393 protein-coding genes, 5 tRNA genes and 5 pseudogenes (3 of these 403 cut by a window edge) are annotated in these 461,373 nt (G+C 53.8%); 195 read left to right on the top strand and 208 right to left on the bottom strand.

The genetic code is table 11. The annotated features are described in order from the left end of the window. The 15 genes from ACHZBS_RS03120 to ACHZBS_RS03190 form a co-directional block, all read left to right on the top strand. A protein-coding gene (locus ACHZBS_RS03120) for an FAD-dependent oxidoreductase (protein ID WP_319405074.1) crosses the window boundary here: on the top strand, nucleotides 1-86 show its 3' end. It extends 1,915 nt beyond the left edge of the window; the window shows 86 of its 2,001 coding nt (coding positions 1,916-2,001); the start codon falls outside the window, past its left edge; the stop codon is at nucleotides 84-86. Between the two features lie 614 nt (nucleotides 87-700). Continuing rightward, nucleotides 701-1,750: a TRAP transporter substrate-binding protein gene (locus tag ACHZBS_RS03125; protein ID WP_319405075.1), complete on the top strand. Its 1,050-nt coding sequence runs from the start codon at nucleotides 701-703 to the stop codon at nucleotides 1,748-1,750. 130 nt (nucleotides 1,751-1,880) lie between these two features. Then, nucleotides 1,881-2,390 (top strand): TRAP transporter small permease subunit, encoded by a 510-nt coding sequence (locus ACHZBS_RS03130; RefSeq protein ID WP_319405076.1) that lies wholly within the window; start codon nucleotides 1,881-1,883, stop codon nucleotides 2,388-2,390. Next, nucleotides 2,390-3,715, top strand: coding sequence for a TRAP transporter large permease subunit (locus ACHZBS_RS03135; RefSeq protein WP_319405077.1), 1,326 nt, complete (start codon nucleotides 2,390-2,392; stop codon nucleotides 3,713-3,715). The genes ACHZBS_RS03130 and ACHZBS_RS03135 overlap by 1 nt, the downstream gene beginning before the upstream one ends. Nucleotides 3,716-3,825: 110 nt before the next feature. Further along, a complete protein-coding gene (locus tag ACHZBS_RS03140; protein ID WP_319405078.1) occupies nucleotides 3,826-4,119 on the top strand; it encodes a EutN/CcmL family microcompartment protein in 294 nt (97 codons plus the stop codon). A gap of 1 nt (nucleotide 4,120) precedes the next feature. Beyond that, a complete protein-coding gene (locus tag ACHZBS_RS03145) occupies nucleotides 4,121-5,599 on the top strand; it encodes an ethanolamine ammonia-lyase reactivating factor EutA (protein WP_319405079.1) in 1,479 nt (492 codons plus the stop codon). A 66-nt stretch (nucleotides 5,600-5,665) separates the two neighbouring features. Then, entirely contained in the window at nucleotides 5,666-7,033 is a 1,368-nt protein-coding gene (locus tag ACHZBS_RS03150; protein ID WP_319405080.1) for an ethanolamine ammonia-lyase subunit EutB, read from the top strand. A gap of 38 nt (nucleotides 7,034-7,071) precedes the next feature. Then, the gene (gene eutC, locus ACHZBS_RS03155) at nucleotides 7,072-7,962 is read left to right on the top strand and encodes an ethanolamine ammonia-lyase subunit EutC (protein ID WP_319405081.1); all 891 of its coding nucleotides are present in this window, start codon (nucleotides 7,072-7,074) and stop codon (nucleotides 7,960-7,962) included. 186 nt (nucleotides 7,963-8,148) lie between these two features. Next, nucleotides 8,149-8,805, top strand: a complete 657-nt coding sequence (gene eutL, locus ACHZBS_RS03160; RefSeq protein WP_319405082.1) for an ethanolamine utilization microcompartment protein EutL — start codon at nucleotides 8,149-8,151, stop codon at nucleotides 8,803-8,805. A 15-nt stretch (nucleotides 8,806-8,820) separates the two neighbouring features. Then, nucleotides 8,821-10,305 (top strand): aldehyde dehydrogenase family protein, encoded by a 1,485-nt coding sequence (locus tag ACHZBS_RS03165; RefSeq protein WP_319405083.1) that lies wholly within the window; start codon nucleotides 8,821-8,823, stop codon nucleotides 10,303-10,305. A 56-nt stretch (nucleotides 10,306-10,361) separates the two neighbouring features. Beyond that, nucleotides 10,362-10,664, top strand: a complete 303-nt coding sequence (gene eutM, locus ACHZBS_RS03170; protein WP_319409057.1) for an ethanolamine utilization microcompartment protein EutM — start codon at nucleotides 10,362-10,364, stop codon at nucleotides 10,662-10,664. 33 nt (nucleotides 10,665-10,697) lie between these two features. Further along, nucleotides 10,698-11,255, top strand: a complete 558-nt coding sequence (locus ACHZBS_RS03175) for a cupin domain-containing protein (protein WP_319405084.1) — start codon at nucleotides 10,698-10,700, stop codon at nucleotides 11,253-11,255. A 57-nt stretch (nucleotides 11,256-11,312) separates the two neighbouring features. Next, complete coding sequence (gene eutJ, locus ACHZBS_RS03180) at nucleotides 11,313-12,269, top strand: ethanolamine utilization protein EutJ (protein WP_319405085.1); 957 nt, start codon at nucleotides 11,313-11,315, stop codon at nucleotides 12,267-12,269. After that, nucleotides 12,259-12,885, top strand: coding sequence for a hypothetical protein (locus ACHZBS_RS03185; protein WP_319405086.1), 627 nt, complete (start codon nucleotides 12,259-12,261; stop codon nucleotides 12,883-12,885). Before eutJ ends, ACHZBS_RS03185 begins: the two co-directional genes overlap by 11 nt. 49 nt (nucleotides 12,886-12,934) lie before the next feature. Next, the gene (locus tag ACHZBS_RS03190) at nucleotides 12,935-13,342 is read left to right on the top strand and encodes a hypothetical protein (protein WP_319405087.1); all 408 of its coding nucleotides are present in this window, start codon (nucleotides 12,935-12,937) and stop codon (nucleotides 13,340-13,342) included. 3 nt (nucleotides 13,343-13,345) lie between these two features. Here the strand turns inward: ACHZBS_RS03190 and ACHZBS_RS03195 are convergent, their stop codons facing one another. Continuing rightward, on the bottom strand, nucleotides 13,346-14,407 hold the full coding sequence (locus ACHZBS_RS03195; RefSeq protein WP_319405088.1) for a ketoacyl-ACP synthase III: 1,062 nt from the start codon (nucleotides 14,405-14,407) through the stop codon (nucleotides 13,346-13,348). Between the two features lie 374 nt (nucleotides 14,408-14,781). Between ACHZBS_RS03195 and ACHZBS_RS03200 the strand changes: the two genes are divergently transcribed. The 16 genes from ACHZBS_RS03200 to ACHZBS_RS03275 all read left to right on the top strand — a co-directional run bounded on the left by ACHZBS_RS03200 (nucleotide 14,782) and on the right by ACHZBS_RS03275 (nucleotide 30,359). Next, a complete protein-coding gene (locus ACHZBS_RS03200) occupies nucleotides 14,782-16,275 on the top strand; it encodes a succinate CoA transferase (RefSeq protein WP_319405089.1) in 1,494 nt (497 codons plus the stop codon). Between the two features lie 137 nt (nucleotides 16,276-16,412). Then, entirely contained in the window at nucleotides 16,413-17,684 is a 1,272-nt protein-coding gene (locus tag ACHZBS_RS03205) for a hypothetical protein (RefSeq protein WP_319405090.1), read from the top strand. A gap of 20 nt (nucleotides 17,685-17,704) precedes the next feature. Further along, nucleotides 17,705-18,865 (top strand): carboxylate--amine ligase, encoded by a 1,161-nt coding sequence (locus ACHZBS_RS03210; protein WP_319405091.1) that lies wholly within the window; start codon nucleotides 17,705-17,707, stop codon nucleotides 18,863-18,865. An 8-nt stretch (nucleotides 18,866-18,873) separates the two neighbouring features. Further along, nucleotides 18,874-19,623 (top strand): alpha/beta hydrolase-fold protein, encoded by a 750-nt coding sequence (locus ACHZBS_RS03215; protein WP_319405092.1) that lies wholly within the window; start codon nucleotides 18,874-18,876, stop codon nucleotides 19,621-19,623. Between the two features lie 118 nt (nucleotides 19,624-19,741). Continuing rightward, nucleotides 19,742-20,596 carry a hypothetical protein gene (locus tag ACHZBS_RS03220; protein ID WP_319405093.1) on the top strand — a complete coding sequence of 285 codons (855 nt, stop codon included), beginning with the start codon at nucleotides 19,742-19,744 and terminating at the stop codon, nucleotides 20,594-20,596. Nucleotides 20,597-20,741: 145 nt separating this feature from the next. After that, nucleotides 20,742-21,218: an Lrp/AsnC family transcriptional regulator gene (locus tag ACHZBS_RS03225; protein ID WP_319405094.1), complete on the top strand. Its 477-nt coding sequence runs from the start codon at nucleotides 20,742-20,744 to the stop codon at nucleotides 21,216-21,218. Nucleotides 21,219-21,336: 118 nt separating this feature from the next. Beyond that, nucleotides 21,337-22,509: a saccharopine dehydrogenase C-terminal domain-containing protein gene (locus tag ACHZBS_RS03230; RefSeq protein ID WP_319405095.1), complete on the top strand. Its 1,173-nt coding sequence runs from the start codon at nucleotides 21,337-21,339 to the stop codon at nucleotides 22,507-22,509. A gap of 62 nt (nucleotides 22,510-22,571) precedes the next feature. Continuing rightward, entirely contained in the window at nucleotides 22,572-23,366 is a 795-nt protein-coding gene (locus tag ACHZBS_RS03235; RefSeq protein WP_319405096.1) for an ABC transporter substrate-binding protein, read from the top strand. A gap of 95 nt (nucleotides 23,367-23,461) precedes the next feature. Next, a complete protein-coding gene (locus ACHZBS_RS03240) occupies nucleotides 23,462-24,130 on the top strand; it encodes an amino acid ABC transporter permease (RefSeq protein ID WP_319405097.1) in 669 nt (222 codons plus the stop codon). 2 nt (nucleotides 24,131-24,132) lie between these two features. Beyond that, on the top strand, nucleotides 24,133-24,801 hold the full coding sequence (locus ACHZBS_RS03245) for an amino acid ABC transporter permease (protein WP_319405098.1): 669 nt from the start codon (nucleotides 24,133-24,135) through the stop codon (nucleotides 24,799-24,801). 34 nt (nucleotides 24,802-24,835) lie between these two features. After that, complete coding sequence (locus ACHZBS_RS03250; RefSeq protein ID WP_319405099.1) at nucleotides 24,836-25,564, top strand: amino acid ABC transporter ATP-binding protein; 729 nt, start codon at nucleotides 24,836-24,838, stop codon at nucleotides 25,562-25,564. 194 nt (nucleotides 25,565-25,758) lie between these two features. After that, nucleotides 25,759-26,556, top strand: coding sequence for an ABC transporter substrate-binding protein (locus ACHZBS_RS03255; protein ID WP_319405100.1), 798 nt, complete (start codon nucleotides 25,759-25,761; stop codon nucleotides 26,554-26,556). A 123-nt stretch (nucleotides 26,557-26,679) separates the two neighbouring features. Further along, complete coding sequence (locus ACHZBS_RS03260) at nucleotides 26,680-27,333, top strand: amino acid ABC transporter permease (protein ID WP_319405101.1); 654 nt, start codon at nucleotides 26,680-26,682, stop codon at nucleotides 27,331-27,333. A 12-nt stretch (nucleotides 27,334-27,345) separates the two neighbouring features. Continuing rightward, nucleotides 27,346-28,155, top strand: a complete 810-nt coding sequence (locus ACHZBS_RS03265) for an amino acid ABC transporter ATP-binding protein (protein ID WP_319405102.1) — start codon at nucleotides 27,346-27,348, stop codon at nucleotides 28,153-28,155. 26 nt (nucleotides 28,156-28,181) lie between these two features. After that, entirely contained in the window at nucleotides 28,182-28,865 is a 684-nt protein-coding gene (locus tag ACHZBS_RS03270) for an amino acid ABC transporter permease (protein WP_319405103.1), read from the top strand. 90 nt (nucleotides 28,866-28,955) lie between these two features. Next, nucleotides 28,956-30,359, top strand: a complete 1,404-nt coding sequence (locus tag ACHZBS_RS03275; protein WP_319405104.1) for an FAD-linked oxidase C-terminal domain-containing protein — start codon at nucleotides 28,956-28,958, stop codon at nucleotides 30,357-30,359. 52 nt (nucleotides 30,360-30,411) lie between these two features. On the opposite strand, the gene ACHZBS_RS03280 is transcribed toward ACHZBS_RS03275, so the two are convergent. Then, a complete protein-coding gene (locus ACHZBS_RS03280) occupies nucleotides 30,412-32,859 on the bottom strand; it encodes a glycosyltransferase (protein ID WP_319405105.1) in 2,448 nt (815 codons plus the stop codon). Nucleotides 32,860-32,976: 117 nt separating this feature from the next. Next, nucleotides 32,977-34,332: a radical SAM protein gene (locus tag ACHZBS_RS03285; RefSeq protein ID WP_319405106.1), complete on the bottom strand. Its 1,356-nt coding sequence runs from the start codon at nucleotides 34,330-34,332 to the stop codon at nucleotides 32,977-32,979. Nucleotides 34,333-34,741: 409 nt separating this feature from the next. On the opposite strand from ACHZBS_RS03285, the gene ACHZBS_RS03290 reads away from it, so the two are divergent. The 4 genes from ACHZBS_RS03290 (at nucleotide 34,742) to ACHZBS_RS03305 (ending at nucleotide 39,929) form a co-directional block, all read left to right on the top strand. Beyond that, a complete protein-coding gene (locus tag ACHZBS_RS03290; protein ID WP_319405107.1) occupies nucleotides 34,742-37,177 on the top strand; it encodes a hypothetical protein in 2,436 nt (811 codons plus the stop codon). Continuing rightward, nucleotides 37,174-38,199: a phosphatidylserine decarboxylase gene (locus ACHZBS_RS03295; protein WP_319405108.1), complete on the top strand. Its 1,026-nt coding sequence runs from the start codon at nucleotides 37,174-37,176 to the stop codon at nucleotides 38,197-38,199. The genes ACHZBS_RS03290 and ACHZBS_RS03295 overlap by 4 nt, the downstream gene beginning before the upstream one ends. Nucleotides 38,200-38,302: 103 nt before the next feature. Further along, entirely contained in the window at nucleotides 38,303-39,352 is a 1,050-nt protein-coding gene (locus ACHZBS_RS03300; protein ID WP_319405109.1) for a prolipoprotein diacylglyceryl transferase family protein, read from the top strand. A gap of 112 nt (nucleotides 39,353-39,464) precedes the next feature. Next, nucleotides 39,465-39,929, top strand: coding sequence for a DUF2062 domain-containing protein (locus ACHZBS_RS03305; RefSeq protein WP_319405110.1), 465 nt, complete (start codon nucleotides 39,465-39,467; stop codon nucleotides 39,927-39,929). 159 nt (nucleotides 39,930-40,088) lie between these two features. On the opposite strand, the gene ACHZBS_RS03310 is transcribed toward ACHZBS_RS03305, so the two are convergent. The 13 genes from ACHZBS_RS03310 to dmeF all read right to left on the bottom strand — a co-directional run bounded on the left by ACHZBS_RS03310 (nucleotide 40,089) and on the right by dmeF (nucleotide 63,365). Then, a complete protein-coding gene (locus tag ACHZBS_RS03310) occupies nucleotides 40,089-41,921 on the bottom strand; it encodes a GNAT family N-acyltransferase (protein WP_319405111.1) in 1,833 nt (610 codons plus the stop codon). 45 nt (nucleotides 41,922-41,966) lie between these two features. Beyond that, nucleotides 41,967-43,715, bottom strand: a complete 1,749-nt coding sequence (locus tag ACHZBS_RS03315) for a transposase (protein ID WP_319404994.1) — start codon at nucleotides 43,713-43,715, stop codon at nucleotides 41,967-41,969. 1,045 nt (nucleotides 43,716-44,760) lie between these two features. Next, entirely contained in the window at nucleotides 44,761-45,342 is a 582-nt protein-coding gene (locus tag ACHZBS_RS03320) for a DJ-1/PfpI family protein (RefSeq protein WP_319405112.1), read from the bottom strand. 95 nt (nucleotides 45,343-45,437) lie between these two features. Further along, nucleotides 45,438-45,809 carry a hypothetical protein gene (locus ACHZBS_RS03325; RefSeq protein ID WP_319405113.1) on the bottom strand — a complete coding sequence of 124 codons (372 nt, stop codon included), beginning with the start codon at nucleotides 45,807-45,809 and terminating at the stop codon, nucleotides 45,438-45,440. Nucleotides 45,810-46,047: 238 nt separating this feature from the next. Beyond that, nucleotides 46,048-46,761, bottom strand: coding sequence for a HEAT repeat domain-containing protein (locus ACHZBS_RS03330; RefSeq protein WP_319405114.1), 714 nt, complete (start codon nucleotides 46,759-46,761; stop codon nucleotides 46,048-46,050). After that, on the bottom strand, nucleotides 46,725-48,890 hold the full coding sequence (locus tag ACHZBS_RS03335) for a HEAT repeat domain-containing protein (protein ID WP_319409058.1): 2,166 nt from the start codon (nucleotides 48,888-48,890) through the stop codon (nucleotides 46,725-46,727). The genes ACHZBS_RS03330 and ACHZBS_RS03335 overlap by 37 nt, the downstream gene beginning before the upstream one ends. Nucleotides 48,891-49,095: 205 nt before the next feature. Further along, nucleotides 49,096-51,198 carry a hypothetical protein gene (locus tag ACHZBS_RS03340; protein ID WP_319405115.1) on the bottom strand — a complete coding sequence of 701 codons (2,103 nt, stop codon included), beginning with the start codon at nucleotides 51,196-51,198 and terminating at the stop codon, nucleotides 49,096-49,098. Continuing rightward, nucleotides 51,189-52,058 (bottom strand): IS3 family transposase, encoded by an 870-nt coding sequence (locus ACHZBS_RS03345; RefSeq protein ID WP_319409059.1) that lies wholly within the window; start codon nucleotides 52,056-52,058, stop codon nucleotides 51,189-51,191. The genes ACHZBS_RS03340 and ACHZBS_RS03345 overlap by 10 nt, the downstream gene beginning before the upstream one ends. After that, on the bottom strand, nucleotides 52,043-52,348 hold the full coding sequence (locus ACHZBS_RS03350; protein ID WP_319405116.1) for a transposase: 306 nt from the start codon (nucleotides 52,346-52,348) through the stop codon (nucleotides 52,043-52,045). The genes ACHZBS_RS03345 and ACHZBS_RS03350 overlap by 16 nt, the downstream gene beginning before the upstream one ends. A 37-nt stretch (nucleotides 52,349-52,385) precedes the next feature. Continuing rightward, a complete protein-coding gene (locus ACHZBS_RS03355; RefSeq protein ID WP_319405117.1) occupies nucleotides 52,386-53,087 on the bottom strand; it encodes a hypothetical protein in 702 nt (233 codons plus the stop codon). After that, a complete protein-coding gene (locus ACHZBS_RS03360; protein ID WP_319405118.1) occupies nucleotides 53,071-53,622 on the bottom strand; it encodes a carboxypeptidase-like regulatory domain-containing protein in 552 nt (183 codons plus the stop codon). Before ACHZBS_RS03360 ends, ACHZBS_RS03355 begins: the two co-directional genes overlap by 17 nt. Nucleotides 53,623-53,672: 50 nt before the next feature. Continuing rightward, entirely contained in the window at nucleotides 53,673-62,051 is an 8,379-nt protein-coding gene (locus ACHZBS_RS03365; RefSeq protein ID WP_319405119.1) for an Ig-like domain-containing protein, read from the bottom strand. Between the two features lie 381 nt (nucleotides 62,052-62,432). Continuing rightward, the gene (gene dmeF, locus ACHZBS_RS03370) at nucleotides 62,433-63,365 is read right to left on the bottom strand and encodes a CDF family Co(II)/Ni(II) efflux transporter DmeF (protein ID WP_319405120.1); all 933 of its coding nucleotides are present in this window, start codon (nucleotides 63,363-63,365) and stop codon (nucleotides 62,433-62,435) included. 211 nt (nucleotides 63,366-63,576) lie between these two features. On the opposite strand from dmeF, the gene ACHZBS_RS03375 reads away from it, so the two are divergent. Then, the gene (locus ACHZBS_RS03375; RefSeq protein WP_319405121.1) at nucleotides 63,577-63,864 is read left to right on the top strand and encodes a hypothetical protein; all 288 of its coding nucleotides are present in this window, start codon (nucleotides 63,577-63,579) and stop codon (nucleotides 63,862-63,864) included. A 201-nt stretch (nucleotides 63,865-64,065) separates the two neighbouring features. Next, entirely contained in the window at nucleotides 64,066-65,712 is a 1,647-nt protein-coding gene (locus ACHZBS_RS03380; protein ID WP_319405122.1) for a fatty acid--CoA ligase, read from the top strand. A 341-nt stretch (nucleotides 65,713-66,053) separates the two neighbouring features. Here ACHZBS_RS03380 and ACHZBS_RS03385 read toward each other — a convergent pair whose 3' ends face one another. The 7 genes from ACHZBS_RS03385 to ACHZBS_RS03415 all read right to left on the bottom strand — a co-directional run bounded on the left by ACHZBS_RS03385 (nucleotide 66,054) and on the right by ACHZBS_RS03415 (nucleotide 74,827). Further along, nucleotides 66,054-66,242: a hypothetical protein gene (locus ACHZBS_RS03385; RefSeq protein ID WP_319405123.1), complete on the bottom strand. Its 189-nt coding sequence runs from the start codon at nucleotides 66,240-66,242 to the stop codon at nucleotides 66,054-66,056. Between the two features lie 103 nt (nucleotides 66,243-66,345). Next, nucleotides 66,346-67,368 (bottom strand): GGDEF domain-containing protein, encoded by a 1,023-nt coding sequence (locus ACHZBS_RS03390; RefSeq protein WP_319405124.1) that lies wholly within the window; start codon nucleotides 67,366-67,368, stop codon nucleotides 66,346-66,348. Nucleotides 67,369-67,471: 103 nt separating this feature from the next. Continuing rightward, on the bottom strand, nucleotides 67,472-68,935 hold the full coding sequence (locus tag ACHZBS_RS03395) for an SPOR domain-containing protein (RefSeq protein ID WP_319405125.1): 1,464 nt from the start codon (nucleotides 68,933-68,935) through the stop codon (nucleotides 67,472-67,474). 5 nt (nucleotides 68,936-68,940) lie between these two features. After that, entirely contained in the window at nucleotides 68,941-70,935 is a 1,995-nt protein-coding gene (locus ACHZBS_RS03400; protein WP_319405126.1) for a PBP1A family penicillin-binding protein, read from the bottom strand. Further along, the gene (locus ACHZBS_RS03405; protein ID WP_319405127.1) at nucleotides 70,932-71,852 is read right to left on the bottom strand and encodes a hypothetical protein; all 921 of its coding nucleotides are present in this window, start codon (nucleotides 71,850-71,852) and stop codon (nucleotides 70,932-70,934) included. The genes ACHZBS_RS03400 and ACHZBS_RS03405 overlap by 4 nt, the downstream gene beginning before the upstream one ends. A 178-nt stretch (nucleotides 71,853-72,030) precedes the next feature. Further along, nucleotides 72,031-73,605, bottom strand: a complete 1,575-nt coding sequence (locus tag ACHZBS_RS03410; protein WP_319405128.1) for an HD domain-containing phosphohydrolase — start codon at nucleotides 73,603-73,605, stop codon at nucleotides 72,031-72,033. 298 nt (nucleotides 73,606-73,903) lie between these two features. Then, nucleotides 73,904-74,827, bottom strand: a complete 924-nt coding sequence (locus ACHZBS_RS03415; RefSeq protein WP_319405129.1) for a hydroxymethylglutaryl-CoA lyase — start codon at nucleotides 74,825-74,827, stop codon at nucleotides 73,904-73,906. A gap of 186 nt (nucleotides 74,828-75,013) precedes the next feature. Between ACHZBS_RS03415 and ACHZBS_RS03420 the strand changes: the two genes are divergently transcribed. The 3 genes from ACHZBS_RS03420 to ACHZBS_RS03430 all read left to right on the top strand — a co-directional run bounded on the left by ACHZBS_RS03420 (nucleotide 75,014) and on the right by ACHZBS_RS03430 (nucleotide 77,468). Continuing rightward, on the top strand, nucleotides 75,014-76,261 hold the full coding sequence (locus ACHZBS_RS03420; protein WP_319405130.1) for a glycosyltransferase family 4 protein: 1,248 nt from the start codon (nucleotides 75,014-75,016) through the stop codon (nucleotides 76,259-76,261). Continuing rightward, entirely contained in the window at nucleotides 76,248-76,967 is a 720-nt protein-coding gene (locus ACHZBS_RS03425; protein ID WP_319405131.1) for a class I SAM-dependent methyltransferase, read from the top strand. Before ACHZBS_RS03420 ends, ACHZBS_RS03425 begins: the two co-directional genes overlap by 14 nt. 425 nt (nucleotides 76,968-77,392) lie before the next feature. Next, nucleotides 77,393-77,468, top strand: a tRNA-Asn gene (locus ACHZBS_RS03430). A 347-nt stretch (nucleotides 77,469-77,815) separates the two neighbouring features. Here the strand turns inward: ACHZBS_RS03430 and ACHZBS_RS03435 are convergent. Then, nucleotides 77,816-78,376 carry a helix-turn-helix domain-containing protein gene (locus ACHZBS_RS03435; RefSeq protein ID WP_319405132.1) on the bottom strand — a complete coding sequence of 187 codons (561 nt, stop codon included), beginning with the start codon at nucleotides 78,374-78,376 and terminating at the stop codon, nucleotides 77,816-77,818. A gap of 187 nt (nucleotides 78,377-78,563) precedes the next feature. On the opposite strand from ACHZBS_RS03435, the gene ACHZBS_RS03440 reads away from it, so the two are divergent. The 9 genes from ACHZBS_RS03440 to ACHZBS_RS03480 all read left to right on the top strand — a co-directional run bounded on the left by ACHZBS_RS03440 (nucleotide 78,564) and on the right by ACHZBS_RS03480 (nucleotide 85,672). After that, nucleotides 78,564-78,749, top strand: coding sequence for a hypothetical protein (locus ACHZBS_RS03440; RefSeq protein WP_319405133.1), 186 nt, complete (start codon nucleotides 78,564-78,566; stop codon nucleotides 78,747-78,749). Then, on the top strand, nucleotides 78,742-79,572 hold the full coding sequence (locus ACHZBS_RS03445) for a hypothetical protein (RefSeq protein WP_319405134.1): 831 nt from the start codon (nucleotides 78,742-78,744) through the stop codon (nucleotides 79,570-79,572). Before ACHZBS_RS03440 ends, ACHZBS_RS03445 begins: the two co-directional genes overlap by 8 nt. Nucleotides 79,573-79,601: 29 nt before the next feature. Beyond that, a protein-coding gene (locus ACHZBS_RS03450; RefSeq protein ID WP_319405970.1) for an IS3 family transposase occupies nucleotides 79,602-80,737 on the top strand; the annotation gives its coding sequence in 2 pieces (ribosomal slippage) (nucleotides 79,602-79,881 and nucleotides 79,881-80,737; 1,137 coding nt in all). Next, a complete protein-coding gene (locus ACHZBS_RS03455; RefSeq protein WP_319405135.1) occupies nucleotides 80,673-82,304 on the top strand; it encodes a DDE-type integrase/transposase/recombinase in 1,632 nt (543 codons plus the stop codon). The genes ACHZBS_RS03450 and ACHZBS_RS03455 overlap by 65 nt, the downstream gene beginning before the upstream one ends. 19 nt (nucleotides 82,305-82,323) lie before the next feature. Continuing rightward, nucleotides 82,324-83,097 carry an AAA family ATPase gene (locus ACHZBS_RS03460; protein ID WP_319405136.1) on the top strand — a complete coding sequence of 258 codons (774 nt, stop codon included), beginning with the start codon at nucleotides 82,324-82,326 and terminating at the stop codon, nucleotides 83,095-83,097. A 2-nt stretch (nucleotides 83,098-83,099) separates the two neighbouring features. After that, nucleotides 83,100-83,735, top strand: a complete 636-nt coding sequence (locus ACHZBS_RS03465) for a FaeA/PapI family transcriptional regulator (protein WP_319405137.1) — start codon at nucleotides 83,100-83,102, stop codon at nucleotides 83,733-83,735. A 146-nt stretch (nucleotides 83,736-83,881) separates the two neighbouring features. After that, nucleotides 83,882-84,340: a regulatory protein GemA gene (locus tag ACHZBS_RS03470; RefSeq protein ID WP_319405138.1), complete on the top strand. Its 459-nt coding sequence runs from the start codon at nucleotides 83,882-83,884 to the stop codon at nucleotides 84,338-84,340. After that, a complete protein-coding gene (locus tag ACHZBS_RS03475) occupies nucleotides 84,333-84,581 on the top strand; it encodes a hypothetical protein (RefSeq protein WP_319405139.1) in 249 nt (82 codons plus the stop codon). The genes ACHZBS_RS03470 and ACHZBS_RS03475 overlap by 8 nt, the downstream gene beginning before the upstream one ends. Nucleotides 84,582-84,727: 146 nt before the next feature. Further along, entirely contained in the window at nucleotides 84,728-85,672 is a 945-nt protein-coding gene (locus ACHZBS_RS03480) for a hypothetical protein (protein ID WP_319405140.1), read from the top strand. Between the two features lie 104 nt (nucleotides 85,673-85,776). On the opposite strand, the gene ACHZBS_RS03485 is transcribed toward ACHZBS_RS03480, so the two are convergent. Continuing rightward, nucleotides 85,777-86,331, bottom strand: coding sequence for a hypothetical protein (locus ACHZBS_RS03485; RefSeq protein ID WP_319405141.1), 555 nt, complete (start codon nucleotides 86,329-86,331; stop codon nucleotides 85,777-85,779). 37 nt (nucleotides 86,332-86,368) lie between these two features. On the opposite strand from ACHZBS_RS03485, the gene ACHZBS_RS03490 reads away from it, so the two are divergent. The 3 genes from ACHZBS_RS03490 (at nucleotide 86,369) to ACHZBS_RS03500 (ending at nucleotide 88,316) form a co-directional block, all read left to right on the top strand. Next, entirely contained in the window at nucleotides 86,369-87,376 is a 1,008-nt protein-coding gene (locus ACHZBS_RS03490; RefSeq protein WP_319405142.1) for a major capsid protein, read from the top strand. A 30-nt stretch (nucleotides 87,377-87,406) separates the two neighbouring features. Next, nucleotides 87,407-87,922, top strand: a complete 516-nt coding sequence (locus ACHZBS_RS03495) for a hypothetical protein (protein WP_319405143.1) — start codon at nucleotides 87,407-87,409, stop codon at nucleotides 87,920-87,922. A gap of 136 nt (nucleotides 87,923-88,058) precedes the next feature. Then, entirely contained in the window at nucleotides 88,059-88,316 is a 258-nt protein-coding gene (locus ACHZBS_RS03500; RefSeq protein ID WP_319405144.1) for a Mor transcription activator family protein, read from the top strand. Nucleotides 88,317-88,481: 165 nt separating this feature from the next. On the opposite strand, the gene ACHZBS_RS03505 is transcribed toward ACHZBS_RS03500, so the two are convergent. The 6 genes from ACHZBS_RS03505 to ACHZBS_RS03530 all read right to left on the bottom strand — a co-directional run bounded on the left by ACHZBS_RS03505 (nucleotide 88,482) and on the right by ACHZBS_RS03530 (nucleotide 96,343). After that, complete coding sequence (locus ACHZBS_RS03505) at nucleotides 88,482-89,282, bottom strand: hypothetical protein (RefSeq protein WP_319405145.1); 801 nt, start codon at nucleotides 89,280-89,282, stop codon at nucleotides 88,482-88,484. 327 nt (nucleotides 89,283-89,609) lie between these two features. Further along, entirely contained in the window at nucleotides 89,610-90,830 is a 1,221-nt protein-coding gene (locus tag ACHZBS_RS03510; protein WP_319405146.1) for a hypothetical protein, read from the bottom strand. Further along, entirely contained in the window at nucleotides 90,823-91,290 is a 468-nt protein-coding gene (locus ACHZBS_RS03515) for a response regulator (protein WP_319405147.1), read from the bottom strand. Before ACHZBS_RS03515 ends, ACHZBS_RS03510 begins: the two co-directional genes overlap by 8 nt. Nucleotides 91,291-91,304: 14 nt before the next feature. Continuing rightward, the gene (locus tag ACHZBS_RS03520) at nucleotides 91,305-94,355 is read right to left on the bottom strand and encodes a hypothetical protein (RefSeq protein WP_319405148.1); all 3,051 of its coding nucleotides are present in this window, start codon (nucleotides 94,353-94,355) and stop codon (nucleotides 91,305-91,307) included. A gap of 18 nt (nucleotides 94,356-94,373) precedes the next feature. Further along, nucleotides 94,374-95,765 carry an IS66 family transposase gene (gene tnpC, locus ACHZBS_RS03525; RefSeq protein WP_319404498.1) on the bottom strand — a complete coding sequence of 464 codons (1,392 nt, stop codon included), beginning with the start codon at nucleotides 95,763-95,765 and terminating at the stop codon, nucleotides 94,374-94,376. 137 nt (nucleotides 95,766-95,902) lie between these two features. Continuing rightward, entirely contained in the window at nucleotides 95,903-96,343 is a 441-nt protein-coding gene (locus ACHZBS_RS03530; protein WP_319405149.1) for a hypothetical protein, read from the bottom strand. Between the two features lie 448 nt (nucleotides 96,344-96,791). Between ACHZBS_RS03530 and ACHZBS_RS03535 the strand changes: the two genes are divergently transcribed. Genes ACHZBS_RS03535 through ACHZBS_RS03550 form a run of 4 tightly spaced genes read left to right on the top strand, consistent with a single transcriptional unit; the run spans nucleotide 96,792 to nucleotide 99,551 of the window. Then, nucleotides 96,792-97,487, top strand: coding sequence for a transposase (locus ACHZBS_RS03535; RefSeq protein WP_319405150.1), 696 nt, complete (start codon nucleotides 96,792-96,794; stop codon nucleotides 97,485-97,487). Between the two features lie 2 nt (nucleotides 97,488-97,489). Further along, complete coding sequence (locus tag ACHZBS_RS03540; RefSeq protein ID WP_319405151.1) at nucleotides 97,490-98,512, top strand: transposase; 1,023 nt, start codon at nucleotides 97,490-97,492, stop codon at nucleotides 98,510-98,512. 28 nt (nucleotides 98,513-98,540) lie between these two features. Then, the gene (locus ACHZBS_RS03545) at nucleotides 98,541-98,906 is read left to right on the top strand and encodes a hypothetical protein (protein WP_319405152.1); all 366 of its coding nucleotides are present in this window, start codon (nucleotides 98,541-98,543) and stop codon (nucleotides 98,904-98,906) included. A gap of 12 nt (nucleotides 98,907-98,918) precedes the next feature. After that, on the top strand, nucleotides 98,919-99,551 hold the full coding sequence (locus tag ACHZBS_RS03550) for a DUF3786 domain-containing protein (RefSeq protein ID WP_319405153.1): 633 nt from the start codon (nucleotides 98,919-98,921) through the stop codon (nucleotides 99,549-99,551). Nucleotides 99,552-99,739: 188 nt separating this feature from the next. Here ACHZBS_RS03550 and ACHZBS_RS03555 read toward each other — a convergent pair whose 3' ends face one another. The 6 genes from ACHZBS_RS03555 to arfB form a co-directional block, all read right to left on the bottom strand. Continuing rightward, entirely contained in the window at nucleotides 99,740-100,648 is a 909-nt protein-coding gene (locus ACHZBS_RS03555; protein ID WP_319405154.1) for a DMT family transporter, read from the bottom strand. Nucleotides 100,649-101,126: 478 nt separating this feature from the next. Then, a complete protein-coding gene (locus ACHZBS_RS03560) occupies nucleotides 101,127-101,513 on the bottom strand; it encodes a hypothetical protein (RefSeq protein ID WP_319405155.1) in 387 nt (128 codons plus the stop codon). Between the two features lie 648 nt (nucleotides 101,514-102,161). Then, complete coding sequence (pyk, locus tag ACHZBS_RS03565; RefSeq protein ID WP_319405156.1) at nucleotides 102,162-103,589, bottom strand: pyruvate kinase; 1,428 nt, start codon at nucleotides 103,587-103,589, stop codon at nucleotides 102,162-102,164. 49 nt (nucleotides 103,590-103,638) lie between these two features. Then, nucleotides 103,639-104,982, bottom strand: a complete 1,344-nt coding sequence (locus tag ACHZBS_RS03570; protein WP_319405157.1) for a glycerate kinase — start codon at nucleotides 104,980-104,982, stop codon at nucleotides 103,639-103,641. Nucleotides 104,983-105,122: 140 nt separating this feature from the next. Further along, a complete protein-coding gene (locus tag ACHZBS_RS03575; RefSeq protein WP_319405158.1) occupies nucleotides 105,123-105,488 on the bottom strand; it encodes a translation initiation factor Sui1 in 366 nt (121 codons plus the stop codon). Between the two features lie 31 nt (nucleotides 105,489-105,519). Further along, on the bottom strand, nucleotides 105,520-105,933 hold the full coding sequence (gene arfB, locus ACHZBS_RS03580; RefSeq protein WP_319405159.1) for an alternative ribosome rescue aminoacyl-tRNA hydrolase ArfB: 414 nt from the start codon (nucleotides 105,931-105,933) through the stop codon (nucleotides 105,520-105,522). A gap of 403 nt (nucleotides 105,934-106,336) precedes the next feature. On the opposite strand from arfB, the gene ACHZBS_RS03585 reads away from it, so the two are divergent. Together ACHZBS_RS03585 and ACHZBS_RS03590 are read left to right on the top strand one after the other, a co-directional pair. Then, nucleotides 106,337-107,466 (top strand): IS3 family transposase gene (locus ACHZBS_RS03585; RefSeq protein ID WP_319405160.1). Its coding sequence is split into 2 segments (ribosomal slippage): nucleotides 106,337-106,607 and nucleotides 106,607-107,466, totalling 1,131 coding nucleotides; the frame shifts between segments, so codons are not numbered across the junction. A 347-nt stretch (nucleotides 107,467-107,813) separates the two neighbouring features. Beyond that, the gene (locus tag ACHZBS_RS03590; RefSeq protein WP_319405161.1) at nucleotides 107,814-108,629 is read left to right on the top strand and encodes a Rossmann-like domain-containing protein; all 816 of its coding nucleotides are present in this window, start codon (nucleotides 107,814-107,816) and stop codon (nucleotides 108,627-108,629) included. A gap of 435 nt (nucleotides 108,630-109,064) precedes the next feature. Here ACHZBS_RS03590 and ald read toward each other — a convergent pair whose 3' ends face one another. The 9 genes from ald to gabT all read right to left on the bottom strand — a co-directional run bounded on the left by ald (nucleotide 109,065) and on the right by gabT (nucleotide 119,760). Beyond that, nucleotides 109,065-110,177 (bottom strand): alanine dehydrogenase, encoded by a 1,113-nt coding sequence (gene ald / locus ACHZBS_RS03595; RefSeq protein ID WP_319405162.1) that lies wholly within the window; start codon nucleotides 110,175-110,177, stop codon nucleotides 109,065-109,067. Beyond that, a complete protein-coding gene (locus ACHZBS_RS03600) occupies nucleotides 110,158-110,406 on the bottom strand; it encodes a hypothetical protein (RefSeq protein WP_319405163.1) in 249 nt (82 codons plus the stop codon). Before ACHZBS_RS03600 ends, ald begins: the two co-directional genes overlap by 20 nt. 185 nt (nucleotides 110,407-110,591) lie before the next feature. Then, complete coding sequence (locus ACHZBS_RS03605) at nucleotides 110,592-111,284, bottom strand: GntR family transcriptional regulator (RefSeq protein ID WP_319405164.1); 693 nt, start codon at nucleotides 111,282-111,284, stop codon at nucleotides 110,592-110,594. 250 nt (nucleotides 111,285-111,534) lie between these two features. Next, entirely contained in the window at nucleotides 111,535-113,322 is a 1,788-nt protein-coding gene (gene xsc / locus ACHZBS_RS03610; protein ID WP_319405165.1) for a sulfoacetaldehyde acetyltransferase, read from the bottom strand. A gap of 353 nt (nucleotides 113,323-113,675) precedes the next feature. Then, complete coding sequence (locus tag ACHZBS_RS03615) at nucleotides 113,676-114,518, bottom strand: SDR family NAD(P)-dependent oxidoreductase (RefSeq protein ID WP_319405166.1); 843 nt, start codon at nucleotides 114,516-114,518, stop codon at nucleotides 113,676-113,678. A 9-nt stretch (nucleotides 114,519-114,527) separates the two neighbouring features. Continuing rightward, entirely contained in the window at nucleotides 114,528-115,304 is a 777-nt protein-coding gene (locus tag ACHZBS_RS03620; protein WP_319405167.1) for a CoA-transferase, read from the bottom strand. Nucleotides 115,305-115,502: 198 nt separating this feature from the next. Then, complete coding sequence (locus ACHZBS_RS03625) at nucleotides 115,503-116,480, bottom strand: CoA-transferase (protein WP_319405168.1); 978 nt, start codon at nucleotides 116,478-116,480, stop codon at nucleotides 115,503-115,505. Nucleotides 116,481-116,495: 15 nt separating this feature from the next. Then, entirely contained in the window at nucleotides 116,496-118,256 is a 1,761-nt protein-coding gene (locus ACHZBS_RS03630) for an aldehyde ferredoxin oxidoreductase family protein (RefSeq protein ID WP_319405170.1), read from the bottom strand. Nucleotides 118,257-118,452: 196 nt separating this feature from the next. Then, nucleotides 118,453-119,760, bottom strand: coding sequence for a 4-aminobutyrate--2-oxoglutarate transaminase (gene gabT / locus ACHZBS_RS03635; RefSeq protein ID WP_319405171.1), 1,308 nt, complete (start codon nucleotides 119,758-119,760; stop codon nucleotides 118,453-118,455). Between the two features lie 535 nt (nucleotides 119,761-120,295). Between gabT and ACHZBS_RS03640 the strand changes: the two genes are divergently transcribed. The 14 genes from ACHZBS_RS03640 to ACHZBS_RS03705 all read left to right on the top strand — a co-directional run bounded on the left by ACHZBS_RS03640 (nucleotide 120,296) and on the right by ACHZBS_RS03705 (nucleotide 137,921). After that, the gene (locus ACHZBS_RS03640; protein ID WP_319405172.1) at nucleotides 120,296-120,898 is read left to right on the top strand and encodes a TetR/AcrR family transcriptional regulator; all 603 of its coding nucleotides are present in this window, start codon (nucleotides 120,296-120,298) and stop codon (nucleotides 120,896-120,898) included. A gap of 75 nt (nucleotides 120,899-120,973) precedes the next feature. Then, nucleotides 120,974-124,150 (top strand): putrescine aminotransferase, encoded by a 3,177-nt coding sequence (locus tag ACHZBS_RS03645; RefSeq protein WP_319405173.1) that lies wholly within the window; start codon nucleotides 120,974-120,976, stop codon nucleotides 124,148-124,150. A gap of 69 nt (nucleotides 124,151-124,219) precedes the next feature. Next, nucleotides 124,220-124,765 carry a 4Fe-4S dicluster domain-containing protein gene (locus ACHZBS_RS03650; RefSeq protein ID WP_319405174.1) on the top strand — a complete coding sequence of 182 codons (546 nt, stop codon included), beginning with the start codon at nucleotides 124,220-124,222 and terminating at the stop codon, nucleotides 124,763-124,765. Nucleotides 124,766-124,832: 67 nt separating this feature from the next. After that, entirely contained in the window at nucleotides 124,833-125,939 is a 1,107-nt protein-coding gene (gene aguA, locus ACHZBS_RS03655; protein ID WP_319405175.1) for an agmatine deiminase, read from the top strand. Nucleotides 125,940-126,155: 216 nt separating this feature from the next. Further along, nucleotides 126,156-127,031, top strand: a complete 876-nt coding sequence (gene aguB / locus ACHZBS_RS03660; protein ID WP_319409060.1) for an N-carbamoylputrescine amidase — start codon at nucleotides 126,156-126,158, stop codon at nucleotides 127,029-127,031. Nucleotides 127,032-127,256: 225 nt separating this feature from the next. Further along, nucleotides 127,257-127,649: a transposase gene (locus ACHZBS_RS03665; protein ID WP_319405176.1), complete on the top strand. Its 393-nt coding sequence runs from the start codon at nucleotides 127,257-127,259 to the stop codon at nucleotides 127,647-127,649. Between the two features lie 134 nt (nucleotides 127,650-127,783). After that, nucleotides 127,784-128,224: a VOC family protein gene (locus tag ACHZBS_RS03670; protein ID WP_319405177.1), complete on the top strand. Its 441-nt coding sequence runs from the start codon at nucleotides 127,784-127,786 to the stop codon at nucleotides 128,222-128,224. A 157-nt stretch (nucleotides 128,225-128,381) separates the two neighbouring features. Further along, entirely contained in the window at nucleotides 128,382-129,701 is a 1,320-nt protein-coding gene (locus ACHZBS_RS03675; RefSeq protein ID WP_319405178.1) for a hypothetical protein, read from the top strand. Nucleotides 129,702-129,736: 35 nt separating this feature from the next. Further along, on the top strand, nucleotides 129,737-131,140 hold the full coding sequence (locus ACHZBS_RS03680; RefSeq protein ID WP_319405179.1) for a DEAD/DEAH box helicase: 1,404 nt from the start codon (nucleotides 129,737-129,739) through the stop codon (nucleotides 131,138-131,140). 171 nt (nucleotides 131,141-131,311) lie between these two features. Further along, nucleotides 131,312-131,500, top strand: a complete 189-nt coding sequence (locus ACHZBS_RS03685; protein WP_319405180.1) for a hypothetical protein — start codon at nucleotides 131,312-131,314, stop codon at nucleotides 131,498-131,500. Nucleotides 131,501-131,531: 31 nt separating this feature from the next. After that, on the top strand, nucleotides 131,532-131,921 hold the full coding sequence (locus tag ACHZBS_RS03690) for a rhodanese-like domain-containing protein (protein WP_319405181.1): 390 nt from the start codon (nucleotides 131,532-131,534) through the stop codon (nucleotides 131,919-131,921). Nucleotides 131,922-131,976: 55 nt separating this feature from the next. After that, nucleotides 131,977-132,420 (top strand): pyridoxamine 5'-phosphate oxidase family protein, encoded by a 444-nt coding sequence (locus ACHZBS_RS03695; protein WP_319405182.1) that lies wholly within the window; start codon nucleotides 131,977-131,979, stop codon nucleotides 132,418-132,420. A gap of 639 nt (nucleotides 132,421-133,059) precedes the next feature. Then, the gene (locus tag ACHZBS_RS03700) at nucleotides 133,060-134,136 is read left to right on the top strand and encodes an efflux RND transporter periplasmic adaptor subunit (RefSeq protein WP_319405183.1); all 1,077 of its coding nucleotides are present in this window, start codon (nucleotides 133,060-133,062) and stop codon (nucleotides 134,134-134,136) included. Nucleotides 134,137-134,231: 95 nt separating this feature from the next. Further along, the gene (locus ACHZBS_RS03705; protein WP_319405184.1) at nucleotides 134,232-137,921 is read left to right on the top strand and encodes an efflux RND transporter permease subunit; all 3,690 of its coding nucleotides are present in this window, start codon (nucleotides 134,232-134,234) and stop codon (nucleotides 137,919-137,921) included. A gap of 270 nt (nucleotides 137,922-138,191) precedes the next feature. Here the strand turns inward: ACHZBS_RS03705 and ACHZBS_RS03710 are convergent, their stop codons facing one another. The 5 genes from ACHZBS_RS03710 to ACHZBS_RS03730 form a co-directional block, all read right to left on the bottom strand. Further along, nucleotides 138,192-139,238 carry a spermidine/putrescine ABC transporter substrate-binding protein gene (locus tag ACHZBS_RS03710; RefSeq protein ID WP_319405185.1) on the bottom strand — a complete coding sequence of 349 codons (1,047 nt, stop codon included), beginning with the start codon at nucleotides 139,236-139,238 and terminating at the stop codon, nucleotides 138,192-138,194. A gap of 61 nt (nucleotides 139,239-139,299) precedes the next feature. Continuing rightward, nucleotides 139,300-140,097 carry an ABC transporter permease gene (locus ACHZBS_RS03715; RefSeq protein WP_319405186.1) on the bottom strand — a complete coding sequence of 266 codons (798 nt, stop codon included), beginning with the start codon at nucleotides 140,095-140,097 and terminating at the stop codon, nucleotides 139,300-139,302. Further along, a complete protein-coding gene (locus ACHZBS_RS03720) occupies nucleotides 140,094-141,008 on the bottom strand; it encodes an ABC transporter permease (protein ID WP_319405187.1) in 915 nt (304 codons plus the stop codon). Before ACHZBS_RS03720 ends, ACHZBS_RS03715 begins: the two co-directional genes overlap by 4 nt. After that, nucleotides 140,995-142,056, bottom strand: a complete 1,062-nt coding sequence (locus tag ACHZBS_RS03725; RefSeq protein WP_319405188.1) for an ABC transporter ATP-binding protein — start codon at nucleotides 142,054-142,056, stop codon at nucleotides 140,995-140,997. Before ACHZBS_RS03725 ends, ACHZBS_RS03720 begins: the two co-directional genes overlap by 14 nt. Before the next feature lie 571 nt (nucleotides 142,057-142,627). Further along, the gene (locus ACHZBS_RS03730; RefSeq protein ID WP_319405189.1) at nucleotides 142,628-143,941 is read right to left on the bottom strand and encodes a saccharopine dehydrogenase NADP-binding domain-containing protein; all 1,314 of its coding nucleotides are present in this window, start codon (nucleotides 143,939-143,941) and stop codon (nucleotides 142,628-142,630) included. 299 nt (nucleotides 143,942-144,240) lie between these two features. Here ACHZBS_RS03730 and ACHZBS_RS03735 point away from each other — a divergent pair, with 299 nt between their 5' ends. The 13 genes and pseudogenes from ACHZBS_RS03735 to ACHZBS_RS03795 all read left to right on the top strand — a co-directional run bounded on the left by ACHZBS_RS03735 (nucleotide 144,241) and on the right by ACHZBS_RS03795 (nucleotide 158,240). Continuing rightward, a complete protein-coding gene (locus ACHZBS_RS03735) occupies nucleotides 144,241-144,723 on the top strand; it encodes an Lrp/AsnC family transcriptional regulator (RefSeq protein ID WP_319405190.1) in 483 nt (160 codons plus the stop codon). A 382-nt stretch (nucleotides 144,724-145,105) separates the two neighbouring features. Next, nucleotides 145,106-145,717: pseudogene (locus ACHZBS_RS03740) on the top strand (PAS domain-containing protein); the annotation flags it as partial. Between the two features lie 117 nt (nucleotides 145,718-145,834). Continuing rightward, complete coding sequence (locus ACHZBS_RS03745) at nucleotides 145,835-146,959, top strand: ATP-binding protein (protein ID WP_319405192.1); 1,125 nt, start codon at nucleotides 145,835-145,837, stop codon at nucleotides 146,957-146,959. A gap of 363 nt (nucleotides 146,960-147,322) precedes the next feature. Beyond that, nucleotides 147,323-148,399 (top strand): site-2 protease family protein, encoded by a 1,077-nt coding sequence (locus ACHZBS_RS03750; protein ID WP_319405193.1) that lies wholly within the window; start codon nucleotides 147,323-147,325, stop codon nucleotides 148,397-148,399. Nucleotides 148,400-148,448: 49 nt separating this feature from the next. Next, nucleotides 148,449-149,840: an efflux transporter outer membrane subunit gene (locus ACHZBS_RS03755; RefSeq protein ID WP_319405194.1), complete on the top strand. Its 1,392-nt coding sequence runs from the start codon at nucleotides 148,449-148,451 to the stop codon at nucleotides 149,838-149,840. Nucleotides 149,841-149,941: 101 nt separating this feature from the next. Further along, nucleotides 149,942-150,940: an efflux RND transporter periplasmic adaptor subunit gene (locus ACHZBS_RS03760; RefSeq protein ID WP_319405195.1), complete on the top strand. Its 999-nt coding sequence runs from the start codon at nucleotides 149,942-149,944 to the stop codon at nucleotides 150,938-150,940. Next, nucleotides 150,937-154,080 carry an efflux RND transporter permease subunit gene (locus ACHZBS_RS03765; protein WP_319405196.1) on the top strand — a complete coding sequence of 1,048 codons (3,144 nt, stop codon included), beginning with the start codon at nucleotides 150,937-150,939 and terminating at the stop codon, nucleotides 154,078-154,080. Before ACHZBS_RS03760 ends, ACHZBS_RS03765 begins: the two co-directional genes overlap by 4 nt. Before the next feature lie 106 nt (nucleotides 154,081-154,186). Continuing rightward, entirely contained in the window at nucleotides 154,187-154,816 is a 630-nt protein-coding gene (locus ACHZBS_RS03770; RefSeq protein WP_319405197.1) for a heme-binding protein, read from the top strand. Nucleotides 154,817-154,995: 179 nt separating this feature from the next. Next, the gene (locus ACHZBS_RS03775) at nucleotides 154,996-155,478 is read left to right on the top strand and encodes a DUF2062 domain-containing protein (protein WP_319405198.1); all 483 of its coding nucleotides are present in this window, start codon (nucleotides 154,996-154,998) and stop codon (nucleotides 155,476-155,478) included. Nucleotides 155,479-155,535: 57 nt separating this feature from the next. Then, a complete protein-coding gene (locus ACHZBS_RS03780; RefSeq protein WP_319405199.1) occupies nucleotides 155,536-156,159 on the top strand; it encodes a M23 family metallopeptidase in 624 nt (207 codons plus the stop codon). Further along, entirely contained in the window at nucleotides 156,147-157,022 is an 876-nt protein-coding gene (locus ACHZBS_RS03785) for a radical SAM protein (protein WP_319405200.1), read from the top strand. Before ACHZBS_RS03780 ends, ACHZBS_RS03785 begins: the two co-directional genes overlap by 13 nt. A gap of 31 nt (nucleotides 157,023-157,053) precedes the next feature. Next, a complete protein-coding gene (locus tag ACHZBS_RS03790; RefSeq protein WP_319405201.1) occupies nucleotides 157,054-157,278 on the top strand; it encodes a hypothetical protein in 225 nt (74 codons plus the stop codon). Next, nucleotides 157,263-158,240: a glycosyltransferase family 4 protein gene (locus ACHZBS_RS03795; protein WP_319405202.1), complete on the top strand. Its 978-nt coding sequence runs from the start codon at nucleotides 157,263-157,265 to the stop codon at nucleotides 158,238-158,240. The genes ACHZBS_RS03790 and ACHZBS_RS03795 overlap by 16 nt, the downstream gene beginning before the upstream one ends. Here the strand turns inward: ACHZBS_RS03795 and ACHZBS_RS03800 are convergent, their stop codons facing one another. The 7 genes from ACHZBS_RS03800 to ACHZBS_RS03830 form a co-directional block, all read right to left on the bottom strand. Then, on the bottom strand, nucleotides 158,241-158,999 hold the full coding sequence (locus ACHZBS_RS03800; RefSeq protein WP_319405203.1) for an SGNH/GDSL hydrolase family protein: 759 nt from the start codon (nucleotides 158,997-158,999) through the stop codon (nucleotides 158,241-158,243). It lies immediately after the preceding gene. 179 nt (nucleotides 159,000-159,178) lie between these two features. Then, on the bottom strand, nucleotides 159,179-160,783 hold the full coding sequence (locus ACHZBS_RS03805) for a cation:proton antiporter family protein (protein ID WP_319405204.1): 1,605 nt from the start codon (nucleotides 160,781-160,783) through the stop codon (nucleotides 159,179-159,181). A gap of 269 nt (nucleotides 160,784-161,052) precedes the next feature. After that, nucleotides 161,053-161,358 carry a hypothetical protein gene (locus ACHZBS_RS03810; RefSeq protein ID WP_319405205.1) on the bottom strand — a complete coding sequence of 102 codons (306 nt, stop codon included), beginning with the start codon at nucleotides 161,356-161,358 and terminating at the stop codon, nucleotides 161,053-161,055. Between the two features lie 55 nt (nucleotides 161,359-161,413). Continuing rightward, on the bottom strand, nucleotides 161,414-162,076 hold the full coding sequence (locus ACHZBS_RS03815; protein WP_319405206.1) for a methyltransferase: 663 nt from the start codon (nucleotides 162,074-162,076) through the stop codon (nucleotides 161,414-161,416). Beyond that, nucleotides 162,073-165,261 (bottom strand): efflux RND transporter permease subunit, encoded by a 3,189-nt coding sequence (locus tag ACHZBS_RS03820; RefSeq protein WP_319405207.1) that lies wholly within the window; start codon nucleotides 165,259-165,261, stop codon nucleotides 162,073-162,075. The genes ACHZBS_RS03815 and ACHZBS_RS03820 overlap by 4 nt, the downstream gene beginning before the upstream one ends. A gap of 124 nt (nucleotides 165,262-165,385) precedes the next feature. Then, complete coding sequence (locus ACHZBS_RS03825) at nucleotides 165,386-165,727, bottom strand: four helix bundle protein (protein WP_319405208.1); 342 nt, start codon at nucleotides 165,725-165,727, stop codon at nucleotides 165,386-165,388. Nucleotides 165,728-165,821: 94 nt separating this feature from the next. Then, nucleotides 165,822-167,099, bottom strand: a complete 1,278-nt coding sequence (locus ACHZBS_RS03830) for an HlyD family efflux transporter periplasmic adaptor subunit (protein ID WP_319405209.1) — start codon at nucleotides 167,097-167,099, stop codon at nucleotides 165,822-165,824. Nucleotides 167,100-167,412: 313 nt separating this feature from the next. On the opposite strand from ACHZBS_RS03830, the gene ACHZBS_RS03835 reads away from it, so the two are divergent. From ACHZBS_RS03835 to ACHZBS_RS03850, 4 genes are all read left to right on the top strand, one after another. Further along, nucleotides 167,413-168,294, top strand: coding sequence for a DUF4338 domain-containing protein (locus ACHZBS_RS03835; RefSeq protein ID WP_319405210.1), 882 nt, complete (start codon nucleotides 167,413-167,415; stop codon nucleotides 168,292-168,294). Between the two features lie 353 nt (nucleotides 168,295-168,647). After that, entirely contained in the window at nucleotides 168,648-169,955 is a 1,308-nt protein-coding gene (locus tag ACHZBS_RS03840) for a hypothetical protein (RefSeq protein WP_319405211.1), read from the top strand. Nucleotides 169,956-170,193: 238 nt separating this feature from the next. Next, nucleotides 170,194-170,850 carry a methyltransferase domain-containing protein gene (locus tag ACHZBS_RS03845; protein WP_319405212.1) on the top strand — a complete coding sequence of 219 codons (657 nt, stop codon included), beginning with the start codon at nucleotides 170,194-170,196 and terminating at the stop codon, nucleotides 170,848-170,850. A gap of 292 nt (nucleotides 170,851-171,142) precedes the next feature. Further along, complete coding sequence (locus ACHZBS_RS03850) at nucleotides 171,143-172,180, top strand: O-antigen ligase family protein (protein WP_319405213.1); 1,038 nt, start codon at nucleotides 171,143-171,145, stop codon at nucleotides 172,178-172,180. Here the strand turns inward: ACHZBS_RS03850 and ACHZBS_RS03855 are convergent. Continuing rightward, complete coding sequence (locus tag ACHZBS_RS03855; protein ID WP_319404994.1) at nucleotides 172,159-173,907, bottom strand: transposase; 1,749 nt, start codon at nucleotides 173,905-173,907, stop codon at nucleotides 172,159-172,161. The two genes, ACHZBS_RS03850 and ACHZBS_RS03855, sit on opposite strands and share 22 nt — an antisense overlap. 333 nt (nucleotides 173,908-174,240) lie before the next feature. On the opposite strand from ACHZBS_RS03855, the pseudogene ACHZBS_RS03860 reads away from it, so the two are divergent. The 17 genes and pseudogenes from ACHZBS_RS03860 to ACHZBS_RS03940 form a co-directional block, all read left to right on the top strand. Further along, nucleotides 174,241-174,654, top strand: a pseudogene (locus ACHZBS_RS03860) (ISNCY family transposase); the annotation flags it as partial. Between the two features lie 231 nt (nucleotides 174,655-174,885). After that, on the top strand, nucleotides 174,886-176,010 hold the full coding sequence (locus ACHZBS_RS03865) for a glycosyltransferase family 4 protein (RefSeq protein WP_319405214.1): 1,125 nt from the start codon (nucleotides 174,886-174,888) through the stop codon (nucleotides 176,008-176,010). Nucleotides 176,011-176,115: 105 nt separating this feature from the next. Then, nucleotides 176,116-176,640: pseudogene (locus ACHZBS_RS03870) on the top strand (integrase core domain-containing protein); the annotation flags it as partial. A gap of 508 nt (nucleotides 176,641-177,148) precedes the next feature. Continuing rightward, nucleotides 177,149-178,252, top strand: coding sequence for a glycosyltransferase family 4 protein (locus tag ACHZBS_RS03875; RefSeq protein WP_319405215.1), 1,104 nt, complete (start codon nucleotides 177,149-177,151; stop codon nucleotides 178,250-178,252). A 13-nt stretch (nucleotides 178,253-178,265) separates the two neighbouring features. Further along, on the top strand, nucleotides 178,266-179,012 hold the full coding sequence (locus ACHZBS_RS03880) for an FkbM family methyltransferase (protein ID WP_319405216.1): 747 nt from the start codon (nucleotides 178,266-178,268) through the stop codon (nucleotides 179,010-179,012). Between the two features lie 57 nt (nucleotides 179,013-179,069). After that, nucleotides 179,070-180,260 carry a glycosyltransferase family 4 protein gene (locus ACHZBS_RS03885; RefSeq protein WP_319405217.1) on the top strand — a complete coding sequence of 397 codons (1,191 nt, stop codon included), beginning with the start codon at nucleotides 179,070-179,072 and terminating at the stop codon, nucleotides 180,258-180,260. 18 nt (nucleotides 180,261-180,278) lie between these two features. Further along, complete coding sequence (locus ACHZBS_RS03890; RefSeq protein WP_319405218.1) at nucleotides 180,279-181,640, top strand: undecaprenyl-phosphate glucose phosphotransferase; 1,362 nt, start codon at nucleotides 180,279-180,281, stop codon at nucleotides 181,638-181,640. A gap of 156 nt (nucleotides 181,641-181,796) precedes the next feature. Continuing rightward, complete coding sequence (locus ACHZBS_RS03895) at nucleotides 181,797-182,096, top strand: transposase (RefSeq protein ID WP_319404665.1); 300 nt, start codon at nucleotides 181,797-181,799, stop codon at nucleotides 182,094-182,096. Next, the gene (locus ACHZBS_RS03900; RefSeq protein WP_319404664.1) at nucleotides 182,093-182,956 is read left to right on the top strand and encodes an IS3 family transposase; all 864 of its coding nucleotides are present in this window, start codon (nucleotides 182,093-182,095) and stop codon (nucleotides 182,954-182,956) included. The genes ACHZBS_RS03895 and ACHZBS_RS03900 overlap by 4 nt, the downstream gene beginning before the upstream one ends. A 226-nt stretch (nucleotides 182,957-183,182) precedes the next feature. Beyond that, nucleotides 183,183-184,409: an O-antigen ligase family protein gene (locus ACHZBS_RS03905; protein WP_319405219.1), complete on the top strand. Its 1,227-nt coding sequence runs from the start codon at nucleotides 183,183-183,185 to the stop codon at nucleotides 184,407-184,409. A gap of 52 nt (nucleotides 184,410-184,461) precedes the next feature. Further along, entirely contained in the window at nucleotides 184,462-185,247 is a 786-nt protein-coding gene (locus ACHZBS_RS03910; RefSeq protein ID WP_319405220.1) for a CpsB/CapC family capsule biosynthesis tyrosine phosphatase, read from the top strand. A 10-nt stretch (nucleotides 185,248-185,257) separates the two neighbouring features. After that, nucleotides 185,258-186,469, top strand: coding sequence for a tetratricopeptide repeat protein (locus ACHZBS_RS03915; protein WP_319405221.1), 1,212 nt, complete (start codon nucleotides 185,258-185,260; stop codon nucleotides 186,467-186,469). 114 nt (nucleotides 186,470-186,583) lie between these two features. Then, the gene (locus ACHZBS_RS03920) at nucleotides 186,584-188,842 is read left to right on the top strand and encodes a polysaccharide biosynthesis tyrosine autokinase (RefSeq protein WP_319405222.1); all 2,259 of its coding nucleotides are present in this window, start codon (nucleotides 186,584-186,586) and stop codon (nucleotides 188,840-188,842) included. Between the two features lie 7 nt (nucleotides 188,843-188,849). Further along, nucleotides 188,850-189,485 (top strand): J domain-containing protein, encoded by a 636-nt coding sequence (locus ACHZBS_RS03925; protein WP_319405223.1) that lies wholly within the window; start codon nucleotides 188,850-188,852, stop codon nucleotides 189,483-189,485. Further along, nucleotides 189,413-190,288 (top strand): hypothetical protein, encoded by an 876-nt coding sequence (locus ACHZBS_RS03930; RefSeq protein WP_319405224.1) that lies wholly within the window; start codon nucleotides 189,413-189,415, stop codon nucleotides 190,286-190,288. The genes ACHZBS_RS03925 and ACHZBS_RS03930 overlap by 73 nt, the downstream gene beginning before the upstream one ends. 74 nt (nucleotides 190,289-190,362) lie before the next feature. Continuing rightward, nucleotides 190,363-191,415 (top strand): polysaccharide biosynthesis/export family protein, encoded by a 1,053-nt coding sequence (locus ACHZBS_RS03935; protein ID WP_319405225.1) that lies wholly within the window; start codon nucleotides 190,363-190,365, stop codon nucleotides 191,413-191,415. Nucleotides 191,416-191,802: 387 nt separating this feature from the next. After that, nucleotides 191,803-194,208 (top strand): AAA family ATPase, encoded by a 2,406-nt coding sequence (locus ACHZBS_RS03940; protein WP_319405226.1) that lies wholly within the window; start codon nucleotides 191,803-191,805, stop codon nucleotides 194,206-194,208. A gap of 105 nt (nucleotides 194,209-194,313) precedes the next feature. On the opposite strand, the gene ACHZBS_RS03945 is transcribed toward ACHZBS_RS03940, so the two are convergent. The 12 genes from ACHZBS_RS03945 to ACHZBS_RS04000 form a co-directional block, all read right to left on the bottom strand. Beyond that, nucleotides 194,314-195,453, bottom strand: coding sequence for a hypothetical protein (locus ACHZBS_RS03945; protein ID WP_319405227.1), 1,140 nt, complete (start codon nucleotides 195,451-195,453; stop codon nucleotides 194,314-194,316). Then, nucleotides 195,450-195,863, bottom strand: coding sequence for a hypothetical protein (locus ACHZBS_RS03950; protein ID WP_319405228.1), 414 nt, complete (start codon nucleotides 195,861-195,863; stop codon nucleotides 195,450-195,452). The genes ACHZBS_RS03945 and ACHZBS_RS03950 overlap by 4 nt, the downstream gene beginning before the upstream one ends. A 58-nt stretch (nucleotides 195,864-195,921) precedes the next feature. Next, a complete protein-coding gene (locus tag ACHZBS_RS03955; RefSeq protein ID WP_319405229.1) occupies nucleotides 195,922-196,227 on the bottom strand; it encodes a (2Fe-2S) ferredoxin domain-containing protein in 306 nt (101 codons plus the stop codon). A 219-nt stretch (nucleotides 196,228-196,446) separates the two neighbouring features. Further along, nucleotides 196,447-197,721: a radical SAM protein gene (locus ACHZBS_RS03960; protein WP_319405230.1), complete on the bottom strand. Its 1,275-nt coding sequence runs from the start codon at nucleotides 197,719-197,721 to the stop codon at nucleotides 196,447-196,449. Between the two features lie 146 nt (nucleotides 197,722-197,867). Continuing rightward, nucleotides 197,868-199,241 carry a nitrogenase component 1 gene (locus tag ACHZBS_RS03965; RefSeq protein WP_319405231.1) on the bottom strand — a complete coding sequence of 458 codons (1,374 nt, stop codon included), beginning with the start codon at nucleotides 199,239-199,241 and terminating at the stop codon, nucleotides 197,868-197,870. A 102-nt stretch (nucleotides 199,242-199,343) separates the two neighbouring features. Next, nucleotides 199,344-200,738 (bottom strand): nitrogenase iron-molybdenum cofactor biosynthesis protein NifE, encoded by a 1,395-nt coding sequence (nifE, locus tag ACHZBS_RS03970; RefSeq protein WP_319405232.1) that lies wholly within the window; start codon nucleotides 200,736-200,738, stop codon nucleotides 199,344-199,346. A 128-nt stretch (nucleotides 200,739-200,866) separates the two neighbouring features. Then, on the bottom strand, nucleotides 200,867-202,246 hold the full coding sequence (nifK, locus tag ACHZBS_RS03975; RefSeq protein WP_319405233.1) for a nitrogenase molybdenum-iron protein subunit beta: 1,380 nt from the start codon (nucleotides 202,244-202,246) through the stop codon (nucleotides 200,867-200,869). Nucleotides 202,247-202,451: 205 nt separating this feature from the next. Beyond that, the gene (nifD, locus tag ACHZBS_RS03980) at nucleotides 202,452-204,116 is read right to left on the bottom strand and encodes a nitrogenase molybdenum-iron protein alpha chain (protein ID WP_319405234.1); all 1,665 of its coding nucleotides are present in this window, start codon (nucleotides 204,114-204,116) and stop codon (nucleotides 202,452-202,454) included. Between the two features lie 217 nt (nucleotides 204,117-204,333). Further along, the gene (locus tag ACHZBS_RS03985; RefSeq protein ID WP_319405235.1) at nucleotides 204,334-204,714 is read right to left on the bottom strand and encodes a P-II family nitrogen regulator; all 381 of its coding nucleotides are present in this window, start codon (nucleotides 204,712-204,714) and stop codon (nucleotides 204,334-204,336) included. Continuing rightward, entirely contained in the window at nucleotides 204,711-205,067 is a 357-nt protein-coding gene (locus ACHZBS_RS03990; RefSeq protein ID WP_319405236.1) for a P-II family nitrogen regulator, read from the bottom strand. The genes ACHZBS_RS03985 and ACHZBS_RS03990 overlap by 4 nt, the downstream gene beginning before the upstream one ends. 202 nt (nucleotides 205,068-205,269) lie before the next feature. After that, complete coding sequence (gene nifH, locus ACHZBS_RS03995; protein ID WP_319405237.1) at nucleotides 205,270-206,094, bottom strand: nitrogenase iron protein; 825 nt, start codon at nucleotides 206,092-206,094, stop codon at nucleotides 205,270-205,272. Nucleotides 206,095-206,528: 434 nt separating this feature from the next. Further along, entirely contained in the window at nucleotides 206,529-208,100 is a 1,572-nt protein-coding gene (locus tag ACHZBS_RS04000; RefSeq protein ID WP_319405238.1) for a sigma 54-interacting transcriptional regulator, read from the bottom strand. 398 nt (nucleotides 208,101-208,498) lie between these two features. Between ACHZBS_RS04000 and ACHZBS_RS04005 the strand changes: the two genes are divergently transcribed. Continuing rightward, nucleotides 208,499-209,554 (top strand): homocysteine S-methyltransferase family protein, encoded by a 1,056-nt coding sequence (locus tag ACHZBS_RS04005; protein WP_319405239.1) that lies wholly within the window; start codon nucleotides 208,499-208,501, stop codon nucleotides 209,552-209,554. Nucleotides 209,555-209,590: 36 nt separating this feature from the next. Further along, entirely contained in the window at nucleotides 209,591-210,475 is an 885-nt protein-coding gene (gene nudC / locus ACHZBS_RS04010) for an NAD(+) diphosphatase (protein ID WP_319405240.1), read from the top strand. A gap of 320 nt (nucleotides 210,476-210,795) precedes the next feature. On the opposite strand, the gene ACHZBS_RS04015 is transcribed toward nudC, so the two are convergent. Further along, nucleotides 210,796-211,931 (bottom strand): IS3 family transposase gene (locus tag ACHZBS_RS04015; protein ID WP_319405970.1). Its coding sequence is split into 2 segments (ribosomal slippage): nucleotides 210,796-211,652 and nucleotides 211,652-211,931, totalling 1,137 coding nucleotides; the frame shifts between segments, so codons are not numbered across the junction. A gap of 548 nt (nucleotides 211,932-212,479) precedes the next feature. Here ACHZBS_RS04015 and ACHZBS_RS04020 point away from each other — a divergent pair. After that, the gene (locus ACHZBS_RS04020) at nucleotides 212,480-214,822 is read left to right on the top strand and encodes a hypothetical protein (RefSeq protein WP_319405241.1); all 2,343 of its coding nucleotides are present in this window, start codon (nucleotides 212,480-212,482) and stop codon (nucleotides 214,820-214,822) included. Next, nucleotides 214,822-216,759, top strand: coding sequence for an alkaline phosphatase D family protein (locus ACHZBS_RS04025; protein WP_319405242.1), 1,938 nt, complete (start codon nucleotides 214,822-214,824; stop codon nucleotides 216,757-216,759). The genes ACHZBS_RS04020 and ACHZBS_RS04025 overlap by 1 nt, the downstream gene beginning before the upstream one ends. Before the next feature lie 449 nt (nucleotides 216,760-217,208). Here the strand turns inward: ACHZBS_RS04025 and ACHZBS_RS04030 are convergent, their stop codons facing one another. Beyond that, nucleotides 217,209-219,164 carry an acetoacetate--CoA ligase gene (locus ACHZBS_RS04030; protein ID WP_319405243.1) on the bottom strand — a complete coding sequence of 652 codons (1,956 nt, stop codon included), beginning with the start codon at nucleotides 219,162-219,164 and terminating at the stop codon, nucleotides 217,209-217,211. Nucleotides 219,165-219,428: 264 nt separating this feature from the next. Between ACHZBS_RS04030 and ACHZBS_RS04035 the strand changes: the two genes are divergently transcribed. The 6 genes from ACHZBS_RS04035 (at nucleotide 219,429) to ACHZBS_RS04060 (ending at nucleotide 225,793) form a co-directional block, all read left to right on the top strand. Next, nucleotides 219,429-220,298 carry a radical SAM protein gene (locus tag ACHZBS_RS04035; protein ID WP_319409061.1) on the top strand — a complete coding sequence of 290 codons (870 nt, stop codon included), beginning with the start codon at nucleotides 219,429-219,431 and terminating at the stop codon, nucleotides 220,296-220,298. Between the two features lie 110 nt (nucleotides 220,299-220,408). After that, nucleotides 220,409-222,427: a transketolase gene (gene tkt / locus ACHZBS_RS04040; RefSeq protein ID WP_319405244.1), complete on the top strand. Its 2,019-nt coding sequence runs from the start codon at nucleotides 220,409-220,411 to the stop codon at nucleotides 222,425-222,427. A gap of 238 nt (nucleotides 222,428-222,665) precedes the next feature. Further along, the gene (locus tag ACHZBS_RS04045; protein ID WP_319405245.1) at nucleotides 222,666-223,148 is read left to right on the top strand and encodes a cache domain-containing protein; all 483 of its coding nucleotides are present in this window, start codon (nucleotides 222,666-222,668) and stop codon (nucleotides 223,146-223,148) included. Between the two features lie 514 nt (nucleotides 223,149-223,662). Continuing rightward, nucleotides 223,663-224,703, top strand: a complete 1,041-nt coding sequence (locus tag ACHZBS_RS04050; protein WP_319405246.1) for a 4Fe-4S binding protein — start codon at nucleotides 223,663-223,665, stop codon at nucleotides 224,701-224,703. A gap of 58 nt (nucleotides 224,704-224,761) precedes the next feature. Then, nucleotides 224,762-225,418: a hydrogenase nickel incorporation protein HypB gene (gene hypB / locus ACHZBS_RS04055; RefSeq protein WP_319405247.1), complete on the top strand. Its 657-nt coding sequence runs from the start codon at nucleotides 224,762-224,764 to the stop codon at nucleotides 225,416-225,418. Between the two features lie 6 nt (nucleotides 225,419-225,424). Continuing rightward, nucleotides 225,425-225,793 carry a hydrogenase maturation nickel metallochaperone HypA gene (locus ACHZBS_RS04060; protein WP_319405248.1) on the top strand — a complete coding sequence of 123 codons (369 nt, stop codon included), beginning with the start codon at nucleotides 225,425-225,427 and terminating at the stop codon, nucleotides 225,791-225,793. A 98-nt stretch (nucleotides 225,794-225,891) separates the two neighbouring features. Here ACHZBS_RS04060 and glp (ACHZBS_RS04065) read toward each other — a convergent pair whose 3' ends face one another. From glp (ACHZBS_RS04065) to fdhF, 7 genes are all read right to left on the bottom strand, one after another. Further along, a complete protein-coding gene (gene glp / locus ACHZBS_RS04065) occupies nucleotides 225,892-227,106 on the bottom strand; it encodes a gephyrin-like molybdotransferase Glp (protein ID WP_319405249.1) in 1,215 nt (404 codons plus the stop codon). Nucleotides 227,107-227,181: 75 nt separating this feature from the next. Then, on the bottom strand, nucleotides 227,182-227,712 hold the full coding sequence (locus ACHZBS_RS04070; protein WP_319405250.1) for a (4Fe-4S)-binding protein: 531 nt from the start codon (nucleotides 227,710-227,712) through the stop codon (nucleotides 227,182-227,184). Continuing rightward, nucleotides 227,699-229,669: an aldehyde ferredoxin oxidoreductase N-terminal domain-containing protein gene (locus tag ACHZBS_RS04075; protein WP_319405251.1), complete on the bottom strand. Its 1,971-nt coding sequence runs from the start codon at nucleotides 229,667-229,669 to the stop codon at nucleotides 227,699-227,701. Before ACHZBS_RS04075 ends, ACHZBS_RS04070 begins: the two co-directional genes overlap by 14 nt. A 61-nt stretch (nucleotides 229,670-229,730) precedes the next feature. Continuing rightward, nucleotides 229,731-230,894 (bottom strand): gephyrin-like molybdotransferase Glp, encoded by a 1,164-nt coding sequence (gene glp, locus ACHZBS_RS04080; RefSeq protein ID WP_319405252.1) that lies wholly within the window; start codon nucleotides 230,892-230,894, stop codon nucleotides 229,731-229,733. Between the two features lie 671 nt (nucleotides 230,895-231,565). Then, nucleotides 231,566-232,351: a hypothetical protein gene (locus ACHZBS_RS04085; protein WP_319405253.1), complete on the bottom strand. Its 786-nt coding sequence runs from the start codon at nucleotides 232,349-232,351 to the stop codon at nucleotides 231,566-231,568. 50 nt (nucleotides 232,352-232,401) lie between these two features. Then, nucleotides 232,402-233,844, bottom strand: a complete 1,443-nt coding sequence (locus ACHZBS_RS04090) for a coniferyl aldehyde dehydrogenase (protein WP_319405254.1) — start codon at nucleotides 233,842-233,844, stop codon at nucleotides 232,402-232,404. Between the two features lie 81 nt (nucleotides 233,845-233,925). After that, on the bottom strand, nucleotides 233,926-236,691 hold the full coding sequence (gene fdhF / locus ACHZBS_RS04095) for a formate dehydrogenase subunit alpha (RefSeq protein ID WP_319405255.1): 2,766 nt from the start codon (nucleotides 236,689-236,691) through the stop codon (nucleotides 233,926-233,928). A 366-nt stretch (nucleotides 236,692-237,057) separates the two neighbouring features. Between fdhF and ACHZBS_RS04100 the strand changes: the two genes are divergently transcribed. Then, entirely contained in the window at nucleotides 237,058-239,139 is a 2,082-nt protein-coding gene (locus ACHZBS_RS04100) for a molybdopterin-dependent oxidoreductase (RefSeq protein WP_319405256.1), read from the top strand. Between the two features lie 112 nt (nucleotides 239,140-239,251). On the opposite strand, the gene ACHZBS_RS04105 is transcribed toward ACHZBS_RS04100, so the two are convergent. The 10 genes from ACHZBS_RS04105 to ACHZBS_RS04150 all read right to left on the bottom strand — a co-directional run bounded on the left by ACHZBS_RS04105 (nucleotide 239,252) and on the right by ACHZBS_RS04150 (nucleotide 253,842). Beyond that, nucleotides 239,252-240,310 (bottom strand): XdhC family aldehyde oxidoreductase maturation factor, encoded by a 1,059-nt coding sequence (locus ACHZBS_RS04105; RefSeq protein WP_319405257.1) that lies wholly within the window; start codon nucleotides 240,308-240,310, stop codon nucleotides 239,252-239,254. Then, nucleotides 240,307-241,707, bottom strand: coding sequence for a DVU_1553 family AMP-dependent CoA ligase (locus tag ACHZBS_RS04110; RefSeq protein ID WP_319405258.1), 1,401 nt, complete (start codon nucleotides 241,705-241,707; stop codon nucleotides 240,307-240,309). Before ACHZBS_RS04110 ends, ACHZBS_RS04105 begins: the two co-directional genes overlap by 4 nt. After that, complete coding sequence (gene trsS / locus ACHZBS_RS04115) at nucleotides 241,656-243,023, bottom strand: radical SAM (seleno)protein TrsS (protein WP_319405259.1); 1,368 nt, start codon at nucleotides 243,021-243,023, stop codon at nucleotides 241,656-241,658. Before trsS ends, ACHZBS_RS04110 begins: the two co-directional genes overlap by 52 nt. A 9-nt stretch (nucleotides 243,024-243,032) precedes the next feature. Then, on the bottom strand, nucleotides 243,033-243,479 hold the full coding sequence (locus ACHZBS_RS04120; RefSeq protein WP_319405260.1) for a DVU_1555 family C-GCAxxG-C-C protein: 447 nt from the start codon (nucleotides 243,477-243,479) through the stop codon (nucleotides 243,033-243,035). A gap of 4 nt (nucleotides 243,480-243,483) precedes the next feature. Then, entirely contained in the window at nucleotides 243,484-244,185 is a 702-nt protein-coding gene (trsM, locus tag ACHZBS_RS04125; protein ID WP_319405261.1) for a DVU_1556 family methyltransferase, read from the bottom strand. 255 nt (nucleotides 244,186-244,440) lie between these two features. After that, the gene (locus ACHZBS_RS04130) at nucleotides 244,441-244,653 is read right to left on the bottom strand and encodes a DVU_1557 family redox protein (RefSeq protein WP_319405262.1); all 213 of its coding nucleotides are present in this window, start codon (nucleotides 244,651-244,653) and stop codon (nucleotides 244,441-244,443) included. Further along, on the bottom strand, nucleotides 244,650-246,938 hold the full coding sequence (locus ACHZBS_RS04135; RefSeq protein WP_319405263.1) for a pyridine nucleotide-disulfide oxidoreductase/dicluster-binding protein: 2,289 nt from the start codon (nucleotides 246,936-246,938) through the stop codon (nucleotides 244,650-244,652). Before ACHZBS_RS04135 ends, ACHZBS_RS04130 begins: the two co-directional genes overlap by 4 nt. Before the next feature lie 119 nt (nucleotides 246,939-247,057). Further along, complete coding sequence (locus ACHZBS_RS04140) at nucleotides 247,058-249,781, bottom strand: molybdopterin-dependent aldehyde oxidoreductase (protein ID WP_319405264.1); 2,724 nt, start codon at nucleotides 249,779-249,781, stop codon at nucleotides 247,058-247,060. A 251-nt stretch (nucleotides 249,782-250,032) separates the two neighbouring features. Continuing rightward, the gene (locus tag ACHZBS_RS04145; RefSeq protein ID WP_319405265.1) at nucleotides 250,033-252,759 is read right to left on the bottom strand and encodes a molybdopterin-dependent aldehyde oxidoreductase; all 2,727 of its coding nucleotides are present in this window, start codon (nucleotides 252,757-252,759) and stop codon (nucleotides 250,033-250,035) included. A gap of 60 nt (nucleotides 252,760-252,819) precedes the next feature. Then, nucleotides 252,820-253,842 (bottom strand): molybdopterin-binding protein, encoded by a 1,023-nt coding sequence (locus tag ACHZBS_RS04150; protein WP_319405266.1) that lies wholly within the window; start codon nucleotides 253,840-253,842, stop codon nucleotides 252,820-252,822. 488 nt (nucleotides 253,843-254,330) lie between these two features. On the opposite strand from ACHZBS_RS04150, the gene ACHZBS_RS04155 reads away from it, so the two are divergent. Together ACHZBS_RS04155 and ACHZBS_RS04160 are read left to right on the top strand one after the other, a co-directional pair. After that, nucleotides 254,331-254,582, top strand: coding sequence for a hypothetical protein (locus ACHZBS_RS04155; protein WP_319405267.1), 252 nt, complete (start codon nucleotides 254,331-254,333; stop codon nucleotides 254,580-254,582). Nucleotides 254,583-255,018: 436 nt separating this feature from the next. After that, a complete protein-coding gene (locus ACHZBS_RS04160; RefSeq protein ID WP_319405268.1) occupies nucleotides 255,019-255,885 on the top strand; it encodes a substrate-binding domain-containing protein in 867 nt (288 codons plus the stop codon). A gap of 24 nt (nucleotides 255,886-255,909) precedes the next feature. On the opposite strand, the gene ACHZBS_RS04165 is transcribed toward ACHZBS_RS04160, so the two are convergent. The 8 genes from ACHZBS_RS04165 to ACHZBS_RS04200 all read right to left on the bottom strand — a co-directional run bounded on the left by ACHZBS_RS04165 (nucleotide 255,910) and on the right by ACHZBS_RS04200 (nucleotide 266,318). Then, complete coding sequence (locus ACHZBS_RS04165; RefSeq protein ID WP_319405269.1) at nucleotides 255,910-257,112, bottom strand: DUF3322 domain-containing protein; 1,203 nt, start codon at nucleotides 257,110-257,112, stop codon at nucleotides 255,910-255,912. After that, nucleotides 257,109-260,480 carry an SbcC/MukB-like Walker B domain-containing protein gene (locus tag ACHZBS_RS04170; protein WP_319405270.1) on the bottom strand — a complete coding sequence of 1,124 codons (3,372 nt, stop codon included), beginning with the start codon at nucleotides 260,478-260,480 and terminating at the stop codon, nucleotides 257,109-257,111. The genes ACHZBS_RS04165 and ACHZBS_RS04170 overlap by 4 nt, the downstream gene beginning before the upstream one ends. Then, a complete protein-coding gene (locus ACHZBS_RS04175; protein WP_319405271.1) occupies nucleotides 260,480-261,112 on the bottom strand; it encodes a DUF4194 domain-containing protein in 633 nt (210 codons plus the stop codon). The genes ACHZBS_RS04170 and ACHZBS_RS04175 overlap by 1 nt, the downstream gene beginning before the upstream one ends. 21 nt (nucleotides 261,113-261,133) lie before the next feature. Then, complete coding sequence (locus ACHZBS_RS04180; RefSeq protein WP_319405272.1) at nucleotides 261,134-262,639, bottom strand: DUF3375 domain-containing protein; 1,506 nt, start codon at nucleotides 262,637-262,639, stop codon at nucleotides 261,134-261,136. 167 nt (nucleotides 262,640-262,806) lie between these two features. Continuing rightward, a complete protein-coding gene (locus ACHZBS_RS04185) occupies nucleotides 262,807-263,493 on the bottom strand; it encodes an RNA ligase family protein (RefSeq protein ID WP_319405273.1) in 687 nt (228 codons plus the stop codon). Next, nucleotides 263,493-264,026, bottom strand: coding sequence for a hypothetical protein (locus ACHZBS_RS04190; RefSeq protein ID WP_319405274.1), 534 nt, complete (start codon nucleotides 264,024-264,026; stop codon nucleotides 263,493-263,495). Before ACHZBS_RS04190 ends, ACHZBS_RS04185 begins: the two co-directional genes overlap by 1 nt. Further along, on the bottom strand, nucleotides 264,023-265,441 hold the full coding sequence (locus ACHZBS_RS04195) for a DUF3696 domain-containing protein (protein WP_319405275.1): 1,419 nt from the start codon (nucleotides 265,439-265,441) through the stop codon (nucleotides 264,023-264,025). Before ACHZBS_RS04195 ends, ACHZBS_RS04190 begins: the two co-directional genes overlap by 4 nt. Nucleotides 265,442-265,715: 274 nt before the next feature. Continuing rightward, nucleotides 265,716-266,318 carry a DUF3786 domain-containing protein gene (locus tag ACHZBS_RS04200; protein ID WP_319405276.1) on the bottom strand — a complete coding sequence of 201 codons (603 nt, stop codon included), beginning with the start codon at nucleotides 266,316-266,318 and terminating at the stop codon, nucleotides 265,716-265,718. A gap of 307 nt (nucleotides 266,319-266,625) precedes the next feature. Here ACHZBS_RS04200 and ACHZBS_RS04205 point away from each other — a divergent pair, with 307 nt between their 5' ends. From ACHZBS_RS04205 to ACHZBS_RS04255, 11 genes are all read left to right on the top strand, one after another. After that, on the top strand, nucleotides 266,626-269,280 hold the full coding sequence (locus ACHZBS_RS04205; protein WP_319405277.1) for a DEAD/DEAH box helicase: 2,655 nt from the start codon (nucleotides 266,626-266,628) through the stop codon (nucleotides 269,278-269,280). A gap of 575 nt (nucleotides 269,281-269,855) precedes the next feature. Then, on the top strand, nucleotides 269,856-271,082 hold the full coding sequence (glp, locus tag ACHZBS_RS04210) for a gephyrin-like molybdotransferase Glp (protein ID WP_319405278.1): 1,227 nt from the start codon (nucleotides 269,856-269,858) through the stop codon (nucleotides 271,080-271,082). A gap of 222 nt (nucleotides 271,083-271,304) precedes the next feature. Then, a complete protein-coding gene (locus tag ACHZBS_RS04215) occupies nucleotides 271,305-273,233 on the top strand; it encodes a molybdopterin biosynthesis protein (protein WP_319405279.1) in 1,929 nt (642 codons plus the stop codon). Between the two features lie 6 nt (nucleotides 273,234-273,239). Further along, complete coding sequence (locus ACHZBS_RS04220) at nucleotides 273,240-273,659, top strand: archease (protein ID WP_319405280.1); 420 nt, start codon at nucleotides 273,240-273,242, stop codon at nucleotides 273,657-273,659. 158 nt (nucleotides 273,660-273,817) lie between these two features. After that, a complete protein-coding gene (locus ACHZBS_RS04225; protein ID WP_319405281.1) occupies nucleotides 273,818-275,251 on the top strand; it encodes an RtcB family protein in 1,434 nt (477 codons plus the stop codon). 48 nt (nucleotides 275,252-275,299) lie between these two features. Next, complete coding sequence (locus ACHZBS_RS04230) at nucleotides 275,300-276,289, top strand: undecaprenyl-diphosphate phosphatase (RefSeq protein ID WP_319405282.1); 990 nt, start codon at nucleotides 275,300-275,302, stop codon at nucleotides 276,287-276,289. A gap of 111 nt (nucleotides 276,290-276,400) precedes the next feature. After that, complete coding sequence (gene leuC, locus ACHZBS_RS04235) at nucleotides 276,401-277,810, top strand: 3-isopropylmalate dehydratase large subunit (protein WP_319405283.1); 1,410 nt, start codon at nucleotides 276,401-276,403, stop codon at nucleotides 277,808-277,810. Between the two features lie 98 nt (nucleotides 277,811-277,908). Further along, nucleotides 277,909-278,550, top strand: a complete 642-nt coding sequence (gene leuD, locus ACHZBS_RS04240; protein WP_319405284.1) for a 3-isopropylmalate dehydratase small subunit — start codon at nucleotides 277,909-277,911, stop codon at nucleotides 278,548-278,550. Nucleotides 278,551-278,646: 96 nt separating this feature from the next. Further along, nucleotides 278,647-278,793: a hypothetical protein gene (locus ACHZBS_RS04245; RefSeq protein WP_319405285.1), complete on the top strand. Its 147-nt coding sequence runs from the start codon at nucleotides 278,647-278,649 to the stop codon at nucleotides 278,791-278,793. A gap of 21 nt (nucleotides 278,794-278,814) precedes the next feature. After that, nucleotides 278,815-279,423: a hypothetical protein gene (locus ACHZBS_RS04250; RefSeq protein ID WP_319405286.1), complete on the top strand. Its 609-nt coding sequence runs from the start codon at nucleotides 278,815-278,817 to the stop codon at nucleotides 279,421-279,423. Between the two features lie 352 nt (nucleotides 279,424-279,775). Then, complete coding sequence (locus tag ACHZBS_RS04255) at nucleotides 279,776-281,374, top strand: hypothetical protein (protein WP_319405287.1); 1,599 nt, start codon at nucleotides 279,776-279,778, stop codon at nucleotides 281,372-281,374. On the opposite strand, the gene speD is transcribed toward ACHZBS_RS04255, so the two are convergent. Further along, on the bottom strand, nucleotides 281,282-281,833 hold the full coding sequence (gene speD / locus ACHZBS_RS04260) for an adenosylmethionine decarboxylase (protein WP_319405288.1): 552 nt from the start codon (nucleotides 281,831-281,833) through the stop codon (nucleotides 281,282-281,284). The genes ACHZBS_RS04255 and speD overlap by 93 nt on opposite strands. 151 nt (nucleotides 281,834-281,984) lie before the next feature. Continuing rightward, the gene (locus ACHZBS_RS04265) at nucleotides 281,985-284,108 is read right to left on the bottom strand and encodes a phospho-sugar mutase (RefSeq protein WP_319405289.1); all 2,124 of its coding nucleotides are present in this window, start codon (nucleotides 284,106-284,108) and stop codon (nucleotides 281,985-281,987) included. Nucleotides 284,109-284,250: 142 nt separating this feature from the next. Here ACHZBS_RS04265 and ACHZBS_RS04270 point away from each other — a divergent pair, with 142 nt between their 5' ends. The 4 genes from ACHZBS_RS04270 to ACHZBS_RS04285 all read left to right on the top strand — a co-directional run bounded on the left by ACHZBS_RS04270 (nucleotide 284,251) and on the right by ACHZBS_RS04285 (nucleotide 290,645). After that, on the top strand, nucleotides 284,251-285,465 hold the full coding sequence (locus tag ACHZBS_RS04270) for an MFS transporter (protein WP_319405290.1): 1,215 nt from the start codon (nucleotides 284,251-284,253) through the stop codon (nucleotides 285,463-285,465). A 1-nt stretch (nucleotide 285,466) separates the two neighbouring features. Beyond that, a complete protein-coding gene (gene tsaA, locus ACHZBS_RS04275) occupies nucleotides 285,467-285,949 on the top strand; it encodes a tRNA (N6-threonylcarbamoyladenosine(37)-N6)-methyltransferase TrmO (protein WP_319405291.1) in 483 nt (160 codons plus the stop codon). A gap of 77 nt (nucleotides 285,950-286,026) precedes the next feature. Continuing rightward, nucleotides 286,027-287,226 (top strand): putative sulfate/molybdate transporter, encoded by a 1,200-nt coding sequence (locus ACHZBS_RS04280; RefSeq protein WP_319405292.1) that lies wholly within the window; start codon nucleotides 286,027-286,029, stop codon nucleotides 287,224-287,226. Between the two features lie 146 nt (nucleotides 287,227-287,372). Beyond that, nucleotides 287,373-290,645: a response regulator gene (locus ACHZBS_RS04285; protein WP_319405293.1), complete on the top strand. Its 3,273-nt coding sequence runs from the start codon at nucleotides 287,373-287,375 to the stop codon at nucleotides 290,643-290,645. A gap of 6 nt (nucleotides 290,646-290,651) precedes the next feature. Here ACHZBS_RS04285 and ACHZBS_RS04290 read toward each other — a convergent pair whose 3' ends face one another. The 9 genes from ACHZBS_RS04290 to ACHZBS_RS04330 all read right to left on the bottom strand — a co-directional run bounded on the left by ACHZBS_RS04290 (nucleotide 290,652) and on the right by ACHZBS_RS04330 (nucleotide 305,465). Beyond that, a complete protein-coding gene (locus ACHZBS_RS04290) occupies nucleotides 290,652-291,278 on the bottom strand; it encodes a LysE family translocator (protein WP_319405294.1) in 627 nt (208 codons plus the stop codon). Between the two features lie 39 nt (nucleotides 291,279-291,317). Further along, nucleotides 291,318-292,331, bottom strand: a complete 1,014-nt coding sequence (gene murB / locus ACHZBS_RS04295; RefSeq protein WP_319405295.1) for a UDP-N-acetylmuramate dehydrogenase — start codon at nucleotides 292,329-292,331, stop codon at nucleotides 291,318-291,320. A 76-nt stretch (nucleotides 292,332-292,407) separates the two neighbouring features. Further along, entirely contained in the window at nucleotides 292,408-292,575 is a 168-nt protein-coding gene (locus ACHZBS_RS04300; RefSeq protein ID WP_319405296.1) for a hypothetical protein, read from the bottom strand. 28 nt (nucleotides 292,576-292,603) lie between these two features. Continuing rightward, the gene (locus ACHZBS_RS04305; protein WP_319405297.1) at nucleotides 292,604-294,670 is read right to left on the bottom strand and encodes an alpha amylase C-terminal domain-containing protein; all 2,067 of its coding nucleotides are present in this window, start codon (nucleotides 294,668-294,670) and stop codon (nucleotides 292,604-292,606) included. Between the two features lie 12 nt (nucleotides 294,671-294,682). Continuing rightward, nucleotides 294,683-296,194, bottom strand: a complete 1,512-nt coding sequence (locus ACHZBS_RS04310) for a glycogen/starch synthase (RefSeq protein ID WP_319405298.1) — start codon at nucleotides 296,192-296,194, stop codon at nucleotides 294,683-294,685. Nucleotides 296,195-296,278: 84 nt separating this feature from the next. Beyond that, nucleotides 296,279-298,825, bottom strand: a complete 2,547-nt coding sequence (glgP, locus tag ACHZBS_RS04315; protein ID WP_319405299.1) for an alpha-glucan family phosphorylase — start codon at nucleotides 298,823-298,825, stop codon at nucleotides 296,279-296,281. A 139-nt stretch (nucleotides 298,826-298,964) separates the two neighbouring features. Further along, nucleotides 298,965-299,273: an isoamylase early set domain-containing protein gene (locus ACHZBS_RS04320; RefSeq protein WP_319405300.1), complete on the bottom strand. Its 309-nt coding sequence runs from the start codon at nucleotides 299,271-299,273 to the stop codon at nucleotides 298,965-298,967. Between the two features lie 171 nt (nucleotides 299,274-299,444). Then, nucleotides 299,445-303,761, bottom strand: coding sequence for an amylo-alpha-1,6-glucosidase (locus ACHZBS_RS04325; protein ID WP_319405301.1), 4,317 nt, complete (start codon nucleotides 303,759-303,761; stop codon nucleotides 299,445-299,447). Between the two features lie 288 nt (nucleotides 303,762-304,049). Then, entirely contained in the window at nucleotides 304,050-305,465 is a 1,416-nt protein-coding gene (locus tag ACHZBS_RS04330) for an MFS transporter (RefSeq protein WP_394707962.1), read from the bottom strand. Nucleotides 305,466-305,652: 187 nt separating this feature from the next. Between ACHZBS_RS04330 and ACHZBS_RS04335 the strand changes: the two genes are divergently transcribed. From ACHZBS_RS04335 to ACHZBS_RS04345, 3 genes are all read left to right on the top strand, one after another. Beyond that, nucleotides 305,653-306,432 (top strand): NYN domain-containing protein, encoded by a 780-nt coding sequence (locus ACHZBS_RS04335; RefSeq protein WP_319405303.1) that lies wholly within the window; start codon nucleotides 305,653-305,655, stop codon nucleotides 306,430-306,432. Nucleotides 306,433-306,579: 147 nt separating this feature from the next. Continuing rightward, a complete protein-coding gene (locus ACHZBS_RS04340) occupies nucleotides 306,580-306,951 on the top strand; it encodes a hypothetical protein (RefSeq protein WP_319405304.1) in 372 nt (123 codons plus the stop codon). Nucleotides 306,952-307,010: 59 nt separating this feature from the next. Beyond that, entirely contained in the window at nucleotides 307,011-307,460 is a 450-nt protein-coding gene (locus ACHZBS_RS04345) for a DMT family transporter (RefSeq protein ID WP_319405305.1), read from the top strand. Nucleotides 307,461-307,689: 229 nt separating this feature from the next. On the opposite strand, the gene ACHZBS_RS04350 is transcribed toward ACHZBS_RS04345, so the two are convergent. Then, a complete protein-coding gene (locus ACHZBS_RS04350) occupies nucleotides 307,690-308,169 on the bottom strand; it encodes a cache domain-containing protein (protein ID WP_319405306.1) in 480 nt (159 codons plus the stop codon). Between the two features lie 68 nt (nucleotides 308,170-308,237). Then, entirely contained in the window at nucleotides 308,238-308,825 is a 588-nt protein-coding gene (locus ACHZBS_RS04355; RefSeq protein ID WP_319405307.1) for an acetate uptake transporter, read from the bottom strand. Nucleotides 308,826-309,167: 342 nt separating this feature from the next. On the opposite strand from ACHZBS_RS04355, the gene ACHZBS_RS04360 reads away from it, so the two are divergent. Further along, nucleotides 309,168-309,734: a PHP domain-containing protein gene (locus tag ACHZBS_RS04360; protein ID WP_319405308.1), complete on the top strand. Its 567-nt coding sequence runs from the start codon at nucleotides 309,168-309,170 to the stop codon at nucleotides 309,732-309,734. A gap of 403 nt (nucleotides 309,735-310,137) precedes the next feature. On the opposite strand, the gene ACHZBS_RS04365 is transcribed toward ACHZBS_RS04360, so the two are convergent. Continuing rightward, on the bottom strand, nucleotides 310,138-310,629 hold the full coding sequence (locus ACHZBS_RS04365; RefSeq protein ID WP_319405309.1) for a GNAT family N-acetyltransferase: 492 nt from the start codon (nucleotides 310,627-310,629) through the stop codon (nucleotides 310,138-310,140). Nucleotides 310,630-311,090: 461 nt separating this feature from the next. Here ACHZBS_RS04365 and ACHZBS_RS04370 point away from each other — a divergent pair, with 461 nt between their 5' ends. Beyond that, entirely contained in the window at nucleotides 311,091-311,309 is a 219-nt protein-coding gene (locus tag ACHZBS_RS04370) for a hypothetical protein (RefSeq protein WP_319405310.1), read from the top strand. Between the two features lie 174 nt (nucleotides 311,310-311,483). Here ACHZBS_RS04370 and rsgA read toward each other — a convergent pair whose 3' ends face one another. Then, complete coding sequence (gene rsgA, locus ACHZBS_RS04375) at nucleotides 311,484-312,602, bottom strand: ribosome small subunit-dependent GTPase A (protein ID WP_319405311.1); 1,119 nt, start codon at nucleotides 312,600-312,602, stop codon at nucleotides 311,484-311,486. An 848-nt stretch (nucleotides 312,603-313,450) separates the two neighbouring features. Here rsgA and ACHZBS_RS04380 point away from each other — a divergent pair. Then, entirely contained in the window at nucleotides 313,451-313,729 is a 279-nt protein-coding gene (locus ACHZBS_RS04380) for a response regulator (RefSeq protein WP_319405312.1), read from the top strand. Nucleotides 313,730-313,754: 25 nt separating this feature from the next. On the opposite strand, the gene ACHZBS_RS04385 is transcribed toward ACHZBS_RS04380, so the two are convergent. Next, nucleotides 313,755-314,884, bottom strand: a protein-coding gene (locus tag ACHZBS_RS04385; RefSeq protein WP_319405160.1) for an IS3 family transposase whose coding sequence is annotated in 2 segments (ribosomal slippage) — nucleotides 313,755-314,614 and nucleotides 314,614-314,884 — 1,131 coding nt in all. Because the reading frame shifts where the segments join, the coding sequence is not laid out codon by codon here. Nucleotides 314,885-314,980: 96 nt separating this feature from the next. Between ACHZBS_RS04385 and ACHZBS_RS04390 the strand changes: the two genes are divergently transcribed. The 3 genes from ACHZBS_RS04390 to ACHZBS_RS04400 all read left to right on the top strand — a co-directional run bounded on the left by ACHZBS_RS04390 (nucleotide 314,981) and on the right by ACHZBS_RS04400 (nucleotide 316,499). Continuing rightward, the gene (locus ACHZBS_RS04390; RefSeq protein ID WP_394707963.1) at nucleotides 314,981-315,205 is read left to right on the top strand and encodes a hypothetical protein; all 225 of its coding nucleotides are present in this window, start codon (nucleotides 314,981-314,983) and stop codon (nucleotides 315,203-315,205) included. Between the two features lie 77 nt (nucleotides 315,206-315,282). Continuing rightward, complete coding sequence (locus tag ACHZBS_RS04395; RefSeq protein ID WP_319405313.1) at nucleotides 315,283-315,411, top strand: hypothetical protein; 129 nt, start codon at nucleotides 315,283-315,285, stop codon at nucleotides 315,409-315,411. Nucleotides 315,412-315,587: 176 nt separating this feature from the next. Then, complete coding sequence (locus tag ACHZBS_RS04400) at nucleotides 315,588-316,499, top strand: prenyltransferase (protein ID WP_319405314.1); 912 nt, start codon at nucleotides 315,588-315,590, stop codon at nucleotides 316,497-316,499. 364 nt (nucleotides 316,500-316,863) lie between these two features. Here ACHZBS_RS04400 and ACHZBS_RS04405 read toward each other — a convergent pair. From ACHZBS_RS04405 to tig, 6 genes are all read right to left on the bottom strand, one after another. Continuing rightward, nucleotides 316,864-316,940: transfer RNA gene (locus tag ACHZBS_RS04405), tRNA-Asp, on the bottom strand. Nucleotides 316,941-316,963: 23 nt separating this feature from the next. Beyond that, nucleotides 316,964-317,039: transfer RNA gene (locus ACHZBS_RS04410), tRNA-Val, on the bottom strand. A 103-nt stretch (nucleotides 317,040-317,142) separates the two neighbouring features. After that, a complete protein-coding gene (lon, locus tag ACHZBS_RS04415; protein WP_319405315.1) occupies nucleotides 317,143-319,581 on the bottom strand; it encodes an endopeptidase La in 2,439 nt (812 codons plus the stop codon). Between the two features lie 59 nt (nucleotides 319,582-319,640). After that, nucleotides 319,641-320,885, bottom strand: coding sequence for an ATP-dependent Clp protease ATP-binding subunit ClpX (gene clpX / locus ACHZBS_RS04420; RefSeq protein ID WP_319405316.1), 1,245 nt, complete (start codon nucleotides 320,883-320,885; stop codon nucleotides 319,641-319,643). Nucleotide 320,886: 1 nt separating this feature from the next. Further along, nucleotides 320,887-321,501, bottom strand: a complete 615-nt coding sequence (clpP, locus tag ACHZBS_RS04425) for an ATP-dependent Clp endopeptidase proteolytic subunit ClpP (RefSeq protein ID WP_319405317.1) — start codon at nucleotides 321,499-321,501, stop codon at nucleotides 320,887-320,889. Nucleotides 321,502-321,650: 149 nt separating this feature from the next. Continuing rightward, on the bottom strand, nucleotides 321,651-322,973 hold the full coding sequence (tig, locus tag ACHZBS_RS04430; protein ID WP_319405318.1) for a trigger factor: 1,323 nt from the start codon (nucleotides 322,971-322,973) through the stop codon (nucleotides 321,651-321,653). 913 nt (nucleotides 322,974-323,886) lie between these two features. Between tig and ACHZBS_RS04435 the strand changes: the two genes are divergently transcribed. Further along, the gene (locus ACHZBS_RS04435; protein WP_319405319.1) at nucleotides 323,887-326,190 is read left to right on the top strand and encodes a PAS domain S-box protein; all 2,304 of its coding nucleotides are present in this window, start codon (nucleotides 323,887-323,889) and stop codon (nucleotides 326,188-326,190) included. Nucleotides 326,191-326,309: 119 nt separating this feature from the next. Here the strand turns inward: ACHZBS_RS04435 and ACHZBS_RS04440 are convergent, their stop codons facing one another. From ACHZBS_RS04440 to ACHZBS_RS04495, 12 genes are all read right to left on the bottom strand, one after another. Then, nucleotides 326,310-326,672: a hypothetical protein gene (locus ACHZBS_RS04440; RefSeq protein ID WP_319405320.1), complete on the bottom strand. Its 363-nt coding sequence runs from the start codon at nucleotides 326,670-326,672 to the stop codon at nucleotides 326,310-326,312. A gap of 61 nt (nucleotides 326,673-326,733) precedes the next feature. After that, a complete protein-coding gene (locus tag ACHZBS_RS04445; RefSeq protein ID WP_319405321.1) occupies nucleotides 326,734-327,237 on the bottom strand; it encodes a response regulator in 504 nt (167 codons plus the stop codon). After that, a complete protein-coding gene (locus tag ACHZBS_RS04450) occupies nucleotides 327,234-328,499 on the bottom strand; it encodes a hybrid sensor histidine kinase/response regulator (protein ID WP_319405322.1) in 1,266 nt (421 codons plus the stop codon). Before ACHZBS_RS04450 ends, ACHZBS_RS04445 begins: the two co-directional genes overlap by 4 nt. Next, on the bottom strand, nucleotides 328,496-330,934 hold the full coding sequence (locus ACHZBS_RS04455; RefSeq protein WP_319405323.1) for an ATPase, T2SS/T4P/T4SS family: 2,439 nt from the start codon (nucleotides 330,932-330,934) through the stop codon (nucleotides 328,496-328,498). Before ACHZBS_RS04455 ends, ACHZBS_RS04450 begins: the two co-directional genes overlap by 4 nt. A gap of 17 nt (nucleotides 330,935-330,951) precedes the next feature. Beyond that, complete coding sequence (locus ACHZBS_RS04460; protein ID WP_319405324.1) at nucleotides 330,952-332,391, bottom strand: ATP-binding protein; 1,440 nt, start codon at nucleotides 332,389-332,391, stop codon at nucleotides 330,952-330,954. A gap of 5 nt (nucleotides 332,392-332,396) precedes the next feature. Beyond that, nucleotides 332,397-333,044, bottom strand: coding sequence for a GTPase domain-containing protein (locus tag ACHZBS_RS04465; RefSeq protein ID WP_319405325.1), 648 nt, complete (start codon nucleotides 333,042-333,044; stop codon nucleotides 332,397-332,399). A gap of 35 nt (nucleotides 333,045-333,079) precedes the next feature. Further along, entirely contained in the window at nucleotides 333,080-333,907 is an 828-nt protein-coding gene (locus tag ACHZBS_RS04470) for a response regulator (protein ID WP_319405326.1), read from the bottom strand. 4 nt (nucleotides 333,908-333,911) lie between these two features. Then, complete coding sequence (locus ACHZBS_RS04475) at nucleotides 333,912-334,766, bottom strand: HDOD domain-containing protein (RefSeq protein ID WP_319405327.1); 855 nt, start codon at nucleotides 334,764-334,766, stop codon at nucleotides 333,912-333,914. Further along, nucleotides 334,763-336,169: an HD domain-containing phosphohydrolase gene (locus tag ACHZBS_RS04480; protein WP_319405328.1), complete on the bottom strand. Its 1,407-nt coding sequence runs from the start codon at nucleotides 336,167-336,169 to the stop codon at nucleotides 334,763-334,765. Before ACHZBS_RS04480 ends, ACHZBS_RS04475 begins: the two co-directional genes overlap by 4 nt. 12 nt (nucleotides 336,170-336,181) lie before the next feature. Then, nucleotides 336,182-337,942: a response regulator gene (locus tag ACHZBS_RS04485; protein ID WP_319405329.1), complete on the bottom strand. Its 1,761-nt coding sequence runs from the start codon at nucleotides 337,940-337,942 to the stop codon at nucleotides 336,182-336,184. Nucleotides 337,943-337,957: 15 nt separating this feature from the next. After that, complete coding sequence (locus ACHZBS_RS04490; protein ID WP_319405330.1) at nucleotides 337,958-340,021, bottom strand: response regulator; 2,064 nt, start codon at nucleotides 340,019-340,021, stop codon at nucleotides 337,958-337,960. A gap of 41 nt (nucleotides 340,022-340,062) precedes the next feature. Next, entirely contained in the window at nucleotides 340,063-340,629 is a 567-nt protein-coding gene (locus tag ACHZBS_RS04495; RefSeq protein ID WP_319405331.1) for a response regulator, read from the bottom strand. A 657-nt stretch (nucleotides 340,630-341,286) separates the two neighbouring features. Between ACHZBS_RS04495 and ACHZBS_RS04500 the strand changes: the two genes are divergently transcribed. Beyond that, nucleotides 341,287-345,360, top strand: coding sequence for a transporter substrate-binding domain-containing protein (locus tag ACHZBS_RS04500; RefSeq protein WP_319405332.1), 4,074 nt, complete (start codon nucleotides 341,287-341,289; stop codon nucleotides 345,358-345,360). Nucleotides 345,361-345,574: 214 nt separating this feature from the next. Here the strand turns inward: ACHZBS_RS04500 and ACHZBS_RS04505 are convergent, their stop codons facing one another. The 3 genes from ACHZBS_RS04505 to ACHZBS_RS04515 form a co-directional block, all read right to left on the bottom strand. Next, nucleotides 345,575-346,234, bottom strand: coding sequence for a hypothetical protein (locus ACHZBS_RS04505; RefSeq protein ID WP_319405333.1), 660 nt, complete (start codon nucleotides 346,232-346,234; stop codon nucleotides 345,575-345,577). Then, a complete protein-coding gene (locus tag ACHZBS_RS04510; RefSeq protein WP_319405334.1) occupies nucleotides 346,231-347,370 on the bottom strand; it encodes an AAA family ATPase in 1,140 nt (379 codons plus the stop codon). The genes ACHZBS_RS04505 and ACHZBS_RS04510 overlap by 4 nt, the downstream gene beginning before the upstream one ends. Before the next feature lie 474 nt (nucleotides 347,371-347,844). Next, nucleotides 347,845-348,426, bottom strand: coding sequence for a hypothetical protein (locus tag ACHZBS_RS04515; RefSeq protein ID WP_319405335.1), 582 nt, complete (start codon nucleotides 348,424-348,426; stop codon nucleotides 347,845-347,847). Between the two features lie 463 nt (nucleotides 348,427-348,889). On the opposite strand from ACHZBS_RS04515, the gene ACHZBS_RS04520 reads away from it, so the two are divergent. The 19 genes from ACHZBS_RS04520 (at nucleotide 348,890) to ACHZBS_RS04610 (ending at nucleotide 360,714) form a co-directional block, all read left to right on the top strand. Then, nucleotides 348,890-349,150, top strand: a complete 261-nt coding sequence (locus tag ACHZBS_RS04520; RefSeq protein ID WP_319405336.1) for a helix-turn-helix transcriptional regulator — start codon at nucleotides 348,890-348,892, stop codon at nucleotides 349,148-349,150. Nucleotides 349,151-349,279: 129 nt separating this feature from the next. Further along, a complete protein-coding gene (locus ACHZBS_RS04525; protein WP_319405337.1) occupies nucleotides 349,280-349,738 on the top strand; it encodes a hypothetical protein in 459 nt (152 codons plus the stop codon). Beyond that, nucleotides 349,738-349,959: a hypothetical protein gene (locus ACHZBS_RS04530; protein WP_319405338.1), complete on the top strand. Its 222-nt coding sequence runs from the start codon at nucleotides 349,738-349,740 to the stop codon at nucleotides 349,957-349,959. The genes ACHZBS_RS04525 and ACHZBS_RS04530 overlap by 1 nt, the downstream gene beginning before the upstream one ends. 128 nt (nucleotides 349,960-350,087) lie before the next feature. Then, nucleotides 350,088-350,234, top strand: coding sequence for a hypothetical protein (locus tag ACHZBS_RS04535; RefSeq protein WP_319405339.1), 147 nt, complete (start codon nucleotides 350,088-350,090; stop codon nucleotides 350,232-350,234). A gap of 38 nt (nucleotides 350,235-350,272) precedes the next feature. Further along, nucleotides 350,273-350,503: a hypothetical protein gene (locus ACHZBS_RS04540; protein ID WP_319405340.1), complete on the top strand. Its 231-nt coding sequence runs from the start codon at nucleotides 350,273-350,275 to the stop codon at nucleotides 350,501-350,503. Then, nucleotides 350,496-350,885, top strand: a complete 390-nt coding sequence (locus ACHZBS_RS04545) for a hypothetical protein (RefSeq protein WP_319405341.1) — start codon at nucleotides 350,496-350,498, stop codon at nucleotides 350,883-350,885. The genes ACHZBS_RS04540 and ACHZBS_RS04545 overlap by 8 nt, the downstream gene beginning before the upstream one ends. Before the next feature lie 387 nt (nucleotides 350,886-351,272). Next, nucleotides 351,273-351,413, top strand: a complete 141-nt coding sequence (locus ACHZBS_RS04550) for a hypothetical protein (protein WP_319405342.1) — start codon at nucleotides 351,273-351,275, stop codon at nucleotides 351,411-351,413. A 109-nt stretch (nucleotides 351,414-351,522) separates the two neighbouring features. Beyond that, entirely contained in the window at nucleotides 351,523-351,753 is a 231-nt protein-coding gene (locus ACHZBS_RS04555) for a hypothetical protein (RefSeq protein ID WP_319405343.1), read from the top strand. Then, nucleotides 351,740-352,105, top strand: coding sequence for a hypothetical protein (locus tag ACHZBS_RS04560; RefSeq protein WP_319405344.1), 366 nt, complete (start codon nucleotides 351,740-351,742; stop codon nucleotides 352,103-352,105). The genes ACHZBS_RS04555 and ACHZBS_RS04560 overlap by 14 nt, the downstream gene beginning before the upstream one ends. Continuing rightward, nucleotides 352,056-352,256 carry a hypothetical protein gene (locus ACHZBS_RS04565; RefSeq protein ID WP_319405345.1) on the top strand — a complete coding sequence of 67 codons (201 nt, stop codon included), beginning with the start codon at nucleotides 352,056-352,058 and terminating at the stop codon, nucleotides 352,254-352,256. Before ACHZBS_RS04560 ends, ACHZBS_RS04565 begins: the two co-directional genes overlap by 50 nt. Beyond that, nucleotides 352,249-352,446, top strand: coding sequence for a hypothetical protein (locus ACHZBS_RS04570; protein WP_319405346.1), 198 nt, complete (start codon nucleotides 352,249-352,251; stop codon nucleotides 352,444-352,446). Before ACHZBS_RS04565 ends, ACHZBS_RS04570 begins: the two co-directional genes overlap by 8 nt. Beyond that, on the top strand, nucleotides 352,443-352,997 hold the full coding sequence (locus ACHZBS_RS04575; RefSeq protein WP_319405347.1) for a hypothetical protein: 555 nt from the start codon (nucleotides 352,443-352,445) through the stop codon (nucleotides 352,995-352,997). Before ACHZBS_RS04570 ends, ACHZBS_RS04575 begins: the two co-directional genes overlap by 4 nt. Next, nucleotides 352,967-354,676: a ParB/RepB/Spo0J family partition protein gene (locus ACHZBS_RS04580; RefSeq protein ID WP_319405348.1), complete on the top strand. Its 1,710-nt coding sequence runs from the start codon at nucleotides 352,967-352,969 to the stop codon at nucleotides 354,674-354,676. The genes ACHZBS_RS04575 and ACHZBS_RS04580 overlap by 31 nt, the downstream gene beginning before the upstream one ends. 288 nt (nucleotides 354,677-354,964) lie before the next feature. Continuing rightward, entirely contained in the window at nucleotides 354,965-356,554 is a 1,590-nt protein-coding gene (locus ACHZBS_RS04585; RefSeq protein ID WP_319405349.1) for a phage/plasmid primase, P4 family, read from the top strand. Between the two features lie 296 nt (nucleotides 356,555-356,850). Continuing rightward, entirely contained in the window at nucleotides 356,851-357,921 is a 1,071-nt protein-coding gene (locus tag ACHZBS_RS04590) for a BRO family protein (protein ID WP_319405350.1), read from the top strand. Then, entirely contained in the window at nucleotides 357,918-359,279 is a 1,362-nt protein-coding gene (locus ACHZBS_RS04595) for a primase-helicase zinc-binding domain-containing protein (protein WP_319405351.1), read from the top strand. Before ACHZBS_RS04590 ends, ACHZBS_RS04595 begins: the two co-directional genes overlap by 4 nt. Then, entirely contained in the window at nucleotides 359,276-359,719 is a 444-nt protein-coding gene (locus ACHZBS_RS04600) for a hypothetical protein (RefSeq protein WP_319405352.1), read from the top strand. The genes ACHZBS_RS04595 and ACHZBS_RS04600 overlap by 4 nt, the downstream gene beginning before the upstream one ends. 9 nt (nucleotides 359,720-359,728) lie before the next feature. After that, nucleotides 359,729-360,499: a hypothetical protein gene (locus ACHZBS_RS04605; RefSeq protein WP_319405353.1), complete on the top strand. Its 771-nt coding sequence runs from the start codon at nucleotides 359,729-359,731 to the stop codon at nucleotides 360,497-360,499. Continuing rightward, nucleotides 360,499-360,714, top strand: coding sequence for a hypothetical protein (locus ACHZBS_RS04610; RefSeq protein WP_319405354.1), 216 nt, complete (start codon nucleotides 360,499-360,501; stop codon nucleotides 360,712-360,714). The genes ACHZBS_RS04605 and ACHZBS_RS04610 overlap by 1 nt, the downstream gene beginning before the upstream one ends. Before the next feature lie 86 nt (nucleotides 360,715-360,800). Here ACHZBS_RS04610 and ACHZBS_RS04615 read toward each other — a convergent pair whose 3' ends face one another. Next, nucleotides 360,801-361,832 (bottom strand): HAMP domain-containing sensor histidine kinase, encoded by a 1,032-nt coding sequence (locus ACHZBS_RS04615; protein WP_319405355.1) that lies wholly within the window; start codon nucleotides 361,830-361,832, stop codon nucleotides 360,801-360,803. 205 nt (nucleotides 361,833-362,037) lie between these two features. On the opposite strand from ACHZBS_RS04615, the gene ACHZBS_RS04620 reads away from it, so the two are divergent. The 4 genes from ACHZBS_RS04620 to ACHZBS_RS04635 all read left to right on the top strand — a co-directional run bounded on the left by ACHZBS_RS04620 (nucleotide 362,038) and on the right by ACHZBS_RS04635 (nucleotide 366,178). Further along, the gene (locus ACHZBS_RS04620) at nucleotides 362,038-362,451 is read left to right on the top strand and encodes a hypothetical protein (RefSeq protein WP_319405356.1); all 414 of its coding nucleotides are present in this window, start codon (nucleotides 362,038-362,040) and stop codon (nucleotides 362,449-362,451) included. Then, nucleotides 362,442-364,385 (top strand): terminase gpA endonuclease subunit, encoded by a 1,944-nt coding sequence (locus tag ACHZBS_RS04625; protein ID WP_319405357.1) that lies wholly within the window; start codon nucleotides 362,442-362,444, stop codon nucleotides 364,383-364,385. Before ACHZBS_RS04620 ends, ACHZBS_RS04625 begins: the two co-directional genes overlap by 10 nt. 83 nt (nucleotides 364,386-364,468) lie before the next feature. Beyond that, nucleotides 364,469-364,669 carry a hypothetical protein gene (locus ACHZBS_RS04630; RefSeq protein ID WP_319405358.1) on the top strand — a complete coding sequence of 67 codons (201 nt, stop codon included), beginning with the start codon at nucleotides 364,469-364,471 and terminating at the stop codon, nucleotides 364,667-364,669. Between the two features lie 429 nt (nucleotides 364,670-365,098). After that, a complete protein-coding gene (locus ACHZBS_RS04635; RefSeq protein WP_319405359.1) occupies nucleotides 365,099-366,178 on the top strand; it encodes a hypothetical protein in 1,080 nt (359 codons plus the stop codon). Nucleotides 366,179-366,202: 24 nt separating this feature from the next. Here ACHZBS_RS04635 and ACHZBS_RS04640 read toward each other — a convergent pair. Continuing rightward, nucleotides 366,203-366,289, bottom strand: a tRNA-Leu gene (locus ACHZBS_RS04640). A gap of 101 nt (nucleotides 366,290-366,390) precedes the next feature. On the opposite strand from ACHZBS_RS04640, the gene ACHZBS_RS04645 reads away from it, so the two are divergent. Further along, a complete protein-coding gene (locus ACHZBS_RS04645) occupies nucleotides 366,391-367,173 on the top strand; it encodes an N-acetylmuramoyl-L-alanine amidase (protein ID WP_319405360.1) in 783 nt (260 codons plus the stop codon). Between the two features lie 58 nt (nucleotides 367,174-367,231). Further along, nucleotides 367,232-367,308, top strand: a tRNA-Pro gene (locus ACHZBS_RS04650). 552 nt (nucleotides 367,309-367,860) lie between these two features. On the opposite strand, the gene ACHZBS_RS04655 is transcribed toward ACHZBS_RS04650, so the two are convergent. The 9 genes from ACHZBS_RS04655 to ACHZBS_RS04695 form a co-directional block, all read right to left on the bottom strand. Beyond that, entirely contained in the window at nucleotides 367,861-368,715 is an 855-nt protein-coding gene (locus ACHZBS_RS04655) for a transglutaminase family protein (RefSeq protein WP_319405361.1), read from the bottom strand. An 8-nt stretch (nucleotides 368,716-368,723) separates the two neighbouring features. Then, a complete protein-coding gene (locus ACHZBS_RS04660) occupies nucleotides 368,724-370,202 on the bottom strand; it encodes a glycoside hydrolase family 130 protein (protein WP_319405362.1) in 1,479 nt (492 codons plus the stop codon). 115 nt (nucleotides 370,203-370,317) lie between these two features. Beyond that, nucleotides 370,318-371,259: a glycoside hydrolase family 130 protein gene (locus tag ACHZBS_RS04665; protein WP_319405363.1), complete on the bottom strand. Its 942-nt coding sequence runs from the start codon at nucleotides 371,257-371,259 to the stop codon at nucleotides 370,318-370,320. After that, nucleotides 371,256-372,275, bottom strand: coding sequence for a glycosyltransferase family 4 protein (locus ACHZBS_RS04670; protein ID WP_319405364.1), 1,020 nt, complete (start codon nucleotides 372,273-372,275; stop codon nucleotides 371,256-371,258). The genes ACHZBS_RS04665 and ACHZBS_RS04670 overlap by 4 nt, the downstream gene beginning before the upstream one ends. A gap of 13 nt (nucleotides 372,276-372,288) precedes the next feature. After that, nucleotides 372,289-374,595 (bottom strand): glycosyltransferase family 4 protein, encoded by a 2,307-nt coding sequence (locus ACHZBS_RS04675; protein ID WP_319405365.1) that lies wholly within the window; start codon nucleotides 374,593-374,595, stop codon nucleotides 372,289-372,291. An 11-nt stretch (nucleotides 374,596-374,606) separates the two neighbouring features. Next, on the bottom strand, nucleotides 374,607-374,852 hold the full coding sequence (locus tag ACHZBS_RS04680) for a GlsB/YeaQ/YmgE family stress response membrane protein (protein WP_319405366.1): 246 nt from the start codon (nucleotides 374,850-374,852) through the stop codon (nucleotides 374,607-374,609). A 122-nt stretch (nucleotides 374,853-374,974) separates the two neighbouring features. Beyond that, nucleotides 374,975-375,382, bottom strand: coding sequence for an antibiotic biosynthesis monooxygenase family protein (locus ACHZBS_RS04685; RefSeq protein WP_319405367.1), 408 nt, complete (start codon nucleotides 375,380-375,382; stop codon nucleotides 374,975-374,977). 287 nt (nucleotides 375,383-375,669) lie between these two features. After that, complete coding sequence (locus ACHZBS_RS04690) at nucleotides 375,670-376,125, bottom strand: universal stress protein (protein ID WP_319405368.1); 456 nt, start codon at nucleotides 376,123-376,125, stop codon at nucleotides 375,670-375,672. A gap of 83 nt (nucleotides 376,126-376,208) precedes the next feature. Beyond that, complete coding sequence (locus ACHZBS_RS04695; RefSeq protein ID WP_319405369.1) at nucleotides 376,209-377,690, bottom strand: sigma 54-interacting transcriptional regulator; 1,482 nt, start codon at nucleotides 377,688-377,690, stop codon at nucleotides 376,209-376,211. Between the two features lie 865 nt (nucleotides 377,691-378,555). On the opposite strand from ACHZBS_RS04695, the gene groES reads away from it, so the two are divergent. Both groES and groL read left to right on the top strand, forming a co-directional pair. Next, a complete protein-coding gene (gene groES / locus ACHZBS_RS04700) occupies nucleotides 378,556-378,843 on the top strand; it encodes a co-chaperone GroES (protein ID WP_319405370.1) in 288 nt (95 codons plus the stop codon). Between the two features lie 26 nt (nucleotides 378,844-378,869). Next, entirely contained in the window at nucleotides 378,870-380,504 is a 1,635-nt protein-coding gene (gene groL, locus ACHZBS_RS04705) for a chaperonin GroEL (RefSeq protein WP_319405371.1), read from the top strand. A 188-nt stretch (nucleotides 380,505-380,692) separates the two neighbouring features. On the opposite strand, the gene ACHZBS_RS04710 is transcribed toward groL, so the two are convergent. The 9 genes from ACHZBS_RS04710 to ACHZBS_RS04750 form a co-directional block, all read right to left on the bottom strand. Then, a complete protein-coding gene (locus ACHZBS_RS04710; RefSeq protein ID WP_319405372.1) occupies nucleotides 380,693-381,187 on the bottom strand; it encodes a PfkB family carbohydrate kinase in 495 nt (164 codons plus the stop codon). A gap of 124 nt (nucleotides 381,188-381,311) precedes the next feature. After that, the gene (locus tag ACHZBS_RS04715; RefSeq protein ID WP_394707964.1) at nucleotides 381,312-381,932 is read right to left on the bottom strand and encodes an aldehyde dehydrogenase family protein; all 621 of its coding nucleotides are present in this window, start codon (nucleotides 381,930-381,932) and stop codon (nucleotides 381,312-381,314) included. 362 nt (nucleotides 381,933-382,294) lie between these two features. Further along, nucleotides 382,295-382,435, bottom strand: coding sequence for a hypothetical protein (locus ACHZBS_RS04720; protein WP_319405374.1), 141 nt, complete (start codon nucleotides 382,433-382,435; stop codon nucleotides 382,295-382,297). A gap of 93 nt (nucleotides 382,436-382,528) precedes the next feature. Then, nucleotides 382,529-383,017, bottom strand: coding sequence for a CreA family protein (locus ACHZBS_RS04725; RefSeq protein WP_319405375.1), 489 nt, complete (start codon nucleotides 383,015-383,017; stop codon nucleotides 382,529-382,531). Between the two features lie 22 nt (nucleotides 383,018-383,039). Next, entirely contained in the window at nucleotides 383,040-383,249 is a 210-nt protein-coding gene (locus ACHZBS_RS04730; protein WP_319405376.1) for a hypothetical protein, read from the bottom strand. 168 nt (nucleotides 383,250-383,417) lie between these two features. Continuing rightward, complete coding sequence (locus ACHZBS_RS04735; protein WP_319405377.1) at nucleotides 383,418-383,609, bottom strand: Thivi_2564 family membrane protein; 192 nt, start codon at nucleotides 383,607-383,609, stop codon at nucleotides 383,418-383,420. A gap of 24 nt (nucleotides 383,610-383,633) precedes the next feature. Then, complete coding sequence (locus tag ACHZBS_RS04740; RefSeq protein WP_319405378.1) at nucleotides 383,634-383,948, bottom strand: BON domain-containing protein; 315 nt, start codon at nucleotides 383,946-383,948, stop codon at nucleotides 383,634-383,636. 55 nt (nucleotides 383,949-384,003) lie between these two features. Beyond that, a complete protein-coding gene (locus tag ACHZBS_RS04745) occupies nucleotides 384,004-384,153 on the bottom strand; it encodes a lmo0937 family membrane protein (RefSeq protein ID WP_319405379.1) in 150 nt (49 codons plus the stop codon). A gap of 50 nt (nucleotides 384,154-384,203) precedes the next feature. Further along, on the bottom strand, nucleotides 384,204-384,383 hold the full coding sequence (locus ACHZBS_RS04750) for a CsbD family protein (protein WP_319405380.1): 180 nt from the start codon (nucleotides 384,381-384,383) through the stop codon (nucleotides 384,204-384,206). Between the two features lie 250 nt (nucleotides 384,384-384,633). On the opposite strand from ACHZBS_RS04750, the gene ACHZBS_RS04755 reads away from it, so the two are divergent. Beyond that, a complete protein-coding gene (locus tag ACHZBS_RS04755) occupies nucleotides 384,634-384,888 on the top strand; it encodes a hypothetical protein (protein ID WP_319405381.1) in 255 nt (84 codons plus the stop codon). Here ACHZBS_RS04755 and glgP (ACHZBS_RS04760) read toward each other — a convergent pair. The 14 genes from glgP (ACHZBS_RS04760) to ACHZBS_RS04825 all read right to left on the bottom strand — a co-directional run bounded on the left by glgP (ACHZBS_RS04760) (nucleotide 384,866) and on the right by ACHZBS_RS04825 (nucleotide 399,410). Further along, a complete protein-coding gene (glgP, locus tag ACHZBS_RS04760) occupies nucleotides 384,866-387,013 on the bottom strand; it encodes an alpha-glucan family phosphorylase (protein ID WP_319405382.1) in 2,148 nt (715 codons plus the stop codon). The genes ACHZBS_RS04755 and glgP (ACHZBS_RS04760) overlap by 23 nt on opposite strands. A gap of 15 nt (nucleotides 387,014-387,028) precedes the next feature. After that, complete coding sequence (locus ACHZBS_RS04765; RefSeq protein ID WP_319405383.1) at nucleotides 387,029-388,288, bottom strand: CHC2 zinc finger domain-containing protein; 1,260 nt, start codon at nucleotides 388,286-388,288, stop codon at nucleotides 387,029-387,031. 43 nt (nucleotides 388,289-388,331) lie between these two features. Then, the gene (gene clsB, locus ACHZBS_RS04770; RefSeq protein ID WP_319405384.1) at nucleotides 388,332-389,576 is read right to left on the bottom strand and encodes a cardiolipin synthase ClsB; all 1,245 of its coding nucleotides are present in this window, start codon (nucleotides 389,574-389,576) and stop codon (nucleotides 388,332-388,334) included. Between the two features lie 125 nt (nucleotides 389,577-389,701). Further along, nucleotides 389,702-391,663: an ATP-dependent zinc metalloprotease FtsH gene (gene ftsH, locus ACHZBS_RS04775; protein ID WP_319405385.1), complete on the bottom strand. Its 1,962-nt coding sequence runs from the start codon at nucleotides 391,661-391,663 to the stop codon at nucleotides 389,702-389,704. Nucleotides 391,664-391,698: 35 nt separating this feature from the next. After that, on the bottom strand, nucleotides 391,699-391,983 hold the full coding sequence (locus ACHZBS_RS04780) for a hypothetical protein (protein ID WP_319405386.1): 285 nt from the start codon (nucleotides 391,981-391,983) through the stop codon (nucleotides 391,699-391,701). A 48-nt stretch (nucleotides 391,984-392,031) separates the two neighbouring features. Then, a complete protein-coding gene (locus tag ACHZBS_RS04785) occupies nucleotides 392,032-393,060 on the bottom strand; it encodes an SPFH domain-containing protein (protein ID WP_319405387.1) in 1,029 nt (342 codons plus the stop codon). After that, complete coding sequence (locus ACHZBS_RS04790; protein WP_319405388.1) at nucleotides 393,057-394,145, bottom strand: SPFH domain-containing protein; 1,089 nt, start codon at nucleotides 394,143-394,145, stop codon at nucleotides 393,057-393,059. The genes ACHZBS_RS04785 and ACHZBS_RS04790 overlap by 4 nt, the downstream gene beginning before the upstream one ends. A 15-nt stretch (nucleotides 394,146-394,160) precedes the next feature. Further along, the gene (locus ACHZBS_RS04795; protein WP_319405389.1) at nucleotides 394,161-395,360 is read right to left on the bottom strand and encodes a PAS domain S-box protein; all 1,200 of its coding nucleotides are present in this window, start codon (nucleotides 395,358-395,360) and stop codon (nucleotides 394,161-394,163) included. A 28-nt stretch (nucleotides 395,361-395,388) separates the two neighbouring features. Beyond that, a complete protein-coding gene (locus tag ACHZBS_RS04800) occupies nucleotides 395,389-396,867 on the bottom strand; it encodes a B12-binding domain-containing radical SAM protein (protein WP_319405390.1) in 1,479 nt (492 codons plus the stop codon). Between the two features lie 393 nt (nucleotides 396,868-397,260). Next, a complete protein-coding gene (locus tag ACHZBS_RS04805) occupies nucleotides 397,261-397,551 on the bottom strand; it encodes a coiled coil domain-containing protein (RefSeq protein ID WP_319405391.1) in 291 nt (96 codons plus the stop codon). Between the two features lie 36 nt (nucleotides 397,552-397,587). After that, on the bottom strand, nucleotides 397,588-397,797 hold the full coding sequence (locus tag ACHZBS_RS04810) for a DUF3185 domain-containing protein (protein WP_319405392.1): 210 nt from the start codon (nucleotides 397,795-397,797) through the stop codon (nucleotides 397,588-397,590). A gap of 159 nt (nucleotides 397,798-397,956) precedes the next feature. Continuing rightward, a complete protein-coding gene (locus tag ACHZBS_RS04815) occupies nucleotides 397,957-398,178 on the bottom strand; it encodes a CsbD family protein (protein WP_319405393.1) in 222 nt (73 codons plus the stop codon). Nucleotides 398,179-398,399: 221 nt separating this feature from the next. Beyond that, the gene (locus ACHZBS_RS04820) at nucleotides 398,400-398,558 is read right to left on the bottom strand and encodes a DUF3309 family protein (RefSeq protein ID WP_394707965.1); all 159 of its coding nucleotides are present in this window, start codon (nucleotides 398,556-398,558) and stop codon (nucleotides 398,400-398,402) included. Nucleotides 398,559-398,651: 93 nt separating this feature from the next. After that, nucleotides 398,652-399,410: a BON domain-containing protein gene (locus ACHZBS_RS04825; RefSeq protein ID WP_319409063.1), complete on the bottom strand. Its 759-nt coding sequence runs from the start codon at nucleotides 399,408-399,410 to the stop codon at nucleotides 398,652-398,654. Here ACHZBS_RS04825 and ACHZBS_RS04830 point away from each other — a divergent pair. Next, nucleotides 399,382-399,813, top strand: coding sequence for a hypothetical protein (locus ACHZBS_RS04830; protein WP_319405394.1), 432 nt, complete (start codon nucleotides 399,382-399,384; stop codon nucleotides 399,811-399,813). The two genes, ACHZBS_RS04825 and ACHZBS_RS04830, sit on opposite strands and share 29 nt — an antisense overlap. Before the next feature lie 159 nt (nucleotides 399,814-399,972). Here ACHZBS_RS04830 and ACHZBS_RS04835 read toward each other — a convergent pair whose 3' ends face one another. The 13 genes and pseudogenes from ACHZBS_RS04835 to ACHZBS_RS04895 all read right to left on the bottom strand — a co-directional run bounded on the left by ACHZBS_RS04835 (nucleotide 399,973) and on the right by ACHZBS_RS04895 (nucleotide 410,967). Then, on the bottom strand, nucleotides 399,973-400,629 hold the full coding sequence (locus tag ACHZBS_RS04835; protein WP_319405395.1) for a hemolysin III family protein: 657 nt from the start codon (nucleotides 400,627-400,629) through the stop codon (nucleotides 399,973-399,975). A gap of 1 nt (nucleotide 400,630) precedes the next feature. Further along, a complete protein-coding gene (locus tag ACHZBS_RS04840; protein ID WP_319405396.1) occupies nucleotides 400,631-400,972 on the bottom strand; it encodes a hypothetical protein in 342 nt (113 codons plus the stop codon). Between the two features lie 54 nt (nucleotides 400,973-401,026). Continuing rightward, entirely contained in the window at nucleotides 401,027-401,305 is a 279-nt protein-coding gene (locus tag ACHZBS_RS04845; RefSeq protein WP_319405397.1) for a hypothetical protein, read from the bottom strand. Nucleotides 401,306-402,091: 786 nt separating this feature from the next. Then, a protein-coding gene (locus tag ACHZBS_RS04850) for an IS3 family transposase (RefSeq protein ID WP_319405398.1) occupies nucleotides 402,092-403,221 on the bottom strand; the annotation gives its coding sequence in 2 pieces (ribosomal slippage) (nucleotides 402,092-402,960 and nucleotides 402,960-403,221; 1,131 coding nt in all). 56 nt (nucleotides 403,222-403,277) lie between these two features. Further along, a complete protein-coding gene (locus tag ACHZBS_RS04855) occupies nucleotides 403,278-403,568 on the bottom strand; it encodes a hypothetical protein (RefSeq protein WP_319405399.1) in 291 nt (96 codons plus the stop codon). 24 nt (nucleotides 403,569-403,592) lie between these two features. After that, nucleotides 403,593-403,883, bottom strand: a complete 291-nt coding sequence (locus ACHZBS_RS04860; RefSeq protein WP_319405400.1) for a hypothetical protein — start codon at nucleotides 403,881-403,883, stop codon at nucleotides 403,593-403,595. Between the two features lie 25 nt (nucleotides 403,884-403,908). Then, nucleotides 403,909-404,274, bottom strand: a complete 366-nt coding sequence (locus ACHZBS_RS04865) for a hypothetical protein (protein WP_319409116.1) — start codon at nucleotides 404,272-404,274, stop codon at nucleotides 403,909-403,911. Further along, a pseudogene (gene sppA, locus ACHZBS_RS04870) lies at nucleotides 404,157-405,119 on the bottom strand (signal peptide peptidase SppA). The gene ACHZBS_RS04865 and the pseudogene sppA overlap by 118 nt, the downstream one beginning before the upstream one ends. A 156-nt stretch (nucleotides 405,120-405,275) precedes the next feature. Continuing rightward, a complete protein-coding gene (locus tag ACHZBS_RS04875) occupies nucleotides 405,276-405,599 on the bottom strand; it encodes a helix-turn-helix domain-containing protein (RefSeq protein WP_319405401.1) in 324 nt (107 codons plus the stop codon). A 794-nt stretch (nucleotides 405,600-406,393) separates the two neighbouring features. After that, nucleotides 406,394-408,757 carry a DUF5906 domain-containing protein gene (locus ACHZBS_RS04880; RefSeq protein WP_319405402.1) on the bottom strand — a complete coding sequence of 788 codons (2,364 nt, stop codon included), beginning with the start codon at nucleotides 408,755-408,757 and terminating at the stop codon, nucleotides 406,394-406,396. Between the two features lie 6 nt (nucleotides 408,758-408,763). Further along, nucleotides 408,764-408,946, bottom strand: coding sequence for an AlpA family transcriptional regulator (locus ACHZBS_RS04885; protein ID WP_319405403.1), 183 nt, complete (start codon nucleotides 408,944-408,946; stop codon nucleotides 408,764-408,766). A 127-nt stretch (nucleotides 408,947-409,073) separates the two neighbouring features. Further along, nucleotides 409,074-409,649 (bottom strand): hypothetical protein, encoded by a 576-nt coding sequence (locus ACHZBS_RS04890; RefSeq protein ID WP_319405404.1) that lies wholly within the window; start codon nucleotides 409,647-409,649, stop codon nucleotides 409,074-409,076. A 97-nt stretch (nucleotides 409,650-409,746) separates the two neighbouring features. Then, complete coding sequence (locus tag ACHZBS_RS04895) at nucleotides 409,747-410,967, bottom strand: tyrosine-type recombinase/integrase (RefSeq protein ID WP_319405405.1); 1,221 nt, start codon at nucleotides 410,965-410,967, stop codon at nucleotides 409,747-409,749. 137 nt (nucleotides 410,968-411,104) lie between these two features. Here ACHZBS_RS04895 and ACHZBS_RS04900 point away from each other — a divergent pair. Further along, nucleotides 411,105-411,187: pseudogene (locus ACHZBS_RS04900) on the top strand. Between the two features lie 373 nt (nucleotides 411,188-411,560). Here the strand turns inward: ACHZBS_RS04900 and ACHZBS_RS04905 are convergent. From ACHZBS_RS04905 to ACHZBS_RS04915, 3 genes are all read right to left on the bottom strand, one after another. Beyond that, nucleotides 411,561-411,713, bottom strand: coding sequence for a hypothetical protein (locus ACHZBS_RS04905; RefSeq protein ID WP_319405406.1), 153 nt, complete (start codon nucleotides 411,711-411,713; stop codon nucleotides 411,561-411,563). Beyond that, nucleotides 411,706-411,939 carry a hypothetical protein gene (locus ACHZBS_RS04910; protein WP_319405407.1) on the bottom strand — a complete coding sequence of 78 codons (234 nt, stop codon included), beginning with the start codon at nucleotides 411,937-411,939 and terminating at the stop codon, nucleotides 411,706-411,708. The genes ACHZBS_RS04905 and ACHZBS_RS04910 overlap by 8 nt, the downstream gene beginning before the upstream one ends. Nucleotides 411,940-412,131: 192 nt before the next feature. After that, nucleotides 412,132-412,695 (bottom strand): hypothetical protein, encoded by a 564-nt coding sequence (locus tag ACHZBS_RS04915; protein WP_319405408.1) that lies wholly within the window; start codon nucleotides 412,693-412,695, stop codon nucleotides 412,132-412,134. A 579-nt stretch (nucleotides 412,696-413,274) separates the two neighbouring features. Between ACHZBS_RS04915 and ACHZBS_RS04920 the strand changes: the two genes are divergently transcribed. The 6 genes from ACHZBS_RS04920 (at nucleotide 413,275) to ACHZBS_RS04945 (ending at nucleotide 420,032) form a co-directional block, all read left to right on the top strand. Further along, entirely contained in the window at nucleotides 413,275-415,053 is a 1,779-nt protein-coding gene (locus ACHZBS_RS04920) for an ATP-binding protein (protein ID WP_319405409.1), read from the top strand. A 13-nt stretch (nucleotides 415,054-415,066) separates the two neighbouring features. Continuing rightward, nucleotides 415,067-416,446 carry a sigma-54 dependent transcriptional regulator gene (locus ACHZBS_RS04925; RefSeq protein WP_319405410.1) on the top strand — a complete coding sequence of 460 codons (1,380 nt, stop codon included), beginning with the start codon at nucleotides 415,067-415,069 and terminating at the stop codon, nucleotides 416,444-416,446. Nucleotides 416,447-416,740: 294 nt separating this feature from the next. Beyond that, nucleotides 416,741-417,289 carry a periplasmic heavy metal sensor gene (locus ACHZBS_RS04930; RefSeq protein ID WP_319405411.1) on the top strand — a complete coding sequence of 183 codons (549 nt, stop codon included), beginning with the start codon at nucleotides 416,741-416,743 and terminating at the stop codon, nucleotides 417,287-417,289. A 77-nt stretch (nucleotides 417,290-417,366) separates the two neighbouring features. Next, the gene (locus ACHZBS_RS04935) at nucleotides 417,367-417,729 is read left to right on the top strand and encodes an SHOCT domain-containing protein (RefSeq protein ID WP_319405412.1); all 363 of its coding nucleotides are present in this window, start codon (nucleotides 417,367-417,369) and stop codon (nucleotides 417,727-417,729) included. A gap of 32 nt (nucleotides 417,730-417,761) precedes the next feature. After that, nucleotides 417,762-418,013, top strand: coding sequence for a YHS domain-containing protein (locus ACHZBS_RS04940; RefSeq protein WP_319405413.1), 252 nt, complete (start codon nucleotides 417,762-417,764; stop codon nucleotides 418,011-418,013). Nucleotides 418,014-418,811: 798 nt separating this feature from the next. Next, entirely contained in the window at nucleotides 418,812-420,032 is a 1,221-nt protein-coding gene (locus ACHZBS_RS04945) for an OmpA family protein (RefSeq protein WP_319405414.1), read from the top strand. Between the two features lie 61 nt (nucleotides 420,033-420,093). Here the strand turns inward: ACHZBS_RS04945 and ACHZBS_RS04950 are convergent, their stop codons facing one another. Next, entirely contained in the window at nucleotides 420,094-420,477 is a 384-nt protein-coding gene (locus ACHZBS_RS04950) for a hypothetical protein (RefSeq protein WP_319405415.1), read from the bottom strand. A gap of 152 nt (nucleotides 420,478-420,629) precedes the next feature. On the opposite strand from ACHZBS_RS04950, the gene ACHZBS_RS04955 reads away from it, so the two are divergent. Next, nucleotides 420,630-422,063, top strand: coding sequence for a hypothetical protein (locus ACHZBS_RS04955; RefSeq protein WP_319405416.1), 1,434 nt, complete (start codon nucleotides 420,630-420,632; stop codon nucleotides 422,061-422,063). A gap of 6 nt (nucleotides 422,064-422,069) precedes the next feature. Here ACHZBS_RS04955 and ACHZBS_RS04960 read toward each other — a convergent pair whose 3' ends face one another. The 3 genes from ACHZBS_RS04960 to tnpC (ACHZBS_RS04970) are packed head-to-tail and all read right to left on the bottom strand — an operon-like array spanning nucleotide 422,070 to nucleotide 425,512. After that, nucleotides 422,070-423,242 (bottom strand): enolase C-terminal domain-like protein, encoded by a 1,173-nt coding sequence (locus tag ACHZBS_RS04960; RefSeq protein WP_319405417.1) that lies wholly within the window; start codon nucleotides 423,240-423,242, stop codon nucleotides 422,070-422,072. After that, a complete protein-coding gene (locus ACHZBS_RS04965) occupies nucleotides 423,232-424,083 on the bottom strand; it encodes a hypothetical protein (RefSeq protein ID WP_319405418.1) in 852 nt (283 codons plus the stop codon). The genes ACHZBS_RS04960 and ACHZBS_RS04965 overlap by 11 nt, the downstream gene beginning before the upstream one ends. A 37-nt stretch (nucleotides 424,084-424,120) precedes the next feature. Then, nucleotides 424,121-425,512 carry an IS66 family transposase gene (gene tnpC / locus ACHZBS_RS04970; RefSeq protein WP_319404498.1) on the bottom strand — a complete coding sequence of 464 codons (1,392 nt, stop codon included), beginning with the start codon at nucleotides 425,510-425,512 and terminating at the stop codon, nucleotides 424,121-424,123. Between the two features lie 765 nt (nucleotides 425,513-426,277). On the opposite strand from tnpC (ACHZBS_RS04970), the gene ACHZBS_RS04975 reads away from it, so the two are divergent. The 3 genes from ACHZBS_RS04975 to ACHZBS_RS04985 all read left to right on the top strand — a co-directional run bounded on the left by ACHZBS_RS04975 (nucleotide 426,278) and on the right by ACHZBS_RS04985 (nucleotide 430,201). After that, a complete protein-coding gene (locus ACHZBS_RS04975; RefSeq protein WP_319405419.1) occupies nucleotides 426,278-426,583 on the top strand; it encodes a hypothetical protein in 306 nt (101 codons plus the stop codon). A 60-nt stretch (nucleotides 426,584-426,643) separates the two neighbouring features. Then, the gene (locus tag ACHZBS_RS04980; RefSeq protein ID WP_319405420.1) at nucleotides 426,644-428,911 is read left to right on the top strand and encodes a response regulator; all 2,268 of its coding nucleotides are present in this window, start codon (nucleotides 426,644-426,646) and stop codon (nucleotides 428,909-428,911) included. Nucleotides 428,912-429,307: 396 nt separating this feature from the next. Then, a complete protein-coding gene (locus ACHZBS_RS04985; protein ID WP_319405421.1) occupies nucleotides 429,308-430,201 on the top strand; it encodes an MBL fold metallo-hydrolase in 894 nt (297 codons plus the stop codon). Between the two features lie 92 nt (nucleotides 430,202-430,293). On the opposite strand, the gene ACHZBS_RS04990 is transcribed toward ACHZBS_RS04985, so the two are convergent. From ACHZBS_RS04990 to ACHZBS_RS05055, 14 genes are all read right to left on the bottom strand, one after another. Continuing rightward, nucleotides 430,294-430,968, bottom strand: coding sequence for an LON peptidase substrate-binding domain-containing protein (locus ACHZBS_RS04990; protein WP_319405422.1), 675 nt, complete (start codon nucleotides 430,966-430,968; stop codon nucleotides 430,294-430,296). Between the two features lie 192 nt (nucleotides 430,969-431,160). Continuing rightward, nucleotides 431,161-431,922 (bottom strand): metallophosphoesterase family protein, encoded by a 762-nt coding sequence (locus ACHZBS_RS04995; RefSeq protein WP_319405423.1) that lies wholly within the window; start codon nucleotides 431,920-431,922, stop codon nucleotides 431,161-431,163. Nucleotides 431,923-431,963: 41 nt separating this feature from the next. Further along, on the bottom strand, nucleotides 431,964-432,503 hold the full coding sequence (locus ACHZBS_RS05000; protein WP_319405424.1) for a hydrolase: 540 nt from the start codon (nucleotides 432,501-432,503) through the stop codon (nucleotides 431,964-431,966). A gap of 75 nt (nucleotides 432,504-432,578) precedes the next feature. Next, the gene (locus ACHZBS_RS05005) at nucleotides 432,579-433,358 is read right to left on the bottom strand and encodes an EcsC family protein (RefSeq protein WP_319405425.1); all 780 of its coding nucleotides are present in this window, start codon (nucleotides 433,356-433,358) and stop codon (nucleotides 432,579-432,581) included. A gap of 221 nt (nucleotides 433,359-433,579) precedes the next feature. Next, a complete protein-coding gene (locus ACHZBS_RS05010) occupies nucleotides 433,580-435,319 on the bottom strand; it encodes an adenine deaminase C-terminal domain-containing protein (protein ID WP_319405426.1) in 1,740 nt (579 codons plus the stop codon). A 31-nt stretch (nucleotides 435,320-435,350) separates the two neighbouring features. Next, nucleotides 435,351-435,671 (bottom strand): YdhR family protein, encoded by a 321-nt coding sequence (locus ACHZBS_RS05015; protein ID WP_319405427.1) that lies wholly within the window; start codon nucleotides 435,669-435,671, stop codon nucleotides 435,351-435,353. Nucleotides 435,672-435,725: 54 nt separating this feature from the next. Beyond that, nucleotides 435,726-436,307 carry a DUF2889 domain-containing protein gene (locus tag ACHZBS_RS05020; RefSeq protein ID WP_319405428.1) on the bottom strand — a complete coding sequence of 194 codons (582 nt, stop codon included), beginning with the start codon at nucleotides 436,305-436,307 and terminating at the stop codon, nucleotides 435,726-435,728. A gap of 153 nt (nucleotides 436,308-436,460) precedes the next feature. Continuing rightward, nucleotides 436,461-437,519 (bottom strand): radical SAM protein, encoded by a 1,059-nt coding sequence (locus ACHZBS_RS05025; RefSeq protein ID WP_319405429.1) that lies wholly within the window; start codon nucleotides 437,517-437,519, stop codon nucleotides 436,461-436,463. A gap of 35 nt (nucleotides 437,520-437,554) precedes the next feature. After that, nucleotides 437,555-438,442, bottom strand: coding sequence for an amidohydrolase family protein (locus ACHZBS_RS05030; RefSeq protein ID WP_319405430.1), 888 nt, complete (start codon nucleotides 438,440-438,442; stop codon nucleotides 437,555-437,557). A gap of 16 nt (nucleotides 438,443-438,458) precedes the next feature. After that, nucleotides 438,459-438,938 (bottom strand): MaoC family dehydratase, encoded by a 480-nt coding sequence (locus ACHZBS_RS05035; RefSeq protein ID WP_319405431.1) that lies wholly within the window; start codon nucleotides 438,936-438,938, stop codon nucleotides 438,459-438,461. A 418-nt stretch (nucleotides 438,939-439,356) separates the two neighbouring features. Further along, nucleotides 439,357-439,491, bottom strand: a complete 135-nt coding sequence (locus ACHZBS_RS05040) for a hypothetical protein (protein ID WP_319405432.1) — start codon at nucleotides 439,489-439,491, stop codon at nucleotides 439,357-439,359. A 219-nt stretch (nucleotides 439,492-439,710) separates the two neighbouring features. After that, nucleotides 439,711-440,490 (bottom strand): TatD family hydrolase, encoded by a 780-nt coding sequence (locus ACHZBS_RS05045; RefSeq protein ID WP_319405433.1) that lies wholly within the window; start codon nucleotides 440,488-440,490, stop codon nucleotides 439,711-439,713. A gap of 132 nt (nucleotides 440,491-440,622) precedes the next feature. Continuing rightward, complete coding sequence (locus tag ACHZBS_RS05050; RefSeq protein ID WP_319405434.1) at nucleotides 440,623-440,865, bottom strand: hypothetical protein; 243 nt, start codon at nucleotides 440,863-440,865, stop codon at nucleotides 440,623-440,625. Nucleotides 440,866-441,030: 165 nt separating this feature from the next. Further along, entirely contained in the window at nucleotides 441,031-441,801 is a 771-nt protein-coding gene (locus ACHZBS_RS05055) for an ADP-ribosylglycohydrolase family protein (protein ID WP_319405435.1), read from the bottom strand. A gap of 448 nt (nucleotides 441,802-442,249) precedes the next feature. On the opposite strand from ACHZBS_RS05055, the gene ACHZBS_RS05060 reads away from it, so the two are divergent. The 3 genes from ACHZBS_RS05060 (at nucleotide 442,250) to ACHZBS_RS05070 (ending at nucleotide 445,738) form a co-directional block, all read left to right on the top strand. Beyond that, entirely contained in the window at nucleotides 442,250-443,440 is a 1,191-nt protein-coding gene (locus ACHZBS_RS05060) for an NADH:flavin oxidoreductase (protein WP_319405436.1), read from the top strand. Between the two features lie 108 nt (nucleotides 443,441-443,548). Continuing rightward, entirely contained in the window at nucleotides 443,549-444,805 is a 1,257-nt protein-coding gene (locus ACHZBS_RS05065) for an aminotransferase class III-fold pyridoxal phosphate-dependent enzyme (protein WP_319405437.1), read from the top strand. Between the two features lie 3 nt (nucleotides 444,806-444,808). Further along, nucleotides 444,809-445,738 (top strand): DUF6206 family protein, encoded by a 930-nt coding sequence (locus ACHZBS_RS05070; RefSeq protein ID WP_319405438.1) that lies wholly within the window; start codon nucleotides 444,809-444,811, stop codon nucleotides 445,736-445,738. Here ACHZBS_RS05070 and ACHZBS_RS05075 read toward each other — a convergent pair. Beyond that, the gene (locus ACHZBS_RS05075) at nucleotides 445,728-447,431 is read right to left on the bottom strand and encodes a DEAD/DEAH box helicase (protein ID WP_319405439.1); all 1,704 of its coding nucleotides are present in this window, start codon (nucleotides 447,429-447,431) and stop codon (nucleotides 445,728-445,730) included. The two genes, ACHZBS_RS05070 and ACHZBS_RS05075, sit on opposite strands and share 11 nt — an antisense overlap. A 196-nt stretch (nucleotides 447,432-447,627) precedes the next feature. Then, complete coding sequence (locus tag ACHZBS_RS05080; RefSeq protein WP_319405440.1) at nucleotides 447,628-448,242, bottom strand: lysophospholipid acyltransferase family protein; 615 nt, start codon at nucleotides 448,240-448,242, stop codon at nucleotides 447,628-447,630. A 558-nt stretch (nucleotides 448,243-448,800) separates the two neighbouring features. Here ACHZBS_RS05080 and ACHZBS_RS05085 point away from each other — a divergent pair. Next, nucleotides 448,801-451,941, top strand: a complete 3,141-nt coding sequence (locus tag ACHZBS_RS05085) for an NAD-glutamate dehydrogenase domain-containing protein (RefSeq protein WP_319405441.1) — start codon at nucleotides 448,801-448,803, stop codon at nucleotides 451,939-451,941. A gap of 44 nt (nucleotides 451,942-451,985) precedes the next feature. Here ACHZBS_RS05085 and ACHZBS_RS05090 read toward each other — a convergent pair whose 3' ends face one another. The 3 genes from ACHZBS_RS05090 to ACHZBS_RS05100 form a co-directional block, all read right to left on the bottom strand. Beyond that, nucleotides 451,986-452,615 (bottom strand): response regulator, encoded by a 630-nt coding sequence (locus ACHZBS_RS05090; protein ID WP_324292414.1) that lies wholly within the window; start codon nucleotides 452,613-452,615, stop codon nucleotides 451,986-451,988. Nucleotides 452,616-452,617: 2 nt separating this feature from the next. Then, nucleotides 452,618-454,582, bottom strand: a complete 1,965-nt coding sequence (locus tag ACHZBS_RS05095; RefSeq protein ID WP_319405443.1) for a 7TM diverse intracellular signaling domain-containing protein — start codon at nucleotides 454,580-454,582, stop codon at nucleotides 452,618-452,620. Nucleotides 454,583-454,720: 138 nt separating this feature from the next. Further along, on the bottom strand, nucleotides 454,721-455,569 hold the full coding sequence (locus tag ACHZBS_RS05100) for an HD domain-containing phosphohydrolase (RefSeq protein ID WP_319405444.1): 849 nt from the start codon (nucleotides 455,567-455,569) through the stop codon (nucleotides 454,721-454,723). A gap of 324 nt (nucleotides 455,570-455,893) precedes the next feature. Between ACHZBS_RS05100 and ACHZBS_RS05105 the strand changes: the two genes are divergently transcribed. Further along, entirely contained in the window at nucleotides 455,894-457,426 is a 1,533-nt protein-coding gene (locus tag ACHZBS_RS05105) for an ATP-binding protein (protein WP_319405445.1), read from the top strand. A gap of 6 nt (nucleotides 457,427-457,432) precedes the next feature. Continuing rightward, entirely contained in the window at nucleotides 457,433-458,779 is a 1,347-nt protein-coding gene (locus ACHZBS_RS05110; protein ID WP_319405446.1) for a sigma-54 dependent transcriptional regulator, read from the top strand. A gap of 246 nt (nucleotides 458,780-459,025) precedes the next feature. After that, nucleotides 459,026-459,193, top strand: a complete 168-nt coding sequence (locus tag ACHZBS_RS05115) for a helix-turn-helix domain-containing protein (protein ID WP_319405447.1) — start codon at nucleotides 459,026-459,028, stop codon at nucleotides 459,191-459,193. Between the two features lie 43 nt (nucleotides 459,194-459,236). Continuing rightward, nucleotides 459,237-460,508 (top strand): ABC transporter substrate-binding protein, encoded by a 1,272-nt coding sequence (locus tag ACHZBS_RS05120; protein ID WP_319405448.1) that lies wholly within the window; start codon nucleotides 459,237-459,239, stop codon nucleotides 460,506-460,508. Beyond that, nucleotides 460,508-461,373, top strand: the 5' portion of a protein-coding gene (locus ACHZBS_RS05125) for a branched-chain amino acid ABC transporter permease (RefSeq protein ID WP_319405449.1). The gene runs 1 nt beyond the window's last position; the window shows 866 of its 867 coding nt (coding positions 1-866); it begins with the start codon at nucleotides 460,508-460,510; its stop codon straddles the right edge of the window (only 2 of its three bases are visible, at nucleotides 461,372-461,373). Before ACHZBS_RS05120 ends, ACHZBS_RS05125 begins: the two co-directional genes overlap by 1 nt. Continuing rightward, nucleotides 461,371-461,373, top strand: partial view of a branched-chain amino acid ABC transporter permease gene (locus ACHZBS_RS05130; protein WP_319405450.1) — the beginning only. Its footprint extends 1,017 nt past the window's final position; 3 of the gene's 1,020 nt are visible here — the first part of the coding sequence; it begins with the start codon at nucleotides 461,371-461,373; the stop codon falls past the right edge of the window. Before ACHZBS_RS05125 ends, ACHZBS_RS05130 begins: the two co-directional genes overlap by 4 nt.

Consider the following 461,373-nt stretch of genomic DNA (forward strand, 5'->3'; position numbering starts at 1 on the left):
CCCATACCGTCGTTGGCGATGGGATCAGACCCGGCAAACTCAGCGATGCCATCCACGGCGGATTCCTGGCCGCCCTTGAACTTTAGGGCGCTTGCAAGAGATGGTGAATTTTACCTTCAGGAAAGGAGTAATTCACGAACCGGCTGGATTTCATGTTCGTCGGTCGGATATTATGGGCAAATAATCAATTCTCTCAGTCTTCAGGGTTTTTCCCCGTCGTTTCAATGAGAGATCGACATCAGACTGGAATAGGTGTATGATAATTTAAATCAGTCAACGGCAATCGATGGCTGCCAGCTGATGCATTCGACCAAGCGTTAGCCACTTATCTCGTTAAGTTCCATGACAGCGAAACGAAATGCATATCGTTCCTTTTGTACATGGGCTCAGCGCCCTCAAAAATCAATCTGACGGGTGCCCATTAGTCGATATAGATCAATCGAGTTTCGTTTCAAAATCCTCATATTGTAATTTATAGAATCTAAAGCTGCATAATTGTCCTTTTTGGTTAAAATGCGGTATTGATCGATTACAATTTAATCCATTGTTATAAATACATATTTTTTATTTTTGTGGCGAATGGCATGTCCGTTGCGATAGTTGTTCTGTCGCCGGTATGCTGATTTGATGTGGGACTGCTGGTCTTAAACAAAAATAAGAGTGGACGCTAACCCAAACCCCATGAAAGGAGTCAGGTCGAATGAAAAGACGTGATTTTATTAAAAAGGCAGGAGTTGGAACCGCGGCCGTGGCAGCCACAGCGATAAACGCACCATTTGTGCATGCGGCAAAGAAAACGACCATCAAGTGGCGGATGCAGACCTATGCCGGTCCGGCCCTGGCCGAACATGTCATTAAACCGTCCATCGACGCGTTTAATAAAGCGGCCAATGGAGAAATGATCATCGAGTTGTACAATGCCGATCAACTGGTGCCCCACGGCGAGCTGTTCCGGGCCGTCTCCAAGGGAACCATTGACGCCGTTCAGAGTGACGACGACTCGATTGCGGCACCTGTCGATGTATCTGTATTTGCCGCCTACTTCCCCTTTGCGTCACGCTACTCGCTTGATGTTCCCGTGCTGTGGAATTGGTACGGGCTCAACAAGATCTGGGAGGAGGCCTACGCCGAAGTTCCGGAAGTCACCTGGCTGAGCATGGGGGCCTGGGACCCCTGCAATTTTGCCACCCGCAAGCCGATCCGGCACATGGAGGATTTCAAGGGGCTGAGAATGTACATGTTCCCCACCGGGGGCAAGTTCATGCAGCAGTTCGGCGTGGTGCCCATGTCCCTGCCGTATGAAGACGTCCAGATGGCCCTGCAAACCGGCGAACTGGATGGGGTGGCATGGTCCGGCATCACCGAGGATTACACGGTCGGCTGGGCCGATGTCACCAAGTACTATCTGACCAATCCCATATCCGGCGCCTGGGCGGGCTCTTACTTTGCCAACACCAAGAAATGGGAGGCCCTGCCCGAACACCTCAAGACGCTGTTCAAGCTGTCCATGGACAGTTCGCACTACTACCGACAGCATTGGTACTGGTGGGGTGAAGCGCACTATCGCACCAAGGGCGGCAAATTGGAACTCACCTCCATTCCCAAAGACGAATGGAAGGTCGTGGAAGATGCCGCCCTGAAATACTGGGACGAGATTGCCGCCAAGAGCCCCAGGAATGCCAAAGTGGTCAGCATCCTCAAGGAATACGCCAAAACCATGGAAGCCGCCGGCCCCCCCTACCGATATTAAGAAACAGGGGACCAAACCTCTGTTATTATGGAATAGAGGGTCGCCTTTCCTGTCTTCAACGCGGATCCAGATAGGAAAGGCGCCCCTTAAAAGGGTGTTGAAAACAGCATACCCAAGCCGAGGGGTCATTATGCCCAAAGCAATAAAAATCTTTGTACGCTCCGTTGACGCAACGAACAAGGTGGTCGGCAGATTCTCCCAGTATCTGGTCTTCGTTATGATGGGCGTGTTGCTGTTCGAGTCCTTCTCCAGGACGATTTTCAATCAACCCCACATATGGGTCGTTGAAATCGCCCAGTTCACCATGGCCGCCTATTACCTGCTTGGCGGTGGCTATTCCATGATTCTCGAAGGACATGTCAGAATGGACCTTCTCTATGGCCGCTGGTCGGCCAAGACACGTGCGGTAGTCGACCTGATTACCGCCGTCGTCCTGGTTTTCTATCTGGTGATACTGCTATATGGGGCCATTTCCAGTGTTGAATATGCCTTGAGATACGGTCAGGTGAATTACACCTCCTGGGCGCCGCCGCTGGCTCCCATCAAGGTCATCATGGCCATCGGCATCGTCCTGATGCTGCTCCAGGCCATCGCCATATTCTTCAAGGACTTGGCAACGGCCAGAGGGGAGTCGATATAATGAGCCACGAACTGATCGCCCTGCTGATATTCACCTCGATGCTGCTCATGCTGCTCACCGGGCAACGCGTCTTCGCGGCCATCGGAGGGGTCGCCGCCCTGTTCGCCCTGCTCCTGTGGGGCGAGGGCGGTATAGAGATGCCCTTCAATGCGAGCTTCGTTCTGTTGAACTGGTACCCCCTGCTCACCTTGCCATTGTTCATCTATATGGGGTACATGTTTTCGGAATCAGGCATCGCCAGCGACCTCTACCGCATGTTCCATGTCTGGATGGGCCCCCTCAACGGGGGGCTGGCCATCGGAACGATCGGCCTGATGACCGCCGTGGCGGCCATGAACGGGCTGAGTGTCGCCGGCATGGCCATCGGCGCCAGTATCGCCATGCCGGAAATGCTCAAGCGCAAGTATGACAAAGTCATGGTCACCGGTGTCATCCAGGCAGGCAGTTCCCTGGGCATAATGGTTCCGCCCAGCGTCGTTCTGGTTCTCTATGGCATGATCGCCCGGCAGAATGTGGGTCGGCTGTGGCTGGCCGGCGTTTTTCCCGGCCTCCTCCTGGCCGGCCTGTTTATCGCCTACATCACGATTCGATGCAAAATGAACCCGCAGCTGGGCCCGGCGCTGGCGCTGGAAGAACGACTGCAGATCACCTGGGGGGAGAAGTTCCGGCTGCTCCGGGCAGGCATCATACCCCTGGTGATCATTTTTTCCATGACGGGGCTTTTTCTGCTGGGCATCACCAGCCTTGTCGAGTGTTCAGCAGCCGGTGCGGCAGCAACGACCCTGGCCGCCGTGGTCAGGGGCCGCTTTAACCGAAAGGTGCTGGAAAACACCCTGCGCAATACGCTGAGCGTGAGCTGCATGTTCATGTGGGTCATCCTGGCGGCCCTCTGCTTTGGTGCCGTCTTCGATGGCCTCGGCGCCGTGCATGCGATCAAGTCTCTGTTTCTCGACCGGTGGGGACTCAGCCCGTGGGGTGTGCTGATCATGATGCAGCTCTCCTACATCCTGATGGGCATGTTTTTGGACGATACGGCAATGCTCATCATCGTTGCCCCCCTGTATGTCCCCCTGGTGATCAATCTGGGGTTCGACGCCATCTGGTATGGCGTCCTCTATACGATCACCTGCCAGATCGCCTACATGACCCCGCCCTTCGGCTACAACCTGTTTCTCATGAAGGCCATGGCTCCGCCGGAGGTAACCCTGATGGATATTTACAACTCGATCGTTCCCTTTGTGCTGGTCATGATTATAGGTTTGGCCATTGTCATCATGTTTCCCCAGATCGCCCTGTGGCTGCCTGACCTGTATTTTGGAAAATGACCTCGATAGATGACGACAATGCCCGCTGGATCATCGGTGCAGGATAAATCGACAGTTTGGATTCGGAGAACCATCGGACTTTTTTTCTCAACGAATAGAGGATTCATGTTATGCTCATCGCACGGGTAACAGGACTGGTCGTCGCGACCATGAAGCACGAATCGCTGGTCGGCAGCAAACTTCTGATTGTTCAGGAAACCGACGTGGCCGGCAAATCGGTGGGCCAACCCATGGTTGCCGTCGATGCGGTGGACGCCGGTGAGGGAGACCTGGTGCTGGTGACCCAGGGCTCCGGGGCACGCCAGACGGATATCACCCTCGACCGGCCGGTCGACAATGTCATCATGGCCATCGTCGATACGTTGCAGTCGAACGGGAAGGTGACCTTTCGCAAGGGTCGATAATATGGGCAAAGACAACTATGAGATGCTCAGCGTCGGAATTGACGTGGGTACCACAACCACGCAGGTTGTTTTTTCCAGATTGACCCTGGCCGGGGGAATCATGGGCGGTTCGACGCCGCTGGCCAGGTCGCCGATAAACCTGTCCCGCATGACCAGCATCGTCGATAAAGAGGTGGTCTACCGCAGCAGGATGCATTTCACGCCCCTGGCCGGGCCGGATGTCATCGATGCATCCGCGCTTGAACAGATTCTTCGCCGGGAATATCGACAGGCCGGCATTTCTCCGGAACAGGTCGAGACCGGCGCAGTGATCATTACCGGCGAAACCGCCAAAAAACGCAACGCCGACGTGATCCTGGATGCACTCTCAGCCCTGGCCGGAGACTTTGTGGTCACCGTGGCCGGACCGCACCTGGAATCGATGATTTCCGGAAAAGGATCCGGGGCCGAGACATTCTCCCGGGAACATTTCACCACCGTCACCAATGTGGATATCGGCGGAGGATCGGCAAACAGCGCCATCTTCCGGCAGGGCCGGATGATTGCCGCCGCGGCGATGAACTATGGCGGGCGTGTCCTGGAAATAGACCGGGCCAGCGGGCAGATCCGGCATATCGCCGAACCGGCCCGGATCATGATCGATCATCTGGGGCTCCCGCTCGAGGTGGGGTCCACACCCAGTCTGACACAGTTGCGTGCGCTGACGGGTTGCATGGCCGACCTGACCGTCGAACTGATCGAAGGGCGATGCAGCCCGTTGGCCCGGCAATTGATGCTGACCGATCCGTCCCCGGAATCGGGAAAAAACACCACGGTGTTCTTTTCAGGCGGCATCGGGCACTATATTTATTCCCCGATTCCCATCCGTTCTCCTGAGGAGGTGACCGTTCACGGGGATATCGGACCATTGCTGGCGGAATCGATCCGTCTGCACCCTGATCTGAAACCATACGATATCCGCAGGCCGCCGGAGACCCTGCAGGCCACGGTGATGGGAGCCAGTTCTCAGACGGTGACGCTGAGCGGCAGCACCATATGGGCCGAAGAAGCGATTCTGCCCATCAAAAATGTACCTGTCGTTCACCCCCAATGGCTGCAGATCCCGCCGTCGCGCCAGCAGGCATTGACCGCAGTCCGCGATGCGGTGGTCCGTTGGGACGTCGAACCGACCGGCACCCCGTTTGCCATCGCCCTAGAGTTGTCCTGGAACCTCGATTTTTCAGGTTTGACCGCGTTGGCCGGGGGCCTGGCTGATTTCACGACCGCCCACCTGGCAACCGACCAGCCGCTGATCATCATCATCGAGCACGACTATGCCCGTGTGCTGGGGCAGACCTTGAAGAATCTGATTCCCGACCGCCCGTTACTCGTCATCGACCAGGTGGGTCTCGAAGAGGGTGATTATATCGATATCGGGCGCCCGGTGCTGGATGGCCGGGCCGTGCCCTTGAGTGTAAAAACGCTGATCTTTTACCATTAAGCGTTTAAGGGGAATGGGTTATTCTTTTTCCCCAATGAATCCGTTCACTATCAAGGAAACGCGTTTATGCTGCTGCGGACCAAACTATTTGGCAAGACCATTGAATTCCGAAGTGTTCGCGAACTCATGGGCAAGGCCAACGAACCCAAATCCGGTGATGAACTGGCCGGCCTGGCCGCCGCATCGATCGCCGAACGGGTGGCCGCCAAGTACGTACTGGCCGAGGTCACCCTGGAGACGCTGCGGGCCAATCCGGCCGTGCCTTATGACCAGGACGACGTCACCCGGGTGATCGACGACGCCGTCAACGAAACGATTTACGATGAGATCAAAGGCTGGACGGTGGGTGATTTCAGGGAATGGCTGCTTGCGGACAGCACCACGACGGAAATGATCCGCCGCGTGAGCAATGCCCTGACCGGTGAAATGGTCGCGGCGGTGGCCAAGCTGATGTCCAATCTCGACCTGATTTACGCCGCCAAAAAAATCCGGGTTACTTCCCACTGCGTCAATACCGCCGGATTGCCAGGCACCCTGGCCAGCCGCTGCCAGCCCAATCACCCCGTAGACAGCCCCGAAGGCATCCGCGCCGCCGTCTACGAAGGCCTTTCCTACGGTTCCGGTGACAGCGTCATCGGCATCAACCCGGTGGATGACAGCCTGAGCAGTGTGGCGCGACTGCTGGATATGACCTACGACATCATCCGGACCTGGCAGATTCCCACCCAGAACTGCCTGCTGTCCCATGTGACCACCCAGATGCAGGCCATGAAAAAAGGGGCGCCGGTAGGGCTGGTGTTCCAGAGCCTGTCCGGTTCTCAGTTGGGCAATCAAAGCTTCGGCATCGATGTGGGCATGATGGACGAAGCCTATGAACTGGCTCAAAAATACTGCTGGCCGACGGGTCCCAACTACATGTACTTTGAGTCGGGCCAGGGTTCCGCCCTTTCAGCCAATGCCCACAACGGCTGGGACCAGCTCACTCTGGAAGCCCGGATTTATGGCCTGGCCAAACGCTGGAAGCCCTATCAGGTCAACACCGTGGTTGGGTTTATCGGCCCGGAATATCTGTACGACGCCATCCAGATCACCCGTGCCGGCCTGGAAGACCATTTTATGGGCAAGCTGACTGGCATCCCCATGGGCTGCGACGCCTGCTATACCAACCACGCCCGGGCCACCCAGAACGACATTGAAAATCTGGCGGTGCTGCTCACCACGGCCGGCTGCAACTATTTCATGGGGGTGCCCATGGGCGATGATGCCATGCTGGCCTACCAGTGCACCAGCTTTCACGACGCCCCATCCCTGCGGCAGACATTGGGGTTGCGTCCGCTGCCGGAGTTTGAAGCGTGGATGGTTGACCTGGGCCTCATGAAGGATGGTGTGCTTACCGAAAAGGCCGGCGATCCGTCATTTTTTCTGAGCCGATAATTCGTTGTTTCCGGTTTATCCGGGTTAGGATATAGGCCATGCAGGACCTGGACATTCAAGCCATCGTAGAGGCCGTTCTGGCAGAGATTCAAACATCCGAAGGGGCAACAACAACGGTTGATGCCACTCGGCCCGCCGGCACGGCCGATTCAGACGGCCTGCAGATTGATCTGGATGACCCCACCCTTCCGGCGGCACGCCAACGACCCGGAATCGAAAATCCGATCAACCCGGACGGCCTGCGCGCACTGATGGCGGCCACCCCTGCCCGCATCGGCGTCGGCCGGAGTGGACCGCGACCGCGAACGGCGGCCAGCCTCCTTTTCCTGGCCGACCATGGCGTCACCCAGGACGCCTTGATGCACGAGGTCGACGCCAATCTTTTGGAGGAACTGGGACTCTTTTCCGTCGAAAGCCAGGCCGCGGATCGCCAAATGTATTTAAAACGTCCTGATCTGGGGCGCAAGCTGACCGAGCCGGCCAAGGCGGTGTTGCGAGATCGCTGCACCAAAAACCCCGATGTGCAGATCTTTGTCGGCGATGGTCTGAGCGGCGCAGCCATCGATCATAACCTGCGGCAGATCATGCCCGTTCTCCAACAGGGCCTGAACAGCGCAGGACTGTCCATGGGAACACCCTTTTTTGTTAAAAACGCCCGGGTCGGCTTGCTCAACGACGTAAATGGGATTGTCGACGCAAAGGTTTGCGCCATTCTGATCGGTGAGCGCCCGGGCCTTGCCCGGGCGCAGAGCATGAGCATTTACCTGGGATACCGCCCCCGGCCGGAATCGACCGACGCCAACCGGGACGCGATCTGCAACATCTATGAAGGCGGGCTTAACCCGCTGGAAGCCGGCGCCCATGCCGTCCAGCTCATTCAGCGAATGATCAGGGATAAGGCGAGCGGGGTTGAACTCAAACTGGTGTAACGTGTTCGTCCACAAACGGCGTCTCTTGGCCCAGGCCGGCGTTCTCGATCCTTTGAGATCCTCGACGTAGCGGTGCTACGCCTCCGGTTTCAAAGTCTCTGCGGCCTTGGCCTGAACCAAGATCCACCACTTGTGGTCAGACACACTGAATGAAAAAATGGAAGCATTGATTGCTGGAAATCCCTTATGGCCATCATGGACCCGATAAAACCGCAGATATTGTCAGTCAGGATTATCCCCAATGTCGACAGCGGTCTGGCGCAGAAACTGAAGCTGCGTCCGGACCAGCGCAGCCTGGGGCTGATCACCTGCACCATCGACGATGCGCTGTATGTGTCCATCGATGAGGGGACGAAAATGGCCGATGTCGAGGTCGTATATGCCAAATCGTTCTATGCCGGTTCAGCCCATGCCTCCGGGCCGCTGTCCGGAGAGATCATCGCCATTTTCGCCGGACCGGATCCGGCCGAGGTGCGTGCGGCATTGGCCGCAACCCGGACTTACGCGGAAAATGAAGCCTGGTTTTACGCTGCCGATGAATCGGGGTCCAATGCCTTTTTCGCCCACACGATCTCCCGCACCGGATCCTATTTGTCCGGCCTGGCCGGCATCGCCGGGGGCAAGCCGTTGGCCTACCTGATTGCCTGCCCCCTGGAGGCCACTTTCGGCCTCGACGCGGCCCTGAAAGCCGCCGATGTGGAAATGAAGGTGTGGTTCGAGCCGCCATCGGAAACCAACTTTTCCGGTGGATTGCTGACCGGCAGTCAGAGTGCCTGCAAGGCCGCCTGCGACGCATTCCGCGAGGCGGTAATAGACGTGGCCAACAACCCGATCGTCCTTTAGCAAGAAGGAGATGGCATGACCCAGGGTTTCGATAAAGACCTGACATCGATCCAGGAAGCGCGACGGTTGATCGAAAACTGTTACTCGGCGCAGGAGAAATTTCTCGATTTCAGCCAGGGGCAGGTCGATCGAATCTGCAAAGCCATGGCCGATGCCGCGTATCAGGCGGCCGAGCGACTGGGGTGCATGGCGACCGAAGAGACCACCTTCGGCATCCCGCAGCACAAAACGCTGAAAAATCAACTGGCCAGCCGGGGCGTTTGGGAATCCATCAAAGCCGTTAAAACCGTCGGTGTGATCCGCGAGGACAAAACCAGCGGCGTCGTCGAAATCGGATGGCCCATGGGGGTGGTGGCGGCGCTGAGTCCCAGCACCAACCCGACGTCCACCCTGATCCATAACACCCTGATTGCGGTCAAGGCCCGCAACGGTATTGTCAATGCCCCGCATCCGTCGTCCTGGCGGTGTTGCCTGGAAGCCACGCGTTTGATGGTGGATGCCGGCGAGGCGGCGGGCATGCCCTCGGGTCTGGTGTCCTGCATGTCACACATTTCCCTTCCCGGTACCCAGGAACTGATGCGGCACGAAAAAACCGCCGTTATCCTGGCCACGGGCGGATCGGACATGGTTCGGGCGGCCCACAGCATGGGCAAACCCGCCTACGGGGTCGGTCCCGGAAACGTCCCCTGCTATGTGGATCGCAGCGCCGACGTCAAATCGGCGGCATCCCTGATCGTCTCCAGCAAAGCCTTCGACAATTCGGTGATCTGCGCCACGGAGCAGGCCGTGGTGGCGGACCGGCCCATTGCGGCAGGCCTGCGCGCCGAGATGGAGCGCCTGGGCGCCTGTTTCGTCAATCCGACCCAGGCGGCGGCGCTGAGCCGGGTGCTTTTTTTTCCCAATGGCGCCATCAACCCGCGCAGCGTGGGCCAGACGCCGCAAACGCTGGCCAGCATGGCCGACATCCGCATCCCCGAAGCCACCCGCATCATCGTCGCCCCTTTAAGCCGGGTGGGAAAGGACGAACCGCTCTCCGCTGAAAAACTGACCACGGTGCTGGGCTGGTATGAAGTCGACGGCTGGCAAGCGGGCTGCGACCGCTGCATCGAACTGATCCGCTTCGGGGGGCGGGGGCACAGCCTGGTGATCCATGCCGCCGATGAAGGCGTGATCATGGAATTCGGACTCCAGAAACCGGTGTTTCGCCTTCTGGTGAACACCATGGGAACCCTGGGATCGGTGGGGATTACCACCGGACTGATGCCCGCCTTGACCTTGGGATCGGGAGGCATCGGCGGCGCCATCAGCGGCGATAACATTACAACCACCCACCTGCTCAACGTCAAACGCCTGGCTTACCCGATCAAATCCCCGCCGGCCCAGGCAATGGTCGGCGCGGCGATGGTCCAACCCGTTGCCAATGACCTGGATCCGGCTGAATTAAAGGCAATTGTCCGGGCAGTAATCGAGGAACTGGTCCGTCACGGGGAGAAGACATGACCCAAAAAAATATAACCAAGGCCACAAAACAAAAGGAGAAGTTCACGATGGTTGACATTCAAATGATTGCTCTGGGAATGGTCGAAAGCAAGGGTCTGGTCGGTGCCATTGAGGCGGCCGACGCAATGGTCAAGGCCGCCAACGTTCATCTGATCGGCAGTGAGTATATCGGTGGCGGATATGTCACCGTCATGGTGCGCGGCGATGTGGGGGCGGTCAAAGCGGCCACCGATGCCGGTGCCGCAGCGGCCAAACGGGTGGGCGAACTGGTTTCGGTTCACGTGATCCCCCGTCCTCACGGCGATGTGGAAATCATCCTGCCCAAGGAAACCAAGGGCGGTTTCGGCAGAAAAGCATAGCCGTCGGAAGGAGAGGCAACAGGGGAAAGCGTTATGGGTCAATATTTCACGGGGGCCGATATCCGACGTCTTGCCAAAACGCAGGACTGCCGGTATCTGCTGCTGGCTCCGGACGACAAGATCACGTCCGAAGCCATGGACGTTGCCCGGAGCCTGGGAATACGGATACACCGTGAGGGAGATCCGTCGGATGGACGGTCGCTGCCGCCGCTGATAAGCCGGCACACCCGACCCGGAAGCCCCATTACGCTGGTCAAAGCCGATTCGGTTCACCTGAAACCATTTGCCGTTGACGTCGGCCGGCCGGAAATGGACATCCAGCTCGCAGACGTGATTACCGGCGCCCACGGCTCTCCCATGGCGGCCGGTTTCATGACCTGGGAAAAAGGCTCGTTTCCGTGGGCCCTGGATTATGACGAAATCGACTTTGTCATTGACGGGCAGCTGGAAATTCGTAAAGGCAGCCAAATGGTGACCGGCAATCCCGGTGACGTCATTCACATTCCCCGGGGCAGCGAGATCTTTTTCGGTTCCCCCAGTTTTGCCAGGGTCTTTTATGTCACCTTCCCGGCCGAGTGGGAGCCGCAATAACCCATTCCCTGCGGATAAAACCGCCTGCCTGGAGGCGGGCGCATTGGAGTAAACAGCTTGAATCCAGCTCTCGACACATTTTTGGCCGACGCCAATGCGGTGATGCACAGCGGCGCTGTTCAACCGACGGGTAATCGCAATGGCAACCGGCTTGCTTCGCTAAAGGCTGCCCCACCGATGGACAACGAATTAACGCACCACCTGAATGGGGCGGAGGATTCCCGTTTCCGAAATGGATCGCCAGCCCGGATCCATGTCGGCGTTGACCTGGGCACGGCGTATACGGTGCTGATGGTGCTCGATGAGCACTTGCAGCCGTTGGCGGGTGAGTATCGCTTTGCCCAGATCGTCCGCGACGGCCTGGTGGTCGATTATCACGGCGCCATCAAGTTGCTGCAGGAATTAAAGCGTAACATCGAAAAACGCATCGGCGTTGAACTGACTTCGGCGGCGACCACATTTCCGCCCGGCGTTTCACCCAACGAGGTCAGGGCCACCCAGCATATCGTCCGGGCCGCCGGTTTTGAATGCGAACAGACCATTGACCAACCCACTGCGGCCAATGCGGTGCTGCAGGTGAGAAACGGTGCGGTCGTCGACGTCGGCGGCGGAACTACGGGCATCGCCGTCTTCCGTGAAGGAGAAGTCATTTACACGGCTGACGAGCCGACCGGCGGCACGCACTTTTCCCTGGTCATTGCCGGTGCCCTTGGAATGGAATTCGAGGAAGCGGAGGAAATCAAAAAAAACGGAGAGCATTACCAGCGGCTCTTTCCGATGGTGCGCCCGGTGATGGAGAAGGTCGGTACCATCGTGGCCCGGCATGTGGCGGCGCATGCGGTGGAAACCATCTATCTGGTTGGCGGGACGGCCTGTTTTCCAGGGATGGACAAGGTCGTGGAACAGGTCACCGGCATCCGGACGATCATCCCGGGTTTTCCCCTGTTTGTGACGCCGCTCGGCACGGCAATGTATAACGTCTCAGAAAAAAACGAGGTTAATTATGGCCGATGAATTTCAATTGCGCGTCTATTGCTACCTGGACCGAACCCAACCCCAGTACGCCGCCTTCGTGGGCACCGTCACCCAGGGTGACCTGATGGTGGAAGGCATGGCCTCTTTGTATATCGAAGTGGCCCCGGGCAACGAGGTTTTCCGTCTGGTGGACATCGCCGTCAAGGCGACCGAGGCCCGGCCCGGTGCCCAGGTCGTGGAACGGGAATTCGGTATGTTCGAAATCCACTCCCACTCCCAGCAGGCTGTAATAGAGGCCGGCGCCATGGTGCTGGATCGGCTGGACCTGGAAGAAATCGGCCGGGTTAAACCGTTTGTCGCTTCGGTTCAGCTGATTACCAATGTGGATCCCTACCAGGCGCAGTTGCTCAACCGTTTTCGGCGGGGCAGCATGCTCGTGGCCGGCGAGACCCTGCTGGTGCTCGAGGTGGCCCCGGCGGCCTATATCAACATCGCCGCCAACGAGGCGGAGAAGCGGGCCAATATTAAATTGATCCACATTTCATCCGTCGGCCGTTTTGGCCGCATGTGGATGTGCGGCACCGAGTCCGAGATGGTCACCGCCAAAATGGCGGCCATCGCAGCCATTGAAGGCATTCAAGGACGAAAAGGATAGGCAGGAGAGGTCAATTAGTTTTTCCCACGGCCCTAAAGGGGGGCAGAGCATGAAACAGTTCTACACCGTACGGGATATTGAAGATATGCACGCGGCCGGCGTGGTCGAAATCGAAATCCATGACGACGTGGTGCTGACCGACGTGGCTCGTGAAAAAGCCATTGCACTGGGCATGAACCTCAACCCCGTGGAACAAGCAAACAGTGGCCGCCCGGGGACGCCAATGCCCCGCATGGCCGTTGCCGCTCAGACAAAGAACACGCCCACCCTCGGCGGCTCACTTCCGAAAACCCCTGCTGCGCCATCGCCTTCCCTGCCCCGTCCAACCAACGGTGCCGCCAATGCCGACATGGTCATGAGAATCAAAGCGGCCGTCGTGGCCCGGCTGGGCACCGACAAATACAACGACCTGCTGGACAAAATAATCCCCCAGGTGATGTCCCAACTCAAAAAGTAAGGATCACGGCATGCGGTAAACCATGGCGTTGATGTTCATGCCCGCACCCACGGAAGCGAATACGGCCACATCCCCTGACGCCAGTCGATGGCCCTCCAGCTTTTTTCTCAGGAGCAGATCCAGCAGGGTGGGAATGGTGGCCACGGAGCTGTTGCCGGCCCAATCGATGATCATGGGCATGACCCCTTCGGGGATTGTTTCAACGCCACATAGCTGAAAAAGCCGCGTCAGGATGGCGTTGTCCATTTTGGCGTTGGCCTGGTGCATGAGGATCTTCTTGACATCCCCAAGCATCAGCCCGGCTTTGTCCAGGGCTTGCTTTACCATCGGGGGTACTGTTTTCAGGGCATATTTGTATATGTCATGGCCATCCATCTTGATATACAGATCGTTGCCCGATCGCTCCGGGTGGTACGATTTCCCCAGCCGCAGCATCCAGGCTTTGTCAAGCGTGTCCGTTCGCGTGATGTGGGAAAGGATGCCCCCTGTTTCGTCCGACGCTTCCAGAACGGCAGCTCCCGCACCATCGGCAAAAATCATACAGTCGACGTCGTGAGGATCCGATACCCGTGAGAGGATTTCGGCACCGACCACCAGCGCCCGTTTGGCATCTCCCGAGCGGATGTAGTAGTCGGCCATGATCATGCCCTGGAGCCAGCCCGGACAGCCGAAGGGGATGTCGTAGGCCACCGTATAAGGGTTTTCGATCCTCAGCCGGTGTTTGACCCTCGAGGCAATGGTGGGCACCATGTCCGTGCGTTGGTTGCCGGTCCGGACATCCCCGAAATTCTGAGCCACGATAATGTAATCCAGACTCTCCCTGTCGATGCCTTCCAGCGCCTGAACGGCCGCCTCGTAGGCAACGTCCGTGGTAATCAGTTCGCTGCGGACATGGCGCCGCTCTCTGATGCCGGTGATATTGTATAGCTTTTCGATGATCTCCGGATTGGGCTTTTCCAGCCGCACGCCGTCGGGGCTATAGAATTCATGGCTCAAAAAATGGGTATTGGGTATCACCTCTGATGGAATGCAGCTTCCGGTGGATATGATTATCGAATTGGGCATTTCCCCCTCTTTGTATGCAATTAAAAAAAAGTAGTATAAAACAAGATGCTCCGATGTACAAGGCAGCGTGCCTTGCCCATGGGAATATTTTGGTAGACACCTGCTCCGAAGAGACATCGACCAGCAGCACACCGTATCGGTGCGCCCTTCTGACGAGTGCGTTCTCCACTTCTTCCAGCGGGGTGGGTTGAGCGAACAACCATTGGCAATCTTCCCTGCGGCCGACCTGAGTGCTGCGGCAATGGGCTTCAATGGACGAACGAAACTCGGGTAACAAAGCTGGACGCCGGATTCACTTGAGTTTTGCCGATGGCAGGATTATAAATTTCATTTTTGGCCAATCATCCTGTACATTAAAACAAGAAGAAGGAACCATGATCAAAGAACGCATCCGATATCAACCCCTGCTGGACAAAATCACCAGCGCCGATGAGGCCTGCCGATGCATCCAGGACGGCACCAACCTGTTTATTTCCGGTTTCACCGCCGGATATCCCAAGCTCATCCCCCAGGCCCTGGTCAGGCGGGCCGAGGCCGGGGAGCGGTTCAAGATCAACCTGTTTGCCGGCGCCTCCACCAGTGAACTGGTGGACGGACTGCTGGCGCGGGCCGATCTGGTGGCATCGCGCCGCCCTTACATGAGCGACCGCTTCATGCGTCAGAAGATCAACAACGAGGAGATCTTCTTCAAGGACGACCACCTCTCCCAACTGTCGGGCCTGGTACGCTCAGGAGCCTGGGGCAATGTGGATGTGGCGGTGGTGGAAGCCCTGTGTATCACTGAAAAAGGCCACCTGATTCCCACCACTTCCGTGGGCAACACCCCCACTTACGTACGAGAGGCGAAAAAAATCATCATCGAAATATCCGCCCACGACGAGGATCTGGAAGGCATCCACGACATCTTCATCCCCGAAGACCCCCCTTATCGCATGCCGATTCCCATATACCGGACCGCCGACCGCATCGGCAAACCCTTCATCGAGATGGACCCCAACCGCGTGGTGGGCATCGTTTTCAGCCAGGAGCAGGATACCTGTCCGGTATTCACCCCCCCCAATACGATCGCCAGGCATATCGCCGCCCAGATTCTCGACTTCACACGGCATGAGATCAAGAAAGGGCGCCAACCGGCCGCCCTTCCCTGGCAGTCCGGAGTGGGGGACGTGGCCAACGCCGTGCTGAGTGGCTTTTTAGAGGACGACTTCTTCCACAATCTGGACATCTACTCAGAGGTACTCCAGGACAGCGTGCTGGACCTAATCGATCTAGGCAAGGCCAGGGCCGCTTCCGGATCGTCGCTGACCCTGTCCGAAAAGGCCCGGACCCGTTTTTACAACGAGATATACCGCTACAAGGAAAAGCTGATCCTTCGGCCGGTGGAGATCTCCAACGCGCCGGAAGTGATACAGCGCCTGGGAGTGATCGCCATCAACACCGCCATCGAAGTGGACATCTACGGGCAGGTCAACTCGACTCACGTGATGGGCTCACAGATGATGAACGGCATCGGCGGCTCCGGCGATTTCATGCGCAACGGGGCCGTCTCTTTCATCGTCACCCCCAGCACGGCCAAGGACGGGAGAATCTCGGCAATCGTTCCCATGGTTTCCCACGTGGACCACAGCGAACACTCGGTGGATGTGGTGGTGACCGAGCACGGGTTGGTCGACACCCGCCCCCTGACTCCGCGGCAGGTGGCCGAACAGATCATTCGAAAATGTGCCCACCCGGATTACCGGGACCTGTTGTGGGACTACTATCAGCGGGCTAAAAATGAAGCCGGAGGCCACGAGCCGCACCTGCTCAATGAGGCGCTGGGTTTCCACCAGCGGTTTATGAAGACTGGAAATATGCGGGTCAAATAGCCCCGTTTCCGAAAAATGCCGGCCGTTTAAGCAGATGTAACCGGCTCACGGTCCACAGAGCAAGCGAGAGGGAAGGGTGCCTCCCATCGGCGATGCCATCTGAAGCATCCGCCCGCGTTTTGCATGGCGGATATCGCTTGCAAACGCCATTTATCATCGCCATAATGTTCATATGCATCATCGACGATGCCCAGGCCCCTGATGGCGGGACAGTGTCCTCTGCCGATGCGAGGCATTTCATGGAATTTCTATATCTTTCCCCCGAATTTCCGCCCAACTTCGCGAATTTTATCTTCCAGTTGGATAAATATGGCGCCAGTGTGTGGGCGATGGGTGAAGCCGATTTCTATGACATGCCCACCCGCCTCAGAAATGTCATTCGATATTATGTTCGCACCGACCTCACTTCCACGAAAGCGGTGGAGAAGGCGCTTGAGGAACTCCTATACGCCAAAGCGGCTATGGGAACGCCAGCTCGGTTCGACGTGGTGGAGTCCCACAACGAGATCTGGCTGGGCCTGGAGGCCCATATCAACCGAATTCTGAACATCCCGGGAATCCGCCCCGAGGATCTGGATCGACTGAAAAAAAAGTCCGCCATGAAGCAGCAGTTCATAGGCTGCGGCCTGACCGTCGCCCGGGGAGAACGCTTAAAAAACCCGGTTCATGGCCTTTTTCTGGCCAAAGAAATCGGTTTTCCCCTGATCCTGAAGCCCGACGAGGGGGTGGGTGCCGGCGGCATCCACAAAGTGACCGATCCGGCGCAGCTTGAAGAATTGCTGCATCGGCTGGACGGGGAGTATTTCATGGAGGCCTTCGTGGATGCCCCCATCGTCAGCTACGACGGGCTGGTGGACCGCGACGGCCGGTTGCTGTTCGAAAACTCCCTGACTTACGGGGACGGCGTGCTGGACTATGTCCACGGTAAAGATACTTTTTTCTATGTGGAGCGTCGCATACCCAAACCGCTGATGGATATCGGCCGGCAGCTGGTCGAGGCATTCGACATTCGCCGGAAATTTTTCCACTTCGAATTCTTTCACATGGGCGATACCTTCATGCCCATCGAAATCAACTGCCGCCCGCCCGGCGGAGCCATCCTTGACATGATGAACTACAGTGTCGATGATGATCTTTATTCCGCCTATGCCCGCATGGTTACCGGCCGGGGGCAGGCATCCGTGGCCTCGGACAAGAAATTTTACTGTGCCTATGTGGGCCGCCGGGATCGGAGCTACATGTTCTCCCACGACCAGCTGCTGAAGCGCCTGGACGATGCATTGGTCGAATTCGGCGAAAACCCGAAAATTTTCCAGGAAGCCATGAGCCGGTATCGCTACATCGTTCGGTCGACGAGCCGGCAGAAGCTGTTGAAGATGGCCGGTGATATTCAGCGGACAAAAGCTTGAAATTAAATTTAGGAATTAGCATGAATATAGTTTATCTATCCCCCCATTTCCCGCACCACTACCATCAATTCTGCAAAAATCTTAAGCAGCTGGGTGCTAACGTGTTGGGCATCGGCGATGCACCCAGCGAGGACCTGGACCCGGTGGTGAAAGACGCCCTCACCGAGTACTACCGGGTGACAGACATGCACGACTACGACCAGCTGGTACGCGCCTGCGGCTACTACACCCATCGCTACGGCAAAATCGACCGCTTCGAATCCCTCAACGAATACTGGCTGGCCACCGAAGCGCGCATCCGCGATGATTTTAACATCACCGGCGTGCGGGGCCGCGACATCGACGTGATCAAGCGCAAATCCCTGATGAAGGGGCGCTTCCAGTCCGCCGGGGTCCCCGTGGCTGCCGGCCGGCTGGTCTCCACCCGGGAAGAGGCCCGCGGGCTGATCAAGATAACCGGATATCCGGTGGTGGCCAAACCCGATACCGGGGTCGGGGCCCTGGACACCTACCGCCTGGACAGCGATGCGGATCTCGATGCATTCTTTTCCTCCAAGCTGGAAATGGACACCATCATGGAGGCCTTCGTTCAAGGCAACATTGTCTCTTTCGACGGTCTGGCTGACGTTAACGGCGATCTGGTGTTCTATACCGGCCACAGCTTCAGCCAGGGCATCATGGAAACGGTGAACCAGGCCCGGCACATCCACTACACCTCCATGCGCAATATCCCCCCGGCGCTGGAAAAGATGGGACGCCAGTGCGTCAAAGCTTTCGACGTAAGGGAACGCTTTTTCCATATCGAATTTTTCGAAACCAAGCCGGGTAAATATGTGGCCCTGGAAGTGAACATGCGCCCCCCGGGGGGATTCACCACGGATATGTTCAACTTTGCCTGCGACATTGACGTTTACCGGCTGTGGGCCCAGGTGATGGTAAATGGCAGCGCAACACTGGACTACCAACGGAAATACCATTGCTGCTACGCCAGCCGGAAAAACCGTTACACCTATTGCAACAGCCATGAGGCGGTGATGGCCCGGTACGGCACATTCATGGTCCAGGCAGAAGTTGTCCCCGGGATTTTCAGCAGTGCTTTGGGGGATTTCGGCTATATCTTCCGATCCCCGGACATGGAACAGATCCAGGAGATCATCCGTTTTATCCACGACACCCGATAAGGAAACCAATGCATATCGAACAACACTCCTGGCACAGCCCCCGCCTCGATCGTGACATGGCCGTGAACGTCTACGGGCACTGGGGGCAGCCGTATATCGTCTTCCCCTGCTCCCGGGGACGCTATTTCGACTACGAAGGCATGGGCATGGTGGCGGCCATCGCCCCGTTCATTGACAGCGGTCGCATCAAGCTGTTCTGCGTGGACAGCATCGACGCGCACTCCTGGTACGATTTCGGGGTGCCGCCGGCCGAACGAAATTCCCGCCACGAGCAATATGACCAATACATCACCGAGGAAGTCGTTCCATTCATTCGCAGCCACTGCAACGACGACCGGATGCGGATAATGACCAACGGATGCAGCATGGGCGCTTATCATGCCGTCAATTTTTTTCTCCGGCATCCGGACCTGTTTGCCGGCACCATCGCCCTGAGCGGCCTGTACCGGCTGGACCGCCAGGAATTCGGTAACAATGCCGATGACCTGGCTGACATCTACTTCAACTCACCGGTAAGCTATCTGCCGGGGCTTTCAGACCCCTGGTACCTGAATCGCTATCGTGAGAGCACGATCATCATCGGCGTCGGTCAGGGCGCCTGGGAAGAGGCGGCCATCGAAGATACCCGTGCCATGGACGCTATCTTCCGGGACAAGGGCATAGGTGCCTGGGTCGACTACTGGGGCACCGATGTCAACCACGACTGGCCATGGTGGTACAAACAGATGAACTATTTCCTGGGGCGGTTGTATGGATAGCGACCCACGAACACGTGTCCGTCTGGAAACGGGGAATTTTGGTCGAATCAAAGCACGCACGACCATCCATGACCTTTCATCACCTCCGACGGGAAAAGCAAAGAAGAAGCGATAAACAATGAACCATCGCCTTGAAATCCGCCGGATCGGGATCCGTTTGACAATTTTTTCTCTGTTTTTCATGCTATCCGCCGTCGCCTATGGTGGACAATTGGCGGTCATCGAACTCAAGCACCGCCAGGCGGATGACCTCATCCCCGCCATATCCCCCTTTCTCGCTCCGGGAGATACCCTCAGCGGTATGGATTATTTTATTTTTTTAAACACCACACCGGAAAATCTCGCTCGGATTCGATCGATCATCGCCCATCTGGATCAGGCCACACCACAACTGGCCATCACGGTGGTCCAGGGCGAAAATGCCATCGACCAATTGAGGTCCGTCGATATTTCCGGAAGCGTGTCCATCGGTGACAACGTAACCGTCGGTGTGGGTGATCACCGGGGAATGCCGGACGATTCCATCAATGTCGATGCCCAAAGCCGCCACAGCACCAATCGCGGCAGCGATATCCAGCGGATTCTCGTTCAAGATGGCGCAACGGCGACCGTTTACATGGGTCTGTCCGTTCCGGTAGCCATGGACAGCCCCACTTTCCAGGGCATGCGCTATCACCAGATCCAGGCGTATCGGGAAATGCTCACCGGTGTCCACGTTACTCCGCGTATTTCAGGGAATCGGGTCACCCTGGAGATTGAGACCCAGCGAGACCAACCGTCAGGAGACAACCCCGGGGTATTCCACACCCAACAGATTCGAACCCAGGTCCAGGGAAGACTGAACGAATGGATCGAAATCGGAAGCCTTCTCGGCGGATCAAACCGGCAAGCCACAGGTCATATAAATAGCAGTTCCCGCCAAAAATTCAGAGGAAACCATGTATTCGTCAAGATTGCGGAGATCCATCCGTAAATTCGCGTTTTCCAGATAGGCCATCAAGAAAATAAATCTGCAAACTTAATACAATTTAAAAAATTTAATTGACATTTTTTTACCATAAAGATTAATTTATGTAATATAATTTTGCCACTCTAACAGTTTGGCCTAAGGAATTCGGGTGCCCAAACTCAATCTGGACAATCTGGATAAAAATCTTATCCGACTGCTCAAACATGACGGTCGGCTAACCACGGCCCATATCGCCGAGAGACTGGAAGTCACCACACCGACCGTTCGATCCCGTATGAAAGCATTGATCGAGGCAGGCATTTTACGAATAGGCGGCCTGGTAAACCTTTCAGCCGTACCGGAACTGACGACAGCCCTGATCGGAATCAACATCGAATCCCGAGGCCAGTTGAGCAACCAGCTCGAGAAACTGACATCTTTGAAACAGGTTCACTGGGCGGTAGTTGTCACCGGCCGCTTCGATGTCATCGCCGAAGTGATTGTCAAAGGCGGGATGGAAGACCTTTATACATTCACCTCCGTAGAACTGCCCACCATCGGAAGGGTAACCCACTGCGAGACATTCGTGGTCATGCGGTCCAGCCGGAAGTGGATGTTCAAGCCCGACGGGCTCGAAGACTGGTAACAGGCACCATCGATCCTCCGCCATCCGCAGTCCTAAGGCAGCGTTGTCCGAGAATCGGGCGGCATCGCGAGGATGAGGGCATTCATCAACTAACGAATAAAACAGGAGTGTACAAACAGTGAGAGTACTGGTATTAGGAGGATGCGGTATCCAAGGGAAAACCGCCGTTTATGATCTGGCCCGAACCACGGCCGTTGGACGCGTGATCTGTGCCGACGTCAACCTTGAGAAAATCAAGGAGATATCGGGTTTCATCGATATGTCGAAGGTCAGCACCGAATCCCTTGACGCCGGCGATTCGGAGAGCCTGGACCGCCTTTTCCGGCAGGCGGATGTGGTAATCGATCTGCTCCCCCGGCAGTTTCTGGAAAGTGTCTGTCAGGCAGCCATCCGCACCGGTGTCAGCGTGGTGAACACCAACTACGCTTATCCCATTGCGCACCTGGATGAAGAGGCCCGATCGGCAGGCGTGGCCATCATGCCCGAATGCGGACTGGACCCGGGAATCGACCTGGTCCTTTATGGCGAAGCCTACCGCCGCTTCGACGAGCTCAATGTGATCAACTCATACTGCGGCGGATTCCCGGAACGGGGCGCCTGCGACAACCCGCTCAACTACAAGGTGTCATGGGTTTTCGAAGGGGTGCTCGCCTCCACCAAAAGAGACAGCCGGGTTGTCCGGGAAGGAGCGGTGATCGACATCCCCGGTGCACGCCAGCACGATCTGGAATACATCCACACCGTAGAGTTTCCGGCTCTTGGCACCCTGGAGGCCATCCCCAACGGCAATGCGGTTTTTTTCACCGATGCCCTGGGGGTAACGGAAACCATCCGTGAAACCGGGCGATACTCTCTGCGCTGGCCCGGTTGGAGCGCCTTCTGGCGCCCGTTGAAGCAATTGGGCTTTTTGAGCGAAGATCCCGTGGCCGGTCTTCCCTGCCCGGTGTCGCCCTACCAGATGATGGATAAACTCCTTGGCCCCCAGCTTCAGTACCAGCGCAGCGAAAAGGATCTGGTGGCCATGCTCAACGTGTTCGAGGGAAAGAAGGGCGGCCGGCGGGTTCGCCTGGCCAGCAGACTGCTCATCGAACGGGATCTGGAGACGGGGCTCATGGCCATGGCCCAGGGGGTCGGCTACCCGGCCAGCATCGCCGCCCAGATGATCGCCAGGGGAGAAATTAAAGGGAAAGGGGTCCTGTCGCCGATGAAGCATATTCCCTATCCTGCCTTCATCGATGCGCTGCGGTCCCACGGGATCATTGTCGAAGAGGAGGAGATCACGTTGCCATAGATGCGGCCTTGTGTTGCTGGGGCAAATCAAATAACAGAGAACATTAAACCAAGGAGGAAGCGATGAAGACACGAATTTTGGTGGTACTGCTGGCATTGATGATGATCACGGCCGGAACCGCAATGGCCAACACCCTCGCGGATATCGTCCAGCGGGGAGAACTGCGCGTGGCCGTTCAGTCCGGCGCGGCCCCTTACGCCTTTGTGGACAAGAATGGCGAACACACCGGCTCCATGGTCGATTTTGCCAAGGACATGGCCGACCGTATGGGCGTCAAGCTCAAGATTCTGGATTTTGACTGGGACGGGTTGATTCCGGCGCTGCTGTCCGGTAAGGCAGATATCCTGGCCGCGGACATGACCCCCACCCTCAAGCGTCACCTTAAGATCACCTTTTGCGACCCGTGGTACTATGTACAGCCCTGCGTGTTCACGACCACCGGCGCCGCCTTCAAGGTCCCGGAGGATGCCAACAAGCCGGACGTGACCGTGGGCGTGCTGCTGGGTTCCACCGGTGAAACCATCGCCAAACAATACCTGCCCAACGCCAAAATCAAGACGTACAAGGGCGGCGGACGCATGATCGTCCAGGCCCTGCTGGCCGGCCACGTGGATGCGGGCGTCAACGACGACCTCGCCGTACTGACCGTGCTGCCGGATTTCCCGCCCAACTCGGTGCGGGTCCTGGATCAACGCCTGGGCCAGGGCAAGGATCCGCTGGCCTTTGCGGTCCGCCACGAGTCGGTAAACCTGTGGCAATGGATCAACCTTTATCTGAAGTTCGCCCACAGCGACGGTTCCTACGACAAAAACATCAAGTACTGGATGGAATCCACGGATTGGAAAAAAGACCACTAATCCGTTCAGATTGCGTCTATAGATCCAATTCCTGAACTCACCATGGGAAGAAGGGATGCCCCTTTTTCCCATGGTAAACCAATGAAGGGTTGCTGATGCTCGAAGGCTTTAATTTCAGAGTCATCTGGGAGTATATGCCGTTTTTCATGGAAGGGCTGCGCAACACCTTCCTGATATCCATCGTCTCGATTTTCCTGGCCCTGATTGCAGGGATCATTGCCTGCGCCTGTCGGCTCTCCCGGTGGCGTCTGGTAAGAGGCCTTTCCATCGCCTACATCGAATCCATCCGCTCCACCCCCCTGCTGGTCCAGATCTACTTTCTCTACTTCGGTCTGCCCACCTTGGGGCTGCGAGTGCCGGAGCTGCAGACGGGCATCATCGCCCTGATGCTCAACAGCGGGGCCTACATCGCCGAGATTGTCAGGGCGGGGATGACATCGGTACCCAACGGCCAGATCGAGGCGGGCATCGCGTCGGGTCTGAATTATTTCCAGCGCATGCGCTTCATCATTCTTCCCCAGGCCCTGGGGGTAACGGTGCCGCCCCTGCTGGGTCAGGCTATCGTCCTGGTAAAGGATTCGGCCCTGCTTTCCCTGATCTCAGTCATGGAGCTTACCCGTGTCGGACAGACGCTCACCTCCGAGCGCTTCATGCCTTCGGAGGCTTTTTTCACCGTGGCCTTTTTCTACCTGTGTATCTACTTCGTGCTGAAATCCCTGGCAGACTGGTCGCAGAAAAAACTCATCTTCAGGGAGGCCTACTGACCATGATGCTATTTTACTTCCATCGGCTGGTCGAGATCTTCCCCTTTTTTCTCAAGGGCCTGTGGATGACGGTGGCCGTATCGGGTATCAGCCTGGTGATGGGAACGGTTTTCGGGCTGCTTCTCGGCATCGCACGCGCCTCGAAAAACAAGTTTTTTGTCACGGTTATCGGTGCCTACGTGGCTGTTATCCGTGGCACTCCCTTCGTCGTGCAGATCTTTATTGTCTTTTTCATCCTGCCGGAATGGGGAATCCAATTGGACGCATTCCCGGCGGCAATCCTATCTCTGACGATCCTGGGTACCGCCTTTATCTGTGAAATCGTGGCCGGCGGGATCAAGGCCGTCCCCAACGGCCAGTGGGAAGCAGCGGCATCCTCTGGCCTGACCGTCTACCAGCAGCTGCGCCACGTGATCCTGCCCCAGAGCCTGCAGACCATCCTGCCGCCCCTGGTCGGCCAGTATGTGCTGCTGATCAAGGACTCCTCGGTGGTGTCGGTCATCGGCGTGGTAGAGTTGACCCGGGTGGGATGGGTGACCGTGGTACGGATTCCGGAAGGGTTGATGGTCTTCTCACTGGTGGGTATCCTCTATTTTTCCATCTCCTATCCGCTGATCCGGCTGTCCAACCGGCTTGAAAAGAAAATGGCCACCCAGCAGGTCATGCTGTAGCAACAGAAATTACGGGAATCGGGGAAAGAAGAAAATGATCAGATTCAAGGGTGTCAACAAGTGGTTCGGCAAACTCCATGTCCTCAGGGATATTGATCTGCATGTCACTCCCGGCGAAGTGGTGGTCGTTTGCGGCCCCAGCGGATCGGGCAAGTCCACCCTCATTCGCTGCATCAACCGCCTGGAGAAGTTCCAGAAAGGGGAGCTTTTCGTAGACGGTACACCGCTTCACGACCATTCCACCAACTTGACCAAACTGAGGGCGGAAATCGGATTCGTCTTCCAGCAGTTTCATCTCTACCCCCACATGACGGCCCTGCAGAATGTCGCCCTGGCACCCATCAATGTGAGGAAGATGAAACGCAGTGATGCGGAAGCACTGGCACATGAAAAACTGGCTCGGGTAGGCTTGGCGGACAAGGCCGATGCGCATCCGACCCAGCTTTCCGGCGGTCAGCAGCAGCGGGTGGCCATTGCCCGCGGGCTGGCCATGTCGCCCAAAATCATGCTCTTCGACGAACCCACCAGCGCCCTGGACCCCGAGATGATCGGCGAAGTGCTGGACGTGATGGTCAAACTGGCCAGTGAAGGCATGACCATGTGCGTCGTCACCCATGAAATGGGTTTTGCCCGGCAGGTCGCCCACCGGGTCATCTTCATGGACGAGGGCAGCCTGGTGGAAACCGGAAAGCCCCACGACTTTTTCGCCAATCCCCAGACGGACCGTGCCGCCCAGTTTATCAGCAAGATTCTGACCCACTAGGACCCGAACGCACGGGCTATGAACCCATAGCCGATTTTCCCCCACCGGATCCACTCAAACCGATTATTGAGACGGACGATAGCATGTGATATCATCCCCGCCTGAAGTCTGCAGAAAATACGGAGACCTATCGATGGATGAGACTCCCCTCGTCCGGCACAACACATCCAATCAATTGAGAAAGGAAGATGCATATGAAGCGGTTAAACATGATTTGGACGGCAACGGCAATTTTCGTTTTTGTACTGACCGGCTGGAGTTTGGGATTTGCGGCCGATCATTTGAGCGTAATCAAGGAACGGGGCAAACTGATTGTCGGCACCTCGGCTGACTACCCGCCATATGAGTCGGTGGACCCTTCGGGTAAATTCGTCGGGTTCGATATGGACCTGGTTCGCGAAGTCGGCAAACGTATGGGAGTGGATGTCGAGATCAAGGACATGGGCTTTGACACCCTCATCGCCGCCGTGCAGAACAAAAAAATCGATCTGGTCGCCGCGGCCATGCAGGGCACCGCAGAACGGGACAAGACCGTCGATTTTTCCATTCCTTATAATTTTGTACAGGATGCCTTTGTCACATCCACCAAGGCCGATATAAAAATGAGTTCTCCAAAAGATGCCGCCGGCAAGAAGATCGGCACCCAGACGGGCACCATCCAGGAAAGCTGGATCAGGAAGAACCTGATCGAAACCGGATTGACCCCCGAAGACCACCTGTTTCAGTATGAGCGGGTGGACAATGCCGGCCTTGATCTGGCCGCCGGACGCATCGATCTGCTGCTCATCCAAGCCAAGCCGGCCAAGGACCTGGTCGGAAAAATGAAAAACCTGAAAATTGCCCTGGTGACCACGGATACCGTCCTGGCCGGCCAGTGCCTCGCATTGCCCGAGGGGGAAACCCAGCTCAAAGCCGAGATCGACCGGGTGATCGAAGAATTGAAGAAAGAGGGATGGATCGAGAAAACGAAGAAAGCGCACGGTATCGATTAATTAGGTTTCCGCGACCCTTAAAACGGTATAGCGCCATAGGAGAAGAGCGGACGACTCAGACATTATGAAGTCTCATTTGTCGGGGCGTCCGCCATAACCCTTCATATCACGCACCTGGAAGCCATGAGCGTATTGCCCCAGAGCCTGTTGACGGTTCTTCAATATCTGATCCCCGGGCTCGGTATAACGGTGTCCGTCACCCTGATCGCCCTGACCATCGGTCTGGTGATCGGCACGGTGATGGCCGTGCTCCGGATTTACGGGGGGCGTTTTCTCTCGCCCGTTGCGGCGGTCTATAGTATTGTCGTACGGGCTGTTCCGGTCGTTGTCATTATTTTCATCCTGTTTTTCGTCATCTCCGAACTGGTCGATCTGTCCCCTTTTCTGTCGGGTGCCATCGCGCTGGGATTTGCCAGCGGCGCCTACCAGTCGGAAATTTTCCGCGGGGCGATCCTGTCCGTTCCCCCAGGCCAGATGATCGCCGCCCGCGCCATCGGCATGAGCCGGTTCACCGCCATCCGCAGCATCATCCTGCCTCAGGCCGTTCGGCTGGCGATTCCGGCATGGTCCAACGAATTTACCCTGGTGTTGAAAGATTCAACCCTGGTCTATGTCATCGGCGTACCGGAACTGCTGCGAAGAGCCCAATGGGTCAGCGCCCGTACCCTGGAACCGTTCCTGGCTTTCGGCACGGCAGCTGCGTTTTACATCGTATTCACCCTGCTGGCCAGCCGCCTGCTGGGCACTCTGGAACGCCGATACAAAATCTTCATGTAGAAAAGAAGGATCATGCCTGAAAAGCCCATACTCAGAATAGAGAACCTTCGAAAATCCTTCGGCGGGACGGAGATCATCAAGGGCATCTCGCTTGAGGTCCTGCCCAAGGAGGTCGTGGTCATCGTCGGCCCCAGTGGTACGGGAAAAAGTACCCTGCTGCAGTGCATCAACCTGCTCACCCGGCCCACCGGCGGGCGGATCTGGCTGGCAGACCGGGAAATCACCGCACCGGGCATAAATGTGAACCGGATTCGCCAGCGGATCGGCATGGTTTTTCAGGAATTCAATCTTTTCAATCACTTGACGACCCTGGACAATGTCACCATCGGCCTGACCCGGGTCCTGGGGATGAAAGCGGACGAGGCCCGTCGCAAAGCCCGCTTTGAATTGGACCGGGTGGGGTTGGCCGACCATGCGGAAAAGTATCCCGCTCAGCTTTCCGGCGGCCAGAAACAACGGGTCGGCATCGCGCGTGCCCTGGGCATGGATCCCGCCATCATGCTTTTTGATGAGCCGACGTCGGCACTCGATCCCGAATTGACCGGCGAGGTGTTGAACGTCATGCAGAAACTGGCGCGGGAAGGCATGACTATGCTGGTGGTTTCCCACGAGATGGGGTTTGCCCGCGAAGTGGCCCACCGCATTGTTTTCATGGAAGCCGGCTTTATTGTCGAAACGGGGCCGCCGCAGCAATTGTTCGAAGCGCCCAGATCCGAACGTGCCAGACAATTCCTGTCCATGATCGCCCGGTCGCATAACGGTGCGGATCCTTCCGGCGACCAGCGCGGCACGGTCGAAGACGACGCGACCCGGGAACCGTAAGCGCCCATGCGGCCGATGAGACCCCCATGAACGAGTTCTTCATTTTCTTCCAGACCATTATTCCAGAATTGCTCCAGGGCACGCGGGTCACCCTCAAGATCGCCGGCGGAGCACTGTTCATCGGCTTTGCCGTCGGGCTTCCGGCCGCACTGATCCGCGTCTATGGAAGTCGCTGGCTTCAGTTTATCGTCACCGGATTCATCAATATCTTCCGCGGCACCCCGCTGCTGGTCCAGCTTTTTGTCGTCTACTACGGTCTTCCCGATTTCGGATTGACCTTTTCGCGGTTAACCGCCGCTTATCTGACCCTCGGCCTGAACAGCAGCGCGTATCAGGCGGAATATTTCCGGGGCGCGATTCAATCGGTGGGTGAGAAGCAAATGGTGGCCGCCCGCGCCATCGGCATGAGCCGGTTCAAGGCCATCCGGTACATCATTTTGCCCCAGGCCTTCCGACTGGTCATGCCGTCATGGTCCAATGAAATGATCTCCATCATCAAATACACCGCGGTGGTCTTTCTGATCGCCGTGCCGGACTTGATGGGCAAAGCCAAAATGGTTTCCAGCCGATACTTTGCGCCTATTTCAACCTACATCATTGTCGCCCTGATCTATCTGGTCATCGTCGGGCTGGCGACGTTGATATTGCGGTATGTCGGCAAGCGATTCGAAACCCCGGGACTGGAAAGCATGGAAACGGCCACCCGGTGAAAGCGAAGATAATCCTTGACAGCCGAGGCAACCTCTACCGCTGCGTGGCCGGGGATGCCATCCGGGCCCACCGGGCCGGCATACGATAGCATGAATAGACACGCAAGAAGGCAATATATCGAACTGCTGGGCCGGGGCCACTATCTCGAATCGATGGAGGACCGGCTCACCTATGCCTACGATGCCAGCGGCGGGCAATGTCTTCCGGAAGCGGTGGCCTTTCCGGAAAATGTCGCCCAGGTTTCTGAACTGCTCTCGATTTCCAACACCTATAGGGTTCCGGTGGTTCCCCGGGGAGCCGGCAGCGGGTTGACCGGCGGGAGCGTTCCCCTGTCGGGCGGCATCGTCATGGCCATGGATCGTTTTAACCGCATCCTCGCCGTCGATACGGCCAACCTCCAGGCCATTGTGGAACCGGGGGTGGTTACCTCCAGACTGCATGCCGCCGTCGAAGCCCGGGGCCTGTTTTATCCGCCGGATCCGGCCAGCATGGACTTTTGCTCCATCGGAGGCAATATCGCCGAGAACGCCGGCGGCATGCGTGCCGTCAAATACGGCGTCACCAAGGATTTCGTGATGGGCCTGGAGGTGGTCCTGGCCGATGGGGAGGTCATCCATACCGGCTCCCGATGCGTCAAAGATGTGGTGGGCTACGATCTGACCCGTCTGTTCGTCGGGTCCGAAGGAACCCTGGGCGTCATCACCCAGGCCATTCTCAAACTGCTGCCCCTTCCCGAGGGCAAACAGACCCTGATGGCCACTTTCGATACCATCGGCCGGGCTGCAGGGACCGTAGCGGACATCATCAAAAAAGGCATCATTCCGACGACCCTTGAATTCATGGACAGACACTGCATCCGCGCCGTTGCCCAATACCGGAACCCCGGACTGCCCATCGGCGCCGGGGCTCTTTTACTCATCGAGGTCGACGGCAAGCGCCGGGAAATTGAAACGGATCTGGACCGGGTCAGAAAGGTGTGCGAAGCCAACGGGGCAATGGCCATTCAGATCGCAAATGAGAAAGCGGGTCAGGAGGAACTGTGGCGATCGAGGCGGTCGGTCCATGCCGCGCTGACCCAACTGCGCCCGAAATGGGAGGAAGAAGACATCGCGGTGCCCATCGCGCGCATCCCGGAGATGGTGCATATGCTGGAGGAAATCGGCAGACGGCTGAACGTGCTGGTGGTCAGTTTCGGCCACGCCGGAGACGGCAACATTCACGTCAGCATCGCCGCCCGGGACAAAAACACGCCTCCGGAAAACATGCGCCAGGCCAGGGAAGCCATCCTGAAGGCAACGGTGGCACTGGAAGGCCGTATCGCGGCGGAACACGGTATCGGGTTCGTCAAATGCAACCAGATCGGCTGGAACCTCGACGAAAACACCCTTGCGCTGATGCAGCGCTTAAAACGTTTCCTCGACCCCAACGGCATCCTCAACCCCGGAAAAATGTTTCCATCGACCATCACCTGTGGCAATCAAATTCAGCCGTAAGTGTATGCCGGTTCAGCCCTGGACAGAAAATCGGGACGATCCTTCGCCCAATCTACCCGGACATGGCCTGTCTTCCCGCATTGATAGTGCCGAACATTTTCCAGGTTTCATTGAAAGCGGCCTCGAAGGAGCGATCTTCCATATAACGCCGGGCGGCCTGTCCCATCTTCACCCGTCTGCGGGGATCGGCCACCAGGGACGTTATGGCGTCGAAGATCGATTGGGAACAATTCGCCTTTACCACCAGTCCGGTCTTTTCCGGGAGGACGTTCTCGGCGGGCCCGCCCTGATCGGTGACGATGACCGGAAGACCCGATGCCTGGGCTTCCAGCACCACGTTGCCAAAGGTATCGGTAGTGCTGGGAAAAACGAAAATTTCGCTGGAAGCATAGGCGGCATCCAGGTCACCACCTTCCAGGCGTCCCGTGAAAATGCAAGGCAGGTCGGCTGTCTCCTTCCTCATTTCATCCAAATACGGGCCGTCTCCGACAACGGCGAGCATGACCGCAGGAGTGGATTGTACCAGCCGGCGATAGGCTTCGGAGAGCAGGTGGAGGTTCTTTTCCCTGGATACCCGGCCGACATAAATCAGTGTGATGCTTTTCCCGCCACCGTTCCACTTTTTGTAAAATCCGTTGCGTTTGGCCGGATTGAAACGGTTGATATCGATGCCGCGGGGATACACCCGGATTTTGTCTCCGCTGATCCCCTTGGCCACCAGTTCATCCCGGGTGCTCCGGGAAGGGGCGTAGATCAGATCCATCTGATCGTAGTACCAGAGGACGAATTTCCAGGCCAGCTCTTCCATGAAGCCGCTCCCCGTAAGAATCTGCACATACTGGGGGATGGCTGTATGATAGGTGCCGGAAATAGGCAGCCGCAGGAATCGGGCGATGGCCAGGGCGGCCAGGCCGATGGGCCCCGGGGTGGCCGTATGAATGTGGTTAAACCCATGCTTGTGGCAGTAATCCAGCATTTCCAGCAGCGGCGGATAGAAAATCTTCTGCTGCTCATATTCTGGAAGGTCGTAGGTGCCGATGGGTGCGAAATGGACAACCCCTTTTTCCGGCGGCCGGTTCCGGTCGTCACAGGTCATCAGCGTGTAGCGATGGTCGGCTTCGGCCGCATACTGGACCTGCTGTTGAAGCGTCAGCGCGACGCCGTTGATTTCATAGAAGGTATCCGTAAAGTGAGCCACATGGATACCCTCTTCAGGAACTGCCAATGGACCGCTTTCGGGCCGCCTGAACCGCCGGACAATCTGTTCCCCCAACTCCCGTCCCATGGTAAACTGGGAAAATGCGACGAAATAGGGAGCCAGCAGGGTATATAATCCGCCGGCGGAGCCGATGGTATGAAAAATGTTGAACACATTTGCGCCCGAAAGATGATCCAACAGATGGTTGCCGAAATGCACCATCACTCGGTTAGAGAGTCTATTGACGAACTCAAACCACTGTTGCTCACGCGCTTCGGCCGATGGGCCGTCACCATTGGGAGTTGCCAACAGATCCGGGCTCTCATCGATGATCTTCTGCGTTTCATGCCGCAGGAGGGCTGCCAGCGAATCCGACAGGGGGTGTTTCACCCGCTTGCGTTTTTGGGCGCTGAAGAAGAAATAGACCCGGGACAGCATACCGGGTTCAGCGGCCGGATCGAGCCCCAGGGAACCATCCAGAAATCCGACCAGCGGGTCTTTTCCCGCATATTGCCCCAAATTGAATTTACGGCGGAAAAACTGCCAGGCGATGCCGTAGAGGTTGTGGGCCATGGTCTGCGGTGACGGAGCTGTCGCATGAACCACCACCCGTCCGGTTTCCATCTCCGAAAGAGAGGTGTCCGCATCCCGGTTGCCGATGAATTCGGTGTAAGTCCGGGCGATGTTCAGGGAACTGTGGTCGTCCGAGCCGCCAAAAAGCCTTTTCTGGTGAGGATTCGGAAATAATGGGGTGATGCCATGCCTGTCGATCAACCGGTCGACATCCTCGGGAGTCAGACCATTCAGGATCGCCTTTAGGGTCTGATTTTCACGGTGGTTGCGGGCGCCGTTCAATTCGAAGTTTCTGAACAGGAGCAACAGACGTTCGAAATGGTCCACGGTCAACCGGTCGTTGACTGCGTACAGGGGGTGGGCGATGATATTGAAAATATTCTCCTGGTGAAAATAGGCCGCCAGGTCAAAAACACTGCTGCGGAGCTTCTGGATCTCTGCATGCTGGGTTTCGGTGATATCCAGGGCCAGCACGTGGAGTTTGCAGCCATCCTCGGGAAAATAACTGGTGACTTCCTCGCTGATGAACGTCCCCGGCAGGTGCGCGATCTCCAGCGCGCCGCCGATACTGTTGTGATCGGTGATGGTCACATGGGTCATGCCCTGCTTTTTGGCAATCTCATAAAGACGGAGCGGTTCGGTAAAGCTTTCCGGGCAGTCGATTTTTTTGAGAATCCACTGGGATGGTCGTTTTGAATGCTTGGAGTGTACGTGCAGATCGATCCGCATCGCGTTTCCTTTCTCTGGTGGTAACGGTCTTCAAAATCCGGCGTCGATTGGGCAACTGCCGGCGGCAGGCCGCTTTCGCATTGGCCGCCTTATGATCATGCGCGTATTAGCCAAGGGTTAAGAAACGGATAGTTTTTCATTAATATGGCTTACCCTGCAAGATGGCAGGGTTGCCCTTCGCGCGCCGGCGGATCGGGATGAAAATCGGTTTAATTTTTTAAATTCAGGCGCCTGACGACCATTGAAAAAACCGCACGCCCGGTAATAGAATAAATCCCCGGTCCATGTGGCCAGTGCCTCCGGTCTACCGGCCATCCGCCGGATCAGACCCAATGGATTTGAAAAAGCCTCAAGCAGAGGGCCGAACAGTTCCGAAGGGTCGCGAAAGCATTCCCAATCACACTGCCGGCAGGCATCCTCCTCGACCGGCAGGATCTGTTCACCAATGTCCACCTCCCATAAACGGCCATAATTCTCATTGCCTCGGTAGCCGCACGGATAGAGCTGACCATCGGCGGCATTTATAAAAAAGAAATCGACACCGCCGCGGCACCCGTAACCGGACGGTGCTGAAAATTCGCTGCCGTATGTGCGCACCAGAGATTCGAGTGAGCAAAGAGGCGAAAAAATCCGGATCCTGGATCGGAACTTTCGAATCGCCACAATCAGCGCCTTGAACAGCATCTGCTTTTCGGAGGGTGTGAAGCGAACGATGTCTGCCACTGTGCTGGCGGCATAAACGGCACTCAGACCCTGCTCGCCTTCCCGAGCATCGATGCTCATGGGATAGCAGGCGTTGGCCATGGTGAACCCCAGATCGATCGCCCGCCGGTAGAACTGTTCAAAGGCTTTTACATATCGGAAGTAAAACGTCTCCAGATAGTCCCTGTCCGAGACGCAAGCCTGCCGGTGCAGCAGGCGGGTAGCATCCCCGCCCACCTTGCGGTTGATGCCCAGGTTGACCGCCGGATAGATGCCGGCCCGGTGAAAGATCGGCAGGGCCCTGGCGATGCCGGCCACCACCCCGGGAAATCCGCGCATCTCTTCGTGGACACGGTCCACGGCGGAATCCAGACTGATCCAGAAATTGCGCAGGGGTGAATCGGCAAGCTGGTCGACCATCCGTGATATGCGGTCTTCGAATCCTTTTTTCTCGGGGTTGGCCAGCATGAACCCGTTGGTTCCGGTACGGATGAATGGGATGCCCGCACCGCCGGCATAGCGGATCAGTTCCACCAGTCGGGGAAGGTCCAGCAACGGCTCGCCGCCGGTAAAGGAGATGGCCTGAAACCCTCGGCGCGCGGCGGCGTCAATGACCTTTTTGATGGTGTCTGTCTTCAGGGTGGATCGTGCAAACGATTCGGTCGCACGCATGCCGCACTGGGGGCAGCGGGCATTGCACCGGTCGGTGATCTGGACGACCACCTGTCCGGGGATGCGATTTTTAAAAATGGATTTAAGCAACACGATCACAAGGGTCTCTTTCTGTTCATGATTGAAGTTAAACTTCTCATTAATACACTGGCCCTTGTTTCCGTGGTGTTAGGCCACGGTTTGTTTTCCGTTACGGCTGGCAAGCAAGCATCCGCCTGCTCGCTCCCCAGCCCCTCGAACCCTTGAATCCTCGAATCCTTCATTTTTAACCAATTCCTAACCGACCGGTAATATACCGCTAATCCTCGTCATTTAATGTCGGCATCGAATACATCCGATTATCGGAGAACGGAAACCGGCTGTGGCCAACCAAGGAGGACAACATGACCGATGACATGATCAGTGGCCTGGTGCTGTTCGCTTCCATTTTGTGTATTATCACCTGCTTCTACTTTACCTTCTCTTGAACGATGCCGAGCCGGGATCGAAGAGACGCATGAAAGGTAATATGATTAAATTAGCCGGACGAACAGGCACTTCCCCTGCGCAAATCCAAGCGCTCCGCCCCGCACCCCCCTCCGAAGCGGCCAATCGGTTCAGGCTGATCCACGTGCTGGGTATCGACACCGCGACCCCGGAGGGGTTGGCCCGCACCCTGCCCTTCACCCCCCCGGACACCACGGCGGGCGCCGAAAATGAATACCAGACGGCGGTGGTGGGCAACCGGCACCAGGTGGATCTGGCCCGCGAAATCGAGGAGTCCGGATTTTTCCGAAATCTGAGAAAGCGGGCCCTGCGGGGCGATACGCCCCGTTCGACAGTCAAGGCGTTGGAAGCGTTTCTGTCGGAAAACGACAGCGGGGTATGGGAAAACAGTTGGGTCAGGCTGCCCATTGAGGCACTCAGCCCGTTTGCCCGCTCCGTATTCAAGGATGATTTGCGTTCCGATAAAAGCTGCGCCGACAGTCCCCAGCGAAGCGATGTCTGCCGGTTTTCCATCACCGACAGCGGTCGGGAATCAATTCGCATTCCCATCAGCTACCTGCTGAAACTGTCCCTGGCCGATGCCGTCGGCGGGCCTTCCGTTCATGCCACCGTCCGTGAAACCGGCCGGTCGGCCATGGACCATTTTCTCTCGGACAACACCTCACCGGAAACCTTCTCCTTCCACCCGGTTGGAATGGACGGGCAATCCGGCAAGGGACAGGGTCTGTCACGTGAGACATCCCTGCGTTTTTTGCTCTCGCAACTGCTGATTCAGTTCGCCAACCAAAAGTTCGGCCTGATCGAGAGCGGTCAGCAGGCGATCCTTTATTTTGCGCCCCATCCGCCGGTGCGCCAGAAGCGGCTCAACAACCTGATCTCGGACAGCTTCTATCGTGCCCTGTTCATGAGCCCCTGCCTGTCCGGCTGGAACGAAGGGGAGGCCAAGCATCGCTACATGCACCTGTGCCACACGGTGCTCTCCCGCAGCCAGCTCAATGCGGTCATCAAGCTTAGGGAGGCCGGTATCATCGCCCACAACCTGGTGGTGCTGCCCAACACCTCCAACATCAGCCTGGCCAACAACGGCACCCATATCAGCATAGGCAGCCGCAAACTCACCCGTCTCATGCAGGACCCAACGTCCGGTTTCGGCCCGCTGGAGGAAAAGCACTACGGGGACCTGGCCATCAAAATCGTGGAGCATTTTCTGCCGATTTTCGTGGGCACCTATTCGGCGGCGCCCTACCGGATCGACTTCATGGATTTTCACCCGGAACGAGTCCTGGGATTTCTGCCCCACGAACTGGATTTCACCCACCTGAGGATGCTCTGGAGAAGATGGAAGAAAAAGGCCCGCCTGAAAATTCTGGGCAGCAGCGTCACGCCGTTCGGCCCGGAATGGCTGGATCGGAACCTCTCCCGGTGCTTCGCGCTCAAAGGGGATTATGTTCCGGACTTCAGGCTGATCGACTATCTGGTGGCGTTGATGGCCACCGACGAAAGCCCCGCCCTGGACGGCTGCCCGGGAAACGATGCGCGGCTGAAAAAGGACTTGGGGGACATGGGGGTCTTCGACCCCTGCATGCCGCTTTACATGCTCTATCGGGCCCGCTGTTTCCAGACCATGGGATTCACCGGATTCGAAGGCCGCCATTACAGTCTTTTTGAAAATCTGGACCGGGATATGGGGCACGCGGCCAACCTTCAGATGCTGATCACCGCGCTGGCCTATAAATATATCTTCACCGGAAGCATCACCCACGCCGACATCCCCGATCATCCGTTCGTCGAGAGCGAGCGCCGCCAGATATTTTTCGGGGCGGCCGCCGGCATTCCGACCTTCTATGTACGCACGGACACACCCAACCGACTGATAGCCCGGATAGTTAAACAAACCCGCAATACCCGATCCAGTCGACGCTACGCCGGATACACACGGGTCCGCACCACGGATTTTCAACGGACACTGGTCAGCCTGCTGAAAACCGATGCTCCGGAATTGATCGAGATGGGCAAACTTGAGGACACGATCCGGGACCTCGAGGATCGCATCGATGAGGACGGTCGCGAGACCGTCGCGGACCGCCTCACCCGCCGCATCTGCAAAGAGGCCGGCGAAACGTCGCCCATGGCGCTGACCAGCGATGAATTCAACGCCGCCGCGGAGACATTTTACCGGAATCGCCTGAAAAAGGAGCAGATGGGGCAGGCTTTGGACCAGTGGTCCGAACAGGTCCGGCAGATCGACGCCATGTCGGCCTGGCGCAGCGGGCATTTCAACCAGGCATTGTTTTCCGTTCTGAAGGGCAGGGATGCGTCCGCTTTCATCTCCACGGTGCGATCCGCGGTCATTGCGGAAGAACTTCCGCTGTCGGCCGTCACGCGGCTGATCCATCTCATGCTGTTGACCTTGAGCCATATGAGGCAGCAGTCGGAAACCGCTCCATCGGAGGCATGACAGATTTGACAACCGATCCCATTCCCCACCAGTATATCGAGAGGGAAACCTCCCGCGTGGCAACGGAACGCCTGATCGCCGATCCGCTCATCAACCGCCTCTATTCGAGCGCCAGGGAAAACACCCCCTTGCTGTTCAAGGCGGCAACATCCCGGCGCATGTCTGCCATCCTCGGTTTTCTCAATTTCGACATGCCTTTCAAAGGAGGTAACCCGGGAAGCACCGATCGGATCAAAGCCATGGGCATCGACCCGGACGAATGCCTTGACAGGCCGGAGCACCTTGATACGGCCCGCAAACTGTTTGAGCGCAAGATCCGATACTGGCAATGCCGCCCCATGCCCCCGGCGACGGACCGGATCGTTTCCCCGGCCGACGCCCGCATGATCGTCGGATCCTTCGATCGCCACGACGCCCTTTTCCTGAAGGAAAAATTCTTCTCGTTTAATGAGTTGCTCGGCGAGGAAAAACGCCAATGGATCAAAGCGTTTGAAGGAGGAGAATTCGCCCTTTTCAGACTCACCCCGGACAAATATCATTACAACCATGTACCGGTGTCCGGACGGGTGAGTGACATCTATACCATCGACGGCCGCTGCCACTCGTGCAACCCGGGCGCCGTGGTATCCATGGTTACGCCGTTTTCAAAAAATCGCCGGGTGGTCACCGTCATCGACACGGACGTTCCCGGCGGTGCAGGAATCGGATTGGTGGCCATGATCGAAATCGTGGCCATGATGATCGGCGACATTGTCCAATGCTACAGCACCCATGGCTACGACGACCCGCTGGACCTTGCTCCCGGCATGTTTGTGGAAAGAGGCTGCCCCAAAAGCCTCTACCGGCCGGGCAGCAGCGTCGATGTGTTAATCTTTCAGAGGCATCGTGTGCGGTTTTCCGCGGACATTCTGGCGAACATGCGGCGAAGGGATGTGAGCAGCCGGTATACCCTGCATTTTCGGTCCCCCCTGGTGGAGACCGATGTCAAGGTCCGCTCGGAAATCGGCCGGAAGGTCGACTAACCAAAGGGTCCAAGGTGTCGAGGGTTCAAGTGAGATGATCCAATCACGCCCTTCCTCGACCCCTTGGCCCCTTTAATCCTTCACAAGCATAGGAGCTTGATCCATGGCCAACTGGCTTTTTGTAACAATAATGGCACTCCTGCTGGCACCGGTCTACCTATGGTGCTTCAAAGCCCTGCCGGGGGAACGCTGGCAGATCATCTGCGCCATTCCCGTTAAAAAGATGATCGACGGCACCTGGCAGGGCCTCAACCTGACCTACTATGGCCTTTTCAACGCCATGGCCCTGTGTGCCGCGGTCACGCTGGTGTTAATTCTCACGGCCGCGGCGGGGATCGATTTCGGCATCTTTTCGGCAATCATCACGGTTCTCCTGGGCGTCTGCCTGCCCGGCTCGCGGCTGATCGCCCGCTGGGTGGAGAAGAAACCATATACCTTCAGCGTGGGGGCGGCCTCCTTTCTGGGAATTGTCCTGGGCCCGTGGCTGGTACTCCTTGTCGAAGCCGCCGCTAAACACTTTCTATCCATCTCGTTTGAAACCATGGCGGTGGTATCCGCGCTGATGGTGGGGTATACTCTGGGCGAGGGAATCGGCCGGCTGGCCTGCATCAGTTTCGGCTGCTGCTACGGCAGACCCATGGACCAGATGCCGCCGGTGGTGCAGCGTTATTTTTTATGGATCGCCTTCACCTATACCGGCGACACCAAGAAAATCGCCTATGCGCACCAGCTGGGCGGAAAAAGGATTTTTGCCATTCAGGCGGTCACTGCCGTTTTGTACAGCCTCGGCGCATTGGCCGGCACGTTGCTGTATCTGCATGGCCATTATCCGGGAGCCTATTTCTTCTGTCTGCTGGTCACTCAGGGCTGGCGGTTCCTGTCCGAATTTCTGCGATCCGATTATCGTGGCGACCGGAAAATCAGCGTTTACCAGATCATGAGTTTGCTGACCATCCCCTACGCCGTTCTCGTTGGGCTGGTGTTTCCCTCATCTGCCACTGAAATCGACATACTGGCCGGACTGCACATCCTGTGGAATCCGGCGGCAATCCTTTTTCTCCAGGCACTCTGGATTACCATGTTTATCCGCACGGGCAGGAGCCATGTCACCGGATCGGCCCTCTCCTTTCACGTGTACCCGGATCGCGTTTAAGAAAAGGGCTCCGGGTTTCGGCTTCAAACCGGTGATTGTTTCTCTGTTCCTTGACCCCTTGAACCCTTAACCCCTCACTCCCGCAGACGGACCACCCGTAGCCATCCAACGCATGAAACTAAGAATCCTGACGATCTACAACCGGTTTATCAAGCTAAAAGGGGCGCCACGCGAAATCGCCCTCGGCTTCGCCTTGGGCCTGCTGATCGGCATGACCCCCTTTTTCGGTATGCATTTCATCTCGTCCATCCTGCTGGCATCCCTGCTGGGCTGGAGCAAGATCGCCGCTATGGTCGGTGTAAACATCACCAATGTAGTCACGGCGCCGCTGATCTATCCGGTCAATTATTGGGTGGGCGTCAGGTTGGTGGGTTTCTCCAAAGAGATCGACTGGTCGACGGCCCTCAAGGTTGCCGATATGCTGGCTCTGATGCAGCAGTCGCCGTTGATCCTGGTCGACCTGTCCATCGGCGGCATGATCCTGGGTATTCCCCTGGCGGTTGCCGGCTATTTTCTTGCATTCAGAATGATCTGCCTCTACCGCAAACGGGCATCACCCATCGATGCTTCGCAGTAGTACTCATCATCATCTGAAATTTCATGCTCACCTTTTCCATTTCTCCAACGGGGGGACGGTAATATCTTTCGTCCCACCTCATCACGATTTCGGCCACCGACATCGGACTAACGGACTTAGGCTTTCAGGAGTCAGCCCTCAGTTCTCTGTCATCAGTCCTTAGCCCTGAGCCTTCTGAGCTCCGTCCTCCTGATAGTTCTCACGATAGCATCGGCAGCCATCTGCCCCCATGAACCGTTCCAGCAGCTTGATCTCCGTTTGCATCAGGTCCACCACAACCAACCCGTCAATGGCATCGGCAAAGTCACGGTCCACATTGAAGGCGATAAACTGTCCGTTGAGTCTCAAGTAGTGTTTGATCAGCACCGGCAAGCGCTTGCCGTCGTCCTCGATTTCGGCCACCAGCATGGAGACGTCGTCAATGGTTTCGGCCGACAGGGCGGCTGCCATTTCTGGAAGCCGGCGGTCGGCCAATGGGCGCAGCGGGCAGCGCGGGCTCACATGGGCGCTGAGTTCCTTGGCGGTGCAGCGCTGTCTGAGAAATTGGACCATGATGTGCTTGGATACCCGATGGTAGCTGTCGCTGATGCTCACCGGCCCGAAAAGGATCCGGTACCTCGGGTGCCGCACCAGATAGGCGCCGATTCCTTTCCAAAGCAGGGCCAGACAGTTGGGCTGCCGCTGATATTCCGAACGGATGAACGACCGTCCCAATTCCAGCGAATCGGCCAGATAACGCAACATGCCGCCCTTGAACCGGAACAGGGAGTGGGTGTACAGCCCTTTGGGGCCAAAGCGCTCTAAAATGGCTCGCGTGTCCCCCATGCGATATGCCCCCACCACTTCGTATTTCTCAGCATTCCACAGAACCAGATGGCGATAGGTGCTGTCGAACAGATCCACATCCATTGATTTACCGGTGCCCTCACCCACGTCCCGGAAGGTCTTCTCCCTGAGTCTGCCGATTTCCCGGAGAAGATGGGGAATCTGCGGGCTATCGGCATAAAAGACGATCATCTGCTTGTGGACGACCAGACGGTTGCTTTCATGAAGTGCGGCCACCTCGGCTGCCAGGAGCAAGTTGTCCGCTGGAGCAATCAACGCTTGTTTTTTCCTCTCATTGTTGGCGCGCTTGTTGAGGGCTAAATGCGGTCGATCATCGGCCTGCATCCGGTTGGCCAGACAATAGGTTTTGAATCGCAGCCAGCCGACCAGATCCCGATCCCGGGAAAAAGTCTGCAGGCGAGGCTGTACGATGCACCGCCCTATGAACAGGTTGATGTGCGATGCTTTGCGGGCAAACAGTTCGCGGGCCAGCATCACGGTCCGCAACCGCGGGTGAATCATCCCCAGCAGGTTGAACAGCACACTGTTGCGCCCCGGGAAAAAGACAGGCAGAACCTGGGCGCCGCTCATGCGCACCAGGGCGGCGATGTGCGCACTCCAAGGGGGGTCGGTGACGCATTGCTGCCTTTGGCAGAAATGAGAAACTTCTCCGGCCGGAAAGATCACCAGACTGTTACCCGTTTTCAGCCATCGCAGGCATCTCCTGAATGTGTTCGCGTTGGATGGAACCGATGATTTGCTGCCGAAAGGATCAACGGGAATGATCGAATCCCTGATCGGTGCTATTTTCTCAAGAAGATGGTTGCCCAGGATTTTGGTGTCTGGCCGGATCCGCTGGAGAAGATCACCTAAAATAATCCCCTCGATACCGCCGAAAGGATGGTTGGCCACCACCACCAGCGGCCCATGATCTGGGATTCTGGCCAGATCATCGGAAGTAATTCGGTAGGTGATGTCAAGCAGGCGCAGGATGCTGCTGAAAGGTGCGTGGATTTTCCCGAAAGCCAGCAGATGCGTGTAAACGGCGTTGATCTCGTTAATGGCCAGCAACCGTCCCATCGGGCCGCGGGTCCATTCCGACAGGAATCGAGGTAACCGATGGTTCAAGTAATGATGAAGATCGATAAGCGTTGTATGGCTATTCATCGGCACCAAATGGCTGTCTGTCATTTTTGATGGACCCGTAAAAACTCACGCCGCCATATTTCGATAACTATCGGCGGCCTGAGTCGGATTGAGAAAAACAGATCCAAGATCTTCTATAAATCGTTGGATTCGCTCTTTGACAGCATGGATAAAGGTATCCACATGGCCAATATAGGCACCATTGGCCGCCCAGGCCTTTCTTCTGGCCTTGCGGGCGGCTCCTGCGCGAAGGATGTTTAAGCCGGTGGCCTTCATTCTGGCGTAAAACCGCACGGCCGGCATCCCCCGGACCCTGAGTTTCTTTACTCCGGTTCGTCGATCGAACTCACTCATGGTTGCTTCCACGCCGGCCCGCCAGCGATAGTCATCAATGAACGCTGCACTGGCTTCCAGCGCTCGCCGTTTTGCCAGACGGTAGCGCTTTTCGCTGTAGCGAAGATACGCCTTCTTCTTGCCGGGCTTTACCGGACATTGGGGCAACATGGGGCAGGCCAGACAGCGTTGCAGGTCAAAACCGGCGCCGAAGTTGGATCGTTTCGTTTTTGGTGACGTATTCTCTGGACGATATCCGGCAGGGCATTGGGTAACCAGGCCTTTTTTGTTGAAACGAAATTGGCTCAACAGATCTTCTTTACTGCGGCCCTTATGCGTCGGGGCAACCAGTTCAACCGTTGCTACTTGGGCAATCCGATCATTGGTGTCACTGCCGTAAAGCGTGTCGGCCAGCAATTTCTTGGGGCCAACACCCCGCACCCGGGTGTCAGCGATGGCTGGGGCCAACGCGTGGGCGTCGTGCTCACAGGCCGTTTGTACATTCACGTGGGTGATCAGATTCAACCGCTGCTGCTTCTCGGCGTTGTCTTCACCGCGGTCAAAAGTCTCCATGACCTGAACCTGATATCCCTGCCCCTTGTGTCCACTGTAGGTAGCATCCGGGTCCGAGGGGTTCTGTAACGAATCAGCCGGTATATCGGCGGGCTTTTTGACGGTCACCTTGCTGCCGTCAGTATCGCTGCTCAGGCTACACTGCTCGGCCAGCACCCGTTGCATCAGTTTGTAGCTGTGCATGGAACAAACCTGTGGCTGATCCTTGAACTGCTCGATGAGATCGAACAAGTCGGTGCTGACGGTTTTCAGTGTCTTCTCGGATCCTGATGGCTTGATCATGGAAAAGGCGGCCAGGGCTTTTTTCCCCCAATAGCGCGCGATGACCTTCTCATCGATGGCATCGAAAAGCATCCGATGATGGCGTTTGAGGTTGACCAGAAATTTAAAGATCGTCTGGCTGAAAATACTGATCCGTCCGAGCCTGCGCATATTGGATTTGATGTGCACCGAATCGATGCGCTGGTCTTTGGTATCGACACCGAACACCACGGCCAGTTTGTCGGCGATGGCATCAAACATGGTCTCGTCAAGATGATTATCGATCATCACCTGGCGCATTGAGTAAAGGGTCTTTTCACTGATGGTTTTGGCATCATCGCTCTCTTCCGGGATGTTAAGGGCGTAATGCCACTGGATATTGAATGCAAGCTGTTCGATGGCGGCCTTGTCGGTCAGATCCATGGTCTGCTGGAGAAGAAGCACACCCAGCACGGTGTATAGTTCCTTGCTGGGTCTTCCGATGCCATCCGTAAAATGCGGCAGCATCTGATCGACGGGAAGTTCCTCCAGCAGATGTTCCCGAAAAAGACCTGGCCAGTCCTCCTCAAGCATTTTACGCCGTTTTGGACTTAAATGACGCCACGGATCGAACAGTTGTCGTTGTTTGTGGTTCTTAATACGAATCATGTCTTCTCCATGTTAACGTGCTGTAAATATGATACATTTCATATCATATCAGGTTGGAGAAGGCAATGTCTGTTTTTGTATTTTAACAATATTTTCAGTTGGATAGGTTGATAAGAGTTTTTACCGGTCCATCATTTTTGTTCAATCGCCTCCTTCGTAAGTTGTTCATTTTGATCTCAGGAATAATCCATGAAAAACCACACCCCGATTCGGGCATATCCCCTGGAGTGTCACACCCAACCTCCTCGATGCATGTTAGGACGGTGATAGATTCAGATTAAAAGTTGATAAGAAATGAATTGTCTGGGGAGGCAAAAAATTCGAAGGTTGGCTCTAAAAGACTCTGTGCAATACCGACTTGAGCTTTCGAAACAGGGTACCCTTGAACGTCGGTGGGCTAACACAACTCTGACAGTACGCTAATATGCTTGCCATCCATCAATTGTAGAGATGATTTTATCTCAAATCATGATACCAGCACTGATAATGCCTGACAGGAGGTCTATTTCTATGGTTCCAGAATTGAACGGAAGGGTCCATATCGACCAGAACCCATTGCGGAATCGAGCATGGCATGATGGGTCCGACACGGTGGGGGGAAACAATAAAATCCGCAAGCGGTTCATCATCTGCAAATGCCCGAAATGCAGCATCCACCATGATGTCTATATGCTCTGGGCGGGCAGGGGGACGCCTCGAAAATATTGTGCCGCCTGCCGAAACATTGTTTCCGGATATGATGAAGCGGTCTTTTTTGAGGCATCAACGGCCTCCCGGAAACACCAGGGCCGAAAACACCCGATCATGCCGTCGAGTAATTTGGACTGACCGATGCCGGGAATAACAGCTTCCGCAAACGGGCAAAGGGTTCTGGGTTTCCTTTAACGGGTGTACGTCGTATTCGGCATTTTCCCTGACGTGGAATTCTGGGTGTCCGTGTAGTAAACACCGCCTATCATTTCTCACCCGATTCCAAACAGGACCAAGGCCAACCTCATGATCTGAGGATCGGCCTTGGCGGATTCGTTCCCCGACATTCAGGGTTCTATAACTCGATGCGGGTTCCCAGCACCTTCAGGAACTTGGCCAGCCACTGGGGATGGGCCGGCCAGGCCGGGGCGGTGACCAGGTTGCCGTCCACGTGGGCCTGGTCCACGGCAATGTCCTTGAATGTACCGCCGGCACATCCGACATCCGGTCCCACCGCCGGATAGGCTGAACAGCTTTTTCCCTGGAGCACACCGGCGGCGGCCAGCACCTGGGCGCCATGACAAACCGCGGCAATGGGCTTTCCCGCCTGGGAAAAGTGGCGGACCATTTCCAGCACCGTGGGGTTGAGCCGGATATACTCCGGGGCCCGGCCGCCGGGAATCACCAGGGCGTCGTAATCCTCGGCCTTGATCTCGGCGAAGGTGGCGTTGAGTCCGAAATTGTGTCCCGGCTTCTCGCTGTAGGTCTGGTCGCCCTCGAAATCATGGATTGCCGTGCGCACCGTATCCCCGGCCTTTTTATCCGGACACACTGCGTGGACCGTATGGCCCACCATGCTCAGGGCCTGAAATGGAACCATTGCCTCGTAATCTTCGACGAAATCGCCCACCAGCATGAGAATTTTCTTGGCTGCCATGATTGCCTCCTTGGGTTGATTGGGTAGATGGATTGCCGATGGTATCGGCGTCACGCATGCGAAAAATTTTCAAAAACCAGCCGAACGAACGACGGTCAGATTCGGTTTACCTCGACGGTCACATGGACAAGTTTAAAATCTGAAGGGATCAGTTGCTTGTAATATTCCGGTGGTTTGGGGGTTTCCGTAACCACCGACACGATGGCTGCATAAATGTCAGGCCCGACGGTCCACAGATGAAGGTCAACGACGCGATTATCGCCTTTTTTTTCGATGCCGTCCACCACTTTTTGCTGAACGGCGACCGGGGCCTGCCGATCCAGCAGCACATGGCTGGTGCCCACCAGCAGACCGATGGACCAGCGCGAAACCAGGATGGCGCCAACGATCCCCATGAGCGGGTCCATCCACATCAGGCCGAGATATTTAGGGAGGGTGTGGGGGATGAAATTATGCGTTTCGTTCATCGAGAAATCAAATTGACAAAAAATCTTATAGGGAAGAAATAAAAACGCATAATTTCATACCCCCCTTAGAACCGTTCAAGGAAAACACGACTTCGTTTCCATTTTCTTTCCGAAATCGCCTCCGGGCTCCGCGCAGGTCGGCGGCGAATAACTGATCACCTGGTTTGGGAAATTGATCTTGCCGCTCAACGAAACGATCGCCGTTTTCGATACATTACTTCGTTACTCCAATAAGTCTTCATTTATGTGTAGTTTCTTTTTCTGAAACCCTGGATATGAATACAGGATGACCTTCCAGCTTCATGTTTTGGCTTGAATCCAGACGATTGAGAAGATGGTTGGCCATGGCTTTCATGCCTGGATCTCTCTCATTGGATAGAATGGAAAGGTGCTTGGCGGATTCCTTGCTGCAAGATTCGCCCAATGCCAAACCGGCAATATAGCGAACTTCAAGGGACGGATCATCGATTAGGTTTTCAAGGGCATTCGTAATCACCATGTTGACGCCTTCACCCCGGTTCCGATTCCGCTCAAGGATCTTGCCCAAGATAAAGGCGCATTTCCAGCGAAGATACGGATCTTCGGATGAAAGCATAGATAGAAGCGTCTCAACCGATTCATCCCCCAAGTCCGCTAATGCCCAGCCCGCCTTTTTAACGCTCTCCGGATGTCGGCTGTCCAGAAAACCGATCAGCTGTTCTGCGGCTATGGCTGCTTTGCTTTGTCTCAACAAAGAGATGGCTTCAAGTTCAAGTTTGTTGCTGTTTAGCCCATTCTCGGCGATAAATTTCAGGTATCGATTATAAAATTCATAAGAAACGGATTTCCCGGACAATGGGTCTTTTTCTATATTGAGCACCTTGAGGGCCCTTTTGCGTACAGCCAAATCAACTGACTGGTTTTTCGACAGCTCTACTACCATCGGAACCAGTTCCGGATGTTTTTCCCCCACCTATAGTATAAATTCAAGGCTACTTTCTGAAGATCAGGACAGCCATATTGCAGCACTTGCCGAACGCAATCCGGGTCATCCAATATTACTTTAAATTCATAACTCAAACCACGGAATATCGAATCAGTAAGATCCTTTTTTTTCCGCGAGACAATTTTGTTAGCGTGTTCTATGGCCTCAGGTATTTTCGAATAAACAAGCCCACTTAATGCTTGGCTCCAGACTTCCGGATCCTTGCTTTTCCCCGCATCAATCAGCGTGTCCAATGCAGGCTGACCGATACCTCCCAGAACGATCCAGCAAAAAGGCTTGCCTTCCGCAAGTCGTGCAGATACTGGACCAATAGCGATCGGGTCTTTTATTTTAGCCAGAGCTTCAGCAGCTGCACGGCTGGTCCTCTCGTTTTCACTATCAAACAAGTCTAAAAGCGCTGGCGTCGCTCTTGGGTCGCCAATCTTTCCCATATTGATTGCGGCCACATACTGCTTGCCATTGCTCTCATCCCGGGAAGACTCAATGAATACATCAACGAAATCTTTGTTCGCAAAACCATAACTGTAAAAACATACTGCGGTATGATCCCGCACTTTCGGATTGGCATGCTCAAGGAGTATCCTGGTGGCTGCTATTGCCTCAGGGTGATGTAATCTGACGATATCACAACACACTTTTTGCGGATCTTTCTCTTCATCATATACGTATTGCATCAGATGAGGTACGACTCGCGCATCGTTGAACACTGCCAGTGCCTTGGCGGCCTGAAGCCTGACACCTTCTTCCGGACTATCCAAAAAAAGAAAGATCGAATCGGCCATACCTTTAACATTCTTAAATTGTAGCCATTTGATCGCGCTTGCCTGCATTCTATAATTATCGGATTGAAGCGCTTTTTTTATAAGCTCGGTAGTTTCCGGTGCATCAATTTTACGAAGTGCCGCGAGCGACAACGCATTAGCCAAATCGTTCGAACTGCCTAAATTCTCAATCAGCACGGGAACTGCAGATGAACCAAAATTAATTAATGACCCTCGAACTCTTTTTAGAACTTCAACATCGTCGTCATCCAAAATGGATGACAATGCTCGAACTATAGATTGGTCTCTTGGATATGCACCCAGGATCCAGGCCGACATCTGTTTTACTAAAGAGGAATTATCCTGAAGATGCTCAATTAACCGAACAACCGCATCCGGCTCCTTATTCTGTTTTAAAACAATGGCGGCCTCGGTTCTCACATCCGGATGGGGATCATAAATCAATGTGTCTATCAATGCATCGAGTATCGACGGTGACCTGTACAGTCCCAGAGCCCACACGGCATTTTCTCTGACCTGTTCATCATGGTCCTTCAACGCCTCCAACAATGGTTGAACAAAACGCAAGTCTGCAAAAAAGCCAACCTCTTTAAGCGCGTCGATACGTTTTTGATACTTCTTAGAGGTCAGGTTTTTCAGCAGTTCTTCTCTTTGCCATAGTGTCGGGTATCGAAAAATGCGCTCTTTAAAAACATAGCCAGAACATAAACCTGTTCCACCATTAACCATCCGACCTCTCATTCTTATAAACAGGTCAATAGGAAGCGTGGTAAAATCGATTCCCTTGGGTTTATGATGGGGAACTCCCGGAAAACGGTTTCGGAATGCATTTTCAAGGAATTCTTCTTCCTTTTGGAATATCTTTTTAAAAAGATCTGTCTCGACGATGTAGAAACTGGCATCATGCAATTCCTCTCGGCGGGCTTGGTATATCGTTGGCACCTTCTCCAACATAATCGTACCAGTAGGTTTTCCCCATGAAAAAAGGAATTTATAGCCGGGTTTGTATGCCGAATAGCGATATTCTAACCCCTGTAGAACCGGCAGATGTAAATCCATATTGTAATTAGAGGCTTTGAACGAGCCATTTTCGCCTGAAAATGTTTCGATTTGCCGTTTAAAGGAAGAAACTCCTCCCGCCGGTGTGGCTGTGACCATATGGATCGTCATAGCAACAGCCACTCCTTCGATCGGCTTTCCAGTTTCCTTATCCACCATCCTGCCTTTCCAACTCTTTGCATGACCATTTCCGGAGAAAGAGGCCAATCCAATGATAAGCAGGCAGATGAATAAAAATTTGCGGATGAAATTCATTAATTTCAAATGGATATTGCTTTATTTCTGGTATGAACGGAAATCGTCCTCAACATCGGCATGAATCCGACTTCATTGATCCGTTCTATTTCAGTCAGCAATATTTTTCGAGCACTTGGAGCTAATCAATAGGGGTAAACCCATAGGGAACCAAGTATCTCTATGCGACATTACCCGGTAGCGCTTTCGCCCGGACTGCTGACTGTCATGGTGTAAACGGTGGCGTTGTTATGACATCAATGGCGACAGCTTGCGTCACCATACCTCCCAACCCGCTGACCTGAATCGTGTAGGTCGTGGTTGCGTTGGGGTAAACTATCATGGTACCGCTGGTATCGATTGAAACGGTCCCATTTCCATCATTCAATTCCGCGAGGTCGGCGAACTCCGACGTCCATGACAAGGTGACCGGTTCGCCCGGATTGACTGTTGTGACACTGACTTCGACTTCGAGCGTCGGCACCCTTAGATATGGAGACCAAGCCGGGGCGGTGGTCCTGTCGCCCAGAGTGGTTAACGCTTTGAGATCACTGCCACCCAAGTTCATTGTATAAATATCGCCGGATTCCTCAAAGGCAAGCCTCAGCCCCTCAGGAGAAAAATTGGGATGATAGCATCCGGCAGTGCAATCGCGAAGCTTTTTCATATGGCCTCCTTCACGATCCATTATCCATATGTCCAGAACCCCTTCCCCGTCACGATTGGAGGCAAAAACGATCCAATCGCCTCCGGGCAACCAGGACGGCTGAATATTGGTGTAATCATCGTCGGTCAACTGCCGGTTGTTCGATCCGTCAGAATCGATCAGGTAGATATCCCGGTCGAAAACCATTTCATTCGTTGTTGGGTCTTGCTGCTGGTGGACATAATAGAGAATTTCATCTCTCACCGGGGACCATGCCGGGGCGCTTCCGTTGATGCGTTTATTATTCCAAAATTCAAAGCTGTTGAGATAATCCCAGGTTCCCGAGTTTAAATCATAGACAACGATCCCGTTAAATCCCATATCCAGTTTGTCGACAATCGCAACAATTTTGCTGCTGTCCCTGGAAAAGGCGGGGGAGATCAGAGGCAATATCGGATTGATTCCAAAATAGGGGTCGTTCGGGCTGATGATCGATATTACGTCAAGGGTTTCCAGATCCACAATCTCGATCGTTTCCGTGAAACCATCCACGCAATAGCCATCTGTAGCCGCAGCGCCACACGTTTGCTTTGGAATAGCCATCCGCGTGCCGTCCGGGCTCCAGGCCGGTTCAAAATACCAGAGTCCTTTATCGATATTGCCGGTAATCTCCCGTTCATCGGTTCCGTCAGCGAATGACGCATAAACATTGCTGAGGTTGGGCGGGCCGCCGGGCTGGTGATAGTAGGCGATTCGAGAGTTTGAAGCGATCGGAATCGCAGCCGCGGCGACCGCATCGGTTTCGTTGCCCAGCCCGCCCCGATAGACCAGGGTAAAAGATATATCCAAGGCACCGATGGGAATGCTTTGGTCGAGGGGAATGGATAAGGAAACATATCCGTTATTAATGGCATCGTTTTCGTCGACGACCGTGTAGATCCCTTTGGCCACGTCATACACCATGTCTCCACCACGGGGCGGAATATAGCAGCATACCAAATCCAATACTCCGTTTTGCATAATCTCAACCGAACTCCCGGACTGGTTTGGGGATGGCGTGGTATTGGCGACATCGAAGTTTACAGCGCTTATGACAAGGTCATCACCGGTTCTATTGGTATCATAGTTGACAGAGAGATTTTTAACGTCCATGGTGCCACGGAAAAAGTAGTCCAGCAGGGCGGCGGAGTAGCCAATGGCGCGAGGAATGAGTTTTTTGGCATATTGTTCGTAACATTTTTCGTCCAAAAGAAAAGTATCGTCAACTTCCGGCTTATTCCACATGTAAAGCTGCCAATACCAATATCCGGCAGCTAAAAAAGGCGTTCCGACCGCATCTGATGTTTTGCTGAAGTAGATTCGTTTGTCCGTTACGCCATCTTCCGCATCGACTTGTTTAGGATTAAGCCACACATTTTCATCATAATTGGTATCTTCCAGTACAGGATGAGGATAGTTGCCTGAATTAAATTTCCAAGGGAAGGTGTCTTCGGTCCAGAAATTGGCGCTGGTGTATTCGGCCAGACCGATTGTCGTATTCGAATCTCCCGGTGGATTGGATCCACCCAAGTTGTATTCATCATGGTCCCAGAGTGCCGAAATCGGGCTTGGAGCATATATGTTTGCAACAGCCAGATCAAAAATCTGGATTTTCCCCAAAAAAGTAGACACGGTTAAAAGCAAACTGCTGATTTCATGACCCGTTCAAATTGATCGGGAGTTTTGTAGCCCAATGTCGAATGTTTGCGTTTTCGATTGTAGAACACCTCAATGTACTCGAATATCGCCTTCAGGGTGTCCTGAGGGCCCTTGAATTGCTCGTGGTGGATCAGTTCCGATTTGATGATGCCGAAAAAAGACTCGGCCACCGCATTGTCCCAGCAGTCACCTTTACGGCTCATGCTTTGGATGAAATGATGCTTTACCAACACCTTTCGAAACTCCTTGCAGGCATACTGAACACCGCGATCCGAGTGAATGATCAGCCCGGCACCGGGACGACGATTGCGGATGCCGCGGGCAAGAGCTGTTATAACCATTTCAGCGCTCAAGGAACTGCTCAGCGCCCAGCCGACCACCATACGGGAGAACAGGTCGATAAAGACCGTCAGGTAAAGCCAGCCATGCGCTGTGGCGATGTAGGTGATATCCGACACCCACACTTTGTCCGGCCCATCGGTCTTAAAATTACGCTGCAAAAGGTTGTCCGCGACCGGATGGGAATGCTTCGAATCCGTAGTCGCCCGATACTTGCGCCGGACAATCGAGCAAAGACCGGCGGCTTTCATTCTGCGGGCAACCCGATTCTTTCCGACAGGAAAACCCATATCATTGAGTTCATCCGCGATCTTCGGGCTGCCATAACGCCTCTTGGATTTCATGAAAATCGCCTTGATATGGGCGTCCAGACGCCTGTTATCGATCGCCCGGCGGCTTTCGGGACGACCACGCCACCGGTAATAACCGCTACGAGACACCGAAAAAACCTGGCACATCTCCTCAACACTCCATTGAGTGCGGTGCTCGTCTATGAATCCGAATATCTGTGCGGATCCTCCGAGAAGATGGCCACGGCTTTTTTTAAGATGTCACGTTCCCGACGAAGACGCTCGTTTTCACGTTTGAGACGCCGCAGTTCCTCATCATCTGGCTTCAGGTGGCCTTTACCAGGAAAGGCCTGTTCGCGGTCTCTAAACAGCTCGCGTTTCCAGCGGCTGATGATTCCTTGGCTGATGCCAAGATCGCGTTCGATTCCAGCTTGTGTGTTGCCGGGTTCGGATGCCAGCCGCACAGCTTCAATTTTGAATTCTTTGTCTATGTGTTTTTTTTCCATGGTGGAACACCTCCCATAGCCTCATACATCTTGGCTGTTAGGTGTGTCCACTATTTTGAGAAGAGCCAATCGCTCGGTCGATGGTAACAACATCATATTCCATTGCTTCTATTTTTAAGCTTTCTTTTTTAACCCAGTTTTCGTAAGGATCTGAATCATCGTAAAAACCTTTTTTCAAATGAGCATCATTTCTTACGTGGGCAGGAACCGCCGCATCAGATACCAAATGCATCACTTGGCCAATGGAACGAAAAGTTTTGGCGTATTGTTCCTCTGAACCGGTCAGCAGTGCCTGATAGTAATAGTCTCGAGATATTAGCCAGGAATAGTCGTTGTCAGATGATTGTGCCCAATAGATCATCGATGGAAAATATCCAAGGGGAGGGATGGACAAACCGGCGATATCCCAATTTGTGCTCAATGGGTCATGAAAATGCTTCGGGCAACGCGTATACTCCGGTACGTCTTCCTCATATCCACCTTCTCTTATCCATTCCCAGATCCTCTTTTCATTAATTATCTCATATATCCCTTTGTCAAAACCAATGGCTGATTGTAGTACCGTATCAATAGTTGAGATCCCTTTTACTGCCTTTTCGTTTATGTATCTGTGGGTGGTTGTATTGTCGTATGCCCTCCCATCGTTATAGAACAAGAACGTACAGAATATAGACAAAACCATAAGTTTAAAAGTGGATATTCTCATTGTCATCCCCATTTTTTCAATCAATTCCCACATTGATATATTCTTCATTTTTCAGTCTTTGCATATTTGGCATTTTTTCATTGGGAATACCAGCAGGCTCCATTATGCTAAAAAGATTATCTTTTCTCTCTTTTAGCGTAAATAGTTTCGGCAAGTGATAGGTTATGTATTCGTTCTCAGGGATATATAAAGATCGTTTACTACCGGGTGAAATGAATGTCTTAGGGTGTTTAGGATATGTACCATACCCAGGCTTGAATATAGATATGTGGCAATCTTCATCCCAACTTGCCATCTTTCTGAACAAATTAACTTGCTTTGGGGAAATCCGAAACTCTCCTTTGGCATCGGTTAGCGTTTCAACTGCATCCGCAAAGCGACGCGCGGTTCCACCAAATGTGCCGGTTTCCGTAAAAAAACCTATCAAAACCACTGCCCCTTCAACAGGCCCTCCACTTTCTGCATCGACCACCTTGCCCATAAACGGACCAAACTCATGGGTGATGGTGCAGCCCGTGATCCCAGTCATCAAAAATGTAATGAATATGAGGGTTAAATATTTTCGCAAATCCAGACTCCTTTCAGAGATCATCATCAACAGCTGAATTGATTGCAACATTAGTACTTTTCAATCCGCCACAAGCCATCTTCATCATGGATGAAGTAAACATAATAGGTTATGGTAACAATCTGTCCATTGATATTATGATCCTGGCGAATGCGATATTTGGCAGTACCGTCTGCACAGTAGATCAGGGATATGCTCTGCATCTGAGAGACCAGTGCCGGCAAATCGCTGCCGATAGCATTGTATATGGCGCTGTAATTTTCTTGGGAGCGTTCGTGGTGGTACTGCAACGCCTCCTCTATGTTACCAGTTATCAGCGCCACCTTCATATCCGCCCATTTCTGCTGCAACAATGCATCAAGCGCCGACGCATCCACAACCACGATCGCGATGGTATCCGTATAGGTCACCGTATCGTGAATTACTTCCGCGGTAAAATAATAAATTCCCTCATCGACCATGCCGACCCGGTAGGCGTCGGCTCCGGTTTCCAGAAAATCGACCGTTCCGGGTCCGGCGTAGTTTAAAGCGGAATCATCGATGCTGAAGGTGCCGTCGATGCGTAGGGCCGTTTCCAGCGGAGCGTTGGCCGCCTCGATGTTAGCTGAAATCCGGATATAGTGCTCGGGCATGACAGCCGTGACAGTTGCCGTGGCCGTCCGGGCAATACCGTCGACGTCCGTAGCGATGATCGTGATGGTGTTGCTCCCTTCCTCCAGCGGCAAATGATTGACCACAAACTCGTTGCCGTACACCATGGCAACCTTGCCATTGACGGTAATGCCGGTTTCCTTGCCGGAGGTGTTGGCGAAGGTGCCGCGCACCATGGTGTCAGGCCGGTCGAGCATGGCGCCGTCGGTGGGGTAGAGAATTTGAATGTCGATGGGTGAACCCATGCTCACGCTTGCCGTACCGGTGGCGGTTCCACCCGTACCGGTTGCCGTCAGGGTGAAAGTGGTGTCGGCGGTTGGGTTGACCGTCACGGACCCGCTGATACCGACGCTGCCGACATCCGGTTCGATGACGCAACTGTCGGCATGGGAGACCTCCCACGTTAAAGTGACCGGATCCCTGGGTTGAATAGTGGTCGGATCGGCGCTGAAAGTGATTTGCGGTTTCGGAATCACGGTTACGGTCAGCGCGTCCGTGGCGCTGCCGCCCGGGCCGGTAGCGGTAAAGGTATACACGGTGGTCTCCGTGGGCGCGACTGCAATCGATCCGGACGGATCCACCGCGCCGACATCCGGTTCAATGACACACTGGTAGGCGTAGGCCGATGTCCAGGTCAAGGTAACCGTTTCGCCGCTGCCCACCGTTAAACGGTCGGCATTCAGTTCAGCGGTCGGCGGCAGGAAATTAACGCTGACGGTGGCCTGCGCCTCGGCCGTTCCTCCCGGCCCGACGGCCGTCAGTGTATAGGTCGTGGTACCGGCGGGGGTGATCGTCACCGATCCTTCGGCGGTTACTGTTCCCACATCCGGCGAAATCGAAACCTGCGTGGCGTTCTGGGTGGACCACGTCAGCGTGATCGACTCGCCCGGATCGATGATGGCGGGTTGAAGGACCAATTTCGCTGTCGGTTCGGGAAACGCGACCGTAACCGTAACCTGGCCGGTCGCCTGACCGCCAGGCCCCTCGACGGTGATCACATAGGTCGTGGTTTCGGTGGGGGACACCGTGACGGCGCCGCTGAGGCCGACGCTGCCGATGCCCGGTTCGATGGAAACGGTATTGGCGTATTGCGCCTGCCAGAAGATCGTGGTCGATGCGCCAGGGGTGATCGACGCGCTGTCGGCGTTGATTTCTGCGGTGGGCTGCCATGTGCCCACCCCAACCTGGGCGGCGTGGACGGCTTCGCCATATTCGCCGACGGCATGGATGGTGTACGCAGTCGATTCGGCTGGCGAGATGCTGACGCTTCCTGCCGGTTCAACCGCACCGAAACCGGGTTCGATGGAACAGGTGTCGGCAAGCACGCTCTGCCAGCGAAGTATCGTTTCCCCGCCAGGAGCTATGAATGGCGGATCCGCGACGATCGAAGCGCTACAGGCTTCGTACAGATAAGCGCCACTTTGGCTGGAAACGAAAAGGGTACCGTTATCCATAGCCACTTTTTCACCAAAATGTTCTCTATAATAAGAACTGGGTGGATCGGGATCGATGGCAGAGAGTTCCAGTTTCTCATTCCAAGCCCCGTTCTCGCGTTTGTAGAGGTAGGCAGCCCCGGAGCCGGATGCTGCAACATCTTTCCAATAAGCGCCGACGATGGCGAAGTCGCCATCGATGGCAACGGATTGGCCGAAATAGTCATATTCGGCCGGGTCGGCCGATTCCAGCCTTTTCACCTGTTGCCAATCACCGCTGGCAGATGAGTCTTTTGCATAGACATAGGCGGCGCCGATATCCCATATGGAATCGCTGCTTGTGCGCGGGGCCCCGACAATGGCATGGTTGCCGCTGATGGAAACAGCCGAACCGTATCCGGTGTCTGTACCGGCATCCGACAGAATCGATTCTTCGTGCCACCGGCCGTCTGAATACCCGAAGATGTATGCCGATCCGAGGCCGTTGCCCATATAATAACTCCGGCCAGCCCCGACAATCATCGCGTCCTGATCGATTTCCACCGAAGCGCCGAAAAAGTCATACTCGGCCGAATCGCTGGGTATCAGTTTTTGGCTTTCGACCCAGATATTGTTTTCCAGCATGAAAACGAATGCCCGCCCGGGCGCGCGGGTACCCATGTATGTCTCCATCCCGCCCGAGACAACCACCGCCACGTCGCCGTCGATCGCAACGCGGCTTCCGAACAGACCCAGGCCGGCTTCGCTGGGCGTCAGCTCGGAATGAAAGGCCCAGTGGTTGTTTTCCCTTTGGAACATATATGCCGCGCCAGGGTTTTCCCCTTGGTAGGAAAAATCCACGATTGCCCCCACGACAGCCCAATCGCCGCTGATGCCAACCGCTGCGCCGAACTGATCCGCAAAATTTTCATCGGGACAGTCGAGCCTTTGTTGAAAGACCCATTCCCCTTGATTCAGGGTATAGACGTAGGCGCCATAACCACGATACCCCACGATAGCGGTGTCCCCCTCGATATCGATGTCGGCCGGATCCCTATCATAGGAATTCACGAAATCTTCAGCCAGCTTGGTCTCTTTCAGAACCGGCAACGAATGGTCAACGGTGACGGCGCCACCGTGGACCACGACCGGTTCGTGGGCGCTGTCTTGAGTCACCAGGTAGAGGTAGTACTCGCCGTCAGGCACCTGCGACGTATTCCATCTGTAGTAATCATATGATCCATCCGAATCTTCATGGATGTCGGCGATTATCAAGATGCCGTCTTCACCAGACGGGTCGTCATCGTAAAAAATGGAAATGGTAGCATTATCGTCGCAGTCCGAATCGGTCCAATGAATGGTGTAGCTGGAGTTGACCGTATCGCCGACGCCGTCCGGTTCGATCAAGGCAGCTTGGGGGCGGCACATCATGGATACACTGGTATTTACCGTGATTTCTCCGCCGCAACCGGTCGATGAAAGCACGTAGCGGGTATTCTTTTGCGGATAAACGGTGATCGTCCCCTGGGGCGGAACCTCACCGATATCGGGCCACAGCCTGCAGTTCGCCGTACCCGTGGACGACCATGCCAGGGTAACGGCTTCACCGGCATGAATGCTGGGCGGTGTCGCGCTGAGTTGCAGCTCCGGCACATCGCAGGTAACGGTGGCCTGTGCAGTAGCGTGCCCCCCGGGACCGTAGGCATGGATGGTGTAAGTGACCGTACCGACGGGCATAATTTCGACAGAGCCCTGTGGACCGACGCTGCCGATATCCGGCGAGATCACACAACCATCCGCGTGGGTGGTTTGCCAAACCAGGGTTACCTTTTCACCTGGACCCGGGTTGGGCGGATTCACCGAGATGCTGACGGTTGGCAGCGGCAAGTACACGGTGATACTGTCCGATGCGTTGCCACCCGGTCCGGTGGCGGTAATGGTATAAGTTGTCGTTTTCGTGGGGCGCACCTCGACGCTGCCCCCAAGATCGACGACGCCGATGTCCGGCTCGATCACGCATTCATCGGCATTGCTGAAGACCCATGTCAAAACAACGCTTGCACCCGGCAGGATCGTTTCAGGATCGGCTTGTATCCGGGCTGTGGGTTTGACAAAAACGACAATGGCATTGGCGCTGTTTGTTCCACCCGGCCCTTCGGCAATCAACGTGTAGGCTATGTTCTTCTCAGGCTCAACGGATAGGCTGCCGGTTGTTGCGACAGTACCGATGTCGGGTTCGATCCGGCAGGTCGTCGCATCCGTAGTTTGCCATCTCAAGGTCGCCTGGTCTCCCGGTTTGATGATACCCGGACTGGCCGTGAACGAAATGGTCGGTATCTTGGCCCGAATGGTAATTTGCCTCGAGCCAACCTCAAGACCGTTGGATAAGGCGGTAATCGTATAGGTTTGGGGAAGTTGATCGGGGGTCACGACAACGGAACCGGCTTCGTCGACCAGCCCGATGCCTTGGTCAATCATGCAGCTGTCGACACAACCGCTCGCCTCCCAAAACAGTTCGGTGCTTTGGCCCTGAACGATAGACGTGTCCATCGCATAGGCATTGAAAACGGTTCCTTTAAAACCAGGAATGTCGACGGACAGGCTATACTCAAATCCATCGCTGTCCGTTACGTACAAAGTATACGTCGTTGGCTGCATCGGAGTAACGGTTATGGTGCCGGTATTGGTCACCGAACCCACATCCGGTTCAATCCGTGCCGAGGCGGCCCAGGGTGCCGTCCAGGTAATCGTAAGGGGATCGCCGGCTTCCCACAGGCAAATGTTTTGGGTACTAAACGAAAATGGCGGCGGTATGTTGCAGTTTTGAGGTTTAGCGGACTTGATCGCCGGGTTGCCGGCCGGATTGGATGCCACCAACGTGAACGTGCCCGGTTCGGTCAACGTCATCTCCATGGTGCCGCTGCAGGGAACGGGGCCGATCATCGGGTCGATCATGCACTCGGTGGCGCATGTGGCGCCCCAAGTAAATTCATATTGACCGTCCTCGGGTAGTTCGCAGATCTCGAACTCGGTGATTTTGGTTTCCGGGACCCTTCTGGCCGCCGTTCCGGCTTCATTCCTGGCATTGAGCGTGTATCCCACCGGCGGTTCCGGCGACGGCAGAGTCAATTGGCCGCTTGCGGCAACCTGACCGATGCCGTTGTCGATCTCAATAAAATCCGCTCCGCTGGTGCTCCAGCTCAAGGTGATGTCGCCGCCCGGGTTGAATCCGGTACAGGGCGACACTGCAAAGGTTGCAGACGGTTTGGGTAGAATGTCCACAAGGACATGCAGGCTGAATCCTTGGGCGTCCTCGCCGCAATGGGGATCGGTTACACTGACCATCACCGGATGGACGCCGGTTTGATGCGCCATGGGCGTCCAGTCGATGCGGCCGGAAAGCGGGTCGATAGTCATGCCCGCGGGAGCGTCGAGTAATCTGAACAATAGTGTGTCAGGGTCGGGATCGATAGCCTGGACAGTGTAGCTGAAGGGAGTTTCGGCCTTGATCTGTCTTGGCGGTGTGGAGACGATGGTCGGAAAATCGATCTTGCCGGGTTCGTCCTGAAAGCCCATGCGATTCACCGACGCAATCGTGGCGGAGGTTCCGTCAAGGTCAAAAACATGCCATACCGATCCGTTTTCCGACGGCACATCGAAGGTCACGGCATTCCGGCCATCTCCGAAAATGACATGCACCACGGCCCCTGAAACAGCCAACCCATCCGTCGAGTCTTCAAGCCGATCGGAGAAATCGTGCACATAATAGTGATACACGCCCGTGGAGGCCCCCGAGATCGTTATCGTTTCGGGTCCGAATCCGCGGGTCGAATCGGTATCCAGCCTGGCACCGGGTATTTCGCGGTTCCAGTAAAAGCAGTGGTGCCGGCATCCATCCGGGTTGGGGCCGGTCAGGTGTGCCTCCAGATCCGCCGGTTTTTCTCCCCAGGTCAGGATGATGCGAATTTCGTCGGGACCTAACAGTGGGGAAAGGACCATGTCCTGATGGTTCAGGGATTCGCCGGCGGATATAGCGACCCGCCGTTCTCCTGAGATGTAGCCCTGGGCATCGGCAACCAGGACATAGGTGCCGGGTTGCAGTGCGGAGAAAGCGAACCCGCCCTGATCGTTCGAAGTGGTCTGTCCGATGGCCACACCTGCCATGCCGTCTTCCACTTGATGGAGTCTGACTGTTGCGGCGGCAAGAAAACCGCCGGTCAATGCATCGATCACTTGTCCGGACATGCCGTCGGCCGGTGTCTCCACTGTAGTGCAAAGGGCCATTTCAGCATAAGCCAGGTTGTTCTCTTCGTCCAATTCAGCGAGCGTTCCATTCCCGGCGCCGTCGTCGTCTACGCAAGCATATATAACCGCCGTTGCCATCGGTGGATTCGACCACTGAAGCGATAGATCCACGTATTGGCCGGGAACAAGGAGATGGGGTGTCGTCAGCGTTGCAATCAGCGCACCACCGCTGGCGGGATCCCCGTCGTAAAAGGATACCGGAACACCGGCACCAACGTGATGTTCTCCGGCATTGCCAACCCGCACGGTCAGGCCAATCTCAGCCGGACAGGCCGTATCGTTCATGCGAAGCTGCGAAGCGCTCAGATCAATACCTGCGGCGGCAGTGGCGGTGACATTGTTTCCCTCATCGGTTTCTTCCACCTCGTCGGCGCTGTCCACGCTCACATGCAGGCGATTATCGCGAAACGCGAGCTGGCCGGAAAATTCGAGGACAAGGGTGCTCGATTCGCCGGCACCGGGGCCTGAGGAAACGGTCGTTCCACCCAGACGATGGTCTCCAGCATCCTCATAGCCGCCGCTGAGATTTATATCTTCAAAAAGAACAAGATGGTAGGGAATGGAAACACCGCTTCCACCGTTGTTGGCGATCGTGACGGTGGCCTGACCGGCGATCTTCAGAGAATCGTCGTTTTCGGAAATGAAAGCAATGTCAACATGGATGGGTTCAAGATCCACGGTCATTTCCAGCAGGACGGTAACGCTGGCAACGGCGGTATCCGTGCCGTCTTCGGCCAGAACACCGACAGTGTTCGTACCCGGCACGAGGGTGATATCGCCTGCCGTAAATTCGTTGCCGACCACTGTTGCAGTGACCCCGTTGACGTAAACCGATGCGCTGACCCGACTCACTCTTCCGGTCACGGTAATGGTATCTGTCGAAAATAGTTGCCCTTGTATCGGGCTGACAATCTCCAGGGATAGCGGTCCGGGAATAACCCGCACCGTGACGGTCGCCGTATCCGATCCCCCATACCCATCGTTGACGGTATATGAAAAACTGTCCGCACCGCTGAACCCATACTCCGGCGTATAGGTGAATGTCCCATCTCCATGACTGACAACCGTTCCGCTAGCTGCCTGGCTGAAATCTGAAATGATGAGGCTGTCACTGTCGATATCCGAATCGTTTAAGAGAACGTTGGCCGTTGTAACAGGGATGTTCTCATCGGTGGTTACAGCGTCATCCACGGCCGCCGGTGCGGTGTTCAAAAAGGTCACCGTTGCTTGAGCATTTGTGGTCCCAGCAGAGTTAGCGGCAGTCAGGGTGTAGGTAGTCGTCTGCAAGGGAAAAACCTGAATCGATCCGCCAGGCGCTACCGGTCCTATCCCTTGATCGATGGAGACGGAATCGGCATTGGACGCAGTCCATGTCAATGTCGATGATTCTCCCGTATGAACCGTCCCCGGATTGGCTTCGATGGATGATACCGGTAGGTGAAGAACGGTTACGGAGGTCTCCGCCGTTGCGGCTCCTCCCGGACCGGTGGCCGTAAGGGTATACGTGGAGGTTTGGACCGGGCTGACCACAAACGATCCGCTGTCATCGACTGGTCCGATGTCGTTGTCTATGGCAACTGTTTCTGCATTGTTGGTCTCCCAGCTGAGGACTGCGGATTCACCCGGCAGGATGGTGGCCGGATCTGATGAGAATGTAACTTCAGGTGGAGGAAGCGGGTCGCATCTTTTTTTAACCATCATTCGCACCACGGCCCCGGGTTGTCCAAACAGGAAAACCTTAAGGTAATTGTGGGATCTCAAGGCCCCTTTTAGGGGAATGACAATCTGTTTATCTTTGCGCAGTCCGCACAGGGAGATCAGCCTGCCATTGATGAGGAGAAAGCCCTTGTGGATCATCTTGTAAGGCTTTTTCTTAGATATGACGATGACGCTGTTGCCGGGATTGTCTAAGTGGAATCGATGATGGGAAATGTGGAAATGCCATTTTCTGATTTTCAGGTCCACAGGACCGTATAAGGTCCCTTGTCCGGCGATTGCAGACTGCTCAGCCGCGCAGAAGATTGTCAGGACTACTAATAACCAATAAAGCGTCCGCCGCATAATTTCTCCTTTGGCCTTGTATGACCTGCCTGAGCTGGAAAACAGATAAGCGCCGAATTACTCCGTATCGCTTTCCTCGCTATCTATACTGGGCATACCCCGCTTTGTCCCTTCCACGGGGCAAGCGAGTACAATTTACCAATCTACGCCCAAGAAGACGAAGTGAGAATCATAAGAAGAGAACAACTGAAATCCGCGGGGACGATATTGAACCTGCAGCAAAAAACATTCCGGCGGTCTATCTATAACAATTCCCCCTTAATATACAGAATGTTAACAGATATGGAGTCGGCAATCGTTTTAACCGATTTGACAAAAACTGTCAGCGGCAATGACAAGAATTGTCATTGATGGGAAGGGTTTACAACTAAGCGCGAGGCGCTACCTGCCGGCGGGATTCACCTCCACGGTAACATGCACCAGCTTCAGGTCTGCGGGGATTATTCGTTTGTATGTATCGGGGGATTGGGGGTTTTTCGCGGCCACCGACAAGATGGCGGCATAGATCCCGGGCCCTACGGCCCACAGGTGCAGATCGACCACCCGGGCATCGCTGTTTTTCTCCACGCCGTCCACTATTTTCTGCCGGACATGCGCAGGCGCCTGCCGGTCCAGCAGCACATGGCTGGTACCCGCCAGCAGACCGATGGACCAGCGCGAAACCAGGATGGCGCCAACGATCCCCATGAGCGGGTCCATCCACATCAGGCCAAGATATTTGGCGGCCAGCAGAGCGAAAATGGCCAGAAACGAGGTAAGCGCATCAGCCAGGACATGCAGATAGGCAGAACGCAGATTGTGGTCGCGGTGAGGGTGATCGTGATCGGTCCCGTGGTCATGGCCGTGATGAGGCTCGTCCTTGTGGCCCAGGATGAGCATGGACAGGCCGTTGACCACCAGCCCGATAATGGCCACGAAGATGGCCTGATTGAAGGCGATCGCCACGGGATTAAACAGCCTGACGACGCTCTCTACCGCCATCATCACCGCAAACACCGCCAGCAGGACCGCACCGGAAAAACCGCCCAGTGCGTTCACCTTTCCCGTACCGAAACTGAAACGGTCGTCGTGGGCATGGCGACGGGCGTAGATGTAGGCAAAGGCGTTGATGGAAAGGGCCGCGGCGTGGGAAGCCATGTGCAGACCGTCGGCCAGCAAGGCCATGGATCCGAAAAGAATTCCGGTGGCGATCTCCACCACCATCATGACGGCGGTAACGACAATAACGATGATGGTGCGGCTTTCTCCCGGCCGTTTACGGTCCTGGCCGAAGCTGTGGCTGTGATTCAGGTCAGTTTCATGGTTCAATGTCATCGGCAGCGGTCGTCTCCTCTGGAATGATCATGTGGAACCGCGGATGAAACGAAAACCAAGCACGTCAAGCACCTGCGGTCCGGTAAACATTACCGGAAACCATAATCATCCGGCAACGGTTTGACCAGAACCAGGCGCGGAGAATACCATCCGTAAAATAAATTCCATGCTGTGACCGCATCTGTCACAACCCGATGATATTCCCAGCACCATGCAAACGGTGGCACTGCATTTTGATTTTTCGAAGGATCCCCTGCCCGACGATCCGGACATGTCCCGATTCCGGCAGGACCTGTCCCGCAGTCTGGAGACAGCCCTGAAGGCCACGGGAGCCGGTCGCTGGCGGGGAGGCCGGTATGCCCGGGGGGTGGTGACCCTGTTCATCGAGGTGCCGGACGTCCAGTTGGCCATAGGCCGGGTGCATGCGGTGCTGGCTTCCCGCGGGTTGGCAGACAGGATGACCATTGGCGATAACAGTTGCATGTCAACAGCCAAATGACAATAGACGGTTGGAGGAAATTCTCCTTAATAAGCTCTGCCCCTCGCGCTCCTTTTTCTTGACAGCATGCACGCGTTGCCCCTAAAGTCCTTCCATTCAACCAATGGTCCTGCACGGCAGGATACGATAGTGGATATTTTAACGATTTTTTCCTTCCCAATCCATCATAACCCGATTGTCAACCTTCAAAGGAGGTCCGTCATGCCCGTCAAACTCATTCCCCAAACTCCGTCGGCCTATGGGTTTCCCCTGCTGATCAAGAACATCCTGCGCACCCCGTTGACCTATTACCCGAACCGGGAAATTGTTTACCGGGACAAGATGAAGTACACCTACGTCGAATTGAACCAGAGGGTGCAGCGACTGGCCAACACCCTGGAGACCTTGGGCGTGAAGCAGGGCGACACGGTGGCGGTGATGGACTGGGACAGCCACCGCTACCTGGAGTGCTTTTTCGCCGTACCCATGATGGGGGCGGTATTGCATACCATCAACATCCGCCTGTCCCCGGAGCAGCTGATCTACACGATCAACCACGCTAAGGACGACATCATCCTGGTCAACGCCGATTTTCTGCCTCTGCTGGCCGCGGTCAAAGACCAGATGAAAACCGTAAAAAAGATCGTTCTGCTCACCGACGAAGCGGCCGGCTCGGATACCCCGGTGGACCTGGATGGCGAATACGAAAAACTGCTGGCCGCGGCATCGACTGAATACGAATTCCCCGATTTCGACGAAAACGCCATGGCCACCACCTTTTACACCACCGGCACCACCGGCCTTCCCAAGGGCGTCTACTTCAGCCACCGCCAGATCATGCTGCACACCTACGGACTGATGTCCGGGCTGTGCGCCTACGAGTCCCAGGCGGGAATCAATTCCGGGGACGTCTACATGCCCATGACCCCGATGTTTCACGTCCACGCGTGGGGGATTCCCTATCTGTGCACCATGCTGGGGACCAAACAGGTCTACCCGGGCAAATACGAACCGGAGATGCTGCTCAAACTCATCGTCTCCCAGAAAGTCACCTTCTCCCACTGCGTGCCCACGATCATCCACATGCTGGTCTCCAGCCCGGTCATCAAACAGCTGGACCTGTCCCGCTGGAAAGTGGTCATCGGCGGCAGTGCCCTGTCCCGGGGCCTGTGCAAAGCCGGCCTGGAGAACGGCATCAACCTTTACACCGCCTACGGCATGAGCGAAACCTGCCCCCTGCTGACCGTGGCCAACCTCAAGCCCCACATGCTGCAATGGGATGATGAGCGGCAGGTGGAAATGCGCTGCCGCACCGGCCTGCCCGTACCCAATGTGCTGCTGGAAGTGGTGGACACCGACGGCAACCCCCTGCCCCACGACGGCAAGACCGCCGGCGAGGTGGTGGTGCGGTCGCCCTGGCTGACCCAGGGGTACTCCCAGGATCCGGAAAAGAGCGAGGAGTTGTGGGCCAACGGCTGGCTGCACACCGGCGACATCGGCTTCATCGATGCGGAAGGCTACCTGCAGATCACCGACCGGGTCAAAGATGTGATCAAAACCGGCGGTGAATGGATATCATCGTTGACGCTGGAAGACATGATCAGCCGCCATCCGGCAGTTAGCGAAGCAGCGGTCATCGGTGTACCGGACCCCAAATGGGGGGAACGGCCCATGGCCCTGGTGGTGCTCAAACCGGGAATGGAGCAGGAGACCAGCCCCGAAGATTTAAAGACGTTCTTGGCCAAATTTGCCGAAGAGGGAGTCATTCCCAAATACGGGGTGCCGGACCGGGTGCAGATCGTCGATGCCATCGCCAAAACCAGCGTGGGCAAGATCAATAAGAAGCAGTTGCGGGTGGATTTTAAATAGTCCCCGTCCCTAAATGGCATCTTTCGGACCAGGCCGGCGTTCTCGTTCCGCTGAGCACGCAGTGAAGCTTCAGCGCTATCCTCGACGCAGCGCTGCTACGCCTCCGGTTTCAACCTCACTGCGGCCTTGGCCTGAACCGAAATCTACCGTTTATGGAAGGACACCTCATCACTATTTAGACCCAACCTGAGTGATTGTCGATCTTGCCGAAGAACCCATGAGGCTGGCGACATCCATTATTTGGCAACCCTTCGTTCAACGCAAAGGCCGGATCCCATATAAGGGGACCCGGCCTTTTTACCCGGAGTGCCGGGGCACCGCAATCGTAGTAAAAGAGGGTTTTATTCCAGATGGCTGATAATGGATTCGGTGAGTGAATCGTCATCCTTTTTGAAAAAAGGAATCAGCTCGGCTGCCACGTCTTTGAGCGACTTGATATTTTTTTCCTTCATCACACTCTGAATGGTTTCCACGCCCTCTTCGATCAGCCTGAGACCTTCAGCGATCTTGATGACATCCTTTTTTTCCATGGTTGACTCCTCCAGTTGTCTTTGGCTGCAGGCCAATACCGTATCCAGATGGACTCAGTCTAAACACTTTGCCCCGCAGAGACAAGTTCTTTTTGGCACTCGCTTAGAGTTCAATGCGGTTGCGGCCGGCTGCCTTGGCCGCCAGGAGTTTCTCATCGGCCCGGTAGATGAGAGTCTTGACATCGGCATCCACCTCCCGTCCCACATGGCCGTGGGAAATGCCGATGCTGACGGTAACGGATGCCCTCGTGTCCGGCATCGTCTCGATGGCCCGCCGGATCTTTTCGCCCACTTCCCCAAGCGACACCGGCTCCACCTGGGGCAGGAAGACCAGGAATTCCTCACCGCCGTACCGCCCGAGAACGTCTGAGGCACGGATGCCGTCCCGGATGCATCCGGCCACCCGGCGCAGCATGTCGTCACCGAACTGGTGGCCGAAATTGTCGTTGATGGCCTTGAAATGGTCGATGTCGATCATCAGCACGCCAACGGTGTTTTCATTGCGCTGGGCCAGGTGGGCCAGGTGGGTAATGGCATTGAACAGCCCCCTGCGGTTAAAAATACCGGTCAATTCATCGTAGTTGCTTAAAAAGGCCATCCGCCGGTTCTCTTTCCACAGGCGATGGATGACCTCACCCACCAGTTCCAACTCCAGAGTGCCCAGTTCATTTTGCTGGAGGGCATCGAAAAGCCGGTTCACAAATCGCTCGTAGGAGAAATCCGATACGGCATCTCCGTTAAATGTGGCCACGTATTGGGAAAGGGTCTCGAACGCCGGGTGCAAGAGGTAAAATTCCAGTTTAAAGGCCATGGTGAAGGCCTTTTTCTTTCGGCGCACCTGCACACAGGCGTCGGCCAGGTCGTAAACCTTTTCCTCCAGCCCAGATAACTCGTCCAGCGTTTTTCCCGGGTCATCGAACAGGTTGTTGAGCATCCCCTTTTCGGCCCAGTTGAGCAGCCGATCCCAGTAGGACAGGTGCTGCTCGTTTTTAGCGGCAATATCCTGCCAGAACCCTTGCAGGTCCTGACTTCCGGCATTGCGCGCCAGGCTCAGGTAGAGACGGGTGGCGTGATTGTCCAGCCTAAGGCATAATTCGACAATTCGGGTCATTGCAATGGCGTTCATATCCAGTTTCCTTTGCGCGAATTCGAGTCAGGTTGAATAGTTCCAATGCGCCGGGTAATTACCGAAGAAAGGCAGGGTGTCGCCGAGCGAAAAATTCATGCGATTATGGTACGTCAGGCCGTTTGTAATTGGCAACATAATAATCACCAATGAGCTGCCGGGTTTTCAAATCCTCGCCGACAGCCCTGGCCTTTGCCTTGGTCTCGAAATGGGCAATGCGCACCTGATACCAGGTTTTACTGGAACCGGTCGCCCGGGTCCAGTAAGCATCCAACCCTTGACCTTTCAACTGCTCCACATAGCGCCGGGCATCGGTTTCGTTCAGATATGCCGCCACCTGAAGGGTAAAAGGATCGGTGACCGGGACAACCACGGGTACCGGCGCTTTTTCCGCCGGTTTGAACGTATCGGCCATATGCATGGCGGTATTGATCAACAGCCATCCCACCCCAATCATAAAAAACCCCATGGCTGACCACTTCAGCACCGATTTGGCGCGCCTGGATGATAATCCTCCCCGGGTTTTTCGCAACAGGCTGGAAACTCCGGCGGCGCACCCGTATGCCAACTTCCTCAATCCGGTCAATGTTTGGCGGATCATCGGAGCGATGGCCGGCTGCATGATTCGTCGTCCCCTGGCCGATCGTCCCGGGTCGGAATCGGCCATCTCGGGCAAAAAGGCGGCCGCCATTTCACTGCGCCGGGAGGTGTCGATGCCCGCCAACACGGCATCAGCCTTTTCCAGCAAGGGGAGGGTCACCGGGCTGGGGTGGATCATGCGGCAGCAGGCGGCAATGCCCGGAAGCAGACGACTGTCATGTTCACCGCGGTTGTAGACATCCAGGTAGACTTTCAGGGCCAGGCGGTCCATCCGCTGCTCGGCCAGGAAAAGATCGGCGATTTGGCCGATCAACGCGTCCGGCAAGGGTTCTCCGGCATCGATCAACAGCCTGTAGGTCCGCAGGGCGGCAAAGTCACCCCGCCGTTCAGCGAGATAAAACTGGGCCAACATCCGCTGGATGGCCCCGTCCTCGGGATGAGCATTACCGATCCTGGCGGCGATGTCATGGGATTGTTGGGTTACCGCCCTTCCGGCAATCATTCCGTCCAGCCATTTGATGGAAGCCTCCCGGTCATGGGGAAAAACCCTCAGATAGGCCCCGGCAACGGCATCGGAGGACGGTTCGGGTGTTGTCTGAGCCATCTGAAACCGGGCCGTTTGGGCCAGCAGCCGGCCGGCCGGCGTTCTTCGGGAAAGAGGCGAGAAGAGAAAGCTGTCTACCACGGCCGCGGCCCGGGCAAGGGTCTGGCGGACCTCCCGGGGCATGCCGGCCCGCTCCCACACCGTGGCCTCGCCAAGGAGGCGCTCCATACGGCGGCGCCCCATGGCGGCGAATGCCACGCCCGTCAACCAGTAGGCGGCGGAAAGCAGACCCAGGCCGGGAACAATCATCCATCCGGGCCCCACGGCGCCGGCAAAGGGCGGCAGCACCACCAGGGCGGCCAGGCTGCCGATGATCAGCGCCGTCCATAGCCGAACGGCCAGATGTTTGAACAGGTATCCCATGTCGGTTAAGGATGTCCTTTTCTCATGGCCACAGTAACCGGGTTGCGCGTCCAGAACCCGGCCAACGACCCGGTTTCGGGATTCACTTTCTTGAAATAGATATCCGGTGGTGCCATGAAGGTCCTGGGCGGCTCTCCTTCGGTGGCCTGCTTCATAAATTGCGCCCAGATGGGCGCCGCTCCGCGCCCGCCGGTGATGCCTGCGCCGTTTTTATCCCGCATGCCCTGGCCCCGGTCAAATCCCACCCAGACGGATGTGCTCAGGTTAGGGGTAAAACCGGTAAACCAGGCATCGTTGTAATCGTTGGTGGTCCCGGTTTTTCCCGCGGCCGGCAGAGCAAAACCCATTCGCCGGACCACATTGCCCGTACCCTCGTCGATGACACCGGCCATCATGTCCACCAGCTGATAGTTGATCGACTCATTCAAAACCCGTTCACCGGTGATAATGTGCTCCTCCAGCACCCGACCGCTGACATCTTCGACCCGACGGATCTGGAAGGGTGGATGTCGCACGCCCCCTGAGGCAAAGGTGGCATAGGCGGCGGCCATCTCCAGCGGGCTGACCCCGAAAGTACCCAAAGCAACGGAATAAACCGAGCCTAAAGGGCTGGTAATGCCGCAGCGTCTGGCCGTGTGGATCACCGCTTCGGGACCGACGGCATTCACCAGTTGCGCAGCCACGGTGTTCACCGACTCCGTGAAGGCTTTCTTGATCACCATGGGGCCATTGTAGGTGCGTTCGAAATTGCGTGGCTTCCACGGCGGCTTGCCGGCCACGGGAATGGCGACCGGTTGATCCACCATCACATCGGCCGGTGTTTTACCCAGGCTTTCCAACACCCCGTAATAGAGGAAGGGTTTAAATCCGGAACCCGGCTGTCGGTTGCTCTGCAGGGCACGGTTATAAGGGGTTTGAAAAAAATCCCGTCCTCCCACCAGCGCCTTCACCGCTCCGGTATTGACTTCCACGGCGACCAGCGCGCCCTGCAGCCCGTTGTCATCTGCCGCCACGGGGTCCTTGGAGCTGTCGGTCATATCCATCTGGGATTCCAGTTGGGCAATCCCCTGTTGCAAAGCGGTTTCAGCCATCTGCTGCATCCCGACGTCCAGCGTCGTATAAACCCGCAGTCCGCCATGGTAGACCACTTCGGGGCTGTAGGTCTCTTCAAGCGTCTTCATCACCGCGTCCAGAAAATAACTGTCCACCCGCAGGGAACGGCCTTGGGTGCGCAGGTCAACCGGCGCGGATTTGGCTTCCATAGCCTCCTCGCGGCTGATCATACCGGTGGCCACCATTCGCTCCAGCACCACCAGCTGCCGGGCCCGGGCACGCTCAGGATAACGAAACGGATTATAGCGGGTGGGCGATTTGGGCAACCCGGCCAACAGGGACGCTTCGGCCAGGGTCAGTCCACCGGCCGATTTCCCGAAGAACGTGCGTGCCGCCTCACCGATGCCGTAGGCACCGACACCGAAAGGAATCTGGTTGATATAGGCCTCCAGGATCTCTTGCTTGGAAAACTGGGCCTCGATCTGAAGGGCCACCAGCAGTTCACGGAATTTCCGCAAATAGGTGCGCTCGAAACTGAAAAACAGGTTTTTGGCCAGCTGCTGGGTGATGGTGGACGCGCCCTGAATCTTTCCCGATTCAAACAAGGTGATCCATAAGGCCTTGGCGGTACGCAGCTTGTTGACACCCCGATGTTCCCAGAACCGGTGATCTTCGGTTGCCAGAATGGCCTGAATGAATGGGTATGACACGTCATCTAGGGCAACGGTCTCCCGTCCTCCGATGGTCAGAATGCGGCGGCCGTCGGCGCTGAAAATTTCGGTGGCCGGTGTGTCGTTGATGCGGCCGATAGGTTCGGGAACCCGGGGCAAGTCCTTGACCGCCACCAGAAACAGGCAGAACAGACCCATCGCCGCCAGGGCGCCGACCGTCGCCATCAGATAAATAAGGGCGGCGGCAGCCCGGAACAAGCGGAGGCAAACAGTCATCGTTCCTCCCGGCGAAGCGGCCAGAGGCTCTTGCTGGCTGGCGGTTTGGAAAGCCGGGGCTCCAGAAGCATCCGAACCTGCCAGACGGCCCACTCCTGACCCATGGTCAGCAGGATCTGCGGCCCCTGGGTCGTGTCCATTTCGACGCCGATACGAATCATATCGGCGTTGACTTCGTCACTGATCCCCACACGCACGGGGGTCCCTTCGGCGGCCAGCAGGGCGCCGGGTTGGGAGAGTACACCCCGCTGGGTCTCCGGAGAAAGGGTGTCCAGGGCCATGAAAAACCGGTCGGCCGGATAGATGCGGCCGGAAAACTCCGGCTGCCCGTCCAGAGTTCCTTCCAGAACGGGCTGTTCGGTGCCGGTGGATTTGAGTTGCTGATCGGTCAGGGTGGTGTAGCTGAGTACATTATTGCCCCGATCCAGCAGGTAGATGCCCACCTGGCCGTTTTCCCGCTCCATATACACCCGGTCCCAGCTTTTTTCGGCGCTGATGCGCAGCATGAGAATGGGCGAGAACAGGGTCCGGGCGGCCACATCGGGGATCTGACTGTAAAGGGTTTTAAACTGGGCTGCAGAGATCATCGTTCCCTGAGACGTGGAAAGACCGTCGATGAGCTGGGTCAGCGAGGTGGCCTCACGGGCTTCCCGCTGGGCGGTAAGCTGCCGGGTGACCATCTGCTCCAGGGTCTGGGTGGCCACCTGCTTCAAACGCCCCTGCTCCCACACGCTGCCCGATTCCGGCCGGTGGCTGTTGGTAACCGCCAGATAGCGACCCACCAGGACCTCCACCCAGCTGAAACGCACTTCTGAAATTAGAATGGCCAGAACGGATAGGAACAGTACCGAACCCCGCAAGCTCAACCCCCGCACCATCCATGTCTTCAGATCCTGTGGTTCCGACCAGGCCGGCATAAGGCTCCTTAACCGTTTTCCCCGATCGCCGCCATATGACGATCAGGGGTCTGTTTGGTGATCCACAGCCTTTTACACCATTCGCGTCAAATGATAAAGAGGGAGGAAAGGGAATACAATGCCCGATCAAAACAGTTGAAAAAAGGGTTCCGGCCCATGTCGGCATGGGGGTGAAATATCAAGGCGAGGTGTCGATGATAGCTTTGAGAGCGCCCTGGTCGTAGAGCGATCGGAATGTATCGATGACGCCGGCATCGAATTGGGTGCCGGAGCCGCCATACATGATCTCGAGGATCTTGGTCTCCTCCATTCGCTTACGGTAGGCACGATCGGAGGCGATGGCATCGTATACGTCGGCCACCGAGAGGATCCGGGCGAGCATGGGGATGTTTTCGCCGGCCAGGCCATTGGGGTAGCCCTTTCCGTCAAAACGCTCATGGTGGCATTTGATGATGTTTTTTTCACGGTCCCACAGGCCCAGGCGCTCAACGATATTGGCCCCGATTACCGGGTGTTCCTTGATGATGCGGAACTCCTCATCGGTGAGGCGGCCGGGCTTGAGCAGAATGTCATCCCGAATGCCGATTTTTCCGATGTCGTGAAGCTGGCCGGCGACGTTTAGAATATCCTGTTCTTCCTGACTGCCGCCCATGGCCCGGCACAGCGCGATGGCAATCCGGGTCACCCGGTTGGAATGCTGCTCGGTGTAGGGATCACGCGCCTCGATGGCCCCGACGAAGGCGTACAGGGTGGCGAACAGGTTGTCATAAATGTTTTCGTAAAGGGCGACATTTTCGATCGCGTAAGCCGCCTTGTTGGTCATGAACGACATGTAGTACAGGTCTTTTTCCGAAAACCGGACATCCCCGCCCAGCGACGATACGGCCAGCACGCCGAACACTTTTTTGCGGATGTTCAACGGAACCAGCATCAGGGACCGGATGGCTTCGGGCAATCCCCGCACCTTGCTGTTTTCATGAATCAGCAAGGGCCTGTCTTCGTCGCAATTGTCCAGGATCAACTGGCTGATATCCAGACTGCCTGCATACCGCCCGTCGTCGCCTTCGGCAGTCGAACCGTCCGGATGGTTCTGCGGGTTCCCGTTTCCGCCGGCAACGGACCGGGCCACTTGCACCGGCCGTTGGATCGCCTCGTTGATGACATAAAAACAGGCCTCGTCAGCGTGCGTCAGTTCGGTGGACAGGTCGACCACCCGCTTGAACAGGTCGAAGCTGGAGTCGATGGTGGCAAAATCGGTCATGATGCGGTTGAGGGTGTTGAGTTCCTCGACTTTGTAGGTCAGCTCCCGGTTCAGATTCTCGATCCGCTGCTTGCCTTCCACCTCTTTGGTCAAAAAAATATTTTTGATAAACAGCTGCCGCTCCCGCAGCACCCGTTTGACGCAGATTTCCAGCTGGTTCAGGTTCACCGGCTTGATCAGAAAGTCTACCACACCGTTTTTCAAGGTGCGGATCGTGTTGTCCAGAGAGGGATAACCGGTCATGATGATGACCGGAATGGTGTTGTCCACCAAACGGATATGCTCGGCCAGTTCCAGCCCATCCATTTCGGGCATGTTGATGTCCGTGAAGCAGCAGTCGATCTTTTCCTTGGCGATGATGTCCACGGCAATGCGACCGTTTTCAGCGGTCAGGATGTGGTACCCTTTGGCCATGAAATATTCCGAGGCCACCTCGAGAATACTCTCCTCGTCATCCACAAACAATAAGGTCTCTTTGAGTGCGTCTGTCATTAGTGTCTTAATTAATTGTATTTATTGTAATTATTCGGTGTCCAGAATCCTGCCTACACGCAGCCACGTCCGCAAAAGCCACCGTTTATGTACCTGATATCGGCAGGCCAATTTCAAACTAAAGGAAGTCTGATAAAAAAAGGGCAGGAGGAGGCACCCAGGCTTAACAGGGCATTGAAAAACGTCATGAACGCAGGCAAAATTCGGCGAAAAAGCGCAGTTTATGAGTGAAAAATGAGCATGTTGAGCCGAATGTTAACGCCGTATGGCCAAGCGCAATAGTTATTCAACAGCCTTTTTAAATCGACGCGGGCGGTTCTTGGAAGGCCGTTACACGGTGCATCCGGCCGGGGAAGGATTTTTTAAAAAACGCCTCCATCTCGCGGGAAACGACGCCTACCCGACGGTAGTTCACGCCGGTATGAATCCTCAGGGTCTCCATCAGGTGGGCGGTATCTTCGGTGGCGATATTGCCTGCCGCACCGGGAACGAAGGGACATCCGCCCATGCCGGCCAGGGCGGTGTCAAATATGGCAACCCCGTATCTCAATGCCGCCATCAGGTTAACCAGTCCTAAACCACGCGTGTCATGAAGGTGCAACGCCAGAGGCAACCGGCCGCTCAGGGGTAGCACCGCATTCAGAACCCCTTCGATCAGCGGCGGCGATCCCATACCGGTGGTGTCCGCCAGGGCCAGGCCATGGGCCCCGTGATCCACAAACCGGCGGACAATATCGGCGATGCGGGCTGCGGGTATCCGCCCTTCATACACGCAACCAAAGGCGCACTGGACGCTGGCGCGTACGTGAAGGCCGGCGGATACCGCCCGATCGATCATGCGCAGACCCTGGTCCAGGGCGTCGCCAAGGGCCATGCCGGCGTTTTTGCGGCTGTGGGAATCGCTGGCGGAAAGGGAGATTTCCACGGCCGCGATGCCCGACGCCACCGCCCGGTCCAGTCCCTGCCGGTTGAGCACCAGTGCCGTGTAAACGACGCCGTCGTCGGAGGGAAGCTGCCGGATCAACCGGTCGGCGTCGGCCATCTGGGGCACCTTCTGGGGATGGACGAAGGAGGCCACCTGAATCTGTTTCAGCCCGGCTGCAGCCAGCCGGGCAATGACGGCCAGTTTACGATCTGTGGGAACCACGGTCTTTTCGAACTGGAAGCCATCGCGCGGCCCCACTTCCACCAGCGTCACGGTATCGGGCATTATAGGGTCCACGGGCCCTCCTGTAGATAGGTCAACCATTTCATCCCTTACCATACACCGTCATCCCATGGCGGGCAACGCGCTTTTGATAGACCTTTCCGCGTCTGAAACCCACCATTAAAATGCTTGACGATGGCCACGGTGGGGCTGTATGGGGTTCTATTTTGCCCATCGGGAAGGACGACCAGTTTAACAATCATGGATAGCAGCCTGAATCGCCCCCTTAACATCTGCCTGCTGAGCTACCGGAGCAACCCCCACTGCGGTGGCCAGGGTGTCTACCTGAAAAACTTGAGCCGGGCACTCAAGGATATCGGCCACCATGTCGAAGTGGTTTCCGGCCCCCCGGACCCCGGCCTGGACCCGGACATCCCCATCCACCGGCTGGCCTGTCTGGACCTGTACAATCCGGAAAACCTGTTCCGGGTTCCCACCCTCAAGGAGTTGTCGGACCCGGTCAATATCATGGAGTGGGCGGGTGTTTCCACCATGGGGTTTCCCGAGCCCTTTACCTTCGGCATCCGCGCCCAACGGTTTTTGCGAAACCGGATGCATCGCTATGACATCGTTCACGACAACCAGAGCCTCTCTTACGGCATCTGGTCCATCGCCAAAAAAATTCCCACCGTGGCCACGATCCACCACCCCATCACGGTGGACCGGGACATCGCCGTGCGCTCGGTGGGGCCTTTTTGGAAAAAGCTCAAGCACCTGCGCTGGTTCTCCTTCATCGGCATGCAAAAACGGGTATCGCGAACCCTGCGCCGGATCATCACCGTCTCCGATTGTGCCCGGGCGGACATCGCCCGGGATTTCAGGATTCCCCGGGAGCGCTTTGCCGTGGTGCCCAACGGCATCAACACCGGCTTGTTTTATCCCATTCCCGAGATTCAGCGGGAACCGGGCCGCATTATCGTGACCAACAGTTCGGATGTCCCTCTGAAAGGGCTCTTCTACCTGCTCCATGCCGTGGCGGAAACCACCCGGAAAAGGACCATCCGGCTGGTGGTGGTCGGAACACCCAAGAAAAACGGCGGTATCACCCGGCTGATCCGGCGTCTGGGCATCGGCGATCTAATCACCTTCACCGGCCGCATCAGCGACGAGGAATTTGTCCGTCAATATGCCCGGGCAGCCATGGCGGTGGTTTCATCCGTTTACGAGGGATTCGGACTGCCGGCCGGCGAAGCCATGGCCTGCGGCGTGCCGGTGATCAGCACCACGGGCGGTGCCCTGCCCGAGGTGGTCGGGGACGCCGGCATCCTCGTCCCCGCCAAAGATCACATGGCCCTTGCCCGGGCCATTATCGACATGCTGGACCACCCGGAACAAGCGAATGAGCTGGGCCGCCGCGGATACCAGCGGGTGCAGAAGCACTTCACCTGGCAGCGCGCGGCTGAAAAGACCGTGGATGCCTATCGGGAGACGATCCTTGATTACCGTTGATTTCTCCCGTTTGGCGGTTCAGCCCGGAGATCGTGTCCTGGACATCGGCTGCGGATCCGGCCGCCACACCTGTGCGGCCTACCGGCTGAAAGGGGCACGGGTGACAGGCGCAGACCTGAACCCGAAAGACCTGAAGGAAGCGCGCGAGCGGCTGAACTTTCATGACCGGCTGGGCGAACATGGCGGCGGCACCTGGAGCCTTTCCGCAGCCGACGTCACCTGTCTGCCCTTCCCCGACGCCTGCTTCGACCTGGTCGTCTGCAGCGAGGTGCTTGAACACATTCCGGATCATGAAACAGCCATGCGCGAGATCATCCGGGTACTCAAGCCTGGCAAACCGCTGGTGGTCAGCGTTCCCCGCTACCTTCCCGAACGGATCTGCTGGGCCCTGTCCGACGAGTACTTCAACGCCAACCAGGGCCATGTGCGTATCTACCGGAAAAACGAACTGATCGACCGGCTGGAGCGTGCGGGCACCCATTTCCTCGGGCATCACTACGCCCACAGCATCCACGCCCCCTACTGGTGGCTCAAGTGTTTCGTCGGCCCGACACGAACCGACTCGGCGGCGGTCAACCTTTACCATCGCCTGCTGGTCTGGGATATCATGGAAAAACCATGGGTGACCCGCTTGATCGACCGGCTGTTCAACCCGCTGCTGGGCAAAAGTGTGGTGTTATATCTGCGCAAAGAGCAGACATTATAGCTGGTTAGGCTGAAGGCAGGTAGCGCTTGCTACCTCCCACCGACTTAGTGCTCCTGTTCGTAAATTGGGGCACTTAGATCAACCCGGCCGAAAACCCCGCAGCCTTCGCAGCTTGAACACACCCGGCGCAGGCCATAATAAAAATCAAGGCACACGACCCTTCATGAACGATAAAGGCGCAGGCAGTCCCCAACCGCTTCCTGCGATTTCTGGATCTCGAGCCGGAAACATGAATTGCGTTGAACACGAAAACAGTCCAAGATTACCAATAGATGAAAGTTCAACCCGTCAGGACCTTATTTGATGCGGCTTGACAGAACTCATGGCAGACAGTTCGCGGACCAAAAAAGCGCTTGACATTCAAATCACGGTCGACTATTTAAAACGCTTCTTTGGCCGGCTCAGCGGCAAAAGAAACCTTATTTTCCCCAGTAGCTCAGTCGGCAGAGCAAGTGGCTGTTAACCACTGGGTCCGCGGTTCAAGTCCGTGCTGGGGAGCCAAATAAAACAAGGGCTTAGAGAGATTTGATCTCTAAGCCCTTTTTTTTACCTAATTTTATACCTAACAAAAAAATTGAAATCGCCTTTCGCGTCTTTGAGGGGTGAGGAAAAGGGTTTTAAGGCGGGTGAGGGGGGAGGTTTAGTTTGGGAAAAAGGGTTTTAAGGCGGGAATGGGTGGGAATTGCCGGGTATCAGTGGGAAATGGGTTGTGATAGTTGGTAGTTAGTGGCGTTCGATGGCGCTGTTAGGGTCCGCCATGTTTTCGGAACTATTGGCACTTAGTTTGAGAAAAAATTTCTGTTTTGCGGAACTATTGGCATTTAGTTTGAGAAAAAGTTCCGGATTTATCACTTTGGCTTTTTCTTTACTATTAGATCAAAAGCTTCTTTTCTATCAGAATCAATATCCTCAATTTCTTTGGTCATTTTAAGATAATTGATTATCCTGGGCCTTATTTTGAAAGCCAATTCATCATTTACTAATGCAGACAACGAATTTTTGATTATCTTTTCGGGATAATAATCTATCTCCTTATAGATTTTTTCTAAAAACTCATAAACGAATAAACTATAAAAACGATAAATTTCGCTATCAGCTCCAAGAATTTTTTCATTAGGTGGAAAGTCTCTATCAGCTTCAACTAATGGAAGAAGCCCTCCCTCTTCGAAAGGTCTAATACTTTCTTTTAAATCCGACCTCTTTTTAGATCCAATTCCAAATAATAGCCAGTCTGAAGATATATCTCTTTCCTGTGCAATTTTTGTTATCCATCTAGGTGGTATTTTTCCCCGCTTCCTTGCCGAAGTCACTGATTGCTGTTTTATCCCCATTACAGCCGCGACTTCACTATCATTTTTTGCATTTAAAGCAATTTTGATTCTTTCTAAAATAGCTTCTGATTCTTTCATAAATTCACCATTAATTAAGAAAATAACTTATCAAAATACAGCCATTTGCTGTTTTAACAACTTTTCTCTTTACAAAAACAGTTTTTTGTTGTATTTGTTGCAAGAAACTGTTGCTGAGAACGTAAATAGCTTTTTTATCTTTTTGTTGTCAACCATATTATCGGATTCTCTACGATTGGAGGGATTTATGGACACAGTCTCTATTAAAATCTGGTTACTAAAAAATGGATACACACAAAAAAAAATTGCCCAAGATATTGGGATAATCCCTCAAACTGTGTGGAAAACAATAAATGGCAGAGAAAACAATCGCCAAGTTCTGGCATGGTTGGAACGACATGGTGCCTTAAAAGAAGCTGTGGGCCATGAATAAGCCAGTTGACAAGCTAAAAGCTTCGCAGCTTGCCGATATTCTCAATGTGACGGCCAGAGCTGTTAGGAAAATGGCCTCATTAGGTCAAATTCCAGCCAAAATTATCAATAGCCGTGGAGATCGCCGCTTTTCAGTCCATGAACTGTTGGCGTCCGATGCTATGCCGGAGGAACATAAAAACAGCCTCATGGCATGGTATCAGGGTCAGCTCCAAGGCAAAGCCGTTTCCATCAATTCTGAAAATCTGCCTGCCTCATTAGAGACATTCCTTTCGGCCAGAATCGAAAGCATTACACAGATCCCTGCCGATTCAGAAATTCCAGATCCATGGCTCAATATTCCTGATTCATGCCGTGACGAAGGGTTTCGCCGTTATCAGATCGTTGAAGTCGCCAGGGAAATCAAATCCTCATATAAAAAAGGCCGTGGGCGAACCAAACGGATTTACAGATACTGCAAAGATACAGGCGTCAATCCTAAGACGCTTTACCGATGGATCAAATCGGCGGATAAAGCGCATACAGACGCACGAAAAGACAGCGTCACAGATGTTATAACCCCTCAAATCAGGGCATTGGCACCGCAGCATGGCCAGAAATTGAATTTCTTCCATTCATGGTCCAAGCCTGCCCTGAATTTCGCCTTTGATACCTATTTAAAACAAGGATGCCCGAACATCACCGATGTTTATCGAACGGCATTGGCAGCGGCGGCACTTTATCCTGATTGGAAAGTCGGCTCCTATGACAGTTTGGTTGATGCCATTGGCAGAATAAACAAAGGGCGGTGGACCCCAAAAACTGGACAATGTGCTAAGCTATGAGTCAGACCAAAAATGAGGAGGATCTGACGATGGGTAACAAGCGCAAATCACACAGTCCACAGTTCAAAGCCAAGGTCGCTCTGGCTGCCATTCAGAACGAAGAAACCGCAGCACAGTTGGCCAGTCGATTTGGTGTTCACCCCACCATGATTTCCACCTGGAAGCGGCAGATGCTCGACGGTGCAGCCGATATCTTCGATAAAAGCCACCGATCCAGAAAACAGGCCGATGCCCAAACCGCCGAACTGTACCGCCAGATCGGTCAACTCAAGGTGGAAAACGATTTTTTAGCACGCAAGCTCAGCAGCTGAATCGCAAACAGCGTAAATCCATGATCGATCCGTTGGATCGGCAGCTGAGCGTTTCCCGGCAGTGTGAACTAATCGATCTTAGCCGGTCATCCTATTACTACCAACCCATACCCATAAGCCAAGAAGAGCTGGAACTGATGCGCAAGATCGACGAACTGTATCTTACCAATCCATCCTCGGGCAGCCGAACGATCAGCCGCCAGCTGGATCGTCAGGGCATAACAGCCAATCGCAAACGGGTTCAGCGGCTGATGCGATTAATGGGTATCGAGGCGGTGTATCCCAAACCGCGGACCAGCCGCCCCCATCCCCAGCATAAGGTATATCCTTATCTGCTAAGGGGTATGACCATCAGTCGCACCAATCAGGTTTGGGCCAGCGACATCACTTTCATCCCCATGGCCAGTGGGTACATGTATCTGGTGGCGATCATGGACTGGCACAGCCGCAAGGTGCTCGCCTGGCGGATATCCAACACCCTGGACAGCGCCTTTTGTATCGATGCCCTTAAAGAGGCGTTGAGCCGCTATGAGCCACCGGAAATCTTCAATACCGACCAAGGGGCTCAATTTACCAGCAACGCGTTCACCAAGGTTCTCATCGATAACAAGGTCGCCATCAGTATGGATGGTCGGGGTCGTTGCCAGGACAATATATTCGTCGAGCGGCTGTGGTGGACCCTCAAACACCAATACATTTACTTGCACGCATTCGACACCGGTAAGGCGCTGCGGCAGGGTCTGGGCCGGTGGCTCGATTATTACAATCACGAACGGGGCCATTCGGCCCTTGACGACAGAACCCCGGATGAGGTTTATTACGGTCTGCCCCATCCTTTCGCCGAGGCTGCCTGATGCCTTTTTATCTTTTAAAAAGCTCTCGGCTCATAGCTTATTCTACCCCTCAGGCTGTCCAGCCGATGGGGTCCACCTCCAAGCGACGATAGCGCTTGCACGCCAGGGTAAGAGAAAATTCCAAGCCGCAAAAGTTAAAAAAATCCTGCGCAATTATGAAGAAATCCCGCCCAATTTTTTGTGGTGTGGCGATCACCATATTTTTGATGTTTTCGTAAAAGTCCCGGACTCAAAAGGCAGCTTTAAAATCCTGCGCCCCTGGGTAACTGCATGGTTGGATGTGCGCAGCCGCTCTTTAATGGGGTGGGTGATTTCCTTCAGTCCCAATTCGCAGGCAATTGCAATGGCGTTGGCCCATGCCATTGCCGATAAGAAAGACCCCAATTTTCCACAGCACGGACTCCCCAATTCTGTTTTAGTCGATAATGGAAAAGATTATAAATCCAAGCTACTTAACGGTGAAATAATCGATATCGGAAATATCGACTATCCAGACATCATCGAAAAATACGCTGCCTTGGGCATCGATCCTTTTTACATCGATCTTAAGTATGATCCTGAAGACGGTATCTGGAAGAAAAAGCGCGGCAAAAAAGAAATCATTATCAAAGGTGTCCGTGTCGGTGGCGTTTATGGCGCTTTGGGGATCGGGCATCGATACGCAACCGTTTATAGCCCCTGGGCAAAATTGATTGAACGCTTTTTTAGAAATGTCGTTCAATCCTTTTCAAGGCAGCTTCCCGGTTGGTGCGGTTCAACGCCAGACCAGCGCCCGGAAAAGCTCGCTGCCGAACTCAAAAGCGGCAGCATCCTTAAATTGGAAGAGTTCACCGCAGAATTTTACAGCTACATTACCAATGTCTATCACAAGACCCTTCACCGTGGCCACGGCATGAACAACCAGACGCCCGATGAAGTCTTTCAATCCCTTTTGCCGCAACCCAAAAAAGTCAGCCAGGATCTTTTGGACTTCGCCCTTGCCAAAAAGGAGCGCGTCAAGATCCACAATTGGGGTTTTGTTATCAACAACCGGCAATTTCAGCTGGACATTCCATCGAACCTTTACGGCGGTCATTTGGCCAATCACCTGATCGGTGAGTGGGCGCGTGTTTGTTACGACTATGATTTCAAGACGGTCCGGGTTTTCAAAAACGGCAAGTTTGTCTGCAATGGCAAGCCGCTTCAACGGGCATCTTACGTCGATCCCGATTGCCCGGTCATGCTCGAAGGGCTCAAGCTTCAGGCCAATCAGCGAAAAGCCGCCAAGGCCGTGTTGGCAGCCATCCGTGGCGAAGCCAGCGCCAACGCTCCCGTTTCCGAAACCCAAGCCCTTTTGGATATTTCAAAAGCCCTCCCCTTCCAAGATTTCGAGGATACCGATGCAACCATTCACAGCATCGATGAAGAACATATCCCCATTGAAACCACGGAGCGGTATCAAATGATTTTGGATAAGCTCCATGACGGCCAGGATCTTTCAGAATCGGACACCGCTTTTAAAAGTGAGTATGAGAAGTCGGATGAGTTTTTATCCTATCAGCATCTTTTTACCGGAACCATGGGGTAACAGAGGCAGGAGGTGGACTGTGGATGTAAGATTTTTCAAAACGCGCAACTGCATGAATGCCGAAAGATCGATCTCGGCATTGGTCAACCGGGATCAAAGCCTTCCGGGTTTAGGCTTGTGGTACGGCCAATGGGGACTTGGAAAAAGCTCTGTGGCCAACTGGATTTATAGCATGCTCCCGGTCTTTTACATCGTTATGGAACGACTGTGGCGGCCGCGTCGGTTGCTTGAGGAATTCTGTGAAACGCTGAACCTGGGATCACCGCAATACCGGCTTGACCGTCTATCCGATCAGGTGGCCGAAGGGCTCAGAAAATGGAATCAGCCGGTACTGATCGATGAGGCCGATTATCTGTTGAAAAATTCGGTCATGCTGGATGTTTTAAGGGATCTCCACGACAAAACCGCAACCCCTTTTATCCTGATCGGCATGGAAAAACTGCATTCTGACCTGCAACGGTTCGGGCAGTTTTTTTCCAGAATCCTGCCTTCATCCATCGTTGAATTTCAACCGGTGGGACCGGTGGAAGTCGCCTTGATCACCAAGGAATGGACCGGCCTCACGATTGAGGATGAGGCGGCAGACCTTTTCTGCCAGCTGGTTGAAGGCGATTTTCGGTATATCGTCGGCTATCTGCTGTCTTTCGAGAAAGCCTGCAAAGAAGTTAACAAAACCGATTTGATTGACGTGCCGCTGGTGAAATCGGTGTTTCGCAATCAGGCCAAAAGAATCAAAAAGAGAATTGCCAGCGGTAGCGCCGCCAGCAAACTGATTGCAGCCGGTAGGGGGTAGTCATGAGAGCCGCACAGGGAACACAAACGCTTATCAGAAATCTGTTGAAGGCCCACAAAAAGCCGCTCAGGCAGACGGAAATCCGGGATCTGATCGGCCTTTCCGGTGCCAACGGGTACGGCCGGGTAAACAACGCCATTCGGGATCTTGTGCGCAACGGCGAAATCGAAAAGACCGGATATGGGCGCTACCAGTGGGTCAAGGATGTTCCGGTGGATGCCTACTGTAAAAAGCAAAGCATAATGTGGCGATTCATGTGGATCAGATCCAAGAAAAGCGATCCGTTCACGGTCCGTGATATTTTCGAAATGACCGGTGTGGCCATGTACACCGCAAGAACTTATGTCACCTTTCTTTCGAAAAACGGATTTCTCCACAAGAGCGGCAGGAAGCGCACGTTGACTACTCGCGCCCCCTTATACCTCATCGACCGTGAGAAGATGCAAATTGAAGCGCCCGGCATGCTCAGACGCCGTGAATCCGCTGAAATCGAAGATACCCTTGATCAGGTCCGGGAATTGGCAACCCAATTCTATTACACGGCGGACACCAGACCGGAAACGATCAATTCGCTTGTGGCCGTTTCAGCGGAAATTAACGGCCTTTTATCGAATTGCATCCAATTGAGGAAAGAATAGGCCGTGAATATCGCTGGAACCGCGTTTAAATCGGCTCAGATTTATTTAACGATTTTTAAGACGGCCCCTATATCGTCTCTTGCTGAGATCGTTCAAATTTGAGCCTCTCAGCGATTTTTCAATATACCACCGCAGGAGGTGAACGGATGAGAGCCAACACCTCACAAAATGAAGGGCAGCGGCGGCGGGATCTGGCCATGATCCATATCGCTAAAAAATGGTCCGGCCTGAGCGATCAGGATTACCGGGAATGGCTTGATAAATGTTTCGGAGTTACCAGCGCCGCCGATCTGTCGGCAAAGAATCGGAAAATGGTTATCGAAGCGTTCAAGCTGAAAGGATGGCGGCCGGTTCACAAATCAGCCAGGGCTTCAGGCATGCACCTCAAGCCATCGGCAGACCGGGAACCGCAGCTTTCAAAGATCGGTGCCATACTGGCAGACCTGAAATATCCGTGGAGCTATGCGGACGCGATCGCCAAGCAAATGTATGGCGTCGATTTTGTGCGCTTCCTCCGACCTCACCAGCTGCATGGCGTCATTGCGGCGCTGGTGAATCGACACAAGAAAGTAACATCCCAACAGGAGCAACAGAACAATGGATGATCTACAGAAACGGGAAATCGGGCTTATTTCCGGGAATATGCGGGAAAGCCTGGATAAGCTCATTCAAATCAGTGGATTTGTCTATACGCTTGGAAGCCTCTCTGCTGGTTTTGAAACCAAGCCTTTTGCTGATCTTCAGCTGCTGTTTAACGACATTGCGACAAAGGTGGATTCGCTCCTTACTCCGATTGAATCAGAAATTATGAAATTAGAGAAATTGGGAATGAGTACAGATCCCTGATTTCTTTGCCCTGGATAGGCTGATCACCGAAAAGGCGGCACCTCACCGCCCTGCCAGGGCATCACATAAATGAGGGTAATCAAGAGGGGGTTACTTGGCCAAACGGCCGGTTGCCCCTTTTTGTTTTTCAAAAAGGAGAAAAAGCCATGCTCAATTTTAAAAAAGTTCTCTCTTTTTTCCGGGACGATTCGCAATTCGACAGCATTGAGGTTGAGAACAACAACCCCGATGAAAAGGCGACAGAGGCCCGGTCCATAGGCTTTGAAACTTGGATACCCATTTTTCAAGGTGGCGTACAGGTGGACAGCGAAGGCCAGGAACATGACGGCTATGAATTGATCGAAAAGGCCATTGAAACCTTTGATCCTGCCTTCCATGAACCGCCCGCTGTCATTGGCCATCCAAAGGACAACGCGCCTGCTTACGGCTGGGTGGAAGCCCTTAAAAAGGGTGTCAGCAACGGAATTGGCGTGTTGCTGGCAAAGTTCAAACAGGTGAACCCGCAATTTGTGGAACTGGTACGAAACGGCAGCTTTAAGAAGCGTTCGGCCTGTTTTTATCCTGACGGCAGGTTACGCCATGTGGGCTTTCTTGGTGCCCTGCCACCTGCGGTAAAGGGATTGCCTGACGTTCGATTTTCTGAAGGCCCGTTTTTCTCATTCGAATTAAGTGAAGCCACAAAGACATTTTCTGAGCAGGATCTGAATGACCGGGTTGAGAAAGTCCGCCAGGAAGAACGCCACAAAGCTCAGATAGCTTTTGCAGAAAAGGAATTGAGGCAGCTACGCCAAACCCGCCGAAAGAATGCCGAAGCGTTCGTAACTCAGTGCATGGAATCCGGCAAGGTTCCACCGGCCGTTGCCAACAATGGAATGATCGAATTCATGGAAGCCTTGCAGGAGGTTCCGGCGATCTCTTTTGCTGAATGTGAGCAACCGGTAAACCCTTTTGAATGGATGAAAGAGTTTGTCGAAGAGATGGATGGTTTTCAGCATTTATTTGGAGAGATTACCACCAAAAAAAAGGTTGGTAAAACTCTAAACAAAGAAGATGATTTGGGATTTGAAATAGCTAAATACGCTGGTGGTTAATATAAAATATAGATTCATATATTAGAATTGATTACAGCTCTTTGAAAACCTTTATATTCTATGATTTTTCAAGGTCAGATATTTCAGGCCTAAAATTGAAATATTTACTGACCTAAAAGTGTGTTTATGGCCTTTCTTTTATAATCGCTCTCAATTTTTTTTGATGCGTCCATAAGCGAGTCTTTAATACTGCCTTCTGGAAGCTCGTTAATAACTTTATCTCTGATATCAGCTTTAGTATAGACCATAAGCCCTGCAATCAAACTTAACAAAGGATTAATTGTAGAGACAGATGCTTCCACAGCTGTTTTGTATGCTTTATTAACTATGTTTTCCAACTTACTATCACGTTCAGCCAAAGTATCAGCATACTGTCTCTCCATTTCGGCAATTTTTCCTGAATTTTCAATCTCAAATTCTTTACGGATTATTTCTTCAAGTTTTTTGGGATTAAAAGCCTCTGAGTAAGTCATTGCTGATTGAACTATCTTTGCTTGGCTTTCTATTGCAGTTGATTGCTGTGTTATAATCAAATTTGTTTCTTTCAAAAGTTTCGTTTGCTGATTTATTCGCGTGGATAAAACTCTATTTTTATTCCACTGATAACAAAAAATAATTATTAACAACACCGTATTAATCCACGAAGCTATATCATTCATTATTTTAACCCCCCAACAAAGCAAAAAGGATGAAGATATGGATGATCTTTTTCGAGTTAGAACATTAACACAAGCAGTCAATGCCATACCAGCATCAAATAGAAAAATTTACAACCGTATTTTTACGGGAAAGGAACGCGGCCAGACAAGCGACCTCATGGCCTTTGATGTGATCACGGGCTCTGAGGGAATCCTGAAAACTATCTCGGTCATGGCTCCGGCAACGGTGGATGATAAGACCAGTCGCAAAACTGTCACTCTAAAAGCTCCCCGCCTATCCAACAAACGTTTTATTCATGTCGCCGAACTGAACAGCATCCGCGCCATGGGCGAAATTGGCGTTGAAACCATGAAAAGGCGCATAGCCATCGAGCTTAAGGATATGCGTAACAAGCATGACCGGACGCTTGAATTTTGGGCTGTGGGCGCTCTTAAGGGGATGATTTACGATTCGGACCTGTCATCGGTGCTTGTTGATTACAATGTCGATGGTTCCTTTCATCCGGTTCTGACCGGCAATTCCCTTTGGACTGATCCGGCATCAAACCCTATCACTACCCTGAGAGCATGGAAAAAGCAGATTGAAGACAATATTGGAACCACTGTTCTTGAGTGGGTTGCCTTTTTAGGCTCTCAGGTAATGGGCGCTCTTTTAGAGCATAGCGGTGTACTGGCTTACCTGATAGACGACAAAGGCAGCGAGATTGCCGAAAACGGCCGGATTTCAAGGCTTGCCGGAATCGAACTGATTGAATGCAATCACAGCTTCAGAGATGAAAGCGACGTGCTTCACAGGCTCATCGATCCCGATTCTTTCCTGTTGGTCGGTGTTTGTGATGACTTGGTTGAAGTGATGATAGCTCCCGTTGTAGATGATGATGCACCTTTCGGCGTCGGCAATGTGAATGAAAAAAATATGCCGCAGCTGTTCTTTTCGAAATCGTGGAAAAAGAAAGATCCGTCCGGGCGCTGGATCAAGTGTGAAAGCCGTCCGCTTCCGGTGTTGCGTCGCCCTGGTGGGGTTATCTTCGCCAAGGCCGTCTAACCATAAGTATTGATAAAAGGGAGATACGTCATGACAGACAAACATTTCATCGGTTCCGGCCAGGATGCCATCAGGAATTTTGAACGAACCGCCAAGCAGGCCATGGAAAACCGGGTAGTTGCTTTCAAGGAAAAGATCCAGAAAATTCTGGATGAAATCAGAGCTCTCGACAATGAAAAGTACCAAGTACAGAGATCACCGCTCACTAAAGGCGAACTGCTGGAACTGGCCAAAGCCGAACTGGAAAAAAAGAAAAATGAGTTTATCCCCGATCTGCTGAGAAAGCATCTTGAATCCTGCCAGGTGCGCAAGGATCTGGTTTTCAGTGATGCGGCGGTAATTGCCAAACTCTTTCCCCGGAATGAATTCTGGAAGCTGTTTTATTACCTCGTGGATGAAGAAACCCTAAAATCCGTTGTGGATTCGCTGCCGGATGCCGGTGGCCTTTCTAAAACGGCAAGAGTCAACAAGATCAGGGAAATCGACAAAAAAATCGAAGCGCTGAAATCCCAAGTGGATTTAGAATTTGCGGCGGCAGCTACTTAACCGATCACCGTTTAGGCTGGGGGCATCTCCTTACAGGTATTGTCCTGAGCGCTGCCGTGCCCAGCCGGGGAACAATTCAGACCCTTTTCACACACGGCAGCGCTAAAAACCTAACTTTTTTCTAATTGGAGGGTTTATGAAATACGATGTAAAAATAGAAGACCTCCCGCCAGAATGCAAAGAACTTGCAGATATTATCGGGCTTCAATCTGTCCTTGATTTGGCCAACTACAGGGGAGGTGAATCTTTATATATCCCGAAAAGTGATAAATTAACCAGGGCTGCAAGGGACAGGCAAATACGCGATGAATTCAATGGAACCAACCACAAAGAACTGGCCAGGAGACATAACCTTTCAATCGTGTGGATTAGAAATATTGTCCATCCTTCCTGAATTGTCAGAGCTAAAAACGCCCGTAAATAAAGACGGGAGAAGGAACTTTGCCTGTCCATATTATGAAGAATGTCTTGATATTGCGGCCTATGATGATTGGGAGTTTTTCAGCTGTGTTGGATGCTTTTTCGATTTTACATCTGTTCAGATGATGCCTTTGTTTAACTAATCGGCCCTGCTTTTTATATCATCGGATTCTATTATTTTAGCCTCAATTAATGCTTTATTAATGGCCATTAATTCCGCACCTTCAGCATCAGCGAGATTCTTAAAAATTGGATGCCAATATAAAAAAATAAATCTGTGTTCTTTCCGTCCAAGACCATCAATAGTAAGCTCTTTTGGTACGTCATACTGCACTCTAAAAGCTATGCAAGTAAAGATAGATTCGTTGTCTATTGCTTTTTTTACCCAATCATTTCCAAACTTACCTCCAGTTGCGGTAAAATGATCGGATATTTCGTCTCTATCCAGCTTATCTTTTACATAAATTTTTATTACGAGTTCATTTTGTCTTAGTTTTAATCGACTTGCATTATTCTCTGATATCTTGTCGAAAGCCGCTATAATTGTTTTAAATGAAAGATTTTCGACGTAACCGCCTTTATTGGTAATGTACCAATGAAAGATTACCATGTCGTCTTTAAATTCTACTGGATTGCTTTTGCGTGGATATATTCGAACAGAAGGTTGATTAGCTAATACAAACTGCCTATATGATAGAGTTTGTTGCTCTGCAACCGTTGAAAGAGATTGAAAGGTAGTTATCGCTAGAACCACGGTAGCAATAGCCGTGATTAGTGAACATAATACTTCGTATATAAGTTTGTTCCTTGAGATATGCTTAACGAAACAATTTCGCTGATCTTTATTGTAGCCTGTAGTAGTAGCGCCTTGAGTTTGTGTATCTTTTTGATTTTCTGAACTTTTTTTTAAATCCTGTTTAGATCTTTCTGATTTAACCACTGAATCACCTATGTCTCAGAGTTATGAGGATTCCTTTTTGGAGCTGCTTAAATCGCGACAAAAACACGCCAGCACAATTTTTAGATGAAATCAAGAGAATTTGGAATTAATAAAAAATTAAGGTGGGGCTATAGAAGCGGCAATGCTTACTTCAACAAGCATGTGCAATATATTTATTGCGCATTTTTCTCAAACTAAATTCCATTTTCTCAAACTATCTGCCTGCCTACACTTTTCAAGCCCTTTCTTGTTTCTTAGATTGTCAGGTCCAAGCAATGTTCTAGATCGTTCCTATTAGTTGGCATATAGCCTTGTTATGCATAGCCATTACAAATAAGCCTCAATAAAAGTTTTAACTACCTCAGAGCTAGTATATGCAGCATACTCATGGTAACTATCATCTTTATTACCGTCAGCGAAATCTACAACAGCCTTGGCTGAAAAAGCGATTGGTTTCGGTGGAATTGCCTCAAAAGCAGCTGAATAAATGGCGTAAGCTTCCATTTCTATGCCTAAAAGTTTTCTATGCTGTTTTCTTATTTTCTCGCATATTTCGCCGTCAGCTAAAACAGCAGCTCCTGAAGCTGATGGGCCGACCAAAATGCGCAAATCATGTTTAGGGCTTTTCGCTTTCCATTTCTTACGGATATCAAATAGCAGTTGTTCGTTTCTAGCCATATCACTAAATTTATCTCTAATCAATGAATCGAGAGGTATTTGATGCGGTTCATGCAAAAACTCTAATTGTGAATTGTTCTCAGTCCACTTTCCAGCGCCCCAATCCCAAACAGGATCTGCTACTATGACATCACCAAGATTTGTTTCATCTTTATAACCTGCAGTAATTCCACTCATTATCAGATACTTAGGTTTGAACCGGTTAACCATTTTTCCTGATAATATGGCTGCAGCAGTCATGCCCATTTTAGGAGCGCATGCGGCATGTACAATGTGAGTTTTATCGTCTTTTTCAAGAGTAGTTTGATAATAGCTTGTGGCATCATTTGGCATTTGAATAAGTTGCCAATCCCAACCATTATTTAATAGACTCTGTAGTTCTGGCCTTTCTGTTGCACATATCATGGCAATATAAGACGAGTAGTCTGAAGAGAGATTTTGAGACCTAAATTTTGTACATACAATAATGCCGGCTTTCCTTTTAATTTGTAGCAATGTAGAGGAATCATCGGGACTATATTTAATAAAAGTAATTAAATCATTGGCAAATTCTTTCTTAAGGGAATCAAATATTTCATCATGTTGAGTAACTGCAATAATATGATGAGGAATTTGGAAAGAATCTCTTTCTAAAATTTCTTTTAGTAAGATAATTCCTGCATCCTTTTTTAAATTAGTATCAACCCTAAGTGGTATAACAATATCTAATATTAATAGGTCATATGAAGTCGTTCTTAGCAATCGTTTAGCATTAGTAACATCAACGACGTGATCGATTTTATCATGATTTATTCCATCAACAGAGCAAAGTGTTTCGGATATTTTTTGAAGCTTTTTTTGATCATCTTCAATAATTAGAAGTTTAATCATTTTCATCCTTTTTGATGTATTGTTCTAATTTTGTTAAGAGATCGTATTTCCAATTTTCATATGCAGCATTGTAATAAACGCATCCTTTATAATTATTCTTGTGATCTTTTTTCAGTTCTTTGTTTAGTTCGTCCAAAGCGAGGGTATTTGAACCTTTTCCAAACTTATCAAATTGAGTAATTACAATAACAGGAGTTACAATTTTTTTTCGATCCATCTGTCTAAGAATTTCTCGACCTCCATAGGCACGTATTCGGCCTCCATCGTCGTTAACTCCGAAATCGAAAGTAGGAAGTGTCATATCTAGCAATATCAAATTAAAGGTACTATTTTTGAGCATTTTGATTGCACTTTGAATAGATTTTGCAAAAGATATATCGATTGACTTGAAACTATCTTTCAAAAAATCTTTGATTTGTGTCGATTTTATTTCGTCATCTTCTATAATGAGTATTTCCATATAAAATCTCCACACTACTCTAAATAAAGAATGGGTATGCCTACCTCAACAAAAAATTTATCTTGATCCAAATATCCAAAATCCAAAGTACCTTTCTCAGTTTCTCCAATAAATTTTATGTCATGGTTAATAATTTTATAGAGTTTATGAAAACCCGTTCCTCCTTCTTTCTTTATTGCTTCACCATAGCCTCTATCAACCACTAATTTTTTAAGTTTTTCAATTTTTAGAATATTTTCTGTATTGTATACATATTTCTCTATTTCGTTAACGACCTTTATAAGCAAATATTTATCTGATGTCGAAATAGTGATGGTGGCATTTGGATAGGTATCAATATTGGAATGTTTAATAATATTTCCATACATCAGAATGAGCATATCAACGAAAACAGTTAAATTACCCGAAACATTAATATTCAATATGTCATTATTTATATCTTTATTAATTGAAAACCGACGATTAGATACTTTTATTGTTTTTTCACTAATTGTTAAAGCTTCTTCAATGGTAAAAGGTTTATCTTTCTGAGATTCTGAAAAGTGAAACCATTCAATTATTCTATCAAATGCTCTTTGGATTTCTGTTTTACCTTTACTGATTGCATCCGATAATTCTGTTGTGTTTTCAAATGTTTCATTTTGTGATATTTTAGATTGCAACTCAGTTAACAGACCAACAGCTTTAAATTTGGCAAATTCCCTTAATCTATTTCGTATATTATCCAAAGATAAATTAAGAATTTCTAAAAGAAAAGTATCTACAATAGATATGAATGCATTAAATTCAGTCTCAGAGTTAATTATCGAAGATAAAGCTGATATTTGGCTTTTATAGATTGAAAAATCAAAAAATCCTTTTTGGTCTGAATTTGTCCTGACTTGAATCCATTCATTATTTAATTCATCTATAAGGTCGTCAAAAGATCGAGAAAATTCATTCAAATAGTTTGAAATTTCTTTTGTTAGATTAGGGCCTAAGTATTTATATTTATTTATCCAGAATTGATTGTCTGCATATTTACCAGTTTCACCTGCTTTTTGAGTTATAAGGTTATTTTCTTCCAATGGACTTCGCAAGTGACTTGATAATGTTCCATGACGAATACGAACACTTAGATATCCATCTAAACCGTGCTCTGTGCTTGAAACAAACTGATCTCTCAAATCAAGAATCATTGACTCAAACAATGAATTTTTCTCATTATCGGGGAGTATTGTTTTTAAGAGCCTTTCTAAATCAGTATTTTTAGCTGATAATTTTTCGTCTAATGGAAATTTAAAACTTATTTTATCAATACCATCCTTTAAAAAGGAAATATATCTTTCAAAATTTTCTTTCAGGTTTTTTTCCGCGTAGGCATGTATACTTTCGATATCTACATAAATTTTACTCTTTTCAATTTCTCTTAAACGGTTTTTAATGGTAAGTCTGCTAATAATATTTTTAATTTCAAGTTGATATTCATGCGAATTTTCTGAATCTAAATCAATAAGTTGACTGCATACGTTAATTCTTTCTTCAGGGACTTCATCTGAATGATCAAAAAATTCAGAATTATCCATCACAATTTCTATACAAATTTCTTTTAGAAAATATATTAGCTTAGAATGGTCGTATTCATCCAATCTATTGATCAATTCAGATGGTTTTTCAAATCCTTGTGAAATTAAAAAGTCTTCATAAGCATAAGGTCGTAAATATTCCCATTTTGTATTTCCTTGTTTAACATATACATCAAGCAATATGGGTAAGTTTATGTTAAATGATAAATCAAGATCTTGTTCTCTGTATAAGTTTACAATTTTTGATAATGGCAAATAGTTTATAATTTTATGATCATTTAAATAACAATTAACTGAAAATTCGATCGCCTGTTCAATTTTTTTTGTTTCTAATAAGGAATTTGCAATGATTCTTATCGCTTGGTTGCTGTAATAAGGTTTTTTCAAAACTAATAACTTATTTGCATGTTCTAAAGCGATTTTATAATTTCCTTTTGAATATTGTTTGATTCCTTCTAAAAGAGACATTTCTTCGTTGGTTACTTCCTCTAATATGCAGGCATCTTCTTCAATACACAAGTCAAAATATTTATTTATTTCTACATTTGCAAAATGCTTTCTAAAATATTTAATGTACTTTTTTTTGAGATCTCTATTAGTTATATCTGGCAATCTTGTTATTGGAACTCGATTATTATGAAAGATTGAATATAGAGAATAAGCATGGTTTCCGTTTAATGGATCATCGGAGAATTCTTTAATGCAAAAGGATAATAGAGATTTTGACCATGACGAACTTATATAGTTCCATGCAATTTTGAACAATTCACTAATTGAAGAATAATAATCCTCATCCTTTAAAATCACTGATTTCATAAGTTTGATTATTTCAATATATAACTTATTGCTATCGGGTAAAACAAAATCAGCCTTGAAAGATAAGGCCCGTGAAACTAAATCAATTATATTAAAATTGTTAGGATGAACTGAGAGTAAATTTAACGACCTTTCTATTAACTGCTCATATTGTTTATTCAAATATAATATGAAAATCTCTTCTTCTTCTTTTTCAATCGCTATTTTTTCATCGCTTTCAAAAAAGACTTCGTTAAAGATAGTTAACTTTTTGCTATTTAATTTTTCTACCAATTTCTTTTTAGGAGCAATTTTATTAATCGTTTCCGATGAAAGATTACGACTACAATAAATAAAAAATAGATTAACCAAAGAATTGTAATAATCAATTAATGTTCCAAAAGCATCCCAAACTAATAATATAGGCAAATCTTCAACATTAGGTACATATCCTGGTATCAAATGATATCTTATAAATGACTCTAAATCAAAAGATACGCTATTCTTGCTCATTATATCATCTATAAGATTCATAAATCTAGTAGGTGTTATAGCAGGTTCTAAACGATAGCTTATATAATGAGTTATAAAAGGGAGAATACCGTGGCTGTATGCATTTTCTTTTATTTCATTGGCATATTTTTTTTGTGCTTCAAGTCCGTCCTTTAATTGAATTATAAGAATTCTATTTTTGTACGCGTTCACGGGATATTCCAGTTTGAATTAAATCCAGGAGAGATTGGGCGTCGACCTTCGAAAATAGGAAGTAATACATTCCACGAGGAACGGGAACGTCGGTTTTGCATTTAGACGGCAGGTTTCTTTCAGGGATAATATCCTTTCGACCCACCGGTTTCCCTTTTCGCTTTGGGTGCCCAGGCTGCGCTTTCGCCATAGCACCCCAAAGCGCAGTGCCCGTTCGGCACGGTTGTTGGTCGGTTCAATGCCATGGTGATCGAGAAAGGTCCACAGACTGTCCATTTCGCGAACAATCTGCCGGGCGAGTTTTCCGGCGTCGGTCTTGTCCTTCTCCCAAACGGAGACGGTAAACAAAAAGAACGTATAAAAATCCGACCACATTTCCGGGTCGGGAGGTTCTTTGGCAAACGATACCAGTTGCCTCAGCCAGGCGGCGACGATTTCTCCGAAGCGGCAAAGATCGGTTTTCTTTCGTTCCGCCAGGGCATCGGCTTTGCGGATCAGATGGGCCAGGCAGGTTTGGCGGTTAACCCATTTTCGATATAGGCCGTAACCATCGCTGACCAGAATCCCGTCCCAATCCCGGACCAGTTTTTCGAAAGCTTCCTTGGAGCGATGCGGGTCGATGCGATAAAACGCCACCCGTTCGTTGGCCATGGCCCACAACCAGTGCAGGTCGTTTTCCTTAAACCAGGAAGTTTCGTCGATGTAGTTGCACCAAAAGCGTCGGGCGACCCGGCCGATGCGTTCGTAGGCCGGCAATAGCGCATTTGACGTGCGGTCGACAAGCTTCTGGATGGTTCCGGTGGCAATCCCGATGCCCAGAACCGACTCACACAACTGCTTGACGTCGTTGCGGCTCATGGCCTTGATCCCACTCAATTCTCCGATAAGCGCGGTAAAGCGCGGCCCATAACCGGTGGATACGTCAGAAGGTAGCGCGGCCTTGACCGTCCTGCCGCAGTTGGGACAGTCACATTGCTGGAGAATATAGTGGCTGATTTGCATTTCGATTTCGGGTAGCTCGATATGCTGATGCGCATAAAACGGCTGCATCTTTTGCGGATCGAACTGCGCATGCCCGCATGCGCAGCGCGTCGGCATCAACCAATGGCTCTCGGTCGGATCCAGCATCTGCCGCTGATGCGGCTTGTGGCCTTTCTGACCGCCTTTTGCACGTGTACTCTTTTTCTGTTTTCTCTTTTGCCTGCTAAAGGGCGGATCGGATGACGGCGGCTTACTGGAGTTATGAGAATTTTTGCTGGACCGAACCTCAAGCTTCTCCAGCCGCTTTTCGTGGGCTACAATCCGCTGTTCCATATCGAAAAGCATCCGTTCCAGAGCCATGATATACTGTCGCACCGGCTCTGGTGTCAGTTGCCAATCGAGTTCCGAAAAGGGTCTTTTGAGTGCCATGAAAAGCACTCTACCATAGTCAAAAAGAAAAATCTAGATTTATTTTGTATTATTTCGGTTAGTTATGATCTATTTTTTGTGCTTTGATTTCGGGGGGTTGCGAGACCAGTTGGATCCTCAAAGTACCCCGTGAATGCTTACCTATTTTTTAATAGCCAATAAGAAAAACCATATAAATGCTCAATTTTATCTAAAGCAGTGGTGGCTGAATCTAAATCACTCAATAGAATAGCATCTTCATATTGATCTACTTCTTCTTCGAAGGAGGATATTTCATCTACAAACTGACCCAGAAAAGACCAACCCCATTCGAATTCATTAACAAGTTCAGGCTCTACATTAGGGATAATATATTTTAATTTTTTAGCATCAGATGGAAAAATAGGATTTAGGTTTTTAGATAAATATACCGATTCATTTTTATACCAATGATTAAAATTATCATATTGCGATTTCGGAAGAGAATATTTTACATTAAAAAGAGCGCCAGATTTATTTGCTGATTTTAGTAAAGAAACTTTAAATTTATTTAGATTACGTTGATTAAAAATTTTTTTTCTATTTTTCTTTTTACTCATAGTAAACTTGGAAATTTAAGTAAATATTTTTAAAAGATATAAAAACTTGACCATAAAGATAGAAAAAAATCAATAAAAACATTGCTTTAATTAAATATATATATATTTTACTATATCTCTAATAAGCGATAGATCATTTTAGGTCTGCGTTCTGTCTTAATTTCAATGCATTCTACTTTGCCTTCACATATAACATTCTGTAATAAAACGTTAATTTTGCTTTTAGATGCTTTATTTTTAAAAAGCCTATAAAATTCCATTTTAGCTTTAGGCCCACTCTTCAAAAAATCCAATATCACATTTTTAGAAGAATCCTGATCTCTCATTGAAAAAATTAATTTTGCCGAATTTTTACAATATTCCCAAAATGCAACTGCACTTGGGGTATTTTGGGGACGTCTATGCTTTCATGCTTTACATATCCTATCCCATCTGATAGTCCGTGACCATGCCACGAAAAGCAAGAATAGATGCGCCAGGGGCGTTGCACCATGTAATCATCCGGGGAATCGAACGGCGGAAAATATTCCGGTCCGATTATGATCGTAACCATTTTATAAACCAGCTGTCGGTTCTGGTTCCAGAGACGAGCATGGATTGTTTTGCCTGGGCAATGCTCGATAATCACGTTCACTTGCTGCTCAGAACCGGCGCTGTTCCCATTTCCATTTTTATGAGTCGCCTGCTTACGGGATACGCAGGCTGGTTCAATCGTAAATACAAGCGTCATGGGCAGCTTTTCCAGAATCGCTACAAATCCATTTTGTGTCAGGAAGCCCCTTATCTCAAAGAATTGGTCCGGTATATCCACCTGAATCCGTTGAGAGCCGGTTTGGCGAAAGACCTCAAGGAATTAGATGCCTTTTTGTGGTGCGGTCATAGCGTTCTTATGGGAAAAAGCGAGCAGCCGTGGCAGAATCTTGCTTATGTTTACCGATTGTTTTCAGATCGAAAAAAAGAGGCTCGTAAAGAGTATCGGGGATTTGTGGAAAATGGCCTTTCTGAAGGAAATCGCCCCGATTTAACAGGCGGCGGATTGTTGAGAAGCTTAGGCGGCTGGACAGGGTTAAAGGACTTTCGGGGTATTTTGGGGACGTCTATGCTTTCATGCTTTACATATCCTATCCCATCTGATAGTCCGTGACCATGCCACGAAAAGCAAGAATAGATGCGCCAGGGGCGTTGCACCATGTAATCATCCGGGGAATCGAACGGCGGAAAATATTCCGGTCCGATTATGATCGTAACCATTTTATAAACCGGCTGTCGGTTCTGGTTCCAGAGACGAGCATGGATTGTTTTGCCTGGGCAATGCTCGATAATCACGTTCACTTGCTGCTCAGAACCGGCGCTGTTCCCATTTCCATTTTTATGAGTCGCCTGCTTACGGGATACGCAGGCTGGTTCAATCGTAAATACAAGCGTCATGGGCAGCTTTTCCAGAATCGCTACAAATCCATTTTGTGTCAGGAAGCCCCTTATCTCAAAGAATTGGTCCGGTATATCCACCTGAATCCGTTGAGAGCCGGTTTGGCGAAAGACCTCAAGGAATTAGATGCCTTTTTGTGGTGCGGTCATAGCGTTCTTATGGGAAAAAGCGAGCAGCCGTGGCAGAATCTTGCTTATGTTTACCGATTGTTTTCAGATCGAAAAAAAGAGGCTCGTAAAGAGTATCGGGGATTTGTGGAAAATGGCCTTTCTGAAGGAAATCGCCCCGATTTAACAGGCGGCGGATTGTTGAGAAGCCTAGGCGGCTGGACAGGGTTAAAGGACTTTCGGAAAGCAGGCCTCCGCGTCAAGGGGGATGAACGTATCCTGGGGGACAGCGATTTTGTGGAAACAGTCCTTGCGTCGGCCAGGGAGGCGCTTGAGGAAAGGTATTTTTTGAAAGCCCGGGGAATTGATTTTGACCAGGTGATATTAAAAGTTGCCAAAGTGATGAAGCTGACACCGGATCAGGTCACTGCCTGCGGGAAATCGCCCCAGACCGTCCAGGCCCGGTCGTTGCTATGTTTTTGGGCGCATCGGAAACTTGGAATGACCACCATCGAGATCGCGAGGCGGCTCAGAATCAGCCAACCGGCGGCAAGTCGCTCCTCGAAACGCGGGGAACAAATTGAAAAGAATAACGGATTCGATCTTATAGATAGGGAAAGTATGAAAACATAGACGTCCCCATTATATACTGGAGGTCAAAATGAAATGTGATCGCTGCAAGCAGGACATCACGCCTGGAGATGAACATGAAAATCTCGGAGAAACGCTTTGCGAGGATTGCTGCATGATTGCTCTCTCGCCCTTGAAAACCTGTGACCCATGGGCGGTCCATAGTGCCAAGAATTTCGAAAAGCTCGCTGGAAAAAAACGCTCGCTGACGCCTATTCAATCGCAGATGTTGAAGCTTCTGGATGAAAAGGGCGCCATGGAACCCAAACAACTGCTCGTCGAATTGGGCTCAGACCTGCAGCTCAACGACCTGGAGCGCGAATTCGCCACGCTTCGGCATATGGAAAAGGTTCGGGGCGAAAAACAGGAAAACAAGGTCTTGTGGCGATTGTGGTAACAGGGAGGTGTTATGAGGCAGGCACCGGTTTTCGATGAAATTTACGAAAAATACCTTGCCGATGTATCAGCCATCAATCTGAGCCTCGCAGGCAACCGCCTGGGCATTGACATCAATGGGGAGACGGCGGTTATCCCGTTTTACGGTATCCCGCATCGCGTCTCGGGTAAGGGTGTTATGGACGCAGAAGGAAGACGGCCTGTCCACGCGGTAAGCGTCATTCTATGTAAATATTTGCTTTTATTCCCCCAGCAAGAGCCGCCTATCGCCAGCGAGTGGATCAAGTACCACTGTTTCAAAGATGCGGCACCGTTTGCGGGCGGTTTCAGGAACACCGCGGAGCAGTCCATCAGCAAGACCTTCTCCGGGAAGCTGGATGATCTCAAAAATGCATGCATGGCGCTGGGAGGACAGCCGGGTGCTGCACCGATCAGCTGTGACCTGGCCATCAATTTTCCAGCGCTTCCCAAAGTTAATTTGTTAATGTTGTTCAACGACCAGGACGACGAGTTCCCGGCAGACTGTTCGATCTTGTTCGAGAATCATTCCGATGCCTATCTGGACATGGAATGCCTGGCCATGTTGGGCATGATGCTGGCGGTGTGGCTTAAAAATGGACCGGACCACAGGGATGGCAATATTTGATGCCGCAAATCTCTCCATAAAGCCAGAATTAAAAAGGAGAACAAAATAGCTACCCGGCGCATAGTCCCAGCGACAGCAGGATTCATGGTCGACCCAAGGGCGTCTCTTTGGATCTCCAGGCAAAGATTCCAACTTCCAAGATGGCGGATATTAAGCCGATGATTTTAGGGGGCATGACAAACAAATCCTCAATTTCCAATCACCTTCACCAGTTCCCTTTTGTATCTTGTCCCGACACTATCCAAAATGATTGCGCAGGTTACGATACAACCGCCAACCACCGTGAGCATGCTCGGGACTTCGTTAATGCCGAAGATAGGCAGGTATACCCAAATGACCCCACCGACAACCTCCACCAGCGAGAGTAAATTCAATTCAGCCGCCGGGTAATATTTTGCTCCGAGCGAAAACAAAATTAACCCCACGCCGATCAGTGTGCCGTGCACCATGCTGAGATAGATATTGCGAATCGGCATCAACACCGAATCGTTTTGTAGAAAGAGAATACTGGCAGTCAAAATCGAACAAAGGAAGCCCGCCATTGCAACCGTTGAGAATTGGGGGGTTTCTTTTCGCCACCTGAGGCACACTGAGAAAATTGAAAACCCACATGCCGCGGCAAATCCCGTGATCGTTCCAAGGACGCTTCCGCCTTCCAAGCCCTCAATCACCATCACGGTCGTTCCGATGAGAGCAATGGTCATTGCAACCCAGGTTGTCGGACGGATTTTTTCCTTAAGGATCACAATGCCCATGAATGCAGCAAGAAAGGGGGTGGTTGCAAACAAAAACAGGGTATTGGCAGCGGTTGTCAACGTTATGGACCAGATGAAACAGATAAAGGCTCCCACGAGTCCGAAAGCGCCAACGACACCCGGCATACCGATTCTTCTAAAATTGTTAAAGAACCGGCTTCCATCTTTTGCAATGAGGCAGATGCATAATATCGCCGCGACCGTCAGGCCCCGGAAAAATAGATATTGCCAGCGATAGTTTTGCGGATCGACCATGTAACGGATCGTAAGTGCACCGAATGACCAGAGCATGCCCGCAGTCAATACTTGGAATAGCGCTTTTGAGTGAGCTGTCGCAGTCATTATTGTTGCATTCCTCCGCAGATCCCTAGAAATATTTTTTACGTTGATCTTGATTCGCTCAAATCGCATAGTCAAGCCTTGCCTTCAATGTTTATTTGAAATCTTCAGGGTTCTGGCAGTTTAAAAGTCCTGCCCGGGATCCTAAACTGAATACCAGTGGGGACTCGAAATTACGAGAAAGTGCCTGGGAATGAGTGCTGGGGGTGGGGGAATTGGTAACTTAGTGCCCCTGTTCGTAAATACGGTGACGCGCCGAGATTGCCGAGACGCCCGGATCGCAGGGCGGGAGAAGCAGCAATCAACGATTTGGTAGCGCGCGGGATTTGATTTGGATACGAATCGTCAAACGCACCAAAACCGTAGGACTTTGAGTCCCTTGGTTTTGGGGGAGTTATTTGATAAGCAGCTCTATTCAGAATCAGGTTGAAGATGTTGCTCGATTGTTGAAAACCAAGCGTCTATCTCCCGGTTCCGGGTTTTAGCTTTTCACCTTCTCGATCATGTGATTGATGACGTGGCTGTGCTCAAGCTGAGGACTGAACATTACAATATCCGCATCGGCATCAACCTTTACATTGTGTCCGGGTGGCCAGTAAAACAGATCATTCGCGTTGACTGTCTCTTGCACACCGTTCACGTCGGTCGTGGTGAGTTGGCCGCGCAGGACAAAACCCCAGTGGGGGCATTGACACAAATTGTCTTCTAGGCCTTGAAACAGTGGGGTGGTATCGACTCCTGACGAAAGGCTGAAGTACTCGCCACTGATCTTGCCTAATCCAGTTGCATCACCAAAACCCGTTCGCTGACGAATCACGGCTCCAGGAATTTCCATTTTAATGTCCACGTCCTCTTTGGCTATCCGCATGATAGTTTCTCCTCTGTTCATGGATACTTTATGTTTGTGGACTGTCTATCACTGCATTCGTTTCAAAGGATTGGTGCCTATTCGTGATATATTTTCAGGGCACCCGAGTTGGAGCATTCTTTTGAAGAGGTAGATAATGCAGCTATCACAGTGTAGTATACATATACTGAGGAGAGTTTATAATTTGTCAAGCATGGATTGGAAAAACGACATTCCAGTAAATCTGAAATCATCGATCCGGGTCATCATGATGGATCTCAATCTTCCAGGTGTTCCTTCATTCGTAATGTCACGCCTTCGATGCCAACGCCTGCCATGGTGGTCACTGTATTACCCTGCTTGTATTGAATAGCATCGACAGGGTGTCGGCGTAAGGAGGTGTTTTGTTGATGATGGCGATGTCGCTGTCCCGGCATCGTTCAATGACGTCGGCAGGCACCGTTTCTTCGAAAACCAACAGTTCACCGATCGCTGCTACAGCGTCCCCGGGTTTGTCTCTCGGGTGAGCGTATATCCGTCCATCGCTATAATTTTCAAAGGAAAACTTATAATCTGAGCAGTTTAGAAGATCGTTGAAAGGTTCTTTGGGCGCAATGCAATATGGAAGGGTATGAACGAACAAAAGAAAACACCCGGTGTTGGCGATGTTCAGCTTGCATTCAGATCAATGATTTCCATGCGATTGTTTCGGTCCGGGTATTTGGCTGAAGGCCCCTCGGTGAGGATGACCAATCCGCCGGTTATTTCCTGACGGTTAAGCCAGCTTCCGATCCAGGATCTCCAATCTTTGGGATGGTCCGGTTCAAAAACAGGCAATACCCCATAGGAAAAAAGCAACTCCTGGCAGGTTTTCCTCCTGGAGCTGACCGCTATGATCCAGACCGGCAATCGAAACCGTGAGATGCGCCTGGCCGTAGCGCCGCTCCGGGTGGGCGTGAATATGGCTGCAGGAGTGATATAATTTAAGGCGGAAGCCACACTCAGCGCAATAACGTCCTCAAAAGCGACGGGCACCCTGGATGCCATTAAATTGGGCTCTCTACTTTTGGCGTACAGTGAACGATTCGGTTCAATATCGGCGGCAATGGCCTTCAGCATGCGCACCGATTCGACCGGATAGTCACCCACTGCGGATTCTCCCGACAGCATGACGCAATCGGTACCGTCGAGGATGGCATTGGCCACATCGGTGGCTTCGGCGCGGGTGGGGAGCCTGCGGGTGGCCATGGATTCCAGCATCTGGGTAGCTGTGATGATCGGTTTGCCCAACCGATTGGCCATGTCCATGATCCGTTTCTGGACAGAAGGAATTTTTGCAATTGGGATCTCGACGCCCAGATCCCCGCGGGCCACCATAATGCCGTCCGCCTCTTCGAGAATGCCGGACAGGTTTTCAACCGCCCGGGATCGCTCAATTTTGGCAACGATAAAGGGATCGCGGCCCATTGCCCGGGCGGCGGCTCTGACCATGGAGATGTCGGAGGCTTTTTCGACAAATGACTGGCTGATTGCATCCACGCCGCAATTCAACGCAAATTCCATACACTGCCGGTCATGGTCGGTGAAAGCCGAAATGCCTAATTCCACGTCGGGTAGGTTAAGGCCTTTTCTCGACCGAACCATACCGCCGACAACGACCTCGCAGTGGACATCCGGTGCCTCCACGGCAATGACGGTGAGTTGAATGAAGCCATCGTTGATGTATATGCAATCCCCTTTGTTGACCACCGCGGTCAGCTCGGGAAACGCGACGCTCATCCGTTGCTCGGTCCCCTGAATTGTTTCGGTGGTCAAGGTCAACCGCTGGCCGGTTTTCAGCAGGATCGGCTCACGGACGAGTTCTCCGATGCGGATCTTGGGGCCCGGCAGGTCGGCCATGATGGAAACGGGAATACCCACCGTTTCAGAGGCCTGCCGAATAACCTTGATGTCTCTGGCATGGCCGCTGAACTCTCCGTGAGAAAAATTCAGACGGGCAACGTTCATGCCTTCTCCGATAAGCTGCATCACCACTTCCAGTGAGCGTGAGGCAGGGCCGATCGTACAGACAATTTTAGTTTTGTTGGCTGCAAACATGAGAGTCTCTTATCACTCGGAAGGAAAGGGTATATTGACTATTACGGCATCACTGATCGATCAGCAAGACCTGAAGGTCCATCACGTTGGTAAGGGTGGGGCCGGTGATGAAAAGGTCTCCCAAGGGTTGAAAAAACCGGTAGGCATCGTTGCCGGCAAGGTATCCGGATGGGGACAATCCGAGGCCATGGGCTCGGGAAACCGTTGAACCGTCGGCAAAGGCGCCGGCTGCATCGGTGGGCCCGTCCGAGCCATCCGTACCGGCTGAAAGCATCAGCATGCCGGAGGCACCCGACAGGGCGATACCCGCGGCCAGGGCGAGCTCCATGTTTCGTCCTCCCTTTCCGTCACCTTTGAGCGTTACCGTGGTTTCCCCCCCGGAAAGCAGGCAGGCGGGAGCCGGGATCGGCCGACCGGACCGCCGGACCTCGCCGGCGACGGCGCAGAGTACTTTCGCCACTTCTCTGGCTTCTCCCTGGATCATCGACGAGAGGATGAGCGGGTTGAATCCCAACCGGCGGGCCTCGATCTCGGCGGCGGACAACGCATCCGAAAGACTGCCGACAATCCGGTTTTCCACACCGGCAAATACAGGATCCCCCGGCTTCGGCGTTTCGTCCACATCTCCCCGGCCGCCCGCAGACAGATGCCCGCTCACCGGCGCGGGAACCCTTTCCAGCAGGCCGTAGCGGGACAAGATCTCCAGACAGTCGCCAAAGGTGCCCGGATCCGGCGCCGTGATCCCGGAGGCAATGATATCCAGGTCGTCGCCGATGACGTCGGACAATATCAGGGAAACCAGGGGTGCGCCGTTGGCGCATCGGCTCAGCCGCCCGCCCTTGATACGCGACAGGTGCTTGCGAATGGTGTTAATCTCGTGAATGGTTGCCCCGCAGGCCAGCAGCAGACGGGTAGTCTCCTGTTTGTCGGCCAGGATGATCCCTTCGGCAGGCGCAGGGGTGAGGGCGGAGCCCCCCCCGGAGATCATGCACAGGATCAGATCGCCGGGACCGGCCGTGGCCACCAGGTCCAGAAGCGCCCGGGTGGCCTTGATCCCGTTTTCATCGGGAACCGGATGCCCGGCTTCCATCACCCGGCACCGGCGCAAGGGCACGCCGTGGCCGTATTTGGTGATGACCAGTCCGGCGTCGATACGCTCGCCAAGCACCTTTTCCGCCGCCCTGGCCATGGCCGCGGAAGCCTTGCCGGCACCGATCAGATAGAGTTTTTCGATCTTTTCCAGGTAGAAGGATCGCTTTCCCACCCGAAGATCACCGGCGGTCAGCTGAAGGTGCCGAGTGACGCAGCTCTCCGGATCGACAGCCTCTACCCCGGCATTAAAAATTGACGTTGCGATCGTTTTCAACCGCTGTCGGTTATCTGTTGGGTTCATCGGCGATCACCCTTCGACAGGCTTAAAATGAAAAGCTAAAACGTGGGGGAGAAATAATCCCTGAGTTCATCCGGTTCTCTTTTGAATGATGCGACCCTCTCCCTTTAGAACCTGAGGGGAAATGGGCGGTACTCCCGCTGTCATCCCCCCGACCGCTTGACCGTATACCCCATGCCTTTCAGTTCGGCCATTAATACATCCCGGTGATCCCCCTGAATTTCGATGCTGCCGGATTTGACCGTACCGCCGCTACCGCATTTTTGTTTGAGTGTTTTAGCCACCTGCTTCAATTCACTATCATTCAGGGAGAGGCCGGTTATCACGGTCACGCCGCTGCCCTTGCGACTTTTGGTCAATCGCCCGACCCTGACGATGCCGTCCCCGACCGCCTGTGCCGACCTTTTCCGGCAGGTGCAGCGGTCCAGATTCTTCTTGCAGTCCGGGCAGGTTCGGCCGTTTTCGGTGGAGTATACCAGCCGGGATCTGTTGTTTTCGTTTCGAGGCATTTCCGTCCTTCTCGCGCGAGTAAAAAAGGGGTTAGAAAGAAACCTTCTGTCTTAAGGTCTTCTGCTTTCCCCGCCGGGTTTTGCGGTCCATGCGCCGTCGTTTGGAACCCTGTGTGGGGCGGGTGGGCTTTCGATTTTTGACCGGCGCCAGGCTGCTGCGGATCAGTTGCGCCAGACGCCTCAGCGCCGCGTCCCGATTCTTTTCCAGGGTGCGATATTCCTGGGCCTTGATCACGATGACGCCGCTTTTGGTGATACGCTGGTCCCGGCATCGCAATACCTGAGTTTTGACGGGTTCCGGCAAAGACGAGGCACCGATGTCGAAGCGCAGATGCACCGCCGTCGCCACCTTGTTCACATTCTGTCCGCCGGCGCCCTGGGATCGGATGGCGCTGATGTCAAACTCACGCTCCGGAATGGCCAATCGGTTGTTGATCACGAGCATGGTTGGGTTTCCTGTGGCTGTTCTCTATCTTTGCCGCTCCTTTAAATGGGGAATCAACGCCCGCTCCTCGACAGTGCGAAGATGATCGAGGACCCGGGGTTGGGGGGTCTCAATCACCGGTACGTTGTGAAATCCGAAACGATCACAGATCCGCTGCATACAATCCAAACGAACAATCAGGATGACGGATATCATTGATTGGTGGTCGAGTAAACCATTGCCCCATGAGCGATCTTCTGTTCATAGCCGAACCCCCGCCTCTTCATCATGGTTCTTTTAGGTATGCATTGGTCAGTATTGTCCTGATGATAATAGAGCCGGTTTCGGAAAAAAGGACAGGCTTTTAAGTGAAAACTCTGCTCTAATAACGCAGTAACTATTCGTTAACCAAGGAGAGCAGACAATGAAACGACCTAGACGGAATCACGCAGCAACCTTCAAAGCCAAGGTGGCGATAACAGCCTTACGGGGCGACCAGACCTTAGCGGAGTTGGCTCAACAGTTCGATGTCCACCCGAACCAGATCGTGCAGTGGAAGACCCAACTGCAAGAGCACGCCAAGGATCTGTTCGCTACAGCGGCAGAGCGCAAGGCCGTCAACGGCCCCAATGTCAAAGATCTACATGCCAAGATCGGCCAGTTGGCAATGGAAAACGATTTTTTGGCCGGCGCGCTCGGTCGTATTCCCGATGCGAGCGCAAAGTGATGATTGATCGGCAGCACCCGTTGCCGGTGGTGCAGCAATGCAAGATCCTGAAAATGGCGCGCTCGTCGTTCTATTACGCCCCCCGGGCCGTCTCAGCAGCAGATTTGGAATTGATGCGGCAGATTGACAGGCTGCATCTTGCATATCCCTTTGCCGGCAGCCGGATGCTACGGGATCTGCTGCGACAAGACGGGGCCAGTGTCGGTCGCAGGCATGTCGCCACCTTGATGCGAAAAATGGGGATAGAGGCCCTTTACCAACGCCCCCGCACCACCAAACCGCATCTGGGCCATAAGGTGTTTCCGTACTTGCTGCGCCATCGAAAGATCACAGCGCCCAATCAGACCTGGGCCATGGATATCACCTACATTCCGATGAACAAGGGCTTTATCTACCTGGCGGCTGTATTGGACTGGGCGACGCGACGTGTCCTGGCTTGGCGGCTGTCCAACAGCATGACGGCCGATTTCTGCATTGATGCTGTCGAAGCAGCGATTCGGGATTACGGAACCCCGGAAATCTTCAATACCGACCAGGGCAGCCAATTCACCGGCAAAGACTTTGTCGGCTTGTTGGAAAAGCATCATATTCAGATCAGCATGGACGGGAAAGGCTCCTGGCGCGACAACGTCTTTGTCGAACGCCTCTGGAAGAGCGTCAAGTATGAAGAAGTATATCTTCATGCCTATGACTCGGTGGCGGATGCCCGGCGCGGCCTGGGGCGCTACTTCCTTTTTTACAACCAACGCCGACCGCATTCGGCGCTTGACGGGCAGACCCCCGATGTGGTCTATTTCGGCCAACTTCCTCAACACCGGGCAGCCTGATCCCAACCCGGCAGAGTTTCTTCACTTAAAAATGCGGGTTTCTGTCCAGCACCCCGGAGCCAGCGCTAATAATCATATAAGAAAATGCCTATAACTGCCGGTGTCAATATTGACATCAATAGAAAGAAATAGTTTTAAGTTGGGGATGGTTTCGATTTTATAATAAAAAGGGGTTTTCTTGAACACGTCCAAGGAACCGTTGACCCAACAGGGTCCCGCTCCCACGCAATTATTTTTTCCAGCGGAAATAGGGTCAACCGTAGCTCTAATTCGGTCTATTGCATAACATTGCATGGAATTGTAATCATCAGCCAAACCAACCTAATCGAATACAGGATAAAACCACTATGCCCTGCCGACATTGCCACAACAACCATCCTGCTGATTCAATCCAACGACCGGCCGTTGGCATTGAGCGCCGGCTGATCGACGACCTTCTTCAAGCCATGGACCGACCCTCGGCGGTCATCTCGGACATTGCCGTGGGATCTCATTTTATCGGGGTCCGGGCCGATGAAAACGGGTCCGCCTGCACCGGTCTGGCCTCCGCACTGGGAGCCGCGCCGACGGCAAATGAGCGAATGATGATGGATAAAATGATCGGAAAGCCCTTACATTCGGCTGCCGAATGGCTGAAACAACCCGGCGCCTTTTCCATCAGCCTTGGCGCGGCGGCTTTGAATGCCGGCATCATTCCTCCACAGAACCAGCCCGACATCGAGGCATCCCGGATCATGGCCGAGAAAGGTAAAGATGACGAAACGGTCTTGGTAGGAGAATTCCCTTTTACCGACTGGCTGCGCCAGCAGGTGAAAACCCTTTATCTTTTCGAACTCCAGAAAGTGGCCGGACGAACCCCACCGGACCAATGGGACGATATCCTGGGGCGCTGCAAGGTGCTCGGTCTGACCGGCACCACCCTGATCACCCGTGCCATGGCCTCTTACCTGAAAAAAGCCCCCCACGCCCATACGATTATCATCGGCCCCACCACACCGTTGTCGCCCGTGCTCTTTTCTCACGGTGCAGATGTCCTGGCCGGATGTCAGGTCGTCCGGCCGGAGGCGGTATTCACCGGCATTCGAGAAGGAATGTCGTTCCGTGAATTAAAAAAGCTGGGAATTCGATTCATTGCCTGGTCCAAGGATTCAGTGGCATCCTGATATCTCCGGGCATTTATTTTCAACGATAGTATCCTGATCCGGCATCATTGCTGCTGCCATCGGCCACGATGGTTGGCCGCCCTCCCCGCTTCCCTCCACCTGCGTCCCGCAGATCAAAATACCCCTTGCCTATTTTACAATGTTTCTATTAAAAGTAACGTTCGATATGGAAACGCAGACCGAAGACGATGCGTGGTCAACGGTAACGTGATTCAAGATGAGTCAAGCCCCTAAAATCTATCGCGCGGGGCAGCCGGCAATCCTCAAACCGCCCAAAAGGGCTGTGTCGTCCCATGAGTTGATTCCCATGGGTGGAATTCCGTAGCAGGGGCTTGTCCGGATGGGAAGAAAACGGCTCCATCCGTCTGAGAAAGATCGCGGATGGAGCCGTTTTCTTCAAGCTGCTTTAAATGTGGCGTATAGCTTCTATCTGCCTCACAGCAGCGTGTCGGCATCCACATACTCCATATCAAAGGCCTCGGCCACCCCCTTAAAGCTTACATGGCCGTCAACAATATTGAGCCCGTATTTGATCTCCGGATTGTCTTTGCATGCCTGTTTCCAGCCCTTGGTGGCAATCTGAACCGCATAGGGCAGTGTGGCATTCGTCAAGGCAAGCGTTGACGTCTTGGCCACCGCACCGGGCATGTTGGCCACACAGTAAACCACGGTGCCATTCTGGTTGAAGGTCGGCTGGGAATGGGTAGTCGGTCGGGAGCATTCAAAGCAACCTCCCTGGTCGATGGCGACATCGACCAATACCGCCCCTTTTTTCATCTCCCCGATCATCTCGTTGGTCACCAGGCGGGGCGCTTTGGCGCCGGCGACCAATACGGCACCCACAACAAGATCAGCCTGTTTAAGCAGTTCACGAATCGCAGCCGGACTGGACATCATCGGAAAACAGTTGGCGGGCATAATATCGCTCAGATATCTCAGCCGGTCCAGATTCATATCCAGCACATAGACCTTGGCGCCTAAGCCGCAAGCCATCTTGGCCGCATTGGTACCAACCACGCCACCGCCGATGACAACAACGGTGGCGGGGGATACACCGGGAACGCCACCTAACAGGACCCCTTGCCCCCCCTGCTGCATCTCCAGATATTTGGCTCCCTCCTGGATCGCCATGCGACCGGCAACCTCACTCATGGGGGTCAGCAGGGGCAGCGATCTGTCGGCTTTCTGGATAGTTTCATAAGCAATGCCGATGCAGCCGCTCTTGATCATCGCCCGGGTCAGTTCTTCAGCTGCCGCCAGATGGAGATAGGTGAAAACGATCTGTCCCGGACGGATTAGATCGTACTCAGACGCAAGCGGTTCTTTAACATGCATGACCATATCGGAACGATCGTAGATTTCTTTGGGTGTTACCACCCTTTCGGCTCCTGCTAAAAGATAGGCTTCATCATCGAAGCCACTGGCAACACCGGCCGATTTTTCAAACAGAACCGTATGGCCATTCATCTTCATGACTTCAACACCGGCCGGTGTCATGCAAACACGATTTTCTTCCGTCTTGATTTCCTTAAGTATGCCAACGATCATGTTTAGTCCTCCTTGAGTTGTGGATTGCCTGATCGAAAATTAGTTTCAAACGTTCTCTCATATTTTTCAAGTCGCGCATCGACCGGCATTGTTCGATCCCCGCTTTTTCGGCGGCAAAGATGCGATTGATGCCCGATGAATTAAAATACTCCAGCTTGTTGAAGCAATGCGATGAATCTTGCCGGGGAAAGGGAATGGTGATCCAATGAGCGGCCGATGAGTCGATCATTTTCAAAACCCCCGACGACGGAAGCTTGATACCTGACATATCTATTCGGCTTGACGATTGTCAAACCCAAAATTATTGAACGAAAATCATAAGCGGCCAGGCAATCGCGTTGATCCTTAAAATGGGCTCGGTCAAAACCTCATGACGTTTCGTGAAGGAGGGTTTAATGCTGATATGAAAACGAATCAGGACCAGTTAAAACCCTTTTCCTTTTCTGAAAAATCGGCACTGCGTCTGTAAAATTCCCGGATATAGGATTCCTGAACGCTGAAAGACCAATGAATGTCCCGCATACAATGAACGGCGCCTGCACAATTCCCTTGCTTGACCATGTCGATAAACGAGTCATGTTCAACACAGTTGCGAAGCTCCCATTCCTTGACGTATGGACGTTGCTGAAAGTCGTATAGCCGCTGTTTCATGGGCATAATAAATTCTTGCAGGTGCTTGTTGGCTGACAAATTCAGGAAGGTATTATGAAAGGAAAGGTTCAGCTGGTAATAGGTATCGAATTCATCCATCCGTAGTGCATCCCGCATTTCGGAATTCAGTTGACGCAAAGCAGAAATTTTCTGGGTTCCGAGGCGAGGGAACACTTCTTTGACGACCTCCCCTTCAATCGCACCGATGATCTGATAGAAGTCTTTAACGTCCTCAATCGTCAACGGATTGACCACGACCCCCCGCCTGGGCATGATGGTAACAAAGCCTTCGGCCTCAAGTTTGATGAGCGCGTCTCGGAGTGGCGTTTTGCTAACGCCCAACCGCTGAATGATCTCGTTAAGATTCAGGATTGTGTCGGGTAGGATATGCCCCTTGTGCATCTCCTCCCGAAGGTATTCGTAGACCTGTTCGCGCAGTGATTGTAAATTCATCATACGGTCGTTTTCTTTTCCGGACGTATCGGTCTTGGCATCAATGCTTTTATCTTAACCGGCAATGTCATAGCATTCTGGCCGGTTGAATGTCTCGTTGCTCTTGTTCGAAAATACGATGACGCACCGAGATTGCCGAGACGCCAGGATCGCAAGGCGGAAGAAGCGACAATTGCAGCGCTATTGGCGCGCCGAGCAACGCGGCGAGTCGGGCTGTATCGGTAATCGAATGCCATCGTATTTATTGGGGCACTTAGCACCCCTGTTGCGGGCGCATATCGGCAGGATCGATCCCCGCTACGGCAACCGGCTTTTTCATTGCATCGCGACGGAACGGTTCGCCAAGTTCCTGGTTCGTCAGAACTTCGATGAAAGTGGTTTTGCCTTCTTCCATCTGCGCCCGGATAGCCGCATTCAGCTTCTTTGTCAGATCGTCCATGGAGGTTGTCTGAACCCCTTCTTGCCCGCAGGCGCGCGCGATACCCGCGTAAGAGACATCAAGATCCAGTTCGGTCCCTACAAAGTTGTCGTCATACCAAAGCGTGGTATTCCTTTTCTCGGCGCCCCACTGGTAGTTGCGGAAAATGACCATGGTGATCGCAGGCCAGTTGTCGCGGCCGCAGGCGGACATTTCGTTCATCGAAATGCCGAAGGCGCCGTCACCGGCAAAACCGACCACCGGAACATGGGGCTGTGCGATTTTTGCGCCCAGGATTGCCGGGAAGCCATAGCCGCAGGGTCCGAACATACCCGGGGCCAGATATTTGCGGCCGGCTTCGAAAGTCGGATAGGCGTTGCCAATGGCGCAATTGTTGCCGATATCGGAAGAAATGATCGCTTCTTTGGGCAAAGCGGCCTTGATGGCGCGCCAGGCCATGCGCGCCGTCATTTTATCCGGCTCGCGGTCACGGGCACGCTCGTTCCAGGTGGTGCCTGGATCGTCTTCTTCGTGGTCCATGGTGGCCAACTCCAGATCCCAGTCTGCCTTGGTTTTTTCTATGTCGGCTTTGCGTTCTTCGCGGTTTGCATCACCGGCAGTAGCGGAAAGCTGGGCAAGAATAGCGTTGGCCACTTTCTTGGCGTCACCGACGATACCCACGGTAACGGGTTTGGTGAGGCCGATTCGATCGGGGTTGATATCAACCTGAATAATGGCCGCGTTATTTGGCCAATAGTCAATGCCATAGCCCGGCAGGGTTGAGAACGGATTTAAGCGGGTACCCAGTGCCAGCACCACGTCTGCCTTGGCAATCAGCTGCATGCCGGCTTTCGAACCGTTGTAACCCAGTGGACCCGCAAAGAGCGGGTGGCTGCCCGGAAATGCGTCATTGTGCTGATAGCCGCAGCAAACCGGGGCGTCCAGACGCTCGGCCAGAGCCATTGCGTCCTTGATCGCGCCGCCGATCACCACGCCGCCGCCGTTCAGAATGACGGGAAACCTTGCCTTGGACAGAAGCGCTGCTGCGCGGGCGATAGCGCCCTCGCCACCGGCCGGACGTTCGAATTCAACAGCGGCAGGCAGCTCGATGTCGATCACCTGGGTCCAGAAGTCACGCGGGACATTGATCTGGGCCGGGGCGGATGCACGCTTGGCCTGCATGATTACCCGGTTGAGGACCTCGGCCATGCGGGACGGATGAAGCACTTCTTCCTGATAGGCAACCATGTCCTCGAAAATGGCCATCTGCGGAACTTCCTGGAAACCACCCTGGCCCATGGTCATGTTTGCCGCCTGGGGTGTTACCAGAAGCAGTGGGGTATGGTTCCAGTAGGCGGTTTTCACCGGTGTAACGAAGTTGGTGATGCCGGGACCGTTCTGCGCCACCATCATGGACATCTTGCCGGAGGCACGGGTGAAACCGTCCGCCATCATACCGGCGTTGCCTTCATGCCCGCAGTCCCAGAAAGTGATGCCGGCTTTGGGAAACAGGTCCGAAATCGGCATCATTGCCGAACCGATAATACCAAACGCATGTTCGATGCCGTGCATCTGGAGAACTTTTACAAAAGCCTCCTCGGTGGTCATTTTCATTTTAGCCATTTGTTAAACCCTCCTATGGATATTTTCTGTCTGGACAAGGTCCACCTACAGATATCTGATACATCTCATATCAGATACCCGTCAAGAAATTTTTTCCCCGGTGAATTCGATCTTCTGTTGACACAGTAGCGTCATGTCATCCCCCCCGGGTGGCGGCGTAACCACACGCAAAAATAGGCTGCCCGATCAGGACATGGATAATTAGGGAGTGAAAGGCACGACGGGAAAAACAAATCAAGCATATCGTCAACCCAATCCGAACATCAGTTATCTAAACAGACCCATAAACCGCGGTTAAATCCGTTTCGTTAAAATAATTCATTTTATCAAATGGTTAATGCGGAGCGGAGGAATTAATAATAACCTTTACCGGGTCCCTTATAATCCTGAATCGTGTTGCCGCCGTCGATGACGATCATCTGGCCGGTAATGTAGGCGGCCTCGTCGGAGGCGAGAAAAGCGATCAGGTCGGCGACCTCCTGCGGCGTGCCGGACCGTCCCATAGGGGTATGCTCTCCCGCCGTTTTCTCTTCCTCGGTGGATGATCCCGTCTCGATCCACCCCGGGGCCACATTGTTGACAGTGATGCCGTTGCGGGCCACTTCCATGGCCAGGCTTCGGCTCATGCCGACCATGGCGGCCTTGGCCGCACTGTAGGCAGCCTCTCCCGGGTTGCTCACCAGGGGACCGGTGACCGAGGAGACGTTGACGATGCGGCCGTATCTGCTTTTCAGCATGTAGGGCAGCACCGCATGGGTGACGTTGAAACAGGTGGTGAGGTTGCGGTCGATGGATTGGTGCCATTCCCGGGGAGTCAATTGCGCCAGGTGAATCATGGCCTCCGAATCGCCCACCTGGGTCATGCCGGCGTTGTTGACCAGGACGTCGATGCAGCCAAAATGGCTGATCACATATTCCACCAGTGCACGGGCCTGTTCCATACGGGTCAGGTCGGCCGTCAGGGCCACGACCCTTCCCCCCGAGGTGTCCAAGGCGGCCTGCCGAGGGTAGATACGGTCGGTAGTTGAGGAAATGGCGACGCGTGCGCCGCTTTGGAAAAGCAGTTTTGCGGCGGCGAAGCCGATGCCGCGTTCGCTCCCGCACCCGGTCACCAGGGCCACGCGGCCCTCGAATCGTCTCGGGTTGATGGACAAGGAGTTCTCCACTCCGTTGGTGGAAAAAACAATATCGCCCATGATCGATCGTTAACCCAGGATCAGACGTTGGGGATCGCACTTGTCTCTTAAAATGGACAGTTCTTCCGCCGACGGGGGCCGAATAGGGGCGGCCTGCGACGTGTCCACGGCAAAACCCATGTTCCCGAGGACGTCTTCTTTTCTCACGCCCGGAAAACAGCCTTTCAGAATCATCTGTTTAGTGTCCGGATCGAATCCCATCATAGCCATGTTGGTGATCACGCAGGAAGGGCCCCCTTCCGGCAGACCGGCCTTTTTACGGCCATCAGGCCCGTCGAGCCACCCCGGGCTGGTCAGGTAATCCAGTTTGGGAACGAATTTCCGCTTGGCGTGCTGCATGAAGATAATCGTCCGGCTGACGAAGGAGGCCACATCACAGGCGCCGCCGCTGCCGGAAAACCGCACCGTGGGATGAAGGTAGTCACCGATGACGGTGGAGTTCAGGTTGCCGTAGATGTCGATCTGGGCGGCGCCCATGATACCCACCACCTGACGGCCGGTAAAGCGGTTCTGCATGGTGGCGAACGCATCCGCCAGGCCGCCGTTGACGGAGGTGGCGAACATCACACGGGAATCGCCCACCGCCAGGGGCACTTCTTCCAACTGGGAATCGATGGCACCGGTTTCAAAAAAAATCACGCTGTTGGGGGCGCTGATATGTTTAGCTGCCATGGCAGCCAGCATGGAAATGCCCGTGCCGCAAAATACGATATCGCCGTCTCGGATCTCCCTGGCGGCGGCGATGGCCATCATCTCCCGGCTGGTATAATCTGTTTCAGAGGACATGGTTCTCTTTCTCTACATCGGTTGTCCATCTTGGGATGGTATTTTACCAATCCAGTGTCTTTCCGAAAATGGTAGATTGTGTTTCAGATCAAGGCCGCAGTGTTTTTAAAACCGGAGGCGTAGTCCCGCTACGTTGAGGACTTCAAAAACGCGAGAACGCAGAGCTGGGAAGCAAGATGCCGTTTCCGGATGAACACTTCAGCGGCGGTCGAGGCCTACGGCATACCCGGTTCGCGGATCGGCCTTGATTTTCTCCAGCTGGCGGGGATCGATGCAGGCCATCATCTCCTCATGATTCGCTGATGACAAGACGTCCGTGTCCAGATACGCTTGGTAGCGCTTATCGTCCAGAGCCGCGTGCCGGTATTGGTGCAGGCGGGTCGGGTCATAGTCGTAATGCCGGTAGCAGGCGGTGGGCCAGGCCCCCATGGGGACATGCACCACGGCGTCCACGCAGAAAAAAGGGATCTGGTTCCTTTCCGGCGCCCCGCGCAACAAGTCATCGTCGACCAGGGTTTCGCAAGTGACGATGAGGTGCCGGGCCGCCTTGGCCTGCTCCACATCGGCAAAGGGCAGTCCGTTGATGCGGGCGGTTCCCTGGCGGTCGGCGGCCTGCACGTGAATAAGGGTGATGTCCGGGTTGATGGCCGGTACCAGCACCACCCGATCGGTATCGCACCAACCGTCGAAGGGGTTGTCCATGACGGCCAGTTTACGGCTGGGGACACGCGGGTCCGCCTGACGCGCCGTTTCCGAAAACCCCCAGCGGTTGACGATATCCGATCCCAACGAGGAACGGGTCGGCAGAAAGGGAACCCCCATGGCACCGGCCATGAACCGCAGCGTCATCTGGTAGTTGGTGTAGTCCTCGACCAGAAGCTGCCCGGATTCGACGGATTTGCGGAAACGGATACAGGTGGACGCGAAGCGCCCACTGCCGGCATAAGCGATCTCGAGCCGGTCCACGCAGCCGGCGCCGATGAGTTCATCGACCCCCTGGCCGTTGGAATGGGCGTAAAGATGCAGGCCACGCTTTCGCTGGCGGATGACTTCATAAACCGCCGCCATGGGATTCCGGTTGATGGTGAATCCGCCGATGGAAATATGGGCGCCGTCGGGAACAAACCGGGAAACGGCCTCCGACAGGGACATCAGCTTGTTGGCATTGACATTCATGCGCGTTTTTTCCCCTTAAGCGATCGCATCCGAAAGCTGGCCCGTTTCACGCCATCCTCTCAGGCGGTAGTAGTCGTCCACCAGCCACCTCAGATCCGCCGAATCGATCCGACGTCCATCCGGCAGGGCCTCGTTCAAGAGCCGTTTGGGCAGCCAGTCGTCTGTCATGCGCAGCCCCTCCCTCAAATTGAAACGGCGGGTACTGTCGGTAACGCGGGCCGCCAACGACTGAAGATCCTGCTTCTGCAGGGTCTCCCCGGTGGTCAGGGCGATCATTTTGCCGATCTCTTCCCAGGGGTACAAATCCCGGTAGAAACGGCAGACAATCAGGGTGTCGAAAAGGGTGCAGCGGTCTTCGAAATCGATGAAAAGGGCAGCTTTATCTTCAATCTGGTCCGGATCGATGAGGCCGCTCAACTCCGGTTTGTAAAAGGTGGTGCGCAGGTGGCAGGCACCCCGGTCGGCCACGGCGTAGGCCAGTCCCATGCCCTTGAGCACCCGGGGATCGTAACCGGAGGGTTCGAGCCCCTTGACGTGAACGGCAATATCTTCCAGACCCAGCTCCTCGCTGGCCGGCCGGATGCCTTCGGCCAGCAATCCGCCCACATCCTGGCGCAGCACGATTTTTTTCAACAGCGCGGCGATCCGATCGGGCTGGTTGTAGTCGATCTCCAGATCGATTTTTCCCCTTCGCCTGGCTTCGATGGCAAAAGCGGCCAGGTTTCCCGAGCTCATGGTGTCCAGCCCCATGCGGTCGCACAGATCGTTCAGGTAGACGATCTCCTCGATCTGATCGACCATGCACAGCCCGCCAAAGGCATAGATGGTTTCATATTCCGGCCCTTCCAGCGTCAATCCCTGGTGGCGCCCCTGCTGGACCCGAACCGATTTGCCGCAGGCCAGGAAACAGGTCCGGCAGGCTTTGGGCTTGGGCTGGCAGCGATCCTTGATGCTCTGGGCGTTGATGTTTTCATATTGCTGCACCGATCCCTGGGACCAGTAGCGGCTGGGAAATCCCCCGGCCTTGTTGAGAATATCCACCATCATGGGCGTACCGTTATTGCGGTAGGCCTGGGTGACGGGGTGGTCCTTGTATAGCGCCAAGTTCTCCTTGGCATAGGCTTTAAGGCCTGCCGGGTCGGCAAAGGGGCGCTTCCGGCTGCCGTGAAAAACGACGGCTTTAATTTTTTTGGAGCCCAGCACCGCCCCCATGCCCGTACGGCCGCAAACCCGCCATCCGTCATTTTTCACGACGGCAAAGCGCACGCGGTTTTCGCCTGCCGGGCCGATCACCAGAATGCCCGGCGACGTCGCGGCCACCTTTTTGCGTAAGGCCTCCTCGGTCTCGAAGGTGTCCAGCCCCCACAGGTCGTCCGCCGCATGAAAAAAGACCCCCTGATCCGTGATCTCCAGCCACAGCGGACGATCCGACGCCCCCTTGATGATATAGGCGTCGAAACCGGCCCGGCTCATGGCGATGGCCGCACTGCCGCCGGCATAGGACTCACTGTAGAGGCCGGTCAGAGGGGATTTGGCGAACATGCCATGGCGGCAGGATCCGTGGATGGGGCTGTCCGTAGCCGGTCCCAGGGCCAGCACCAGGCGGTTGTCGGAGGAAAAGGGATCCACGCCTGCCGGATTGCGATCCAGCAGCAGTTGGGTTCCCAGTCCCTTGCCGCCCATGCAAGTTTGCAGAAATGCATCGCTCAGCATCTCTGTCTGGCAGGATCGGTTGCTCACATCGACGGTCAATGCCTGTTTAAAAAAACCATACATGGGGGTATCCTTCGATATTTTTGAAAATGATGGACGTGCCTAATTCCTTGGCGGTTGTTCATTTCCGACAAAGAACTTCAAATATCAACGCCCAAATGCCAGTTGAAGGACGGAAATCAATTTTACCATAAAACCGACAGCATTCCGCCATTTGACATTTAGCATTAAAGCTTTGGCATTGATTGCAACTCCAAAATCAGGACCGCGTGACTTCCTCAAGACTCTCTTCGAGTATGGCCAGCCCCTTGTCCAGTTGTTCATCGGTGATGACCAGCGGCATCAGGGTGCGGATGACATTGCCGAAATTACCGCAGGAAAGCAATACCAGTCCCTTTTCAAAACAGCGGCTGGCGAGCGCCTTGGCCTTGTCGGTGGCCGGCTTCTTGGATTCGCGGTCCTCCACCAGTTCCATGGCCAGCATCGGGCCTTTACCGCGCACGTCGCCGATGATCGCATAGCGTTCCTGCATGGCGGTAAAACGTGCCCGCAAAGTTTCACCCAATACCACCGCCCGGTCCATCAGACCGTCTTCGAGCAGGATCTCCATGACGGCCAGCGCCGCCCGGCAGGAGACGGGGTTGCCGCCATAGGTACCGCCCAGTCCGCCCACGTGGGAGGCATTCATCATCTCGGCACGGCCGATCACCGCGGACAGCGGCATGCCGCCGGCAAAGCTTTTGGCCATGGTGATGATATCGGGAGTCACGCCCCAATGGTCGATGGCAAAAAATTTCCCGGTGCGTCCGGCGCCGCTCTGCACCTCATCGAGGATCAGGGCGATGCCATGCTTTTCGCAGATAGCCTTCAGTTTCGGAAAATACTCGGGGGGTGGCGTAACGAACCCGCCCTCTCCCTGGATGGGTTCGGCAATCACGGCCGCCGTCTGTTCGGCGGCCACATGACTGATGAAAAATTCTTCGAGGTAATCGGCACAGGCCGTCCCGCAGGCCGGATAGGTCAATCCGAAGGGGCATCGGTAGCAGTAGGCAAAGGGCATGCGATAAACTTCCGGCGCATACGGTCCGTATCCGAATTTATATGGCTTGACCTTGCTGGTCAGCGTCATGGTCAATAGCGTGCGGCCATGAAAGGCATTTTCAAAGCAGATGACTGCAGGTCGTTTGGTGGCGTAACGCGCCACCTTGACTGCATTCTCCACCGCTTCGGCGCCACTGTTGGCAAACAGGGTCATTTTGGCGAAATCCCCGGGCGCCAGTTGGTTGAGCCGTTCGGCCAGTTCCACATAGGGTTCGTACATGGCTACGTGGAAGCAGGTGTGGATGAATTTGCCGGCCTGGTCCCGGATGGCCGCCACCACCTTGGGATGACAGTGTCCCACGTTATTCACCCCGATGCCGCCGGCAAAATCGATCAGTTCTCGGCCGTCGACATCCACCATGATCGCCCCGCGGGCTTCCTTGATGAATGCGGGGGTGGTGTTAAAGGGTCCCTGAGGAATATGTGTGTAGCGTTTTTCGAGCAGTTCATGATTTCGGCCTGGCATATCGGCAACTCCTTTGTTGGATAGTGGATAAAATAAATTAGCATACCCGTGCATGTTGACAGATCATCAAAGGGCTCCGGATCGGACCCAATAAAACGACCGTGGGCAGAGCCGCCCGGAATATGCAGTATGGCATAAAAACATTCTGTTTGTCATCAAACAGAATGGCTGGCGGCGCGCCAATATCGCCAGCCATCGATAAAAATATAATATATTAAGCTATTTTGTTGCCTTGGTCTGCAATATTTCAATTGTTTTGGCGATGAATGGACCTTGCTGAAGTCATACCCGTTGCGGCTTTCGCAGGCTGCGGGGCTATCTGGTTTGCCCCACCGCGGAGTAACAGTTTCGAGGCGCCGAATACCCTTTCATTTCTGTCCAAGCTCAAATTTTTCCTTGTCATCAGCAATTTAATTGAATATGCAGTTAATAATAGATGAGGCACCCCATCGGCATGGAAAACTTCAAACGAATTAAAACGATTTTGATCAATACAATATCATCGTCGAACCGTAAATAGCGAACTGAATGGGCCATGAGGAAAAATAAAAGCGCGGCGCTCAGAAAACCGGATATCCTGGAGAGCTATTATCAAGTGCTCATCCAGGAGGGACTTGAAGGCACCTCTATCAGTAAAATTGCAAACAGGATAGGCATTCATCCCAGCCTGATTATCCACTACTTCAAAAACAAAGAAAATATGAAGCTTGAACTCGTCGATCTGCTGATTGAAAAATATCAATCTCCGGCGATGATCAATTTCGACCACATCGAGGATGATGAAGAACACTTCAATGCGATTATGAATGTGCTTTTCTCATTTAAATGGAGTCGAACCGTGGATCCGAGCGTTCATTTCGGGTTTTATTATCTGAGCTTAAGAAATGAAGAGATATTAGCGCGCTTCAGGGTCATGTTCAAATGGCTGAGGGACTTCCTGTGCGAAAAACTGGTCTATTTCAGCGATAAGGGTATCATCAAGGTGAAAGACGCGATCAAGGCTGCCGATTTTATTGTTACCCTGATGGAAGGGTTGGAATTTCACTCCCAGTTTTTAGCCGGCGGGAAGCATTTCGACGATTTTGCTCAGTCTGCCCGGAAGACGCTGGTCAGCGCATTGAAAAACGGCGAATTTTAAATAGCAGATGTAGACAATGAGTCTTCGACCGCCGCTGGTTCCCGCGGTCGACCCATTCCAACCAAGGAGTATCGTATGCGTGATTACGAGGAGCATTTCAAAAGTGACTACCAGGGAAGAGATATTCAGTCGGCTTATGCCGAGGCGCGCAAGATGGTGGACACCATCCTGACCCCTGCGGACCAGACTCCCCTCGACGTCCGTCAGGACATCGCCAGAAAGACGGTGCGCAATTTCAGGGATCACATCAACAAGGGATTTCTGGAATACCGCAAGTCGGTTACCGAGTCCGGCGACTTCGCCTATACGGAGTGGACCGGCCAGGGGTCGGTTCTCGTGGATGCGCTGGGGCGTGAGTTTCTGGACATCCTGGGCGGCTTCGGCCTCTACTCCTACGGCATCCGCCACCCCAAGATCGTGGCCGCAGTCAAAGCCCAGCTGGACCGCTCTCCCCAGTACAGCCAGGAACTACTCGATCCGCTCCGGGCTGAGTTGGGCCACGTGCTGGCGCTGCTGACCCCGGGGAAGATTCAATACGGCTTTTTCGCCAACTCCGGTACCGAGGCGGTGGAAGGGGCCATGAAACTGGCCAAGCTGTATACCGGTAAAAAGGGATTCATTGCCATGCTCAAGGGATTCCACGGCAAAACCCTGGGCAGCCTGTCGCTCATCGGAAAAAAGGTTTTTCGAAAGCCCCTTCTGCCCCTGCTGGACGGGGTACAGCATGTGCCCTTCGGGGACGCCGATGCCGTGGAGCGACTGTTGGCGGCCGCCAAGATCGTAGGCCAGGACATCGCCGCCGTGGTGGTCGAGCCGGTCCAGGGCGAAGCCGGCGCCATTGTGCCCCCGGATGATTTCTGGCCCCGGTTGAGAGAGGTGTGCAACCACTACGGCGTGCTGTTGATCGCCGATGAAGTTCAAACCGGATTCGGGCGCACCGGAAAAATTTTCGGCGTCGACCACTGGGATGTGACCCCGGACATCATGTGTTTCGGAAAGGCACTGGGTGGCGGCGTCGTGCCTATGAGCGCCTTTTTCTCCACGCCCGAAATCTGGTCGTGCATGGAACCCAACCCGTTCATGCATACCACCACCACCGGCGGCAACCCGCTGGCCTGCGCATCGGCCCTGGCGGCAATCACCGTGCTGATTGAAGACGACCTGGCCGGACAGGCCAAGTCGAAAGGGGAATACGTCCTCAAACAGCTTGGCGTATTGAAGGCGCGCTACCCCGGCGTGCTGGCCAAGGCAAGGGGCTTGGGGCTGTTGCTGGGCATGGAGTTCCCGACGGACGGAATCGGCTACAAGGTCGCCTCCGGGCTGTTTTCACGGGGTGTACTGACCGCCGGAACGCTCACCAACGCTAAAAACATTCGTTTCGAACCGGCCCTGAACATCCCCCAGGAAACCCTGGACGAAGTGCTCACCCGGCTTGAGGATGTGTTCAAATCCATCGATCTGCCCCAACGGAAAAAGGTCAGCAACCTTTACGCCGGCCGCATGCTCCGTGTGGACCTCTCGGCAGGGAAAGTGACGGAGGAACCGTTGAACGACGACTGGGTCAGAGAATATATCGGCGGCTGGGGGCTGGGTGCCAAATATTACACCGAATCCATCGACCCCACGGTCGCCCCCCTGTCCCCCGAGAACACCATCGTGGTCATGACCGGCCCCATGGCCGGGACATTGGCACCCACCGGATCCCGGACCTGCGTGGTTTCCAAATCGCCCCATACCGGGACCATTTTCGAATCCAACATCGGCGGTTCATTCGGGCCCGAACTGAAATTCGCCGGTTATGACGGCATCGTCATCAGCGGAAAGGCCGGTCAGCCGGTCTGCCTGCAAATTGAAGACGGCTCGGTCTCCCTCGAAGATGCAACCGCCCTTTGGGGATCAGGCATTTTTGAAACTGAGCGTGCCCTGGAAGATAAAATAGGCTGCGGCATGAAGAGCCTGACCATCGGGCCTGCCGGCGAGAATATCGTCCCCTATGCCTGCGTCGGTTCGGAGTCCTACCGGCAAATGGGCCGGGGCGGTGTCGGTACCCTGTTCGGCAGTAAAAACCTCAAGGCCATCGCCGTCAGGGGAACCGGAGGCATTCAGGTTGCCGAAATCGGCGAGTTCTGGGGCAAGGTGTCCGAGCATCTGGAAAACAACCTGATGACCATCGACAACCAGTGGGCCAAAGAGCAGGGCACGCCCATGCTGGTGGATGTCACCAATGAAATGGGAATCCACCCTACCCGCAACTTCACCCAGGGGGTCAATCCCAACCGTCGGAAACTGGATTCTGACGCCGTGGCGGACATTCGAATCGGTGACCGCGCCTGCGCCACCTGTCCGTTGGGATGCGGCAACTTCACGTCGGTAAACGGCGTCCAGGTGGAGGGGCCCGAATATGAAACCCTTTGCCTGGGGGGATCCAACTGCGACATCAACGATATGGAACAGGTCATGCGCTTCAACCGCGCGTGTGACGACTTGGGCCTGGACACCATATCCACCGGCAACGTGATCGGCCTGGCCATGGCGCTGACCGAGTCCGGTGCCGCCGACCTGGGACTGGCATTCGGTGACGCTGTATCCTATCTGAAGGTCCTGGATGAAATTGCCCACCAATCCACCCCGCGAGGCCGCGATCTCGCCATGGGATCCGCCAAACTTGCCGACAAATATGGCCAGCCCGACCAGGCGGCTCATTCCAAGGGATTGGAAATGCCGGGCTATGATCCGCGCGGCAATTACGGCTTGGGCCTGGCCTATGCCACCAGCGAGCGGGGCGCCTGCCATCTGCGGGCATTCCCCCTGTTCGCCGACGATCCCTTCAACCTGAAAAACCTGGCCAACGATGTCGTGACCATGCAGAACGTCAACGGTGCCAAATGGTCCATGTGCTTCTGCGACTTCTGGGGGTCGGTGGACACGACGATCATGGCCGACCTGCTCACCGCCGGCCTGGGACGCCAGATATCGTCTACAGACCTGGATAAGGTCGGCGAACGGGTGTGGAACCTGGTACGCATGTTCAATCTGGCAGCTGGGTTTACCGCGGCCGATGACACCCTTTCCGAAAAAATCACCCGACGAGCCCTTGAAAACGGACCTCACGAGGGGCGGACCCTCAGCCCCGAAACCCTGGAAGAGCTCAAGGGTTTTTATTACCGCCAGCGGGGGTGGGATAAAGCCGGTCGTCCGAAAGCGGCAAAACTGCGCGAACTCGGATTGGCCGAACTGATTGAACCGGCTTGAACTGAAAAATGAAATCAACCGGATGCCGTCCTGAAAAGGGAGGGCAGCCCCGGCATAATGGAGGAACCCATGGAAAAACACCTGATGGCCATTCCCAATCGATGCACCGGATGCAACCGATGCGTGTATGCCTGCTCGGCGGTGAAGGAGGGAATGTTCATGCCGTCCAAGGCGCGGATTCACGTCAACAATTTGTCCCACGAAGGCTACTCGGTTCCCAGTGTCTGTTTTCAATGCCCCAAGGCCTCATGCATGGAGGCCTGTCCCACCGGCGCCATTTTCAGAAGCACCCGCGGGGTGGTGGTGGTGGATGCCAAGAAATGCGACGGGTGCGGAAACTGCGTTGCCGCCTGCCCCTATGGAATGATCGACCAGTATGCTTCCGGCAAGGCGTACAAATGCGACCTGTGCGGCGGCGCACCGGCCTGCGTGGCCGAGTGCCACTATGGCGCCCTGGTTTTCAAGGAACCCGACAAAACGTCCCTCAACTGCCGCAAGGACCAGATGAAACAACGCAGCAAATTGGGCGAGCCGGAAGAAAAGCGCCGCGCCCTGGCCGTTGAAGTGTTGAAGGGGGCCGAACGCGTGCCCCGCTCCGCCGGCTATATGCGCTGAAAAAGACGGTTTAAAAATAAGGGCGGACGGATTCCCCCGTCGGCGATACGGTTCGGAAAACAAAACAATGTCAAGGACACATAACAGCACGCCGTTGCAAGACGGCTACCGGATGCCTGCCGAATTTGAACCCCACCGGGGCTGCTGGATGCTGTGGCCCGAGCGGAGGGACACCTGGCGGATGGGCGCCAAACCGGCCCAGGCCGCCTTCGCCAGGGTGGCGGAAGCCATCTCCGCCTTCGAGCCGGTCACGGTCGGGGTCGGCCGCCGCCAATGGGAAAATGCCCGGGCCCTGCTGCCCGAAGCGATCCGTGTCGTGGAAATCGCCTCCGACGACGCCTGGATGCGCGATGTGGGTCCCACCTTCGTGGTCAACGACTCGGGCGACCGTCGTGGGATCAACTGGCGGTTCAATGCATGGGGAGGCCTGGACGGCGGCCTGTATTTCCCCTGGGCGCAAGACAGCCTGGTGGCCGGGAAAGTTCTCGAGATCGAACGGGCCGACCGCTACCGTGCCCCGTTGGTCATGGAAGGCGGTTCCTTTCACGTGGACGGCCAGGGCACCCTGATCACCACCGGGGAGTGCCTGCTAAACCGCAACCGCAATCCCCATCTGACCCAAAAACAGATCGAAGACAGCCTGAAAACCTACCTGAATGTTCACAAGGTGATCTGGCTCGACAAAGGGGTGGTCATGGACGAAACCGACGGCCATGTGGACAATCTGTGCTGTTTCGTCCAACCGGGAGAAGTGCTCCTCACCTGGACCGATGACCCCGACGATCCCCAGTACGACCGATCCAGGCAGGCCCTGGAGATGCTCAGCGCCGCAACGGACGCACACGGGCGCAGGCTTGCCGTCCACAAGGTCCATCAGCCCGATCCTCTGTTCATCAGGCAAGACGAATGCGACGGCCTGGACGTCAGCGAAACGACCAAACCCCGCAGAGCCGGTGACCGGCTGGCCGCCTCCTACGTCAATTTTTATATCGCCAACGGCGGGATCGTCATGCCGCTTTTCGACGACGCCCATGATCGCACGGCCATGGACCTGCTGACCGGGCTCTTTCCGGATCGCCGGGTCGTCGGCGTTGGAAGCCGCGAGATCCTCCTGGGGGGCGGCAACATTCACTGCATCACCCAGCAGATCCCGAAAGGCGCCTATCATCCCTGAAAATGAAGCGTAACGCAGATATCGGGTTTTCTACGAATTGGTCAATATTGATGGACCCGTAAAAAGTCGATTTATAGACGGTGTCGTAAAAAGTTCAAGATCAAGGCTTGCGAATCCCGACGAATGAGGCGTACTTATGGTACGCCGCAGTGACGAGGGATGAAGCGTAACGCAGATATTGCACTTTTTACGACGCCGTCAATATTAGAGGAAACCATGGCCATGATCAAAGTAGCGGCAACCCAGATGCCGTGCAGTCCGAAAGCCGAGGAAAACCTGCTGGCGGCGGAAGCCCTGGTGCGGGAGGCCGCATCGAAGGGCGCCCGGATCATCCTCCTTCAGGAACTCTTTGCGTCCCTGTACTTCTGTCAGGTGGAGAAACCCGATTTCTTCTCCCTGGCCACCACCCTTGAGGAAAATCCTGCGGTCAACCGTTTTTCCGAGATTGCCGCTGAATTGAATGTGGTCCTGCCGATCAGTTTTTTCGAGAAAAAAGGCCCGGCCTTCTTCAACAGCCTAGCGGTGATCGATGCCGACGGCACCGTATTGGGAATCTACCGCAAAACCCACATCCCCGGCGGCCCGGGGTATGAAGAAAAATATTACTTCAGCCCGGGCGACACCGGGTTCAGGGTCTGGAAAACCCGCTACGCCACCATCGGCGTGGGCATCTGCTGGGACCAGTGGTTTCCCGAAGCCGCCCGGGCCATGGCGCTGATGGGCGCGGAGATACTGCTCTACCCCACCGCCATCGGATCGGAGCCCATGAATCCATCCTATGACAGCCGGCCCCACTGGCAGACCTGCATGCAGGGACACAGTGCCGCCAACATGCTGCCGGTCATCGCTTCGAACCGCATCGGCACGGAGACCATCGACAGGTCCTCCCTCACCTTTTATGGTTCGTCGTTCATCACGGACAATATGGGAGCGCTGATAACCCAGAGCAGCCGGCAGTCCCGGGGCGTCATCGTGGCCGAACTGGACCTGGGGGCTTATGCCAAAGAGCGCGCGGCGTGGGGCCTGTTCCGCGACAGGCGACCCGACGCCTATGCAGCGCTGCTGACCCTGGATGGTGACACCAGCTTATAAAGCCATCCAGTTTCAGATTAATCTTTCTTCGATCAAACCCCGTTGAATGACGGGGCGGCTGCGCTTAATTCCGTTTTCTTCGACTTTTCCGATGCGATCCCGCCCTGATCCCTTGGTTGAGGATTCGGGATTCGGGGTCGCACCAAGGCAACTAAATGAATAAATAGCATATAGATCACAAGACAGCCCTTTTTATTGGGCAATATCGTCTTTTTGAGCATTAAAATGGGCGATATAGAGGGATTCCAGTGGCACGGGCACATCGGCATTACATCCCAGGGTATTTGGCACATCCCCCATCGATGCCATAAGAGAGAGTTTTTGCTCAAGTATGTCAAAGATCGGCATCGTTGGTTGCAGTGGCTTTTTGAGGCGAAGAAACGATACGGGCTGGTCATTTTAAATTACGCAGTGACATCAAATCATATCCATTTGCTGGTTTATGACGATCAGGCCCGGAAAATTATCCCCAAGTCGATGCAGCTCATTGCCGGCAGAGTGGGTCAAGAGTTCAACCAGCGGAAAAATCGCAGGGGTTCTTTTTTGGAAGACCGTTATCATGCCACAATTGTCGAAGAGGGAGATCACCTGCTTCGCTGTATCGTGTATTTGATATGAACATGGTTCGAGCCGGTGTCGTTGATCACCCTGAACAATGGCGGCACGGGTGACAGTCTTCGATTTTTTGCAGCCCGGTTAAGCTGCCGTTCAGTCCAGTGTCGGGTTCAGCAAATTCGTACGGGGAGGTAATCATGAAGATCCCAAGACTTTCTGTGGTAACACTTGGCGTGGGCAATTTAATCAAAGCCACGAAGTTCTATGAAACGATACTTGGCACTCCGCCAAACCAATCCTATGACGGCGTCACTTTTTTTGAACTACCGGGAACCTGGATTTCTCTATATCCCCTCGAGAGCCTCGCCAAAGACATCTCTCCTGAGGTTCCGCCTGCTCGCAGCGGCTTCAGTGGAATCACGCTTGCCCACAACGTCCACAGCAAGGGCGAGGTCATTGACATTATAGAGCGCGCGAAGGCGGCGGGTGCCCGCGTCATGAAAGATCCCCAGGAAACATCCTGGGGCGGATTCAGTGGATACTTCGCCGATATGGATGGCTATTGCTGGGAAGTCGCATGGGGGCCGATGTTTGAATTCGCTGAAAACGGCGAACTGAGGTTCCGGGACAACACATAGCCAGGCCGACTTATCCGACGCGAAAACTCATGGATGTTGGGTGTCGTTAAGGAGAATAGCGTGCCGGACACCCCGAATTTCAAGCTGTTTATCGTGACGTCAATCGATGAGATCAGCACAAGGCCCAAACCCAATCACCCATCGAAAGATGCTTTTTATGAAGATCGCAGGGCGTTACGTGGCCGCGCTGATCATGGTCCTTGTCGCTTTTGGCTTTCCCGTCGCGATCCAGGCGCAATCAAAAAATATCCCGCGGGCCACCCATCCCCAGGTTCAGCGGTTGGCCAATTGGCTTTTGTCGCATCGGGGTACCGAATCGGGACTCCCGCTGAGTCACGTCGGGGATGCGCGATTCAAGGATTGGTGCTTCACCTATGACGCGGCGGTTGCAGCCCTGGCTTTTATTGCAATGGATCAAGCCGGGGAGGCTGAACGTATAATTGATTTTTATATCACCTCGGAAAACGCTCACCGGCTTGGCGGCGTCATCGAGGCGGTGCTCGTCGTCCCTCCATACGACGGGAAGGATTGGTCGGTTCGCACGGGGGCCAACATCTGGCTCGGATTGGCTGCCTACCATCTCTTCCGGTCGACGAAGGCCGAAAAATATTTGACCTTTGCCACATGGGTTGCTGACTTTGCGTTGGACCTGCAAGACCACGACAGCACCAGCCTGACCTATGGTGGAATGAAACTGGGTCCGCCGGGAGACCCTGCCTTCGATGGGGATCAGCATTTTGGTTATGATTCACACTTGCCCGGTTTTGAACAAATTTTCGCGACAGAGGCGACCATCGATGCCTTCGCGCTGTTCGACCTGCTCCAGAACGAACCCAAAATGGGACGTTTAAAAAACGGGCGGGATCTCTGCCTGCTCTGGTTGAAAAAGGTGGCATGGAATCCCGGGCAGCACCGATTCAATCGTGGATTTCATCAGAAACCGGATTTTGCAGTAGCCAGCGATATCCACGCCTGGGGTGTCTCCGCATTGGGAGCGGCTCGACTCGATGCAATCGAGCCGGGAGCCGCCGAACAGATGGTTCGATTTGTCGAGGAACATTGCCAATCTGAGGTTTCTTACCGCCCACCGAATGGACGGGAGGTAACCGTCAACGGATTTGATTTTGTGGATCATGAGGCGCTCAGGCATCTAAAACGTCCCCCGCTGATTTCACCGGAGTGGACCTTTCAGATGGCCAACGCCTACGGGCGGTTATCGGATGATTTTGAAGCGGTGGGTAATAAGAGGAAAGCATCTCTTTACGCTCAAAAGCGCAAGTATCTTATCACCCAGGTGATGGCCATGGCCACGACCCGCGACAACGCTTCAGGGCTTCCCTATGCAAGCCTCGGCGGTGTCCCCGTCGGCCATGAAAACAATACACCTGCTCAAGGGAGCTTCAGCACGATTGGCGTCGCCTATGGCATCCTGACCTTGACCGGTTATGATCCGCTTCGTCCTCCCGGTGGACGATAAGCGCCCCGATAAACAACTATCATCAGGATTATCAAATGTCATTTGATCGACTCGGCCTTCGGGCCGAACTGCTTAAAGCGGTTCACGACAAGGGTTACACCGCCCCCACCCTGATTCAGACCCAGGCCATCCCCGTTATTCTCAGCGGAAGGGATGTCCTTGCCCGCGCCCAGACCGGAACGGGAAAAACAGATGCATTCGCCCTGCCTCTGGTCGAGATTCTGAGCCGGATAAACGGGGACGGACGCCACCCCCGCGCCCTGGTCCTGACCCCCACGCGGGAACTGGCGCTTCAGGTGGGAGAAAGCACCAAGGCCTATGCAAGGCGGGTCTCCCTGCGATGCACCGTGGTTCATGGCGGGGTTCGCCTCAATCCGCAGATCGATCGACTGAGGCGCGGCATCGACATTCTTGTGGCCACGCCGGGCCGCCTACTGGATCTGGCCGGCCAGCGGCATTTGAATCTTTCCCGTATAGAGTTCCTGGTTTTTGACGAGGCGGATAGGATGCTTGATCTGGGATTCAGTCAGGAAATCTCCGAGGTCCTCGATCTTGTACCGACGCAACGCCGGACCATGCTGTTTTCCGCCACCTACACCCAGCCGATCCGGGATCTTGCCGGGAGGATGCTGCAGGACCCGGAACACATCGAGGCGACGCCCAGCCATACGGCGGCGGAATCGGTAGTTCAGAAGGTTCACCTGGTGGATCGATCCAATAAACGCGCGCTTCTCGTCCACCTGATCACCGGAGGAAACTGGAGTCGGACACTGGTCTTCACCCGCACCCGGCACGGGGCCAACACGCTCACGGAAAAACTCGCCGCACATGGGATCAAGGCTGCCGCGATGCATGGGAACAAGAGCCAGTCTTTCCGGACACGATCCCTGAAAGCGTTCAAAGACGGCGAGATCCGCATACTCGTGGCAACGGATGTGGCCGCAAGGGGCCTGGACATCAGCAATCTGCCCTATGTGGTCAATTATGACATGCCGGGCATCCCCGAGGATTATGTTCACCGCATCGGACGCACCGGCCGAGCGGGTCAAAGCGGCATCGCCGTGTCCCTGGTCAGTCCCGAAGAACGGCTTCATCTACAGGCCATTGAAAAACTGCTGAAGCGGAAAATCCCGGTGGAAAAGGTTGACGGCTTTACCGAGGGTTGCGACGTTCCGGATTATGTCCTCTTTCGTCCCGACAGTGCATCAAGCGAAAAAATGGCGGACAACGACATAAAAGAGATCGTCGCCAGAAGAACTGCATCGAAAAAGCAATCGAAAACCCGTAACGCGAAAAAGACCGTTCCCGGCAGAAATGCGGCGCCTGGGTCGACATCCAGATCCGGCAGGAAAAACGAAAAGGCCGGGAAAAAGCCGCCCCAATCAGGACCGCGCCGCCCCCAACCGTCAAGACCCGGCAAACCCACGGGCAGAAGATAGGAGTTTCAGAAAGATTAAACCTGAAAGAAAAGATCGGTAAGAAGGACATCCAGAATCCGGCATGGATGGACGACCATAAAAAATGCCGACATCTATGAAAACCTGCTGAAAACTGATATTTACCCCGCCATCGCAGCCAAAAACGTTTCCGGTTTTCGCGGCATTCAGCTCTTGAAGAGACAGACAGGCATCGAGGTCGAGTTCATCACCATCATGCAGTTGGATTCGTTAACGGCCGTGAAGCAATTCGCCGGCGAGGACGACGAAAAATCTTATGTGCCTGATCGAGCAAAGAAAGTGCTCTCACGGCATGACGAGCGGTCGCAGCACTACGAAATAAAAGAGAACATCATGTACTGACCCCCATTCATACGCTGCCAAAGGAGATATCATGGGTTCATCGGTGAGCAGACCACCTGCCGCGGATTCTAAACGGGCGCTTGAACATTTTGAAAGCTTGCTTGAATTTGAAACCGATTGCTGGGACGTGCATCATGCGATAAGTAACCATCGCAAAGATTTTGTCCTCCTCGATGTCCGTGGTGAGGAGCTTTTCAAAAAGGGCCATATTGAAAGCGCAATCAATCTGCCGCATACCCGTATCAATGAGAAGAACCTGAAAGAATTTCCACCGGACACGCTATTCGTGGTTTATTGTGCGGGTCCGCACTGCAATGGCACTGAGAAAGCCGCGATTCGCATAGCCAAGCTGGGAAGACCGGTTAAAAAAATGATAGGCGGCATAACCGGATGGCTTGATGAAGGATTCAGCCTTGTCTGAAAGGCTGCCGAACCGCCTGGATGAAAACCGATTTGTAAAGGAGTGAACCACCACCGTGGAAAAAGAAAATATCGAAGCCATCATCCGCAAGGCCAGCGTATGCCGCCTGGGCATGCTCGACGGAGACACGCCCTATATCGTACCCCTTTGCTTCGGCTACCGGGACAACACCCTTTATTTTCATGGGTCAATAAAAAGCAGGAAGGCCGAACTGATCCAAAAGCACCCGAAGGTCTGTTTCGAGTTCGACATCCTGGCCGAGCCTGTTCCGGCCCCGGATCCCTGCAATTGGGACATGCGCTACCAGAGCGTGGTCGGGTTCGGCCATGCGTCCGTGGTGGAGTCAACCGAGGAAAAAAGGCGGGCACTGGAGATCATCGCCACCCAGTATGCAAAGGGATCTCCTTCATTCAGCGAGCCGAAACTCAAAGCGACGGCGGTGATCAAGGTGGTCATCGAAACCATGACCGGCAAGCAGTCCGGCTTCGATCAGAAATAGGAATTTCGGTTACCTGATTATACCGTTTCGGGATAGAACCGATCGCATCTATTTTGCAGCCGCCGCCTATCGGATCGGCAGGCTCCCCACGCCTTGACTTTCACCTGCTTTTCAGGTTTATTCCCCCTGTCCCCCTATTTCCCATGGCTTTCTTGGCATTTACCCGATCGTTGCAAAAGCCGGAGCGCTTCAGAGGCAAGGCGTCACGGGTAACTCCGTGGCAAGGATGCTGAGGGGCCCTGGTAATGGACATTGTGGAATTCTCCGGCCTTCTCGCAGGGAAGAAAACCTGCCGAAATCGATACGATCGTTTGGATGCAACCGGGTGGAGATATCCAGCAAACATCGTTTCCCTGGCCATTTGCGTTAACATTTCATAGTAAAATTGATTTGAATGTATCACAAAAATAAAAGGGTTCAGGGCAAGGCTGGCAACGGCGAAAAAGCGCAGCATACAGGCAATATGTGAGCATTTTGAGCCGCTTAATAACGCCGCCATGGGCACTCAGACTATCTTTGAGATAGGTTATAGGCCTTTTAATGCATCTATGGGGTTTACGATCCTTGCCGATGCATCAACGCCATCGGAAAAGCAATTATGCAGGCCCGATTGGAAGATGATGAGGGTGCAACCGACTAATGAGAAAAACGATTATTATTATGCTGACCGTGTCCGGACTGATGATGGTGTCCGGCTGCAGCTCTTCTGCAGAAAATGATGTCCCACAGGCTAAACCGCGCTCCGTTCGAATAGAAAAAACCGTCAGCCGGGATCTGCCGGTTATTGTCCGATCGGTGGGCCGGCTGGTGCCCAACCGGGAAGTGGCGGTTTCTGCCCAGGTGACAGGCATCGTGATGAAAATTAATGCGGATGTGGGCACTAAGGTGACTTCGGGGGAAACCCTGGTTGAACTCGATCCCATCGATTACACCCTGGCGTTGAACGAGGCCCAGGCCAACTTTCAATCTGCCCAGGCCAGACGCGTGGTGGCTGAGAAAAACTATGAGCGCGCCAAAAGCCTTTTACCGGAAAATGTCATCACCTTGGAACTATTTGATCAGGCCGAGGCTGAATACCGGTCATCCCAGGCGCTGGTATCCCAGCTCAAAGCGGTGGTGGATATCGCCCGGAATCGGCTCGGCAAGACGGTCATCGGGGCTCCCTTTAGCGGGTACGTGTCCCAGAAGTTGGTCGAGCTTGGTCAGAATGTGGCCGTCGGCGACCCGGTGATGAGCATTGCGGACATGGAAACCATGCGGGTGAGAATCCACATCAGTGAAAACGATTACGTGCATCTGGATAAAGATGATCCGGTCACGGTGATGGTGGAGGCATTTTCGGACGTCGAGTTTACGGGCCGTGTGGACAAAATTGGAATCAAGGCGGATGGCCGGACCAACACCTTCGAAGTTGAGGTCCTATTGGACAATCCGCAGTTCACCCTAAAGGCCGGTCTGACCGCAAGGGTCTCCATTCAAACCGAAGTAATCCATGATGCAGTCATGATCGGCCAGGGAACCGTTCTTTTCAGGGAAGACCGAAAAGAGGTGTTCGTCATCGAGCAGGGCAATAAAGCCGTTGCCCGGGAAGTAAAGCTGGGCCGGGTGGAAGGCTCTACCGTAAGAATACTTCAAGGCCTGATGCCCGGCGACAACCTAGTGGTGTCCGGAGGTCAGTATCTCAAGCATGGGGATGAAGTAGTTGTCAAACCCTGACGGTTACGCGGGATGCTCAATTTTTCTCATTTCTGCATTTTTTCAACGATAGCGTCTGGCACCACCGCTGGAACCAACACCGCAGGATATAATCATTGAAATTCTTTCATTTTATATTAAAGCGTCCGCTGATTACCGGCTTGTTGGTTATCGCGCTGCCCATCGTGGCCGGGATGTTCGCCTACCGCTCTCTGCCCAAAGAAGGTGAACCTGAAATCTCTGCGCCGGTGGCGATCATTGTCACGGTGTTTCCGGGGGCATCGCCCAGCGAGATCGAGAGCCTGGTGACCGCTCCCCTGGAAGAAGAGCTCAGCGATCTGAAAGATGTCAAGGAGATGCGTTCCAATTCGGCGGAAGGAGTCTCCGTTGTCGTGATCGATTTTGAGGCCGAAGCGGATCTTGAACGGTCCCTGCAGAAAGTGCGTGAAAAAGTCACCGATGCCCGCAAAGAGCTTCCGGATGAGGCTGAAGACCCGGAAGTCAATGAGGTCAGTTTTTCGGATATTCCCATCATGATTGCTTCGGTGGTTGGCGATATTGATCCGGTCAAACTCAGGAAACTGACCGAGAAGGTGGCCGATGAACTCGAAACCATGCCTGAGATCCTGGCTGCGGAGGTGGCCGGCGGGCTTCAGCGGGAGATCCAGATCTATCTGGACCCCGAAAGGCTGGATCAGTTCGGCTTGACCATTCCGGATGTCTACGATGCCGTGCGGCAGTCGGATATCAATATTCCCGGCGGGCAGGTCAACGTTCAGGGACGCAGGCTGCTGCTTCGGACCCTGACCGAAATCAAGCACGTGGCAGATTATGCAAGGGTCCCCTTGATCCGCCGGGGTGACCGGGTTGTCTTCTTAGGAGATGTGGGTTCCGTAGTAGACGGACATTCCGAGGACATCAGCTATTCCCGGGTAAACGGACTGGCTTCCGCATCCATTGCCATCAAGAAACGCAACGGCGCCAACATTTTAGAAACTACCGTCAAGGTCCGCGAAAAACTCAATGCGCTGGAAGCAACCTTTCCCGCGGGCGTGCATACCACCATCACGGCGGAAAAGGCCAAATTCATCAAGCAGGGGTTCGATCAGATGAACAATTCGGCGGTGGTCGGTCTGATCATCGTCATTTTGGTGCTCTATTTTGCCATGGGGTTGCGCAATTCGGTCATCACCTCCCTTTCCATTCCGCTGTCCCTCCTATTGACCTTCATTTTTCTCAAAGTCTTCGGCCTGTCCAATAACGACATGGTGCGCTTCTCGCTGGTGCTTTGCATCGGAATGATCGTGGACAACGCCATTATCGTGGTTGAAAACGTCTACCATCACTATCAATTGGGCAAAGACAGAATCATGGCGGTCATCGACGGCACGGCCGAAATCGCTATGCCCGTGATTTCGGCCACCTTGACCACCATGGCGGCCTTTCTTCCCATGCTGCTGATGACCGGCGTCACCGGTGAATACATGGGCTATCTTCCAAAAACGGTGACCATCGCCCTGGCCGCTTCCCTGGTGGTGGCCCTGGTGGCCAATCCCCTGATTCTCAGCATGCTGATGAAGCGCACGACACGGCAGGGACGAATCGTTAAGCCGGAAGAGGACCTCAAACGTATTAAAAGATACTACGTAAGCTGTGTTTCATGGGCGCTGAATCATCGTTTCTGGGTGGTTTGCCTCGTCTTGGTCTGTCTGATGGCCGCTGCCGGCCTGATGGCGTTAAAGCTGGTCAAGGTTGAAATGTTTCCGGATGCGGACTTCGACTACATCTACATCACCGTGACGACCCCACGGGGGACGGAAATCGATATCACTGATGACATTGCCAGAGAGGTCGAAAAAATCGTTGCGGACAACATTCCCGAGGCGGTTCAGGTGGTCTCGACAATCGGTCAAAGAGGCCAGAGCGCCTATGAATTTTCCTTCGGAACCACTACCATTTCACACTTTGCGGAAATCACTGTGGAACTGAAGGACGGCAAGGAGTTCGCCCGCGCCTCCCATCGGGAAATCCAGGAGCGCATTCGACCTTTACTGCAGGAAATTCCCGGTGCCGATATCCGATTCCGGGCCATCCAGTGGGGCCCTCCCACAGCGGCACCGGTGCTGATCAAGATTGTGGGACCGGAAATAGCCGTATTGAGATCCCTGACAGCTCAGGCCCGGCAGGTGATAGAGGGAGTCGATGGTATTGTGGATATCCAGGATGATTTTTCGGATGCGGCGCCTGAACTGCGCGTGGCCGTGGATCGTTCCAAGGCGGCGGCCATGGGGATACCCTTGGAATCCGTGGCAGTCACCCTCAGGGGAGCCACGGCAGGCCTGGATATCCGTGAGTTTCGCGATGAGCAGGATGTGTCCAAGAAGTACGACCTCAAAGTGCGTTTCTCCCCTGAGTCCAGGACCAGTCCGCGTATGCTGGACACCATCAAGGTGCGCTCCAATACCGGTGAACTGGTGCCCCTGGCGACCATCGCCCAGTATAGCCAGGGGAAAGGCTTGAACGGTATCCGCCATTCCGATCGGCGTCGAATTGTCAGAATATCCGCCAACAACCGGGGTCGATCCGCGGTGGAAATCACCCAGGAGATCGTCGAGAAGCTCAACCGTCTTGAGTTGCCTGCCGGGTATAAATTCGATTTTTCCGGCGAATATGAAGAAACCGCCGAATCCTTTGAAAGCCTGGGGTTGGCCTATATGATTGCCGCCATCTTGATTTTGACCTTGCTGGTATCCCAGTTCAACTCTCTGGCTCAGCCCTTTGCCATCCTCATGGCTCTGCCCTTATCTATCGTCGGCGCCATGGCCGGTCTTTACGTGACAGGCAACAATTTTTCCATCATGAGCTTTATCGGGCTGGTGGGTCTGAGCGGCATCGTGGTCAATGATTCCATCGTTCTGGTGGACTGCATCAACCGCATGCGCCAAACCGGCCTGAGTATGTTTGAGGCCATCATCACCGGGGGCCAGCAACGCCTCAGACCGATCATCTCCACGACCGTTTCAACCATCGGCGGCATTGTGACCCTGACCATTACCGACGAGTTGTGGGAGGGCTTAGGCGTAGTCATTATCTTCGGCATCAGTTTCGCCACCGTTCTAACGTTGATTGTGGTGCCGGTTATGTACTCTATTTTCGAAGGGTTGCGCTACTACGTGATTTCCGCCTTTCGAGGGACACGGTGGCACCAGACGCCGCAGGGCGCCAGCTATTTCTTTTCTCGCCGGCGGTATGCTCGTACGGCGGCTCTCTGTATCCTCGGTATCCAGTTGCTGATCCTGGCCGCGGGGTTGGTGAAGATTGTGCCGGGATTTACGGAAAGCGTCGCACAGACCACCTTTCAGGCACCTAGTTTTTTGAAACTGGCTATAGAAGTTGCTGTTTACGGCATCCAGATCATTCTCAAGGCAATGGGCAGCCTGGCGCTGCTCCTCATTCCCACCTGGGCGGGCCTGATCTTTTTAATGGCCAAACGAAGCCGGGAGGAATATTACGTTGACATCACACCCGAGGGAGTATCTGTGGGCAGCCCGGTAAATAGCTTCTTTCTGAGAAAAGAGGAGATCACCGGCATAAAACTCTCTCCCTTCTTTCCAATCATGCCCTCCATCAACATCACCAGTGGAAACCGTAAGATCGTCGTCCGCAAACTGATTCCATCCGCCGATATTCCGGAGAAGAAAACACTCATGGCATGGCTGTCCGCCAAAGCACCCTCGCGAACCGAAATCCGCGAGGGCATGCTGAGCCTGATGCGTTCACTGGAAGATCTTGTTGGAGAAAAGTGACCCGATCGTTGCAGGGAAAACAAATTTAGAAGAGGTTACTGATATAAGCGGAACCCACCCCGCCGCACCCTGCTGGGAATGCGCTCGCTATCGCGGTTCAATGGGATTGTCCGTTTTGAACGGTTTTCCCACCCGGGAAAACCGGAGCGATCCAGCGTCTTTGTGGTCGGGGATTCGCAGCAAACGTGCAGCGGCTGCACCCATTCCGCAGAGGCTCTGGAACACTCCGGCGTTTGCATCGTCAGAGGGATTACTTTAATATCGAAGCCATCAATGGGACTTGGCGCGCGTCCAGGCTTCATCCATGATCCGGTTTTCCTTGCCCAGATCCTTGGTGAAATGAAGTTTCTTCATAATCGCCGGTGTCGGGTAGATTCCCGGATTTTTCAGGTCTTCGGGGGTGATGAAGGCCTCTGCCGCCGCGTTGGGGGTCGCATACTGGTTGTAGTTGGATAATTCGGCGCCGACTTCGGGCTCCAGCAGCCAGTTGATCCACTTGTGTGCGGCGTCCGGGTTGGGCGCTTTGCTGGGAATACACATGGAATCATACCAGATCTCGCTGCCCTCGTTGGGGATGATGAAACCCAGTTTGTCCGGCTCCTCGGTCACCGACTGAATGGCATCGCCGTTATAGACGATGGCCGCGACCGCCGTACCGGCGACCACATCGTTCTTGCCGCCCACACCCGGCTTGAATCCCATACAGTTTTTGGTCCGCTTGGTGGCCACCAGCAGATCGGCGGCAGCCTTGAGATCCTTGGGGTTGGTGCTGTTGAAGTCCTTGCCCTGGTAGACCAGGGCGATGCCCATCATCTCGCGCACGGAATCGATCAGCCAGAATGCGCCGGGCTGCTTGTTGGCATCGAACAGCACCGACCAGGACTGGGCCGCGGCGTCGCTGACCTTGTCCTTGCGGTACATCAGTCCCACCGTACCCCACTGGTAGGCGACGGAGTATTTGTTGCCCGGGTCATAACTGGCATCCTTGAAAAGGGGCTTGAGGTTTTTCAGGTTGGGCAGCTTGGCATGGTCCAGGGGCTGGATCAACTGCTGATTGATCAACACCGGCATGATGTAATCGGAGGGGACGATAATGTCATACTGGCTGGCCCCGCCGGCCTGCAGTTTGGCCACCATCTCCTCGTTGTTCTCGTATATGTCCAGCCGAACCTTGATGCCGAACTTTTGTTCGAAATCGGCCGGCATCTTTTCCTCATCCATATACTCCGACCATGTGTAGATCCTGAGTTCCTCGGCACTGGCCGCCATCCCACCAAAAAGCACCAGTACCAACATGAGCAGACCGATTTTACGCATCTTTTTTCTCCTTTTCAGCAATGGTGGTTAATATGCACTCATACACAAGTAATATATCGTATTATTTTTCCTGATGGCGCGTGAACCGTTCCGTCAAAACGACCAGAACAACCGTAACCAGCATGATCAGGGTCGACAAGGCATGGATTTGGGGGGTAACCCCCCGCCGGACGGCTGCAAAAATGAACAGCGGCAGCGTTTGCGACTCCGGACCGGCCGTGAAAAAGCTGATCACGAAATCATCCAGGGAAAGCGTGAAGGCCAGCATGGCACCGGCAATAATACCCGGCATCAACAGCGGCAGCATCACTTTTCTGAGCAGGTACCAGTTCGTGGCAAATAGATCCCTGGCCGCTTCCTCCACCTCACTGCCGATGGCCACCAGACGGCTGCGCACCACCAGGGCGACGAAGGCAATCTGAAAGGTAATGTGGCCGATGATCATGTTCGGCAGGCCGGGTTCGAAAATGGATGATGCCATTCGCAGCAGGCCGAAGGCCACCACCAGGGATGCCGCGAGAATGATATCCGGAATGACCACGGGAATGTGCAGGATAATATCCAGGAAATTACTGGTTCGACTACGCCAGGGAAAGCGATCCATGGCGATGGCCAGGATCGTACCGAGGATCGTGGCGATGATGGTGGATATCACCGCCAGCAGCAGGGTATTCCAGGCAGCTTCGAGAATCCAGTCGTTTTCGAAGAGCTTGAGATACCATTTAAAGGTGAACCCTTTCCACACCATCCCCCTGCGGGCGGCATTGACGGAGAATATGGCCACGCCAGCCAGCGGCAGGTAGAGAAAAGCCATGGTCAGATAGGAAATCGCAACGATCAACGGATGCTGGCGCCTCATACGACCTGAATCTCCTTGCCTTTACGCCGGTAAATCTGAAGCCCGACCATAGTCAGCACCATCAAGCCCATGCTGATCGCCGCCCCGAAAGGCCAGTCCCGGCTGGTGCCGAACTGCTGCTGGATGAGATTGCCCACCAGCATATATTTGGCTCCGCCAAGCAGGTCGGGGACAACGAACATGCCCATGGCGGGAACGAAGGTCAGGATGATCCCCACTGACAGACCCGGCATGGTCTGGGGCAAAATGGCCTGGGTAAAGGTCCGCACCCGAGAGGCATATAGGTCCTGGGCCGCTTCCACCAGCGACCAGTCCAGCCGTTCGACACTGGCGTACAGCGGCAGGGTGACAAAGGGCAGGAACATGGACACCATCCCCAGATAGACGGCAAAGGCATTGGGGTATAATGGGGCGCCCTCCGGGATAAAACCAAAAACCGCCGCAAGCTTGGCAACAGGAAGCTCCGGGGACAGGATCAGGAACCAGGCATAGGCCCGGATAACCATGTTGGTCCAAAAGGGGATGATGACCAGGGTCAGCCACATGTAGCGGCTGCGTTCGGGACGGCCGGCAATAAAAAAACACAGGGGATAGGAAAGGATGACGGAAACCAGTGTGGTAAAGAAGGCCACCACCACCGACCGCCAGAGGATCATCAGGTAATCCGGGGTCCAGCCGAAGAGGGTGAAGCCGGCCATGCGCTTGTAATTTTCCAGGGTGAAGACCCATTCCAGCTCACCATAGGCCCCCCGGGTGACCACACTCACGACCACCAGCACCAGGCCGGGCAGCACGAGAAAAAGCATCAGCCAGAACATCCCGGGGCTCAGGAGCAACGACCCGCGTTTGAGCAGCTGCTGCCGGGTAGTCAGTTCCCCGTACCAGGTAATCAGTGAATCAGCGCGCTTCATCTTCAAGAATCACCAGTTCCTTGGGAGCCAGTTCCAGCCAGACCTCCCGGCCGGGATCAATCCGCCGGTAGGAACTGGTGCGCACCCGCAGCGGCCCCGGTTCCAGCCATAGATCAAAATTGGTTCCCCGGTAAACGATTTCGGTTACGTGCGCACGGATGCCGTTGCGCTCGGGTTCCTTGTCGCCGATTCCGATCCACTCCGGACGGATCGCCACGGTCCCCTCCTGCCAGGTGGGCTCTTTATCCAGGGCTAAAAAGCCGAAGGCCGTCTGAACGCCGCCCGGTGCCTTGGTGCAGGGAATCAGGTTGGCCGCACCCAGGAATTTGGCCACGAAGCTGTCCTTGGGGTTGTCGTATACCTCCTCGGGCGTCCCGCACTGGACGATGCGACCTTGACGCATCACGGCCAACCGGTCGCTGCAGACCAGGGCTTCGGCCTGATCGTGGGTAACCAGAATGAACGTCCGCCCCAGCTTGCGCTGCAGCCGCCGCAGATCTTCCTGGACCTGGGCACGCAGACGCGCATCCAGGGCGCTCATGGGCTCGTCCAGCAGCAGCACTTCGGGTTCGTTCACCAGAGCCCGGGCAAGGGCCACCCGCTGCTTCTGGCCGCCGGACAACTGATGGGGATGCCGCTGGGCCATTGAACTTAAATCCAGCATCTCCAGCCGGCGGATCACCCGTTTTTTGATTTCGGCATCGGGAAACTTTCGGGAACGCAGCCCGAAAGCGATATTTTCATAAATGGTCAGGTGGGGAAACAGGGCATAGCTCTGGAACACGGTGTTTACCTGACGCTTGATGGCCGGTAGCCGGGTGATATCCTTGCCGCCAATGAAAACCTGGCCCGAGTCGGCCATTTCGAGCCCGGCAATGATTCGCAGGAGGGTGGTCTTGCCGCACCCGGACGGGCCCAGCAACGTAAAAAATTCCCCCGGCGCTACGTTCAACGTGACGTCGTCCAGGGCTTTTACATCGCCGAAATTCTTGCATATATTTTTTACCGTGAGGCCCTGGTCAGTCGTGAGATTCTGGTTCTGGTTCATAACCTCGAAGATCCCGATTCGTAATCCAGCTAAACGTTAATAGACAGGCCTGCAACAAAAATGGTGCTGGCTGTAGGGCGAATATGACTTTTTCCAGGGTCAGGTGGAAGTCGAATGTGCCGACCTATCTCAGAAAAAAAAGTTAAGTCTGATGACCTCGACGGTTTACGCGTCTATCGACGGAGAACCCGTGAGTTAACCGCCAAAAATGGGATGAAACATTTTGTTCGGCGCACGATCCGGCAACACGTCCGCTTTTCGGGCCGCTCTGCCGTTGACGGAAACTGAACCGACCGGCCGGGGGGAATGCCCAAATAGTCGATCAGATCGGCAAGGGCCGACTGCGTTGCCACGTGGACCCCACAACCTGCTTCCGGATTGTACCCGGAGATCAACCGTTCCGGTGTCCCGTATCGCTTAACGATAATCTGTACGGTTATTGCCGTTAAAAGTCAAAGGTCTTTTCCATGGCCGCGCCACGGACCCCCACCGCCCGGTTGTACGGTCCAGCGTCACCCGAAAAGGTCTTCCAGGTTCTGGTCCACCGCCGGAAGGACGGCACGTTCCCTATTTACGCAAAAGACGGCTCCCGGGTTTCCGGATTGGTCCGGTTGACGGCGCTTGGCTGACGCTTAGCGCCGTTTTTGCGGGAATCACGGGAGTACAGGCTTTTCTGCTGTTGGGTTTCATCGATGGTAACCCCCAGGTCGGCAAGATTGCGGAAGCAGTATTCCCGGGCATCCGCCTCGAGTTGTTCGGGAACGAAGACGCCTTTTTCGGTAAAAGCATCATCCACCATCATTTTCACGAAAACCGACGCACACTGACCGGTCAGGTAGGCTTCATGACTGAGGCCGGAAGTCTCGAAGGCTTCCACCAGTCCCGGGCCCATGGCATAACTGTCTATCTGGATGGGATTGTCATCCTTGTATCCTTCCACGCGAACCAGGAAGGCCCCTTCTTCGGCCAGGACCCCGTCAGTGATGATGGCTTTGAGTTCATCCGGATATTTAGGTGCAGGCGGGCATAGCTTGAGAATCAGATCCATGGGAACGATTTTCGTACCGTTGACATCCACCGGTTCGTCGGAAAGCAGCCCCATTCTGAAGAACAGTTCGGAAAGCTTCACACCGAAGCCGCCGTACTTGAAATCCACATTCTTAACCCCCTTGAGCACCTTGTCGGCAAGCAGTCCCATCGTAATCGGTTCATCGTGTTCGTGGTCCACCATGCGAACTTCTCGATCGATACCCCTCAGTTTCATCCTGATGGGACGGCTGAATGGTTTGTCAGTGACATGTCGGCCGTTTTCAAAGCGAAAGGTCTTGTATTGCATATCCCAGAAAGCCACTTCCGGCGACCACCAGAAGGGGGTGAATCGCTTGGTCAGAACATTCTCGAAGACAAAAATACTGATGGTTTCGCAGCGGTCCATTTTCTCGACGGCTTCTCTGGCCATGATGTTGGCCAACCCGGGCGATGACCCCCCACCGATAAGGGCGGTCAGCCCCTTGGCCTTGAATTTTTCATGCCATTCGGAAAAGAGCAGTTTGTAGCTTTCGACGAAACCGATATCTTCCATGGGGCCGGCCATGTCAAAGTAAGAGGCATTAACCGCCAGCGCCGCTTCCATGACAGGCAGGTTGAAATCCAGCGGCAAGCCGTTGACAATCAGATCGCATCCCTTGGCGGCCCGGATGACGTTGTTGACGTCACTGGCATCCAGTTGAAGGGCCGTAGCCTTGCTCAGCGAACCGCTCAGCGCTTCCGCGGCCTTACGGTCATAATCCGCACAGATGATCTCAGATACCCCTGGATGGTCATTCAGCCGCTTGGCGATCGTACTTCCCTGGGCACCTACCCCAATCACAATAATGCGTTTCATGCTTTCTCCTTTTAAACTGAATTGGGCGTCAACACAATCCGACTGTCGGGTTCAGGTCTCGTCAGACAGCTTATCTTATTAAAATGGTTATAATTATCATCGGATTGTGTTGATTGCCGGGCGCTGAGGCGCCGCTGTCGACCGAGACAAATACTGCTCCCAGTTTCCACATAGAGGATCTAAAAATTTATTGCAATAAATATTTTGACAATTTTAGTGTTTTACGCTATTTTTTTGATATAATTTTACTGAATTCGTTTTTTTGATAGGATTTATCAAGCATCAGGAAGGGGCCGGCCATGAAAGCAACTGCATCCGGGATCCAAAAACTCGACCTCGTCGATCGCAAAATGGTTTCACTGCTTCAAAAGGACGGCCGTATGCCCATCGTCAGCATCGCTAAGGAATTGCGTATTTCAGAGACCACCGCCAGGAGCCGATTGAAGCGGCTGATCACTGAAGAGATCATCAAGGTGATCGCTGTCAGCAACCCGATCCGGCTTGGTTTTGAAATCATCGGGAATATTAAACTCAGCATCGACCTGAAGAAAAAAGATGCCATTCTCCAGGCGTTGAAAGATATTGATACCTTGAACTATGTGGCGTTGACCACCGGCGGCAACGACATCGATATCGAATTCATTGCCGGCTCCCTGTCAGAATTCAAAACGCTGATCTTTGAACGGATCAGTCAGATCGATGGCGTCAATTCGGTAGAGACCTCGCTGATCGTGGAAATTATAAAAGATACGTGGGATTATGGAACGGCGTGGGATGAATAGGCCATGCGCGCGCTTATATTTCCTTGACCACCACAACGAATCCATTTTATTCATTAATCGTAGGATTTATCCGCACCCCATTTTCTATTCAAAGCCATAAGGGCAATTGCAGAACCTGCATCACCTGACGCAGGCGGACGATTGTCTAACGATTCTATCTGTTGTTCCATCATTTTTAAGCATCGTCGCCGTATACCGATCGGGTGCCTGGCGTTTGGCAGCGGCAAACGGAATTAATTGAAGGCCATCCTCGGCAGGGTGATTTCAAAAGCACCCATATATCTGGAGAATATTAGAAATGACGGCTCTTGATCACTATCTCAAGGATAAGCAACCCTTTTTGGAAAGTGTTTTTAATGCCATTCAGGACGGAATCATCGTTATGGATCGTGATTTTACCATCGTTCGGACCAATCGCTGGATGGAAAGTAAGTTCGTATCTCACATGCCCCTGATCGATAAGAAGTGCTACGACGTTCTTCGAAACCGGAAAGATTCCTGTTCAGCGTGTCCCTGTTCAGCGTCTCTGGAAACAGGGAAACCGCACATCGAGGTGATACCGTATCCATCGGACCAAAACCCAACCGAATGGTTTGAAATTTCTGTTTTTCGGCTTGAAGACGTTGACGGCAAGGTAATGGGAGCCCTTGGACACGTAAAAAATATCACCGAGCGCAAGCAGGCGGAAGAGTTGCTTAAGGATGAAGTGACCCGGAGGCGTATTCTGGTTGACCAATCGAGAGACGGGATCGTTGTTCTGGAACAAAACGGCAAGGTATATGAGGCCAATCAAGAATTTGCCCATATGCTCGGTTACTCTCTGGATGAAGTCAACCGACTTCATGTCTGGGACTGGGACGCTCAATTTAATAAAAAACAACTGATGGAAATGCTCCAAATCATCGACGATACAGGCGATCACTTCGAAACGCGCCACCGTCGAAAAGACGGCACCGTCTACGACGTTGAGATCAGCACCAATGGCGCGGTATACCGGGGACAGAAATTGATCTTCTGTGTATGCCGGGACATCACCGAGCGCATCGCCAACCAGAAGAACGCCGAAAATCAAAAGTTAATTATGGAAACCCATCTTCGCCAGGCGCAGAGAATGGAGGCGCTGGGTACGCTTGCCGGCGGCATCGCCCACGATTTCAACAATATTCTCTCCGCCATCAATGGTTACGCCGAACTGGCACAACTCAGATGCTCGGAACATACCAAGTTGCACCATTACATCGATCAAATCGGCATGGCGAGTCTCCGTGCAAAGAATCTTGTCCAACAGATACTTACATTCAGCAGACATGGAAAATCGGAAAAGAGAACGTTGGACATCAGCAGCGTTATCAATGAGACCTTAAAACTAATAAGGGCAACTTTTCCCTCAACCATTGAAATCAGGCAAAATATAAGATCGGATTCAGGCGCGGTGGTTGCTGACGAAACCCAAATACACCAAGTATTTATGAACCTTTGTACCAATGCCTTTCATTCCATGGAAAAAGAAGGCGGTTTGCTTGAAGTGGGTCTCGTCCCGGTCAGCATCGGCATCTATGATTCTTCGAGCTATCCGGTTATCAGTCCGGGAAAGTACCTTAAACTCATTGTTTCCGATACCGGCCATGGTATGGATGAAGACACATTGGCTCAAATTTTCAACCCCTATTTCACAACCAAAAAAGCCGGTGAAGGAACTGGCATGGGACTTTCGACGGTTCATGGGATCGTAAAGGATCACGGAGGGAGTATAAAAGTCTACAGCCGACCGGGTGTGGGAACGACGTTCCAGGTTTTTCTCCCGATTGCCCAAACAGACCCTGATCATTTAACCGCAGAAACAAGACTCTTCTCGTCCAGCACGGGGTATATCCTCTTTGTTGACGATGAAAAGCAATTGACAGAGATAGGAAACGAATTATTGGAAGGGTTGGGATATCTGGTTGAAACCAGGGTAAACCCCCTTGACGCCATTGACGCGTTCCGGATCAATCCTAACAAGTACGATCTGATTATCACCGATATGACCATGCCGAAAATGACCGGCGAAAGATTAGCCAGAGAAATCAAAAAAATCCGGCGTGACATTCCTGTCATACTCTGTACCGGGTTCGGCGCGAATATCAACGCCGAGACCCTGTCTGAGATCGGTGTCGACCAGGTGCTGATGAAACCGATCACATTGAGTCGCCTGGCGGATATTGTCCGCAAAACGATGGATGACCAGGTGGCCTGAGCGCCTGTAGAAAAATCACCTCACCGCAGGCGGGACAAGCCCAACCCGGCGAAGAAATTCAGGTGGGTTGAGTCGAATGATAACGCCGTATGGCCACGCGCAATCGTTTTCAGGTTCGTGAAATCGTCCACAGGCGGCCGGTCGTGGATGAGGCGGCGCTTAACCTCGTCCTGTGAGGACATCTCTTCCCCACGCATGCCCCGCAACCCATACATGGGTAGGTTCGACCTATCACCTTACGATCAACAGGCTCACATTGCCGGTATCACCACCCGTTGTTTATATTTACTGGTAAGTGGAATTTAACATCCGCGTAATTCCCGAAACGTAGTTCGACAGTTGCGTTAGTGGAGGGCTCTACCCATGAAATGGTCAATCAAAGTAGGCCGCTTCGCCGGCATCGATGTGTTCATGCATTTTACCTTCATTTTGCTTCTCGGCTGGGTGGCATTTGTCCACTGGCGTCAGGGACAGAGCCTGACCGTCGCCGCAACCGGGGTTGTATTCATTCTGGCGGTCTTCCTATGTGTCGTTCTTCATGAATTTGGTCATGCGCTGATGGCCAGGCGATACGGCATCAAGACCCGTGACATCATCCTGTTGCCGATAGGCGGTGTGGCTCGATTGGAGAACGTACCGACCAATCCGATGCAGGAGTTGTGGGTCGCCATTGCTGGGCCGGCGGTCAACGTGGTCATCGCTGTGGCCCTGTTCGTGTGGTTGAAAGCCACCGCATCACTGGAACCGATGCAGACCATGACGATCACCGCCGGGCCCTTTTTGGAGCGGATCTTGGCGGTCAATGTATTCATGGTCGTATTTAATATGATACCCGCGTTCCCTATGGACGGCGGCCGTGTGCTGCGTGCGATTCTGGCCACTCGCAAGGAATACGGTCGAGCGACACAAACAGCTGCTGCCATCGGTCAGGGGATCGCGGTCCTTTTCGGCTTTATTGGATTGTTCTACAACCCGTTTTTGTTGTTCATCGCCTTGTTCGTGTGGATCGGTGCAGCCCAGGAGGCCAGCGTGGCCCAGATGAAATCTGCCGTTGGGGGAATAACGGTTCGACAGGCCATGATCAGTGATTTTAGACAACTCGAAGTCAATGACAGCTTAAAACGCGCGGTCGAATTGACCTTGACCGGATCCCAAAAGGATTTCCCGGTCGTCAACGATGGCAGCCTGGAAGGCGTCCTGACGCAAACCGATCTGTTAAGAGCACTCGCCGACCAGGAAAACTATCCGACCGTCGCATCGGCCATTCAGAGAAACTACACCACGGTTGATGAACTGGATATGTTGGATTCCGCCCTTACCAAGCTCAACGATTGCGATTGTCACACGCTGCCGGTCATGCATCAGGGGAAACTCGTCGGATTGGTGACGATGGACAATTTGGGCGAGTACTTGCGGATTCAAGCCGCCATGAAAAACTGATTGCAGCAGGATTTCAGCAATCGATAGACAAATGAAGGCTGAGTGCAACGTGAGATATCGTGGACCCCGTCGATACCTATCATTGGCCCTTCTGACCGGCGCTTTGGTCTCCGGTTGTCAATCCCACACCATCGATCGGTCACCCGAGCCAATTGAAAAAGGGGGCGTCGCTTTCAGCATCGCCTCGCCAGCCACAAAACCAGTGGATGAAAATTGGTGGTTAACGTTTAACGATGCCAAACTGGATTCACTCATCGCCAAGGCCCTGGATGATAATTTCGACATCATGCGGGGTTTGGCCAGGCTCGATCAGGCCGATGCATTTACCCGCAAGGCCGGAACAGCCCATCTGCCCCAGGTTGATCTCGAGGCCTCCATCCTGAAAGATTGGGCCGACGGCGATACGCGCAATCGGTTGAATACGGTCGGCGGCGCATTGGCCTGGGAAGTGGATGTGTTCAATCGACTGGGCTCCGCCGCCCTCGCCCGTCAGAGTGAGCAGGCTGCGCGCATGGAAGACCTGCGGGCCATCCGGCTCAGTTTATCCGCGGAAGTGACCACCGCCTACTTCGATGTCGTCGAGCAGCGCAGCCAGTTGGCGTTGCTCGACCAGCAGATCATCTTGGACCGGGACCTGCTGGAACTGACCGAGCTTCGTTTTGAAGCCGGGCTTACGGCGTCGGTGGATGTGCTGCAGCAAAGCAGCCAGCTGGCCGAAACAGAGAGCCTGGTGCCCCCCACCGAAGCACTCCTGCGGGTTTCGGAAAACCGCTTGGATGTGTTGATCGGGCAGGCACCGGACGCCGTGGATCGCGTGGACGACGACGATGGGTTCGTTGCCATTGGAGACCTTCCTTTTATCGGCGTTCCCTCGGACCTGTTGCTCAACCGGCCGGACCTGAGGTCCCTTAGAAATGAACTTGTCGCAGCCGATGCGGAGATTGGTATAGCCATTGCCGAACGTCTGCCGCGTATCACACTTGACGGGTCCTTTTTTTATGCAGACGGTTCGGAATTTTCCGGCCCGGCAGGGATTTTGTTGGGCTCGATCGTACAGCCGTTGGTAGATTGGGGTGCCCGCAAGGCGGAGGTTGAGCGCAGCCGGGCCTTGTATATCGAGCGGCTGGCAATATTTTCCCAGGCCTATCTATCGGCGATCGAAGATGTCGAAAACACGCTTTATCAAGAGCGCAAGCAGCGGGAGTTTTTGGATCGCCTGGAGCGTCGCCGCGGTTTTCTGGAACGCACTGTCGAAGAGACCAGGGATCGATACACCAACGGCCTGACGGATTTTCTGCCGGTCCTGGACGCGCTTAAAGAGCTGCAGCGCATTGAACGCATCATCGTGCGCCAAAAGAGAGCGCTGCTGGGTTTTCGCATACAACTTCACCGTGCGTTGGGAGGCCGAGTGAACGCAGCCTCAAGTGGAGGTCCGAAATGAAACACCGTAAACCGTATCGGCAAGTCCAGCTTTGGATCGCTTTAACTGGGATAGCTTGCATACTCGGGGCTGATCCGACAAGCGCTCAGCAGGCCGTACCCGTGATCGTCAAGAAAGCTGCCATCGATCGCTTCGTCGACCGTATAGAGGCCCTCGGCACACTGCGCGCCAACGAAACCGTTGAACTAACCGCGACCGTTTCCGAAACCGTGACCGGCGTCCATTTCGAGGACGGTCAGAGAGTAGAAGCCGGCAGCATCCTGGTCGAAATGACCAACGAAGAGGAGCATGCCCTGATCGAAGAAGAGCGCTCGACCGTTGCCGAAGCCAAAAAACAGTATGATCGGCTGCGGCCCCTGGTCCAGCGGGGAGCAGCATCCATATCACTGCTCGACCAACGACGGCGGGAGTATGAAACCGCCAAGGCGCGACTGCGGGCGATCGAATCAAAGCTGCAGGACCGCCTGGTTATCGCACCGTTTGCCGGCATTGTCGGTCTGCGTAATATCAGCGTGGGCGCACTTATCGAGCCGGGAGACCTCGTCACCACCCTTGACGACGACAGCGTCATGAAGCTCGATTTTACGGTACCCTCGATTCACTTGTCGAGCCTTAAAACCGGCTTGCCCGTTGTCGCCACATCGCCGGCCTTTGCCGGGCGTCAATTCGAAGGAATCGTAGCCAGCATCAACAGCCGAATCGATCCGGTCACACGTGCCATTGTCGTCAGGGCGACGCTACCCAATCCGGAACGCCTGCTTAAGCCTGGTCTGCTGATGAATGTCACCTTGCTTAAAAATCCACGGGACGTGTTGGTGATTCCCGAGGAAGCCTTGATCCCGTCCGGGCGTGACAACCTCGTGTTGGTCGTGGACCGAAGCGTCGAACCCACCCTTGCCCAGGGTCGCCAAGTAACCATCGGCGGTCGTCGACCGGGCGAAGTCGAAATTCTGGACGGTCTGCAATCCGGTGAATTCGTGGTTGTAGACGGCACCTTGCGCACCCGACCGGGACAGCCGGTGACCGTCATCGCCGTGGACAGCGGCAATGAGCCCTTGGCCCGCCTGTTGAATCGTGAACAGAAAGGCACGGGCCAATGATCCTTTCCGATGTTTCCGTCAAGCGGCCGGTATTTGCCGCGGTGATATCGTTGCTGCTGATCATCTTCGGCCTGGTCTCCTTCGATCGGCTGCCCCTGCGCGAATACCCGGACATCGACCCCCCCGTGGTAACCATCGAAACCCTCTATCCCGGTGCGTCCGCCAATGTGGTGGAAACACGCATCACCGAACTCATCGAAGAACGCATTGCCGGCGTCGAAGGCATCGATTTTATCGCTTCGACCAGTGAAGACGGACTTTCCACGGTAACGATTGAATTTGATACCGGACGGGATGTCGACGGGGCGGTCAATGATATCAGGGACCGGGTCTCGGCCATTCTGGGGGATTTGCCGGACGAAGCCGATCCGCCGGAAATCCAGAAGGTCGATTCCAACAACGATGTCATCATGTGGTTGAACCTGGTCAGCGACCGCATGACAGTCCCGGCCCTGACCGATTATGCCGATCGCTATCTGGTTGACCGGTTTTCCGTGTTGGATGGGGTCGCCCGGGTGAGAATCGGCGGTGGCCAAACCCATGCCATGCGGATCTGGATCGACCGCAGCGCCATGGCGGCGCGGGGGCTTGTCGTCAGCGATGTCGAAACCGCCCTGCGGGCGGAAAATCTGGAACTGCCGGCCGGCAGCATCGAATCCCAGGCGCGCAGCTTTACCGTGCGGGTCAGGCGTGCCTTTCGAACCGCGGCGGATTTCAGTCGCCTGGTGCTGGCCCGCGGCGCAGACGGCCATCTTGTTCGCCTGGGTGATGTTGCCCGCGTCGAGCGCGGCACCGAAGAAAACCGGACGTTCTTTCGAGGCAATGGCGTGGCCATGGTGGGCATGGGCATCATCAAACAATCGACCGCCAACACGATCGATGTGGCCCGCGGCGCCAAAGCGGAAATGCAGCGCCTCAACCCCACCCTGCCCGAGGGGATGGAAATCAAGCAGAGCTACGACACATCCGTATTCGTCGAAGGTGCAATCAAGGAAGTCTACAAGACCCTGCTAATTGCCATTGGCCTGGTCATCCTGGTCATCTACCTGTTTCTGGGCAGCATTCGGGCCACGATCGTGCCGGCCGTGACGGTTCCGGTTTCCATTATCGCCAGTTTTATCGTTTTGAATGGGCTGGGTTTCTCGGTAAACCTTCTCACGCTTTTGGCACTGGTCCTGGCGATCGGGCTGGTCGTGGACGACGCTATCGTGGTGCTGGAAAATATCTACCGGCGCATGGCGGAAAAAGGCGAAACTCCCCTGGTCGCCGCATACACCGGCACCCGCCAGGTCGGTTTCGCGGTGATCGCCACGTCCCTGGTGCTGGTCGCCGTTTTTGTGCCCATCGCCTTTCTGCAGGGGGATGTGGGGCGCCTGTTTTCGGAGTTTGCCATCACCATGGCGGCGGCGGTCTGCTTTTCCAGCGTCGTCGCCCTGAGCCTCTCGCCCATGCTGGCATCTAAAATCCTCAAACGCAACACCGGCCAACCTGCACGACACACCCTGATGGACCGCTTGTTCGGATCGACACGCAAACATTATCGTCGATTGCTGGGCCGCACCATGAAGCGTTCCTGGCTGGTGGTGAGTCTATTTGGGGTGCTGATTGCAGCAATGGCGTGGTTGTTTGGGCAAGTCCCCACGGAATATGCACCCAAGGAAGACCGCGGCGCGTTTTTTGTCATCGTCAACGGGCCGGAGGGCGCCTCCTACGCATACATGGAAGAATACATGAATGAAATTGAGCGGCGGCTGATGCCCTTTGTCGAAAACGAAGAGGCAACCCGGCTGCTGGTCCGCGCGCCGCGAACGTTTTCGAATTATGAGAACTTCAACACCGGCATCGTCATTTTCGTACTCAACGACTGGGACCAGCGGCGATCCGCCTGGGTCATCATGGACGAGGTCCGCGCCAAACTGGCAGGACTTCCGGGGGTGCGCGCCTTTCCCGTCATGCGCCAGGGCTTCGGTGCATCCATTCAAAAGCCGCTCCAGTTCGTCATCGGCGGCGGCACCTACCAGGAGCTGGCCCAATGGCGCGACACGCTGTTGAATCAGATCGAGGCCAACAATCCGGGCCTGATAGGGATCGACTGGGATTACAAGGAAACCAAACCCCAACTGCAGGTGAACATCGACTATGATCGCGCGGCCGAACTGGGGGTAACCATCGGCAATGTCGGCCGCACCCTGGAGACGATGCTGGGCTCCCGGCGGGTGACCACCTATATCGAGGCGGGTGAAGAGTATGACGTGATCCTGGAAGGCGAACGCGAGCGTCAGCGAACGCCGACCGATTTGCAGAACATCTATGTGCGTTCGTCACGCAACGGCGACCTGATTCCCCTGTCCAATCTGGTCACGCTGGAAGAATTTGCCGATTCAACCGCCTTGAACCGATACAACCGCGTCAGGGCCATCACCCTGGAGGCCAACCTTGCCGACGGCCTGGCCCTGGGCGATGCGCTGACCTATATGGAAGGCCTGGTCAAGGCGAATCTGCCGGAAAACGTGATCATTGATTACAAGGGGCAATCCCAGGATTTTCAATCCTCGACCCAATCGATCATATTCGTTTTCCTGCTGGGGATCCTGGTGGTGTTCCTTGTTCTGGCTGCCCAGTTTGAAAGCTATCTCAATCCGCTCGTGATCATGCTGACGGTGCCATTGGCGATTGGGGGCGGGTTGCTCGGACTGTACCTGACCGGAAGCACCTTGAATCTGTACAGCCAGATCGGTTTGGTCATGCTGGTCGGCCTGGCGGCGAAGAACGGGATTCTCATCGTCGAGTTTGCCAACCAACTCCGGGAGCGCCACAAGTCGTTTGATTATGCCATCCTCAAAGCATCCGAAGTCCGGCTGCGTCCAATCGTGATGACTGGTATCACCACCGCCACCGGCGCAATCCCCCTGATTCTCTCCTCCGGAGCCGGGGCAGAGACCCGCATGGTGATCGGTGTCGTCGTTCTGGCCGGCGTATTGTCGGCAACGCTGTTTACCTTGTTTGTCGTTCCGACGGCATACCGCCTGCTCTCCAGGCGAACGCATGCACCCGGTGCGGTCGCCCGCACCCTTGCAAAGGAACGGGCCATGCAAAATGATTTTTCCATCACTGGTGGCAAGGTTCAGGAACCGCTCTGACTTTGCCATCTTCTTTACCTCTACGGAAAATCCGGAAAGCTTTGGGAAGTAGGACAGTTACCATTATTTCACTTTAAAACCAGCGATAGACAGTGGAGACCTGTTAATGAAAAAGACTGCCGGGATTTTACTCGCCATTGCGTCTATAGTGACGGGTACAACGGAGACGATGGCGATCGAAGAAGCCACATACACCGTTGTCCAAAAAGACGACCATTTTGAAATCCGTGACTATACACCGCACCTTGTTGCCGAAACCCTCGTGGAGGGAAGCCTCGAAGAAGCTGGCAGTATAGCGTTCAAAATACTGTTTGGCTACATCTCAGGTGAAAACCGGTCGCGCAGGAAAGTTGAGATGACCGCACCCGTTTCCCAACAGGCAAGTCCTGAGAAAATCAAGATGACGGCGCCTGTGGGCCAGCAGCGGGTGGGAGACAAGTGGGTCGTTGGCTTCATGATGCCGGCCTCGTATTCGCTTGAAACCCTGCCGGTGCCGAAAAATCCCAAGGTAACCCTTCGCCGGGTGCCGGGTCGACGGATGGCTGCCGTGCGCTATTCCGGCTTCTGGAGCGAGAAGGGCTATCTCGAGAACATAAGGAAACTTGAAGCGTGGATCAGCGACAAGGGGCTTAAGATTGCTGGCGGACCTCTTTGGGCCCGGTACAATGCGCCATTTACACCGTGGTTTTTGAGGCGAAACGAGATTTTGATTCCAATTGCTGCGGATTCAAACTAAAATTGGTATCTCAAAAATAACGATCAGGGTTCAGGGCAAGGCTTACAGCGGCAAAATGCGGCGTTGACATCAAAACCATCGCAAAAGCCCGCCTGTCCTGATGGTGCGCACATCAGCCAGTACTGCCTTTAGCGCGTTGCCGGCTGAATGACAGATTTGCACAATACGGTGAGGTCCCAATGATCAAACGTCTCTTTAATGAAAAGATCGGCCGCCCGATCCTGAACTTGCTCAAGCAGGGAATCTCGCCGGAACGGCTCTCTCTCAGCATCGCCTTCGGCGCAGTAATCGGGATGTTCCCGGTTCTGGGTGCGACGACCCTGATCTGTGCCGCCGTCGCCATCGTGTTGCGACTCAACCAGCCCGCTATTCAGCTGTTCAACTATCTGGTATACCCACTGCAGATTTTTTTATTGATACCGTTTATGAGTCTTGGCGCATTCATCTTCCAGGGGGATCCACCTCCGTTTTCGGTTCAGGAGTTGGGCGCGCTTTTCCGGCAGGATTTCTGGGGCACCATCGCTTCTTTTTTCGAAACGATCCTCTACGCCATCGTCGCCTGGATTCTGGTGTGCGCCCCGCTGTTTGCCGGGATTTATGCGATAGGTGTCCCACTGCTGAGAAGATTCGGACCGACGGCCAAAAAGAGCGTATCTGAGTGACCGTATGGTGAAAATGGTGCTCAGAGACTGTCTTCTGATATTATCGAGAAACAGGGAATGATCGTGGACCTGAGGAAAACCCGATTCACCGAAACGCTTATCGAGGCAAACGGTCTTGACCCGGACGCCTTCCAACGTTGGGTGTTCTGTCCAGGCATGCGCTTTCATTCACCGGACAAGTGGTGGGGGGACCGGGGTCGGCGTGATTTCCCCCATGAGGGTCTCGACTTTTGCCTTTACGAGGATGGTTCCTGGCGGCTGCGCCGTCTCGACCGACAAACTCGCATTCCGGTAATGCACGACGGCGTGGTCAGGTCTGTTTTTGCCGACTACCTGGGTCAGGCCGTAGTTATTGAGCACGAAAAGACCCAACCTGAAATTGACACGTTGATATCGATCTATGCCCACACGAGGCCGCTGGATCACATAAAACCGGGTGCGGTCGTATCGAGGGGGGATATCATCGCCACCATCGCCGACACCAGCCGTTCAAAAGCAACCGTCCTGCCGCACCTGCACGTCACGCTGGGGCTCCCGTCACCGGACCTTGTCTTCGAAACATTCGTCTGGAACGACATGCGGGATCCCGGCCTGGTCGCCCTGCTGAATCCACAGGGTGCCATCGACTGGCCCTGGCTTGCACTGGAACCACCAAAAACGAAACGGTCATGTCCATACTGAAAAAGGCGTCCTTGAAGACGCCCCGCCGCCATCGCAATATCACGGCAACGCGTTTGTTTTTGGATGCGTACCAGTTTGTTCGTGCCCAATCGTGTGTGGCCAACCGGTTCGGCAGGCAGTTTAATCGCAGCCGCGATTATGTTGAGATCGACATCACCTACAAGTGCAACTTGAAATGCATCAACTGCAACCGTTCATGCACGCAGGCGCCGAGTGATAGTGAAATGCCTGTCGCCGATGTAGCGGCCTTTATCGAGCAGAGCATTGCAAAGGCAATCGCGTGGAAACGGATCCGGATTCTGGGCGGAGAGCCGACCCTTCACAGTCGCCTTTTTGACATTATCGACCTGTTGATCAATTATCAGAAGACGCATAATCCTTCTGTAAGGCTGGTGCTGGGAACCAATTGCTTCGGGAACCGCGTTCATCGGGTGTTGGAGAAGCTGCCTGACGCGATCACGCTTAAAAGTACGTTGAAGTCTTCGCGCGTCAATCTATTTAGACCGTTTAATGTGGCACCTGTCGATACGCGGTTTAACCGATTCTCCGACTACACCTGCAGCTGCCGCATCATAAAGGAGTGCGGTTTGGGATTAACGCCCTCAGGATATTACATGTGTGCCGTGGCCGGTGGGATCGACCGGATCTTCGGTTATCATCTGGGGAGGAATGAGCTGCCGGATGATGCCGACACAATGTGGGACCAGATGTCCGTTTTTTGCCGTTTATGCGGCCATTTTGGTTTCCAGTGGCCGACACGGCGGGCCAAACAATCCAAAACGTGGCGGCTGGCCTATGGGCGTTTAAAAACCATTGAACCGCTTGCTGACAAGGATGCCTTTGCCCCCTATGACCCCGCTTAGAATAATGCATGCCATCGGACAGAGACCGTAGATGACCGGCAGCGGGATCTATCTCGAGGCGATGATCGGAGAGTCCCGGAAACACGGGTTTTCAACCTACCGGGTGGCCGGTGTTCCTGCCGACACGATTCCTTCCTTGAAGGATAGGCCGTTAACCGATGGCGCCTATGTTCGTTTCGAATCGGGGTCGATCAACTTCCCGGTTACCGGCATGTCGGATGTGATGCCCTACAAAAGCTTTTGTTCAGAGACCTGAAAGGTCGGCGTCTGACCGCCTACAAGTCGGCCTTCACCCGCGTGCTTGAATGTGCGGTAAACCAGTTCAATCCGGAAATCATTCACACGAATCATCTCTTTCTGCGCTCAGCCCTGGTGAAAAAGCTTTTCCCGACGATGCCCGTCGTGGCCACCTGCCATGGCACGGAACTGAGACAATACAATAATTGCCCGCATTTAAGACGTTATGTCAAACGCTATTGCCGACGCCTGGACAGGATCATCGCGTTGACGACCGATCAGAAAAGAGATATTCATCGTCTGTATGACATCCCGTTAAATCGAATTGTCGTCGTCGGTGGCGGATATGATCAAACGATTTTTCCCCGTGCACCAAAACCACCTGCGAGAACCGTTCATCTCCTCTACGCCGGCAAATACAATCGCAGCAAGGGCGTTCCCTGGCTGCTGAAATCCCTGATAAAGATCGAGCATCACGACTGGCACCTGCACATGGCGGGAAGCGGCAAGGGGCAGGAGTATGACCACTGCATCGACCTTTCAAAAAGATTGGGCCAAAAGGTGACCAACCATGGTTACGTGACCCACCATCGATTATCGGAACTGATGAAAAAAGCCCATATCCAGGTGCTGCCTTCCTTTTTTGAAGGCCTCCCCCTGGTGCTCTTCGAAGGTCTGGCCTCCGGATGCCGGATCATCACCACCGATTTGTCCGGCTTCCGTGAGATCTTCGGAAAAGCGAACCGAGACACGATAGATCGGATTCGACTGCCGCCCCTTGAAACCATTGACCGACCTTATCTAAAAGACGAAGCCAGGCTGGAAGATGCGTTATGCCAACGCATTCTTCACATGATGGCAGTGGTAAGAAATACTCCCGATGTTGTCGACCCCCAGGCCGAAGCAATTGCATCTCACTATACTTGGCCCCGAATTTTCCAACGCACGTTATCCGTCTACAGGGATGCTGTTAAAAAATAATCATTTCCAACGCGCCCTGATAACGACTGCGGCAGCATCGGCCCAAAGCGCATAAATCCCGGGACCGGGATGAAAGCCATCCGGCGCCATCTTCCCGGTACTGACAGGAAAATCCAGCCGAATGTGATCGCAATCCGGTTGCTCGCGGGACCAGGATTGGATGGCGTTGTCCAATCGTTTCGCGCGATCTCCAATGAACCCTCTTAACGGCTCCGGGAGCAATGGGAACCGGTGAACCGGGGGCAAACCTGATACCAGGACATGACCAACGGCAAATTTCTCGCGGAGTAATTTCACCAATTTGATTTGCTCGAGCAGACAGGCGGCCATGGATTGGCGAGACGTAATATCGTTCATACCCGTGGCCGTCAGGACGATATCATAGCTGGTTTTGTGAACCGTATGCAGAAAACTGCGCAGGTCAGGGGTCGACCATCCCGTATTGGCGATCAATTTCCAATGCACCGTAAAGTCAACCGCCAGCCGCGACAGCAGGCAACCCACCAATGCCTGCGCTTGAATCGGTGCGCCGACACCGGCTGCCGAAGAATCGCCGGCGACAAGGATCCTTATCGGCTTGCCACTTCCGGTAACCCCATGGCGGGGTCCTTTGGCTTCTGCTATTTTGGGCACTGCGTGTCGAACCCAAAAACCTTGGGCGAGCAGGATCGGGACGAGACAACCGAAAGACAGACGCCGCATCAGAGAAGGCTTTTCAATAAAAGCGTGGATGGCCTGGGGGTTCAATTCTTTTGTCATGGTCGCAACTATCAGCGTTGAAAGGCCGCAAAATTGACATCCTTGAAAAAAACCCAACTGTATGGGTTAAGTTCGATATAATCGTTGAGGCGTTGGAGGATCAAGGTCGACAGGTTAGGTGGCCATGATTGTCATCCTCATCATCCATCGGACTTACCATCCAGGCCATCGCCGCCTGCTCATGACCTCCGGCAGGCTTCCTGAAAGTCACGGCGGACCATAAGCCTGCAGACATGATCGGCAAAGCCGACGCCTGCCTCTTCATAGATCACATAGGCGGCATCGATGCCCTCCGTCTTCAACCCGGCGGCCTCGTCGTCATATCGCACCGAGGCGGTGATCTGCCCCGGATATCCTCTCTCTTTCATCTGGCGAATGGCGAAGGCGCTGGCCCTGGGATCCGGCAGGGCCAGCATGACCAGATCGATGGCGGTCGTGGATGGATCGGCGCGCTCCCAGAAATCGCTGTCCGATGCATCGCCGAGTATCACCCGCCGCCCCTTTTTGAGGTGTTTTTCCACGGACGCTTTGGAAAAATCGATGCCGACCACCACATCGCCATGGCGTCGGCGCATCTCGTCGTAGGCAGCCGTGCCGATGCCCCCCAAGCCGATGACGGCAATGCGTGCATCCCCGGTGTCGATGGGAGCCTCGTCGGGCAATCGCTCGATTCGCTCAAACCGCTTGAGTTGATTGGACCAGCGCGCGTAAATGGCGTGGGCTGTTGAATTGGCCGGTGCAGCCATGATGAAGGTGAGAGAAAGGGCAATCGCCAGGATGACTAGCCAGTCGGCACCGATCCAGCCGTTGCCCACACCGATGGCCGCGACGATGAGCCCGAATTCACTGTAGTTGGCCAGGCTGAGGGAAGCCAGTATGGCGTTGCGGGCACGTAATTTGAAGCGAGTGAGAATGCAGAAGAAAAAGGCTGCCTTCATCGGCATGACCAGGGCCATCAGGATGGCGATCCCCACAGCCGCCAGGGAAGGCGACCCGGAGATGCCGATGTTGAGAAAAAAGCCAACCAGAAAAAGGTTTTTAAAACTGAGCAGCGCGTTGGCCAGTTCGGATGCCTTGGGATGCGCGGCAACCAGCATGCCGAAAACCAGGGCTCCCAGATCGCCTTTAAGGCCTGCCAGTTCGAACCCCCCGTAACCGGCGGCCGGCATTAAAATGCCAAAAAGCATCAGCAGTTCACCGTGTCCGCAGTGCGACATGAAGCGAAGCAGCATTGGACGAATCAAAAAGAGCGCACCGATCAGTGCCAGCGCCCATGTCGTCGGTGTTTTTCCCGATGAAACGGCTAGGAACACCACGGCGATGATATCCTGCATGATCAGGATTCCGATGGCCGTGCCGGCGTGGCGCGAGGCCATCTCCTTTTTCTCTTCGAAAACCTTGACGGCAAAGACCGTGCTGGAAAAACTCAGGGCGAAAGCGATCAGCAAAGCCAGCTTCCAGTCCAACTGGTTCAAAACAGGCAATCCGGCCATGCCGAGAAGCCAGATCCCGACGCCGAAGACGACGATGGTCGTCAGCATGTGCAGCGTTGTGCCCGCCCACACATCCGGACGGGCCAAGCTCTTGAGCTTCAGCTTCAGTCCGATGGTGAACAGAAGCAGGGTCACGCCGGCATTGGCGATTTCTTCCAGATTGTCGCCGGCCGCAACGCCCAGGCTGTTGAGCCCAAATCCGGCGATCAGGTAGCCCACCAGCGGTGGAAGGCCGACCCGGCTGACAAGGGCACCACATACAAAGGCAGCGACGATTAAGACCGGGTCCATGGCTGGGTCTTCCTTTTACAGTCCTAAAAACCGTAATTCCCGGATTAATAAAAAGGCTAAAGGGGTTTTATTTCAGCCTCAACGTGCCAAAACCGGCGAGTTCACCGTGAAGCAAAGTCATCACTCTTTTTTTATCGCCATGGTTTGGCGAGTCACATCGATCCTGCAGCTTAATGAGTGTCCTGTGGAATACATTGGTTCGAGGCGCCGTCGACCCCGTGGATACAATAATAGTCCGGCCCGTCAGCCCCGGCATTGGCATCGCCCATTTATTTCTTAAAATGCGAGGTGGCTTTATCGAATGCCGTGGCAAGCGATTTCCAGGCATCTTCGACCCCATCTTTGAGATCGTCCCAGGCGTTTTCACCGGCCACTTCCAGATCGACGATCTTCTCCTTCAAATCCTTGCGGAGCTTGAGATACGCTTCCCGTTTGGCGGCATACTCTTTTCCGACATCAGCACTTGCATGCTGGAGACCGGCTTCGAACTTGTCACGCTCGCGACTCCAACGATAGTTTAGTTCGTCGCCCTGCTTTTTCATCTGGGCCAGAAATTCTTCTTTTTTAGTTACCATGCGTGCCTCTTTTTTTTAAGGATATTGAGGAACGTCATGAGCGCGCTTCCCGATGTCATCCATATTCAGGACGCCCCATCAACAATCGGTTTTTGGGTGTGATCGCCTCGGGTATCCTTCGGGTCATTACCTGATACCCCCATGCACGCAACCTCGCCGCCCGGGTGACATCGACCGCCGTGGGGCCGTCCAGCCAACCCTCCAGGCCGCCGGTATCGCAGCGTTCCAGGTCGTGGCAGCAAGGCAGCACCGCCACCCGGGCGCCTGCTTCGACGGCTTTTTCCAGCACCGTGTCGGTCAAGGCGCCGCAGGCGTGCACCGACATTATCACATCTGTTGATGCGAACGCGACCGTTTCGATATCGGCTTCCACATAGGCAATCCGTTGGCGCAGCCGGGGCCAGTATGTCATCAATTCCGCGGACAGCCGGTAGGCGTTTTCAGGAAGATGACGATCGATGGCAATGGCTTCGGGAGAGGTGTCGTCGAGCAGGAGCATGATGTGGGCCAATAGTCCATGGCCGCATGCCAGATCGACCACCCGGCCGCCGCGGAACTTTCTCCTCACCCGCCTGGCCACCTCCCAGGCCTCGAAGAGCTCCTTGCCGGGCAGCGTGCCCGCCCGGCAGACGCATCGGGCAATTTTCTCGAACAGGGTATTGCCGGGAAACCAGGACAGCTGCTTGATGGTCAGCCGGCTCTTGGTGGACCGGTTCACGACGGCTTAAGGTCCTTGCCCGCCGCATCTTCCGCACGACCCATGCCCAACCGTCTTTTCATTGCGCGGACGGTATCGTCCACGATCAGGTAGAGCGCCGGCACATAGAGCAGGGTCAGCAGCGTGGCGGCCAGCAGGCCGAAGCTGATGCTCACCGCCATGGGGATGAGAAATTGAGCCTGAAAGCTGCGTTCCAGGAGCAGCGGGAAAAGCCCGGCAATGGTGGTCACCGAGGTAAGCAGCACCGGCCGGAAGCGGGATTGTCCGGATTCCATGACCGCCTCAGCCACCGTCATCCCATCGCGGTGGGCCCGGTTAATAAAATCGATGAGGATCAGCGAATCGTTGACCACGATGCCGGACAGGGCCACGATGCCGAAAATGCTGATAATGGTGAATGCCAGACCCATCACCAGGTGGCCGACGATCGCCCCGATCAGGCCGAAAGGGATGGCCATCATGATGATCACCGGTTGGATGTATGACCGGAACTGGGTGGCCAGCAGAAGGAAAATGGCCATCAGGGCCAGGATAAACCCTTTTTTCAGGCTTTGCAGGGACTCCTCGGTCCGCTTTTCCTGGCCTTCCAGGTCGTAGCGCAGGCCGGGATAGCGCTTCATCAGCCGGGGGAGAAAATCCGTCTTGAGGTCGTTCACAATCTTGCTGGCGTTGCCGATATCCTCATCGATGTCGCTGCTTACCGTAATCACCCGTTTGCGATCCACCCGCCGGATCAGAGAATAGGCCCGGGAACGGACCACCTCGGCCACCTCGGAGAGCGGAATCTGCCGGCCGTCGGATGTACGGATACGGGCCTGCTCGATGGCATAGAGAGAGCGCCGGTCCTTTTCCGCGTAGCGGACCTGGACTTTCACGTCATCTTTGCCGCGCTGGATGCGAAGGGCCTCTTCGCCATAAAAACCCTGACGCAGCTGCCTGGCGATATCACTCATGGACAGACCGATACTCTGCGCGCCGTCCTTGATCTTGAAACGCCGCTCCGGCTTACCGGGCTTGAAATCGTCGCCGATGTCGTAAGCTCCCGGATACTTGGCCAACTCATCCTTAAGATCTGCCGCGGCCAGCTCTATTTGCCTGAAGTCATCACCAATGAGCTGGATTTCGATGGGACTGCCTGCCGGTCCTCCCTCGATGGTAAAAAAAGAGAGCCGATCCAACCCGGGAATTTCTCCGGCAAACGTGCGCCATTGATTGATAATCGCATTAACCGACAGCCCGGGTCGCTCGGCCGAAGAGATCATCTCAATCCACACTTCGCCGCAGTGGCCTCCGATCTCGGCAGGCTTCCAGTCGCGCCGGGGAATATACCCGGTCAATGAGTAGGTGTTGGTAATCAGGGTTTTGCCTTCGTCCAACTTCCCATTGAACGCTTGGTTCAGTTTAAAGGCCTGCTGCTCCAGGTAGGAGATGGTTTGCGCCGTACTCTCCACCGGGGTTCCCAGCGGATAGTTGACCTCGGCAATCACCCAGTCGCTGTCCCCCTTGGGCATGAAAATAAAGGGAACATAGCCGCCGCGCAGAATGCCCAGGCTGATGATCAACACCCCCAGGCCGATGGCAAAAGCAAAGTACCGGTTGCCCACCACATATCGCAAGGTCGGGATATAAATGCGATCGATGGCGAACTGGAGACCCTTTTCGATGCGTTGTCTTACGCGTTCATGTATCGCCCGGCTGATCTTTTCTCCGGCACGCCGGCTCCGGAGCAGGGCGCCCTCCAAATGAGCCGGGAGAATAATCAGAGCTTCTCCCAGGGAAACGATCAGGATGGCGATCACCGCCCGGGGCATGACACTGATGAACTTGCCCATGATGCCGGAGATGAACATCAGCGGCGTGAAGGCCACCACCGTCGTGGTCACGGCCATGACCACCGGCCCGCCGACTTCTCCCATGCCGTCGACCACGGCCCGGACCGGCGATTTTCCTCTTCCGTAGTGGGTAAAGATGTTCTCACCCACGATAATGGCATCGTCCACCAGGATTCCCAGGGTCATGATGAAGGCGAACAGGGAAATCATATTGATGGTCTCCCCGTTGTAATCCAGCACCATGAACGCGCCCATGAAGGCCACCGGAATGCCCGCGGACACCCAGAATGCCAGGCGAAGGTTGAGAAACAGGGCCAGGACGATGAAGACGAGAACGATCCCCTGGAACCCGTTGCGCAGCAACAGGTCGATGCGGTCCCGCACCATGGTGGACAGATCGAACCAGGTCGCCAGCTGGATACCGGCAGGCATTCGGCCGCGGTTCTCCGCCACGTATTTCTGAACCGTGTCGGAAATGGCGATCACATCTTCCTGGCTGGTGCGGTTGACCTGAACCAGGGCTGCGGGTTTGCCGTTGAAGCGGGCTTTGATGTCCGTATCCTCGAACCCGTCGACGACCGTAGCCACCTGCCCCAGCCGAACCACCGCACCTCCCGCATCGGTGATCAAGGGCAGATCCTCGAACTCACTGCCGGTGTATAGCTGCCCCTTGGCACGCACGATGATCTCACCATGGTCGGTCTTGATGGTCCCCCCGGGAAGATCGAGGCTGCCGGTCCTCAGGGCCATGACCACCTGGTCGAAACTCATACCGTATCGCCGCAGGTTCTCCTCGGACACCTCCACCGCGATCTCGTAGTCCCGAACGCCCACCAGGGTCGCCAGGGAGATGGGGCCGGTGTCCACCAGGTCGTCCCGGATGCGGTCCGCCGTCCGGCGAAGCAGCTTCTCGGGCACATCACCATATACCGCCACGGTAATGGCCGGATTGCGGTTGATGATCTCGGTGATGATCGGATCTTCGGCCTCATCGGGGAAAGTATCGATGAGGTCCACCTCGTTTTTGATATCGTCCATAACCTTCTGGACATCAGCGTCCTTGTCCAGTTCCACGGTCACCGATCCGAGGCCTTCGCGGGATGAGGAGTAGGTCCGGGAAATGTTCTCGATGCCCTTGATCTTTTCCTCGATCTTGATGCAAATCCCCTCTTCCACCTCCGCCGGGCTGGCGCCGGGATAGGGCACGGAGATATTGATCATGTCGAGGGCAAACTGCGGGAACATCTCCCGTCGCATGTTCATGACCGTCAACAGACCCGACACGATGATGAACATCATGATCAGGTTCACCGCGACACGGTTATCGACGGACCATTGGGCAAGCTTTTTCAAATTATTAGATGTCCGAGGTCGGAAGTCGGAGGTCGGAGGTCGTGGCGATGCCATGACCCAATGCCAACCGTCCAGGCGAATCAGACCCGATGCTATCGGTTAATAATGCTTTTCCAATTATTCATCAGTTTGAACAGCATGGCATTGACGTAATCATACTGCTCATCCAGACGGCCATATTCATTGTTTTCCCGTAGCCACCGTCTTTGGCAAACAACAGCCATCCCCGGGTCTCTTCAGACGAGCCGAAAGCATCGTTGAGGTGACGGGTAAACACGTTTTCATATTTGCGTTTGGCGTATCCATAACGGATATTTATAGCCACCGATCTCAATGATCGCCTGATCTGATCGGTCAGCGAATAGACTTCCTCCTTTGGAAACCGGATGGTCTGCTTGAAAATCTGCATGGCAAGGGAGCAAGCAAGCCGATACACTTCCAGATCATGGATAGTTTTAATGGCCATTTCTTATTCCAGATCATTCATTGCTTCGAAGTTGCCACTCGTGACTCAGACTTCCGTCATTGTGCGGCTCTCACCCTACCTCCGACCTCTGACCTCAGTCCTCAGCCTTCATCCTAATCCTCATCCCCGGCACGGCACCGGAGAGCGGTGTGGTGATGACAAGGTCCCCGTCGGAGAGACCGCCGCTGATCAGCACGGTTTGTTTAAAACTGCGCAGGATGCTAACCGGTTGAATACTCAGTTGGTCATCGGCGGCAAGATAGACGGTGTCCCCGTCATGGACCAGATACCGGGGCAACCGGTGGACATTTTCCACCTGGCGCCCCTGGATTCTCACCGTAACAAACATGCCTGGCTTCAAGCGGTCAGCAGCATGGGTGATAGAATCCTCAAGGGTTGGTTCGTCCACTTCGACCACCACGGGCAGGGTCCGGGTGGTCTGATCCAGGGCGGCCTTGACCCTGGCCACGCGGCCTTTCCACAGTTTGGGTGTAGAGGTCTCCATGAACAGCACCTCCACCGGCAGCCCCGATCCTGATCCAACGCCATCCGGAAACCAGGCCAAATCATTCATTGGGATCTTGACTTCGATGTCAAAGGCACCGGCGCGGTATATGCTGCCCACCGATTGTCCGACCGAAAGATGTTGGCCGGTCTCCACCCCCTTTTGCGTCACCCAGGCATCGAAGGGTGTGTTGATCCGGCAGCGCTCCACGTCGAGGATTGCCTGTTCCAAGGACACCTTGGCCATCTCCATCTGGTTCTCCAGACGAATCCGGTCGGGTCCGGTGATGGCCAGCTGATTCTCCAACGATTGCACCCGTTCCCGGCTGGTGAGAACCTGACGATCGGCTTTGTCCAGAACACTCTGAGAGGTCATGTCCATTCCGGCCAATTTCTTGAATCGATTGAGCTCCGCCAGGGCCAGATCCACATCCGACCTGGCCAGCTTCAGACTGGCGTTGAGGTTGAGTATGTCCTGCGCCAGGCGATCAAGCTCGGCCTGCGCCTGGCGGATGCCTACTTTTGCCCGTCGCACCGCCAGTTCATAGTCCCTCGGATCGATGGTCAACAACACCTCTCCGGATTTTACGAAACCGCCTTCAATGAAAGCCGGATGCATGTCCACCACCTGCCCACGTACCTCCGCAACCAGTTTTAAAGGCTCCCGGGGGGCCACCGTTCCGTAAGCTTCAACAATCATTGGAAGACTCTGGGAACGGGTGCGGACGACCTCCACCAGCCGTCCTTCGGTCGTGCGCTCCTGCTTTTCGGCGCGTGGGCGCAGCTGCACCAGTACGACAGCAATGGCCACCGCCACCAGCAAAACAACAACGACGCGAACGGTTTTAAACAACGCCCCTTTTTTCATCGGGTCTGACCTTTATTGTCATTTGTCATTCGAACAGCGGTCCGGAAAGGAAACGGTGGGAACAGAGACCTGATTTACACCGCAAATCCAGCCCCGGCGATCAACCTATCGAATCGACCGGAGGTTTTCAACGTCTTTTTGGGAACCGGGCAAATTATGTCGGAAATGTTCAAATACCGTACTATCTCCTGAGCCTGCAACGATCGAGCGCGATTGAACAAATTAGAAATCAAATAATTCTGGACATTCCTGAAGACGGTTTGTATAGTAAAAATAAATACCTCTTTCGCAAATGGTTACGCCTATGCAATCGATGCCTTCCGAACCATTCTGTGGTCAGGTGATCTGCCGCGATCAAATCAGCGAAATTGTGGTTATCGTTGACACGTTTCCAAAGCTCACCCGTACCGAACTGGCCAACACAATTTGTGAGCTTTTTTCATGGAAACGTCCGACTGGCAAGCTAAAAACCGTCGAGTGCCGCCAATTTCTGGAGCGCCTGGATGCCAAAGGCATTATTCAGCTGCCGGCGTGTAAAAACCAATATACCAAACAGATCAAGCCGACTGCCGGAATGACCCTGCGTACGGATAGTCAGTCGATGCTATCGTCAAAATTAAGCGAACTGTCCCCGATCGTGTTGGCCCGAGTCCAAGATCACGCACAGAGGCAGCTTTGGTATGAATATATGGATAGATATCATTACCTTGGGTATCGAATACCTTTTGGTGGGCAGCTGCGCTATTTTATTGAATCCGGGATAGACCAGACGAGGCTGGGGTGTCTGCAATTTTCCAGCCCGGCTTGGCGGATGGCGGCCAGGGACCACTGGATTGGCTGGAGCGACGAACAGCGCCGGAGAAACCTGCAAAAAATCATATCCAACAGCCGTTTTTTAATATTTCCCTGGGTCCGGGTTAAAAACCTGGCCAGCTCGGTGCTCTCTCTGGCAGCCAAAACGGTGCCGCATGATTGGGCCGATTGCTACGGGTGCCGTCCGGTTCTTATGGAAACCCTGGTAGATGGGAAACAATACAAGGGTACGTGTTACCAGGCCGCCAATTGGGTATATGTGGGGCAAACCACCGGTCGGGGACGGATGGACAGGCAGAACAAGCGCATGGGGACAGCAGTCAAAAATATTTATCTTTGCCCGCTGTCAAGAAGGTTTCGGCAAGAGTTGATGCAGGGCTGATTGGGCAACGCCAAGTTACCGGAACGAATAATCATCTTAAGGTATTCGGTTCAGCCAGGAGTCTTTTTCCTAAAAATGACCTTGATGGGCGCTTAAAAAGCCGGTTGCATTTTTTTTTACCACCACATATGGTCTACTTTAATATGCATACAACAATATGATGTGGTTTTTTTCGTAATTTCGACTTTCCATTCAACTACCGAGGGCAGGGTCGATTCATCGTCATCTAACATATAGATATTACAGTTAATTCCTACCGGTTCGGGTTGCGATCGAGGGAGCGGAGCTATATTAAAATTAATGAAATACGCGGACGGCTTCTAAAAGGAGTCGGTGCCCAAGGATTCTCCCAGATGGTGCAGATCTTTATCCGCCTATCGGAAGTGCCGTTGCTTCTGTCGTTCTGGGGCCCACATCTTTATGGCGAGTGGCTCATGCTGTCGGCCATACCGGTATACCTGAGCATCAGTGATGGCGGGTTTGCCACGGCCGCCTGCCGGGAAATGACCATAAGAGGCGGTGCTGGTGACAAAACCGGCATACAATCTGTTTTTCAGAGCACCTGGCTTTTACTTCTCATGGTTTCCATTTTCGTAGGGCTATTAGCACTCGGTTTTGTGAAATCTGCACCGCTTGAAAACTGGCTCAGTTTTAAAACCATGAATGACCATGAGATCAAGGTCGTCTTTCTTCTTCTCGTTGCACATGTGTTGGTTTGTTTTCAGGGCAATCTTCTCAACGGTGGTTTTTGGGTAAACGGACGCTACCCAAGGAGCATGTATCTTATTGCCTTTACGCAGCTTATCGAGTTCGTTGGTTTTGCCGTCACCGTGGCATTTAACGGCGGTCCGGTCCAGGCGGCAACAGGATATCTGATTGGAAGGATTTTGGGAACTGGACTAATTTGGCTCGGTCAACGCAAGGCAAGCCCTTGGCTGAGACTTGGATATGCCCACGCCACATTTTCAGAGATAAAACGGCTTGCAGGCCCGGCATTTGCGTCATTGGCCTTTCCCTTAGGAAATGCATTTAACATCCAGGGTATGCGGTTGATCGTGGGATTGACGATAGGACCTCCTGGAGTAGCCGTGTTTGTGCCATTGCGCACCCTAAGTCGCACGGTAATGCAACCTGGAGCCATCATCAGTCGGCTGATACAACCCGAGTTGGCCTTGGCTCATGGTGCCGGAAACAAATCTCTTTTTCAGCTTATTTTTACCAGATCCTGCCAACTCGCCTTGTGGGGTTGCCTTGGAGTCTGCCTCCTCGTTGGGCCTGGCGCATACTGGATATTTCCGACATGGACGGGCGGCTTGGTTTCGATGCACTGGCCCACCTATATGATTCTCCTTGCCGTCGTGCTAATCAATAACCTCTGGTATACGGCCTTGATGGTTCCTTATGCCATAAATTGCCATAGCCGAATCGCGCTTTATTATGTCCTTGTATACGGACTCACAGCTTTTGGTCTCGGCTACATCTGGTCCGAAAGCTTTGGTATTAGTGGCGCTGCCCTGGCGCTCCTGCTGGCAGAAGCCGCAATGGCTGTGGTTGTCATTCACTCCTCCGTACGAATTGCGCACATGGGAATGATCCAGTGGGCAAAGATGGTCCTGCGACCACCTTTTGGATTGTTTACCATGGCCGGTGTGTGCATTTGAAATCAATTAGCGGCAACGCCTGAATAATTTGAAGAAAGAAAAATAATCAAATGTTAATGAGCAAACCAGAAACACCAGTCACCTGTCAGTCAATCCATATAATTTTTTAAGGCAAACCTGTGCAGCTGTATAAGCTCACTTTTCGACGTTATAATTCCAAGGAGGAGTTTGCTTCAATTGGATTTTTATCCACTAAACGCACGTTTGACCTATTAATTCATGTTCCTATAGCACTAGTATGAAACAGATCGAATTAAAAATCAATGTTGGCTGCGGCCCGTCAGGGCAGATTCGAAACTTTGACAATATCGATAATTCTCCTAATATTCTTTTATCGAAAATTCCATTTCTTAAGAAATTATTATTTAAAATTGGATTAATAGCTGAACACCAATACAAATCCAACTGGTCAGATGTTATTAGATGTGATGTTAGCAAAGGACTTCCCTATAGCGATCAGTCAGTAAGTAAAATATACACGTCTCACTTTCTTGAACACATACCTAAGGACAGAGGCTCTTTTTTTTTACGAGAATGCTTCCGAATATTAAAAACAAACGGAATATTGCGCATTGTTGTTCCCGACTTGCTTTTACATGCCGAGAAATATGTAGAATCCACTAAAAAACTTCTACACCATTCATTACTACCAGACGACCGGAGTTCCCATGATAAATTTTTGGAAACCATTTTCGGGGCATATTTGAAGAAAAAGCGTTATGGAGCTGAACATTACTACATGTATGATCTTCCGACACTTGTTTCTCTACTAAGGAGTGTCGGTTTTCAAGATATTAAAAAATTTGATTTCCAAAAAGGTGATGATGATGAGCTTCCGTCATACGATTCTCGTCCCATTGATAGTCTGCATCTTGAAGCTCGTAAACTAACTTAGCAGAAAATAATATCGCATTCTTATGCTTACTAAAAAATTATCTACTTGCAGCCATGGTACGCCGAGGTTCTTTTTTTATCTTGGATTACTGACTATTGGCCAAACAGTTTTCAGACCAGCACTCGATTTTACGGTATCTGATTGGTTTTTCCTTGTCTCATGCCTTCTCGCAACATCTGAATGCCTTTTGAGAAGGAACCTCGAAATAAAATTTTCGCCTATTATGATTATTGGCCTATTTCTTTTTACAATAGGAGGGATTATCTCGTCAGGTTTTGCAGATTTGCCTCTAATGTCTGTAATTGCACTTATCAAGTATCTTTATTTGATCGCCATTTGGTTTTGGTTAAGCACTATTTTATTGCAAACACCTGCACAGATAAAGACGGCGATAATCCTTTGGACATCCTCGGCCGCATTATCTGGTCTTGGTGCATTATTGCAGTTGATTTGGGATGACATCATTCCTGGCACATTTCCTGTGTGGAATCGAATGACAGGCCTAACCGAACATGTAAACGATTTGGGAGGTTTAACGAGCATCGCTCTGATTCCTGCAATAATAATGTTGACCCGTTTCCCCAAAACGACTTGGCATTTAGTCCACTCTTGGATCTGTACAATACTTATTGCTGGAGGACTCCTTCTCTCCATTTCGATGTCTGGAGTTTTGGCTCTGCTGGCTTCATTATCAGTATGGTTAATTTTAGGACGATTTTCACACAGAAAAGTTATTATTCTATGCATCTCATGCGTATTATTCTCCGCCGCTATTTCAATTCAAAGCTACTATGATAGGGTTTCCATTCTATCTCGCCTACACGATATTTCTGATGATGGATTTTCTTCTTTAACACTTCAAACAAGAATAGATACATACACAGCTGCATGGGAAGAAATCACCGAAAACCCCCTTATGGGAGTCGGTTTGGGCCCAGATATTGGTAAGACGACGACTGGATATGTTGTCCACAATATTTTTTTGCTAAACTGGTTTGAATCAGGCCTGTTTGGTTTCTTGGGAATATTAATCATATTAGGATCAATCGTTTTCCTGGGATTCCAGGGAATTAAAGATCCCAATAATAAGTCAGAACGTATAATTGGAATTGCCCTTTTTTCATCCTTCATAGCTTTTTTGGTATTAGGAATGGCTCAACCAATTTATTATAAGCGGTTTGGGTGGATATCCGCTGCGCTATTGCTTTCTTTATATTCAAATCGAAAAAGATCAAATAGACGATATGAGTACCAGGTTTCACCGTCTATCGTATCAAACAATTTAATTATTGATGGACCCGTAAAAACTCACGCCGCCATATTTCGATAACTATCGGCGGCCTGAGTCGGATTGAGAAAAACAGATCCAAGATCTTCTATAAATCGTTGGATTCGCTCTTTGACAGCATGGATAAAGGTATCCACATGGCCAATATAGGCACCATTGGCCGCCCAGGCCTTTCTTCTGGCCTTGCGGGCGGCTCCTGCGCGAAGGATGTTTAAGCCGGTGGCCTTCATTCTGGCGTAAAACCGCACGGCCGGCATCCCCCGGACCCTGAGTTTCTTTACTCCGGTTCGTCGATCGAACTCACTCATGGTTGCTTCCACGCCGGCCCGCCAGCGATAGTCATCAATGAACGCTGCACTGGCTTCCAGCGCTCGCCGTTTTGCCAGACGGTAGCGCTTTTCGCTGTAGCGAAGATACGCCTTCTTCTTGCCGGGCTTTACCGGACATTGGGGCAACATGGGGCAGGCCAGACAGCGTTGCAGGTCAAAACCGGCGCCGAAGTTGGATCGTTTCGTTTTTGGTGACGTATTCTCTGGACGATATCCGGCAGGGCATTGGGTAACCAGGCCTTTTTTGTTGAAACGAAATTGGCTCAACAGATCTTCTTTACTGCGGCCCTTATGCGTCGGGGCAACCAGTTCAACCGTTGCTACTTGGGCAATCCGATCATTGGTGTCACTGCCGTAAAGCGTGTCGGCCAGCAATTTCTTGGGGCCAACACCCCGCACCCGGGTGTCAGCGATGGCTGGGGCCAACGCGTGGGCGTCGTGCTCACAGGCCGTTTGTACATTCACGTGGGTGATCAGATTCAACCGCTGCTGCTTCTCGGCGTTGTCTTCACCGCGGTCAAAAGTCTCCATGACCTGAACCTGATATCCCTGCCCCTTGTGTCCACTGTAGGTAGCATCCGGGTCCGAGGGGTTCTGTAACGAATCAGCCGGTATATCGGCGGGCTTTTTGACGGTCACCTTGCTGCCGTCAGTATCGCTGCTCAGGCTACACTGCTCGGCCAGCACCCGTTGCATCAGTTTGTAGCTGTGCATGGAACAAACCTGTGGCTGATCCTTGAACTGCTCGATGAGATCGAACAAGTCGGTGCTGACGGTTTTCAGTGTCTTCTCGGATCCTGATGGCTTGATCATGGAAAAGGCGGCCAGGGCTTTTTTCCCCCAATAGCGCGCGATGACCTTCTCATCGATGGCATCGAAAAGCATCCGATGATGGCGTTTGAGGTTGACCAGAAATTTAAAGATCGTCTGGCTGAAAATACTGATCCGTCCGAGCCTGCGCATATTGGATTTGATGTGCACCGAATCGATGCGCTGGTCTTTGGTATCGACACCGAACACCACGGCCAGTTTGTCGGCGATGGCATCAAACATGGTCTCGTCAAGATGATTATCGATCATCACCTGGCGCATTGAGTAAAGGGTCTTTTCACTGATGGTTTTGGCATCATCGCTCTCTTCCGGGATGTTAAGGGCGTAATGCCACTGGATATTGAATGCAAGCTGTTCGATGGCGGCCTTGTCGGTCAGATCCATGGTCTGCTGGAGAAGAAGCACACCCAGCACGGTGTATAGTTCCTTGCTGGGTCTTCCGATGCCATCCGTAAAATGCGGCAGCATCTGATCGACGGGAAGTTCCTCCAGCAGATGTTCCCGAAAAAGACCTGGCCAGTCCTCCTCAAGCATTTTACGCCGTTTTGGACTTAAATGACGCCACGGATCGAACAGTTGTCGTTGTTTGTGGTTCTTAATACGAATCATGTCTTCTCCATGTTAACGTGCTGTAAATATGATACATTTCATATCATATCAGGTTGGAGAAGGCAATGTCTGTTTTTGTATTTTAACAATATTTTCAGTTGGATAGGTTGATAAGAGTTTTTACCGGTCCATCAATTATTATTAATCCGCATAGGATGGATCCTGATCTTAGACATTCACGTTAAAGGTATTAGTAAAGTCGACGATGCTTGATCAACAGATTACTTCCATCTTTTCCAGTGGGAAGATTGCTGTTGACATTGTTTGTGGTGATGGAAAGTTTTAAATCACATCACCCAATTCTATGAAATGCTGGTCGGTCTTGATCTCAGCCATAAGATTTGCCTGACTGGCGGTGCTTCCTACCTGATCCTGGATTGTGTAATCCTCGAAGGCTATCCCGCCGACACGGATTTGGTTGAACGGATGCTTGATCATCAACAACAGATCTATGGTCGGTATCCGTTGAAGGTGGTTCTGGACGGTGGATTCGCATCAAAAGAAAATTTATCGAAAGCCAAAGAGCGCGGTTTGGAAGAAACAGACATATGCCCCAGCGAGTAGGTTTAAAAGAAACTCAGGCGTTTTCGTGCTGGAATCAAGGCCGGAATATCCTGGCTCAAGCGCAGTTTCGGTTTGATGCGGTGTACCTGGAAAAGATTCCGTCCTTTTAAATCCTATGTATTATCGTCGGTTGTTGCCGCCGATTTGTTAACGTTGGCAAGAAAGAAACTGGCAGCAATTTAAAAGTCTACTTTTGCCGGTCACCGATAAAATTCAGTGGATAGGTGCGCCAGAATAATGATTTTAACGGGCATATAACCAAATTGTATTGAGTCGAATGCTGAATTCATTTCTCATAGAAGTACTTTAAATTTTTTGCTTCGCGGAGAATGCACATATCCACTGTTTATGGACGGACACAAAATATAGAGTTTCTTTCTGGAAATATTTTACTGGTATATAGGAAATACAGTATTGTCGCGAAAGCCTTTTGTAGTCTATTGGAACAACATCCCCGCACCATATATGGTTGAAAGGTTCAACCTCCTGGCTGATCGTGCAAACATAAATTTTGAAGCTTGGTTTAACGACCGAAGTCAATATGATCGAAGCTGGATTGTAGACGAATCAAACTGGTGTTTTAGATACCGCTATATGAACACCTTGGTGGTCGGAGGTAGACGGCTTCATTTTCCCCTGCCGTTACTAAAACGAAATCGACCGAATATTCTGGTCAGTCTATATTCGGAGCCATCCTATTTATTGGGTTGGTCAATTGCCAAGCTAAGGGGTATCAAGACCGGGTTTAGGGTTGTTACCACTTTTGATAGTTGGGTTCGACGGTCGACAGTGAAAGAATCTTTGAAAAAATGGATTTTCCCAAGGGTCGATTTTATTGTAACTGAGGGGATAGATGGAAAGGCTTTTGCTCAGCATTATGGTGCGAAAAGCGATGTGATTTTTTTCGCGAGACATGGCATCGATGTGACGCATTTCAAAGATGGCAGCACTATGGATAGTTTGAAACGTTCATTGTTGCGTAGGGAACTTGGATTAAAGGGAACCACTTATATTTACGTAGGCCGGTTGCTTAAACTAAAGGGGTTGAACTATCTACTGGATGCATTTAGGGAAGTACAGCGACCAAGTGGATTAAAAATGAGTCTTATTTTGGTGGGGGATGGCGCTGATGAAGAATTTTTCAGGAATAAATGTAAGGTGGATAATATTCAAAACGTTATTTTTGCCGGCTTTCGGCAAAAGAACGAACTTCCCAAAATGTTTGCAGCAGCTGATGTATTTGTCTTTCCTTCCTTGGGTGACCCCTATGGTTTAGTCGTGGACGAAGCAATGGCTTGCAGATTGCCCGTAATCAGCACCAGTTCTGTAGGTGAGATACGTGAGCGCGTCGGAGATGGAATAAACGGCTATATCGTTCCGCCGGAAGACAGTCATGCACTAGCGGAGGCGATGTTGAAGCTTGTAAGAGATCCAATCCTTAGAAGGCGTATGGGTTACGTGTCGGCTGAAAAAATCGCCGGTCACACGCCGGAAAAATGGGCGGATGATTTCGAACGCGTCGTGTTCTCCATGATATAGTATTTATTACATTTTTCAAAATCAGGAAGCATTATTTGAGTACTGAGATCTCCAAGACCGTATTAGCTAAAGACCACTATCGTGTTTTATACCAAACTTTATTTGACGTTTTACGTGGGCACCTTAAAGGGCGTAGGCAGAATATACCAGCAAACCTTTATCGATACCTATGCCAAGGTCGGCTTTGCCAAACTGTACACCACCAAGACGCCGATAACCGCTACTGACCTGCTCAATGACAAGGTTCTGCCATTTTATGAGAAGCACCAGCTGCCGCTGCTGCGTATTTTAACCGACAGAGGCACCGAGTACTGTGGTAAGGCCGAAACCCATGATTATCAGCTTTATCTGGCCATTAACGATATTGAACACACCAAGACAAAAGCCAGGTCACCTCAAACCAACGGAATTTGTGAGCGGTTCCACAAGGCAATGCTACAGGAATTTTATCAGGTTACGTTCAGAAAAAAGATCTACCGGGATATCGAAACGCTTCAAGTTAATCTTGACCTGTGGCTTGAAGAGTACAATCATGATCGAACTCATCAAGGAAAGATGTGCTGTGGCAGAACCCCGATGGAAACGCTTGAAGATGGAAAACAAATCTGGAAAGAGAAAAAGATAGCCTGAATTTGAACTGACAGACACCTTGTCAAAATCGGTAACTGTCAGATTAAATCTGAACTTCTACATGTCATCTTTGAGGTGCCTCTTGAAGATCTCTTAGCAAATAAAATCAAGTCCCTTTTCAGCCATGAAACTGTTAATAAGGCAGGACATGTTCAGTTTTTTTCATACCGTAGCTTCGAGAATTTGCTATACTCCAATGGCTATAGAATCTTTGATAGAAGAACATATGTTCCAATTCTCAACATGGATACAATTCACTTTATTTCAGCCAAAGACAGATTAACAAGATCTCAACAATTATTCAAAATATTTACGAATAATTTATTACCAAAAATGTTCGGCCCCATGTGGAGACGGTTTTATTATGCGCATTACGCTGTCTTGTGTAGTTAATGGAATATTGAAATAAACAGTTTAAACCAAATGCCAGTTAGCTTAAACCGACAAACTACTTTCCAATGATAACTTAAAGAATACTTTCTAAAACAACCGCTGCCAAAATATTTCATTGAAAGATAATCGATTTCGTATCGTCATGGTCGGCGCCTTCCCACCACCCACACACGGCATGGCACTTGTGAATTCTGCTGTTCTTGGTCGGTTGCGGTCTTTGGACATTGATCCATTAGTAATAGATGTATCAGCACCGGACTTGGACAATCGAATCATTACAAAACTAATCAAATTTACTAAAATCCTTCTCGCCTTTATCCGTCTCTCCATTTTGCGACCAGTGTGGGATGATAGACTATACTTAAGCGTATCAGGTGGGATAGGTCAAATTTTCGAGATTATTCTTGTCGCGTTAGCGCGAATGAAGGGGATGGATTTATTCATGCACCACCATAGCTTTGCCTATCTGAAAAGTCGCAAAGCTTACACCCAGATCCTAATGAGCACCGCCGGCTCATCATCACTTCACATCACACTTTCAGGTCGAATGGCAGAACAATTGCGTCTTATCTACAGCGTGCCGCAGACAGTTTCTGTTTCTAACGCGGTTTTTTGCAATCACAACGAAATCCCAGTGAACAAAACATGCTCTAATATTCGAACTCTTGGGTTCATTAGCAATATCTCAGCCCAAAAAGGGGTTTTCGATTTTCTCAATTTGATGTCTTATGTTGAATCAAATAGTTTACCAATCCAGGCAAAGATGGCTGGTCCGTTTCATGATTCTCGCATTGAACGCACTGTATTTAAACGCTTGGCCGAATTGCAGAACGTTGACTATGTCGGTCCGAAATATGGAAGGCAAAAGGATGATTTTTTTAAACAAATTGACGCGTTAGTATTTCCAACGCGCTATAGGAATGAAGCAGAACCACTGGTTGTCTTGGAAGCTATGAGCTATGGAATTCCGATTATTGCCTATGGTCGCGGCTGCATTCCTGAAATTGTAAATAATAGCTTCGGAATGGTTGTTAATACGAGTGAAGAGTTCATTCCTGCAGCCATAGAACAGATTAAAGTGTGGCTTTGCAACCCTACAGCCTTTGAGGCAGCATCACAAGCAGCGGCACGAAACTTCGTAGACATCTATAACCGCAACAATCAAAAGTACTCGAAACTATTTAATGATATATGTAATAAAAAATCCGCAAAGGCCTGATTGCAAACTTAAGATGAATTTTCCCCCGTTTCTGAGACGGTTTAATAAAATCTTTCAAGTTTCACGGTCCATACGATTGCTAAGGGCATTGGTTTCAAACCGTGTACTTGCAGGAACAGAACACCGTCAAATTTTTAAGTCAACAATGTCCACAGTAGTGGATATTGGTGCTAATCGCGGTCAGTTTGCGCTGGCCGCAAAAAAATGGGCCCCAAAAGCCAAGGTTACTGGGTTTGAACCGCTCGCTGATGCCGCTAAATGCTTTCTTAAAACTTTCAGAGGGGATTCAGGAGTGACTCTCCATCAGGTTGCAATCGGACCGCATTCAGGCGAGACCACCATCCATGTATCAGCGGCTGATGATTCATCTTCCCTGCATCCAATCTCACCCCTGCAGGAAATGTTATTTCCAGGGACCCACGAGATCCGCACGGAAAAAGTAAAAATCGGCCCACTGTCCAACTACATCACTCCTGACGACATAGTTCGCCCGGCCATGCTCAAGCTGGATGTCCAGGGATATGAACTGGAGGCACTTCGGGGGTGCGAGGATCTGCTGTGTTTGTTTTCCCATGTATATGTTGAATGCTCGTTTGTTGAACTGTACTCCGGCCAGGCCCTGGCGGATGACATCATCGCCTGGCTCAAAGAACGGGGATGGTGTCTCAGTGGAATTTACAATATGGTATACGATCGCAAGGGCAGAAGTATTCAGGCCGACTTTCTCTTCGAAAACTCGCTATTAAAGGATGCTGCATGAAAAACGATAAACAATTTCTCTCATCTGCTACAGAAATCCGCTAAGAACGACGTATTGATGCGCATTGCCGTGCATGATTACGCAGGATTTTCTTTTCCACTTGAACTGAGCCGCGAATTATCAAAACGTGGACACAGCGTTCTGCATCTTTTTTCCGAAGCAAGCGGCGGTCCTAAGGCTTCCTGTAATAATAGAAACAGTCAAAGACTGCAAATCGTCAATATCGATACTGATAGCGTTGAAAAAGATGATTTCCTGAAAAGATGGCTACAGGAGCGACGCTACGGAGCCCTGGCGATAAAAGAATTGAACCGATGGCAGCCGGATGTGATCATATCCGGGAATACACCGCTGGAAGCCCAAAAAAAAATAATTCGCTGGGCAGGCAACCACTCAGTCCCATCTATCTTTTGGCTCCACGATCTACTAAGTATTGCGGCAAGATCGGTTATTTCCAACATCAGCCGTTCCCTCGGCTGCTTTGTATACAACTACATGAATAAAATTGAGATCTACGCCCTACAGCATGCGGACCGAATCGTTTCCATCACAGAGGATTTTATCCCTTTTTTAAATCAGTGGAATATCGATCCCTCTAAAGTCAGCGTCATACCCAACTGGGGACCGATCGAGCAGATTCCCGTGTTGCCGAGAAACAATCAATTTTCTGAACGTAATGGACTAAATGAAAAGTTTGTAATTTTATATTGCGGTACGTTGGGAAAGAAACAAGGTATTCAACTTATCGCAGACACAGCCGCTGGCCTGATTGATGACAATGAAATTATCTTCGTTGTTGCCACAGACGATCGTGGACATAGGTTGTTAAATGATCAATTAGCCGGCAAAACGCTTTCCAATCTGATCCAGTTGCCACTTCAACCGTCACACCTCTACCCTTTTTTACTGGCCTCCTCGGACGTAACGCTGGTTACGATAGAAGCATCTGCCGGTACGTATTGCGTGCCATCAAAACTATGGTCTGCTTACTGTGCGCAGAAAGCATCCGTCGTTGCCGTTGATAGGGGGAATTTATGTGCCCGAATTACCGAAGCCATCCACGCCGGAATCGTTGTAACTCCCGGGTCGGTGGAGGAATGTATCTCGGCGGTACGTAAACTGAAAAAAAACCGGACGCTGCGCATTAACATGGGAAAAAATGCCAGAGACTATGCGGAAAGACACTTTCCGATTTCCCGAGTTGCTGATTCGTTTGAAGCAATCATTCATCAAGTTGCGGTTAATTGAATAAAACGAGGACCTAAGATGGAAAACGGGAACTCCCGAAGCCTGTTCATCATCGATTTAATAATCATGTTCACCTTTTTCTTTGCTGTATTCACCCATTACCAGGGTGCAACGATGATTCCCTTGAAAGGTAACATCCTTATGGGACTCATCGTCATTTACTGGTTTTTAATATCCGTCAATTCGAGCATTCTTAAAATCAATCGCCTGTCCAAGACCATTAACGTATTGAAAGATATCTTAATCGCTTATTCTGTGTTGAGCACGTCTACGATTGCGACGGTTGCCATTTTTGGCGAATTCCGACCCAATGACAAACTGATCCTCTACCCGTTGTTTTTCGGGGTCATTGCTTCAACTATCCTGCGTTTAATCTATTTGGTCATTACCAAACGATTTTTGAAATATGGGTATCAGCAAAAATCCGTTCTGTTAATCGGCAGCGGACATTCTGCCAAGCAGGTCATCGCGAAAATTTTATCCACGCCGGAACTGGGTTTCCGAATTCAAGGGATATTGTCTGATAGACCGTTGAACCCCCCACTTAAGGAGCTTTATCTCGGCAAATTGGAACTGTTTCCTGAAACGCTGCGAAAACATCAAATTGATGAAGTGATCATTGCCAAACCGTTAAACGAAGCGCCTGCTATCAGGCGCATTGTTGAACGCTGCGAAATAGAAGGCGTGCGATTCTGCATTGTACCGGACTTTTATAACATCATCCCAAAATGGACGGTTCTCAATAGCTTAGGCGATATTCCCGTGATCGCTGTTCGCAACGAACCCCTGAGCATCTTCAGCAACCGCATTATCAAACGGTCATTCGATATTATCGTTTCGTCTGTCGGCTTGCTCATCCTTTCCCCTGTCCTGTTGATTATTGCCCTTGCCATTAAGATGACCTCGCCAGGTCCAATTTTGTTTAAACAAAAACGAATTGGAAACAACAACGAAGAATTTACCTTGGTTAAATTCAGGAGCATGATTGTACAATCAAGGCTTGATTCCGACTCGCTTTGGACCATACCCGATGACAAGCGGGTGACACCTTTCGGAAAAATCCTGCGCCAAACCAACCTGGATGAACTTCCCCAGCTGTGGAATGTACTGGTTGGTGATATGAGCATCGTCGGGCCCCGGCCGGAGAGAGAGCATTTTGTAGAAAAATTCAGCATGGAATTCCCGAATTATCGAATCCGGCATCGGGTTAAATCCGGCATCACCGGTCTGGCGCAGGCCAATGGGTGGCGAGGCGACACCTCGATTCAGAGAAGAATTGAAAATGACCTCTACTACCTCGAAAATTGGAGCCTGTGGCTCGATCTAAAAATTCTTTTCCTGACTTTTATTAATCGGGAAGCCTGGAAGAATGCGATTTAATCTTAAATAATTGTCTCTCGCGAAGACGCAAAGCGCCCAAAGAAAGACCAAAGTTTTACCCTTGGGGAACCTGGCGGCTTGGCGAGAACTGCATTTACCCCAATTTAGTGGACACCTCAAAAAGCCCAATGTATATGGGCAACAGGAGGTGTTCCAATGTCAAAGAAAAAAAGAAGGAGCTACAGCCGAGAATTTAAAAAGGAGGCCGTAGCGCTGATCACTGAAAAGGGATACGGTATCGCCGAAGCATCCAGAAATCTGGGTATCGAATACAGTGTCCTACGTCGCTGGAAAATGCAGTTGGCCGATGATCCTCAAAACGCCTTCCCCGGAAAAGGGAAGCGAAATCCTGAAGACCAGGCGTTCAAAGATCTTCAACGTGAACTGGACCGGGTTAAAGAAGAGCGTGATATCTTAAAAAAAGCGCTGGCCTACTTTGCGGAGGATCAGAAATGAAATTTCGATTCATTTCTGCCCACCGGGAGACGTTCAAGGTAGGCCGCATGTGCGCGTTGCTCAAGGTCTCCCGCTCTGGTTTTTATACATGGCTCAGACGTCCGGAGAGCCGTCGAAGCATTGAAAACCGGGCTTTAGAGGACAAGATCCGTGTCCTGCATGCTGCCAGCCATGGCATCTACGGTTCACCCAAGATACACCGGGATCTTACCGATGATGGCGTTCGCTGTGGTAAAAACCGTGTCGCCCGGATCATGCGTGAAGCCGGTATCCGGTCTCGTATCAAAAAGAAATTCAAAGCCACAACCAACTCCCGGCACAACCTGCCGGTAGCACCAAACCTGTTGAACCAGGAGTTCACCGTGGATGCTCCGGATCGTACCTGGGTTGGTGATATCACCTACATCCACACCCAACAGGGTTGGCTGTACCTGGCCGTTCTGCTCGATCTGTTTAACCGCAAAATTGTCGGCTGGGCCACCTCATCCCGGCTGAACCGTCAGCTTGCATTACATGCACTTGAGATGGCACTGGACCAACAAGCCCCAGCACCGGGGTTGATGCATCATTCGGATCAAGGCTGCCAGTACGCTTCCGGTGATTACCAGAAACTGCTTTCCAAGCATGGCATGATTTGCAGCATGAGCCGCAAAGGAAACTGTTACGATAACGCTGTCGCTGAGAGCTTCTTTCATCTGCTTAAGACCGAATGGGTGAATCATCACCGGTACCTTAGCCGGTCCGAAGCTGTCAGCAGCCTGTTTTACTATATTGAAATCTTCTACAACCGAAAAAGACGTCACTCCGTGCTTGATTATGCAACGCCGCAGCAATACGAAACTTTTCCGCTTGCGGCTTAACTCGGTGTCCACTGTTTCGGGGGAAATTCAAACTAACTTCGGTCACATTAAAAGCATTATGACCATCGTTAACATATTGTGTCTTTTTATTATCGGAACCATACCAATCCTTTTCGCCGCCGTTCAGCCATGGGTGTGGTCGCTTTATGGTTTGATGATGATCGCTGCGGTTATTCTGTCGTTGTTCACCACGCGCGATCAAGCAGCTTTCCCTCGAGCCGGCGCGATGACTATTTTGGTTGCCCTATTTTTCTTCTGGACGCTTTTTCTGTGCCTTCCTTTCCCGTACCCGGTCATTTCTTTTCTCAGTCCCACACGCGCTGACACCCTCTCTCAAGCCTGGGCGCTTACCGGCGTCACACCCGAATGGGAATCCCTCAGCTATCTGCCCGAAGTCGCACTATCCTGGTGGGTTTTTCTGCTCAGCCTGGGACTTTTCTTTTTCGTGGTGCGGAATCTTTGCAGCGAAAGGAAAACACTCAACCGTGTGGTGTCCGTGATGATCGGGATCGGCCTGCTCGAGGCGGCATACGGATTGATTCAGGCGCTGGTACCGTCCATGGGTGTGCTCTGGGTTGATTATATCAAGGATTACATGGGTACTGCCCGCGGTACATTTATCAACCGCAACAGCTTTGCGGCTTTTATCGGGATGATCTGGCCGCTCGCATTGGGCATCACGCTGGCAATGACCGGTCGGGTCTACTCGTTGAAGGAATTGCTTAAATCCGACAGGCTCAACCGGCAATCGCTGATGGCACTGGGCATCATTGTTTTTCTGCTGGCCCTGATTTTCACTCGCTCACGGGCCGGTATCGTCAGCGGACTGGTTGGCTTTCTGGCATTTTCGATTATGGCGCGAACGGGAATCAGAGCAGTGGCCATGCAAACCCGGGTGCTGCTGGTCGCCATTATCGTTCTGATGTGCATCTACACCATGACCATCGGCGTCGGACCGATTATGCAGCGATTTTTAACCCTCGGCGCCGATAGCGGTTCACGAAGGGATATCTGGCGGGATAGTCTGCCGATTATCAAAGACCACCCACTGGGCATTGGTTTGCGAAATTATGAAAATGTGTTCCCCGTGTATAACCAATCGTTGATATCAGAAAAAACGGTTATCCATGCTCACAATGACTACCTGCAGCTTCTGATAGAGGCAGGTTGGATCGGATTTCTCGCGCTAATGGGCGGGTTCTTCATTTTCCTTGGAAAGAGTGCCCGACGCATCAAACAGCTCGATTTTAAAACGGACCCCCTGCGTTTTTATTTAGCTGTAGGCGCCTTCAGCGGATTGATTTCAATGGCCGTTCACAGTCTTTTTGATTTTAACCTGCAAATCCCGACCAATTGCCTGTATTTCGCCGTTCTCATGGCTATCTTGAGTGCTTGCACGCAACCATGCAAGACGATTAAAGTCGACCATCGTATTTCCAACATCGAATTCTGAATAAACGCTATCATAACCAATCCGCACCAATGCCTGACCATTTAAACCCCAAATGATCGATTTGCACTGTCACATTCTTCACGGGTTGGACGACGGATCGGAAACCGCTGCTGAAAGTTTGCAGATGGCACAGGCTTTGGTTCGGTCCGGTTATCGCACTATTGCAGCCACCCCGCACATGGTGCCAGGAACCACCTGGATGCCGTCCATCGACCGGATCAACACACAGGTTGCCGCTTTGAATCAAACCGTCAAGGATAATGAATGGGCATTGGAAATCCTGCCGGGAATGGAAATCGCCATTGACCCGCGGATTCCTGATCTGCTTGATGATCACCGCCTGCTGACCCTCGGGAATTCTTCCTGTCTGTTGATTGAGCCGTCTTTCCAGCAACTTCCGCTGGGATGGGAACAGGTCATCTTTTCCATATTGGCCAAGGGATATTCAATTCTGCTGGCCCACCCCGAGCGATGCCTTCAGCTTGCGGCCAATCCGGGACTGATTGAACGGCTCATCGGATCGGGCGTGTACCTGCAGGTCAACTGGGGCAGTTTTCTCGGTCAATACGGCCGGGCGGTTGCCCTCACCGCCCGCTTGATGGCCGTAAACGGCCAAATCCACTGCCTGGCCACCGACAGCCACCATCCGGAATGGCACCACCCGGCTAAAATAATGGCGGCGATAGGCAGCCTGCAAAAGATGATCGGTGAGGAGAACCTTCGGCGAATAACCATGGATAATCCTCTTCGCGTGCTGAACGGCGAGATCCCTCAGCCGATGATACGCTCCGAGGCGATGACCGGAAGCAGGAAAAAACGCTGGTGGCGATTCTGGTAGAAAGTAATTGATGCGTACGTCACTTCGCATTCTATTAAGCGCAGCTCTATTTGTGTTGGGGTGCTGGACGGTTTATTCCAACTGGCCGCACCGGGCCATTCGTTTTAATAGTTATTCGTACTCATACGAGGAGGCACAGCGGCTCGAATTCTATCCGAAGGCCCTGTATGCACATGGCATGCACGCCTGGCTGCAACAGAGACCGGAGAGGGCAGCAGGGTTTTTCCGGCAGGCCGTATCACAGGACATCCTTTTTGTCGACGCTTGGTTAAGGCTGGCCGAAATAGAGGCTGCACTGGGGCGCAAAGAAAAAGCCAAAGACATCCTGAGGTTCACCACCAGGATGACGGATCAGGTGTTTCGCTGGAAGTGGCCGCAGATGGTATTGGCCAGTGAACTGGGGATAGAAGCGTGTTTAACCCGCAACACCAATTACCTGTTGTCCCAAAAAAAGCTTGAACAGGATGCGCTGCAACTGCTGCACACCCACCTTGGCGGTGAAACTTCAGCCGTAATCGCTGCATTAGAACCGGCGAATCTGGCAGCTTATCTCGACTGGTTGACGCGCTGGAGCATGACCGACGAGAGTTTGATGGTATGGCAGGCCATGGCTGCGGTCGCCGAACCGGGAAAAGAGACCGCCCTGCGTTATGCCCATTTTCTGTTGAACCATAAACGCATACCCGCATCGATAGACATTTGGCACAAATACACCGGCAGCACCGGCCTTTCCAACCCGGGGTTCGAAAAAAACATTACCGGACAGGGTTTTGATTGGCGTCACTGGGGTGAAAAGGACGGCAACTGGGAATTGAAACGGAGTTATAACGAGGCCGTAGAAGGTAATTATGCCCTGAAAATCACTTTCAATGGTCAGGAAAACATTTCTTTTCAAAATCTTTACCAGATTTTCGCAGTATACCCGCTAGAAAAATATCGCCTTACGTATGCCTTCAAAAGCAGAGGGATTACAACTGACCAGGGCCCGTTTGTGGAGATTTACAGCTACGACAAACCGGGTCTTTACCACGCCGGCCCCATGATCACAGGATCTCAGGGTTGGCATGAGGAATCCATCGAGTTTGAGATACCCGTGGACAGCCGTGCGGCGGTGGTGCGCCTACGGCGCCGGGCGAGCATGCGTTTCGACTCGAAAATCAGGGGTACTGTCTGGTTAGACAACTTCCGGTTGGAGAAGGTCGAAACCGATAGAAGATCTTAAGCTGTTGAGCAATATAGGACGTCAACAAAATTTTCAATGAGATTACATATCAAATGACGAGGTAGTCAGATGGCGGTAGATCAAGAAAAATACGTAGGAAATTTCGGAAATCAAATGCTACCGGATGTTGCCGGCAATCATCTTCCAGCCAACGATTATCAGAAGCCGTTCTATAATTGGCAGGAGGCCGAGGATATCCAACTGCGCGACTACCTCGACGTCATCCTGCGTAGAAAGTGGCTGATCCTGACAGTGCTCATATTGGTGTTTTTGTCAACATTGATATTCACCCTGGCCGTCACCAGAATCTATGAGGCATCTGCGGTTGTGGAGGTCAGTCAGGAGACGCCTCATGTGACTACGTTCCAGGAGGTCTTGGGGTCGGAAATCCAGGCGCGGGAATTTTATGAAACCCAGGTAGAACTGCTACGCAGCAAAGCGATGATCCACCGTGTGATCCAAAAACTCGATTTAATTGCCCATCCCGTTATCCGGAAAATGGTTTTCAATGACGGTCGACTAAGAGTATTTCAGCGAATTGGAAGGGCATTCAAATCCCTGGCTGGGATTGTTTCGCCCGGGCAGTCCCAGCCGGCGGTTGCCGAGGATATTGCCGCACATCAGGAGGTGGCCAAATACCTGTCGGAAAATCTCACGGTCTCCCCAAGCCGCAAATCCATGTTGATCGATGTGGCTTTTCGCTCACCGGACCGCGAGTTGTCCCAATCCATTGTCAACACGATCGTTGAAGACTTCATCAGGTGGAAGATGGAATTGAAGGTCGATGCCTCCGGGGTTGCCCGGGATTTTCTGATGATGCAGATGGACCGGGCCAAGATCAACCTTGAAAAAGCCGAGGAGCGCCTCAACGATTTTGCCAAGCATGCCGGGATCGTTTCACTGGATGCTCGTATTAACAGTATTTACCGCCATCTGGAGGAATTGAACTCGACTTTCGCTACGGCCGAGGCGAACATGATCACTAAAGCAGCCACCTATGAACAGGCCGTCAAGGACGGCCATGCCAATCTGCCCCGGGTGCTGGAAAGCGACCTGATCGCCAGCCTGAAGGACAAATTCGCCGATCTGAGCTCTGAGTACGAGGAGTTGAAAGCGACCTTCCATGACGACTATCCCAAGGTAAAAACCCTGAAAGCACGCATGGACAGCATCGCGGCGCTGATTGAGGAGCAGGAAAAAGGGATCTTTCTATCCATCGAAAACGAATACGAATCCGCACAGAAAATTGTCAGTGCCATGGAAAAACGAATCGAGCACCAGAAAAAGCTGGTATTGGATCTGAACGATCGCGCCACCCAGTATTCAATCATGGCCCGCGAAGTGGACACCAACAAGGCCATATACCAAAGCCTGTTGCAGCGCGCCAAAGAAATCGAATCCATGGCCGGGGTTTCTTCGAGCAACATTCAGATCGTCAATCGTGCCGATCTGCCGCTGTTGGCTGTCAAGCCGAACGTCAAACTTAATTTGCTGCTATCCATCGTTCTGGGTCTGCTCGGCGGCATCGGCTGCGCCTTCATGGCCGAGTACTTCGCCGATACGGTGACCCAGCCCAGTGAGATATCGGACCGGTTTCAAATTCCTCTGCTCGGAACGATTCCACAGGCCAAACCCGACAAGCATGGACTGGAAAACGCGTTTTTGCGTCATCCGCGGTCGCCTTTTTCCGAAGCCATCCGCTCAACACGCGTTTCCGTTCAGCTTTCCGGTTCGGGCGCCCGTTCCAAATGCTTTCTGATTACCAGCACCCTGCCCAGTGAAGGCAAAACCACCGTGGCAGTCAATCTGGCCCTGAGTTTTGCCGCCGCTGGCGAAAAGACCGTGATCATCGATGCCGATCTGCGCAAACCTCGCCTGCATGAAGTTTTTAATCTAAAACATCGAGTCAACGGAAATGGCCTGTCGAGTTTTCTGGCCGAGGTTACCGATGAGCTGAAAATGTATAACAACCGTACTAAAAACCTGGGAATCATTCCTTCCGGCCCGGTTCCGCCAAATCCGGCGGAACTACTTGCCTCAGAACGGTTTCAAATCCTTCTGAGCAGGCTGAGCAACCAATACGACCGAATCATCCTGGACGGCCCGCCGCATATTGGATTTGCCGACACCCTGATCCTATCCAAAAGTGTCGGCGGTATCATTTTGGTCAGCAGCATCGGAGAATCCAGTCGTGAAGCCATCGGACACTTCAAGCAGTCTATCACGAACGTGAACGGCAGGATCCTGGGCTGCATCGTTAACAAAGTGGATTTCAACAGGAAATACGGCTACGGGGGATACTACAAATCGTATCAGTCCTATTCCAGTTATGGGTTGGAGAATCGGGACAATCAGCCGATGTTGGAGAGTTAGTGCATCATTGATATCACCGTCGAGCAATCCCTGTCAGCAAAAACAATTGCTATCCCAGTTTGTCCGGCAGGTGGATGAGCGCAACGACACTCCGTCGCTGATTTTGCTTATCGCCGCTGATGCCGATCATCTGCGATTATGCCGTTCAATTGTCGATCCGACCGCCGGGTCCAACCCGACATTTGCCGCAACCTTCATGAGGGTTTGCCTTGACAACGGCATTATCTCGCGCCAGCTCACGGAAAAACTCACTCCCGCCGCCAGGGCACTTGGGATAGTCCAAGCCTCCGATGCTTCACGAGATTACTACCATCTTCTGGGAATTCGATCACGAGCCAATACGCGGGAAATAAAAAATGCTTTTCGCAAAGAGGCAGTTAAGGTCCACCCTGACACCAATGCAAATCTGCCGGGCAGCGGTCGACGGTTCGTCGAACTGAACGATGCCTATCGGACCCTTCGTGATCCGGTATTGCGGCATCGTTATGATACCAAAAGACACTATCTGCCACGCTGGTGCGAGCGCCCCGACCTATCGATGCCGGCCGCGAGCAGGTCCGCAATCTTCTTTTGGTATTTTTTTGGCTTGTTCTTCATCTTCATACTATTACTTCTCTTTTTGGATATGATTGTTTTTCAATAACGTTTTTAAAAAGGATGCAGGAGGTTCATGTCATGAATTTCATCAGAAGGAAAGGAATCGAAATCAAGGTATTTGCTTTTTTAGTGAGCTTTTTTATGGTCAGCCAGGGTGTGGCCGTTTTGGCTGACTCGGATAGAATTTATCCGTCCAATAAAGTAACCCTCTATCGTGGCGATGAAATCGTGGGTGTTTACACCAAAGAGGCGCCCCTTCCCGAAGGATCGATCATCTCCACTGACGGGAGGTGCGCCGTCAAGCTGGACGATTTTTACCTTGTGGGTGAAGATCAAAGTGTTTTTTCCATCAATACCTCCAGCCGGCAGAGAAACCTGTTTATCAGGGAAGGAACCGTTTATTTTAAGACGTCGGCAATTAAGCGCTCTTTTTCTTTCATTACACCGGACGGTCAAATCAGTGTCCAAAGCATCCGACTCAATGCTGCCTTTGGTGATGGTTCGATTAAAGGATATCTGGCGGTTACTAAAAACCGCAGTGAGTTGGGAGTTGCCGAAGGTGGATCCATGGATGTGTTCACCGATAACGGCCTGATGACGATTCAATCCGGCAAGAAAATTATTCTCTCACAAGCGGATATGGATATTGGCCTGCCCAAGGATGAAAAACCGGCTGCCAAACAGCCGCCGGAATCGGAGCCTGGCATGTCGAGCGGCAAAAAAATTGCCTATGGTGCCTTGGGCGTTGTAGCGATCGCAGGTGTTGCCCTGGGCCTCGGCGGTGGCGGCGGTGGAGGTGGTGGCGGCGGTGGAGGCGGAGGTGGTTCCGTGAGTCCGTCGACGCCATGATGCCGGGTACTATTCTGTCTATCGCCCAATCCTGCATCGCTACATCGGTGCACGTCACAAAAGGAGAAACCGCGGTGAAGGATTTAAAACGGACAAGCCGTATGCATGCTTTGTTCGCACGTACACTTGGGCCAACCTCGGTGCATGTCCTATTATTGCTGATTGGAATTTCATTTTTGGGTGCCTGTGCTTCTGCAAACCAGGCCGTTACGAACAAGCAGGCGAATGATGGACAACACGTCGACTATTCCCTGGGGGAAGACGAAATCAGCAGGATGAATGAGATGATTCTATCCCAGGTCCAAACGAACGCTGAACCGGGTGAATATCTCCTTGGTGAGGGCGACCTGCTGAGAATCAACGTGTTCGAGGCCAAGGAACTGGATACGACAGTTCGGGTCAGCTCACGCGGTTGGGTTACCCTTCCGTTGCTCGAAATCGTCGATGTAAAGGGTCTGAGCGCCATAGAGGCTGAAGAAAAAATTGAAAGCCTGTACCGGCAGCGCTACATCAAGAATCCCCATGTCAGTATCTTCGTCGAGGAGCACATCAGCCAACGCATCACGCTGGTGGGGCAGTTTAAGAATCCCGGCACGTTTGATTATCCCAACAAACAGCGCCTGCTTGATGCCATCGCCCTGGGGGGCGGTTTGAGTGAAAAGGCCGGCCAGATCGCTCAAATTCGCAAAGCCCTCCATGTCCAAGGACAACCCGATGTTATTATGGTCGACTTGGACCAGTTGATTATCAAAGGCAACGTTGGCTTAAATATCGAAATCAACGGCGGCGATGTGATTTTCATTCCCGAGGCCGGCGTCTTCTTTGTCGACGGTGCCGTGAAACGGCCCGGTGCCTATGCCATCAAGCACCGTACGGTCATTCAGGAGGCACTGGTAGAAGCCGGTGGCCTTGAATCCTGGGCCGTCAAGGACAAGCTTAAACTGGTGCGCGTTGCGCCAGACGGGAAAAGGGAAATCATCGATCTTGATTTGAATCAGCCGGAGGTTAAAGAGATGACCATCAATGACCGGGATATCCTGATGGTCGATGCAAGTGGCACCGCCAGCTTCATGAGAGGATTCAGTGTTTCAATTCTTGGAACCGGTTTTAGCTATTGGGGACGATAACATCCCTTAATATTTAATTTTTTAGTATAGTGTGGCTGAAAGTCCACACTTTTGCAAGCGTCAGGCCGATTGGGTGTCGAGTTCTCGGTAAATCATCAGTTCGACCCGACGATTGTGATTATTTGAATCGAGCCTTGTAGATAGTCTATCTGCAAGGCTTTTTTTTTTACAGGCGAGTGTTGTAATATGATCTTTTTAAAAAGTCTTTATCAGCTAACTAAATTTTCGTAATATTTCTCGGCTAATTAATAAATTCTTTTTATAACAATATGTTATAATGTTTTCGCTTTAATTTTGACTCTTGATTGATTTGTTGTATAAGATACCGGATAAGGAAATCGGATCAATCGGTGCACTATCTTATTGATAACGGCTAAACCACGGCACATGTACCTCGATCACTATCATCTAAAAGCAAAACCCTTTGATTTAAGCCCGGAGCCACGCTTTCTCTGGCTCGGAGAAAAGCACAAAGAAGCCCTTGCCACGTTGAATTACGGCATTTTGGAGGACTTGGGATTCCTGCTGCTAACCGGTGATGTGGGGGTGGGTAAAACCGCCCTGATTCATCGTTTGATCACCAATCTGGATTCATCGACGATTGTGGCCCACATCACTGATCCCGGGTTGGGCATCCTCGATTTTTTCAAGTTGCTGGCCGTCGAATTCAACATCGATAGCGGATGCCACAGCAAAGGCGAATTTTTAATCGAGCTGGAAAAATTTCTCCACAAAGCATACTCGGATCATAAAAAAGTGCTGTTGATTGTCGACGAGGCCCAACGGTTGACTGGCAAGCTGTTGGATCAAATCAGGGTTCTTTCCAACATTGAACTGAGCGACCGAAAGCTGATTAACATCTTTTTTGTAGGCCAGCCCGAATTCATAAAGTTGTTAATGACCGATAGCAGCCGAGCCATCCGCCAGCGGATCGCAATCAACTATCAAATCAATCCGCTGACTGAATCCGAAACCGGTCAATACATTGAACACCGTCTGAAGGTGGCCGGCGCCACCCATAAAATTTTCCAACCCAGCGCGATTCGTGAGATATTCAGATTCACCGACGGCTTTCCCCGCGCCATTAATGTTATCTGCGATCATGCCTTATTGACAGGTTATGCATCCGGAGTGAATTCAATCGATTCGACTGTGATCGATGAATGTGAACAAGAGCTGAACATTCGAGCAGGCTTCAAGCTTAGCAGGACCGATTTTCAAAAACCAACTGCAAGAAAGCGGACCGACACAAGCCAGCCCGCAGCTCCCCGGTCTGCAACTCCTCGATCTGCATCTATGGGATATCTCATAGTCATTGGCTTGTTTATGGTCATAGGCGCCCTGGCGAGTTACTATTTGCTGTGGCCGGCACCCCGCCGGACAATAAAGCCGGCCACCCAAGCGCCATCGAAAAATGAGAGCATCCCCACAGCGTCCTTTAAGGAAAACGCCACCCAGGAAAAAGCAGCCCTCGGGGATGAAATCGAATCCGCCGATCGACTGACGGCAAGTGTTACAACCCCAGTCAAGCCTGTACCCGACCCAATACCCAATCTCATGGAAGTGGACGATGGAGTGACCGTGCCTGGCGAGTTGGGCGCTGAGTCGGCCGTGACCGCTGTCCTGGCTGCCAAGCCGGAACCGAATGTTTCCCCGCCCCCTAAAAAAGAAACCGTTGCGCAAAAGGCATCACCTTCCCGAAATACAAATCCAGGCACCGATGGGCAAGCGGCAATACCGGCGGCCGGAGCTGCTCTGGAACCCGCCCCATCCACCGATACATCAGTGGTTGGCAGCCCTGTGACCGCAGCCGGCAAAGCGGCGGCGGCCGTGGTCGCCGTCATGGCCACCAAACCGGAAGCAGAGCCAAACCCGACCCCTCGAAACGAGACGGTTGCACAAAAGGCAGCACCTGCCCGGATTACAGGTACGGGAATCGATGGCCGAACAGCAGTGCCTGCTGCCAAGGCTGCGACGGAAGCCGTCCCATCCACTGATTCGCCTGCGGTTGAAAACGAATTGACCATAACACCTGGCTGGGCGGGCACTGGCGCGACCGTGGTCGCGGTCGCTGTCCCTACCGATTCCAAAGCCGGTTCACCAGCAAACCCGGTGACGCCGGTGGGCAATGCTGCCGGAAAATCAGGAACCAACGCGTTGAACACTGCAGGCACCCAAGGCGTAAATGCCGCTAAATCGGAAAGCGTGGCAACGGCCCCATCTTCACCACCGATCGGCGAGGAATCATCCAAAAAGGCGAGTTCGGGTAATCGCCATGCAGAAAAAAGCAGTCTGCCGGAACCGGAATCACCCGTCAACCATTCTGTACCGCCCATCGCCGCCAAAGTAGAAACTCAGCCCCAACCCGCCATCGAACCAATTGGTAGCACCGCTCCGTCGGTTAAGAAACCGGATAACAGCAGCCTGGAAAATAGACTTCGTTTGTTTTTGCAAAAGTATTGCAACACCTATGCTGCAAAAGACTTGGGTGAGTTCACCACGTTCTTTGTTCCCGACGCCGTGGAAAACGGCAAGCCATTTATAAGCCTTTTGCCAAAATACCGAAAGAATTTCGATTTTATCGAAACCATTGAATACCAGATTGAATTGCAGCGATTTTCATATGATGACGATAATAAAATCGTGACCATCGAAGGAAATTTTTTCCTGAAATGGTTGCCGCCCGATAGAAAATGGCGGGAAAACTCGGGAACGATTTCCATGAACCTTAAGGAAAGTGGACCATCCTTTTTGGTCCAGCAACTTGACTATCAAGGAACTCGTTCAAAATAAGAGCAGGCTCTGCGCAGACCATTTCCTAAGCACTTTCATTGAACCCTCCCCGCGGCATGCAGTGAGGAGGGTTCTTCGTTTTAGATGGTATCGATTTTATGAATATCAGGAACAGGTGTGTTGGTATAGCTGAACGAGTTCACGGGCAGACAGGAAGGTTCTTTTTCTCATGGCTTCGGTCCGAACGGCAACCAGCAGCTTTTCGGTTTTTTCAGCATCCAGGGTCACACCGGTTTTTTCCATGACGTGTTTGATCACGGTCGACCCGCTGTGGCGACCCACCACCAGCTGCGCGCCTTTTCGCCCCAGGATCTCTGGAGGAAATGGCTGGTAGGTATTGGGATCTCTCAATACGGCGGCACAATGAATGCCCGATTCGTGATCGAAGACGGCTTTTCCGGTAATGGGACGGTCCGCCGGAATCGGACGTTTGCTGATCCGGAAAACGAACCGGCAGATCTTGACGAGTTTCCGCAAATCAATTGCGATGGTTCGGTCGTCAATGGTTCTTGCCGCCACTGCCACCTGTTCCAGCGGGGCATTGCCGGCCCGTTCGCCGATCCCGTTGACGGTGACACTGACGGCAGGGATGCCCGCTTCGATGGCGGTAACGGTATTGGCCGTAGCCATTCCCAGATCGTTGTGGCCGTGAAATTCAAGGGCCGTCGAACCTGCCAGCCAAGTCAAGTGCCGGATCATTTCGGCCACCTGGGAGGGCCTGGCCAGCCCCACGGTATCGGCGATGCGTATCCGGTGGGAACCGCACGCAGATGCTTCCCGGACAAAGGCGTCGAGAAATTTCGGATCCGCCCGGAAGGCATCTTGTGCGCCCACAGACACCATCTGGAACCGCTGGAGTGCCGGTGGAATTAAAGCGGCAATCCGGGACAAGACCCAGCCTTGCGTTTTGTCCATGGCCTTCAGCAGAATCGAGGATACCGGAAAACTGATGTGCACCCCGCTGGTACCGCAACGAGCAGCCAGGTCGATGTCCGTTTCAATGGCCCGGCACCAGCTGGTAAGCAGGCAGTCGGGTTCAAGGGCCACCAGTTCACGGATGTCGTCACATGCCGGCGGCCCCATAGCCGGAATGCCCACCTCCAACTCATCCACACCGGCGCTGTCCAGCAGGCGGACGATGGTGATCTTTTCCCTGATTCTGAAAGAAACCCCGGGGGACTGCTCTCCGTCGCGCAAGGTGGTATCGATGATACGAACAGGCATCTTGGGTATTTTGGATTTCATCGTTCGACCTCGCCCCAGGGAACGTGCTGTCGGGCAAAGCCGACCACTTGACGGCCGACGGCCAATATCCCCTGGATAGCCATGTCGCTAGGGGCGTTGCGGTGAACGGGCTTCAGGGAGCACATGTCATCGATTTGTTCAATCGCCTTGATCCTGTCTGCCAGTTCGGCATCCATGGGGCAAGCCGGTGACAACGCCTCCACCAAACCGGAAAGGGTATGGTCGACAGGCATCTGATGATGATATTGTGATACACCGACGATGAGGTTTTCGATAGCCATGGCAGCCAACTGGAAGATCAGTTCGTTGTTGAACACGCCGGGACGGGATCGCCCGTTGCTGGCCGTCTTCAGGTACTTGCTACCCGCCAGAATATGCTCGTGCCAGCCGGTGATGGATTGAATCTGCATGATGATCTCCCTGTATCGGTCCTTTTACATTTTCCTGATCCTCTAAAATGGATGGTTGCTAAGTAATCAGGAGATTGTCGACAATCTCACCATCTTCCAGGGCATCCAGGATCTGATCCACGGCATCTTCGCTTTCCACGTTGCCGTACCAGAGCCCTTTGGGTTGGATAACCATCACCGGGCCATAGTCGCAGGCCTTCATGCAGCCGGTACTGGTGATCTGGGCATCCAGACCGCGTTCGAGAATTTCGTTTTCGATGTAGGGCAAAAGGGCCGCCGACCCTTTTTTATGGCAGACGCCCTTGGGTTCGCCATCCGCACGAAAGCTGGCACAGACAAAAATGTGATGTTCCGGTTTTTCCATTTGCTCCTCCGTTAATGTTTTTTCAGTTTAAGGGTGAAGACAACTCAAATGCTTCTCACTAACCTGATCAGATTGGCAGGCTGCTGAGAAACAAGTCTCATGTCCTCAGAAAAGGACGCAGTCTGTTGGCCAATCGCAGGCGTAGCAGCGCTACGTCGAGGATTGGCCAACAGCGAGGACGCCGTATCAGGGCATGAGGCGCCGTTTATCGGCAGTCTGCTAGCCGCAGCCCATGCCATTTCCACCACACGCCTCCCCACACGCAGTCAGCGTGCGTTTGACCATGTGGCTCAGCGATTCGCAGGCAAAAACAGCCCGTACGGCTTCATCGATAAGCCCTTCGATCTCCAGCACCTTAATGCCGGCCGCCGAAAGCACCTTCTGTGGGTTGCCCCCCACCCCGCTGACCAGCAGTGTGCTGCAGTCCGACAGGGTTTCGGCCATCTCCTGCCAGCGGTTCATGCCGCCACCTTTGGCCGGGGTGGCACGGGCTTCCAACAGTTGAACCTGGCCCTCCTTCTCCCCATACACCAGTAGCTTTTCCGCTTCGCCCAAATGCTGGTTTACCAATACCCCTTCCATGCTGGCCACGGCCACACAGGGACGCGGCGACACCCGGCCGATCCGGGGTGTTTTCACATCCAGCCGCCTACAGGCGGTGAGGGTGTTCATCAACCCTTGATCAGTCGGCTCTCCCAGCAGGCCGACGGCATCGGCGCGACAGCGTGTGCAATGGCGCATCTGTTTAACATGCACGCCCGCCTTTTTACGGATCGTTTCAACGGTCGTCTTGTTCGGTTCGGCCACATGCTCGAATTCGGAACCGGCATTGGGGTAGTAAGGCATGGCATTAAACAGGTCCACCCCGAGACCGGACAAACGGCGCGCCACGGTCTCGATATGATCCTCATTGATGCCGGGCAGGATAATGCTGTTGGCCTTGACCACAATGCCCCGGTCTTTGAGGCCTTTGATCGCCTCAAGCTGGCGGGACAGAAGTACCGCTGCCCCTTCCTCAGCACGTACCACCCGTTTTCCCACGCGCATCCAGGAATATATTTTCGCTCCGATGGCCGGATCTACGGCATTGACCGTCACGGTGATATGACTCACTTTCAGCCTTTTCAGTTCATCGAGATAGGGCGCCAGGTTGAGACCGTTGGTAGCCACGCACAGGATGGTTTCCGGGTAGCGGGACCGCACGCTTGACAGGGTCTCCAGGGTTTCCTCCGGATTGGCAAACGGATCTCCCGGGCCGGCAATGCCCACCACGGAAATATTGCCCTTTTGGACAAACACTTCTTCCAGATACACCATGGCCTGGCCCGGAGAGAGCACGGCGCTGGTGACCCCGGGACGGGTCTCGTTTACGCAGTCGAATTTGCGGTTGCAGAATTTGCATTGGATGTTGCATCGGGGGGCCACCGGCAGGTGGACCCGTCCGAAAGATTTGCAGGCGCCGGGGTTGAAGCAGGGATGGTTGTCTAAGTTCATGATAGTTGGTTCCTGGTTCTATGTTCTGGGTTCAGAGACCTTGATTTCGATCTCGGCTGGAAGCCGCTCCTGCAATTCCTCGATTCCTCAATCCCGGAATGCGGAATTCTGATATCAGACTTCCGTCCTCTGACCTCTGTCCGCTGTCACATATACGTGTAGCCGACATCGGATTGATCCTGTTTCATTTCAATCAATGTGTTGGCAATCCTGTCGAACAATTGCTGGGCGCCGCGATAGCCCAGATGCAGCAGTCGACTGCCGTCCACGCGGTCGTGTACGGGAAATCCCACCCGGATCAGGGGCTGTTTCAGCCGCCGGGACATGGTGTACCCCTTGCTGTGGCCGATGAGCAGATCCACGCCGATCTTTTCTATGGTTTTTTCGATAGTCACGAAATCCACATCTTCCAATATCTGCATCTGATCATGGTAGCGCTGCGGCACCACGTGTTTTACGGTTTGTTCAAAACGCCGGTTGCCGCCGCCGGTGGCGCACAGGACGGGGATGATGCCCAGTTCCCCGCAGAAAGCGGCCAGTCCGGCCACCAGGTCTTCCTCGCCGAAAAGGGCAGCACGCACACCGTTCAGATGTTTGTGACCATCCACCATGGCATCCAGCAGACGACCACGCTGGGCAGTAATCAGCGAGGGTACCGGCCGGCCGCTGACCGTGGAGAGCAATTCGAAGAATTGGTCACTCTGGCGGATACCAATAGGAAGTCCTATCCGCTGTAGTACAACACCAAAGCGATCCTGCAGCCAGGTGCCGGCCGTTTCTTTTTCTCCGGCCAGGACCAGCCCGCACTCAATACTGACGATGGCATCCCCCGTACGACGCAACGCCCTGACGCTGGTACCGCCTTGGGGAATCGTCTGGTATTCCGTCCACAAGGGGCCGTTGAGGGTATCGCTATAGTCTGGTACCAAGGTATAGTCTAAATCAAAGGCGTCCAGAATCGCTTTCAAGTAGCGCAGATCCGCAGGCGACACCATACCGGGGAACAGGTTCACCGACGGGTTCTCGCATGCGCTGGTTGATTCGGCCAGCGTCACAATCAAGGCACGCACGGCACCATGAAAACCCTGCATGTGAGTTCCCTGGTAACTAGGCGTGGAGACATGCACCAGGGCCGGTAATGCTTCATCTCGGCATGCATCCTGATACGCCTTGACAAACATGGGGACATCATCTCCGATGGTCTCCGACAGGCAGGTGGTCGCCACCCCGATCAATTCGGGGTTGTACTGTTTGCGGATATTATCGATGGCCAGTTTCAAGTTTGCGCCACCGCCAAAGATGGCCGTTTCCTCACCAAAGTTGGAACAGGCGATATCCAGCGGCTCCTTGAAGTGGCTGATCATGTATCGTCGGATGTAAGTTGAGCAACCCTGAGAACCATGCAGCAAGGGTATGGCATTAGCGATGCCTTTGAACGCGAAGGCCGCCCCCAGAGGCGCGCACAAGTTGCAGGCATTTTGGGTAGCGCTGAAATTCTCTTTCTGATGAACGGACCTCATGGGATACCTCCTTGGTGGGACTTCCACCAGCAATTTACTTCTACCATTCGAGAGCCGGAGGGCTTCAGAGTCAAGGCGCCGAGGGTGAAGCCGTAGCAGGGACTACTGCGATCCCTCGGCAACGTTGGATCTGGAGTCTTCCAGCTCTTGAAACCTTCGTGCCGGCGCAAACTGCCAAACCGGACTGGTTGTCGACTTGTGCACCTCCCGCGCGAATTCTAGCATACCGGCAAAACCGGCCAGGGGAATTTTGCGTTCATGATTGTGGTCACAAAAACCGATCCCCATCTTAAAAGCGATGGGCCGCTCCTTGACGCCGCCAATAAACAGGTCGGCCTTTTTCTCGACAATATATTTGGACAGCTCCAAAGGGTTGGCGTCATCGAGAATGATGGTCCCGTCTTCGCACATTTCGCGCAATGTGGCGTAGTCGCTCTCATTACCGGTCTGGGAACCCACCATCACGACATACATTCCCAGGTAGCGCAGGGCCTTGATCAGGGAGAAGGCCTTGAAGGCGCCGCCCACATAGATGGCTGCCCGCTTGCCGGCAAGGTCGGCTTTGATGCGGTTGATCTCGGGCATGATCGCCTCCACTTCGCTGCGCACGATGTCGCGGGTGCGGGTTTTGATTTCCGGAACCGCGTTGAAATGATCGGCTACGTCGTATAACGCCTTGGCCATGTCATCGATACCGAAATAAGAGGCGCGGATGTATGGAATACCGTAAGCCTCCTTCATCATCTCGGCCAGAAAGGTCAGCGCCCCGGAACACTGCACCACGTTGAGGGCGGCACCGTGGCTGCGGCGCACCTGGTCTACACGGCCGTCGCCGGTCATGATGGCGACGACCTCAACCCCCATCTTCTCGTAATACTTCTTGATCAACCAGGCTTCCCCGCCGATGTTGAACTCACCCAGGATGTTGATGCTTACCGGTGAGACATCTGCCGTACTGCCGGTGCCCACCAGCTTGAACAGGGCGTCACAAGCGGCCTTGTAGCCGTCTTTCTTGGTGCCTTTGAATCCTTCTGAATGGACCGGCAGCACCGGAATCCCCTTCTCCTTCTCCAGTTTGCTGCACACGGCGGCCACATCGTCGCCGATGATGCCGACGATGCAGGTGGAATAAACGAAGGCGGCCCTGGGTTGATACGTATCGATCAGTTCACCCAGGGCGGCGTCCAATTTTTTCTCACCACCGAAGATGACATCCCTTTCGCGAAGGTCGGTGGAAAAACTCATGCGGTGCAGTTCGGGTCCGGAGGAGAGCGCCCCGCGAATATCCCAGGTGTAGGCAGCGCAGCCGATAGGCCCGTGGATCAGATGCAATGCATCGGCGATGGGGTACAGCACCACCCGGGAACCGCAGAACACGCATGCCCGCTGGCTGACCGAACCGGCCAGGCTGTGCCTGCCGCAGGTCATCTCGAAGGGCTCACTGCCCTTGAGATGGATCTGGGACTGACGTGCTTCGAGAATGGGTATGGAAGGCATCGCTTTTCTCCTGTTTATCCGAAGTCAGAGGTTGGAAATCGCATTTTTATATTCCAGAATCGGGTTGCAGACGGAAGCCGTACCTACAATCCCTCAATCGCTTAATTCCTCAATCCGGAATTACAGCCCTACATGACCAGTTCCATGTCAATATCAGTGGCATCGCGGTCCTTGCGATCCAATATGGCATCGAGCATTCTCTCCATTAGTCGCATGGCACCGCGGTAACCCATGGTTGAGAAGTAACTGTGACCCATGCGGTCGTATATGGGAAAACCATACCGTACCAGTGGAATGTCTTCATCCTTGGCAATATATTTGGCGTAGGTGTTGCCGATAATCAGGTCCACGGGATCATTCTTGATCAGCTGATGGAAAAGCAACATGTCGCCGGGCACTTTGATATTGGCTGCTACGGGACTTTCGGATACGGCTTCCCGCAAGGATTTCTCATACTTCTTGCCGGCCGGACTGCCGGTGATGATGTGCACCGGCCGCATGTCCAGCGAGACCAGAAATCGGGTCAGGGCCAGGACTTGATCCGGGTCGCCGACGATGGCCACCCGCTTGCCATACAGATACTGGTGCCAGTCGGATATTATGTCCACCAGCTGGCCGCGCTCCAAGTTCAGCGCGTCGGGAACGTTTACGCCGGCCATACGGCGCAACGTGTCTACGAAAGCATCTGTGCCATGCAGGCCAATGGGCAATCCCAGTATCTCGCAGGGCACCTTGCATTTGGCATCCAGGGCCCGGGCTGCCGGCATGGAGGCGGTTCGGCCAAGAGCGATGGTGCCCGTACTGCTGCCAATTTTGGTCAATTCCTCGATGGTGACACCGCCTTCGGGGAACATCTTATATTTACCGGTTAGCGGACCGTTGAGCACCTTGGACGTGTCCGGAAACATAATGGTCGGGATACCCATAACCTCTGCGATACGCCTGATCTCAGTCATGTCAGAAGGCTCCACGTATCCTGGAATCAGGTTGATGGTTTTCTGCTTGTGCCCGTTGGATTCGGCATAGTAATCAACCATGGCCTTGGTCATGCTGGCAAAACCGGTAACATGGGAACCCACGTAACTGGGGGTGTTGGCATGAAATACAAATTTCCCCTCGGGGACCTTGCCGTCCGCCTTGGCCTTGGCAACGATCTGCGTAACGTCGTCGCCGATGGTCTCGGACAGGCAGGTGGTATGCACGGCGATTACCTGGGGATTGTACACGGCGAAGATATTGTCGATGGCCTGCACCAGGTTGGCCTGTCCGCCGAACACCGACGCGCCTTCGGTAAATGCGCTGGTGGCCGCCACCACCGGTTCCTTGAAATGGCGGGTCAGGGCGCTGCGGTGATAGGCATAACAGCCTTGGGAGCCATGGCTGTGGGGCAGACAGCCGTGGATGCCCAAGGCGGCGTACATCGCCCCGATGGGCTGGCAGGTTTTGGCCGGGTTGACGGTCAGAGCGCTGCGTTCCTTGATTTCGATGGGGGTGTGTCTGAGTAACATGAGATTTTGATCTCCTCTTATCGTTCGGTTTGGAGATTTTAGATGGGCAACGTTTGGTGTTCCCAATCCAGAATTGGTGGATTTTGGTTCAGGCCAAGGCCGCAGCGGTTTTTAAACCGCAGCCGTAGCAGCGCTACGTCCAGAATTTCAAAATTGTGAGAACGCTGGCCTGGGACGAAATATGTTTTTTGTGGATGGAAACCTTCTATTCCCAGGCATAGGTGGCCGACAACTCCGGGTTTTCCTGCCAGGGTGTACGCATGTACTGCCACACCCGGCTGTTAACCATCCGGTCGATTTCATTGTAAAAATTGACGGCACCCGTGAACCCGGCGTAAGGTCCGCCGTAATCATAGCTGTGAAGCTGCTTCAAGGGGATGCCGTGCTTTTGTACAGTGTACTTTTCCTTGATGCCGGCGCAGAAGAGATCGGGTTTGAAGATCTTGATCAACTGGTCGGTTTCATACTGGCTCAGATCGTCGATCACCATCGTTCCGTCAGGCATCTCGGGCATCATGCCATCGTATTCGCCGAACTTCAGCCCTTTCGCCTCTATCTCCGCTTTTTTGGCGTCACTGATGCGCGGTTTGAAGCGTTCGGGGTCAGGTGTGATTTCAAGCTCCTCGATGTTGCGGCTGTCCGCATCCACCTTAATGCCCGGAAGAACTTTGCGGCCTTCGTAATCGTCGCGGTGACCGAACTCATAACCGGCGGAAATGGTTTTCATGCCCAATTCGGCAAACAGTTCTTGGTAGTGGTGGGCGCGGGAGCCGCCAACGAAGAGCATGGCCCGTTTGCCTTGTGTCCGCGGGTACACTTCTGCACAGGCGGCCTCGACGGCCGGCAACTCTTCAGCAATGACCTGTTCCACCTTGTCGGTAAGCTCTTGCTCATCGAAGTATTGGGCGATCTTGCGCAGGGATTTGGCCGTGGCGGCCGCACCGATGAAATTGACCTTGACCCAGGGTACGCCGAATTTGGTCTGCATCATTTCGGCCACGTAGTTGATCGAGCGGTGGCACATGATCAGGTTGAGATCGGCGGTGTGGGAATTGGCGAAAGCGTCAATGCTGGAGTTGCCACTATATGAGGAAACCAGGGTGATGCCGCAGCGTTTGAACAACCGTTCGATTTCAAAGGCGTCACCGCCGATGTTATACTCGCCCAACAGATTGATGCGGTATTTGCCCTCCCCGATAGTGTCGTCAAGGCCGACCACATGTTTGAAAATGCCGTTGTTGGCGATGTGGTGGCCTGCACTCTGGCTGACCCCCTTGTACCCTTCACAGGAAAAGCCGAAAATGTTGATGCCCAGTTTTTCTTTCATTTCGCGGCAGACCGCATGAACATCGTCACCAATGAGCCCCACCGGACAGGTGGCGAAGACACCAATAGCCTTGGGTTTGAAGTTGTCGTAAGCCTCCTGAATGGCCTGCTTGAGTTTCTTTTCACCGCCGAATATAATTTCTCGGTCCTGCATGTCCGTGGAAAAACAATAGGGCATGAAGTTGTGACCATCGGCCGTGCTGTCCGGGTCCGTCTGGTTGCGGCGGGTCAACCAGCTATAATAGCCGCAGCCGATAGGGCCGTGGGTGATATTGATGATGTCCCGCGTAGGACCCAAAACAACGCCTTTGCAGCCGGCATAGCAACAGCCACGCTGCCCCATGAGACCGGGTACCGTGCGCACGTTGGAGCTGATCACCGGTACCTGTCCGTCGGGATCGACCTTGTTGACCACGATCTGTTTGGCGCGCTTGCGGGCTACCTTGGGCGGGTATTTGGCCAGTAACCTGGCTTTTACTGTCTCCGGGTCATGCCTGTCCAGTTTGACATCTTTCGTTTTATTTTCATCTGGGGCCATAGCCATGAGAAGTCCTCCTAATTCATCTATATGTGATGATCAATCATCTGATTTTTTCAGACGGGCGCCTGTTCACAAATGGTAGCTTTTGGTTCAGGCCAAGGCCGCAGCGATGTTGAAACCGCAGGGGTAGTAGCGCTACGTCGAGGATAGCGCTGAAGCTTCACTGCGTGCTCAACTGAGCGAGAACACCGGCCTGGGCCAAAAGATGCCATTTGTGCGCTTAGCCTTCATCCAGCGTATCCTCTCCCCGCTCTCCGGTGCGTACCCGGACGGCCTCCTGGCAGGGCACCACAAAAATCATTCCGTCACCTGATTTGCCGGTGCGGTTGGTCTTGATGATAGTCTTCACCGCTTTTTCCACCAGGTCGTCGTTGACCACCATCAGCAAAGCGCGTTTGGGGATGAGCCGCTGGCTCTGACCCAATTGGGCGATGGCTTCCTCATAACCACGTTCGGCTCCCTTCAACAGCTGCAAGTCAACGATACCTTTACCCCGCCCCAGAGCATCACGGGCGGTAATGGATCCCAGTCCGGCATCAGCCAGCGCCTGTTTGGTCTTGTTCATCATGTTCATGCGAACGATGGCAATCAGCTCTTTCATATTGCCACCTCTTCCGTCTTGCCGTCGGTTGTCTCTTTGATGCCGGAACTGATAGTGTAAGCTTCTACCACCGGTACGATAAAAATTCTTCCGTCACCGAAAGCACCTTTTTCTCCGGTACGGGCGGCCTTGATAATGGTACGAATGGCGAACTCTTTGTCGTTTTCCTTGACCACGGTAAGCAGCATCTCCTTGGGTATTTCATCGTAGGTAATCTCACCAATCTTTATGCCGCGCTGTTTGCCGCGTCCCACTACGGACATTTTGGTCACACCGGGAAACCCGGCCTCCATGAGGGCGGCCAGCACATTGTCAACCTTGTCTGGACGGACGATGGAACGAATCATAATCATGGTCTTTTTTCTCCTATCAGCTTTTGTTTTAATCGGTAGTGGTCAATCAGAAATGGTAGATTTTGGTTCAGGCCAAGGCCGCAGCGAGGTTGAAACCGCAGGCGTAGCAGCGCTACGTCGAGGATAGCGCTGAAGCGTCACTACGTGTTCAGCCGAACGAGAACGCCGGCCTGGGCTAAAAGATGCCGTTTCTGATTGACCATCAGGCGGCGATGCCATAATCTATCAGCAGTTTTTCCAGTTCGTCCATCGCAAGAGGCTTTGGGATGACACGATTTTCATTGGCATCGATCTTCTTCGCCAAGGTTCTGTACTCCTCAGCCTGGGGGTGGGCCCCGTCAAATTCAATCACGGTCTGGCGGTTGATCTCGGCACGCTGGACCATGTTTTCACGGGGCACGAAATGGATCATCTGGGTGCCCAGCTTATCAGCCAGCGCCAGGATCATCTCCTGTTCGTTGTCCACCTTGCGGCTGTTACAGATCAGGCCCGCTAAACGAACACCGCCGGCTTCGGCAAATTTGACAATTCCCTTGCAGATGTTGTTGGCCGCATACATGGCCATCATCTCACCGGAAACAACAATGTAGATCTCCTGAGCTTTTCCTTCCCGCATGGGCATGGCAAAGCCGCCGCAGACCACATCTCCCAGCACATCGTAAAACACATAATCCAAGTTTTCACTTTCGGAATAGGCACCCAATTGTTCGAGGAGATTGATGGAAGTGATGATACCGCGACCGGCACAGCCCACACCCGGCTCGGGCCCACCGGATTCAGTACACATGGTATCACCAAACCCCCGCTTGCGGACATCTTCCAACTCTACGTCTTCGCCTTCTTCCCTAAGGGTATCCAAAACGGTTCGTTGGGCCAGGCCGTTCAAAAGCAGTCGGGTGGAGTCCGCCTTGGGGTCGCAGCCGACGACCATGATCTTCTTGCCCATCTCCGCCAGACCCGCTACCGTATTTTGGGTGGTGGTGGATTTACCGATCCCGCCTTTGCCGTAAATTGCGATTTTTCTCATTTCTTTTTCCTTTTTCTGCCAGGGTTATACTGTATCTCGTCCGGAAACCTGATAACTGGTAGTACAGCAACTGGCATGCCAGAGAAGTAATCGATCCGATTGGAATGCGCCAACTATAATTAAAGACTATTAAAATGACAGTTCAAAGATCTCTTTTTTCGGATCATTTTTCACCGTCTCATACGCGACCACCTACAAGATTGTAGATCGGTTATCTACAAGTTTGTAGATGATCGTGTTTAAGGCATACGTATTCTGATTGACCCACTGGTCCATAGTGAATCGCTATCCACACGGGCTTGATGGACCAACAGAATGCCGGCCTGAAAGTCGGGGGTTTCTGCGCAGTTGAACTGTCGAATTAAATATGAAACCTGTGAGGCTCCATATAGAAAGATGAGTAATATCGGGTTTTTCTGGAGAAATAAAAAAGATTAATTGGAGAGTTTTTTGAGTTGCAGATTTTGACGCTTGTTCTTTCGAATGACCTTGTCAAACTCATATTTTTTTACCCGATAGCCCATCTGACGGAGTGTCAGGCCGATCTCCCGGGCGGCTTTCTGCTGGACCCAGTCGTTTCGCGCCAAAGCCCCCAGTAAGGTTTCCCTTTCCATCATCTCAAGTTTGGAAACTGCGGGCGACGGCAGCGCCTCGCAACCCGTTGTCCGGCTGCAGCTGAACAGGTAAGCCGGAAGCATACCGGCCTCGATCTGGTCGGACTCGGCCATAATGGCCACCCGCTCGATGAGGTTTTCTAATTCACGGACATTTCCCGGCCAATTATAGCCGGCCAGGATTTCCGTGCATTCTGAAGAGAAGAAGAACTGGCGGCCGTATTCCCGGGCTGTTTTGGCAATGAAATAGTCCACCAGTAAGGGAAGATCGGCCTTGCGTTGCCGCAACGGGGGGATCGCAATGGGAAAAACATTCAACCGGTAAAAAAGATCCGACCGGAATCGGCCGTCTTCCACCGCCTGATTCAGATCGATGTTGGTGGCGGCCACGATGCGCACATCCACTTTTCGGGTCCGGGTGCTGCCCAGGCGTTCGAATTCCCTTTCCTGCAGGAACCGCAGCAGTTTGGCCTGTACCGGAAGGGGCAGTTCTCCGACTTCATCCAGGAAGACGGTCCCGCTGTTCGCCTCTTCCAGGCGCCCCCTTTTCAGTTGGGTGGCACCGGTAAAGGCCCCTTTTTCATGACCGAACAGCTCTGACTCGATAAGATTGTCGGGCAGCGCGGCACAGTTTACCTTGGCAAAAGGATTTCTGCTGCGCTGGCTCAGCTCGTGGATGATCCGGGCCGTGAGCGTTTTTCCGGTGCCCGATTCACCGAGCAACAGCACCGAGGCGCGGCTGGGCGCGACCTTGCGGATCATTTTGTTCAGGCCCTGCATGGCCGGGCTGACCCCCACCGCAAAAAAGTGATTGTATTTGGCCGATACCTCCGCCCGCAGGCTTCGGTTTTCCGTGACCAGGTGCGCTTCCCGCCGCTCTACCTGGCGGTTAAGCTGGACAAATTGGGCCATCAGTGCTGCCACGATGGAAAGAAAGCGAATGTCCTCCTTAAAATCCACTTCAGGGCCGAAAAGGCGGTCCACACTGAACACGCCGATGGGTTCATTGTTCAACACGATGGGCACACCGATAAAAGCCAGGCTGTTTTTGGTCAGGCGGCGTGCCTGGGTGCGGTTCAGAAAGAGCGGTTCCTTGCCGATATCGGGAACCGCAAAGGGCTGGGCGGTATCGAAAATGGCACCGGTAACCCCCTCGCCGGGCTGGTATATCCCCCGTTCCTGTTCTGTGGGATCGAGGCCGTGGGAAGCGATGATTCTGAGCAGTCCGGTCTCTCTGTCCTTCAACGTGATCGTACCGCGCTCCATGGAGAGCTTTGTCGAAAGAATCTCAAGAATGGTCATCAGCGTATGATCAAGGTCCAGCACCTGACCGATCTTCTGGCTGATGGCATAGAGCGTCTTTAACTCCAGTTCGAATATATTGTCTTCCATACGACCGTATTATAGATGCGGTTGGCAGGATCAGTTCCGGCAACAGTATTCTGTAACTGTCCGGAAAGCCCAGTCCTTCACGTTTCACCATCAAATCCCAAAGGTAACCCAGACTACTACAACATACATGCCAAGAAAAAAAATTATCACATGAACAAGTTAACCTTCCGTTTTCACATTTTTTTCTACATTTACAGGGCTCGGGGGTGCTGACACATACAGATACATTACCGTTATTTTTCATGTATCAATGGACATTTATGTTATATATTTTTCACCGAGGGAGTTTCCCGTTTGTGCAACACAAAAAATTCGCTTATAGTGAATTGAGTTGAGTTGATGTATTTTCTCAAATAGATCTCAAATGCCATTACCCGAATGTAAAGATGGAGAAATCAATGACTGAACTAAACCAGACAACGCTGACGGAAAGGCTCAATGCGGGCACCGTTTTGGTCGCCGAAGGTTATATTTTCGAACTGGAGCGCAGGGGCTTTTTAAAGGCCGGCCCATTCGTCCCTGAGGCGGTACTCAAATATCCAGAAGCGGTGCAGGGCCTGCACCGGGAATTCGTCCGCGCGGGCACCGACGTGGTCGTGGCCTGCACCTATTACGCGCACCGCTCGAAACTGCAGTCCATCGGCATCGAAAACGCCCTGGAGCAATTGAACGTCAAAGCCCTCGAACTGGCCGTCGAAGCGGCCCGGGAAACCGGGGCACTGGTCGCCGGCAACATCTGCAATACCTGGGAATATGACCCGTCGGACCTGAAAGCATCCGAGGAAAAGGTCCGGCAGATTTTCCGTGAGCAAGTCCAGTGGGCCAAGGCAGGAGGTGCGGATTTCATCATCGCCGAAACCTTCAGCCATTATGGCGAAGCCTTACTGTCACTGGAGGAGATCAAGCGGGTCGACCTGCCGGCGGTCATCACCTTCAGTCCGGTGGCCCAAAACACCTGCGACGGCTTTTCTTTAGCCGAGGCGTGCAAGCGGTTGGAAGATAATGGCGCCGATGTGGTCGGGCTCAATTGCGGCCGGGGACCGAAAACCATGCTGCCGATTCTTGAGCAGATCCGCCAAACGGTTTCCGGCCACGTGGCCGCCTTGCCGGTGCCTTACCGCACCCATGACCGGCAACCCTGCTTTTTCGATCTGCGGGGTGAGGATGGCAAAAACGCCTTCCCCGTGGCGCTGGATCCCTTTTTGTTGAGCCGGTTTGAAATGGCCGATTTCGCGATAACGGCAAGGGACATGGGCATCAACTACATCGGCATCTGCTGCGGGGCCGGCCCCCACCACGTTCGGGCCATGGCCGAAGCCCTGGGCCGGACGGTCCCGGCCAGCGAATTTTCCCCGGAACTCAAGCTCCATCCCATCTTCGGCGACCGGCAGGTCCAGCGGCAGAAGTATGTGGAATGCCTGTATGGGCCGAGACCGGAAGAAACGGAGAAGTAAAGGCGTCTGGCTTATGGTACCAGGCGTTGGCTGCCCTTGAAAAGAGCTATAGACCAATTTTTGAATGTCATCCAAAATCTCGGGGGCCAGCAGGCAGGAGTCAGCAAGAAAATGATTTTTAAGCCGGATTTCAAACCTACACGCAGTCAGTCTGGCCCCGCTCTCTGGTTCATCCTCGACAAGGGCTGTCTACTAACCAAAATCAATGCAGATCGGTTCAGTATCCCGGATGCAGCTGACCTGGAAGCCCTTCAAATCTCACTCTCCTATAAATTGTATCTGGGATCCCTGGACGGGCAGCCATGCTACGCGGGTGCGCTGGAACCGGGTAATTCCTTTGATGCAAATTTCAAACTAACCCATTTGCGAACGCTTTTCGGATTAATTCCGGAACCATTAATCTGGATTGCGGGCCATGGTAATCAGCTGTTGTATTGGCATCTTACTCACCGATATTGTGGAAAATGCGGTCAGGAAACTGAAGATAAAACGGACGAACGGGCAAAGATATGCCCCCGATGCCAACATATCAATTACCCTCGCCTATCCCCAGCTGTCATCGTAGCGATTATTAAAGACAACCGGATTCTTTTAGCCCGCAACCGACATTTTAAGGGGCCTTTTTACAGCGTTCTGGCAGGTTTTGTGGAACCCGGAGAATCATTGGAGGAATGCGTTAAAAGAGAAATTAAAGAAGAGGTCGGCATTACCGTCAAAAACGTTCGATACTTCGGCAGCCAGCCCTGGCCTTTTCCCGACTCTCTCATGATTGCATTCGTATCGGATTATGCTGCCGGGGAAATTGTAATTGATGGCTCGGAAATCATCGAAGCCGCATGGTTTTCAAAAGAGGAACTCCCCCAAATACCACCCCAAATTAGTATTGCCAGGCAATTGATCGACTGGTTCTCTCAATTGTGACGTCCAGAGATCCCGAAGATAGTTTTCGGTCCCTTTTACCGAATATAGGGGTGCTTTGAAAACCGCAGATTTTCTTGGATATCTTGGTTCTTGACAAGAACCGCTAATCTAGGATGATCTCAATTATCAAAAATAATATAACTTTTTGATATCTAAAGAAACCGATATGTAATCATAACTCGCAAAATTTCTTAGCCGACCACAATCTGTTGGATTACATATCATTCAGTCCTGATGCCGGGAGGTGGACCCCATCGGCTGGACAGCCTGAGGGGTAGAATAAGCTATGAGCCGAGAGCTTTTTAAAAGATAAAAAGGCATCAGGCAGCCTCGGCGAAAGGATGGGGCAGACCGTAATAAACCTCATCCGGGGTTCTGTCGTCAAGGGCCGAATGGCCCCGTTCGTGATTGTAATAATCGAGCCACCGGCCCAGACCCTGCCGCAGCGCCTTACCGGTGTCGAATGCGTGCAAGTAAATGTATTGGTGTTTGAGGGTCCACCACAGCCGCTCGACGAATATATTGTCCTGGCAACGACCCCGACCATCCATACTGATGGCGACCTTGTTATCGATGAGAACCTTGGTGAACGCGTTGCTGGTAAATTGAGCCCCTTGGTCGGTATTGAAGATTTCCGGTGGCTCATAGCGGCTCAACGCCTCTTTAAGGGCATCGATACAAAAGGCGCTGTCCAGGGTGTTGGATATCCGCCAGGCGAGCACCTTGCGGCTGTGCCAGTCCATGATCGCCACCAGATACATGTACCCACTGGCCATGGGGATGAAAGTGATGTCGCTGGCCCAAACCTGATTGGTGCGACTGATGGTCATACCCCTTAGCAGATAAGGATATACCTTATGCTGGGGATGGGGGCGGCTGGTCCGCGGTTTGGGATACACCGCCTCGATACCCATTAATCGCATCAGCCGCTGAACCCGTTTGCGATTGGCTGTTATGCCCTGACGATCCAGCTGGCGGCTGATCGTTCGGCTGCCCGAGGATGGATTGGTAAGATACAGTTCGTCGATCTTGCGCATCAGTTCCAGCTCTTCTTGGCTTATGGGTATGGGTTGGTAGTAATAGGATGACCGGCTAAGATCGATTAGTTCACACTGCCGGGAAACGCTCAGCTGCCGATCCAACGGATCGATCATGGATTTACGCTGTTTGCGATTCAGCTGCTGAGCTTGCGTGCTAAAAAATCGTTTTCCACCTTGAGTTGACCGATCTGGCGGTACAGTTCGGCGGTTTGGGCATCGGCCTGTTTTCTGGATCGGTGGCTTTTATCGAAGATATCGGCTGCACCGTCGAGCATCTGCCGCTTCCAGGTGGAAATCATGGTGGGGTGAACACCAAATCGACTGGCCAACTGTGCTGCGGTTTCTTCGTTCTGAATGGCAGCCAGAGCGACCTTGGCTTTGAACTGTGGACTGTGTGATTTGCGCTTGTTACCCATCGTCAGATCCTCCTCATTTTTGGTCTGACTCATAGCTTAGCACATTGTCCAGTTTTTGGGGTCCACCGCCCCGATCGTTTTGCAACTGAGGAAATTTTGTTGACAACGGAAGATTTTAAGATTTATATAATCCAATAAAGTGTGATTTCAGATAGCCCTCACTTGACTACCATTCTCTGATTGAACCCACGTTTCATGCGCTTCCGACCGCTCGATTGAGTCTCCCCCTATACTTCGATCTATATCATTTTAAGAAAATAAAAAACCTTAAGCAAAATCGGTATAGCGACGCCTTCCATTTGGTTTTATTTTAGCATTGCATTTACGATCATTCTCAATATCGCAGGTTGTGACCGGCAGAAGTAAAACCCATTTTATTAAAATTATATGCCTCAGCAACCTGATTGGGGAGATCGGCATGCGAGGTTCTTTTTTGATACAATAGCCTTTCCGCTTAAGAGGTTCGTTCCATGGTAGTCTGATGGCAGGGAGACTCCAAAAAAGGATAATGTTTTGAGTTCAACATCAACCTAAAAAAAGGAGCTGTTATGTCTTTACACACCAATATAGGCGAAGAGTTTTTCCCGATTGATGTTGCCGATCCAAACCAACTGACCAGCTATTATGAATCCTATGTGTTGATTCCCAACTTAGGCCCACTTCTTTATTCAAAATTATACGGAAAATTAAAACGCGTTGTGAATGATTTTTCCAGTGCCATCAATCTGATTGACGACATCAACACGTATTATGTTCGATATAAAGAAATACCACCAACGCCCTATATTCCTGCTGACATCGTTGTATTTGGGTCAGAAATCAGTGAGGGGGCGGCGACATCCGGCTTTAAAATTGATGAGGCCTATGCACGCCCCAACACATTGCCCCCGCAGGCCGTATTACGGTCACTCAGCAATATTGGCACACGGGTCATTAAAAGTGCACCCGTTGCAAACTTCTATACAACTGATGATGAGCGCATGGAAAGCTACAAGACAATTTTATCCGGACTCTCTTTAAAAAATACGGCCATTTCCGCATTGGTGGACAAAGATCTCATGTTGGGGAGTGACGGTGTCGTTTCGAAAAAGTTTCTTGCGGCCAAACGAGAGAGCCAGGTTGAAACGATGGTGGCCAGCTTCGTTGGTGCTGCGGAGGCTGTTGATATATCGGGTGGGATACGTGAATTCAGCACAAGCATAACCACCGCCTTAATAAGAAATAAGGCAAAACTTTCTAAGTTCGGGGCACAGCTTGTTGACATCACGGCCATTTCGGTTGCCAATTTCTTTGATCGATATGGGATTGTCAATCCGGCAGATCACATCACCGTCGCCAACAGCTGTGAATGGGCGTTTTTGCGTAAGGAGCGAGTCACCCTTGATTTGCGGCGGCCTTTATTTCGCGGCCCCTTGAATGTCAACAGCGTATCACCCAACAGCGAACTCACGCTTACAGAAACCCAGAGCCGTATAAGCACCAGCGGCACTCGCACGCTAATAGCAAGCAGCGATGATTTGACAGAATATAACAGCATCTCTTCCGAGATCAAAAGCAAGCTGGGCATCCTATTTGATTATGGGTCCAATCTTGGGCAGACCATGAGCGAACAAGGGTACACCCAAGACAACATGAAAAGTGAAAAGCGATCGCGGGTTGAATCCGCACTTCTGGAAATATCCCAACAAAACAGCACCGTGACCGTGTCCACCCAGACGCTCTCATCCTCAGAAATCAGAGAATATCACACGGAGGGGAAAGACCCCAAGTTTGCAACGAGTGAGTTGTCGTTTGAAGTATTTTCACCGATCCGTGTGAGCCACTATCTGGATGATATCAGTGCCGTGTGGGCCCCTCGCATGAAAAATCCGTTTTCTGAATTGAGAGCCAGCTTGACCGAATACTACATGAAAACCTATTTCGATTATATCCAGGAAAATTACGTGATAGACCCCATGGAGCCTATTCCCAGTTATGAAAACGTCAACAGGGTCACACGCGATACAGCCTATGAAAGTGACCCGGGTACCTTTACCAAAAAAGTCACGTTCAAGTTAACCGCCAATGAAATTGCAACCGGCCACCTGTTTGGAGAAGACATTCAACTTGAATTTCACCAGCATTGCGACTGGTATGAAAACTGTTATGACGATGATGATCGCTGGATGAAAGTCCACAATGTGGACCGCCATGGCGGTGACAGTTGGGTGGATGTGACAATCAAATACCACGTCGACAATGTCACTGGAAATGATCCTGACCGAACCTACATTACCGTGTCCATCGACAAGTATAAAGAAACCGAAGCCTATCGGCAGGAGATGAAAGAGTATACCCAAACCGTTGGCAAGACCAATCCGGCCCGCCGCAATGCCATCAAGGTTCAGGCCCGCAAATACGCTGCACTCAAACGGGATGAACTGATTCGAAAATATGAAAGCAATATCAAAGATTTAAAAGATTTAACCTTCACATCATTAATCCGGAAAATGTTTTCAAACAACGTTGTGGACGACGATTGGTCTTATTACCTTGGCATCATACGAAGCTGCATTGACTGGGATAGGAGCCGAATCGAACCCGAGCCATGCAGCATCAATGACCTCTATGCAACAGTATTGTCACCCTACCATTTTTTGAATGTCCAAGCCGTCCGCTTTTTTCTTCCCATCAATGTGGGCGCTGAAGCGATTTTTTTCGATACCATGCGTAAGGTTGTGGATCCCACATGGCGCAGTCTGTTTAACACCGTGGAGAGATACATCAAAGATCAGCGGAATAAGTTTATGGAATTGAACGAGGCCAAGCGGCTAATCGACAGATACGACTCAGAGCTCATTCTGGGTCGTCATCTCGAAGCCGTTCTGAGCAATAAAGCCTTTGCGGAATAATGAAAAATTTACTTAAACCACTTTCAACGACACCTCCGGTGTCCACCGATATCAGTGATGGTATCCTTGCGTTTGCGACAGACCATTTATCCGCCATAAAATACCCCAACCGGATCAATGATATTGCTGTGGTCGGCAGGTTGAACGATTGGCATCGATCGTTCCTCTTGCGTCCAAAATTCGGGGGTCGGTTCATCTTTTTGATGTATCCCAAGAACAATATCGCGCCAGAAACTTTTATTGAGCAGCCATTTCATCTTCAGGCGTTTAACAGTGCTCCCGCCCTGATCAACATCAGCATTCCGAACCATTTGCGGTTTTTCGACACCTGGGAATGGCGGGTAGTCAAAACCGACGGTGCCAACGAGGAAGAAGACCATTTTGATGAACTGGATGCCCTTGCTATCACCGATGGCATGTTAACAGGTCCAAGCGCATCGAAATTGGCCAAATATGCCATGGCTGAGAAATCTTACAGCACCCTGATCTTTCAGGTCCGAGCCATCATGTCAGGTGAGATTGTTTTTGAAGAAGAGCGAACCTCGGATAAGGCCAAAATTGCAGTGTGGTCTTGTCATCAACCGTATGCATCGGAAAATGGTCAAGCCATTGTAAAACCTTCCAATGAAAAAATTCTCAACTGGTATCAAAAATGGATGGACCACTTTTCACCGCATATGATTTGGATGCTCGGCGATAGTGTGTATTCCGATGGCACAGGTGCCCTGGATTTTGTCAAGCAAGTGTATGACCAAAAAGGCTGGCACGACAATTGGGCAAAGCGCAAGGACCTCTTGTCCCTTTATCGTCTCAATTATCGCTACCATTGGGGATTTGAACCCATGCAGGCCGTCATGCGTCGATTCCCCCATTTGGGCATGTGGGACGATCATGAGATACGAGATGGTTATGGCAGCGACGAAAAAGACTTTCGTGACTGCAATCAGGCAATCAAGCAAATCGCCAGTCAGGCCGCCGAGGAGTATCTGTTCCAATACAGCCCAAAACTTCGAAGCGAAAGCACACGAAACAGCTCGGTGGACAATCACCAAGCCTATGTCAACAACACCATCGCGGCATTTGTGTTTGATGGACGAAACAGCCGCAATTATGGCGAAGATATGCCGATTCCTTCTGAGGTGCCCCTCCTTGCAGGTGCCTTGGCCGGATTGCTGCTGGGAGCGATGACCGGCGGTGTCGTCGGAGCGGCGGCAGGGACAGTTGCCGGGACGGTTGCCGGCGCGGAATTGACCGCAGAAATTGTGGATGTCTACCGTTGGCACAACCCCGGGGAAGTCGTATCCGAACTACAACTCAAAGATTTCGAACGATTTTGCAATCACCTCAAGAGTCAAACCCATGTAAAATATCTGGTCTTGGGCAATAGTGTCCCTTTTATTTACATTCTGGACTTAGTGGAGTCCATCGCCGCTGAATCAGCCATCGCCGGGACAGAAACGGGAATGAACATGCGGGATGACATCCGAGACAGTTGGCATTCCCCAGCCAACCGGCGGCAATTGAGCAAATTGATCGACATTTTAAGGGATTTACATCATGCCAGGAATGACCTCGAGTTCGTTAATATCTCCGGGGACATCCATCTATCCAATGCGTTCCGGTTTCAGCCTGATGGCTTTAATAAGCCTCTTTTTCAAGTCACCTCGTCTGCGCTGACAAACGATCCACCAAGCGCAGAAGGTCTGTTAAACCTGCTCAGCGTCGATGGGCCTTTAAGTTCAAACCCAAAGTCGGATCTATTTGGCCCCATTGAAAGATTGTGGCATGTGGGTGATGCTCAGAATTTTTTGACCATCAATGCAACACTGCATGAAATTGAAATGCATCTGCATGTGTATAATCCCGATGATGTAACATCCCAGCCGAACGATAAAACTTTAACCATTCGCCCGAATCAAGGCTATGCTCTATCCTGATTTTCATTCTTTCGGCAGAACCAGACATTCGCGTAATGATACTGCTTTTCTTTACTCTGTCGGCCACATCTTTAATCCTTCCAATTATGGTGAAATATTAACGGCATAAATTTCAGCATCTCAAAGAGCAGCCGGTCGAATACCTGCTGCATTAAAAACACTTCTGAGCCAAGGGCATTTTTCAAGTTGGGTTTGATTCAGATGGATTATTGTTACAGATGGAAGGGAATTACATTTTTATATTTCAAACCTGTTTGACTTTGATCTTACCCCACCAGACTATCCGATACAAATCTTGTCCACAGCCTTTTATGCCTAAACCTATGATGGGTCTATCTTAAAGGATATTAACGCCTAAAGGTTTTTTTTGATTTCTCCATCCAAAGCTGTGAGACTTTATAACTTTTGTGATATCCTGCTTTCAAACGACAGTCTTGTCCCGCAAACACTCAATTTTTTTGAAGTTCCTCAATCCCGGCGAAGTAATCCAGCGCCTCGGGATTTCTCAGGGCATCCTTGTTCTTTACCGCCTGGTTGTGGATCACCTTCTTGACAGCCAGCTCCACTTTTTTCATGTTCAGGGTGTAGGGGATATCCGGCACCGAGACGATTTTGGAAGGCACGTGGCGCGGTGAGGCATGCGCGCGGATGGTCTGCCGGATTTTGTTTTTCAGCTCGTCGGTGAGCTCGACGCCCGGAACCAGTTTGACGAACAGGATCACACGCACATCGTTTTCCCATTTCTGCCCCACCACCACGCTGTCCTCGATCTCTTCCAACTGCTCCACCTGGCGGTACAGCTCGGCAGTACCGATGCGCACGCCGCCGGGGTTCAGGGTGGCGTCGGAACGGCCGTGCATCACGACACCACCGTGTTCGGTGACCACGATGTAGTCACCGTGACGCCAGATGCCGGGGTAAACGTCGAAGTAGGCACTATGGTATTTCTTTCCGTCGGGATCGTTCCAGAAGTAAATGGGCATGGAAGGAAAGGGCGCCGCGCAAACCAGTTCCCCTTCCTGGCCCTCCACGGGCTTTCCGTCGTCGTCGAAGGCAAACACTTTCATGGCCAGCCCCCGGCACTGAAGCTCGCCCGCATACACCGGCCCCATAGGGTTGCCCAAGGCAAAGCAGCCATTCAGGTCTGTCCCACCGGCAATGGAGGCCAGTTGGAGGTCGGACTTGACGGCCTCATAAACGAATTCAAAGCTTTCGATGGAAAGGGGCGAACCGGTGGAAAGCACCGCCCGCAATGGGGACAGATCGAATTTTTCCTTCGGGCGGACACCGGCGGCCTGAAGGGCGGCCAGGTAGCCGGCGCTGGTGCCGAAAACAGTGATCTTCTCATCCTGGGCCATCTGCCAGAGGGCCTCGGGAGATGGGTGGAACGGATTGCCATCATACAGCACCAGGGTGGCACCGGTGGCCAGGCTGCTGACCAGCCAGTTCCACATCATCCATCCACAGGTGGTGAAGTAGAAGATCGTGTCTTCCCGTTTAAGATCGGTATGCAGCAGCAATTCTTTCAGATGGTGGATCAGAATGCCGCCGGCGCTCTGGACCATGCACTTGGGCAGGCCGGTGGTACCTGAGGAATACATGATATAGAGCGGATGATCGAAGGGCAGCTGTTCGAAATCGATCTCCAGCCCGTCCTGCGCCGATTTGAAATCGGCATACATCACGGCTTTGGGGATGGCGCTGATGTCCGGTTGTTCCTGGGCATAGGGCACCACCACCAAACGTTCCACCGTGGGAATCTGGCTGATGATGTCGGCGATGCGCGCCAGCGAATCCAGCGGCTTGCCCTTGAAAAAATAGCCGTCCGCGGTAAAGAGCACCTTGGGCCGGATCTGGCCGAAGCGGTCCAGGACGCCCTTGATGCCGAAATCCGGGGAGCAGGAGGACCAGGCCGCACCTAAAGAGGCGGCCGCCAGCATGGCAATGATCGATTCGGGCATGTTGGGAACGAAGCCGGCCACCCGGTCGCCGACCGTAACCCCGGCGTCTTTCAGGGCCTTGGCCACCCGGGCCACCTCGTCGTAAAGCTGGGCATAGGTAAACGTCCGCCGGACCCGGTCTTCTCCCCGGAATACCAGGGCCACCCGCTCGTCCCGATAGCGCAGCAGGTTTTCTGCAAAATTGAGGCGCGCACCGTCAAACCACCGGGCGCCGGGCATCTTGGTGGCATCGTCGACCACTCTGTCATAGGGCTTTGATGCCTTGATCGCGGCGAAATCCCACATCTCTTTCCAGAACTCGGGAATATGATCGACGGACCACTGGTAAAGCCCGCCGTAATGGTCAAAAGATGTGCCGTATCGCTGGTTGATCAGCGTCATAAACCGGTACATGTTGGATGCTTCGATGCGCGCTTCAGACGGCTGCCATAATAATTTGCTCATGCGGGGTTCTCCTCCCTTCAAGTCGATGGCAAGGGGGATAAAAACGGTTTGCCGACGCTGGCTGTCACCCGTCGCAAACAGCGGCAGGCAATGGCAGCCTTATCGCTTTCGTCGGTTAATAAACAGGGTTCATTAGTTGAAGTTTTTCATATCAGAATGAACAAATATTGACAATGCCGGAAAGGACCATCAGATTATCCTCGAGTCAAGGAGGCAATTCCGAGTTCACGGATTATGGGATCAATAAAGATAGAAAGGGATTTCATGCACTACGAAGGCAACATCATCCGGCCCCCCAGCGAAGCCAACAGCATCCTGCTCCAGGTCACCGTGGGCTGCTCTCGCAACAAGTGCACCTTCTGCGGGGCCTATCAGGGAGAGCGGTTCAGGATCAAATCCGATGAAATTATCATGGCGGATATCGCCTTTGCCGCCACCCACTGCCAGCGCCAGCGCCGTGTGTTCCTCTGTGACGGCGACGCCCTGATCATCCCCCAGAAGCGGCTGATGAAGATTCTCAGCGAAATCCGCCGGCGGTTGCCCTGGGTAACCCGGATTGGCGTATACGCCAACGCCAAAAGCCTGAAGATGAAAAGCCCGGAAGAATTGCAGGAACTCCGGGAAAACGGCATCGGCATCGCCTACATGGGGCTGGAGACCGGCGACGACGTCACCCTCAAGGCCATCAACAAGGGGGCCAACGCCCAGACGATGATCGACATGGGTCGAAAGGCCCGGGCAGCGGGCATCAAACTGTCGGTCACCGTGCTGCTGGGACTGGCTGGCCGTGAGCGGTCCCAGATCCACGCCCGGGAGACCGGTCGGGTATTGACGGCCATCGATCCGGAATACGTGGGCGCGCTGAGCCTGATGCTGATTCCCGGCACCCCCATGTATGACGATTACCAGGCCGGCCGCTTCGAACTCATCGAACCGGACGAGATGCTGGCTGAACTTCGCACCATGATTGCCGAAACCCAGCAGACCCAGGGGCTGTTTCACGCTAACCACGCCTCCAACTACCTGCCTATCCGCGCCCGTATGCCCAAAGAAAAGGCCAAGACCCTGGCCCTGATCGATGCGGCGCTGGAAGGCAGGGTGGCGCTGCGGCCGGAGTGGATGCGGGCGCTTTGAATCGCTGCGGCAACATTCCTTAAAACCCTTGCTTCGACATCAATTCTTTTGTATCAACCTCATTTAACGTCGACCCATAAATGATGAACTCGCAAAAGGAGCAGCACTCAATGTCCAAGGGCACCCAGAAAAAGCAGCCGACCATCGACGATCTTTGCATCAACACCATCCGCACCCTATCCATGGATGCGGTGCAGAAGGCCAACTCCGGCCACCCGGGCGCACCCATGGGGCTGGCCCCGGCCGGTTATGTGCTCTGGACAAGGGTGATGAAGTACAATCCGAAAAACCCGGACTGGCCGGATCGGGACCGCTTCGTTCTCTCCGGCGGCCATGCATCCATGCTGCTTTACAGCCTCCTGCACCTGACCGGCTATGACCTCAGTCTGGAAGATATCCAGAATTTCAGGCAGTGGGGCAGCAAGACCCCCGGCCATCCCGAATACGGCCACACCCCGGGAGTGGAAACCACCACCGGTCCATTAGGGCAGGGCTTTGCCAACGCCGTGGGCATGAGTATGGCCGAACGGCATCTGGCCGCCTGTTTCAACCGGCCCGGTCACGATATCGTGGATCATTACACCTACGTCATGTGCGGCGACGGCGACATGATGGAGGGGGTGTCCTCTGAAGCGGCTTCTCTGGCCGGGCACCTTGGGCTGTCCAAACTCATCTGCCTGTATGACGACAACGGCATTTCCATCGAAGGCACCACCGGCATCGCCTTCACGGAAAATGTGGCCAAGCGTTTCGACGCCTACCACTGGCAGGTGATCAAAGTGAAAGACGGCAGTGACCCCGATGCCATCGAACAGGCTATCCTGGCGGCCAAGGCCGAGACCGGCAAACCCTCGCTCATCATGCTCAAGACCCACATCGCCCACGGCAGCCCCAACAAGCAGGACACGGCCGATGCCCATGGCGCACCGCTGGGTGAAGAAGAGATAAAGCTGACCAAGGCGGAATTGGGATGGCAGGAGAAAAAGCCCTTTGCCATTCCGAAAAAAGCGCTGACCGCCTTCCGCAACTGTGTCAAGACGGGAGAGAAAGCGGAAGCCGGCTGGAAAAAGGCTTATCTGAAATACAACCGGAAGCATCCGGATCTGGCCGACGCCTGGGTCAATGCCCTGACCCGGTTCATGCCCAAGGGTTGGGAAGCGAACCTGCCCCGGTTCAAACCGGAAGACGGCCCGATGGCCACCCGGGCCGCCTCGGGCAAGGTGCTCAATGCCGCCGCCGCCATTTTCCCCAGCCTGATGGGGGGCTCGGCCGATCTGGCACCGTCAAACAAGACCTTTATTGACGGATTCCCCGAATTTCAGAAAAAGAGCTACGACGGCCGCAATATCCGCTTCGGGGTCCGCGAATTCGCCATGGGCGCCATCATGTCCGGCATGTTTCTGCACGGCGGCGTCCGCCCTTACGGCGGGACCTTTCTGGTGTTTGCCGACTACATACGCCCGGCTATCCGCCTGGCAGCCCTGATGAAGCTGCCGGTGATTTACGTCTTTACCCACGACAGTGTGGCAGTGGGTGAGGATGGCCCCACTCACCAGCCCGTGGAACACCTGGCCGCCCTGCGGGCCATCCCGAACCTGACGGTAATCCGACCGGCCGACGCTACGGAAACCGCCCACGCCTGGCGCAAGGCCATCTCCATGAACAACAGCCCGGTGGCGCTGATACTCAGCCGTCAGAAACTGCCCATCCTCGATGCGAAACAGACGGCCTGCGGAGTGGACCAGGGCGGATATCTCCTCTCGAACTGCAAGGGCAGACCGAAAATATTGCTCATCGCCACCGGGGCCGAGGTCCACATCACCCTCAAGGCGCAAGAGATACTGGCGGGCAAAGGCATACCCGCCCGTGTGATCAACATGCCTTCCTGGGAGCTTTTTGAAGAAAATTCAGCGGAGTTCAAAAACCGGATTCTTCCGCCGTCCATTAAGCACCGCATTGCCGTGGAAGCCGGCATCCCTATGGGATGGGAGCGTTACGTCGGCCCGGGCGGCAAAGTCATCGGCATCGATGGATTCGGGGCCTCGGCGCCAGGAGGAACCGTCCTGGAGAAATTCGGCTTCACCGCCGATAAGATTGTCGAAACCGCCCTCGGAATGCTTAAAAAATAGCCGGGTGCGAAATCGACGAAAATTGTGGGTACTTTTATAGGCGCCCAATTTTCACGAAAGTTTCCTGAGCTTTTGCCGATAATAAGGATGGCGTGGCCGACAGGACAAAAACTTAATCCGGCATGCGCTGACACATGAGGCAGAAATTAACTTATGAACTGACTTACATACTGTTTTTTTATGTTTTTTTCCTATTCAATCCGAGATGAACGGATTACCGGAAACAATGGAGGGTGTTTTGAAAAGAACAATTGCAGGCGTATTGGCCGTAGTCGTGGTAATGTTGCTGACGGTTCCCGTCCAGGCCGGGACTCGTGACGATTGTATTTCCAAATGCAAGGAAGCCGGGGATTTCATAAAAACACAGGGAATCGATTCCGCCATCAAGGAAATCAACAACAAGAAGGGCCGCTTCGTGTGGAACGACGGCGTGAGTTATGTTTTCCTGATGAACATGAAAGCCAAGATGCTGGCGCACCCGCACAAACCGGAACTGACCAAGCCGGACACCCTGATCGAAGCGACAGACGTTGACGGCAAGGCCTTTTTCAAGGATTTCGTCAAAGCCGCCGAAAAGGGAAAAGGCTGGACCAAATACATGTGGCCGGTCCCCGGCATGGAAATCAACAAACCCAAGCACACCTTCATTTACCGGGTGCCGGGAACGGATTACTTCGTCGGTGCGGGTTTTTACGTCATGTCGCCGGGCGTGTTTTACTGATCGTTAACGATCGCATAGGAAAAAAGCAACCTTCGAAACAGAGTGCCTGGACAGAAGACACACCTGCTTTTTTCTGTTAATACTCTGCGCATGGATGCCTCCCCCTGCCCACGCGCTCGGGCTGTTTTTTATAAACGCGGCCGATCAGGATTTCTGCATCCGTTTCAAGCGGTTATCGGTCGCCGGTTTGAAATTCTCCTTGATCGTGCACGGGCTGCGCCAGCGGGTCATATTCTGTCGGCTACCGGCACTTAACTGTAACGGAGCCATTTTTCCATATCGACGATGGCCGCTCTATCCCATGCATAGATAGCGCAGGGCTTGAGGAGAATATCGCCCTGATTGACCCCATTAAACGCCTGCGGCTGCAATGAAAAAAGTGCAAGCACTCCCTGCCTGCGCCTGTTGCTGCAACACCTTGAAAGCATTGACACCGCTTCACTCAACAGATAGGGTCGTGCTCACAGACCTACATCACTCAGGCGTCGCTTTTGTGCCGTCATCAATGGAGAACATGAGAAAAACAGATCAATTCATCGCTCTTTTTGAGATTCCTCCGGCCATCGCTCCCCATGTATCGGTATTTGCCGAACCCGAAGAGATCGACCTGATTATCGCCATGGACGGCAAGACCTGCAGTACGTCCGAAGTATCGCGTCTGCTGGATATATCGAAGGATCAGGCCAAGGCGCTCCTGGAACATGCCTATCGCCGGCATTTCGTGCACCGTGAGGTTGAGGGGAAAAAGGTCGGTTACATTTTCGACCATGTGGATACAACCGGCAAGCCCGTTCGCTACATGCCGGCCAGATTCTACGACCGGCTTGACGAACTGGCCATGTATGGCAACTGGGATGACATCCCCGCCGAGGTCCGGGAGGAGATCGCCAACTGGTGGCTCAACGAATATACCGAGAAGATTGCACCGGTGGTCGAAAATATTAAAAAAGATCCCGACGCCTATCAGCAGATCAAACAGAAGGATTTCCTGCTTCTGGAAGAGGCGCTGGCCCAGGTGGAAGCGGCTGAATTGCACGCCGTGGTCAATTGCGACTGCCGCAGCAGCACCCAAGGGTGCAGCCGGATGATCGAGTCCTGCATCCGGCTTGATGACGGGGCACGTTATACCGTGGAACGGGGATTGGGCCGCCAGGTGACCAAAGACGAATGCAAACAGATCGTCCTGGCCACCGACCGGGACGGGTTGATGCACATCGGCACGCGGCAGACGCCGGGACACGGCCTGTTCGGCTTTTGCAACTGCTGCACCTGCTGCTGCTTTCCCCTGCGTGCGTCAGCGGTACTGGACAGCGATCGTGTCTATCCACGGGTTCATTATCTGGCCCGGCGCAATCAGGAGCTTTGCACCCATTGCGGTCTGTGCATCAGACGTTGCCAATATGGTGCGTTTCATCATGATGGAACACGGCTGCAAATCAAAGGCAAGCAACGCAAGGCAGTGGTCTTCGATGCGTTAAAATGTTACGGGTGCGGCATCTGCATGACCGGGTGCCCTGCGGGCTGCATCGATATGGTTTCCCTGCCCGAATCCTGAAGGCAACCGGGTGCATGGCTATAGCCGATGGTACCCCCGAACGGACGAAAACCATACGATGAGAACCATCGATGTCAGAAAATCGATTACTGCCGCCAACGACGCTTTGGCCAATAAACTGCGCAGTCAGTTCACCCGCCATGGCATCCTGGTGCTCAACCTGATCGCCTCGCCCGGTGCGGGCAAGACGGCCCTGATCGAAAAAACCATCGCACGATTAGGCGCCGCCGTTTCCATCAAGGTGGTGGAGGGCGACCCGTACACTCACCTGGACAGCCAACGGGTGATCCGGGCGGGCGCGCAGAGTATTCAGATCAACACCGAAGGCGGCTGCCACCTGGATGCACAAATGGTGGGGCGCGCCGTCGACCGGTTCGATCTGGATCAAACCGATCTGCTGATCGTTGAAAACGTGGGCAACCTGCTCTGCCCTGCCGCCTGGGACCTGGGGCAGGATGCGACCGTGGTGGTGGCCAGCCTTGCCGAGGGCGCAGACAAACCTCTCAAATACCCCGAGGCCTTTACCCGCGCCCAGGTAGTGGTTATCAACAAGATCGACCTGGAGCCGCATCTTCCGGTTACTACCGCGGAGTTGAGACGCAACGCCCTGACGGTCAATCCGGAACTGACCGTCTTCGAGGTCAGCTGCCTGCATTCAACCGGTCTGGATTCCTGGTGCCAATGGGTTCGGGACCGGATCGCCACTAAAAAATAAAACGACATGCACGAAGAACCCTACACCCAGGCCATGCTGGATCTGGCCCTCAAGGAATCCGGCGGAAAAAAAATCAGCGAAATCCGCCTGGAAGTGGGACGGTTCAGCGCCATTGTTCCGGCTTCGGTGGAGGTTTTCTTCCGCCACCTGAGCACCGGTACGCCGGCCCAGGGGGCGCGGCTGGTATTTTATCCGGTTCCCGTAACGCTGACCTGCACCGTATGCAAAAAAGTCTTGGTCCTTGAAATCGCACCTGACGCGCCCGTTCGCCCGGCACTGGGCGCCGCGCTTGGCAGGGGCTGCAGCTGCGGAGAGAAGAAATTGAAGATCAGCGGCGGACTGGGTTTCGACCTGATCGGCCTGACCGTGGGCTGATACGTTTCAATTGTACCGGATATCGAAGTCGGGGAATATGTCTTTTCCCGCAGGAATATGGAAAGGCATCAAGATCCCACAAGGGGGTCATAGAAGATTCACCTGAGCAACTGTGCCGCGACGATGGCCCCCGGCGGAAGGGATTTCACGCCTTCCTTGATGGCAATCACACCTTCTGCCCGGGCGATGGTTTTCAGACGGCTGGTCATCTGCAGGGGCTTAAAAAGGGTATGCCCGTCTCCGTCCATCAACGTTCCGTAAACGAACTCGGTCCAGTCGATCTGTCTGCAGGTCAATCCGGTTTGCAGTTTCACCATAATCCGGGGCAAGGAAGGGTTGCGATGACCGCCGAGCCTCAGCAGGCCCGGCAGAGCAATCTGGAGAAAAGCGGTGAGGTTGGACGGTGGCCCTCCGGGAAGCAGAAATACCGGCTTGTCCCTGAGCATTCCAAATCCGACAGGCTTCCCCGGCCCCATTCGAATCCAATGAAAGCATTTCTTCCAGCCCAGGGTGGAAAGCGTGCGGGCCACAAAATCCCGATCGCCGGTCCAGGCCCCGCCGCTCGTAATCACCGCATCATGACTCGCAATGGCTTCGTCGATGGTTTTTGCGATGATCTCGGGCCGGTCCTTCAAAATTGAAAAAGCGGTGTGCATGCCATATCGCCGGCTCCAGGCTTTTAGCATTTCCAGATTGCTGGCGTATAGTTTTCCCTGGGGAAGCGGTTGTCCGGGAGCTACCAGTTCGTCGCCGGTCGCAAGAATGGCGAGTCTGGGCTGGCGAAAGACCGGCAACCGGTCATACCCGGCGGCGGCGAGAAGGCCGATCATTCCCGGCGACAGGCAGCTTCCTTGAACGGCAATCAACTCTCCCGTCGCGACGTCAGCGCCTTTCGGCAGGATGTTTCGACCCGGTTCCGCATGGTTGAAAACGCTAATCCGCTCTCCATCGGGAATGGCGAACTCTTCCGCAAGAACCGCATCGGCGCCTTCGGGAATCCCGGCGCCGGTAAGAATGCGAATGGCGTCGTTGCCGGTCAACGCGGTATTGGCGGGGAGTCCGGCGGCCGCCGTACCGATAACCGTCAGTGGGGTTCTGTTTTGGGGCGTCGCCGTTTGGATGTCAACCGACCGGACGGCGTAGCCGTCTTTCATCGATGAATCGGTGGATGGCGAACACACCTGTGAATAGAGATCATCGGCGACGATTCTATTCGGGCACTCGGAAAGCGCGACATGATCGCAGCCCAACGGTGAAATCGTTTCGAGGGTCACTTTCAGGGCTTCCGCAAAGCCCATCTGCACTTTTCCCATAAATTCACTCACAGCCACCCGCAAACGGGATTACGACACGCCGTTAGCGGAATCCGTTGTTTGGAGATGTTGTTTTCAGGCTTTATGCGACATGCGGGCTAAAGCGGTGCCTACTTTTTCCAGACCGTACCTGTCAATCAACAAGGCCAGGCCCGCGTCCATTTCCTCTATCTGGATCCCTTCTTCGACCTCCTCTTCCCGCTCCTCGTAGGTCAATACGTCGTTAAGACACCATTGTACACACAGCGGTCTTTCTTCACCTTCACACATATCGCATTTAAGCGGTAGTCCCGAGTCGGGATCCTTGAACATATCCCTGGATGGACAGGTTGCCCTGCAGAAGCTGCACTCGTCGTATTCCTTCCCGTCGATCACATATTTATCCCTGCCCATGCATTCGGCGGGTGAATATTCCCCGGCAAATACAGGCAGCCAGATATCATCTAAGCGGCGGGTAATCACATGGATACGAGATGCCGCCGGATTGATGGAGCTGTACTTTGGCTGGGAGTGAAAAGCAGCGCACACGACCTCGCATGTGCGGCAGCCATTGCACTTATCCGCATCGATTTTGATTGTCTTGATCTTCTTTTTAATCTTGGCCATCTTTCAAAATCCCCCTCGTTTCCAAGTCCTTTGCGACATCCGCCAGGCTCAATTCCTCTAATGTTTTTCGGGTAGGGACGCCATCATGATTCCATCCCTTGAAGGTATAGTAGTAGGTCAAAAGATCGTCTTCGAGCTCGGGAAATCGATGCTTCCAATGGTCTTGGGGCGGTTTTTCATCCGGTCTTCCCATTCCTCTCAGGTTATTGAATGCGCGGTGTAAATTCCGGCTTCTTCGGACGGTTTTGCGTAGGCGCTCTTTATCCATATCCATCCCCGTCGCCGCCGAAATCAATTTGGGGTAATTGTGTATATGATAGGGAGGCTTCAGGCAGAAGGATCCCATGCCGGCGCATATCCCCAGAGCATCGTCGATGTTGTGCAGCATCTCCATCCAATCCACAATTTCCGAGGCGATTTGAGGGGTCGGGTAGTTCGGGTTCGAGTACTCTCCGCGGGGTTCCCAGTCTATGAAATATTTCTTAAACTTCTCATCGGGAAGCTGGGGCCAGTCTTTTACAAAACTTTCTCGGGTCTCCTTTTTGGGAAACGGCGCCTGGGGCCAATTGCCCTCCATCTGCGTAATGCTGATCTTTTCGTTGGTTGCGTACATCAGAAAATAAAGCGGATCCATCATTCCCAGCTTGATGTTCATCTGTTCATGTTTCTTCGTGGTGTTGTGATCATATTTTTCTGCACCATTGCCGATCCGTCGGGCAGCCCAATACGTACCATCGGCCAGAATATCCCCAATTCCTTCCCGATGGGCAACCCTGTCGAGCAACCAGAAAAATCTTCCTTCCTTGTCGGACGGACATCCCGCAAAATTCTCATCGGTCAGGATCCCGGCTTCATGGAGTTCGACGCCGAAAGCCAAAATTTGTGGGGTTGAAAATGAGTCCAATCCATACTCGAAAGCGCGTTTACAAATTCTCCAGGTAAAATCAAGATCATCAACAAAAGCCGCCATTGTGTAGGTCAGTTTCGAGAAACATTTCATCATGTAATTGGGAACATCCTCATGGGAAATCAATGCCCCGCATTGTTGCGGACAATTGAAACAGCTGATGAACCGTTTTATCGCTCCGGTTTGGCTTTTTGTCCATTCCTTCTCGATTTCCTTGGTCCAGAATCCTTTTCTTCGAATGCGGGCATTGCCCCAGGCGAAGCTTTCGGTGTGCCATTGTTCATCGACGTGTTTCATCATCTGCGGTGACCCGATGCCGGATAAAATGGGCATGACCTCCGGAATAGGATTCTCATTACGGAATTTAATATACTTCGTTATCTCCTTCATATGTTCCATGAATTCAGCACCGTGAGCAAGATGTACGGCCCTTGTTCCCCGCACTGCCACCGCTTTTATTTTTTTGTCTCCCAAGACAGCACCGCCACCGCCCCTGCTGGAACTCGATCTGGACTGCTCGATGGAAGCCGTGAAGCACCGATTTTCACCGGCCAGGCCGATGGCAAGCACCTGAACATCGTGATCGTTGAGTTCCTTTCTAATCAGTTCCTGGGTTTCAATAGCGCCTTTACCCTGCAAGTGGGTGGCATCGCGTATCTCCACCTTCTCATTGTGTATCCATATATAAATCAATTCTGGGGACTTGCCGCGAATGATCACTTTGTCATAACCTGCATATTTTAACTCCGACGACCAGAATCCACCCATCATGGGATACGCCAGTAACTCCGTCTGGGGAGAGATGAAGCTGACAATAGTGCGATTAGCGCTGAAAGCCGGCGTACCGCATAAAAGGCCGGTGCTGATTACGATAAGGTTCTCAGGATCAAAAGCGTTGGTTTCAGGGGGAACCCGGTCATAATGGATCTTGATACTGGTACCGAGACCGCCCAGAAAAAGCTCCATCAGTTCCGGGTCGGTTTCTACCCGTTCTATATTTCCCCGGGTTAGATCAATTTCCAGATTATATCCGGTTTCGGCATACCTCATTCTTCTTCACCTCCATTTTTATTTGTCCGTATCCGGAAAACACGCCACGAAGAACGACGCTTCAGTGGGAGGCCGCTTTCAAAAGACCTGTGTTTGAATCAACGGCCGGACCTTGCCTGTGGAGCCGTCCGCCCAGGGGAACCTGGGAAGCTCGACGATGCTCTTTATTGCCCCCCTGTTCATGGTTGAACGAATCAACCGACAGAAAAGCATCTTTCAACTTCGGCGCGTTTAAATTGCCAGTAGAACAATACAATCCGTTTTGGTGCCCCGTCATCTTGAGCAGCGCGGGTTTGATAAATTGTTCGAAGGAAAGCATCGTCGCCGAAGGATTTCCGGGTAGCCCAAAGATGAGATTTCTGCCAATGGTTCCGAATATGGTCGGCTTTCCGGGTTTGGCGAAAATAGTTGAAAAACGCATTTGTATTCCGAGTGCCGCTAATGCCTTGTGAACCAGATCGTATTTTCCTCTGGAGGTGCCGCCGGAAGTAATAATGACATCCGCACGGAGGGCTTCATGCAGCATGGTTTGCTGGGCCTGCAGGTTGTCTTGAACGATCCCGAGACATAGGGGTTTTGCACCGGACTCCATAGCCTGGGCGGCCAGAGCGTAAAGATTCGAACACATGGCCTTGCCGGATGAGGAAGGTTCATGAAAATCGGAAAGTTCATCACCCGTCGATAGAATCGCCACGATGGGTTTCCGATGCACATACACATAGGCGCGCCTCAGGCTCGCCAGCGCCCCGACTTCCAACGGACTGATGACCTCCCCCGCTCGAAGGACGACGTCGCCCTTTTTCAGCGAATCCCCCTTAAAACGAATGCCGCCCCCTCGTCCCGGATTATTGGTGCAGATCACATAGCCGCCACCTTCAGTGGTTTCCTCAATTTTGACCACCGTATCGGCACCTTCCGGAACCAGTCCGCCAGTCATGATTCGGACCGCTTCGCCATCGCCCACGATTGCCCCGCATGGCTTTCCGGCCGGCGATTCACCGATAATCCTGAGGCGCACCGGATTGTGCCTTGAAACTCCGTAAAGGGAAGTCTGTCGCACGGCATATCCGTCCATTGCCGAAATGTCCGATTCAGGAAGATCGTCTACCGCGGTGATGTCCTGGGCAATAACTCTTCTCAACGCATCCAGAATGGGCACACTTTCCCTTCCCAAAACCGGCGTCGCCTGCAGAATTACTCGTTGCGCTTCATGGAGGTCAATCATGTTTGAGGCCTCATTGATTTGTGGGTAATCACCGCTGCAAGTATGTCATATCTGACATAACGCAGGCGCCACTTCACGTTTAGAGCGGCGGCAGAAAATCTTTATGCCTATCGCTCTCGTTTAGTTTGATAGGGATGGACCGGGCCGACAAAAAGTTACAATATAGCTTTTTCGTAGCCTAATTGTAGCTCCTCGTCAACAACAATATTTCCGAAAATGTCGCTTTTGCCTGTCCGAAAAAATCGCAACTGTCTGTATTGGAATACCGTCATTGTTGAGGAAGGGGGGGGCGGTTTCGAAACCAACGATCGCCTGTCGTTCGATGCGCCGCAGATCCCAAGAGGGATGTCCGGCCATCCCGGCGGTACAGTTGGGGGAGTATCGCCGGATTTTTCCGATCCGGTCATCCATCGGGTTTCGGTGAGGTACTATTTAAGAAAAGGGCTGTTGCAACGGGCCAATCACCCTTTCCGGTTGATGGAATCGCTGTGGTCGAACCCCAGCGATTTGAAGAAGGAGAGCAAATCACAGGAGTCCCAAGAGACAGCGGTAAAATGGAGGCATTAATGTTGCTGAAATCACCCGCGTCGTTTGATTCTATTTTTCTGAGACGACCCGTTTCCATCGATGCGATATTTTTTTCACGATGGGTTTCACATACGTTAGCTTGATTAGATTATCATTTCCTGTTTTATGCGCCCACTTTTTTCAAACGGCAAATGCCTGAGAAATCGACTGCAGCCGCCATGAGTTAAAATTAATTTTTCGATATCATCACCCATGGCATAGAAGTAATCAAGGTCGAAGCGGCACAGATTTACGGAGATCATTCTCCTATCCGCCGGATCGCCAGTCTCCATACGCCGCAAAAGCGTCCGCCAATCGTCTATCTGCCACGCATTGAGAAAAGCGATGGTATCGGCCACCCGGCGCATCCGAACGGTCAGGGTCGTCAGGTAACGGGAATCCATCATTTCCGAGGTTGAAAGCAATCGTTCCAGTTGGGGAATCAGCGGCGCCTCACGGATATGTGGGATCGTTTCCCGGCAAAGCCATGCCACCGGATTCTCATCGCCGATGGCCTGCGCGAACTGGTCACTGAGTCCGCGATGGCGATCCTTGGCAATTGGCGTCGGGCATCCGCGTCGATATATATCGATGCGCCGTGGATTCACCAGAAGATCACCGGCGGCCTGGAATTCGCAGTTATCCGCATAATCACCGGCTTGTTTGATCGCCAGTTCGGCAATCCGTGAAAAGGTAAGCCAGAAGATGCGAAGATCCGCGATTTCCATGTCCTTGAGTGCTTCCAGCCATTCCTCGATGGACCTCTCGTTGGGTAGGAATCGGGCGTCACCAGTCAATTGCCGGTTGAAGTCTATCCAACGATGGTGAATCGGGGAAAGACGTCCGCCCTGTCGGGCTTCGCTTATGAGTATGGGTAACTGAGCTGGCACAAAATTCCTTTAATCAACGTGGATACAGACATCGTCTCGGCAATCGGCTGCTATTTCATGAAAAACCGGTAAATCAACCGGTGAACCGCACCGCCATACGGTGGATAGATGAGTTTGCCGCTGTTGAATCTTGATTTGTAAAGCACACCTTTGGCCTTAGAGAATGCCTGAAAGCCCTCGTGTCCATGGTACTGGCCCATGCCTGAGGGCCCTATGCCCCCAAAAGGCATATCATCCTGGGTTACATGCGCCAGGGTATCGTTGACAACCGCGCCGCCCGAATGCGTATGGACGAGTACATAATCCGCATTCTTTTCTTCATAATCGAAGAAATATAGAGCCAGGGGCCGAGGGTGGTCATTGACATAAGCCACCGCTTCCTTGAGGGTGTCGTAGGCCATTACCGGCAGCAGGGGACCGAAAATCTCTTCCTGCATTACCGCCATGTCATCGTTCACATCCACAAGCAGTCGGACGGGCATCTTGCGGATGCCGGAAAAGTCCTCGCCGGCCGGGTTCACCGGGATCACCCGAGCCCCTTTTTCCTCGGCATCATTCACCAGCGCTTCTATCCGCAGGTATTCCTTGTCGTTCACGATGCCGGTATACTGGGGATTGTCCGCCATATTCGGATACATTCTACCCAGAGCCGCGGAAAACGCGGTTACAAAATCCTCCATTGCCGCACGCGGACAGAGCACGTAATCCGGGGCCACGCAGGTCTGGCCCATGTTGAACACCTTGCCGAAAGCGATGCGCTCCGCGGCGTCGGTTATGGGGACGGAGGGTCCGATAATGGCCGGCGATTTACCCCCCAGTTCCAGGGTCACGGGGGTGAGGTTGTCGGCCGCCGCCCGCATCACGTGCCGTCCCACGGCAGTAGAGCCGGTGAAAACCAGGTGATCCCAGGGCAGCCGGGAGAACTCCGTCCCCAGTCCCAATGCGCCGCCGATAACGGCCACGTGCTCCTCGTCGAAGGTATCATCGATCATGGATTTAACCACTTGGGTGGTGCGGGGAGTAAAAGCGCTCATCTTGATCATGGCCCGGTTGCCCGCCGCCAGAACGCCCACCAGGGGACCGACGGCAAGATAGAGGGGATAGTTCCACGGCACAATAATACCCACCACACCCAGCGGTTGATAAAGCACCCGCGCCTTGGCCGGCAAATACAGCCACCCGGGTCGGCGACGGGACGGTTGCATCCAGCGATGGATCCGTTTGGCCGCATAACGGATGCCCTCCAGGCTGGGCAGAATCTCGGCCAGAAACGTTTCATCCTTTGAGCGGCACCCAAAGTCCTGGTCGATAGCCGCGGCGATATCATCTTTGAACCGGATCAGGCCATTTTCCAGCCGTTTCAGGTTATCAATTCGTTCGGCCGCGTCAGGCATGGGATGTCGTTTATAGGCATCCTGTTGAAGCCTAAAGATCCGCTGCATCTCGCTCTTCGATTCCGGGTTCGCGTGTTTCAGCGCGACCACCTCATGCATACTGTCTCCTTTTACGGGTTGAATTCGCGGTAAATGAGAATTTTAAAACTGCTGCAAAAACTCCCCGCCAGGAACGATCAATCACATTTTTTCAATGCTCACCGCACAGGCCTTGTACTCGGCAGTGAGGGTAGATGGATCGAAGGCCGCATGGGTGAGCCAGTTGGCGTTTCCTTCCCGGAAATGAAAGGCCATCCACACCATCCCCTGGGGCACCTCGGGTGTCACATTGGCCCGGACGGCCACCTCCCCGCGTCTGGATTTGACCCGGATCCGCTCACCGTTTTCAATGCCCAGCCGGTCCGCATCAGCAAAGGAGATATCGGCAGTCTCTTCGCCCAGAAGGTCGTTGAGACCTTCACAGCGGCCGGTCTGGGTGCGGGTATGGTAATGGTATAGGCGACGCCCGGTGCTGAGCACCAGGGGATAATCTTCATCAGGCACTTCGGCAGGGGGAGTCCATTCCGCCGGCGTAAACCGCCCCAGACCGCAGGTAAACTGACCGTTGCGATGCAGAAACGCCGTCCCCGGATGCTCCACCGTGGGACAGGGCCACTGGAGCCCGTCAGCTTCCAACCGGTGGTACTTGATACCCCCCATGCTGGGGGCCAGTTCCGAAATTTCGTTGTCCCAGAGTTCCTGACCGCTGCTGGCTGCCCAATCGTGGCCGAATCGCCGGGCGATTTCCCTGAATATCCACCAGTTGGGCATGGCCACCCCCGGCGCAGGGCTGGCCGTTCTTACCCGGCTGACCCGGCGTTCGCTGTTGGTGAAAGTCCCGTCATTCTCACTCCAGGCGGCTGCCGGCAGGACCACATGGGCAAAACGGGTCGTTTCGTTCTGGAAGATATCCTGGACAACCAGAAATTCGGCCGACGCCAGTTCGTGCTCCACCTTGTGGATGTCCGGCTCGGTATTGGCCATGTTCTCCCCGAAGATGTAAAACCCGCGAACCTTGCCGCCCACCAGGCCGTCCATCATCTGCGGAATCATCAACCCCACTTTTTGAGACATGCCGGTAGTATTCCAGGCCTTCTGAAATTTTTCGCAGACGGTGAAATCGTTGACCGGCTGATACCCGGGATAAACATTGGGCAGCGCCCCCATGTCACAGGCGCCCTGAACGTTATTCTGCCCGCGCAAGGGGTTGACGCCGCCGGCCTCCACGCCCATGTTCCCCAGCAGCATCTGCAGGTTGGCCACGGACATGACGTTGTTCTTGCCGCAGGTATGCTCGGTAATACCCAGGGTGTAACAGACCATGGCCGGTTTCACCGAGGCCAGCAGGCGCGACACCTCCCGAATGGTATCCGCATCGATACCGCAGATGTCGCTGACTTTCTCCGGCGGGTAGGCCATCACCGTCTCTTTGAGCGCGTCGAAACCGGTGGTATGCTCGGCAACGAAGGCCTTGTCGTAAAGCTCCTCTTGAATCAGAACATGCATGATGGCATTGAGCAGGGCGATATCGCTGCCCACCTTAAGGGGCAGGTGCATGTCTGCAAAATCAACCAGCCGATGCCTCCGGGGGTCCACCACAATTAATTTGGCACCGCTTAAAACGGCGTTTTTCACAAAGGTGGACGCTACCGGATGAGCTTCGGTCATATTGGAGCCGATCACTAAAAACATCTTGGCCCGGGAAAACTCGGAAAAGGAGTTAGTCATCGCCCCCGATCCAAACGTGGTCGCCAGTCCGGCGACCGTCGGGGCATGTCACGTGCGGGCGCAATGGTCGATGTTGTTGGTCTTGAACACCCCCCGGAAGAGTTTTTGCATCTGGTAGGAATCTTCATTGATGCTGCGGGCACAGCTCACACCGGCCAGGGCATCGGGTCCGCTTTCTTTGATAATGGCCTTGAATCGGTCGGCCACCAGGTCCAGAGCCTCATCCCATGAGGCCTCCCGGAAATCGTCTCCCTCCCGGATCAACGGCGTCTTGAGGCGTTCGTCGGAGTAGATGAAATCGTAGCCGAAGCGGCCCTTGACGCACAGCCGTCCCTGGTTGGGCGCGCCATCCTCTACGCCGGTAACCTTAACGATGCGATCGTCTTGGACGTGCAACCACTGCTGACAGCCGACGCCGCAGTAGGGGCAGGTCGTCCGGATTTTCCGATTTTTCCAGGACCGCCAGACAAAACGGGCCTTCTTCTCAACCAGTGCACCGGTCGGGCAGGCCTGGATGCACTCACCGCAAAAGACACACTGGGAATCTTTGAGCGGCACATCGGCACCGGCCACCACCTTGGCCGCCGCCCCCCGGTAGCCGAAACTGATCGCCCGGTTGACCTGAACCTCGTTGCAGGCCTGAACGCACCGGCCGCAGAGAATGCAGCGGGAGAAATCACGCACGATGAGCGGATTGACTGTCTCTATGGGGTAGCGGGCCGTTGTCCGCGGGTATTTGCCCCCCTCGACCTGGTAGTGGTAGGCAAGATCCTGCAGGCGGCAATCCCCCCAGGCCGGACACAGGTCTTCGCCGCCGTCCGATGCGGCTGCCTGCATTTGAAAAGCGGTCCAGTCTTTTTCCCGGGTGGAACCGATGGCGCAGTTATGGTTGCCGGAAGCAAGCAGCAGTTCCAGTGTTTCCTTCCTTGAAGCCACCACCCGGGGAGATTCCGTATGCACCACCATGCCGTCTACGGCTGGTGTGCTGCAGGCGGCCACGAGCGAACGGGCACCTTCGACCTCCACGACGCAGATGCGGCAGGCACCCGTGGGCGAGGCACCTTTGAGATAACAAAGCGTCGGAATCCGAATCCGGTTATCCTCGGCGACCTGCAGAATGGTCTGCTCCGGCTCGAAGGGAAACCGGTTGCCGTTAATCGATATGCTGCCCTGAGCCATTGACTACTCCTTTCCTATTGGCGGGATCGCACCGGATTCTGCCGGTGCTGCGGCTGCAACGGCCGCCGCCTGCTACCGTTCGGCCAACATGCAAACCGGATTAATGCCGGTGGGCGCCACACGATGCTTTGTGCCATGACTGACATAACGTTTGTTGCTATTCGATATTCTCTAATTTGTCAATCGGTTTTAGGGTAGGCGCCAATGGCAGAGATCGGCCGCCCAGAAGTTTTCCCGGGAAAAATCTTCCCGGCCGCCGGCGGCGGAAGGTTTATATCTACGTTGACATAATGCAGCAGCTGCGATATGCCGTCATGGAATCATTGGTCTTAGGTTCCGGGAACTATTTTTTAATCAGGAGAACAGATGATGACATCGAAGAATTCAACCTACAGTGTTTGCGGCATGTGCACGGTCAGGTGCCCGATTGAAGTCGAGACGGAAAACGGAGCGATTCAGTTTATCAAAGGAAACCCCCACATGGGCGGCATCAATGGCGCCCTGTGCGCCCGCGGTGCGGCCGGCAAAGCCTTGATCAACGACAACGAACGCATTCAGCGGCCCATGATCCGGGTTGGTGACCGCGGACAGGGCAACTGGAAGCCCATCAGCTGGGATGAAGCCCTTGACTATGCGGCGGACCGGCTCAGATCGGTCATCGACACCTACGGCGGCAAAAGCGTTCTGTTCTCGGACCGCGGCGGGCCCTTCCGGGACCTGCACCAGGCCTTCGTACGCGGGCTCGGTTCCCCCAACTGGACCAACCACGACGCCTCTTGTGCCCGCAACGTCCAGCATGCGGCCCTTTCCCTGTTCGGATTCGGCCGGAAAGCCGTAAGCTACGATCTTAAAAACGCCCGCCACGTGGTTCTTCAGACCCGCAATATCTTCGAGGCCATCAATGTCAAAGAGGTGAACGACCTCATGGGCGCCATGGAAAACGGGTGCAAGCTGACGGTCATCGATATCCGTGCCAACGTATCGGCCACCAAAGCCCATCGGTTCCTGATGATCCGGCCCGGGTCGGATTATGCATTGAACCTGGCGGTCATTCACACCCTGTTGAACCGCAACCTTTACAACGCCGCCTACGTCAGCAAGTGGTTCAAGGACCTGGATGTGTTGGACCGGTTCGTCAAACCCTACTCCCCCGAATGGGCGGAAACGGAAACCGGCATTCCTGCCGTGGAAATCGTTCGGTTCGCCCAGGACCTGGCCAAGGATGCACCCGCGGTCCTCTGGCACCCCGGATGGATGAACGCCCGATATAACGATTCCTTCTACATGTCCCGCACGATCTACATCATCAACGCCCTGCTGGGCGCCATCGGTGCCAAAGGCGGTCTGCCCATGGCCAACAAACCCGGGGATGTGGGCCGCAAGGGGCTCAAGAAGCTGGTCGACCGCGTCCCCAATCCCGAGGAAAAGCGCGCCGACGGCACCGGCTGGAAGCACGGCCATTTCGATACCGGCCCGGGACTACTCCATCTGGGGTTCGATGCCATCGAAACCGAAGATCCCTACCCCGTCAAAGCCTATATCGCCTACCGCCACGACCCCCTCATGGGATTTCCCGATCCCGATCGGATCAAACAAAAATGGTCCAAGCTGGATTTTCTCATGTCCGTCAGTTTCACCTGGTCGGATACGGCCTGGTACTCCGATCTGGTGCTGCCGCTGTCTCCCTACCTGGAGCGGGAATCGATCCTGGCCTGCAAGAACGGACTCAACCCCTATATGTTCACCCGGCGCCGGGCGGCAGCACCGCGCTACGATACCCGCAGCGACTGGGAAATTCTCTGCGGTCTGGCCAAACGTCTGGGCATCGAGGCTCTGGCATTCGATTCCATCGAGGAGATCTGGAACTATCAATTGGACGGTACCGGCGTCAGCGTGGCCGACTTCGATGCCAAGGGATTTGTGCAACTGGGCAAGGGACCGCTGTACAAACCGGAACCGGCCTTCAAAACCCCGTCAGGCAAGGTGGAGATCGTCTCCGAAAAATGGGAGTCCCAGGGGATACCGTCCCTCAAGCCTTATGAAGGCACGCATCCTCCCGAAGGCCAGTTCAGGCTCACCTTCGGCCGCTGCGGGGTTCACACCCAGGGCCACACCGTCAACAACAGCCTGCTCTTCGAACAGGTGCCGGAGAACACCTTGTGGATCAACACCCGGGCCGGCGCCGACCTGGGATTGTCCGACGGGGACATGGTGGAAATCAGCGGGAACGGGAAAGGCGGCCGGATGCAGGCCAAACTGACCGACCTGATTCATCCCGAGGCGGTGTTCATGCTTCACGGCTTCGGCCATCACCTGCCCGTGGAAAGCCGGGCTTTCGGAAAGGGCGTGGCGGATCATGAACTGATGTGCGGCGGCCTGGATAAATGGGATAAAGGCGGTGGCGCCATGGCCCTGCAGGAAAACTACGTCTCCGTCAGCCCGTGTTAGAAATAGACATTATGGTTGAACGATAATCAGCAAAAGGCTGAAGGCTGAAGGCTGAAGAACAAAATAAAATGCCAATCGACGGTTTGCAACCGTCGATTGGCATTTTATAATTTCAACCTTGAGCGTTGAACGAGTTTGCGCGATGCCGGATCATCTCGGCAACGATGCTCACGGCAATTTCCTCCGGTGTTTCGGCACCGATTGACAGACCGATGGGCGAATGGACCCGATCGATATCCGCCTGCGAAAACCCTTCCTTCAGGAGCGCCGTATATATGGCGTCTCTTTTTTTGCGGCTGCCGATCATGCCGATGTATCCCGCGTCGGTATTCAGCGCCTGGGCCAGAACCGACTTGTCGTGAAGATGGCCCCGGGTAAGAATCACGACAAGATCTTCCCCGCCGATGGACAAACCTGAAAAAGCGTTTCCGAAATTCTCCAGGACCCGGATCTCGGAGGCATCGCGAAAGCGTTCCCGGTTGGCATACTCCTCCCGGTCGTCGGCGACCGACACCCGGAATCCCACCATGGCGGCCACGGCCGCCGTGGACCGGGCCACGTGGCCGGCTCCGAAAAGATAGGCGGTGCAAACCGGCTGCGCCGGCTCGACCAGCATGAACGCACCGTCGAATGCCTCGGTTCGAACCGCGGATGATTCGGCGGCCAGCGCCATCACCTTGTCCCGCCTTATCCCGGGAAGGGAAATATCGCCGACAAGCTCGCCGGCGGTCGTTGCCAGACCGTGGACAATGGTGCCGACCTTATTCTCGGACCCCCTGACAAGGGTCAGCAAAGACCCTTTTCGGCCTTGGTCCAGCATCCGCCGCCATCGATCAAAGACCGTCCGATTCGCCGGCGTGGGCAACACGCAGTCCAGCAGCACTTCGGCCTTCCCCCCGCAGATCATATCCATGGTCTCGACGGTGTCGATGCTCAGGTCAAAGGGCATGATAGCCGATTGTCCGCGCTGGATCAGTTCCACGGCCCGGGACATGGCCCCGGCCTCCAGCAGGCCGCCACCGATGGTGCCGATGCCGCGTCCGCCGGCGGTGACGATCATCTTGCTGCCCGACGTGCGCGGGGTGGAGCCGGAGTGGCTGACGATAGTGGCCAGGACAAAGGATTCGCCTTTTTCCAACAACTCGCAGGCCGCATGTGCAATCATTTTCATGGGTAGACTTGCCTTTCTCTCAGATCTCGGATCCGGCGTTTGCCGGTGCCCGTGGAAACCGCCATCCGGCGATTCGCAGTCCTGATGGCCATGGTTAAACGTCCGTCGGCCAATGCCGTGCCGATCGCCGGCAATGCCAGCACAGCGCTGCGGATCCGGTATTCCGTCTCCGCGAACCGGACCGGGTTCACCACGGCTATCCACAGCCTCAACCGGTCGGTGCTATCCGCAGCGTCGATGCCCACGTGATAGTCGAGGACGTCACCGGCGCCGAAAATGGCTTCATCCAGGTCGCTGATATAAAAACGCTTCCGATGACCCACTTTTATGGAACCATCCAGGCGGCCCCGAACCGTGCCCAGGGTCTTCAATACCGTCCCGCACCGGCAGGGATCAACCATGAAGGCGGACATATCACCGGTGCGATACCGGATCAATGGCATTCCTTCCCGGGTCAGGGTGGAAACGACAATTTCTCCCACCTTACCGTCCGGCACCGGCTGCAGGGTCCCGGGATCGATAATCTCCACCAATAGGTCCGCTTCGCGAAAGTGACAGCCGGACCGTGCCGCGCATTCGACGGCGCCACCCAGCCCCATTTCGGTCATGCCGTAATGTTTGAAGACCCGGCAGCCCCATGCCCGATGCAAACGGGCCGCGATCGCGTCGGGCACATAATCGGTACTCAGCAGCACACTTTTGATCTGCCCGGCCAACGCCCCCCCCTGTTCATGGCAGGCCATGGCCAGCACCTGGACCGGGATGCCCACCAGGCAGTCGACCTGCGCTTCCACAGCCGCATGAATGGCTGCCTGCGGATCCTGAACCGGACCGTGAACGATGCCCTGGACCGACAATCGGGCCAGTCCCTTATCCAGCAGCGCCCCCACACTGCCCGGCAGGTTTCCCGGCAGGAGAATCAGTACCCGCTGCCCCGGGTCCACCAGGATGGACATGCCGTGGTGGAAGAAATCCACGGTCAGTTCCAGATCCTCCTCCGTGAAGAAGAGGCGTTTGGGACCGCCGGTCGTTCCGGAAGTCTCCAGGGTGACCACCCGGGCGATCCGATCCTGGGACACGCAGAGAAACGAAAAAGGGTCCCTGCAAACATCCTCGGCGGAAGTGAATGGCAGCACGGCCAGATCGCTCAGGGACTTGAGCGGATCCGGCGAAAATCCCGAAAACCGTCGCCGGTAATGCGGGCTGTTCCTGCGAACATGGGCAAGGGTGTGGTTGAGGGCGTCCAGCTGGTAACGGGCCAAATCCCGGCGATTCAGGCGGGGATCGCCGATTCGACCGATTTTACGGCAGGTCCACCCCTCGAGGGGGGTGATCCGGATCGTGTTCATGGGCGATAGAGCCGTTGGCCGGTGCTGCCGGTCAGGTTGTACAGACAAAAGGGCACCAGCCGCCTGTCCGGGGCCATCACGTGGATGCAGCAGTCCCGGGCCCGCTCCAGATCCAGATTCCACACATCCTGAAAGGCCATGGCCGAAACCGAAAGCAGATGGGTTTTGGCCCGTTGGAGAAAAAAATCAAGACCCATCGACCCGTCGGCATCGCCGTCACAGGCACGGCAGGCCGGTTCCGGTCCGGTCGATTCCCGCTGCGCCGCACCCCACTGCCGCGCCACGAAAGCGATGGCCTTGGCGGCGCCGACATCGGCCTGGATCGGTGCCGGGCAGCATTTTCCGGTCCTTGTCCCGCCCACCGCCCTAACGCTTTTATCGGGCATCGTCAGGAAACTGGCGCTGAAGCTGCACAGGGCATTCTCACAGCCCGGCGGTTTGAAATGATCCGCCTTAAAGCCCGCACCGGTCTGGGCTTCGATGCTGCGCATGAGTTGCGGCAGGGTCAACCGATCCGTGTCTTGCGGTGGGTGGAGCATACGTCCGAAATAGCTCACCGGTTGAAAGTGAACCGATCGGATTGACGGAGACCGGTCCACGGCCAGCCGCAGGATGTTGCCGATGTCATGGTCATTGACCCCGGGCACCAGGGTGGGCACCAGCACCACACCGATTTGATTTCGGGCGCAGGCGTTAATGGCCGCCAGCTTTTCGTCCAGCAGATCTCGGCCGCGCAACTTGCGGTAAATGGCATCGTCGGTACCGTCGAACTGGAGAAATACCGACGACAACCCGGCGGACTTCAATTCCCTGACAAATTCCGGATCCCTGCCCAGACGCAAACCGTTGGTGTTGACCTGGATAAAACGAAATCCTGCCTCGCAGCCCATGGCAACGATGCGGGGCAGATCCTCGCGGACGGTGGGCTCTCCGCCGGAAAGCTGGATATTGCTGCCGGCACCGGCTTCGCGGGCTGCGGCATACCACGTTTGGATGGTCGCCAGGGAGGGATCGTCACCGTCCATTCCACGGGCATCGGCATAGCACACCGGGCAGGCCAGGTTGCAGCGGTCGGTAACCTCCAGGATAATGGTGCAGGAACGCTGGCGATGGTCGGGGCACAGGCCGCAGTCAAAAGGGCAGCCGCGTTCCACCGGGTGTGCGCAATGGGGCGGTCGTGTGGGGATCTTGGGCCGCTGCCATCCCGTAAACTCGGGGACGCCTTCCCAGATCCGGGCCGAAAAGGCCCCGTGGTCCGGGCAGCTTTTTTCCAGATAGACCGCCGAGCCACGGACAACCCGTTGGGCTGGAATCCGCGACAGGCAGACCGGACAAAGGCTTGCGGTATCCTGGGCAAAGATCATGTTTCGGGTTCAGTCTGCTGCATAGGGGTCGAAGCCGTTGGCCACCAGGATTTCCATGGCCTTGGTGAAGATGTCGGCAACGATGGCCCCACAGCGCTGCCGGGCGGCAGCCGGACCATCCTCGCCGGTGATGGTTTCGCAGACAATTCCCCCGTATTGGCTGCCCACCTGCTGGTGGAACCAATCCGAAAGTTCTTCCAGCATGCATGCAAATCGCTCTGATTCGGTTTCCGTATCGCTGCCTTTGGCGGCATACAGGGCCAGCAGGCACGCCCCGCCCGTCAGGGCGCCGCAGGTGGCATGGCCGGCCCCGCATCCGTATGCCGGCCCGGCCATGGCGCGGATCAGGCTCGGGTTGGCTTCCCCCCGGGCGTCCAGGGCGAGCTGGATGATGATCTGGCTGCAGGAATAGCCTTTTGCGGCCAGTTGCATCATAAGGATCCGAACGTCGTCCATGGCATTACTTCCCTTTTCGTGCCACCAGCAGGCAGTAGCCGGGTCGCTGGTGCTCGGTGCCGGCGTTCCGGGCGCAATCCGCTCCCCAGAACGCCTCAATGGAGATGCCGGCCCACACCAATCGGGCTGCCAGCACCTTCAACAGATCCGAGTGGTCCTCCCATAAACACAGGGCGAAACCGGCCGCTGCCACCCGCTGGGTCATCACGTCCCTATCGACGGCGCCCTTTAGACAGCCGCTGGCACCAATGGCCGGATCCGGCGGCGGTAAATCTGTCGCCCGCCGGTAAATATCCGTGATGACCACGTGCCCGCCGGGGCGCAGCACCCGACGATATTCATCCAGGGCGCTGGCCGGATCCGCCAGCAGGGAGAGCACACACTCGCAATAAACGGCTGAAAGGTGTCGATCCTTCACCGGCAGGTCCATGGCATTACCGCGGATCACGGGTCGATCCCCGTCGCATCCCTTTGCCTCGGCCAGCAGCACCGGCGATAAATCCAGCCCCACGGCCCTGGTTTGAAAATGGCGGTTCAAGAAATCGACCGTGGCGCCGATCCCACAGCCCACATCCAGAACCCGGTCCCCGGCTGCCAACCGGCAAACCTTAGCCGCCCGGCGGGTCAGATTCAGGCCGCCGGGCCGGATGGCCGGACCGGTAACGGCCCTGACCGCTTCCGATTCATAAGGTTTGGATTGGATCATGGATAATTTCCGCTGTAAGCCACAGTTGACGCTTTACAAAAATCAGGCAATGGTTTGCCGGCCGATTTCGTAACAAGCCCGGAATCAAGGCTTGCGGGCCGCCAAAGCGAGCTTTAGCAAGCGAACCGTAAATCGATCTTCATCAGTACGGCGAACATTCATGTTCCATTCTGGAGGAGCGAGACGTATTGGCGATACGCCGCAGTAACGAAGGATTCGCGTAACGCCGATATCGGGTGTGTTTTGGAATCGGACCTATTTGTCTTCCAATATTTGTTCCACCTCCGCCATCTTGCCGGTGGCCACCGCTTCGGTGATCAGCACCGTCTTGCAGACCGGGCAATAAGGCAGATCGGTGGTAAAACGGTTATCCATGTAGGCTACCGCCACCTGCCCCACCACCAGGTCGCAGTCGCATCGGCCGCAGCGCCATTTTAAATCGTCGGGCCGGACGTTGTCGTTTTTCATGGCCCCAGGACCTCCATGCGATGGGCGTATACATGATGCACCGAATATCTGTCGGCCGCCGGTGAATAGGCCACCCAGAAAGTCGCCTGGTATGGACGAAAGGCCGCCAGAAAATAACCGTTTTCCGGATGATAAAACCGCTGCCCGCCACCTTCGGCATGCTGAATCACCTTCTGAACGTCTTCCTTCAGAATACGGCGGGACTCCATGACCGCCTCCACCTCCGGACCAATATCGAGCATGATCGTCCGGTGATCCGCCTCGCGGGCCGGCGGCTCTTTCCAGAGATCCCGGCACAGATCCGCTTTGAGGCGGCTGCGGTTCTCCTGACGCTGCGACCAGCCGGGGCGAGGTCGTTCGGCAGGGTCGGCTGCCGCCGGATCCGGGAAGATCAGATCCAGCAGGTGCAATGCCCGCTTGCCCACCACGGCTAGGCTGTCCCGGCACATGGCGCAGTAAGTCAGATAATCCCATTGGCTGCGCCGTCCCCGGCGGTCCGCCACCTCCCGGGCCAGGGCCGGGTTGGCGTTTTGCATCAGGCCGCCAAATCCGCAGCATTCGGTTTTCTCCCGGCCCAGCACCAGCTCCTCGGCAGCCACACCCAACCGGGAAAGCATCCGGCGCACGGCGTCCTGAACCGCGGGTTCGCCGCGGGAGGTGCAGGGGTCGTGGACAGCCAGCGGGGCTTGCGGCAGGGGATGGCCGGATTGGGGAATGCCGGCCTCGGCCATAACCTCCCACAGGGAAATAACGTCGGCTTCGGGCAGATGATCCTTGAACATGCGTAAACAGGTTGCACAGGCCATGATGGGCCGCGGACTGCCCAGCCCGGTCCAGGTCGCTTTCCATCGCACCAGTTCGGTGGAAAAGGTCTCGGACCGGCCGGCCCAATGGGCCGGGGCGCCGCAGCACCCCAGCATCAGGGCCACGCCGCCGGGAAGTTCTTTTCTCAAGTAATCGTAAACCCGGGAAACCTGACCGGGTGAAGAGGCACAGAGCTGACAGCCCGGGAAAAAGAGGTATCGGCTGGCCGACCGGCCTGGTTCGTGGCGGGCCATGGCAAACCGGCCGCTCTGGGAAAAAGCCATGTCCTGAAGCGCGAAGTCATGGGCCGAGGGAGGCATTTTGCCTCGCTCGACCATGCCCTGCCGGGCCGACAGGCAAAGGTCCTGCATGGCAAAATCGTAGGGGCAGACCGCCTCGCAGAGGCCGCACAGGCTGCATGAATTGATCATCCGGTTGGCCTTGCGCGATCCCAGGACCAGGGACGCATTGTTGTAAATCTCCCGCACATACTTTTTGGGATAGGCCCTGAAAGATTCCAGATAGGCACACACCTTCACACACTCCAGGCACTGGCACTGGAGGCAGCGCCCGGCCTCCCGGACCGCCTCCGGCTGGCTGTAGCCAGCCTGTTCGTCTTTTATGGCCACCGCCGGCAGAGAAACAACCCCCGCCAGACTGGTAAACAGCCGCGTTTCAAACGGCCCCTCCTTTTCCCGGCCGGCGGTCATGGAGACTTTCTGCAGCCATCGGTCCATGGAGGTGGCGGCCCACCGTCCCCGGGCCGCCTGCCACACCGCCGATCCATGATCTTGGCCGGCAAAGAGTCCCTGGCAATCGGTTACCCCGGTAAAGGAATCGATCCGCCCGGCCAGAGGTGCCCACGGATCGGGGGATACGGCGTCCAGCCCCACATAGACCGCCCCATGGACGTCGAGACAACCTCGGACGTCATCTGCCGTTGACAATCGCCGGCCGGTTTCGAAGCAAACGCCCAGCCGTCCCAAAAGAGTGGTCTCGGCCCCAACGACTTCAGTCGAAAGCCGATCCGGGTGGCGCCGGCAAAGCCGGTCGCCCGTGACCGCTTCCGGTTCGAACACGGTAACCCCATATCCCTTGCGCACCAGGTCCCAGGCCACGGTCAGGCTGCTCACCCCCCCGCCCACAACGGCCACGCGAATCTCTTTTTTGGGCAGCGGCATCACCCGCCGCTGCCCGTCGCCCTGTTCTACGCAAACCCGCTCCAGTTCGTTAACCCGGATGGCCTCGCCGACATCCTTTCGATTGCAGGCCAGTCGGCAGGGGGCATCGCAAATCCTCCCCAGGATTCCGGCCAAGGGCATGGTTTTGTGCAAAATTTTAAGGGCATCCGCCCAGCGGCCCCCGCTTGCATGGCCCACAAATGCCCGGACATCCACATGCAGGGGGCAGGCCGCTGTGCATGGCGGGGGCTCTTCCTGGATGCAGCGGTTCTCCCACTGCCGCAGTTCGGCCTGATCCATGGTTTTCCTCAATCTTATAAAAATCGGATAATCGGCAGAGGCGCCCCCCGGACCGGAAATCCGCCTCAGGGCTATCCCTTCAACCCCTGATAATCATCGTTTCTAAAGAAATGGTACCATTACTTTTTTAGTCCGGCCAATACCTTTTCCGGCAACGCCGGCAGGTGCTTGATGCACACGCCGCAGGCATTGTTGATGGCATTGATCACGGCCGCATGGGGGCTGGTCAGCGGCAGTTCGCCGACGCCGGCCGCACCGAAGGGGCCTTCGGGACGGCTGTTCTCCACGTAAATGATCTCCATATCGTCGGTGATCTGTTCGCAATAGGGAAATCCGGCGCCCATGAGGGTGGAATGGTTCTGAATGTCTTCAAAATCCTCCCACAGGGCCAGGCCGATGCCCTGGGCCAGGCCGCCGTAAATCTGGCCATCGGTGACCAGCCGGTTGTTGATTTTGCCGATATCGGCCACGAGGGTCATCTTCTCCACCGAGGTTTTTCCCGTGGCCAGCTCCACGGCCACTTCGGACATGAAGACACCGTACATGTATACGGGGAAAGGTTCGCCCTGGCCGTTTTCATCACAGACCGAGCACGGCGTGGTCCACTGGCCCTCGTATTTGACCGGCAGCCCTTGGGTTTGCATCTCGTCGTAGGTGCGATAGGTGCCGTCGGGTTTGCGCATGCCATCCAACAGCGCCTGACAGCCGGCGATGATCGCCCGGCCGGTGACCACCTGCTGCCGGCTGCCGCCGGAGGGGCCGCTGTCCGGACAGGTGGCCATATCGTTCATGACCAGCTTGATCTTCTCCGGCGGAACGCCGATGGGCCGCAGGGCTTCGTGGGCCGTCCCCAGGGTTCCCGCATCCGCCCCCTGGCCGTGATCGGACCAGGTGTTGAAAATCGTAATCGTGTTGTCCGGACCCAGTTCCACGGCCACCGCCGACGGGTCCGGGCCGTCGCCGCCGCACCCGTACATGCCCAGGGAGATGCCCACGCCCCGCTTGACCGCACCGGTGGAATCGGCCTTGGCCCGGGCCAGGGCCGCCTGGTATTTGGGACGCAGGATATCCAGCATTTCGGGATAGCTGTAAACTTCGGGCTTCTGGCCGTGGGGCATGGTGGACCCGGGGCGCAGCACGTTTTCGTAGCGCAGTTCCAGCGGATCCTTGCCGATCTTCTCGGCCAAAAGGTCCATGAGCACTTCCGAGGCGAACTCGCTCTGGGGCGAACCATAGGCCCGGAAGGCCGATCCCCAGGCGTGGTTGGTGCACACCGTACGGCCGATGCCCCGGATGTGGGGGATGTCGTAGCCCGCGCCGATGAACTGAGCCCCGCGTTGGGTCAGCAGATCGCCGAATTCGGAATAGGCCCCGTGGTCCACGGTCCATTCGGATTCCATACCGAGCAGCTTCCCCTGATCATCGGCCGCCAGCCGCAGGTGGATGAAGAACGGGGAGCGTTTGCCCGTGTAGGTCATCTGCTGGTGGTAGTCGTAGCGCAGGGAAACCGGCCGGCCGGTGGCCAGGCAGGCCACCCCCACCAACGCCTCCAGGGTGGGGCTGAACTTGTAGCCAAAGGTCCCGCCCGTGGGGTTCTGGGCCAGAAAGAGCTTTTCCGGGGCAACGCCCAGACCGTCGGCAATCATCAAATGGTGAACGTACAGGGCGATGGATTTGCTGTTGATGTGCAGCCCGCCCTGATCGTCCATGAAGGCATAACCCACATCCGGTTCCATGGGCATGTGGGGCTGGCGGCCCACATAGAAATCGTCCTCCGCCACATGGGCGGCATTGGCGAAAACAGCCGCCGTATCCTCGCCCTTGATAATTTTCTGGGTAAAATAAACATTCGGAGTTTCCGGATGGATCTGAAGCGCATCCTCGGCCATGGCAGCCGGTGCACTCATATACTCGGGCAGGGCCTCGACGTCCACCTTCACCTCCTGGGCAGCAGCCCTGGCATGCGCCTCGGTATCGGCACAGACAATGGCGATGGCGTCGCCGTACTGAAAAACCTTTTTGTCGCACAGGATCGGCCGATCCCACCCGTCACCCAGATGCCCCACCGGAAACATCACCAGGCCGTTGATGCGGTTTTTGCCTTTCACGTCCTTGTGGGTCAGCACATTGACCACCCCGGGCATCTTTTTGGCGGCCGACGTGTCGATGGACCGGATGTTGGCATGGGACACCCGAGCCTGCACTAGAGCCAGCCGGAGCGTTTCCGGCGGCATCTTCACACCGGTATCGGCGCCGTAATCGCAGACGCCGGTGACCTTGGCAACGGCACTGGGACGGGGAATGCCGGTGCCCCAGATGCGACCGTCCGCCGGCACCTTGAACATCAACGCTTCCATGGTCATTTCACCGCGCAGCACACGGGCGGCATCTTCAACGGCGTCCACCAGCTGCTTGTAGCCGGTGCAGCGGCAGGCGTTGCGATGCACCTGAAACCAGCGGCGGATCTCCTTCCGGCTCGGATCGGAATTGGCCTCCAGCAAGGCCTTGGCCGAAACGATGAAGCCCGGGCTGCAAAACCCGCATTGCGCCCCGCCATGAACCATCCAGGCCAGTTGAAGGGGATGTAAATGGGCGGCATCGCCCAGGCCTTCGATGGTTATCACCTTAGACCCGTCTGGCACTTTTTTCATGGCGGTCACGCAGGAACGGACCAGCTTTCCGTTTAAAATCACGTTGCAGCAGCCGCACTGCCCCTGTCCGCACCCGACCTTGGTGCCGGTCAAATGAAGTTGTTCGCGAAGCACATGGGCCAGGGAGCTTTCGGGATCCGCAATGAGTATTCGTTCTGTGTTATTGATCGTTACCGTTTTTTTGACCATCATTCTCCCTTTCTATGTCGGTTCGTGAATAACTCAAAGTTATCAGAAAGTTATATGTGGAACAAAAGCTTCGCTACGTGCCCCGCCGCGGGAACAACACACCTGGAGACTTTCTACGAGACGATCCAAGTCAGGTCAATAAAAAAGCCCCCCATAACCCGACAAAGGCGACCCTCGACAGCCATCGCCGAAGGTCGCCTTTAAGGGTTGAACGCATGGCCGAAGGCTGCCCCGGCCATAGGAAAAAAATTCGCTTACCGAGCCTTTAACCCCGCCAGTATTTTTTCAGGCAGGGCCGGCAGGTGGCGGATGCGCACGCCCGTGGCATTGGCGATGGCATTGATCACGGCCACATGGGACGCGGTCAGGGGCAGTTCGCCCACCCCGGCGGCACCGAAGGGGCCTGCCGGTCTAGGCGATTCGACGTAATGAATATCGAGCTTGTCCGGAATGTCTTTGGCATAAGGAATGCCGCACGCCTTGAGCGAGGTGTGTTTCTTCAGATCTTCGAAGTCTTCGGACAGGGCCAGGCCGATGCCCTGGGCTACCCCGCCGTAAATCTGGCCGTCCACCACCAGGCGGTTGTTGATCTTGCCTACGTCGGCGACCACCGTATATTTTTCCACGGTGGTCTTGCCGGTTTTGGTATCGACAGCCACCTCGGCCAGGAACATGCCGTACATATATACGGAAAATGGCGATCCCTGGGACGTTTCGAGATCGCAGTTGGTGCACATGGAGGCCGTCCAGTTGCCCGAATAGCTCAAAGCGATATTTTCGGCCTTCATCTCCGCGTAGGTACGGTAGGTGCCGTCCGGCTTCTTCATGGCGCTCATGAGCAGTTCGCAGCCGTTCTTGATGGCATTGCCGGTAACCACCTGCTGGCGGCTGCCCCCGGAGGGACCGCTGTTGGGGGTGATGGCCGTATCGTTCATCACCAGTTTGATCTGGTCGGGCGTCAAGCCCAGGGGCCGCAGGGCCTTGTGGGCCGTTCCCAGACTCCCCATGTCGGCCCCCTGGCCGTGGTCCTCCCAGGAGTCATAAAGGGTCACGGTATTGTCCGGGTTCAGTTCCACGCGCACTTCCGAGCCATCGGCGCCGTCCAGTCCGCACCCGTAAATACCCAGGGAAACGCCGACACCCTTTTTAATGTCGGCGGTGGATTCCGCCTTGGCCTTGTCTTTGGCGGCTTGGTAAAGCGGCCGCAGTTTGTCGATCATCGCGGGAAAGCTGTATACCTCGGGAGCCTGGCCGGTGGGAGTGGTGTCCCCCTTGCGGTAAACGTTGCGGGCGCGCAGCTCCAGCGGATCGATGCCCATCTTTTCGGCCAGTTCGTCCATGAGGCTTTCACTGGCCAGAAAACTCTGGGGGGAGCCGTAGGACCGGAAGGCCGATCCCCATGCATGGTTGGTGCAAACCGTCCGGCCGGTGCCGCGGATATTGCTGATCCCGTAGCCGGCGCCGATGAACTGGGCACCGCGCAGGGTGAGCAGATCGCCGAACTCCGAATAGGGGCCGTGGTCCACGCTCCAGTCGGTCTCCATGGCCTGGATCTTGCCATCGGCGTCGGCCCCGTATTTGACTTTCAGCCAGAAGGGCGAGCGTTTACCTGTGTAGGTGATATGCTGGAAGTAGTTGTAGCGCAAAAACACCGGTCGGCCGGTGGCCATGCAGGCTGCACCCACCAGCGCTTCCATGGTGGGGCTGAACTTATAGCCGAAGGTTCCGCCGGTGGGGTTCTGCACCAAACGCAGCTTCTCCGGTTCTACGCCCAGGCCGGGAGCGATCATGGCATGGTGCAGGTGGATGGCGATGCTCTTGGAATGAATGGTCAGTCGCCCCTCGTCATCCGTATAGGCAAACCCCACGTCCGGTTCCATGGTCAGATGGGGCTGGCGCTGCAGGTAATACTCGCCTTCCACCGTGGCTGCGGCCGATTGCATCAGCGGCGCGGTGTCGGCGCCCTTGACGATGGGCAGCTCGAAGTAGGTGTTGGGCGTTCCGGGATGAATCTCGATGGCGTCTTCGGCCATGGCTGCCGGCGCACTCATGTATGCGGGCAGCTCTTCCAGGTCCACCTTGACTTTCTTCGCGGCCGCCTCGGCCAGGGCCGGCGTCTCGGCGCAGACGATGGCGATGGCATCGCCGAACTGGTACACTTTCTTGTCGCACAGAATAGGACGGTCCCACCCGTCGCCTTTGTTGGTCGGAAACGTGATCAGCCCCGTGATCCGGTTCTTGCCCTTGACATCCTTGTGGGTGACCACCTTGAAAACCCCGGGCATCCGTTCGGCTGCGCTCGTGTCGATGCCCTTGATATTGGCGTGGGAGACATTGGCTTGTACCAGGGCCAGGTAGAGCGTGTCTTCGGGCATCTTCAGCCCCAGGTCGTGCCCGAAATCCAGAGTCCCGGTAACCTTGGCCACCGCCGAGGGCCGGGGATAGCGGCTGCCCCAGATTTCGCCATCGGCCGGCATCTTGAACAGCAGCTCCTCGGCCTTCATCTTGCCGTTGAGCACCTTGGCCGCATCCAGGACCGAATCCACCAGCTGTTTGTAGCCCGTACAGCGGCAGGCATTGCGGTACTTGGTAAACCAGTCGCGAATGTCCTCGCGGGTGGGGTCGGGCTTTTCCGCCAGCAGGGCCTTGGCCGATACGATGAATCCCGGCGTGCAGAACCCGCACTGGGCGCCGCCGTGAACGATCCAGGCCAACTGAAGCGGATGCATGTGGTCCGGCGTGCCCACGCCTTCGATGGTGGTGACCGATGCCCCTTCGGCGAGCTTGGACATTTTGGTGACGCATGAGCGCACCAGCTTGTTGTCGAGAATCACGTTGCAGCAGCCGCACTGGGCCTCGCCGCAGCCAATTTTGGTGCCGGTAAGGCCCAGTTGGCCTCGCAGCACATTGGCCAGACTATCGTCCGCAGATGCAATGACGATCCGATCGACGCCGTTTACCTTCAATGTTCGCTTAATCATATGACCTCCCTCTTGTGTTCGTGTAAAAAGCACCCGGAAAAGCGATTATGGTCTGTATTCCTAACCTTTGCCGAAACCGCATAAGGGATAGCGGCAGCTCTTGCACCCCACGCAAAAGCCCCCGTGCCCCATGGCGGCAATATCTTCACGGGTCACCGGCTCGCCGGCCAGCAGTCGGGGAATCACGATGTCAAAAATACTGGCCGGGTAATACATGACGCATCCCGGCAAGCCCGCCACCACCACATCACCGATGGTAGCCAGCATGAACATGGCCCCCGGAAAAATCGGCGCGCCGTAGGCGATCACCTGCCCGCCGGCGGCCCGGATGCTGGCCGGGGTCTGGTCGTCGGGGTCCACGGACATTCCCCCGGTGACCATCACCATCTCCGCCCCCTCGGCAATCAGTTGGTGGATGGCATTCACCGTCATTTGCCGATCGTCGGATACCAGGATCTGACGAACCACCCGGCTGCCCAGGGCCTTGAATTTCTTTTCAACCACCGGCCCGAAAGCATCCTCGATCCGGCCGTGATAAACCTCGCTGCCGGTGGTGACCACACCGATACGGCAGGACTTAAAGGGTTTCACTTGAATCAGGGGAAAAACCTCCCCGCAAATCCGTTCGGCGTCGAGGATCTCCTTCTCTTCAATGACCAGTGGAACGACGCGGGTGCCGGCCACCGCCTGACCGGCGGTCACCTGATGAAGGGAGTGCAGCGTGGCAAAAACAATCTGGCCGATGCTGTTGACGCGGGTCAGTGCGGTGACATCGATTTTGAGAAGACCATCGGTTTCGGCGATCAGGTTTACTCTCCCCTCGGAAGGCGCCGTCAGGCGGATTCCCGGACCCATCGCCGCCCGGGCAATGCGTCCGGCGGCCTCGTCTTCATGCAGCATGCCCGGTCCCATGTCGAGAACGAAGATGTTCTCTTTGCCCATGTTCAGGAAGGCGGAAATCTCCTCTTGACGAATGATATGGCCTTTTCTATAGGCCGGTCCTTTTTCTTTTCCCGGCACGATCCGGGTCACATCATGGCCGAGGACCATGCCGATGGCATCGGCAACAGGAATGGCTTTCATGGATTGGTTCACCTCGGTGCGAGAACTCAATAATAAGGTGGAAAGGAACCGATCGGTCACCGTGCCGCTTTTTCTGCCAATTACCCCCACATACAATTCAACGGCAAGCAGATGCGGTAAAGGTGGATCGATAAATCAATTCCTATCGCATCTATTGTCCTGTGTCAATTTTGGCATAAAGAAATGAACAAAAAAAATCGTTTGACCGATTATTGAATCCTCTCCGCAGCGAGCCGCGGGGGAGGATTCACCGTAAGGATGAAAATCGTTTTCCCGTTCGCTCGCTACCCCCGCCGCAAGCGGCGGGGGTAGCACTCGCTGTCGCGGTCCATGGAAACCGGGTTCGGAACGCCGGGGAGCCGGTGGAACGGAAACCGCACCCTCGGGAGTCCTCACCCGGAGACGCATCCGAATTTGGCATGATTCGTGATTTTCTATTGGGTCAGCGAAAATATGTTTTGATAGAAAAACCCAAAAATGGAGGATGAATGATGGAAATTTTAGATCGCGTCAAACAGGCATCTGTTGAAATCACCCCATGCCCCTACTGCGGTGATCGGACATCTGTCGAGCTTCCTGCAGACTATCGACCGGTATATGCATACTGCGATGGTTGTGGGAAAAAGTTCATTGCGGAGCGCCTGGCAGAGGGTTTCCATGTCTTAACCATTGAGGAAGCGCCCTGCTGCAGTGATCCCGACTGCCGGGATATAGAGATGGGTGGATACGACGAAGAATAATACGGAAGCGGATCTTCCGGGTGAAACGTGGTTATAGATAGAAAGCTGACAATAGTAACGTTAGGTAACGCCATGGTCCTGTTATCTGTAACGGTGCCACGATCCATTTCACAACCCGCGCCATCGAAACAGTCGACGAATTCATCCTCACAGAAGCCGAATGAAAGGTCCGGGCGGGATCGATCCCAGCCCTGTTGGAAATAATAAACCAGTCAGAAACGGTGTCTCTTAACTGGTATCCCCAAAGCGGCTCGGCAGACACGTCAGCCACAATCGGATTTTTCACCCCACCCTGCCGTCCTTCTGTCATTTCTGGTTATTAATGGTAATAATAAAAGATTTCAAATAGTTGAAGTCCAAATAGTGTTGACATGCCCCACTCTTTTTCAGTAGTTGCAGGCATCGGATTGGATTAATTTACTAATGGAGGATGCAAATGGCGAACTTTTCTAAGGCATGCAGGCTTTTACTGCTATCGGTTTTTCTTGTGGCGGTCACGGTTTCCGCCTTTGCCCAAGGCGAGTGCACAGCAACTTATGGTGCCGGATCGGCAGCCATGCAGTTGGCCACCGGCAGTCCCGGTGAACTGGGGCTGGTTGAAGTTCTGGCAAATGCATTTAACGAATCCCACGACAGTCGGCTCTGCTGGAAAAAGGCGGGTTCCGGCGCGTCGCTGAAATTGCTCAAGGGCAAACAAGTCGATTTCATCATGGTGCATGCGCCGGCAGCGGAGAAAAAAGCCGTTGAAGAAGGCTGGGCCATAAAACGCCATTTGATCGGCTCGAACGAATTTTATATCGTCGGCCCCCAAGATGATCCGGCCGGCATTTCATCAGCCGGCAGCGCCGCCGACGCCTACGCCAGGATCGCTGGTGCCAAAGCGACGTTTCTCTCCAGGGGGGACAATTCGGGAACGCACAAAAAAGAGATGGCCATCTGGGAAAAAGCATCGATTCAGCCGTCGGGAGACTGGTATGTGGTCACCCACACCTTCATGATGGCCACGCTGAAAATGGCCGACGAAAACCGGGGCTACTTCATGACCGACAGCAGCACATGGGTGGCGGCCAAAAAAGACATCCGCCATTTGAAAATACTCTTCCGCGGCGACCCTTTTTTAATCAACACCTATCACACGCTCTGCCAGCCGGCCGGCGCGACCGCCGGTCAGCCGCTGGCCTCAGCCTTTATCGATTTTGTGATTTCGGAAAAAGGTCAGAAAATAATCAAGGCCTACGGCGCAGATCTTTACGGTGAAGGTCTTTACAACGATGCGGAATACGCCCGGCAATACGATCACTGAAGCCATTCGGTGGTGGGCGTTCGACTATTCAGATGCGGCAATTGACCCCTTAAGCGTGGTTTTCAGAGCGGTATATGATATCCGCTCCTGTTCCAGCCTCAGCGCCTGTGCCCATTGATTTTGCCTGAGTCCTTCGTACACGGCAGCTTCTGCAGGATTGAGGTATGGCAAATCGCGATTCAGCGGCGTCCGCTCGGTGCCCCAGAGCAATCGGTGATCCATCAGGGTACGCAGGTCCATCAGCAGGGAACGGGTGTGCGGAAAGTAATGCCTGATCTGATCCAGCATGGCAAAACCATGCGTATCGACGTCTCCCCAGTAGTATAGCCTTTTACCGTCCAACCAGGCGGACGCAGCCAGTCGTTCCAGGCCATAACCGAGTCCGAAAACGACCATCGCGTTTTTTACCGCCGGAAAAGCCAGCCCGTTGATGTCATTCTCGGTGATGAAGATCCGTTCCACGCCGGGCGGATCGAGCCTGGCGAAGTCATCGGCGGGAATCTGCAGGTCCGTCAGCCCGGCGATGGATAAATTGGGATCGAGCAGGCGAAAGCGGATCTGGGCCGGTTTGGCCAGAAAACCGTAACGCTGCTCGAATCCGGCGACACCCGTGGCGCTGGAATCGATGGCCGCGGCCGGCAGCACGATATCCAACAGTTCGGCCAGGAGTTTCTTGTGACGCTCGATAAACTTGGTGTCGATGCCTGCGATTTCCAATTGACGAATGTAGATACCCGGCCGGGGGTGGCCCCGCAGCCATTCCAGCACGGCCAACAGTCCCGTCCAGCTTTTTTCGTGCTGAAGGGCGATTAACGGCTTGCGGGCCAACCAGGGTTCCAGGTCGGGAACGGCCCTGACGATCCGGCGGTAGAGCGCTTCGAAGGCCATCGCCGGCTTTTGTTTGCCGATAAAGCCCAGTGCCGCGGCCGGGTGTTCGAAAACGGCGGCCACCGGCAGCTGGTTACGGCCCAGTTGACGGTGGTTGACTTCGCGCCATTCAAGATCGTAGTTTTTATCCCCGCCCGATCCGGCCTGCCCCACCAGTTCCTCAATCCACGCTTTCACCTCGCCGTAGTGCTCTCCCAGTTCGCGCGGGGTCGGGCATTTCAGCGGTATGCGCAGCGGGAAAAGCGGTTCCGCAGTCAATTGTGCTGACAAAAGTTGTCCCCGGTTCCACAACTTTAACAGCCGGGCCCGGATCTCTTGGGGGCGTGTCCAGGCGGTCATGCGGACCGGGCCTCCCGTTCGGCGCGGTATTCTTCGATGGTCAGGTTGCGCAGCTGGGAGTGTTGGCCGTTTTCATTGTGCACGAACCCGACCCCGGCCACGTAAGGCTCAATGATGTGGATTTTTTGCAGCGGCGTGACGATCAGCAACTGCAGGTTGAGCCGCTTGAAAAGCTCTAGGGCATAGCGCGTGGATTCGTCCGAGCCGCGGCCGAAGGCTTCGTCGATCACCACGAAACGGAAGCTGCGCGATCGCACCGCCCCCCACTCCAGGCCGAACTGATAGGCCAGGCTGGCCGCCAGCACGGTATAGGCCAGCTTCTCCTTCTGGCCGCCCGATTTTCCGCCTGAATCGGTGTAGTGCTCGTACTCGCTGCCGTCCTCGCGCCAGCGTTCGGAAGCGGCAAAGACGAACCAGTTGCGCACATCGGTCACCTTGCGCATCCAGCGTTTGTCCAGCTCGCTGGTGCCTTCGCGGCCGCGGAAGCGATCGATGATCTGCTTGACCTGCATGAACTTGCCTTCGGCATACTGCTCGTCCTCCGATCCGGTCAGGCTGCCTTCGGTGCAGGCGCGCAGTTGCTGCTGAAAGTCGCGGATGTCGGCTTCCGGATTGTGCTGGGCTTCCAACTGGATGAAGCGGCCCGGATTGTATTCGATATCGGTCAGGGAACGGTTGATGCGATCAATACGCTCCCGGATGGTCTGGCGCTCACGGTTGAGCTGGGACTGGAAATTGGCGATCTCGCGGATGGTATTTTCGTTGAGCAGCTCCTTGAACTTTCTTTCGAAACGCGGCAGATCGTCTGCCTGCAGGCGGGCCAGCATGCGTTCGTACTCGGCGGCGGCCTCCAGACGGGCATCGGTCTCCTGGGTCTCTAAGGGGTAATCACGGCGATAATCCTGCATGGCCTTGATGACGCGCGCTTCGAGCGTTTTCAGGCGGCGGTCTTCGGCATCGATTTTAACCTGCAGCCAATCGCGCATCTTGCGCTCGTGGTTGTCGCAGGACTCGACGCTCAGGCGGTGTTCGCCCAGCGATTCCGATCGATAGGCTTCCAGCGATGTCACCCATTCGGTTTGTCGGGCATCGGGCGTTTCATTGACCGTCTGCCGGCATTCGCTCAATTGCCGGTCGGCCTGCTGCTGTTTTTCCTCATTTTGGGCGTGCTTTTTCTTGACTCCATCCAGGGCGGCGGCATTGTCGGCCATGGCTTGCTCCAGCTCCGCCAGCTGGCGGCCCAGGGTGGCCAGTACATCCGAAGCGGCTTCCAGGGCCTTTTTTTCCGCCTCCAGGTCGGCAATTCCCCGGGCCAGCGACTGCCAGTCCATTTCACTGAAGTCGCGCAGTTCACCCAGTTTTTCCAGGGCGCTTTTACGCGCGGCAATATCCTGCAGATGGCCCTGCAGGTCGGCGATCTGGTCGGCGGTTGCCTGCATGGCCCGTTCGAGCTGGTCGGCCCGGCCGCTCAGGACGGCGATCTTGGGTGCGTTGCTCCAGCCCAGCACATAGCGACTGCGGTCGTCCAGGCGATGCCGGTCGTCCTTTTCATGGCGCATCCCGCCCGATTTGATCTGACCGGCGCGGGTAATGGCCTGCTGCTCGCGGCTGAACTGTTCCAGGGTCTCGCAGCAGGCGAAATCGAATCGCCGGCCCAGTTCGTGCTCCAGCCAGTAAAAAAATTCCGAGTCCGGTTTGATATCCAGTTTGGCCGCCAGCGATTCGGGGTGCAGGCCGGTCGTCCCGGCGACGCGTTCGTCACGAACGCGAAAGTAGACCAGCCGGCCGCGCAGATGGGTGCGGTCCACCCAGCCGGCTACTGCGCCGTAGTGGCGTTCGGGAACCAGCAGGGAGAGGCCGAAATTGTGCAACAGACGCTCAGCCGCCCCCTCCCAGGCCGCTGCTTCTTCCCTGACCTGGATCAGCTCGCCGGCGAAGGGCATGTCGACGTCGTCAATTTTAAGTGCGTCGCAGAGCATCCGGCGGATGCGGATCTGTTTGGCGTCGATGTTGCTGCGCCGCTGGCGCAGCGATTCGAGTTCCCCGTTCAGCTGTTCATGCTGCTGTCTCAGTCCCTGCAGCTCGACGGCGGCCTCGGTGTGCGCATTCTGCAGATCCGCTTCCTGCCGTGCCAGGTTGGTCAGCAGCGCATCGATGCGGTTGCGGTTGTCAACGAACGCGTCGATGGTCAAGGTCACGGGCAGGCAGGCCTGCTGTGCCAGGTGCTGGTAGCGCCCGGCGCGTTCCTTACGGCGGGCCTTGCGCTCGGTTTGCTCCTTGATCTGCACCTTGAGGCGCTCGATGCGGTCGCCTCCCTTTTCGGCAATGGCCTGTTTCAGCTGATCCCGGCTCCCCGACTGCTCGCGGTGCTTTTGCGACAGCTGAGCCACCTGCTGGTCCAGCAGACGCTGCTCGTCGCGCAGGTTGGCCAGGCGCCTGACCAGCAAATCCACCTTGAGCGCGGCAAAATATGCCCGCAGCGAATCCCGACAGGTGCGTAAATGGGTGCGCTGCTGCACGATGCTGCGGTGCCGGTCGCAGCCGGCCGCAAGGGGCGTCAGGAGCGCAATCTGCCGTTTGGCCTTGAGCACGGCTTCATGGGCGCGGTTCAAATCGTCGACGTGACCGATCAGGGCATCGATGCGCGGCTGCACATCGGCGGCTTCGAGCATGTGTTCGCGGACAAACGCGGTCAGGTTGCCCACGGACTTCATCGAAACCGTCTGCAGGAACAGATCCAGGGCCTGTTCGTTGTCGATGCCGAAATGGCGCCTGAAGAGCGCTGCATAGGGCGGAAAGCTATCGAACAGGTGCACGCCGGACACAGCGCGCAGACGTTTGCGCAGCTGGTTCAGGTCGCTGCCGAAGTTCGCGAAATGGGTGGCGATGGTCAGCGGCTGGTCGGCCATCACATAAAAACGGCCGGGCTGCCCCTGCATGTCCTTGTGCCAAAGCACCTGCGCCAGGGTGATATCCTGGCTGTAGCCGTCGTTGCGGAACTCTCCCAAGATCACGGAATAGCTGTTATGATCGCGCAGGGCCACCGGTTTGGCGGATTGGCCGGTTTCGCTGCGTTCGGACTTGTAAAACCCCAGCACGTAGGAACGCAGCGACCGCTCCCGGCTGTCAGCCCCGGCAGCCTTGTTGTAGGCAATCCGCTGGGCCGGCACCAGCAGGGTGGTCACCGCGTCCACCAGGGTGGACTTGCCCGAGCCGATATCGCCGGTCAGCAGGCTGTTGTGTCCGCCCAGCTGCAGGGTCCAGACGCGGTCATGAAACGTTCCCCAGTTATAGACCTCCAGGCGCTTTAAACGAAAACCGGCCAGTGCGTCGCTGACCGCAAAATCGAGCAGTTCCTGATGTGCCATCAGGCGCCCTCCTCCGCGGATGAAGTCTCCCCGGACAGATGACCAAGGTAAACCTTGAGCCGGGCATCAAACTCGTTGAGCCACTGGGCATCGACGAACGCCTTGAGAATCCGTCGAACCTCGATGGACTGCGGCTGCCCGCGCAGGCGGCGGACGAATCCCAGGTCCACGATCTTGTTGATGTGGGCGTCGACCTGATCGACCAGGCGGGCTTCATTGGTGCCGGCCGGTAAAAAGGTGCGGACCATCTCGACGATGTCGTCGCGCGACAGAATCAGGCGCGGCTCCCCGCCGCCGGCGTCGGATTCGGCCAGCTTGCGCCGCAGCAGCGCCACCACCAGGCTGACGGGATAGGACAGCTGACGGCGTGCCACCAGGCGCGGCGGCGGTGCTTCGTCTTCGGTGGGCTCACGGGTATGCAACCAGGCATAGCCCTCGGCTTCATCCAGCATCAGGCTCAGCCCCATAACCGCCACATAATCCCTGACCCGAGCCTGCAGGTCCAACAAGTGCTGCCACAATCCCGGATCGGCCTCCTGGTAAAGAACCCCTTTCATTAACGTGACGACGACCCTGGACAACGCGTCGCCATCGGCCGGGGCTGCTGAAGTTGTGAACGTTTCGGGTTGCATGGATTGTCTTACCTGCTCCGGCTACCGGTTAAAGATCACCCGCGGCAGGCGGGCCACGCGCTCCCATCCCTGCTCGCCCCGCCACGCGATGCAGTCGGGGGTGGTCTCATCGAATAGCGCATTTTCATCGCCGGCCGCAAGGCAAAGGTAGGCCACCACCTCGGCCAGACCCTCCTGGATGGGGTGCTCGAGCGTTACCTCGCGCAAGGTGGTCTGGTGGCGGACCGCCAGCAACCGACGGATATTGGCCTGCAGCCGCGCCTTGTCCACGATGACCTGGTCGAACAGCGCCTCGGCGTCGATGCGCGCTTCATCGCCTGCCCGCACCTCGGCCGTAATCAGCGGTTTGACCGGCGGGAAATACATCGGCCGTTCCATGGGCATGTGGACCGTGGGCGCCGCTTCGTCGATATCCATGAAGCCACCGGGCGGCAGGGCGTCGCGCACGGCCAGGGCCGATGCTTCGATCTCGTGCAGCAGCTGCATAATGCGCCTGTTTTCCAGAAAGGCCCGATCGTCTAAATAGCGCCGCAACTGCTGCGACAACCGGGCCACCGTGCGCTGGGTCTGCTCGCCCGCCTCCAGCCAGTCGTAGTGGATGCGTTTCAGGCGGGGATCCGCCTCCAGGCTGTCAATGGCCGGCAGAGCAAAAACGTGGTCGAGCAGTTCGGAGAGCTCTTCCTGCCGCGCCGGCGACATCAGAAAATCCCAGAACGCGCGAAAACTGCGGCCCTGATCCGAATCGGCGATGGCGTCTCGCTCGCCGAATATCTTTTCCAGCAGCAGCCCCTTACGGCCTTCCCAGGTGGCGATCTCCTCGCGAACACGGCGGTCGAGTTGGCGGAAATTATGCTCGACTTCACGGAAATCGCCCAGCAGTTCACGGGCAACGGAACTCGCCTGCTGGAACCGGTCCCTTATTGCCGTATCGTCCAGCAGGGCCAGATCGCCGCTGCGGATGCGCTCGATCTCCCGGTCGATCTCCGCTTTGCGCGTCTCCAGCTCGGCGATCCGGGCGTCGGCATCGGCCTCGGTGCCGGTAACCATCTGCCGCAGCAGTTCAAAAACCGTCAACAGGCGCGATTCGGTACCCACAAAGGTTCGCTGGGTCAGGCTTTCCAGCCAGGCCAGCGCTTTTTCGGCAGCGGGTGTCAAATCGAAATGGGCCTCGTCGGACCCCGGCGGGTAGAACTTGCGCAGCCAGCCCTTGTCGTTGCGGGCCCATTCATCCAGATAGTCGCCGGCGCCGCGGGCAAAGTCTTCGATGCCCAGCGTTTCCGTCAGATGGAACAGTTCATCTTCGAGTTTGGACACCAGATCCTGCCGCGCCATCACCCGCACGTTGGGCTGGAGGAACACCCGGTGCAGAAAACTGGCAATCAGCGGCGCATGGTCGGCCATGAGCAGCCGCCAGGCCGGATGGGTTTTGCGCAGGGTGGTGAGGCTGGCGAAATCCATGTCAAGTTTTCTTGATCGTTTTTTGGCAATAGGCCCGCGACCGGATGCCTTGCGTTTGATTTTGCCCATTTTTCTATCCGGTATCGTTCGCCCGCCATTTTATTAGGCCGGTCGAACTGAAAAGACTTGGCAGAGACCTGTCTGTCTTCACAAGACCTGCACTCCGATGAGTTTGCAGACAGTGTTATTTAGGGTGCTGCAATACCATGCCTGGTTCAGGTCGATGTGGGAAATTGTCATGAATAGATCTCCGACATCAACCGATTGGCTTTAATCCCTGAACGTGACCAGTGCTGCTCGACCGCCTGGATAAACGCAGGACGAACCAACTTGGCTCTTTGCGCCAACCAGTCTCCCTGATCAAACCGCAGGTAAATACCTTCCGATGGCCGATTGCCGAGTTTTGATTGCAAAAAAAGCCTGCTAAGATCAGGGAGTGCAAATATTCCGCGTTCGATCATGGGTATTCGGTAAATATGGGTTGCCCTAAAAACTGTGTCGCGTCGTTTGCAGGACAAGAAATGACCCACTTTCTTGTCATAGACATCGAAACCAAGAAACCAGTCCGGTAGCAGGTCGTAAAAAACCGAGTGACGGGCATAACACCACTCTCCGAATATGATGTAGCGGTCCGTCAGATGTTCGAAGAGTTCCTCTGTTTTTGGGGCCAGCCAATCCGAAAGCTTTTTCCATTGGCCGGAACTCGGAAGATGCAGGTACGCCCCCCGGTTTTGAGCACGAATATTTCCGTCGGAGTCGAAGGAAATTCCCAGATTCGCCCCGTCAACTTTTTCTTCGACGACAAGTTCATGATCAAGGAATCTGGTTTTTTCCGCATCCGACATGACCTTATCCCCCCTGACTTCGACGCCAGCGAGGAGCGCCAGATGAGGTGTGGAGGGGAATTTAAAAAAATCCGACATCACCTGCCCATCTTCTCCACATATTTTCTCTCGATGTAGTCCGGGCAAAGGAAATGAACGCTAACACCGACCTCACCCAAGGCATCCTTCCATCCCCACCATTTGCTATCCGTTGCTTGCAATATTGGCGGTTTGGCAGGATGAGCATTGGCAACGGCGACAAACTTTCGGTCGGAAGGATCGAAATCGTTCAAACCTTCATGATCAGGAAATTGATCATAGGATTCACCATTTTTCGTAATTTGCACCCGGTCAGCTTCAGGAAATTTCCAACGGTTATCATTAACCCACTTCATGAATCGGTCTCCCACACCGGGCTGGCCTTTCATCGAGAGCTTATGCCGATATTCATCAAATATTTCATGACCGGCATCAATCACCAAACCCCCTTTCTTGACGATATGTTCGACGGCTTCAACGCAGGCGAGAACACAGTCGGTCAATTCCTGAGGAATAGTGTCCGGGGTAAGTGCAAGATTAGCCGTTTTGGGAACATTGGTATCGACCAGGCATTTCTTCGGCAGATTGTTCATTCGGGGACCTTCAAACCCGCAGTGCTCTGTTGCATCCGCTTTTTCATAGCTGCTTTGGCCTGCTCGGTAATGTCTCCCATCTCATCACCGAAAAAGTTCTCCGGCCAATTCTGGATATGGCCGAAAAGGTCAATCTGAAGCGGTTCCAGTGTGGCTGGCGTCTTTGATATGTTGGCAAAATAGGCTGAAATCTTTTGTTGATCTACTTTCTCCTCGGCGATTCTCCTTTGCAGCCGCCGGAGGAAGTGCTCGGAGTGGGTCTCAATGACTAACTGGATATTTCTGTCAGCGCCATTTTCTTTTGAGTTGATGACATCGATCATCACATCGGCCAAAGCCGATTGAGCGCTGGGGTGAAGGTGAATCTCCGGCTGTTCCATCAGGATTATCGATCCCGGTGGCGCATAGAAACACTGAACCAGAACAGGGAGAACCTGGGAAATACCAAATCCGACATCGGGGAGGTCGACTCCATCTTTTGAACCCTTTGCACGAATTTTAACTTTATATAGCTGCTCAGAAATAGAATCGACGTTGAAGGATTCGATCAATCCCATTTCCTTAAGTTTCAGGGCAATAACTTGTTCAAATGGCTTTGCCGGAGAAGCTCTCTTGGCTCCAGGTTTAACTATGCTTATTTTCCTGTTTCGAGCTGACAGAATAGCTGCAATGGTATTTTCACCAGAAAAACCAACGCTTTCTGGCGCATTTCCTCCCCATGTATATACCCTGTCCGCCTTCGACCTTAAAGGGCCTAAGTAACAAATCGATTTGAAAAGCTGCTCTTGTTCAAAATTTAGCACCTGCACAAATTCTGCGTTCTGATAGTAAGCAACTGCTTCATCAGGAAAACCGTAAAAACGCACAACATCCTTCAATGCCCAAGCCCGCATTTTTTTTCTTACAAGGCTGTATTGCTCAGCAGTTGCCTGATACTCCTTAGCCTTACCCCCTTGTTTCTGTGACAATTCAACAGAGAGCGATTGTTCCATATTTTGCATCAATTGGTATTTAAATTTTTCGACGACTAATGAATATTGGTCTTTATCTCCCAGTCCGACTTCCGCCTGAAAAGACAGACCATCTCCGGAGAACGACTGCCCGGAAACAGGATCTTTGATCTTCAAAACATCTTGAAGTGTCCATTGGTATTCAAACGCAATCTTGTTCTCAGGGTCGCGGTGAAAGACCATTTCCTGATAGGAGCCAAGTTGCACCGCAGAATTTTTCCCGCCTGGATAAAACACCGCCTTCCGGTCGGGTAACTCAACCGTCTGTTTTAACATCATCAGGAATTGCCCGATACTCGACTTACCGGAGCTGTTGGCACCAAAGAACAAAGAAATCGGGGCCATGCGAATGGTATCGGTGTCCTTCCATCCTTTAAAATTTTGTATTCGCAACTTGTTAAGCATCTTGCTTTCCTTCCCATAGGATCACTGCATAGCCGTAACACGTGAGCAGCTGCATGTCTTTTTCGAAACGCTTTTTGGCGTTATTTTCCGCCGCATCGATCAGGTTAGCGACACGAATAATCTTTTTATGGTTGGACAAACAATTTTTTATATGTCAAAAAGATAAAAAGTCAATAATTTTAGTATATTTTATGCGTTTACAGCTGTACGTTCACAACAGCAGGCAATAGGATGAACCAACCATATTCCCGGATCGGAGTACAGGGTGCCACTGTCAATGAACCAGCCCCAGAATCGTTTTCGACGTGTACTCGCCCACATCGGCCAGTCCGTCCATGGGCATGAAGCGGTTGGCGTTGCCGGAATAAAGGCAAGTTACCGACGGCGGGAAGTCCTCGTCGGCCTCGTAGAAAATGTAGCACAGGAAAATCTTGGGCAGGGGCCGGACCACGAAAGCGAAATCACCAGCGGCGGAAGCGGGTGCCGCCTGGCCGGAAAGCCGCTCCATGATCAGGGCGATTTTCGCTTTGATCCGGTGGACTGCCGGCACCAGGATCTGCTCGGTGTGGGAGGCAAAGGCGCTCACATAGGGCGCCGAATCGGGAAACTCCTTGAACGCCCGAAAAGGCGCCAGCAGGGGAAGCTCGGCTATGGCATGTAAAGCATACAGGGAAAGCAGGATGCCGATCACGCCCGCCGGTTCGATACCGTCCAAGGTGATGCCATCCGGTGAAATGACACACGTTTTGCCGAATGCCGTGAACGAATAGGTTGACCCGTCTTTCATGGCGGGAAGCGTCTTCTCCAAATCTCCCGGCAGATGCCCATAAAGCCGCTCCAGATTGGCCATAGCCAGTTTCAGGTAGTTGTCGGTCATCGTAGTTCATCCGTCCTTCATGAATTCATGGTTATACCCGCCCGATTCTTTCCAGGAGGCTGTTTCAAAGGAGGCGGTTTCAAAAGGTGGCAGTTCGGTCAAGATCAAGGCGGGCGATCATTTCAACCGGAGGAATACTTTAGGTATTTCGAGGATTGAAATGTGAGCCCAACACCGATATTGACCGAAATGGGGCATTTTGAAACCAGCTCCCAAAACAGATATCATTCTACCCGCCCACGTTGCAAATGGAAGGATAGAACGGTATAGAGGGCCGAACCGACTCGATCATTTCAGGAGGATCCGTATGAGAACCCTGCGAGACAAACTCTCCCATCTGTCCTTTTTACAGGCCGCTAAACTGCTGGGGCCCCGGGGCCGGGAACTGATCATGGAAGGCGGCAAATTCGAAATCGACCTGGTCGAGCAGGTGACCCTGGATGATCGGCACTTCCGCCTGACCATCGAGGAGGCTGTCGTAACCATCGGCTTGACCGACGACAAGCGGCAGCGATTCGACCTTTGCTGCAACGCCTGCAGCGGTGCCTGCGTGCATCAGGGGGCGGCCCTGTCCCTGGTGCTGGAGGAAAAGCTTGCCCTGGGTTTATCGGCACCGCCCCCGGAACGCACCCCTATCGAAAGCCTTGATGAAGCGGCCCTCATCGAGCAGGCCATCAACGAACGCCGGCAGCGCGCCCGTGACGAAAAAATGCGCCTCCAATCGATGAACCCTCAGCAGTTGTGGACCGATTATGTGATCACCAACCCGCTCTCCGGCAAAAGCTACCGCCTGGCCCTGCGCGGCTGGGAGCCGGGCGAGTCCTACTGCGCCTGTCCCGATTTCCGCAAGAACACCCTGGGCACCTGCAAGCATATCCTCTACGCCCTGGAGCGCGGCCGGGCCAAATTCCCCAAGTCTGTGAAGGATACCCCGGCAATCGTCGAAGAGATCGGCGTATACCTGCGCTATGGCCGACATCTGGAACTTCACCTGCTGCTTCCCGATCAACTGGAGATGCCGGTCCAATCCATATTGGCGCCTTTAAAAGATACGGCCATCGACGACCCCAAGGATCTGTTGCAGCGTATCGGCCAGGTGGAACGCCTGGGCAGGTCAGTGACGATCTACCCGGATGCCGAAGAATACATTCAGCAGTTGCTGTTTCAACAGCGCATGGCAGCAGTGATGGCCGAGATTCGCAGGGATCCCGCGGCCCATCCCCTGCGCAAGACCCTGCTGAAAACCGACCTGCGGCCCTACCAGCTGGACGGCATCGCCTTTGCGGCCGGAACCGGGCGGGCTGTCCTGGCCGACGATATGGGCCTGGGCAAAACCATCCAGGGCATCGGTACGGCCGAACTGCTCTCCCGTCATGCGTCTGTTTCCAAAGTACTGGTCATTTGCCCGGCTTCCCTCAAGTCCCAATGGCGCAGCGAAATCAGACGATTCAGCGATCGCAGCGTCCGCCTGATACTGGGCAGCCACAAGGAGCGACCGGCTCAATATGCGGGCGATCAATTTTACACGGTCTGCAACTACGAGCAGGTGCTGCGCGATATCCTGGCCATCGAACGCGTGGCCTGGGACCTGATCATCCTGGACGAAGGCCAGCGGATTAAAAACTGGGAGGCCAAGACCAGCCGAATCGTCAAGGCCCTCAAGTCACCCTTCGCCCTGGTGCTGTCCGGCACGCCCTTAGAGAACCGGCTGGATGAACTTTTTTCGGTGGTGGAGTTTATCGACGACCGGCGCCTGGGACCGGCCTTCCGGTTTTTCAACCGCCACCGGGTCGTCGATGAAAAGGGCAAACTGCTGGGGTATAAACGTCTGGACCGGCTCCGTGAGGCCTTGCGCCCGATTATGCTGCGACGTACCCGCCGGCAGGTGCTGGATGAATTGCCGCCGCGCACCACCGAGGTGATCCGCATCGCCCCCACCGAAGAACAGCTCGACATGCAAAAAGGCCACCGCAACATCGTTCAGACCATCATCAACAAGAAGTATCTGTCGGAAATGGATCTGTTGCGGCTGCAAAAGGCACTGCTCATGTGCCGCATGTGCGCCGACAGCACCTTTCTGGTGGACAAACAGGCCCCGGGCTACTCCAGCAAACTTAAGGAACTGGGCGATCTGCTGGAACGGCTAAAAGCCGAAGCGGACCGGAAGATCGTTCTCTTCTCCGAATGGACCACCATGCTCAACCTGATCGAGCCCCTGCTGGAAGTCCGCGAGATGAACTACGTGCGCCTCGACGGTTCGGTGCCCCAAAAAAAACGCCAGGAACTGATCCACCGTTTCCAAAGCGATCCGTCCTGCATGCTGTTTATCACCACCAATGCCGGTGCCACGGGCCTGAACCTGCAGGCGGCCAATACCGTAATCAATGTGGATCTGCCCTGGAATCCGGCCGTACTGGAGCAGCGCATTTCCAGGGTCCACCGCATGGGTCAGCAGCAGTCGGTGCAGGTCTTTCTGCTGGTCACCGCCGACACCCTGGAGGAGAACCTGCTGGGCACCCTGTCGGCCAAGCACCAACTCTCCCTGGCGGTTCTGGATCCGGACACCGACACCAGCCAGGTGGAGATGAGCACGGGCATGGAAGAGCTTAAGCGCCGCATGGAGATCCTGCTGGGGGCTCGGCCCGAAGCGGCCGAAGACGAGAGCATGAAGGCCGACGCCGAAAAAACGGCTGCCGCCCTGGTCAGAAAGGAAAAAGTGGCCGCCGCCGGCGGCCAGTTGATGGGAGCCGCATTCGCCTTTATCGGCGAGATGTTCGCGGACCGGTCAACCGACAACGGCTTGGAACAGCTGGCCGGCGTGTTCAAAGCCAAATTGGGCGAGTGCATGGAGAGATCGGCGGATGGCCGGTTGAACATGACCATCACCCTTCCCGACGAAGCCTTTCTAGACACCATGGCCCGCTCCCTGGCGAGGATGGTGGGGTTGGGAACAAAGCCTTAGAAAAGAGAATATCCAATATCGAGCAAGGAACCGTAGAATGAAAAAAAGGTATGCTGCCTATTTTTAATATCGCCATCACGAAGTAATCCCTGCCTTCGACATTCGAAAGTGGACATTGGCCATTCTGCGGTTTGCTTTTCAATACGATCCAGACCGAAGACCGTTCTGTCCTCAGTCCTCTGACCTCAGCCCTCCGTCACTCTCCCACCCATTTTCGCTGTCCTTGGCGATGAACCAGATGGGACAGGCGGTCCGGTGCTTGCAATACAGTTTCGGGTCCCGGCACCGGGCGCACTGATCACAAAAATAAATCTGATATTTCATGCACACCAGCCCGGCTGATTGATCCGGATGATTCACACAGGTTGCCATTGTTTCTGTTTCCATCGTTTCTATTGTGATATAGTAACCTCAACAGGTAAAGCAGTCATGAAATCTATGGGGCCCTTGGTTTCAGTGGGGTTGCATTAACGTGACACCCAAAAATGGATCCCCGGGCCGGTTTGTGGCGATTGAATCGTCCCAACCACCGGCTGACCCGGTAGACTGGCATAGCAAAAAGAGATAGAGATGTCATGAAAGAGTTTTTCAACGTTGAAACCATCGAAGGGGTCCTGGCCCACGTCCCGTCATTTATGCCGGTGGACACGGAAACGGTGGCACTGGCGGAATGTCTGGGCAGGGTCCTTGCCGAAGACGCCTATTCCGATGTGGACATTCCCGAGTTCAACCGCTCCACCATGGACGGGTTTGCCGTAAAAGCATCCTCCACCTTCGGCGCATCCGAGGCCAATCCCGCATACCTGACCGTTCGCGGGCAGATCAGGATGGGGGCCCAGCCCGATTTTTCCATCGGCCCCGGGGACGCGGCCCGGATCGCCACCGGCGGCATGCTGCCCGAGGGGGCCGACAGCGTCATCATGGTGGAGCATACCGATACGCTGGACAACACCACCATCGAAGCTTACCGCAGCGTGGCCCCGGGCCAGCATGTCATCGAAAAGGGTGAGGACATCCGGCATACCGAACCGGCGCTGACCAGAGGAACGCGGATCCGCCCCCAGGAAGCCGGCCTGCTGGCCGCCTGCGGGCGCACGGAGATCCCCGTTTTCAGGCGCCCCCGGGTGGGCATCATCTCCACCGGCGACGAAGTGGTGCCGGTGGACCGGGTACCCGGAGAAGGACAAATCCGGGACATCAACACCCAAACCCTGTCCGGGCAGGTGCTGGCAGCCGGAGGGATCCCGGTGGTATTCGGAATCGTCGGGGACAACCGCAAAGATCTCATGGAAAAGTGCCGACGGGCCCTGGAACGCACCGACATGGTCATGATTTCCGGCGGCAGTTCGGTGGGGGCCAGGGATTTTACCGTGGAGGTACTGGATGCCCTGCCCGATACCGAAATCCTGGTCCACGGCATTTCCATCAGCCCGGGCAAGCCCACCATCCTGGCCCGCTCCGGCGGCAAGGCCTTCTGGGGACTGCCCGGCCACGCCGTATCCGCCATGGTGGTCTTTGCCGTGGTGGTCCGCCCCTTTCTGGACCGGTTGTGTGGATTGACGCAAACGGCCCGGCAGTTTCCGATTCAGGCCACCCTGAACCGTAACCTCGCCTCGGCCCAGGGTCGTGTTGACTACGTCCGTGTGCGCCTTCTTGAGGATGGCGGTCTCATCAAGGCCGAACCCATTCTCGGTAAATCAGGACTGATCAACACCATGGTCAAAGCCGACGGTCTCATCGCCATCGACATGAACACCGAAGGACTGGAAAAGGGGACAACAGTTGAGGTGATACCGCTATAACAGACACTATTCAGGTTTTATCGCGGTTCAATCAAAGCGAATTTCCAATGTCCAACGCTGAACCGCAGAATATCGAAAAAAGGTATTCTGCCGTTTTTGAATTATCGACATCGTGCAGCGATACCACCCTTCGATATTCGACATTGAATATTGGGCATTCTGCGGTTCTCTTTTTTCTATTACGAAAAAGTCTGACACTTAAAACGATAACGGGAGCAATCGTTGAAAACCAAACGCAACGTATACTTGAAGATGAAGCCCCTGGAGGAAGCCCGGCAGATCCTCTTCGACCATTTCCCCGGCACCGGCACCATGGCCGCTGAAAACGTGTCGCCGCCCGATGCGGTGGGCCGGGTCCTGGCCGAACCGGTGACGGCCGCCGTGTCGTCACCCAACTTTCACGCCGCCGCCATGGACGGCGTTGCCGTGAAGGCGGAGGAGACCTTCGGTGCCAGCGAAACCCGACCCAAAGAGCTGTCCGTGGGGACCCAGGCCCGCTTTCTCAACACCGGCCACGTCATGCCCGAGGGCACCGATGCGGTGATCATGATCGAGAACATCCAGACCGTGGGCGACGATCGCATCCGCATCGAGTCGCCGGCCTTTCCCTGGCAGCACGTACGCAAAATGGGAGAAGACATCGTGGCCACCGAACTGCTCTACCCCCGCGGCCATACGGTGACTCCATACTGCGTCGGCGCCCTGATCTCGGGCGGCATCTACAGGGTACCGGTGAGAAGAAAACCGCGCGTGCTGATCATTCCCACCGGCTCGGAGCTGGTGGACTGGCGCACCACCGCCCCCGAAGACCTGAAGCCGGGGCAGGTGCTGGAAACCAACGCCGCCGTGCTGGAAAAAATGATCGACGCCTGCGGCGGCGAGGCGGTAAGGCACGACCGGGTCATGGACGACCTGGATCTCATCCGTCAAACGGTGGCCGACGCCGTAGCCGGCGATGTGGATATGGTCATGACCATCGGCGGATCGTCAGCCGGTTCCGAGGACTACGCCCTGCCCGTTCTCCAGGATCTGGGACAACTGATGGTCCACGGGGTGACCATCATGCCCGGCAAACCGGTGATCCTGGGCGATATACGGAGTAAGCCCTTTTTCGGCATTCCCGGCTACCCGGTGTCGGCCATCATCGCCGTCGAGCAGTTTGTTCAACCCCTGATCAGGCGCATGCTGGGCGTTGCCGACCACCCACGGCAGACGGTTGCCGTGCTGCCTACCCGCAAGATCGCTTCCAAGCTGGGCGTGGAGGAATTTTTTCGGGTCAAGCTCGGGCAGGTGGGCGATCGGATCGTGGCCACGCCCCTGCCCCGGGGAGCCGGCATGATCACCAGCATTACCGAGGCCGACGGCATTATCCGCATCCCTCGCCAGTCGGAAGGCATCAAGGACAGCGACCCGGTCGTTGCCGAACTGCTAAAACCCCTGCCTGCCATCCGCAACACCATCGTCATCGTGGGCAGCCACGACAACACCCTTGACGTACTGGCCGACCAACTGCGTGCCGGCGACGGCGCCCTGACCCTTTCTTCCAGCCACGTGGGCTCCATGGGTGGCCTCATGGCCGTCAAACGCGGGGTATGCCACCTGGCCGGCGCCCACCTGCTGGATACGGAAACCGGCGAATACAACCGCTCATATGTTAGGCGCTATCTCCCCGACACGCCGGTCCGCCTGGTGAACCTGGTGATGCGCGACCAGGGCCTCATCATCCCCAAAGGAAACCCCAAGGGCATCACGGGCATAGAAGATTTAGGACGCGACGACATCGTTTTCATGAACCGCCAGGGCGGTTCGGGTACCCGGATCCTGCTGGACTATCGGCTGGGGCAGATCGGCCTCTCCCCGGAGCGGATCAACGGCTACACCAGCGAAGAGTTCACCCACATGAACGTGGCCGTGGCCGTGCTCAGCGGCACGGCAGACGCGGGGCTGGGCATCTATGCTGCGGCAAAGGCTCTGGGACTGGATTTCATTCCCGTGGTTACCGAGCAATACGATTTGATCATTCCGGACCTGTTTTTCGAATCCGTCAACATCCGGGTTCTGCTGGAGACCATCAATACCGCTGTTTTTAAATCGCGGGTGGAATCCCTGGGCGGTTACAGCACGGCCAAGACGGGCACGATTGTTGGCTAAAAAACCATGACCAAAAACTACACCCTTTTGGACCACACCGCAGACCTGAGAATCTGCGTCAGCGGCGCTGATCCGGCCGATTTGTTTAAAAACGCCGGCCTGGCCCTGTTTGACCTGATCACCCAACCGGACCGGCTGAAACCTCGGGAGGTAATCGAGGTAGCAGTCACCGGCGACGATCCGGCGGATCTCATGGTCAACTACCTGCGGGAGCTGCTCTACCTGTGGACCGGCAAGGAAAAGTTGGTTAACATGATCGAGATCCAGCAGATCTCGGAAACCAGCGTCTCCGCCCGGGTCTCTACCGACCGCTATCGGCCTGAACATCATGAGATTCTTCAAGAAATCAAGGCGGTTACCTACCACCAGATCGATGTGAGCCGGACGGCAAGCGGCTGGCAGGCAACGGTAGTATTCGACATTTGAGCGGCCTTCCAGAAATGGTGGTTTGTAGTTCAGGTCAAGGCCGCAGTGTTTTCGAAACCGCAGGTGTAGCATCGCTACGTCGAGGATTGGGAAAACGCAAGAACACCGGCCTGGGCTGAAAGATGCCATTTCTGGCGGGTCGCTGACGGGAGGTTGAAATGGAATTGAAACAGATCAGCCCCTATTGTTACGAAATTCCCCGGTCCGGGTCCATGAACGTTCCTGGCCGGATCTTCATGAGCGGCTCTATGGTTGCCCAGCTGAGCGAAGAAGAAGCACTGAAACAGGTAGCCAACGTGGCTACGCTGCCCGGCATCCTCAAAGCGGCGATGGCCATGCCCGACATGCACTGGGGCTATGGTTTTCCCATCGGCGGCGTAGCCGCCTTCGATTGGGACACGGGGATCATCTCGCCCGGCGGGGTCGGCTACGACATCAACTGCGGCGTACGCCTGGCCGCCACCGGCCTGGAAGACAAAGAGGTCCGGCCCGTGGTGGATCGACTGGTCAATGCCCTTTTCCAGAACATCCCGTCAGGCGTAGGCTCAACCGGGTCGGTAAAGCTGTCCCCCAAAGAGGAGATGAAGGTGCTGCGAGAAGGCGGCAGCTGGGCTGTCCGCCACGGCCTCGGCGAAGGGTCGGACGTCGAGCGCACCGAAGACGGGGGCTGCATGGCCGATGCCGATCCGTCGGTGCTCAGCGAAAGGGCACTAGAGCGCGGGGTCAAGCAGCTGGGCACACTGGGCTCCGGAAACCATTTCCTGGAAGTGGGCGTGGTCGATGAGATTTTCGATGAACCGACGGCCCGGGCCTTCGGTCTGTTCCACAATCAGGTGACGGTGCTGCTGCACTCGGGGTCCCGGGGACTGGGTTATCAGGTCTGCGACGACTCTCTGGCCTTCATGGCCAAACACGTCAAGACGTTAAACATCCAGCTGCCCGACCGCCAGCTGGCCTGCGCCATGATTCAATCCGATGCCGGCCGGCGTTACTTTGCCGCCATGGCCTGCGCAGCCAATTACGCCTGGGCCAACCGTCAGATCCTATTGCACCGGGCCAGAGAAACCTTCCAGCAGGTGCTGGGCATCGGCCCCCGGGATCTGGCCATGCATCAGGTGTACGACATCTGTCACAACATCGCCAAGCGCGAGGAGCACACGGTGGATGGTAACCAGCGGATCGTCTGCGTCCACCGCAAAGGGGCCACCCGGGCCTTTCCGCCGGGCCACCCGGCAATCTGCGAGGCCTATCGGCAGGTGGGGCAACCGATCCTCATCCCCGGCGACATGGGCACCGCCTCTTATGTGATGGCCGGCACGCAGACCGCCATGGAAGAAAGCTTCGGGTCCACCTGCCACGGCGCCGGACGGGTACTGAGCCGCACAGCCGCCAAAAAACAGAGCAAGGGCCGGGCCATCCATCGCGAACTGGCCGACAAGGGCATCCTGGTCAAATGGACCGGCCGCAGCACCCTGGCCGAAGAGATGCCCGATGCCTACAAGGATATTGACCAGGTCGTGGAAACGGTGCATGGTGCCGGTCTGTCGAAGAAAGTGGCCCGGTTGAAGCCGATTTGTGTAATCAAAGGATAAAACCGGTAGCGGCCGGTTTTTAGTCGGGCCGGTCAAAAAGGAACGGATATGCGTTTGGGTAAATCCAGGCTGTTCAATCTCATTGCAACCTTATTGCTGCTGTTCACCAGCAGTATCGGCACCGCGAGCGGTGACCAAACCGCACCCCCGACCGTAATCGAACAGGACGCTGCGGCGATGACCGTCGTGCAGGCGATGATTCTGGGCGTGGTCGAAGGCCTGACCGAATATCTGCCGGTCAGTTCCACCGGTCATCTGCTTCTGGCGGAGCGGCTGATGGGCATCGGCGATTCCCCATCCGCCTCGGCAGAGGAACAGCAGCGCACCAAGGATGCAGCCGATGCATACACGATCTGCATTCAGGCAGGCGCCATCATTGCCGTGCTGGGACTGTATTTCAGGCGTGTCAGACAGATGCTGAAAGGGCTGATAGGACGGGAGCCGGACGGGAGCCGGTTGCTGGCGAATGTGGCGGCCGGCTTTATTCCCGCAGCCATCATCGGGCTGCTGTTCAACAAAATTATCAAGGCCTGTCTCTTCGGACCCTGGCCGGTGGTGGCCGCCTGGTTCGTGGGTGGCGTGGCCATCCTGGCGGTCAATTGGCGCAACCGGAAAACCCGCGGGCATACCCATGAGGGCCTGTCGCTTGAGGATCTGACTTGGCGCATGGCGCTGGTCATCGGTTTTGCCCAGTGTATCGCCATGTGGCCGGGGGTCAGCCGCAGCCTGGTGACCATCGTGGGAGGAATGATGGTGGGACTTTCGCTGTCTGCTGCCGTGGAGTATAGTTTTCTGTTGGGCGTAGTGACCCTCGGAGCAGCCACGGCTTATGATGCCCTCAAGCACGGTCAGATGATGCTGCAGACCTTCGACCTCCCTCCCCTCGCCATCGGTCTGCTGTTGGCCTTTATCTCGGCCGTGGCGTCGGTCAAATGGATGGTGTCCTATTTGAACCGCCACGGACTGGCGGTTTTCGGCTATTACCGAATTGCAATAGCGCTGGCAACTTCCGCATGGATCGTGACCGGGACCCAGTGACGACTAATTTTACGTAGGAAGCCTGTTTCAAAAAGCTTCAGTTCAAGTCAATACCATCCTTGGAATGACGCGACCCCTGAAAAGCCAGAACTAAAAATGAAAGCTCAATCCATGGGAAAGACATTGTTCGAAAAAATTTGGGCGCCCCACGTGGTGCGGGATCTACCAGACGGTGGCTGCCTGCTGTACATTGACCGCCACCTGGTGCACGAGGTGACCAGCCCGCAGGCCTTTGACGGGTTGCGGCTGGCCGGAAGAAAGATCAGGCGGCCGGAGCTGACCTTTTCCACCATGGACCACAACGTGCCCACCACCGAAGACCGCCTGGACATCAAGGACCCCATCTCCAGAACCCAGGTGGAGGCGCTGCAGCAGAACTGCGATGCCTTCGGGGTTAACCTGTTCGGGCTGGGTGACGACCGGCAGGGCATCGTGCATGTCATCGGTCCGGAGTTGGGGATCACCCTGCCGGGCCTGACCATCGTGTGCGGCGATTCCCACACCTCCACCCACGGCGCCTTCGGCGCCCTGGCCTTCGGCATCGGCACCTCCGAGGTGGAACACGTTCTGGTCACCCAGACCCTGGTCCAGAAAAAACCCCGCACGTATCAGGTGGAATTCACCGGCCGTCCCGGCTCCCATATCTTTGCCAAGGATATGGTGCTCAAGATGATCGGCACCATGGGGACTGCCGGCGGTTCCGGGCATGTCCTGGAATATGGCGGTGAGGCCGTCCGCGGCCTCTCCATGGAAGGACGCATGACCATCTGCAACATGAGCATCGAAGCCGGCGCACGGGCCGGTATGATCGCCCCGGATGACACCACCTTCGACTACATTACCGGCCGGGAACGTGCCTTTGCACCGACCGGCAAGGCTTTAGACAAAGCATTGGCGTACTGGCGCAGTCTGCCCAGTGACCCTGATGCGCCGTTCGATCAGACCTTGACCATCGACGCGGGCCGCATTGCGCCCCAGGTCACCTGGGGAACCAACCCCGGAATGGTACTGGATGTAGACCAGCCGATACCCTCCCCGGATAACGCCGGCGGATACAGTCCCTCGGATGTAAGAAAGGCCCTGGACTACATGGGACTCTCGCCCGGGATGAAGCTCACCGATGTGCCCTTGGATGTAGTTTTTATCGGCAGCTGCACCAATGCCCGGATCGAAGACCTGCGGCAGGCCGCCGCCATCCTGGAGGGCCGCAGGAAGGCTGACCACGTGGAACTGCTGGTGGTTCCCGGGTCCCATCAGGTTCGTCTGCAGGCCGAAGCCGAAGGGCTGGACCGTATCTTCAAAGCCGCCGGCGGCCAGTGGCGCTATGCCGGGTGCAGCATGTGCCTGGGGATGAACCCGGACCAGCTGCGCCCGCAGCAGCGCTGCGCCTCCACCTCCAACCGCAATTTTGAGGGACGCCAGGGAAAAGGCGGGCGCACGCACCTGGTCAGCCCGGAAATGGCGGCGGCGGCGGCGGTGGCCGGAAAATTCGTCGACATTCGACGATGGGTTGAATCGTAGGTAGTGTACTTAGGGTGCGTCGAAGTGACGAGAAATGAAGCCTAACGCAGGTATCGGGTTTTTTACGAATCCGCCATCTTTCATACAAAGGAAATACCATGGACCCCTTTACCGAACATACCGGCATTGTCGCCACCCTGGACCGGGCCAATGTGGACACCGACGCCATCATCCCCAAGCAGTTTCTCAAATCGATCCAACGTACCGGCTATGGCCCCAACGCCTTTTTTGACTGGCGCTATCTTCCCGACGGCGGGCTCGATAAGGATTTCGAGCTGAATCAGCCCCGTTTTAACGGGCGCTCCATTTTGGTGACTCGCAACAACTTCGGCTGTGGGTCCAGCCGGGAGCATGCCGTCTGGGCCCTGGTTCAGGATGGCTACCGGGTGGTCATCGCGCCCTGGAAGGAGATAGATGGAAAGCGCCTGCCCGGTTTTGCCGACATCTTTAAAAACAACACCACCAAAAACGGCATGCTCGCCATCGAGTTGTCGGAGGTGGAGGTGGATGAAGTCTTCAGGCTGGTGGCCGACCATGCCGGATTGACGGCAACCGTGGACCTGTCCGCCCAGCGCGTTGTCTTTCACGCACCGTCACCCCGGACCGTTGGTTTCGAAATTGACGGCCGGGCAAAAGCGCAACTGATTAAAGGCTTGGACGACATTGACCTGACCCTTCAGTACGAGGCGGATATCAGCCGATTTGAAGCCCAATACGATCCGCTGAACCCGCAAGCCTGATCCGGGATAGGTTCCGACCGACCCAAGGAGGCTGTCATATCCGCCGATGAAGAGGCACTGCGCTGCCACCGCGAGCCGCGGCCGGGAAAAACCGAGGTGGTTCCCACCCAACCGTTTTTCAGCCGGACCGGTATCAGCCTGGCCTATACCCCCGGCATGGCGGCGCCTTGCCTGAAGATCAAAGACAACCCGGAGACGTCCTTTGACTATTCCAACCGGGGGAGTCTGATTGGCTCCCCTTGAGGAATTGACCGCCAATTGCCCATGAAAAAACCAAAATCCTACATCAAGACCCTTGACCGGCTCAAGGTATCCAACCTCGCCGGGCGGTTGATCCGGGACATCGAACGAATCATTCCGCCCGATACGGTGCTTTTTCATGAGGCAGTGATCATCGCCGGCGCTCCCGAGGCGACCCAGTCACTGCATTACCTTCCCTTCAACCGGCAGATCCATGCCGACGGAGATGTGACCATCACCTTGTCCCTGGTGGTCCTCTTCAATAACCTGCGCATGGAACGGTTCTTTCTCAGCGGATTCCGGGAGCGGCTCAGCCGGCTGGTTTTCAAATTTTCATTCAATGTCATGGACCGATTCATCAGGGCTATCCGCCTGGATCATCGCCTGTTGCGCATCATGGCGACAGCGGCCGGCGAATTCAGCATCATGGGCATCGTTCAACGGGACGAGATCCAGCGGAAACGATTTTTCAAACGACGACTCCGATTCCAATATCCCCTGCTTCTGATCCCGATATCCGACCCCGCCAGTCTGGACTATCTGATCGAATTCGAAAAACGCCAGACGATCGAAAAAATAAAAATCCCGCTGCTGCCTCTCTATCGCAAGAGCCCACCCCCGGCATGTAAATGACACCGCAGCGCATCCGCCCTCAAAATAGGCAATCTATTTCATAATCAGGGGAAATGGATAGGAAAAAAATGAAATAGTTTCCCTTTTCCTTAAGTTTCCAAGGTGTTTTGGATTTAATCCCAGGACACCATGCTGAAAAAATCCTCAGGCGCACCATTTCCTCTGACCCATTGACGACAGGAAAGGATATTGCCGTCCAAAGGGACTCGGTAGACATCTGCCAGCAGGATCCATGCTCTTTTGCGACAATAAAAAGGGTCCCGGGTTGTCGGAAAACCGTCAATTTGGCAAAATCGGCATATATTTTGTATATTGGAAGGCGGGTGCTTCCTCTTGGCATTGGAATGAAATTGTGAATAAGGTGTCAGCCCGGACAGGCATGAACATGGCCCAGAACGTCAAACCATTGTATTCCGACAAAGAGACGCTCAACCCCGACGGTGCAGCATGGCTGTCCGGAGAAGAGGTCATTGAGCAAACCGGTATCTCCAAAAGAGATCTGATCCGATTCATTCAACTGAAGGTACTGCCCAAATCAATGATGCGGGTTTCTCCCGTCGGCCGTGACGGCGCCCGAAAAAAAAGTTATTTTTCAAGGTCCGTACTTGGGCACGTAGCCATGCTGAAACTGCTCAGGGACGAAGGGCATTCCGTGGATACCATTGCCACTGAATTGCGGGAAGCTGCAGAAGGCACCCCGTTGCCCCAGGACCCCCCCTTGCCGGAACCGCAGCACACCGCGCCTTCAACTGAAAAAAAACCGGAAAAAACCACATCGCAGCGCTTTCATCTGTCCGCCGACACCATCGCGGCCTCCGCCCTTTTGGTCAATAATAATCTCCGCATCGGGTGGATTAAAGTGGATCCGGGCGATCGGTTGTCCAGAGCCATCAGGAATGAATTTACCGACGATCCATCCGGAACTGTTTTTGACATCATGCTGCGTGCCTCCTTGAAAGAACTGGTTTTCAACTGGCAGCCGCTGTTTTCCTTTATCTATCGATTTTTACAGCAGACCACATCACCGGACACCTTCAACAGGCTGGCACCGACGATCTCTCTTAATCTGGAAGATAAAGACCACTCGGAAGAATCGATGCCTGGCGTGGCGAAAACGGGTCCAATCGACAGTTGCCCGATTCATCTCGAGGATGACGACGGCCGCATTCAGGAAATGCGAATTTACGGGATGGCCCTGTCAGAGGGAACACTCTTTATTTTGGATCAGGACCGCTGGCAGGAAACTCATCCCATCGACATGCCTGGTGGGCCTCATCCCGCCTCACCGACGGATGCCGAAGCCGCCTCCGGAAAAACACCTTTCAGTGTGATCTCGGCCCGGCTCGATGATTCCCGCAGCATCGTCGACACCCTGTTGCCGGAAACCTATTTTCAGATCATGACCCGCATCTGGGATGAAAGCGATCGCGTCCTGGCCGGCTACGGCGGACACCGCGCCAAACGCAGCGGCACCGAAGTCCAATACATCATCCCCCGGCACACGGACACGGATCCCGCTTATGATGCCATCTGCTGTGCCGTTGAACTCAGAGAAAAGATGCGCGAGATCGAAGCCTCGCTGAAAGCGGATGGTGAATGGTTTGCCGACATTCGGCTGAACATCGGCATCAGCAGCGGAAGGGATCATCTCCAGCCTGAAGATTTGACCGCCAGCATGGCCTTCATGCTCCCCGGCGGGGCGGCGGACCAGGCCTTTCATCTCTCCGCCATCGCCCATGGGGGGGCCATCTGGATTACCAAATCGGCATTCAGCCATCTCACGCCGCAGCAGATGAAACGAATCACCTTCGGTATCTATCGCGACGACCGGCTGATCCGCAATATCTTCGCGCAGGTATCAGAGCTTCCGCATGCCCCCGACACGCCGCCCCTGGGACGGGGAATCCGATCGCTTTCCGTCACACGCATCATTGCCCTGCAATCCCCTTAACTTCTCGGTGATATTCATTTTTTTTGGAGAAAAGGCGCGCTTTAAAACAGAAATGGCCGCATCGGGTTTGGCATTGCCGCACATAAAAATATCAAATGCGGCAAAACCACGTTCCGGCCATGTGTGAACGCTGATGTGGGATTCGGCCAATACCGTCACACCGGAAATGCCCCCATTGGGCGTAAAATGATGCAGGTGAATGTGCAGCAGGGTGGCGCCGCATTTTATCACGCACTCGCGCAATGCACGCTCCATAAGCTGCAGATCGTCGAGTCTTCTGGCGCCCCAAAGATCGATAATCAGATGAGTGCCGGCAAATTGGACCCCGTCTCTTTCAACAAAGTGGTCAGCGGGTGTGACAAATGGAGAAGGGTCGTGGTGTTCAGGCCAGATTTTCCTACGGGTAGTTGAGTCTATGGGACAAACCACCTTAAAAGCAGAAGCAGCCTCTCTTTTCATCCATCGGGCCCCCCTTTTGTTCACACATGGCAGTGGGTCAAAAAAGCCGCCAGAACGGCCGTAAAACCGAAAAACTGGGCGGATTTAATTTAAGAATTGAAAAAGTGCAAGTTTTTTTAACCATCAATCCACTCGGTTGTCCGGATGAATATTACTTAAGATCCAGGTATGCCATGATCCCGCTCCCATAACGGGCGCCGAATGCCCGGTCCACTTTCTGCACCGGATTTGCACCGAGAAAGTTGAGCAGGTTGTCCAGCTGCTGTTTTCGCTCACCGACATCCACGGTGCGCTTCAACCCGGCAATCCGCTCTTCGATCTCGAAATATTTCAGCTTGTCGTCCAGGGGCAGCTGCCAGAACAACAGGAATCCCCGTTCGGGAAAATCCACCCCCAATATGCCGTAGCAATAAGCCATGAAGGCCCGCTCCAGCCGTTCCTGAATGCTTACGATCTGGGCCTTTGCCGATTCCATGGCGGGCAAATCGAATGGCCGGCCGAGGACTTCGATGTAGATCTTGAATTTGGGCTCGGTGCCCGACGGCCGGACCGTGATGCGAATACTCCGGGTCTCGGGCAGATTCTCCAGTTTCAGGATCAGCACGTTGCGAGATGAGGTGTCGGTTCTCGACAGGTGGGGCTGGGGTTCGCCTTGCCAACGGTCGATCGTTTCGGCCACCTTGAAATCCCCCACCGCCGGGATCTCATTCTTCCGTAAATGGTCCATGATCGTTTTGATCCGGCCGATGCCCTTGGCGCCCAGCAGCCGGATTTCGGTGAGATAGTTGTGGCAGTAGCCGTACTTGGCGTAGATGGCGTCCAGGTATTCCACCAGGGTGCGTCCGTCGGTCTTGAGTTGCGAGCTGAGCTCCGCCAGCCAAACGGCAGCCCCGGCGGCATCCTTGTCCCGGGCGTAGTTGCCCATGAGAAAACCGTGGCTCTCTTCGGTGCCCAGGATAAAATCCCCCTGCCGGCCCTCCCTCTCCAGCCGGTTCATGCATTCGCCGATGTATTTGAATCCCACCAGCAGGTCGCCGATGCACTGGATGCCGTTTTCCGCGGCGATGGTGTCGATGAGGGACGAGGTCACCTCGGTTTTTATGATCACGTTATTTGGGGTCAGCCATCCCTTTTTTCGGTACTGGTCGATGGCATACTCGGACAGAACGATGCCGATCTCGTTGCCGTTGAGAAACTTCCAGTTGCCCTGGTGCCGCACCATGATGCCGATGCGGTCGGCGTCCGGATCGGTGCTCAGGATGACATCCGCGCCGATGGCGTCAGCGTTGGGCAGCGCCGTGTCGAAGGACTGGATCACTTCGGGATTGGGGATGTTGAAGGTGACGTTCTCAAAGGCACCGCTCAGGTTGGCGGTTGCCGGGTCCAGATGGATGTCGAAACCCATGGATTTGAGCACCGGAAATACGGAGGTCAGGCCGGTGCCGTGCAGTGGGCTGTAAAGAATTTTCACTCCCCGGGCGTCGCTGAGCTGAAGTTCAGCCACCGCCGCTTGGTAGGCCTCGTCCACTTCCCTGCCGATACGCACCAGCAGCCCCTTTTCGTCGGCGGCGCCCAGGTCCATGGTTCGAAGGGCAGAGACATTGCCGGTCACCTCGTCCACCAGATCCTGGTCATGGGGTGGGATGAGCTGGCCGCCATACTGATCGTAAACCTTCTTGCCGTTATCCGTGGGTGGGTTGTGGCTGGCGCTGAACATGCACCCGGAGACGGCTTTCAGGTTCCGGATGGCAAAGGAGAGTTCCGGGGTGCTGCGGGTGCTGTCGAAAAGATAAACCCGGATGCCGTTGGCTGCATATACCCGGGCCGCCGCTTCGGCCAGCTGCCGGCAGTTCAGGTCTTTCACGGGATTGGGCCGCTCGGGATCGTATATCCCGGTATCGGTGAATTGGCGCACATCGTAGGCCAACACCACTCCCCGCTGTCTGGCCGGCTCGCCGTGGGCCTTGATCAGGTATTGGCTGTGACCCTGGGCCGAAGCCTGGATGGTCCACGGGTTGATGCGGTTGGGACCGATACCCACCAGCCCCCGCCGGCCGCCGGTGCCGAAGGGAATCACCTGGTAGAAAGAATCCAGCAGGAATTCCCATTGCCCGGACGCGATGAGATGGTCGATCTGGGGGACATAGGCGGCAAACATGTCATCGGTCAGCCAGGCCTTCAACCGGGCCAGGGCATCGGTTTTAAAGTTTTCGGGAAGGTCGATGGTCCCGAATCCTTTTTTTGCTTTTTCAATCAGGGTCTGATAATTGTCCATGCCGTTATCCTCATGTTTTCGGAAAGAGTGAATGGATCATAGGATTTCAAAACAATACAGGGATGATAACCACAGTGGTAAGGGTAATTATTTCATTTTTTCCAGGCAATGACAACGTTTTTAAAGGACGCGCCCACCAACCGTGAACGCCACCGACCGGAAAATCTTCGGAACCCTGTTCTTCTCCATTTTTGCGGCGGTGACCGGGGTGGGCATCGTGGTGCCCCTGTTGCCGGTCTATGCCCACGACCTGGGCGCCAGCGGCATTTACATCGGCCTGATCTTCGGTGCGTTTTCCCTGTCTCGGACCTTCTTTCTGCCTTTTTTCGGCCGCCGATCGGACAAACGCGGCAGAAAGCCCTTCATTGTCGCCGGACTTTTCGGATATGCCGTCATTTCCATGGCCTTCGTCCTGTCGACGAATGTGACCACCCTGATCGGAATCCGGTTCATCCAGGGCATCGCATCGGCCATGATCATGCCCGTGGTTCAGGCGTATGTGGGAGATATCACCCCCCTGGGCCGGGAAGGGTGGATCATGGGACTGTTCAATATGTCCATGTTCATCGGCTTGAGCGCCGGCCCGCTTATCGGTGGTGTAATCAAGGACCGGTTCAGCCTTAAGGGTGCGTTTTTATGTATGGGCGCCCTGTCCCTCATGGGTTTTCTCCTCAGCCTTATCTACCTGCCGCCCACGGCCGAAGAATCCGTGGTCAAACAAAAACGCCCCCCGGCAAGCTGGAAAACCATTCTGGCCGACCGGGTGATCACCGGCCTCTGCGTTTACCGGCTGTCCTATACGGCCTGCATCGGCATTATCTGGGGGTTTTTGCCGGTTTTTGCGGACACTGAATTTTCCGTGTCCGCCTCAGGAACCGGCATCCTGGTGATGCTGGGGGTTTTGGTCAGCGGAATCATTCAAATTCCCATGGGATGGCTGGCGGACCGCATCAATCGGAAATTCATGATCATTCTGGGCGGAGTCGCCGTAACCCTTGCCGTCTATACATTTTCCAGGGCGCACGGCTTCCAGGACCTGTTCTGGTGCTCCGTGGGATTCGGTATCGGCGGCGGCATCGCCATGCCGGCCCTGACGGCCGCGGCGGTGATGCAGGGCGGCCGGATCGGAGCCATGGGATCGGCCATGGCACTGCTCACCGCGGCCCACAGTCTGGGCATGCTGATGGGTTCCGTTTTGGCCGGGGCCATGATGGACCTGTTTGCGCTGCGACAGGCTTTTCTCCTTGGTGCCGCCTTCATGGCAGTGGGAACCGTGCTGTTCGGCATCTGCACAATATCCGAAAACCTGAATCAGGGGAAAGGGCCACTGCCCCAACCTCATATTCCGGAGGGATGATATGCATGTTCATTTTTCTTCCATCGGCTTCATCCGAACCCCGTTTCAGGACATCGAAGGCATGCCCATCCAGCCCTCCGGCGCCCGGAATGTGCAGGGGCAATTGATTCTGGATCCGCAGTACGAAAACGGGCTGTGTGATCTCGACGGCTTTTCCCATCTCATCCTGCTTTACCATTTTCACCTGTCCAGCGGTTATAACCTGAAGGTGAAACCCTTCCTGGACACCATTGAGCGGGGCCTTTTCTCCACCCGCGCCCCCCGTCGGCCCAATTCCATCGGCCTGTCCATCGTAAGGCTGGATCGGATTGACGGCTGCACGCTTCACGTGCTGGATGTGGATATGGTGGACCGGACCCCGTTGCTGGACATCAAGCCTTATGTCCCCGCCTTCGATATCCGCAGCGATGTGCGTGCCGGGTGGCTGGAGCAATGTCAGAACATGTCAACGTCCCTCAAGTCGGACCAGCGATTCAAGGCCTGAGAAAAAAGGGTCGGACAGACGGTACCGGAAAAATAAAGAGAATACCGCGTTCCCTTCACGCAGGAGAAAAAAAGAGCATGCCGCTCCCCTATACTTTTAATCGGATGGAATTTGCCGGCTCCCTGGGAGACCTGGGAACGGTCCTGCCTCTGGCCATCGGCATGATCATGGTCAACGGCCTGGACCCGTCGGGCCTCTTCTTTTCCGTGGGCCTGTTCTACATTTTTACCGGCATCTACTTTGGCATCACGACGCCGGTTCAGCCCATGAAGGTAATCGGCGCCTATGCCATCGCCACCGCGATGACACCCCCCCAGATCATGGCATCGGGTATTCTCATGGGAGCCTGCCTGCTGATCATCGGCGCCACCGGCGCCATCACCTTCATCGGTAAGTACACCCCCAAGGCCACCGTCAGGGGGGTGCAGTTGTCCACCGGAACCCTGCTCATGGCCGAAGGGGTCAAGTTCATGATCGGAAAAACCAAACTTCAGGCCCTTCACCAGATGGCGGAACCCTACCTGGCCGTCCAGCAGTTGGGCTCCATCCCCGTTGGACTGGTCATCGGGGTTATCGGCGCATTCCTCACCCTCCTGCTGCTGGAAAACAAGAAGACGCCGGCCGGCCTCATGATTGTGGGTGTAGGCATTCTCATCGGCCTGGTATTGGGCACCCGTGAGGGGCTGGGGGATATTCGACCGGGGCTGTATCTGCCACGGATCCTGCCCCTGGGTTTTCCCGAAGGTTCGGATTTCACCTTTGCCCTGCTGGCCCTGGTGGTGCCCCAGATGCCCATGACCATCGGAAACGCAGTGATCGCCGACATGGACCTGTCCATCACCTACTTCGGCGACGCCGCCCGGCGGGTTACGGGTAAGGCATTGTGTGTCAGCATGGCCCTGGGCAATTTTATCAGCGCCCTGCTCGGGGGCATGCCCATCTGCCACGGTGCCGGCGGACTGGCCGCCCACTACCGCTTCGGCGCCCGATCCCCCGGCTCCAACCTGATGATCGGCGCCATCTTTATCCTGCTCACACTGGCGTTAGGCAACCGCATCCTGGCCATCTTCAACCTGATCCCCATGGCCATCCTCGGGGTGCTGCTCCTCTTTGCCGGCAGCCAGCTGGCCCTGACGGTCCTGGATGTCAAAGAGCGCAAGGAGATGTTCGTGGTGGTAAGCATCCTGGGCGTCACCCTCGCATCCAACCTGGCAGCCGGGTTCATGGTCGGTCTCCTTCTGGCCTTCCTGATGAGATCGCAAAAACTCACCATATAATTCTTAGGCACACCAAACAGGATGACACTGCGCACCCCTGCCTCCAGATTCCCCTAAACTTATCGACTTGATTGCCGATAAGTTATGCCATACAGCGGCTCCCATCGATCCGGCAGCCGTACGGTTTCAGAAATAATGGTGGATTTATGCTAAACCTCCGATCCTTGAGAGATCTGCCCAAAGTCATCGCCCTTCTTGTCCTCATCTCCTGCATCCTGGTTCCCGGCGCTTTTGTAGCAATCCGGAAAACCGGCGTCTTTTTCGACGAATCCCGCCGGATAGAAGCCGAGTTTCTGGCACAGAAAGAAGTTGAACTCAAGGAACGGCTCCAGAACGTACTGACCCTGGTGAAAACCAAACGCACCGTGTTGGACACCATCGGGCAGGCGAAGGTTAAAAGCCATGTGACGGACATCCATTCGATCCTGTCCCGCATGGACGCTGAATGGCGGCCCCAAATGGGTGACGAGGATCTACGGCGGATGCTTTGGCACAATATCCAGGCCTTTGACGACTGCGACAGGAACGGGCAACTCGTCGTTCTGGATCAAGCCGGCAACCTGGTCTATCCCCTGACGGAACGGTTGCCGATCAGGGAAGACATCCGGCAGTTCCGGGACGAGGATGGCGATCGGTTGATCGACACCATCATTCCCACGGTTCTCCGATTCGACGATGTTTACCGAACCTTTTCGGCCACCAGGGAGGAATCCGGAAAAACAACCGCATATTTAGGCTACTTCAGGTCGTTCCGGCCCTTTGAATGGATCATCGGCTACATGGTTGACCAGGCCGACATGGAAAGTGGATTGCAGAACGAAATTCTGCAGATACTTCAAAATTTCAGATACCGTCTCACCGATTACATTATTACCATCAGCGCCAATGGACATATCCTGAGCCATGGCATCCAGGCCGGACTGATCGGCAAAAACGTGTTGGAGATTTTCAATAACCAGGGCGTCTGCGTGGGCAAAAAAATCGTGGAAGCCGCTGAATCGAGCAATGAGGGTGGATATTTCCGGTTTGACTGGCTCAATACGGAAACCGGCCAGGTCGAACCGAAAATCACCTATAGCGTGGTCATCCCGGGCTGGGGCTGGACCATCGCTACGGGGTGCTATCTCAATCCAATCTATGCCCAGATTGCAGAAAGCCGGCAGCTGTTGAAAAAGCGTTTGATCACCGAATTTTTGATCAACTGCGCCATGTGGCTCGTCTGCCTGGGAGGAACCTGGTTTTTTGTGGTCTGGGCCCGCCGAAAATTTTCAGCGGATGTGGATGCCTTCGTGACCTTCTTCCAGCAGGCCGCCCACCATGACCAGAAAATCGACGCGGGAATGCTCGGGATATCCGAATTCAAGGAGTTGGCCGGGTACGCCAACGAAATGGTGGAAAAACGCAGCTGCACCCTGGCGGCATTGGAACATCAACGCCGGCAGATGGTTACCCTGTCCCGTGCCATTGAGCAGAGCCCGGTATCGGTGGTCATCACCACGCCGGACGGCACCATCGAATATGTGAATCCCTATTTTGAACAAATCAGCGGCTATTCGGCCGAGGAGGCCGTGGGACGCAATCCTCGTATCCTGAAATCCGGACAGCAGTCCGAATTGTTTTACCAGCAGATGTGGCAGACGCTGAAAGAGGGAAAACCCTGGTCGGGAGAGATTGTCAACCGGCGCAAGGACGGCAGACTCTACTGGGAGCGGGCACACATCTCGCCGGTGGTTGACGAAAAAACATCCATTGTCCATTTCGTCGGTGTGAAAGAGGACATCACCGAGCACAAACAAGCACTGGAGGCGCTCTACCAGGCCAAACAGGATGCCGAATCGGCCAGCGTCTCCAAAAGCCGGTTTCTGGCCAACATGAGCCACGAGATCCGCACGCCCATGAACGGGGTGATCGGCATGCTGGACCTGTTGATGGATACGGATATGACCGACGAGCAGCACGACTTGGCCCACACCGCCAAAGTCAGCGCCAACGCCCTGCTCTCCATCATCAACGATATTCTCGATTTTTCCAAAATCGAAGCCGGCAAGCTGGACCTGGAGATCCTGGATTTCAACTTTCGGGACATGATGGAAGATTTAATAGAGATCATGTCCATCCAAGCCCTGAACAAGGGTGTTGAATTGACCAGCTTCATCCACCCCGATGTACCCTCATGGGTCTGTGGAGATCCCGGACGGATCAGGCAGGTGCTCATCAATCTGACCGGCAACGGAATCAAATTTACCGAGCAGGGAGCGGTCGCAGTCCGAGTCAACCTGGAAAAAACCGAGGGAGACACGGTGGAACTCCTGATCGATGTCCAGGACAACGGTCCCGGAATCCCCGCCGATCGAATGGACCGGCTGTTTCAATCCTTCTCCCAGGTGGATGCCTCCACGACCCGGAAACACGGCGGCACCGGACTGGGCCTGGCCATTTCCAAACAACTGACCGAACTGATGGGTGGAAGCATCGGGGTAGAATCTCACCATAGCCGGGGCGCACGGTTCTGGTTTACCCTGGTGCTGGAAAAGCGGCCGGCCCCGGAAGGCGTTCATCGCATCTCACCGGACAGGATCAAGGGCAAGCGCGTCCTGGTCGTGGACGACAACCCCACCAATCGAGAGCTGTTTGGTGCCTACCTGAACACCTGGGGCTGCAGGTTCGATACCGTATCCAGCAGCGAAACGGGTCTTGAAAAATTACGTGATGCCGCCGCGGATGACCCCTTCGATGTCGCCCTGGTGGACTTCATGATGCCCGGCATGGCCGGCGACCGCCTGGGCCAGATGATTAAGCAGGATCCAGTGATCGAACATACCACGCTGATCATGCTGACCTCCCGCGGACTTCGCGGGGACAGCCAACGCATGAAGGAGATCGGGTTTGCCGGGTACCTCACCAAGCCGGTGAAACGCCAGCACCTGTTCGAATGCCTGGTGCAAGTGCTGGCCCGTTCACCCCGGGCAGCCTCGGGATCGCATTCCCCCCAACCCCTGGTAACCCGGCACACGATCAATGAAGCCCGCCAGAAAGAACGACGGCTGCTGGTAGTCGAAGACAACCTGGTTAACCAGAAAGTCGCCCTGCTGTTGCTGAAAAAAATGGGCTATCGGGCGGATGTGGCGGCCAATGGGCGCGAAGCGGTGGAGGCCTTGAAACAGGTTCGCTACGATCTTGTACTGATGGATCAGCAGATGCCGGAAATGGGCGGCCTGGAAGCCACCCGGGTCATCCGTTCCTCAGCCGATGTCATCAACCGCCGCGTCCCCATTATCGCCATGACCGCCAATGCCCTTAAAGGCGACCGGGAACGCTGTCTGAAATCCGGTATGGACGATTATCTCTCCAAGCCGGTGAAACCGGATCAGCTGAAAAGCAAACTCGACCACTGGCTGGTTGCCGGGCAAGTGAATTGAACGGAATTATTGTTTCACGGTGGCCAGCTTCAAGGCCAAACCCACGAAAACAACACCGGCCGCCCGGTTCATGAAAACCTGGGTTCTTGGTGAACGATTGAGCCACTGGCCGATGGACCCGGCCAGCAGGGCAATACTGCCGAACACCAAAATGGTAGACACGATGAACACGCCCCCCAACAGCAGCATCTGCAGGGTCAGCGACCCGCGGCCCGGGTCGGCGAATTGCGGCAGGAAGGCCAGAAAAAAGATGGAAACCTTGGGATTGGTGACGTTCATGATGATTCCCCGCCGGTAAAGCGTGGTGTAACTCAGCTCATTTTTCCGGCCGGCCGATATCCGCGCAGCGGATACGCGAAAGGCCTGCCAGCCCAGGTAAAGCAGATATCCTGCACCACCCAGCTTGAGCGCAGTAAACGCCAGGGCGGATGCCTGAAAAACCACTGCCACGCCGAAGGCCACCGCAGTCGTGTGAACGACAAGACCCGTGCACAGGCCAAGGGTTACCAGGAGGCCGGCGCCTCTGCCCCGCAGGGCCGACTGCGTCAACACGAAGATGTTGTCCGGTCCGGGCGCCAGCCCCAGCAGCACGGACGCCATAAAAAAGGTTGCCAGGATTTCAATCGGGATCATCCGCTCACCCTCTCCTCGGGTTAAAAGGCAAGGAACCGGCTACCGAACAACCAGAACCTCCCGCTCCAATTCGATACCGAACATGGCCTGAACGGCCCCGTTGACCTGCTCGGAAAGTTCCAAAATCTCAAGCCCCGTGGCCCCGCCCAAATTCACCAGAACCAGGGCCTGCCGATCATGGACGGCTGCCCTGCCCATACTTCTGCCCTTCCAGCCGCAGCGCTCGATCAACCAGCCGGCCGCCACTTTATAGCGGTCATCGCCTTGGGGGAAGTGGGGCAAATCGGGATTCAATTTCAGCATCCCGCACAGGGCATGGCCGTCGATCACCGGATTTTTGAAGAAGCTGCCGGCATTGCCGATCAAGGCCGGGTCCGGCAATTTACTTTGCCGGATAGAAACGATCGCCTGCCGGACATTGTCCAGTGTCATCGCCCCCAACTTTTCAACAGCCGATTTGACGCCGGGATAAGCGAGGGCGAAGTCAGGCTTCCGGCTGAGTTTGAAAACCACCGCCGTGATGATGAACTGTCCGGCCCATCGGCCTTTGAAGTTGCTGGACCGGTATCCGAAGCGGCAGTCGTCGGGAAAGAACCGGACCTTCTCAGGGTTGTGGATGGAGATGGCTTCGACACGGTCGATAAGATCCTTGACCTCCACCCCGTAGGCGCCGATGTTCTGAACCGCACTGGCGCCAACGCTGCCCGGGATGAGAGACAAATTTTCGATGCCACCCCAGCCGCTGGCCACGGCAAAAGCCACCAGGTCATCCCAGTTCTCACCGGCCATGGCCCGGATCCACACGTGTTGCCGCTCTTTTTTAATCACATGGATTCCCTTAAGCAGCGGATGCAGCACGGTGCCGTCAAAGTCATCCACGAACAACAGGTTGCTTCCCCCCCCGAGAACCAGACGGCGCTGGCCGTCAAGGAAATTCCGACCGAGGAAATCGACGATTTCGTTCTCCGAATCAAAACGAACATAGCGGGCGGCGGCCGCCTCGACCTTGAATGTATTGAAGGCTTTGAGGGAAAAATCCGTTTTCAGTTCCATAACTATCAGCGGCACCAAAATAAATCGGGGTAGGGTGAAATCTCATCCACCTTGGCTTCGTATTCCTTATCGGGCATCATCTTGCGGCAGCCACCGGAATCTGCGTGTCTCCCGCCCGAATGAATCTGACGCCGGTTCGGGGTATCACGGCAATGGCCATGGCCGCCTTGTCTTGGATGGGCATCGCAGCCATCCTCTGCATGGCGAGGATATCCAGGCCGCCACCGGACAGGGCAACCTTCATGATAAGGGACCGGTGGTAAAAACCACCGTCATTCCAACACGGGATCGAGAGTCTCGTCGCATGGTGGTCCTTTCGGTGCGGCCAGGGGTTTCAGAACGATTCCCGTGCGCGACGGCAGGTAAAGGGACAGCCGGGACCCCCATGGATTGCTTTTATCTTCCAGGGTGTGGTGGACCTGGTCCGGCGTCAGCCGGCCGTGGCCGCCGAGATCGCTGCAATCCGAATCCAATTCCATTCGGTACGACCCGTCCGGCGCAGGGATGCCATAGTCGAAAAAAGATTGAGACGGGTGAAAGTTGAAGGCAAAAATCCATCCACCCCGTGAAAAAGCAAGGACCTTGTCGCCGTCATGACTCCACAACAGCCCGGGGTCACCGTCCGAAAGCAGGTCGAACCGGTCGAACAGGGCGATCATCCGACGGTCGAATCGAGCAAGAAAACGGTACTTGAGACGGGGATCGTCCGCCAGATGCCACCGCCGCCGGGCGTATTGAAGACTCCAGTTGTTTCCCTGCCGGGGAAAGTCGATCCAGTCGGGATGGCCGAATTCGTTGCCCATGAAATTCAGGTAGCCGCTGCCCGCCGTGGCCAGGGTGACCAGGCGGATCACCTTGTGCAGGGATACGGCCCGGTCCACTTTTAGGTCCGGATCGTCGATGGACATGTGGTCGTACATGGCGGCGTCGGCCATGCGGAACATCAGGGTCTTGTCTCCCACCAGGGCCTGGTCGTGGGATTCGGTATAGCTGATGGTCTTCTCTTCCCGCCGTCGATTGGTGAGTTCGTACCACAGATTCCCCATGGGCCAGCCTTCGTCGGGCGTATCCTTGACCAGGCGAATCCAGTAATCGGGAACGCCCATGGAAAAACGGAAGTCAAATCCGACGCCCCCGTCGGCAAGGGGCAACGCCAGTCCGGGCATGCCGCTGATATCTTCGGCCACGGTCATGGCACCGGGCCGGAGGCGGTGAATCACCTCGTTGGCCAGAGCCAGGTAGGCCAGGGCATCTTCATCCACCGTATCATTGAAATAATCGTCGTAGCCGGAAAATGCCTTTTCCAGGCCATGGTGGGTGTAAAGCATACTGGTGATGCCATCGAGGCGGAATCCGTCCACGTGGAAGGCATCCAGCCAATAGCGGCAGTTGGACAGCAGAAAGTGAATGACCTGGGGTTTGCCGTAGTCGAAGCAGCGGCTGTCCCAGGCGTGGTGGTACCCCCGCCGGCCCTGGTGGAAGTACTGGTATTCCGTGCCGTCGAACAGCCCCAGCCCCTCGACGGTGTTGGACACCGCGTGGGAATGAACCAGGTCCATGATCACGGCAATTCCCTGTTCGTGAGCGGAATCAATCAGGTCCATGAGATCTTCCGGCGGGCCGAAACGGGAAGACGGGGCGAAAAAGCTGGAAACATGGTAGCCGAAAGAACCGTAGTAGGGATGCTCCTGGACGGCCATCAATTGAATGGTGTTGTAGCCGGCAGCCACCACCCGCGGAAGGATATTCTCCGTAAACTCGCGCCATGTGCCGATCTTCTCCGCATCCTGGGCCATGCCGGCATGCACTTCGTAAATCAGCGGCGGCCGATCCGCTCGCTTAAAATCGGGACGCCGCCAATGGTAAGGTGAATCCGGCGCCCACACCTGGGCGTTGAAAATCAGGGTGCCCGGATCCTGTACCACCCGGCGGGCATAGGCCGGAATGCGGTCTCCCCGACCTCCGTCCCAGTGCAAGCGAAGGCGATAGAGATCACCATGATGCAGTGCACTGTCCGGCAGGCGAAGCTCCCACTGGCCGTCATCGGTCAGCCGGGCCAGGGAAAATGCCGGGTCTTCGTTCCAGTCGGAAAAATCACCCACCAGATAGACCGCCGTGGCGTTGGGCGCCCATTCCCTGAACGTCCACCCCGCCACCGTCCGGTGAAGACCGAAATACTCGTGTCCTGACGCCAGAGCCAGCAGGTCCATTCGGCCTTCCGTGATCCGTTGGCGCAGGCTCTGAAAATGCGCAAGCCGACGGATGAGGGCCGGGCGATGGGATTCCAGATAGGGATCGGCATCGATCATGCGATCGACAAGCGTGTGGATGGGAACCATGAGATTAGCTTTTTAGTTTATCAACGGTCTTTCCAGCATCTTCTCATACAGATCGATGTACTGCCGGGCCGTGTTGGCATGGTTGAAGGATGCAGCACTCTGCTGCATGATGCGTTCAATCTGCGGGCGCTTTTTCGCTGCCGGCAACTTGAAAAATTCCATAGCCTGGGTCACGGCCCAGTAAAGCCCGCCGGCATCAAAGGTTTCGAATAAAAACCCGTTGCCGATACTCCGGTCAATATCCAAGTGGGTAATGGTGTCGTGGATGCCGCCGGTGTCGTGGGCCACCGGCAGGGCTCCGTAGATGGGGGCGATCATCTGGGGCAGGCCGCAGGGCTCGAACAGAGACGGCATGAGAATGAAATCGGCGGCCGCGTATGATAGATGCTCCATGCTCTCGTTGAAATCACAAACCGCCACACGGTTATGGAACCCGTGATGGCTGACAATACCCCGGAAGGTCTGCTGGTAGTCACCGTTGGCCACGAAAACCACCTGCAGGTTCAGGTCCCAGTAATTGGAGATGATGCCGTAAAAGGCTTCAGCCAGCAGTTGGCATCCTTTTTGGATCGGGTCTAGCCGTGACGGCCAGAAGAACAGCGGGGCACGATCGTCCCGGATCAGCCCGAGCGTCTTCTGCAGATAACGCTTGTTCTCCCGTTTACCGGCCGCATGATCAGCGGCGGTGTAGTTGCGGTGAATCTCCTTGTCCGTTTCCGGGTTGAAGGCCGGATCCGGTGCATTGAGGATTCCGGTTCCACAGCCGGCATAAAATTTGTTGGTCAGCTGCTCCCGCAGGGGCCATTCCACGAAGCTGTGGCGGCCCTCGACGATCTCTTCGAGGAACCGGGGGCTGACGGTGTTGACGAAGTGGGCGGCAAACACCCCGCTGGCGAGAAAATCCACTGCATTGGTTTCCCAGGCATCTTCGTAGCTGGTCGAAAATTTCTCATAAAAAAGATGCTGCCAGAAGTAGGCCGCATCGATACCGCGATCCTCGATATGGGCCAGGGTGGATTTCACCGTGTGGATGTTATGGATGGTGAACAGGCAGGGGATGCCCATCTGCCGGGCCATAGCCGGGATGAGTCCGGTCATCCAGTCGTTGCAGTGGATCAGGTCCGGACGCACCCGGGGAACGATGTTGTTGATCACCTCCCGCTGGAAAGCCAGGGAGAGTTTGGTATTTTCACCGCCATAGGCCGAGTAGACCCGGTTCAGGTAGAAAAAGGCCCGATCCTCGGCCAGGTGCACCCGGTCGTCGGGCATGACGTTCCGAATGGCCCACTGCTCCCGCTCGAGAAAGGGCGCCAGCCGATCATGGAAAATAGACCGGTAATCCGGCAGGGCCACGTGAACGTCAGCACCCTGGTTGAAAAGCGCACTGACCAGGGCGGCCGATACATCGGCCAGGCCGCCGGCCTTGGCCGTGAGGTATCGGGAAAAATTGCCCATTCGCTGGGGCAGGTAGGTCACTTCCGGGGTAACGATAAGCACCCGAGGGTTCCGCTTGGCCGACGGCATCGGCGCCTCCTTTTACTTTGTTGGGAGCAAGGGATAATAGAAGCCATCTCAAAGATTGGGGCAAAAGACATTTTTGAGGTGCTTCTATGCCCAGGTCAGCAACTCCGGCCGATACCGGATCCACGCATCGGCATTGGGCGTCACCCGGACGGTGAATCCGTATCGGCCGGAATCGCTGCATGGCAACTGGCAGCTATAAAGGTACGTGCCTGCCTCGCGCTCCTCTTTGACATGCATCATTTTCACCCGGGGATTATCGATGCGGTCCAGATGGCGCATCTTGCCGTAATACAGCTCCACGTTCAGTTCATCCGGACGCAGTTCACCGGTCCGGACCACCGTGGTGACCTCGAAGGACTGGTTCACCCGGAAAGGTCCCTGGGCGCTGCGCACCGGTAGAGCAACCCGAATCTGTTGCCATTTTCCCAGATAGCGGTGGTGCTGGGCACTGAGCCGCAGGGCTTCCGTCCCGCCATCGGACACCAGTTCCTCGAACCGCCGGCTGGCAGGCAGATAGAATCGCTCTTCGTATTCCGATATCATCCGCAGGCTGCAGAACTGGGACATGGCCATTTTCATGGAGGCCTTCATCATCTTCAACCACGCCTTGGGGGTCCCGCCGGGGGTACGGTCGTAATAGAGAGGTGCCACTTCGTTTTCGATGATGTTGTATACGGCCTGGCTCTCCACCGCATCCTGATAGTTGTGATCCTGGTACTCCTCTCCGTTGCCGATGCGCCAACCCCGTTCCGGGCTGTAGCCCTCACACCACCAACCGTCCAGAATACTCACGTTGAGCACCCCGTTCAGGGCCGCCTTCATGCCTGAGGTGCCGCAGGCCTCCATGGGTCGACGCGGGGTGTTTAGCCATACGTCCGCTCCCTGAACCAGACAGCGGGCGATGTGCATGTCGTAATCTTCGAGAAAGATGAACCGGTGACGCAGGTTGATGCGCCGGCCGAAATCAACCAGGCTGCGGATGATCCCCTTGCCCTCGTTGTCCTTGGGATGGGCCTTGCCGGAAAAGATGAACTGGACGGGCCGGTCCATGGAATTGATGATGGCCTCCAGCCGGTCCGGGTCCTGAAACAGCAGATGAGCCCGCTTATAGGTGGCGAAGCGCCGGGCAAAGGCGATGGTCAGGGTATCCTGATCCAGCACCGACTCCACCGCTTTCATGACATCCAGCGGCGCATTGCGGCGCCCGTACTGTCGGTACATCAGTTCCCTGACGGTTCGGATCAGACGCGAACGGCACATCTCGTGGGCCTGCCAAAGCTCTTCGTCGAAAATATCGTCGATACGGCTGGCATTTTCCGGAATGGTGGAACCCATGTTCCACTGGGGCCCCAGATACCGTTCGAACAGGAGCTTGATTTCCGGTGCCAGGACCGTGGGGATGTGGACCCCGTTGGTGATGTGGGTAATGGGGGTCTCGTCGTCGGATCGGGTGGGCCAGATGTGGGACCACATGTGACGGGCCACCTGCCCGTGAAGTTTGCTTACGCCGTTGATGTACTGGGCGGTGCGCAGCCCTAATATGAACATGGAAAAGGGGGATTCCGAAGCCGCCCCTTCCGCCTGACCCAGGGCCACCAACTGGTCGGCGTTCATGTCGAAGCTCGTTTCAAAAAGCTTCAGGTAGGGTTTGACCATGGCAGGCGGGAATTCGTCGTGTCCGGCCGCCACGGGGGTGTGGGTGGTGAAGACCGTGGTCCGCGAGACGATTTCCCGGGCCGCTTCGAGGCTGATGCCGTAACGGTCCATGATCAGTCGAAGCCTTTCCAATCCGACGAAGGCGCAGTGTCCTTCGTTCATGTGGCTGACCGTCGGCTGGATGCCCAAAGCATCCAGCGCCCGCATGCCGCCGATCCCCAAAAGCACCTCCTGGGCCAATCGGGTATATTGCTCTCCGGAGTATAGCCGCGCGGTAATGTCACGGATCTCCGGGGTATTCTCCGGCAGGTTCGTGTCCAGCAGAATCAACGGAATCCGGCCGATACGGATCTTCCAGACCTGGGCATGGATGTCCTCACCGATGCCGGTCAGGTGGATGACCAGATCGTTACCGGCCTTGTCCTTCTGCTTGGACAACGGCAGGTGATACAGGTCGGTTTCCGGATAGGTTTCCTGCTGCCAGCCATCCTTGTCCAGAAACTGGCGGAAGTATCCTTCACGATAAAGCAGTCCCACTCCCACCAGAGGCATCTTCAGCGCAGAAGCCGCTTTGAGATGATCGCCGGCCAGGATTCCCAGCCCGCCCGCAAACAGGGGCAGGGTCTCATGGATGCCGAACTCCATGGAAAAATAGGCCACTGTTTCCCCCTGGTCCCAGGGGCTGTCGCCATTGGTCTGGTTGAGCACCCGGTTTTCATAGCGCTTGCGCACCTGCTCCAGGTGGGCCAGATAGCTGTCGTCATGGGCCAACTCATTGAACCGGTCCTGGGGAATCATGGTGGCGAACACGATGGGGTTTCTTCCCGACGCCTCCCACAGCTTCGGGTTGATCCGCCGAAACAGCTCAACGGCATTCTGATTCCAACTCCACCAGAGATTGCGCGACAGCGTCTCCAGGAAGGAGAGAGGCTCGGGAATATCTGGAAAGACTTGAAATGTCTGAATAAACCTCATTTTCAAACTCCTCATTGGATTGTATGGCAACCATTGCCACGTCATCCTTGTTGCCGGCTCAGCGGTACCAAAGGCCATCCGGTCGAATTTTGTGTGTTTAGTACAAGCAACGCCGGCAACAATAATCATTCATTTATCATTACACCACCACAACTGAATTTTCACAGTCGCCAAAATCACTTTTCACGTATCGGTCCGCGTCCCAGTCATTTTCCCATGTCGTCTGGTCGATCAGGTAGCGGAACTGGTAAGCCTGGCCCGGTGCCAGCTCCACGACAGCGGTGAACTCGCCGCTCTTCAGCCGTTTCATGGGGGTATTTACCGTGCTCCAGTCGTTGAACTCGCCGACAATGTGAACGGTCTTGGCCCCAGGGGCTGCCGCTTTGGGGACGCGGAAGGATACTTTACACCGGTCTGTGTTTTTTAGATACTGTTTTTTAAGACTCACGAAGCACCTCCTTATAAATTTTTATTGTTTTTCCTGAAGGTTAACTGAAAGGTGCCAGCCGGCACGAAAGCTGACCAATAACAGCTATTTCAATTACACCCATGTTTGAATTTGATGTGCGGGAATAAAAAAATCCGTCGGTTAAAAAGACACTCGACCCGCCCCAATCTCTCAATCCCCAACCTCTGACTTTTTCAATCCCTCAATTTTGACCCACACCCGCAACAGCTCGCTCACCCCCCACGCCTGGGCGTCACAACCGCGGCTGAGGTGCGGGGCGTCGCCATCCAGAATCTCCGGCACGTGGCCCACACACCCGTCATTGATCAGCCGGCTGCTGCTGGCCAGCCAGGCCAGGGCCGTTTCATATTCGCCGGGGCCGAAACAGTCCGCCCAGGCTTCGCAGAAACTGGGAAAAACCCAGGTCCAGGCCGTGCCGTTATGGTAGGCCGGTTTGCGGCGCGTGTCTTCATCACCTCCATAGACACCCATGTAGGGCGCTTTGGGGTCGTTGACCAGCACACCGTTATGGTAAACCGGCAGCTCCGGATGGATGGGGCGGTCGGCCAGGCTGCGGATGGCCCCGGGAACAATCAGATTCTGGCAGGCGGAAAGAATTTGCCCGGCTACCTTTGGGTCCGTTACCGCACCCAGCGTCAGGGCAAAAATCTGGTTGGGACGCAGGGCATTGTCGGCTGTCGCCTGGCTGGCCGGGGTCCCGGGGCCGGCGTGCAGGCAATCGGACAGGTAGCCCCGCGATTCGCTGAAAAACAGGTCCAGGATGGATTGCCGTACCTTCCCGGCCAGACGCTGCCACCCTTTGCGATGCGCCGGCGCATCCATGCGGCCCAGGTAGTCCAGGGCGGTCTGCCACAGGGCCTGGATCTCGATGGGGTATCCCTGGCGCGGGGTGCCCGCCGGATAGTTGGTGTCCATCCAGGTGAAATGGGACGGGCTAAAGAGCAGCCCGCTGTCGACGTCCATGACGATGCCGTTGGGGGTGCCGGCCATGATGGATCGTGCCATGGCAAGCAAAACCTGCTTCAGCGGCCGCCCCCCGCAATCGGTTTTCAGTATCTTTTCCTGGCCCATCACCGCCCCCAGTTCGTCGCATACCCGAAAGAGCCACAAGGGAGCATCGGAGGTATCCCGGTTGCCCGTGTCGGTTCCGCGGATCATGTTGGGAATGGTGCCGTCCTGGGCGAACACGGCGAACTGGACGATGATGGTCAGGGCTTCCTCAAGACGTCCGGCGGCGATAATCCCCCGAACCACGATGAGCGTATCGCGCCCCCAGTCGAGAAACCAGGGATAACCGGCGATCACGGTGGAATACCGGTCTCGCTTGACGATATACTGATCGAGCGCTTTTTCAAGGGCCGCCACCGGCGGTTCCCATTGGGGGGACGTCTTGAAAAACCGGCTGATCCGTCGTCGCATGTCAACGGCGGGTTCCACGGTCGCGCCGCCTTTGTCTGCCACGCGGGCCTTAAGCATCTCGCTCTCACCGCCGGCCAACGGTCCGGAAAAGTAGCCGGGGCTGAACAGATCCGAATCCGGGTCCTGGCCGCGCTGGGCCTCCTGGGGATGGTGAACCATGTACTGCCATTGGGTCTCGATAAAAAAATCGGCCCGATCCGCTTCCATTTCAAGGGCATGGTCGTCATTGGGATGAAAGATGAACCCTTTTTCGCGAAGGGTGACGGCAGATGGAAAGCGGTGCTCCGAACCGGTAAATGCCTTGGTGGCTTCGTGAAAGTTGCGATCCTCGAGGTCCGGACGAAGGATCAGGGTCACCGGTCGATCATCAGCCAGCCGATCCTTGCGACCGTGGTCCGGATGCCGGTAGAAAACCATGTCAATGGCATTTTTGCCCGGTAGCATGTGGATGCCGACACTCAACACCACGTGCTGCCCCTGCCCCGAGGGGATGTGGTACTGCCATCCGCCCCATGCATCGAAATCAAACCCGAACGCATCCAGGCAGTCCGGACCGATCTCCTGGGAAAATCCCTGAAACACCACCCATCCCCGAAGCCGGGTCAGCAGGATGCGGCGATCCTCGGGCACATCGGGGTTCAGGTTGGCGGCCAGCAATGCATCGTAGCGGCTGGGCAGCTGGCCCCAGTGGGCATGGGCCCGGGTCATGGCGCCGCGGCCGTTGGTCCCCAGCATATGGATGCCGGAAAGCCGTATTCGAGGCCGGGTAAAAATTTTTCTCACCCTGACCTTCCGGGCAGCCGTGAGGTACAAAAGGGGTGCATCATGATGGGTGCAGCCGTCCGGATCGTAGCAGGAAAGCTTTAATGTCCGCGGCTTGTGGCGACCGGCAGCCGGCAGCGGGCGGAACAGGGCAAAGGGATTGCCGCCGGCGTCAGTCAGACTCTCTTCGACGGCCATCGCCGTTCCGTTTTCGAATAGGGATGCCCGAAACGGCTGATGACCGCGGACCAACAGAAAATGCCCCGGCGGCACCATCACCTCCCGCCGCAGATCGACGGGAAACTGCCACACCACGGTCCGCGGGGTGGCGCCGCAAGGATTCATGGATCGGCAGAAATCCAGGGGCGATGCGTGCATCTGCACGGCCGCCTGGTCCGGGTCCCATGGGCCCAGGTCCCCGACTCCCCGGTGGAACCGCCAGACCTCAAGCGCTTTGGCTCGAAGCCTTTGCCGGAGGATGCGATCCGGACTGCGCGGGAATCGGTCGGTTGCCCGGGTCACCCGCTTCAGGTCTTCCGGGTCGTTCGTCAGGCAGAGCGTTTGCCCCGGGCCCAGCGAGATCCGACCCGTTTCTCTGTCGCCGCCAACAGATACCGGCTGCCCGGAAAGCAGGTCGATGGCCGAATCCCCGTTCAGAGGAGACCGACTTCGGGGCCATTCCGCTTCGTTGGCCGATGCCGCATCCAGATTGACCAGGATCAGCAGCCCGTTGCCACCGGGTTCACATCGACGGGAGGCGACGATGGTATTGCCCGGTCCCTGCTGGATCATCTCCACGCGTACCGGGTGAAAGAATGCCGGGTGGACCGTGAGCAGGGCATTGAGCCGGCGGATGTGGTCCACCTGGTTGTCCGGCGCCCCCCAGTTCAGGGACGGGGACCCGTGGACGTTGATCTTCTCCGTGGCCAGCCACTCCACCCCATTGGCGAATCCGAAGCCGCCCTGGTTGGAGAGCAGGGCACACAGGGCAATCCGCATGCGGGCATAGACCGGGGAAGTGGCGGCCAGGCGCAGGTTGTCGTGGGTTTCGGCAAAATGGATGGCGGTACCGTCGGCCTGCGAAATATCCATGGCGCCGGGCAGGTAATGTTCGATCTGACCCCGGTCGTAGTTTTGAAACAGCTCGCTGTAGGCCCAGTTGAAATCGGCCCAGTTGAGCAGGTCCCGGGTGACCGAGATCTTGCCGCCGAGCCCCTCCAGCAGGAAGATCACGTTGGGAAACTGGTCCCGGACCTTCCCGATCATAAAGCGCCAGGCCGGCGTGGGGATCATGTAACCGGCGTCGCAGCGGAAACCGTCCACGCCCCGGCGGCACCAGGTGAGAAATACATCGGCCATATACTGCCACAAATCTTTATGACTGTAATCCAATCGCGTGAGATCCGCCCAGACCACTCCCCAGGCCCCCGGATTTTCGATCTGGCCGTCCGGCTCCCTGGCGAGCCACTGGGGATGGGTTTCGTGAAGGCTGGCCGCCCAGCCGGTATGGTTGATGGCGATATCGATAAACAAACGCGCCCCCCGGGCATGGACGGCGTCGACCAGTTCGATGAACTGCTCCAGGGGAGTGGCCTTGGGGTCGAATTCGGCCAGAGCCGGATCGACGGCGGTAAAGCTCAGGGCCGCATAAGGGCTGCCGAACCGGCCCATGCGGGCATAGGTGGTGGGCGTCGGATGGATCGGCAGCAATTGGACGATCCGGCAGCCCAGGTGACCAATGATAAAATCCAGCTCCCCGATCAGGTCCCGAAACGTCCCCGACGGCGGGATGACCGTGTATCCGGCGTCATCCAGACTTTTCACGGTCGGGTCGACAACGCTCATGGCCCCATTCTTGTTCGGACCGAACTGACGCACGAAGGCATTGTAGATGATGTTGGCACAGCAGGTGTCCGCCGGCGCCACGTTGACAGCGGTATTGGCCCCCGGCGGCCACAGCGGGTCGGCGCTGTCCCGGCTCAGGAAATAGCCCTTGGCCTCAAAGTGTCCCACTTCGGTCAGGGCGACGGTAAGGGTATAGTGGCCCTTTCCGACAGCGGTCATGGGAATATCATACCAGCTCCGGCCCAACGGGTTTTCCCGGTGATCCACCTGCCGGATAATTTCCCGAAGCACGGATCTGCCGTGCCCCAGGCTGGTCCGCAGCCATGCCTGCCCGTCCCATGATTCGGGCACGTTGAGGTGAAAGGTGATCGTGTCTCCCGCAAAATGAAGTTGCCGGGCGCCGGGCGCCGGAACCTGTTCGATGGCATCGGATTGAACCATGAATCAACCTTGTCTTATTGAGAAAGGGTGGCGGACAGCCGTCATCGGGCCGCCACGGTCGTTGCGAATTTTCCGACACACTACCAGTGGAGCCGGTGCCGGTTGAATGGAAGCCTCCAATGGGGTCAACGGTGAATCAAAAAACAGAACGGGTGGCACCGGGCGCGTAAGAATCCAAAATCAAGGTGGCTCAAATGAAAAAAGCAGCGGCAAACATAAACGTCAGAATAAGATAGATGCTTTTCCCTTGTCAACACGGACCTTCGGGCATATCTGCAAAACGCGTTTTCACCCGGTAGACTTGGCCCGGTATACAAGAAGACCGGCTGTCATCACCACCAGGCCGGCGGCCAGGGATAGCGGGAACCAGAAAAACGTGTCCTTGAAAACGATGTTCTCCACGGCCTGGGTATCGATACCGACAGCATCGATGCCCGTCTTTTTCACCTCCAGAAGCCCCGCATAAATGATCCCGATAAAACCATAGGAAAGGTTGTAGGCCAGTCCCTTGAAGCTGAGCACCGTTGCCCGGCGCGAAGAAGATGCCTGCCGGTTGACAAAATAGCTGACGTAAAATCCCACCATATATAGGGCGGAAAAAGCCACCAGGGCCGGTACCAGCCCCATGTACGGCCAGAAAAACACCATACCCCACAGGCCGGCAAGGGCCGTGGCGGCGGTAGTCCACAGGCAGAAGGCCGGCGAATGGCTTTCGGCAATGCAAAGCGCCAATCGGGGAATGAACAGCCCCGTCACCGCCATCATCGACCCGATAATCCCATAAAGCGATTCGGGCAGCTGCACCATGCGGTAGTATTGGCTGGCCAGGGTGATGACCATGCGCAGAATGCCGTCGAAGAGCATGCCGAACAGGATGACTGCCAGAACAAACGGCGTTTTTAGAATCCATTTGCCGGTGGAAAGGGTCAGTTTGAACGCATCCATGGCCGACCCGGCGAACGGTTGTTCACAGGTGCCATCCGCCTTGGGGTCGGGGCAGATCTCGTCCAGCCGCAAAACCGTGGCGATGGTGAACAGGGCCAGGACGAATGTCAGGTAAAGGGGAAACCGCAGGGTCTGGGCCGGGGTGAACCGATAATCCGATCCGAACGCGGCCATGATCCGCGTCATCAGGTCCGCATCGTATACGGCGGCACCCACCGTCATGGTGAGGATGAACATGACCGAACGCAGTCGCATCTGAACATCCAGCACCCGCCCCCACTGGTCCGCCATGCCCCTGGCCTGGAGGGCGTCATAGGCGATGGCCTCATCGGAACCGCTGGCGGCCGCCTCGGCCAGACCGCTGAGCACCCGGTTGATCAGGAAAAAGCTGAACAGCAGGGTTGTATTTCCCCGCGGCGCCAGGCAAAGGATCGCCATTTCCACCAGCATGGAAAAGGCGGCGAACAGCAGCAGTCGACGACGGCCGACGATGTCCGCCAGGGCGCCGGAGGGCACCTCGGCCATGACGATGGTGGCCGCCCACACGGCGTTGAGAATTGAAAACTGGGCCACGGTGAGCCCGAAATCCAGGAATAAAACGGTAAAAATCGGGTAGTAAAACCGGCAGTTGAAAAACACCCGAAAGGCGATGAACATGCGCACATTATTTACCGAAAACGGTGATGACGATTTGGATGCATGGTCGGATGCGTCAATTTTCAGCGGTCTGCCCTCCTGTTCGACATTCCCGGATGTCAACACACAATATGCTTAATATAATACGGGTTTTTATTGGATAAAGGCTGACCCGGGATTATCCGGCGGCACCCACGGCGAAATTGACAAAGTACGATAATCTCATTAATGTTCGAAAGAAAGCAAGGTAACGGTAGAATCCAAAAAATCGATTTTTTCAGTCCCACCCCCATCACCGAACGAGGAACATATGACCAAGGAAGCGGTAGCCATATACTGGGATTTCGAAAACCTGCATGCCAGCATCTTCGACGCCCTCAATGGCAGCGGCAGTTATCCGAAGCCGGCCAACCGGAATCGACAGCAGGAGGTGCTGGTGGACGTTCAGGGCGTCTACGATTTTGCCACCACTTATGGAAATGTGGCCATCAACAAGGCCTATTGCAACTGGCACTGGTTTACGCGGTATCGCCAGAGCCTGCTTAAATGCGCCGTGGAACTGATCCAGCTATTCCCCCCCGGCGCCCAGGCCAAAAACGGGGCGGACATCAAACTCTCCCTGGACGCGGTGGAGGATATCCTGCGCTTTCCCCATATTTCGTCCATCATCGTCGTTGGCGGGGACAGCGATTTCATCCCTCTGGCCCAAAAGCTCAAAGCCGCCGGCAAGGATCTCATCGGGGTGGGGTGTAAAAATGCCACCAACCGCCATTGGGCCAACAGTTGTTCGGATTTTAAATACTACGAAACCTTCGCCCTTGAGCCGCAGGATGAGGAAGAAGAAACGGAAACCGCCACCGTCAAGGATGCCGCCGAACTGATCACCAAGGCCATCAAACAGATCTCTTTGAGGAATGGGGACAAATGGGTGCTCAAGGCAGCCATCCGGCCGGTGGTCAAACGGCTGGACCCGACCTTCGACGAAGCCAGCTACGGCTGCCGCAGCTTCGCCGACCTGCTGAAAAAGCACAACGACAAGTTCCAAATTGAACGGGGCCAGCACGACCATCTGGTCTGCCTGATTGAATAGCTCAAAGCTCAAAGCTCAAAGCTCAGAGAAAAGCAAGCATACCCCATTTTTTTAGGCAAGTGGTAGACTATGTTTGGCCGGAATCGGACCTCTGGCCTCTGTCCTCAGATCTCGAAAATCTGACCTCTGAATCCTGAAGGGAAAACCATGCCCACTAAAATCAGCAGTCCGAGCATCATCGACGCGGCAGGCAGTAGGCCTAAACGCATTGAAGAATTTATCGGGCAGGTCAATTCCGGCACCGGGGAGCTCAGCGTGGCCCGCATGATCTCTCCACCCGGATGGCGGGAGCCGGGCCAGCGGCCCGCGTTCGACGAATACACCGTCGTCCTCAAGGGACGGCTGCGGGTGGAATCGGATGAAGGCATGCTGGACATCCGGGCCGGTGAGGCGGTCATTGCCCATGCCGGTCAGTGGGTGCGCTACAGCACGCCGGAACCGGACGGCGCCGAATACATCGCCGTCTGTCAGCCCGCCTTTTCGCCGGAAACCGTTCACCGGGATGATGAAGTCGCCTGAATGCCGTCCGAAATGAGTTTCATCAAACCATTCTCAATTACCGCGCCAAAGGGAAAGACATGAAAAATATAGTGTTTCTGGCACTGGCCCTTTGTGTGGGCGGCCTGCTGCCGGTCCAGGGCTCCATCAACGCCCATCTGGGCAAGAGCCTCAACCACCCGCTTCAGGCCACGTTTATCTCATTTTTCGGGGCCATCATCTTTCTTTTTATCCTGCTTGTGGCGCTTAATCCACCACTGCCATCGGTCGCTCAACTCAAATCCACCCCGGTCTTCTATTTCACCGGCGGCATTTACGGGGTTATTTTCGTCACCACCATCCTGATGCTGGCGCCGCGCATCGGCATTGCCAATACGCTGGTGGCCACCATCATCGGCCAACTCATCATCTCGGTGATTCTGGATCACTTCGGCGTTTTCGGCCTGCTGCGACACCCGGTGAACGGATTCCGCCTGCTGGGGTGTGTGGGGCTGATCGTCAGCCTCTACCTGATTCAAAAATCCGGATGAGAAGCAAGCCCTATCTTGGAGCGATGTTTTTATGGTGGCACATCTGCCAGGTATTAGCAGGGGTTTTGGTTGAAAGGTGAATAAAAATAGGATGTTGGTTGAATTAGAAGCTCAGGCCGAGCTTCAACCCGAAGACATACCTGGGCATGTCGAGCGCTTTCAACGTGGACCCAACGCAGAGGCGTGTCCGCCTCCGGCGAGGGTCAACAGATATCTTTTAAGATGGCTTCTAGTAAATCATGCCACCCACATATACACCCGCCCCAACGAAAACATCCTTTGTGGGAACCCGGTAAATATAGGTAAGCTTTTTGGAAGGGGTTTCCTTTCCGGGTTTGGGCCACATGTATTCGACCCACCCATGCCCCACGTTGCGGGCCAGGTTGACAAAATGCACAAACAGCGCCTTGTCCGTCGGATCGGTCATCAGCAGGACATGATCTTGTTTGGTGAGTTCCGGTCGAAAAGGATGTGCCAGCATTTTCCCGTCCAGGTTCATCAGAAAAACGTATGAATCTTTCCAGACAAAAGGACCTTTGGGGTCGGAAATTTCCTTGATAGCGGCTTCCAACCCCTTGGAATTGATCATGGCCGCCGCTTCATGGCATTTGATCACACATTCATCTTTGGTTGCCGATTCTTCAGCACAGGCGTTGACTGCAATCAAACCAACCATCAGGCTAAACGTAATGATAAAATATTTCTTCATGCCATCCTCCGCAATGAATTGGGTTTGTCCAGCATTGAATCTGTCGTAAACCGCATTTTCATCCATGGTTAGGCTTTGGGTGGATTCCTGGGTTTAAGCCAAGGTTCGCCGACCGGCAATACATCATAGCCGAAAACCTGGGCGTAAATGACGTGTGCCATCATATATAGTGCCGACGACGCACATAGCATCAGTTCATATCCAGCCACGCTGGTTAATTCCGGAAAACCGAAATGAGCCAGGTCCAAAAGGATAAACCCAATCAGCAGCAAGGTAAAGGTAACCGCCATGGCACCATGAATGCGCATCGCCGGGATCCACATGATTGCCGTGTAGATTGTCCAGCCGACTAGAAACCACCCTAGATCCGTGGTACTGGAATTATAGATCTTGAAATGGTTGAGCAGGAAAATAACGCCCAATGCAACCCAGAAGGCGCCGTATGACACAAAAGCGCTGTAACCGAAGTTGTTCCCGCACTTAAACTCCTGGTAGCCTGCAATCAGTTGCGCCAGCCCTCCAAAAACAAAAGCCATCGAGACGACAGGACCAACGCCGCACCATCCGACATTGTGAAACTGAAGCAACATCGTCGTGATACCAAAACCCGCTAATCCGACAACCCCCGGGTTGCCAATAGGCGCCTCATTTGCCATGATGAATAATCCTTTCTTTTAATGGTTAAACCTAATCAATTTGTATCAATGATCGAAACGCCAGGAACATCAGTAGGAAGCCATGGGGAGAACCCGACATCAGGAAGCCGCGCCGGATGGCTTCAAATCACCGACCAATGGTTTTTTTTCTTATCGAACGCTGCTGAATCTGCAAGTCAGAAATGGGAAAGTCGATAGTACCCGGTCTGCTGTTTATTCGATTAGGGATGGTCACCCCGACTCAAACAACATCTCCGCAAAAGGTCCAAAAGATCGCGCTGCGCGGAGATTTTATTAAGTACACCACAGGTAACCTTGAAACGTCAAGAAAGGATCTTCCAAATGCTGCTGCAGGATTTGCATATTCATACCATCTATTCGACAAGTGATTCTTCTGTCGTTCCCGAACAGACCGTTGCACTGGTCGCGGCGCTCAACCATGCCAGGATCGTAGGAATCAGCGACCATTTCGAAAATCTGGTAGATGGTGTTTTCGAGCACTATGTCCTGGAAATCCGCCAGGCCGGGCTGAAGGTCGGCGTTGAGGTGGACGGGCATTCCTGGGCCGCGGAAGCCACCGGCTATAATGTCGATTATTACCTCTTCCACTGCCGGGATCGGGATGCCGATTATCGTTCCTTGGACAAACTGCTCGCCACCGGCAAGCCGGTCATTGTCGCTCATCCCAACGCTTTATGTACCGACCTGAGTCGGATACCCGAAGCGTGTCTGATTGAAATCAACAACCGCTATGTCTGGCGAACGGACTGGAAAAAATTTTACGGTCCTTTCAAAGATCGCTTCAAATTTGTCATCGGCTCCGACGCGCACCAGCCGAATTGGCTCGGTCAGGCAGCCGCTCAGTTTGCCGCTGCGCAGCTCGGTATAAAAGAGCATCTGGTCTTCTGAAGACCGGTCAGAAACTGCCTGAATGTAATGGATGCATCGCCGTCGATCACAAAAGTGGAACCGGAGCAAGGGGTGGTGCGAGGGGGCCGTTCACAGGGTGTGACCGGCTGGACAACTGAGTGTCCATTGCGTTGCTCCGGTATGACAATAAAATAAGAATGGCCCCACACGGAGTCAAGGATCCAGAAAAAAAAAATTGGGCGGACAATGACATCGACAGAATCGTTCAAAACGTCCTTGGGGGGATGTCCTCCACGGAGAAGATGAAACTCATAGCGTGCGGTGGGGAAGACTTTCATGTCGGGCGGCCGGTGCAATCCGGATATAATCCTGATTCTACAAGCGCCGATTCTTTCCTCTGCCGGACGGCGTATTGCCTGTCGGCAGACTGCACCGTTTTTTTTCAGTGAGCAAAAAGCACCAATTCCATGTAAACATCTGCCGATGCATACCCCGGTTGCGCGGGTAACGGCTGATGAACGAAACCCATGGACGCATAAAGCCCCAAGGCAGATTTCAGCTTGGTGTTCGAAACCAGAACAACCTTCTTCGCGCCGATGCCGCCTGCATAGTCTATCACCGTCTGCGCTAAAAGTCGGCCGATTCCACGCCGCCTCGCCAAAGGGGCGGTGACCAGTTTGGCAATTTCCACGGTTGGCCCGTTCCCAAGAATGGCTGCACACGTACCCACGACAGCCCCATTCTCGACAGCCAGAAAAATTTGTCCCCCCGGATCAATTATCGATTCACGCGGGAAGGACAAATGCTTTTCATCAGCATCCTCAAGCAAACCAAAAGACTCAAGCCATTCTCGATTGAGTGTCGTAAAATCCTGCCTATACCGATCTTCAAAAGGAACGATGCTGATTTTTCCGATGCTTTCGTTCGCTGTCATTTTCAGTGTTGCCCTTGTTCGTTCGTGGAGTTGTGCCAATCATGATGCCACGAGAGGGATGGAATAAACAGCAAAAAAAAGTGGGGGCCGAAATGAAAGCACAGATCGTTGAAAAGGCAATTCCGAAAGCCGACGATTCGTTGCCCGGCATCCCCGCCGATGATGTATCATTATCGATAATCGTTTTCCCGTCCGGAAAATTTTGGGTGGCATATTGGATACTATCTTGAGATTTCTGAATATCAAAGAGACCCTTCGAGCAACCCCAACCTGAAGATTACCATCCGGTAATCTTCAGGTCATTTTCTTGTAAGGATTCGTTGGTAGGGTAGGACCATAGGACAGGCACCCGGTACGGGAGCCCAATCTTCTCCTTACCCTCCTTGCTATACCGGGCCACCAATGGGTGGCCCGGTTTCCTGGAGCCCCCAAACAATAACCATGGGAGAAAGGACAGTTCAATGCGAACTCAATACATCGATCAAATCGTAAATGAAATCCTGACTGACATGTCCCACCGGGAAAAGGAGTCCACCGGCCCTATGGATATTTCGTCTATACCGAATTTCGAAGAAGCATTTGGGGAACTCATTAAAGAAGAAGATGAAACCAGCCGGGACGTCATGCGCAGAATCTGGAATGAATTACAGGATACTCACAGGATACGAAGTGTGAAATAGAAAAGCCGGGCCGGGTAGGTCCCTCGGCACCATCGAAATGCCAAGACGACAATAGATAAAGGTTGAGTTTTTTTCCAGATTGATCGACAAAAGTTGCACGTTGAACCGAAACTGGCCGGATACAAGATATTGTATCCGGCCAGTTTTTGCTGCGAGGCTTTCTGACTTACAATTTTATCCGTTGCCCCGTCTTTTTTTAGCAGCCTTGATTTTCAAAGCTACCGCTTTCCACCGTTCCTTTTCGACTCGGTCGGAAGTCTTATGCCGCCGATCAGAAAGATACATCATTTCACGTTTCATTTTATGGTAGCTTTCAATTCTGTCTTTCGTAATTTCACCTTCGATTAACGCCTGATTGACTCGGCAGCCAGGTTCATGCATGTGGCTGCAATCCGAAAAACGGCATTCAAAAGACAGCCTTTCAATTTCTGGGAAGGCGAGTTCGATACCGCCATCACCGTCCCAAAAAGCAATCTCCCGGATACCTGGATTGTCAATCACCATTCCTCCTTGGGGCATTACTATCAGGTCCCGGCTGGTGGTGGTATGCTTTCCTTTACCCACATTTTCACTGACCAGACCTGTCGGCTGGACGGACTTTCCGTATAGACGATTCACTAAGGTCGATTTACCGGCGCCAGATGATCCAATCATGGTTAACGTCTTGCCTGGTGAAAGATATGCTTCCAGTTGATTCAACCCATGGGAATCCTTTGCAGAGACCAAATGTACCGGAACCCCGAAAGCAACGGTTTCAACCTGACGGATAAACTTTTCCGGAAATATTTGCAGGTCTCCTTTTGTCAGAATGATGGCGGGATTCAGGCCGCAGTTGTAGATAAGAGTCAAACACCTTTCAATGCGCCGAATGTTAAAATCACGGTCCAGGCCGCAAACGACAAACACGGTGTCGAGGTTTGCTGCGATAACCTGTTCCCGCGTGGGTTGCGCTTTTTCTTTTCCATGCCTGCCCGCAGCGCCCCGGGACAGAGCGTTTTTTCTTGGCAGAACACTATAAATCACATTGTCGGTCATAATCACCCAATCCCCTGCGACGGGATACAAGCAATCAATTTGATGGTTGAGCTTTCCTGCTACCGTAGCGAGGAACTCTTTTTTCCCTTGGCTGACATAGAAACTGTTTTTCCTCACTCCGACCACTCTGGCCGGTTCAAGCTTACCATCGTATAAATTGTCCAGATGCGTTTGAAAAAAAGGGGACCATCCCAACTTTGAAAGAGAGTGGACGAAGTCCATTGCATATGCGGTTTCTAAAGTTTTCATTGTGCTCATTAGTGATCTCCACGTTGTTGTCTCTAATTTTTTCAATAACAATTAGGTGCATAGTTTAAAGGATAGTGCAGACAAAACACCTGAATCATATGGTAACTTATTGATATTTTATTTATAATTCGTTACTGACAAAGAGAACAACTATGGCGGTGGGCTTTTGGATGAAACCTGCAGTGGGATAGATCCGGAGAAACAGAACTCGTTTAAAGAAACCGTTTTGGTTTATATGTTATTGAGTTCTGGTCAATCAGCCGCCGTTGTATTAGTCCTCTTGTCGGCAACGATTGGCACAATATCCACAAACGTCTTGGTCATGAATACTCCTTTCATTCAATATCTCAGGGAAGACTGCCCCTGACTCAAATTGCATTGTCGTGCCAGGTTTTTATATTAAACCTCACGGTCGGTCAATAGGCACGATGGTCAATCTTCAAATCTGTATTGGATCGGAGTGTCAACGTGAGGTGAACCAAATATAATGGGATAGTTCGAATAACGTCAAGATCCATATTGACGACACATGTCGTCCCCCACTGTATATAATTGGAGAAATGTTAAAAAATTATCCGAAAATACGATGAACAACCCGAATTCGGTGCAAATCCGTCATTTTGAAACCTATTAAGGACGGCAAAGGAACACCCCACGTAACCATAAGGGTTCCAAAATAAATTGATTTATCAGTAAGATATGATAGTCTGGCCACAGAGTTTCACGAAAAATGGCAATCATGAAGAAATCATCTCAGCTTTCAAATATCATCCAAACCGATTATTCATCGTATTGCGGTGAAAGACTGATGTTATGGCTTGCACTAAATATCAAAGGCAATGTGTGTGGAGGGACAAGTGTCTTCAATCCACTTTCTATTGGTAGATGATGAAGAAGTTCTTATTAAAACTATTGCCGAGCGGCTCCGGTTAAAAGGGTTCATTGTTGATTGTGCTTTATCTGGAAATGAAGCGCTAAACCAATTGGGAAAGCGTGACACCATTGATATTGTTGTTCTTGATATTCAAATGCCTGATTTAGATGGCATGAGTATCTTAGAAATACTCAAGGCAAGGCATCCTCTCGTTGAAGTTAGCGCTGGCTCCGGGGTGCTGGACAGAAACCCGCATTTTTAAGTGAAGAAACTCTGCCGGGTTGGGATCAGGCTGCCCGGTGTTGAGGAAGTTGGCCGAAATAGACCACATCGGGGGTCTGCCCGTCAAGCGCCGAATGCGGTCGGCGTTGGTTGTAAAAAAGGAAGTAGCGCCCCAGGCCGCGCCGGGCATCCGCCACCGAGTCATAGGCATGAAGATATACTTCTTCATACTTGACGCTCTTCCAGAGGCGTTCGACAAAGACGTTGTCGCGCCAGGAGCCTTTCCCGTCCATGCTGATCTGAATATGATGCTTTTCCAACAAGCCGACAAAGTCTTTGCCGGTGAATTGGCTGCCCTGGTCGGTATTGAAGATTTCCGGGGTTCCGTAATCCCGAATCGCTGCTTCGACAGCATCAATGCAGAAATCGGCCGTCATGCTGTTGGACAGCCGCCAAGCCAGGACACGTCGCGTCGCCCAGTCCAATACAGCCGCCAGGTAGATAAAGCCCTTGTTCATCGGAATGTAGGTGATATCCATGGCCCAGGTCTGATTGGGCGCTGTGATCTTTCGATGGCGCAGCAAGTACGGAAACACCTTATGGCCCAGATGCGGTTTGGTGGTGCGGGGGCGTTGGTAAAGGGCCTCTATCCCCATTTTTCGCATCAAGGTGGCGACATGCCTGCGACCGACACTGGCCCCGTCTTGTCGCAGCAGATCCCGTAGCATCCGGCTGCCGGCAAAGGGATATGCAAGATGCAGCCTGTCAATCTGCCGCATCAATTCCAAATCTGCTGCTGAGACGGCCCGGGGGGCGTAATAGAACGACGAGCGCGCCATTTTCAGGATCTTGCATTGCTGCACCACCGGCAACGGGTGCTGCCGATCAATCATCACTTTGCGCTCGCATCGGGAATACGACCGAGCGCGCCGGCCAAAAAATCGTTTTCCATTGCCAACTGGCCGATCTTGGCATGTAGATCTTTGACATTGGGGCCGTTGACGGCCTTGCGCTCTGCCGCTGTAGCGAACAGATCCTTGGCGTGCTCTTGCAGTTGGGTCTTCCACTGCACGATCTGGTTCGGGTGGACATCGAACTGTTGAGCCAACTCCGCTAAGGTCTGGTCGCCCCGTAAGGCTGTTATCGCCACCTTGGCTTTGAAGGTTGCTGCGTGATTCCGTCTAGGTCGTTTCATTGTCTGCTCTCCTTGGTTAACGAATAGTTACTGCGTTATTAGAGCAGAGTTTTCACTTAAAAGCCTGTCCTTTTTTCCGAAACCGGCTCTGTTATCATGCTTACTGGACACGCTACAATTCAGTCGGCAGTCGAAGCATTGAAGTTTGGCGCTTACGATTATTTATTAAAGCCATGTGATTTTAATGTTCTCATTGCTAAGGCTAACAAAGCTGTGTCAAGAAAAAGAGAGCGTGAAGAAAGAATTTTCAACGTAAGGTTAAAACCATACATTTCGGACAGAGAACGAGAAGAACTGATATCAAATATCATGAACAATTAATGTCGGTTGAATTGAATTGCTGGCTCAGGAAAGTTGATTTCACATAACCGTTCGCAAGCAGGAAGGAGGTGATTAATATGCCAAATAAAGATGGAACTGGACCAAAAGGTCAGGGCCCGAAAGACGGTCATGGTAAAGGAAAGGGTAAGGGCAAAGGCTCTGGTCAAGGACCGATGACCGGGGGGAAGAAAGGAATTAAAAAGTAAGCCAGATTTGCGAACGAAAATTGATCCCTTGCAAACAACCGCATTAACGCATATCCAAAAGGCCGGCGTCAATATTGCGGAATCTGGCGGCGCGCGTCAATGGAAGCAAACGCTTATCGTGTCCATCCAGAAAATGGGTCATTGATGGATGGACACGATCGATAAAATGGAGACAAATGAAGACCTTATCCATTCTTCTCGGACCCATGCGGGTCCCTTTTTTGCTGCTGCCCCCGGTTTGCGTGGTTCTGGGGGCTGCGACCGCATTCTACGGTGAGCAAGCTTTTCACCTGAAATGGTTCCTGATTGCCCTTATTGGCGGGCTTTGTGCTCATATCAGCGTCAATGCCCTAAACGAATACGAGGATTTCAAGTCCAGGCTTGACTACCGCACGACACGCACGCCGTTTTCCGGGGGCAGCGGAACGCTTCCGGACCACCCGGGAAAAGCCCATTGGGCGGCCGCCATCGGCGTGGTAACACTGGCTCTGACCCTTTTGGTGGGACTTTACTTTCTTCGGATGTGGGGCCCCGGGCTGCTGCTGATCGGCATCCCAGGCATTCTGGCCATTGTCCTTTACACCCGGTGGCTGACACACGACCCACTGCTGTGCCTTCTGGCCCCTGGCATCGGATTCGGACCCTGCATGGTCATGGGCGTTGATTTCGCCTTGACCGGAACCTACACTGTGGCGGCTGTTGCCGCATCTCTGACCCCATTTTTCCTGGTAAGCAATCTGTTGTTGATCAACCAGTTTCCGGATATCGAGCCGGATGCGGGCGTGGGGCGTCGCCACCTGATGATCGTTTATGGAAAACGCGCGGGCGTGATCGTTTACGGAGTATTCCTGTTGGGAGCCTACCTGTCGGTCGTGATCGCCTGGCTTGCGGGATGGTTCCCTGCGACGGCGCTCGCCGTCCTCATTACCGCGCCACTAGCCGCGCACACGGCTGCGGGCGTGGCCAAACACCATAACTCGGGAATTGAAGCCCTTTTACCCTACATGAAAAAAAACGTGGTCATTACGCTTGTGACTCCCGCCCTTTTGTCCGCAGGCATTTCTGCCGGCCGTTTCTTTTTGGAATGACTTGCAAGCCATTGAAAAAGTCGGTTATGGTTCCTTTGGATTTCAAGCCATCCGACACTTGACGGCATCTATCCTCTACCCCAAGGGAGAGCCAGTCGCTCATATCCGAGCTATTTTACGGCACAGAAGTTCCAAAAGCAAGAATACTACTTGAGAAGGATTGGGCTGGAACGTGTTCAAGAGGCACTTGAAAGTCTTTCTCCCAAAACAATGGAGGCAGAGGTCATAGCGTTTAACAAAACGTTCGGCAGCGGCGAATCGGATGGCGGAAAATGAAAAAGTCGTCTGGCAAGCCGTCAATCGAGGGACCGGAAAAAACAAGAGTCCAGCCGGTTTGGTAACCAACTGGACTCTCTATGGAAAATGGCGGGAGCGACGAGACTCGAACTCGCGACCTCCGGCGTGACAGGCCGGCGTTCTAACCAACTGAACTACACCCCCGAAAACGATATCAGCGTGTTGGCTGGTAGGCGGAACAGGGCTTGAACCTGTGACCCCCGGCTTGTAAGGCCGGTGCTCTCCCAGCTGAGCTATCCGCCCGAATTTATAAAGAGCCTTCTTTCCCATGCCAGCAAAAGAAGAAGTGCTTAGCTATCAATTCACCCTGACAAAGTCAAGTCCAAAATCAGGGCCCTAATACTTTTTAATTGATGGATATCTGGGGCTGATCCGATCCTCCCGTGTCCACCGGAATAGGCATGTCATGGTTCGTGAACAGCCGCTCTCCCTGGCCGAGCACCAACGCATGAACCAGCACCTCGTCCATGTGTTCCACCGTCACCACTTTCATCTGGCGCGTAACCACCCTGGGGATATCCTTCAGATCCTTTTCGTTTTCCTTGGGAATAATCACCTTACGGATCCCGCCCCGATGGGCGGCCAGCATTTTTTCCTTCAGGCCGCCGATGGGCAGCACGCGTCCACGCAGGGTGATCTCGCCGGTCATGGCCACATCCCGACGAACCGGTCGGCGGGTCAGTGCGGACACCAACGAGGTACACATGGAGATACCGGCCGATGGACCGTCTTTGGGAATGGCGCCTTCGGGAATGTGAATATGCAGATCCAGATCTTTGTAAAAATCCTTGTCAATGCCCAGATTATCAGCCCGGGAACGAACAAAACTGACTGCCGCCTGGGCCGACTCTTTCATCACGTCACCCAGTTTGCCGGTAATGCTGAGTTTCCCTTTGCCGGGCATGGTCAGCGTTTCAACACACAGCAGTTCGCCGCCGACCTGGGTCCAGGCCAATCCCGTCACCAGGCCGATCTGATCCGTTTCCTCGATCTGGCTGATTTTGAATGGCGGCGGCCCGAGCAGGCTGGCGATGGTGGTGGCCGAAATAATATGCTTTTTCCCGTCCTTCTGGTTAACCACTTTCCGCGCGGTCTTGCGGCAGATAGATGAAATCTCCCGCTCCAGGTTACGCACACCCGCCTCACGGGTATAACGCTGAATGATCATGTAAATGGCCGCCTTGGAGATAGCGATATTTTCTTTATCAAGGCCGTTGGCAGCGATCTGTTTGGGCACCAGGAACGCTTTGGCGATGTTGTATTTTTCCAACTCCGTGTAACCGGGCAGCCGGATAATCTCCATCCGGTCCTGTAGCGGCAACGGGATGTCCGGCAGCGTGTTGGCGGTGGTGATAAACAAAATATCCGACAGATCGTAGTCCATATCCAGATAATGGTCGTTGAAGCTGTAGTTCTGCTCCGGGTCCAGCACCTCCAATAGTGCGGATGAAGGGTCGCCCCGGAAATCCATGCTCATCTTGTCCACTTCATCCAGGCAGAAGACCGGGTTGTTCACCCCTGCTTTTTTCAGGGACTGGATAATCTTTCCGGGCATGGCCCCGATGTAGGTACGGCGATGTCCACGGATCTCGGCCTCGTCCCGTACCCCGCCTAAAGACAACCGCACAAACTTCCTGCCCGTGGCCCGGGCGACGGATTTGGCCAGGGAAGTCTTGCCGACGCCGGGCGGACCCACCAGGCAGAGGATGGGGCCGCGCAGTTTCTTCACCAGCGTCTGCACCGCCAGATACTCGAGGATACGCTCTTTGGGTTTTTCCAGGCCGTAGTGGTCTTCGTTGAGTATTTTTTCCGCCTCGATCAGATCGTTGCGGATGCGGCTTTTATTGAACCACGGCAGGCTGATCATCCAGTCGATATAATTTCTCACCACCGTGGCTTCGGCCGACATGGGGGTCATGAGCTTGAGTTTTTTGAACTCCTGGCGGGCTTTGGTCGAGGCCTCCTTGGACATGCGCTTGCGCTTGATTTTCTTTTCCAGATCCTTGAGTTCATCTCCCCCGTCATCTTCAGCGCCCATCTCCTTTTTAATGGCCCGCATCTGCTCATTCAGGTAGTAGTTTTTCTGGGTCTTTTCCATCTGGTCCTTGACCCGGCCCTTGATCCGCTGATCCATCTGGTATACTTCCATTTCCAGCTTGATCAGCTTGACCAGCAGCGAAAGGCGCTTGCCCAGGTCAGCGGTTTCCAGCAGATTCTGTTTGCTTTCAAGCTTGAAAGAGAAGTGCGAGGCAACCGAATCGGCCAGCTTTGACGGATCGGAAATGGCGGAAATCTTGGCAAGCAGTTCTTTGGAGATGCTCTTGTTGATAGCGGCATATTCGCTGAAGTCGTCTATCACCGCGCGCATCAGGGCTTCCACCTCAATGGTGTCACCGGGAATATCCGGCAGCAGGGACAACTCGACCTCGAAAAACTCAGGGTTGGGTACGTAGTTTTCGATGCGGGCGCGTTGTTTTCCTTCAATCAGCGCCTTGACGGTACCGTCGGGAAGGCGCAACAGTTGAAGCACCGTGCCGATAACGCCTACATCGCAGATATCCTTTTCCGCGGGATTGTCGACGCCGGCGTTTCGCTGGGTGGCCAGAAAGATGCGCTTATCCTTGTTCATCGCGCTGGAGAGCGCACTCACGGACTTGTCGCGACCGACGAAGAGCGGGGCCACCATGTGGGGAAACACCACGATGTCCCGCAGCGGCAGCAGAGGAAGCCTTTCCGCTGAGGCTTCCATCTCTTGATTCTTAAAAAATTTCGGAATATTAACCATAAGTTATCGTTTGCCTCGATCCCCGGCGAATCAAATAAATCTACCGGTGGTTGTTTGCTTCAGGCCTGTTTCTTGGACGGTTCGTAAAGCAGGATCGGCGCTTCTTTTTTCAGCACCACTTCCTCGCCGATCACGCACTCTTTGACATCTTCCTTGGAGGGGATATCATACATAATATCCAGCATGCAGGACTCCAGGATGGCACGCAGCCCCCGGGCCCCTGACTTTCGTTTCAATGCCTCGTCGGCAATGGCCGCCAGGGCGTTGTCCGTAAGCCGCAGGTTCACCCCTTCGATCTCGAAAAGCTTCTTGTACTGCTTGAGCAATGCGTTTTTCGGTTCGGTAAGAATCCGGACCAGGCTTTCGGCACTAAGCTCATCCAGGGTGGCAATGACCGGCAACCGGCCGAGAAATTCGGGAATCAAACCGAACTTGATCAGGTCTTCAGGCTGAACCTGGCGCAGGGTTTCACCCAGACTGCGCTCCGTATCCTTTTTCACCTTGGCGCCAAATCCCATTTGCTTGCTGCCCATGCGCCGGTTGATAATTTGCTCCAGCCCGTTGAAGGTGCCGCCGCAGATAAAAAGGATGTTGGAGGTGTCCACCTTTACGAAGTCCTGCTGGGGATGCTTACGGCCGCCTTTGGGGGGGACGCTGGCGGTGGTACCCTCGATGATCTTGAGCAGAGCTTGCTGAACGCCTTCACCAGACACGTCCCGGGTGATGGAAGGGTTGTCCGACTTGCTGGCAATCTTGTCGATTTCATCGATGTAAACGATGCCGCGTTTGGCCTTTTCCACATCGTATTCGGCATTTTGCAGCAGAGCAAGGATGATGTTTTCCACATCCTCGCCCACATAGCCGGCCTCGGTCAGGCTGGTCGCGTCGGCAATGGTAAAAGGCACGTTGAGAAATCGTGCCAGCGTCTGGGCCAGCAGCGTCTTGCCGCATCCGGTGGGACCGATCAGCAGGATATTGCTCTTCTGAATCTCCACGTCACCGGCATTGACGGACGTATCCAGCCGTTTATAGTGATTGTAGACGGCCACCGCCAGGATTTTCTTGGCTACATCCTGTTCGATGACGTAGTCGTCCAGCCGGTTCTTGATCTCGTGCGGGATCATCAAGTTCTCGAATTCACCCGCCTCTTTTTCGTTCTCTTCCTCGATAATCTCGCTGCACAGCTGGATGCATTCATCACAGATGTAAACCGCCGGTCCAGCGATCAGCTTTTTGACTTCTTTCTGGTTCTTCCCGCAGAAGGAGCAGAAGAGATTGTCGTTGGGCTCGTCTTTTTTGGCCATGTCATGCCTCCGTGTCGGTTAAATGATCCAGATCATCACGGTTGGTGATGACATGGTCCACGATGCCGTAAGCTTTTGCCTCTTTGCCGGACATGAAGTTGTCGCGGTCCGTATCCTTCTGGACGTCTTCAACGCTCCTGCCGGTGTGTCGCACCAGGATGTCGTTCAAGGCGTCTTTCATGCGCAGGATCTCCTTGGCCTGGATGGCAATATCCGACGCCTGGCCCTGGAAACCGCCCATGGGCTGGTGAATCATGATCCGGGCGTGGGGCAGTGCGTAGCGCTTCTTTTCGGCACCGGCAGCCAGAAGAAGCGCACCCATGCTCGCGGCCTGACCGATGCACACGGTGGTCACATCGGGCTTGATGTACTGCATAGTATCATAAACCGCCAGGCCGGATGTGACAACCCCTCCGGGGGAATTGATGTAAAGGTTGATGTCCTTATCCGGATCCTCCGATTCAAGAAACAGCATCTGGGCGATCAACAGGTTGGCCACATCGTCGTTTATGGCGGTCCCCAGAAAGATAATGCGGTCTTTCAGGAGCCGCGAGTAGATATCGTAGGCCCTTTCGCCCCTGCTGGTTTGGTCGATGACCATCGGAATTAATGTCACGATCTTGTCTCCTTTACATCTGTACCGCGTTCATCGATAAGCGCACCGCCCGTGCGCTGCACCTAATTAAAAACCGATGGCACGATATGCACGGGTTACGGCAGTCGCCGGTGGATTGAAACGCTTGCCGCCATGGTTAAGCAAACGGTTTATTCTGAAGCCTCGGGAGCCGCTTTTTCCGGTTCCACGGACTCAATCTCGTTCCTTTCCATAATAAGCTTAATCGCCTGTTTTTCAAGTAAGGCGTGCTTAAAAAGCTCCATCTTGTCACCGCCGTTTCCGTAAAACCCCTTGATCACATCCACCGGCTGATTATAGGTGGCAGCCATCTCTTCAAACCCTTTTTCCAGGTCCGCATCAGCCAGTTCCATCTTTTCCTGCTGGATGATCTTGCCCAAAATCAGCTGGCGGCGCACCTGTTTTTCGGCGGTATCGCGGTATTTTTCGGCAAGGCTTTCCCGGGAGATGCCGGCTTCCTCAAAAGTTTTGTTATGGTAGGAAAAAGATCGCTCCGCATCGGCAATGATGCTGTTAAGTTCATAATCCACCATTACATCGGGGACCTCGAAATCGGTTTTTTCCAGGATCTGGCTGAATATCTGCTCGTTGAGTTCCTGCTCGATGCGTTTGTCGTATCCCTTCGTCAGGTTCTCTCTGATTTTATCCCGAACCTCATCGAGCGTGGTAAACGGTCCCAATTGCTTGGCCATTTCATCGTCGATCTCCGGCAGCACCTCTTTGCGGATGTCCTTGAGTTTGACCTTAAAGTCCACCGTATGGCCGGCCAGCTTCTTATTGAAGTAATCGTCCGGAAATGAAGCGGTAATTTCCTTCTCGTCTCCGGGGTTCATGCCGACGACGCCCTTATCGAAATCTTCGGCAATGTGTGCATCGCCGAGTTTAATCACAAAATTTTCAGTTTTACTGGTGTCTTCGAAGGGTTTGCCGTCCTTGAAGCCTTCGTAGTCCACCTGCACGAAATCACCGATCTGCGCCGGGCGCTGTTCGTCGATGGGCTCTCTTTTGGCCAGGTTCTTCTGCATCATCTGGATCTGGACATCCACTTCTTCGTCGCTGGGCTTATAGAGGGTCTTTTTCAGTTTCAGGCCGGTGAAGCCAATGTCGGCAATCTCCGGATGGACCTCAACCTCAGCATCAAAACAATAGTCGCCCTTGCCTGCCAACGCGGGAGGATCAACGACGGGTGAGCCAACGACCTTCAATTCGGTCTCCTTCAGCGCCTCCATATAGGAATCCTGGATCAGCTTCCCGGTCACATCGGCATTCACATCCTTTTTATAGAGCCGTTCGAGCACTCCGCGCGGTGTTTTACCCGGCCGGAAGCCTTTGACCTTGGCAGTCTTTTTAAGGGTCTGGTAAGCATCATCCAATGCGCGGGTCACATCCGCCTCGGGAATCTCGATGTGCAATACTTTCTTCACGGAACTGCGATCTTCAACGGTAACCTTCATAAATTTCCTTTCTGAACCCTGAATGAAGCCCTTTTTAGAGCAGCCTTGGCTGCCGGCCGACGCCGAAATCGGCTCGATTCAGGTAAAAAATTAAGTGCCCCGACGCGACAGGCATCAGGGCTCCTTTAAAAAATTCCCGGAAATGTGATTCACTTGCAATAGCTGGTAATACCGACGTTCCAGTCAATGCGGACCTGCTATCGATAGCTGCCAAGGGTCAAGCGGTAAGCGCTGCCGACCCAAAACCGATAACGGGGCATCATGGTGCGAGAGGGGAGACTTGAACTCCCACTGCATCCAGTGTTTTAGACGCTCCGCATGTCACTGATAACAAACTGATAACGTTTTGACGATAACGCGATCAGTAAATTCGGAATATTAATTATTGCCGCCTGAAAGTCAAGAGGACAAAACCATGTTCGAGCAATGGATAGAAAACATGATCGATCTATGCGGCTGGCCGTTCGTGGACCGGACGATTGAGGCGTGGTCGTTGTGTGAATACGCCACGGTTAAGCAGCGTAAATGGGTGGGAGGCGTTTTTAAACCACAAAGATGCAAAAGCATCTTAAAGCAGGGGAATACGGACCTTATTTGGCCAGTATTTGACAGCGTTCTTTTTCTTGGATATTCTCAATATATCTCAACCTTAAATCAATCATGGTGTACCCCAATATCTTGAATTTCTATATTAGCCTGATGTGAAAAGCTAATTTTTACCTGAAAATATGCTGTCGATTTAAATTCATACGAATCGTAATAGCTCAAAAAGCTCTTGAATTCATAATGTAATTTTAGGATGTCATCCCTATTTTTGATTGTTGCATCCTTTTCAAATAAGACGAACTCTAAAGACTTGACGACCTGGCGTATAGGAAAAGGTCTGAGCCGATTCGTTAAGGGAAGAGAGCCCATGCTATCAAATTCGACAACCCAGATATTCCATGAGATCGTAGAAACGATACGTGAACCCCTTTTGGTGTTGGATTCAAATCTGAAGGTTCTCTTTGCAAGCCAAAATTTCATTGATACCTTTCAGGTAACACGCGAAGAAACGGTGGGCAGCTTCGTCTATGACCTTGGCAATCAACAGTGGGATATCCCCAAGCTGCGGGAACTGCTGAATACAATCCTGTCTCAACATATCGCCTTTAACAACTTTGAGGTCCAACACGATTTTTCCACCATTGGCATACGAACCATGCTTTTGAATGCCCGGCAAGTTCAAAGAGAGGCGGGCAATAATCCGATCATCCTTCTGGCCATCGAGGACATTACCGATCGCAATCGAGTGGAAGAGTTGTTAAAGGAATCTGAAGAGCGTTTCCGGCGCCTTTTTGAGACCGCAAACGACGGGATACTGCTTCTTGAAAAGGACAAATTAAAAATTCGATTTGCCAATCCATCTATCACCACAATGTTGGGTTATTCAAACACGGAGTGCCTCGATAAAGAGATGGCGGATATTGGTTTCCCGAAAGACCTTGGGAGAATTCAGGAATTGATGCAGAAATTGAAAAGTGACGGCATCATGCATTACAAGGATGCTCCGGTGAAAAAGAAAACCGGGCAGGTTTTCGATACCGATATTTACTTTGTCGACAAGACAAATTTGATTCAATGCAACATCCGGGACATCACCGAGCGCAAGCGAATGGAGCAGAAGCTATTGGAGAGTGAAGAGAGGTACCGTTTGCTTACACAGAACTCCCTGACCGGGATCTACATCCACGTCGGGGGCCTTGTGAAATTCGTGAACCGCCGTTTCGCAGAAATGCTGGCTTACTCTCCGGAAGAAATCGTCGGCCGCCAGTATTGGGACTTTGTCCATCCCGAAGACAGGGAAATGGTCAAGAGCGTCTCTTTGGCCAGAGCCAGGGGCGAGCAGGCGCCTCCTGAATACGAGTTCCGCCACCAGAGCAAGGATGGAAAAACCCTGTGGGTACATAACTTGCCGACCATCATTAATTATCAAGGACAGACGGCCACCATGGGCAACCTGGCCTTCATTGACGATCGCAAGCGTGCGGAGAAAGAGAGGGTCAAATTAGAAGCCCAGTTCCATCAGGCCCAGAAGATGGAATCGGTAGGCCGGTTGGCCGGCGGTGTGGCCCACGATTACAACAACATGCTTAGCGTGATAATCGGTTATACAGAGCTTGCCTTAGAAAAAATGGCGTCGACCGAGCCAATTTACGGCGACTTGCAGGAGATATACGCCGCAGCCAGGCGTGCAGAGGAGATCACCCGGCAATTGCTGGCATTTGCCCGGCAGCAGACCATCGCGCCCACGGTACTGGATCTGAACACTACCTTGGAGGGGATGCTCAAGATGCTGCGCCGCCTCATCGGCGAAGACATCCATCTGACCTGGCTTCCTCATCCGGATTTGTGGCCGGTCAAAATGGATCCCTCCCAGCTCGACCAAATCCTTGCCAACCTGTGCGTCAACGCCCGGGACGCAATCACTTATGGGGGAAAGATCAGCGTTGAAACACGAAATGTAACTCTTGATGGAGCCTACTGCGCCGGTCACCGTGGGTTTGTTCCGGGCGACTTCGTGATGCTGGCGGTGAGTGACGACGGCTGCGGTATAGACAGGGAAAAACAGGAGAAAATTTTCGAACCGTTTTTCACCACCAAGGAGGTGGGCAAAGGCACCGGCCTTGGGTTGGCCACGGTGTACGGCATCGTCAAGCAGAACAATGGTTTCATTAATGTTTATAGCGAGCCGGGAACGGGCACCACCTTCAAAATTTACCTGCCCAGGTACGACGGTATGATCACTGACGCCATGGAGGAAAAAACAAAACCCATTCCCAAGGGTAGGGGCGAGTGGGTACTGGTGGTCGAAGACAATGATTCGGTCCTGAAACTGGCCGAAAAAATGCTCACTGGTTTAGGCTACACGGTTCTGACCGCAAAAAACCGGGGTGAGGCTATGGATCTGGTAAAGCGCCATACCCAACAAATCCAGCTGCTCATCGTCGATGTGGTGATGCCCGAGATGAACGGTCGTGAGCTGACAAATCAGATCCTGGGCCTCTGCCCCAATGTCCAGGCCCTTTTTATGTCCGGTTATACGGCCGACGTTATCGCCCACCACGGCGTTCTGGAAGAGGGCGTCAATTTTATTCAGAAGCCCTTCACCACACATGGGATAGCCTCAGCGGTTCGAAAAGTATTGGATGAATCGAAGACGCTGACTCAAGAATAGTAAGCCATTCCGTATCTGTTTGGTCATTAAATTGTCGGCAACTGGCCTGAAATCATTCTATCCTGTCGTTGGCTGACAAGATTTGACAGGCTACCCCATCAACGCCAAGGGATGCCAATTCAAGCGATTTCTCTACTCCTTATGACCTGGAGGATCTCTCTGACAAAAGCACACTCGCAAATGGCATCGCAGCGTTCAAGCTGGTTTTTATCCAGACAGAACCCCGGGCACTCCGTTTCTCCGGTTCGTCGCGGCAGATATCGCTCTCCTTTGTAAAGATCTATAAAATCTGACACTTCCAAGGCCAACGTTGAATTGCACTCAGGTTGCAGATGGGTGAAGAAGAAAAGTCCGTATTCCAGCTTTTCAAAATCCGCCTTGTATCCGTTGAGTTTCAGTGCAGTGTCCTTTAGGAAGTCGTCGCGAGTCTGCCAGGCCTGAAAACAGCAGGGGCATCGTTTAAATGGGTTATCTATTTCCATGGTTTCTCCAAGAAAAGGAAATTGGCTGGCATACCATCCACCATTGATTACGCATATATTTTTATTCGATAATCATATAGCCATCTTCGTCCCGATTTACTTTTGTGATTCCGGGGTGTTTTTTCTCCAGCTCCATTAAAATAGCGTCGCGACTCTTGACTTTTCGCAGCAGATGATCCCGCTCTGTTGCCAGATCAATGGATTCCAACGCCCTGAGTATGGTCATCTTTAGGTCCGCATCTTCCCATGGCTTCTGGATAAATTTGTAAACACCCGCTTCGTTGATGGCCTGCATGGCAATCTGAATCTCCGCCTGGCCGGTAAGCATGATGGCCAAAAGATGCGGGTACAGGGCTTTCACCGTTTTGAGAAATTCCAGCCCGTTCATCTTCGGCATGTTGTAGTCGCTGATCACCAGGCTGACCTCTCGCGCCTCCAGGATTGTGAGACCCTCTTCACCCCCCTGGGCGGTCATCAGGGTATAGGGTTCCTTGCGCAAGGCGCGCTGAAAGGATTTGAGCACATTGGGCTCATCGTCCACCATCAAAATTGCGTGTCGTGTCATGGTTCTGCCCTTTCTAAATGTATCGTTTTTTTCGGATCCGCCTTTATCACCGGTAGGCGGACGTCAAATGTCGTTCCCCGGTCCACCGTCGAGGCCACCTGTATGGTTCCTGAATAGGCCTCCACCATCGTTTTAACGCTAGCCAGGCCCAATCCTGTGCCTTGGCCTACCGGTTTGGTGGTAAAATTGGACGAAAAGATCCGATCCATGTGTTCCGGTGATATGCCCTGGCCCGTATCGGACACCCGGATGACCACATGGTCTTCCTCGGCAACGGTCTGCACGGTCAGCCGTTTGACCGGGGCATCCGCCATGGCGTCCAGGGCGTTTTTGATCAGATTGTCGAGGATCTGCTTGATCTGAATGGGGTTGCCCCGGATGCGCGGGATCGCAGTGTCGAGCAGGAGTTCTTTTTCAATCTTGTATTTGAAATCAGGGCTCATTTCGAAAAAGGTGATCTCTTTTTCGATCACCGGGTTTACATCCATGGGGGCAAGGGTAAACTGTGCTTCTTCTCGGGCGTGGGACAGGATACTGCCGATAATTTCTCTCAGGTCGTCGGCCGCGGAGCGGGCGATGTGAAGTCCCTTTTCCATTTTTTCCTTGACCGGCCGGTCACCGGATACATAGACGTCCAGAAGTTGGAGGGCTGCCGAGAGGGCGTGCAGCGGGTTGCTCAGGTTGTGGACGATCTGGGAGGCATAGCGTCCGATGTCTGCCTGCCGCTCCACGGCCAGCATCTGCAGGGTGCGCTGAGCCACCATTTTTTCCAGGTGCTGGTTGTGGGTCTGAAGGGCATCGAGCAGGGCTTCCCGTTCGGCCTGCAAATCCCACAGTGCCAAGGCTTGGCGGATCACGATCTTCAGGTGATCGTTGTCCCATGGCTTGAGGATGTAGCGGTAAACGCTGCCGCTGTTGATGGCGTCCAGAATGAGCCGGGAATCCGAATGCCCCGACAGGACCATCCGGATCACATCGGGTGACCGGTCCGCCACGGCGGCCAGCAGGGACATGCCATCCATCCCGGGCATGCCCAGGTCCGAAACCACCACCTGGACCGTTTCCCCCGATAGGATATCCAGGGCCTGCATCCCGCTGTCGGCCACCACCAGCTTGTAAGGTTCATTGCGCAGCGTACGCTTGATGGCGCTTCTGATCTGCCGGTCGTCATCCACGACGAGCACCGCATGGGACACCTTCAGCGGATGGGCTTTCAGTGTCCAGGCGTCGTAATTGTTGCCGGTGGGTTCTGGTGTCTTCATGGCTCGGGGTGTCCATTTGGCTTCGGTTTTCCCGGCACGGCGGTGCCGCATGCCGGGCAGTGGTGCCAGTCTTTGACCAGCAACTGGTTGCAGGTTTTGCACGATTTGATCAGTTCCACCCCGCAGTAGGGGCAAAAATGGTGGCGCTGTTCCATGAAGGCGCCGCAGTGCACACAGGCAATTTCCGTCATATCCTGCGGGCCGAACACCCGGAGCACTTCCTCACAGGTGGTGGTTCCATGTTGAATTTTTTTTACGGCATCATCCAGCAAGGTGGTCATTCCGGTAAGCCTGGCGGCATGGAGCAACTCCGGTTCGGTGGCGTCCCTGTGAATCATGCGTTTGATCTCACCATCGACCTGGAATATCTCGTAGACACCGATCCTGCCTTTATACCCGCTGTGGTTGCAGCGGTCGCAGCCCGCGCCCATGAATGACTTGAATTCAGGGTCCTTGATCTTGAGGGATCGCAGCATACCCGGATCCGGCTTTACTTCAGCTTTGCAGTGAGTGCAGATTTTACGGACCAGCCGCTGGGCAATCACGCCGGACAGTGCGTCGGAAATAATGTAAGGCGCGATACCCATGTCCCGCAGCCGGGTGATGGCGGCGATGCTGGAATTGGTGTGTAGGGTGGAGAGGACCAGGTGGCCGGTAAGCGCCGCATGGAAGGCCACCTCGGCCGTTTCATGGTCGCGGATCTCCCCCAGCATGATCACGTTGGGATCCTGCCGCAGGATGCTGCGCAGTACATTCGAAAAAGAGAGGCCGATCTTGTCCCGAACGTTCACCTGTTCGGCCATGCTCATGTAATATTCCACCGGGTCTTCAATAGTGGTGAAGTTTTTGGTAATCTTTGCGCCCTTGCGCAGCAGGCCGTAAAGAGAGGTGGTTTTGCCGCTGCCGGTGGGGCCTGTGGCCAGGATGATTCCCTGGGGCCGTTCAATGAACTGTCTCACCACGGTCAGGTCCTTGCCGGCAAACCCCAGGTCCTCGATCTCCTTGCTGGCGGCGTTTTTGTCCAGGATGCGCAGCACCACCTTCTCGCCGTTGATAGTGGGCAGGGTGGAGATGCGCATGTCCACCATGCGGGTGGAGGACTTCACCGTGATGCGTCCGTCCTGGGGGCGCCGTCGTTCGGCGATGTCCAGGTCGCTCATGACCTTGATCCGGGAGACGATGGCCAGCTGCATGTTCACGGGTATGTGAAGCTTGTCGACCAGCAGGTCGTCGATCCGGTAGCGAACCATGATGAATTTGGTTTTGGGCTCGATATGCACGTCAGACGCCCCGTGCCGCAGGGCGTCGGAGATGATGGCATTGACAATGCGGATGGCCGGGGGCTTGTCCTTGGCCCGCAGCAGTTCTTCGATATCCGACCCTTCGTCCGTTTCCTCCAGGACGATCTCGATCTGTTCAGTGGGATCATTCAGGTCCATCTCGGTCAAGGCTGCTTCGAAATCCTGATCCTCCCCGTAGATCTCCTTGATCTTGGCCACGATCTCCTTGCTGGGAGCAATTACCGGCTGGACGGGCATTCCGGTGATAAAGGAAAGATCGTCGATTTTGGCGTAATCCGTGGGATCGGCCATAGCCACGATAAGCTTCTGCCCGCTCTTTTTAAGGGGAAGCAGAATGTTTTTTTCGCAAATCTCCCTGGGAATCAACGAGGCCAGTGCCTCGGGGACATTGAATTCGGCTGGGGAAACGCGATTGACATCCGTGGCTTTCTCGATGGCGCCGATGATGGTTTTTTCGTCGATGGCCCCGATATTGACCAGAATCCTGGAGAGGATGTTATTGTTTTTCGTCTGGATGGACAGCGCTTTTTCCAGGACCTCCGGTTCGATGAGCCCTTCGGCGATCAGGATGTTTCCCAGCTGGCTGCGGTGGGAATTGACGAAACGGCTCAGTTGTTTGATCTCTTTTTTCTGGGTTTCCGCCTGCCGCTTCAGCGATGTGTTTTCGCGAATCAGGTCGTATTGCTCAAGAGCCAGGCTCACGGTGAGCCGGAGGTCGTCATCGTTCCAGGGCTTGGTGATGAATTTGTAGACGGCGCCTTCGTTGACGGCCCCCATCACGGCATCGGTGTCCGCGTATCCGGTAAGCATGATCCGGATGGTTTTGGGGTGCCCGGCTTTTACCTGTTTGAGCAGATCCGTACCGGTCATGCCGGGCATGCGGTGATCGGACACCACCACGTGGACCGGCTGGTGTTTCTCCATCAGCGCCAGGGCTTCGGGGCCCGACCCGGCGGTGAGCAGGTCGTAGTTCTCCTGCCGGAATATGCGCCGCATGGCCTTGAGCACATTGGGTTCATCATCGACGAAAAGAATCCTGTACCTTCCCGTTTCGCCCGGATCGGAAAAATCCTTGGCTTCAGCGCGCCCTTTGGCGGCGTCGTCGTTCAAAAATAGGGATGCAAATCGGGACATAGTTTTCGGCTCGGTTTTCAGGTTGAAGATTTCCGGTCAAGGTTCCTGTTTTTGTCATCCGCCTGCCCGCACGGGGCTATCGGCAGGCGCACCGAAAAAGTGCTGCCTTTTCCCCGGGTGCTGTCCACGGCGATGGTTCCGCCATGGGTTTTTACGGTGCTGTATGCCTGGAAAAGACCCAACCCGGTTCCGCCGCCCACTTCCCGGGTAGTGAAAAATGGATCGAAAATTCTTTCCAGGTGACTTTTTTCGATACCGGGGCCCGTATCCGAAACACGGACCATTACCGCATCACCGTCGCTGACTGTTTCGATGGTGATCTCCCCCTGGTAGCCGACGGCCTGGAAGGCATTTTTGAGGATATTGAAAAACACCTGGTTTATTTCCCGCAGATGGCAGGTCACCAAAGGGAGTTCCCCGTACTGCCGGGTGACGGTGACATCCGGCATCACGTGGCTGGAAAGGATCGCCAGCGTGGTGTCCAGGCAGTCGTTGATGGCGGCGCTTTCCGTCGTGTCGATGCTGGGGTGGGTGAAATCCCTGAGGTTCTGGACGATGATCTTCACCCGTTTGGCCCCATCCAGGGATTCATCGATCAGGTCGCCGGTATCGGACAGGACAAAGTCCAGATCGATATCGTCGATGAACCGGTCGATGGCAGACAACAGTTCCCCGATTTGACGGGCCTTCAGTCCGTCGGTGGACGTTCCGGTCAGAAGCGCCGTGAGCTGCCGGTATTTGCCGATGAGAGCCGCCAGATCTGTGGTGCCAGCTTTGAGCGTATTCAGGTTGCTGATTACAAAACCGACGGGGTTGTTTAACTCATGGGCCATTCCTGCCGCCAACTGGCCAATGGATGCCATCTTCTCCTGCTGCAGCATGTGCAGCTGGGCAGCCTGTATTTCACGGGATTTCTTTTCCACCTCGATTTCTAGATTTTCCGCCAGATGCCGGTACTTCTCTTCGGACAGGGCCAGTGCGGCGGCTTTTTTCTTGAGGTTTTCGTATGAATCGGCCACCACCTGTCCGTGAAGGCCAGCGGTCATGCGATTCCGGTAGTTAAGGTTGATTATCCGGTTGAGACTGCGGGCGACGAACCGACCCAGGGCAAGCCGGGAGTATTTTTCGGCCGGTGGAGGCTCGACAGTTTCGAGGGCCAGGTATCCGATGGTTTCCAGTTCGTGGATCAGTGGAAACAGCATTGCCCGGCCGTGGCCGGTCCCGGCCATCGACGGCACCGTCCGGTCATCCGGCACTTGACAGATACATTCGGAAAAATCGCACCCGACGGCGCACCGGCCAAAATAAACATCCCCGTCAGGCAGAATAATGGCCGCCTCGCTGCAGCCGTCGATCTCTTCCAGCAGCTCTTTCGCCAGGGCCTGTGGAAGCAGGTCTTCGAGGCCGTATTCCCGGTCGAAGGCGTCTGTTTCGATGTGTTCGTATAGCATTGTCATGAGGTTCACGATACCGGTAAAAGATCGGTTAAATGACCGGCCTGTATGCCATGATGCCTGTTCAGGTCGTAGCTTTCGTCCAGGCTGGCGTATGTGCCCGCGAGTAAGCGGTGGAACGTCTTTACAATACCGATGCCTTTCAGGGCAGAACTGAAAACGATGGGCAGCCCGGTGGGTTGCCAACGGCGGAGGACGTCCTCCTCGCTGACGATATCCGTCAGGTCCCGCTTGTTGAACTGCACCACCAGGGGAAGGCGCTCGAAATCCAGGCCCACCCTGCCGGCGTTTTTCTCCAGGTTGTCAAAGCTTTCGAAATTGCTTACGGCCTGGCTGGTCCGGGAATCGGCCACGAACACCACCCCGTCCGCACGGGAGAGGACAGCCTTCCGCGTGGCATCGTGGGCCACCTGACCGGGAACGGTGTACAGCTTCACCTTGATCGAGAATCCGCTTTTCGCCCTGACAACAAGGGGTAAAAGGTCAAAGAACAAGGTGCGGTCCCCCTTGGTTTCAAAGGTCATCAGTTCGCCGCACTTGTTCGTTTCCATCATATCGTGCAGGCGCATCAGATTGGTGGTCTTCCCGCTCAGGGCCGGGCCGTAGTAGACCAGCTTGACCACCAGTTTGTTCTTTTCCCGAATCAGTTCCGCCATGGTAGGAGTCCTTTTTGCGTTTCGTACCGGATCGATCAGTCGGTGGCGGGGTTCAGGGTCATGATAATGCCCTGGCCCTGGTAACGTCCGGTCAGGGGGATCAGGTCCATCTCAAATCCACGGCCGTCCCTGCACCGGGCCGAAATCCGCTTTTTTTCCAGGCTGCCGAGACAACCGAGAAGGTCAGATTCAACCGTTGCGTCGAAGCAGTCACCAATACTGTCGCCGACTTCCAATTGCCGGCTATGCCCCATATTCTGCCGTGCAGCCTTGTTGGCCATCACCACCAGCATTTCCGAGCTGACACCTAAAATGGGAAGGGGAATGTCGTCGAGAATGGCATGGGAGATTTGAAGGGCCTTGTTCTGGAATTCCAGGTTCTGGGTCCGTTCGAGGATGATTTGTTCCAGGCTCTCATTGACTTTTTTCAGTTCCTCATTCTTTTGGAAAACCTGGTCATGAAGACGCTTGTTGTCCTCCATCAGATCATACTGCTCGAGAGCCTGGCGGATCTCCAGTTTCAGGTTCTGGTCATTCCAAGGCTTCAGGAAAAATTTGTACAGATGGCCTTCGTTGATGGCCTCGCTGATACTGTCCACATCCGTGTATCCGGTAAGGATGATCCGGATAATGTCCGGGTAGGCGGCTTTGACTTCCTTAAGAAATTCGGTGCCGCTCATCTCCGGCATGCGCTGGTCCGACACTACGACATGAACTTCATTTTCAGCCAGGATCTGAAGGCCCTGTTTGCCGCTGTTGGCGGTCAGCAGCCTGAAATCCTCTTTGCGTAGCAATCTTTTCAGTGCATTGAGAATATTGGGTTCGTCATCGATGCATAAAAGCGTGCGTTGATTTTTTTCCATGTCGCTATCCTTTGTTGAAAAAATCACAGGCCGCCGCCATTTCCCGTTTGACGTCGGGAAACCAGCTCGCGCTGTCTTTTAAAATGCCGGTTACGGGACCCCTTACCGCTTCCGGCATGATCTCGGGAATGAGACGGTGCCCCGGCAGGTTGTTCATTACGTTGACCAGGGTGTCAGATATGGCTATCAGCCCTGGAAGCGTGCCGTCGACGCCCTGGGCAATGCCGCCATGGTGGTGACGGATGGCCATTTTCAACGATTCGGGCAGCATCCACCGCCGGGCCAGGTTGCTGCCAATGAGGTTGTGTGGATAGGTATCTTCGGTTTTTTCTGCCGTGTAGAAAGTAACGTTCCCGTCCATTGCAGTTTCCATCAGCGATAGGCAAACCTCCGGGAAATGGTTGACCAACACCACTTTGCCGATGTCGTGGACCAGGCCGGCGGTAAAGGCTTCTTCAGGTACGGCCAGGCAAGTCTGGGCCGCCAGATGACGGCTCATTACGGCCACGCAAATCGAATGAGTCCAAAAGCGGGATATATCAAAGCCTTTGAGAGCATTTTTGGTTTTCAGACTGTCGATGACCGAAACTGTTACCACTGCATTTTGCACCGTACTGTACCCCATAAGGGTGACTGCATGACGGAGGTTGGTGATCCTGCTTTTAAACCCGTAAAAGGAGGAGTTGACCAGACGCAGCATCTTGAGGACGATGGACTGGTCTTTTTCCAGCAGGTCCACAAGGTGCTCAATGGGAGTATCGACATCCTGGAGCAGGCTGTTGACCGCCATTGCCACCGTAGGCAGTGTCGGCAAGTCGCTGATGCCGTCGATCGTCTTGATCATCCGGTGGCGGTTCATGGTGTATCCTCCCTTTCAGTCTGGAGGCCCGATTCCTTCGTGACGGCGATGGTATCTTCAATCATTCCCCGGTTGCCGATGGTCATTATACTCTGCAGTGCGCCGTCGCCCAGCGTCGTGCCGCGCGTCAGCAACAACCGTCCGTCCTTGAGGCGAAGGTCTTCCATCAGGACCATGCCCTTCCTCAGTAGATTGAAGGGTAGCTGGTTGATGGTCTTTTTCGTCGGATCGCTGCCGATGCTTTTCAGAAAGTGGCGAACTATCACCCCGTCGTAACGTTTGCCGGCGCCTTCAATGATGACTTTTTCGGCGATCGCTTTGCGCACCACCATTTCCTCGGCGATCTCTATGGCGGATAGGGTAGCATGGCTCATATAGCGGCGGGCCACGTAAAGCACCCGTTTTACTCCTATTGGCCACAGATGCAGCACGGTGCAGTAGTCGGCCGCCACAGCCAGGATCCGGGCATCCGTAGAGAGGTCGTCGCCCATGATCCTGCGAGGAAAACCCGATCCATCCAAGTTTTCGTGGTGGGCGCCGACAATCTCGCTGATCTCCCTTAGCCCCTCCACCGAGGAGAGGGACAGCGCCGCGATCTCCGGGTGATGAGTGTAAGCCTCGAACTCGTCAGTCGACATGGATCGTTCGTCTTTTTCCAGGATGGCTTCGGGCATTCCCATCAGGCCGATATCATGAACCAGACCGGCCATCTCCACCCGGTTCTGTATGGTTTCATCCAATCCGGCCGTCGCCGCGATCTTTCGGGCCAACTGCCCTACCGCCTTCATGTAGCTCCCCAGTTTAGGATTGCTGGACTCCACTAAAGAGAGCAGCAGACGGATGGTCTCCATCAGGCTTTTTTCCAGGCCGTTGTTCAGTTGATGGAGCTTCTTATTCTGGTATTTCAGGGCCCAGGTCCGCTCGTTGACTTTCTCTTCAAGACTTTTGTTCAAGTCAGCCAATTCCTGATTCTGCCGTCGGGTCAGTTCGGTCAGGCGGATATTTTCAAGCCTTAGTTCCACCTGGCTCAACGCCTCGCGCACCAACAAAAGAATTTCCGAATCGTTCCATGGCTTTGCCAGGTATTTATGGATATTGCCTTTGTTGACCGCATCCACCACGGCATCTATGTCCGAGTAGCCGGTCAGCAGAAACCTTACGGCATCAGGGCAACAGTCCATGGACTGCTCCAGAAAGGTGGCGCCATTCATCCCCGGCATGCGCTGGTCCGAAATGATCAACGACACCGGGTTTTCCATCTGTCTGAGCAGGTCCAGTGCTTGCTGCCCACACTCTGCAGTCAGAATCTGATAGCCATCCCGACGAAACAGCCGTTTCAGAGCTTTTAGAATGGAGGCTTCGTCGTCAACCAGCAGAAGCGTGTGGTCGTATTTCAATTTCATCGAAGTTACCCGTCAGGTTGCTTGTGCCATGAATGCCTTACCCTCAGATGCAGCATCCGCCGTTTCCTGCAGGGCACCCACCGGCAGTTGAACAATAAAGGTGGTGCCTTCACCGACTTTGCTTTCCACATGGATGTGGCCCTTGTGTTTTGCTATGATATTGTAGGCGATATTCATTCCCAGGCCCGTGCCTTTGCCCACATCCTTGGTGGTAAAAAACGGATCGAAAATCTTGGTGATATTCTCCTCCGAGATGCCGCAGCCTGTATCGCTGATACGGATTTCCACCTTGTCGTCAATGCTGGCTGTTACGATTTTTATTTCCCCTGATTTTTCAATGGCATGGGCCGCGTTGACCAGGATGTTCATGAATACCTGATTGAGCTGCTGGGGGTAGCCATGAATAATCGGGATGTCGCCCAGCTCCTTGACAATGGTGGCTTTGTATTTAAGCTCATTGTTCACCACATTCAGCGTAGACTCGATACCGGCGTTGATGTCTGTCTCCTTCATCCTGTCTTCGCCCGGATGGGCGAAATGTTTCAGGTCCTCGACAATTCTCTTGATCCGTTCAGTTCCTTCCCGACAGTCGCCGATTAGATCCCCAACATCTTCCTGGATGTATGCAATGTCCACGTCCTCCTCTGTGGCGTCGACCTGTGCGATAAGGTCAACGACGGTTGCGGGCAGCAGGCCGTCCGGCAGGCCTTTCAGCTCCGATCTTAGCTTCTGGTAGTCGCCGATCAACCGGTTCATGTCCTTCTGATAGTCGCCCAGAGTTTTCAGGTTGCTGCTGACGAATCCGGTGGGATTGTTGATCTCATGGGCCACACCGGCAGCCAGTTGACCGATTGAGGCCATTTTTTCCGATTGTACCATCTGAGCCTGGGTGCGCTCCAGGTTCTTCAGGGTGCTCTCCAGTTTTAAATTCTTCCTGATCAGTTCGCTGGAGATCTTTTTGAGTTTATGATTCAGTCCCTGGATTTCTTCGTTGCGCTGATGGGCTTCGGTGATGTCACGGGATACAATGGTGACGGTCTGGACCCGGCCCTGTTCATCGATCACCGGCACAACGGTGCGTTCCTTGATGGTTTCCTTGCCGTCGTCCTTGCCAAAACGGTCCAGGTAAACAGCGGCGCGGCCCGTGTCGAATCCCTTTTCAACCATTTCCCGGATAGTATGTTCGTAGAATGATGCTTCCGCCGGATCGGCCACCCGGCAGCAGGGCCGGCCGATGACATCGGAATAGTCGCCCTGCATGACAGTCGAGGCAGCCTTGTTGATGGAGGTGAGGTTGATGTCGCGGTCAACGGAGATGATCTCCTCGTGGAGCGCGTCAAAAATGGTTCGGAATTTGGCGCGGCTGTCGATCAGCGTTTGCTGCAGGGCCTGATGCTTATCCTCGAGATCGATGATCCGCCATCCTGTGTGCATGCGGGCCTGCAGTTCGCGGAGTTGATAGGGCTTGGGCACGAAGTCGTCGGCACCGGCGTCGAAGGCCGTCAAGGCATCTTCCTTGCGGTCCTTGGCAGTCATGATAATGATGTAGGTGTAGGCCGTGGTCTGGGATTCGCGGATCTTGCGACACAGCTCGATTCCGCTCAACTCCGGCAGCATCCAGTCGCTGACCACGATACGAGGCCGTTCCTTGTTGAATGCTTCCCACGCCGTGACACCGTTGCTGGCCGTGATGACCATGGCATCGGTTTTTTGGATCATTTTTTCCAGCAGGGTCAAGGAAACGGGATCATCCTCGACGATCATAACCTTCATGCCACACCTCCGTTTTTAATGCGGTAATGCCGGGTTTGTTCCATTTTGTCCTTGGTTCGGCCCCGCTTCCGTTACCGCCTGAATGGGGAGCGCGATGGTAAAGGTGGTCCCTTCTCCCTCGCGGGAGTCGAACTGAATAGAACCGTTGTGTTTTTCCTTGATGACGGCATGGGCGATGGTGAGTCCCTGGCCGGTCCCCTTGCCCACGGGTTTGGTAGTGAAGAACGGGTCGAAAACCCGCTGCCGGATCGATGCGGGAATGCCGCCTCCGTTGTCGGCGATGCGGATTTGGACGGTGTCGTCGACCATCCTTGTGCTCACGCGGATCAGCCCTTTGCCCTGCTTCCCTTCATCGGTTTTTTCCCCGATCGCATGGGCTGCGTTGATGATCAGGTTCAGGAACACCTGGTTCAGCTCTCCGGGGAAGCAGGGCACGGCAGGTAGACCGGCAGCGAAGTCGGTTTCCATGTCCGCCACGTATTTCCATTCGTTACGCGATACCGTGATGGTGCTTTCCAGGGCCTGGTTGAGATCCGTTTCAATTTTTCGGTCAGTACCCGGATGCGAGAATTGGCGCATGGCCTTGATGATCCTGCTGACCCGCTGGATGCCCTCCAGGCTCTGCCCGATGGCTGTGGGTACCTCGCTGGACAGGTAGGACAGGTCTGCAGCTTCAATGGCCCTCTCCGCATCGGCGACAGGCTCGGAGGTGTCGGCATTCGCCTTGACGGCCGCCAGCAGCCGTGCGTAGGTCTGCATGACCGGCTGTATGTCCCCGAAGGCGTCTTCCAGAAATCGGGTATTATCCCCCACGTATTGAATCGGGGTATTGATCTCGTGGGCGATGCCGGCGGCCAACTGCCCGATGGCCTCAAGCTTCTGGGACTGGCGTAATTCCCGCTCCAGGGTTATCTTTTCCGAAATGTCCTCCACCAGTTCGATGGCAGCCACCACCTTCCCGTCTTTGTCGTGGATGGGGGTGGAAACGATTCTGAACTGGTGTTCACCCGCATTCATAGGCGTTGCGGTAATGGCTTCAAAACGTATGCCCTCCTTCAGAGTCCTGACTGTGGGGCAGTATTCGCAGAGGTTTTCACGGGGTGGGGTGTTGAACGCCCGATAGCAGATCGGATGATCTGCGGCCTGGATATCCGGGAACCAATTGCGCATCTGCCGGTTCATCCATAGGATTTTCATATCCGGGCTGATCGTGGCCACGCCGATGCCGATGTTTTCCACAATCTGCCGGGATTTTTCTTCCGACACCCGCAGGGCTTCCTCGGCCGCCTTGCGCTCCGTGATGTCGACCATCACCCCCGCAAGTCCGGCCACGTTTCCGTTACTATCCAGAAAGGTAGCCTTATTGAGCAGAAAATTATGGATTGAGTTGTCCGGATAAACCACGTCGTATTCATAGGCAACCTTTCCGGGATTGCTGATCAGTTTCCGATCCGTTGCATGGGAAATGTCTGCAAGCAGCTTGGGGACGATGTCGGATGCGGTCATGCCTATTAATTGGTTTCTTTTTTTTCCAGCCAACATCTCAAAAGCGGTGTTACACCCCTGGAATTGTCCTTCCTTGTTTTTATAGAAGATCGGGCTGGGAATGGCGTCGATGAGAGTCTGCAAAAAAGTCAGTTGGCTGTCCAGCATTTCCGTGCGCTGCCGCACCATGCTTTCAAGCTTGTCCAGATAGACTTTTTTTTCGATTTCGAGCCGTTTCCGCCGCAGAGCGTTCTCCACGTTGATCAGGACGATATTTCGCGTAAAGGGTTTGACGATGTAGCCGTAAACCCCCATATTCAAGGCTTCTCTGGCTTCTTCGGGTTTATCGATGATGGATACCATGATCATGGGCGTATCCGGATAGTTTTCATTGACCTGGCGAACTAGGTCGAAGCCCGAAGCTCCCGGCATGTCAATATCACTCAGAATCAGATCGATCGGGTGGCTGTCCAGTATCCGCATGGCTGCCGCGACATCTTTTGCCGTTTGGCACGCGTATCCGGCCATCTCCAGGTATCGTTTCAGGAGTGTCCGGATCTGCGCTTCGTCGTCTACGATCAATATGTTCGTCATTGATTTTTCTTTCTGACAAAAAGAGGTTTCATCCGTGCGTTTCACATGACATCCGTTTCGGCCAACGTTCCTTCAAGTGTCAAGCTCACAGCCGAAAGCAGGAATTTTTTGTCAATAGGTTTGGGAATCAGCATCAACGGACCGAATCGGGATGCTTCCATCATCATCTTGCCGTCCGGATAACCGGTGACCACGATGACGGGGATGTCTTTGTGGTTTTTCCTTAATTCCCGAATAAATTCTGGGCCGCTCATCACGGGCATTTCCAGATCCAGCAATGCTAAGTTTACCGAATCGTTCTGGACATGTAACAACCCCTCCTCGCCAGTTGTGGCGGTGATCACACGGTATCCCTGGGGTTCTAACAACCGAGACATGAGTTTGCAGACGTCGGCATCGTCATCGATGACCAGGATGTTGACCTGTTTTTTTATTCCGGGATTGATTTCCGACCACGTCATCAGTGTTGATTTGCTAAACCGCCAGTCTTTTCCGATTTTAAATGCCGGTATGGTGCCTTTGCGAGCCATCCGACGAATGGTTTCCACGTGGGCACAAAGGAATTCCGCCGCCTGTTGTGCATTTAAAATATCTCGTATTCCTGTCATGTGGCTCTCCTTGCCGTTCTGTCCGTTGCTATTCGTAGAATTGGACATCACCATCAGTCCGATACCATCACGAGATACATCGATTTGGAACCATTTCCACTGGATGGTCTATCGGTATAAAAATGAGTTTGCTTTAGTATTATTGATTAATTTTTAGTTGAGGTTAGTTGAGGCCAATTTACATCTGCTGGGAAAGGCTTAAGGTAATAGTGCAACTGAAAAGCGGATTATGCCTATGCATGACAACAGATATCGAGCCGGTGTCATAAAAAAATCTTGGCAGCGCCCCCCTTTAAAAGGAATAAGCTGATGATGGGAAAGGAGTTGCTGATAACGAATTGTTTATGGGGATCGGCGACTGCATGGCCCGATGCCTGTTGGCAACAAAATATGAAAAGTATGTTTATTATGGATTTGTTGCTGCCGACAAAAGGCTTACATGGCGTGCATTGCATGAGGTGATACGTTTTGGTATATTACTCGGCCTAATATCCCTTTGCGACCTTTTTTTCCCAAGAAGGTTCGAACGCAAATAACATCCTGCCTTCTTTAAAATGAAGGGATTATACAAAAATAAAGAAGCTTGAATTGGGTATTGAGGGCAAACATACCGTTTTCCAGCGATAATCGTCTTTCCTTTAGATGGAATTGTAAAATATGAAAATCAAATGCAGACTCCAATATGGATATGCCATTTCCCTCATGGCCGTGTTTTTCAGCCTGGCCACGATAGTCTTACCCGAAGTTTATGCCTTTGCAGGCGAAGATACTCTAACAGCAAGATCGACTATTCGTTCCGCAGCGGAAATCGATTATCCGCCGTTTAGCATCGTTGATGAAGATGGACAGCCAAATGGCTTTTCCATTGAATTGCTGCGATCGGCACTTGCTGCCATGCGGCGAGATGTTACCTTCCAGACCGGTTCCTGGACAGAAGTACGAGGCTGGCTCGAGAAGGGTCAAGTTCACGCACTGCCTTTGGTTGGACGTACGCCCGAGAGAGAATCCATTTTTGACTTTACCTTCCCCTATATGTCCATTCACGGCGCCATTGTTGTTCGCAAAGACACCACCGATATACAAAGTCTAGGCGATTTAAAAGGGCGGGAGGTGGCGGTCATGGGAGGGGACAACGCCGAAGAATTTTTACGGCGGGAGGACCGCGGTATCAAGATTCACACGACGGATAGTGTCCAGGAAGCTTTGCGTGAGCTTTCAGAAGGCCAATATGATGCTGTTGTCATTCAGCGTCTCGTAGCACTGCGACTCATCCAGGAAACCGGCCTTTTCAACCTTCAGATCGTCAAGCGCCCTATTGAAGGATTCCGTCAGGATTTTTGTTTTGCCGTCAAGGAAGGTGATCGGGAAACATTGGCTTTGCTGAATGAAGGACTCGCCATGGTTATGGCCGATGGAACTTTCGAACACCTCCACGCCAAGTGGTTCGCGGCCTTGGAACTGCCTTCTAATCGCCGCCTTGTGATAGGCGGAGACCACAACTATCCACCTTTTGAATATCTGGATGAAAAAGGCAGGCCTTCCGGATACAACGTGGACCTGACACGAGCATTAGCCTATGAATTGGGTCTCGATATCGAGATTCGATTAGGGCCGTGGAAAGAGATCCGGCGTGCATTGGCACAAGGCGAGATCGATGCCCTTCAAGGCATGTTTTACTCACCCGAACGCGATCTGACCTTCGATTTTACCGCACCGCATACTATAAATCAGTGTGTCAGTGTTGTGCGCAAAGGTGAATCCGTCCCGCCAACCACTCTTAAAGAATTGTCCGGAAAACGCATCGTAGTGCAAAACGGAGATATCATGCATGACTTTGTGTTGAAAAACGGACTCGCAGACATGGTTTCAGTGGTTGATGCTCAAGAGGACGCTCTTCGGGAATTAGCCCAGGGGAAATATGATTGCGCACTGGTCTCCCGTCTGACTGCTCTATACTGGATCAAAAAATACGGTTGGGACAATTTAACTGTTGGTCGGCAGCCGTTCCTGTCTCCTGAATACTGCTACGCGGTCCCCCAGAATCATCAAGCACTGTTGTCGGAGCTTGGCGAAGGACTCAGGATTCTCGATGAAAACGGTGAATACCGTCAAATTTACGAGAAATGGATGGGGGTCTACGAGGATACTCCACCTGGCTTTCTCACAATTGTCAAATATGTGGCCATGGTCGCCCTCCCTCTTTTGGTGGTAATTTTGGCATCTTTTCTCTGGTTGCGGTCATTACGGAAACAGGTGGCCCGACGCACGGCAGAACTTTTGGAAAGCGAAACGCAATACCGGTTATTGACCGACAATTCCCTGGATGTAATTTGGGACATGAATCTGGATCTTACGTTTACCTATGTCAATCCTGCGTGCCTTGACCTAACCGGCTACACACCGGAGGAGTGGATTGGAACCCGACTGATCGATCATTGTGATGAAGAAAATTATTCAAAAATAGGTGAATTAATAGCCAATGGAATAGCCAAGGGCCCGAAAGATTCAGGCACCCTTTTTGAGGCTGAAATCCTCAATAAGAACCGTGAACCCATTCCGGTGGAAATCCATGCCAAGGTGATTTGTGACACAAGTGACCAGCCCATCCGAGTCCAGGGGACTGCCCGTGATATTTCTCAACGAATACAAGCCGAAGCTGCACTGCGATATCAGGATCAATTGCTCCGAGAAATGGGACGCCTCGCCAAAATCGGTGGTTGGGAGTTCGATCCCGCTACCGGTAAAGGCACATGGACTGAAGAGGTCGCCCGAATCCATGATCTCGATCCGGATGATGAGACCTCCATGGAACAATGCCTTAGTTATTATCGTGGTGATTCCCGTATGGAAATTGAAAATGCGGTTAAAGCGGCTATTGAATTCGGGAAATCCTATGATCTGGAATTGGAGATTATTACAGCCAAAGGCGTTAAGAAATGGGTGCGAACCATTGGACAACCGCAATTGGCAAATGGGAAGGTTGTTCAGGTTCGGGGTTCTTTCCAGGATATTACTGAACGTAAGCGCACCGAACAGCGAATCCTTCACTTGAACCGAGTCTTGCGGGCGATCCGTGATGTGAATCAGTTAATCGTACATGAACGTGATCCAGACAAGCTAATCCGCGAGGGGTGTCGCCTGTTGGTGGACAACCGCGGCTATTCTTCCACCATTATCGTGCTTACCGATAAAAATGATCGGCCCGTTTCTTGGGCCAGATCCGGCTTGGCAGCATCTTCAGAGCCGCTGAACACCATGCTTGAACGCGGCAAATTGCCACCATGTTGCATTCGTACTGATTTTGTTAGTGAGGTTTCTCTGGTCACGGAAAGGCGTGGTGTTTGCGAAAAGTGTTCTATTGCAGACGCCGATGGCTTCGCTGAAACGCAAATGCTATGTGCGCGATTGGCCCATGAAGGTGTAGCTTTCGGCTACCTTATAGTTGCATTGGATCATGATCTGAACGTGGACAATGAAGAAATTAGTCTTTTTACCGAAATGGCCGGGGATCTCGCTTACGCCCTTAACGTTTTGCAAATGGATCAAGCCCATAAAAAGTCCGAGAGGAAAAGAGGTTTGTTGGAAAAGCAGCTTATCCAGGCGCAGAAAATGGAATCCGTGGGCCGTTTGGCTGGAGGAGTTGCCCACGATTTTAGCAACATGCTCAGTGTTATTATCGGTTATACTGAGCTATGCATCGATCAAGTGGAACCGGAAGATTCGCTCTATGAAGATCTCGAAACGATTTTGAAGGCGGCAAAGCGGTCAACCGAAATCACTCGGCAATTACTGGCCTTTGCCCGTCGGCAGACCATTGCTCCCAAGGTACTCGACCTGAACAGAACCGTAGAGAGTATGCTAAAAATGCTTCGGCGGTTGATCGGCGAGGACATCGATCTTTCATGGAATCCGAAAGCGGGCTTGTGGCCGGTTAAAATGGATCCCAGCCAGATTGACCAGATCCTTGCCAATCTTTGCGTCAACGCCCGGGATGCAATCGCCGATGTCGGGAAAATTACTATCGAAACGGATATGGTGACCTTTGATGAGTCATACTGTGCAGGACATATGGGGTTTGTCCCTGGTGAATTTGTGATGTTGGCGGTAAGTGACGACGGTTGTGGCATGGACCGGGAAACCCAAGATAAAATATTCGAGCCGTTCTTCACAACTAAAGGGGCAGGTAAAGGTACTGGCTTAGGACTGGCTACGGTCTATGGCATCGTCAAGCAGAACGAAGGGTTCATCAACGTATACAGTGAGCCGGGCAAAGGTTCCTCATTCAAAATCTACCTGCCCAAGCATGCAGGTCTGGCCGTTGAGGCTCGAGCGTTGAATGTTGAGAAAACTCCCGAGGGCCATGGGGAAAAAGTGCTGGTGGTGGAGGACGAGGCCATGATCTTGAACTTGGCTGAAAAAATGCTATTGAGGCTTGGATACAATGTCCTGATGGCTAAAACACCTGCCGAAGCCCTGCAGCTGGCTGAGGTGCACCACGGCGATTTATCTCTACTTGTTACCGATGTCGTCATGCCTGAAATGAACGGGCGTGAACTGGCCCAACGGCTGCAGACCCTTTCTCCGAAGCTGAAGTGCCTGTTCATGTCCGGCTATACCGCTAACGTGATTGCCCACCGTGGAATACTGGATGAGGATGTGAATTTTATCCAAAAACCATTCTCCATGAAGGATTTGGCCATAAAAGTCAGAGGTGCGCTGGACAAAGAATAGTATGTGTAGATGTTAATACGCCTGCAATCAATGTCCCGTACTTCCATTATTTTTATTTGTCAAATGAGGAAACCTGACCCTGCTGTCTTTCTTTATGGAATCGCATAAAATCATGCCCGTCCCCGAACCCTCCCTATTTATAAATTTATGGATGCGCCCACCGAGCCCATCCTTTTTTTGTTTCCCAACGGGGTCCCCTAATTTTATAAACAGTTTAATTGAAGGCTGTTAAAAAAGTTTCAAAACTCTTAAGATGCTCCGTGTCTGAATATCTTTCTTTTACTCTTTGAAAATATTTTGGGTTCAATAGAACTTTGGGATTACTTTTGCTATAAGATAAATTTCTAAATTTATCATTAAGTGCACTTCTTAAATATACCTCGGCGAATTGCGATCTATTCAATTCTTCTATTTTATAAGGAGGCAATTCCTCTGGATCGGATGATCTAACGTTAAAAAATTTTTTAAATTCAATTAATTTCAGTGATTGGGGGTTAGGTCTAATTATCATTCGGTTCCCTAAAGCCCAAGCTTCAAGGCAGAAATGCTGTATAATTAATTTTATGTCGGCTTTACATTTAAACTGCGATATAAATTTATTCATTTCCATTAATTTATCTAAAAAAGAGAGCTCTTCAGAGTCCACCGATATTACTAATCTATCAATTAAACTATATGAATTAACATCTTCAATAGCAGCTTCAATAACATCAAAATAACTTGGATAGCCACCTCCAGAAATAATGGAAAAATTATTTTTTACAATGGCAGATAAATGTGAAACAAATTTCAATTTTGGGTTAACAAGAGGCACCCAGTTTTGATATAAATATTTTTCTCCTACCTCACCTTCAACAACAATATACAGATTCATTCAATTCCCTCAACATAGAAAGAATCATTTATTAGTTGAATAAAGGCTTTTTGCTTCGATTTTCCAAACTTTTCTTCTAATTCTTCGCCCTGTTGTATAAAAACTTTGCTACCTTTCCGATGAAGAATTAGCCAATCCTTAACAGGTACATTTCCTATTATATATGGGTGATGGCTAGTTATGATAAATTGACTATTACGTCCTGCCTCATACAGTACAGATGGAAAAAAATTAATAGCATTCACTCCTAACGAGTTTTCATATTCATCAACTAAATAAACACAACCTGTCTCAGGCAATATGTAAACATCACATAATATTAATAGTACTTTTTTCATTCCCGATGAAAATGCATTTAAAGAAATCCATTTTTTGCTAAATTTTTCTTTCATCGAAAATGCCGGTACGATTCCTGGATAATGCAACCCAAAATTATCGGCACCTAACATTTTTGTTTTGGTTACAAATGGAAATGTTTCTATAAAAGTTGCGCATATTTTGTCATAAATATCTTTGAATACTTCAGATAACACATACAACTTACAGTTAAGATTCAAACCTGAATGGAATAGATTTTCAAGGTCTCTTGACTCTTGAATTTTCTCAAAAAGGCTATAGGGTAGAGTTTGATAAGATGTTTCTTGTTCAAGGTCAGATCCTGAAAAATTCCTCCGCATTATTGATGACAATCCATCATAAATAGGTTTTATTATCTTTTCGTCTTTTAACAATGAAATACTTGATTCTCTTTTCGGTAATTTTGGCAATTCTTTATCATTGAAAATGAATGATTCGAGAGAACGATCTACCAATACATTTTCTTTTTCATTATCAAATTTTATTATTCTCTCTTTTAAAATTTTTGCTTTTTTAATATCATCATCATTATCATCTTTTCCTGTCTCAATAATCCAACGATATTTTTCCGAGTTGTGCTCTAAAGTAATATCCCATTTGCCAATAAAGAATTTTTCCTCTTTAGTAACTAGTAATGCACTATTGAAAATAGTATTAAGTAGTCTTGTTTTCCCAGTTCCAGAGTTACCAACAATAAGATTTAACCTCCCGAATTTCATTTTATTAAATTCTATATCATCTTCGTAGCCAGCACTTGCTTCGTATGATAAAATTCTCATTTATTTCCTTTTGCAATCTTACTTATTTAAGCTCAAATATTCTACGATATTTAATACTGAACATTTTCTCCGACTACAGATGTTTGAGATAACCACAATGTTGATCAAACTGATCAGATACCATGCAGTTTTAAACAGAGTTGGAAATTGGATATGGATCTAAAATATATGTGCGAAAAGACTTAGAGGCGGTGAATCACCTCTTAAAAAAGAAAATAATGATCAGATTGCCCGGCGTTCGAGAATTTCTTTTTTTTGTTTCGGAGGCGAGCGGTTCTGGAGATTCCCATTTTTAATTTCCTTTTTGTAAAAGGTAGAGACCTGACCCCGCTTTCCCTGGTGTGAGAAGTTACGGTAATTTTTTTTCGCAAACGCACACGGTTCTCAAATAACATTCGACTTTACCGGATACACATAAAATCGGGCGACGTTGACAGTGATAGATTGCCCGGCCGCCGCAACGTACTGTTTTTATCAACCGGACACTCTGCGGTCGGTTCCGGAGCGCCGGTCTGTGTTCCCCGGGATTGCACCCGGAACGTCGTTTTGCCTGCGTTCTCCCTTCCTGCGCTCAGGTCCGTTATAAGGCCGCCCTTCCCCTGACACCTCGCATTTCATGACGGACCCAACTTCAATCTGCCGAACTCTATTTTCCAGATCCTGCAGCCGGTTTTCGGCTTCCATGGCCTGGTGGGAGGAACGTATATTGGTTTTTAGAGAGGGTCCGTAGCTGGTGTTCGACTGGACAACTTTCCGGGTCATTTCCAGTAATTCTGTGGTTTCAGGGTCATTGTTACTTGAGCATATATGAGATTTATGTGGCCTTTGCCCCGTTAACAACCAATTGAGATCAACGTTTTCGTTAAGTGCCCAAACAGCGATTTTTTCTATGTCTGTTGACTTGAATGTTCCACGGTTGACCTTCATTCCAAGAGCATTAGTTGTCATATCAAATATTTGCTCAGCTATATCTTTCCGACTCATACCAAAATTAGAATTGATCCGTTCAATAATTTCGTCAAGTTTAACTATTTCGTTATGTTTTTTTGTTGACATTATAACGTTTTCGTGTAACTGATGTTGAAAGAGAGTGCCAAGGGTTACCCAATGAAAGATGTTAACTGGATTCCCATCAGCCGCCCGGACTTTCCGTTGAACCGGATTCCGCATGCCGATCCCGGCACACCATTCATTCCAGTTCGGAACGAATCTGTCCGGTCAGCTATTCGGCCTGGGAACGATGGGCAGCAGGAGCCAGATGGATCAATCCCAAATGGAGATCGATCATGACCTCGTCTTGGCTACGTCCCCTATCCAGCCAGCCCTCCGGATTCTTCAAGCCAGGCACCAACGATTCCGAACTCTTCGGCAGGGCAAGCCACCGAATTGAGCGCCCGGGTTGTTTATGGAAATTTTCAAACCAATTTCACATTCACGAATGGCGGCAGGAAAGCCCACTCCATGCCATTAATTTAGAACATTTAACAAAATGAAGCAAAGGTTACAAGGGGAGAAACGGATGCAAAATCGCAATCTTCTGGCCGTCAACGTGCTGGTGACCCTGGGCTACCCGCTTCCCAGCATTCGCAAGGCCCTGCACAAGCTGACCGGTATCACTCAGCCCGAGCTGGCCAGCCGTCTGGGCATCTCGCGCCCCACGGTGACCGCCACCATGGACGGCACACGCGGGTCCGCCGAGGTGAAATCGGCCATTGCCGACATGTTCGAAGTCCCGGTGGATGTTCTGTTTAAACCCGATCACGCATCGCCAGAGGCATAACCGGCCATGATGTTTACCGGCCAGCACAAAGCGGTTCCCGTGAAGTCCCATGGTTGCAGCGTAGCAGTCCGCCGGTCAAAGCCTATGAAAACCAAGGGTCAGGATGTGCAGAAATGATGAGGTGTGAGCATGGCCTATCATAAAATCCCGCGCAAGTTCGACTGCCCAGAGATCGCATCCGATCTTAAAACCCGCCTGCTCTATTCCGACGACATCGACAGCAGCGTGACCCCGGCCATCGCCGACATCATGGGCATCAGCAAGCGCACCGTCTACGCCACCCTGGACGGCGAAATCAAACTCTCCCTGGACTTCCTCCACGCCGCAGCGATCGCCACCGACGGCGATCCCGCCGTCTGCAAATACCTGGAGCCGGAAGGCTTCCACCTTAAAAAGAATCCCGAAAACAACCTGCCGGACAAGCCTACCCTGGCCGAGGAGTGCCTGGACGACGTGCCGGCGCTGGCCCGGTTCCATGCGGTGCTGTCCGCCGTTCCCCGAGCCCGCAAACTGGATGTGGACCTGGCCAGGAACGCCGTGGTCTTCGAGCTGGACCAGAATGTCAACAAATGGCTGGAGGAAGGGTGATGCAGACGATCCTGAACCGCACGGCCATGGCCAACAATGTCGCGCCTCAGTTTCTTGAATACGTCGGCATGCAGGATGAAAGTTTCACCGTGGGAAGGATTTTTTACCTGTTCAACATCATGGACCCGGCCCACCGGCGCTACAAGTCGACGGTGGCATTTTTCATTCTGACACCGGGAGGCAAAACCAATGAAGATCGGCAACATCGAACTCCCCTTTGACGAACGGCACCCATACCTGTCCGGCGTGCTGTTCGGGATCGTCTGCCAGGCCAGTGCACAGCTGTTGATATTCATTTTCAGCGGTTGAAACCGGAGGCCGGCTGCACCGGCCCGGAAGGAATGCGGGCATGGATGAAAAGCACAACGATGACGCAGAGCGCCGGGACCCTGAGGCAAGGATCCGGCGGATTGTCCGGGAAGAGATCGAAGTCATATTGGAAGAAATCAACCGCCGGCAGCAGGAGTTTCTGGCTTCATTGCCGAGGCGGGAATAACGGCGGCCGCTTCAACCCTGTACCACCGGGAACCGACCATGGGCGATTTTGTACAAACCTGCAGACAGGTGGACGCGCAGTTCGACAGGATCATGGGAACGCCTTCCATGAACGAACCGGAGGCGGTCATGCTGATCCGGGCCGCGGCCAGGATGATCATGACCACGTATCCGGAGCATTGCCGCAGAAGCATGGCCCTGGCCGACCTGCTGAGCAGCGCCGAACATCTGAAGTCGATCGAAATTCCGCATGCCCGTCTCCATGGCTGACTCCAGCGGCTCGGCCGGCGGCGGCAGCGTGATCGGATACCTGACGCCGCTGCAGGAAACACAGGATCCGATTATCGACCTGAAGAAGCTGGCGGCGGGCATGCTCAGGCAGGCGATCCTGGACATCGGCCGGCCGCGGTTCCAGTCGCGCACGCTGCTGTGGGTCAACGACGACCACCCGGATGCCACAGGGTGGGTGACCGCCTTCGGGACCGTGTGCCGGCTGCTCGGCCGGGACGCGAACCTGACCCGCCGCCTGCTCAACCGCTTCGCGGCCTCCGGCATGACCCTGGAACGGATACTCGCCCGGGGCAGGATCGACAAACCAGGGAATACGCCGGGAAAGCGCAAAAAGACCAAAAGGAAGAGGAGCCGGACATGAACCCGCCCAAACGGATCCGCAAAGCGCTGCTGGAGCGGGGCTGTACCTGGGGATCGTATCGCTGATCCAGTATATCGAGGCGGCGCCCTTCGGCAACACCCTGCTGTGGTTCGCCGATAAACGGACACCGGTCAAAACCCTTCCTGATTTCGACTATGCCCGCCGGGCCGCGGCCGAGCTTGGAAATCTCATCCGTTGCGATTTCCGCGAGACGGGGCAGCCGAAGCTGGCGCACACCATCGATGGGCACCGCCTGTTGTACGCACTTTCCCGAAACGAGGATGAAAGCGTGACGCTGATTGTATTCGGAGGCGGGAAGTCCGCAGCGATCGACCTGGATAAAAACCTTTTAGGGCAGCTGATCCAGCTGCTGAAGGAGTATTCCCGATGATGGCGCCCATACGCTGGTCGGACATCCCCTTGCGCTGCTGGCTGGAGATCATCGGCAAGTTGATCGCCCTGGCGATCGTAATCGGCCTGCCCTTCTGGTGGTTCATGGTGCAGCTGGCCGAGCACGGCTGGAAGTAGTTCGCGAGCGTGGCGCCGGCAACGGATGCCTCCTCCCCGGCCGCCCCGACGGGTCAAGTAGCGGCTGAATAAATCAGCCTGCCAACGGGGCAATCTGAAGGGACTTCCCATGAAGGTTTTAAACGTCCGTCATGCCAGAACCGCCGACAACCGGCCACTGGCTATAGTCGACCTTCCTGGACCGGGCGCAGAAATGACGCCCGTACAGATGCGGGGGCTGGCCAGGGCGCTTCTGGATGCCGCCGATGAATGCGCATCGCGTCCGACGGACAGGGACTATCGTCCCGCCAGCCGGGAATACCCTTTCCGGACGGAAAAGGCGCTGCATGGAAACGATTAAGATCGCCTGCGTCTGCAAACAATGCGGCCGGCTTACAGACACCACGATTCCCGTACCGGTAACCGCCGGGCGCCGCCGGACCGTTGCCGATCCCCACGGCCGGCCGGTGGCGTTCATCAAACGACCCCGGCGCATCGATTTGAAACAACATCACCGGGACATCATGGCCATGGTCGAAACGGACATGACCTTTACGGCCATGGCCGCATCGATCGGCTGCACCCTGGGCGGGATGTCGGGATACCTGCGGCGCATGGGGATTACCGCCCGGACCCGGCGCTGCCATGGAAAGTCCAAGACCGATGAGAATGCAACGCGTGGAGCGTGTTCCCATATCGGGCATTCTGGATGATTCGAATCCGGACTGGATAACGGTAACGCTGGCGGATACCGGCAGGCCGCTGCGGCTCAGGCGCGACCAGGTGCAGTTCGCACCCGGGGCGGTGGTGATCCCGGCCTGGCTGTGGCAGCGGATTTTCAGGAAAGGGAAAAAGCATGGATGACGACCCGGGATTGCAGTGCCGCTGCGGCCTCATCGTGCCCAAGGAGCAGCTGGTCAACTTTCTGTGTCCGGAGTGCCAGCTGGCCAGGATCCTGACCGAGTACGACCGGCCGTCGCCGGACCGGGTGGCCATGGCCGTGCCCGGCAACGATTACACCCTTTTTTCTACCCAGGGACAGGAGGAGCCATGAAACCCACCGACGCAAAACTGGTGGCCGGATTTTTGATCCGCGAGTTTCAGTCGTTCGCCGAACACCTGGACGACTGCGGCATCGATCCCACCGAGGCCTCGCTGATCGTCGAGGAGATCGCCGGCGAGTCCGGCGGGGGCATACCGACGTGCATCGAGCAGTTCTTCGGTCCCGATCAGAAAACGACCCTGACCGATGAAGAGCGCTACATTGCCGATGTGATCAAAGCGGCCAGGGCCATCCAGGAGTTTTTGTGGGCGGACATGAACGGCGCATGCGGCCTGGAAGAATTCCGGCGGATGTTCCGCAAACGGGTGGCCAGGATCGACGCCATCCGCATGGACAATCCCCACTGGCAGGTCGAACTCAACAAGCGGTTGCTGCAGACCGCGGCGATCTGCGTGAACCTGATGGCCAAAACGGCCAGGGCACGGATCACCTTCGACGGCATCCACCCGACCCTGCCGAGCAACCTGCCCGAATACGGCAAACCCACCGATCACACACCAGGGAGGCAAGCATGCAACGAACATTCGAGGAGATCAGCGTAACGGCCATCGCGCCGTCGCCGTTCAACCCGCGCAAGTCGTTCAGCGGCGCCAAATTCGACGAACTGGTGGCGTCCATCGCCAATGTCGGTGTCCTGGAGCCGGTCCTGGTCCGGCCGGTTGACGGCAAAACGCCCTTCGAGCTGGTCGCCGGCGAGCGGCGCTGGCGGGCCCGGATGACGGTGGCCGAGGCCAACGGCGGCGTCGAGTCCGCCACGATCCCGGCCATGGTCCAGCCCATGGACGACGACACCGCCCTGGACATCCAGACCATCGAGAACCTGCAGCGCGAGGATCTGGACGGCCTGGAGGAAGCGCAAGCCTTTAAAATCTTCGTGGACCGCAAGGGAGTCGACGCCATCCCGGAGCTGGCCCAGCGCACCGGCATAAAAGAGCAGTACATCCGCCGGCGGCTGATGATCCTGCGTCTGCCCAAGAAGATCCTGACCGCCTGGGGCAAGGGCGAGCTCAAATATGGCCACCTGGAGCAGCTGGCGCGCATGGACGACAAGCAGCAGCGGATGCAGGTGTTCGATAAAATGATCCAAGAGAGCCGGCACAGGCCCGTCTCCGTATCCGCACTCAAGGACATGATCCAACGCATCTCCCCGGCTTTGAAGTCGGCCCGGTTCGACATCGAGGCCGAGGGCTGTCTCACCTGCACCCAGAACACCGGCGTCCAGATCAAGCTGTTCGATATGGGATCCGGCGATGATCATTGCAACCGCCCTGCCTGTTTCAAGCAGAAGCAGTCCGCTCATCTTCTCAAGACCTGGAGCCGCACCAAATATCCGAAGAAGTTCGGCACCACCGGGTTCCGGTTTGACGACGAGGTCGGCTGGAACGACTGCCATCACTTCTGGGGCAGCGACCGGATCGCGGAGAAATGTCGCTCCTGCGAGAACCATCTTTCCATCCTGTACCTCAGCGGCGAGTCCAGCGAGGACCGCGCCTGCTTCGGCGACGAAGCCTGCTTCAAGGCGGCCAAGGCAAGCAAGTCTTCCGATACCGGCGCCGCCGCCTCCGGCAACTCCAGACCCGAAAAGCAGGACGGCCCGCGTGTGGCCTGGCACGGCAAGTATTTCCGCGAGGCGTTCTTCCAGGAGCAGCTGCCCCAGCGCTTCGAGACTGTCGTTCCCGGCAGCATCACCGCCAACCAGGTGGCCCTGTTCACCATCGTCAAGGGCAACGGCCGGATCCACGACTGGTATATGGAGCGCCATCCCCGTACCGGTAAAAAGTTGTATGCGCACAGCGACTTCACCCGCCTGGACTCCGAGGCGCTGTTCTCCCTGATCGCCGGCATGGACATGCTGCATATCAAAGACGAGATCAATGCCGTGGCCCTGCAGGCGATCCTTTCCGACGACTACGCCACCGAAGAGCGCGGCATGGTGGCCCGTCACATCGGCATCGACCTGGCCGGCGAGTGGCGCTTCACCGCCGAATATCTCGACAAGAAAACCAAGGCAGAAATGATGGCGTTCGGGGAAAGCTTCGGCCTGTTCGAGGATCCCCAGGCGCAGGCCTTTCTCGCGGATACGCTTAAGCGCAAGGCCTTCAAGGCCTGCAAGAAGGGCGAGCTGATCCGGGTGTTCCTGGAGTCCGGCGCAGACACAGGCGGCATGGTGCCCGACGAGATCCTTGCCGACGATCCCGCTGCCGCGTCCACCGGTGGCTGATTCCCTGGACTGAAATCAAAACCGACCGGCCCGGCGCAAGCCGGGCCGACCTTAGCGAGAACCGACGATGCCAGCTCCCCTACACCCCCACAGATACAGGCAGCCCGGCCAACAGTCTAACCGGGTTGGAAGGCCAGCGGGTCCTTCCTGGCCCTTTTTCCATAGCGGTGAGAAAAGGCTCAGTCGCCGCCCACATTCAAAATTTGAAAATGGAGTGGAGAATGGAATTTTGCTTCCAATCGCCCTTCCCGGCTGCCCGGGCGACCGGCTGCCCCGGGGCCGGCGGCCATGACCGAGCCCCTCGAACCCGCTGGCGACCTGCAGTCGCAGATGGAAGCGTATGCCGGGAAGGTGGCTGCCCGGGTGGCCCAGGAAGCCGCGACCGACCCAGGGGAAGACCCGGTCAACGGCCAGGTCGACGCGAAGTTCATCCGCGCCTGCTTCGACGCCAACGAGCTGGGCGACGGCCTGCTCTTCAAGGCCGTCAACAGGGGAAAACTGGTTTTCAACAAGGCCATGGATTCCTGGATGGTGTGGGCCAGGCACCACTGGGCCGTCGACCAGATGGGCGCGGCCCGGGCCGGCATCGAACAGGTAGTGGCCAAATACGCCGAGGAGCTGGCCGACTTGAGTAAAAAAATCAAGGAGGCCGAGGCCGACGACGCGGGCGAGCAGATCGCCTTTTTCCGGGCCCGGGCCAAAGGGCTGCGCGCCAGGATCAGCCAGCTGCGCAGCCGGCGCCGGGCCAACAACTGTCTTGATTTTGCACACAACTGCGAGGATCCCATGGCAATCAGAGGAGACGAGATCGACCGGAAGCCCATGCTGCTGGCCTGCGCCAACGGCGTGATCAACCTTGAAACCGGAGAACTGGAACCCGGGCGCCAGGAGCAGCACCTGCTCAAGGCCTCCCCGGTCGAGTGGCAGGGCATCCATGCCCCGTGCCCGTTATGGAACCGGAAGCTGCTCGAGATCCTCTCGGGCGACGAGCGCCTGATGGCGTTCCTGCAGCGGGTGTTCGGGTACGCCCTGGTCGGCGAGGTGAAGGAGTCGATCATCGTGGTGCTCACCGGCATCGGGCGCAACGGCAAGTCCCTGATCGTGGAGGTGCTCTCCGAGATCATGGGGCCGCTGGCCGGCGCCGTGCGATCGGAGATGCTCCTGGACCAGATGCGGGTGGCTTCCTCCACCGGGCCCACACCGGACATCATGGCATTGCGCGGCCTGCGCATGGCCTTCGCCTCGGAGACCGACGACGGCTGCCGGGTCAGCCCCTCCCGGGTCAAGTGGCTCACCGGCAAGGACAAGCTCACCGGCCGCAACCCCCACGACAAGTATGAAGTCCAGTTCTCTCCCACCCACACATTGTTCCTTTTGACCAACCACAAGCCGCATGCGCCGGCGGACGACTTCGCCTTCTGGGAGCGGGTGGTGCTGATCCCGTTCAGGCTCTCCTTTGTCGACCGCCGGCCGAAAAACGAGTCCGAGCGGGTGGCGGATCCGCTTTTAGCCTCGAAGCTGATCCCCGAGTATCCCGGGATCCTGGCCTGGATGGTGCGCGGGTGCCTCGAGTACCAGCAGCGGGGGCTGGACCCGCCGCCGGTGGTGAAAGAGGCGGTGGAGGAGTACCAGCGCGACGAGGACATCCTGGCCGACTTCGTGGACGAATGCTGCGTCGTTGGCGAGGGATACCAGGTGGGGGCAACGGCCCTGTACGACATCTTCGAGCGCTGGTGGAAGAAGAACGTGTCCAAGAATGCGCCCAAGCAGAAGCGCTTCGGAACGATCATGGGACGCCGGTTCGAACGCAAGAAGGACGGCGTGTACAAGTACCTGGGAGTGGGCCTGCTCGAGAACGTGGAGGCGCTTTTTACCTGAGACCGGACCGACGGAACTATCAGACCGGATCGATTTTAGAGTCGTCCGGGGCTTTAAAACACCGTTTTTACTGCCGATGCCGGAGTGTTCTCCCGTATCGGACCAATATCCGGCTATATCTCTAGAATATTTTTTCTGAAAAAACTTTTTATTTATTCCGGCGATAAAGGGGAGTTCGTCCAAGTAAAAAAATAAAGGTATTTAAAACAGCGCTTTGGCGCTCCGGACGGAGAAAAATCACGGGGCAGTAAAATTCCGCTCCGTCCGGAGCCCCGACAGCAACAGGAGGTGTTTCTATGGATCTGATCAGGTACGGCTATAAAGGTAACTTGCTGACAATACTACAGGATGACAGGGGAAATCCGTGGTGGTTGGCCGGGGAGATATGCGATGTGCTGGGCTTTCGCATGGCCAGCGACGCAACGCGCCTGCTGGATGACGACGAAAAGGGTACGCACAATCTGCGTACCCCTGGCGGGCTCCAGGAAGTCACCATCGTCAACGAGCCCGGGCTCTATGCTCTGATCTTCAAATCCCGCAAGCCCGAGGCCAAAACGTTCAAGCGCTGGGTCACTCATGAAGTGCTGCCATCGATCCGCAAGACCGGCGCCTACCATCACTGTGATCCGGAAGAAGCACCGAGTCCTCACCGAAAAAAAGGACATCATGAGGATACTGCTGATGGCTATGGTGACATCCTCAAGGAGCAGCGCCAGCTGCACCAGCTCTTCGAGCATGCCTATAAAATAGCCAAACGCATGACATCTTCTGGCAGGGAGGCCTCGCTCATGGCCCAGGCCAAGGTGGAGGAACTCACCGGCATCAACCTGGCTGAAAGCTACCGCCTGCCGCCGGGCATGAAAGCGCAGGCCGAGACCGACAGGGAAACCGTCGATGCGTTTGTGCATGATTGCTGCCTGGTCGGCGACGGGTACCAGGTGCCGGCCACCGAACTCTACCAGGCCTTCCGGAACTGGTTCGACCACAACCGGTCCGGAGAAGTTCCCTCCCGGAACTGGTTCGGCAGAAGAATGGGGCTGCGGTTCAGACGCAAGAAGGCCGGCACCTTCATTCGGAAAACACGGCCCATCATTTATCGTGGCGTCGACCTGAAAAGAACCATCACGGACGATGGCTATGTCCGGGACTTTATCGACGAGTGCTGCTCACTGGGAGAGGAATTCAAGACAGCCCTACATGTGATTTACGAGCGTTTCAGCGATTTTTACCTCAAACACACCGGCGAGGTTCCGCTGCCGGTCGACCGGTTCGCCGGGGTGTTGTCCCGATACTTTTCGATCGATCCGGATGAGGAAAACATTCTGGCCGGCATCGGCCTGCTCTCGGCTGCGCCGGCGGACGCATGAGCGTCATCCTCGACGATCTCAACGCCCGGGGCCTGGGCCCCGTGCGCGTGTCCGGCACCCACGGTGGCGAGTATCATTCTCCCTGCCCTGAGTGCGGCGGCCGGGACCGGTTCCACGTCTGGCCGGACCAGGGCGAAGCCGGCACCTGGTGGTGCCGCAGCTGCGACAAGGGTGGCGATGCCATCCAGTACCTGGTGGAGTTCTGCGGCCGCACGTTCAAGGAGGCGGCCGCGGCCACCGGACGGGACCTGGACAACCTGCCCCTTTCGCCGTCAACTCCCCGGCCGCGGCAGAAGCCGCCGTTCGTGCCCACCCGGTACCTGCCGCCGGCCGAGAAATGGCAGGAAAAAGCCGGGGCCTTCGTGGACTGGGCCCACGGCCGGCTGCTCGAGGATCCGCAGCAGCTGGAATATCTGGCCGGCCGGGGCATACCCGAAGCGGCCGTCGTGCGGTACCACCTGGGCTACAATCCCGGGGAGAACGGCAAGCCTGCGCTCTTCAGGGCCCGCAGCGCCTGGGGCCTGCCCGGCGAGCAGAAGGACGGCCGGCCGCGGCCGCTGTGGATCCCGCGCGGGATCGTTATCCCGCTGTTCGTCGGCGGGGCGGTCCAGCGCATCCGGATCCGGCGGGAAAAGGCCGACCTCACTCCCGAGTTCAACCTGCCCTACTTCATGCTGCCCGGATCCAGTGCGGCCACCCTGGTCACGGGTGACGATGCCCGGGCAATTGTCGTGGTCGAGGCCGAGCTGGACGCCGTGGCCTGCGCCTCGGCCGCCGGCGATATCTGCAGCGCGGCTGCGGTAGGATCCAGTTCCACCAAGCCCGACGAGGCGGCCGCGGCGATGATGGACAAGTCGCTTTGCATTCTCAACGCCCTGGACTTCGATGACGCCGGCCGGAAGGCCTGCGCCTGGTGGAAAGAAATGTTCCCCCGGGTCAAGCGCTGGCCGGTGCCCGAGGGCAAGGATCCGGGTGAAGCCTTTGCAAAAGGCGTCAACCTGCGGGCCTGGATCCTGGCCGGCCTGCCGCCGGTGTTCCGCATGGCCGGGTTGGCTGTTCCGGATGGCGATTCGGGGGAGGAGGGAGACAGGGTGGAAGTGGTTAAAGAAGATGTTCCCGAGAATGTCCTTCAGGTGGCCGAATGGTTCAGGCTGTACCCCCTGCGCATCGTCAAGGACGGCCGGGGCATCCGCCTGCAGGAGGACCGGGCCTGGGCCGCAGCCAACCCGGAGCTCTCCCGCCGGATCAACCTGGCGGTGTTCCTGGATCCCGTGGTGTTCGATTACGTCATGAACCATCCGGCCCGGGTGGTGGACGGAAGCAATTTCCTGAACGGCCATTGTGAGGTGACTCAATGAAACTCTCCGTGCACGGCAGCCGCACGCTCAATGACGAACGGGTCAAGATTCTCCTCATGGAGGAGATCGAAACGTTTGGGATCACCGAGATCGTCACCCATGCCGAGCCCGAGGGTGTTTGCAAGGTGGCCCGCGACCTGTGCAAGGAAAAGGCGATCCCGCTCAAGCTGCATTTTCTCAACTTCAAGTACCTGCGCGGAGCGTTCGAGCACCGGTCCCTGGATGTGCTCAACGACGGGGACCGGGCCATCTTCATCCATGACGGAAAGAGCAAGGGGACGGCCAATGAGCTCATCCTCGCGAAGAAGATGAACGTTCCCTACACGTTCCATGAGCTGGAGAAAACCGAATACAAAAGCTCCGTGGGTTTTGAAATAACGCAGGACTGGGGCGCGGAGCTTGCGCCCCTCGAACTGCCCGAGATCCCCAAGCTGGTTTAGAGATTTGTTATGAACATCGACCGCAACCGGATCGACACGCTTTTGAAGACCGTCGGCGACAGCGACAAGGCCCGGCTGACGACCCTGTACAACGCCACGGTATCCACCCTCAAGGCCTACAACCAGGACAGCACGGCGTCGAAGCTGCGCGACTGGCAGGCCTCGGAAAAGGCCCTGGCCGAGGCGGTGGCGGATGTCGAGGGGTCCGGTACCACCCTGCAGGACAGGGATGCAACCGTCGGCACCATTGCCGATGTGGCCCGGTGGCTGAAGATCGAGGGGTATTGTGCCCCCGGCCGGGATGAGCCGGTTAAAAAATCCAAGGTGTACCAGGACCGGCGTTCCGGGCTGCTGTCGTTTGCCGACAAGAAGGCCATCACCATGACCGAGGTGATGGCCTATGTGGCCCGGGCGCAGCTGATGCAGTCCGGGTTCAACCGCGCGGACGAAGCTGAAGATCTCAACATCCAGAAGCTGCGCCACGAAACGCGCAAGGCCAAGGAGGATGCGGACCGCAAGGAGTTCGAGAACGCCAGGGACCGGGGCTTGTACCGCAAGATCGAAGAGGTCGAGCTGCACACGGCCATGAAGATCGCAACCCTGGAAGCCGGATTGAAGCATGCGGTCCGGACCAACGCGGGCGACTGGATCGCCGCGATCGAAAAGGCCCGGAACAAACCGCAGGCATTATGTGATCAGGTTTATCCGTTGATCGACGAGCTGCTGGACGAGTTCGGCCGTATGGACGAGATCGGTGTGGTCGTGAAGAGGAGGGACTGATGGAAATGCTGCAGGCGATGCGGGCATGTTCTCCGGGAGGGTATGTCGCACGGCGGGCCTACCCGAACCGGAAGTATTACAAGGACGGGAACGGAATCTTCCCGGAGGCGGCCCGGGTCGACCATATCGACTTCATTTCAACGGACTGGGAACCTTATTTGTCGGATTATCAGAATATTGACACCATTAATTCATGGGGTTCGGATTCTGTATAACTGAAATGCCAACAATTGTTGGTTCTGCTTCACGGATCTTTGAAAATTTGTGTTGGTAATCTGAGGCTAAATTATCGGATTTACGATCATCCGTTTCCTTGTGCTTGAGGAGTTTTTGATCCCGCTTTCGTTGATGTTTCTTTGCTTTTGGGGATAATCATATGCACACAGGCGCCACCGAGATGAGAAGTCCCGAAGTTGAGGGTCCATCCATGGATCTCGGAGCAGTATCTGACACTGAGAAGACCCAAGCCAGAACCGTCAGGCTTCGTTGTATAAAACGGTTCAAGAATCCGGTCGCGTTCTTCTGAAGGGATACCGGGGCCATCATCGTGGACCTCAATTTGTATATATTCAGCATCCTCGGAAAGCTTTACAAAAATCTGGCCACGTCCTCCATTTGCCTCGCCTGCATTAAGGATAAGATTCAAGAGCGCTCTGTGAAGCAATGATTCATCAGCCGCGGCAAAACATTTTTCCGGCAAATCACTTTTTATCGAGCAATGCTTTACCTTCGTATGGGTTGACGCCAGTTTAAGTGCAACGGCCACTTCTGAAGCGACATCTATCTTGCGGATTCCACTCGAGAGGTGCTTTCCGCTGACATCTGCCAATCTGTTTGAGAAATCGCGGATTTGATTATTTACCTTTTCAAGGCGTTCGACATGTTTTTTATCAGAGGCGGTAATTTCACTGCTCTCGGACAGCTGTTCCAAATCATACTGACTTACCGTTAATATGTTGTTCAGATCGTGTGCAACAGAAGAGGCGAAAAGACCTGCTGCGGCTTGCTTGCTTGCAGCCACAATCGTATCGCGTTGTTTCTCGATCGCTTGTTCCTTGCGGTGCAAGCGTTGAAACAGAAGGAATAATACGGCAAAAAGGAGTAATGCGGTGATCAGTACAAATAAAAAACCTTTATATAATTCAACATGTTCAAGTTGTTCTTTGGACAAAACGATAGATGCGGCAAAATGCGAGGAAACATAGATGTAAATGATACTGAAAATAAAATACGCGCCCGCTACCAGCGCCGCCATCCGGGCAGGTTTGATTGTATAGGATATAAATGGACTGTTCTCGATCAAGGATGAAGAGCCTTCTATTTTTTTTGACATCTGTTTTCCTCGATTTGGTTAAAAGTAAGGCGCCCTTCAGATTTCTATATAAAAACAAAAAAATCGAGTTTCTGTTGAGAGGCAATGAAGATACTGGCAGGAACAGACAGAAAACCAGCACAACTTTAATATAAATCCCTTAATAATCAAGGTATTTTTTCGTCAATTCCTACAACATCATAGTTTTTAGCTACGGAGACTAAACATGTTTGAGACATCAGGCTGGATAGCCTGCCTGGCCGTGGCGATGGTGGCCCTGTACCAATACCTCAAAGCCGAGCATGCGCTATTGCTCGAGCACGGGATGGTAACGGTCTCGGGTGACGGGCTTGCCCCGCACCTCGAGAAAGCGATGCTTGAAGTTTTTGAGGAGATACAACGCAACGCCGCAGAGAAAAAGCCGCCTGCTTCTTCGCCCGGGCAGCCGGACCAGTTTCGATTCGAGGTGACCATCGCGTTTTCTGCTGAGGATGAAGGCTATATCGCTTCTTCCGCTCAGATCCCGGGCTGCTCGGCCTGGGGACCGTCGATCGAATATGCCGTTCTGGAATTCGGTTTCGCCCTGCACCTGTATGCGCAAACCATGCTTGAGGACGGGGAGACATTCCAATGGCCATGATCGATTTCTTCCAAAACCCGGTACCGATCGGCACCCGGTGGCTGACCGAGGAACAGCTCGAGCAGCTGGGCAGCGGTGTTTCGTCCGTGCGGTTCTCGAGGGCGGAGCGGCGGGTGCTGAAGAAGAAAAAGGCAATCCGGCCGTCGGTCTGGGCCGAGCGCCACCGGCACCTGCCCAAGGATGCCGCGGTGCCCGGGCGCTGGAAGAACTCGACTGTGCCCTATGCCGCCGGCATCCTGGACGCCAGCTTCTTCCCCTCGGTCCAGGAGATCGTGGTGTGCGCAGCGCCCCAGACGGCCAAGTCCGAGATCAACTACACCTGCCTGGGCTATGCGGTGGACCGCAGGCCCGGCAACGCCCTGGTGGTCATGCCCGACGAAAACACCGCCCGGGAGAACAGCAGCGACCGGATCAGGCCCATGTTCGAGGACAGTCCCCGGCTGCGCTCCTACCTCACCGGGTACGCCGACGACCTGGCCTCCAACAAGATCAGGCTGCAGAACGCCATCATCTACATGGCCTGGGCCAACAGCGCCGCCAGGCTGGCCAACAAGCCGTTGCCCTACGTGGTCCTGGACGAGGAGGACAAGTATCCGGAGACGGTCACCAAAAAGGAAGCCAGCCCTACGGACCTGGCCAAGAAACGCACCCGGACGTTCGCCCACATGCGCAAAATCTGGCGGACCAGCTCGCCGTCGGTGGAGACCGGGCCCATCTGGCGGGCGCTGACCACCGAGTGCCAGCTGGTGTTCGATTACTGGGTATGCTGTCCCGGATGCAATGGTTACCAGAAGATGACCTTCGAGAACATCCGCTGGCCGGAGGACCTGCGCGATCCCCTGCGCATGAAAGCCGAGCAGTCGGCCTGGTACGACTGCGTCCACTGTTCATCGAAGTGGGATGACGCCGACCGGGACCTGGCGGTGCGGGCGGGCGAGTGGCGCGACCGGGGCAAGGGCCGGGGTCTGAATACGGCATTGAGTTCTATCCGGCCGGTGACCATCGGGTTCCATATTCCCTCCTGGCTGAGCCCGTTCGTCAAGCTGTGGGAAGTTGCCCACGCCTTCCTGGAAGGCCTGGGCAACCGCAACAAGATGAAGGACTTCAGAAACGGCCATGCGGCCGAGCCGTGGCTGACGGTGGCGGTGGAGCGCAGCGAGGACCGTATCCTGGCCCTGGCCGACGACCGGCCGCGCGGTGTGGTGCCTTCCGGCGGAAAGGTGGCCTGCCTGCTGGCCGGCGGGGACACCCAGGACGACGGCCTGTACTACGAGATCCGGGCCTTCGGCTACGGGATGGAACGGGCCTCATGGGGCATCCGCGAAGGCAAGGTGCCGACCTTCGAGGCCCTGGCCCAGGTGCTGTGGGATCACCAGTACCAGGATGCCGATGGAAAGGTATACCCGGTCAGGCTGGCGCTCCTGGACGCCATGGGGCACCGCACCAGCGAGGTCTACGATTTCTGCCGCATGCACCGGGGCAGGATCCTTCCCACCATGGGCAAGCAGACCATGGCCACCCCCTATGCCTACTCCAACCGGGAATACTATCCGGGATCGAAGAAACCGATCCCGGGCGGGATCAAGCTGGTAAGGTTCGACACCAACTATTTCAAGAACCAGCTGGCCGGGATCCTGGAGATCGCGCCCGGGGATCCGGGATGCTGGCACTACCACAGCCAGCTGACCCAGGACTGGGCCCGGCAGATGACCGTGGAGGGGATCAACGACAAGGGGATATGGGAGAACCCGCAGGAACGGCCGAACCATGCCTGGGACTGCGCAACGCTGTTATTGCTGGCCCACGAGGTGCTGGGGGTTTCGTTCTGGCGGAAAAAGGATCCGGAGAAAAAGGCAGCGGACAGGCCGCGACCGGAAGAACCCCCTGAAAGCCGTCGCATCGTCTACGAGCGTCCCAGATGGTTGAACCGATGAGTCAAACGCTATGAAAAAGACGGCCCGGAATGCAAGGATCGCCTTCCCCGGGCCGCATCAACTGAACGTCAGGGTGGATTAGAATGATAGCCAGCTCCAATAAAATCCTGATCGGCAAGCAGGCGATAATGGATTATCTGCAGATGACCGAAATGACGGTCATGAAATTCGTCAAACGAGGCCTGCCGGTACGCATCATCGACAGTCGCTATTATGCCCATACCGACAACCTGGACCGGTATTTTCAAGATCTGACATCAAAGAAAACCGAGGCGGGTAAATAGTTCATTTTGGTAGACTGGTGATTTGGCTCCTCATACGGATGCCGGCAAAATTAAAGGGAAGCTACTAAATCCTGGGGAGTCCGTACGTTCATGAACCAATATTACGAGACTGAATGCGGCAAACTCTGTCACGGACACGTGCTGGATGTTTTCGTGGCACTGCCGAACCGGTCGGTAAACTGTTTCTTGGTGTCGCCGCCGTATGGGGGCCTCAGGATTATGAGATTCCTCCTCAGGTATGGGGCGGCGATCCCGGCTGCCCACACGATTTCCGGACCGGGAAGTTAGTTACACAGAATCTTCAATGAGTCGATATAAGCGCGTTTTTTACTTTTTCTGACCAAATGCAAGGACACGTAATTGACACGCATACCCCCCATAATCCATAATCCTCTGATCCGATCACAACCACCGGGGGGAGGTCTGTGTATGAAGGGAGGCATCTATTCAACAACGTATGGGTGGCAACTCCGGTTCGGCAAGGTAACCAGGCGGTTCAAAAAACATGAATACGAAAAGGCTGAATACCTGCTCGCCGGCCTGCGGTTCAAGGCCTACGAAGGAACGTTCGACATCCGGGACTATCGCCGGGACGAGCCGCTTGGCTTCTCCAATCTGGTCGAGACGTATATCAGCAGCAAACGACATCTTAAAGCTATTGATAAATACCGTCAGCGGCTCAGATTCGGGATTGACGAATGGGCGAACCGGAACGTCAAGGGAATTGGCTACGCAGACCTGCAAAATTTGTTCAATGCCTTACAGGACCGTGGCTTATCGTCCTATTATATTAAGCATATCAGGGACTGCATGCGGTCGTTCTGGCGATGGCTTGTTGACACAGGGCAGATAGAAATCACTCAAATGCCGAAAATGCCGGTGGTCAAGGCTCACGCAGCGTATAGAAAGATTCTGTCCAAGGAAGATCAGCATAAAGTGCTCGATGAAATCTACCGGATCTCATGGGATTTCAACCCAAGGATTTATATTGGGTGCCTGTTTCTTACCACTTATATCAATATCAGGCCGTCAGAGCTCAGGCACATCAAGGAAAAGCACATCGACCTGGCCACAAAAACGATCTTGGTTCCGGACCCGAAAGAGGGGGAACCCAAGTTCGTTCATCTACTGGAGCAAGACGCGGATCTCATCCGCTCAATCCCAAGAAGCTTTCCTGAAATGTACTTTTTCAGGCACATCAAGGGTTATGGCAGCGCCAAGCCAGGGGGAAAATTCGGCCCCTATTATTTTCAGAGGTGGTGGAATCGTGCTTGCCGGAACCTTAAAATCGTTGGCGTGTCCCTCTATCCCGGAACGCGCCATAGCTCGGCAGTGGCCCTGCGGCAGAGGCACTCTCCTGAAGCTGTAAAACGTGCGTCTGGAACTCGTACCAACAAGGCGTTTGAACGCTATCTGCAACTAAGCGGGGATGAAGTCAGGGCTTTATACGCTGATACCCGGACTGATAACAAACTGATAACGTTTCCGGTGTCACACGGTGGGGAATAAGTGTTTAAAATTATTAATATAATATGGTGCGAGAGGGGAGACTTGAACTCCCACTCTGTCGCCAGAGCTGGATCCTAAGTCCAGTGCGTCTACCAATTCCGCCACTCTCGCAATGATTCATGGAACATCATTTTGACCAAATGCATCCCGCAACTTGACATTCCTTGCAAATAAACTAAACTTCGCAAAAAAATCAAAGGAAATAAATAATATTGATAGACCCTTCTGTCAAGGATTTCACGCTGCCCATGGCCGCAATTGAGCCATTACCCAACTTTCGTCCCAGGGTGCTTGTCACCCTGATCGGTTTTTTATGTTTGATTGGGTTGTTGTTTATGCCGGCCGGACACTCCCAGGCGGCTGTTATCGTCCTGGATCCCGGCCACGGGGGAAACGACAGCGGGACCGGCCGTAGCAGCGAATTTCCCGAAAAGCAATTCACCCTGGCATTGGCCCAAAAAATCGCTTCTCAGCTGGCGGCACGACACCAGGTTGAACTGACCCGGACCGCAGACATTCAAATGGCACCGGCGGATCGGGCTGCCGTGGCCAACCACCTGCGGGCGGATTTGATGATCAGCCTCCACACAGCGGTTGCCCCTTTTTGCACCGATCGAAGCGTCGCCGTCTATTACCATTACGATGAACGCCTATCGCTTCCTTCCGGGAATTCGATCCAGGGGAATCCGGCCGAATTGGATGCGAACCGGCCGGTGTGGGCCAAGCTCCAGGACCGGCACCAGCATCGGAGTCAATATCTGGCCGCCACGCTGAAGCAGGCATTGGAAAACAGCGCAACATTTGACAGCGTGACCGTCAGCGGCGTTCCCCTGGTGACCCTGATGGGAGCTGATCTGCCGGCGGTGCTGGTAGAGGTAGGCTGCATCCACCCGGTTGGAGCATCCAACCCGCAAACGCTCAAGCAGCAACTGAACGGATATGCCGATTCCATCGCCAACGCCATCGAGATGGCTTTGCCCGGACTGTTGCAATAGCTTTAGCATTCATCGCTTGCGCCCTCCCATAAACAATGCTAAGAGGGCAAAAAAATGTCGGGGCGTAGCGCAGTCTGGTAGCGCACCTGCTTTGGGAGCAGGGGGCCGAAGGTTCAAATCCTTTCGCCCCGACCAATTTTAAAAAATTAAAACGGGAACTTAGCAACTAAGCTATTTTCCCGTTTTTTGTTTATTTTAATTTGGGTACAAGTTTGGGTACAAGAATCGGTGCCTTTACAAAAAGCAACTTAAAGATTTTCCATATCTATTTTCACTAAGCTGTTGAATCTGACCGGACGAGGGGAACAATGGTTTGAAGTAATTGTAACTTCGAACCTTGTAAATTGGTATGTATGGCTGGTAATGAGTTGGAGACACCAGTGAAATCCGCCATCATTTTTTGCCTGTGATAGCAAATTGAAAGTCAACTAATCATCGGAAAAGACCAACCACCAGATATAGCGGTTGGTCTTTCTGATTTTTCCTCAACCTATTGGTAAACCTTCATAGCAGCTACCTGAAAACAGAGTGTTTGTGTGATTTGGATTGGCTTTGTTTCACGCCTGTTTTCGATTGTACTTGACGAGGTGACGATTAAAGTCTCAATTACAAGTCAGTTTCAAGTGATTTTCATAATTCGAGAGTAGAAAATTTGATTTCTTGATTCATAAAAGCAAGAGTCGCACTTTACTCCCACATAGTTACCCATACGCCAACATCAAGACTCGATCCCGGGGGACCGACGAAAGATCCGGCTATGGGCGGCACAGATTCGGGCAATCTTGCCACTGCAACCGCAATGTGATCCGTTCCTACGATTTTTCCGATGGTAGGATCGAACCCTTTCCAGCCGGCGCCCGGCAGGTATACTTCGGCCCAGGCATGGGTTGCCCCCAAACTATCTGTTGATGGGGGTGCGTGTAGATAGCCGCTTACAAAGCGAGAGGCGAAACCCAACCACCGTGCTGCGACCATAAATAGCGCCGCAAAGTCACGGCAAGAGCCAGTACCGCCTGATAGTGTTTGCTCGGCAGTTTGCACGCCGGGTTCTTCCCGCACGCGATACGATAGCGATTCATGGATGTGGGTGCAAATCTGATGCAATAGGGTGTAGGTTTGAATTCGATCAGTGGGTTTCCAAATATTCGCAATCCATTCAACCAGTAGGTTGTTTATCCTTTGCACCCCAGATGCCATATAGGGCGAAAGCAGAATCTTATCATCGGACTGATAAGTAAACGGGTAACCAATGGCGTAATCGGCGACCAGAAAGTCCAGCGGTGCTTGGTTGTATTGCTGGATAATCACTTCGCTTTCGACCGCAAGCTGGTTGGTCGGCAAGTTGAATTTCGCGATGGCCACTGAATTTCCTTCCACGTCCCGGTGCCAAAGCAGGGTCGCCGGCGGTGTGATCGTCAAGGTAGCGGATTCGATACGAAGTTCATAGTCTTCCCGTGGACGCAGACGCAATTGATGGGGGCCGAGCCTCACAGTCCCGGAGAAATTATAATAGGTACGATGAAGAATCTTATAACGCTGCATGTGTTATCCTAAACGACCGCGCGCATACCATTCAGCAACTCATTGACTTCAATGGTTGCAATACCGGAATTGATATCTGACATGGCGTAAGGGATGACCAACTCATTATTATGAATGATCGCTCCGCAAGTATAAACGACATTGGGGACATATCCCTCGCGCTCTTTCTCGTGCGGGGAAAGCAGTGGCTCATCCAGGCGGGCGATAATTTTTGAAGGATTTGACAGATCGAGCAGCATGGCGCCAATGCAATATTTACGCATGGGCCCAACACCGTGGGTGAGCACGATCCAGCCCTTATCGGTCTCCAGGGGGGAACCGCAGTTGCCGATCTGAATGAATTCCCATGGATATTCAGGCTCCTGGATGATTTGAGACTTCTGCCAGAAATGGATATTGTCTGAGAACATGATATGATTGTTTTCACCATCCTGGCGCGAGAGCATGGCATAACGGCCGCCAATTTTCCGCGGGAAAAGCGCCATCCCTTTGTTTTGCGCGGCTTTCCCGTTGAGCGTTAAAATGTTGAATTTGATGAAGTCCTTTGTCTCAATCAACTGCGGTAAAATAGAAATGCCGTTATAGGCGGTATAGGTTGCATAATAGGTGACGTCTTGCTTGTCATCAAAAAACTGAACGAAGCGGGCATCTTCAATGCCTCTGCTTTCATTTTTGGAAACGGGAAAGATCACTCGCTCGGATACACGGTGATCGGGGTGGAAACTGACCTCATAATTGGAATCCGCAAGCCAGCATATGACCTCGAAGGTTCTGTTTTGGATGGTTTCGGAAAATAGTGGTTTTATGCGAAGGTCCCCAATTTTTACTATTAATTCATTATACGTGAAATCTTCCGGCAACTGGTTAAGCACGTAAGCGGTTATCTCATTACTGGCACCCATCTCGTTTAATTTACGCTGGAAAACATTGCGCTTGTAAACCGGATCTAATTGAAGGTCCGGCGTTTCCACAAAATCACTGATCGGGTCGAAAAGAAACTTATTGTTCCGATCAAGGACCCCGCTACGAAAGACAATTGACGAAATATGGCCTTCACCGGTTGCCCGCAGGCTCATGATAAAGCGCAAGCTGCCTTTTTTCAGATGGCTCTGATCCGGATGGGCAACGATTGACGGGTTGAACAGGGCGGCTGATTCAATGGCGTACTCTTTCGTAAAGTAAGCTCCGATGAGAGCCCTTTGAACATCGCTGAGCATTGCATCCCGGGGAAGATAATCCTTCACCTCCATCAGGTGCCGCTCAAAAATGTGTTTGATGTCTTCGTGCCTTCCCGAAAAGTCAGCCATTATTTGAGCCATTAATTTTTTGGCAGCTGTTTCGGACAAGTTCATTATCCGCTGAATTATTTTAGATCTGCGATATCCTTCTTCGGGAACATGAAGACAGGTGATTACCCGGGAAGTGTCTCCTACGATCTTATTCGCTTTTCTTTTAACTTTCAGCTTGTGACGCTTTTCAGAGTACATATCCTCATGTCCTTCGTGTCGATTGACAGTGAATAAGCGATGTCGGAGCAAATCTTCAATTCCAGCCTATCCACGACGTTAGTTTTCGATTCTGCGATAATCCGGCAATGGTCATCTATAGTGGAGGCCGTGAAGCCGATAGGCAAAGCGCCACCAATTCATCAATGACGGCCGTACCGACGCACATGACCGTATCCGCCCCACCCCAGTATATTTTTACCGTTCCGTCGTCTTCCGGAACCGCGCCACAAGAAAAAACCACATTGGGGACGTAGCCGGTTACCTCCCATGGATCCTCTGGCTGTAATATCCAACCATCGGAAACACCGATGATCGTGGCCGGATCATCAAGGTCATGCAGAGCCGCGCCCAGTCGATACACCGTTCCGGACATGGTCTTAAAAACGCCATGGTAAATATGCAGCCAGCCTTTGTCGGTTTTGAAGGGAGGCGCACCGGGCCCAATTTTCATTTCATCCCAGTGATAGGCCACCGGTTTCATAATCACCCTGGAGTCTCCCCAGTGCACGAGGTCGGGAGAATAGGAGATCCAGATGGACCAGGGGGAAATTTCGGAATGCGGCCGGTCCAACCGGGCATACCTGCCGCCGAATTTTTCAGGGAAAATAACCACGTTGCGCAGATCGGCCTGGGTAATCAGCGCAAGTCGTTCTACTTTTTCAAAATCCCTGGTGCGCGCCAGGGCAATTCGTACGCCGTGACGGGAATAGGCGCTGTAGGTCAGCAGGTACTCCCCCGCTACGGGACAGATTCTGAGGTCCTCGACGCCAAAGGCTTCATATTCGGCAAAAACAGTGTCCGTGGAGGGTATCAGAAAGGGTCTGGGATGAACCGTAAATGAGAACCCATCCTCGCTGTCGGCCCTGCCGATGATGGAGCGTCCGTTTAGCAGATGCGACCTGAAAAGCATAATGTAGCGGCCATTGTGTTTGACGATGCCTGCATTGTGGACGGTAGCAACCGGATAGGGCACATCCTTGCTTGTCAGGATGGGGTTTTTATTAAAGCGGGTAATAATGGGCTCGTTTTTTTTCATATGGGTCCGTCCTGTAAAATCATTTCGTAGACCTGCAGGTAGGCATCGACCATGCGGTCGACGGTGAAATGCCTTTCCACATGGCGGCGGCAGGCTGCACGGTCGATCTCTTTAATACGGGCAACCGCCTCAACGGCCTCGTTTACGTCGCCCACCAGAAAACCACTTTTTCCGTTTTCAATCAGCTCAGGCATGCTGCCCCGATCAAAGGCGATCACGGGGGTACCGCAGGCCATGGATTCGATAACGGACAGTCCGAAAGGCTCATCAAACTGGATCGGATGCAGTAGCGCGCAGGCCCTGCCGAGCAGCCGGTTGCGCTCAACGGGTCCAACACTGCCGATATAAACCACCTTCTCGCTGCTTAGATGAGGGGCGACAAATTGATCATAGCAGGCCTGGTCCTGGATGATGCCCGCCAATATCAGTTTTTTGCTGCAGGCCCTGGCGATCTCAATCGCCTGTCGAGGCCCCTTGTCATTGTGAATGCGCCCGAAAAAAAGCAGATAATCGTCCGGAGCCGGTTGATAATCAAAATCCTGGATATCAAGTCCGTGATGGATGGTCTGGATATAATCAAGATCCGGGGATCGATCGGCGTCGCTGATGGACACATAAAACGTTTTTCGGTTGTATTTCTTGTAAACCGGCAGGATTCCGGGTGATGAAAAGCCGTGAATGGTGGTCACCACCGGGGTGGCGGTCATGACACTATACGTCAGCGGCAGAAAGTCAAAATGGTTGTGGATCAAATCGTATGCATCGGCATGCTCAAACAGCTCTGAAATGTGCAGGCACTCCCAGACTTTCGGGATGAGTGTGCGGTCTTCCTCGTAGCCCCGCGGGCAGACGGCATGAAGTTTGCCGTTGGTCTGTGAATCCGCGGTGGCAAACAGGGTAACATCATGCCCGCGCGCTGCCAGCCCCTCGGTCAACAGCGACGCTACGCTCTCCCAGGGGCCGTAGTGGCGGGGCGGCGTGCGCCAGGCAATGGGTGAGAGCATGGCAATGTGCATGATTGATCCTTGGTTAACTGGTTTTTTGTGACGACCACTGGTTTAAGGTCTCGTCTCCATAGAGCTTCTGCAAGGTCATCAACGCAAGCAGCCAGGCCAGGGAGGACTCTGCACCTTCATTCTGGTTGATGCCGTCCGCCATCAATCCATCCCGGCAGCCCCCAGTTTTGGCATCATAGAGCGGCAGGTTAAGGTCATTGTGTCCGAGAAACCAATTGAAACACATGACCGCGTTGTTGAACCATGATTGATCCCGAGTGATATCGTAGGCTTTCACGCAAGCCTCGACCATGGTACTGGCCTCGATGGGCTGCTGGTCGAAACGGGCTCTGGGGCCGCCCTGTTCATACCATCCGTTACTGCCGATGGGCACAAAATGATTGTCTTCGGTCTGGATGGCAAGCAGCCACTTGAGGGAGACGAGTCCCATATCGATCATGTCGTTGCGTTGCATCCGCTGGCCGGACAGCAGCAGGGCATGGGGCAGTTTGCCGTTAGCATAGTTCAACGCTTTTTCAAGCCATGGCCAACTGTCGGTAGCATGGTTTTTAAACTGATCGAAAAGCCTGATAGCCAGGATTTCCCGGACCCTGCGCACATCGCTGTCACCGGAGAATTTGTCCAGGTAGGCATTCACGCCCACGAGGCAAAAGGCGATGGCCCGGGGCGAATTAAAATTCTCGACCGCCCGCAGGGCCTTTTTGAAGAGGGTCGCACTCATTGCCAGATGCCCTGGGTTTTGAAGAAATGCCACCGCATTGCCAAGGCTCCAGATCGCCCTGCCATGGGCATCCTCGGAACCGATTTCTTCCGTCCACTGCCGCGAATAGGTCATGAAATTGCGAAAGCGTTCTTTTTTCTCATTGAACGCATACTGAAGAAACCCGAGATAATGACCACTGAGGGAATCGAGACCCCAGCCGTTTGCCGGCAGGTAGGTTTGGCCCATGGCGGCAACCAGCAACGCTCTGGCATTGTCGTCGGTGCAGTAGCCATGGGTGCGGTCGGGGATGGTATAATTGGCATGCTGCAGGATGCCGGTGTCATCGGTAAAGGCTTTGAGATGATCGAGCTTGATCTCCGGGAGCTCGAAATTCGTAATCACCTTGATGTTCTCAATGTAGGAATGCCGTGGACGGGGGTTACGGGTGCGGTTTTGCCGCACTTCACTGAATACTTGGAGATATTTCCGGGCGACCTCCTTCCAGACTGCCTCACGAGTGAATGTGTATGCCTTTTTGCGCATGGCGTGCCGTTCGACATCGTTGTCCAGAAGGTCGATGATCTGTTCCGCCATGGCTTCCGGATTGCTGAAGGGCACAATTCGGCCCCGCCCTTCGGCAAGCATCTCAGCGGCATACCAGTAAGGTGTCGAAATGATGGCCTTGCCGGTGCCCATGGCATAGGCAAGGGTCCCGGAGGTAATCTGAGCTTCTTCAAGATAGGGCGTTGTGTAGATATCGGCGATGCCTAGGAACTCACATAATTCTTTAAGCTCAACAAAACGATTTTGAAAAATGACATGCGCGCCGATATCGAGTTTGCGCACGAGCTGCTGCAGCATGATTCGGTAGGCATCCCCATGCAATTTCAAGATATGCGGGTGGGTTGCGCCCAGGATGATATAGGCCACATCGGGGTGTCTGTTGATGACCGCCGGCAGCGCCTGCAATACAGTTTCGATGCCTTTATTGGGGGAAAGCAAGCCGAAGGTTAGCAGAACCTTTTTGCCTTCCACGCCGAATTTGTCTTTATTGAAGCTGGGATCGATAAAGGGGGTATCCGGAATGCCATGATGGATAAAGACAATTTTCTCTTCAGGCACCGCGTAGATCTCTTTAAGGAAATCAAATGCCTTATGGCTCATCACGACCAGTTTGTCGGAAAGTTCGGACAGCTTGCCCATGACGGCTCGATATTCCGGCGCGGGGTCTTTCAACACCGTGTGTAAGGTGGTTACCACCGGCATGCGCAGGTCACCCAATAATTTTAACAAGTGGCTGCCGGCCGCCCCCCCGAAAAGACCGTATTCATGCTGCACGCAGACAATATCCGTCTGATTGATATTGAGAAATTGAGAGGCCATGCTGTAGTCGCTCAATTTGTTCTGGTTGATCTCAAAGCGCACTTTATCCGGATAAGGATATCCCTCGGGCGTATCATTCATGGCCGCCGCCCAGCAGTTGATGTCAGGCGCTTCCGCTGACAGGCCTTCAACCAGATCCGTGGTGAAGGTGGCGATGCCGCATTGGCGGGGCAGATAGTTGCCGATTACGGCAACCGAGTTGATTCCCTCGTAATATTTAATAACCGATGTCATGACAGTCACCTTTAAGCCTTCTTGACCATGCGCAGGCCATATAAGAAGATAATCGCGCCTGTGGTCGCAACGATCAGGCTGCCTATCAGACCGCTACCAGGCATAATGCCTGTCTTTTGAAAAAGGATTCCGCCGATCATTGCGCCGATCACACCCACAATGATGTCTCCAACCACGCCGTACCTTGTGCCGCCCATAAACTGCCCGGCAAGCCAGCCGGCAATCATGCCGATTAAGATCATCCAAAAAAAATCCATGTCATTTCCTCCTCAATTAAGGTAAAGACGCGCCTACAGAAGAACTTTTCCATCTGTGCCGTCACGGTTATTTTGAGGAATCAACGGCTCGGCATGCCAAGATGGTGAGCTGTGGGAAACAACTAAGACGCAAGGGTATGACCGCGGTCGAATCCTTTCCCTCGGGCGGAATGAACGGCCTCCATCCCTTCCGATTGACCGATGGTGTAAATATGGATGCCATGCGGTTCGATCAGCAGGCTCTTGGTTCCGAGCAAAACGCCGAACATGTCGGAACGCAAATGCTGATTCAATGCTTTGCGCGTCTGCCACTCTTCGAGAAGATTGAGAAGGTTTTGATCTTCCATATTACAATAAAGGGCATAGCTCAGACAGCCTGTTTCCATCTCCATCGACCCAACCATCGAAAGAAGCGTCTGCACCAGTTCTTTCTGCTTTTCCGGAAGCACGTTCATGGTTATTCTAACGACGATCATGGTGACCACCCCCCGGCTATGCCAGCTTTTCTGGTTATGCGATGATTCACGCACCAAACGCCTCTTTGCATTGACATCCGCCAACTTCATAATCAAGGTTCATGCCGGAATTTGAGTGTAGCGTGTTTTATTCGCATCAAGCTGATTTAATATAGAAATAGTGTTGAGCAGATGAAGGTGGGCATGACGGAGATGGGAAACGGTATCGGTCATATATAGCCAATGGTCATATGTGACCAATAATTATGGTTTTCGAATTGTGGTGGGCCAGCGATTGTTTGCGCAACGCGTCCATAGCACTCGCCGGAACTAGGCTGGTTACCTGTGGGAATTTCGTGATCCTACGCGCTTTTCTGGTATGGAATAACCAACACGGGGCAGGATGCATGGTTGATAACGTGCTCGGTAATTGTGCCGGTTACAAAGTCCTTGATGTTGTCCCTGCCGTCGGTGCAAATGACGATCAGATCGATACCGAGTTTTCCAGCCGTTTCCGTAATGACCCATTCCGGTTTGCCTTGGCGTATCTCGTAGTCGACCTGAATATCCCCGGCATGCAGGTTGCCAATTTCAGCCATCATCTCTTGGCGTGATTCTATGGCGATCCGCCGGTACTTTTCTTTCAGGCCGTCAAAACTGACCCGTAGCATTTCCCGTTCCTGTTGCGCGATGAACTCCGGGTGGACATTCAATACCGTGATTTTCGAATTGAACTGATGCGCAATTTGAACCGCCTTTTTCAGGGCGATGTAAGCTCGCGCTTTCAAATCGGTCGGACAAAGAATATGCCTGAACATGAAGTACTCCTGTCCACCGCACCGCCAATACGCAACTTGATATGAACCGAAGGATATGCGCGAATTGAAATTGGCGTACGATGTTATGGTTTGCGGATATCCAGCTTGCGCATGCGGGCGCGCAAGGTGCTGCGGTCGAGACCCAGGATTTCAGCCGCACTGTTGTTCCCGCTCACTTTCCAGTGGGTCTGCTCCAGCACCCGCATAATATACTCCCGCTCTACATTTGCAAGCGTTTGATTTGCCATGGTTAAATCTTTATTCGGTTTTTTCAGTTCATCAACCAGATGCAGTTTGGGACCCGACGAGTTGATCACCGCCCGTTCGAGGACATTTTCAAGCTCGCGAATATTGCCGGGCCAGTGATAGTTTTGCATCGCGGCCATCACATTTACCGGTACCAGACTGATGGTTTTTCCCAGTCTTTTTGAAATTTTATCAATAAAATAATTGACCAGCAGCGGGATGTCCTCCCTGCGCTCCCTGAGCGGCGGCATGGTGATGGGAAAAATATTCAGCCGGTACCAGAGATCCTCCCGGAAAGTGCCCTTGCGGACTTCCGCTTCCAGATTGCGGTTGGTGGCGGCAATAATGCGGACATCGACTTTTATCGTGTCTGAGCTTCCCAGGCGTTCAAATTCGCCGGTCTCGATCACCTGGAGCAGCTTGGGCTGCAAATCCAGGGGCAGTTCACCGATCTCATCCAGAAACAGGGTGGTGCCGTTGGCAATCTCGAAACGTCCCAATCGTTTGGAATGTGCATCGGTGAAGGCACCTTTTTCATGACCGAACAGTTCACTTTCTATGAGGTTGGAAGGCAGTGCAGCACAATTCATTTTCACCAGGGCCCGATCTTTGCGGGGGCTCATGCCGTGAATCGCGCGTGCCACCAGTTCTTTGCCGGTTCCGGTTTCGCCCAATACCAGGACATTGGTATCCGAGCCTGCGATTTGTTCGACCTTGTAGAACACATATTTGATTTCGTTGCTTCGGCCGACAATGTTATCATGGTTGAATTCCAGCTTTATTTCTTCCTGAAGATAGGCTCTCTCGGCTTCGAGTTGGTCGGTTAACTGCTTGATTTCAAAAAGGGAATTTTCTGCCAGATGCCTGCTGTTTTCCGCTTCCGCTTTTGCTACGTTGAGATCGGAGGTTCGCTTTTCAACAATGTCCTCAAGATGTCTTTTGTAAAATTCACGCTCCGTCACATCTTCGATGGCCAGCAGGATCAGCTGGGTGTGGTTCCCATCTGAGTATATCCGCCGGGCATTCAGGTGCATGATCTTCGGGCCGATGGTCTCAAAGTGATGTTCCACCTCAAAATCATTGAATTCGGTGTTCCGAGGGAGGATCTCTTCGAGCAATTCTCTGAGTTTGGGGATATCCCATTGCCGATTGCCGAGGTCATATATCAAAAGACCTTCGGTCTGTTCGGGGTCCACGTTGAACGTGCGGTAGAAAGAGGGGTTGGCCTTTATCACTATCAGATCAGGATCGAGCACCACCAGCGGTTCTCGAATCGAACCGAGAATATGGTCAAAAATTTTTAGAAAAGCTTTCTGCATTGACTTATCTCACGACATCCGTTTGCCGGGGGTATCAATTTTAATAAGCTATGGCTGATTGTCCAGGATTATTGTAGTTATTTTAATACAGTTGTTGGTTGAACGCAACCGGGGCAACGGCATTCTGGATACCGGTTTGGGAAAATATGATTTAAAAAAATCATCACCCTCTCAAGGAAAAAGGGTAATCGAAAAATGTCCCAAAATGAGATATTTGTTTCGGTTGGTAAAAATCTGTACGATTCTGGTTGGTATAGAACCTTCCGTGAACGGTTCAAACCACTTAACGTTTGAGATAGAAACATTGCGGTATTTTAAAAAAGAAAAAGCAGGACCATTTTTGATGACCCTGCTCAGACGATGCCTTTCTAAGATGCCGTTACTATTTCTCGAAAAGATGCACGCACACCCGAGAAAGGTTTTAGATGTTACCCAGGACTTCCATTTTAAAGTATAACCTTTGGAGGTCGTTAAACCATCCGGTGGCTTATCATTGCTTGTTGAAGCGGGGTTCCATCTATTGCAAAATGCAGCAGGTAGTTGCCTTTGTCAAGACCTTAACGGAGACTGAGTGCCGGAAATCGTCTATTTCCCGAAATCAGATCTCCCAATTGGTTTTGCAGTTTCTCCCTCTAAGGCAGCTTGACAAAATGGAACTACATACGCATATTCTTGATATATTTTTGATTCTGAAACATCTTTCCTTTCTACGTTTCAATTTATACCTTTCTTAAATTATGCGGGACTGACCTCGCAACAGCGATTCACCTTTTGTCCTTTCATTTTTTTTATTATTTCAGGAGATTCAACAATCTCCTCACATTACATAGATAAAATGAGTTTTTCAACAAGGAGAATATGAACCATGAAACTCAGGCCATTGCAGGATCGTATTTTAGTTCAACGCGTCAAAGAAGATGAAAAAACCAAAGGTGGAATCATCATCCCGGATACGGCCAAGGAAAAGCCAGCTGAGGGCACAGTCATTGCTGCAGGCAATGGCAAGCTCAGCGAAAATGGAAAGCGAGTGGCGCTTGACGTCAAGAAAGGCGATCGGATTCTATTTGGCAAATATTCGGGTACTGAGGTGAAAATAGAGGGTGAAGAATACATTATCATGCGCGAGGATGACGTGCTTGGCATCACCGGATAAACATTGAAAGGAAGGTTAAGATTAAGATGGCTAAAATAATTAAATATGACATGAAGGCCCGTGAAGCGATGCTCAACGGTGTCAAGGCGCTTGCCGATGCAGTGGTTGTCACCTTAGGTCCCAAGGGCAGAAACGTGGTCATTGACAAATCTTGGGGGTCCCCCACAGTTACCAAAGACGGCGTTACCGTTGCCAAGGAGATCGAACTGGAAGACAAGTTCGAGAATATGGGCGCTCAGATGGTCAAGGAAGTGGCCAGCAAAACAAGTGACACGGCCGGTGATGGGACAACCACGGCTACACTTTTGGCCAGAGCTATTTATGAAGAGGGGCAGAAACTGGTGGCGGCCGGCAATGATCCCATGGCTATTAAACGGGGGATTGATGCCGCGGTTGAAGTCGTCGTGAAAGAACTTCAAAAGTTGAGCAAACCCACCCAGGACCAGCGCGAAATTGCCCAGGTAGGCACCATTTCGGCGAACAATGATGAAACCATCGGCAACATCATTGCCGAAGCCATGAACAAGGTTGGCAAAGAAGGGGTCATCACCGTTGAAGAAGCCAAAGGTATGGAAACAACACTTGAAGTGGTTGAAGGCATGCAGTTTGATCGAGGATACCTGTCGCCCTATTTTGTGACCGACCCAGAAAAAATGGTTGCCGCTCTGGAAGATGCCTACATTCTGATCAATGAGAAAAAGGTCAGCAACATGAAAGATCTTTTGCCCATCCTTGAGCAAGTCGCCAAAATGGGCAGGCCTTTATTGATCATTGCAGAAGATGTGGACGGAGAGGCCTTGGCCACCCTGGTGGTCAATAAATTGAGAGGCACCCTGCAGGTCGCTGCGGTCAAGGCGCCGGGTTTCGGTGACAGACGAAAAGCCATGCTGGAAGACATTGCCGTTTTAACCGGCGGTCAGGTGGTCTCCGAGGATTTAGGCACCAAATTGGAAAATTTAGCGGTTGCAGACCTCGGCAAGGCCAAGCGGATCAACATCGATAAAGACAACACCACCATCGTCGACGGCGCTGGTTCGCGCTCGGCCATCGAGGGCCGGGTGAAGCAGATTCGTGCCCAGATCGAAGAAACTACTTCCGACTATGATCGGGAAAAACTGCAGGAGCGTCTGGCCAAACTGATCGGTGGTGTGGCCGTGATCAATGTCGGTGCGGCAACCGAAACCGAAATGAAAGAGAAAAAAGCCCGCGTTGAAGATGCGCTCAACGCCACCCGCGCAGCTGTAGAAGAAGGGATCGTGCCGGGCGGAGGTGTAGCACTGGTTCGCTGTCTGGCCGTGCTGGAGAAAATAAGAATCAAAGCGGATCAAAAGCTGGGGGTGAAAGTCGTCATGCGCGCCATGGAGGAGCCACTTCGTCAGATTGCCAAAAATGCCGGTGCTGAAGGTTCTGTCGTCATCGATAAAGTCAAAAACGGCGAGGGGGCTTTTGGTTACAATGCCCAAACGGACACCTATGAAGATCTGATGGTAGCCGGCATAATGGATCCGACCAAAGTGGTCCGGTTCGCCCTGCAGAATGCAGCAAGTGTGGCTTCATTGATGCTGACCACCCAGGCCATGATCGCAGAAAAACCCGAAGAAAAAAAGCAGATGCATCCGGGAGATCAAGGAATGGGCGGCGGAATGGGTGGAATGATGTAACCTCCGCCATTCCATGGTTTTCATGGTGGACAGGATAGGCATCAATGCAGACTTGAGCTGACAGCTCCCGATGTTGTGGCTGTCAGTTCAAGACCTACCAATACCATTCAGTTGAATGTCGAGTGTATTATCCCCTCCTAAATGATACTACCCGAATCATATTCGTCATGCCGGCAACCCAAACAGGGCTACCTGCAGTGATGACGGCCAACTCCCCTTAAATATACCTTTGATAGTTCAACCCTGGGCAAAATTGCTTCAACATCTGCGAGATGACAAAGCTCGGTACCGGGCGTTTGCGCGGTTGCCGTTCCCGCGGTGGGCATCCAGAACGATGAAAACCCCCTTTTTTTCCCGGCAAGGATCAGTTGACCATAGAGATTCGGTGAAACGCCGCGCGGGAGGCTTCCACTCAGGATCAGGTAGTCCATATCCCGGACCTGGTTCACATGTTGAAAAAACATATTGATTTCTGTTGCCTTGATTTCCGGCCCGGTGGCGCTGATGGCGTACTGTCGGCCTTTTGCCCTTTCACGAAGGATAATATTGGTTCGCGTTTCACCTGAAATCCGGGTAAAATCGGTCATGACACCCGCATTGATGAGAAATCCTTCCAGTTGCAGGCCGTCATAACCGCCGACGAGACCAAGGGCCACACTCTGTCCGCCCAATTCCCGGACCACCCTGGAGACATCGATTCCTTAGCCGGCAGCATAAGGCGTTTCCGCAAGCAACTGCTCAACGACGATGAAACGGTCCAGCGCAGGATTTAATGTGACGGCGTAAATCATCTTCGATTCCTCTCAATTACAGAATAAAGTCGGTCGCCAAAAATTTGCTTTTGTGTTCCCGCACGATGCGGGTGATGATCTGTTTGTTCAACTCCGTCTGTTTGGCGGCAACCAAGGTTCGAATGGAAAAAACCCGCAAGGCGTCGGATACGGAAAGGGTTCCTTCTGCGGAATCCTTACGCCCCGTGAAGGGAAACGTGTCCGGTCCCCGCTGGCACTGGCTGTTGATGTTGACCCGGCAGACCTGGTTGACCAGCGGGTCGATCAATCGTGCAATCTGGTCCAGATCGCTGCCGAAAATGCTGACTTGCTGGCCGTAGTTCGAATTGATCATGTAGTCGACGGGCTGGTCTATGTTGTCGAAGGGCAGCACGGGAACCACCGGCCCGAACTGCTCTTCATGATAGACTCTCATTTCAGAGTTGGCCGGATAGAGGACGGCAGGAAAAAAGAAGCTGCCGCAAACCGTTCCTCCGTAAGGATTAACGACCCGGGCACCTTGGGCATCAGCGACCGCAACAGATGCATGAAATGACTGCCGGACACGGCCTTGCCGCCATGGCGCACGAAGAAACCATCCACGCGATGCAGGTGCTCCTGACGCAGCCCGAACCACCCCCCCTGATTCAGCAGCCATCCTTGTGTTAGACGTCGCCCCAGTTCGTAGCCGATGCTGTCACCAAGAATAGCAGCGCTGGAAATCACGCCGATAAGGACCCCGGGATGGAGCAGCCCCCGCTCCGCGAAGAATCCTCCCGCAAGAACCAGGCTATCGCCCGGCATGATGGAGCCCAGCAACACCTATCACTCCAGCGCCACCCCCATAAAGATGACAAGGTAACCCCAATCACCAAGCTGGCCCGCAAACGTAACCAATTGATCGAACATGACCGCGCTTCACCTCCTTGATGGCGCAATGGGGGGGATCCCTTCAGCGATGATGGGCGTGAACCGCAACAGCGAGCGCATTCCCCGTCGATTGCGGCGAGGACGCTTAAATCATGATTTTTGATGCGGCAATACCAGTACTGGCGGCCCTTTCTGCTGCTTTTCCAGCTTATTTTTTGCTTTCTGCCTGTCTTTATCGTCGCTCTGTTTTTGACTCTTTGCCTTGTTTTTTTTGCCGCCCTTGTCTCCCATTATCGTGCTCCTTTTCCGAAGTTATTTTTCAGGTTGTGCAGGGAATATCGCCTGCGATGTTGAATCTTCTCCGGTTTTTCATTCCATCGGCGGCTATTGAGTCGGCCAGGGCATGATCGGCACCGTGCTGATGCTGTTTTTCGGACTGCCCTCGATGACGCGATCGCTGTAGGACACGTAGACCAGCACATTGCGCTCACGGTCGAAGAAGCGCACGACCTGAAGCGTCTTGAACACGAGGCTGCGGTGTTCGTCGAAGACTTGCTCGCCGTCCTTGATCTCGCCAAGGAACTGAATCGGCCCGATCTGGCGACAGGCGATGCTGGCGTCGCTCGTGTCCTCGGCCACGCCCATGCCGCCTTTCAAGCCGCCGGTCTGGGCCCGGGAGATGTGACAGGCGACACCCCGAACTTTGGGGTCGTCGAAGCCGTCGACAACGATCTTGTCGTTGGGGCCGAGCCATCGAAAATGCGTGCTGATCGATCCGGTCGTTCCGCGTTCTGGGCGGCTGAAAAACCACCAGCCGAAGAGCACGATGACAAGAAGGATTCCTGCGCCGATAATCATTCCAACCTTTTTCATGATGATTTACTTCTCCCATGATTTACTCTGTCGACTTTTTTACCTCTTCCCCGACTTCTTCGGCTTTATCCTTTACGGCTTCGGTTACCTCTTTGGCCTTATCAGTGGTTTTTTGCACAGCCTCGTCGATTTTTTCCCCGGCTTTTTCTGCGGGCCCTTTCGATTCACAGGCGGTAAATGCAACTATGGATAGAATTAAGATCATAATTGTCAGTAATTTTTTAAGGATCATGGCTTCTCCATTTCTTTTTCAATTTTGGTATTTGAACCGCGACAGCAAGCGCATTCCCCGTAGCTTGCGGCGGGGTTAGCGAACGAATACAAAATAGGCAGAATGCCATACGGTCGAAGATTCCTCGCAGCTTGCTGCGAGGAATCTTCAATAATCTTTTCAAATCTTTCACTTCCCTATATGAATCCCCTGGAGGGAGCCGATAATTCCGAAGACACTCAATAGCCAGAGGACCACTGAACCAACCACGACAACATTGAGAATTTTCTTCATCGTGGTTTGCATCGGTATGTAGCTGTTGATCGCCCATAGAATCACCCCAACGACCACCAAAATAATGACTAACTGAATCAACGGCATTGAATTTCTCCTTTCATCGCTTGCCTATTTGACGACCAGGTCATTCTTGACGGATTTGACTCCCTGGACATCACGTGCGATTTCGACCGCTTTATCGACGGCTGCTTGAGAAGCTACGAAACCGCTCAACTGAACGACACCCTTGTAGGTTTCAACACCGACCTGGAACGACTTGAGAAAATCGTCAGCGGCCAGCAGCGATTTGACCTTGGTCGTGATGACCGAGTCGTCCACGTATTCCCCGGTGCTCGACTGTTTGGCGGTCGATGCGCAGGCCACAAAGGTGGCGATAAACAAAATCAGAACCAAACCGCCGATAACCCCACGTCTCTTCTTCATGGCAATCACTCCTTTATTTTAAATAGCTTGCCTTATCTGGCGAAAGTCCAACGGGTTACGCCCGTCTACGTCCTTGAAGCACCTGGATCAGCATCACAATGATGGCGATGACCAGCAGGGCATGGATGACGCCCCCCATCGTGGTGCCGGTTAGCAACCCCAACGCCCACAAAACCAGTAGAATCACAAATATTGTCCAAAGCATGGTGGCCTCCTTGTTTTACGCCATCAGATTCTTCTGACTGGCGTCCATGTTTACTTCCCGACGACGTCCTTGATCTCGCCGATCTTCTCCTGAACCTTCCCATCAACATTTTCAGCCTTACCTTCGGCTTCCAGGTCGCGGTTCCCGACCGCTTTTCCGGCGACCTGCTTGATCTTGCCCTTCACTTTGTGCCACTTGCCTTCCGCCTTGTCCTGGGTGCTTGATTTCATGGTAGACCTCCTGTTGAATAACGGTTGTACTGAAGTTCCCGTGCAAAAGACCGATGGGCTTCTTTTCGAAAACGGAAACCGTCATACAAATATCTTCTAATGCCGGATCTTCAATCTTTGTGCCAGGTACCATACACTCACTGTAACGATATCCATCTTACTGATATTTTAACGAAATTGTTTATACAAACTTTCCTGAGAGAGCATAATTCGTCATCGGAAAAGGGTCATATTCAACCGGTGGTCATATTTGACCTTTTTGGAAGACACCTCGTTGATCCAGGAAAAGAAACAGCCGGTGCCGCCCACCAGGGGGATGGACAGCACCGGCTGGAAAAATGGTTGGTTACAATTAGCCGTGCTCGGTAACAGTGCCTGTACCATAGGTACGGCGGTGGGCAGGATGGGGGCGCGAACCCTCGATCCTGACCGATTGGCTGTCTTGCAACTCCTTCTTGATCTTTTGGGTAAGATGGTGCGACCTAATCTTCCAGGGCATTTTTGATGCTGCTGGAATAAAACTTTTCAATGTATTGCTTGACCATCCGTCGGGCGGAGAAACCGGATGCAGCGTTTTTCATGGTTGCTTTCATCAGCCGGACCCATTCGAGGGGAATGCCGTTTTCCGACATCTGGTAATAAAGGGGAATGATCTGACCTTCGAGAAGGCGGTAGATCTTTTCGGCATCGCTGCCATCCGGGTTCTCGGAATTGGCATCATGGTCCACCGCCCAGCCATTTTTCCCGTTAAACCCTTCCCCCCACCAGCCGTCCAGTACGCTTAAATGGGGGACACCGTTCAGCGCCGCCTTCATGCCGCTCGTCCCGCAGGCTTCGAAAGGAGGCAATGGATTGTTCAGCCAGACGTCCACCCCGTGCACCAGGTACTGGGCCAATTGTTCGCCATAATCCTCCACAAAAGCGATTCTGCCCCCCAATTGCGGATCGCGTGCCAGGTTGATCAGGTCCTGCAACAGCCGTTTGCCGGGGTCGTCAGCCGGATGGGCTTTGCCGGCAAAGATGATTTGTATGGGGCGCCAGCGGTCTTTAAAGTGTTTCTTGAGGCGTGGAAGATCCTGAAAGATCAACAGCGCTCTTTTGTATGTGGCGAACCGGCGGGCAAAACCGAGCGTAAGCACGGATGGGTCGAGAAAGGCGCCTCCGGCAAGCATCACGGATGAACTGCCCCCGCCATCGGCCCAACGCAGGCGGGTGCGCTCCCGGATTGCATCGATCAGTTTTACCTTGAGCCAGTGGTGCGTTTGCCACAGCTCGGTGTCCGGGACGTTGTCGAGACGTTGCCAGATGGCCGGATCGTCATGCTTGTCCAGCCAATCGGCCCCTAAGTGCGTGTCCAGCAGCAGTTTGATTTTCGGCTCTATCCAGGTGGGCACGTGGACTCCGTTGGTGACATAATCGATGGGAACCCGATCTTCCGGGACGTCGGGCCACAGGCTGTGCCACATCTTCCGGGAAACCTCGGCGTGCCTTTTGCTCACCGCGTTGCGACAGCCGGATAACCTCAACGCAAAAGCGGTCATGTTGAATCCGACCTCCGGTTTATTCGGATGGATGCCCAATTGGAAAAACGCGTCGCGATCGAGACCCAGGCCAGGCCAGTAGGAATGAAAGTACTTTTCGATCAACTGAAAGGGAAAAACATCATGACCCGCGGGAACGGGGGTGTGCGTCGTGAAGATCGTGGCCTCGATATTTTTTTCGCAGGCCGCGGCAAAATCCTTGCCCTTTGATACCGTTGCCCGGATACGTTCCAACAGGGCGAAGGCGGCATGGCCCTCGTTCAAGTGCAGGAGGTAATGATCGATCCCTAAATCCTTGAGCACCGCAGCGCCGCCGAGGCCTAAAACGATCTCCTGGCGCAGGCGCTGCTCCAAATCGCCGATGTAGAGCCGGGCGGTAATGCCTCTATTCCATGGATCGTTGATTTCGATATCCGTGTCCATCAAATAGAGGGAAACACGCCCGACGGCGACTTTCCACACCGCGACATGGATGGGCGGATCGGTCAGCGGCACCTTGACGATGCGTTGGCGTCCATCCTTGTCCATCACCTTCGAAATAGGAGCGGCTTCGCGGTCGATGGACTCGACGATATTCTCCTGCCAGCCGTCATCCCGGATCTGTTGCCGGAAATAGCCTTCCGGATACATGAACCCCACAGCCACCAGCGGAATATACAAATCGCTGCATTCCTTGATGAAGTCTCCCGCCAGAAAACCAAGCCCACCGGCGTAAAAGGGTAAGGAGCGATGCAGGCCGTATTCGGCGGAAAAGTAGGCCACGGCATACTTGTGGTCCGGTGAAAACGCCGCCAGCAGATGGCACGCTTTTTGTTGCATATATTTTCGAAACACTTCTATGACATCATCGTACCTGCCAATATACTCGGCATCGGCGCCGGCCTTTTCCAGAAGCAGACGGGGCAACTCCCTGAGCATCTTGTCCGGGTTGTGGCCGCTTTCCTTCCAGGCCTGCCGGTCGAGGGTCTTGAAGAGCATTCTTGCGCCGGGATTCCAGCTCCACCAGAGGTTCTCCGCCAGTTCCTCCAAGCCGGCAAGGCGTTCCGGCAAATGGGGAAACAGGGGTTTTGCGGTATGGTTGTTTTTCATCAAGTCACTCCTTTTTCACAACACGTGTTTCAGGGGGAAACCACTGATGGTATCAACCACCGGTTTCAACATATCGTAAGGGTCCTGACCGTCCGCCAGACCGCCAAGGTAATAGACCCACCCGCCTGTTTTGGCCGCAATCCGTTCGATGCCGTTTCGGCCGAGTTCGTCCCAGTCGTAGGCGACAATATAGTGCTGGATGTCGAGGCCCTTGAGAATAACCGCAGCCTCGGAGGTGAGGTATGAACCCAGTGTCGAGACCACCACTTGCTTGTCCTGGTCTTTGAGCAGGTTGGTGAAGGCAAAATAATCAAAGAGACCCTCTACCAGGATGATCGTCCGGTACTGCCGGATATAGTGACTTGCCTTGTCAAGGCCGTAAAGCCAGCTTTTGGCGGAAAGGGGAACTTCCCTGACTTGATGCTTGAGCCAGCGGACGCCTCTATCGCCCGGCCGCCTGCCGACCAATCCGATCGCGCGGGCATCGGCATCATAAATGGGAAACACCATCCGACCGGCGAAAAAATCACCGTAATTTCTTGAAACCGGATCTTTCCGTCTGAAATCGATCTGCCGGCAATAGTACCCGTATCCCTTGACGGTCGCGTCGTTCAAAAATCTGAATAGTCCGCCATTTGAGAATGCATCAGCATCCTTTTCAAAGTGTGGCAAGAAACAGTCAATCAGTGCCCTGCCGCTATATTGCTCATCGCTGTATGGCGGCGCATAGCCGATGTTGAACTTGCCGATGGTCTCTTTTCCGACGCCCCGGCGGGCAAGATACTCCCAAATGAGCTTGAACCGGTCTTCATTCGACATCAAGAGATCATTGTAGAAAGTGGCGGCCTCTTCCAGGGCGGCAACCATCTTCTCATCACGTTTTTTCGGTTCGACAAACCCAACCGGTTCATCGGGTTCCGGGGTTTCGTCAGGTTCAGGTATACCGGGGCTGCTGCCACCATTGAACTTAAAATTTTCGACACCCAATTGCGCAGCCCAAACCTGCTGCGCCTTTCTGAACGGATATTTCTTGCGCAACATGATCAGGTCGTAAATGTCCCAATCTCCCTTACAGGCGCCGAAACAATGGAACCGGACCTCATCATCCTTGTTGACATACACCATGAAACTCTCCTTGGTGTCAGCGTGGAACGGGCACAGGGCGCTGTACCGATTTTTCCTGATGCTTGTGAAACGAATACCCAGCAGCGTTTCCGCATAGCGGATCATGGCATCGATGGTCGCTGCCGATTTTATGTTCGGGTAGGTTTCCATTTGGGCTCCAGAGTGCACATACGGCCACTATCGTGGCGGTTCTTCAAGCTGAATGATCCATCGGCACTGCTCGGCCAGGCAGTTTACCCGGGGCATACCCCGCGATTCCGATCATGAATCGCACACCGCCGTAACTCAGCCAGCTCGCCAGACGTTGTCCGATGGTCTGCATTCTCCAGTTGTTCTCACCGATGCGCTGTGACCCCGCCTCCATGGCCTGTTCCAGGCTGAACTTTAATTCTTTGGCAAAGCCTTCATCGTCAATAACCACATTGGCTTCAAGCGATAGCAGCAGACTGAAAGGGTCGAGATTGGACGATCCCACCGTGGCCCAATGTCCATCGATCACGGCAACTTTGGCGTGCAGAAGGCTCTTGTAATATTCATAGATCTCAATTCCCGCATCCAGAAAACTGCGGTAGAGGGCATGCGAGGCATAATGCAGCAATGGGTGATCCATCTTTCCCTGCAACAGCAACACCACGCGGACACCACGCCCGGCTGCAGCCACAAGCGCATGGCGGAAGTTCAATCCGGGCAAAAAGTAGGCGTTGGCGAGTATGATCTCCCTTTGTGCCTGCTCGATTGCCTGCAGATAAGCACCTTCAATATCGCGACGGTTACGGATGTTGTTGCGTACCAGAAAAGCCGCCTGCATCAGGCCCGCGGGTTCGGTTGAAGGTGTGTATCTGGCATTGTCCCAGACCCGGCCGGGACGCAAGCGGGTCCAGGCCACCCGTGACCACACCCGGCGGGCAGAATCATGAATGGCTTTCACCAGCGGCCCTTGCACACTTACCGCGTAGTCAAAGCGCATCGATGGTTGACCAAGACTATCCATGCCATCGTTTATATTGATGCCGCCGACAAATGCGATCTTCCGATCCACGACCATGATTTTGCGGTGCAGGCGACGCAGCCGCCGGCGTCGCAGCGTCCAGGGCGAAGTCTTGGGCCGAAATTTCAGCACCATTACGCCGGCCGCCTCAAGGCCATCGGCCATGGATTTCGGCAAACCGATCGAGCCGAATCCATCGATCAGCAGGTGGGTTTTCACACCCCGAACGGCCGCCCGCCTGAGCGCTTCGGCAATGCGTCGGCCGGTGCCGTCATCTTCGAAAATATAGGTTTCCAGATAGATGTCGTGCATCGCCCGGTCCAGCGCTGTTTCGAGGGCTTGGAAATAAGCCTCGCCGTTTTGCAGCAGGGTGATCTGATTGTTGGGCACCATATGCGTCACTGCTGGATTATCCTTTTTCTCAGAATTCCGGTGACGTTTGCCGAACACGCGGAAGTATTGATTTGATTTTCATACATAGTTCTTCCTTGCTGCGTATGATCAGCCTCCTTTTGGTTTGAAGCGTGGTGTTCTCCACCGGGCTCCGGCCAATTAAAATAGGGACCCATAACATTCTATAGGGTGCCATTTTCAGCATCAGCTTTGGCGGCAATGTTTCGGGAGGGTTCAACGGGCGATGGAGCTGTCGTCCCAGCTTTGGCTGCCGACAGCATCTGCCTAAGCTCCTCTCCCTGCACACTTTCCTTCTGCGAAAGCAGACGGGCCAGGTCATCAAGGACAGGTCGCCTTTCCGAAAGGATTTTGCGTACACGCTGATGGGCTTCCTCGACAATCCTTGTGACCTCGTCATCGATCTGGGCGGCTTTGGCTTCACTGTACTTTTTACCCGGAGAAAAACTCTCCGGGAGAAACATCGCCTGACGCGGGCGCTCATAGCTCACCAGTCCCAGACTGTCGCTCATGCCATATTCCGTGACCATGGAACGGGCAATGTCCGTTGCCCGCTGCAAATCGTTCTGGGCCCCGGTTGAAATTTCGTTGAAAACGAGCTCCTCGGCAACGCGACCGCCAAAAAGGACGGCCAGGCGATCGATCAACTCCGAGCGCGTCATTAAATAACGATCCTCGGTGGGCTGCTGCTGGGTATAGCCCAGCGCCGCGATCCCGCGCGGAATGATTGAGATTTTATGCACCGGGTCGGCATGCTCGACAGATTCGGCCACAATCGCATGTCCGGATTCATGGAAGGCGACAATTTCCTTCTCCTTGGGATTCATCACCCGGTTCTTCTTCTGAAGGCCCGCCACCACCCGGTCGATGGCCTCGTCGAAATCCGTCAGCTCCACCGTCTCCTTATCGTTGCGGGCGGCCAGCAACGCGGCTTCATTGATAATATTGGCCAGGTCTGCCCCCACAAATCCCGGGGTGCGGCCGGCGATCATGCGCAGGTCCACTTCGGGGCCCAGGACTACATTTTTGGAGTGAATTTTCAAGATGGCTTCCCGTCCATTGATGTCCGGCCGGTCCACCAGCACCTGCCGGTCAAACCGCCCCGGCCGCAGCAAGGCCGGATCTAGAATTTCCGGCCGGTTGGTGGCGGCCATGATGATGACCCCTTTATTGGTTTCGAAACCGTCCATCTCCACCAGAAGCTGGTTGAGCGTTTGCTCGCGTTCGTCATGCCCACCCATCACGTTCATCCCCCGCGCCTTGCCCAGGGCGTCCAGTTCATCGATAAAGATGATACAGGGTGCTTGAGCCGCGGCCTGAGAGAAAAGATCGCGAACGCGGGCTGCTCCCACACCGACAAACATCTCCACAAACTCGGACCCGCTGATGCTGAAGAACGGTACCTTGGCCTCTCCGGCCACCGCCCTGGCCAGAAGGGTCTTGCCGGTCCCCGGCGGACCAACCAGAAGCACCCCCTTGGGAATCCTTCCCCCCAGTTTCTGGGATTTTTCCGGTGTGCTTAAAAATTCGACCACCTCCTGGAGCTCTTCTTTGGCTTCGTCGATGCCGGCGGCATCAGCGAACGTGACCTTGGTCTCGCTCTCGGCGAAAATCTTGGCTTTGCTTTTGCTGAAGGACATCACTCCCATCCCGGGCCCCATCTTTTTCATGGCAAATCGCCAGATCAGGAAAAAAAAGCCCAGTGGAAGAACCCAGGAGAGAATGATACCCAGAAATTTATTTTCGTATTTCCCGGAATAACTGACGTTGCGTTCATCCAGTTCCTTCGCCAGGCCCGGATCGTCGACCCGAATGGTCGTGAACGTCTGACCTGACTTTCCTGTCAGCGTTCCGGTGATATTTTCCGGGCCGATGACCAATTTGCCCACGGTCCCGTCGGCGATGGCTTGTTTGAACTGACTGTACGGGATCGTTTCCACGTTTGCAGAAAGGAAAAACTGTTGCAGGTAGGAAAAAAAAAGTATGGCCATCAGAAAATACCAGATGTTGAAACGTTTCTTGGGCGGAAGCGCGTTCTTATTTTTCGGATCGTCACCGGAACCGAAAAGGGAACGCAGCTTGTCCGTCAGATTGCCGATGGGGTCTTTATTTGCATTGGATGCCATTTTCATTTTCCCGTTTTAAATTTAACGGCGCCTGCTCAATCTCCGGAGATATATTTTTTCAACTCTGCCATGGCCTTCGAAATCTCCTGGAATGCCTCATGCATGCCTTCGGCCCCGTGGTCGATTTTGGATTTTCCTTTCTTTTCGATCTTGCCCCGAACTTCTGCTTTGATCTTTTTCAAGTGTTGGGCATGTTTTTCAACCTGCAGGCGATGCTCTTCTTTCAGGTCTTTGAGGGCATCGGCATTAATCCGTTGGACCAGTTCATCGGCCTCAGCCAGCAATTCGTCGATACTCTTGGAGGTTCGGTTTTCTGACATGACATTTCCTTTCCTTGGCCTTTCGGCAGTTCACCGCAACCACCGGCGTCATTTCGCGCCGGCAAGTGATTTGACGCCTAATGTTTCGATCAGCCGGTTGATGTCGGTGGTCTTGAGGTTCATCCCACCCTCTGATACCGGCAGCAGGATGATGCGCTTACCCTGAAGCGCCTCGGCGATTTTCAATTTCACGATCACTTCTCCACCCGATCCGGCCAGGGCATTGTTCATTTCCTGGATGCCCTTGGCATCCGCGATGCCTTCGGCCTGGATGGCCTTGGCCAGCAACTGCTGCTGTTCCTGGTATACATCGGCTTCGATCTTGTCCTTGAGGTACTGGCCGTCGGCATCGGCAACCATCTTGTTGACTTCGCCTTTGGCTTCTTCCAGTTTGCGCTTGTATTCCTCGGTGGCCGCGTGCTGGGCTGACTTGTTTTTTTCCACCTGCTGATCGGCCACCTTCTTGTCCTCGATAGCCTTGGTGTATTCGGGGTTGAAGCGGTAGTCGTTGGTCAGCACTTTTTCGACGACGATCCCCATGGGCCCCAGGATTTGCTGAAGCGCATCCTTGGCCTTGTTGGACTGGGTCTCGCGGGCTTCGGCGACATAAAAGGCCTCCGTCTTGAGTTCGCCGAAAATGTCGCGCGGTTTACTCCGCGCGACGGTTCGGACTATGGTATCGCGCAGGGTGACGTCGTCGCGGGCCACGTACTGGAGAATATAGGGTGCTTTGCTTGCATCGATGCGATAGGCGATAATCACATCCAGGCTGATGTCGTTGCCGTCGATGGTCTTGAACACCAGATCGTCCTGACTTCTGCGGTCGCCCCTGATTTTCGAATAGGTCATCTCCAGGTTCTGCAGCTTGGTGTCGAATACATTCCAGTCATTGATAAACGGCAGGAAAAAATAGGTCGCACCAGGTGCGTAAACCTGCTCCTCAACTCCCTTTGGTCCAAAAAGTCCCAACTTGCGGGTCCTGACACCGACCTGAGTTTCTCCGGTGGTATGCGGCATGCAGCCTGCCAAAACGGCCAACGTCAGCGTCAATGCGACCAGGATAAAAATGCGCCTCATTTGTCACCTCCTTTGCGAACGTCGAACAATTGCAGGGTGTTGCCGAGGTCCAAGGGGTTGACCCCGCTGGAGCCGTCGCTGGGCAGGATGATCAGGTCGAGCCCCTTGTAGACATCGGCCATTTTCAATCCCACCATGCGCTCCGAGCCGATCCCTTTCAGGGATTCATTTTTCAGGCGCACCCGCTCCGCCTCGGCCAGCTGAACCAGCAGGTCGGCCTCGGCTTTAATCTTGCGGACATAAAGGTCCTTCTCGGCGATCTTGCGGGTGACATAGGCCTTGCCCTTTTCCATCTCCACGGCGGCGATAACCATGCCTTCCTGGACGATCTTTTTCAGCTCCGCCTCTTCCTTGGCCGCCCGGGCAGCCGACTGGTTGGTAAAGACCATCTGGTCCTGGAGCTTTTTCTCCTCGATATTTTTCTGGATCTCCGGGCTGTACTTGAAATAACGGACCAGCACCTGGTCGACTTCGATGCCTTTCAGATTCAATTCGGTGTTCAGCTGAGCCTTGGCCTCTTCGGCCTTCTTCACTCTCATGGGACTGTTGTAAAATTCTTCGGTGGTCAGTTTTCCCAGCGTCTCTTTCAGGGCCGGCTCGGCCTTGGGGATGATGCCGTTGTCTTCAAAAAGGGTGCCGGGACCGATGGTGGTGAACACCAGGTAGGGGTCCTTGATGTGGTAAAGCATGGAGACGTCCACGTCCACGAAAAAACCGTCCGAGGTCTGGATGTGCGCGGCTCGGTCTTTGCGGGCCGCCGCTGCGGCGGTCTCGGGGAAATTAGTCAGCTCCAGCACCTGAATACCCTTGGGCAGGCGATACATCTGCTGCAATCCGAATGGCAGAATGAACGTCAGGCCGGCATGATAAACCTCTTTCTGAACACCGCGGTTAAGGCCTATCCGGACGACCTTGATCCCATATTGATCGGGCTGCACGTAAACGAAAAAGAGTTGATAGCTGACAGTCAGCAGCACGGCGATGACGACCAGGATCTTCAATCCAAAAGTCAGCCTGAGTGTTTTCAGCTTTCCCTTAAAATCGTCAATGGTGGACAAAATTTTTTCCAACAGGTCTTTGGTCATGATTACTTACTCCCTCTAAAGGACGATTCTATCGATTATCGGATCCACAGCAGGCAGATAGATGCACACCACGGTTCCGTGATCGACTTGCGATTCAATGGAAATCCAGCCGTCATGGTTTTTAACGATTCCGTAAACCGCAGCCATGCCAAGCCCGCGTCCGGGGAAATGGGTTGTGAAAAAAGGCTCAAACACCCGGCGGCGCGTTTCCTCATTCATCCCCTTTCCATTATCCGCGACGGTCAAACTGACATAGATGCCGGGAGCCAACCCGGCAAAGGCCTTTATGCGTTCATTGGTCATCAGTTCCCTGCGGCAGGTGATCCGGACAACCCCCTGCTTATCAATGGCCTCTGATGCATTGGCCAAGATCGCCAGCAAGGCTATTTGCATCTGATCCCTGTCGGCGATTATGGGCGGCAGATCGGAAGGCAGATCGATTTCGATGGTGATGGGCGAATTCAGAAATGACTTGACCAAGGGCAGGCTATCTTCTACCAACTCGTTCAGAAATATGCTTTCCGTGTTATATTTTCCGCCCCTGGCATAGGCCAACAGCTGCCGGGTCAACCGGGCCATCTGATCGGCCGCCTTTTTCATAGGCTGGACATGCTCATCGGTTGCCTCATCTAAGCCATCTGCCTCGAGCAGGTCCAGACTGCCTGTAATGACGGTGAGCGCATTATTGAATTGATGGGCAATCCCACCGGCCAGCGAGGCGACGGCGGCCATTTTCTGTGCCTGCTTGAGCTGGGATTCCAATTTTAGACGATCTTCTTCGGCTTTTTTGTGTTGTGAATTGTCGCGGATATTGCACTGGATTGTAAGCTGTTGGCCGACCTGATAGACATTGCTGATGAATTCGACTTCGATCTGCCGCCCATTTTTTGTCTCCAATGGTAAGTGCTCATTACGGATGTAGCCCTTATTCATCAATTCCTGAAAAGACGATTGGCTTGCCAGGATATCTTTGAAAGGGCCGAAATTCCAAAGCGCCATGCCCATAAAATCCTCACGCTCATAGCCCAGCAGGTCCACAAGGAATGGATTGACGTCGGTGATGTGTCCGTTTTCGGCGTCGATGATCAGAATACCGTCTTGGGCGGTTTCAAACAGTCGTCGATAGCGTGCCTCTGAAATGCTCAAGGCCTCATCCGCAGGATTCGAAGGCGCTTCGTTCGCTGTTGATGCAACCCGGTTCGTACTGGATCCCATATTTCCATCCTTCTTCGAAACGTTGTCTTTATAGAATGTATAATTCGCAAATTTTGCGGTAGTGGTAGCCGTATATGGACAGTGTTATCGCCACGGATATCAGACGAGGCTTGCAGATCAGGGTCCAGACCATCAGGGTCCAGTAATGAAAGCGCTCCTTTCCCAGAACCCCGAGTCGGAATGCACATCGAAAGAATGAAAGAAAGCGTTGAATATTCATCGGCTGGTTGACTTCAGGGGCCTTTAGCTCCTTCAATAACGTTCTCACCCGACGGTAGTAGTATTTAGGAGCATAAATATGCTTCATGATCGACCGATAACCGTCCACGAGCCTGTCCATGCCCATTCGGGGAATGATGTTGGTTGTTCCATCGACATTGTCCCCGGAGAAAATATCGACCACACGGCTTTCACGTTGCAGCCGATCGAATAGACGCGTTCCTGGCGGGGCCTGGAGCATGCCCACCATGGCGGTGACGATGCCGCTCTGCTGGATGAAATCGATCTGTCGCTGAAAGATGGAAGGCCCATCGTTGTCAAAACCCACAATAAAACCGCCCATCACCTGTAAGCCTGATCGGTGGATCGTGAGGACGCTTTCCAGCAGATTCCGGTTTTTATTCTGGGTTTTATGACATTCGGTCAGGCTTGTTTCCTCGGGCGACTCGATACCGATAAAAACGGAATCGAATCCGGCTGTGACCATCATGGCCAGGAGTTCAGGATCATCAGCGAGGTTGATGGAGGCTTCCGTGAAAAAAACACATCCTTGTTTCTGTTGCCGCCATTCGATCAGGGCAGGAAGTAAATGTTTTTTAAGATAGCCCGTATTACCGATAAAATTGTCGTCAACAAAAAAAATACTGCCCCGCCAGCCGGAAGCATAAATGCGATCCAGTTCCAGGATAACCTGCTGAGGTGTTTTGATGCGCGGCCGGTGACCGAATAAAGCCGTCACATTACAAAATTCGCAGTTGAACGGGCATCCTCGGGAAAACTGCACGTTCATGGACGCATAGCTTTTCATTTTTACCAGATCCCACAAGGGCGTCGGGGTACGGTAAAGATCGCAGAAACCGGAAGCCCTGTAGATTTTTTTCAGCTGTCCGTTTTGCAAGTCCGACAAAAAGGCGGGAAGTGTCATTTCGGCTTCGTCGAGAACGAGATGATCCACCTCCATGAATTCATCGGGTTCAGCGGTGAACAGCGGCCCACCGGCAACGACACGTAAACTTGACGCATGGCAGCGGGCGATGATTTGTTTGGCCGAGGTCCGCTGAACCGCCATTCCCCCAATAAAGGCCATGTCCGCCCAGGCAAGATCTTTATCCGTCAGTTTATCCACGTTCACATCCACAAGGCGCAAGGACCATGTCGGCGGCAGGAGGGCCGCAACGGTGAGCAGGCCCAGTGGCGGAAAAGCCGCCTTTTTGCCAATGAAACGCAATGCGTACGAAAAAGACCAAAACGTATCGGGAAACCGGGGGTAAATGAGGAGAATATTCATCTGATTAGACACCTTTCCTTATCCTTTATGATGAGATGCTCAATTTCCATGCCAGTGTTCGAACGCGTCGTTTTGATGATGTATCATTGCGATTTATAAAAGGATTTTCTTCTCAGGCACGGAGCAGGGAACCGTAGGTCGGTGCATGGATTGGGTCACATTTAACCGTTGGTCATATTTGACCCCGTTTCATGATCGTTTCGACAAGCACGGTCAGAATCCCGGAAATACACCCATCCCTTCGTATTCGGTTTCGTTGTCGGAAAACCGGCATCGCGGATCAAACCCCGTGAACCAGATTTTCGCCATCCTCCGACCACGGTCACTTTATCCTCATTTTTCAGCACAACTCAGTGGCGTCCGAATCTGGACCGATGGATGCGTCGTCCTTGCTCACTTGAATTTTGAGGAGGCACTGTGAAAGGCTGCCTTGACTTCATCCCAGGCCTTTTCCGCGCCGGTCTTGAGGTCTTCCCACGCCTCATCGCCGGCAGTCTTCAACTGGTGCAGTTTTTTCCCGGCCTCATCCTGCTTGTGCTGCAACATTTCGATTTTTTCGTAGTATTTGATCTTCGTTTCAGCCGTGGCCTTGTCTGCCCTGGCCTTGAGCAGCGCAATCTTGGCGTTCCATTCATCGAACTGTGCATCGAGCTTCTCTTCATTTGCTTTTCGCCTGTTCGTCATCGCAAACTCCTTGTGGTTTAAATGGTTTGATTCCTGTCAGGCCTTTTTTCTTCCCATGACCAGCAAAACGATACCGCCCACGAGGGCAACACCGCCAACGATCGGCGGCAGCGGAATCGTCCTGGTTTTGTCGGCCGTGACGTTGAGTGGGCCGAGATTGACGATATTTTCTCTGGTCGTATAGGTGAACCCTTGATACCCAAAGGCGACGATACCTATTGCGATAAGCGCTATGGCAAAAAGCATGGTTGTTCTTATCGGCATTTCCCTTCAATTTGATTCTGGTCCGTTTCCGGCAGCCGCAGGCCTGCTGCAGTCAACAGGGGCCTTGGGAGCCTGGCCGCTGCGATCAACCGTAATGACCTTCAGTATTGTGCTGTCCGCCCCTGGACGACTTTATTTCTCTCATCGCCATTTATTCGGCTTCGCGGTTCCAAACGAAGCTCGCCACTTGTCGACCACTTTTTTGACCTGGTCGATCTTTTCTTGAGCCTTCCCGTTTAGATGACCGTATTGTCCTTCGGCATCCAAATTTCTGTCGACGATCATTTTTTCGTCAGCCTCTTCAAGCTTGCACGTTATCTGTTGCATGGGGTTTAGGGTGTGGTCTCTTGTTCTCGGTTTCATGGTTTTTATCCTGTCTGATTTTCTTTTGAGTTGTTTTACTGAACGTTTGTGCAAGCCTCATCGCCGCCGTTCGCTGCGGAATAAAGGCCAAGGCTGTAGCAATTTTAAATCCCAGGTGGAGAAGCGCTGCGTCGAGGCTATCGCTGATGCTTCACTCCGTTCTCAAAAGAGCGAGAACACAGGGCCAGGCAGAATGATGATGTGTGTGGATGCGCGGCGGACTAAATTCTGCCCAAAACGAGCAGAATTAAAATGATAAGCACTACCACCCCGACCCCGCTGCTGGGCCCATACCCCCACGACCGGCTATGCGGCCAGACTGGGATTATTCCCACAAGTGCCAGTATCAGAATTACAAGTAGGATGGTTCCAAGTGACATTTTTCGTTCTCCCGTTAACAAGGGTTGATAACATGCTTTTGTTCCCGAGATTCTCTTTTCCCCAAGATGAGAGTTGGCGGACGATGACCCGCTTTACCCGACGGTCATGTTGTTGACTACCTGCTTTACGCCGTGAACGTCGCTCACGAGTTTGGTGGCCAGGTCCTTTTCAGCAGCGTTTTTGGCCTTTCCTCCTAAATTGACCACGCCTTCTTTCGTTTCGACCGTGGTTCTGAGGGCGCTGGTCGAGCGATGATACAGCAGCGTCGTCTTGACCAGGGCGGTGACGGACGCGTCATCGATGGATTCGCCGATGTCATCCATTTTTTCGCCCACTGTCTTTTCACCTGATGCCATGGTGGCCGTGGAAACGGTCATCTCGTTATTAACCGCTTTGACGCCTTCCACATCCTTGGCGAATTCTGTCGACAGATCTTTTTGGGCTTCATTTTCGGCTTCGCCGCGAAGGGTGATGACCCCCTTTTCCGCCAGCACCTCAGTAGCTGTGGCGCTCACGTTCCGATGAAATAAAAGGGTGGATTTCACTTTGGCAAGCAGCCATGCATTCGAGTACATAGCATGGACTTTGCCTTTCAATTTCAGCTTGTTGTCCACGCGTTGAACGCCTGGAAGGCTCGCCACCGTCTCCCGCGCCAATGCTTTGTCGGATTCTTCGGCAACTGTCCCGGTCAGGGTAACAATGCCATCCTTGGATCGGACGTTAACGTCATCGTCCTTGAGGTAGGTCTTGAACACATAGGACGCCCTGGCGGATGATTCGATGCGGTCATCCGTTTCGGATGCGAGCAGAAAGGGCACGTTGATGAAAACCAAAGCGGCCAATGCTGCCACCACTGCCAAACCAGCGATTGTTTTTTTCATGGTACTCTCTTTTCCTTTTTTTGGTTGTTTTCACTTCCCGGAAGCCATTTCCAGACAATTGATTTTATTCGACAAGCGTCAGATCAGGATTTCAGTATCCTGGAGGCAACGCCTCACCGCGGCTGCATATTTTTCGTCAAAACAAATTCTTTGGGGCTGCCGGGCCTTGCGTTTGATTTCCCATCTCGGGTTCTCCTCGACAAACATTGAAGCGATCAAATTTTCATTGCCGCTGCTCGAATGGATGATGCATTGCGGCGTTGGTGGGGGGCCACGGCAACCCTTATGCGCCATATACTGCTTCATGCAGCTACAATCTTTGTGCCATGAATCTAAAATCAACACACCATCACCCATCTGGTTGATTTATTAGATTTACTTAACCGCTTAGCGTTCTTTGAAAAACATTGAATGAGAAGAAAGATAGGTCGTATTTGACCAATGGTTACATATAACCCTTTCTTGATGACCGGAATGGAATGGGTGTTGGAGGCTGCCGGAGGTTTGAAATTAGGATGGAACGTATTGATCGTCAGGCCGCATACCAGAGGACCAAGAAATAATGGCATGTAGTGCCGGTGATGACAAAAAGGTGCCAGATAAAGTGGCCATAAGGCACCCGTGAATCGGTTGCGAAAAAGGCGACACCGGCGGTGTAGGACAGGCCTCCCGCAATCAATAAGAACAGTCCCGTTGAGGGCATGCTGGCAAATAAAGGCTTCACCGCGACCACGAGCAGCCACCCCATGAGCAGATACAGGCAGGTGGAAAGAATGGGGTGGGCGGCTTGATAGAATGCCTTCAGCACTACCCCGGATAATGCAAGACCCCATATAAGCCCGAAGAGAGTCCAGCCCAATGCGCCTCGGAGTATGCCAAGGGTTAACGGCGTGTAAGTGCCGGCAATAAGGATAAAGATCGCGGAATGCTCGATGACCCGAAAACAGCGTTTGGCTTTGCCGATTGGCCACGCATGGTAGAGCGTTGAGGCAAGATAAAGAAGAATCATAGAGGAGGCGAAAACACTCGTACCGACAATGAATCCGGCATCCCCGTGCCTTGCTGCATGCATGACGAGAAATGGTGTTCCGACCAGCGCGCCGATTAGCCCTGCGCCGTGACTGATGCTGTTGGCGATTTCTTCGCCCTGCGACTGAACACGATCTGGGTTTAAAAGGACTGCATGCACGTCAGTTCCATGGCCCCCAGTGACCATATACGCCAATCAGGGTCATCGCTTCCTGTGCCGTATAGGTGCGAACATTGATAATTTTGTTCTTTTTGTAGTAGTCGTCTTTAGAAAACAAAATTTTATGCCCTTCGCTCAATTCGTAGACGAAGTCTATCTCTTCAATCCACGCATGGTTTACTGCCCCGTCTTGCGGCAGCGTCGCTAAATTCCCATGCGCCAGACGATAATCGTCCGGGCCGTCGTTGATGTGTGGCTTTTGCATAAACTCCGCTGAAGTTCTGAAACAAGCCAATTGCGGTTTGGATTTTTCATCTGAGTGGATCGGTTTTGAAGCTGACATACTTTGTCCTGATCTTTTATGTAAAAACCACATCTGCTTAGAAATTTAATGAATTCACCGACCGGGTCTTACAAATGATAACATAATCATCTTATCTGCATTAAGCCAATTTTTAAAAAGTGTAACTTCCCGAGAACGAGCAACTCGGATTTGCGCCGGATCTAAAGGAAAAATCAGTTTTGGAACGTTGCGATAGGGCAGTCGGTTGTAGCGCGGAGTGCAAAGTGCCCCACTGTCGCAAGCAATCACTTGTCCTGCAATCGGCTTGTGTGAAGTAGCAAAAAATGCAAGACTGATTAGAATGAAGGTGTAAATAGTAAAAAAAGGTTGCATGATAGGTTATCCATGTAAATCGCAATTGTTTTTCTGACCGAGACGTCCCTTGAACCTCGGTATGAGCGGGTCGCCAGTTATTGTCCATTTTTTAAATCTGTTACAATTTTTAACCATGCGAAAGCCTGAATGGTGGCTGCTTGGCGCGGTACTCCACTTCAGGTGCACTAATGGACACTATTTTTTACTCGAATTCAGATGAAGGGGTTTACAATGGGAATATGCGCTTTGTGCGAGAAACAATCAAAGAAAGTCCGTAATGGCAAACCGCATGAAAATTTAATAAAAATGGATGAACCGCGTATTTTTACAGGGGCAACTCCTTCCGGATTCAAGGAACAGGACTATCTGTGCCTAACATGTAAATCAAAATTCTCTCACAGTACGAATAAAAACGATTTAACATGGACGTTATGGAAGGGTTAATGGTGCTCCCGCGTTAGAAGCACAGACGATATCGGAACGATTGGAGTTCTATTGAACCATGCAAATCAATAAAAGGACGATGGTCCACTTTTGTTATGTTAAGTTAAGTGTATTGCATGAAAACGAGCAGATGGATTCGGCAGATAGCTTGCCATATGCTGAAAAGTGACTGAAATAATATTTAATTCGAAGCACCACTACATATGGGGGCGGCCGAATTGGCAGTTCGGTACAGATTACATTGGAAAATTGAATCTATCACAGAAATTTGGCGACCTGAGATGTATTGAGATAGCGCTGGCTCCGGGGTGCTGGACAGAAACCCGCATTTTTAAGTGAAGAAACTCTGCCGGGTTGGGATCAGGCTGCCCGGTGTTGAGGAAGTTGGCCGAAATAGACCACATCGGGGGTCTGCCCGTCAAGCGCCGAATGCGGTCGGCGTTGGTTGTAAAAAAGGAAGTAGCGCCCCAGGCCGCGCCGGGCATCCGCCACCGAGTCATAGGCATGAAGATATACTTCTTCATACTTGACGCTCTTCCAGAGGCGTTCGACAAAGACGTTGTCGCGCCAGGAGCCTTTCCCGTCCATGCTGATCTGAATATGATGCTTTTCCAACAAGCCGACAAAGTCTTTGCCGGTGAATTGGCTGCCCTGGTCGGTATTGAAGATTTCCGGGGTTCCGTAATCCCGAATCGCTGCTTCGACAGCATCAATGCAGAAATCGGCCGTCATGCTGTTGGACAGCCGCCAAGCCAGGACACGTCGCGTCGCCCAGTCCAATACAGCCGCCAGGTAGATAAAGCCCTTGTTCATCGGAATGTAGGTGATATCCATGGCCCAGGTCTGATTGGGCGCTGTGATCTTTCGATGGCGCAGCAAGTACGGAAACACCTTATGGCCCAGATGCGGTTTGGTGGTGCGGGGGCGTTGGTAAAGGGCCTCTATCCCCATTTTTCGCATCAAGGTGGCGACATGCCTGCGACCGACACTGGCCCCGTCTTGTCGCAGCAGATCCCGTAGCATCCGGCTGCCGGCAAAGGGATATGCAAGATGCAGCCTGTCAATCTGCCGCATCAATTCCAAATCTGCTGCTGAGACGGCCCGGGGGGCGTAATAGAACGACGAGCGCGCCATTTTCAGGATCTTGCATTGCTGCACCACCGGCAACGGGTGCTGCCGATCAATCATCACTTTGCGCTCGCATCGGGAATACGACCGAGCGCGCCGGCCAAAAAATCGTTTTCCATTGCCAACTGGCCGATCTTGGCATGTAGATCTTTGACATTGGGGCCGTTGACGGCCTTGCGCTCTGCCGCTGTAGCGAACAGATCCTTGGCGTGCTCTTGCAGTTGGGTCTCCCACTGCACGATCTGGTTCGGGTGGACATCGAACTGTTGAGCCAACTCCGCTAAGGTCTGGTCGCCCCGTAAGGCTGTTATCGCCACCTTGGCTTTGAAGGTTGCTGCGTGATTCCGTCTAGGTCGTTTCATTGTCTGCTCTCCTTGGTTAACGAATAGTTTCTGCGTTATTAGAGCAGAGTTTTCACTTAAAAGCCTGTCCTTTTTTCCGAAACTGGCTCTCTCTGGTTCTTTATAAGAATTTTGGACAGCCTTTCAATTCGGCGTTGTTCGTAGCGCTCGAAGCTTTCCTTAAATCGGTCTTTGATAGATTCTCGGGCCGACAATGTCCGCATAATTTCGATTATTTTGGAGTTAATAAATTTCATTTCTTCCCTGATTGCCTCGACCGCCAGGAAGTCGTCAACCCATTCGTATTTTTTCAACTTACCGTAATAAGGCGGCTTGAGCGTGAAATCGATATGTCCGTAAGTACTCATTGAAAATTTCCTTTTTTGAAAGTTTTATCGGTTGGCCGAATCGATGTAAGCCCGGTGCTTGTTCGGAAAACGGCGGACGATCACCTTCATGGCGGCAACCTTCCCGCAGCCGTGCCGCTCCTGGTAGGCATCCACAAGCGACATGAAATCCTTGTTTTCATCGTCCTGGCTGATCAATTCTTTTTTGCCGGTTTTCAAAAAGGCCCGGTGAGCCTCCGGATCTTTCCGGACCACGGCCCGCATTGCATCGGTGCGGCTACTCTTGTGTTTGGTCTGGTGATTGCGAACCTGTTCAACAAAATCTTTGGTTGCCATTTCGAAAATCCTTTCGTGTAAAAGGTTATAGGGTCATGCCTGGATTGCGTCTTTGCAGGTAGGCCTTGTGCAATTCCGGCTGTTGACGGACAACTACTTGCATGGCGTGGGTCTTCGAACATTTTTGGTCTGCCTGGACGGCGGCCACGGCTTGTTCAAAATCGGTTTGACCGCTGCCGGCGCCACCGGCACCCGGATTCTCGGCGCCGGCGGCCTGGATGGCTGCCAGCAAGTTAGATTTAGCCTGGTTTATTGCGGCAATTTCGGGATTCATTATGATGGTTGAAGGCGTTCCGATCGCGCGGTACTGTTCAACCGTGACGCCGGTATCGACAAGCTCTTGAAACTGTGCTGCTGTCTCCTCGCCAAAACGAAGCGACAAGAGGTCCATGATGCGCTCAGCATCGCTATTTCCCGTTCGGGCATGCAGGGGCTCACAGATCTTTGGATGCTTCCTGCCGGTCTAATGGCGGTCCGGTCGGGAATCATGGCGCTGGCGGCCATGAAAGCATCCTGAAAAGTGCCGACGGCATCGGCCAGGCCGGAATCAACCGCCTGCTGGCCGATGAATACCCGACCATCGGCCATGTTTTCCAGGACCTGCTTTGAGGATACCCCGCGATTGCGGGCCACCGCATCGATGAACAGGTTATAGACCTGGTCCATCTCGGCCTGAATGACCTGACGGTGGTCATCGCTTAACGGTTAGGCATCGTTGCCGACGGCTTTGTATTTGCCGGACGCTATCACGGTTCTTTTCAGGCCCAGGTTGGCGTCATACCTTGACCAGTCATGGTGCATGTAAAGAACGCCGATACTTCCGACTTGCGCCGTACGTTCGACAATCACCCGGCTGGCCGAGCTGCCGATCCAATAGGCAGCGGACGCCATCATGCCGTTTGCAAAGGCCACCACCGGTTTTTTCTCGCGGACCTGGTGGACCAGCTCGGAAAAGGCATCCGTGCCGCTGACCTGGCCGCCGGGCGAATCGATGTCCAGGAGGATCGCCTGCACGTCGTTATCTGCAACGGCTTCGGAAAAAATCCGGTTCAAAACGGTCAGTGGCGTGCCGCCGTAAAAAAATGACCAGAAGGAACCGCGTTTGAAGATGGTTCCGTTAATGGGAATGATGGCCACACCGTTGCGCAGCATGAAATCATCGGCCTCGGTCGGATTTTCCGTGAAGCGGATGGCCATCTCGGCGGCTTTTTCGGGACTGGGCACTCTCCGGAGCATGTTCTCGATGGCATCGGGAAGAATCTACCAGATGGCTGAAGAACTCAATTCATTGACGTTCATAGACTCTCCTTTCTTCGGAATTGGTATTGCCCCGGGCAGGGAGGCTTCTGCCCGGGGCTGTGATCCCGGTCCGTCAGATCATACAGGAGACCCTCATGCCGTAGTGTTGTGCATCTTATGAACCGAGCGGTTGTTCGGAGGGTATAGGAAGAAAGTGGGCGGGAAGTCTGGCAAGCCTGTCACGCCAGTCACGGCAGACGCATCAGTCACAGTTTTTTGGGTGCAAGTAAACGCCATTCTCAAGCTGGAATTGGGCGATGCTGCGCTTGACATATGAATCCAGGGAGTCAGAAACGATTCGGATAAACTACAAACCCGGCAGGCCTTTAGTTCGCCTGCGCTGGCCAGCCGGTAAACAGTCCGGGAGCTGCAATTCAAAATCTCGGCGACTTCTTTAACGAGCAGTAGTTTTTTCATATCGGCCCATCCTCACATACACACGCGGGGGGCGGCACTTCCGGCAGGGAAGCAGGTCTGATAGCTGTTTTCCATTTTACGAAAAATTATTTGAGAATTCCGGCTATATGTCTCAAATTATTTAGTAAAAATCTCTGAGCGGAATGAAAATTCCGTTTTTCCTTCCATATGAAAATTTTAAGTGGACGGGCCGACTGAGCCTATTGTCGCCGCATTAGGAAAAGGCCCAGGAAGGACCCGCGACGCATGTTCACAACGATCCAACTCAACCAGCTCATAGTCGCGGCCAGATCCGACAGAGCAATGGGCTATTCGGTGCCCTAAAAAATCATGGGGATTTTCCGTAACCTTTCCGCCGCCGTGAGTATGACGCTTGCCACACCATGGGCATCGAGGGATTATCCACGATCTTACGGTTTCGGATTCTTTGAGATAGCATCGGGCAATCTTGGTGGTATGGTCCGCTTCTGTCATCATGATTCTCCTAACTTATTGTTATTATGGATAATGTCCCTAACGTCCCCCATTGATTTTCATGAGAGACGTTGTATCTATTTGATATAACAATAAATATACCTTGCGTCCCCGATGTCCCCCATATTTAGAAGAAATCCATTTTAAAACGTAAACTGCTTTTCTCTCCCCTTTGCATGATTCTCTCTTATATATATATTTCATGTGGGGACATTGGGGACATTTGGGACATGATACGTAAATACAGCAAGTTACAAGATTCAATATCGGGGACGCATCGGGGACGCATCGGGGACGCAACCCATAAATGAAAAGCGGATTCAAAAGGGCACTTCATCATCATTATCCCAATTAATTTGGTATTTTATTTTCTCTTCAAACAGTTTTCTGGCAATCTCAAGAGGCGGCAGCCGATATGTTTTAAAGCGCTTACCACCTATCGAAAAAGCCTTTTTTGGGCCACCATATGTTGGAACCAGTTCCCGGACCCGCCGCCCGAATTGTGTGGGTGAGAGCAAGCGATTGCGGATGTTAAGGCGTTCGGAGAAACGGCAATATAGGGTATAAAGACCTCCACGGGATATTATGTCCGGCCATGGTTGATCGGAATTAGGCCCTTCATTTTGGGGATCAGCAAGTTCACCCTCCTGCAAGAGATGAAACCAAAAATGCTCTTCCGGAGTCATGGATTCAATTGCTTGGGAAAGAAATTCCTCGGTTCTAACCGCTTCCCGCAAATTACAGGTTACTTTGCGAGCCATCAGAAACCGGGCCAGATCAGCAACACCGCCTGTTTTCATTCGTTGATTGATGTCATGAAAATACTGGTAATCGCGTTGTCGATCACTCTTCACATGAAGAGCGAGGAAGCGCCGCTCCTCCAGGCCAGTCGGAACAATCCAGGTTGAATTCGATGCGAAGATAAAATTGACGTGGTTCTTTATTGGATAAGGATTGACAAACTTTGGCTCAATCAAAATCGTGGCCTCAGAAATCAAACCCTTGATATGCCCCTCTGATCCGCGATTACCGGCCCATAAAGCTTCATCGATAAAGGCTAAAATGACATCCTTGAAATGTTCAGTAAATCGACCGGTAAAATGAGCCTGCTGGGTAACGTGGATAAAATGATTGCCGAATATCTGGCCGAACGGTTGAACAAAACTGCCTTTTCCTGTTCCTTGCGATCCGCGTAGTACAATGGCAGTTCCTGGCCGATCTCGCCCCTTGTTTTGTACGAGGTATGCCATCCAATCCAAAACCCAATTGCATATATCGTCATGGCCGCCGCAAATAATGTTCTTAACGTGGTCAAGGTATAGCTCACAAGTGCTGGGGCCGGTCTTTAATACCGGTGGTTTGTAAAGATTGTAGTAGCCTTTTGGATTATTCCGGGTATCAAGTATCAGCCCATTATATTCGCGACGGTAAGGGCTTTTTAACCAGATTTTCGCCCAGTCGGTGAATGTCGGTTTTCCTTTTGAATATCCGGTGATGATGATCCGGTTTTCAAACCAGGATAAAAAATCCTGTTTCCGCAGGTAAGAGATGTCGGCCCTACCCGTAGCAGGGTGAACGTGCTCCATGATAATCAGAAATTTACCGTCGATCAGGATGGCCGCAAATGTCCTGTTCAGTACCCGGATAATGGCGGCCTTCGCCATTTGAATCTGCTCCGGATCAGGATCGGAGATTTTCCGGTATTCTTTCAGGAATTGTTCATCTGATTTCTGATTTTCGCTATCGGATTCTGATTCGTGGGGCCGATCAAGGCTTTTAGCCGTGTAGACTTCACTGCATTGGGAAATGGCGCGTTCAATAGTGGCCTGGCCATAGGTGCGGCCATCGCTGTGGTGTTTCCGGTCCCATTTCTCCCGATACAAGCCGGATGACTTGAAAACGGCATCCATGCGACCGGCATCCCTGCCGTACCAGAACGCCAAATATCCGCATAAGGCCTGGTCGGCTTCGGATTGCGAAGGATACCCGGCAAAATTGCCGCTTAGGAGCTGCTGGATCTTACCACCGGTGGCCGATTGCAGCATGCGCTGCATGATTTCGCCATCATCAGAAAAGGAAGGGCTCCGGGCATTGATGGGTTTATGCTGAATATTCGCTTTGCCAAATATGCTTGCATGCACTTCGGTGAGTTGCTGCTGTCTGGATTGAATGTTTTTTGGAGTGCCTTCGAGGTGGTGCCCGGTTATCGTCAGAAACCGCCCGGATTCGTAAAACTCAAACGATCCCTTTTTGCGGCCAAATTTGGGAAGGGTGCCGAAAACGAACAGCCTTAGACCGGTGCCGCTGGGACTTATTTCGGTGTAGGTGTTTAGCGAATAAACAATATCTCTGACTTTTTTAGGTAACTTCTCAAGTTCTAAATCCTCACCCGGCTTTATTAAGTCATCAATATCAATTCCGGCAATTGGATCTTTTTCAGTTAAAACAAATCCAATTCCGGCAAATTTGCCCTTCGATTCCTGATAAGATTGGAAAGCCGTTTCAAAATCGATCCAGTCATGAAGATTGTTCACGCGGGCTTTGCGGCCTGAACTAGCGATATATGGGACCTTGGTCCATTTCTCTTCCCTTAACACTGCTTTCCAAACAACCCATTGCTTGAATGGCTTTAGTGCCTCTGGTATTTTTTGCGGGTTAACCGGCAGGAATTCGGTCAATTCCATATCCGTTTATCTTTCTGCAGCCCGCTGCTCAATCCAATCATCAACCTCTGATTCAAGCCAGCCTGCCGAATTGCCACCCAGTTGAATCCGCTTTGGAAAATGCCCGTCTTTTTCCCATCGCCATATAGTCACGTGAGAAACAGGAACTTTCTTTTTAAGATCCGGCCACCGCAAAATTTTTTCAGACATGATTGTCTCCCTTTAAAAAAATGCCCATCAAGGTTACGTCTTGATAGGCAACATAAAAGGGAGAAATAAGAAAAAAAAGGGGGTAAACCTTAGTAAATTGATTTTTACCAAGGTTTTTATAAATTTTTCATGTGTTTTCAGTGAAATGCTTTTTAGGTCTACCCGTTTGCTTGTACCCTTTTGGAATACTTTTCCATATAATTTCGCTTACTGATTCTTTTATCTCCGGATGATTTTTTTCAATAAAAGTAAATGCACTTTGCTTTGTTACCTTAACAGGGGTCTTTTCTACACAATAAAGAAACAAACCTATAGTTGCCTGGACTGCTGTTGTAAAAAGATCACTTCCGGCCAATGCGTTGCATGAAGTGAATAGGCTCTCGGCGATTGTTTCCTGCCTCTGACTTGTACCCCATAAGCCAACCACCTCTTCATTCTTAAAAATACAATCGCATAGCCCCAGATATAATATTCTCGGAGCATATCCAGTTTTGCTTTTTGTTATCTCCTTTTTTACCCCTTCAACAACAAGTTCATTTTGTCTCTCGGCTTCAGCACGATCAACAAATATCTGATAATACTGGAGGGCTCTAAATTCTTGACTGTAAGCGTGAAGTTCTCTTTTTTTGATAGCACAGTAAATTTCAAAGTTTTGTTTATTCCATTCGGTCTTAATCTGTTCGGTGGTTTTCCAATCTTCCATGGTTTGCGTCTCCTGCCACGCACCTGAAATGGTTATCCGGGGAAGGCTGGTTCAGGATTGCCAGCTTTTCGGGAGCTACCCTATCCCCGGAAAATTTTTATTCTGACCGTGTCGAAAACTGGATTACGTTATTTGCCTGCCCGTTATCATGACCAATGATAGCAGATATCTTCGTCTCCCATCTGATTATCGCCTGTCGCTTTTCATTGTCATAAGAATGCTGATTATAAACGGCCAAAAGGCCTTGAAGCTTGTGACCCAATACTCTTTCGGCTATGACATCGGTAACACCTATTTCTGCAAGCCCTGTTCTCAGGGTTCGCCGTAAATCATGAGGGGTGAATCGTTGGTCAAGTTTCATTTCTTTCCAATGCCGATGAATAGCCTTACCCAACGCAGCTCGGCTCAATGCATTGCCCGGTTTGTAGCTTGATTCGAAAACATAGTCACAGTCGGGGGAAGAAAAACTTTTGGCATCTTTGAGAACTTCAAGCGCCATGCGGCCAAGGGGGACCCGGTTTTCCTGCCTGTTTTTAGCCCGTTCTGCCGGTACGGTCCATACATCGCCATCAATTTCCGACCATCGCATATCGGATATTTCTCCTGGCCGTTGTCCAGTCAAAATAATCATTTTGATGGCAAGTTTAGTCGGCCTAAAGATATCAATATCCATATTTTCCAGATCCAAACCGGCCCAAAGCTTCTTTATTTCATCATCGGACAAAACTCGCGTTCGTGGGTTTTCTTTCGGCCGCTTCATGCCCACCATAGGGGAAAAATCGATTATTCCCCGTTCCGCCGCAAAGTTCCACATGCGGATCATTGCGGACTGTAACCGGCTTGCCCCAATCGGTGCCCGCTTCCGCACTTTGTCAATCAGCAAGACGGCATCTCGCCGGGTGATGTCGGCCACCTTCCGCTTTCCCCAAGCCGGAAGAATATCTTTCTTGAGAAGGCGTTTTCGTTCATCCCCTGATGGTTTATTCGAAAGTTCCACCAGGTAAAATTCGTCAAGGAGTTCTTTCACTGTCGGCGCAGTTTTTAGCTTTGCTTTTTTTTCAAGGGCCAACGCTCCAGGGTCTATTCCTTTATGAAGCTGTTGAAGTGCCAGGCCGTGCTTTTCGTGGGCTACAGCGACACCTATACCTGGCCATTTTCCTAAACCCATCCGTCTCGGTCGGCCATCGAACTGGTATCGAAAAATCCAGGTTTTCAAACCCGAGAGAGCCACACGGATATAAAGTCCCCCTCCGTCATGGATCTCATAGCGTTTGCTCTTCTTGCCGAGTCGCTTGATTGCAAGCTCTGTAAGCGCCATGGTAGGTTTTGCCCCTTAAATTTGGGTACAAATTTGGGTACAAGATTGAGGCTTATTACAGTGATTTTTGATGGAATGATATGAAAGGCAACTTAATTGTTTTTTGATATGATGTCAATATTTTCGGTAATGTTTTGTAGGGTGTTGAAAAGGCCTGTAATTCGACCTCTTTCGATTTGGGAGCAGGGGGCCGAAGGTTCAAATCCTTTCGCCCCGACCAATTTTAAAAAATTAAAACGGGAACTTAGCAACTAAGCTATTTTCCCGTTTTTTGTTTATTTTTCTTTGGGTACAAGAATCAATAGCTTTACAAAAATAGATTTGATGTCGCTGTGGCAGTTGATCAATGGGAATCCCGGTGAGTGCGATTTTATCAGGAAGTTCGGTAAACTGCCTGATGCTGTGGCCTTGGATCTGAATGATCGATATCAAGGATGGAAATTGGGTATCAGTTGGAGCTGTCTGGACCACAGCCAAGGTATTTGAAGCAACGAAATCCTACAGTGTTCGTGCCTTGATGCTACCAAGCAGGGGGCCCATTACAGTCGGAATCACCATAAAAGATGCCGGAAATTGGCAATCTTCACATGCTGTCATTGAGTGATTGTTGGCGATCCTCCCATGTCGGCATCAGAACCTTCTTCTACTGCGCCGGAGTTAGATCCTTCTTGACCTATCTCCTCGTCCACGCCATACACCCCAGCCAGGAGTGCGATTTCATCATTAGGTTTTTCGCGTTTATTCATGCAGTTTTTTTGTCAGAAAACCAACCAGCAGCAGCACGACAAGGACGCCGCCGGTCAGCATTAGCACCCATACCAACCGCACCAACCAGATAATATACTCCTCATCGCTCAGGCTACGCGCGTATTGCGTCACCGGCAGGATAACAGCCGCAACGGAAGCCAGGACGAATGCTTTGACCGCCAACCCAAGTATACGTCCCAGCTTGTTGTTGGTACCCTTCATCATCCAACAACCTTTTATTTCGCCATTTTAATAATGGTATCAACCTGTGCTATATTGAGAATTCTTGGTTATCAAAAACAACGAATTTATTGCAGATTCGCTTTGGACATTTTAAAATCACCTTGGCAATGGGCCGTTGTCAAACATTTACTCTGCCGAGATCTTAACTCTTAATGCGTATCATATCAATTCGATCTATCCTCCAAGCAGATTTAGCAAACCATGACGATCGGTAAAGTGCAAACCTATAAGGAAGCCTTGAAGGAAAGCAACTGCCGATAAAACAAACACGACTATCCCCAGACTTAAAAGCCCCAGGAATAGATCGATTGTCTTTTCAAAAAAAAAACTGATCCCAAACACGATCAATAATAGTACGGTTATCACCAAGGCAATTGTCTGAGTAGGTAAATCGCCAGCGAAGCTGAACTGTTTTAAATAAGAGAACAACCAGAAGAGTCCTGTACCCATCACGGCTACTATAATGAATGCTATCGGAAGTTTTTTCAAAGCACGGCTCACGAAGCAGATGCCCAAAAGAAACATCAGAAGAATGGATACCCCCGACACCTCAGAGCCTTTCCCACCCTGCAACACCATCGCCACCGGAGCCGCTAAAAGAATCGCACCGAATAGGAAAGAGACCACCTGAAGAGTTTTGCTCTCGTTTTCTCGTCGTTTTAGGGTTCGATTTACCCCCAACACACCCCCCAGCGCTCCGGAAACTAACAAAAACCACGGGATATAGGTCTCAATCATAGGTTATCTCCGTACCCTGTTATCGACTATTTTTACTAGCATGGCCCGTTGTGATTATTTATCAGAATCGCAGGTATTTTCAGCACTGATATTTTCATGATCGTTGGAAATATCAGAAAAATCCGTTGTCAAATTTCTTTCTGTGATTACAAAATGAAAGTCAACTTATCATCGAAAAAGGTCGACTACCAGATGTTGTGGTCGGCTTTTCTGATTTTTAATCAACCGCCGGGTACACCCTAACAGCAGATACCTGAAATATTTGGCAGCTTGTGATTACTAATGCGCATACTATCTTCGACCCAAATAATATTTCGATAATAATCCCAACAAATTTTATGCCGAGTTATTATATCAGAAACCATTGCTTGACGCTTTATCAATCGTTTATAAATACGGGTTCTCCTGGAAACATCGCATTTGCCTTAATTATCTTTCAATCGAGTGTATAATATTTACCCGGCATTTAAAAAAGACACCAGATTGTGTTTACTAAATACACAATCCTGCTTAAGATAATTGGTATTATCGGTAATCATACAGAAAACGCACATTGTATAAGGACGACCAGAACCAGTCATGAAACAAAGCACCCCGACCGGCCTTCGCAGTGGTTTGCAAACTTCTCCATGGATCATCCTGGGTTCGACCGTCATCCTCCTGATCGCCGTCATCGTGTTCGCCGTCCAGAATTCCCATCGCGAAAAACAGTATATGTCCCAACTGATGAGTACCAAAGGTGCTGCCCTGATTCTTGCAGTTGAAGCCGGTACCCGCGCCGGGATGATGGGCATGATGTGGGGTGGACAACAGATTCAACAATTGCTGGAGGAGACCGGCCGGCTGCCCGATGTTCTCTACATGGCGGTGGTAGACGAAAACGGGATTGTGGTCGCCCATAGCGACCCTTCCAAGATCAATACTCCTTTTCGCCAAAACAGAAAACTGATCCATCTGGGACCGGATCTGAAAGAAAACTGGGAATTGGTGGACCTTGGTGCGAGTAGGCGTTCATTCGAAGTTCATCGCCATTTCCGGCCCCTTTTCACGGATGGTGGCGTCGAATACAACCACATGCAGGGAATGATGCGGCGGCATATGATGGGGCCTGTTACGGCAGATGATTGGTTTGCACCGCAAAACCGTCAGCAGCTGCTTATCGTCGTGGGACTGGACGTTGACCCATTTGAAGCAGCGACGCGTGAGGACATTCGCACGACGGTCGTGATGTCGGCAATCATTCTGCTTACAGGGTTCGGTGGCTTTGTTTCGTTATTCTGGATGCACAGCTATCGCGCTGCCAAACGATCATTGCAGGATACCAGCGCCTTTGCCGATGAACTGGTCACCAACTTACCGGTAGGATTGATCGCCACCGACCAGGCTGGCCATATTACCTTTTTCAATGCAAAGGCAGAAACCATCACCGGTTTACGGGCGGTCTTGGCAAAAGGTCAAATAGCGGACAACCTCCTGCCTGCGAACCTGTGCGGTGTTGAACAATCGTTCAACCGGGGGAAGACTATCACCGAGCAGGAAACCGAGTGTACCTTTTCCGATGGACGGTCCGTGCCGCTGAGCATCAGTGCCGCGCGTATCATCAATGAGATTGGCGAATTTATCGGCCAGGTATTGATTCTCAGGGATCTGCGTGAAGTCCGGCGTCTGCAGGCCGATGTCCGGCGCCAGGAAAAACTGGCCGCTTTAGGTAAACTGGCCGCCGGCGTCGCCCATGAGATCCGCAACCCGTTGAGTTCTATCAAGGGACTGGCCTCATTCTTTGCGGACCAGTTTAACGACGGCAGTGAGGCCAAAGCAGCAGCCGGTGTAATGATCCATGAAGTGAATCGACTGAACCGGTCCATTTCCGAACTGCTGGATTTTGCCCGCCCAACCGATTTGAAGCTTCAATCTATCGATCTCGCCCCGCTGCTGGGCCGTTCAATTCAATTGATTCAGCAGGACGCAGCCAACCAGAACGTTCAGATTGATCTTTCCGTCGCCGATGACATCTGCCCGGTGCGCATCGACCCGGACCGCTTCAACCAGTGTTTGCTCAACCTTTACCTCAATGGGATTCAGGCCATGACAGACGGGGGAATATTGCGTGTCGCCTGCGCTTCCGAAAACGACCGGCATGTGCGCATCACAATCAGCGACACCGGTCAAGGGATTGTCGCGGATCACCTCGGCAAGATTTTCGATCCGTATTTTACCACGAAAAACAAAGGGACCGGATTGGGTCTGGCAGTTGTGCATAAAATTATCGAAGCCCATGGGGCGAATCTCAACGTGGCCAGCATCCCCGACAAGGGGACAACCATCACGATCCAGCTTCCCTGCAGCCCCTCAACTTAAACATGGGTGAGCAATGACTGCGATTAGACCAACCCGAATTCTGATTGTTGACGATGACTCGGGTCACTTGACCACCTTGAAGACGATTACCCGCAGTTGGGGGTACCTTGCCGAAACCGCTGATGACGGTGATACTGCCCTCGAGCGGGTCACCGCCGAACCATACGATCTCGTCCTGATGGATGTCCGCATGGCTAGGATGAGCGGCATCGAAGCCCTGGAACAGATCAAAGCCTACAACCCTTCCATTCCTATCATTATCATGACCGCCTATTCGTCCGTGGAATCGGCCGTAGATGCATTGAAGGCCGGTGCATACGATTATCTGATCAAGCCGCTGGATTTTGAAGTGTTGAAACTGACGATCGAACGGGCAAGGGAACATGCCGGGCTCAAAGCCGAAAACGAGCAGCTCAAGCAACAATTGCGTGTCGATTTGGACACCCCCCAGATCATCGGCAAGAGCGACGCCATGAAGGCGTTGCTGGAGATGCTGGCCATGGTGGCCCCTTCCGAAGCCACCGTACTGATCACCGGGGAGAGCGGCACCGGCAAGGAGTTGGTCGCCCGCTCGCTGCACGTCAACAGCCCTCGAAAAGAACAGCCCCTGGTGGTTGTCAATTGCGCGGCCATTACCGAAACCCTGCTGGAGTCCGAGCTGTTCGGACATGAGAAAGGCGCCTTCACCGGCGCCGACATGCGTCGAGAAGGCCGTTTCATGCAAGCCGACCGCGGCACCATCTTCCTGGATGAGATCGCCGAAACGTCACCATCCATGCAGGCCAAACTGCTGCGGGTGCTTCAGCAAAAGGAGATCCAGCGGGTGGGCGGTAATGATGTCATTCAGGTGGACGTGCGTATCGTGTCGGCCACCAATCGCGACCTTGAAGCCGAAGTAGCCGAAGGGCGCTTTCGGGAAGACCTTTTTTATCGCCTCAATGTCATGCCTCTGAACGTACCGCCGCTTCGGGAACGCCGCGACGATATCCCACTGCTGGCCGATCATTTTCTGAGAAAATACGCTGAAAAAAACCGCAAATCCGTCAAGGGTTTTTCTCCCATGGCAATGGATATGCTCCTGAAGTATGACTGGCCCGGCAACGTGCGGGAACTGGAAAATGCCCTCGAGCGCGCCGTCATTCTCCTGACCGGTGAACACATCACCGAGAAGCAGCTTCCCTTAAACGTCGCAAAAAAGTACCCCGGCCTTGAGATGTCGACAACAACCATGACATCAGCGTCGAACGGTACGCGCTCGCTGGAAGAGATAGAAAAAGAGGCCATCCTATCAACCTTGTCGGCCACGGATGGAAACAAGAGCGAATCCGCCCGTCGCCTGGGCATCACCCGAAAGACGTTGCACAACAAATTGAAGAGCTATGGTATCGGTTAATTGTACCTGAACAATCTGTAGACCCGTTTGTCTGGGTGTATGATATTTACCCACATCCTTTCTCCCACAGCGAAAAACTGGTTATTTTTTACACGTATGTCGATAGACCAATGCCAATCGGCAGCCCTTCACCACACCGTTTGTTCTGAATAATAAATAACAAATACAGATAGATAAAAACATTCCAAAGATCCTGCCTTCACTGGCACACCCGTTGCTGAATGGAAAGACAAGACAGCAGCACTGTTGACAGTAGCAAAGAACTTTTAACGAACTGAAAAAGGAGTATTTTCAATGAAAACGAACAAAATGAACATCATCGGTTTGGCAGCGGTTCTAACCTTGGCTATTGCGGCTATCGCTTTTGCTAACGACGGCTACGGTGGATACATGGGAGGATATGGTAGTCATATGATGGGTCGAGGGTACGGCGGCGGATACATGATGGGGCCGGGTTACGATGGCGGCCACATGATGGGTCCGGGGTACGGCGGTCACATGATGGGATATGATTCCGATGACGGTTCGTATTGTCGCGGTGGCGGTGCCTGGGGGAATCTGTCCGACAAGGATTCGGCCAAACTGGATGCATCTCAGGAGAAGTTCTACAATGAAACGCGTGAACTGCGCAATCAAATCGATGAGAAGGGTATTGCCCTGAACAACGAAATGAGAAAAGACAACCCGAACAAGGACAAGGTCTTCGAGTTGCAGAAAGAAGTTTCCTCCCTGCGCAACGACTTCGACCAGAAGGCTTTGGCCCACCAATTGGAAGTTCGCAAACTGCTGCCGGATAACTTCCGGGGAAGCGGTTATGGTAATGGTCGCGGATATTGCTGGTAGTTTGAACCACTTTTCCGGGGCGGTTGGTTCAACCCGCCCCGGAAGTTTGAACGATCATCGTTCAAAGGGAGGGTCTCATGAACAGAAAAACCAGCACATTGATGAGTCTGGGAATCTCTGTCGCACTGATCATTGGTACCATGTGGTTTCTTTACAATCACCTTAACAGCTTCGGCTACGGCAACGGTCGGTGGATCATCCCGCATCATATGATAACAGGAGGCGGTGGCATGGGGATAATCATGATTCTCTTTTGGGTGGCCCTCATCGCAGCTATTGCGCTGGTCGTTTCAGGTGTCATTTCAGGCAAAAATTCCTCGGACAGTCAGGGCAACCGGCGACACCCCGATGCCATGGAAATCTTAAAACACCGTTATGCCAAAGGTGAAATTGACAAAACGCAGTACGAGAGCATGAAACGGGAACTGCAACAGCAGTAGCATCCAATCATGAAGTAAAAGGAAGGTGCCTTATGACAGCCCAAACCCAACTCAAAACATTCGTCGATCCGGTCTGTGGGATGTCGGTCGATCCGGCCACAACAGCCGCCAAGACGTGCCACAACGGCGTTGAAATTTATTTTTGTGCCCGAGGGTGCAAGAAGGCGTTCGATGCCCATCCTCAAAAATATACCGGATCCAGAAAAAAGAAGGGATTCTGGAAGCGCTATCTCGACCGGCTCAACAAAGCTACTGGCGGAAAGCCACCTTCATGTTGCAGTTGATCAATATCCGTACTGAAAATATTTTAGGTTGGAAAATTCTACATATTGTGGTCAGCCAAAATATTGTTCAGATAAAAATTACATACCAGTTTCTTTAGATATCAAATAATTTTTGAAGGTTGCGGTAAATTGAAATTATCCAAGAAAAAGGGCGCTGTCAAATATTGGCCTAATAAGGTCATCACTCCCTTGGATTTTGTTGGTTCCATTTAACAAGACCAAAAGGTTAAATTTCAAAAAAACGGCCCAGGTAAACCACCCAGGCTGTTTTGGTTTTTTCAAGTTGGATTGATTATTGTTTCTTTCCAATTGGGAAATGAATGACGTTTTCTCGGTTATTGGCGCGCTGAGCAACGCGGCGAGTCGGGATGCATCGGCGATCGAATGCCATCGTATTTATGAACCGGGGCACTTAGCCGACCTAATTAATGATCTCTACGAAATCCCCTTCTGTTTCAACCTCCAAAGCTGTTTTGGTCACCGTCAGCATCGAAGTTGTTGACCGCCGGGAGACTGAAAAGCCCGGTCGCGGCATTGTCACCTTCGCACACCATGTGAAAAACCAGCACGGCGAACCTGTCAGGCAATCCCGGGTCACAAGCATGGTCCGGAAAACCTGTTGAACGGTTCGGGGTTGGGCTTGCACTGACCCCCAAATGGATACTCTCGACAATTACGGTGGCTTGGGATATTATCCATCCATTCTGATGGCTCCAGACAGACCTCGGTTTCAACAGCCGGGGCAAAGGACACAGCAGGCACTGTTTACGTGTTCATAGATGAATCAGGAGACTTTTTATGAAAAAATGGGTGACGGTAGGTTTAGTAACGCTTTTGTGGATATGCTCAGTCGCGGCTCCCATGGTTGAGGCTGAATCTGTAAACCTGCTCTCCTTACAGGAAGGCGCCCTGCCGGTGGTGATCCCAGCCACCTATAGCGGCTGGAACACCGAAAACGTGCTGGACGACAGCTCGGCATCCGGCTGGGCCAGCGAGACAGGCAAAACCAGGGACAATGTGTTTGTTTTTGAAATGGCCGAACAGGCAGTGCTCGAAAGCTTCGAGTTCGACAATGCCGCTGTGGATGATAAGGGCGCCAGTGCCAAGGATGTACTGGTGGAGGTTTCCGTCACCTCGGCCGAGAGCGGCTTTTCGCCCGTGCTTGAAACCGGCTTGGCGGATAAGGTAAACCAGCAGCGTTTCGCCGCCACCCGAAAGTCCCCGGCACGCTGGGTGCGGCTGACCGTCCACAACAATTACGGCAGCCAGGGTTGGACCGAAATTTTTTCCTTTCGCGGCTTTGGCGAAAAACCAACTGCGACAACGCCAGGCAATATTTCAGGCACCTATGAAACCAGCTACTCCCTGTTCCATATTCGCCAACAGGGAACCGCCCTGACCGGCTGTTATGAATACAACGGCGGACTGATAGACGGCACCATTGAAGGCCGTGTCATGAAGCTCACCTGGCAGGAATCGGGCGGCCCGGATAACCGCGGACCAGCGATCATGGTTTTTGCGCCGGACGGTAAATCTTTCCGGGGATTTTTCTGGCATCAGTACAATGCCGGGGAAGCAGCCAACGGCAACTGGGACGGCACCAGGCTCTCCGCCAATGTCGGCGGCTGTCCGCACTGGTCAGGCTCGGTGGGCGGGGAACTGAAAAAGAAGCTTACAGCTGAAAAACGTGCCCGTCTCTACGGCATTCTATTTGATTTCAACTCCGCTACCATCAGGGGCGAATCAAAACCAGTTCTGGATGAAGTCCGCGACCTGCTGGGAAACGAACCGACCTGGAACCTGACCATCGAAGGCCACACCGATGCCATCGGCTCGGACGACCACAACCAGAAGCTCTCCCAGCAGCGCGCCGATTCGGTAAAAAAATTCCTGGTGGCCGCCGGTATCGACGCCGGCCGGCTCAAAATCATCGGATTCGGCGAATCAAAGCCGGTAGCCGACAACAACAGCGAACTGGGTCGCGCCCAGAACCGGCGGGTGGAGCTGGTGCGAGAATAGAAAGATGTTGCCAACTATTTTTTCTCCACCAAAATAATGAACGTCATATCCGGTCCTTCTATCATTCCTGGGCCGATAAATGGCCGCTGGATTTTGGCCCACAGTTTCGAGCCGGCCAGGTCATTTGCCCCGTCGAAGATAAAAAGGCGATCTTGAGTTCTTTACCGGAGGGCAACCTTTGCGCTTTGCCCGGACCTGCATATGGCATCTTGTATTCTTTCCCGCCCCCCCGGTAAAAAGCAAACACCTTATCGAAAGAATCGCCAGTCACGTAAATGCTTGGTTTGGTATCAAGCTTGGCCTGCGCTGCCTGCCGGGCGGATTCCTTTGTGAGTTGTTTGTCCAGCTTTGCTCCGGGATAGAGTTCAAAACCTTCTGTGTATGTAATGGATATTGCGACAAACAAAGCCAAAACGGTTAGTATACCGTACAACACTCTCCTCATATCTTCTCCTCCATGGCTTGATTCAAAAACCATGTGAACGCGGCAAAAACATCGATATCGACACCCAAGCACACCCTTGGCATACTTGCTTACGCAGGAAGAAAGTTCCTATCTGTTTTTTCAGAACAGGGACGGTGTCGGGGGAATAAAGCGTGAAAGACTTCACCGGCCTAACATTGCGTGGCGTCGGTGGCGGTCCTTACTGCTGTTTAATGTTTTTCTTTGCCCTCTTTTTCATCTTCCCAATACTCGGTCACGCCGATCAGCTCGTTGGTGACATGACGGTTCGCGTCCAAGGTCAAGGCCGCACCGATTCACCGAAAGAAAAAAGCCCCCCCGACGAAAGGCTGCTTGCGGATGATAATTTTCGCCGTCTGACCGATACCCTTTACAATGAAGCCTGCATTACCGACGGCGTGATGGCGATCGGCACCGTCAAGCGGGACATCAATGACGTTACCGATAAAAAACTGGACCGTGAAATCAACTACACCTGGTGTAAAAAAGGCAAACAATCCATTAAAAAATCGCCAGGTCCGCGTTTCACCCACTTGGAGAGCATCCGCATAAAAACCTATACAGGTTCAGGAGCACCCAATCATCGGAAAAGCACCCAGGCTTTCTTAGCGCCCACCAGCCAACCCAATACGTCGCAGCTGGAACGCCTTCAAGACGACCCTCAGGCGCTGATGCGCCAATTGGAAGCGCTTTCCCAAGAACTATCGGCTGGGACGTATCAAATGTCCATCAACAGTTGGGTGCTGATTGACCAGCAGGTGGATCAAAGCGATTGGAGCACCGATGTCTGTGAAAACAAGACGACGTCGGAGAGCTTCTACTGGCGCACGACCGTACCAGGGCAGCCGGAAAAAACCGCTCAAGGAAGCAGCCAAAATGGACCCGAAACCACCTTAAGTGCACCCCCCGGCGGTCGCGGCTTGGTTGCCTCCTGGGAGTTGACGCTCGATCCCAAAGAATTTGCCGGCTCCACCTTGGTGGATGAGAGTAGGCCCGCGTTCAAAGGCGGGTACAAGGAAAAAATTTCCGCTGGGTGGTCTTTTCGACCAGCCGCTCCTTGCGACCGCGTAAAAAATGCCATTCATCATGGCCTGGCTTATGCTGAAGCCTATACCGATCCCGGGCCGCGCCGTCAATCCAACGACAGCTATCTTTGCTATGTAGATCGTGCGGCCTATGTCATTTTGCACCATGGGCAACCCGCACCTTATTCCTGTGATAAGCCCCGAAAGCCAGATGAGGGCGCCGAAATCGAGATCGGCGTCGACGGTAACTGCGAACTGCAGCACGAGCAAGAATATTTGGACAAAATGGCCGGACAATGCGCACCGGAGGGCGAAACCACCGGCATTCTGGCCCATGAAGCGGTCCACGTTGAACAATGCAGGCATGACCAGCAACGCTACAACTCCCCGGACAATGATTATTGGGGCGATACCGAAGTTCGCGCCCATCTGGCCGGGGTGCGCGTCATGCACGATTGGATGCGGGAAAATTGCCCGGATGACATCCTGCCACTGGAACAGCGCATGCAGCGCATCGAAAACACCTGGCGGAACAGCCGGTGACGATTATTATACCATTCGTCCACCCAAAGGGGATAGAAACGGTGCAAATAGTGTTGCGTATAAATTAGACCATTTTTCGATGGCAGAATTTTTGATCTCAATCCCCAGTCCAGAATTTTTTGGTATAGGAACCATCCCTCCTGAACCAAAGGATATATCGGTATCGACAAGATCTTCCTTAAGTACATATTTGGAGAACGACCCTTCCAAATATTGGGCATCATCGCAAATCATCGCAAAATTCCTACCGGCAAAGGACAGGATTGCTGTTTCACCCACATGGGCGCCTAATACAATTGTCATATTCTTTAATTTAGCCTGTTGATAAATATGGTGAGCCTTGTGAAAACCACCACAGCTGGATAATCGAATGTTGAGGCCATGACAAATATCATTGTCGATCAAATAAAACGGCCCTTTTGACGTATACATGGATTCATCGGCAATAATTGGGATCTCGCTATTTTCTGACACTTTCTTTAATCCAGAAAGATCATTTTTAGATACTGGTTGTTCGATAAGGGAGAGATGAATGGGCCTTGCTCTATTAATAAAATCCATTGCCGTCGCGGCAGTAAACGCAGCGTTGGCATCAACTCGGATATCAATTTCATTTCCAAGTTTTTCCCGAATTATTTTTAACTGAGATATGCCACTTTCAATATTGACCACTTTTATTTTTAAAGATGTTAATTTCAACTTTCGAACCAGCTCAATATATTTTAGAAATTCCTGTTTTCTATTTATTGAGGGGATAACTCCAGAATATGATAAAACCCTTTTACTGGAACAATCACCAAATAGATGATATATGGGTTTCTTTTCAACTTTTGCACAGAGGTCCAGTAGTGCCGTTTCGACCGCGCAATATGCGGCTGGATTATTATCTATAATTTCAGAATAGCCACCGTCTTTTAGCAATGCGGTCAGATCGTTGATGGTTTCGAATGGGTTTTTGAGAATCGCTTTGGAAATTAACTCGGAAGCCATCAAGCTTTTATCCAAGGACTCCCCGGTGACATATTCTCTGGGCGTCCCCTCACCCATACCTTGATTGCCATTATTGTCTTGAATGACGACAATGATGCTCTCCGTCACGTTTCTGGTATATAAACTATGCTTGATAGTTCTCGAAAAAGGGATTCTAAGATTGTAGATTTTGATATTTTCAATAATCATAACATTCCATATTCGAGATATACTTGGTAAATTCCGGGTAAAAACTTGGCCATTGGTACCATTGTTCGGGGTTCCGGTATATGTATTTCTCAAGCAGTTTCCATGAAGCCTCGCACGCCGAACAATCTTCCTGTCCATCTGCAATAGGATGAATGGCTAAATTAAATCCTATCTGCTCTCGTTGAAGGACACCAAAACACATCGGTCCTTTAGACCGCTTATAAAGGATATCCAAAGTCCGGTCTTTAGGAACACAATACCCGAATAGCTTTGTATTTCCGATGCTGCTGGGACGCCAACTATGGATCTCATCGCACAATGTAATTAATACCCTGCCTTCTTTAACGGCATTCAATGCTTTAAAAATAACATTTGGGCTATCGGCATCAATCAATTCAAGATCAACTGCATTTGACCGACAAACAAGAACTTTTCTAAGTTCTTTCGTTTTAAATCGCAATATCATAGAAGGCCGGTAACCATTCGAAGCAAGATAAAGTGGAATATATTCAACAGCCCCAAAATGTCCCGTTACTAAAATGCAACCCTTGTTTAATGATGTGATCTGATCCATAAGATCTCTTCCAGGAAATGAGATGCGATTGTTTAAATAATTCATCATTTCTGGAAGAGATTTGTGCGCGTTTATCATTTTTTCGAAATAGTGCTCGAAAATTCCAAAATAAGTGTTAACTAATATGGATTGAAATGAAATTTTGCCGATATTCTTGCCTAATACATACTTCAATGACTTTGATATATTTCTTCTTTCTTCATTGTTTATGACATAGTAATAAAATCCAATAATCGATAAATATCGCCGATAAATTGAAAAGGGCAATATTTTTGTACGCGTTCACGGGATATTCCAGTTTGAATTAAATCCAGGAGAGATTGGGCGTCGACCTTCGAAAATAGGAAGTAATACATTCCACGAGGAACGGGAACGTCGGTTTTGCATTTAGACGGCAGGTTTCTTTCAGGGATAATATCCTTTCGACCCACCGGTTTCCCTTTTCGCTTTGGGTGCCCAGGCTGCGCTTTCGCCATAGCACCCCAAAGCGCAGTGCCCGTTCGGCACGGTTGTTGGTCGGTTCAATGCCATGGTGATCGAGAAAGGTCCACAGACTGTCCATTTCGCGAACAATCTGCCGGGCGAGTTTTCCGGCGTCGGTCTTGTCCTTCTCCCAAACGGAGACGGTAAACAAAAAGAACGTATAAAAATCCGACCACATTTCCGGGTCGGGAGGTTCTTTGGCAAACGATACCAGTTGCCTCAGCCAGGCGGCGACGATTTCTCCGAAGCGGCAAAGATCGGTTTTCTTTCGTTCCGCCAGGGCATCGGCTTTGCGGATCAGATGGGCCAGGCAGGTTTGGCGGTTAACCCATTTTCGATATAGGCCGTAACCATCGCTGACCAGAATCCCGTCCCAATCCCGGACCAGTTTTTCGAAAGCTTCCTTGGAGCGATGCGGGTCGATGCGATAAAACGCCACCCGTTCGTTGGCCATGGCCCACAACCAGTGCAGGTCGTTTTCCTTAAACCAGGAAGTTTCGTCGATGTAGTTGCACCAAAAGCGTCGGGCGACCCGGCCGATGCGTTCGTAGGCCGGCAATAGCGCATTTGACGTGCGGTCGACAAGCTTCTGGATGGTTCCGGTGGCAATCCCGATGCCCAGAACCGACTCACACAACTGCTTGACGTCGTTGCGGCTCATGGCCTTGATCCCACTCAATTCTCCGATAAGCGCGGTAAAGCGCGGCCCATAACCGGTGGATACGTCAGAAGGTAGCGCGGCCTTGACCGTCCTGCCGCAGTTGGGACAGTCACATTGCTGGAGAATATAGTGGCTGATTTGCATTTCGATTTCGGGTAGCTCGATATGCTGATGCGCATAAAACGGCTGCATCTTTTGCGGATCGAACTGCGCATGCCCGCATGCGCAGCGCGTCGGCATCAACCAATGGCTCTCGGTCGGATCCAGCATCTGCCGCTGATGCGGCTTGTGGCCTTTCTGACCGCCTTTTGCACGTGTACTCTTTTTCTGTTTTCTCTTTTGCCTGCTAAAGGGCGGATCGGATGACGGCGGCTTACTGGAGTTATGAGAATTTTTGCTGGACCGAACCTCAAGCTTCTCCAGCCGCTTTTCGTGGGCTACAATCCGCTGTTCCATATCGAAAAGCATCCGTTCCAGAGCCATGATATACTGTCGCACCGGCTCTGGTGTCAGTTGCCAATCGAGTTCCGAAAAGGGTCTTTTGAGTGCCATGAAAAGCACTCTACCATAGTCAAAAAGAAAAATCTAGATTTATTTTGTATTATTTCGGTTAGTTATGATCTATTTTTTGTGCTTTGATTTCGGGGGGTTGCGAGACCAGTTGGATCCTCAAAGTACCCCGTGAATGCTTACATATTTTTGCTAAAAAGATATTCGGTTGTTTCTGAAGAAATCGACTTAAATCTTTTGTTGCTGAAAAAGGATTGGATTGCATAGTATTATCTCAAATCCCAGTCAAAATGACTTCCAATTCAATTACCACCCACACAAGCGGTTGTCGAGCTTGCCGCAAAACCCAGGAAGTCGGCATTGCGCTGCAAGTCGCCGATGCAGGATGCCGACTGACACCAGTGATGCGCTCAGATCGGCAATCCCAACGGGTTTTGCATTTCAAGTGCAGTAAACCATAAGGGCAAACCAAAAAAAACCGGGTATTCTATCTGGAAAAATATGCAACGCTCAGTTTGGGAAGCACTATTCTCTTGGGCACAACCCTAGCCTTATCACAATCAAAACTGACACGGAGGTTATATCTAACTATTTGTAATTTTTTATTAATTTAGCTTTCGTGCCCTGATAAATCAATCTTTGTTATCAAGGCATCCATTTTCTTACTCAAAACAATCCTATTTTCAATCAAGTTTTTTAAATACCGGCCGACAATTCTTTCGTGGGGACTTCTTTTCATTTCGGGTTTGAAATTTCCATCACCAATAGAACCCTGCGAAAAATAAATTAAAATTTTTAGTGGTTATAATGGAATTCGCAATAATTGCCCTATTCGTATTGGCACTTTTTTTGTTTGTAGTATATGAATATTTTGAAATCAGTGCCTTGAAGTATGGCGTTTTGAAAGGAATGGCAACCCAGTCAAAGAAGGTAGACAGGGCACTGCAAGAACTGCTGACGACTAAAGCCGATAATAAGATTCTAAATAAAGAGTTCAAAAAATTAGAGAAGATCTATCTAACCAGTTTGAATTTATATCTTATCAGGCACATGGATGCTGATCATTTGATACTAAGAAGAGAAATTTTGAAAAAAGAAAATTTTGAACTGTAGAAATAACAAAATTAATGTATCGCAACTGACGGCTTGGGGGCATAGATAATGAGCCTGCCAATGTCGAAAGATATCAATTGTTTAAATTTCAAGGGATTGTTTACATTTCTTGAAAAACGATACGGCAGCGGGGGTGTTAGCACGGTTGTAAATGGACTTGTAGATAATCCCAGTTATCTCATCCATGACCTGACAGACCCTTCCAAGATTACACCGATCAGAAAGGACCAGATTGTTGACATAGACTACTGGGTGTCCAATGAATTCTCTTTAAAACTGTTACACAATGTCAACAAGGTTGTTAAAGCCGACAATCCGTTATTTGACGCAGGAAGAGGTGCTGTAAGGGAAAGTTTGTCAAAACATGCGCTTTTTATAGGAAAGCTGTTCGGACCGGTTTTTCTGGCTAAACAGGCGACTAAAATAAATTCTCGATTCAATCGCACAAAACAGGTTTTCTACAAGAAACTTAATGGAAAAGAACTTGCTTTCGAACTCCGCTACTATCCGCAATTTGAAGTGACCAAGGATATTTGCAATTGGAACCTTGGAATCTACACTGAGCTGTTGCACTCCTCTGGTGTCAAGGACATCCATGCTGAAGAGGTTAAATGTCTTTTAAACGGTGATGAATACTGTGAATTCCACCTTGCCTGGAAAAAGTCCGGAATCGTCAGCCGGTTGGTCAAAAGCATCGGTATCTGGCAGGTTAAAAAAGAGGTACGAGATGTCATTGAAGAGTATGAAGGATCTCTAAGAGAAAGAGATCGCTTAATCAACGAGCTTACCGGTTCTGAGGATAAATATCGGTCATTGTTCGAAAACACAGCTACCGCCAATGCCATGATAGAATCAGATCTTACCATTACCCTGGTTAACAGCGAATTCGAAAAACTTGTGGGGCATGAAAAGGCAGAAATTGAAAATAAATGGAATTTTAAGACGATAATCAGACCTTCAGACTTTATGAAGGTAAATACACATTTATCAGAGGAGAAAACAAACAACCCTCACTTTTCACAAAACCTTGAATTCCATTTGATTGCTAAGAATGGTTCTGAAAAAGACGTTATATGTAAAGTTGGCCGCATACCCAAATCATCGAAAATCATTGCATCAATGATTGATGTAACGGAAATGAAACGTACGGAAAGGGAAAAGATAGAATTAAAATCAAAGTTGGTTCGTTCAGAAAAAATGGAGGCCCTGGGGCTTTTAGCGGGTGGAGTGGCTCATGATCTTAACAATGTATTATCGGGCATAGTAAGCTACCCGGAATTGCTTTTGCTTGACCTGCCGGAGGATAGTCATTTAAGAAAACCAATTCAAACCATAAAAGATTCCGGCATCAAGGCGTCTGCGATAGTGCAAGATCTGCTGACGCTTGCCAGAAGAGATGTAGCCGTTAAAGAAATCACAAATTTCAATGATGTTATAAGTGACTATTTGAATTCACCGGAGTATGACAAGATGATTTCTTTTCATCCCGGGGTTGTCCTGGAGTTCGAATGCGAAAAAGATCTCTTTAATATTTTAGGTATCCCCTTCAATCTGAACAAAGCCATCATGAACCTGGTGACCAATGCTGCAGAAGCGATAAAGGGTGAAGGAATAATTCACATTATCACAAAAAATGGCTACCTTGAAAATCCTATATCAGGTTACGATAAATTTCGTGAAGGCGAATATATCTCGGTTCAGGTATCCGATTCCGGTGTCGGTATTCCCAAAAAAGACATTGAACGGATATTTGAGCCATTTTACTCAAAAAAGATAATGGGCAGAAGTGGCACCGGTTTGGGCATGACCGTCGTGTGGGGTACGGTAAATGATCATGATGGCCATATTGATGTGGTCAGTGAAGAGGGTAAAGGGACAACATTCAACCTATTATTCCCTGCTACAAGAAAGGGGCTTAAAAAGAAGAAACCCTCCGCATCACTTATGGACATTATGGGAAACGGAGAATCCGTGTTGGTTGTTGATGATGTCCATGAACAAAGAGACTTGGCGAGTAGCATATTGAAAAGATTGGGGTATAATGTCTGTGTTGCATCAACCGGTGAGGAGGCTGTAGAGTTGGTAAAGTCTGGGAGAAAGATCGATTTAATTATTTTAGATATGATTATGCTTCCTGGCATGGATGGCCTTGAAACATATAAACAAATACGCGAATTTAGACCAACACAAAAAGCAATTATTGTTAGCGGGTTTTCTGAAACAGGTCGGGTAAAAAATGCTCAAGAATTGGGTGCCGGAGCGTATGTCAAAAAGCCATATTTATTGGATAGGATTGGATCGGCTGTTAAAGAAGAACTGAGGAAATAAATCAGATCGAAAGCAGTTGGATAAATTTCGTTTCAATTATCGATACCACTCTAAAGTTTAATCTGCCTTGCTAAATTAATTTTCTGGGCTCGCCACCTGATGAGTTTCAATTCATTTAATAGATTTGTTTATAAACAATACCTTTTATCTCCTGAATGGAAAAAACTTCAATTGCAAGCCTTTCAAAAGGCAAATTATAAATGTGAAAAGTGTGGTTCGGATACTAATATAGGCTGCCACCACAAAAATTTTTATAATCTTTATAGAGAATCCTTGGAGGATCTCATAATATTGTGTGAAAAGTGCAAATATAAAGGAAAATGAAAAAGAATGTGAGGGATATCTATGGCATTGTAGTCTCTACAGGCAGCGGACAGGTGCGAAAGGAGAACAACCATGAGCAGGTCTTGGCCTGAGCAACTGACCGACCATGTGACCGTCTTCGGAAACGGTCATTTCCGACATTATCTGGTCGGTGAATATCAGGAGGTGCTGATCGAGTGCGGCGTTACGGCCAGTGCCCGCCATTTTGTAAAACAGTTATCGGACTCCGGCCGGCCTGCGCCTGACAACCTGCTGGTCATGCACGCCCACTTCGATCACGTTTGCGGCATTCCCGAATTGAAGCGCCATTTCCCCGGTGCCGAAGTCCTCGCTTCGCCTGCGGCTGCCGGGGTTATGGACAATCCGAAGGTGGTCGCCGGCTTTTTCGATCAGGACCGGCAGATCGCCGGGGATCTCGAAACCGAAGCACCCGGCGCAGATGCGGAACAACCGCCCCGCCAGAATCGGATTGCGGTGGATCGAACCGTCAGCGGAGGTGATCGAATTGCGCTGAAAGGCGGTGGGAATCTGGAACTGATCGCTGCACCGGGCCACAGCCCTTGCGGTCTGGCCGCCTGGTTCGAAAAGGACCGGGTGCTGTTCGTTTCCGATGCACTCGGGTTTCAAATTTCAGACGAAATGATCTTTCCTGTTTTTTTTCACGCTTACCGGCCGTATATCGAAACTATCGAACAGCTGGCGAAATATCCGGCCGATGTCCTGGCCTTTCCGCACGAGCGCATCTGGCAGGGAAAAGACGTGAAGGCAGTTTTTTTACGGGCGTTATCTGCGGCCCGGGATGTCCGGGAAGAGGTCGTGTCGGAAGTGGGAAAAGGACAGGACCTCTCCGATCTGAAGCAGATCCTGTTCAACAGATTCTACCGCGGAAACCTGCGGATCTATACCCCTGAGAACATTCGGCTCTGCGTGGACCTGCTGGTCCGCAGAAGTATCGAAGACCGTTGAGGTTCCAATCACTGAACGCCTTTGATCCGGTGCGGGTGCGATGTGCGGCAATTCCGCCGCCGCAGCAGCGCCGGCAAGTGCCTTGCTCCCATTTATTTTTTCTCCAGGCCTTGGAGTTCTCTGAGGATGCTCTTCGGCGGGTGGCCGTTTCCACCGATCATCTTCCGAATCTCCCGGGTCAAACGGTTGCGCGCCACAATTCTTGAGAGCGCCTGAACGCACTTTTTAAGCCTCTCGGTCGAAGAAGTCATCTCCAGAAAATCCTGGCGTTCGGCGGGCGCAAATCCTTCCAGGGCCGCGATGACATAGGAAAGCGTCTTCGGATGGATGCGGTCACCAGGGTTGGGCGGGTCGACTCCGAGGTGGATGTCGGGATCCTCTTTGAGCAGATTCAGAGCGCTTTCAACAACCTCCTTCGACTGGTCGTCGGATGCCTCCTCCTGCTCATCGTCAAAAAAGAAAACACGTGCCTCCATGTATGCCCGGTCCTGGATCAATCCCCGAATGACAAACCTCTCCCCGCCCCGGGTCAGGATATCCATCCGGCCGTCATCGTAGCGTTTGACAATCTCAATGATCCGGGCCATGCAGCCGACCGAGCGGATGGACTGGCCGTCGAACAGCACGATCCCAAACGGCCTTTGTTCCGTCAGGCATTCGAAAATCATCTGTTTGTATCGTTCCTCGAAAATATGAAGCGGCAAGAGCATGTCCGGCAGCAAAACCACACCAAGTGGAAAAATGGGAATTTTGACGGTTTCTGTCATGAGCACCTCCAACGCTTAAAGAACAGACCTGTCAGGGTGTTGAAAAACTACTACCCTATTACCCTCGGCAATTCGGACACGGATTCCATCACCCCGGAAACCGGGGAACCCCAGTCCAGTTGCCGGTCTTTATCCAGACGGGTACGAATTGCGGCGGTAATTCCAGAAGGCGGGGGGCGGCTTTGCCCACCTTCAGGTTGGCGTGTCGCGATTCGAGGCCCTCTTTTTAGGAAAGAGCCGCTGCGCATTGATTGTCGGAAAACCCAGGGCAATGATCCGATCCACCGTCTTCTGGATATCATAAGCGACAAACCGCAAATCGATTTCATCTGTTTCGGTATCGTAAATCACATACCTGGCCCGGGCATCGTCGTCTCGCGGTTGGCCCACGCTGCCCACATTGACGAGGTGCTGGAGATCCCAACGCAACCGGGTTTTACCTGCTTGCAGAATAATGACATCCAGATTGATCGCATCCAACGAATAACTGATCGGACGATGCGTGTGGCCCACGAAAATCATTCGCTGGGGTACCGCCCTCATACGCCCGGCAATTTCTCCATCGCCCAGCCAGTTCAAATAGGTGGTTGCGGAATCCGGGGGCATCCCGTGAACGAAGCGCATGTCACCCATGATGCGATATCGGGGCAGCTGCTCGATGAGAGCCAGCGTGTTGTCTGAAACCAGGTTCCGGGTGATCAGGATCGACGCCCGGGCATCGCCGGACATCTCTTCCAGCCGCGCATCTTCAAGGGTAGCCAGTTCGTGGTTTCCCATGACACCGACAATGCCTTTCTCAACCATAAAATTGACTACTTCTTCCGGCTCGGGGCCGTAGCCGACCATGTCCCCCAGACACAGCAGATTGTCGACATCGTTTTGCTGAATGTCCGCATAAACGCTTTTCAGCGCTTCAAAATTTCCGTGAATATCCGAAAGAATGGCAACTTTCAAAAGATTATCCCGATTCGACAATTAAAAAGCGTGGTTACCAATTACTTCACAATCCTGAGAATTTCCTTGAACGGTTCTCCACCTGCCACCTTAAGCAGTTCAAACAGAGCGGTTTCGACGCTCGTCCACCTCGCACCCACATCTCTCATTTTCTGCAGACCGATTGCCTTGTTCTCCGCGCTTCTGGAAGACACCGCGTCCGTCACCACATGAACCTCAACTCCCAAATCCACTAAATCGGCCGTTGTCTGATAGACGCAAATATGGGTTTCAATGCCGGCGATCAGGACCTGCCGGCGATTGAGATTTCTCAGCGCCTGCAGAAAGCGATCATTGCGACAACTGCTGAAGCTCATTTTGCCGATCGGCTTAACAGTGGGCAAAAGATCGGCGACCTCAGGTATGGTCGGACCCAGGCCGATAGGATTCTGCTCCACCCAGAGAATGGGAACGCCCAGGACCTGAATTCCTTTGACAAGCTTTTGCAGGTTCTCGAACAACCGTTGTTTGTCGTGCATCAAGTGGGCTAATTTACCCTGAATATCGACAAGCAATAAGATTGTGTCTTCCGTTTTCAACATAAATGATTCCCCTCTTTGATGGAATCGTAGAAAGTCATTTGCGGCAGGATAGAAAAATACTCAGTCTATCGATGCTCAAACGGACTGGTAAGTTTCCTTGACGATTTTTTTACCGTACTTTCTTTCAAGACGTCGGACGATAAAATGACCACGCGCCATATCCTGGAAATGATCAATGAACAAGGTATTGACAATCGCCCCTCCCGCTGCCCCGATTGCCGGGACGGCTTGGGCGGCGGCTTTCTCCGATACCTGGATACTGAATCGCTCGGCAATTTGAACGATCAATCGAACCAGGGCGGGGGCGCCCTCTTCAGCCAGACCTTTTTCGGCTATGTATTCCGCAGCTCTGGTAACCGATTGCGCCAAGGCGGCACGCACGGCAAAATATCCCGATTCAGAAGCGTCATCAGTGATGGTCGGCCCACCTAGGGCAAATACTTCAATGCACGCAATTTTGGACTCAATGCTATTGATCGGTTCATCTTCGCTTCTGGCGATATCGGCTATCGAACGCAGCATAATGGTTGTTGAAACCGGCAGCTCGATGGCCAGGGCGGGCAATCCGAAGAAGCCGCCTATGCCGCCGGTTGTTGCCACTGCCAGTTTATGCCAGATCGTTGATGCTCTCTCACCCGGCGAATCTTTCATCGTGAGAACGGCGGCGTGGATAGCCCTGGATAAGGCCGTTCGGGTCAGTTCACCGATTTTCCCACGCCAGTTGTCGGGCAATAACGCAAATCCTTTTTCAATCGGTGTACCCAGGAAATGGGTGATCTTTGCCGCAAGACCCGGATTCTCCAGCAGCGCCTTCGCTTTTTTTAAATCATCCAACTCGTTGGGTTGAAATGGCATGGCTCTTCTCAAAAAAGCGCCTGACCGGAGAGGGAACGGTTTATGGCTCCATCAATCTACAATGTCCATCCAGAAACGAGCATTTTGGGTCGAGATCAAGGCATGCGATAAATTTTACCGCAGGCATATAGCTGATATTCCGAAGATAAAATTTTGAGCATAACGCAGATATCGGGCAAAAAGACCGTTTCTGGATAGACACTATCTATGGTGGATGATTTCTATCCAACCCACAGACCGACCGTTCGGCCGTCCTTAAAGTTCACCAGCCCTTCCTCGCAGATTCGAAGAAACGGAATGGCCGCTCCCGTCAGGGTGACCAGCGTCAGCAGCGGATCAGGAAAGGAGACCCCGAGGTCCGCAACCGCCTGCTGGATTGTTCTCAGCCGTGCAGCGAGGGCTTCCAGCGGCAGCTCTGAGATCAGTCCGAAAACAGGCAGGGGAAGCTCCGCGGCAACCTGTCCACCCGCGCAGACGACGGCTCCTCCCTGCATCTCCCGAATACGGTTGACGCAAAAGGCCATGTCCGCCTCGTCGGCCCCCACGACGATGACACAGGAGGTGTCCCATGCCGCACTGCATGCCATGGCGCCGGACTGCATGCCGAACCCCTTGATCAGGCCGGTAAAACATTTTCCCGGAACGTTCGTCCGGTCAATGGCGGCGATTTTCAGCAGGTCATGGGCACGATCCGTTTGGATCTCGCCGCCGGCAACCGAAAGATCCAGCCGCACCTCCCGGGTGACCAGATCCGTCACCATCTCGATCACCCGAACCGTGGCCGTGTCCCCGTTCCCATGGAAAGGCAGGCAAAAGTCGGACGGCTCGAATGCTTTGGGAATTCGAATGCTGTTCAGGCTTTCAGCGGCAAAGGTGTGTTTCCGGGGCACAACGTCGAGATTTCCATCCCGTGCGATGATGCGGCCGTTGCTGACCACACACATCGCCTGGATGGTTTTCGGGTCGGGAATCAGAACCAGGTCGGCGATTTTTCCGGGGGCGATGCCGCCGATACGGTCGTCCAGGCCAAAATGCTCCGCCACGTTCAGGGTCGCCATCTGCACGGCGGTAACCGGATCGAACCCGCAGTCGATGGCTTTCTGAACGAGATATTCCATGTATCCCATCTCCATCAGATCCGCGGGGGACAGGCCGTCGGTCGTTAGAATCAGCCGCCGGGTGTCGACGATATGATCCTTGATCGAGGCAATCCCGGCCAGATCCCGCCGGATGCTTCCCTCCCGGATCATTACATAGATGCCCAGCCGGAGGCGCTCCAGCACCTCGTCGGCCTGAATGGGCTCATGGCAGGAAGAAACCCCGCAGGCCGCATAGGCCTGAAGCTTGTTTCCTCTGGCACCGGCGGAATGCCCCTCCAGCGATTTCCGATGGACCAGGGTCTTGGCGTAAATCGGAAGAAACCCATCCAGGTTCTGCAGCACCGCCTGCCAGTAGGATTCACCCAGTCCGATGATGTCATCCCGCGCCAACAGGGTTTCCAGATCCGCAGGATCGATTCCCGTGGCGGCCCGGCTGGTGGACACCATGGCCGGCGCCGTTGCAAAGAACTTGATGGGCTGATCTTTTAATGATGCAAGAAAATCCAGGACGCCGGTGATGCCGGCAACCGGATATACTTCCAGGGTCTCGGTGACAATGGTGGTCGTGCCGCCTCTGGCCGCATATTTCAGAAACTCGCCGGCGGTGAACAATGAGGCTGCATGAGCATGGCCGTCGATCAATCCCGGAATGAGGGTGGCGCCGTCGGCGTCGATAACCGTGGTGCCGTCGCCGATGGCATGCCCGATATCCGCCCCCACGCAGGCGATCCGCTCCCCGCAGGTGCATACCGATTGATCGTCCAGAATTTCGCCGGTGTAGACGTTCAACAGCCTGGCATTGACAATGGCAAGATCACCGGGCCTGCGCCCCAGGGCCACATCGATCAGATTTTCGTTCATGATGGGTCATCATTCCTATGAAAATGCTTAATCAGCTGCTTGGGTCGGAGATGATCTCGTTTGACACATTGTCCACCACAACCGGGGTCTCCAGGTATTTCAGAATAGGTTCGGAGCCATATTTCCCGCGTACGAACGCCCGCCATTCGTCGGTGTACAGACGATCTGCATCTTCGCGCGATTGCCACAGGTAGACGCCGCCGGCCGCGGTTCCGTCCGGGACAAGAAAGTAGTACTTACGGATCAATCCGGGCAAACCCTGGTATTTGGGTGCCGTGCTCAAAAAAGTCTGCCGGGCCTGCCGGCTGGAAATCGGTTGCGGGAGTTTAAATTCAACGATTACGGTAATCATAAATATCTCCTTGGTTATAAAAAGCGTGTCCGTAACAAGCACGGATTCGACCTTTCAGGTATCGGTCAGGGAAGCCTCGTTCGCCAAGGCGGCCTTCAAATGGATCAATTTGGGGCCGTCATGCCCCCAGGCGCTGCAACTTCCCAACAGGGAATCAATCCCTTCAACCGCTTCCAGGGACCGGGGAAGGGGGTGCCGGTCTTTCCTCCGGTGGGCGACATAGCCTTGAAACGCCGCCTGGCTCATCACCGTGAGAAGATGGGTCAGATGGGCACACCCCCGCTCACCGCCCATGAGCGACCTCACCTTCTTTTTGAATCCGGCGCTTATTTCAAGGCCGATAACCTTTTTAATCGTTTCCAGGGTGCTGCGGCAACAGTCAAGGGGTACATGCGCCATTTCCGCCTCGGCATCCAGGATGGTCAGCGGGGAGCCCCCCAGTTTGAGCCGGATGGCCATATGATGCACCGGCCCCCTTTCGATCTTTTCACCGGTTATCGCGTAAACCGGGTGAAACCGATCTTCCCTGAGCCATCCCTCAACCAAAATCGCGTCATCATCCAGGGGGTAGCTTTTCATCTCTATGGTTCGGCTATGGAAGGGTTTGCCGTTTATCAACGCTTTTAGGGAGCCCATGACACCTCTTTATCTGGTTTGGCAGTCATCGTCAAAAAAGATCAGACAGCGCTTTGGCGCGATGCACGCGGCGGTTCGGCTTCTCATTTCGCCACTCATCCATATTTTGCCACGGGCGCGGCGATTTCCTTTCTGCCGGCGTCCCGGGGCCGGTCAGAAACGCACCGAATGCGCCGGCCGATCCCCAGCCTTCAATCCTTCGTCGAGCAGGTCCAGGACCGTCTGCTTCTCTTCCGGGAATTTATAGCCTTCGTAGCTGTGGGAAAACAGGAACCTCCCCTGGCTGTTTTTCCAGTAATTACCGGCATGATCGAAGCACACCCGGCCGGTGACCGACAATTCCTGCATGGTCAGGCGCAACTCCCGAAGCTGCTCCCCGGGGGTCAGCATCTCGAAGGTCCCCGCTTCCATCTCATTGGCCATGGGGGTGCCGGGCCAGACGCGAAACGGGCGTGACCGGATGTAGTGCGGATCGATCTCGCTGAGCACACGGGCCGTATTTCTGGCATGGTCCTGCCAGAGGGTTTTGCCGCCCAGACCGGGCATCCAGTATTCGGAAAGCTGGAAGCCCGCTGCCAGGGCCTTCCGGCCGCCGTTGATATGGATTTCGGCCGTGGCGCCTTTCTGGATTTTTTTCAGCACCGTATCATCCCCGCTTTCCAATCCCACATGCAACCGGTCCAGTCCGGCCCGGCGGATGGCCTTGAGGTCATCCAGGGATTTTTGCACCAGGGTTTTGGATCGGGCATAGGTTGTGACCCGGGCGATGGAAGGAAACGTGCTGCGCAGATACGCCAGCACCTCCACCAGTTGGTCGGTTTTCATGATCAGGCTGTTGGCATCCTGCAAAAACACGGTTTTGCCGCCGGACAACAGCCAGTGGTAAAGCATGGCAAACCCCTGGTGGTGGTTCAATTCGGGGTTTTTCTCAATCAGGGCGATGGCGGCAGGGTGGCTGATCTCACCATTTTGTCCCAACGAGCGTGAAAGCACCGCGAGGTCGTCGCGCACGGCGGCCATGGCATCGATATCCTGTTTGATTTCAGCGACCGATCGCACCTGGAACTTCTCGGTTTTATACATGCCGCAAAACGTACAGCGGTTCCAGGGGCAATTGCGTGTCAGGCGAACCAGCAGGGAGTTGCTGCCCCCCTCGCTGGGCGGCCGGTAGACGCCAGTCTCAAATTCATATTTTTCAGCAGCGGATCTCATCACTGTCGTTCCTTTTGACCTGTCCCTTTCACCATTCAACCATGGAGGTCGAAAAAGTCGGCCGCGTTTTTATTCAGGATCATATCCAGTTCGTCATCGGAAAGACGCGAATCCTGCAGCCACTTCAGTTCCCTGTCCCAGGCATAGGGAATGTTGGGGAAATCAGAGCCGTACATGATTCGGTCAATCCGGTATTCCCGGAGGCCGATGCGTTCCTGGATATGAAAATAGTCCGTCAGCGCCATGGTCGTGTCGAGCCACAGGTTGTCATATTTCTCTATCAGCGTTTTGTATTCACGGGTCTCGCTGAATCCGAGATGGGGCACGCAGACCTTCAGCCCGGGGAAATCAGCCAGAACGCGCGCCAGCTTATCGGCACCGCAGAGCGTATAGGGGTCGCAGCGGTAAACGGGGCTTTTGGGCTCTTTTCCGAAATGAATCACCACGGGCTTGTTATTGGACTGGCAAACGTCGAACACGCGTCGGGTGTCGTCGGCATTGATGTCGAAACACTGGACGTGGGCGTGAAGTTTCAACCCGTTTAGGCCTGCATCGAAGGCTTCCTGCAAAATCGTTCCGGCATTTTTCTCACCGGGAAAGACGGTCGCCAACCCGGTTACCCGGTCGGGGTATTGCCGGCATTTTCTGGCCAGGTAACCATTGAGATCGGCGGCAATTCCCGGGGCATGGGCATATTGGAGGGCGATGAGGTGACCGACGCCGTGTGACAGCAGGAAATCGAACACCTCAGACGTGGATAGCTGATATCGGATGTGCCAGGCGTTTTCATCAAACCATCGTCTGACGGCCTTGAAAATACCCTCGGGGAAAACATGGACATGGCTGTCGATGACCCTGGGAAACCCGGCCGGAACCGTTTTGCCTTCGATGTCATCGAGCGTGGGGAGACGGGATGTCAACATGGTTGAAAGCCTCCCCTCATCCGCGGTCGCGGTACCGGATCAAATTCATGGCCATCATTGTCGCCACGACGTCACGCTGCTGATTCAGCATCTCGCAGAAGGAGAACAACACCCCCCGATCGGGCTTGCTGCGGGAAGGCTTGACCCGGTGTACGGTGATGCGCAGGGTGAGTTCATCGCCGGGGCGCACCGGTTTGAGCCAACGCAGTTCATCCACCCCCGGACTTCCCAGGCTGGCTCGGCCCGGCAGGTAGTGTTGGACAAAAAGCCGCATGAACAGACCGCAGGTGTGCCACCCGCTGGCGATGAGACCGCCGTAAACCGTATTTTTAGCGCCTTCCGGATCGGTGTGAAAAAGCTGTGGATCAAACGTTTTGCCGAACCGGACGATCTCATCTTCCGTGATGGCAACCGGCCCGAGTTCATGAATATCCCCCTCCACATAGTCTTCCAGATATCGCTCTTGCGGTGAGGTGCTGAATTTACCTTGAGTCATTGGTGTCACTTTCTTTTCACACAAAGTAATCCCGATTTTTGATAATAAGATGGGCGCTTAATACAACATGGATCGAGGATTTAATACAGATTATGGGTTCGTTTTAAAACCCAATTCTTTTTGAAACCCGGATAGAAATCAAGGTCTACCGGAAAAAAGGGTCGACGGCGACGACCGAATTGTCAAAAAATGTGTAGTGGTGAGGTTTGAACAAAGCCTTATGCCCACCCCAAAAAAGCAGAGCCCCGTTAGAGGCTCTGCTCAATTTTATACCTTCATTTTTTAAGGGCTGCCGGCAATCCCGCCATCAGATTTTACAGGTGGCCTCTGATGTCCGTCCTGCCACGCAACGGTTAATCAAGTATCCAAGTGTAATGAGCGTCAGTGTTAAGCCTATCATCGGTCACCTTCCTTTCAACTATCCCATGACATCAATTCCCAGATCGCATCCCAGGTGCTTGTCGGGATTTTCACATTTAAAATTGGCTTCACGGGTATCTACATGTCCTTCGCTCTTGTCATCAAAGTAGTCCTGGGTATTATTTTCGGCCATGATATCACCTCACGGGTTGATTGGTTTAAACGTTGTTGGTTTTGTTTCATTTTGCTTGAGTAAAATCTACAGCATCCAGCCGCAAAAGCAATGTGAGCCGGCTGGCCGTATGTTGATAGGTAAAAACTACCAATATGATAGGGGGCCCTGGCATGCGGTTCAGAAGAGAACTACCCTTTTCGCCGCATGCTGACTTGCCCGCCTGTACCCAAGACTTTTTCAACAGCTTGACAGGTCCCCATACAGGCGCTGCGTGTTCTCTGCGACCGCTTCCACGACCGCTTCTTTCAAAACTGCTTTGATCTGCGCAATCGCCTCGATGGCAACCATCAGGTTGGCCGGTTCGTTGCGTACGTTCGGCTCCGGACCCAGAACAGGGCTGTCCGTTTCGACCAGCAGGCAGGACAGGGGGAGCTGTTTGACCAATTTTTGTTTCTGGCGGGAACGGATGACCGAGGGGGGAATCGAAAAGAAATATCCGGCTTCAACCGCCGGAAGCGCAGCACCCGCCTTTCCGTCGAAGGCATGCATCTGGACCCGGGTGGCATTGTTTTCCATCAGCAGAGAGACCACATGGCGGCCTGCAGACCGTGAATGCACGTTCAACGGCAGATCCAGCGCTTTCGACAATTCGACAAACCGTTTAAAAATCTCTTTCTGAAGTTCTCTTTCCGACTCTTCTTTTATTACCCAAAAATCCAGTCCGACTTCCCCGATCGCAACCAGATGCGAACGATTCCGGCGAATGAAAGCCTCCATCGCATCGGCCTGATCTAAATCGAGAATCGTCGGATACAGCCCGGCCGCCGCCTTGAGCATGGCAGTGGTCCCAGCCAGTTCGACATTTTTGCGGGCATCGCCGAGGTTCTCACCCACAGCGACAATCGCCGCCACACCCGCTCCACGCGCCCGTGCCAATACGTCGGCCCTGTCATCGTCAAAATCAGAATCACAGATGTGGGCATGCACATCCACGGTATAAGGTTGTCGCAATGTCATTGCCTTCCCAGCCCCATCGAGAGGGGCCGGAAGATCTCAGTCAGACCCCTGGATTCCGGATCAGGTCCGGCATGACGGGGTTGGCCGGTTGAACGGCCAATAGAGTCATCTGCTGAACTGACGCCGGACTTTTTATCCTTCCAGTAATTGACATGCCCTGCTGTTTTTTTGCTTGCAGCCAATGGCCGCATGAATGGCGCCATCCAGCCGGTCCATATCGCCATAACCAAGGTCGCCTTTGCAGATTTCGGTGATAATGCCCTTGTAGTCGATTGAGAAACAATCGTACGATGAACGCCAATAGGTCAGTTTATCAGAATTTCTTTTCTCAGGAGGGGTGGGCTCGGGTATCAGTTTAAAGGGATTGTGGGTCATTTTTCCATCCTGTTATATCAACTCCCGGCTGCGCTGCAACCGATGAGACAACTAATTTAAATACAAACAGTTGCTACGAAAGCAGGTTAATTTAAAACCGACGGTTCAAGCTATATTCTGGGCACTTCAGCAGCGTTGTCAAGTCGGTCGGACGACCGTCATTTATCAACAGGGGCAATCGAATCTTTCGCTGAATTGATCCAGTACCGCCAGCAGGGCGTCGGGCAAGTTACGCCTGACCTGCCGCACGATATCCGCCGGCATGGTTTTGTAATAGGCCTGGGCAATCGCACCGGCGATGCAGGCCATGGTGTCCGCATCACCGCCGAGAGAGATGGCATTCTTCACTGCGGTTTCGTAGTCTTCCGAATCGAGAAAGGCAACGATGGACTCGGGAACCGAACCCTGGCAGGAGACATCGAAACAGTAACCCGCCCTGATGTCCGCGATGCTGCACCTCAAATCGTAGGCAAACCGGGTTTCGATCTGCTTTCGAATGGTCGCTTTATCCGCGTCTTTCCTGGCCAGGAAAACGGCCAGTGCGGTTGCCTGGGCGCCTTTGATGCCTTCCGGGTGATTGTGGCTGACCTCGGCGGATCGTTTGGCATGGGCCAACACCTCTTCAATGGACTCGAAAGCGAACCCCACGGGGGAGACCCGCATGGCCGAACCGTTGCCGTAACTGTAATAGGGAATGCTGTTGGGATCCCAGATCCAGTGCCAGAATGATCCACCGTAGGGCAGATTGGGGAAATTTCGGGCAAAGCACTTGATCGACCGGCGGTAGTCCTTGCAGCGAATAATGGCGTTGGCAACCGCGATGGTCAGGACCGTATCGTCGGTAAACGCCGACGCGACCATCGGGAAGGCAACCGTTTTGATCGGGCGGCTTTCATAGGGAGAACCGATCATGTCGCCGGCAATGGCACCGATCATTTTTTAGACCCTCGACAGCTTAGCCAGAAGTAGTCAATCCATTCGAATGCATGGCGTTTACAGCCGACACCGTACTTCCAACACCAACACTTATTGCGAAAGAGGGTGATGACTATATCTGCAGCAAATTCGGAAATCGCTCGATGAAGGCAGGGCCGGCGTAGACGCATCAAGGCAAGGGTAATAACCACACAATAATTCGGATGGGCTTGAAACGCATTTCCTGTATAATAAGCAAAAATATTGGTGACATCAAGTTATCTTTGATCGTCAGCAACATTATCTCGGCCCGTTCCGTTGGGAGCAGTTGCCATGGCAACCGCCGGTTGGGTTGATTTGGCAAAAGCTTTGACACCCGGCGGATACTTTGTGAATATATGGCTGTCTGACCGACAACCACCATTCAAGTCACTCGACTTTCTTTGCAAATACCCATATGGGGTGGGTCATGTCATGCCTGTTTGAATCGATTATGCTCGCCGACGTGAAAATAAAAAACAGATTCGTCCACTCGGCCACACATGAAGCGATGGCCGCTGATGACGGCAGCATTACCGACGATATCGTCAAACGCTATACCCGTCTTGCAAAAGGGGACGTCGGCCTGATCATTCCCGGCCATCTTTATGTCCATCCGCTGGGGAGAGCCCATAACCGGCAAAGCGGCATTCACGCTGACGCTATGATTCCCGGTCTGAAAAAATTGGCCGATGCGGTACATGCGCATGGTGGGACAATTGGCTTTCAGCTTGCTCATGGTGGACGGCAGAGTCCGAGAAGGATCCTGGGGCAGGCACCCCTGGCACCCTCCAGCCGGGGCCGAGATCCGGTCAGCCTCAATAAACCCGTGTCAATGGACGAGCATCAGATCCTGGAAAGCATTGAAGCCTTCGCCGCCGCTGCCAAACGCGCTCACCAGGCCGGTGCCGATGCTGTTCAGATCCATGCCGCGCATGGATATCTGATCAATGAATTCCTGTCCCCTTTCTTTAATCACCGCCAAGATTCCTGGGGCGGATCGGAGGCCGGCCGTTTTCGATTTTTAGAAGCAATCGTTACCCGGGTCCAAAAAGCATTGCCGGATGGCGTGCCGGTGCTCATCAAGCTGAACACGAATGATTTTACACCACGCAGCGGTATCACGCCTGATCTGGCGGCCACCTATGCAAAATGGCTGGTTGAACTGGGGGTGGCCGCTATCGAAGTCAGTTGTGGGACCTATTATGGCTTTCAGACTATTCGCGGGGACATCCCCGGCGCTGAATTGGTCCGCGCGCTGCCTGCCTGGATGCGACCGATGGCCAGGTTGAAGATGAAAATGCAGGGTCCGGCCAACCGGTTTAAGGAAGCCTACAACCTTGATGCAGCCCTGACGATTCGTCCAGTAATGAAAGGCGTTCCTCTGATTTTGGTGGGTGGCATGCGCAGGTTTTCTCAAATGGAAAAAACAGTCTCCCGGGGAGTTGCAGACATGATAGCAATGTCCCGTCCGTTTATCAGGGAGCCGTCGCTGGTCCGCCGATTCTTCGAAGGAAAAGCCACCGAAGCCGCTTGCATTTCATGTAACCGGTGTTTTGCGGCCATGTTCACCACCATCCCGATACGCTGTTACCAAAAGGGCCGGCCGCAGAACGGGTAACCCTTTTCAACGTGCCGCCATGGGCGCCTGTCGCGCCAATCATGGGGAATGGTTGCTGATCAAAGGACCATCAGTTCCGACAAACCGATCCTTTCGTGAGGAGCCTTTATGAACCCTGTCGGTAAAGAGCGCAAAACTGCAATTATCGATCGATTCCGCCGCCACGTCTCTTCGGGAAAGGCCGATTTTTTCGAAAGCGTGGGCATCGACTTTGTTTTCGGCCACCGGGAGGGTCCGTTTGTCTGGGACGCCACCTCGGGAAAACGGCTGATCAATTGCCATTGCAACGGGGGTGTGTTCAATCTGGGCCATCGCCATGCGGAGGTAATTGCGGCGATGCAGGCAAGCCTGTTGTCATACGACATCGGCAACCACCACCTGATCAGTGAACCCCGCGCCCTGCTGGCCGAACAACTGGCCCACCTGTTGCCCGGCGAATTGACCTACACGGTTTTTGGGGTCGGCGGCGGCGAAGCCATCGACCTGGCGCTCAAACTCGCCAGGGGCTATACCGGGCGGCACACCATCATATCGGCTGGCGGCGGCTACCACGGTCACACCGGCCTGGCCCTGGCCACCGGCGATCCGCAATATCGCGACCCGTTCGGCCCCAACCCACCCGGATTCGTGCAGGTTCCTTTTAATGACCGGCATGCCCTGGCCGAGGCCATGGACGACACCACCGCTGCCGTTATCTTCGAAACCGTTCCCGCCACTTACGGCATACCCGTTCCGGGCGCGGAATTCTTCCCTTTTGTCCGAAACCTGTGCAACGAACACGGCGCCCTTTTTATCATCGACGAAGTGCAGACCGGTTTGGGACGCACCGGACGGCTGTGGGGAATCGAGCATTACCATACCGCCCCGGATATCATGGTCATCGGCAAAGGACTGTCCGGCGGCATTTACCCGATGGCGGCCACCTGCATGGGTGCCGAACTGGAATCCTTTTTCCACACCAATCCGTTTATCCATATCTCAACCTTCGGCGGGGCCGAAGTGGGCTGTCCGGTGGCCATGCGGGTATTGGACATTTCATCCAAGCCGGCATTCCTGGAGCATGTCGGTCATCTGGCCGGTATTTTCAAGCACGGCTTCGAGCAGCTGAAATCCAGGCATCCGGAAATTCTGGTCAACCTGCGCCAGTTGGGACTGATGATGGGCATCGAGATGGTCGATGACGCCTGTGGGCCGGTATTGTCCAGGACCCTTTACGACAACGGCATTCTCAGTGTCTACGCCAACAACAACACCGCAGTCAGTCAACTGCTGCCACCGCTGATCATCGATGCGGCGCTGGCCGCCGAGATCCTTGATCGGGTCGATGCAGGGTTGTCTGAGGCCAAACAACTATTGGGGTTGTGACTCATGATGAACATCGACAGCGAACTGCTGCAGCGTTTCGAAGCCGGTCTCGACCCCCAGCGGTTGAGTGCCTCCGCGGTTCCGGCCAAAGTCATCGGCTATGGCGAAATATCGGCTATTTTTCAAATTGAGGGGGACGACGATGCCGTTTACAAGCGCCTGCCGATTTTCGAAGATCGGCCTTCTGCCGAAAGCTATAAAAAAATGCATGTCGAATACTGCGCGCTGCTGGAAAAGGCCGGCCTGCAACTGCCTGCCCACACCACGCACATCGTCGAAATTCCCGGCCGCCCGGTGGCCGTTTATATCGCCCAGCAGCAGTTTGCCGGGGACCGCCTGTGTCATCGGCGGATTCACCGCATCGATGAGGCCGACTGCCTGCTTCTGATTGAACGGGTCGCGGCGGAAATCGCCAAGGTGTGGGCGTTCAACACCAAGGCAGCGCCTGATACGGAGCTGGCGATCGACGGCCAGCTCTCCAATTGGGTTGCCGGGGGTTCCGGCAGACATCCCGCGCAATTGCTGTACATCGATACCAGCACCCCCCTGATGCGCAAACATGGCGTAGAGCAGCAGAATCCCGAGCGCCTGCTGAAAAGCGCGCCGGGTTTTCTGCGCTGGGTCATCCGCTGGTTCTTTTTAAACGATGTGATGGGCCGGTATTATGTTCCCCGCCTGGTGTATACGGATCTGGCCGCCAATCTGTTCAAGGAGCAGCGGCCGGAGTTGGTACCGGAGACAGTCGCCATCGCCAACCGCTTCCTGAAGGATTCAGAGGCGCCGCTGACCGTTAAGGATATTGAACGCTACTACGCGGAAGACAAACGGATCTGGATTGTTTTTCTGGCTTTTCGCCGGATGGATCGCTGGCTCACCACCCGCCTGCTGCGCCGGCGTTATGAATTCATCTTGCCCGGCCCCATCAAGCGCTGACCCGCCTTTCCGTTTGCCGGAAGCTTGGCCGGGTCTTCCGGAACCGGTCCGGCTTGCCCTGGGGGCTCTTATGCCCGGCGTCCTTTACCTGGACCCGCCGGCCGTCAAACGGGACGTCCTTCAGGCTGCGCCGGACTTTGTCGGCGGCGCCGCGGGCCACTTCGAAAAACGAGAATTCCCGCTTGAGTTCAATCCGGCCGATCTGTTGGGATCGGATGCCGGAATGGTCGCACACCAGGCGCACGATTGCCCCTTCGTTGATTTTGTCCAGGCGGCCGACGTTGATGAAAAAGCGCTGTGCGCCCGGGGCGTCCGGTCGAACGGAACGGCCATGGCTGTTGGCGGGCGGGCGGGCGGCCGACGGACGCGCCGAAGCATTGATGTCGCCCGCTTCACGGTAGTCTTCCAGGAAACGGTTGAAATCGGCGGACATAAATCGCAGGATCAGCTCCTCCCGGTCGAAACCCGCCAGCGCCTCGCAAACTGCCGGCAGGAAATCGGCAAAGGCCTTCGGGTCCACCGGCGTCTCGACAATCCGGTCCACGAAACCATCGAGCTGCCGTTCACAAATCGCCCGGCCATCCGGAAATTTTCGTATTTCAAAACGCATGGCGTTGGCGCGTTCCATAGTACGGAGCCGGCCCACCTCCCGGGGGGTGGACAGGGCAATGGAGACACCCGATCGGCCGGCCCGTGCGGTTCGACCGCTGCGATGGGTGTACGTATCTGGGTCATCGGGAAGGTTGTAGTGGATGATATGGGATATCGCGTCCACATCCAGGCCACGGGCGGCCACGTCGGTGGCCACCAGGAGCCGGATCGATTGCTGGCGGAATTTGCGCATGACATGGTCGCGCTGGGCCTGGCTCAGGTCGCCGTGCAGCGCATCGGCCGGGTATCCCTCCTGCACCAGGGCTTCAGCCACGGTCTGGGTTTCCTTGCGAGTGCGGCAGAACACCAGTCCAAAAATTCCGGGCGTAAAGTCGATAATGCGTTTCAGCCCCTGATAACGGTGTCGCTCGTTCATCAGGTAACAGGCGTGTGTGATGTTGGGAGCAATGTGCTGGCGCCCGCCCAGGGATATCTTTTGCGGGTCGTTCAGATATTTACGGGCAATGGCCGCGACCCCCGATGGCATGGTGGCTGAAAACATCCAGGTTCGACGGCCGGCCGGCATCTTTTCCAGGATCCGGTCGATATCCTCCTGGAAACCCATGTTGAGCATTTCGTCGGCTTCGTCAAGCACGCAGGTGGCAACGCTTGACAAATCCACCGCCCGGCGCTGCATCAGATCGATCAGTCGGCCGGGCGTAGCCACGACGATCCGGGAGCCGTCGCGCAGCTGGCGGATCTGGTGGGCGATGCTGGCCCCGCCGTAGACCGCAGCCACGCGGATCCCGCTCAGGTAGCGGCCATAACGCTTCAGGTCGTCCGTTATCTGCATGCACAATTCACGGGTAGGGCACAGGACCACTCCCTGAAGACCCTTCAGGGCCGGATCGATGCCCTGGAGCAGCGGCAGGCCGAAGGCGGCGGTTTTGCCGGTGCCGGTCTGGGCCAGGCCGATGAAGTCCCGGCTCCCGTTGAGCAGCTCAGGCAGGGCCGCGGTCTGAATCGGCATCGGGGCCTCGAATCCCAACTCCTTCAGGGCGCGAAGCAGTTCGTCCCGGATGCCTAATGCTTTGAAATCCATCTGTCGTATTCTCCTTTTATTCACCACAAAAAAAGCCGCCCAGCTCAATCCGGACGGCTCTGTCGCTTTGAAATTGGAACCGGTCGCCGGCCGAATCCGATCGGTGACCGACGTGCGGTTGGGTTACTGTTGAGGCGGCTTATAGCCGTATCAACGGATTTTGGCAATCATTTTGTGAACACCTCCGTCATTCGCCTCAGCCCACGACCGGCGGGGACACACGGGGAGCGATGCACTGCTGGCTCTCCTTCAGGGGATATTTTCCCGAAATATCCCGATAAAAAGCCCGGACCACGGCCATGTCTGCGTCGATGTCGCCGGTCGGGCGGACCGAGGGGCCGAATCCGCCGACTTTGCGCCGGTAGTCCAGAAAACCGAGCACAATGGGCACGCCGGCACCATTGGCAATGTGATAGAAACCCGTCTTCCAGTAAAGCACGCGCTTGCGGGTTCCCGAAGGCGGCACCACGAGAACCAGACGATCGCGCTGCTGGAATTTTGCAATGGACTGGGCCACCACCTGGTTCGCCCGGGACCGATCGATGGGCAGCGCCCCCAGCCAGCGGAACAAGGGTCCCAGCGGCCAGCGGAACCAAGCATCCTTCATCATTATCACCGCATTCAAACGATAGATGAACGCCAGGCAGAGCGTGAAGATAAAATCCCAGTTGGAGGTGTGGGGAGCCGCAATGATGACATAACGGGGAAAGTCCGGTGTGCGTCCCTCGGTTTTCCATCCCGTGCATTTGAAGACCAGCAGGGCCAGCCAGCGCACCAGAGTCCGGATAACGATCGTTTCGTGGATGGTCATGGTTATCGCCTTTCGAAGGTTCGAACGCCTTTCAAAACCATGCCATGGGGTTGGGTGCGGCCAATCGGGGACCGCTGGAGTCAGGGGGCCGCGGGCGGTAACTGTTGGCTTTGAGACTTGTTCCGTTAAAGTGAGCCGTTTGTATGCCATTGGCATCGGCATCACAAAGGCTTTTAGGGTTTTTACAATTGTTTTACACGGTTCCCGGCGGATTGTCTTAACGGACCGGCAGGTGCCGGCGCATGATTCCTGGTTAATTTCCGCAGGACTTGCATTTGACAACGGCACCGGATTCCGTGAAGATGGGTAACGATAACCCGACATTCAACCGTTTAAAAGGAACCCCACGGGAATCTGTCGTCGCTGTGATCCTTCTCCCGGGTCAGCGGGGGAAAAGCGAAATGGATCGCCCGGCAACGGCGCCCCGGACATGTCCGCGGCACCGGGCCTGCCTTTTTGCCCCTAATCGGCCGGCAGCTTCCGATTTTCGTTTTGTTTCCCGGCAATTTTTGATAGGTCAGCCGCCACGTTTATTTTAAAGCCAATCGAGGAAAAGTCATGGACAGCCAATTCAACCGCCCCGAATCCGTTTCCAAAGGCGCCTATATCATCAACAAGGCCCAGAGCGTCAAACTCAACCCCAGCATTCTGTACGAGGCGGTGGTGGACCTTTCCTCCGAGGGACTGTTGACCGCCAACTGCATCAACATGGCGGCGGGGATCCTGCTCGAAGACCTGGGACTTCCGACCTATTTCTTCGAAAACATCAAGAAAGACTCCCTGAAGCATATCCTGGCATCCATCGCCACCAGCATCGCCGTCAAGGACGGCAAGGTGGTCCTGGTGGGGCGGGTGGCCCACATCGATTTCGACCTGGAGCAGGAAAACAATGTCCAGCGGGTCCGCATCGCCACGCTGGAGACCCGGGACAGCATGGAAAAGATCCTGGAAAACATGATCTCCGGCCACCGGCGTGAGTATTACTTTAGCCCGGAAAGCAACTACTACACCTACATCATCAGGCCCGAAACGGTTCGCGACTACTCCCGGGAGGACTTCACGGACTCCCGCTTCCTGTTCACCCTGGCCGGGGACTACATGACCACTCCCGAACCCACCCGGCAGCGCTACGAAAAATTCCTCAAGCAGACGGAGAGTGCCGTCACCCCCCTGATCGAGGTGTTCAACCTGCCCGATACCGGGGAGATGCGCCTGATGTTCAACAGCGATTTCGAATCGCCCCAGTTGCCGGTGCTACGAAAATTGTTCGAAGACCACGGCCTGGTGCTCAAACGCGCCTACTGGGAGCCTTACTGGGGCAAATCCCCCGTGCCCTCGTCCATCTGCTCGATGTATATCCGGGGAGAGCTGTCCCGCAAAAAGGAGGCCGAACTGGTGCGCGACTTGTGCGCCTATCTCTCCTTCGGCGTCAACCGCATCACGGAGCTTTATGTGAACGGTCGATTGACCTTCAACGAGATGCTCTTTGCCGGCAACGCCGCGGATTTCACCCACATGTTCATCTTCAAGGAGCGCGACAACGCCACGGACCGGGAGATCCTTAAGAGCCTGACCAGCAAGGACCACCGGGACGCCTTTGCCGGAAGAATCCACGGCTCCAATAAGTCCACCTACATCTACAAGGCCATCCTGGAGGCAGCCACCGAGAACCCGGACCTAGTGAAATTCCTCTATGATCTTTTCGAAAAACGCTTCCATCCGGCGGCCAAAAACCGGATCACCGATACGGCGCTGGAGGAGAAGTTCAGGGAGTTCAACAAGATCATCTCGTCACGGTTCATGGACAACTGGCTTCACTGCGATATCTTCCGCTTCATGTTCAAGCTGGTCTCGTGCACCCTCAAGACCAACTTCTACAAGCCCGAGAAGCGGTCCTTCGCCTTCCGCTTCGACAACGCCATCCTGGACCCCCTGGTCTTCGACCAGTTCGTGTTCGGCATCTTCTTCGTCAACGGCCACTACGCCTGCGGCACCCACCTCCGGGCCGGGGACATCGCCCGAGGCGGGCTGCGGCTGATCCGGGTTTCCCCGGCCAACTACCCCACCGAAATCGACAACGCCGTGCTGCTCAACTACGCCCTGGGGCCTAAAGCCCAACGGCTGAAGCACAAGGACATCTGCGAAAGCGGGTCCAAAGGCGTCGTGGTGCCCCACGCCATTTACGCCAGCCACGGCATGGACGCCCTGTACGACTATACCGAGGGCATCATCGACCTGGTGCTCGGCGACGACAGCATCGTCGACTATTACGGCAAGCCCGAGATGATATTCTTCGGCCCCGACGAGGGAACCGCGCCGCTGATGGATGCGGTGGCCATCCGCTCGCAGGAGCGCGGGTACCGCTACTGGAGAACCCTCACCACGGGCAAGCGCATCGGCATCCCCCACGACACTTACGGCATGCTGGAAAACGGCGACCTGTTCGGCCTGATCGACCGCGGGGAAAAGGGCACGGACCTGCAGGTCAACGGCACCTCCGTTGCCGTCACCACCGACATGGACGCCATCTACGGGCAGATCGGCGGCAAAATCGAGATCAGCGGCATGACCACCACCGGGGTCATGGGGGCCTTCAGGACCCTGATCACCCACTACGGGGCCAGGGAAGAAGACCTCAACCTGATGATGACCGGCGGCCCGGACGGCGATCTGGGGGCCAATGAAATCCAGTGCTACAAGGGAAAGATCTGCCTGATCATCGACGGCGGCTCAATCCTGTTCGATCCCCAGGGGCTGGACCGGGAAGCGCTGATGAAAATCGCCTTCATGCGGCATACTTCACCCCGGGCCAACACCCGACATTTCCCGGTGGAGAAGTTGAGCCCCCAGGGCTTCATGGTCCCCCTTGCCGCCAAAAATGTCATCCTTCCCGACGGCACGCTCGTGGAAGACGGGGCCCTGTTCCACCGCTCCTTTTTGTCCGATCCCGACAACCGACGGTTCATCAGCCAGGCGGACATCCGGGCCTTCATCCCCTGCGGCGGCTTCAAGGACACCGTCAACCGCGGCAACGTCAAAAATTTTCTCTCCCTGTTCCAGGAGCTGCGGTTCATCGTCGACGGCGCCAATGTCTTCTTCGATGACGCCGCCAGGCGGACCATCGCCACCACCACCGGCATCAAGCATATCAAGGACACCACGGCCAACAAGGGCGGCGTCTTTTCCAGCTCCATCGCCGAAGTGCTCACCGCCTTTCTGCTCGGAGACGACTATGAGGCCAGGCTGCTCAACGACAGGGACACCCGCTGGGCCCTGATACGGGATATCATGATGCTGGTGGACAAGTATGCCCGGGCGGAAACCGAGATGCTCATCCGAATCCATGAAGCCGATCCGTCAGTTCCGCTGTTCGATCTTTCGGAGAAAACCAGTGAGCAGATCTTTGCCCTGCAGCGGATCTGCGAAGAGAATTTATCCACTATCCTGAAGGATAAGGTGCTGGTCTGGAAAGTGCTGGAGAATTACATTCCGGCCGTCCTGATCAAACGGCTGGGCCGGGAAGCGATTATGAACACGCTCGATACCGGAGAATTGCAGCCGTATCGGGATGCCATTCTCACCAAGAAGCTTTCATCCATGGCCTTCTACCGCTTCGGTGCCGACTGGAAGGCCTTTCTCGGGAAAGTGGAAGCCGGCTTTGCCGAGGGCATTAAAACCATCGCCTCAGCAATCGGCTGATGGCTGGATCATATCACTTGATGAGTTTGAAAAAAGGTTGAAATCTACTCATTTTTCTTGAGGGCCGCCTTGACCGCTTCGGCAAGTTTATCGAGTCCGTAGGGTTTTTTCAGGTAGCCCACGGGTCCGAGGCGCTGGGCTTCGCGGATGCGGGCGGTCTCGGTATAGCCGCTGGCGATGACTGCCTTTTGAGCGGGATGGATCGCGAGGATGCGTTTGTAGGTTTCCAGTCCGTCGATCCCGGGATCCATGACCATGTCCAGCAGCAGCAGATCCACCGGTCGGCGGGAGACATGATCCACCGCCGCCTCGCCGCTGCTGACGGCTTCGGCCCGGTACCCGAGTTTGCTCAGCATCGCCGTGGCGATTTCCCGCTGTTCGGCCACATCGTCCACAACCAGTATGGTTTGCCCGTTTCCCCGGTGATCCAGAAGTGACCAGGGAGCCGCAACAGCCTTGGGGGCTTCCCGCGTGGCCGGGAAATACAGGGTGAAGGTAGTACCGACACCCTCGCGGCTATGGGTGTCGATAAATCCGCCGTGGTCTTTCACTGTTCCCCAGACCACGGCCATACCCAGACCCGTGCCGCTCTTGCCCATGACCTTCTTGGAATAAAAGGGTTCGAAAATTCGCTCCATGTCGCTTTTGGAAATGCCGGTGCCGTTGTCCTGCACGATCAAAACGGCGTATTCCCTTTCTTTCGCGATCTCATTGTTGCTTGTGGAACGATCCACGGTGCGGTTTGCCGTTTGAATGGAAAGGGTGCCCCGTCCGGCATGGCCTCGGCGGCGTTGCTGACCAGGTTCATGACCGTCTTGAACAGGTGGACCGAGGAGCCTTTGACAGGCACCAGGTCGGCCGCCAGACGGGACGTCACCGTCACCGCCGGGTGAAACTGGATCAGTTTCTCAAATTCCGGGCTTTCCAGGTAATCGGTCACGATACTGTTGAGGTCGACCACCTGAAAGTCCGCCACCCCCCGCCGGGCCAGGGTCAGCAGATCCTGAACGATGGCGGCGGCCTTGCGGCCCGACTGCTGTATGGTCAGCATCGGCTTGCGCAGGTCGCTGTCCGCCGGCAGATCCTGGAGCAACAGATCGGGATAGCCGACCAGCCCCGAGAGAATGTTGTTGAGGTCATGGGCCACACCGCCGGCCAGGGTGCCCAGGGCCTCCATCTTCTGCGCCCGTTGAAGATGTTCCTGCAGTTTGAGCTTCTCCGATTCGGCGGTCTTGCGGTCGTCGAGTTCTAGCTTAAGCCGGTGATTGGCCTCGGCCAGCGCGTCAGTGCGTTCCCGGACCAGATCTTCCAGCCGCTCCTGATAGGCCTTTACCTCGGCTTCGGCGCGCTCTCTTTCCCTGATCTCCAGCTGGTAGGCGGCATTGGTCGACTCCAGGCCCTGGAAGGCCTTGGCTGAGCGGTTGGCCAGGATCATCGCCTGGGAAAAGACGAAAAAGAGCAATCCGTAGGGAATATAATGCCCGGTCCGGATCAAGTCGTTGGCGTAGAGCATATCGTTGACCACGGTGGTTATCACCAGGGCCAGACTCGCCAGCATCGCCACCGCACCGAATCGTCTCCGCAGAGCCGCCCTGAAAAGGACCCAGGCACAATAACCGAGCATCAACCCGATCAGGGGTGTCACGAAGGGAAACATGCCGGTGAAAACCGTGACCGGCGCCATCAGGGTGATCAGCACCAGAACGGTACCGATTGCCAGGCTTCCCCGGTAGATGCTCAACGCACATTCATCGGGAAAAAAGGAACGGGCAAAAGCGATGCCCAGCGGTCCGCCGATGTAGACGCACAGCCATTCCAGGCGGATGGTGATCATCCAGTCGAGGTTCGGGAACAGATCGGCCAGAAAGACTTCGCCGGTCAATCCGGCACGCATGCTGAAAAAGAAACACAACAGGGCGAAATAGAGGTTGAACCGGTCCGACCGTCGAAAGGCGAACAGGGCCAGGTGATAGATGCTCATGATCAGCAGGCAGCCGAAAACCAGCACGTCCTTGACCAGCGCCCGATGCTTGAGGCCGGAGACCTGGGAGGCCGCGGCCAGGCGAATGGGATTGCGCATGCCGCCCTTGGCGTGCATGAAATTGGAAATCTGAAGGACCAGTTCGATCTCACCGTCCTCCGGGGGGTCGATGAAGGCAATCGTGGTGCGGTACTTTGGCGTCATGGTGTCGGCACTTTTTCCCACCCGACCGACTACCACGGCCAACCGGTTGTCAATCCACATCCTGTATGCGGTAAACGCGTATGGGATGAGCAAGGCCTGCCGCCCCTGCAGGGGATCCACGCGAAGGCGCAGCCGGAAGGTGGCAAAGCCGCTGCCGCCGAGTGCCCGGCCGTTCACGGAAACCCCGTTCCACACCGCGGGCATAGCGAACCAGCCGGTGCTTTCCGGTTTCCGGCCCATTCGAAAGTCGTCCGGTGAAAGCAGCTTACCCCAATAAAATTCCCACTGGCCGGCCAGTTGTACCGGACCATCGCGGTCCATCTGCCACCGGCTGAGATCGAGTAAGCCGGCCCTGGCGACAGGCGGCAAAGGACGCGCCGCACCATCGGCGCGGATCGGCAGGGCCAGAAGGATCACTCCGAAAATAACAGCGATGGTCAAGCCAGGTCTTTTCATAAGGGTCAACACCCGTCACCGGTCCGTTGGAATAGTCACTTTCTTTCAAACATTAGCTGTTATCGGCAATCCAGCTTTTTCCTTAACTCGGGATTGGCGTGTCAAGAGGGAAGCAACGGCGGAGGTAAGGCAACATCGTCAAATATCGACCCACTGCGGGGCCCGGGAAACAAATGCGTCGATAGAACGGGTCTCGGGACGCGGTTTGAGATCTTCGGCAGTGCCCTTCGCACCGGTTGGTTCCGCCACGAAGGTATCACCGTCACGGTGCAGGCGGTGCCTGGCGCCGCATATGCGGCAATAGCCGATATCGCCGTCCCTGGCATTTCCGGAAACGGTGATCACCGGCCCGCAGGTGGGGCAGACCACCATGCGCACGCCGCGCTCACTGGTCCCGACAATCTCCTGCAGGGAGTCCAACCGGACCAGTTCAATAAAGGCGTCCAGCAACCGGGCATCAAATTGACTGCCGTGCTCGGCCTTAAGCGCCTCCACCGCCGGGCCTGCAGCTACTCCCTTGCGATAGGGCCGGGTGCTCGTCAGGGCGTCAAAAGCATCGGCGATGCTGACGATTCGGGCAAAGATGGAGATCTGATCGCCCTGGAGACGACCGGGGTAGCCCTGACCGTTGACCCATTCGTGATGTTGGTGGACGGCCGAGAGCGCCAGGTCGCCCAGGGGGTGCTCCTGGATCAAGGTGGCCCCGATTCCCGGATGGGTTTTGACCACTTCATATTCCGGCTCGGTGAGTTTGCCGCGCTTGCCCAGGATGACATCCGGGATACCGATCTTGCCGATGTCGTGCAGGAAGCCTCCCAGCCGGGACAGGAAGGCCATTTCCATCGGCATACCGGCCGCTTCGGCCAGCCGCTGGGAATACTGGGAAACCCGCCAGAGATGCCCGCCGGTATAGGCATCGCGGGCTTCGATGACGGATGCCATCAGGGCTAACGACTTCAGCAGCGGTTTTTCGATCTGAATTTTCATCGACCATCCTCTCCTTTCCGGTTGAGCCTTATCGCAGGATGTTCAAAAAGGGAGTGCGAGCCGGGAAAACCATACGCGACCCAGTTTATAAAATGAGTTCTGGAATGATCAATGTGCATGTTGATCCGGAAGCGGGTGCCCTGTGGCCAGGCGCAATGGATTTTTATCACCCGGTAAGCCAACCTGAGGTTACTTTCCCACAGGGTTCCCATCAAGGTCAATCCATTCCTATGGATTTTAATGGACTTGAGGATGGTTTCGGTTTACCAAGGATAATCGGTTCGGCGCTTCGTGCCACCCGGAGGCATCGGAGAGGAGGGTTCGGTGGGTTTCAGTCTGTCAACGTTCTTCATTTCCCGGCGTGACGTCATTATCTCCCGGTGGGTTGAACTGCTGAAAACGGAGGTGGGTGCGCAATACGCCGCCAGGCCGCGCTGGGAACTGATGGGAACGGTGTCCAAGGCCTACGACGCTGAAGTGGATGTGATCCTGAGCAATGATTATGAAAAAATCAACGCATTCATCACCGACATCACGAAAATGCGCCTTGAATCCGGTTTCCTGCTCTCCGACGTTCAAAAAGCGTTTGAACTGTTTCGCCGGCTGGTCATCGACCGTCTTGTCGATGAGACCACCCTGGCCGATTTTTCCGATTCCGTTGTCCGGATGAACGACTGCCTCAATTACACCATTCACCGGTTCAGTGATTATTTCCAGGCCATGCATGAGAAAAAAATCCTCGAGCACAATCGGTTGCTCGAGGCGGAAATCCAGGCGCGAACCGCCGAACTGGTTGAATCGGAATTGAATTACAAAACCCTGGTGGAGGAGATCAACGATGGCTACTTCGTGGTTCAAAACCAGGCGGTCGTTTTTGCCAACCAGGCCTTCTGCAACATGCACGGCTATGCGCTTCATGAAGTCCTGGGCAGCCATTATTCTGATTATGTAGCTCCCGGGGAGCTTGAGAAACTGGTCGGGATCGACAAGAACGGAACGTCGGAACAGGCCGTCCCGCGAACGGTCGAGTACCTCAGGCTGACGAAAACCGGAGAGACATTTCCGACGGAAATTCAGTCAAAGGCGGCCCGATACAACAACAGTATCTCCAGAATCGGCATCTGCCGCGATATCACCAACCGGGTTCGGTTGGAGAAAAAGATGCGTGAAAGCGAACGGATGGCCTACATCGGTCAGATCACCGCCTCCCTGTCCCATGAGATCAGAAATCCGCTCTCCGCCATCAAGATGAACCTGCAGATTCTAAAAAAGAATCCCCAGATCAGGGGAAACGATCAGCGCCGCATCGACATATCGGCTAAAGAAGTAAACCGGCTGGAGCGTATTCTGGAAGAGGTGCTCGACTTTGCCAAACCCCTTCAGATCAAAACGGACCGGGTTGAAATCAACGCGATCGTGGCGGCGTCGCTCGACCTGTTGGACATGAAGTTTGCAGAAGCGGGCATGGAGATCGTCACCGCTCTCGATTCGGATCTTCCAACCATTCAGGCCGACGGGGAAAAGCTGGGACAGGCCTTGATCAATATTTTCCTGAATGCCCTGGAGGCCTCCTCCTATGGATCCAAAGTCGAGATTCAGACCCGGTTCGGGTCAGTCAACGGGGGCCAGGTTGAGATCATCATCGCCGATGAAGGCCATGGCATATCCCGGCAGCATGCATCCGAAATTTTCAAACCCTTTTTCACCACCAAAAGCAGCGGCACGGGATTGGGGCTGAGCAATGCCCACCGCATCATCGACGCCCACGGAGGTCGGATCGATGTCGAAAATCGCAGGATTCCCGGCGCATTTTTTAAAATTACCCTTCCCGTCAACAGAAACCGCGGGAGCGGATAAATTCACATGGATAAAATTCTGATCATCGACGACAAACATTCTATTCTGGAAAGCCTGGAAATGTTTTTCGCTGAAAAGGGCTACCGGGTCTACAAAGCCGACACCGGGGCAGCCGGTCTGGCCCTTTTCAACCGCCACGAGCCGGATGTGGTGATTTTGGATATACGGCTCCCGGATACCCATGGCATCGCCCTGCTGGAGCAGATCCAGGCCCTTGAAAAACCGGCCAAGGTCATCATGATCACCGCCTTTCAGGACATGGAAACGACCATTGCCGCCATGAAACTGGGGGCCTACGACTACATTCACAAGCCGCTGGACGTGGACAAGGTCGAGCAGGCCGTGGAACGGGCCCTGTACACCCTGAAAATCGACCGCGAGACACCGCTGGCGGCTGAAATTACCCAGCCGCCCAACCCGGAAGTCATCATCGGCAAGAGCGACCCGATGCGCAACATATTCAAAACCATCGGGTTATTATCCCAGAATCGGGCACCCGTTCTCATTCAGGGAGAAACCGGAACGGGCAAAGAACTGATCGCCCGGGTGATTCACCGCAACAGCTTGTTCGCCATGGAACCCTTTATCACCTTCGATTGCTCCGCCATAGTAGAAACGCTGGTGGAAAGCGAATTGTTCGGACATGAGAAAGGCGCTTTCACCGGTGCCACCCAATCCAAAGCGGGCAAGATCGAACTGGCCGGCAACGGCACGCTCTTTCTGGATGAAATCGGCGAACTGCCCCTGACCATGCAGCGCAAGTTCCTTGGTTTTCTGCAGCGCAGCGAATACGACCGGGTGGGCGGCAAGCACCCGTTCACTTCGCGGTGCCGGATTATTGCGGCGACCAATCGGAATCTGGCCGAAATGGTCAACAGCGGTCTGTTCCGGCAGGATCTCTTCTTCCGTCTCAAAGTGGTGATGATCCACGTGCCGCCGCTGGCGGACCGACGGACCGACATCCCGGATCTCGTCAGCCATTTTCTGCAGAAAATCAACTGGGAGTTGGGCACGGACATCTTCAGCCTTGAAAAGGGCGTTATCGACCGGTTGAGCGCCCATACCTGGCCCGGAAATGTCCGGGAGTTGGAAAACGTGCTGGTGGAAGCCGTGGTGAGGGCCAGGGGCAAGGTGATCCTCGTGGATGAAATCGAGACTATCCTTTCATCCAACCACCCGATTACCACCACGCGGCTGAGGACTTACTCCCTGCCGCATATGGAAAAAAAACATATCCGGATGACCCTGGACCGGCTGAACTGGAACCGGTCCGAAACCGCCCGGGTTCTGGGCATCTCCCTGCCCACCCTGCGCAATAAAATCAGGAAATACGGTATCGTGCCTTCCGGATGATAAGGGTGCCCCCCCTGAAAGTTTTTTCACCCCCTGAAAGTTTCTTTCCGTTCCGATAGACGCCCGACCCTCCCCTCATTTTCATGACTATCAGAAAAACTGTTTGTTGCCGGCGGGTTAATCCGGATCGTGTCTTTTTGCCGGATTGGCACAAGGATTGCTGTCTAAAATTCACTATCTAAATTGCCTTCACTTTTTTATATTTCGTCATCTTTTTAAAATTATTCCATGGAACGGATCGGCAGGATGGAAATCAAAACCCTGCGGGACAAGGAACAGGAGCTTCTTGAGGAGGTCCTGACCAAGACCGACTGGAACCTTGAAAAAGCCTCACGCCTTTTACAGATCTCCCTTTCACAAGTGAAAAAGAAAATCCGGGACCACGGCCTTCGAAAACCGGATGAACCCGTATGAACACACCAACCCGGCTGCAACAAACCAAAGGAGGGACAAACGAATGAAAACAACCCGTGGCAAACTGATGATGATCCTGATGATAGCGGTGTTGATGGGGCTTTCCGGCGGCAGCGCACTGGCGGAAAAACCGATCGTTATCGGCTGTCCGCTCTCGACGGCCTTTCTCTATGGCTGGGATGCCGAAAGGGGCGTGACCCTGGCCATCGAGGAAATCAATGCGCAAGGGGGGGTAAATGTCGCCGGCAAAAAACGCCCGTTTAAAATCGAAACCATCGATACCCGTGATCTGGAGCCGGGCGTGCCGGTCAGTGAGGCGCTGCTGGCCGTGGAAAAACTCATCCTGGATAAGAAGGCCGATTTCCTGATCGGCGGGCCGGTAAGGTCCGAGGCAGCCCTGGCGGCCATGCCCCTGCTGAATAAATACAAGAAAGTGTCCATTCTCACGACGGGGGCACTGACGCCCAAATACCACGCCATGGTGGCCGAGAATTACGATAAATTCAAATACTGTTTCCGGATTCACGGCGAAGCCAAGAATCTGGTGGGTGAAATTTTCGCCAATTTCGGCGAGTTGAAGGCCAAGTACGGATTCAACAACCTGTTTATCATCGCCCAGGATGTCTCCCACGCCCGCGGGGCGGCGGAGATCATCAAGAAAGTGGCCACCGGCAAAGGGTGGAATGTCACCGGCCTGGAGATCTATCCCACCGGCGCCACCGACTTTTCCATGGGCCTGCTTAAGGCTAAAAATACCAACTCCGAAATCATCAATATATGGATGGACATGCCCGAGAGTGCCATCCTCCTGAAACAGTGGTACGACATGAAGATTCCGGCCCTGCCATTCGGGTCCACCCTGGCCGCGGCCGAACAGCCCGGTTTCTGGGATGCTACGAACGGCAAAGGCGAATATACGCTCTGCAATGTGGTCAATGCCGGCAACGCCCCCTCCAACGCCACCCCCTGGACCATGAAATTCTACGATGCCTACACCAAACGCTGGGGGGTCGAGCCCGAAGGACTGGGAACCTCGAGCAGCTACATGGCCGTTTATGTCTTGAAAGATGCCATCGAGCGGGCAGGCAGCCTGAAACCTGACAAGGTGGTGACCGAACTGGAAAAGACCGACTTGATGGGTGTTTACGGCAGACTGCGCTTCGACCCCAAAAGCCACCAGGTCATCCCGTCGACGGATCCCAAGGAGGGCGCCGTGGGCAGCATTTTGCAATGGCAGAAGGGTAAACGGGTGGTAGTCTATCCCAAAAGCATCGCCATGGGCGAGATTGAATTGCCGCCCTGGATGGGCAAGTAATGGAAATCCTGATCTACGGTACGATCAACAGTGTGGCTCTGGCCCTTTACGCCCTGGGATTTTCCCTGGTTTATGGCATCTGCCGTCTGCCCAATTTTGCTCATGGCGCCCTGTACGTCCTCAGCGGCTTTATTGCCTGGACCATGATCAACACCCTTAAAACCAATCTTCTGGTGGCCGTCGTGGCTACTCTTCTCGTTACCGGAATCATCGGTGCGATCATTTACCGTCTTTTTCTGATTCGCGTCAGGGGCATGGAAATCTCGGAAATCATCGCCTCCTATGCCATCGCCCTGGCCATCCTCGAAGGTCTGCGCTGGGGCGGCTTCAGAGGCATGACCTACACCCTGCCGGTTTTCATCGAAGGCAGCATCACCATCGGCGGCATTTCGGTGGACTATCAGCGAATCCTGGTAGTGGTCGTCGGTGCCGCCCTGGTAGCCGGTCTTTGGCTGTTCACCCATTACACCCGCGTGGGCATGGCCCTCCGGGGGATGGCCCAGGACGAGCGGGCGGCGCTCATGCTGGGTATCGACTCCGATTTCATGGCGGTGGTGGCCATGGGGATGGGCTCCATGCTGGCGGCCTTTGCCGCCATCCTGCTGCTTCCCCTGGGAAACATTGTGGTGGAGTCCGGGTATAACGTGTTGATCCTGGCCATCGCCGTATGCATCGTCGGCGGACTCGGCAGTTGGATGGGGGCCGTGCTGGCGGCCTTTCTGATCGGATTCGCCCAGATCCTGACCGTGGTATACCTGGGATCCCATTACCAGATGATGGTGGCGCTTCTGGCCATTATTTTAACGCTCATTCTTAAACCGTCGGGTCTTTTCGGCCAGCAAAAAGAACTGGAGGAACGCGTTTG

Source organism: uncultured Desulfosarcina sp., from assembly GCF_963664155.2.
Classification (GTDB): domain Bacteria; phylum Desulfobacterota; class Desulfobacteria; order Desulfobacterales; family Desulfosarcinaceae; genus Desulfosarcina.

Excerpts from the sequence above, each read along its gene's own strand:
- ACHZBS_RS03650 (WP_319405174.1), top strand. The coding sequence starts at position 124,220 with ATGGAAAAACACCTGATGGCCATTCCCAATCGATGCACCGGATGCAAC.
- ACHZBS_RS05040 (WP_319405432.1), bottom strand. The coding sequence starts at position 439,491 with ATGGCCGAAAATAATACCCAGGACTACTTTGATGACAAGAGCGAAGGA.
- ACHZBS_RS04715 (WP_394707964.1), bottom strand. The coding sequence starts at position 381,932 with ATGGCTGCTGAATCAGGGGGGGTGGTTCGGGCTGCGTCAGGAGCACCT.
- ACHZBS_RS04195 (WP_319405275.1), bottom strand. The coding sequence starts at position 265,441 with ATGCTTAACAAGTTGCGAATACAAAATTTTAAAGGATGGAAGGACACC.
- ACHZBS_RS04050 (WP_319405246.1), top strand. The coding sequence starts at position 223,663 with ATGAGAAAAACAGATCAATTCATCGCTCTTTTTGAGATTCCTCCGGCC.
- ACHZBS_RS04455 (WP_319405323.1), bottom strand. The coding sequence starts at position 330,934 with ATGTCCCGATTTGCATCCCTATTTTTGAACGACGACGCCGCCAAAGGG.
- ACHZBS_RS05120 (WP_319405448.1), top strand. The coding sequence starts at position 459,237 with ATGAAAACAACCCGTGGCAAACTGATGATGATCCTGATGATAGCGGTG.
- ACHZBS_RS03410 (WP_319405128.1), bottom strand. The coding sequence starts at position 73,605 with ATGACAGACGCACTCAAAGAGACCTTATTGTTTGTGGATGACGAGGAG.
- ACHZBS_RS04725 (WP_319405375.1), bottom strand. The coding sequence starts at position 383,017 with ATGAAAAAGGTTGGAATGATTATCGGCGCAGGAATCCTTCTTGTCATC.
- ACHZBS_RS03920 (WP_319405222.1), top strand. The coding sequence starts at position 186,584 with ATGCTACCGGATGTTGCCGGCAATCATCTTCCAGCCAACGATTATCAG.
- ACHZBS_RS03200 (WP_319405089.1), top strand. The coding sequence starts at position 14,782 with ATGATCAAAGAACGCATCCGATATCAACCCCTGCTGGACAAAATCACC.
- ACHZBS_RS03315 (WP_319404994.1), bottom strand. The coding sequence starts at position 43,715 with ATGATTCGTATTAAGAACCACAAACAACGACAACTGTTCGATCCGTGG.
- nifD (WP_319405234.1), bottom strand. The coding sequence starts at position 204,116 with ATGGCTATGGCCCCAGATGAAAATAAAACGAAAGATGTCAAACTGGAC.
- trsM (WP_319405261.1), bottom strand. The coding sequence starts at position 244,185 with ATGATCCAATCCAAACCTTATGAATCGGAAGCGGTCAGGGCCGTTACC.
- ACHZBS_RS04895 (WP_319405405.1), bottom strand. The coding sequence starts at position 410,967 with ATGGCGCTTACAGAGCTTGCAATCAAGCGACTCGGCAAGAAGAGCAAA.
- ACHZBS_RS04310 (WP_319405298.1), bottom strand. The coding sequence starts at position 296,194 with ATGCCGTCGGCCAAGCGGAACCCTCGGGTGCTTATCGTTACCCCGGAA.
- rsgA (WP_319405311.1), bottom strand. The coding sequence starts at position 312,602 with ATGAGCACAATGAAAACTTTAGAAACCGCATATGCAATGGACTTCGTC.
- ACHZBS_RS04325 (WP_319405301.1), bottom strand. The coding sequence starts at position 303,761 with ATGGTTCAATCCGATGCCATCGAACAGGTTCCGGCGCCCGGCGCCCGG.
- ACHZBS_RS04370 (WP_319405310.1), top strand. The coding sequence starts at position 311,091 with ATGCGAACTCAATACATCGATCAAATCGTAAATGAAATCCTGACTGAC.
- ACHZBS_RS03490 (WP_319405142.1), top strand. The coding sequence starts at position 86,369 with ATGGATGATCTTTTTCGAGTTAGAACATTAACACAAGCAGTCAATGCC.
- eutL (WP_319405082.1), top strand. The coding sequence starts at position 8,149 with ATGGCCATCATGGACCCGATAAAACCGCAGATATTGTCAGTCAGGATT.
- ACHZBS_RS03445 (WP_319405134.1), top strand. The coding sequence starts at position 78,742 with ATGAATAAGCCAGTTGACAAGCTAAAAGCTTCGCAGCTTGCCGATATT.
- ACHZBS_RS03985 (WP_319405235.1), bottom strand. The coding sequence starts at position 204,714 with ATGAAAGAGCTGATTGCCATCGTTCGCATGAACATGATGAACAAGACC.
- ACHZBS_RS03915 (WP_319405221.1), top strand. The coding sequence starts at position 185,258 with ATGCGTACGTCACTTCGCATTCTATTAAGCGCAGCTCTATTTGTGTTG.
- ACHZBS_RS04460 (WP_319405324.1), bottom strand. The coding sequence starts at position 332,391 with ATGACAATGCTATACGAACACATCGAAACAGACGCCTTCGACCGGGAA.
- ACHZBS_RS04230 (WP_319405282.1), top strand. The coding sequence starts at position 275,300 with ATGCGTTTGGGTAAATCCAGGCTGTTCAATCTCATTGCAACCTTATTG.
- ACHZBS_RS03730 (WP_319405189.1), bottom strand. The coding sequence starts at position 143,941 with ATGAAACGCATTATTGTGATTGGGGTAGGTGCCCAGGGAAGTACGATC.
- ACHZBS_RS03500 (WP_319405144.1), top strand. The coding sequence starts at position 88,059 with ATGAAATACGATGTAAAAATAGAAGACCTCCCGCCAGAATGCAAAGAA.
- ACHZBS_RS03735 (WP_319405190.1), top strand. The coding sequence starts at position 144,241 with ATGAAAGCAACTGCATCCGGGATCCAAAAACTCGACCTCGTCGATCGC.
- ACHZBS_RS03665 (WP_319405176.1), top strand. The coding sequence starts at position 127,257 with ATGGGCGATATAGAGGGATTCCAGTGGCACGGGCACATCGGCATTACA.
- ACHZBS_RS04590 (WP_319405350.1), top strand. The coding sequence starts at position 356,851 with ATGGATCTGATCAGGTACGGCTATAAAGGTAACTTGCTGACAATACTA.
- tsaA (WP_319405291.1), top strand. The coding sequence starts at position 285,467 with ATGCATGTTCATTTTTCTTCCATCGGCTTCATCCGAACCCCGTTTCAG.
- ACHZBS_RS04880 (WP_319405402.1), bottom strand. The coding sequence starts at position 408,757 with ATGGAATTGACCGAATTCCTGCCGGTTAACCCGCAAAAAATACCAGAG.
- ACHZBS_RS03605 (WP_319405164.1), bottom strand. The coding sequence starts at position 111,284 with ATGATGAATTTACAATCACTGCGCGAACAGGTCTACGAATACCTTCGG.
- ACHZBS_RS03295 (WP_319405108.1), top strand. The coding sequence starts at position 37,174 with ATGACAGATTTGACAACCGATCCCATTCCCCACCAGTATATCGAGAGG.
- ACHZBS_RS04495 (WP_319405331.1), bottom strand. The coding sequence starts at position 340,629 with ATGACAGGAATACGAGATATTTTAAATGCACAACAGGCGGCGGAATTC.
- aguA (WP_319405175.1), top strand. The coding sequence starts at position 124,833 with ATGTCAAGGACACATAACAGCACGCCGTTGCAAGACGGCTACCGGATG.
- ACHZBS_RS04675 (WP_319405365.1), bottom strand. The coding sequence starts at position 374,595 with ATGACATCGGTTATTAAATATTACGAGGGAATCAACTCGGTTGCCGTA.
- ACHZBS_RS03680 (WP_319405179.1), top strand. The coding sequence starts at position 129,737 with ATGTCATTTGATCGACTCGGCCTTCGGGCCGAACTGCTTAAAGCGGTT.
- ACHZBS_RS05070 (WP_319405438.1), top strand. The coding sequence starts at position 444,809 with ATGATGAACATCGACAGCGAACTGCTGCAGCGTTTCGAAGCCGGTCTC.
- ACHZBS_RS03210 (WP_319405091.1), top strand. The coding sequence starts at position 17,705 with ATGAATATAGTTTATCTATCCCCCCATTTCCCGCACCACTACCATCAA.
- ACHZBS_RS03470 (WP_319405138.1), top strand. The coding sequence starts at position 83,882 with ATGAGAGCCAACACCTCACAAAATGAAGGGCAGCGGCGGCGGGATCTG.
- ACHZBS_RS04000 (WP_319405238.1), bottom strand. The coding sequence starts at position 208,100 with ATGGAAGACAATATATTCGAACTGGAGTTAAAGACGCTCTATGCCATC.
- ACHZBS_RS03365 (WP_319405119.1), bottom strand. The coding sequence starts at position 62,051 with ATGCGGCGGACGCTTTATTGGTTATTAGTAGTCCTGACAATCTTCTGC.
- ACHZBS_RS04180 (WP_319405272.1), bottom strand. The coding sequence starts at position 262,639 with ATGGGCAAAATCAAACGCAAGGCATCCGGTCGCGGGCCTATTGCCAAA.
- ACHZBS_RS04160 (WP_319405268.1), top strand. The coding sequence starts at position 255,019 with ATGGCGAACTTTTCTAAGGCATGCAGGCTTTTACTGCTATCGGTTTTT.
- ACHZBS_RS04600 (WP_319405352.1), top strand. The coding sequence starts at position 359,276 with ATGAAACTCTCCGTGCACGGCAGCCGCACGCTCAATGACGAACGGGTC.
- ACHZBS_RS03335 (WP_319409058.1), bottom strand. The coding sequence starts at position 48,890 with ATGAATTTCATCCGCAAATTTTTATTCATCTGCCTGCTTATCATTGGA.
- ACHZBS_RS03235 (WP_319405096.1), top strand. The coding sequence starts at position 22,572 with ATGAAGACACGAATTTTGGTGGTACTGCTGGCATTGATGATGATCACG.
- xsc (WP_319405165.1), bottom strand. The coding sequence starts at position 113,322 with ATGGCTAAAATGAAAATGACCACCGAGGAGGCTTTTGTAAAAGTTCTC.
- ACHZBS_RS03590 (WP_319405161.1), top strand. The coding sequence starts at position 107,814 with ATGCCCTGCCGACATTGCCACAACAACCATCCTGCTGATTCAATCCAA.
- ACHZBS_RS03435 (WP_319405132.1), bottom strand. The coding sequence starts at position 78,376 with ATGAAAGAATCAGAAGCTATTTTAGAAAGAATCAAAATTGCTTTAAAT.
- ACHZBS_RS04635 (WP_319405359.1), top strand. The coding sequence starts at position 365,099 with ATGAAGGGAGGCATCTATTCAACAACGTATGGGTGGCAACTCCGGTTC.
- ACHZBS_RS04945 (WP_319405414.1), top strand. The coding sequence starts at position 418,812 with ATGAAAAAATGGGTGACGGTAGGTTTAGTAACGCTTTTGTGGATATGC.
- speD (WP_319405288.1), bottom strand. The coding sequence starts at position 281,833 with ATGAAAAGAGAGGCTGCTTCTGCTTTTAAGGTGGTTTGTCCCATAGAC.
- ACHZBS_RS04470 (WP_319405326.1), bottom strand. The coding sequence starts at position 333,907 with ATGGAAAAAAATCAACGCACGCTTTTATGCATCGATGACGAACCCAAT.
- ACHZBS_RS03135 (WP_319405077.1), top strand. The coding sequence starts at position 2,390 with ATGAGCCACGAACTGATCGCCCTGCTGATATTCACCTCGATGCTGCTC.
- ACHZBS_RS03380 (WP_319405122.1), top strand. The coding sequence starts at position 64,066 with ATGCCCGTCAAACTCATTCCCCAAACTCCGTCGGCCTATGGGTTTCCC.
- ACHZBS_RS05115 (WP_319405447.1), top strand. The coding sequence starts at position 459,026 with ATGGAAATCAAAACCCTGCGGGACAAGGAACAGGAGCTTCTTGAGGAG.
- ACHZBS_RS04920 (WP_319405409.1), top strand. The coding sequence starts at position 413,275 with ATGAAACAAAGCACCCCGACCGGCCTTCGCAGTGGTTTGCAAACTTCT.
- ACHZBS_RS03550 (WP_319405153.1), top strand. The coding sequence starts at position 98,919 with ATGAGGCAGGCACCGGTTTTCGATGAAATTTACGAAAAATACCTTGCC.
- ACHZBS_RS04150 (WP_319405266.1), bottom strand. The coding sequence starts at position 253,842 with ATGAAAGCCATTCCTGTTGCCGATGCCATCGGCATGGTCCTCGGCCAT.
- ACHZBS_RS04805 (WP_319405391.1), bottom strand. The coding sequence starts at position 397,551 with ATGACGAACAGGCGAAAAGCAAATGAAGAGAAGCTCGATGCACAGTTC.
- ACHZBS_RS03990 (WP_319405236.1), bottom strand. The coding sequence starts at position 205,067 with ATGATTATGATTCGTTCCATCGTCCGTCCAGACAAGGTTGACAATGTG.
- ACHZBS_RS04695 (WP_319405369.1), bottom strand. The coding sequence starts at position 377,690 with ATGCAGAAAGCTTTTCTAAAAATTTTTGACCATATTCTCGGTTCGATT.
- ACHZBS_RS04935 (WP_319405412.1), top strand. The coding sequence starts at position 417,367 with ATGAACAGAAAAACCAGCACATTGATGAGTCTGGGAATCTCTGTCGCA.
- tnpC (WP_319404498.1), bottom strand. The coding sequence starts at position 95,765 with ATGGCACTCAAAAGACCCTTTTCGGAACTCGATTGGCAACTGACACCA.
- ACHZBS_RS03150 (WP_319405080.1), top strand. The coding sequence starts at position 5,666 with ATGCTGCTGCGGACCAAACTATTTGGCAAGACCATTGAATTCCGAAGT.
- ACHZBS_RS05025 (WP_319405429.1), bottom strand. The coding sequence starts at position 437,519 with ATGAGATCCGCTGCTGAAAAATATGAATTTGAGACTGGCGTCTACCGG.
- ACHZBS_RS03510 (WP_319405146.1), bottom strand. The coding sequence starts at position 90,830 with ATGATTAAACTTCTAATTATTGAAGATGATCAAAAAAAGCTTCAAAAA.
- ACHZBS_RS03355 (WP_319405117.1), bottom strand. The coding sequence starts at position 53,087 with ATGTGGGAATTGATTGAAAAAATGGGGATGACAATGAGAATATCCACT.
- ACHZBS_RS05055 (WP_319405435.1), bottom strand. The coding sequence starts at position 441,801 with ATGATCGGTGCCATTGCCGGCGACATGATCGGTTCTCCCTATGAAAGC.
- ACHZBS_RS03130 (WP_319405076.1), top strand. The coding sequence starts at position 1,881 with ATGCCCAAAGCAATAAAAATCTTTGTACGCTCCGTTGACGCAACGAAC.
- ACHZBS_RS04510 (WP_319405334.1), bottom strand. The coding sequence starts at position 347,370 with ATGAGAATTTTATCATACGAAGCAAGTGCTGGCTACGAAGATGATATA.
- ACHZBS_RS03830 (WP_319405209.1), bottom strand. The coding sequence starts at position 167,099 with ATGAAAAAAGGGGCGTTGTTTAAAACCGTTCGCGTCGTTGTTGTTTTG.
- ACHZBS_RS05010 (WP_319405426.1), bottom strand. The coding sequence starts at position 435,319 with ATGAACGAAAATCTGATCGATGTGGCCCTGGGGCGCAGGCCCGGTGAT.
- ACHZBS_RS03300 (WP_319405109.1), top strand. The coding sequence starts at position 38,303 with ATGGCCAACTGGCTTTTTGTAACAATAATGGCACTCCTGCTGGCACCG.
- ACHZBS_RS05095 (WP_319405443.1), bottom strand. The coding sequence starts at position 454,582 with ATGAAAAGACCTGGCTTGACCATCGCTGTTATTTTCGGAGTGATCCTT.
- ACHZBS_RS05050 (WP_319405434.1), bottom strand. The coding sequence starts at position 440,865 with ATGACCCACAATCCCTTTAAACTGATACCCGAGCCCACCCCTCCTGAG.
- ACHZBS_RS03485 (WP_319405141.1), bottom strand. The coding sequence starts at position 86,331 with ATGAATGATATAGCTTCGTGGATTAATACGGTGTTGTTAATAATTATT.
- ACHZBS_RS04930 (WP_319405411.1), top strand. The coding sequence starts at position 416,741 with ATGAAAACGAACAAAATGAACATCATCGGTTTGGCAGCGGTTCTAACC.
- ACHZBS_RS04130 (WP_319405262.1), bottom strand. The coding sequence starts at position 244,653 with ATGAAAAACGACAACGTCCGGCCCGACGATTTAAAATGGCGCTGCGGC.
- trsS (WP_319405259.1), bottom strand. The coding sequence starts at position 243,023 with ATGATCTTTGCCCAGGATACCGCAAGCCTTTGTCCGGTCTGCCTGTCG.
- ACHZBS_RS04020 (WP_319405241.1), top strand. The coding sequence starts at position 212,480 with ATGTCTTTACACACCAATATAGGCGAAGAGTTTTTCCCGATTGATGTT.
- tnpC (WP_319404498.1), bottom strand. The coding sequence starts at position 425,512 with ATGGCACTCAAAAGACCCTTTTCGGAACTCGATTGGCAACTGACACCA.
- ACHZBS_RS03770 (WP_319405197.1), top strand. The coding sequence starts at position 154,187 with ATGAAAAAGACTGCCGGGATTTTACTCGCCATTGCGTCTATAGTGACG.
- ACHZBS_RS03775 (WP_319405198.1), top strand. The coding sequence starts at position 154,996 with ATGATCAAACGTCTCTTTAATGAAAAGATCGGCCGCCCGATCCTGAAC.
- ACHZBS_RS05075 (WP_319405439.1), bottom strand. The coding sequence starts at position 447,431 with ATGGATTTCAAAGCATTAGGCATCCGGGACGAACTGCTTCGCGCCCTG.
- ACHZBS_RS03945 (WP_319405227.1), bottom strand. The coding sequence starts at position 195,453 with ATGAAATCCAAAATACCCAAGATGCCTGTTCGTATCATCGATACCACC.
- ACHZBS_RS03625 (WP_319405168.1), bottom strand. The coding sequence starts at position 116,480 with ATGAATGTCAATGCCAACAAGCTGATGTCCCTGTCGGAGGCCGTTTCC.
- ACHZBS_RS03475 (WP_319405139.1), top strand. The coding sequence starts at position 84,333 with ATGGATGATCTACAGAAACGGGAAATCGGGCTTATTTCCGGGAATATG.
- ACHZBS_RS03750 (WP_319405193.1), top strand. The coding sequence starts at position 147,323 with ATGAAATGGTCAATCAAAGTAGGCCGCTTCGCCGGCATCGATGTGTTC.
- ACHZBS_RS04670 (WP_319405364.1), bottom strand. The coding sequence starts at position 372,275 with ATGCACATTGCCATGCTCTCACCCATTGCCTGGCGCACGCCGCCCCGC.
- ACHZBS_RS04225 (WP_319405281.1), top strand. The coding sequence starts at position 273,818 with ATGGAATTGAAACAGATCAGCCCCTATTGTTACGAAATTCCCCGGTCC.
- ACHZBS_RS04560 (WP_319405344.1), top strand. The coding sequence starts at position 351,740 with ATGGAAACGATTAAGATCGCCTGCGTCTGCAAACAATGCGGCCGGCTT.
- glgP (WP_319405382.1), bottom strand. The coding sequence starts at position 387,013 with ATGAAAAACAACCATACCGCAAAACCCCTGTTTCCCCATTTGCCGGAA.
- glp (WP_319405252.1), bottom strand. The coding sequence starts at position 230,894 with ATGATTGACCTCCATGAAGCGCAACGAGTAATTCTGCAGGCGACGCCG.
- ACHZBS_RS04035 (WP_319409061.1), top strand. The coding sequence starts at position 219,429 with ATGCACTACGAAGGCAACATCATCCGGCCCCCCAGCGAAGCCAACAGC.
- ACHZBS_RS04950 (WP_319405415.1), bottom strand. The coding sequence starts at position 420,477 with ATGAGGAGAGTGTTGTACGGTATACTAACCGTTTTGGCTTTGTTTGTC.
- ACHZBS_RS04690 (WP_319405368.1), bottom strand. The coding sequence starts at position 376,125 with ATGTTCAGGCATATTCTTTGTCCGACCGATTTGAAAGCGCGAGCTTAC.
- ACHZBS_RS04530 (WP_319405338.1), top strand. The coding sequence starts at position 349,738 with ATGCAGACGATCCTGAACCGCACGGCCATGGCCAACAATGTCGCGCCT.
- ACHZBS_RS03220 (WP_319405093.1), top strand. The coding sequence starts at position 19,742 with ATGAACCATCGCCTTGAAATCCGCCGGATCGGGATCCGTTTGACAATT.
- ACHZBS_RS04575 (WP_319405347.1), top strand. The coding sequence starts at position 352,443 with ATGAAACCCACCGACGCAAAACTGGTGGCCGGATTTTTGATCCGCGAG.
- ACHZBS_RS03575 (WP_319405158.1), bottom strand. The coding sequence starts at position 105,488 with ATGCCTCGAAACGAAAACAACAGATCCCGGCTGGTATACTCCACCGAA.
- ACHZBS_RS04435 (WP_319405319.1), top strand. The coding sequence starts at position 323,887 with ATGCTATCAAATTCGACAACCCAGATATTCCATGAGATCGTAGAAACG.
- ACHZBS_RS03275 (WP_319405104.1), top strand. The coding sequence starts at position 28,956 with ATGAATAGACACGCAAGAAGGCAATATATCGAACTGCTGGGCCGGGGC.
- ACHZBS_RS04800 (WP_319405390.1), bottom strand. The coding sequence starts at position 396,867 with ATGAATATTCTCCTCATTTACCCCCGGTTTCCCGATACGTTTTGGTCT.
- ACHZBS_RS04990 (WP_319405422.1), bottom strand. The coding sequence starts at position 430,968 with ATGACAGAAACCGTCAAAATTCCCATTTTTCCACTTGGTGTGGTTTTG.
- ACHZBS_RS03310 (WP_319405111.1), bottom strand. The coding sequence starts at position 41,921 with ATGAATAGCCATACAACGCTTATCGATCTTCATCATTACTTGAACCAT.
- ACHZBS_RS04570 (WP_319405346.1), top strand. The coding sequence starts at position 352,249 with ATGGATGACGACCCGGGATTGCAGTGCCGCTGCGGCCTCATCGTGCCC.
- ACHZBS_RS04200 (WP_319405276.1), bottom strand. The coding sequence starts at position 266,318 with ATGACCGACAACTACCTGAAACTGGCTATGGCCAATCTGGAGCGGCTT.
- ACHZBS_RS05110 (WP_319405446.1), top strand. The coding sequence starts at position 457,433 with ATGGATAAAATTCTGATCATCGACGACAAACATTCTATTCTGGAAAGC.
- eutC (WP_319405081.1), top strand. The coding sequence starts at position 7,072 with ATGCAGGACCTGGACATTCAAGCCATCGTAGAGGCCGTTCTGGCAGAG.
- ACHZBS_RS03725 (WP_319405188.1), bottom strand. The coding sequence starts at position 142,056 with ATGAACCAGAACCAGAATCTCACGACTGACCAGGGCCTCACGGTAAAA.
- ACHZBS_RS04190 (WP_319405274.1), bottom strand. The coding sequence starts at position 264,026 with ATGAACAATCTGCCGAAGAAATGCCTGGTCGATACCAATGTTCCCAAA.
- ACHZBS_RS03805 (WP_319405204.1), bottom strand. The coding sequence starts at position 160,783 with ATGGACCCGGTCTTAATCGTCGCTGCCTTTGTATGTGGTGCCCTTGTC.
- ACHZBS_RS04875 (WP_319405401.1), bottom strand. The coding sequence starts at position 405,599 with ATGAAAAAACTACTGCTCGTTAAAGAAGTCGCCGAGATTTTGAATTGC.
- ACHZBS_RS03615 (WP_319405166.1), bottom strand. The coding sequence starts at position 114,518 with ATGGGCGATATTGTTTTTTCCACCAACGGAGTGGAGAACTCCTTGTCC.
- ACHZBS_RS04300 (WP_319405296.1), bottom strand. The coding sequence starts at position 292,575 with ATGAAGGTTGCCCTGTCCGGTGGCGGCCTGGATATCCTCGCCATGCAG.
- ACHZBS_RS04975 (WP_319405419.1), top strand. The coding sequence starts at position 426,278 with ATGGAATTCGCAATAATTGCCCTATTCGTATTGGCACTTTTTTTGTTT.
- ACHZBS_RS03570 (WP_319405157.1), bottom strand. The coding sequence starts at position 104,982 with ATGAACCCAACAGATAACCGACAGCGGTTGAAAACGATCGCAACGTCA.
- ACHZBS_RS03675 (WP_319405178.1), top strand. The coding sequence starts at position 128,382 with ATGAAGATCGCAGGGCGTTACGTGGCCGCGCTGATCATGGTCCTTGTC.
- ACHZBS_RS05060 (WP_319405436.1), top strand. The coding sequence starts at position 442,250 with ATGTCATGCCTGTTTGAATCGATTATGCTCGCCGACGTGAAAATAAAA.
- ACHZBS_RS03810 (WP_319405205.1), bottom strand. The coding sequence starts at position 161,358 with ATGGTAACTAAAAAAGAAGAATTTCTGGCCCAGATGAAAAAGCAGGGC.
- ACHZBS_RS03555 (WP_319405154.1), bottom strand. The coding sequence starts at position 100,648 with ATGACTGCGACAGCTCACTCAAAAGCGCTATTCCAAGTATTGACTGCG.
- ACHZBS_RS03825 (WP_319405208.1), bottom strand. The coding sequence starts at position 165,727 with ATGGCCATTAAAACTATCCATGATCTGGAAGTGTATCGGCTTGCTTGC.
- ACHZBS_RS04505 (WP_319405333.1), bottom strand. The coding sequence starts at position 346,234 with ATGAATCTGTATATTGTTGTTGAAGGTGAGGTAGGAGAAAAATATTTA.
- ACHZBS_RS04025 (WP_319405242.1), top strand. The coding sequence starts at position 214,822 with ATGAAAAATTTACTTAAACCACTTTCAACGACACCTCCGGTGTCCACC.
- ACHZBS_RS04345 (WP_319405305.1), top strand. The coding sequence starts at position 307,011 with ATGAAAAATATAGTGTTTCTGGCACTGGCCCTTTGTGTGGGCGGCCTG.
- ACHZBS_RS04075 (WP_319405251.1), bottom strand. The coding sequence starts at position 229,669 with ATGAGGTATGCCGAAACCGGATATAATCTGGAAATTGATCTAACCCGG.
- ACHZBS_RS04595 (WP_319405351.1), top strand. The coding sequence starts at position 357,918 with ATGAGCGTCATCCTCGACGATCTCAACGCCCGGGGCCTGGGCCCCGTG.
- ACHZBS_RS04005 (WP_319405239.1), top strand. The coding sequence starts at position 208,499 with ATGACTGAACTAAACCAGACAACGCTGACGGAAAGGCTCAATGCGGGC.
- nifK (WP_319405233.1), bottom strand. The coding sequence starts at position 202,246 with ATGTTACTCAGACACACCCCCATCGAAATCAAGGAACGCAGCGCTCTG.
- ACHZBS_RS03215 (WP_319405092.1), top strand. The coding sequence starts at position 18,874 with ATGCATATCGAACAACACTCCTGGCACAGCCCCCGCCTCGATCGTGAC.
- ACHZBS_RS03800 (WP_319405203.1), bottom strand. The coding sequence starts at position 158,999 with ATGACAAAAGAATTGAACCCCCAGGCCATCCACGCTTTTATTGAAAAG.
- ACHZBS_RS03240 (WP_319405097.1), top strand. The coding sequence starts at position 23,462 with ATGCTCGAAGGCTTTAATTTCAGAGTCATCTGGGAGTATATGCCGTTT.
- ACHZBS_RS03265 (WP_319405102.1), top strand. The coding sequence starts at position 27,346 with ATGCCTGAAAAGCCCATACTCAGAATAGAGAACCTTCGAAAATCCTTC.
- ACHZBS_RS05065 (WP_319405437.1), top strand. The coding sequence starts at position 443,549 with ATGAACCCTGTCGGTAAAGAGCGCAAAACTGCAATTATCGATCGATTC.
- ACHZBS_RS04535 (WP_319405339.1), top strand. The coding sequence starts at position 350,088 with ATGGATGAAAAGCACAACGATGACGCAGAGCGCCGGGACCCTGAGGCA.
- ACHZBS_RS04165 (WP_319405269.1), bottom strand. The coding sequence starts at position 257,112 with ATGACCGCCTGGACACGCCCCCAAGAGATCCGGGCCCGGCTGTTAAAG.
- ald (WP_319405162.1), bottom strand. The coding sequence starts at position 110,177 with ATGATCGTTGGCATACTTAAGGAAATCAAGACGGAAGAAAATCGTGTT.
- ACHZBS_RS04795 (WP_319405389.1), bottom strand. The coding sequence starts at position 395,360 with ATGGGATCCAGTACGAACCGGGTTGCATCAACAGCGAACGAAGCGCCT.
- ACHZBS_RS04090 (WP_319405254.1), bottom strand. The coding sequence starts at position 233,844 with ATGCATGAGGTGGTCGCGCTGAAACACGCGAACCCGGAATCGAAGAGC.
- ACHZBS_RS04170 (WP_319405270.1), bottom strand. The coding sequence starts at position 260,480 with ATGGCACATCAGGAACTGCTCGATTTTGCGGTCAGCGACGCACTGGCC.
- ACHZBS_RS04340 (WP_319405304.1), top strand. The coding sequence starts at position 306,580 with ATGCCCACTAAAATCAGCAGTCCGAGCATCATCGACGCGGCAGGCAGT.
- ACHZBS_RS04070 (WP_319405250.1), bottom strand. The coding sequence starts at position 227,712 with ATGGCCAAGATTAAAAAGAAGATCAAGACAATCAAAATCGATGCGGAT.
- ACHZBS_RS03270 (WP_319405103.1), top strand. The coding sequence starts at position 28,182 with ATGAACGAGTTCTTCATTTTCTTCCAGACCATTATTCCAGAATTGCTC.
- ACHZBS_RS04335 (WP_319405303.1), top strand. The coding sequence starts at position 305,653 with ATGACCAAGGAAGCGGTAGCCATATACTGGGATTTCGAAAACCTGCAT.
- ACHZBS_RS04655 (WP_319405361.1), bottom strand. The coding sequence starts at position 368,715 with ATGCAGCGTTATAAGATTCTTCATCGTACCTATTATAATTTCTCCGGG.
- ACHZBS_RS03195 (WP_319405088.1), bottom strand. The coding sequence starts at position 14,407 with ATGCCCAATTCGATAATCATATCCACCGGAAGCTGCATTCCATCAGAG.
- ACHZBS_RS04105 (WP_319405257.1), bottom strand. The coding sequence starts at position 240,310 with ATGAAAATGATTGCACATGCGGCCTGCGAGTTGTTGGAAAAAGGCGAA.
- tkt (WP_319405244.1), top strand. The coding sequence starts at position 220,409 with ATGTCCAAGGGCACCCAGAAAAAGCAGCCGACCATCGACGATCTTTGC.
- ACHZBS_RS03535 (WP_319405150.1), top strand. The coding sequence starts at position 96,792 with ATGCCACGAAAAGCAAGAATAGATGCGCCAGGGGCGTTGCACCATGTA.
- ACHZBS_RS04665 (WP_319405363.1), bottom strand. The coding sequence starts at position 371,259 with ATGAAAAAAAACGAGCCCATTATTACCCGCTTTAATAAAAACCCCATC.
- ACHZBS_RS04400 (WP_319405314.1), top strand. The coding sequence starts at position 315,588 with ATGAAGACCTTATCCATTCTTCTCGGACCCATGCGGGTCCCTTTTTTG.
- tig (WP_319405318.1), bottom strand. The coding sequence starts at position 322,973 with ATGAAGGTTACCGTTGAAGATCGCAGTTCCGTGAAGAAAGTATTGCAC.
- ACHZBS_RS04305 (WP_319405297.1), bottom strand. The coding sequence starts at position 294,670 with ATGGTTCCCATCCACACGCTTGTCGATCGCATGATCGATGCCGATCCC.
- ACHZBS_RS04580 (WP_319405348.1), top strand. The coding sequence starts at position 352,967 with ATGCAACGAACATTCGAGGAGATCAGCGTAACGGCCATCGCGCCGTCG.
- ACHZBS_RS03250 (WP_319405099.1), top strand. The coding sequence starts at position 24,836 with ATGATCAGATTCAAGGGTGTCAACAAGTGGTTCGGCAAACTCCATGTC.
- ACHZBS_RS03305 (WP_319405110.1), top strand. The coding sequence starts at position 39,465 with ATGAAACTAAGAATCCTGACGATCTACAACCGGTTTATCAAGCTAAAA.
- ACHZBS_RS04615 (WP_319405355.1), bottom strand. The coding sequence starts at position 361,832 with ATGTCAAAAAAAATAGAAGGCTCTTCATCCTTGATCGAGAACAGTCCA.
- glgP (WP_319405299.1), bottom strand. The coding sequence starts at position 298,825 with ATGAGGTTTATTCAGACATTTCAAGTCTTTCCAGATATTCCCGAGCCT.
- ACHZBS_RS04720 (WP_319405374.1), bottom strand. The coding sequence starts at position 382,435 with ATGGGAGACAAGGGCGGCAAAAAAAACAAGGCAAAGAGTCAAAAACAG.
- ACHZBS_RS03600 (WP_319405163.1), bottom strand. The coding sequence starts at position 110,406 with ATGATCGACTCATCGGCCGCTCATTGGATCACCATTCCCTTTCCCCGG.
- ACHZBS_RS04395 (WP_319405313.1), top strand. The coding sequence starts at position 315,283 with ATGCCAAATAAAGATGGAACTGGACCAAAAGGTCAGGGCCCGAAAGAC.
- ACHZBS_RS04290 (WP_319405294.1), bottom strand. The coding sequence starts at position 291,278 with ATGATCCCGATTGAAATCCTGGCAACCTTTTTTATGGCGTCCGTGCTG.
- ACHZBS_RS04905 (WP_319405406.1), bottom strand. The coding sequence starts at position 411,713 with ATGAATAAACGCGAAAAACCTAATGATGAAATCGCACTCCTGGCTGGG.
- ACHZBS_RS04630 (WP_319405358.1), top strand. The coding sequence starts at position 364,469 with ATGATAGCCAGCTCCAATAAAATCCTGATCGGCAAGCAGGCGATAATG.
- ACHZBS_RS04355 (WP_319405307.1), bottom strand. The coding sequence starts at position 308,825 with ATGGCAAATGAGGCGCCTATTGGCAACCCGGGGGTTGTCGGATTAGCG.
- ACHZBS_RS03125 (WP_319405075.1), top strand. The coding sequence starts at position 701 with ATGAAAAGACGTGATTTTATTAAAAAGGCAGGAGTTGGAACCGCGGCC.
- ACHZBS_RS04815 (WP_319405393.1), bottom strand. The coding sequence starts at position 398,178 with ATGAAACCGAGAACAAGAGACCACACCCTAAACCCCATGCAACAGATA.
- glp (WP_319405249.1), bottom strand. The coding sequence starts at position 227,106 with ATGGGAAAAGTGCAGATGGGCTTTGCGGAAGCCCTGAAAGTGACCCTC.
- ACHZBS_RS03670 (WP_319405177.1), top strand. The coding sequence starts at position 127,784 with ATGAAGATCCCAAGACTTTCTGTGGTAACACTTGGCGTGGGCAATTTA.
- ACHZBS_RS04940 (WP_319405413.1), top strand. The coding sequence starts at position 417,762 with ATGACAGCCCAAACCCAACTCAAAACATTCGTCGATCCGGTCTGTGGG.
- ACHZBS_RS04960 (WP_319405417.1), bottom strand. The coding sequence starts at position 423,242 with ATGATTATTGAAAATATCAAAATCTACAATCTTAGAATCCCTTTTTCG.
- ACHZBS_RS03255 (WP_319405100.1), top strand. The coding sequence starts at position 25,759 with ATGAAGCGGTTAAACATGATTTGGACGGCAACGGCAATTTTCGTTTTT.
- ACHZBS_RS03850 (WP_319405213.1), top strand. The coding sequence starts at position 171,143 with ATGTCTGTAATTGCACTTATCAAGTATCTTTATTTGATCGCCATTTGG.
- ACHZBS_RS03765 (WP_319405196.1), top strand. The coding sequence starts at position 150,937 with ATGATCCTTTCCGATGTTTCCGTCAAGCGGCCGGTATTTGCCGCGGTG.
- ACHZBS_RS04490 (WP_319405330.1), bottom strand. The coding sequence starts at position 340,021 with ATGACGAACATATTGATCGTAGACGACGAAGCGCAGATCCGGACACTC.
- ACHZBS_RS03385 (WP_319405123.1), bottom strand. The coding sequence starts at position 66,242 with ATGGAAAAAAAGGATGTCATCAAGATCGCTGAAGGTCTCAGGCTGATC.
- ACHZBS_RS03910 (WP_319405220.1), top strand. The coding sequence starts at position 184,462 with ATGATCGATTTGCACTGTCACATTCTTCACGGGTTGGACGACGGATCG.
- ACHZBS_RS04545 (WP_319405341.1), top strand. The coding sequence starts at position 350,496 with ATGGCTGACTCCAGCGGCTCGGCCGGCGGCGGCAGCGTGATCGGATAC.
- ACHZBS_RS04140 (WP_319405264.1), bottom strand. The coding sequence starts at position 249,781 with ATGATGGTCAAAAAAACGGTAACGATCAATAACACAGAACGAATACTC.
- ACHZBS_RS05085 (WP_319405441.1), top strand. The coding sequence starts at position 448,801 with ATGGACAGCCAATTCAACCGCCCCGAATCCGTTTCCAAAGGCGCCTAT.
- ACHZBS_RS05030 (WP_319405430.1), bottom strand. The coding sequence starts at position 438,442 with ATGTTGACATCCCGTCTCCCCACGCTCGATGACATCGAAGGCAAAACG.
- ACHZBS_RS03720 (WP_319405187.1), bottom strand. The coding sequence starts at position 141,008 with ATGAAGCGCGCTGATTCACTGATTACCTGGTACGGGGAACTGACTACC.
- ACHZBS_RS03540 (WP_319405151.1), top strand. The coding sequence starts at position 97,490 with ATGCCACGAAAAGCAAGAATAGATGCGCCAGGGGCGTTGCACCATGTA.
- ACHZBS_RS03440 (WP_319405133.1), top strand. The coding sequence starts at position 78,564 with ATGGACACAGTCTCTATTAAAATCTGGTTACTAAAAAATGGATACACA.
- ACHZBS_RS03395 (WP_319405125.1), bottom strand. The coding sequence starts at position 68,935 with ATGGGATACCTGTTCAAACATCTGGCCGTTCGGCTATGGACGGCGCTG.
- ACHZBS_RS04565 (WP_319405345.1), top strand. The coding sequence starts at position 352,056 with ATGAGAATGCAACGCGTGGAGCGTGTTCCCATATCGGGCATTCTGGAT.
- ACHZBS_RS04730 (WP_319405376.1), bottom strand. The coding sequence starts at position 383,249 with ATGATCCTTAAAAAATTACTGACAATTATGATCTTAATTCTATCCATA.
- ACHZBS_RS04830 (WP_319405394.1), top strand. The coding sequence starts at position 399,382 with ATGAAAACCAAAGCGGCCAATGCTGCCACCACTGCCAAACCAGCGATT.
- ACHZBS_RS03280 (WP_319405105.1), bottom strand. The coding sequence starts at position 32,859 with ATGCGGATCGATCTGCACGTACACTCCAAGCATTCAAAACGACCATCC.
- ACHZBS_RS04820 (WP_394707965.1), bottom strand. The coding sequence starts at position 398,558 with ATGTCACTTGGAACCATCCTACTTGTAATTCTGATACTGGCACTTGTG.
- ACHZBS_RS05020 (WP_319405428.1), bottom strand. The coding sequence starts at position 436,307 with ATGGGCTCCCTAAAAGCGTTGATAAACGGCAAACCCTTCCATAGCCGA.
- ACHZBS_RS04625 (WP_319405357.1), top strand. The coding sequence starts at position 362,442 with ATGGCCATGATCGATTTCTTCCAAAACCCGGTACCGATCGGCACCCGG.
- ACHZBS_RS03175 (WP_319405084.1), top strand. The coding sequence starts at position 10,698 with ATGGGTCAATATTTCACGGGGGCCGATATCCGACGTCTTGCCAAAACG.
- ACHZBS_RS04480 (WP_319405328.1), bottom strand. The coding sequence starts at position 336,169 with ATGAAATTGAAATACGACCACACGCTTCTGCTGGTTGACGACGAAGCC.
- ACHZBS_RS04450 (WP_319405322.1), bottom strand. The coding sequence starts at position 328,499 with ATGAAGACACCAGAACCCACCGGCAACAATTACGACGCCTGGACACTG.
- ACHZBS_RS03245 (WP_319405098.1), top strand. The coding sequence starts at position 24,133 with ATGATGCTATTTTACTTCCATCGGCTGGTCGAGATCTTCCCCTTTTTT.
- ACHZBS_RS03165 (WP_319405083.1), top strand. The coding sequence starts at position 8,821 with ATGACCCAGGGTTTCGATAAAGACCTGACATCGATCCAGGAAGCGCGA.
- ACHZBS_RS03390 (WP_319405124.1), bottom strand. The coding sequence starts at position 67,368 with ATGAACGCCATTGCAATGACCCGAATTGTCGAATTATGCCTTAGGCTG.
- ACHZBS_RS04500 (WP_319405332.1), top strand. The coding sequence starts at position 341,287 with ATGAAAATCAAATGCAGACTCCAATATGGATATGCCATTTCCCTCATG.
- ACHZBS_RS03940 (WP_319405226.1), top strand. The coding sequence starts at position 191,803 with ATGTACCTCGATCACTATCATCTAAAAGCAAAACCCTTTGATTTAAGC.
- ACHZBS_RS03640 (WP_319405172.1), top strand. The coding sequence starts at position 120,296 with ATGAGGAAAAATAAAAGCGCGGCGCTCAGAAAACCGGATATCCTGGAG.
- ACHZBS_RS04845 (WP_319405397.1), bottom strand. The coding sequence starts at position 401,305 with ATGCAACCTTTTTTTACTATTTACACCTTCATTCTAATCAGTCTTGCA.
- ACHZBS_RS03620 (WP_319405167.1), bottom strand. The coding sequence starts at position 115,304 with ATGTCCTCTGAAACAGATTATACCAGCCGGGAGATGATGGCCATCGCC.
- ACHZBS_RS04765 (WP_319405383.1), bottom strand. The coding sequence starts at position 388,288 with ATGGAAACCTACCCGAACATAAAATCGGCAGCGACCATCGATGCCATG.
- glp (WP_319405278.1), top strand. The coding sequence starts at position 269,856 with ATGAAAGAGTTTTTCAACGTTGAAACCATCGAAGGGGTCCTGGCCCAC.
- ACHZBS_RS04120 (WP_319405260.1), bottom strand. The coding sequence starts at position 243,479 with ATGGACGACGTTCGGATCCTTATGATGCAACTGGCCGCAAAAGGCTAT.
- lon (WP_319405315.1), bottom strand. The coding sequence starts at position 319,581 with ATGGTTAATATTCCGAAATTTTTTAAGAATCAAGAGATGGAAGCCTCA.
- ACHZBS_RS04910 (WP_319405407.1), bottom strand. The coding sequence starts at position 411,939 with ATGATGAAGGGTACCAACAACAAGCTGGGACGTATACTTGGGTTGGCG.
- ACHZBS_RS04865 (WP_319409116.1), bottom strand. The coding sequence starts at position 404,274 with ATGGACCTCTTGTCGCTTCGTTTTGGCGAGGAGACAGCAGCACAGTTT.
- ACHZBS_RS04285 (WP_319405293.1), top strand. The coding sequence starts at position 287,373 with ATGCTAAACCTCCGATCCTTGAGAGATCTGCCCAAAGTCATCGCCCTT.
- nifH (WP_319405237.1), bottom strand. The coding sequence starts at position 206,094 with ATGAGAAAAATCGCAATTTACGGCAAAGGCGGGATCGGTAAATCCACC.
- ACHZBS_RS04485 (WP_319405329.1), bottom strand. The coding sequence starts at position 337,942 with ATGAAGGTTATGATCGTCGAGGATGATCCCGTTTCCTTGACCCTGCTG.
- ACHZBS_RS04205 (WP_319405277.1), top strand. The coding sequence starts at position 266,626 with ATGAGAACCCTGCGAGACAAACTCTCCCATCTGTCCTTTTTACAGGCC.
- ACHZBS_RS04060 (WP_319405248.1), top strand. The coding sequence starts at position 225,425 with ATGCACGAAGAACCCTACACCCAGGCCATGCTGGATCTGGCCCTCAAG.
- pyk (WP_319405156.1), bottom strand. The coding sequence starts at position 103,589 with ATGTTTGCAGCCAACAAAACTAAAATTGTCTGTACGATCGGCCCTGCC.
- ACHZBS_RS04465 (WP_319405325.1), bottom strand. The coding sequence starts at position 333,044 with ATGGCGGAACTGATTCGGGAAAAGAACAAACTGGTGGTCAAGCTGGTC.
- ACHZBS_RS04840 (WP_319405396.1), bottom strand. The coding sequence starts at position 400,972 with ATGTCAGCTTCAAAACCGATCCACTCAGATGAAAAATCCAAACCGCAA.
- ACHZBS_RS03630 (WP_319405170.1), bottom strand. The coding sequence starts at position 118,256 with ATGTATGGTTTTTTTAAACAGGCATTGACCGTCGATGTGAGCAACCGA.
- ACHZBS_RS03690 (WP_319405181.1), top strand. The coding sequence starts at position 131,532 with ATGGGTTCATCGGTGAGCAGACCACCTGCCGCGGATTCTAAACGGGCG.
- ACHZBS_RS03905 (WP_319405219.1), top strand. The coding sequence starts at position 183,183 with ATGACTATTTTGGTTGCCCTATTTTTCTTCTGGACGCTTTTTCTGTGC.
- ACHZBS_RS03320 (WP_319405112.1), bottom strand. The coding sequence starts at position 45,342 with ATGGCAGCCAAGAAAATTCTCATGCTGGTGGGCGATTTCGTCGAAGAT.
- ACHZBS_RS04100 (WP_319405256.1), top strand. The coding sequence starts at position 237,058 with ATGATGACATCGAAGAATTCAACCTACAGTGTTTGCGGCATGTGCACG.
- ACHZBS_RS03530 (WP_319405149.1), bottom strand. The coding sequence starts at position 96,343 with ATGAGTAAAAAGAAAAATAGAAAAAAAATTTTTAATCAACGTAATCTA.
- ACHZBS_RS04860 (WP_319405400.1), bottom strand. The coding sequence starts at position 403,883 with ATGGCAACCAAAGATTTTGTTGAACAGGTTCGCAATCACCAGACCAAA.
- nifE (WP_319405232.1), bottom strand. The coding sequence starts at position 200,738 with ATGCCTTCCATACCCATTCTCGAAGCACGTCAGTCCCAGATCCATCTC.
- ACHZBS_RS04540 (WP_319405340.1), top strand. The coding sequence starts at position 350,273 with ATGGGCGATTTTGTACAAACCTGCAGACAGGTGGACGCGCAGTTCGAC.
- ACHZBS_RS04680 (WP_319405366.1), bottom strand. The coding sequence starts at position 374,852 with ATGGATTTTTTTTGGATGATCTTAATCGGCATGATTGCCGGCTGGCTT.
- ACHZBS_RS03140 (WP_319405078.1), top strand. The coding sequence starts at position 3,826 with ATGCTCATCGCACGGGTAACAGGACTGGTCGTCGCGACCATGAAGCAC.
- ACHZBS_RS03840 (WP_319405211.1), top strand. The coding sequence starts at position 168,648 with ATGGTGCAGATCTTTATCCGCCTATCGGAAGTGCCGTTGCTTCTGTCG.
- ACHZBS_RS05005 (WP_319405425.1), bottom strand. The coding sequence starts at position 433,358 with ATGCCATTTCAACCCAACGAGTTGGATGATTTAAAAAAAGCGAAGGCG.
- ACHZBS_RS04550 (WP_319405342.1), top strand. The coding sequence starts at position 351,273 with ATGATGGCGCCCATACGCTGGTCGGACATCCCCTTGCGCTGCTGGCTG.
- ACHZBS_RS04365 (WP_319405309.1), bottom strand. The coding sequence starts at position 310,629 with ATGACAGCGAACGAAAGCATCGGAAAAATCAGCATCGTTCCTTTTGAA.
- ACHZBS_RS03465 (WP_319405137.1), top strand. The coding sequence starts at position 83,100 with ATGAGAGCCGCACAGGGAACACAAACGCTTATCAGAAATCTGTTGAAG.
- ACHZBS_RS05100 (WP_319405444.1), bottom strand. The coding sequence starts at position 455,569 with ATGAAAATTCAGATCGAAAAACCGCTGCTGAAGTCGTTAGCCCTGATG.
- leuD (WP_319405284.1), top strand. The coding sequence starts at position 277,909 with ATGGACCCCTTTACCGAACATACCGGCATTGTCGCCACCCTGGACCGG.
- ACHZBS_RS03895 (WP_319404665.1), top strand. The coding sequence starts at position 181,797 with ATGTCAAAGAAAAAAAGAAGGAGCTACAGCCGAGAATTTAAAAAGGAG.
- clpX (WP_319405316.1), bottom strand. The coding sequence starts at position 320,885 with ATGGCCAAAAAAGACGAGCCCAACGACAATCTCTTCTGCTCCTTCTGC.
- ACHZBS_RS04610 (WP_319405354.1), top strand. The coding sequence starts at position 360,499 with ATGGAAATGCTGCAGGCGATGCGGGCATGTTCTCCGGGAGGGTATGTC.
- ACHZBS_RS03835 (WP_319405210.1), top strand. The coding sequence starts at position 167,413 with ATGCCTTCCGAACCATTCTGTGGTCAGGTGATCTGCCGCGATCAAATC.
- ACHZBS_RS04660 (WP_319405362.1), bottom strand. The coding sequence starts at position 370,202 with ATGTACTCTGAAAAGCGTCACAAGCTGAAAGTTAAAAGAAAAGCGAAT.
- ACHZBS_RS04175 (WP_319405271.1), bottom strand. The coding sequence starts at position 261,112 with ATGCAACCCGAAACGTTCACAACTTCAGCAGCCCCGGCCGATGGCGAC.
- ACHZBS_RS04360 (WP_319405308.1), top strand. The coding sequence starts at position 309,168 with ATGCTGCTGCAGGATTTGCATATTCATACCATCTATTCGACAAGTGAT.
- ACHZBS_RS04220 (WP_319405280.1), top strand. The coding sequence starts at position 273,240 with ATGACCAAAAACTACACCCTTTTGGACCACACCGCAGACCTGAGAATC.
- ACHZBS_RS04915 (WP_319405408.1), bottom strand. The coding sequence starts at position 412,695 with ATGATTGAGACCTATATCCCGTGGTTTTTGTTAGTTTCCGGAGCGCTG.
- ACHZBS_RS04925 (WP_319405410.1), top strand. The coding sequence starts at position 415,067 with ATGACTGCGATTAGACCAACCCGAATTCTGATTGTTGACGATGACTCG.
- ACHZBS_RS04155 (WP_319405267.1), top strand. The coding sequence starts at position 254,331 with ATGATGGAAATTTTAGATCGCGTCAAACAGGCATCTGTTGAAATCACC.
- aguB (WP_319409060.1), top strand. The coding sequence starts at position 126,156 with ATGGCCATGATCAAAGTAGCGGCAACCCAGATGCCGTGCAGTCCGAAA.
- ACHZBS_RS03405 (WP_319405127.1), bottom strand. The coding sequence starts at position 71,852 with ATGCCGGCCTGGTCGGAACCACAGGATCTGAAGACATGGATGGTGCGG.
- ACHZBS_RS03965 (WP_319405231.1), bottom strand. The coding sequence starts at position 199,241 with ATGAGGTCCGTTCATCAGAAAGAGAATTTCAGCGCTACCCAAAATGCC.
- ACHZBS_RS04520 (WP_319405336.1), top strand. The coding sequence starts at position 348,890 with ATGCAAAATCGCAATCTTCTGGCCGTCAACGTGCTGGTGACCCTGGGC.
- ACHZBS_RS03950 (WP_319405228.1), bottom strand. The coding sequence starts at position 195,863 with ATGCAGATTCAATCCATCACCGGCTGGCACGAGCATATTCTGGCGGGT.
- ACHZBS_RS04185 (WP_319405273.1), bottom strand. The coding sequence starts at position 263,493 with ATGTCGGATTTTTTTAAATTCCCCTCCACACCTCATCTGGCGCTCCTC.
- ftsH (WP_319405385.1), bottom strand. The coding sequence starts at position 391,663 with ATGGCATCCAATGCAAATAAAGACCCCATCGGCAATCTGACGGACAAG.
- ACHZBS_RS03715 (WP_319405186.1), bottom strand. The coding sequence starts at position 140,097 with ATGAGGCGCCAGCATCCGTTGATCGTTGCGATTTCCTATCTGACCATG.
- dmeF (WP_319405120.1), bottom strand. The coding sequence starts at position 63,365 with ATGACATTGAACCATGAAACTGACCTGAATCACAGCCACAGCTTCGGC.
- ACHZBS_RS04810 (WP_319405392.1), bottom strand. The coding sequence starts at position 397,797 with ATGCTTTTTGCCATAGCGCTTATCGCAATAGGTATCGTCGCCTTTGGG.
- ACHZBS_RS03375 (WP_319405121.1), top strand. The coding sequence starts at position 63,577 with ATGCAAACGGTGGCACTGCATTTTGATTTTTCGAAGGATCCCCTGCCC.
- ACHZBS_RS03185 (WP_319405086.1), top strand. The coding sequence starts at position 12,259 with ATGGCCGATGAATTTCAATTGCGCGTCTATTGCTACCTGGACCGAACC.
- ACHZBS_RS03745 (WP_319405192.1), top strand. The coding sequence starts at position 145,835 with ATGGAGGCGCTGGGTACGCTTGCCGGCGGCATCGCCCACGATTTCAAC.
- groL (WP_319405371.1), top strand. The coding sequence starts at position 378,870 with ATGGCTAAAATAATTAAATATGACATGAAGGCCCGTGAAGCGATGCTC.
- ACHZBS_RS03515 (WP_319405147.1), bottom strand. The coding sequence starts at position 91,290 with ATGGAAATACTCATTATAGAAGATGACGAAATAAAATCGACACAAATC.
- ACHZBS_RS04515 (WP_319405335.1), bottom strand. The coding sequence starts at position 348,426 with ATGTCAACAAAAAAACATAACGAAATAGTTAAACTTGACGAAATTATT.
- ACHZBS_RS03785 (WP_319405200.1), top strand. The coding sequence starts at position 156,147 with ATGTCCATACTGAAAAAGGCGTCCTTGAAGACGCCCCGCCGCCATCGC.
- ACHZBS_RS03900 (WP_319404664.1), top strand. The coding sequence starts at position 182,093 with ATGAAATTTCGATTCATTTCTGCCCACCGGGAGACGTTCAAGGTAGGC.
- ACHZBS_RS04745 (WP_319405379.1), bottom strand. The coding sequence starts at position 384,153 with ATGCTTTGGACAATATTTGTGATTCTACTGGTTTTGTGGGCGTTGGGG.
- ACHZBS_RS03495 (WP_319405143.1), top strand. The coding sequence starts at position 87,407 with ATGACAGACAAACATTTCATCGGTTCCGGCCAGGATGCCATCAGGAAT.
- ACHZBS_RS03885 (WP_319405217.1), top strand. The coding sequence starts at position 179,070 with ATGCGCATTGCCGTGCATGATTACGCAGGATTTTCTTTTCCACTTGAA.
- ACHZBS_RS04790 (WP_319405388.1), bottom strand. The coding sequence starts at position 394,145 with ATGACCAAAGACCTGTTGGAAAAAATTTTGTCCACCATTGACGATTTT.
- ACHZBS_RS03700 (WP_319405183.1), top strand. The coding sequence starts at position 133,060 with ATGAGAAAAACGATTATTATTATGCTGACCGTGTCCGGACTGATGATG.
- ACHZBS_RS04885 (WP_319405403.1), bottom strand. The coding sequence starts at position 408,946 with ATGTCTGAAAAAATTTTGCGGTGGCCGGATCTTAAAAAGAAAGTTCCT.
- ACHZBS_RS04475 (WP_319405327.1), bottom strand. The coding sequence starts at position 334,766 with ATGAACCGCCACCGGATGATCAAGACGATCGACGGCATCAGCGACTTG.
- ACHZBS_RS03145 (WP_319405079.1), top strand. The coding sequence starts at position 4,121 with ATGGGCAAAGACAACTATGAGATGCTCAGCGTCGGAATTGACGTGGGT.
- leuC (WP_319405283.1), top strand. The coding sequence starts at position 276,401 with ATGGGAAAGACATTGTTCGAAAAAATTTGGGCGCCCCACGTGGTGCGG.
- ACHZBS_RS04890 (WP_319405404.1), bottom strand. The coding sequence starts at position 409,649 with ATGGAAGATTGGAAAACCACCGAACAGATTAAGACCGAATGGAATAAA.
- ACHZBS_RS04985 (WP_319405421.1), top strand. The coding sequence starts at position 429,308 with ATGAGCAGGTCTTGGCCTGAGCAACTGACCGACCATGTGACCGTCTTC.
- ACHZBS_RS03710 (WP_319405185.1), bottom strand. The coding sequence starts at position 139,238 with ATGCGTAAAATCGGTCTGCTCATGTTGGTACTGGTGCTTTTTGGTGGG.
- ACHZBS_RS04145 (WP_319405265.1), bottom strand. The coding sequence starts at position 252,759 with ATGATTAAGCGAACATTGAAGGTAAACGGCGTCGATCGGATCGTCATT.
- ACHZBS_RS03960 (WP_319405230.1), bottom strand. The coding sequence starts at position 197,721 with ATGAACTTAGACAACCATCCCTGCTTCAACCCCGGCGCCTGCAAATCT.
- ACHZBS_RS03560 (WP_319405155.1), bottom strand. The coding sequence starts at position 101,513 with ATGCGGATAGCCAAAGAGGACGTGGACATTAAAATGGAAATTCCTGGA.
- ACHZBS_RS05035 (WP_319405431.1), bottom strand. The coding sequence starts at position 438,938 with ATGACTCAAGGTAAATTCAGCACCTCACCGCAAGAGCGATATCTGGAA.
- ACHZBS_RS04740 (WP_319405378.1), bottom strand. The coding sequence starts at position 383,948 with ATGAAGAAGAGACGTGGGGTTATCGGCGGTTTGGTTCTGATTTTGTTT.
- ACHZBS_RS04280 (WP_319405292.1), top strand. The coding sequence starts at position 286,027 with ATGCCGCTCCCCTATACTTTTAATCGGATGGAATTTGCCGGCTCCCTG.
- ACHZBS_RS04440 (WP_319405320.1), bottom strand. The coding sequence starts at position 326,672 with ATGGAAATAGATAACCCATTTAAACGATGCCCCTGCTGTTTTCAGGCC.
- ACHZBS_RS04585 (WP_319405349.1), top strand. The coding sequence starts at position 354,965 with ATGACCGAGCCCCTCGAACCCGCTGGCGACCTGCAGTCGCAGATGGAA.
- arfB (WP_319405159.1), bottom strand. The coding sequence starts at position 105,933 with ATGCTCGTGATCAACAACCGATTGGCCATTCCGGAGCGTGAGTTTGAC.
- ACHZBS_RS03260 (WP_319405101.1), top strand. The coding sequence starts at position 26,680 with ATGAGCGTATTGCCCCAGAGCCTGTTGACGGTTCTTCAATATCTGATC.
- ACHZBS_RS03400 (WP_319405126.1), bottom strand. The coding sequence starts at position 70,935 with ATGACTGTTTGCCTCCGCTTGTTCCGGGCTGCCGCCGCCCTTATTTAT.
- ACHZBS_RS04390 (WP_394707963.1), top strand. The coding sequence starts at position 314,981 with ATGCTTACTGGACACGCTACAATTCAGTCGGCAGTCGAAGCATTGAAG.
- gabT (WP_319405171.1), bottom strand. The coding sequence starts at position 119,760 with ATGCCAGGCCGAAATCATGAACTGCTCGAAAAACGCTACACACATATT.
- ACHZBS_RS03955 (WP_319405229.1), bottom strand. The coding sequence starts at position 196,227 with ATGGAAAAACCGGAACATCACATTTTTGTCTGTGCCAGCTTTCGTGCG.
- ACHZBS_RS03645 (WP_319405173.1), top strand. The coding sequence starts at position 120,974 with ATGCGTGATTACGAGGAGCATTTCAAAAGTGACTACCAGGGAAGAGAT.
- ACHZBS_RS03190 (WP_319405087.1), top strand. The coding sequence starts at position 12,935 with ATGAAACAGTTCTACACCGTACGGGATATTGAAGATATGCACGCGGCC.
- ACHZBS_RS05045 (WP_319405433.1), bottom strand. The coding sequence starts at position 440,490 with ATGACATTGCGACAACCTTATACCGTGGATGTGCATGCCCACATCTGT.
- ACHZBS_RS03855 (WP_319404994.1), bottom strand. The coding sequence starts at position 173,907 with ATGATTCGTATTAAGAACCACAAACAACGACAACTGTTCGATCCGTGG.
- ACHZBS_RS04030 (WP_319405243.1), bottom strand. The coding sequence starts at position 219,164 with ATGAGCAAATTATTATGGCAGCCGTCTGAAGCGCGCATCGAAGCATCC.
- ACHZBS_RS04980 (WP_319405420.1), top strand. The coding sequence starts at position 426,644 with ATGTCGAAAGATATCAATTGTTTAAATTTCAAGGGATTGTTTACATTT.
- ACHZBS_RS04750 (WP_319405380.1), bottom strand. The coding sequence starts at position 384,383 with ATGAAATCAAGCACCCAGGACAAGGCGGAAGGCAAGTGGCACAAAGTG.
- ACHZBS_RS04445 (WP_319405321.1), bottom strand. The coding sequence starts at position 327,237 with ATGACACGACACGCAATTTTGATGGTGGACGATGAGCCCAATGTGCTC.
- ACHZBS_RS05080 (WP_319405440.1), bottom strand. The coding sequence starts at position 448,242 with ATGACCATCCACGAAACGATCGTTATCCGGACTCTGGTGCGCTGGCTG.
- ACHZBS_RS03420 (WP_319405130.1), top strand. The coding sequence starts at position 75,014 with ATGGATAGCAGCCTGAATCGCCCCCTTAACATCTGCCTGCTGAGCTAC.
- groES (WP_319405370.1), top strand. The coding sequence starts at position 378,556 with ATGAAACTCAGGCCATTGCAGGATCGTATTTTAGTTCAACGCGTCAAA.
- ACHZBS_RS03890 (WP_319405218.1), top strand. The coding sequence starts at position 180,279 with ATGGAAAACGGGAACTCCCGAAGCCTGTTCATCATCGATTTAATAATC.
- ACHZBS_RS03290 (WP_319405107.1), top strand. The coding sequence starts at position 34,742 with ATGATTAAATTAGCCGGACGAACAGGCACTTCCCCTGCGCAAATCCAA.
- ACHZBS_RS03325 (WP_319405113.1), bottom strand. The coding sequence starts at position 45,809 with ATGAACGAAACGCATAATTTCATCCCCCACACCCTCCCTAAATATCTC.
- ACHZBS_RS03480 (WP_319405140.1), top strand. The coding sequence starts at position 84,728 with ATGCTCAATTTTAAAAAAGTTCTCTCTTTTTTCCGGGACGATTCGCAA.
- ACHZBS_RS04780 (WP_319405386.1), bottom strand. The coding sequence starts at position 391,983 with ATGTCAGAAAACCGAACCTCCAAGAGTATCGACGAATTGCTGGCTGAG.
- ACHZBS_RS04525 (WP_319405337.1), top strand. The coding sequence starts at position 349,280 with ATGGCCTATCATAAAATCCCGCGCAAGTTCGACTGCCCAGAGATCGCA.
- ACHZBS_RS04620 (WP_319405356.1), top strand. The coding sequence starts at position 362,038 with ATGTTTGAGACATCAGGCTGGATAGCCTGCCTGGCCGTGGCGATGGTG.
- ACHZBS_RS04855 (WP_319405399.1), bottom strand. The coding sequence starts at position 403,568 with ATGAGTACTTACGGACATATCGATTTCACGCTCAAGCCGCCTTATTAC.
- ACHZBS_RS03790 (WP_319405201.1), top strand. The coding sequence starts at position 157,054 with ATGACCGGCAGCGGGATCTATCTCGAGGCGATGATCGGAGAGTCCCGG.
- ACHZBS_RS04785 (WP_319405387.1), bottom strand. The coding sequence starts at position 393,060 with ATGAGGCGCATTTTTATCCTGGTCGCATTGACGCTGACGTTGGCCGTT.
- murB (WP_319405295.1), bottom strand. The coding sequence starts at position 292,331 with ATGGAACTGAAAACGGATTTTTCCCTCAAAGCCTTCAATACATTCAAG.
- ACHZBS_RS04555 (WP_319405343.1), top strand. The coding sequence starts at position 351,523 with ATGAAGGTTTTAAACGTCCGTCATGCCAGAACCGCCGACAACCGGCCA.
- ACHZBS_RS03880 (WP_319405216.1), top strand. The coding sequence starts at position 178,266 with ATGAATTTTCCCCCGTTTCTGAGACGGTTTAATAAAATCTTTCAAGTT.
- ACHZBS_RS04135 (WP_319405263.1), bottom strand. The coding sequence starts at position 246,938 with ATGGATCAGGCCGAACTGCGGCAGTGGGAGAACCGCTGCATCCAGGAA.
- ACHZBS_RS04265 (WP_319405289.1), bottom strand. The coding sequence starts at position 284,108 with ATGGACAATTATCAGACCCTGATTGAAAAAGCAAAAAAAGGATTCGGG.
- ACHZBS_RS03845 (WP_319405212.1), top strand. The coding sequence starts at position 170,194 with ATGAAACAGATCGAATTAAAAATCAATGTTGGCTGCGGCCCGTCAGGG.
- ACHZBS_RS04350 (WP_319405306.1), bottom strand. The coding sequence starts at position 308,169 with ATGAAGAAATATTTTATCATTACGTTTAGCCTGATGGTTGGTTTGATT.
- ACHZBS_RS04605 (WP_319405353.1), top strand. The coding sequence starts at position 359,729 with ATGAACATCGACCGCAACCGGATCGACACGCTTTTGAAGACCGTCGGC.
- ACHZBS_RS05015 (WP_319405427.1), bottom strand. The coding sequence starts at position 435,671 with ATGATTACCGTAATCGTTGAATTTAAACTCCCGCAACCGATTTCCAGC.
- ACHZBS_RS04735 (WP_319405377.1), bottom strand. The coding sequence starts at position 383,609 with ATGCCGTTGATTCAGTTAGTCATTATTTTGGTGGTCGTTGGGGTGATT.
- ACHZBS_RS03780 (WP_319405199.1), top strand. The coding sequence starts at position 155,536 with ATGATCGTGGACCTGAGGAAAACCCGATTCACCGAAACGCTTATCGAG.
- ACHZBS_RS03350 (WP_319405116.1), bottom strand. The coding sequence starts at position 52,348 with ATGGAAAAAAAACACATAGACAAAGAATTCAAAATTGAAGCTGTGCGG.
- ACHZBS_RS03545 (WP_319405152.1), top strand. The coding sequence starts at position 98,541 with ATGAAATGTGATCGCTGCAAGCAGGACATCACGCCTGGAGATGAACAT.
- hypB (WP_319405247.1), top strand. The coding sequence starts at position 224,762 with ATGAGAACCATCGATGTCAGAAAATCGATTACTGCCGCCAACGACGCT.
- ACHZBS_RS05000 (WP_319405424.1), bottom strand. The coding sequence starts at position 432,503 with ATGTTGAAAACGGAAGACACAATCTTATTGCTTGTCGATATTCAGGGT.
- ACHZBS_RS04250 (WP_319405286.1), top strand. The coding sequence starts at position 278,815 with ATGAAAAAACCAAAATCCTACATCAAGACCCTTGACCGGCTCAAGGTA.